The sequence below is a fragment of the Haloarchaeobius lipolyticus genome, from assembly GCF_051208015.1.
Taxonomy (GTDB): Archaea; Halobacteriota; Halobacteria; order Halobacteriales; family Natrialbaceae; genus Haloarchaeobius.
The window spans coordinates 107547-502750 of record NZ_JBPKGF010000003.1 but is presented as its reverse complement, the minus strand read 5'-3'; the positions used below and the strand labels follow the sequence as shown (position 1 = coordinate 502750).

372 protein-coding genes, 6 tRNA genes and 2 pseudogenes (1 of these 380 only partly in view) are annotated in these 395204 nt (G+C 66.0%); 183 read left to right on the top strand and 197 right to left on the bottom strand.

Annotated elements, in window-relative coordinates:
* A pseudogene (locus ACSC1Y_RS12280) lies at positions 1-335 on the top strand (hypothetical protein); the annotation flags it as partial.
* Here ACSC1Y_RS12280 and ACSC1Y_RS12275 read toward each other — a convergent pair.
* The gene (locus ACSC1Y_RS12275; protein WP_435335156.1) at positions 259-2145 is read right to left on the bottom strand and encodes an asparagine synthase-related protein; all 1887 of its coding nucleotides are present in this window, start codon (positions 2143-2145) and stop codon (positions 259-261) included. The pseudogene ACSC1Y_RS12280 and the gene ACSC1Y_RS12275 overlap by 77 nt on opposite strands.
* Before the next feature lie 370 nt (positions 2146-2515).
* Here ACSC1Y_RS12275 and ACSC1Y_RS12270 point away from each other — a divergent pair, with 370 nt between their 5' ends.
* The 6 genes from ACSC1Y_RS12270 (at position 2516) to ACSC1Y_RS12245 (ending at position 8060) form a co-directional block, all read left to right on the top strand.
* Positions 2516-3418 (top strand): diacylglycerol/lipid kinase family protein, encoded by a 903-nt coding sequence (locus tag ACSC1Y_RS12270; RefSeq protein WP_435335155.1) that lies wholly within the window; start codon positions 2516-2518, stop codon positions 3416-3418.
* A gap of 100 nt (positions 3419-3518) precedes the next feature.
* Complete coding sequence (locus tag ACSC1Y_RS12265) at positions 3519-4490, top strand: DUF4129 domain-containing protein (RefSeq protein ID WP_435335154.1); 972 nt, start codon at positions 3519-3521, stop codon at positions 4488-4490.
* 111 nt (positions 4491-4601) lie between these two features.
* Positions 4602-5552 (top strand): DUF4129 domain-containing protein, encoded by a 951-nt coding sequence (locus ACSC1Y_RS12260; RefSeq protein WP_435335153.1) that lies wholly within the window; start codon positions 4602-4604, stop codon positions 5550-5552.
* The gene (locus tag ACSC1Y_RS12255) at positions 5549-6109 is read left to right on the top strand and encodes a DUF7269 family protein (protein ID WP_435335152.1); all 561 of its coding nucleotides are present in this window, start codon (positions 5549-5551) and stop codon (positions 6107-6109) included. The genes ACSC1Y_RS12260 and ACSC1Y_RS12255 overlap by 4 nt, the downstream gene beginning before the upstream one ends.
* Entirely contained in the window at positions 6106-7533 is a 1428-nt protein-coding gene (locus ACSC1Y_RS12250) for a DUF58 domain-containing protein (RefSeq protein WP_435335151.1), read from the top strand. Before ACSC1Y_RS12255 ends, ACSC1Y_RS12250 begins: the two co-directional genes overlap by 4 nt.
* Positions 7533-8060, top strand: a complete 528-nt coding sequence (locus tag ACSC1Y_RS12245) for a DUF7519 family protein (protein ID WP_435335150.1) — start codon at positions 7533-7535, stop codon at positions 8058-8060. Before ACSC1Y_RS12250 ends, ACSC1Y_RS12245 begins: the two co-directional genes overlap by 1 nt.
* Positions 8061-8080: 20 nt before the next feature.
* Here the strand turns inward: ACSC1Y_RS12245 and ACSC1Y_RS12240 are convergent, their stop codons facing one another.
* Positions 8081-9031, bottom strand: a complete 951-nt coding sequence (locus tag ACSC1Y_RS12240) for an AAA family ATPase (protein ID WP_435335148.1) — start codon at positions 9029-9031, stop codon at positions 8081-8083.
* 101 nt (positions 9032-9132) lie between these two features.
* Here ACSC1Y_RS12240 and ACSC1Y_RS12235 point away from each other — a divergent pair.
* Positions 9133-9217, top strand: a tRNA-Ser gene (locus tag ACSC1Y_RS12235).
* A 326-nt stretch (positions 9218-9543) separates the two neighbouring features.
* On the opposite strand, the gene ACSC1Y_RS12230 is transcribed toward ACSC1Y_RS12235, so the two are convergent.
* Complete coding sequence (locus ACSC1Y_RS12230) at positions 9544-10059, bottom strand: hypothetical protein (protein WP_435335147.1); 516 nt, start codon at positions 10057-10059, stop codon at positions 9544-9546.
* A 910-nt stretch (positions 10060-10969) separates the two neighbouring features.
* Here ACSC1Y_RS12230 and ACSC1Y_RS12225 point away from each other — a divergent pair.
* From ACSC1Y_RS12225 to ACSC1Y_RS12200, 6 genes are all read left to right on the top strand, one after another.
* Positions 10970-11386 carry a hypothetical protein gene (locus ACSC1Y_RS12225; RefSeq protein ID WP_435335146.1) on the top strand — a complete coding sequence of 139 codons (417 nt, stop codon included), beginning with the start codon at positions 10970-10972 and terminating at the stop codon, positions 11384-11386.
* 1 nt (position 11387) lies between these two features.
* Positions 11388-12062, top strand: coding sequence for a DUF7546 family protein (locus ACSC1Y_RS12220; RefSeq protein WP_435335144.1), 675 nt, complete (start codon positions 11388-11390; stop codon positions 12060-12062).
* Complete coding sequence (locus ACSC1Y_RS12215) at positions 12055-13452, top strand: hypothetical protein (protein WP_435335143.1); 1398 nt, start codon at positions 12055-12057, stop codon at positions 13450-13452. The genes ACSC1Y_RS12220 and ACSC1Y_RS12215 overlap by 8 nt, the downstream gene beginning before the upstream one ends.
* Before the next feature lie 2 nt (positions 13453-13454).
* Positions 13455-13808: a DUF7410 domain-containing protein gene (locus ACSC1Y_RS12210; protein ID WP_435335142.1), complete on the top strand. Its 354-nt coding sequence runs from the start codon at positions 13455-13457 to the stop codon at positions 13806-13808.
* Positions 13805-14971 carry a hypothetical protein gene (locus ACSC1Y_RS12205; RefSeq protein WP_435335140.1) on the top strand — a complete coding sequence of 389 codons (1167 nt, stop codon included), beginning with the start codon at positions 13805-13807 and terminating at the stop codon, positions 14969-14971. Before ACSC1Y_RS12210 ends, ACSC1Y_RS12205 begins: the two co-directional genes overlap by 4 nt.
* Positions 14972-15067: 96 nt before the next feature.
* On the top strand, positions 15068-16333 hold the full coding sequence (locus ACSC1Y_RS12200) for a PAS domain-containing protein (protein ID WP_435335139.1): 1266 nt from the start codon (positions 15068-15070) through the stop codon (positions 16331-16333).
* 4 nt (positions 16334-16337) lie between these two features.
* Here the strand turns inward: ACSC1Y_RS12200 and ACSC1Y_RS12195 are convergent, their stop codons facing one another.
* From ACSC1Y_RS12195 to coxB, 3 genes are read right to left on the bottom strand one after another with little or no spacing between them, the layout of a single operon-like run.
* Entirely contained in the window at positions 16338-16607 is a 270-nt protein-coding gene (locus ACSC1Y_RS12195; RefSeq protein ID WP_435335138.1) for a cytochrome C oxidase subunit IV family protein, read from the bottom strand.
* A gap of 11 nt (positions 16608-16618) precedes the next feature.
* Positions 16619-19291: a cbb3-type cytochrome c oxidase subunit I gene (locus ACSC1Y_RS12190; protein ID WP_435335137.1), complete on the bottom strand. Its 2673-nt coding sequence runs from the start codon at positions 19289-19291 to the stop codon at positions 16619-16621.
* Positions 19288-20166, bottom strand: a complete 879-nt coding sequence (gene coxB, locus ACSC1Y_RS12185) for a cytochrome c oxidase subunit II (RefSeq protein WP_435335135.1) — start codon at positions 20164-20166, stop codon at positions 19288-19290. Before coxB ends, ACSC1Y_RS12190 begins: the two co-directional genes overlap by 4 nt.
* A gap of 311 nt (positions 20167-20477) precedes the next feature.
* Here coxB and ACSC1Y_RS12180 point away from each other — a divergent pair, with 311 nt between their 5' ends.
* The gene (locus ACSC1Y_RS12180; protein WP_435335134.1) at positions 20478-21452 is read left to right on the top strand and encodes a transcription initiation factor IIB; all 975 of its coding nucleotides are present in this window, start codon (positions 20478-20480) and stop codon (positions 21450-21452) included.
* Between the two features lie 44 nt (positions 21453-21496).
* Here the strand turns inward: ACSC1Y_RS12180 and ACSC1Y_RS12175 are convergent.
* From ACSC1Y_RS12175 to ACSC1Y_RS12150, 6 genes and pseudogenes are all read right to left on the bottom strand, one after another.
* Positions 21497-21990 (bottom strand): annotated as a pseudogene (locus ACSC1Y_RS12175) (zinc ribbon domain-containing protein); the annotation flags it as partial.
* Positions 21991-22006: 16 nt separating this feature from the next.
* Positions 22007-22471: a DUF7522 family protein gene (locus tag ACSC1Y_RS12170; protein WP_435335132.1), complete on the bottom strand. Its 465-nt coding sequence runs from the start codon at positions 22469-22471 to the stop codon at positions 22007-22009.
* Positions 22472-22577: 106 nt separating this feature from the next.
* Entirely contained in the window at positions 22578-24116 is a 1539-nt protein-coding gene (locus ACSC1Y_RS12165) for a 2-isopropylmalate synthase (protein ID WP_435335130.1), read from the bottom strand.
* A 115-nt stretch (positions 24117-24231) separates the two neighbouring features.
* Positions 24232-25314 carry a hypothetical protein gene (locus tag ACSC1Y_RS12160; RefSeq protein WP_435335129.1) on the bottom strand — a complete coding sequence of 361 codons (1083 nt, stop codon included), beginning with the start codon at positions 25312-25314 and terminating at the stop codon, positions 24232-24234.
* A 125-nt stretch (positions 25315-25439) separates the two neighbouring features.
* Positions 25440-25787 (bottom strand): DUF192 domain-containing protein, encoded by a 348-nt coding sequence (locus ACSC1Y_RS12155; RefSeq protein ID WP_435335128.1) that lies wholly within the window; start codon positions 25785-25787, stop codon positions 25440-25442.
* Positions 25788-25834: 47 nt separating this feature from the next.
* On the bottom strand, positions 25835-26131 hold the full coding sequence (locus tag ACSC1Y_RS12150; protein WP_435335127.1) for a NifU family protein: 297 nt from the start codon (positions 26129-26131) through the stop codon (positions 25835-25837).
* A gap of 112 nt (positions 26132-26243) precedes the next feature.
* Here ACSC1Y_RS12150 and ACSC1Y_RS12145 point away from each other — a divergent pair, with 112 nt between their 5' ends.
* Both ACSC1Y_RS12145 and ACSC1Y_RS12140 read left to right on the top strand, forming a co-directional pair.
* Positions 26244-28046, top strand: coding sequence for a S9 family peptidase (locus ACSC1Y_RS12145; RefSeq protein WP_435335126.1), 1803 nt, complete (start codon positions 26244-26246; stop codon positions 28044-28046).
* Between the two features lie 92 nt (positions 28047-28138).
* Entirely contained in the window at positions 28139-29212 is a 1074-nt protein-coding gene (locus ACSC1Y_RS12140; RefSeq protein WP_435335125.1) for a flippase-like domain-containing protein, read from the top strand.
* A 12-nt stretch (positions 29213-29224) separates the two neighbouring features.
* Here the strand turns inward: ACSC1Y_RS12140 and ACSC1Y_RS12135 are convergent, their stop codons facing one another.
* The 5 genes from ACSC1Y_RS12135 to proS all read right to left on the bottom strand — a co-directional run bounded on the left by ACSC1Y_RS12135 (position 29225) and on the right by proS (position 38253).
* On the bottom strand, positions 29225-30286 hold the full coding sequence (locus tag ACSC1Y_RS12135) for an NAD(P)-dependent glycerol-1-phosphate dehydrogenase (RefSeq protein WP_435335124.1): 1062 nt from the start codon (positions 30284-30286) through the stop codon (positions 29225-29227).
* A 430-nt stretch (positions 30287-30716) separates the two neighbouring features.
* Positions 30717-30896: a hypothetical protein gene (locus ACSC1Y_RS12130; protein WP_435335123.1), complete on the bottom strand. Its 180-nt coding sequence runs from the start codon at positions 30894-30896 to the stop codon at positions 30717-30719.
* A 115-nt stretch (positions 30897-31011) separates the two neighbouring features.
* Positions 31012-32001 carry an NAD-dependent epimerase/dehydratase family protein gene (locus ACSC1Y_RS12125; RefSeq protein WP_435335121.1) on the bottom strand — a complete coding sequence of 330 codons (990 nt, stop codon included), beginning with the start codon at positions 31999-32001 and terminating at the stop codon, positions 31012-31014.
* Between the two features lie 75 nt (positions 32002-32076).
* Positions 32077-36648 carry a glutamate synthase large subunit gene (gene gltB / locus ACSC1Y_RS12120; protein ID WP_435335120.1) on the bottom strand — a complete coding sequence of 1524 codons (4572 nt, stop codon included), beginning with the start codon at positions 36646-36648 and terminating at the stop codon, positions 32077-32079.
* A 150-nt stretch (positions 36649-36798) separates the two neighbouring features.
* Positions 36799-38253 (bottom strand): proline--tRNA ligase, encoded by a 1455-nt coding sequence (gene proS / locus ACSC1Y_RS12115; protein ID WP_435335119.1) that lies wholly within the window; start codon positions 38251-38253, stop codon positions 36799-36801.
* Between the two features lie 160 nt (positions 38254-38413).
* On the opposite strand from proS, the gene ACSC1Y_RS12110 reads away from it, so the two are divergent.
* Positions 38414-39136, top strand: coding sequence for a DUF6663 family protein (locus ACSC1Y_RS12110; RefSeq protein WP_435335118.1), 723 nt, complete (start codon positions 38414-38416; stop codon positions 39134-39136).
* Here ACSC1Y_RS12110 and ACSC1Y_RS12105 read toward each other — a convergent pair.
* The 5 genes from ACSC1Y_RS12105 to ACSC1Y_RS12085 all read right to left on the bottom strand — a co-directional run bounded on the left by ACSC1Y_RS12105 (position 39126) and on the right by ACSC1Y_RS12085 (position 41722).
* Entirely contained in the window at positions 39126-39614 is a 489-nt protein-coding gene (locus ACSC1Y_RS12105; protein WP_435335117.1) for an 8-oxo-dGTP diphosphatase, read from the bottom strand. The two genes, ACSC1Y_RS12110 and ACSC1Y_RS12105, sit on opposite strands and share 11 nt — an antisense overlap.
* Before the next feature lie 25 nt (positions 39615-39639).
* On the bottom strand, positions 39640-40149 hold the full coding sequence (locus ACSC1Y_RS12100; RefSeq protein WP_435335116.1) for a hypothetical protein: 510 nt from the start codon (positions 40147-40149) through the stop codon (positions 39640-39642).
* Positions 40146-40640 (bottom strand): OB-like fold-containing membrane protein, encoded by a 495-nt coding sequence (locus ACSC1Y_RS12095; RefSeq protein WP_435335114.1) that lies wholly within the window; start codon positions 40638-40640, stop codon positions 40146-40148. Before ACSC1Y_RS12095 ends, ACSC1Y_RS12100 begins: the two co-directional genes overlap by 4 nt.
* 141 nt (positions 40641-40781) lie before the next feature.
* Positions 40782-41225, bottom strand: coding sequence for a DUF488 domain-containing protein (locus ACSC1Y_RS12090; RefSeq protein ID WP_435335113.1), 444 nt, complete (start codon positions 41223-41225; stop codon positions 40782-40784).
* Complete coding sequence (locus tag ACSC1Y_RS12085) at positions 41222-41722, bottom strand: DUF7984 family protein (RefSeq protein WP_435335112.1); 501 nt, start codon at positions 41720-41722, stop codon at positions 41222-41224. The genes ACSC1Y_RS12090 and ACSC1Y_RS12085 overlap by 4 nt, the downstream gene beginning before the upstream one ends.
* Positions 41723-42054: 332 nt before the next feature.
* Between ACSC1Y_RS12085 and ACSC1Y_RS12080 the strand changes: the two genes are divergently transcribed.
* A complete protein-coding gene (locus ACSC1Y_RS12080; RefSeq protein WP_435335111.1) occupies positions 42055-43977 on the top strand; it encodes a beta-CASP ribonuclease aCPSF1 in 1923 nt (640 codons plus the stop codon).
* Positions 43978-44234: 257 nt separating this feature from the next.
* Positions 44235-44651 carry an EamA family transporter gene (locus ACSC1Y_RS12075; protein ID WP_435335110.1) on the top strand — a complete coding sequence of 139 codons (417 nt, stop codon included), beginning with the start codon at positions 44235-44237 and terminating at the stop codon, positions 44649-44651.
* A 50-nt stretch (positions 44652-44701) separates the two neighbouring features.
* Here the strand turns inward: ACSC1Y_RS12075 and ACSC1Y_RS12070 are convergent, their stop codons facing one another.
* The 4 genes from ACSC1Y_RS12070 to ACSC1Y_RS12055 form a co-directional block, all read right to left on the bottom strand.
* Positions 44702-44935: a hypothetical protein gene (locus ACSC1Y_RS12070; RefSeq protein WP_435335109.1), complete on the bottom strand. Its 234-nt coding sequence runs from the start codon at positions 44933-44935 to the stop codon at positions 44702-44704.
* A 302-nt stretch (positions 44936-45237) separates the two neighbouring features.
* Positions 45238-46056 carry an endonuclease III domain-containing protein gene (locus ACSC1Y_RS12065; RefSeq protein ID WP_435335108.1) on the bottom strand — a complete coding sequence of 273 codons (819 nt, stop codon included), beginning with the start codon at positions 46054-46056 and terminating at the stop codon, positions 45238-45240.
* Between the two features lie 88 nt (positions 46057-46144).
* Entirely contained in the window at positions 46145-46558 is a 414-nt protein-coding gene (locus tag ACSC1Y_RS12060) for a DUF371 domain-containing protein (RefSeq protein WP_435335107.1), read from the bottom strand.
* Between the two features lie 25 nt (positions 46559-46583).
* The gene (locus ACSC1Y_RS12055) at positions 46584-46736 is read right to left on the bottom strand and encodes a hypothetical protein (RefSeq protein ID WP_435335106.1); all 153 of its coding nucleotides are present in this window, start codon (positions 46734-46736) and stop codon (positions 46584-46586) included.
* 151 nt (positions 46737-46887) lie between these two features.
* On the opposite strand from ACSC1Y_RS12055, the gene ACSC1Y_RS12050 reads away from it, so the two are divergent.
* The 7 genes from ACSC1Y_RS12050 to ACSC1Y_RS12020 all read left to right on the top strand — a co-directional run bounded on the left by ACSC1Y_RS12050 (position 46888) and on the right by ACSC1Y_RS12020 (position 56993).
* The gene (locus ACSC1Y_RS12050) at positions 46888-48741 is read left to right on the top strand and encodes a hypothetical protein (RefSeq protein ID WP_435335105.1); all 1854 of its coding nucleotides are present in this window, start codon (positions 46888-46890) and stop codon (positions 48739-48741) included.
* Positions 48742-48985: 244 nt separating this feature from the next.
* On the top strand, positions 48986-49876 hold the full coding sequence (locus tag ACSC1Y_RS12045) for a coiled-coil protein (protein ID WP_435335104.1): 891 nt from the start codon (positions 48986-48988) through the stop codon (positions 49874-49876).
* A 109-nt stretch (positions 49877-49985) separates the two neighbouring features.
* The gene (gene sppA, locus ACSC1Y_RS12040) at positions 49986-50978 is read left to right on the top strand and encodes a signal peptide peptidase SppA (protein ID WP_435335103.1); all 993 of its coding nucleotides are present in this window, start codon (positions 49986-49988) and stop codon (positions 50976-50978) included.
* 54 nt (positions 50979-51032) lie between these two features.
* Positions 51033-52181 carry a DUF373 family protein gene (locus tag ACSC1Y_RS12035; RefSeq protein ID WP_435335102.1) on the top strand — a complete coding sequence of 383 codons (1149 nt, stop codon included), beginning with the start codon at positions 51033-51035 and terminating at the stop codon, positions 52179-52181.
* Positions 52182-52225: 44 nt separating this feature from the next.
* Positions 52226-52957, top strand: coding sequence for a diphthine--ammonia ligase (locus ACSC1Y_RS12030; protein ID WP_435335101.1), 732 nt, complete (start codon positions 52226-52228; stop codon positions 52955-52957).
* Positions 52958-53138: 181 nt separating this feature from the next.
* The gene (locus ACSC1Y_RS12025) at positions 53139-55607 is read left to right on the top strand and encodes a GAF domain-containing protein (RefSeq protein WP_435335099.1); all 2469 of its coding nucleotides are present in this window, start codon (positions 53139-53141) and stop codon (positions 55605-55607) included.
* A gap of 147 nt (positions 55608-55754) precedes the next feature.
* Positions 55755-56993: a mandelate racemase/muconate lactonizing enzyme family protein gene (locus tag ACSC1Y_RS12020; RefSeq protein WP_435335098.1), complete on the top strand. Its 1239-nt coding sequence runs from the start codon at positions 55755-55757 to the stop codon at positions 56991-56993.
* Between the two features lie 65 nt (positions 56994-57058).
* On the opposite strand, the gene ACSC1Y_RS12015 is transcribed toward ACSC1Y_RS12020, so the two are convergent.
* From ACSC1Y_RS12015 to ACSC1Y_RS12005, 3 genes are all read right to left on the bottom strand, one after another.
* Positions 57059-57679: a hypothetical protein gene (locus tag ACSC1Y_RS12015; protein WP_435335097.1), complete on the bottom strand. Its 621-nt coding sequence runs from the start codon at positions 57677-57679 to the stop codon at positions 57059-57061.
* Entirely contained in the window at positions 57672-58796 is a 1125-nt protein-coding gene (locus ACSC1Y_RS12010) for a DUF3179 domain-containing protein (RefSeq protein ID WP_435335096.1), read from the bottom strand. The genes ACSC1Y_RS12015 and ACSC1Y_RS12010 overlap by 8 nt, the downstream gene beginning before the upstream one ends.
* Positions 58797-58969: 173 nt before the next feature.
* Entirely contained in the window at positions 58970-59938 is a 969-nt protein-coding gene (locus ACSC1Y_RS12005) for a phosphoadenosine phosphosulfate reductase family protein (protein WP_435335095.1), read from the bottom strand.
* A gap of 215 nt (positions 59939-60153) precedes the next feature.
* Here ACSC1Y_RS12005 and ACSC1Y_RS12000 point away from each other — a divergent pair, with 215 nt between their 5' ends.
* Positions 60154-60813, top strand: a complete 660-nt coding sequence (locus ACSC1Y_RS12000) for a DUF6517 family protein (protein ID WP_435335094.1) — start codon at positions 60154-60156, stop codon at positions 60811-60813.
* Between the two features lie 9 nt (positions 60814-60822).
* On the opposite strand, the gene ACSC1Y_RS11995 is transcribed toward ACSC1Y_RS12000, so the two are convergent.
* Complete coding sequence (locus ACSC1Y_RS11995) at positions 60823-61575, bottom strand: hypothetical protein (RefSeq protein ID WP_435335093.1); 753 nt, start codon at positions 61573-61575, stop codon at positions 60823-60825.
* A gap of 78 nt (positions 61576-61653) precedes the next feature.
* On the opposite strand from ACSC1Y_RS11995, the gene ACSC1Y_RS11990 reads away from it, so the two are divergent.
* The gene (locus ACSC1Y_RS11990) at positions 61654-62109 is read left to right on the top strand and encodes a methyltransferase domain-containing protein (protein ID WP_435335092.1); all 456 of its coding nucleotides are present in this window, start codon (positions 61654-61656) and stop codon (positions 62107-62109) included.
* A gap of 213 nt (positions 62110-62322) precedes the next feature.
* Here ACSC1Y_RS11990 and ACSC1Y_RS11985 read toward each other — a convergent pair whose 3' ends face one another.
* Complete coding sequence (locus ACSC1Y_RS11985) at positions 62323-63186, bottom strand: 2-oxoacid:ferredoxin oxidoreductase subunit beta (RefSeq protein ID WP_435335091.1); 864 nt, start codon at positions 63184-63186, stop codon at positions 62323-62325.
* Positions 63183-64931: a 2-oxoacid:acceptor oxidoreductase subunit alpha gene (locus tag ACSC1Y_RS11980; RefSeq protein ID WP_435335090.1), complete on the bottom strand. Its 1749-nt coding sequence runs from the start codon at positions 64929-64931 to the stop codon at positions 63183-63185. The genes ACSC1Y_RS11985 and ACSC1Y_RS11980 overlap by 4 nt, the downstream gene beginning before the upstream one ends.
* 100 nt (positions 64932-65031) lie before the next feature.
* On the opposite strand from ACSC1Y_RS11980, the gene ACSC1Y_RS11975 reads away from it, so the two are divergent.
* Both ACSC1Y_RS11975 and ACSC1Y_RS11970 read left to right on the top strand, forming a co-directional pair.
* A complete protein-coding gene (locus tag ACSC1Y_RS11975) occupies positions 65032-65670 on the top strand; it encodes an FAD-dependent oxidoreductase (RefSeq protein ID WP_435335089.1) in 639 nt (212 codons plus the stop codon).
* Between the two features lie 129 nt (positions 65671-65799).
* Positions 65800-66687 carry a hypothetical protein gene (locus ACSC1Y_RS11970; protein WP_435335088.1) on the top strand — a complete coding sequence of 296 codons (888 nt, stop codon included), beginning with the start codon at positions 65800-65802 and terminating at the stop codon, positions 66685-66687.
* A gap of 4 nt (positions 66688-66691) precedes the next feature.
* On the opposite strand, the gene ACSC1Y_RS11965 is transcribed toward ACSC1Y_RS11970, so the two are convergent.
* On the bottom strand, positions 66692-67180 hold the full coding sequence (locus tag ACSC1Y_RS11965) for a VOC family protein (protein ID WP_435335086.1): 489 nt from the start codon (positions 67178-67180) through the stop codon (positions 66692-66694).
* 182 nt (positions 67181-67362) lie between these two features.
* Here ACSC1Y_RS11965 and ACSC1Y_RS11960 point away from each other — a divergent pair, with 182 nt between their 5' ends.
* A complete protein-coding gene (locus tag ACSC1Y_RS11960) occupies positions 67363-68046 on the top strand; it encodes an NUDIX domain-containing protein (RefSeq protein ID WP_435335085.1) in 684 nt (227 codons plus the stop codon).
* 78 nt (positions 68047-68124) lie between these two features.
* Here ACSC1Y_RS11960 and mce read toward each other — a convergent pair whose 3' ends face one another.
* Positions 68125-68511: a methylmalonyl-CoA epimerase gene (gene mce, locus ACSC1Y_RS11955; protein ID WP_435335084.1), complete on the bottom strand. Its 387-nt coding sequence runs from the start codon at positions 68509-68511 to the stop codon at positions 68125-68127.
* 137 nt (positions 68512-68648) lie between these two features.
* Between mce and ACSC1Y_RS11950 the strand changes: the two genes are divergently transcribed.
* Positions 68649-69752 carry an aminotransferase class V-fold PLP-dependent enzyme gene (locus ACSC1Y_RS11950; RefSeq protein ID WP_435335083.1) on the top strand — a complete coding sequence of 368 codons (1104 nt, stop codon included), beginning with the start codon at positions 68649-68651 and terminating at the stop codon, positions 69750-69752.
* Positions 69753-69781: 29 nt separating this feature from the next.
* Here the strand turns inward: ACSC1Y_RS11950 and ACSC1Y_RS11945 are convergent, their stop codons facing one another.
* Together ACSC1Y_RS11945 and ACSC1Y_RS11940 are read right to left on the bottom strand one after the other, a co-directional pair.
* The gene (locus ACSC1Y_RS11945; RefSeq protein ID WP_435335082.1) at positions 69782-71464 is read right to left on the bottom strand and encodes an acyl-CoA mutase large subunit family protein; all 1683 of its coding nucleotides are present in this window, start codon (positions 71462-71464) and stop codon (positions 69782-69784) included.
* Positions 71465-71559: 95 nt separating this feature from the next.
* On the bottom strand, positions 71560-71889 hold the full coding sequence (locus ACSC1Y_RS11940; protein WP_435335081.1) for a DUF7967 family protein: 330 nt from the start codon (positions 71887-71889) through the stop codon (positions 71560-71562).
* A gap of 72 nt (positions 71890-71961) precedes the next feature.
* On the opposite strand from ACSC1Y_RS11940, the gene ACSC1Y_RS11935 reads away from it, so the two are divergent.
* A complete protein-coding gene (locus ACSC1Y_RS11935) occupies positions 71962-72273 on the top strand; it encodes a DUF8142 family protein (RefSeq protein ID WP_435335080.1) in 312 nt (103 codons plus the stop codon).
* A gap of 15 nt (positions 72274-72288) precedes the next feature.
* On the opposite strand, the gene ACSC1Y_RS11930 is transcribed toward ACSC1Y_RS11935, so the two are convergent.
* Positions 72289-72906, bottom strand: a complete 618-nt coding sequence (locus tag ACSC1Y_RS11930) for a GNAT family N-acetyltransferase (protein WP_435335079.1) — start codon at positions 72904-72906, stop codon at positions 72289-72291.
* Between the two features lie 124 nt (positions 72907-73030).
* Positions 73031-74341 (bottom strand): hypothetical protein, encoded by a 1311-nt coding sequence (locus ACSC1Y_RS11925; RefSeq protein WP_435335077.1) that lies wholly within the window; start codon positions 74339-74341, stop codon positions 73031-73033.
* 81 nt (positions 74342-74422) lie between these two features.
* Here ACSC1Y_RS11925 and ACSC1Y_RS11920 point away from each other — a divergent pair, with 81 nt between their 5' ends.
* From ACSC1Y_RS11920 to ACSC1Y_RS11910, 3 genes are all read left to right on the top strand, one after another.
* On the top strand, positions 74423-76480 hold the full coding sequence (locus tag ACSC1Y_RS11920) for an AMP-binding protein (RefSeq protein ID WP_435335076.1): 2058 nt from the start codon (positions 74423-74425) through the stop codon (positions 76478-76480).
* 48 nt (positions 76481-76528) lie between these two features.
* On the top strand, positions 76529-77683 hold the full coding sequence (locus tag ACSC1Y_RS11915; RefSeq protein ID WP_435335075.1) for a sensor histidine kinase: 1155 nt from the start codon (positions 76529-76531) through the stop codon (positions 77681-77683).
* 88 nt (positions 77684-77771) lie between these two features.
* Entirely contained in the window at positions 77772-79256 is a 1485-nt protein-coding gene (locus ACSC1Y_RS11910) for a short-chain fatty acid transporter (RefSeq protein ID WP_435335074.1), read from the top strand.
* 14 nt (positions 79257-79270) lie between these two features.
* Here ACSC1Y_RS11910 and ACSC1Y_RS11905 read toward each other — a convergent pair whose 3' ends face one another.
* Positions 79271-79993, bottom strand: a complete 723-nt coding sequence (locus tag ACSC1Y_RS11905; RefSeq protein ID WP_435335073.1) for a hypothetical protein — start codon at positions 79991-79993, stop codon at positions 79271-79273.
* Positions 79994-80167: 174 nt separating this feature from the next.
* On the opposite strand from ACSC1Y_RS11905, the gene ACSC1Y_RS11900 reads away from it, so the two are divergent.
* The gene (locus ACSC1Y_RS11900; protein WP_435335072.1) at positions 80168-80965 is read left to right on the top strand and encodes a hypothetical protein; all 798 of its coding nucleotides are present in this window, start codon (positions 80168-80170) and stop codon (positions 80963-80965) included.
* Positions 80966-81616 (top strand): PH domain-containing protein, encoded by a 651-nt coding sequence (locus tag ACSC1Y_RS11895; protein WP_435335071.1) that lies wholly within the window; start codon positions 80966-80968, stop codon positions 81614-81616.
* A 4-nt stretch (positions 81617-81620) separates the two neighbouring features.
* Here the strand turns inward: ACSC1Y_RS11895 and dnaJ are convergent, their stop codons facing one another.
* From dnaJ to ACSC1Y_RS11880, 3 genes are all read right to left on the bottom strand, one after another.
* Complete coding sequence (dnaJ, locus tag ACSC1Y_RS11890; RefSeq protein WP_435335070.1) at positions 81621-82790, bottom strand: molecular chaperone DnaJ; 1170 nt, start codon at positions 82788-82790, stop codon at positions 81621-81623.
* A gap of 263 nt (positions 82791-83053) precedes the next feature.
* Positions 83054-84907 carry a molecular chaperone DnaK gene (gene dnaK / locus ACSC1Y_RS11885; RefSeq protein ID WP_435335069.1) on the bottom strand — a complete coding sequence of 618 codons (1854 nt, stop codon included), beginning with the start codon at positions 84905-84907 and terminating at the stop codon, positions 83054-83056.
* Positions 84908-85032: 125 nt separating this feature from the next.
* Positions 85033-86061, bottom strand: a complete 1029-nt coding sequence (locus ACSC1Y_RS11880) for a nucleotide exchange factor GrpE (protein ID WP_435335068.1) — start codon at positions 86059-86061, stop codon at positions 85033-85035.
* 102 nt (positions 86062-86163) lie between these two features.
* Here ACSC1Y_RS11880 and ACSC1Y_RS11875 point away from each other — a divergent pair, with 102 nt between their 5' ends.
* The gene (locus ACSC1Y_RS11875) at positions 86164-87612 is read left to right on the top strand and encodes a DEAD/DEAH box helicase family protein (RefSeq protein ID WP_435335067.1); all 1449 of its coding nucleotides are present in this window, start codon (positions 86164-86166) and stop codon (positions 87610-87612) included.
* Positions 87613-87714: 102 nt separating this feature from the next.
* Positions 87715-89247: a DUF790 family protein gene (locus ACSC1Y_RS11870; protein ID WP_435335066.1), complete on the top strand. Its 1533-nt coding sequence runs from the start codon at positions 87715-87717 to the stop codon at positions 89245-89247.
* A gap of 164 nt (positions 89248-89411) precedes the next feature.
* On the opposite strand, the gene ACSC1Y_RS11865 is transcribed toward ACSC1Y_RS11870, so the two are convergent.
* The 3 genes from ACSC1Y_RS11865 to ACSC1Y_RS11855 form a co-directional block, all read right to left on the bottom strand.
* Positions 89412-89837 (bottom strand): CBS domain-containing protein, encoded by a 426-nt coding sequence (locus ACSC1Y_RS11865; protein ID WP_435335065.1) that lies wholly within the window; start codon positions 89835-89837, stop codon positions 89412-89414.
* Between the two features lie 134 nt (positions 89838-89971).
* Complete coding sequence (locus ACSC1Y_RS11860) at positions 89972-90475, bottom strand: DUF7122 family protein (protein WP_435335064.1); 504 nt, start codon at positions 90473-90475, stop codon at positions 89972-89974.
* Positions 90472-91380, bottom strand: coding sequence for an RsmB/NOP family class I SAM-dependent RNA methyltransferase (locus tag ACSC1Y_RS11855; RefSeq protein WP_435335063.1), 909 nt, complete (start codon positions 91378-91380; stop codon positions 90472-90474). Before ACSC1Y_RS11855 ends, ACSC1Y_RS11860 begins: the two co-directional genes overlap by 4 nt.
* Before the next feature lie 102 nt (positions 91381-91482).
* Here ACSC1Y_RS11855 and ACSC1Y_RS11850 point away from each other — a divergent pair, with 102 nt between their 5' ends.
* Positions 91483-92220 (top strand): proteasome assembly chaperone family protein, encoded by a 738-nt coding sequence (locus ACSC1Y_RS11850; RefSeq protein WP_435335062.1) that lies wholly within the window; start codon positions 91483-91485, stop codon positions 92218-92220.
* Positions 92221-92257: 37 nt separating this feature from the next.
* Here the strand turns inward: ACSC1Y_RS11850 and ACSC1Y_RS11845 are convergent, their stop codons facing one another.
* The 3 genes from ACSC1Y_RS11845 to ACSC1Y_RS11835 are packed head-to-tail and all read right to left on the bottom strand — an operon-like array spanning position 92258 to position 94958.
* A complete protein-coding gene (locus ACSC1Y_RS11845; RefSeq protein ID WP_435335061.1) occupies positions 92258-93049 on the bottom strand; it encodes an ABC transporter ATP-binding protein in 792 nt (263 codons plus the stop codon).
* Positions 93037-93909, bottom strand: coding sequence for an ABC transporter permease (locus ACSC1Y_RS11840; protein ID WP_435335060.1), 873 nt, complete (start codon positions 93907-93909; stop codon positions 93037-93039). Before ACSC1Y_RS11840 ends, ACSC1Y_RS11845 begins: the two co-directional genes overlap by 13 nt.
* Positions 93910-93911: 2 nt before the next feature.
* On the bottom strand, positions 93912-94958 hold the full coding sequence (locus ACSC1Y_RS11835) for an ABC transporter substrate-binding protein (protein WP_435335059.1): 1047 nt from the start codon (positions 94956-94958) through the stop codon (positions 93912-93914).
* A 249-nt stretch (positions 94959-95207) separates the two neighbouring features.
* Here ACSC1Y_RS11835 and ACSC1Y_RS11830 point away from each other — a divergent pair, with 249 nt between their 5' ends.
* The 4 genes from ACSC1Y_RS11830 (at position 95208) to ACSC1Y_RS11815 (ending at position 99429) form a co-directional block, all read left to right on the top strand.
* Positions 95208-96329 (top strand): pyridoxal phosphate-dependent aminotransferase, encoded by a 1122-nt coding sequence (locus ACSC1Y_RS11830; RefSeq protein WP_435335058.1) that lies wholly within the window; start codon positions 95208-95210, stop codon positions 96327-96329.
* Between the two features lie 73 nt (positions 96330-96402).
* Entirely contained in the window at positions 96403-98142 is a 1740-nt protein-coding gene (locus ACSC1Y_RS11825) for a bacterio-opsin activator domain-containing protein (protein ID WP_435335057.1), read from the top strand.
* Between the two features lie 60 nt (positions 98143-98202).
* Entirely contained in the window at positions 98203-99054 is an 852-nt protein-coding gene (locus ACSC1Y_RS11820) for a UbiA family prenyltransferase (protein ID WP_435335056.1), read from the top strand.
* Between the two features lie 162 nt (positions 99055-99216).
* The gene (locus tag ACSC1Y_RS11815) at positions 99217-99429 is read left to right on the top strand and encodes a hypothetical protein (protein ID WP_435335055.1); all 213 of its coding nucleotides are present in this window, start codon (positions 99217-99219) and stop codon (positions 99427-99429) included.
* Between the two features lie 15 nt (positions 99430-99444).
* Here ACSC1Y_RS11815 and ACSC1Y_RS11810 read toward each other — a convergent pair whose 3' ends face one another.
* Positions 99445-100092 (bottom strand): DUF7978 family protein, encoded by a 648-nt coding sequence (locus ACSC1Y_RS11810; protein ID WP_435335054.1) that lies wholly within the window; start codon positions 100090-100092, stop codon positions 99445-99447.
* Between the two features lie 162 nt (positions 100093-100254).
* On the opposite strand from ACSC1Y_RS11810, the gene ACSC1Y_RS11805 reads away from it, so the two are divergent.
* Positions 100255-100935: a type 1 glutamine amidotransferase gene (locus ACSC1Y_RS11805; RefSeq protein ID WP_435335053.1), complete on the top strand. Its 681-nt coding sequence runs from the start codon at positions 100255-100257 to the stop codon at positions 100933-100935.
* A gap of 11 nt (positions 100936-100946) precedes the next feature.
* Here the strand turns inward: ACSC1Y_RS11805 and ACSC1Y_RS11800 are convergent, their stop codons facing one another.
* Complete coding sequence (locus ACSC1Y_RS11800; protein ID WP_435335052.1) at positions 100947-102128, bottom strand: redox-regulated ATPase YchF; 1182 nt, start codon at positions 102126-102128, stop codon at positions 100947-100949.
* Between the two features lie 297 nt (positions 102129-102425).
* On the opposite strand from ACSC1Y_RS11800, the gene ACSC1Y_RS11795 reads away from it, so the two are divergent.
* From ACSC1Y_RS11795 to ACSC1Y_RS11785, 3 genes are all read left to right on the top strand, one after another.
* Positions 102426-102914 (top strand): hypothetical protein, encoded by a 489-nt coding sequence (locus ACSC1Y_RS11795; RefSeq protein ID WP_435335051.1) that lies wholly within the window; start codon positions 102426-102428, stop codon positions 102912-102914.
* A gap of 174 nt (positions 102915-103088) precedes the next feature.
* Positions 103089-103727, top strand: coding sequence for a hypothetical protein (locus tag ACSC1Y_RS11790; protein WP_435335050.1), 639 nt, complete (start codon positions 103089-103091; stop codon positions 103725-103727).
* A gap of 110 nt (positions 103728-103837) precedes the next feature.
* The gene (locus ACSC1Y_RS11785; RefSeq protein ID WP_435335048.1) at positions 103838-104158 is read left to right on the top strand and encodes a hypothetical protein; all 321 of its coding nucleotides are present in this window, start codon (positions 103838-103840) and stop codon (positions 104156-104158) included.
* 149 nt (positions 104159-104307) lie between these two features.
* Here ACSC1Y_RS11785 and ACSC1Y_RS11780 read toward each other — a convergent pair whose 3' ends face one another.
* Positions 104308-105162 carry a polymer-forming cytoskeletal protein gene (locus ACSC1Y_RS11780; RefSeq protein WP_435335047.1) on the bottom strand — a complete coding sequence of 285 codons (855 nt, stop codon included), beginning with the start codon at positions 105160-105162 and terminating at the stop codon, positions 104308-104310.
* Positions 105163-105264: 102 nt separating this feature from the next.
* Here ACSC1Y_RS11780 and ACSC1Y_RS11775 point away from each other — a divergent pair, with 102 nt between their 5' ends.
* Together ACSC1Y_RS11775 and ACSC1Y_RS11770 are read left to right on the top strand one after the other, a co-directional pair.
* On the top strand, positions 105265-105462 hold the full coding sequence (locus tag ACSC1Y_RS11775) for a DUF5800 family protein (protein WP_435335046.1): 198 nt from the start codon (positions 105265-105267) through the stop codon (positions 105460-105462).
* Positions 105463-105517: 55 nt separating this feature from the next.
* Complete coding sequence (locus ACSC1Y_RS11770; RefSeq protein WP_435335045.1) at positions 105518-105760, top strand: UPF0058 family protein; 243 nt, start codon at positions 105518-105520, stop codon at positions 105758-105760.
* Positions 105761-105806: 46 nt separating this feature from the next.
* Here the strand turns inward: ACSC1Y_RS11770 and ACSC1Y_RS11765 are convergent, their stop codons facing one another.
* On the bottom strand, positions 105807-106244 hold the full coding sequence (locus ACSC1Y_RS11765; protein WP_435335044.1) for a VOC family protein: 438 nt from the start codon (positions 106242-106244) through the stop codon (positions 105807-105809).
* Between the two features lie 83 nt (positions 106245-106327).
* Complete coding sequence (locus ACSC1Y_RS11760; RefSeq protein WP_435335043.1) at positions 106328-106867, bottom strand: DUF7097 family protein; 540 nt, start codon at positions 106865-106867, stop codon at positions 106328-106330.
* A gap of 140 nt (positions 106868-107007) precedes the next feature.
* Here ACSC1Y_RS11760 and ACSC1Y_RS11755 point away from each other — a divergent pair, with 140 nt between their 5' ends.
* The 3 genes from ACSC1Y_RS11755 (at position 107008) to ACSC1Y_RS11745 (ending at position 110370) form a co-directional block, all read left to right on the top strand.
* A complete protein-coding gene (locus ACSC1Y_RS11755; protein ID WP_435335042.1) occupies positions 107008-108075 on the top strand; it encodes a glycosyltransferase in 1068 nt (355 codons plus the stop codon).
* Positions 108076-108141: 66 nt separating this feature from the next.
* The gene (locus tag ACSC1Y_RS11750) at positions 108142-109068 is read left to right on the top strand and encodes a DUF7351 domain-containing protein (protein WP_435335040.1); all 927 of its coding nucleotides are present in this window, start codon (positions 108142-108144) and stop codon (positions 109066-109068) included.
* Between the two features lie 66 nt (positions 109069-109134).
* Positions 109135-110370 (top strand): MFS transporter, encoded by a 1236-nt coding sequence (locus ACSC1Y_RS11745; RefSeq protein ID WP_435335039.1) that lies wholly within the window; start codon positions 109135-109137, stop codon positions 110368-110370.
* 89 nt (positions 110371-110459) lie between these two features.
* Here the strand turns inward: ACSC1Y_RS11745 and ACSC1Y_RS11740 are convergent, their stop codons facing one another.
* Together ACSC1Y_RS11740 and folP are read right to left on the bottom strand one after the other, a co-directional pair.
* Positions 110460-111083 carry a class I SAM-dependent methyltransferase gene (locus ACSC1Y_RS11740; RefSeq protein WP_435335038.1) on the bottom strand — a complete coding sequence of 208 codons (624 nt, stop codon included), beginning with the start codon at positions 111081-111083 and terminating at the stop codon, positions 110460-110462.
* A gap of 246 nt (positions 111084-111329) precedes the next feature.
* Positions 111330-113771, bottom strand: a complete 2442-nt coding sequence (folP, locus tag ACSC1Y_RS11735) for a dihydropteroate synthase (RefSeq protein WP_435335037.1) — start codon at positions 113769-113771, stop codon at positions 111330-111332.
* Positions 113772-113889: 118 nt separating this feature from the next.
* On the opposite strand from folP, the gene ACSC1Y_RS11730 reads away from it, so the two are divergent.
* Positions 113890-115512, top strand: a complete 1623-nt coding sequence (locus ACSC1Y_RS11730; protein WP_435335036.1) for an acetate--CoA ligase — start codon at positions 113890-113892, stop codon at positions 115510-115512.
* 218 nt (positions 115513-115730) lie between these two features.
* The gene (locus ACSC1Y_RS11725; RefSeq protein WP_435335035.1) at positions 115731-116387 is read left to right on the top strand and encodes a hypothetical protein; all 657 of its coding nucleotides are present in this window, start codon (positions 115731-115733) and stop codon (positions 116385-116387) included.
* A 24-nt stretch (positions 116388-116411) separates the two neighbouring features.
* On the opposite strand, the gene ACSC1Y_RS11720 is transcribed toward ACSC1Y_RS11725, so the two are convergent.
* The 3 genes from ACSC1Y_RS11720 to purH form a co-directional block, all read right to left on the bottom strand.
* Positions 116412-117290 (bottom strand): hypothetical protein, encoded by an 879-nt coding sequence (locus tag ACSC1Y_RS11720; RefSeq protein WP_435335034.1) that lies wholly within the window; start codon positions 117288-117290, stop codon positions 116412-116414.
* Between the two features lie 59 nt (positions 117291-117349).
* Positions 117350-117940 carry an SHOCT domain-containing protein gene (locus ACSC1Y_RS11715; protein ID WP_435335033.1) on the bottom strand — a complete coding sequence of 197 codons (591 nt, stop codon included), beginning with the start codon at positions 117938-117940 and terminating at the stop codon, positions 117350-117352.
* A 148-nt stretch (positions 117941-118088) separates the two neighbouring features.
* Entirely contained in the window at positions 118089-119705 is a 1617-nt protein-coding gene (gene purH, locus ACSC1Y_RS11710; RefSeq protein WP_435335032.1) for a bifunctional phosphoribosylaminoimidazolecarboxamide formyltransferase/IMP cyclohydrolase, read from the bottom strand.
* Positions 119706-119869: 164 nt separating this feature from the next.
* Here purH and purB point away from each other — a divergent pair, with 164 nt between their 5' ends.
* A complete protein-coding gene (gene purB / locus ACSC1Y_RS11705; protein ID WP_435335031.1) occupies positions 119870-121249 on the top strand; it encodes an adenylosuccinate lyase in 1380 nt (459 codons plus the stop codon).
* Here the strand turns inward: purB and ACSC1Y_RS11700 are convergent, their stop codons facing one another.
* Genes ACSC1Y_RS11700 through ACSC1Y_RS11690 form a run of 3 tightly spaced genes read right to left on the bottom strand, consistent with a single transcriptional unit; the run spans position 121250 to position 123600 of the window.
* Positions 121250-121849: a TetR/AcrR family transcriptional regulator gene (locus ACSC1Y_RS11700; protein ID WP_435335030.1), complete on the bottom strand. Its 600-nt coding sequence runs from the start codon at positions 121847-121849 to the stop codon at positions 121250-121252.
* Positions 121850-121862: 13 nt separating this feature from the next.
* The gene (locus ACSC1Y_RS11695; protein ID WP_435335029.1) at positions 121863-122651 is read right to left on the bottom strand and encodes an ABC transporter permease; all 789 of its coding nucleotides are present in this window, start codon (positions 122649-122651) and stop codon (positions 121863-121865) included.
* On the bottom strand, positions 122644-123600 hold the full coding sequence (locus ACSC1Y_RS11690; RefSeq protein ID WP_435335028.1) for an ABC transporter ATP-binding protein: 957 nt from the start codon (positions 123598-123600) through the stop codon (positions 122644-122646). Before ACSC1Y_RS11690 ends, ACSC1Y_RS11695 begins: the two co-directional genes overlap by 8 nt.
* Positions 123601-123922: 322 nt before the next feature.
* On the opposite strand from ACSC1Y_RS11690, the gene ACSC1Y_RS11685 reads away from it, so the two are divergent.
* The gene (locus tag ACSC1Y_RS11685) at positions 123923-124288 is read left to right on the top strand and encodes a DUF7979 domain-containing protein (protein ID WP_435335026.1); all 366 of its coding nucleotides are present in this window, start codon (positions 123923-123925) and stop codon (positions 124286-124288) included.
* A 187-nt stretch (positions 124289-124475) separates the two neighbouring features.
* On the opposite strand, the gene ACSC1Y_RS11680 is transcribed toward ACSC1Y_RS11685, so the two are convergent.
* Genes ACSC1Y_RS11680 through dapA form a run of 6 tightly spaced genes read right to left on the bottom strand, consistent with a single transcriptional unit; the run spans position 124476 to position 130326 of the window.
* Positions 124476-125570, bottom strand: a complete 1095-nt coding sequence (locus ACSC1Y_RS11680; protein WP_435335025.1) for a M20 family metallopeptidase — start codon at positions 125568-125570, stop codon at positions 124476-124478.
* The gene (gene dapF / locus ACSC1Y_RS11675; protein ID WP_435335024.1) at positions 125570-126442 is read right to left on the bottom strand and encodes a diaminopimelate epimerase; all 873 of its coding nucleotides are present in this window, start codon (positions 126440-126442) and stop codon (positions 125570-125572) included. The genes ACSC1Y_RS11680 and dapF overlap by 1 nt, the downstream gene beginning before the upstream one ends.
* Positions 126439-127794 (bottom strand): diaminopimelate decarboxylase, encoded by a 1356-nt coding sequence (gene lysA / locus ACSC1Y_RS11670; protein WP_435335023.1) that lies wholly within the window; start codon positions 127792-127794, stop codon positions 126439-126441. The genes dapF and lysA overlap by 4 nt, the downstream gene beginning before the upstream one ends.
* Positions 127791-128618, bottom strand: a complete 828-nt coding sequence (locus ACSC1Y_RS11665; protein WP_435335022.1) for a 2,3,4,5-tetrahydropyridine-2,6-dicarboxylate N-succinyltransferase — start codon at positions 128616-128618, stop codon at positions 127791-127793. The genes lysA and ACSC1Y_RS11665 overlap by 4 nt, the downstream gene beginning before the upstream one ends.
* Positions 128615-129388, bottom strand: coding sequence for a 4-hydroxy-tetrahydrodipicolinate reductase (gene dapB, locus ACSC1Y_RS11660; RefSeq protein WP_435335163.1), 774 nt, complete (start codon positions 129386-129388; stop codon positions 128615-128617). The genes ACSC1Y_RS11665 and dapB overlap by 4 nt, the downstream gene beginning before the upstream one ends.
* Complete coding sequence (gene dapA / locus ACSC1Y_RS11655) at positions 129385-130326, bottom strand: 4-hydroxy-tetrahydrodipicolinate synthase (RefSeq protein ID WP_435335021.1); 942 nt, start codon at positions 130324-130326, stop codon at positions 129385-129387. The genes dapB and dapA overlap by 4 nt, the downstream gene beginning before the upstream one ends.
* Positions 130327-130632: 306 nt before the next feature.
* On the opposite strand from dapA, the gene ACSC1Y_RS11650 reads away from it, so the two are divergent.
* Both ACSC1Y_RS11650 and ACSC1Y_RS11645 read left to right on the top strand, forming a co-directional pair.
* Positions 130633-131463 (top strand): M48 family metallopeptidase, encoded by an 831-nt coding sequence (locus tag ACSC1Y_RS11650; protein ID WP_435335020.1) that lies wholly within the window; start codon positions 130633-130635, stop codon positions 131461-131463.
* A gap of 67 nt (positions 131464-131530) precedes the next feature.
* The gene (locus tag ACSC1Y_RS11645) at positions 131531-132028 is read left to right on the top strand and encodes a LabA-like NYN domain-containing protein (protein ID WP_435335019.1); all 498 of its coding nucleotides are present in this window, start codon (positions 131531-131533) and stop codon (positions 132026-132028) included.
* A gap of 166 nt (positions 132029-132194) precedes the next feature.
* Here ACSC1Y_RS11645 and ACSC1Y_RS11640 read toward each other — a convergent pair whose 3' ends face one another.
* The 9 genes from ACSC1Y_RS11640 to ACSC1Y_RS11600 all read right to left on the bottom strand — a co-directional run bounded on the left by ACSC1Y_RS11640 (position 132195) and on the right by ACSC1Y_RS11600 (position 139471).
* A complete protein-coding gene (locus tag ACSC1Y_RS11640) occupies positions 132195-132803 on the bottom strand; it encodes a helix-turn-helix domain-containing protein (RefSeq protein ID WP_435335018.1) in 609 nt (202 codons plus the stop codon).
* A gap of 233 nt (positions 132804-133036) precedes the next feature.
* On the bottom strand, positions 133037-133684 hold the full coding sequence (locus tag ACSC1Y_RS11635) for a helix-turn-helix domain-containing protein (protein WP_435335017.1): 648 nt from the start codon (positions 133682-133684) through the stop codon (positions 133037-133039).
* 91 nt (positions 133685-133775) lie between these two features.
* Positions 133776-134495, bottom strand: coding sequence for an adenosylcobinamide amidohydrolase (locus ACSC1Y_RS11630; RefSeq protein WP_435335016.1), 720 nt, complete (start codon positions 134493-134495; stop codon positions 133776-133778).
* Positions 134473-135510: a threonine-phosphate decarboxylase gene (locus ACSC1Y_RS11625; protein ID WP_435335014.1), complete on the bottom strand. Its 1038-nt coding sequence runs from the start codon at positions 135508-135510 to the stop codon at positions 134473-134475. Before ACSC1Y_RS11625 ends, ACSC1Y_RS11630 begins: the two co-directional genes overlap by 23 nt.
* Positions 135500-136498, bottom strand: a complete 999-nt coding sequence (cobT, locus tag ACSC1Y_RS11620; RefSeq protein ID WP_435335013.1) for a nicotinate mononucleotide-dependent phosphoribosyltransferase CobT — start codon at positions 136496-136498, stop codon at positions 135500-135502. The genes ACSC1Y_RS11625 and cobT overlap by 11 nt, the downstream gene beginning before the upstream one ends.
* Positions 136489-137067, bottom strand: a complete 579-nt coding sequence (locus tag ACSC1Y_RS11615; RefSeq protein ID WP_435335162.1) for an NTP transferase domain-containing protein — start codon at positions 137065-137067, stop codon at positions 136489-136491. The genes cobT and ACSC1Y_RS11615 overlap by 10 nt, the downstream gene beginning before the upstream one ends.
* A complete protein-coding gene (locus tag ACSC1Y_RS11610) occupies positions 137067-137879 on the bottom strand; it encodes an adenosylcobinamide-GDP ribazoletransferase (protein WP_435335011.1) in 813 nt (270 codons plus the stop codon). The genes ACSC1Y_RS11615 and ACSC1Y_RS11610 overlap by 1 nt, the downstream gene beginning before the upstream one ends.
* The gene (gene cbiB / locus ACSC1Y_RS11605; protein ID WP_435335009.1) at positions 137870-138781 is read right to left on the bottom strand and encodes an adenosylcobinamide-phosphate synthase CbiB; all 912 of its coding nucleotides are present in this window, start codon (positions 138779-138781) and stop codon (positions 137870-137872) included. Before cbiB ends, ACSC1Y_RS11610 begins: the two co-directional genes overlap by 10 nt.
* Before the next feature lie 66 nt (positions 138782-138847).
* Entirely contained in the window at positions 138848-139471 is a 624-nt protein-coding gene (locus ACSC1Y_RS11600) for an HAD family hydrolase (protein WP_435335008.1), read from the bottom strand.
* Between the two features lie 217 nt (positions 139472-139688).
* Between ACSC1Y_RS11600 and ACSC1Y_RS11595 the strand changes: the two genes are divergently transcribed.
* Positions 139689-144566 (top strand): S8 family serine peptidase, encoded by a 4878-nt coding sequence (locus ACSC1Y_RS11595; protein ID WP_435335007.1) that lies wholly within the window; start codon positions 139689-139691, stop codon positions 144564-144566.
* Positions 144567-144959: 393 nt separating this feature from the next.
* On the opposite strand, the gene ACSC1Y_RS11590 is transcribed toward ACSC1Y_RS11595, so the two are convergent.
* Positions 144960-145033: transfer RNA gene (locus ACSC1Y_RS11590), tRNA-Tyr, on the bottom strand.
* Positions 145034-145208: 175 nt separating this feature from the next.
* Here ACSC1Y_RS11590 and ACSC1Y_RS11585 point away from each other — a divergent pair.
* From ACSC1Y_RS11585 to ftsZ, 3 genes are all read left to right on the top strand, one after another.
* On the top strand, positions 145209-145808 hold the full coding sequence (locus tag ACSC1Y_RS11585; protein ID WP_435335006.1) for a double zinc ribbon domain-containing protein: 600 nt from the start codon (positions 145209-145211) through the stop codon (positions 145806-145808).
* Between the two features lie 202 nt (positions 145809-146010).
* The gene (gene cdrS / locus ACSC1Y_RS11580) at positions 146011-146190 is read left to right on the top strand and encodes a transcriptional regulator CdrS (protein ID WP_435335005.1); all 180 of its coding nucleotides are present in this window, start codon (positions 146011-146013) and stop codon (positions 146188-146190) included.
* A 2-nt stretch (positions 146191-146192) separates the two neighbouring features.
* Positions 146193-147395 (top strand): cell division protein FtsZ, encoded by a 1203-nt coding sequence (gene ftsZ, locus ACSC1Y_RS11575; RefSeq protein WP_435335004.1) that lies wholly within the window; start codon positions 146193-146195, stop codon positions 147393-147395.
* A gap of 87 nt (positions 147396-147482) precedes the next feature.
* Here the strand turns inward: ftsZ and ACSC1Y_RS11570 are convergent, their stop codons facing one another.
* The 4 genes from ACSC1Y_RS11570 to ACSC1Y_RS11555 all read right to left on the bottom strand — a co-directional run bounded on the left by ACSC1Y_RS11570 (position 147483) and on the right by ACSC1Y_RS11555 (position 150313).
* On the bottom strand, positions 147483-148106 hold the full coding sequence (locus tag ACSC1Y_RS11570) for a hypothetical protein (protein WP_435335003.1): 624 nt from the start codon (positions 148104-148106) through the stop codon (positions 147483-147485).
* A gap of 95 nt (positions 148107-148201) precedes the next feature.
* A complete protein-coding gene (locus tag ACSC1Y_RS11565; RefSeq protein WP_435335002.1) occupies positions 148202-148477 on the bottom strand; it encodes a winged helix-turn-helix domain-containing protein in 276 nt (91 codons plus the stop codon).
* 98 nt (positions 148478-148575) lie between these two features.
* A complete protein-coding gene (gene ncsA / locus ACSC1Y_RS11560; protein ID WP_435335001.1) occupies positions 148576-149547 on the bottom strand; it encodes a tRNA 2-thiolation protein NcsA in 972 nt (323 codons plus the stop codon).
* Positions 149548-149587: 40 nt separating this feature from the next.
* Complete coding sequence (locus ACSC1Y_RS11555) at positions 149588-150313, bottom strand: alpha/beta fold hydrolase (protein ID WP_435334999.1); 726 nt, start codon at positions 150311-150313, stop codon at positions 149588-149590.
* 252 nt (positions 150314-150565) lie between these two features.
* On the opposite strand from ACSC1Y_RS11555, the gene ACSC1Y_RS11550 reads away from it, so the two are divergent.
* From ACSC1Y_RS11550 to ACSC1Y_RS11540, 3 genes are all read left to right on the top strand, one after another.
* Complete coding sequence (locus ACSC1Y_RS11550) at positions 150566-151021, top strand: DUF4442 domain-containing protein (protein WP_435334998.1); 456 nt, start codon at positions 150566-150568, stop codon at positions 151019-151021.
* Between the two features lie 153 nt (positions 151022-151174).
* Positions 151175-153277: a histidine kinase N-terminal 7TM domain-containing protein gene (locus ACSC1Y_RS11545; RefSeq protein WP_435334997.1), complete on the top strand. Its 2103-nt coding sequence runs from the start codon at positions 151175-151177 to the stop codon at positions 153275-153277.
* 25 nt (positions 153278-153302) lie between these two features.
* A complete protein-coding gene (locus ACSC1Y_RS11540) occupies positions 153303-153953 on the top strand; it encodes a DUF7095 family protein (RefSeq protein WP_435334996.1) in 651 nt (216 codons plus the stop codon).
* Between the two features lie 304 nt (positions 153954-154257).
* Here ACSC1Y_RS11540 and ACSC1Y_RS11535 read toward each other — a convergent pair whose 3' ends face one another.
* From ACSC1Y_RS11535 to ACSC1Y_RS11505, 7 genes are all read right to left on the bottom strand, one after another.
* Complete coding sequence (locus tag ACSC1Y_RS11535) at positions 154258-155337, bottom strand: aminopeptidase (RefSeq protein WP_435334995.1); 1080 nt, start codon at positions 155335-155337, stop codon at positions 154258-154260.
* 200 nt (positions 155338-155537) lie between these two features.
* The gene (locus ACSC1Y_RS11530) at positions 155538-155693 is read right to left on the bottom strand and encodes a hypothetical protein (protein WP_435334994.1); all 156 of its coding nucleotides are present in this window, start codon (positions 155691-155693) and stop codon (positions 155538-155540) included.
* 89 nt (positions 155694-155782) lie between these two features.
* Positions 155783-156574, bottom strand: coding sequence for a class I SAM-dependent methyltransferase (locus tag ACSC1Y_RS11525; protein WP_435334993.1), 792 nt, complete (start codon positions 156572-156574; stop codon positions 155783-155785).
* 74 nt (positions 156575-156648) lie between these two features.
* A complete protein-coding gene (locus tag ACSC1Y_RS11520; protein ID WP_435334992.1) occupies positions 156649-156969 on the bottom strand; it encodes a hypothetical protein in 321 nt (106 codons plus the stop codon).
* A gap of 78 nt (positions 156970-157047) precedes the next feature.
* A complete protein-coding gene (locus tag ACSC1Y_RS11515) occupies positions 157048-157878 on the bottom strand; it encodes a deoxyribonuclease IV (RefSeq protein WP_435334991.1) in 831 nt (276 codons plus the stop codon).
* A gap of 365 nt (positions 157879-158243) precedes the next feature.
* Positions 158244-158438 (bottom strand): hypothetical protein, encoded by a 195-nt coding sequence (locus tag ACSC1Y_RS11510; RefSeq protein WP_435334990.1) that lies wholly within the window; start codon positions 158436-158438, stop codon positions 158244-158246.
* Between the two features lie 42 nt (positions 158439-158480).
* Positions 158481-159287, bottom strand: a complete 807-nt coding sequence (locus tag ACSC1Y_RS11505) for a lipoate--protein ligase family protein (protein WP_435334989.1) — start codon at positions 159285-159287, stop codon at positions 158481-158483.
* A 120-nt stretch (positions 159288-159407) separates the two neighbouring features.
* On the opposite strand from ACSC1Y_RS11505, the gene ACSC1Y_RS11500 reads away from it, so the two are divergent.
* Positions 159408-159836: a methylated-DNA--[protein]-cysteine S-methyltransferase gene (locus ACSC1Y_RS11500; protein ID WP_435334988.1), complete on the top strand. Its 429-nt coding sequence runs from the start codon at positions 159408-159410 to the stop codon at positions 159834-159836.
* Between the two features lie 16 nt (positions 159837-159852).
* Here the strand turns inward: ACSC1Y_RS11500 and ACSC1Y_RS11495 are convergent, their stop codons facing one another.
* The 8 genes from ACSC1Y_RS11495 to ACSC1Y_RS11460 are packed head-to-tail and all read right to left on the bottom strand — an operon-like array spanning position 159853 to position 170569.
* Complete coding sequence (locus ACSC1Y_RS11495) at positions 159853-161847, bottom strand: beta-galactosidase (RefSeq protein WP_435334987.1); 1995 nt, start codon at positions 161845-161847, stop codon at positions 159853-159855.
* Positions 161844-164114 carry an alpha-galactosidase gene (locus ACSC1Y_RS11490; protein ID WP_435334986.1) on the bottom strand — a complete coding sequence of 757 codons (2271 nt, stop codon included), beginning with the start codon at positions 164112-164114 and terminating at the stop codon, positions 161844-161846. Before ACSC1Y_RS11490 ends, ACSC1Y_RS11495 begins: the two co-directional genes overlap by 4 nt.
* Positions 164111-164935, bottom strand: a complete 825-nt coding sequence (locus tag ACSC1Y_RS11485; RefSeq protein WP_435334985.1) for an SDR family NAD(P)-dependent oxidoreductase — start codon at positions 164933-164935, stop codon at positions 164111-164113. Before ACSC1Y_RS11485 ends, ACSC1Y_RS11490 begins: the two co-directional genes overlap by 4 nt.
* 1 nt (position 164936) lies before the next feature.
* Positions 164937-166085 carry a galactonate dehydratase gene (dgoD, locus tag ACSC1Y_RS11480; RefSeq protein WP_435334984.1) on the bottom strand — a complete coding sequence of 383 codons (1149 nt, stop codon included), beginning with the start codon at positions 166083-166085 and terminating at the stop codon, positions 164937-164939.
* Positions 166086-167216, bottom strand: coding sequence for an ABC transporter ATP-binding protein (locus ACSC1Y_RS11475; protein ID WP_435334983.1), 1131 nt, complete (start codon positions 167214-167216; stop codon positions 166086-166088).
* Positions 167217-167220: 4 nt separating this feature from the next.
* Complete coding sequence (locus tag ACSC1Y_RS11470; protein WP_435334982.1) at positions 167221-168168, bottom strand: carbohydrate ABC transporter permease; 948 nt, start codon at positions 168166-168168, stop codon at positions 167221-167223.
* Positions 168161-169180, bottom strand: a complete 1020-nt coding sequence (locus tag ACSC1Y_RS11465) for a carbohydrate ABC transporter permease (RefSeq protein ID WP_435334981.1) — start codon at positions 169178-169180, stop codon at positions 168161-168163. Before ACSC1Y_RS11465 ends, ACSC1Y_RS11470 begins: the two co-directional genes overlap by 8 nt.
* Before the next feature lie 15 nt (positions 169181-169195).
* Complete coding sequence (locus ACSC1Y_RS11460; RefSeq protein WP_435334980.1) at positions 169196-170569, bottom strand: ABC transporter substrate-binding protein; 1374 nt, start codon at positions 170567-170569, stop codon at positions 169196-169198.
* Between the two features lie 327 nt (positions 170570-170896).
* Here ACSC1Y_RS11460 and ACSC1Y_RS11455 point away from each other — a divergent pair, with 327 nt between their 5' ends.
* The 5 genes from ACSC1Y_RS11455 to ACSC1Y_RS11435 all read left to right on the top strand — a co-directional run bounded on the left by ACSC1Y_RS11455 (position 170897) and on the right by ACSC1Y_RS11435 (position 176626).
* Positions 170897-171640, top strand: coding sequence for an IclR family transcriptional regulator (locus tag ACSC1Y_RS11455; protein ID WP_435334979.1), 744 nt, complete (start codon positions 170897-170899; stop codon positions 171638-171640).
* A 379-nt stretch (positions 171641-172019) separates the two neighbouring features.
* Complete coding sequence (locus tag ACSC1Y_RS11450) at positions 172020-172928, top strand: serine/threonine-protein kinase RIO2 (RefSeq protein WP_435334978.1); 909 nt, start codon at positions 172020-172022, stop codon at positions 172926-172928.
* A 398-nt stretch (positions 172929-173326) separates the two neighbouring features.
* Positions 173327-174565, top strand: coding sequence for a trans-sulfuration enzyme family protein (locus ACSC1Y_RS11445; RefSeq protein ID WP_435334977.1), 1239 nt, complete (start codon positions 173327-173329; stop codon positions 174563-174565).
* A 93-nt stretch (positions 174566-174658) separates the two neighbouring features.
* Complete coding sequence (locus ACSC1Y_RS11440) at positions 174659-175324, top strand: helix-turn-helix domain-containing protein (protein ID WP_435334976.1); 666 nt, start codon at positions 174659-174661, stop codon at positions 175322-175324.
* Between the two features lie 45 nt (positions 175325-175369).
* Positions 175370-176626: an MFS transporter gene (locus ACSC1Y_RS11435; RefSeq protein ID WP_435334975.1), complete on the top strand. Its 1257-nt coding sequence runs from the start codon at positions 175370-175372 to the stop codon at positions 176624-176626.
* Positions 176627-176768: 142 nt separating this feature from the next.
* Here the strand turns inward: ACSC1Y_RS11435 and ACSC1Y_RS11430 are convergent, their stop codons facing one another.
* Together ACSC1Y_RS11430 and ACSC1Y_RS11425 are read right to left on the bottom strand one after the other, a co-directional pair.
* On the bottom strand, positions 176769-179657 hold the full coding sequence (locus tag ACSC1Y_RS11430; RefSeq protein WP_435334974.1) for a PAS domain-containing protein: 2889 nt from the start codon (positions 179655-179657) through the stop codon (positions 176769-176771).
* Between the two features lie 151 nt (positions 179658-179808).
* Positions 179809-180390, bottom strand: a complete 582-nt coding sequence (locus ACSC1Y_RS11425; RefSeq protein ID WP_435334973.1) for a DJ-1/PfpI family protein — start codon at positions 180388-180390, stop codon at positions 179809-179811.
* 51 nt (positions 180391-180441) lie between these two features.
* Between ACSC1Y_RS11425 and ACSC1Y_RS11420 the strand changes: the two genes are divergently transcribed.
* Positions 180442-181467: a deoxyhypusine synthase gene (locus ACSC1Y_RS11420; RefSeq protein ID WP_435334972.1), complete on the top strand. Its 1026-nt coding sequence runs from the start codon at positions 180442-180444 to the stop codon at positions 181465-181467.
* A gap of 62 nt (positions 181468-181529) precedes the next feature.
* On the opposite strand, the gene pdhA is transcribed toward ACSC1Y_RS11420, so the two are convergent.
* Entirely contained in the window at positions 181530-182636 is a 1107-nt protein-coding gene (gene pdhA / locus ACSC1Y_RS11415) for a pyruvate dehydrogenase (acetyl-transferring) E1 component subunit alpha (protein WP_435334971.1), read from the bottom strand.
* A gap of 211 nt (positions 182637-182847) precedes the next feature.
* Between pdhA and ACSC1Y_RS11410 the strand changes: the two genes are divergently transcribed.
* The 3 genes from ACSC1Y_RS11410 to ACSC1Y_RS11400 all read left to right on the top strand — a co-directional run bounded on the left by ACSC1Y_RS11410 (position 182848) and on the right by ACSC1Y_RS11400 (position 185888).
* Positions 182848-184053 carry an MFS transporter gene (locus ACSC1Y_RS11410; RefSeq protein ID WP_435334970.1) on the top strand — a complete coding sequence of 402 codons (1206 nt, stop codon included), beginning with the start codon at positions 182848-182850 and terminating at the stop codon, positions 184051-184053.
* 233 nt (positions 184054-184286) lie between these two features.
* Positions 184287-184877, top strand: a complete 591-nt coding sequence (locus tag ACSC1Y_RS11405; RefSeq protein ID WP_435334969.1) for a 50S ribosomal protein L15e — start codon at positions 184287-184289, stop codon at positions 184875-184877.
* 141 nt (positions 184878-185018) lie between these two features.
* Positions 185019-185888 (top strand): DMT family transporter, encoded by an 870-nt coding sequence (locus ACSC1Y_RS11400; protein WP_435334968.1) that lies wholly within the window; start codon positions 185019-185021, stop codon positions 185886-185888.
* A 35-nt stretch (positions 185889-185923) separates the two neighbouring features.
* Here ACSC1Y_RS11400 and ACSC1Y_RS11395 read toward each other — a convergent pair whose 3' ends face one another.
* From ACSC1Y_RS11395 to psmA, 3 genes are all read right to left on the bottom strand, one after another.
* On the bottom strand, positions 185924-186385 hold the full coding sequence (locus ACSC1Y_RS11395) for a luciferase domain-containing protein (protein ID WP_435334967.1): 462 nt from the start codon (positions 186383-186385) through the stop codon (positions 185924-185926).
* A 113-nt stretch (positions 186386-186498) separates the two neighbouring features.
* Positions 186499-187188 carry an archaeal proteasome endopeptidase complex subunit beta gene (gene psmB / locus ACSC1Y_RS11390; RefSeq protein WP_435334966.1) on the bottom strand — a complete coding sequence of 230 codons (690 nt, stop codon included), beginning with the start codon at positions 187186-187188 and terminating at the stop codon, positions 186499-186501.
* The gene (psmA, locus tag ACSC1Y_RS11385; protein ID WP_435334965.1) at positions 187185-187931 is read right to left on the bottom strand and encodes an archaeal proteasome endopeptidase complex subunit alpha; all 747 of its coding nucleotides are present in this window, start codon (positions 187929-187931) and stop codon (positions 187185-187187) included. The genes psmB and psmA overlap by 4 nt, the downstream gene beginning before the upstream one ends.
* Before the next feature lie 308 nt (positions 187932-188239).
* Between psmA and ACSC1Y_RS11380 the strand changes: the two genes are divergently transcribed.
* The 4 genes from ACSC1Y_RS11380 (at position 188240) to ACSC1Y_RS11365 (ending at position 190719) form a co-directional block, all read left to right on the top strand.
* Positions 188240-188707, top strand: coding sequence for a pyridoxamine 5'-phosphate oxidase family protein (locus ACSC1Y_RS11380; RefSeq protein WP_435334964.1), 468 nt, complete (start codon positions 188240-188242; stop codon positions 188705-188707).
* A 65-nt stretch (positions 188708-188772) separates the two neighbouring features.
* Positions 188773-189204 (top strand): ArsR/SmtB family transcription factor, encoded by a 432-nt coding sequence (locus ACSC1Y_RS11375; protein ID WP_435334963.1) that lies wholly within the window; start codon positions 188773-188775, stop codon positions 189202-189204.
* Positions 189201-189599 carry an arsenate-mycothiol transferase ArsC gene (locus ACSC1Y_RS11370; protein ID WP_435334962.1) on the top strand — a complete coding sequence of 133 codons (399 nt, stop codon included), beginning with the start codon at positions 189201-189203 and terminating at the stop codon, positions 189597-189599. The genes ACSC1Y_RS11375 and ACSC1Y_RS11370 overlap by 4 nt, the downstream gene beginning before the upstream one ends.
* 82 nt (positions 189600-189681) lie before the next feature.
* Positions 189682-190719 carry an AIR synthase family protein gene (locus ACSC1Y_RS11365; RefSeq protein WP_435334961.1) on the top strand — a complete coding sequence of 346 codons (1038 nt, stop codon included), beginning with the start codon at positions 189682-189684 and terminating at the stop codon, positions 190717-190719.
* Here ACSC1Y_RS11365 and ACSC1Y_RS11360 read toward each other — a convergent pair.
* Positions 190716-191453: a 2-phosphosulfolactate phosphatase gene (locus ACSC1Y_RS11360; RefSeq protein WP_435334960.1), complete on the bottom strand. Its 738-nt coding sequence runs from the start codon at positions 191451-191453 to the stop codon at positions 190716-190718. The two genes, ACSC1Y_RS11365 and ACSC1Y_RS11360, sit on opposite strands and share 4 nt — an antisense overlap.
* A 274-nt stretch (positions 191454-191727) precedes the next feature.
* Here ACSC1Y_RS11360 and ACSC1Y_RS11355 point away from each other — a divergent pair, with 274 nt between their 5' ends.
* The 3 genes from ACSC1Y_RS11355 (at position 191728) to thiD (ending at position 195018) form a co-directional block, all read left to right on the top strand.
* Positions 191728-192930, top strand: a complete 1203-nt coding sequence (locus tag ACSC1Y_RS11355) for an MFS transporter (RefSeq protein ID WP_435334959.1) — start codon at positions 191728-191730, stop codon at positions 192928-192930.
* A gap of 195 nt (positions 192931-193125) precedes the next feature.
* The gene (locus ACSC1Y_RS11350) at positions 193126-193575 is read left to right on the top strand and encodes an ester cyclase (protein WP_435334958.1); all 450 of its coding nucleotides are present in this window, start codon (positions 193126-193128) and stop codon (positions 193573-193575) included.
* Between the two features lie 75 nt (positions 193576-193650).
* Positions 193651-195018 (top strand): bifunctional hydroxymethylpyrimidine kinase/phosphomethylpyrimidine kinase, encoded by a 1368-nt coding sequence (gene thiD, locus ACSC1Y_RS11345; protein ID WP_435334957.1) that lies wholly within the window; start codon positions 193651-193653, stop codon positions 195016-195018.
* Here the strand turns inward: thiD and ACSC1Y_RS11340 are convergent.
* A complete protein-coding gene (locus tag ACSC1Y_RS11340; RefSeq protein WP_435334956.1) occupies positions 195001-196113 on the bottom strand; it encodes a hypothetical protein in 1113 nt (370 codons plus the stop codon). The two genes, thiD and ACSC1Y_RS11340, sit on opposite strands and share 18 nt — an antisense overlap.
* 88 nt (positions 196114-196201) lie before the next feature.
* Positions 196202-196381: a hypothetical protein gene (locus tag ACSC1Y_RS11335; protein WP_435334955.1), complete on the bottom strand. Its 180-nt coding sequence runs from the start codon at positions 196379-196381 to the stop codon at positions 196202-196204.
* 99 nt (positions 196382-196480) lie between these two features.
* Here ACSC1Y_RS11335 and mutS point away from each other — a divergent pair, with 99 nt between their 5' ends.
* The 9 genes from mutS (at position 196481) to ACSC1Y_RS11290 (ending at position 209111) form a co-directional block, all read left to right on the top strand.
* The gene (mutS, locus tag ACSC1Y_RS11330) at positions 196481-199123 is read left to right on the top strand and encodes a DNA mismatch repair protein MutS (protein ID WP_435334954.1); all 2643 of its coding nucleotides are present in this window, start codon (positions 196481-196483) and stop codon (positions 199121-199123) included.
* A 190-nt stretch (positions 199124-199313) separates the two neighbouring features.
* Positions 199314-201644, top strand: coding sequence for a DNA mismatch repair endonuclease MutL (gene mutL, locus ACSC1Y_RS11325; protein WP_435334953.1), 2331 nt, complete (start codon positions 199314-199316; stop codon positions 201642-201644).
* 98 nt (positions 201645-201742) lie between these two features.
* Complete coding sequence (rtcA, locus tag ACSC1Y_RS11320; protein ID WP_435334952.1) at positions 201743-202753, top strand: RNA 3'-terminal phosphate cyclase; 1011 nt, start codon at positions 201743-201745, stop codon at positions 202751-202753.
* 81 nt (positions 202754-202834) lie between these two features.
* On the top strand, positions 202835-203791 hold the full coding sequence (gene kdgK1, locus ACSC1Y_RS11315; protein ID WP_435334951.1) for a bifunctional 2-dehydro-3-deoxygluconokinase/2-dehydro-3-deoxygalactonokinase: 957 nt from the start codon (positions 202835-202837) through the stop codon (positions 203789-203791).
* 100 nt (positions 203792-203891) lie between these two features.
* Positions 203892-205289: a dihydrolipoyl dehydrogenase family protein gene (locus tag ACSC1Y_RS11310; RefSeq protein WP_435334950.1), complete on the top strand. Its 1398-nt coding sequence runs from the start codon at positions 203892-203894 to the stop codon at positions 205287-205289.
* A 246-nt stretch (positions 205290-205535) separates the two neighbouring features.
* Complete coding sequence (locus ACSC1Y_RS11305) at positions 205536-206879, top strand: hypothetical protein (RefSeq protein ID WP_435334948.1); 1344 nt, start codon at positions 205536-205538, stop codon at positions 206877-206879.
* A gap of 421 nt (positions 206880-207300) precedes the next feature.
* On the top strand, positions 207301-208008 hold the full coding sequence (locus tag ACSC1Y_RS11300) for an Hsp20/alpha crystallin family protein (protein WP_435334947.1): 708 nt from the start codon (positions 207301-207303) through the stop codon (positions 208006-208008).
* Positions 208009-208186: 178 nt separating this feature from the next.
* The gene (locus ACSC1Y_RS11295; RefSeq protein WP_435334946.1) at positions 208187-208645 is read left to right on the top strand and encodes an Hsp20/alpha crystallin family protein; all 459 of its coding nucleotides are present in this window, start codon (positions 208187-208189) and stop codon (positions 208643-208645) included.
* A gap of 229 nt (positions 208646-208874) precedes the next feature.
* The gene (locus ACSC1Y_RS11290; protein WP_435334945.1) at positions 208875-209111 is read left to right on the top strand and encodes a hypothetical protein; all 237 of its coding nucleotides are present in this window, start codon (positions 208875-208877) and stop codon (positions 209109-209111) included.
* A gap of 29 nt (positions 209112-209140) precedes the next feature.
* Here the strand turns inward: ACSC1Y_RS11290 and ACSC1Y_RS11285 are convergent, their stop codons facing one another.
* Together ACSC1Y_RS11285 and ACSC1Y_RS11280 are read right to left on the bottom strand one after the other, a co-directional pair.
* Entirely contained in the window at positions 209141-210883 is a 1743-nt protein-coding gene (locus ACSC1Y_RS11285) for a MutS-related protein (protein WP_435334944.1), read from the bottom strand.
* 57 nt (positions 210884-210940) lie between these two features.
* A complete protein-coding gene (locus ACSC1Y_RS11280) occupies positions 210941-211180 on the bottom strand; it encodes a glutaredoxin family protein (RefSeq protein ID WP_435334943.1) in 240 nt (79 codons plus the stop codon).
* Positions 211181-211298: 118 nt separating this feature from the next.
* Between ACSC1Y_RS11280 and ACSC1Y_RS11275 the strand changes: the two genes are divergently transcribed.
* Positions 211299-211853 (top strand): metal-dependent hydrolase, encoded by a 555-nt coding sequence (locus ACSC1Y_RS11275; protein ID WP_435334942.1) that lies wholly within the window; start codon positions 211299-211301, stop codon positions 211851-211853.
* A 105-nt stretch (positions 211854-211958) separates the two neighbouring features.
* On the opposite strand, the gene ACSC1Y_RS11270 is transcribed toward ACSC1Y_RS11275, so the two are convergent.
* Both ACSC1Y_RS11270 and ACSC1Y_RS11265 read right to left on the bottom strand, forming a co-directional pair.
* Positions 211959-213644 (bottom strand): hypothetical protein, encoded by a 1686-nt coding sequence (locus tag ACSC1Y_RS11270; protein ID WP_435334941.1) that lies wholly within the window; start codon positions 213642-213644, stop codon positions 211959-211961.
* Between the two features lie 173 nt (positions 213645-213817).
* Complete coding sequence (locus ACSC1Y_RS11265; protein WP_435334940.1) at positions 213818-215002, bottom strand: hypothetical protein; 1185 nt, start codon at positions 215000-215002, stop codon at positions 213818-213820.
* Positions 215003-215141: 139 nt separating this feature from the next.
* On the opposite strand from ACSC1Y_RS11265, the gene ACSC1Y_RS11260 reads away from it, so the two are divergent.
* Complete coding sequence (locus tag ACSC1Y_RS11260; RefSeq protein ID WP_435334939.1) at positions 215142-215609, top strand: CopD family protein; 468 nt, start codon at positions 215142-215144, stop codon at positions 215607-215609.
* Between the two features lie 33 nt (positions 215610-215642).
* On the opposite strand, the gene ACSC1Y_RS11255 is transcribed toward ACSC1Y_RS11260, so the two are convergent.
* Positions 215643-215852, bottom strand: a complete 210-nt coding sequence (locus ACSC1Y_RS11255; protein WP_435334938.1) for a heavy-metal-associated domain-containing protein — start codon at positions 215850-215852, stop codon at positions 215643-215645.
* 131 nt (positions 215853-215983) lie between these two features.
* On the opposite strand from ACSC1Y_RS11255, the gene ACSC1Y_RS11250 reads away from it, so the two are divergent.
* The gene (locus ACSC1Y_RS11250; protein WP_435334937.1) at positions 215984-216574 is read left to right on the top strand and encodes an AsnC family transcriptional regulator; all 591 of its coding nucleotides are present in this window, start codon (positions 215984-215986) and stop codon (positions 216572-216574) included.
* 99 nt (positions 216575-216673) lie between these two features.
* Positions 216674-219247, top strand: coding sequence for a heavy metal translocating P-type ATPase (locus ACSC1Y_RS11245; protein WP_435334936.1), 2574 nt, complete (start codon positions 216674-216676; stop codon positions 219245-219247).
* A 44-nt stretch (positions 219248-219291) separates the two neighbouring features.
* On the opposite strand, the gene ACSC1Y_RS11240 is transcribed toward ACSC1Y_RS11245, so the two are convergent.
* Positions 219292-220467, bottom strand: a complete 1176-nt coding sequence (locus tag ACSC1Y_RS11240; RefSeq protein ID WP_435334935.1) for a M48 family metalloprotease — start codon at positions 220465-220467, stop codon at positions 219292-219294.
* A gap of 172 nt (positions 220468-220639) precedes the next feature.
* Here ACSC1Y_RS11240 and ACSC1Y_RS11235 point away from each other — a divergent pair, with 172 nt between their 5' ends.
* The gene (locus tag ACSC1Y_RS11235) at positions 220640-221158 is read left to right on the top strand and encodes a DUF8173 domain-containing protein (RefSeq protein ID WP_435334934.1); all 519 of its coding nucleotides are present in this window, start codon (positions 220640-220642) and stop codon (positions 221156-221158) included.
* A gap of 21 nt (positions 221159-221179) precedes the next feature.
* Here ACSC1Y_RS11235 and ACSC1Y_RS11230 read toward each other — a convergent pair whose 3' ends face one another.
* Both ACSC1Y_RS11230 and ACSC1Y_RS11225 read right to left on the bottom strand, forming a co-directional pair.
* The gene (locus tag ACSC1Y_RS11230; protein ID WP_435335161.1) at positions 221180-223057 is read right to left on the bottom strand and encodes an ABC transporter ATP-binding protein; all 1878 of its coding nucleotides are present in this window, start codon (positions 223055-223057) and stop codon (positions 221180-221182) included.
* Positions 223058-223279: 222 nt separating this feature from the next.
* Complete coding sequence (locus ACSC1Y_RS11225; RefSeq protein ID WP_435334933.1) at positions 223280-223945, bottom strand: Hcp family type VI secretion system effector; 666 nt, start codon at positions 223943-223945, stop codon at positions 223280-223282.
* Positions 223946-224133: 188 nt separating this feature from the next.
* On the opposite strand from ACSC1Y_RS11225, the gene ACSC1Y_RS11220 reads away from it, so the two are divergent.
* Both ACSC1Y_RS11220 and ACSC1Y_RS11215 read left to right on the top strand, forming a co-directional pair.
* On the top strand, positions 224134-224490 hold the full coding sequence (locus ACSC1Y_RS11220) for an SHOCT domain-containing protein (RefSeq protein WP_435334932.1): 357 nt from the start codon (positions 224134-224136) through the stop codon (positions 224488-224490).
* Between the two features lie 85 nt (positions 224491-224575).
* Entirely contained in the window at positions 224576-225238 is a 663-nt protein-coding gene (locus ACSC1Y_RS11215) for a DUF4396 domain-containing protein (RefSeq protein ID WP_435334931.1), read from the top strand.
* Positions 225239-225262: 24 nt separating this feature from the next.
* On the opposite strand, the gene ACSC1Y_RS11210 is transcribed toward ACSC1Y_RS11215, so the two are convergent.
* Positions 225263-226087: a DUF4097 family beta strand repeat-containing protein gene (locus ACSC1Y_RS11210; protein WP_435334930.1), complete on the bottom strand. Its 825-nt coding sequence runs from the start codon at positions 226085-226087 to the stop codon at positions 225263-225265.
* 96 nt (positions 226088-226183) lie between these two features.
* On the bottom strand, positions 226184-226837 hold the full coding sequence (locus tag ACSC1Y_RS11205; RefSeq protein WP_435334929.1) for a lactate utilization protein: 654 nt from the start codon (positions 226835-226837) through the stop codon (positions 226184-226186).
* A 286-nt stretch (positions 226838-227123) separates the two neighbouring features.
* Here ACSC1Y_RS11205 and ACSC1Y_RS11200 point away from each other — a divergent pair, with 286 nt between their 5' ends.
* The gene (locus ACSC1Y_RS11200; RefSeq protein ID WP_435334928.1) at positions 227124-228602 is read left to right on the top strand and encodes an AMP phosphorylase; all 1479 of its coding nucleotides are present in this window, start codon (positions 227124-227126) and stop codon (positions 228600-228602) included.
* Between the two features lie 121 nt (positions 228603-228723).
* On the opposite strand, the gene ACSC1Y_RS11195 is transcribed toward ACSC1Y_RS11200, so the two are convergent.
* The 3 genes from ACSC1Y_RS11195 to ACSC1Y_RS11185 form a co-directional block, all read right to left on the bottom strand.
* The gene (locus tag ACSC1Y_RS11195; protein ID WP_435334927.1) at positions 228724-229065 is read right to left on the bottom strand and encodes a thioredoxin family protein; all 342 of its coding nucleotides are present in this window, start codon (positions 229063-229065) and stop codon (positions 228724-228726) included.
* Between the two features lie 95 nt (positions 229066-229160).
* Entirely contained in the window at positions 229161-230123 is a 963-nt protein-coding gene (locus tag ACSC1Y_RS11190; protein WP_435334926.1) for a calcium/sodium antiporter, read from the bottom strand.
* A 27-nt stretch (positions 230124-230150) separates the two neighbouring features.
* The gene (locus ACSC1Y_RS11185) at positions 230151-231098 is read right to left on the bottom strand and encodes an alpha/beta hydrolase (RefSeq protein WP_435334925.1); all 948 of its coding nucleotides are present in this window, start codon (positions 231096-231098) and stop codon (positions 230151-230153) included.
* Positions 231099-231220: 122 nt separating this feature from the next.
* Here ACSC1Y_RS11185 and kynU point away from each other — a divergent pair, with 122 nt between their 5' ends.
* On the top strand, positions 231221-232519 hold the full coding sequence (gene kynU, locus ACSC1Y_RS11180; protein WP_435334924.1) for a kynureninase: 1299 nt from the start codon (positions 231221-231223) through the stop codon (positions 232517-232519).
* Between the two features lie 27 nt (positions 232520-232546).
* Here the strand turns inward: kynU and ACSC1Y_RS11175 are convergent, their stop codons facing one another.
* The 4 genes from ACSC1Y_RS11175 to ACSC1Y_RS11160 all read right to left on the bottom strand — a co-directional run bounded on the left by ACSC1Y_RS11175 (position 232547) and on the right by ACSC1Y_RS11160 (position 236942).
* Positions 232547-232897 (bottom strand): DUF6199 family natural product biosynthesis protein, encoded by a 351-nt coding sequence (locus ACSC1Y_RS11175; RefSeq protein WP_435334923.1) that lies wholly within the window; start codon positions 232895-232897, stop codon positions 232547-232549.
* Between the two features lie 105 nt (positions 232898-233002).
* On the bottom strand, positions 233003-234124 hold the full coding sequence (locus ACSC1Y_RS11170) for a hypothetical protein (RefSeq protein ID WP_435334922.1): 1122 nt from the start codon (positions 234122-234124) through the stop codon (positions 233003-233005).
* Positions 234125-234195: 71 nt separating this feature from the next.
* Complete coding sequence (locus tag ACSC1Y_RS11165) at positions 234196-234633, bottom strand: PaaI family thioesterase (protein WP_435334921.1); 438 nt, start codon at positions 234631-234633, stop codon at positions 234196-234198.
* Positions 234634-234731: 98 nt separating this feature from the next.
* Positions 234732-236942, bottom strand: a complete 2211-nt coding sequence (locus tag ACSC1Y_RS11160; protein WP_435334920.1) for a CocE/NonD family hydrolase — start codon at positions 236940-236942, stop codon at positions 234732-234734.
* A 221-nt stretch (positions 236943-237163) separates the two neighbouring features.
* On the opposite strand from ACSC1Y_RS11160, the gene ACSC1Y_RS11155 reads away from it, so the two are divergent.
* The 6 genes from ACSC1Y_RS11155 to ACSC1Y_RS11130 all read left to right on the top strand — a co-directional run bounded on the left by ACSC1Y_RS11155 (position 237164) and on the right by ACSC1Y_RS11130 (position 241307).
* Positions 237164-237340, top strand: a complete 177-nt coding sequence (locus ACSC1Y_RS11155; RefSeq protein WP_435334919.1) for a hypothetical protein — start codon at positions 237164-237166, stop codon at positions 237338-237340.
* Between the two features lie 140 nt (positions 237341-237480).
* Entirely contained in the window at positions 237481-238383 is a 903-nt protein-coding gene (gene gnd, locus ACSC1Y_RS11150) for a phosphogluconate dehydrogenase (NAD(+)-dependent, decarboxylating) (protein ID WP_435334918.1), read from the top strand.
* An 83-nt stretch (positions 238384-238466) separates the two neighbouring features.
* Complete coding sequence (locus ACSC1Y_RS11145; RefSeq protein ID WP_435334917.1) at positions 238467-238871, top strand: hypothetical protein; 405 nt, start codon at positions 238467-238469, stop codon at positions 238869-238871.
* Between the two features lie 143 nt (positions 238872-239014).
* The gene (locus ACSC1Y_RS11140) at positions 239015-239593 is read left to right on the top strand and encodes a 2Fe-2S iron-sulfur cluster-binding protein (RefSeq protein ID WP_435334916.1); all 579 of its coding nucleotides are present in this window, start codon (positions 239015-239017) and stop codon (positions 239591-239593) included.
* A gap of 170 nt (positions 239594-239763) precedes the next feature.
* Positions 239764-241182 carry an MATE family efflux transporter gene (locus tag ACSC1Y_RS11135; RefSeq protein WP_435335160.1) on the top strand — a complete coding sequence of 473 codons (1419 nt, stop codon included), beginning with the start codon at positions 239764-239766 and terminating at the stop codon, positions 241180-241182.
* Between the two features lie 52 nt (positions 241183-241234).
* Positions 241235-241307 (top strand) — tRNA-Arg (locus ACSC1Y_RS11130).
* Positions 241308-242610: 1303 nt separating this feature from the next.
* Here the strand turns inward: ACSC1Y_RS11130 and ACSC1Y_RS11125 are convergent.
* Positions 242611-243927, bottom strand: coding sequence for a class-III pyridoxal-phosphate-dependent aminotransferase (locus ACSC1Y_RS11125; RefSeq protein ID WP_435334915.1), 1317 nt, complete (start codon positions 243925-243927; stop codon positions 242611-242613).
* Between the two features lie 192 nt (positions 243928-244119).
* Positions 244120-244881, bottom strand: coding sequence for an IclR family transcriptional regulator (locus tag ACSC1Y_RS11120; RefSeq protein ID WP_435334914.1), 762 nt, complete (start codon positions 244879-244881; stop codon positions 244120-244122).
* 127 nt (positions 244882-245008) lie between these two features.
* Between ACSC1Y_RS11120 and ACSC1Y_RS11115 the strand changes: the two genes are divergently transcribed.
* Entirely contained in the window at positions 245009-246115 is a 1107-nt protein-coding gene (locus tag ACSC1Y_RS11115) for an NAD(P)/FAD-dependent oxidoreductase (RefSeq protein WP_435334913.1), read from the top strand.
* 188 nt (positions 246116-246303) lie between these two features.
* Positions 246304-247641, top strand: a complete 1338-nt coding sequence (locus ACSC1Y_RS11110; protein ID WP_435334912.1) for a Na+/H+ antiporter NhaC family protein — start codon at positions 246304-246306, stop codon at positions 247639-247641.
* Positions 247642-248597: 956 nt separating this feature from the next.
* Here the strand turns inward: ACSC1Y_RS11110 and ACSC1Y_RS11105 are convergent.
* The 4 genes from ACSC1Y_RS11105 to ACSC1Y_RS11090 form a co-directional block, all read right to left on the bottom strand.
* A complete protein-coding gene (locus ACSC1Y_RS11105) occupies positions 248598-248804 on the bottom strand; it encodes a DUF1328 domain-containing protein (protein WP_435334911.1) in 207 nt (68 codons plus the stop codon).
* Positions 248805-248813: 9 nt separating this feature from the next.
* Positions 248814-249059 (bottom strand): DUF8593 domain-containing protein, encoded by a 246-nt coding sequence (locus ACSC1Y_RS11100; RefSeq protein WP_435334910.1) that lies wholly within the window; start codon positions 249057-249059, stop codon positions 248814-248816.
* Positions 249060-249201: 142 nt separating this feature from the next.
* On the bottom strand, positions 249202-249645 hold the full coding sequence (locus tag ACSC1Y_RS11095; protein WP_435334909.1) for an SRPBCC family protein: 444 nt from the start codon (positions 249643-249645) through the stop codon (positions 249202-249204).
* A gap of 497 nt (positions 249646-250142) precedes the next feature.
* Positions 250143-250949, bottom strand: a complete 807-nt coding sequence (locus tag ACSC1Y_RS11090; RefSeq protein WP_435334908.1) for a YihY/virulence factor BrkB family protein — start codon at positions 250947-250949, stop codon at positions 250143-250145.
* Positions 250950-251407: 458 nt separating this feature from the next.
* Here ACSC1Y_RS11090 and ACSC1Y_RS11085 point away from each other — a divergent pair, with 458 nt between their 5' ends.
* The gene (locus tag ACSC1Y_RS11085) at positions 251408-252061 is read left to right on the top strand and encodes a helix-turn-helix domain-containing protein (protein ID WP_435334907.1); all 654 of its coding nucleotides are present in this window, start codon (positions 251408-251410) and stop codon (positions 252059-252061) included.
* A gap of 8 nt (positions 252062-252069) precedes the next feature.
* On the opposite strand, the gene ACSC1Y_RS11080 is transcribed toward ACSC1Y_RS11085, so the two are convergent.
* Complete coding sequence (locus tag ACSC1Y_RS11080; RefSeq protein ID WP_435334906.1) at positions 252070-253530, bottom strand: metalloregulator ArsR/SmtB family transcription factor; 1461 nt, start codon at positions 253528-253530, stop codon at positions 252070-252072.
* Positions 253531-253639: 109 nt separating this feature from the next.
* Between ACSC1Y_RS11080 and ACSC1Y_RS11075 the strand changes: the two genes are divergently transcribed.
* The 8 genes from ACSC1Y_RS11075 (at position 253640) to ACSC1Y_RS11040 (ending at position 272812) form a co-directional block, all read left to right on the top strand.
* Entirely contained in the window at positions 253640-255601 is a 1962-nt protein-coding gene (locus ACSC1Y_RS11075; protein WP_435334905.1) for a bacterio-opsin activator domain-containing protein, read from the top strand.
* Positions 255602-255902: 301 nt separating this feature from the next.
* The gene (locus tag ACSC1Y_RS11070; protein WP_435334904.1) at positions 255903-258701 is read left to right on the top strand and encodes a S8 family serine peptidase; all 2799 of its coding nucleotides are present in this window, start codon (positions 255903-255905) and stop codon (positions 258699-258701) included.
* Between the two features lie 108 nt (positions 258702-258809).
* The gene (locus ACSC1Y_RS11065; RefSeq protein WP_435334903.1) at positions 258810-261017 is read left to right on the top strand and encodes a S8 family serine peptidase; all 2208 of its coding nucleotides are present in this window, start codon (positions 258810-258812) and stop codon (positions 261015-261017) included.
* Positions 261018-261159: 142 nt separating this feature from the next.
* Positions 261160-263367, top strand: coding sequence for a S8 family serine peptidase (locus ACSC1Y_RS11060; protein WP_435334902.1), 2208 nt, complete (start codon positions 261160-261162; stop codon positions 263365-263367).
* Positions 263368-263461: 94 nt separating this feature from the next.
* Entirely contained in the window at positions 263462-264898 is a 1437-nt protein-coding gene (locus tag ACSC1Y_RS11055; RefSeq protein WP_435334901.1) for a S8 family serine peptidase, read from the top strand.
* Positions 264899-264913: 15 nt separating this feature from the next.
* Positions 264914-267127: a S8 family serine peptidase gene (locus ACSC1Y_RS11050; protein ID WP_435334900.1), complete on the top strand. Its 2214-nt coding sequence runs from the start codon at positions 264914-264916 to the stop codon at positions 267125-267127.
* 54 nt (positions 267128-267181) lie between these two features.
* Positions 267182-270709, top strand: a complete 3528-nt coding sequence (locus tag ACSC1Y_RS11045) for a M14 family metallopeptidase (protein WP_435334899.1) — start codon at positions 267182-267184, stop codon at positions 270707-270709.
* Between the two features lie 63 nt (positions 270710-270772).
* On the top strand, positions 270773-272812 hold the full coding sequence (locus ACSC1Y_RS11040; RefSeq protein ID WP_435334898.1) for an LVIVD repeat-containing protein: 2040 nt from the start codon (positions 270773-270775) through the stop codon (positions 272810-272812).
* A gap of 121 nt (positions 272813-272933) precedes the next feature.
* Here the strand turns inward: ACSC1Y_RS11040 and ACSC1Y_RS11035 are convergent, their stop codons facing one another.
* Positions 272934-274070, bottom strand: a complete 1137-nt coding sequence (locus ACSC1Y_RS11035) for a PQQ-binding-like beta-propeller repeat protein (RefSeq protein WP_435334897.1) — start codon at positions 274068-274070, stop codon at positions 272934-272936.
* A 270-nt stretch (positions 274071-274340) separates the two neighbouring features.
* On the opposite strand from ACSC1Y_RS11035, the gene ACSC1Y_RS11030 reads away from it, so the two are divergent.
* Complete coding sequence (locus ACSC1Y_RS11030; RefSeq protein ID WP_435334896.1) at positions 274341-275198, top strand: LolA-like protein; 858 nt, start codon at positions 274341-274343, stop codon at positions 275196-275198.
* 40 nt (positions 275199-275238) lie between these two features.
* Here ACSC1Y_RS11030 and ACSC1Y_RS11025 read toward each other — a convergent pair whose 3' ends face one another.
* Positions 275239-275745, bottom strand: a complete 507-nt coding sequence (locus tag ACSC1Y_RS11025; protein ID WP_435335159.1) for a deoxyuridine 5'-triphosphate nucleotidohydrolase — start codon at positions 275743-275745, stop codon at positions 275239-275241.
* Positions 275746-276272: 527 nt separating this feature from the next.
* On the opposite strand from ACSC1Y_RS11025, the gene ACSC1Y_RS11020 reads away from it, so the two are divergent.
* The 8 genes from ACSC1Y_RS11020 to ACSC1Y_RS10985 all read left to right on the top strand — a co-directional run bounded on the left by ACSC1Y_RS11020 (position 276273) and on the right by ACSC1Y_RS10985 (position 282730).
* Positions 276273-278240: an aconitate hydratase gene (locus tag ACSC1Y_RS11020; RefSeq protein ID WP_435334895.1), complete on the top strand. Its 1968-nt coding sequence runs from the start codon at positions 276273-276275 to the stop codon at positions 278238-278240.
* Between the two features lie 68 nt (positions 278241-278308).
* The gene (locus ACSC1Y_RS11015; protein WP_435334894.1) at positions 278309-278797 is read left to right on the top strand and encodes an HPP family protein; all 489 of its coding nucleotides are present in this window, start codon (positions 278309-278311) and stop codon (positions 278795-278797) included.
* Entirely contained in the window at positions 278794-279264 is a 471-nt protein-coding gene (rimI, locus tag ACSC1Y_RS11010) for a ribosomal protein S18-alanine N-acetyltransferase (protein ID WP_435334893.1), read from the top strand. Before ACSC1Y_RS11015 ends, rimI begins: the two co-directional genes overlap by 4 nt.
* A gap of 45 nt (positions 279265-279309) precedes the next feature.
* A complete protein-coding gene (locus ACSC1Y_RS11005; RefSeq protein ID WP_435334892.1) occupies positions 279310-279741 on the top strand; it encodes a DUF5810 domain-containing protein in 432 nt (143 codons plus the stop codon).
* Positions 279742-279765: 24 nt separating this feature from the next.
* Positions 279766-280179: a DUF5809 family protein gene (locus tag ACSC1Y_RS11000; RefSeq protein WP_435334891.1), complete on the top strand. Its 414-nt coding sequence runs from the start codon at positions 279766-279768 to the stop codon at positions 280177-280179.
* Positions 280180-280229: 50 nt separating this feature from the next.
* Positions 280230-280766, top strand: coding sequence for an NUDIX hydrolase (locus ACSC1Y_RS10995; protein WP_435334890.1), 537 nt, complete (start codon positions 280230-280232; stop codon positions 280764-280766).
* Between the two features lie 66 nt (positions 280767-280832).
* Positions 280833-282176, top strand: a complete 1344-nt coding sequence (locus tag ACSC1Y_RS10990) for a thermonuclease family protein (protein WP_435334889.1) — start codon at positions 280833-280835, stop codon at positions 282174-282176.
* Between the two features lie 200 nt (positions 282177-282376).
* Complete coding sequence (locus ACSC1Y_RS10985; protein WP_435334888.1) at positions 282377-282730, top strand: rhodanese-like domain-containing protein; 354 nt, start codon at positions 282377-282379, stop codon at positions 282728-282730.
* A gap of 97 nt (positions 282731-282827) precedes the next feature.
* Here the strand turns inward: ACSC1Y_RS10985 and ACSC1Y_RS10980 are convergent, their stop codons facing one another.
* The 5 genes from ACSC1Y_RS10980 to ACSC1Y_RS10960 form a co-directional block, all read right to left on the bottom strand.
* Complete coding sequence (locus tag ACSC1Y_RS10980; protein WP_435334887.1) at positions 282828-283121, bottom strand: translation initiation factor; 294 nt, start codon at positions 283119-283121, stop codon at positions 282828-282830.
* A 201-nt stretch (positions 283122-283322) separates the two neighbouring features.
* Positions 283323-285593 (bottom strand): transglutaminase TgpA family protein, encoded by a 2271-nt coding sequence (locus ACSC1Y_RS10975; protein WP_435334886.1) that lies wholly within the window; start codon positions 285591-285593, stop codon positions 283323-283325.
* On the bottom strand, positions 285590-286600 hold the full coding sequence (locus ACSC1Y_RS10970; RefSeq protein WP_435334885.1) for a DUF58 domain-containing protein: 1011 nt from the start codon (positions 286598-286600) through the stop codon (positions 285590-285592). Before ACSC1Y_RS10970 ends, ACSC1Y_RS10975 begins: the two co-directional genes overlap by 4 nt.
* Positions 286597-287589, bottom strand: a complete 993-nt coding sequence (locus ACSC1Y_RS10965; RefSeq protein WP_435334884.1) for an AAA family ATPase — start codon at positions 287587-287589, stop codon at positions 286597-286599. The genes ACSC1Y_RS10970 and ACSC1Y_RS10965 overlap by 4 nt, the downstream gene beginning before the upstream one ends.
* 238 nt (positions 287590-287827) lie before the next feature.
* Entirely contained in the window at positions 287828-288055 is a 228-nt protein-coding gene (locus tag ACSC1Y_RS10960; protein ID WP_435334883.1) for a DUF7573 domain-containing protein, read from the bottom strand.
* Between the two features lie 72 nt (positions 288056-288127).
* Between ACSC1Y_RS10960 and ACSC1Y_RS10955 the strand changes: the two genes are divergently transcribed.
* Positions 288128-288388, top strand: a complete 261-nt coding sequence (locus tag ACSC1Y_RS10955) for a DUF8024 family protein (protein ID WP_435334882.1) — start codon at positions 288128-288130, stop codon at positions 288386-288388.
* A gap of 54 nt (positions 288389-288442) precedes the next feature.
* Here the strand turns inward: ACSC1Y_RS10955 and ACSC1Y_RS10950 are convergent, their stop codons facing one another.
* The 3 genes from ACSC1Y_RS10950 to ACSC1Y_RS10940 all read right to left on the bottom strand — a co-directional run bounded on the left by ACSC1Y_RS10950 (position 288443) and on the right by ACSC1Y_RS10940 (position 290753).
* Positions 288443-289420, bottom strand: coding sequence for a 5,10-methylenetetrahydromethanopterin reductase (locus ACSC1Y_RS10950; RefSeq protein WP_435334881.1), 978 nt, complete (start codon positions 289418-289420; stop codon positions 288443-288445).
* Complete coding sequence (locus tag ACSC1Y_RS10945) at positions 289413-290171, bottom strand: coenzyme F420-0:L-glutamate ligase (RefSeq protein ID WP_435334880.1); 759 nt, start codon at positions 290169-290171, stop codon at positions 289413-289415. The genes ACSC1Y_RS10950 and ACSC1Y_RS10945 overlap by 8 nt, the downstream gene beginning before the upstream one ends.
* 87 nt (positions 290172-290258) lie before the next feature.
* Complete coding sequence (locus ACSC1Y_RS10940) at positions 290259-290753, bottom strand: metallophosphoesterase family protein (protein ID WP_435334879.1); 495 nt, start codon at positions 290751-290753, stop codon at positions 290259-290261.
* 125 nt (positions 290754-290878) lie between these two features.
* Here ACSC1Y_RS10940 and ACSC1Y_RS10935 point away from each other — a divergent pair, with 125 nt between their 5' ends.
* A complete protein-coding gene (locus ACSC1Y_RS10935) occupies positions 290879-292138 on the top strand; it encodes an eIF2B alpha/beta/delta subunit family protein (RefSeq protein ID WP_435334878.1) in 1260 nt (419 codons plus the stop codon).
* A gap of 319 nt (positions 292139-292457) precedes the next feature.
* Here the strand turns inward: ACSC1Y_RS10935 and ACSC1Y_RS10930 are convergent, their stop codons facing one another.
* The 3 genes from ACSC1Y_RS10930 to ACSC1Y_RS10920 all read right to left on the bottom strand — a co-directional run bounded on the left by ACSC1Y_RS10930 (position 292458) and on the right by ACSC1Y_RS10920 (position 296171).
* Positions 292458-293141 (bottom strand): hypothetical protein, encoded by a 684-nt coding sequence (locus ACSC1Y_RS10930; RefSeq protein ID WP_435334877.1) that lies wholly within the window; start codon positions 293139-293141, stop codon positions 292458-292460.
* Positions 293142-293238: 97 nt separating this feature from the next.
* Positions 293239-293502: a hypothetical protein gene (locus tag ACSC1Y_RS10925; protein WP_435334876.1), complete on the bottom strand. Its 264-nt coding sequence runs from the start codon at positions 293500-293502 to the stop codon at positions 293239-293241.
* Positions 293503-293810: 308 nt separating this feature from the next.
* On the bottom strand, positions 293811-296171 hold the full coding sequence (locus ACSC1Y_RS10920) for a hypothetical protein (protein ID WP_435334875.1): 2361 nt from the start codon (positions 296169-296171) through the stop codon (positions 293811-293813).
* Between the two features lie 446 nt (positions 296172-296617).
* Between ACSC1Y_RS10920 and ACSC1Y_RS10915 the strand changes: the two genes are divergently transcribed.
* Positions 296618-297094, top strand: a complete 477-nt coding sequence (locus ACSC1Y_RS10915; protein ID WP_435334874.1) for a GNAT family N-acetyltransferase — start codon at positions 296618-296620, stop codon at positions 297092-297094.
* 19 nt (positions 297095-297113) lie between these two features.
* On the opposite strand, the gene ACSC1Y_RS10910 is transcribed toward ACSC1Y_RS10915, so the two are convergent.
* Positions 297114-297563 (bottom strand): NUDIX domain-containing protein, encoded by a 450-nt coding sequence (locus ACSC1Y_RS10910; RefSeq protein WP_435334873.1) that lies wholly within the window; start codon positions 297561-297563, stop codon positions 297114-297116.
* A 75-nt stretch (positions 297564-297638) separates the two neighbouring features.
* Entirely contained in the window at positions 297639-298256 is a 618-nt protein-coding gene (engB, locus tag ACSC1Y_RS10905; RefSeq protein WP_435334872.1) for a GTP-binding protein EngB, read from the bottom strand.
* 161 nt (positions 298257-298417) lie between these two features.
* Here engB and ACSC1Y_RS10900 point away from each other — a divergent pair, with 161 nt between their 5' ends.
* From ACSC1Y_RS10900 to ACSC1Y_RS10890, 3 genes are all read left to right on the top strand, one after another.
* Positions 298418-298675: a hypothetical protein gene (locus ACSC1Y_RS10900; protein WP_435334871.1), complete on the top strand. Its 258-nt coding sequence runs from the start codon at positions 298418-298420 to the stop codon at positions 298673-298675.
* Positions 298676-298871: 196 nt separating this feature from the next.
* Positions 298872-300269, top strand: a complete 1398-nt coding sequence (locus tag ACSC1Y_RS10895) for a TIGR00341 family protein (RefSeq protein ID WP_435334870.1) — start codon at positions 298872-298874, stop codon at positions 300267-300269.
* A gap of 57 nt (positions 300270-300326) precedes the next feature.
* Entirely contained in the window at positions 300327-301067 is a 741-nt protein-coding gene (locus tag ACSC1Y_RS10890) for an SIMPL domain-containing protein (RefSeq protein WP_435334869.1), read from the top strand.
* 85 nt (positions 301068-301152) lie between these two features.
* On the opposite strand, the gene ACSC1Y_RS10885 is transcribed toward ACSC1Y_RS10890, so the two are convergent.
* The 7 genes from ACSC1Y_RS10885 to ACSC1Y_RS10855 form a co-directional block, all read right to left on the bottom strand.
* Positions 301153-302166: an NOG1 family protein gene (locus ACSC1Y_RS10885; RefSeq protein WP_435334868.1), complete on the bottom strand. Its 1014-nt coding sequence runs from the start codon at positions 302164-302166 to the stop codon at positions 301153-301155.
* A gap of 236 nt (positions 302167-302402) precedes the next feature.
* Positions 302403-303629, bottom strand: coding sequence for a hypothetical protein (locus ACSC1Y_RS10880; RefSeq protein WP_435334867.1), 1227 nt, complete (start codon positions 303627-303629; stop codon positions 302403-302405).
* 437 nt (positions 303630-304066) lie between these two features.
* Positions 304067-304930, bottom strand: a complete 864-nt coding sequence (locus tag ACSC1Y_RS10875; protein WP_435334866.1) for an N-acetylmuramoyl-L-alanine amidase — start codon at positions 304928-304930, stop codon at positions 304067-304069.
* A 124-nt stretch (positions 304931-305054) separates the two neighbouring features.
* Complete coding sequence (hisE, locus tag ACSC1Y_RS10870; protein WP_435334865.1) at positions 305055-305351, bottom strand: phosphoribosyl-ATP diphosphatase; 297 nt, start codon at positions 305349-305351, stop codon at positions 305055-305057.
* Between the two features lie 3 nt (positions 305352-305354).
* Positions 305355-305807, bottom strand: coding sequence for a bifunctional nuclease family protein (locus tag ACSC1Y_RS10865; protein ID WP_435334864.1), 453 nt, complete (start codon positions 305805-305807; stop codon positions 305355-305357).
* A 73-nt stretch (positions 305808-305880) separates the two neighbouring features.
* Complete coding sequence (gene pdxT / locus ACSC1Y_RS10860; protein ID WP_435334863.1) at positions 305881-306486, bottom strand: pyridoxal 5'-phosphate synthase glutaminase subunit PdxT; 606 nt, start codon at positions 306484-306486, stop codon at positions 305881-305883.
* A 54-nt stretch (positions 306487-306540) separates the two neighbouring features.
* Positions 306541-306702, bottom strand: coding sequence for a preprotein translocase subunit Sec61beta (locus ACSC1Y_RS10855; RefSeq protein WP_435334862.1), 162 nt, complete (start codon positions 306700-306702; stop codon positions 306541-306543).
* A 184-nt stretch (positions 306703-306886) separates the two neighbouring features.
* Between ACSC1Y_RS10855 and ACSC1Y_RS10850 the strand changes: the two genes are divergently transcribed.
* Complete coding sequence (locus ACSC1Y_RS10850) at positions 306887-307156, top strand: thioredoxin family protein (RefSeq protein ID WP_435334861.1); 270 nt, start codon at positions 306887-306889, stop codon at positions 307154-307156.
* A gap of 434 nt (positions 307157-307590) precedes the next feature.
* Here ACSC1Y_RS10850 and npdG read toward each other — a convergent pair whose 3' ends face one another.
* From npdG to ACSC1Y_RS10825, 5 genes are all read right to left on the bottom strand, one after another.
* On the bottom strand, positions 307591-308259 hold the full coding sequence (gene npdG / locus ACSC1Y_RS10845) for an NADPH-dependent F420 reductase (protein ID WP_435334860.1): 669 nt from the start codon (positions 308257-308259) through the stop codon (positions 307591-307593).
* A gap of 64 nt (positions 308260-308323) precedes the next feature.
* Positions 308324-308716, bottom strand: a complete 393-nt coding sequence (locus ACSC1Y_RS10840; protein WP_435334859.1) for a hypothetical protein — start codon at positions 308714-308716, stop codon at positions 308324-308326.
* A 61-nt stretch (positions 308717-308777) separates the two neighbouring features.
* Positions 308778-309164 carry a hypothetical protein gene (locus ACSC1Y_RS10835; RefSeq protein ID WP_435334858.1) on the bottom strand — a complete coding sequence of 129 codons (387 nt, stop codon included), beginning with the start codon at positions 309162-309164 and terminating at the stop codon, positions 308778-308780.
* Positions 309165-309245: 81 nt separating this feature from the next.
* Positions 309246-310115, bottom strand: a complete 870-nt coding sequence (locus tag ACSC1Y_RS10830; protein ID WP_435334857.1) for a TIGR01548 family HAD-type hydrolase — start codon at positions 310113-310115, stop codon at positions 309246-309248.
* 32 nt (positions 310116-310147) lie between these two features.
* On the bottom strand, positions 310148-310549 hold the full coding sequence (locus ACSC1Y_RS10825) for a UPF0146 family protein (RefSeq protein ID WP_435334856.1): 402 nt from the start codon (positions 310547-310549) through the stop codon (positions 310148-310150).
* 39 nt (positions 310550-310588) lie between these two features.
* Here ACSC1Y_RS10825 and ACSC1Y_RS10820 point away from each other — a divergent pair, with 39 nt between their 5' ends.
* Both ACSC1Y_RS10820 and ACSC1Y_RS10815 read left to right on the top strand, forming a co-directional pair.
* The gene (locus tag ACSC1Y_RS10820) at positions 310589-311110 is read left to right on the top strand and encodes an archaemetzincin family Zn-dependent metalloprotease (RefSeq protein ID WP_435334855.1); all 522 of its coding nucleotides are present in this window, start codon (positions 310589-310591) and stop codon (positions 311108-311110) included.
* A gap of 4 nt (positions 311111-311114) precedes the next feature.
* Entirely contained in the window at positions 311115-311816 is a 702-nt protein-coding gene (locus ACSC1Y_RS10815) for a hypothetical protein (RefSeq protein WP_435334854.1), read from the top strand.
* 34 nt (positions 311817-311850) lie between these two features.
* Here ACSC1Y_RS10815 and ACSC1Y_RS10810 read toward each other — a convergent pair whose 3' ends face one another.
* The 3 genes from ACSC1Y_RS10810 to ACSC1Y_RS10800 are packed head-to-tail and all read right to left on the bottom strand — an operon-like array spanning position 311851 to position 315370.
* Positions 311851-313185: an NHL repeat-containing protein gene (locus tag ACSC1Y_RS10810; protein ID WP_435334853.1), complete on the bottom strand. Its 1335-nt coding sequence runs from the start codon at positions 313183-313185 to the stop codon at positions 311851-311853.
* 42 nt (positions 313186-313227) lie between these two features.
* Positions 313228-315042 carry a ribosome biogenesis/translation initiation ATPase RLI gene (locus tag ACSC1Y_RS10805; protein ID WP_435334852.1) on the bottom strand — a complete coding sequence of 605 codons (1815 nt, stop codon included), beginning with the start codon at positions 315040-315042 and terminating at the stop codon, positions 313228-313230.
* Between the two features lies 1 nt (position 315043).
* On the bottom strand, positions 315044-315370 hold the full coding sequence (locus ACSC1Y_RS10800; protein ID WP_435334851.1) for an EMC6-like membrane protein: 327 nt from the start codon (positions 315368-315370) through the stop codon (positions 315044-315046).
* A gap of 134 nt (positions 315371-315504) precedes the next feature.
* On the opposite strand from ACSC1Y_RS10800, the gene ACSC1Y_RS10795 reads away from it, so the two are divergent.
* The 4 genes from ACSC1Y_RS10795 (at position 315505) to ACSC1Y_RS10780 (ending at position 317445) form a co-directional block, all read left to right on the top strand.
* Positions 315505-315786, top strand: coding sequence for a MarR family transcriptional regulator (locus ACSC1Y_RS10795; RefSeq protein WP_435334850.1), 282 nt, complete (start codon positions 315505-315507; stop codon positions 315784-315786).
* Positions 315787-315929: 143 nt separating this feature from the next.
* Positions 315930-316346 (top strand): flagellar basal body-associated FliL family protein, encoded by a 417-nt coding sequence (locus tag ACSC1Y_RS10790; protein ID WP_435334849.1) that lies wholly within the window; start codon positions 315930-315932, stop codon positions 316344-316346.
* Positions 316347-316421: 75 nt separating this feature from the next.
* Positions 316422-316832, top strand: coding sequence for a hypothetical protein (locus ACSC1Y_RS10785; protein WP_435334848.1), 411 nt, complete (start codon positions 316422-316424; stop codon positions 316830-316832).
* A 70-nt stretch (positions 316833-316902) separates the two neighbouring features.
* The gene (locus ACSC1Y_RS10780) at positions 316903-317445 is read left to right on the top strand and encodes a hypothetical protein (protein WP_435334847.1); all 543 of its coding nucleotides are present in this window, start codon (positions 316903-316905) and stop codon (positions 317443-317445) included.
* Positions 317446-317490: 45 nt separating this feature from the next.
* Here the strand turns inward: ACSC1Y_RS10780 and ACSC1Y_RS10775 are convergent, their stop codons facing one another.
* The gene (locus tag ACSC1Y_RS10775) at positions 317491-319362 is read right to left on the bottom strand and encodes a PINc/VapC family ATPase (protein ID WP_435334846.1); all 1872 of its coding nucleotides are present in this window, start codon (positions 319360-319362) and stop codon (positions 317491-317493) included.
* Between the two features lie 377 nt (positions 319363-319739).
* Between ACSC1Y_RS10775 and ACSC1Y_RS10770 the strand changes: the two genes are divergently transcribed.
* From ACSC1Y_RS10770 to ACSC1Y_RS10735, 8 genes are all read left to right on the top strand, one after another.
* Entirely contained in the window at positions 319740-320858 is a 1119-nt protein-coding gene (locus ACSC1Y_RS10770; RefSeq protein ID WP_435334845.1) for a M20 family metallopeptidase, read from the top strand.
* 77 nt (positions 320859-320935) lie between these two features.
* The gene (locus ACSC1Y_RS10765) at positions 320936-322450 is read left to right on the top strand and encodes a carboxypeptidase M32 (protein WP_435334844.1); all 1515 of its coding nucleotides are present in this window, start codon (positions 320936-320938) and stop codon (positions 322448-322450) included.
* Positions 322451-322532: 82 nt separating this feature from the next.
* Entirely contained in the window at positions 322533-323915 is a 1383-nt protein-coding gene (locus ACSC1Y_RS10760) for an NAD-dependent succinate-semialdehyde dehydrogenase (protein WP_435334843.1), read from the top strand.
* A 179-nt stretch (positions 323916-324094) separates the two neighbouring features.
* Positions 324095-325342 (top strand): hypothetical protein, encoded by a 1248-nt coding sequence (locus ACSC1Y_RS10755; RefSeq protein ID WP_435334842.1) that lies wholly within the window; start codon positions 324095-324097, stop codon positions 325340-325342.
* Positions 325343-325456: 114 nt separating this feature from the next.
* A complete protein-coding gene (locus ACSC1Y_RS10750) occupies positions 325457-327088 on the top strand; it encodes an acetolactate synthase large subunit (RefSeq protein ID WP_435334841.1) in 1632 nt (543 codons plus the stop codon).
* A 66-nt stretch (positions 327089-327154) separates the two neighbouring features.
* Positions 327155-327496, top strand: a complete 342-nt coding sequence (locus tag ACSC1Y_RS10745) for a hypothetical protein (protein ID WP_435334840.1) — start codon at positions 327155-327157, stop codon at positions 327494-327496.
* Between the two features lie 101 nt (positions 327497-327597).
* A complete protein-coding gene (locus tag ACSC1Y_RS10740; protein ID WP_435334839.1) occupies positions 327598-328512 on the top strand; it encodes a cobalamin-binding protein in 915 nt (304 codons plus the stop codon).
* Positions 328512-328919: a desampylase gene (locus ACSC1Y_RS10735; RefSeq protein WP_435334838.1), complete on the top strand. Its 408-nt coding sequence runs from the start codon at positions 328512-328514 to the stop codon at positions 328917-328919. The genes ACSC1Y_RS10740 and ACSC1Y_RS10735 overlap by 1 nt, the downstream gene beginning before the upstream one ends.
* 62 nt (positions 328920-328981) lie before the next feature.
* Here ACSC1Y_RS10735 and ACSC1Y_RS10730 read toward each other — a convergent pair whose 3' ends face one another.
* The gene (locus ACSC1Y_RS10730; protein ID WP_435334837.1) at positions 328982-329341 is read right to left on the bottom strand and encodes a DUF4097 family beta strand repeat-containing protein; all 360 of its coding nucleotides are present in this window, start codon (positions 329339-329341) and stop codon (positions 328982-328984) included.
* Between the two features lie 161 nt (positions 329342-329502).
* Here ACSC1Y_RS10730 and ACSC1Y_RS10725 point away from each other — a divergent pair, with 161 nt between their 5' ends.
* Positions 329503-330273 carry an HAD-IIA family hydrolase gene (locus ACSC1Y_RS10725; protein WP_435334836.1) on the top strand — a complete coding sequence of 257 codons (771 nt, stop codon included), beginning with the start codon at positions 329503-329505 and terminating at the stop codon, positions 330271-330273.
* 22 nt (positions 330274-330295) lie between these two features.
* Here the strand turns inward: ACSC1Y_RS10725 and ubaA are convergent, their stop codons facing one another.
* Entirely contained in the window at positions 330296-331108 is an 813-nt protein-coding gene (gene ubaA / locus ACSC1Y_RS10720; RefSeq protein ID WP_435334835.1) for an SAMP-activating enzyme E1, read from the bottom strand.
* Between the two features lie 206 nt (positions 331109-331314).
* On the opposite strand from ubaA, the gene ACSC1Y_RS10715 reads away from it, so the two are divergent.
* The 4 genes from ACSC1Y_RS10715 to ACSC1Y_RS10700 all read left to right on the top strand — a co-directional run bounded on the left by ACSC1Y_RS10715 (position 331315) and on the right by ACSC1Y_RS10700 (position 334992).
* A complete protein-coding gene (locus tag ACSC1Y_RS10715; RefSeq protein WP_435334834.1) occupies positions 331315-331494 on the top strand; it encodes an HVO_0416 family zinc finger protein in 180 nt (59 codons plus the stop codon).
* Positions 331495-331760: 266 nt separating this feature from the next.
* Positions 331761-331919, top strand: a complete 159-nt coding sequence (locus ACSC1Y_RS10710) for a DUF7563 family protein (RefSeq protein WP_435334833.1) — start codon at positions 331761-331763, stop codon at positions 331917-331919.
* A gap of 124 nt (positions 331920-332043) precedes the next feature.
* Complete coding sequence (locus ACSC1Y_RS10705) at positions 332044-333885, top strand: UvrD-helicase domain-containing protein (RefSeq protein ID WP_435334832.1); 1842 nt, start codon at positions 332044-332046, stop codon at positions 333883-333885.
* A 6-nt stretch (positions 333886-333891) separates the two neighbouring features.
* Positions 333892-334992 (top strand): M24 family metallopeptidase, encoded by a 1101-nt coding sequence (locus ACSC1Y_RS10700; protein WP_435334831.1) that lies wholly within the window; start codon positions 333892-333894, stop codon positions 334990-334992.
* Here ACSC1Y_RS10700 and ACSC1Y_RS10695 read toward each other — a convergent pair.
* The gene (locus ACSC1Y_RS10695) at positions 334978-335256 is read right to left on the bottom strand and encodes a DUF7533 family protein (RefSeq protein WP_435334830.1); all 279 of its coding nucleotides are present in this window, start codon (positions 335254-335256) and stop codon (positions 334978-334980) included. The two genes, ACSC1Y_RS10700 and ACSC1Y_RS10695, sit on opposite strands and share 15 nt — an antisense overlap.
* 115 nt (positions 335257-335371) lie before the next feature.
* Here ACSC1Y_RS10695 and ACSC1Y_RS10690 point away from each other — a divergent pair, with 115 nt between their 5' ends.
* A complete protein-coding gene (locus ACSC1Y_RS10690; RefSeq protein WP_435334829.1) occupies positions 335372-335977 on the top strand; it encodes a riboflavin synthase in 606 nt (201 codons plus the stop codon).
* Between the two features lie 18 nt (positions 335978-335995).
* On the opposite strand, the gene ACSC1Y_RS10685 is transcribed toward ACSC1Y_RS10690, so the two are convergent.
* On the bottom strand, positions 335996-337039 hold the full coding sequence (locus ACSC1Y_RS10685) for a PrsW family intramembrane metalloprotease (RefSeq protein ID WP_435334828.1): 1044 nt from the start codon (positions 337037-337039) through the stop codon (positions 335996-335998).
* 390 nt (positions 337040-337429) lie between these two features.
* Between ACSC1Y_RS10685 and ACSC1Y_RS10680 the strand changes: the two genes are divergently transcribed.
* Positions 337430-337804 carry a DUF7532 family protein gene (locus ACSC1Y_RS10680; RefSeq protein ID WP_435334827.1) on the top strand — a complete coding sequence of 125 codons (375 nt, stop codon included), beginning with the start codon at positions 337430-337432 and terminating at the stop codon, positions 337802-337804.
* Positions 337801-339225: a ribonuclease FAU-1 family protein gene (locus ACSC1Y_RS10675; protein WP_435334826.1), complete on the top strand. Its 1425-nt coding sequence runs from the start codon at positions 337801-337803 to the stop codon at positions 339223-339225. Before ACSC1Y_RS10680 ends, ACSC1Y_RS10675 begins: the two co-directional genes overlap by 4 nt.
* A 57-nt stretch (positions 339226-339282) precedes the next feature.
* Here the strand turns inward: ACSC1Y_RS10675 and ACSC1Y_RS10670 are convergent, their stop codons facing one another.
* A complete protein-coding gene (locus tag ACSC1Y_RS10670; protein WP_435334825.1) occupies positions 339283-339579 on the bottom strand; it encodes a DUF6432 family protein in 297 nt (98 codons plus the stop codon).
* A 188-nt stretch (positions 339580-339767) separates the two neighbouring features.
* Here ACSC1Y_RS10670 and ACSC1Y_RS10665 point away from each other — a divergent pair, with 188 nt between their 5' ends.
* The gene (locus tag ACSC1Y_RS10665) at positions 339768-340784 is read left to right on the top strand and encodes a DUF7093 family protein (protein WP_435334824.1); all 1017 of its coding nucleotides are present in this window, start codon (positions 339768-339770) and stop codon (positions 340782-340784) included.
* 37 nt (positions 340785-340821) lie between these two features.
* On the top strand, positions 340822-341211 hold the full coding sequence (locus ACSC1Y_RS10660; RefSeq protein WP_435334823.1) for a DUF5611 family protein: 390 nt from the start codon (positions 340822-340824) through the stop codon (positions 341209-341211).
* 172 nt (positions 341212-341383) lie between these two features.
* Here the strand turns inward: ACSC1Y_RS10660 and ACSC1Y_RS10655 are convergent, their stop codons facing one another.
* Entirely contained in the window at positions 341384-341947 is a 564-nt protein-coding gene (locus tag ACSC1Y_RS10655) for an LURP-one-related/scramblase family protein (RefSeq protein WP_435334822.1), read from the bottom strand.
* Positions 341948-342098: 151 nt separating this feature from the next.
* On the opposite strand from ACSC1Y_RS10655, the gene uvrA reads away from it, so the two are divergent.
* From uvrA to ACSC1Y_RS10635, 4 genes are all read left to right on the top strand, one after another.
* Positions 342099-345062, top strand: a complete 2964-nt coding sequence (gene uvrA, locus ACSC1Y_RS10650; protein ID WP_435334821.1) for an excinuclease ABC subunit UvrA — start codon at positions 342099-342101, stop codon at positions 345060-345062.
* A 43-nt stretch (positions 345063-345105) separates the two neighbouring features.
* Entirely contained in the window at positions 345106-345828 is a 723-nt protein-coding gene (locus ACSC1Y_RS10645; protein WP_435334820.1) for an HNH endonuclease, read from the top strand.
* A gap of 181 nt (positions 345829-346009) precedes the next feature.
* A complete protein-coding gene (locus tag ACSC1Y_RS10640; RefSeq protein ID WP_435334819.1) occupies positions 346010-346963 on the top strand; it encodes a WD40/YVTN/BNR-like repeat-containing protein in 954 nt (317 codons plus the stop codon).
* Positions 346964-347074: 111 nt separating this feature from the next.
* The gene (locus ACSC1Y_RS10635; RefSeq protein ID WP_435334818.1) at positions 347075-348154 is read left to right on the top strand and encodes a geranylgeranyl reductase family protein; all 1080 of its coding nucleotides are present in this window, start codon (positions 347075-347077) and stop codon (positions 348152-348154) included.
* Positions 348155-348174: 20 nt separating this feature from the next.
* On the opposite strand, the gene ygfZ is transcribed toward ACSC1Y_RS10635, so the two are convergent.
* Genes ygfZ through ACSC1Y_RS10620 form a run of 3 tightly spaced genes read right to left on the bottom strand, consistent with a single transcriptional unit; the run spans position 348175 to position 350560 of the window.
* Positions 348175-349263, bottom strand: a complete 1089-nt coding sequence (gene ygfZ, locus ACSC1Y_RS10630; RefSeq protein WP_435334817.1) for a CAF17-like 4Fe-4S cluster assembly/insertion protein YgfZ — start codon at positions 349261-349263, stop codon at positions 348175-348177.
* A 51-nt stretch (positions 349264-349314) separates the two neighbouring features.
* Positions 349315-350055, bottom strand: coding sequence for an SDR family NAD(P)-dependent oxidoreductase (locus tag ACSC1Y_RS10625; RefSeq protein WP_435334816.1), 741 nt, complete (start codon positions 350053-350055; stop codon positions 349315-349317).
* Positions 350056-350092: 37 nt separating this feature from the next.
* Positions 350093-350560, bottom strand: coding sequence for a hypothetical protein (locus tag ACSC1Y_RS10620; RefSeq protein WP_435334815.1), 468 nt, complete (start codon positions 350558-350560; stop codon positions 350093-350095).
* Positions 350561-350701: 141 nt separating this feature from the next.
* Between ACSC1Y_RS10620 and ACSC1Y_RS10615 the strand changes: the two genes are divergently transcribed.
* The 3 genes from ACSC1Y_RS10615 (at position 350702) to ACSC1Y_RS10605 (ending at position 353763) form a co-directional block, all read left to right on the top strand.
* Entirely contained in the window at positions 350702-351679 is a 978-nt protein-coding gene (locus ACSC1Y_RS10615) for an ROK family protein (protein WP_435334814.1), read from the top strand.
* 119 nt (positions 351680-351798) lie between these two features.
* Positions 351799-353268 carry an LVIVD repeat-containing protein gene (locus tag ACSC1Y_RS10610; RefSeq protein ID WP_435334813.1) on the top strand — a complete coding sequence of 490 codons (1470 nt, stop codon included), beginning with the start codon at positions 351799-351801 and terminating at the stop codon, positions 353266-353268.
* Positions 353269-353391: 123 nt separating this feature from the next.
* Positions 353392-353763 (top strand): NifU family protein, encoded by a 372-nt coding sequence (locus tag ACSC1Y_RS10605; protein ID WP_435334812.1) that lies wholly within the window; start codon positions 353392-353394, stop codon positions 353761-353763.
* A gap of 289 nt (positions 353764-354052) precedes the next feature.
* Here the strand turns inward: ACSC1Y_RS10605 and ACSC1Y_RS10600 are convergent, their stop codons facing one another.
* A complete protein-coding gene (locus ACSC1Y_RS10600) occupies positions 354053-354412 on the bottom strand; it encodes a cell division protein SepF (RefSeq protein WP_435334811.1) in 360 nt (119 codons plus the stop codon).
* A gap of 175 nt (positions 354413-354587) precedes the next feature.
* On the opposite strand from ACSC1Y_RS10600, the gene ACSC1Y_RS10595 reads away from it, so the two are divergent.
* Both ACSC1Y_RS10595 and ACSC1Y_RS10590 read left to right on the top strand, forming a co-directional pair.
* Entirely contained in the window at positions 354588-355019 is a 432-nt protein-coding gene (locus ACSC1Y_RS10595; protein WP_435334810.1) for a hypothetical protein, read from the top strand.
* 129 nt (positions 355020-355148) lie between these two features.
* Positions 355149-355877 carry a DUF1028 domain-containing protein gene (locus tag ACSC1Y_RS10590; protein WP_435334809.1) on the top strand — a complete coding sequence of 243 codons (729 nt, stop codon included), beginning with the start codon at positions 355149-355151 and terminating at the stop codon, positions 355875-355877.
* Between the two features lie 39 nt (positions 355878-355916).
* On the opposite strand, the gene ACSC1Y_RS10585 is transcribed toward ACSC1Y_RS10590, so the two are convergent.
* Positions 355917-356396, bottom strand: coding sequence for an RNA-binding protein (locus ACSC1Y_RS10585; protein WP_435334808.1), 480 nt, complete (start codon positions 356394-356396; stop codon positions 355917-355919).
* A 156-nt stretch (positions 356397-356552) separates the two neighbouring features.
* On the opposite strand from ACSC1Y_RS10585, the gene ACSC1Y_RS10580 reads away from it, so the two are divergent.
* The 5 genes from ACSC1Y_RS10580 (at position 356553) to ACSC1Y_RS10560 (ending at position 359660) form a co-directional block, all read left to right on the top strand.
* Complete coding sequence (locus tag ACSC1Y_RS10580) at positions 356553-356846, top strand: DUF7562 family protein (RefSeq protein WP_435334807.1); 294 nt, start codon at positions 356553-356555, stop codon at positions 356844-356846.
* A 156-nt stretch (positions 356847-357002) separates the two neighbouring features.
* Positions 357003-358343, top strand: coding sequence for an RNB domain-containing ribonuclease (locus ACSC1Y_RS10575; RefSeq protein ID WP_435334806.1), 1341 nt, complete (start codon positions 357003-357005; stop codon positions 358341-358343).
* Positions 358344-358389: 46 nt separating this feature from the next.
* On the top strand, positions 358390-358560 hold the full coding sequence (locus ACSC1Y_RS10570) for a hypothetical protein (protein ID WP_435334805.1): 171 nt from the start codon (positions 358390-358392) through the stop codon (positions 358558-358560).
* 103 nt (positions 358561-358663) lie between these two features.
* Complete coding sequence (locus tag ACSC1Y_RS10565; RefSeq protein ID WP_435334804.1) at positions 358664-358840, top strand: hypothetical protein; 177 nt, start codon at positions 358664-358666, stop codon at positions 358838-358840.
* A gap of 256 nt (positions 358841-359096) precedes the next feature.
* Positions 359097-359660, top strand: coding sequence for a metal-dependent hydrolase (locus tag ACSC1Y_RS10560; protein WP_435334803.1), 564 nt, complete (start codon positions 359097-359099; stop codon positions 359658-359660).
* A 521-nt stretch (positions 359661-360181) separates the two neighbouring features.
* On the opposite strand, the gene ACSC1Y_RS10555 is transcribed toward ACSC1Y_RS10560, so the two are convergent.
* The 6 genes from ACSC1Y_RS10555 to ACSC1Y_RS10530 all read right to left on the bottom strand — a co-directional run bounded on the left by ACSC1Y_RS10555 (position 360182) and on the right by ACSC1Y_RS10530 (position 364220).
* Positions 360182-360253: transfer RNA gene (locus tag ACSC1Y_RS10555), tRNA-Ala, on the bottom strand.
* A 33-nt stretch (positions 360254-360286) separates the two neighbouring features.
* Positions 360287-360907 (bottom strand): rhomboid family intramembrane serine protease, encoded by a 621-nt coding sequence (locus tag ACSC1Y_RS10550; RefSeq protein ID WP_435334802.1) that lies wholly within the window; start codon positions 360905-360907, stop codon positions 360287-360289.
* A 104-nt stretch (positions 360908-361011) separates the two neighbouring features.
* Positions 361012-361320: a 30S ribosomal protein S10 gene (rpsJ, locus tag ACSC1Y_RS10545; RefSeq protein WP_435334801.1), complete on the bottom strand. Its 309-nt coding sequence runs from the start codon at positions 361318-361320 to the stop codon at positions 361012-361014.
* Between the two features lie 3 nt (positions 361321-361323).
* Complete coding sequence (tuf, locus tag ACSC1Y_RS10540; RefSeq protein WP_435334800.1) at positions 361324-362589, bottom strand: translation elongation factor EF-1 subunit alpha; 1266 nt, start codon at positions 362587-362589, stop codon at positions 361324-361326.
* Between the two features lie 153 nt (positions 362590-362742).
* Positions 362743-363690: a homoserine dehydrogenase gene (locus ACSC1Y_RS10535; RefSeq protein ID WP_435334799.1), complete on the bottom strand. Its 948-nt coding sequence runs from the start codon at positions 363688-363690 to the stop codon at positions 362743-362745.
* On the bottom strand, positions 363687-364220 hold the full coding sequence (locus ACSC1Y_RS10530) for an amino acid-binding protein (RefSeq protein WP_435334798.1): 534 nt from the start codon (positions 364218-364220) through the stop codon (positions 363687-363689). The genes ACSC1Y_RS10535 and ACSC1Y_RS10530 overlap by 4 nt, the downstream gene beginning before the upstream one ends.
* A gap of 195 nt (positions 364221-364415) precedes the next feature.
* On the opposite strand from ACSC1Y_RS10530, the gene ACSC1Y_RS10525 reads away from it, so the two are divergent.
* Complete coding sequence (locus tag ACSC1Y_RS10525) at positions 364416-364634, top strand: hypothetical protein (protein ID WP_435334797.1); 219 nt, start codon at positions 364416-364418, stop codon at positions 364632-364634.
* A gap of 68 nt (positions 364635-364702) precedes the next feature.
* On the opposite strand, the gene ACSC1Y_RS10520 is transcribed toward ACSC1Y_RS10525, so the two are convergent.
* Positions 364703-366889 carry an elongation factor EF-2 gene (locus tag ACSC1Y_RS10520; RefSeq protein ID WP_435334796.1) on the bottom strand — a complete coding sequence of 729 codons (2187 nt, stop codon included), beginning with the start codon at positions 366887-366889 and terminating at the stop codon, positions 364703-364705.
* Positions 366890-367068: 179 nt separating this feature from the next.
* On the opposite strand from ACSC1Y_RS10520, the gene ACSC1Y_RS10515 reads away from it, so the two are divergent.
* Both ACSC1Y_RS10515 and ACSC1Y_RS10510 read left to right on the top strand, forming a co-directional pair.
* Positions 367069-367821: a DUF5781 family protein gene (locus ACSC1Y_RS10515; protein WP_435334795.1), complete on the top strand. Its 753-nt coding sequence runs from the start codon at positions 367069-367071 to the stop codon at positions 367819-367821.
* A gap of 82 nt (positions 367822-367903) precedes the next feature.
* Positions 367904-369220 carry a serpin family protein gene (locus tag ACSC1Y_RS10510; protein WP_435334794.1) on the top strand — a complete coding sequence of 439 codons (1317 nt, stop codon included), beginning with the start codon at positions 367904-367906 and terminating at the stop codon, positions 369218-369220.
* Positions 369221-369275: 55 nt separating this feature from the next.
* On the opposite strand, the gene ACSC1Y_RS10505 is transcribed toward ACSC1Y_RS10510, so the two are convergent.
* The 11 genes from ACSC1Y_RS10505 to ACSC1Y_RS10455 all read right to left on the bottom strand — a co-directional run bounded on the left by ACSC1Y_RS10505 (position 369276) and on the right by ACSC1Y_RS10455 (position 381036).
* The gene (locus ACSC1Y_RS10505; protein WP_435334793.1) at positions 369276-370004 is read right to left on the bottom strand and encodes an energy-coupling factor transporter transmembrane component T family protein; all 729 of its coding nucleotides are present in this window, start codon (positions 370002-370004) and stop codon (positions 369276-369278) included.
* A gap of 4 nt (positions 370005-370008) precedes the next feature.
* Positions 370009-370713 (bottom strand): energy-coupling factor ABC transporter ATP-binding protein, encoded by a 705-nt coding sequence (locus tag ACSC1Y_RS10500; protein WP_435334792.1) that lies wholly within the window; start codon positions 370711-370713, stop codon positions 370009-370011.
* Positions 370710-371309 (bottom strand): biotin transporter BioY, encoded by a 600-nt coding sequence (locus ACSC1Y_RS10495; protein ID WP_435334791.1) that lies wholly within the window; start codon positions 371307-371309, stop codon positions 370710-370712. The genes ACSC1Y_RS10500 and ACSC1Y_RS10495 overlap by 4 nt, the downstream gene beginning before the upstream one ends.
* 210 nt (positions 371310-371519) lie before the next feature.
* Positions 371520-372134 carry a 30S ribosomal protein S7 gene (locus tag ACSC1Y_RS10490; RefSeq protein ID WP_435334790.1) on the bottom strand — a complete coding sequence of 205 codons (615 nt, stop codon included), beginning with the start codon at positions 372132-372134 and terminating at the stop codon, positions 371520-371522.
* A gap of 2 nt (positions 372135-372136) precedes the next feature.
* The gene (locus tag ACSC1Y_RS10485) at positions 372137-372565 is read right to left on the bottom strand and encodes a 30S ribosomal protein S12 (protein WP_435334789.1); all 429 of its coding nucleotides are present in this window, start codon (positions 372563-372565) and stop codon (positions 372137-372139) included.
* Positions 372566-372845: 280 nt separating this feature from the next.
* Entirely contained in the window at positions 372846-373265 is a 420-nt protein-coding gene (locus tag ACSC1Y_RS10480) for a NusA-like transcription termination signal-binding factor (RefSeq protein WP_435334788.1), read from the bottom strand.
* Positions 373265-374476, bottom strand: coding sequence for a DNA-directed RNA polymerase subunit A'' (gene rpoA2 / locus ACSC1Y_RS10475; RefSeq protein ID WP_435334787.1), 1212 nt, complete (start codon positions 374474-374476; stop codon positions 373265-373267). The genes ACSC1Y_RS10480 and rpoA2 overlap by 1 nt, the downstream gene beginning before the upstream one ends.
* Positions 374469-377408 carry a DNA-directed RNA polymerase subunit A' gene (locus ACSC1Y_RS10470; RefSeq protein ID WP_435334786.1) on the bottom strand — a complete coding sequence of 980 codons (2940 nt, stop codon included), beginning with the start codon at positions 377406-377408 and terminating at the stop codon, positions 374469-374471. Before ACSC1Y_RS10470 ends, rpoA2 begins: the two co-directional genes overlap by 8 nt.
* A gap of 1 nt (position 377409) precedes the next feature.
* The gene (rpoB, locus tag ACSC1Y_RS10465; protein ID WP_435334785.1) at positions 377410-379239 is read right to left on the bottom strand and encodes a DNA-directed RNA polymerase subunit B; all 1830 of its coding nucleotides are present in this window, start codon (positions 379237-379239) and stop codon (positions 377410-377412) included.
* 3 nt (positions 379240-379242) lie between these two features.
* Positions 379243-380805, bottom strand: coding sequence for a DNA-directed RNA polymerase subunit B'' (locus tag ACSC1Y_RS10460; protein WP_435334784.1), 1563 nt, complete (start codon positions 380803-380805; stop codon positions 379243-379245).
* A 3-nt stretch (positions 380806-380808) separates the two neighbouring features.
* Positions 380809-381036 (bottom strand): DNA-directed RNA polymerase subunit H, encoded by a 228-nt coding sequence (locus tag ACSC1Y_RS10455; protein ID WP_435334783.1) that lies wholly within the window; start codon positions 381034-381036, stop codon positions 380809-380811.
* Between the two features lie 280 nt (positions 381037-381316).
* Here ACSC1Y_RS10455 and ACSC1Y_RS10450 point away from each other — a divergent pair.
* The 4 genes from ACSC1Y_RS10450 to ACSC1Y_RS10435 all read left to right on the top strand — a co-directional run bounded on the left by ACSC1Y_RS10450 (position 381317) and on the right by ACSC1Y_RS10435 (position 385657).
* Positions 381317-381389: transfer RNA gene (locus ACSC1Y_RS10450), tRNA-Asp, on the top strand.
* Between the two features lie 382 nt (positions 381390-381771).
* A complete protein-coding gene (locus ACSC1Y_RS10445) occupies positions 381772-382248 on the top strand; it encodes a group I intron-associated PD-(D/E)XK endonuclease (protein WP_435334782.1) in 477 nt (158 codons plus the stop codon).
* A gap of 42 nt (positions 382249-382290) precedes the next feature.
* Positions 382291-382363: transfer RNA gene (locus ACSC1Y_RS10440), tRNA-Asp, on the top strand.
* A 279-nt stretch (positions 382364-382642) separates the two neighbouring features.
* Complete coding sequence (locus tag ACSC1Y_RS10435) at positions 382643-385657, top strand: bacterio-opsin activator domain-containing protein (RefSeq protein WP_435334781.1); 3015 nt, start codon at positions 382643-382645, stop codon at positions 385655-385657.
* Between the two features lie 268 nt (positions 385658-385925).
* Here the strand turns inward: ACSC1Y_RS10435 and ACSC1Y_RS10430 are convergent, their stop codons facing one another.
* Positions 385926-387782 carry an ABC transporter substrate-binding protein gene (locus tag ACSC1Y_RS10430; protein ID WP_435334780.1) on the bottom strand — a complete coding sequence of 619 codons (1857 nt, stop codon included), beginning with the start codon at positions 387780-387782 and terminating at the stop codon, positions 385926-385928.
* A 283-nt stretch (positions 387783-388065) separates the two neighbouring features.
* A complete protein-coding gene (locus ACSC1Y_RS10425; protein ID WP_435334779.1) occupies positions 388066-389145 on the bottom strand; it encodes an ATP-binding protein in 1080 nt (359 codons plus the stop codon).
* 75 nt (positions 389146-389220) lie between these two features.
* Between ACSC1Y_RS10425 and ACSC1Y_RS10420 the strand changes: the two genes are divergently transcribed.
* The gene (locus tag ACSC1Y_RS10420; protein WP_435334778.1) at positions 389221-389667 is read left to right on the top strand and encodes a DUF7382 domain-containing protein; all 447 of its coding nucleotides are present in this window, start codon (positions 389221-389223) and stop codon (positions 389665-389667) included.
* A gap of 27 nt (positions 389668-389694) precedes the next feature.
* On the opposite strand, the gene ACSC1Y_RS10415 is transcribed toward ACSC1Y_RS10420, so the two are convergent.
* From ACSC1Y_RS10415 to ACSC1Y_RS10390, 6 genes are all read right to left on the bottom strand, one after another.
* Positions 389695-390438: a protein-L-isoaspartate O-methyltransferase family protein gene (locus ACSC1Y_RS10415; RefSeq protein WP_435334777.1), complete on the bottom strand. Its 744-nt coding sequence runs from the start codon at positions 390436-390438 to the stop codon at positions 389695-389697.
* Positions 390439-390567: 129 nt separating this feature from the next.
* Positions 390568-391503 carry a class I SAM-dependent methyltransferase gene (locus tag ACSC1Y_RS10410; protein ID WP_435334776.1) on the bottom strand — a complete coding sequence of 312 codons (936 nt, stop codon included), beginning with the start codon at positions 391501-391503 and terminating at the stop codon, positions 390568-390570.
* Between the two features lie 37 nt (positions 391504-391540).
* Entirely contained in the window at positions 391541-392176 is a 636-nt protein-coding gene (locus ACSC1Y_RS10405) for a protein-L-isoaspartate(D-aspartate) O-methyltransferase (protein ID WP_435334775.1), read from the bottom strand.
* Positions 392177-392281: 105 nt separating this feature from the next.
* Positions 392282-392932, bottom strand: coding sequence for an HVO_0476 family zinc finger protein (locus tag ACSC1Y_RS10400; RefSeq protein WP_435334774.1), 651 nt, complete (start codon positions 392930-392932; stop codon positions 392282-392284).
* Between the two features lie 422 nt (positions 392933-393354).
* Entirely contained in the window at positions 393355-394308 is a 954-nt protein-coding gene (locus ACSC1Y_RS10395; protein WP_435334773.1) for an aminopeptidase, read from the bottom strand.
* 131 nt (positions 394309-394439) lie between these two features.
* A complete protein-coding gene (locus ACSC1Y_RS10390; RefSeq protein ID WP_435334772.1) occupies positions 394440-394652 on the bottom strand; it encodes a hypothetical protein in 213 nt (70 codons plus the stop codon).
* A 249-nt stretch (positions 394653-394901) separates the two neighbouring features.
* Here ACSC1Y_RS10390 and ACSC1Y_RS10385 point away from each other — a divergent pair, with 249 nt between their 5' ends.
* Positions 394902-395204: the beginning of a type II glyceraldehyde-3-phosphate dehydrogenase gene (locus ACSC1Y_RS10385; protein WP_435334771.1), read on the top strand. Its footprint extends 711 nt past the window's final position; only the first 303 of its 1014 coding nucleotides appear in the window; it begins with the start codon at positions 394902-394904; its stop codon lies beyond the right edge, outside the window.

Here is a 395204-nt window from a genome sequence, read left to right as displayed (position 1 = left end):
CCAACGACGGCACCAAGAACGACCGGGACCACGACGGCACCAAGAACGACCGGGACCACGACGGCACCAAGAACGACCGGGACCACGACGGCACCAAGAACGACCGGGACCACGACGGCACCAAGAACGACCGGGACCACGACGGCACCACGACGGTCGACGTGGTCCTCGATGGGCTCGCCGACGCCGTCGTCACCGTCGACGACGAGCTGGCACCCGACGAAAGCGACAGCGGAGCCCGACGCCGCGAGCCGACCCTCAGTGCTCCGTCTCCGACAACGGGAGTGCCTCGGCCGACGTGGCGGTCGACGGTTCGCCGACCACGGCACCGGTGACCGGCATCGAGAGGACGGTCAACAACGAGAGCAACTCGGCGGTCCGGTCGGCTCCAGCGTAGTGCGTCCGGAGCGTCGAGCGCGCTACGTCCTCGTCGAGGTGCGGATGGTCGTCGAGCAGCTCCTCGTTCGCGGTGACGATGTCCTCCGCGAAGTCGGTCGTCCGCAGGAGCGTGCCTCGGTCCGGCCAGGGCCCGTTGGTCTGGTGCGGCTCGGGCGTGGTGGGTGGAGAGACGTACTTGTCGAGCAGTTCGGTCCAGAACTTGCCGGCGTAGCTGACCAGCCGGTGGTTGTTCGGTGAGACGTTCGTCCCGGCGTGGGGTATCGACGCGAGGGAGTCGGAGAGCTGGGCCATCGCGCGGTCGACGACGTTCTCGCGGAGTGCGACGTCGGCCGGCATCTGGAGGTGAAGGTCTATCATCCGGTCGTCGAGGAACGGCGTCCTGGTTGGCCGAACCTGATTGAGACTGTTGGTGAAGATGTGCTCGGTGTCGTTAGACATCGGGTAGAACTGACTACAGACCACGAGCTCCTCGACACCGTTGTACTCGACGCCGTGGTGGTCGATGTGGTTGCCGTCCCACTGGACGCGCTGGTTCATCACGTCGTCGATGTCGGGGAGGCCCGTGGCGTACGCCGGTGGCTCGTGTTCCACGAGCTGCTGTCTGTAGCCGACGATGTCCTCGATGGGTTCGTGGATCGGCGTCGAGATGGGTCCGAAGGGACCGACCGTGACCGAACGCGTCGGTATCGACATCCCCTTGAACAGCGTGTCCGCGAACAGCCCCGTCAGGAGGACGTCGACCGACGAGAGCTGCTCGGCGAAGTCGGAGACGTACCCCTGGACGAACCAGCCGTCGAAGTTCGAGAGCGGGCCGTTCGCGTCGAACAGTCGCCGATAGTAGCCGGTATCACGCCGCAGGAACTCGAACCGTGCGCCGGCGGTATGAGCCACCCGCCGGGCGACCTGCGTCTCACGACTCGGCCAGCCAGCGATGTGGAAGCCGGTGAGGTCGTCGTGGTCCGTGAGTGCGGCGAGCACGAGCCGCGAGTCGCTGCCGCCACTCAAGAGCACGCCGTAGGAGCGCTCGTCGCGCACCCACTCCGAGACGATGGTCTCCAGCCGGTCGACCAGTTCGTCGACGAAGTAGCTGGCCGACGCCTGGACCGGCCGCCGTATCGGCTGCCAGTAGCTCTCGAAGTCGACGCTGGCGTCGGTTCCGTCGATGGTCGTCAGTGCAGCCGGCTGGGTCTCGGTGACGCCGGCGAGTGGGGTGAGAGTTCCGAACGTGTGTCTGTACGTGAGGAACTCGGCGAAGCCGACCGGGTCGTACGCGGCGTCGACACCCGGATGTTCCGGAAGCCGCTGGAGCTGGGTCGCGAACGCGACGCCACCCCCGTCCGTCTCGGTGTAGAATACCGGCCGTGTACCGAGGCGGTCGGTGAGCAGTCGAACCGTTCGTTCGTCCTCGTCGTACAGAACCGCGACGAAGCTCCCGTTGAGACCGCCACCGAAGGTTTTGTCACCCTCGTAGCGGGTCGAGAGGAAGGTCGCACTACCTGTGCCTGCCGGGCGAGGGACGTACCCGTCCGGCCCGTCGTGCCCGTAGATGTCCCCGAGGACCCACGCGAGGGTGCCGTCGTCGAGTTCGACGGGGTCGGCGCCGCCGTGTTCGCGGAAGTCAGTGCAGACGAGTCCGAGCGACTCGTCGAGGTAGGTCGACGTGACTGCATCGGCGCTGCCGTGGTCGGCGGCGATCGCGTCGACCGCTTGTGGCGCCTCACCGAGGACTCCGTAGACTCCTACCATCTACAAGCACCCTCTGTCCCACCGACCGTGCCCCACCAGCGATGCGGGTGCATGGCAGTTTCCCGTCGTTCTTCTCCTGCCTGCATGGTCATGCTCAGTGTACGGGACTCGCCGAGGTTAGTCCACAGCCCTATCATACGTGGGTCGTCCCGCGATACGGACAGGTGGAGAACCGGCATAAAGGGTCCGTGCCGGCTGGCAGTCTCACTCTCCTCGTCCGGAGTGGTTCCCGCTGATTCGTTCGTATCCGGAACAGGGTACGACGGGTTCCGTTCGCACTCGACGCCATCTAAGTCCGTCCGTGGTGATGACTTCCGTCAGTGGTGACGACTTCCGACAGGTTAAGGGCGTGACCCCCTTCCGTCCGAGTATGCAGGTCGGTTCACGCAGGGCTATCGTGAACCCTGTCAGCGGAACGGGCGACCACGCCGAGTACGTCGAGCGACTTCTTCGAGCGCGCGGGTTCGAGGTCGTCGAGACGGAGGGCACCGAAGACGGCATCAGGCTCGGCAGGGAGGCTGGCGAAGACGACGTCTCCGAGCTCGTCGTCTGTGGCGGCGACGGCACCATCAACGAGGTGCTACGTGGACTGCACGCAGCTGGCCACCTCGACGAGGTAACGCTCAGCGTGGTCCCGGTCGGCACGGCGAACCTCCTCGCGACCAACGTCGGCATCGAGGATATCCAGCAGGGAGTCGAGGTAGCAGACACCGGTGAGAAACGGCGGGTAGACGTCGGCATGGCAGCCGACGAACCGTTCCTCGTCTCGTGTATCGCGGGTCTCCCGGCGGATGCGAGCGTGGCAGCATCCAGTGACCTGAAGGAACGATTCGGCACGCTCGCGTTCCTCGTGACGGGCGTTCAGGAGGCCCTGGAGTTCGACGGCCTCAACATCAGGCTCGACGCGAAGGACGCCGCCATCGAGGAGTCGTGGGAGGGGCAGGCCGCGTGTCTGCTCGTCGGGAACGCACGGAAGTTCGTCGAGGAAGGCGGCCCGGGCGACATGGAGGACGGGCGGTTCGACGTCGCAGTCGCCGAGCAGATGCCCGCTTCCTCGCTGGTAGCGGAGGCCATCGGCCACCGGCTGCTCGGGCAAGACACGCCCGGCGTGACGCACATCCGGGCCAGCGAGATACGTATCGCAGGACAGGACGGACCGATACGGTTCAGCCGCGACGGCGAGCTCGGCGAGTACGAGGAGCTCGCCCTCTCGGTGTGGCCCCAGGCGCTGACGCTGCGGGTCGGACCGACGTACGAGCCGAGCCCGGACTGAACCGTCCCCGCGACCAGCCCCGACCGGACCGCCTGCACCACGTCGAGAGGGACGACGGGCGTGCGAAACGTACTCAACAGTTGAATCCGTACACTGACCAGTGAAACGAACGGCCGTCGTCCCGCTGGCCCTCGCCGCCATCTGCATCGTGGCCATCGCGTTCACGGCCGCATCTATCGTCGAACCGGAGGCGAGCGGGGGCGGCTCCTCGGTGTTCTCGCCGACCGACGAGACAGCGTCGGACGAGTCGGGCGAGGCGGGAACCAGCGCGGCGGACCCGATCTTCGAACCCGCAGAGCCGTTCACGTTCTCGTTCGTGTGCGTCCCGTTCCTCCTCAGCGGCGAGTTCGCCGCCGTCGCCCTCCTCCTCGTCGCCGGAGTATGGCTGTACGTCCAGCGGACCACCGACGCCGTGGCAGCGACCGGGCTCGTGGCCGCGGTCGGGCTCCCCGCGTTCCTGTTCTGGCTCTTGCTGACGAGCTGTCCGGCCCCGGACCAGAGCCAGTCGTCCTCGCTCGTCCCGACACCCGAGTTCCCCGACCCGAGAGGTGACGATGCATCGCTCGGCATCGCGGACGCCGCCGGACAGCTCGACCCGACCCTCCCGCTCCTCGTTGTCGCCATCGTGGTCGTTGCCGTCGTGTTCGCACTGGCGTATCTCGTCTGGCAGGGCGACCGCGATGACGACGGCGACCAGCCGGAACCCGAACTCGAGGAGGCCCCACCCGACGATGCGCAGCAGCGGCTCGCGGCTATCGGGACGGCCGCTGGCCGCGCCGCCGACCGATTGACGGCGTCGACCGACGTCGACAACGAGGTCTACCGGGCCTGGCGCGAGATGACCTCCCACCTCGACGTGGCCGACCCGTCGACGAGCACCCCAGCGGAGTTCGCGAGTGCAGCAGTCGACGCCGGGATGGACGAGACGCACGTGACCGAACTGACCGACCTGTTCGAACGGGTCCGGTACGGTGGCGCACCCGTCACGGCCGAACGGGAGGCGCGTGCGACAGCGGCGTTGCGCGCGATAGAGTCGGCGTACGCACCTGCCGACGCCGGTGAGAACCGGTGAGAATCGGAACGAAGGACCGGCAATACACCCCGACGAAGGACAAACAAACGCTTGACACTTCGGCACCCCTAAGTGACGATTGTTAGAAATGACACTGTGAATAGACGGAGCGTGGGGGTGGTTCTCGTGGCGGTCTGCTGTCTTCTCGCCATCGCAGTCGCGGCGGGGACGCTCTCCCAGACGACGAATCCGGGGTCGAACAGCGGTCCAGCGGCCGGACCGCACCCCGCCGAGACCACCCGGACGACGACCCAGTCCCAGGTCGGACCGACCGGGACGACCGCCACGCCGGTACCACCGGTCAAGCAGGAGTGCGATACCGGATCGACCTGGTGGGCGGTCTTCGGCGGAGTCGGCCTCGTCGTCGGCGTCACCGTCGGGATGTACCGCCGGTACGACGGTGTCGTCGCCGTCATGTCGCTCATCGCGCTCGCGACGGTCCTGCTCGCCATCGCACCGGTCATGTTCCAGTGCGATATCTCGTTCGACGACCCCCCGGAGCCACGGGAAGGTGAGCCGTTCGCGGTGCCGAACTCCTCGCCCGAGGCGGGTGGTGGTGACCAACAGGGCGACGGCGGGACCTCCCCGCTCTCGTTCTCCACCCCGTTGCTGCTGCTCCTCGGTGCAATCGGAATCCTCGCGGTGGTGACGGTCGGGGCCTGGCTCGTGACCGCGGACGAGGTCGAGCAGCTGGACCGGGAGGACCCGGACGCAGAAGTGGCAGACCAGCCCACCGAGTCGGCCGACGTCCAGGCGCTCTCTGTCGCCGCTGGCGAGGCCGCCGACCGCATCCGAAACGAGACCGACGCGGACAACGAGATCTACCGGGCGTGGGTGGCGTTGACGCAGCATCTGCCGGTCGAGCACCCCGAGACGAGCACCCCGCGAGAGTTCGAGCGGGCGGCGCTCGACGCCGGGTTCGACCCCGAACCGGTCAGTGAACTGACCGAGCTGTTCGAGCAGGTCAGGTACGGACACGACGAGCCGACGCCTGACCGCGAGCGGCGGGCAGTCGAAGCACTCAGGCGTCTCGAGGCCCACGACTGGGGTGAGAATCGATGAGCCTCCGAACGGTCCTCTCGGTGGTCGGTGTGTCCGTGGCCGTGGTCGGGTTCGCCATCGTGGCGGTTCCCGGCGCCGCGGCCGGTCTGTCGACGAGCGAGACCGTCCTCGTCGTCGTCGCAGCGGTGGCACTGCTCCAGGGCCTCCGCGTCGGGTCGTCTCGGCTCAAGACGCCCTACCAGCAGACCGAGACGCCCGACCCCGAGGGGTCACAGGAGCTTCCGACGCCCGGTGACGAGTTCGACGAACTGCTCCGGGAGGCTGGGCGCGACCGACGCGCTCGCGAGAGTCGGGCGGCCGTGAGCGAGCGGCTCGAGCGGGCCGCCGTCGCCGCCATCGCTCGGGCAGAAGGCTGTTCGACCGACGAGGCGATTCGCCGTCTCGACGCTGGAACCTGGACCGACGACCCGTACGCGGCCGCCTTCTTCACCGGCGAACTGCGGACGGACTCTCTGCTCTCACGCCTCGACCTTCTGGGAGAATCGCGGTCGCAGTTCCACCGCTGGGCGACCCACGCCGCTCGCGAGATAGCACGCCTATCGGAGGAGACCACATGAGCTTCCAGGGCCAGGAGGCCGGCGAGCGCGAGCGGACCGGGGCCGGCGACTCGGGCGGGAACGGAGCGCGAGTAACCCAGGACGACGCGGCAGGAACGGCCTCTGAGTCGAGAGACGAGAGGCCGCCTGCGACGGCCCAGACCCAGCGCGTCATCTCGGAGCGGACGGACGAGACGAACCACTGGCGTGGCGTGGCGGCAGTCACCCTCGTCGCGGGCGCGGTCGGCATCGTCACCAGACAGCCGGGGCTGTTGCTGTCCGCCGTGGTGGGCGTGGGCTACCTGGCCTACGCGCGAATCGCCGAGGTGCCACCGGTGACGCTCCGGATCACCCGTGAGCTCAGCGACGCGACGCCGTCGCTCGGCGACGAGGTCGCGGTGACCGTCCGGGTGACCAACGAGGGGTCGCGGATTCTTCCGGACGTCCGGCTCGTCGACGGCGTGCCGGACGAGCTGGCAGTCGAGGATGGTTCGGCCCGGCTCGGGACCGCACTCAGACCCGGCGAGACCGACTCGTTCCGGTACACGCTGACGGCCAAGCGGGGCACGCACGAGTTCAAGACGTGCGAGGCCATCGTTCGCGGCTGGGCCGGCGCGCGGGAGACCCACACCCGGTTCCGGACGAACACGGAGATGGTCTGTACCCCCTCGCTCGAGGCGACGATTCCGGTCCCGCTCCGCAAACAGACCTCGCGGTACGCCGGGCGAGTCGATACCGACATCGGCGGCGACGGCGTCGAGTTCCACTCGACCCGCGAGTACCGCCGCGGCGACCCGCTGACCAGGGTCGACTGGAAGCGCTACGCCCGGAGCGGTGAACTCGCGACGCTCCTGTTCCGCGAGGAGCGAGCCGCGACCGTCATGTGCCTGCTCGACCTCCGTCGCGAGGCGTACGTCCGACGGGACGAGGACGGCCTGCACGCGGCGGACCTCGGCATCGACGCCGCGGGCAGGGTGTTCAGCGCACTGCTGGAGACGGGTGACCGGGTCGGTATCACCGCCCTCACGCCCGGCACGGTGTGGCTCGCGCCCGGCCTCGGCAACGAGCACCGGGCGAAGGTCGAGGAGCTGTTCGCCCACCATCCCGCCCTGTCGTCGGAGCGCCCGCAGGGCTTCTACTCGGTGACGCTCGGGGTGCGCGGGCTCCGAAAGCGGCTCCCGGGCGACGCCCAGGTCGTCTTCTTCTCGCCCTTGACCGATGACGAGGCGGCCCACGCGGCCAGGCTCGTCCACGCGCACGGGCACAAGGTCACCATCGTCAGCCCCGACGCGACGAACGACGAGACCCTCGGCCAGCGCATCGCCAGGGCCGAGCGGCGGGCACGAATCACGAGCCTCCGGCAGGGCGGCATCCGCGTCGTCGACTGGAACCCGGACGAACCGCTCGCGAACGCGCTCGCCCGCGGCACCCGGAGGTGGGGCTGATGTCGGACGCCGGCGGCGCTCGAACCGAGGTCGACCGCCGACCTGCCAGGCTCTCCGCGCTCGTCACGCTCGGTGCGGGCGCACTCGCCGCACTGGCGGCCGCGCTGACCGCGAGCGTCGGTGCCCTCGGTGCCGCCGTCGGGATGGCCGCACTCGCAGTCGGCGTCGTGCTCGGGTCACAGCGGCTCGTGCACCTCGGTGCGGCCGGGCTGTTCGGCGGCCTCGTCTTCGCCGGTGCGACCGGTGGCGGCCCCGCTGCGGAACTGCTGTTGCTCGTCGGGACCACCGCCTCGGTGCTCGCGTGGGACGTCGGCCAGAACGCCATCAGCATCGGCCAGCAGCTCGGCCGCGAGGCGGAGACGACGCGGGCGGAACTCGCACACGTCGCCGGCTCCACCGTCGTCGGGGCCCTCACCGCCGGTGTGGCCTACGGGGTCTACGTCGTCTCGACCGGCGGCAAGCCCCTCCCGGCGCTGGCGCTGTTACTGGTGGCAGTCGTGATTCTGACGACGGCGTTGCGCCAATGAGGAAGGGGTCGCTGGCCGGCTCAGTCGACCGTCGGCACCGGCACCGACTCCAGCACTGCGTCGATTATCTCGTGTTTGTCGACGTTGTTAACCATCGCGTCGGGCGTCAGCACCAGCCGATGTGCGAGCACCGGCTTCGCGACGCGCTTGATGTCGTCCGGCGTGACGTACTCGCGGCCGACGATGGTCGCGTAGGCCCGCGAGGACTCGAACAGGCGCTGGGTGCCGCGGGGGGAGACGCCGATCTCGACGCGGCCGTCCTGTCTGGTCTCGCGGCAGATGGCGGCCATGTAGTCCAGCAGGTCGTCGTCGACGCGGACCGTCTCGGGCACCTGCCGAAGGTCGGCCACCTCGTCGTCGCTGAGGACGCGCTCGACGCTCGGGCTCTGCTCGACGCGGCCAGCGCGGCGGTGGAGGAGCTCGACCTCGCCGGCTTCGTCGGGGTAGCCGATTGAGGACTTGACGATGAACCGGTCGACCTGCGCCTCCGGGAGCGGGAAGGTTCCCTCCTGCTCGACGGGGTTCTGCGTCGCGATGACGAAGAACGGCTGTGGCAGTTTCCGGGTGTCGCCGTCGACGGTCACCTGTCCCTCCTCCATCGCTTCGAGGAGCGCAGCCTGCGTCTTCGGCGGGGCGCGGTTGATCTCGTCGGCGAGGACGATGTTCGCGAAGATGGGACCCGGCTGGAACTCGAACTCGCGGGTCTCTTCGTTGAAGATGTGCGTCCCGGTGACGTCGGCGGGGAGGAGGTCAGGCGTGAACTGGATGCGGGAGAACGAGAGTCCGAGGGCGGCGGCCATCGACCGCGCCGTCAGCGTCTTGCCGGTCCCGGGCACGTCCTCCAGCAGTACGTGACCCCGGCCGACGACGCCGAGCAGCACGGTCTCGAGGAACTCGCGGTCGGCGATGACCGCGTTCCCGATGGCGTCGAGGACCGCGTCGCAGTCCTCGCTCGCTTGGATTACGTCCATGTTCGCTCACTTATCCTATCAGAATAAAGGCGTGACGGTTGTCACCTTCCTACGCGATAAATCGAAATCCATAATAACGGCAGACGGCAACCACGAGATGAGCCGAGATAGCCTAGCCCGGCCAAGGCGGTAGATTCGAAATCTACTGTCCTCACGGACTCGGGAGTTCAAATCTCCCTCTCGGCGTTCTTCCATTCATTAACCGACGAGCGCTGCGAGTGTGGAGCGTAGCGACCCACGAGCAGTCGTGAGTCGTACGTGAATGGAAGAACGCGGAACGGGGAGATTTGAGCCAGGGAGCGGACCGAACGAAGTGAGTGGAGCGACCGTGGTTCAAATATCCCTTCATCGGATGAGGGGACGGGTAAGAACGACCCTCTGTGCTGAATCCAACTCTTGAATCTTGAAATACGGGCACATCGATTAGTGATAATGCTCAGATAGCTGACTCAGAGCGTGAATTTGTCTTGATTTGTAGAATTGGCCTCTGGTGACCCCAATGCTCAACCAAGTTACTCTTGTTTAAACCACTCTCTCGTTACGACTACCAAACCAGAGGACACAATTGCAAGACCTGCTGTGACCATCAATCCATAATTTACCACGATAGCAAACTCCTGTGAGACAGGTAACAGCCACACATTCACTTCTAGCATCAAATATATTAGCACACCACCGATACTTAGACCCGCTAACATTGCGAGTGATACCGTCAGTATTCGAAAGTCCGTTCTGTTAACTGCCAATTCAGCGACAGCCCTCCGGAGCTGATCTTCCGTCGCGACTTTTTCTTTATCGCTATCTGAATCTTCCGCGGGTACCCACCAAATCCAACCTTGCTTCGTCTTTTTTCCACGGATCCTATCTCCTCGCATCGTTTTTAGGTCGCTAAGCACAGTTTCCTGTGTCACGGACTGGAATCTCTCGGAGACTTCGCTAGTGGTGAGTACGGGTTCATTAGAACTCTGAAATGCTTCAAGAATTTTTTGCTGTCGAATCATCTTGACTTGTTCTCTAGGGTCGCTCATAGAACCTCCATTCCCTCTGCCGATTCGTGGGGTCGCGAATCGATTCTTGTGGTGTCCAATGGGTTCGTGCACACACGATTGAACTTCCGATTATAATCGGCCCCCAATAGTAGGTAGACTACAGCCAACATGTGCAAGAAAACCATATTCCGGCTGTAGAGCTGTCGTTTCGAGAGTATCACAGTGATTACCATGATAATCCACCAATACGTAAATCCGCTGTCGGCATGCAAATGCCGTCAAAATGGGTCCGAACGGCGGATAGTTAGTGAACAGAATCTTAATTTTATGAGTGATTTCGATGATTGATAAACTGGTTGAGCTTGTAGTCGCAAGTATTATCGTCGTTATTGGAGTAGGAGTCGCCCTAGTCTTGGAGGGTGCCAATCCCGAAATCGCTGAGAATCTAATTAGCAGTGCCACTGAGTTGGGCGTCTATATCTTGGTCATCGGTGTTCTTGTAGCAATTCCTCTCTCGCTAATCCGCTGACCAGCTAAATATAGGTCAATCCTTACCTATTTTGAATCAGATACAGTGATTCTCTTTACTCAGCACGAGACCCCTCCAAACCCACCAATTTCGACATTTTTTGATATATTCAGCCCTCTGTTTTTAGCAAAGTTACAAGACATGACGGCGAATAGGTAGAATCTCTCACGGTTCGCTCGCGCTTCAATTCTATCGGCGCAACCAGCGAATCGATGCCGAAACGGATGAAAGCCGGTTGTTAACTTCATCCTCTCTACTCTCTATTCAGCACGCCCTTCCACTCGATCTCGAAGGACTGCCACTGTACCAGAGATATCTCGGAGCGCGACGCCCACCCGAACACAGCACCCGCGACCCCCAAACCGACCCACCCAGGGGCGATACTGTTAACAGCCTCGGCGGCAATTGTCGCCATATACCATGGCAAATCTTATCGGGGCGTCCATCGTCATGGCCGTGTTCCTCCTCGTCGTGGTCGTGGCCCTGGCGAGCCGCAGTAACCGCAGTTACACGCCGTCGTTCGGAGACGCCGAGACGTCCGGGATGCGGGCGTTGGTCAACAGCCCCATCGTCTGGATACTGGGCTTCTTCGCCATCGTCGGCGTTCCACTGGGTGCAGCAGTCGCGTACGTGAGTGTCTCCCCCGAGCAACGGGGGATGGTCGCCATCGCCCTTGGTGCGACGCTGGCGCTCGTGCTCGCGGGCTGGGTGCTCGTCGGCACCTACCAGTCCAGCAAGACCCGCGGGCTACCGAGCTCGCTCGCGGCGATGGTGAGCGCCTGGGCGTTCGGCACGCTGATGACCCTCGCAGTCGCCGTCAAGTTGCTCGTCGGCTGAGATGGGCTCGAACGCTACCCGGTCGCTCGCCGACGCGATGCCGAGCGAACGCGTCCTCTGGTTGGGCCTGCTCTGTGCGCTCGAACTCCTCGCGGTCGTGAGCTACTTCCAGCTCACGTCGGCCGAGCTCACCTCGGTCCGGTACGCACTCTACCCGTTCGTCTGGCTGAACGTGGGGCTCGTCGCGGTCGTGCTGACCAGCCCGGCCGTCGCGTCCCCACGCCAGCGAGCCGGTGCCGCCCTCGTCGCCGGTGGCTACTTCCTGCTGCTGGCCTGGGCGACCGGCCTGGTCGGACTCGCGCCCGCAGACCACGACCCGACGGGCCTCGCCGCGACGATGGCCTCGCCCGGCTGGGGACCGACCGTGACCTACGGCGGGAGCCTGCTCACGCTCGTTCTCGTTCCCTTCCGGCTGCTCGGCTACCTCGCGCTCGCGTACCTCGTCTACGCCGCGGTACTGGATTCACTCGCCGCGAGTGCGACCGGGCTCGTCGCGCTGTTCTCGTGCGTGAGCTGTACGTTCCCGCTCGTCTCGTCGCTGGCGGCGAGCGCCGGTGGGTCGGCCGCGATGGTCGCCACGGCGTTCGCCTTCGGTATCGACGTCTCGACCGCGGTCTTCGTCGTGAGTGTCGCCCTCCTCTACTGGCGACCGGGGGTCGGTCGTGTGGGTGCCTGACGGCGACCGGCGTGCAGCAGGGCGATACGCGATTCGACTCGCCGTCGCGCTGACCGTGGCCGTCCTCGTCGCCGAGCCCGTCCTCGCACACTCCGGGTCGCTCGGCGGGTCGCTCACGTCGGTCCCCATCCCGTTCTGGCTCATCGTGCTGAGCGGTGGCGGTATCATCGGCGCGTCGTTCCTGTTCACGAGCTTCGCGACCGACCACGAGTTCATCCGCTGGATAAATCGGCTGGGTGTCGTCGCACCGACCCCGGCAGCCGTCTGGCGGTTCGTCGCCACGGTCGCGAGAGTCGGGAGCGTCGCGGTCCTCGGCCTGTTCGTCGCGGTCGGCCTCGTCGGTCCGACCAATCCCACGAACAACCTCGCAGTGCTCGGCATCTGGGCCGGCTGGTGGGCCGGCTACACGGCGTCGGTCTACCTCGTCGGCGACACCTGGCCGGCGGTGAATCCGTGGCGGACGCTCTCCCGGTACGTCCCTCGATTCGGAGAACGCGAGTGGCCCGGTCACCTCGGTGGCTGGCCCGCGACGGTCGGCTTGCTCGCACTCGTCTGGGTCGAGGTCGTCAGCCCGCTCGCGTCGGTACCCCAGCTTCTCGCGGGGGTCGTCCTCGCCTACACCGTCGCGACCCTCGTCGGTGCGTCCGTCTACGGCGACGACTGGTTCCACCACGCCGACCCGGTCTCGCGGGTCTTCCGGACCTACGGCCGGGTCGCCCCGTTCAGGCGAACTGCCAACGGGCTGTCCCTCGACCTGCCGGCGTCTGCGCTCACCCGGACGTTCGACGACGGGACCGACGGTGACGTCGTGTTCGTCGTCGCGTTGCTCTGGGTGACGACGTACGACGGACTCGTCTCGACGCCGACGTTCGCCGGCGTCGTCCGGGCGATAGTGGGCGTCGGCGTCCCCCCGTTGCTCGTCTACCTGGTGACCGCGCTCGCCGGATTCGGCCTGTTCCTCGCGGTCTACCGGTTCTCGGCGCGGTCGGCGCGGAAGACGGCCGGGAGCTACGTCTCGGTCGAGGCCATCGAGCGACGGTTCGTCTGGTCGCTCGTCCCCATCGCCGCGGGCTACCACCTCGCGCACTTCTTGGGCTACTTCCTCACGTTCCTGCCGACGCTGGCGGCGGTCGCCGTCGACCCCATGTCGCCGCCGCCGTCGCCGCAGGTCGCGGTGCTCCCGGCCTGGTGGGGTGGGCTCCAGCTCGCGTTCGTGGTGCTGGGCCACCTCGTCGCCATCTGGGTCGCTCACGCCATCGCGTTCGAGACGTTCACCGGGCGGATTCAACCCATCCGGAGCCAGTACGCCCTCGCGGCCGTGATGATATTCTACACCATGACCAGCATGTGGATCATCGCCCAGCCGTACTCGCCACCCCCGTTCCTCTGACCATGCAGGCACACGACACTCACCGACAGGAGACCGAACCACAGACAGCCGACGGGGCGATAGCCGACCGAACGGAGGACCTCCCCGAACAGCCGACGACGACCGTCCCGGCGGGCGAAGAGCCGGTGGCTCGCTGTCGGTTCTGTCACCGGCCGTTCCCGTCCGACCACCTGCACGCGCTCCACCTCGGTACGTACCACGAAGCAGAACTGACCGACGAGGAGGTGGCCGTGGTCGAGGCGGCGCGTGACGAGGAGACGGACGACCTGTTCCTGTTCCACCTGCAGGTCATCGCCGCGCTCGCGATACTCTACACCGTCATCGTCCTCGTCTACATGGTGGTGTTGAGCCTGTGACGGGGAAGGGGCGGCAGCTGAGAGGTCCACGACGCCGCGGGGCCAGACTGCTGGTCGCCCTCGTGAGCCTCTCGCTCGTGCCGCCGGCCAGCGCCCACCGGGGAACCGTCCACGGCGGCGTCCCCCATCTCGTGCTGTTACTGCTGTTCCTCGGAGGTGCGACGATACTCGGCACGGTCGCGGCGCTCGACCGGTGGGGTAATCGGTGGAACGGGCAGCTCTCGTCGCGGGCACTCGGCGTCGGTGTCGTCTCCGGCATCTCGCTCACCGCGCTCGGTGCCGTCGGCCTCGTCGAACTCCAGGTCGAGCCGCTCGCGAGCACACCGCTCACCCGCGAGTTCTATCCCGCGCTGACGTTCTTCGGCGGGATGGCCATCGTCGCCGCGAGTCTCGTCCTGTACACCCTCCGCTGGGGTGACAGACACGCGTTCCCAATCCTCGGCACCGTGCTCGGCCTCTGGGTCGCCTATCCGGAGCTCGTCCCTCGCGGGGCCGTCTTCCACCCGCTGGGGTACGCGCTCGTCCTCGCGATGCCGCTCGCGCTCGCGCTGGTCTACCTGACGGCGGTTCACCCTGCGGTGCAACGGGTCGACGTTCGGGCTCGACGAATCGGGGGACTCGCCGCGGCCGGGTTCACCGCCTTCTTCGTCGTCTCCTCGGGACTGCTGTCGTTCAACCCCGACGCCGTGCCCCAGGCCGGGGGCGACCCGTTCGTCGTTCTGGTCGAGTTCGCCAGCCCGCTCGTGATGTGGCCGGCGGTCGAAGCCTACTGGCCATCGGTTCCACTGTTCGCCGCGCTCTCGGTCGGGACCGCACTGGTCGTCGCGACGCTCGCAAGCCTCGTCGGTGTGAACGCGGCACTCGGGGCGACGGTCTGGCAGCAACGGTCCACGGAGTCGGGTGCCAAAGTCAGCGACGGGGGCACGGTCCAGGGTGTCACGGGCGCGCTCGCAACGACGGGTGCGACCGCCTGTTGTTGTTGCGGGCCCGCGCTCTACGGTATCGCGAGTGCGGCATTCGGCGCGTCGGCCAGTCCGCTGTACTGGGCGTTCACCGACCCGGAGTCGCCGGTCGCGACCGTCTTCCTGGTCGGGGCCATCGGGCTGTTGACCGCGAACGCCGTGACGCTTGCAGAGAACGTCTGTGATTCGTCACGGACCTGAGTGTTCTCGAGAATCGTCAGGAAGGAACGACTGGGTTGTGTTACGTTCATTCTTCTAGTGTAGAATGGATAAATAGATTCTCGACCTATACTCCGCATGACGAAGCGCCCTCCGAAGACGTCCCTCCACGAACTGGTCAAGCGACTGTCCGACGGCGGAGGGCTGCTCACCGACGTCCAACACGACCCGATTCGCGTCCTCCACGTCGACGACGAATCTGCCTTCAGCGACCTTTTCTCGCGGTTTCTCGCGCCTCCACGTGGCGAGTTCGACGTCGTCTGCGTCGAGAGCGCCGACGAAGCCCTCACCCTTCTCGACCACGATGGAATCGACTGTATCGTGAGCGACTACAGGATGCCGAGGGTCGACGGACTCGAGTTCCTCCTCCGGGTCCGCGAGCAGTACCCAGATCTCCCCTTCATCCTGTACACGGGTCAGGGGAGCGAGGACGTGGCGAGCGACGCCATCGCCGCCGGCGTCACGGGATACCTGCAGAAGGGAAGTGGCGTCGAGCAGTACGAGCTGCTCGCGAATCGTATCGAACACGCTGTGGCACGTCACCGAGCGGAGAGGTCGGCGAAGCGTAGTTTCCGGGCGCTCGAAACGGCCAGCGAGGGTATCGCCATCCTCGCCGAAGACGGTACCTATCTCTACGTCAACGAAGCCTACGCGGCCCTCTACGGCTACCGTCGTCGTGACCTCGTCGGCGGTCGATTCGACGTGCTCGCCGACCCGAACGAACCGGTGACCGTCCCGTTCGAGCTGCTCTCCGTCGCGAAACGGCGCCGCTGGGAGGGGCCGGTCGTCCACCGCCGGGCCGACGACTCGCTCGTCGAGGTCGAACTCAGCGTGGTCTACAACGAGGAGGAGCGCTCGTTCATCTGCACTGCACACGAACGGACCGAAGCAGAGGTCCTCGCCGAAGACCTCTCGCTGAAGGAACGAGCGATGGACGCCGCCCCCATCGGTATCGTCATCACCGATTCCCACCAGCGGGACGAACCCATCATCTACACGAACGAAGGATTCACCCGACTCACGGGCTACGAAGAGCGAGATATCCTCGGGCGGAACTGTCGGTTCCTGCAGGGACCGGAAAGCGATCCAGCCACCGTCGCCCGGTTGCGGGAAGCCATCGAGGCCCGCCGAGCCGAATCGGTCGTCCTGTTGAACTACCGCGCCGACGGCACCACCTTCTGGAACCGAATCAGCATCGCTCCGATACAGTCCGGGGATGACGTGACGCACTTCGTCGGCTTCCAGCAGGACGTGACGGACCTCGTGGAGGCACAGGAGACGGTAGCCGAACAGGCTGCCGAGCTCACGACGGCGAGACGGGAGGCGGAGAACCGCGAGGAGTGAGACCTCAGAGGATGGAGTACGACGCGGCCACGGTGAGTGCGATGGCTGCGACGAGCCCGATGACCATGAGGACGGTCAGCGAACGTGGCTCCCACCGCAGGTGCTGGTACCAGCCGGCGACGACGGCGGCCTTCGCGAACGAGAGCACCATGATGATGGCGAAGGCGGCCCAGTATGCCGTCTCGAGGTAGCCGAGCATCTCTATCACGGCCTGGACGGTCGCCAGGACGAACAGCACCACGTAGATTATCGTGTACAGTTTCAGTTTTGACATTCTTGGTCACCTCACAGGATGTAGAACAGCGGGAACAGGAACAGCCAGACGATGTCGACGAAGTGCCAGTACAGGCCGAAGTACTCGATGGGCGTGTCGTCGTCGAGGTAGGCACCGTGCCACGCACGGTATATCATCCACACCGCGATGACCAGTCCGATGATGACGTGCAGGCCGTGGAGACCGGTCGTCACGTAGAACGTGGTCGAGGCGATGTTGGTCGATATCTCCCAGCCCTGCGGGAACGCCTCCGAGTGGACGTGGAACAGGTGCAGCCACTCGAGTCCCTTGTTGACCAGGAAGGCGAGTCCGAGGACCACCGTCGTCGTCATCGAGGCGACGATACCGAGCCGACTCCCGCGATGGGCTGCTACCAGTGCGAGCACCACCGCGAAACTGCTCGTCAGCAGGATGTACGTGTTGATGAGCCCGGGAAGCACGACGTGCTCTTCCGGGATGAGGTGGTGCCACTCGGTCCAGCCGTACGCGACGCGCGAGAAGATGAACGCGCCGATGAACGCGCCGAACAGGACGACGTCAGACGCCAGGAAGATCCAGACGCCCAGCTTCGTGTTCTCGACGCCGGCGAACGGCCACGCTTCACCGAACCCGCCCTCGGGGCCGTGGAACGGTTCGACCGTCATGCCGAACAGCGAACCGCCGAGGACGAGTCCGCCGACGACGCTGAGTCCCATGTAGACGCCGCCCTCCATGCCGGGCGCGAACGAACCCTCCTGCAGCCCGGAGAGTCCGAGCAGCAGGAAGAACGCGCCGACGCTCATCACGAACGGCCAGATGCTCGCGTGGTCCTCGTGCTCCTCCTCGTGGTGGTCGTCTTCGGCGACGACCGGCGCACCGCCCGTCGCCGTCGCGGTCCCGCCATCTGTCTCCACGGTCCCGCCGTCGGTGGCGGGAGTGGTGCCATCGTTCGTGTCGGTGCCACCGTCAGCGACACCGGTCTTCACGCCCTCGAACCGGAGCGACCCGCTCTCGTAGCTCGGGACGCCAGGGAAGTTCTCCAGCGGCGGCGGCGAGGGAACGGTCCACTCGGCCGTAGAGGCGTACTGCCACGGCGAACCCGAGGCTTCCTCGCCCGTGAACAGGCTCTTGAACAGGTTGTAGAACATCACCAGGAACGACGTCCCCAGCAGGAACGCGCCGATGGTCGAGAGCTGGTGCCAGCCCTGCAGTCCCGGCGCGTACTGGAAGACACGTCGCGGGGTCTCCCAGGCGATGAACATGGGGAAGTAGAGCAGGTTGAAGCCGACGAAGTACATCGCGAAGTGGACCTGCCCGAGGAACTCGTCGTACATCTTCCCGGTCATCTTCGGGAACCAGTAGTAGAGCGCCCCGACGAGCCCGGTGACGCCGCCGACCATCACGTAGTGGAAGTGAGCGACGACCCAGTAGGTGCCACGGAGCGTGTAGTCGAGCACGACGGCGCCGAGGAAGACCCCGGTGATGCCGCCGAGGATGAACAGCACGAGCGCGCCGAAGGCGAACAGGAAGGGCGTCTTGAAGCGTATCTTGCCCTTCAACATCGTGTAGATGAGCGCGAAGACCATCAGGTCGAACGGCAGTGAGATGCCGATGGTCGTCGCCATGAACAGCGTCTTGATCTCCAGGTTGATGCTCGTCAGGAACATGTGGTGCATCCAGACGATGAAGCTCTGGAGCGCCACGAGCAACATCGCGCCGATGAACCACTTCCTGCCGACGATTCTACGGCCACAGAACGTCTGGAATATCTCGGCCATCGCGCCGAGCGCCGGGAAGAAGACGATGTAGACCTCGGGATGTCCGAAGAACCAGAACAGGTGCGCCCACAGCATCGCGCCACCGGGACTGGTCGCGGCGAAGTAGGTCGTCCCGAGCAGCCGGTCGGAGCTGAGCAGCATGAGCGCCGCGAGCAGCGCCGCGAACGCGAACAGCATCATCCAGACGGTCAGGAGGATGGACCACGTGAACAGCGGCATCTTCCGGAGCGTCATGCCCTTCGCCCGCATCCGGTGCATCGTGGTCAGGAAGTTGACCGAACCCACGGTGACGGAGACGACGAACAGCAACAGCGCGAGGACCGCCGTCGAACTCCCCACCTTGGGTGTATAGACCGGTAGGTTCAGTGGCGCGTACATCGTCCAGCCGCCGGCGAACGACCCGCCCTGGAAGAACGAGATGGCGACGAGGATACCCGACGCCAGGTAGAGCCAGTACGAGAGCGCGTTCAACCGCGGGAACGCCAGGTCCTTCGCGCCGATCTGGAGCGGGACGATGTAGTTCGCGAAACCGAAGGCGAACGGCGAGAGGAACCAGAAGACCATCATCAGCCCGTGGATGGAGACCGCCTGGTTGTACGCGTCGGCCTGCATGATGTTGGCGCCGGGCGCCCACAGCTCCATGCGGAACAGGAGCGCCAGTACCCCGCCGAAGATGAGGAAGAACAGCGCCGTCACCGTGTACAGCAGCCCGACGTCCTTGTGGTTGGTCGTGACGAACCAGCGCTTGATAGAGTAGACCGGTGGGAGCCCGTGTTCCTCGTCGTGGGTCTCCGTCTCTCGCAGCGGCAGTTCGTCTCGCGTGACGACGGAGCCGCCGTCCGGTGTCGTCCCACCGTCCGGCGCTGGCTTGCGCCCGTGGCTGTCGTCGGCTGTGCTGTCGTCTGGGAGAGTGGTGTCGTCGCTCATGCAGAGAATGCCCTCGCTCGGATGGTCGGTCGGTCGATGCCCGCGGGAGTGACCGCGAACTGGCTATCTGCGCCAGACGAGACGATGCGGCCACTGTGTCCCTCGGTCGTCGTTCCGGAGCTGTTCCCGCTGCTCTGATTGCCGTTACTCGCGTTGTCCTGCTCTTTCTTCGCGTTCGCGTACCACTGGTCGAACTCGCCCTGGTCCATCACGACGATCTGTGCCGTCATGTAGGAGTGGCCCGCGCCACACAGCTCGTAACACTGGGCCGTGTAGTTCCCCTGCTCGACCGGCCCGAACCAGGTTTCGGTGGTCTGGCCGGGGATGGCGTCGGTCTTCGCCTTCAACGCGGGCACGCCGAAGTTGTGCATCACGTCGCGCGACGTGACGGTCAGGTGGACCCTGGTTCCCTCCGGGACGCGGAGCGTGCCGTCCGTCTTCACCCCGTTCTCGTACTCGAACTGCCAGCCGAACTGGTAGCCGACGACCTTCACCTCCATCGTGTCCACGTCGTTACCAGTGTCGGCCGACGCCGGGCTCTCGACGAATAGCAACGCCCCGTACGTCCAGAGGATGAGCGAGAGGACGATGATGGCGCTGATGGAGAACGAGAGGAGGAGCTTTCGTCCGTGGCCGCCACCGGTCGGGACCTCACCGAGAACCGGCCGTCCCTCCTCGTCGTCGTCCGTCCGCCCCTCGTGGTCGCGGTACTTGTACGCGTTCCACACCATGTAGCCGAGGACGACGACGCCGACCAGCGTGCCCAGGGCCAGGAAGACGTAGAATATCTCCTGGAATATCTCGACCCGTGTTCCCCGTGGCACGAGACCGCCGGACCCGACTCCGCCCGTCTGAATGACCAGTCCCTCGTACATCGGAATAGGTAGCAGTCCGCAGTCTGTCTATATATGTATTGGGGACACATACCACGTGACGGTCTGGCATTTTCAAGATTACTGGGATGAGATTCCGTACTCCAGCGTCGCGGCCGGCGTCGATGCCGCACCTGACGAGAGTCCGACTGAACCGTCATCGTTATACATCCTCCTTCTGTCCTGCGACCGTGTCTCGCACCGAGGAATCACTGCAAGAACATAACCTTTTGCACAACATTTATATTCTGCCGTGACTAACCTACGGTAAGCAAGGAGGTCCCGAGCGACGGGACTGCTTGCCTCCCCCCACGATGCCCGATACACGAATCCGCACGTTCGACGCCGACACGCAGACCGGCCCCACCGAGCGTGAATCGACGGAAATCCAGACCTGTCCCGAGTGCAACGGCCGCCTCGCGAAGGACGAAGAGCACGGCGAGACCGTCTGCTCACAGTGTGGTCTCGTCGTCGAGACGGGCGGAATCGACCGCGGTCCGGAGTGGCGTGCGTTCGACTCCGCAGAGAAGGACGAGAAGTCCCGCGTCGGCGCACCGACGACGAAGATGATGCACGACAAAGGACTGTCCACCAGCATCGGCTGGCAGGACAAGGACGCCTACGGGCGTGCCCTCTCGAGCCGACAGCGCCGGAAGATGCAACGTCTCAGAACCTGGGACGAGCGTTTCCGCACCCGCGACTCCAAAGAGCGCAACCTGAAACAAGCCCTCGGCGAGATAGATCGGATGGCGAGCGCGCTCGGCTTGCCCGAGAACGTCCGCGAGACCGCGTCGGTCATCTACCGCCGCGCACTCGAAGACGACCTGTTGCCCGGGCGCTCCATCGAGGGCGTCGCGACGGCGTCGCTCTACGCGGCGGCCCGACAGGCCGGGACACCCCGGAGCCTCGACGAGGTCGCCGCGGTGAGCCGAGTCGACGACATGGAGTTCAAGCGGACCTACCGGTACATCGTCCGTGAACTCGGTCTGGAGGTACAGCCCGCAGACCCCGAGAGCTACGTCGCCCGGTTCGCGAGCGAGCTAGAGCTCTCGGACGAGGCAGAGATGCAGGCGCGAGAGCTGCTCCGCACCGCCAAGGAACAGGGACTCCACTCGGGGAAGTCCCCGGTCGGCCTCGCGGCCGCCGCCGTCTACGCCGGGTCGCTGCTCGTCAACGAGCGCGTCACCCAGAACGACGTCAGCGAAGCCGCCAACGTCAGCGAGGTCACCATCCGCAATCGGTACAAGGAGCTGCTCGAAGCGGCCGAGGCCGGCGAGCACACGGCCTGAAACCGGCCCGGTCGGCGGACCTGCGAATCACTTCTTCGGCGATCTCACACGGTAGATTGCCTCGAGGTCCAGCCCCGAGGCTTTCGCGTGCACTCCCGTTCTAACCGTTAACAACGGTAGGCGAATATTCGCCGTTCACGTTCAGCGTCCCGCGATTCAAGCGCACATCTACGGGTGCGCCTCCGTCATTTGCGTTTTGCCGACGACGAAGATACTGCAAACCGATGTTCTTGGAAGCGTTGTAGTCAGCGTGGTTCTCGTATCCACACTTCTGACAACGGAACGAGTCACCGGACCGATTGTCGCCGTGGGTAGACCTACACGTCGAACACCGCTTCGATGTGTTCCGAGGGTCAACCTGTACGACTTCCACGCCCTACTCCTCTGCTTTGTACTCGACGTACTCGTAGAGACGTCGGAACGCCCAGGCGTGTTGCCACGTCGCCTTCGGGATGTTCTCCCGAATGTGGGTCGAGTCCTCGAACACGATGTGCGAGCAGTCGTGTTCGACGGCCTCCTCGATGATTTCTGTGAAGACGCCGCGTCTCACGGTCTCACTCCCGCGACGCGACCGCGATGTCGTGCTCGGCGACGACCCGTGGAACCAGTGTGGTGATCGTGTCGCCCGCGTTCAGGTTCGTCGTGACCGCGACACCGACCTCTTCTCCGAGCGGAACCCGTGCCAGCAGGCCGTCGTCGAATCCCGTGACGACGAAGTTCAGCTGACCGAGCTGGACGAGCGACTCCTGGTAGGCGTCGCCCATCCGCGCATCCAGGCAGAGGTCGGATGCCAGCGCGTCGAGTTCGTGCTGGTCGTACTGTTCCCGCACCGTCTCGTGGACGTAGTGCAGTTCCAGAACCTCGCTGTTGTAGAACCCGACCATGCTCAGATCCGAGCCGAGTTCCGAACATAGTCGGTCGACCACCCCATCGGTCCGTTCGACTATCCGCTTTCTCGGACTGGTCTCGTCGGCGTACTGTGCGCGCGCCGGAGACTGCGTCGGACTGTCGTAACTCATCCCACAGTCGAACATTGTGGGTTCTGCATTAAAAAAACCGCGCAGGTCGTCTTCGAGCCGGCAGAATCGGCGGACGGGCCGACCGTGCTGCCGATTCGGTGTCGGCTCAGTCGTCGGCGACCACGACGACGTCTGGCGAATCGACGAGCAGTCGGTCGAGCGCGTCGACCATCGCGGAGACGCTCGCGCGGGTGATGTCCGCGTCGCTGTGGGCGACGGTGACGGTTCGGGAGCCGCGTTCCATCGTGACCTCGACGGTCACGACGGCGTTCGTCCCGCCCGTCACGGCGTCGACGTGGTACGAGGTGAGGTGCGCGTCGTCGAAGTCGGAGACCGCGGACCGGACGGCCGAGACCGCCGCGTCGACGGGGCCGGAGCCGGTTCCGCTGGCGACGACCTCCTCGCCGCCGACGTCCAGTCGGACGCTCGCGCTCGGGGTGTTGTGTCCGGAGGTGGCCGTGACCTCGAGCAGTTCGACCAGCCGGTCGCGCTCGTGGTCGGTCACGTCCTCCGCGATGGCGAGCAGGTCGGCGTCGGTGACGCGTTTGCCCCGCTCTGCCAGCTCTTTGACCCGTTCGACGACCAGGTCGAGTTCTTCGTCCGCGGGCTCGACGCCGTGTTCGGAGAGCACGGCACGCGCACCAGCGCGGCCGGTGTGCTTGCCGAGCACGATGCGGCGCTCGCGGCCGACCGTCTCCGGCGGATAGGGCTCGTACATCCGGTCGTCCTTGAGCGTCCCGTCGGTGTGGATGCCTGACTCGTGTGCGAACGCGTTCGCACCGGTCACTGCCTTGTTCGGGGCAGGTCGGACGCCCGTCGTCCGGGCGACGACCCGGCCGAGGTCGGCGAGTTGCGTCTTGTCCAGCGTCTCTACGCCGTAGACGTGCGAGAGCGCCATCACGACCTCCTCCAGCGCGACGTTTCCGGCACGCTCGCCGACGCCGTTGACCGTCGCGTGGACGAGGTCGGCACCGGCGTGTATCGCCGCGAGGGCGTTCGTCACGCCGAGGCCGAGGTCGTCGTGGGTGTGTGCGCTCGTCGGGCCGTGTGCCGCGAGCGTCTCGACGACTTCGGCGGTTCGCTCTGGACCCGCGTGGCCGACCGTGTCCGCGTAACAGACCCGGTCTGCGCCGGCGTCGACGGACGCCGCAGCCAGCTGGTCGAGGAACTCGAGGTCGGCCCGGGAGCCGTCCTCGCCGATGACCTCGACCCAGAGGCCGTGGTCCTTCGCGTACTCGACGAGATGGGAGGTCCGTTCGAGGACCGCCTCGCGCGAGGAGCCGACCTTCGTCTCGACGTGGCGGTCGCTGGCCGGCACGACGAGGTTGACGCCGTCGACGTCGCAGTCGAGCGCGTGGTCGACGTCGGCCTCGATGCCGCGGGCGAAGCTCGTCACCGTCGCGTCGAGGTTCTGGCGGGTAACCTTCCGGATGGTCGCCCGCTCTGCCCTGCCCGTGCAGGCGCTGCCGGCCTCCACGAAGGAGACTCCGGCCGCGTCGAGGGCCGTCGCTACGTCTACTTTCTCGTCGGGCGTCAACGAAACGCCCGGTGCCTGTTCGCCGTCTCGGAGCGTGGTGTCCAGGAATCGTACGTCAGAATCGGACAGCTGTGTGTGTTCGGGGGAACCCCCGAATAAATCGGTCACCGGTCATTGTGATTGCCATCTGGGCCGAAGGGAGCGACGGGGATAAGCACGGGCCGTCAGACAGGTCCGACTGTCGGACGTGCAAGAATTGACGATACCGTGGGCGGTCGCCGGTTCAGCCGGTCGTGGTCGCGGTCGTCTCGCCACGGTCGGCCCGGCCGGTCTGGTCGGTCTGGTCGGTCCGGTCGGTCTGGTCGGTCTGGTCGATCCGCTCGGTCTGGTCGATCCGCTCGGTCGTCCGGTAGGCCGGCCGGCCCTCCCGGTCGTCCTCGCTGGCGTTCTCCGTCCAGTCGTCGATCTCGGCGACGTACGGCCGTCCATCGTACCGGAGCAGCCACCGTTCTCCAGGGTACCGGGTCTCGAACCGGTCGTGCGTCCTGAGCCGGCCGAGCAGGTCGCCGTACGGCTCCGAGACGGGACTCCCCTCGTGGTAGCCGAGCCCATCGTCGCCGCCGTCGATGGCCGTCTGCAAGATCGTTCGCTGTCGGTCCGACAGGGCCGACCGCGGGAGGTCGAACTGGGCTTCGTCCCGCACCGACTGCAGGAACGACTCGACTGTCGGCGTCTCCCCGCCGAGTTCGTACCGGAATACCGTCCACTCGACCGACCGCTGGACGGAGACGGAGAGCCCGTAGGTCGCACCGTCGTACAGGAGGTACTCGTACTCCGACCGGGGGAGGACGACACCGTTCTCGTACGCGTCGTCGGGCGGGAAGACGCCGCCGCGCGACACCGGCTGGTCGTCGGCTACCCGCCGGAGCGAGTCCGGGCCGAGTTCGCGAATCAGCCGCTGCTCCATCGGTGAGAGCGCCTCGAACTCGACGACGGTCGCGCCGTCCGGGACGCTCCCGTCCGGGTCGTACGTGAGACGCACCCGGTAGCCCTCGCTGGTCTCGGTTCCGAGACGGGTCGTCTCGACGGTGTACATTCGTCCTCCACTCCGTACCTTCGTCCCGTCGGACAGCACGGGGTCGTCACGCCGGGAGCGATACGCGGTCGCCCCATCACTTCGTGCTCGTTCGAAGACGAGTCGCCGGCGGCCGCCGACCTCCGCTGCTGGTAGCGTCGTCAGGTCGAGGAGCCGGTCGTCGGTCGCGTCGGAGAGCTGGAGGTAGAGGTGCGGGGGAGGGTGACCACAGCCGGCCAGCCCGGTGGCGAGGGCGCTGGCAGCCGCGGCGAGGAACCGTCGTCGGTTCATGTCACACGACTGTGGTTAGCTGGTGAAAGTCTTGTGGTGAGGTCCGACGGAATGGTCGGGTAATCTCCTGAACGGGTCCTCGAAGATTCACGACAGGTCGCCGAATGGAGGGAAGTGACTGCCACCTACGACTCCAGCCGCACCAGATCCCCCGTCTCGACGCTGTCAGCCGCGCCAGCCGGAAGCTCGACGACGGTGTCGGCGGTCGCCCGCCCGAGTCCCACCCACGAGCGGAGCCGCTTCTTGTGGACCACCTCGCCGTCGACGAGCCAGAGCACGTCGAGCGGGAACGGGACGAACAGCATGTGGACGTCGCGTGGCTTCGGCTCGTCGAACCGGAACACGAGCGCGTAGTCGTCCGGGATGGACCGCCGGAACATCAGCCCCCTCGTCCTCGAGAACGTCGTCTCTGCCGTCTCAACATCGTTCGCCAGCGTCCGTTCTCCGCCACCCGCACTGTGGACCAGTCGCACGCAACCCGGTTCGAGGGGCTGTGGTAAAGCGATTGTCCCCGTTGCGGTCAGAACGGAACGTCGGAGAAGTCGTCTTTCATCGGCCCGGCCTCGGCGCCGACGCCGGTCTCGACGGTCACCTCGGTGAGTTCGGGGAACTGCGAGAGTAGGCGGGCGCGGACCGCCTCGATGGTCAGGTTGGAGATGCCGCAGCCGTCGCAGGCACCGGTGAGCAAGATGGTGACGGTCCCCGCGTCGGCGTCGAGATGGGCGACGTCGTAGCTCCCGCCGTGGAGCTCTATCTGCGGGAAGTTGCGTGCGAGGAACTGGCCGATGCGGTCTCTGAGCGCGTCCTCGTCGGTCATACCCGACGGGAGGGTGTGGACGGGCAAAGCCCTTCTCACTCGGCGACTCGGCACGAGCCGTGTGAGTGAATCCACCACAACCCATTAACCCCGGCCCGTCCCATTCTCTGTCATGCCCTACGATATCGAGCGGTATCTCCACATCCGGAGCGCCTCGAGCGCCTCCTTCGCTCCGGACGGCGAGCGACTCTCCTTCCTGATGGACACGACGGGCGTCTCGCAGGTCTGGACCATCGACGGACCGGGAAGGTGGCCGGACCAGCGGACCTTCTTCGACGAGCGCGTCACCTTCGCCTCGTGGTCACCCGTCAACGACGAGCTCGTCTTCGGGATGGACCGGGGTGGGAACGAGCGCCAGCAGTTCTACCGGCTCTCCGGCGACGGCGGCGGGGAGGTCAACCTGACCCAGCACCCGGACGCGAAGCACCGCTGGGGCGGCTGGAGCCACGACGGCGAGTGGTTCGCGTTCACCTCGAACCGGCGCAGCCAGGGCGTCTTCGACGTGTACGTCCAGGGTCGCGACGAGGTCGGCAACGAGGCGCATCTCGTCTACGAGGGTGACGGCTGGCTCACGGTGGGTGGCTGGAGCCCGGACGACAGCCGCCTGCTCGTCTCGCAAGCGTACTCGAACTTCGACCAGGACCTCTACGTGCTCGACGTGGAATCGGGCGACCTCGAACACGTCACGCCCCACGAGGGCGACGTCCGGTACTACAGCGCCGAGTGGTCGGCAGACGGGAAGGCACTGTACGTCTCGACCGACGTGGACTCGGACACGCTCTACCTCGCCCGCCTCGACCTCGACAGCTACGAACTGGAGACCGTGGTCGACGGCGGCGACTACAACGTCGACGGCATCGCGCTCGACCACGACTCGAACCGGTTCGTCTACTCGCGCAACGTCGACGGCTACACCGAACTGACGGTGGGTCGGTTCACCGGGCCGACCGAGTTCGAGACGTTCCCCGCACCCGACCTCCCGGGCGGTATCGCAGGCGGCGTCTCGTGGGGGCCGGATGCCGAGCGGTTCGCCATCACGGCGACGGGGGCGGCGGTCAACACGAACGTCTACGTCGTCGAGACCGAGACCGGACAGACCGAGCGCTGGACCTACGCGGCGACGGCGGGCATCCCGGAGGAGAGCTTCCGAGAGCCGGAACTCGTCCACGTCGAGAGCTTCGACGGGCTGGAGGTACCGGGCTTCCTGACGCTGCCCGAGTCCTACGACGACGGGAAGGTCCCGGTCATCGTCTCCATCCACGGCGGCCCCGAGTCCCAGCGCCGGCCGTCGTTCAACCCCGTCAAGCAGTACTTCTGCAACCGGGGGTACGCGTACTTCGAGCCGAACGTCCGGGGCTCCTCCGGCTACGGGAAGGCCTACGGCCACCTCGACGACGTGCGAAAGCGGATGGACTCCGTCGCCGACATCGAAGCCTGCGTCGAGTGGCTGCACGACCACCCCGCCATCGACGACGACCGGCTCGTCGCCATGGGAGGTTCCTACGGCGGGTTCATGGTACTCGCGTGTCTCACGGAGTATCCCGACCTGTGGGCCGCCGGTGTCGACGTGGTCGGCATCGCGAACTTCGTCACTTTCCTCGAGAACACGGGCGAGTGGCGACGTAAGCTCCGCGAGGCCGAGTACGGCTCGCTGGAGAACGACCGGGAGTTCCTCGAGTCCATCTCGCCCATCAACAACATCGAGGCCATCCGCGCCCCGCTGTTCGTCATCCACGGCGAGAACGACCCGCGCGTCCCGGTGGGAGAGGCCCACCAGATCGTCGAGAAGGCGCGCGACCAGGGCGTCCCCGTCCGCGAACTCATCTTCGAGGACGAGGGCCACGGCCTCTCGAAGCTGGAGAACCGCATCGAGGCGTACTCCGCGGTCGCGGAGTTCCTCGACGAACACGTCTGAACCGAGAGCGGTCGAGCCCAGCAGTTCTCCTCGCTCGACCGCGTCAACCGCACGCCGGTAGCCTCTTGTGACAGTCAGCCGACCGTCAGGTCATGGAACTGCGAGAGTTCGCCGTCGGGCTCGTCGTCGGGACGATACTCGTCGCCGTGCTCGCCGTCGGCGTCGGCTGGGAGGCGGTTCTCGGCCATCTCCTCGCGGCCGACCGTCCCACGCTGGTCCTCGTGCTCCTCGCCTCGCTCGCGACGGTCGGCTCCTACGCCGCGGCGAACTACGTCCTCGTCCGGACGGTTCCCGGCGCACCCGGCCCCGGCAAGTTCGTCGTCCTCTACCTCGCCGGCGTCTTCGCCAAGCAAGCGCTCCCGCTCGGCAACGCCGGTGGCCCGGCCCTCCTCGCCTACGTCATCTCTCGGTACTCCGACGCGGCGGTCGAGCGGACCCTGCTGGCGACCACCGTCGCCGGCATCGTCAGCTTCGGCGCGAGTGCACTCGTCGCCGGCGTCGGCTTCATCGCGGTCGCGATGACCAGGCCCGTCCCCGGCTGGGTCCTCCAGCTGGTCGCGCTGGGGACGCTCGGGGTCGCCGTCGCCGTGGCGGCCGTGGTCGGCCTCGCACTCGAACCGGGCGCGCTCGAGACCGCAGCCAGGCGGGTCGCGGCCGCGGCCCACGAACTCCTCGGACCGCACTCCGCCAGACTCCACGAGGCGCTCGCGCCGGCGGTCGTCGGCGAGCGCATCGACCGGTTCGTCGAGACCGGTGAGAGCGTCGCCCGGACGCCCGGAACGGTCGCGCTCTCGTTCGCGCTCTCGCTGGTCGGCTGGACGTTCGCCGCGGTGACCCTGTCGCTCTCGCTGGTCGCGGTCGACCTGCCGCCCGACCTCGCGGCGACGACCGTCGCCGTCCCGCTCTCCGGGGTCGCACTCGGCGTCCCGCTCCCGGGCGGGCTCGGCGGCGTGGAGGTCACGCTGGCAGGGCTCGTCGCCGTGCTCGGTGGCGCGAACGCCCAGGCGGTCGGCGCGGCGGTCGTCGTCTTTCGCGTCGCGACGTTCTGGTTCCGGCTCGGGCTGGGCGGCGTCGCCGCGCTGCTCACGTTGGGTAGTCTCGGTATCGGGACCGCGGCGCTCGCGGAGGTCGAGGTTCCGGTCGAAGAGGAGGTCGAAGAGAAGTGAGTATCTCCTCGCTCAGTCGATGACGCCGGTCTTCGTCGCCACTTCGCGGGCCGCCCGCTCGTTCATTCCGTCGCCCAGAATCGTATAGCGGTCCCGAATCTGGTGACAGGTGGTCAGTGCCTCGACGACCGTCTCGGCCGGGACGCCGAGCTCGCGCGCCGTCGTCGGCGCGTCGATGCTCCGCAGGGCGTCGCGGATGTCGGTCCAGATGCCGCGGTCGCCCTCGTGGAGGTAGGCCGTCATGATGGAGCCGACGCCGACCTGGTGGCCGTGCAGGGCGGGGTCGTCCGCGATGCGGTCGAGCTGGTGGGAGAACAGGTGCTCCGCCCCGGACGCGGGGCGCGAGGAGCCGGCGATGGACATCGCGACGCCGGAGGAGACGAGCGCCTTCGTGACCACCCACGCGGACTCCTCGAGTCCAGGCTTGACGAGTCCGGCGTTGTCGACGAGTATCTCGGCGGTCATCTCCGAGAGCGCGGCCGCGTACTCCGAGTACTCGACGTTCTGGAGCCGGTTGGCGAGCCGCCAGTCCATCACGGCGGTGTAGTTCGAGATGATGTCGGCACAGCCCGCAGTCGTCAGCTCCCACGGCGCCTCGGCGAGCAGTTCGGTGTCCGCGACGACCGCCAGCGGCGGGTCCGCGGCGACCGAGTGGCGGGTGTCACCCTCGGGGACCGACCCCCGCCCCGACACGATGCCGTCGTGGCTCGCCGCCGTCGGGACCGAGACGAAGCCGCGGCCGATGTGGTCGGCGGCCATCTTCGCGATGTCGATGGCCTTCCCGCCGCCGACGCCGAGCAGGAAGCCGGCGTCCATCTCCTCTGCGACCGCGATGACCTTCTCGACCGACTCGAAGCTCGCCGTGTCGACGACGACCGTCTCCGACTCGAGTCCCTGCGCTGCGAACTGCTCGGCGATGGCCTCGCCGGCGATCTTCCGCGGGGTCGGACTCGTCACGATGAGTGGCCGCCCGTGGAGGTGGAGGTCGTCCACCGCCTCGGCCGTCCGGTCGAGGACGCCGTGGCCCACCACCACGTTGCGTGGCAGCCGGATCCACGTCGATTTGTCGAACATACCCAAACTCTCACCGGGAGGTGGGAAAGGAGTTACGCGATTGTGGAGGTGTGCCGAATCGTTCGGCTGAATCGTCAGAACCGCGCTGGTGCGCGCTGAACTCGCGGCCGAACACCGTGAGGCGGCGAGTTCGAAGCCGCGCGAGGTCTGTACGAGTATACGTGTGAAGGCACGTGAGAGCTCGCTCTCACGGGGGACGACCGACGCGACCGGAGCGAAGCGACGGGAGCAGAGGGAGTCGGTTGGGGAGGTGAGCGAGGCGGCGGAGCCGCCTCGTGGCGAACTGCTGGCTCCGCCGGCCGTGAGCAGTGGTGTGAAAGCGGTCTCGTTTCCGTTGTGAGTCGCTGTAAAAAGACCGACTCGAAATCGTCGACCGTTGTTCGGACTGAAACGCCGCTCACGAACCAAATTCAGATTGATACTACCGATATCAGGCCGGGTAGCCGATGAAGAACCGCCGCTGCACCAGCAGCCCGTCCTCCTCGAACGACAGGACGAGCCAGTTGCCGTCGTCGGAGTACTCGTAGTCGAGGTAGTCCTCGGGGCAGTAGTCGACGACGTGACCGGCATCGTCATCGTGCACACGGAAGGTCGGTTTCTCCCCCTTCATGCGAGGGGTTGGTGCCAGGAGGGTATAGCCAGTATCGCCGGTTCGCTGGGGAGTTCGCCGCCGTCCGAGCGCTCGCTCTCGATTCCGCCCTACTGCGCCGACCTACAGTGCCGACCTACAGCGTGTCCAACACGCCCAGCACGCGCTCCTCGTTCTCCCGGCCGGGGTCGTGCTCCGACCCGTCGCGGTCGGAGTCGAGGTGGTCGTCGACGGCGGCCTGCATCGCGTCTTCCAGCGGCGTCGACTCCCAGCCGAGGCTCGCGAGCTTGGTCGTGTCGAGGACGTGCGGGTAGTCCCGGTAAAGCACGTACTCCTCCCCGGAGAGGTCGCCGATGGAGAGTTCGCGTTCGGAGGCGTGGACGACCTCGACATCCTCACCGAGGCTATCGGCGATCAGCTCGACCATCTCCTCGAGCGTGACGAGCCGCTGGTCCCCGACGTTGTAGACCTCGCCTGCCTCCCCCTCCTCGGCGACGATTCGCAGGGCGCTGGCCACGTCCTCGACGTAGGCCCGGTGCCAGACGTTGGTGCCGTCGCCCGGAACCACGATTCGGTCGTACTCGTTCACCCGGGAGACCCAGAAGTCCAGGCGTTCGGTGTAGTCGTGGGGCCCGTAGACGATGCAGGGGCGGACCGCCATCGCGTTCACGCCGTTCTCGGCGGCCGCGAAGACGGCGCGGTCGCCCTCTGCCTTCCGGTTGCCGTAGGTCTCGTCCGATTCGTCGGTCGCCTGCTCGTCGGTGCAGTCGCGGAGCGGGGTCACGCCCTCGCGCTTGGGTATCTCCTCGCGGCCGTAGGAGTCGCCCGAGGAGATGTAGACGTAGGCGTCGACGTCGGAGAAGACCCGGCACGCCTGCCGGACGTCCCGCGGGTGGTACGCGACGCAGTCGATGACGACGTCGGGGTCGGCCTCCCGGGCGGCGACGGCGAGGTCGGCGTCGTCTGTTCGGTCGCCCTCGACGTGGGTGACGCGGTCGTCGGACTCGAAGGGGTTCTCGTGGTTGCCGCGGTTGAAGATGGTGACCTCGTAGTCGTGGTCCAGTAGCTCAGAGACCGTGTGGCGGCCGATGAAGCGGGTGCCGCCGATGACGAGTGCCGTGTCCATGCACGGGACGTCGGGAGGCGCGAGAAAAACGGTGGTGATTGCGGCCAGCCGACGGTCGTTGCTCTCGCTGGCGAATCAGTCGTCGCTGTGTGCGAACCCGGGTGCAGTCTGGTCGCCACCAGCGAGGGCGCTCTCGGGGAGCGTCTCGCGGACGTCCTCTGCGTCCTCCTCGGTGAGCACGCGCTCGTAGGCATCGGGCATCACCTTCACGAACGAGTCGAGGGCGGCCTCCCAGTCGTCGAGCAGTGCCCGCCCGCGGTCGGAGTCGGTGTAGGCGACGTGGTTCTCGACGAGGCGGCGGAGCATCGTCGCGTCGCGCTGGTCGAGGTCGGACTCGAGGTGGACCATGCCGGTGTTGACGCGGCCGTCGAACTCGCCATCCGGGTCGTAGACGTAGGCGACGCCGCCGGACATCCCCGCGGCGAAGTTCTTGCCCGTCTCGCCCAGCACGGCGACGACGCCGCCGGTCATGTACTCGCAGCCGTGGTCGCCGACGCCCTCGACAACGGCGGTCGCGCCGGAGTTGCGGACGCCGAAGCGCTCGCCCGCGACCCCGTTGACGTAACACTCGCCCCCGGTCGCGCCGTAGAGCGCGACGTTGCCGATGGCGACGTTCCGGTCTGGGTCGTAACCCGCGTCACCTGGCGTCTCGACGGCGATTCGACCACCCGAGAGGCCCTTCCCCACGTGGTCGTTCGCCCCGCCGACGAGGTGGAGCGCGACGCCGGGTGCCAGGAACGCACCGAAGGACTGGCCGGCCGTGCCGCGGAGGGTCACGTTGACCGTGTCCGCCGGGAGCCCGTCCTCGCCGTACTCGCTGGAGATGGCGTTCGAGAGCATTGCACCGACGGCGCGGTCGGTGTTCGAGACCTCGCCCGCGAGGCCGACCGGCTGGCCGCGCTCGACGGCTTCTGCGGCGTCCTCGAGCAGCGTGTGGTCGAGGTGGTCGTCGAGTTCGTGGTCCTGTTCGCGGACCTTGCGGCGCGGACCCGACCCGACGTCCGCGAGGAGCGGGGAGAGGTCGAGCTTACCCGCCTTCGCGTGGTCGGTCTCGCGCTGGGTCAGACAGTCGACGCGGCCGATGGCCTCCTCGACCGTCTCGAAGCCCAGTTCTGCCAGTATCTCGCGAAGCTCCTGCGCGATGAACGTCATGTAGTTGATGACGTGCTCGGGCTGGCCGGGGAAGCGCTCGCGGAGGTCCTCGCGCTGGGTCGCGACGCCGACCGGACAGGTGTTCTTGTGGCACTGGCGGGCCATCACGCAGCCGGAGGTGACGAGCGGGGCGGTGCCGAAGACGTACTCCTCGGCGCCGAGCAGGGCGGCGACGGCCACGTCGCGGCCGGTCTTCATACCGCCGTCGGTGCTGACGCGGATGCGGTCGCGCAGGCCGGTCTGGCGGAGCATCTGGGTCGCCTCGGCGAGGCCGAGCTCCCACGGGAGGCCGGCGTGCTTGATGGAGGTCCGGGGCGAGGCGCCCGTGCCACCGGAGTGGCCCGAGATGTGGACCACGTCGGCGTTCGCCTTCGCGACGCCGGCCGCGATGGTGCCGATGCCCGCCTCGGAGACGAGCTTGACGTTGATGTCTGCGTCCGGGCTCGCCGCCTTCAGGTCGAAGATGAGCTGCTTGAGGTCCTCGATGGAGTAGATGTCGTGCAGCGGCGGCGGCGAGATGAGGCCGACGCCGGGCGTCGCCTTCCGGACGTGGGCGATCATCTCGTTGACCTTCTCTCCGGGGAGGTGGCCGCCTTCACCGGGCTTCGAGCCCTGCGCCATCTTTATCTGGAGCTCGTCGGCCTCGGCGAGGTAGGTGGAGGTGACGCCGAAGCGGCCGGAAGCGACCTGCTTGACGGTGCACTCCTTCTCCGTGCCGAAGCGCTCCGGCGGTTCGCCGCCCTCGCCGGAGTTCGACTTGCCGCCGATGCGGTTCATCGCGATGGAGTTGTTCTCGTGTGCCTCGGGCGAGAGGCTCCCGAGGCTCATCGCGGCCGTCGAGAAGCGCTCGACGATATCGTGGATGGGTTCGACGTCCTCGACGGGGATGGACTCGCGGTCGGACTCGAAGTCGAGCAGGCCGCGGAGCGTCTGGAGCTGTTCGGACTGGTCGTTGACCATGGCCGCGAACTCCCGGTAGCGCTCGTAGTCGCCGCTCCTGACCGACTGTTGGAGCGCGCCGACGGTCTTCGGGTTCCACTGGTGGTGGAGGCCGCCGGAGCGGTGTTCGAACTCGCCGGAGCGGTCGAGCTGTGGGTCCTCGCCGAAGGCGACAGCGTGGCGCTCGCGGAGGTCGGCCTCGACGTCGTCGATACCGATTCCCTCCGTGCGGTTCTCGGTGCCCTCGAAGTACTCCGCGACGAAGTCGGAGTTCAGCCCGACTGCCTCGAATATCTGGGCACCCTGGTAGCTCTCGACCGTCGAGATTCCCATCTTCGCCATCGTCTTGAGCAGTCCCTGCTCGACCGCGCCGATGTATGCCTCGATTGCCTGTTCCAGGTCCGCCCCGTCCGCGCCTGCCGTGATGTCCGCGATGGACTGGAACGCCAGGTACGGGTTGACGGCGTCTGCACCGTAGCCGACGAGGGTCGCGACGTGGTGGACCGTCCGCGGGTCGCCCGACTCGACCACGACGCCGGCCCGGTTCCGCAGGCCGTTACGGACGAGATGGTGGTGGACCGCACCCATCGCGAGCAGTGCGGGGACCTGCAGCCGGTCCTCGCCGAGGTTGCGGTCCGAGAGCACGACCACGTCTGCACCGTCGCGGATGGCGGCTGCAGCGTCCTCGCGGACCCGTTCGACCGCCGATTCGAGGTCGGTCTCCGGCGCGAACGTGGTATCGACCGTCGCGGAGGAGAGCCCGTTCGTAGACAGGTCCTTGACAGCTGCCAGCTCCGCATCGGTGAACACGGGCGAGTCGGCGACGAGCTGACGGGCGTGTTCCGGCGACTCCGAGAGCAGGTTCCGCTGGTTCCCGAGTCGCGTCTCCAGGGACGTGACGAGCTCCTCGCGGATGTAGTCGAGCGGCGGGTTCGTCACCTGCGCGAACAGCTGCTTGAAGTACGAGAACAGCGGCCGGTTGTAGTCCGAGAGGACCGACAGTGGCGTGTCGTCGCCCATCGAGCCGACCGGGTCCTTCCCCTTCGTCGCCATGGGTTCGATGAGCTGGTCGAGCTCGTCGTGGGTGTAGCCGAAGGCGGCCTGTGCGGCGCGGAGGTCGCCCTCGAAGGCGCCGGGAGCCGACGACCCCGTGGCTGACGCGCCAGCGTCGTCGTCGGACCTGGCCGACACCTCGCCCTCCGCCGACACCTCGTCCGCGAGGCTGACCTGCTCCTTCCGGACCCACTCGCCGTAGCGCTCGTCCGTCAGCTCGTCGAAGACCTCGCTGTCGGGGACGATGCGCCCCTCGGTCGGGTCCGCGAGGAACAGCTGGCCGGGCTTGAGCCGGCCGCGCTCGCGAATCTCCGACTCGTCGAGCGAGAGTGCACCGGCCTCGCTGGCCAGCACGAGCCGGTCGTCGGTCGTGACGTCGTAGCGGCACGGCCGGAGCCCGTTCCGGTCGAGGACGGCACCGACCCGGTCGCCGTCGGTCGCTGCGACGAGCGCGGGCCCGTCCCACGGCTCGACGAGCGAGGCGTGGAAGTCGTAGAACTCCTTTCTGTCCTGTGGCATCTCGTCGTCGTCGCGCCACGCCTCGGGCACGAGCATCCGGAGGGCGTGGGGCAGGTCGCGCTCCTGGGTGAGGAGCTGGAGGGCGTCGTCCACGCTCGCGGTGTCGGACTGGTCGGGGTCGCCGATGATGGGCGAGACGGCGTCGAGGTCGAGCTGGTCGCTCTCGAGGTCGTTCTCGCGTGCCCGCATCCAGTTCACGTTGCCCTGGATGGTGTTGAACTCGCCGTTGTGGACGATGCCCCGGTAGGGGTGGGCGAGGTGCCACGCGCCGAGGGTGTTCGTCGAGAACCGTTCGTGGACCATCGCGAACGTCGAGTCGAGACGCTCGTCGCGGAGGTCGGCGTAGTAATTCGGAAGCTGTTCGCCCGTCAGCAGCCCCTTGTAGACGATGGTCTTCCGGTCGAGCGAGCAGACGTAGAACCGTTCTGCGCCCTCGATTCCTGCGTCGTCGACGCGCGTCTCGACCACGCGGCGGGCCTCGTAGAGCATCGTGTCGAAGGAATCCGCAGAGATACCCGCGTCGGCCGGCGCGACCACGCACTGCCAGACGTCGGGTTCGGAGTCGAGCGCGGTCTGGCCGAGGCCGTCGTTGTCGGTCGGGACGTCGCGCCAGTGCAGCACGTCGATACCGCGGTCCTCGAGCGTCTCGGCGACGAGCGACTGGAGTCGCTCGCGAGTGTCGGCGTCCTGTGGGAAGAAGAGAGAACCGACCGCGTACGTCTCGGGAAGAGCCTCAGGGACGATGCTCGCGAAGAAGTCGTCCGGCCGTTGCAGCAGGACACCCGCGCCGTCGCCCGTGTTCGGTTCCGCGCCGGTCGTACCGCGATGTTCGAGGTTCTCGAGGAGCTGGAGCGCGTCGGCGACGACGTCGTGGCCCCGCCCGCCGTGAAGGTTCATCACCAACCCAACGCCGCAGTTGGATCGCTCGTCCGCAGGGTCCGCGAGTCCGTCGCTCGCGGTGGCTGACCGGTGTGGCTGAGTCATGTCTACATGGGGCACAGACTCGTATAAGAGCGTACTCCTCAATGACTAAATGTATTATTAACACATACTCATGGATATAAGGAGTATATGTGGACTCGATTCGAGAACGGAGTCAATAAAGAAAGACCGTGAGAGACTCTGTGCCCGCCTTCAGTACGACTTCGCGAAGTACGCGACCTCGGTTGCCTCGTCGCCACACATCGTACACTCGTCGGCGTCGGGCGACTCGTCTTCGTCCAGCGGGAGCATGACTATCTCCGCGTGGACCTTCTCCTTGATGACCTCCTCACAGGCCTCGTCGCCACACCACGGCGTCTTGACGTAGCCGCCGTGCTGGCCGATGGTGCCCATTATCTCGGTCGGCTCGTCGGCCTCGCGGATGTTCTCCTCGAGGTTCTTCTCGGCAGCCGCGTACAGCTTGTCGAAGACGGCTTCGAGGTGGTCGTGGGTCGCCTCGACGATGTCGGCGCGGTCCTCTTTGACTTCCTCGCCGTCGGGTCGGTGGACGACGGTGACCTCCTCGTCCTCGACCTCGTAGCCGCCGATCTCGAAGCGGACCGGGACGCCGTTGAGCTCCCACTCGTTGAACTTGAAGCCGGGGTTGCGCTCGTCCCGGTCGTCGAGGTGGACGCGGACGCCATCCTCCTGCAGTTCGGCGGCGATCTCGCTCGAGTACTGGAGCACCTCGTCCTTGTTGTCCTCGTTGTAGATGGGGACGATGACGACCTGCTCGGGCGCGAGCGCGGGCGGCAGCACGAGCCCCTGGTCGTCCGAGTGCGTCATGATGAGCGCACCGAGGGCGCGCCAGGAGAGCCCCCACGAGGTCGTCCACGCGGTCTCCTCGTTCTCGTCCTCGTCCGTGAAGGTCACGTCGTAGGCCTCCGCGAACGACTGGCCGAGGTGGTGAGAGGTGCCGCCCTGGACGGACTTGCCGTCGGGCATCAGCGCCTCGACCGTCGTCGTCATCTGCGCGCCAGGGAACTTGTCGTGGTCCGGCTTGCGGCCGCGCATCACCGGGATGGCGAGTACGTCCTCGTAGAGCCGCTCGTACTGGCCGAGGCGCATCATGACCTCGTCCCAGGCGTCGTCCTCGGTCGCGTGGGCGGTGTGGCCCTCCTGCCAGAGGAACTCCTTCGTGCGGAAGAACGGCTTCGTCTCCGTCGCCTCCCACCGGATGACCGAGCACCACTGGTTGAGCTGCATCGGCAGGTCGCGGTGGCTGCGAATCCACTTGCTCATGAACGGTGTGATGATGGACTCGCTGGTCGGCCGGACCGCGAGGCGCTCTTCGAGCTCCTCGTGGCCGCCGTGGGTGACCCACGCGACCTCCGGGTCGAACCCTTCGACGATGTCCTTCTCCTGTTCGAGGTAGCTCTCGGGGATGAGGACCGGGAAGTAGCTGTTCTGGACGCCCGTCTCCTTGAACCAGCCGTCGAGGTGGTTCTGGAGCCGCTCCCACAGCTCATAGCCGCGGGGACGCGTGACGATGAAGCCGCCCATCGGCGCGTAGTCCGCCAGCTTCGCCTTCTGGACGAGTTCGGCGTACCACTCGCCCGTCTGGTGCTCCTTGCTCTTTGTCATCCCGAGTTCCTGCTCTCCACTCATTGTCTACACGAACTCTCGTCGGTGTCTTAAACCCCCTGAAGGTGTGCGACGGGTCGTGACACGCCTCCGCAGGCACCGCATTAGTGACAGCACGTTTATCTTTCCTCCGTACCTCTCTAGTGAAGATGAAATCCGTACAGCAGCTGCTGGGAGCGAGGCGATGACGAAGGTCCTCACCGGAGAATGGCGGGTACTCGGCTTCCGGACAGGTGGCAGCCAGCTGCTCGTCAGGCCACTCGAGGAGCAGGAGCTTCCCGAGGAGTTCGACATGGGCGGCGTACTCGCCGTGGGGACGCGGAACTACGGCGGCGACCTCGGCGCGGCCGTCGACGAACTCGACGCCGGGTACCGCATCCGGGCCGGTATCTATCCGGGAGATCCGGGTCGGTTCACCGAGTGCCGCGTGCTCGATGCACAGCGCCTGCTCGTCGGCTTCCAGTCCGACGTGACGCCCACCGTGGTCCACGAGGTCTGGAACGAGGCCGCGGCCTCGTACGAGGGCGACGAACCTCTCGCAGTGACCCGCCAGCTCGACGTCCCCGATACGGTCGCCGAGCTGTACGTCGCCGCCGCCACGAAGGACGAACCTGACGACCTCTGGTGGACGTTCGTCGCCGGCGACGTCGAGGAGTCGTTCTACGAGTCGTTCGAGCACGCAGCGGGGAGGCCCGCGGAGTTCGTCGCCGCGAACCCGCCGAGCCAGCCCTACTTCTGGGTGGTGAAGTTCGCCGACCGGGATACCCAGGTCGCGAAGAAGCTCGCCCGCGGTGCGGGCATCACGTCGGGACCGCAGCGGGAGCTGGACGCCCTGCTTTCGCGGGCTGGCCTCTCGCGGGCCGATATCTCACGGGCGGCGCTGTCGCGTGCGAAGGTCACCGAATGAGCGGTCCGAGCGAACAGTCGGTATCCAGCTCGTACTCCAGCAGTTCGTCACCGTCCTCGTCGAAGTCGAACCGGCCGCGAACCGACCTGCCGTCCAGGAGGTGCGGGAGCCAGAGCCGGTCGTCCTCCCACATCTCGTCGTACGGTACCTCGGCAACCCGAAACCACTTCGGGTCGGCCTCCGCCGTCTCTTCGGGTGTGCCAGCGTACGACTCCGTCCGGTAGGCGTGACAGCGGAACAGCGGCTCGTCGCCGAAGTAGAACAGCAGTTCGCCGAGCCGGGTCAGGTCGTCGACCTCTAGCCTGACCTCCTCTCTGACCTCGCGGATCACCGCCTCCCGCGGCGTCTCGCCTGGTTCGACCTTCCCGCCGGGACCGTTGTACAGTCCGGCCCCGAGCCCGCGCTTCTTCTCGATGAGGAGGACCTCGTCGCCGTCGCAGATGAAACACAGCGTGGCCTCGTCCACGTCGCCGTCCATGGTCGACGTCGAGGCTGCCAGTCAGTTAGCCCTGCCGCTGTGAGTCGACGTCCCCGGACCGCCGCCGGTCCAGAAGCCAGACGACGCAGGCCAGTGGGACCGCGACCAGGGATGGCCACAGGCTCGAACTCAGGTAGACGTCGGCCGATGGAAGCTGCACCCACGTCAGAGGGTAGAGGTACGGCGGGGCGAGCCCGCCGGCACGGATGACGAGATAGTCCAGACAGACGTGCAACCCGACCGCGCCCGAGAGCACGCCGAGCACGACGCGTCGGTCCTCCCGCGGGAACAGCAACGACCCGGCGAGGACGAAACAGGCCGCCGCCCCGACGGTCTGGAGCGCGTACCAGGAGAGCTCGACCCCTGCCACCGCGAACCTCGGGTCCCCCGTCAGCATGTAGGCTTTCGCCGCGTCTGGGACCACCGCCCCGACCATCGCGAGTGGGACGTGTCTGGCGGCGATGGCACTGAACCGCCACGAGGCGACCGTCGCGAGAACGTACGCAGCGAGGACGTGGGTCAGCAGGTCGCTCATGGTCTCCCCGAATCTCGACCGGTATCGGCACCCCCGCGCGGGGTGAACTGCAGCTTCCCGGGGACGAACCGCCAGTGCGAGAAGACCGCCCCGAGCGTGAGCAGCACCGAGAGCACCGAGACGCCGAGCATGTACCGAACGTTCTCCCCGTCGGAGACGACGACACGGGACGCGTCGATCCGCCTGTCGGGACCTGCGGTCCCGTAGACCTGCACCGTATCGCCCGGCTCGACGCCCGAGCTCGCGTCGGTCACCCTGAAGGTGACGCCGTCGCCGAAGTCGCCGACGAAGCCGTCCTCGGTCGTCTCGACCACGTCGAGCCAGACGTGGACTCGTTCGCCGTGGTACGCCGGGTAGGACCGTTCCAGCTCCGGGTCGGTCGGGAAGTGTGACTGCGAATCGGCCTCGGCCGCGTAGTCCAGCATGAAGAAGCCGACCGTTCCGAGGAGCAGGCAGACGAGACAGAACCGCACGACTGGCCGGTCGTTCATGCCCGGAGGCTCCACCCCGGGGAAGTAACCGTTTCCGGTCGGGTCACCGCTCGATCCGGGCGGTCGACCCGGTCGCCGCTTCAGTGACGTAGCGGACGAGGGTTCCGGCCACCACTCGAGCCGGTCGCTACTCGACTCACGTCACACCGCGTCGAGCCGCGACGACAGCTCTTCCCGCAGAATCGTCCGGTGGCACCGCTTCTTGGCCGTGTTCTCGTAGCAGACGAGGACGATGAACTCCCCGTCGGCGAGCCGGCGGACCAGCGAATCGACCGCCTCCCGTGCTGCGTCTGACTCCTGCAGGTGCGTCCGGTAGCGCGACTCGAACTCGGTCCGGTCCCACGCCGCGTTGTGGGCACCCTCCGCGCACAGGCCCTGCATCTTCAGGTCCTCCTCGGCCGACTTCGTCTCGTCGAGCAAGTCGGCCGGCGGTCCAAGCGCCGGGAGGTTCTCGTCGACGGCGCCGGAGAACCAGCGCGTGGGACGCCTGACGGCGCCGATCAGCGTCTCGCCCGGTCGAACCTCGAACAGGTCGTGCTGGAGCGCGGCGACGTAGGTGTCCCTGACGGCACCCTGGTCGGTCATCCGTCGTCTCCGCGCGGTTCGACGGAGAAGGGGCTCTCGCGTTCGGTCCAGTCCCAGCCGGGGAGCAGCTCCTGGAAGCCGGCGGCGAGCGCCGCGTCGAGGTCGTCCGCACCGGCTGCGTCCCCGTCCTCGCCGTTCGTGTGCACGTCCGCGAAGTGAAAGGTCGCCTCGCCGAGGGTCCGAAGCGGCTGTTTCCCGGCGATGGTGCCGGCGAGCTCCCTCCCCAGGACCTCGTCGACGACGAAGCCGGGATAGTCACCCTCGACGTCGAGGTCCCGCAGGAGCGCGACGAGCGCGGCGACGTTGACCGCCCGGTCGCCGTCGGCGAACAGGTCGTCGACCGCCGCACGGAACTGGTCCTCGGTGATCGGGTCGACGCGAACGTCGAACACCTCGCCGAGGTCCGCCCGGACCTGATTGACGATGGGGACGACCACGCTGGCCCGGTCGTACACCCAGTCTCGCTCGCGTTTCACGCGGTCTGGTGTCAGTCGCATGGTGCCTGCTACGTGTGCGATTCTCCTGTATATTGCGAAGGCTTTTATTACTCGGACAGTATAGCGACGGGTAAGCGGGTTCTCCCTGGGCCCTCCCGCACAGGAACGCGTCTGGGATGGGTTCTCACCGCAGGTACCACCACAATGTACCAGAATACTCCAGACTTCCAGCGCCTCTCGTGTGGCCGTCGATATGGTCACCAGCAGTGCGACCGCAGCGGGGCCGTACCCGAACGGGGTGCCACCGTGCCAACCTTCCCAGGGACCGTCCAGCGACGTGTGGGTACAGGCCGCCCACGAACGGACGACACGCTACCGCATTTTCCTGAGCTATGAGTTCCGTAGACCAACAACTCGAAGAATTACGAGCAGAGATTATCAGCGAGATTCCCGACGACATCACCGTCTCCGAGGTCAAGTACGAAGGCCCGGAGCTCGTCGTCTACACTCGAGACCCGAAGAAGTTCGCCCAGCAGGGCGACCTCATCCGGAAGCTCGCCTCCAAGCTACGAAAACGTATCACCGTCCGTCCGGACCCGGACGTCCTCTCGCCGCCGGAGTCCGCCCGTGAGGACATCATGGGCGTCATCCCCGAGGAGGCCGGCGTCACGGACCTCGACTTCCACGCCGACACCGGCGAGGTCGTCATCGAGGCCCAGAAGCCCGGGATGGTCATCGGCCGTCACGGCTCGACCCTGCGCGAGATAACTCAGAAGGTCGGCTGGACGCCCGAGGTCGTCCGGACGCCACCCATCGAGTCCTCGACCGTCTCCAACGTCCGCAACTTCCTCAAACAGGAGCGCGAGGACCGCCGGGACATCCTCGAACGCGTCGGCCGGCAGATCCACCGCGAGGAGATGTCGAAGGACGAGTGGGTCCGCATCACGACGCTCGGCTGCTGCCGCGAGGTCGGTCGCGCCTCGTTCATCCTCTCGACGCCCGAGACGCGCATCCTCATCGACTGCGGCGACAAGCCCGGTGCCGAGGACGAGGTCCCGTACCTCCACGTCCCCGAGGCGACGCCGCTCAACAGCATCGACGCGGTCGTCCTGACCCACGCTCACCTCGACCACTCCGCGCTCGTCCCGCTCCTCTACAAGTACGGCTACGACGGCCCCATCTACACGACGGAGCCGAGCCGCGACCTGATGGGCCTGCTCACGCTCGACTACCTCGACGTGGCGGCGAAGGAGGGACGTACCCCGCCGTACGAGTCCGAGATGGTCCGCGAGGCGATCAAGCACACCATCCCGCTCGAGTACGGCGACGTGACCGACATCGCGCCCGACGTGAAGCTCACGTTCCACAACGCGGGTCACATCCTCGGCTCCGCCGTGAGCCACTTCCACATCGGCGACGGCCTCTACAACGTCGCGTTCTCCGGCGACATCCACTACAAGGACACGCGCCTGTTCAACGGCGCGGTCAACGACTTCCCGCGAGTCGAGACGCTCGTCATGGAGTCGACCTACGGCGGCCGCAACGACTACCAGACGGACCAGGAGGACTCCGAGGAGAAGCTCATCGAGGTCATCAACGAGACCCACGACAAGGGCGGGAAGGTCCTCATCCCGGCGTTCGCGGTCGGCCGGTCCCAGGAGATAATGCTCGTGCTCGAACGGGCGATGCGCAACGGCGACATCCCGCGGATGCCGGTCCACCTCGACGGGATGATCTGGGAGGCGACGGCCATCCACACGACCTACCCCGAGTACCTGCGCGACGACCTCCGCGACCGCATCTTCCACGAGGACGAGAACCCGTTCCTCGCCGAGGAGTTCAACCACATCGACGGCGGCGAAGAGGAGCGACAGGACGTCGCCGACGGCGGCCCCGCCATCATCCTCTCCACGTCCGGTATGGTCACCGGCGGACCGATCATGTCCTGGCTGCGCCACGTCGGTCCCGACGAGAACTCCCGGCTCGTCTTCGTCGGCTACCAGGCACAGGGGACGCTCGGTCGCCGCATCCAGAACGGCTGGGACGAGATACCCATCAACGACCGCGGCAACGGCGGCGGTCGCGGCAGCACGATGAAGATGAAGATGGACGTCGAGACCGTCGACGGCTTCTCCGGCCACGCCGACCGGCAGGGCCTGATGGACTTCGTCCGGACGATGAACCCGCGGCCGGAGAAGGTGCTCTGCGTCCACGGCGACGAGAGCTCGGTGCAGGACCTCTCCTCCGCGCTCTACCACGAGTTCAACATGCGGACGTTCGCCCCGAAGAACCTGGAGACGTTCCGGTTCAAGTAACGAGGACGCGGCCGGGCCCCGTTCACCAGAAGACACTCCACGTTTCTGTCGTATTTCGGCACTAAGCTCCCCCGCTTCAGACGGTCTCTCCTTACCGCTAGCGGCACCCTCGCCGACCTCGCTCGCGAGGGTGGGCTGTACACCACCCACACGACGGTGTTCCGGCTCCGGCTTCGACAGGACGGGTGAAGGCACACACGGACGACCCGCCGTCTGGACTCCGAACCGTTAACCCCGCAGGTGCGCCACCCCAGACCATGTTCAACTCAGCGGTCGCCTGGGCGCTGCTCGCGATGGTCGCGTGGGGCTGCTGGGCCGTCGTCGCCGACGTCGCGACCAGGACGGTCTCTCCTACGGTGGCGATGACCGTCTCCTACCTCGTCGGGACGGCACTGGCGGGGGCCTACGTGGTCACGCGACCGGAAAGTATTACGTACACGAGAGAAGGACTCGCGGTGGCGGCGGTCGCCGGAGTGTTCTCAGGAATCGGTGCGGTCGCGTTCTACGCGGGACTCGAGCGTGGTGATACGACCGGTGTCGTGACGACGATATCGGCGCTCTACTTCGTCGTCGCTGCCGCGCTCGCTATCGCGTTCCTGGAACAACCGCTCGAACTGACGGACGCGGCTGGCTTCGGGTTCGCCGTGCTGGCGGTCGTGCTGCTGACGAACTGAGCTCTACAGAGAATCAAAGCGAGTGCCTCGAGGCCAAGCCCCGAGGCGGTTCACTGCTTCTTCCGCTCCAGTTCCTGCACGGAGTGGCGTTTCTGGAAGTAGACGTAGAACTGATGCTCGGCGCAGCCGCCCCGGACCATCCCATCGAACTGCTTCCCGTCCACGCTGGGCTCGGCGACTGTTACCGAGACCTCCGTGTCGTGCGGGATGAGCGCCTTGCCCGCATCCGTACAATCGTCGAAGGGGCAGGAGACGTGGCAGAGTCTCGGCTTTCGCGTCGCCATCTCACGCACCCCGTCGTCGACCGATAACCGGTTCGGCAGGGAATACACTCACCCATCTGGCCGCGGGTGACGAGACTGGAACTCGAGTGAAGACGGTCGTGAATCTGTTGCTCATTGCTGGTTTTCCTCCCGCGATTCGTCCTCCGGTCGAGTGCGCGACAGAGGTTCGCGCACTGGATCACTGGTTGGGACCCCCGTTCGCCAGACCCAACATCACCTTGATGTATCCAGGTTTCGGTCGGACTACGTACTGCTTCACTCGATACCCAGGGTCAAAAGTATATCGCATGATACGAGCCGAGTCAGAGCGTCTCCAGGGAATCTGCCTCCGATGGGTCGACGACGGTCCCAAGTGCCGGCGAGACACCCACCTGGTCGCACAGGTCGGCGAGCGGACACGCTTCAGGGTCGTCGAGACAGGCCGGCTTCCGGGCGGTGCAGTACTCCCTGCCGAACTGTATCATCGCCGTGTGTCCAAAACCGCACTTCGCCGCCGGGACGGCCTCTTCGAGCGCCGCTCGCACCCCCTCGTGGTCGGCGTCGGCTGGTGCGAGTCCCATCCGGCGGGCGATACGGTGGACGTGCGTGTCGACGGGGAAGACACCGCCGCGTCCGCCCGAGAACAGGAGGACGCAGTCGGCGGTCTTCGGGCCGACGCCCGAGACGGAGAGCAAGGTCTCCCTGACCATCGCTGGCTCGCCGTCTTTCACGAACGCGTCGAAGCCGTCGGTCGAGCCGAACTCGTCGAGCACCCATTCCGCGGCGCGGCGGATGACCTCCGCTTTCTGGTTGTAGAGACCAGCCGAGGCGATGGTCTCTGCGAGTTCGTCGTCGCGGACGTCGGCGAGCGTCTCTGCAAGTTCGTCGGCCGGACCGTACCGGGCCATGAGGTCGTCGTGTGCCGGCTGGCTCGCCTTGTCGCTCGTGTTCTGACTGAGGATTGTCCTGACGAGACACTCGAACGCATCCTGCCCACCGTAGGCCTTCTGCCAGTACAGTTCGCCGAGCCGGTCGACGACCGCCTCGGCGCGTGTCGCGGCCTCACCAGGCTCGAACTCGGCCGGGCTCCCGCCTCCGCCGGGGCCACCGGAGATGTTCTCTGTAGGTTCGTCGTCGGACATGCGTGGCCCTAGGAGCGGGACCGTCAAAGCCGCCGGGTTCCGGGCGGGGCGTCCGTCAGTCGACGGTCGGTTCACCCGACGAGGAGGCTCATTCGACCTCGAGGACGACGCGTGCCTCCGCGCCGTCGGCGAGCGCGGCAACGAGGTCGCGGTCGAAGCCCTCTGCGGCGAACGGAGCGGCGAGGAGGACGGTCCGGTCGTCGATGTAGTCGGAGGTCCGTCCGACGAGGCTTCGGTCGTCGGTCAGTTCGAGGTCCGGATGACCGAGGCCGGTCACGGAGTCGGTGTGGCCGTCGGCCTCGATGGTGAAGGTGATGCGGGCCCCCTGCTCGCGACAGGCGTCCCTGAAGGCCGGGTCGAAATCGGCGGGCGACCGGTCGGCGTCGATGGCGAGGATACAGTCGCCTGCAGGCGTGAGGAAGTCGTCCGTCGTCACCTCGAAGGTGCTCGTGTGCTCGGCGGAGACGTTCTCGTGGCCGCGGGCGTGGATGACCTCTTTCATGCGACGGCATACCGACCGGCCGGGTTTAATCTTCGCGAACCACCGTGACCGTAACCGCCCCGCACTCGCACTCGTAGGCGCGGCGGACGCCACCAGCGGTGCGCATGGTCAAGGTCGCGCCGGCTGCGTCGAGTGTCTGGTCACAGCCCTCGCACGTCGCGGTCAGGCGTTCGAGCATGAATGGAGAGACAGGCTACGGACACGTTAAACCGAGCCAACCGCGCGGTGAAAGTGAAAGTGAACCCGAGTGAGCCGGCCGACCCACGAGCGTGAGCGCCCGAGAATCGGCAACAAGACCTTTCGTGGTCGCGGACGCGATTCGCTCACATATGGCGAGCCAGTGGCAGGGTGGGGTCGTACGAGCGTCGACCGGGGCAGAGCCACCCGAGGTCGAGTCGTGGGAACCGGTCGCGGTTCCCGGTCGACCAGCCCAGTTCGCCGGGGCGGACGCGGTTGCCTACCGCCTTCGGTTCGGCGATCCCCGCCGGACCCCGGCACAGCGCGCCCTCCTCGAACTGCAGGGCGTGTACGGTCACGCGCGAATCTGGCTCGACGGAACGCTACTCGGAACGCACGACACGTACTTCCAACCCGCCCAGTTCGAGTTCGAACCGGCCGCGGAGAACGAACTCGTCGTGGAGTGTCGTCGCCCTGAGGATGGCTTCGGTGGGGTCTACGAGACCGATCTCGTCACTCCGGAGCTGGCCGTTCCGGCGATCTGGTGGGGTGCCCATCTGCGGCTCCGGCCCCCGACCTATCTCGCCGACCTCACGGTCAATCCCCGCCTGACGGACGAGGGAGCGGTCATCGACGTCGCGGTCTGTGTGGACGCTGGCGACGCCGTCGACGAGGCGGTGACGCTGTCGGTCCGGCCCGAGGGCTTCCGCGGCGGCGCCGCGATGGAGCGAGAGCGGGTCGTCGCCGACCCGGGTGAACGCATCACCGTCACACGGACGCTCGAACTCCACGACCCGTCGTACTGGTGGTCGCGAACCCACGGCGACCAGCACCGTTACACCGTCCGGGCGAAGTTCGGCGACCAGGAGCGGAGCGTGACGACGGGCGTCTGTGACGTCTCCTACGACGACGGGCTGTGGGTCAACGGCCGGCGGGTCCGGGTGAGAGGGGTCAACGTTCTTCCGGGGCTGGACCCGCTGACGGACCTGGAAGCGGCCGTCGACGCGAACTGCGACCTCGTCAGGGTCCACGCCCACGCGCTGCCGCAGGCGTTCTACGACGCTGCGGACGAAGCAGGCGTCCTCGTCTGGCAGGACCTCCCCCTGTCCGGCCCGCAGACCGTCGACCCGGAACGCGGCCGGGAGCTGGCGCGAGCCCTGTCGGCGACGTACGACCACCATCCGTCCATCCGCCTGTTCGGCGTCCACGACGACCCGGCTGACCCGTTCCCGGAACGGCTCGGAAGCGGCCGGGTAGACCGGTTCCGGTTCGGCCGACGACTGTCCGGAACCACGGTCGACCGGTCGGCCGCCGAGGCGATCGCGACCGGCTTCCCGGCCGACGCGGCCGTCTTCCCGGTCTGCGGGCAGCCAGGGACGACCCCCGACGCCGCACATCTATACCCCGGCTGGCGGTACGGTGACGCCGACGGCGTGTCCTGGCTCCTCGCGAAACACCCGGAGTACGGTGCGGTGGTCTCGGAGTTCGGGGCCGGGTCGGTGACCACGGCGGGAGCGTCCCCGCCCGGCCTCGACCGCGCTCGACACGACGCGGTCGTCGGGAGCGACGATCCGGACAGGTCACAGGCGACGCAGGCCCGGATCGTGAAACGCGTCGCCGAAGCGCTCCGGGTGCGAGGGGCGAACGTCCTCGCCGCCTTCTGCCTGCGCGACGCGGGACCCGGCGGCGGGATGGGGGTGGTGGCCGCAGATGGGACGAGAAAACCTGCGTTCGACTCCCTCAGAACCGCCTACCAGCCCGTGGTCGCCATCGCCACCGAGTCACCGCCGGGGTCGGTTCCGGTCACGGTGGTCAACGACCTCTCACGGGTCGTCGAAGGCACCGTCACGTGGACCGCGGGCGACGCCGGCGAGTCGGTCTCGGTCGTAGCCGACCCCGGCGAACGCGTCGACGTCGGAACTGCCTCGGTCCCAGGCGGCGCCGACCGTCTGGAGCTCGCCGTCGAGACCGACTCGTTCCGCGCCGTGAACGTGTACTCTTTATAAGCGCCCTGAATGCCCGTGGTAGTCATTTACACACGTTAGGTGGCCTCCGTCGTTCGATTCCCGGTTTCCAGGTAATCGGTACATTTAAATTAGTTGCCGTGGTATTAGCTGATACCAGAACGCCGCCGGTGTTCCGGTAGCATCGATAGCCGACCAGAATGACACGGAATCTTGTCCCCGAGGTGTCGCAGGCTGTTAGCGGTTGCTACCGTCCGGCGCGGGACGGAATCGAGGTACGAACACAATGGCTGATTCGATAGACACATCCAAGAACGTAGAACTCACCGAAGACGACCTTGAAAACAAATCCAAGGGCCAGCTCATCAAGCTCGCAGGGCAGCTGCGAGACCGACGTAACGAACTCAACCAGATGGCTTCTGAGCGCGCTTCCAAGCGCGACGACCTCAACGCGAAGACTCGCGAGAAGGTAGACGAAGCGCAGCAGCACCGCGAGAAGCGCGACGAGCTCAACGAGCTCGTCCAGGAGCACAAGCAGAAGCGTAACGAGCTCAACGCGGAAGCCAACGAGCACTTCGACAAGGTCGACGAGCTGAAATCAGACCTCGAACTCGACGACGGCAAGGACCTCGAGGAGCTCGAGTCCGAGATCGAAGACCTCGAGTTCAAACAGCAGACCGAGGTCCTCTCGGCCGACGAGGAGCGCGAGCTCATCGAGAAGATCGAGGCCAAGCGTGAGGAGTACCAGTCCCGCAAGGAGAAGATGGGCCAGAACGACGACCTCGACGAGCTCGTCGACGAGGCCGAGGAGGTTCGCTCCGAGGCGTCCCAGCACCACCAGAAGGTGACGGAGCTCGCCGACCAGGCCCAGGAGCACCACAACCAGATGATCGAGGCCTACCGCGAGGCCGACGACATCCGTGACGAAGCCGACGAGATGCACGAGAAGTTCGTCGAGGCTCAGGAGGCGGCAGACCGCCACCACGAGGACTTCGTCCGCGTCCAGAAGCGCCTGCGCGAGATGGACAAGCAGGAGGAAGAGGCAAAGCAGTCCAAGCGCGACGCGAAGCGCGAGGAAGTCGAGGCCGAGGCCGAGGAGATCTACCAGAAGTTCAAGGAAGGAGAGACCCTCGACACCGAGGACCTCATGAAGCTGCAGAAGGCCGGCCGTCTCTAAGCGCGTAATCGGGGACATTCTCTGACTGCGGTTTCGCCGCATCGACGTCCGACCGACTGATTTTCTCGCGAACACAACCGCTTTGAGCCGTATGGCCGAATCGCGGGGCATGGAAGCACGCACACGTCTCGCCCGCGGCGCACTCACGGCGGCCGGTTGCGCAGTCGGCATCGCCGGCGGCTGGCTCCTGTTCGACGAGATAGCCGCGGGCGCGTTCGGGACGCTCGAGGTACTGTTGACTCTCGCGAGCGGCCTGCTCGCCGCGAGACTCGCGGCCCGAGCTGCCCGACTAACCGTCGTCGACTACAACGTCGCCTCGGTCGCGGTGGACGGCCCCATCTCGCGCGATGGCGGCGCGGGCGTCCTTCCCGGGTCGCCCCTGGGGGCGCACGCCGACGAGGTGGTCGACCTCGTCGACCAGGCGGACGAGGACCCGTCGGTCGACGCCCTGCTGGTCGAGCTGAACACGCCCGGTGGCGACGTCGTCCCGAGCGACGACATCCGTCTCGCAGTCGAACGGTTCGACGGCCCCGTGCTGGCCTACGCGACGGACGTGTGTGCCAGCGGCGGCTACGCCATCGCGGTCGGCTGCGACGAGATATGGGTCCGCGACGGGACCATCGTCGGGAGCATCGGCGTCAGGCTCACGCAGGTGAACGCGAAGGAGCTGGCCGATCGACTCGGCGTGTCCGACCAGACGCTCGTCGCCGGCGAGTACAAGGACGCAGGCGCCGCACTGAAGGAGTTCACCGAACCGGAGCGTGAGTACCTGCAGGGACTCGTCGACGACTACTACGACGAGTTCGTCGAACAGGTAGCGGAGCGCCGCGAGCTTGGTAGTGACGAGGTTCGAGCGACCGAGGCGCGTGTCTACCTGGGACGGGACGCCCGCGAACGCGGACTCGTCGACGAGGTCGGGACGCGGGACGACGTGGAGGACCGTCTCGAAGCCTTACTCGACGAGCCGGTGACGGTCGAGCCGTTCCATCCGGAGTATTCGCTCTCGGAGCGTCTTCGGGGCGGGGCGGTTCGCGTCGCGTACGCGTTCGGGTCGGGCCTCGGGAGCGCCGTTCTAGACGACGAGACCAGACTCCGGCTGTAGACGACGGCGCAGGGCGCGGCAGTTTTTTGTACTCGCTCGTGTTCGCTTTCCGTAGTGGCTACGCTCGTCGTTTGTGTCGACCGTACCGACGACATCGGGCGGAAGACGGGGTTGGAGACGCCTGTCGTTGGCTGGGAAGCGGTCCGCTCGCTCGTCACCGACGTCGGTCTCGCCGACCCTGAAGATTCCAGTGTCAACTGTCTACTCGAGACACTTCGCGTCGCGCGAGACCTCCGCGACGAGAACGAAGAGACCGTGGTCGCGGTCGTCTCGGGGACGAGCGACACCGTCGTCGGTGCCGACCGGGCCGTTGCACACCAGCTCGACCAGTTCATCGAACGCTACGACCTCGACTCCGCGGTGGTCGTCATCGACAGTGCACAGGACGAACGCCTCGTCCCCGTCATCGAGTCGCGGCTCAGGGTCGACTCCGTCGACCGCGTGGTCGTCCGGCAGGCTCGCGACATCGAGTCGACGTACTACCTGCTCAAACAGTTCCTCGCGGACGAGGAGCTTCGACAGACGGTCCTCGTCCCTCTCGGACTGGCGCTCGTCGCCTTTCCGGCACTGGCCCTCTGGCAGGGGCCGGCCATCGGCGCGGCGACCATCACCGCCATCGTCGGCGTCTTCCTCCTGTACAAGGGGTTCGCGGTCGACGAGCTGCTGAAAGACGCGGCGCTCCAGGCGAGAGGCGCGCTCTACTCCGGGAACGTCTCCGTCGTGACCTACGTGGTCGCGGCGGGGCTGACGATGGTCGGGCTGTTCGTCGGCGTCGTCAGCGTCCAGGGGCTCGCCGACCCGCAAGGCGTGGTGGTTCCCGCGATGCGGTTCGTCTACGACGCCATCCCGTGGCTGGCGATGGCGGGCGCGATCGCGAGCATCGGACGGCTCCTGGACGAGGCTATCGGCGAAGAGCCGGTCTCGTCCGCGATGTTGAACCTGCCGTTCACGCTGGTCTCGGTCTCACTGGTCATCCGGGGCATCTCGGCGTACTTCCTCGAACGGGCGCGGCTCATCGAGCCCGTCGTCGTCCCCCGCCTTGGCATCGGCCAGCGCTCCTACGGGCCGTTCGACGTGACCGCAGGCGAGCGACTCGCCGCGTTCGTCGGAATCGCCGTCCTGCTCGCTATCGTCGGCGTCCGCATCGCCTCCATCTTCTCGGGGACGACCATCGAGGACGTCGAGATGGAGCAGGGTTCCTGACCCAGTCCGTCACACGTTTAGCCCCCCGGTCCCGTCGTTCAGGCATGACAGCCGACGGTTCGTGGGTCAGCCTGTTCTCCGGTGGGAAGGACTCCTCGTGGGCGTTGTACCGCGCACTCGAGGAGGGTCTGCCCGTCTCGCACCTGCTCACGGTCCACCCCGAGGGCGAGTCGTACATGTACCACGTCCCCGCGACGGAACTGACGAGTCTCGCGGCGGAGAGCATCGGTCTACCGCACGTGAACGTCACGCCGGACGACTTCGACGCGATGGCCGCCGAGGACTCGGGCGTCCAGGGTGACGCGGAACTGGAGCCGCTCGAAGCCGCACTGGAGTCACTTCGTTCGGACCTCGACGGCGGGCTCGCGGGGGTAACCGCCGGCGCCATCGAGAGCGAGTACCAGACCTCCCGTATCCAGGGGATGGCCGACCGACTCGGCTGTGACGTCTTCGCGCCGCTCTGGCAGCGCGACCCCGAGGAGCTCGCGAGGGAGATGCTCGAGGCGGGCTTCGAGATAACCATCATTCAGGTCGCAGCGGGCGGCCTCGACGAGTCGTGGCTCGGCAGGACGCTCGACGCCGGTGCCTTCGACGAGTTGCAGGCGCTCAACGACCGCTACGGCGTCCACGTCCTCGGTGAGGGTGGCGAGTTCGAGACGCTGGTCACCGACGCCCCCCACATGGACCGTCCCATCGAACTCGAGTACGAGACCGAGTGGGAGGGCACCCGTGGCAGTCTCCGCATCACAGACGCGTATCTCGGGGAGACTGCGTGACGACCCCGGACGCTGGATTCAGTGGCCGGTCTCACGGGCCGGCAACACGGCGACCGACTCGGGGGGATGGTGTACCTGGCAGTCGTGGGGAGGAACGGCAGGTGAAGGCGGGGACAGAAATGACATTTAGCAATCAATTAGACCCCGACACTTTAACCGCTAGAGCATCACTAGGAGACCAATGTCTGATTCGGAGTGCGGCCCTACCCGGGTCCGCACAGTGTGTGGGTCCCGAACGTCCGGGGAGGAGCTGAAGACGCTCCTCGAGCGGGAGGGAGCGACTGTGGATGTCTGCAGCGGTACCGACGCCGGAGTCGACGAGGTCGGCGCGGGCGTCGACTGTCTGGTTTATTCCGACGACGGCGACCTCGACTGTCTGAAGCGACTCCGTGTCGTTCGAGAGACGAATCCAGACCTTCCGGTCGTCATCCTCGCCCGGGATGGTGACGAAACGTTCGCCAGTGAGGCCGTCCGAGCGGGTGTCACCGACTACGTCCCGGTCGACGGCCCTCTCTCGGAGAGGGCCGCTGATCGGGTCCTCGAAGCCTCGGCCACCGCTCGCGGCCGGACGGCGGACGACGACACCGAAGCCGAACTGAGCGTCCGAGAACGAGCCCTCCGTGACGCCTACGAGATAACCGCGAACGTGGACCGTTCGTTCGAAGAGCGGATCGAGGAGCTACTGCACGTCGTTCGGAAGGCGGTCGGGACCGATTACGCGACGCTGTCACGCGTCCAGGGCGACGAGTACATCTTCGAGGCGATCGACGCTCCCGCAGACGCGGGCATCGGACGGGGTGACGTGGTCCCGTTGGAGGCCACGAACTGCGAGCGGGTCGTCGAGACCGAGCGAACCCTCGTCCTCCGAGACGTCGCCGAGGACGCACCGGATCTCGCCGGGCGGGCCGGGAACAAGGATTGGGGCATCTCCTGTTATCTCGGCGCCCCGGTGACGGTCGACGGGAGCCCCTACGGAACCTTCTGTTTCTACGATACCGAAGCGCGTGCCGAGGAGTTCTCGGACTGGCAGGTCACGTTCGTTGAGATATTCAGCAACTGGGTGAGCTACGAGCTCGAACGGCAGCAGTACATCGACCAGCTCACCGCCCTGGACGAACTCAACGGAGTCGTTCGGCAGGTCACAGACGCGGTGATGGGCCAGTCGACGCGCGAGACGATAGAAGCCAGCGCCTGTCAGTGCCTTGCCGAGGCATCGACCTACGAGTTCGCCTGGGTGGGAGCGGCGGACCTCGAGGTCGAGGCTGTCGAATACAGGGCCGAGGCTGGTAGCGACGGGTATCTCGACGACATCACCATCTCGACAGCCCCCGCCGACGAGACAGCGAACGGGTCTACCGGTCGAGCGGTGCGCACCGGAACCGTCCAGGTCGTACAGAGCGTCCACGACGACGACTACGAACCCTGGCGAGAGGCAGCTGACGAGCACGGTATCGAAGCCTCCGCAGCCGTCCCCATCACCCACGACGACCACGTCTACGGCGTCCTGAACGTCTGTACGAGTCGGACGAACCCCTTCGACGACCAGGAGAAAAAGGTCCTGAAACAGCTCGGTGAAATCATCGGACTGGCGATCGCTGCCATCGAACGAGAGGCCGAGCTGCGCGAGAACGAGCGCCGATACCGGACCCTGACCGAGAACATCCCCGACGCCTCGGTCACCCTGTTCGACACCGACCTCCGCTATCTGACCATCGCGGGCGCGCTGTACGACGAGTACGAGTTCGAACCGTCGAGCGTCCGAGGGAAGCGAATGACCGACGTCGACGTCGAGCTCCCCGTCCACGGAGATGAATACCTGGCCGCTTGCCAGTCGGCACTCGACGGCGACACGCAGGACGTCCAGCTGTTGGCGGAGAACCGGGCGTTCCGGGTCATGGCACTCCCGCTACGGGGCGAACACGGCGAGGTCACCGGTGGGATGACGTTCACACAGGACGTGACCGAGCGTCACCTCCACGAGCGACAGATCGAGCACGAGCGCGAGCGCCTGGAGTTCATGAACCGCATCATCCGGCACAACCTGCTCAACGGGATGAACGTCGTCCGAGCACGTGCAGACCTCCTCGACGGTCACGTGGACGAGGCGATGGTCACCCACCTGTCCACCGTCCAGCATCGTATCGAGGACATGATCGACCTCATCGAGACGATGCGGTCGTTCATGAAGGCCATCGTCGAGGGCGAGGAACACGAACCCGAGCCGACAGACCTGGCAGCCGTGGTCGAGGGAGAAGTCGAACAGGCGCGGGACGCCTACGACGACGCCGTGTTCGAGTGCGACGAGCTGCCCCGCGTCGAGGTGATGGCCGACGACCTGTTACCCGAGGTGTTCGAGAACCTGCTGACGAACGCGGTCCAGCACAACGACAAACCGACCACGATGGTCGAGGTCTGGACCGACGTCGGCGACGACGAAGTGGTGGTCCACGTCTCGGACAACGGTCCGGGTATCGACGAGACGCTCCGTGACGCAGTGTTCGAGAAGGGACGGAAGGGCTTCGCCAGTCCCGGAACGGGCTTCGGTCTCTATCTCGTCCGCGAGATAATCGACAGCTGTGGTGGCTCGGTCTCCGTCCACGACAACGACGACGAGGGTGTTACGTTCGACATCGCGCTCGCCCGGGTGTAGCTGGGAATCGGACGCGCCGGGGACCGAACGGCCCGGCACCCAGACACTCATTACCACTGCCGTCCACGTTCGGAGTGCTGGTTCTCCACGGTCGTCGCTCGCCGAGGAGTGCCAAACTTTTACTACTCCCCGAGTAAACAACGAGATATGGGAATCGATTACACGCAGCTCCACGACCCGAACGCGGAGTACACGATGCGAGAGCTCTCCGCCGAGACGATGGGTGCGACCGCCAAGCGCGGCGGCGGTCGCGACGTGGAGATCACGGACGTGCAGACGACGATGGTCGACGGCAACTTCCCGTGGACACTGGTCCGCGTCTACACGGATGCCGGCATCGTCGGGACCGGCGAGGCCTACTGGGGTGCGGGCGTCCCCGAACTCATCGAGCGGATGAAGCCGATGATAGTGGGCGAGAACCCGCTCGACATCGACCGACTGTACGAACACCTCATCCAGAAGATGTCCGGTGAAGGGAGCGTCGAGGGCGTCACCGTCACGGCCATCTCCGGCATCGAGATCGCGCTGCACGACCTCGCCGGAAAGATCCTCGAACTACCCGCGTACCAGCTGCTCGGCGGCAAGTACCGTGACCACGTTCGCGTCTACTGCGACTGCCACACCGAGGCCGAGGCCGACCCCGACGCCTGTGCCGACGAGGCGGAGCGCGTCGTCGAGGAGCTCGGCTACGACGCCCTGAAGTTCGACCTCGACGTCCCGTCCGGGCTGGAGAAGGACCGTGCCAACCGGCACCTCCGTCCCGGCGAGATCCGCCACAAGGCCGAGATAGTCGAGAAGGTCACAGAGCGCGTCAAGGACCGCGCCGACGTCGCCTTCGACTGCCACTGGACGTTCTCCGGTGGCTCCGCGAAGCGTCTCGCGAACGCCCTCGAGGAGTACGACGTCTGGTGGCTCGAGGACCCTGTCCCGCCGGAGAATCTGAAGGTCCAGAAGGAGGTCACGCAGTCGACCATCACGCCCATCACGGTAGGAGAGAACCGCTACCGGGCGACGGAACACCGCCGCCTCCTCGAGAACCAGGCCGTCGACATCGTGGCGCCCGACATGCCGAAGGTCGGCGGGATGCGCGAGACGCGCAAGATAGCAGACATCGCGAACCAGTACTACGTCCCGGTCGCGATGCACAACGTCTCCTCGCCGGTCGCGACGGTCGCCAGCGCCCACGTCGGCGCGGCCATCCCGAACTCGCTCGCCGTCGAGTACCACTCCTACGAGCTGGGCTGGTGGGAGGACCTCGTCGAGGAGACCGTCATCGAGGACGGCTACATCGAGATTCCGGAGGAGCCGGGTCTCGGCGTCACGCTGGACATCGATACGGTCGCCGAGAACATGGTCGAGGGCGAGGAGCTGTTCGACGAGGAGTGACGCGACTCGTCGAGCTTGTGAGGCGCAGATTCGCGCGGTTCGACGAAGGGTAGCAGAACCGTTACTCACCCAGCGGCCCCGACCGGGTCCAGTTTTCCGCCCGAATACACGAGACTCGCGAGCAGCAGCGTCACGCCAGCGGGCAGGAGCCACGCGAACACCGTCAGCAGGGCGCCCGACGCGGAGATGCCGAGCGCGATGAGGACGACCGGGCCACAGCAGGCACTGCCCGACAGCAGCGCCGGAACCGCCGCGAGCAGGCTCGCCCCCGACCCGGTGCCGGTCGAACGCTGGATGCCGCACGCCGCCGGGTGGCGCCACGCGAGGTAGGTGACGCCGATGTTCAGGCCGACGAGGAGTGCGAGCGTCAGCGCGACAGCGATGTTGAGCGGCGAGACGAGCAGGCGAACGACCTCCGCATCGACGAGCGCGACCGGTTCCCACGAGAAGGTCCCGGTCGGCTCGAACATCCGCGAGAACGGGTCCGACACGACGACGTAGCCGGTTCCGAACCCGGAGCGAACCGCGAGGTCACCGACCGCGAGCAGGTAGCCCGCGAGGTACGCCAGCGTGACGGCGAGAACGACGGCGAGGGAGTCCCGCCGCCGGAGCGCCAGCTGGACAGCCCGGCCCGTCCGGCCGAGCCTGTCGGCGACGCCACCCGCGAGGCGCTGTGTCTCAGACATGGATCTCGGTGGACGGGTAGAACGCGAACCACGCGAACCACATCGCGTCGAACGGGTCCAGCGGGTCCAGCGGGAGCTCGGACGCGGCGTAGGTCGTCCCGTCGACGCGGTACTTCCCGCTCGAAGCGGCCGTCACCGCGCCGTCGGGCCGGTACAGGTAGCCGGTGTCGAGGGTTGGACCGTGGACCGCCACGACCGGTGTCTCGCCGGCGTTCCCGGTCACCACCTTCTCGTCGCGGAGGGTCCCCTTCGACACGGCGAACGCGCCCGTCGGCGAGCGGGTCCCGAGGACGACCATCTTGGGCGGATGCCGTCCGTCGCGTTCCTGCGGGTCGAACAGCATCCCGTCGGTCTTGTAGTAACCCACCTTCGGGTTGTACGTGCCGTACGGGTCGCGGCCGTAGTCGCGGACGTAGCCGGTCTTCTCCGTGAGCAGTTTCGTCTCCGGGTAGGCCGTCTTCCAGCGCTTCCAGGTCGTCCACGTGACCGGAACGTGCCGGAGGCTGTGGTCCCGGTAGTCGCCCGAGATGGCGGTCCCGAGTATCTGTGGCCAGCGACTGTCGGTCTCGCGGTCGTACATGACCAGGTTCGAGTTGAGCAGGCGACCCGAGACGCCGAACTCGGTCTTCCCGCGCAGGTAGCCGATGGCCGTGCCGGTCAGCGGACAGTACGAGACGGTGACGTTCTCGCCGCCGAAGCGGTCGTTGACGATCTCGTGCCAGACGAGGATGGACTGCGGGTAGGCTTTCACCTCGCCGTTGTGGGCGACGCCGAATACGGGGTCGCCGGGTCGGATGCGGCTGCCCACCTTCGATGCGGCCTCGAACGTCGGCTCGTCTATCGAGGGGATGCCGTCCTTCGGTGGTCCCCCGGAGACGACCCACTCGTTCAGGTCGGCGTAGCTGTGCTCGACGACGAGGCGGTGGTCCGCGAGTGGGAGCGCCGTCCCGGGGGTCCCGCCACCGGTCGTCGGGTCGCTCTCCGCGTCGGCCGGGGTCGACGTGGTCGTCGACCCGCCGATGGTGGCGCTCGTCCCGCCCCCCAGACAGCCTGCGAGGGCGGCGAGGCCGCCGCCGGTCGCGGCGAGCATCGCCCGTCGCGTGGGTTTGTGTGACATACTCTCTCGTGTCGTAGGGAGCACCCAGACGTTCTTACCGGTATGTGGAGCGTGCGTCTGGCTCGCACGAGCGACCGGCTGTGATGGAGAGAATGTGGTGGAGAGACGTGCCTGTCGGCTGGTGGAGCACACGGACGGCCGAAAAAACGCGTGTCGCTGCTAGCTCGCCGACGTTACATGTAGCCGAGGTCACGCAGGCGCTCCATCAGGTCCTCCTTGTCCTGGGCGCGGCCTGCGCGCTCGGTCGTGTTCTCGAGGTCCTGCAGCCACGCCGGCTCGGACTCCGCCTTGTCGGTCGAAACCTCGGAACCGAGCGAGCGGAAGCCCTCGAAGTACTTCGGCGAGACGGGGATGTCCGCGTGGGTCAGGCCGTTCGGCAGGTCGTCGTAGTCCTGCGGGACGTAGCCTTCGTCGGGGTACTCCTCGACCGTCTCCGGCACCACGAAGTGCCAGAACGCCTCCCAGACGTCGGCCTCCGTGAACTGGAGGATGGGCTGGATGCGGTCGTGCGGCGGGTAGATGTCGGGGTCGTGACGCGGGCTGAAGAACGTCTCGTCCGCGCGTGCTTCCTGCTCGTCCCAGCGGATGCCGGAGATGATGCCGTCGATGTCCTCGGATTCGAGGGTGTCGTTGAGCGCGACGGTCTTCAGCAGGTGGTTGCCGACGTAGGTGTCGAGCAGGAACGGGAACGTGTCCTCTTCGTACTCGAGGATGTTGCGGATGTGGTGCTGGTTGTGCTCGGAGAGGGCGTCGACCGGGATGTCGTCGCCCGGTTCGAGGCCGTTCTCGTCGACGTAGTCGCCGACGTCCGTGTTCCGGGCCCACTTGACCTCGAGGTCCCACTCGTCTGCCCAGTGCTCGACGAAGTCCATCAGCTCGTCGAAGTGCTGGAAGTGGTCGATGAAGACCGTCGTGGGCAGGTCGAGGTCGTACTGTTCTGCGACCTCCTTCACGAAGTACAGCGTCAGCGTCGAGTCCTTACCGCCGGTCCACATGACGGCCGGGTTTTCGTACTCTTCGAGGCCCTTCTTCGTGACGTCGAGAGCCTTCTCGAGCTTGTGTTCGATGGACGGATAGTCCTCCGGAGACTCGCCCTCGCCGTCGGTGTAGTCGACATCGAGGTAGTCGGGGAACTGGGACATCTGTAATTAGATGTAATTACGTGGCTGTAAAAGTGCTTTTTGGGTTCGGACAATATCTCTGAAATCGCCGTTTTCTGGGCCCCTACCGGACTGTAACGACCGTTTCTGGACAATCGTGCGATTAGGTGTCGTACGTGGGAGTCCTGCACGGGAAACCCGCCCAGGTCGTTTCGATAGCCGGAAAGTTCTTGCCCACCAGTCGGTATCCTCCGTGCATGAGAACGAGGCGGCGGGTGCTGGCGGCGACGGCGGGAGTCCTGAGTCTTTCGAGTGGGTGTCTCGGCTTCATCACCGGCGAAGAGGCCCTGGAGTACCACGCGAACAAGGCGGTCGTCGAGGACGACGCGCTCGGGGCGGAGAGCACCGGCTATACCGAGACGTCCGTCGAGAACCGGACGGTCGAGGTGAACGGGCAGGACATCGGTATCGGCGACCGGACCATTCGCGTCGAGAACTGGGTCGCGACCTACGAGAAGCAGGACGACTTCATCGACCAGACCGTGGGTATCTTCGCACTCGTGTCCACCCATCAGACCGACGTGCTGGGCCAGCCGATGAACCCCGTCCGGAAGATGAGCGACAGGGAACTGCTGGACCAGGTGCTCGGACAGTCCCAGACGTCCTTCGGCAAGATATCGAACGTCCAGCCCGACGGTACAGAGGCGGTGACGATGCTCGGAAAGGGGACCGACGTCGGGGTCTTCACGGGCGAGGCCACGCGGCAGGGCGAGAAGATTGAGGTGAAAATCTACGTGACGATGGTCCAACACGGCGACGACTACGTCATCGCCATCGGTGGCCATCCGACGAAACTGCCCAGCGAGGAGACCGACGTGCTGGCGCTGATGGAGAACGTGACCCACGAGACGAACTGACGCTTCGCCCTACAGCAGTCCCCCGCGTCGCTGTGACCGGGTATACGCCAGTGCTGGCGTATCGGGCGCGACCAACTCCATCTCCCGTTCCTGCGGGAACGGCGCGTTCAACTGCCGTTCGAGCCACAGCCATAGCCCACCGAGTACGAGCCCGCCAAGGACGGCTAACGACGTGGTGACGTACGTCCCGGTCACGAGCCGGTAACCGACAGGCGCGAGCAGGAACGCGCCGAGCAACAGGGCGGTGCTCGCCCAGGCCTCGAACGTCGTCGTGCGCTCGATGAGCCTGTCGTTCTCCTCGATTCGCCCGGCGAGCCGCGAGAGCTTCCAGTAGTAGTACTCGGTCAGCTGCCGCGGCTCCTCGAGCAGGTTCCAGACGTCGCCCGGCGTTGTCGACCGACCGAGGTCGCCGGGGGCGACGGTCGCCGCCGTGTGGGCGAGAAAGAGCGCGACGAGGAGGCAGCCTCCCGCGGCGACGGCGAGGTCCAGAACCGTCAGCTCGACGTCGAAGAGGACGGCTGCCGGGACGGTCAGGTCGGCCGTCAGTTGCGGTTGTGTGAGGAGAAACGCGGCGACGGCCGCGAGGGCCACGGTTCCGACGACGACCTGTCGGGAAGAACGGACTGCTCGCTCGGTCACCGTCGCCCGCTGTTCTTCGAGGCGATCTACCGCGAGCGTGTACTCCCGGGCGAGCGCTCGCCAATCGACTGCCCCCGCTACGAGTTCCTCCTCGGCCGGTATCTTCGCCCACGGTCCTCCCATACTGCTGTCCTATTGGTTACCGAAGAATTTAGCTTGACTGTCAGTCGGTGTCGAACCTCACGGGTCGCGCCGACCGAGATGACAGCGGGTTTCACAGACGCCGCTTCTCTCGGCCGCTCGCTTCCCTTCGGCGACGGCACCTTCGACGGCGTCGCCAGCTCGCTCACCTTCCACTACCTCCGTGACTGGGACTCCCTGTTCGCGGAACTGCGGAGAACCCTCACCGACGACGGCTGGCTCGTCTTCTCAGTCCAGGACCCCCACGCCAACTTCGTGGAGTACGACGACGCGGAGAACTACCACGAGACGGAGCTGGTCTCTGCGACGTGGACCTCGTTCGGAGAACCGGTCGAGGTGATTGCTTACCGGCGACCGCTTTCCGCGATGCTGGAGCCGGCACTCGCCGCAGGCTTCAGGCTCGACCGGCTGCTGGAACCGACGCCGACGGAGGAGTACCGGGAGGTGAATCCTGAACGGTACGAGTACGAGGCGACGAACCCGAACTTCCTGTGTCTGCGGTTCCGACTCGGCTAAGCTGGCGTCGATATCTTCACAGAATCAGCACATCGATTCCGGTGCTTCCAGTTCTCCCCGTCGACAGCACGAGCGGCTCGAAGAGCCCGGGTGCTGTCGTTCTCCGAGCTGAACGAAGTGAAGCTCGGCCTTTTTTGGCCGAGCTTTTTTGAACGAGTGGTTCCCGCAGGGCGCCGCAGGCGCCCGAGGAAACCCGAGTTCAAAAAAGGGCGTCTAGTAGAACTCGCGGACCAGGTCCATCGCGTTCTCCGGTGCGCCGTCCGGAATCTCGGACATGTTCTCGGTGACGCCGTGGATCTCGTGGTACGGGACGGAGTCCTCGTCCTGGTAGAGGACGCCCATGTACTCCTTGTCGCCCTCGAGGATCTTCTGCTTGGCCGCCTCGCGGTCGGTCGGGTCGTGACCCTCCTCCTTGAGGTCGACTAGCGAGTCGCGGAAGTAGTCGTAGGTGTCGACGTCGTTGAACGTGACACACGGGCTGAACGTGTTGACGAAGCCGAAGCCGTCGTGCTCGATGGCCTGCTGGATGATCTCGGCGTGGCGCAGGGCGTCGGAGCTGAACGACTGCGCGATGAACGTCGCGCCGGAGGCGAGTGCGAGCGCGAGCGGGTTGACCGGCGGCTGCTGCGGGCCTTCCGGCGTCGTGCTCGTCTCGAAGTCGGAGCGCGAGGTCGGCGAGGCCTGGCCCTTGGTCAGCCCGTAGATGCGGTTGTCCATGACGACGTAGGTCATATCGGGGTTGCGGCGAACCGCGTGGACGAAGTGACCGGCACCGATGGAGTAGCCGTCACCGTCGCCACCCGCGACCATCACTTCGAGGTCGGGGTTGGCGAGCTTGACGCCCGTGCCCACGGGCAGTGCGCGGCCGTGGACGCCGTGGAGCGCGTAGCTGTGCATGTACGTGCCTATCTTCCCGGAACAGCCGATACCGGCGACGACGAAGGTGTTGTCGGGGTCGTTGCCCGTGTTCGCGAGCGCCTTCATCATGCCGTTCATCGTCCCGAAGTCACCGCATCCGGGACACCAGGTCGGCTGCTTGTCGGACTTGAAGTCGGTGAATCGTACGTCTGAGCTCATGCTTCTGCCTCCTCGATTGCCTCGACGATGTCGTCGGCGAGTTCGTCCGCCTTGAAGCGGATACCGTTGTACTTGTTGATGCGGTTGACGCGCTGGAGCACGTCGTGTTCGATGAGGTCGGCGAACTGGCCGGTGGCGTTACACTCGACCACGACGACCTCGTCCGCTGCCTCGACCTCTTCGGTCAGGTCCGGGCGCGGGAAGATGTACGGGACGGAGATGACCCGTACGTCGACGTCGGTCTCCGCGAGGTAATCGAGCGCCTCGATGAGGGCGCCCTCGTTCGAACCCCACGAGATGACGAGGTTGTCGGCGTCCGGGTTGCCGAACTCGCGGTAGTCGAAGTTCTCCTGCTCCTTCGCGGTCTCGACCTTGCGGTTACGCTTGTCGACCTGCTCGACGCGGACCTCGGTGGATTCGGTCCGGCGACCGAGTTCGTCGTGCTCGAGACCGGTGCTCATGTGAGCGCCCTGTTCGGTTCCGGGGAACGCGCGCGGCGAGATGCCGTCCTCGGTGTTCGCGTGGGGCGTGAAGCGGCCTTCCTCGTCGAGCCACTCCTCGATGGAGTCGTCGTCGACGACCTTGCCGCGGTCGACCTCGACCGCGTCCATGTCGAAGGTGTCCGGCGTGAACGTCTGCTCGGTGACGGCGAGCGAGAGGTCTGCGAGCAGGTAGACCGGCGTCTGGTACTTTTCGGCGAAGTTGAACGCCTCGACGGTCTTCCAGAAGCACTCGGAGATGGTCGTCGGGGCGACGACGAAGCGCGGAATCTCGCCGTGGCCGCCGAACAGTGCCATGTTGATGTCGGCCTGCTCCTGCTTCGTCGGCATCCCGGTCGAGGGACCGGAACGCATGACGTCGACGATGACCAGCGGCGTCTCGCTGGTGGCGACGAGACCGAACGTCTCCGCCATCAGGTCGATACCGGGGCCTGAGGTGGCCGTCATCGACCGGGCGCCGGCGCGTGCGGCGCCGAGGGCCATGTTGATGGCGGAGAGCTCGTCCTCCGCCTGAACGACGTGGCCGCCGAACTTCTCGATGCGGCCGGTCAGGTACTCCATCACGTCGGTCGCCGGGGTGATGGGGTAGCCAGAGTAGAAGCGGCAGCCGGCGGCGATGGCGCCCATGCCGATGGCCTCGTCACCGTTCAGGAGGACGTAGTCCTCGTCGGTCGTCTCGAGGTCGTAGTCGGTGTCGAGGTCGTAGTTCTCGGCGACGTACTCCTGCCCGAGGCGCGCAGCCTTCTTGTTGTTCTCGACGATCTTCTCACCCTTCGAGCCGAAGCGCTTCTCCAGCGCCTCGTCGAGGTTCTCGATGGGGAAGTTCGAGATCTCACACGCGGCGCCCAGCGCGACGATGTTGCGCATGATGGCGCCACCTGCGTCCTCCGCCAGCGACTTGAGGGGAACGTCGACGGAGTACATCTCGTCCGGAACCTCGGCCTCCCACGAGCGCTCTCCGTCGTAGATGACGACGCTCTCGTCGTGGAGTTCGTCGAGGTTCTCGTCGATGGTGCGCTGTGTCAGCGCGACCAGGATGTCCAGCCGGTCGACGACGCTCTGCACGGGGTCGACGGCGGTGCGAATCTTGTATGCGGTGTAGCCACCTCGGATACGGGACGCGAAGTCCTTCGAGGTGAACACGTGTCGTCCTGCGCGAGACAGGGCCTGGGCGAAGATCTTGCCGGTGGAGTCGATGCCGTCACCGGCCTCTCCGCCGATTGCCCAGTTTAAGTCCTCGGCCATGTTGGCCGGGGATACCCCGCCCGTGAGCAAAAGGCTTCTGAAACACTGGACCATCAACCGGAAAGCAAGCTTGATTGCTCGGGCGGCGATACCGCCAGCCATGGACGAAACGAGGGTTCGCGTCGCAGCGGTTCGGTCGGTCGGAACGGACACCATCGCTCTGGACCTGGAGACGCCGGAGACGTTCGGTGCGCTCCCCGGCCAGTTCGTGTTGCTCCGCGCCGAGGTCGACGGCGAAGAACTGAGCCGTTACTACACGCTGTCGTCGCCGACGGTGACGGAGACGTTCGAGATAACGGTCGGCGTCGACCCCGACGGTGACCTCACGCCGTGGCTCGCCGACCTCGAGGAGGGTGCCGAGCTACGCATCGAGGGACCGTTCGGCAACGTCAGCTACGACGACGAAGGTGACGTCATCGTCGTCGCCGGCGGGCCCGGCATCGGTCCGGCCGTCGCCATCGCCGAACGAGCCGCAGAACACGGCCACGGTGCGACGGTCATCTATCAGGACGAGGCGTACGCACACGAGGACCGCCTCGACACGCTCGAGCAGAACGGCCACGAGGTCTCCCTGTTCGAGGACGGCGACGACGACGGCGTTCGTGACGCGATCGTCGCCACGGCCGACCGGGGCGAGGTCTACGTCTTCGGATTCCAGGCGTTCTGTGAACTCGCCACGGACGCTCTCGAAGACGCCGGTATCGACGCCGCCGAAGCGCACGTCGAGAGCTTCGGGTAGGAGGCCATCGCGCAGAGTTCTGGTGGGTCCACGCGGCTGAGTGGTCGAGTTTCCTGAACCCCCAATTCCGCCTGATTTGGGCGTTTCAGGTTCCCTAACGGTCTTTTAGGAGAAGGCACAATGGATGGTATGCGACGCCGACAACTGCTCACCGCAATCGGTGGTACCGCATCCTTCGCAGCAGTCGGCTCCGTAGGGGGAGCCATGGGGACTGCAGCCGCAGCCGGAAAGGGCTCGCGCGCAAGTGCGCACGGTCCGGACTTCGGTCTCGAGGACGAACAAGAACCTGCAAGCGGGGTGTTCCCCGAGGGTACCGACCCGTTCATCCGGGTCTCCCTCGGAACCCGTGACGGGGTCGATTTCCCCGACAACGGCATCCAGCGCGTCGTGCGCATCTGGAACGACAGCGACCAGGCGCGGAAGATCGGGTACCGCGTCCGGGACGCCGGACGCCTCCGCCTCTGGCAGATTCGGACGTTCCCGGCCGGTGGCTGGCTCGAACTGACGCTGAACCAGCCCTCGGACTACGTCGTCGCGGTCGACGTGGAGGGCGAATCCACCGGTGACGTCTACGTCGGCGACTTCGACTGCAACACCTCGACGACGACCGTCCGCATCGATTCGGCGGGCGTCGTGAGCTCCACCACCGACACGACGCTGCTGAGCTGTCCCGGCGCCGAGCTGGTCGAACACACGCTCAGTGCCGAGAGCGGCCGCTGTGGTACGCTGGAGGAGGCGTTCGTCTCGCGAGAGAACGAGGACGTCGTGGTCGACGGGTCGGTCCTGACGCCGAATCCGTGTTACGCGGCCCGCGTCGAGTCCGTAGAGGTCGACGACGACACGCTGAACGTGACCATCGGGGCCTCGCGCGTGACCGACGCGGCGTGCGTCCAGTGCATCGGACACGTGCCGTACCAGTCGCGGATGCGTTTCAAGAACGCCTACCCGAAGCGCGTCACCGTCGACCACCACGTCAACGGCCGCCGCATCAGAATGTTCGACGAGGAACTGGTCTGAGCGGTCACCCGTCGACCGACCCGTCGCCGTTCGAATCGTCGTCGACACCGTCGCCGACCGGTTCGTCGTCAACTTCGTCGCCGACGCGCTCGTCGTAACAGACGAACTCCACGCGATTTTCTTCGGGATCGGAGAAGTAGAGCGACCGCCACGACACCCACTCGTGGGTCGCGAAGTCCAGGTCGACGCCGAGCGCCTCGAGTCGCTCCCGTTCGGCCGCGAACTCCTCGACGTCGACGGTGAACGCGAAGTGGTCGACCGAGGTCATCGCCGGCGCCGGTGGCTCGTAGTCCCCGCCACCGGACCGGTCGAACAACGCCAGAATCTGGGTGTGGCCGCCGTATCCCTCGCGCAGTCGGAAGAACGTGCTCGTGTCGAACCGTTCCAGTATCTCGAGACCGACCACGGTCTCGTAGAACCCGGTCATCTCGTCGAGGTCGCGTACCCGGAGGGCCAGTTCGCCCAGTTCCTTGACCGCGGGAGCGTCTGTCATACCGAGAGAGATGTCCCACGACCCGAACTTCGTTCCGGTTGGCAGGACCTTCGGTTGGGCAGTCACCTCCGGACCCGGGGGAGATTCCAGAGTGACCACGACCTCACGGAACGCGTAGAGAGCTGGCAAGGTGGGTAGCCAGTAACTTCATCTACGCCCTCGCACGATTCTGCACGAAGGCAATGCCGCCTGCTCCACACGCTCCATCAGCGCAGTCCAACCGACCCGTCCGGTACAACGCGAGAGCGGTCGCCAGACGCGTCCGCCGACTCACGCGAACCTACGACGACGTGACGGTGGTCACGGAGCGAGAGGAGCCTCGCGGCGAGTTCGACCGGCTCCGGGAGCACGCAGAGGAGGGTTACATCGGCGGTGCCTACTGCTGGACGGTCCGTGAGAGCGGCCAGCAGTGCGAAGACGGTCGGACGGAACGAGACTCCGACGCGGATAACACGGAGTCACGTCGACCGGACGCGGGGGAGTCTAAAGGGTCCCGCCGCCGCGTCCTTCTCGGGATGAGGCGCGACCGCGACTCCTGGTGTCCGCCGGGAGGCGAAGTGAAGGGATTCGACCCGGACGACGCCGACAGCGGGGAGAGATACGAGGAGGCGGCCACTCGCTGGGTACGCGAAGAGACCGGCGTCGACGCCGAGCCAACGGAGTGCGTCTTCGTCCACTGGGCCATCGTCGAAGACCCCTGCTCTGAGGCAGAGGTCCACCTCGCGTACGCCGTCTTCGACGCGGCCTACTGCGGCGGTCGCGTCACTATCGAACCGGACCAGCTGAACGGCGCAGCCTGGTTCGCGGACCTCCCGCCCAATCTCCACTACTTCGCCCAGCAGCGGGCCGACACCTGGTCGGCCTGAGAGAGAAAGCTTCTTGTCGGCTTGCCGACTCCTCACGTGGTTCATACTGCTCACACGCTACAGAGAGCCGCAGCCGGCTCAGTGCTGGACGAACTCCAGCAGGATGCCGCCGGTGTCCTTCGGGTGCATGAACGCCACGTCGTGCCCCCACGCGCCCGTCCGCGGCTCCTCGTCGATGAGCCGGATGTCGAGGTCACGGGCCGTCTCGAGCGCGGCGTCGATGTCGTCGGTGGCCACTGCGAGGTGGTGGAGGCCCGCGCCGCGCGAATCGACGAACTTCGCGATTGTTCCCTCCTCGGAGAGCGGTTCGAGCAGCTCGAAGTAGCCGTTGCCGCAGTCGAGGAACACGACGCGCATCCCGTCGAACTCCTCCTCGTGAGCGACCTCGAAGCCGAACAGTTCCGCGTACAGGTCCGCCATCGCGGCCGCGTCGTCGGTCGCGATGCCGGCGTGGTCGAAGTGCATACGCGGACCGTCGGCCGGCGGGGACAAGAAGGTACAGACTTGCGGGGCGGCCAACGGATGTACCGAGCACCTCGCGATAGCGACCGCTCGGACCGGTGAGGCTGGCACTTATCGCCCCGAAGCCCGTTCTGCCACCCATGCAGCCGGCCGACCTCCGCGACGACATCCCGGCACTCGACCGAACCGTCTACCTCAACACGGGCGCGAGCGGCCCGAGTCCCCGGCGGGTCACCCAGGCCGTCGAGTCGTGGTACGAGTTCCACGAGTTCGAGACTCCGGCAGGCGAGGGCATGTACTTCCCCGCGTTCGACCTGTTCGACGAGGTTCGAGACGTCGTCGCCCAACACGTCGGCGCACGCTCCGAGGAGATCGCACTCACTGGGAGCACGACGGACGGCATCAGTCGGCTCTCGCTCGCGATGGACTGGGATTCAGACGACGTGGTGGTCCGGACCGACGTCGAACACGCCGCCGGCATCCTCCCGTGGCGGCGTCTGCGCGACGAACACGGCGTCGAGGTCCGCGTCGTCGAGACCGAGGACGGGCGCATCGACCCGGACGACTGGGCCGACGCGGTCTCCGGTGCGACCCTCGCGACGTTCTCCTCCATCTGCTGGACCTCCGGCTACCGCGCGCCGGTCCGCGAACTGACCGAGATCGCCCAGGACGCCGGTGCACGGGTGCTGGTCGACGCGGTCCAGTCGACCGGCCAACACCGGTTCGACGTCCACGAATGGGGGGCCGACGCCGTCGCCGGCTCCGCGCACAAGTGGCTGCTCGGGCCGTGGGGCGCGGGCTACCTGTTCGTGGAGTCGGACTTCGCGGAGACGCTCGAACCCGTCCAGCTGGGCTACCGGAACCTCGAGGATCCCTACGAGGACCCACACGAGTTCGTCGCGGGCGCGAAGCGCTTCGAGTTCGGGACCGTCGCGCCAGCACCCTACGCCGGGCTCCGTGAGGCCATCGAGACGATGGAGGAGATCGGGCTGGACACCGTCGAGGACCACGTCGCAGACCTGACCGACTACCTGAAGGAGGAACTGGGTGACCGGCTCGTTTCGCCACAGGCATACCACTCGGGACTCGTCTCCTTCTCCGACTCGGACCCCGAGGCCACTGTCGAGCGGGCCGCCGAGCAGGGCATCAGGATACGGTCGATTCCGACGGCGAACGTCGCGAGGGCGTCGCTCCACGTCTTCAACACGAGAGACGACGTGGACGCCCTGCTGGAGGTGCTGTAGGAAAACCGGAGAAGAATCGGCCAGTCGCTTCAGACCGCGCTACCGGGGTGGTACTCCCCGAACACGTCGCGCATCACGTCGCAGACCTCGCCGACCGTGGCGTAGGCCTTGACGGCGTCGACGATGTACGGCATCACGTTGTCGTCGCCCTCGCAGGCCTCGCGAAGGGCGGACAGGGTGGCGTCGACCTCCTCGTCGTCGCGCGCCTCGTAGACGTCCTCGAGCCGGCGAATCTGGCGCTGTTCGTCCTCCTCGGTGACCTCCTGGATGTCCATCTCGGGCTCCTCGTCGACCTCGAACTCGTTGACGCCGACGATGATTCGCTCGCCCGCCTCTATCTCCTGCTGGCGGTCGAACGCGGTGTCCTGGATCTGGCGCTGGACCCACTGGCTCTCGACGGCCTTCCGCATCCCGCCCTTTCCGTCGACGGTCTCGATGATGTCGAACGCCTCCTCCTCTATCTCGTCGGTCAGGGCCTCGACGTAGTAGCTACCGGCGAGCGGGTCGATGGTGTCGGCCGCGCCCGACTCGTGTGCGAGTATCTGCTGGGTGCGCAGGGCGGTTCGGACGGACTGCTCGGTCGGCAGGGCGAGCGCCTCGTCTTTCCCGTTCGTGTGGAGCGACTGGGTTCCGCCGAGGACGGCCGCGAGCGCCTGGTAGGCGACCCGGACGACGTTGTTCTCTATCTGCTGGGCGGTCAGGGTCGAGCCGGCGGTCTGGGTGTGGAACTTCAGCTGCTTCGACTTGGGGTCCTGTGCGTCGAAGCGTTCCTCCATTATCTTCGCCCACATGCGGCGGGCGGCACGGAACTTCGCGACCTCCTCGAGGATGTTGTTGTGGGCATTGAAGAAGAACGACAGCTGCGGGGCGAACTCGTCGACGTCCAGCCCGGCGTCGACGGCCGCCTCGACGTACTCGATTCCGTCGCCGAGGGTGAACGCGAGCTCCTGTGCGGCGGTCGAGCCGGCCTCGCGGATGTGGTAGCCCGAGATGGAGATGGTGTTGAACTTCGGCGTCTCCTCGGCGCAGAACTCGAAGATGTCCGTGATGATGCGCATTGAGGGCTCGGGCGGGTAGATGTACGTGTTCCTGGCGATGTACTCCTTGAGCACGTCGTTCTGGATGGTGCCCCGCAGCTCCTCGCGGTCGACGCCCTGTTCGTCGCCGACTGCGATGTACATGGCCAGCAGGACCGACGCGGGCGCGTTGATGGTCATCGAGGTCGAGACCTCGTCGAGCGGGATGCCGTCGAAGACGGTCTCCATGTCGTCCAGCGTGTCGATGGCGACGCCGGACTTACCGACCTCGCCCGCGGACATGGGGTTGTCGGAGGCGTAACCCATCTGCGTGGGCAGGTCGAACGCCATCGAGAGGCCGGTCTGGCCCTGGTCGAGCAGGTAGTGGAACCGCTCGTTGGTCTCGTCGGGCGTCCCGAAGCCGGCGTACTGACGCATGGTCCACAGCCGGCCGCGGTAGCCCGTGGAGTAGACGCCGCGCGTGTACGGGTCCTGCCCCGGGAAGCCGAGGTCGTCGCCGTAGTCGAGGTCGGCCACGTCGTTTGGCGTGTAGAGCCGTTCGACCTCGTGGCCACCCGTGTCTGTCTCGAACTGGTCCTTGCGCTCGCCGAAACGGTCGAGCACCGGGTCGACCGCCTCCTCCTCCCACTCCTCTTTCGAGGAGCGGATGGCGTTGAGGTCGTCCTCGTCGAACATACGGAGACCGACGGCCACCCCGACCTTAACGGTTTTTGAACCACGTCTCCCGCCCCGACCGTGGTTACCGGGTCACGAGCCCCGCCGTCGCCGGCTCAGATGGCGTCGTCGGGGGCGTGCTCGCTCGCCATCCGGCTCGCTTCCCTCGCATACTGTTCCCGTTCCTCGGGGTCGTCGACGGGTCCGATGTCGCTCTCGGGGACGTCGAGGGCGGCCCGGGTCACCCGGTGGTCGCCCGTGAAACTCGTCAGGGCGCGCTCCCGACGGTGGTAGAACCGACCGTCCTCGGTCGCGTAGACGAGGATGATGATGTTCTGCTCGTCGTCGGAGTAGGTCCGTTCGACGAGCCAGACGCGGGTCGTGTCCTCGTCGACGCGTGACTTCTCGCCGCGATCCGTCGCGTCGTCGGCACGGTGTTCGGCCATGCCTCTAGTTTCCCCGTCGAATCCGAAAGTGCTACCGGACGATTTTTGCGAATCCGCGCCCGAGGTCGGGACATGGACGCGCCGCTCCCGGACGACGAGGCTGGAGAGGAGCCCGAAGGCGCCGGGGCCGTAGCCGAGGCCCCGATTCCCGACGACGACGAGGTCTCCCGGAAACAGGCGTTCCTCTACATCCTGCCGTTCCTGCTGCTCGGCCTCGCCGACGTCGTCCTCCTGCTCGGGTGGGGGCTCGACCCACTCTGGGGCTTCATGATACTCCCACCGATACTGATGATCAGCTTCCTGGGCTGGGTCGCGTTCAAGTACGGCTTCGTCGACCACCAGGACTACCAGTACGACGAAGACGAGGACGCGGCGGCGGAGTGAGACGGAGAGAAGCGCTCAGCTCCCCGTGTCGTACTTGTAGGTCGCCTTCTCCGTGTCGATACCGAAGTCCTCCGGCGAAACCTCGTCGGGGACCTCCTCGTGTCGGGTCGCCGCCTTGAACCGTTCGCGAAGGCGCTCCGGCATCCGGAAATCGCCCCTGTCCAGTCGCATAGCCTTGGCACCCGGCGCCGTCTCCTCGCGCTTCTCGGCGATACGCTGCTGGAGCACGCTCGGCAGGTCTTCCTCAGGTATCACCGTGAAGCCGAACTGGGCGAGGTAGCCACCCTCGTCGGTGAGCGAGTAGACCACGTCGAAGCCGTCGTCGTGGGCGTACTCGACGAGCCGTTCGATGACGTGCGCGCCGACGCCCTGGCCGCGCCACTCGTCGAGGACGCCGATGCTCGTCAGCTCGCAGATGTCGCCCTCTTCAGCCTGTCTGCGGCCGCTCTGGGTCCGGTCGCCGTCACTCGTCGTGTGGACGCGGATGCGGCCGAACCCGGCTTTCGACCCCGAATCCTCGTCGACCGCGATGACGTAGTCCCGGGACCGGAACGCTGTATCGTCGAGGCCCATCGCCTCTATCTGGTCGAGTAGCCAGACCTCGTCCCTGTTCTTCGCATCCCGGACGTACATGGTAATTGGTAGCTTCCCGAAGGGCATAGGAGTTATCCCCGTTCGGTGGAGCGAAATCCAGAACGTGAGGTGATCGAGACCCCTCGGTCACCCGGGACGTGACACGACTCGAGACGCCGCCGTCTCAGTCCGCCCGACGGAGCGCGTCGAGAAGCGCGGGCCAGCCATCGATAGCAGCCTCGGCGTCGCCGAGTGCCGAGCCACCGAGAACGGCCTGCCGGGCTCGTTCGTCACGGTACGGAGCCAGCACCCCGTGGCCGGCGTCGGGATGGTCGACGTGGACCGTTTCGAGGTCGTCTCCGCGCCGCCACAGCTCGATTCGCTCCGCGAAGGCCGTCGCCGGCCAGGTGTTGTCGTGGCCACCGGAGACGAGCACGGCGGTTCCGGCGGTGTCCCCGACCCACGGGAGGGACACGTCCTCCAGTTCGGCGGCTGTCGCATCGGCGAGCGCCTCCTGTACCAGTTCGACGGGATACGGGTCGTCCGTCACCGCAGGCGAGAGGTCCTCGGCCACTGACACGGGGAGGGTGGGAATCGGTTCGCCATCGTGGGACCAGACCGCCGTGCCTGCCGATGGGCCGGTCAGCGCGGGCAGACCGTAGGCCGTCGCCGCGTAACCAGCGACCGTCTGGACGAGGTCGGCCCCGGCGGCGACCAGTGCTGCCGCCTCGGAGCCGTGGCCGATGCCGACGAGTGAGAGCGGTGTCGAGATGTCGTCCCTGGCGGCCAGCTGGTCGACGGTCGTCTCGACCCGAGAGAGCGGGACCGGCGGCTGATGGGCAGCACCGTCGGCGTCAGCGCCGCCGGCAGCGTCGGTACCAGCGCCGCTGGGAGCGTCGGTATCAGCGCCGCCGGCAGCGTCGAGTCCGTCCCGGTACATCGGAGAGACGACCGCGACGCCAGCCGATGCGAGCATCTCGAGGAATCTGCTGGGGCGGTCGGCGAGCGGGTCGTGGCAGACGACGGCTGCAGGATGGGGACCGTCGCCGGGTGGGAGGAAGAGGTCACCAACCGGTCCCGAACCGTCGTCGGCACTGGTAGCACCGTCGAGTCGAACCGTCTCCACGGCCGGGTCGACCAGCGTCCGGGTCGTCCGGGCCGTGAGCTCCTCGTCGTCGACGACGACCGAGACGTGGACGGTGACCGCATCGGTTTCTTCGAAGATGCAGTACGGGAAGGCGGCCTCGTCCTCGGGACGGAGCCACGACAGTGGCATCCGGCCGCCGAGGTCGGCGCCGGAGACGAGGTTCGCCTTCGTCGTGTCGAGGTCGCCGTCGGTCGTGGTGGAGTACCGAGCCGTGGCCTGCAGTTTGTGGCCGCGGTCGTCCGTAGTCGTGAGACGGACCGAGACGGGACCCATCGCGGGCCCGTCCTCGAGCCGAACCGGAAGCGGATCGCCGACGGTCGTCTCGTCGGGGACGGAGAGCGTAGGCATGGCAGATGGTCGACGCTGGCGGCGGGTAAACCCCCCGAAAGAAGAGGGCAATTTTTGTGGTCTCCGCGTGACCCCCCACGCATGGAATCACTCGAGGACGTGTCCGAGGTGGCGTTCGAACCGTCGCAGGAGTTCGTCGAGTCGACGAACGTCTGGGAGTTCATGGAGGCGTACGACATCGCGGACTACGACGAGCTCATCGAGCGGACGACGACCGAGGTCGAGGGTGTCGAGGCGTCGGGCGTCGACTGGTTCTGGGACGAACTGGTCGACTATCTCGACATCGAGTTCTACGAGGAGTACGATTCGGTCCGAGACGATAGCGAGGGACCGCAGTTCACCGACTGGTACCCGGGCGGCAAGATCAACATCGCGCACAACACGCTGGACCGATGGGCCGAGGTGGACGAGCCGACACGGAACCAGGTGGCCATCATCTGGGAAGGCGAGCCGGGAGACGTCTCCGCGAGCAGCGCGAGCGGAGGCTCGTCGGGCCGGCGGTCCGACGGTGTTCGGGAGGTCACCTACCACGAACTGCACCGACAGGCGAACAAGGTCGCGAACTATCTCGAGTCGGTGGGCCTCGAGACGGGCGACACGGTCGGCCTCTACATGCCGATGGTCCCAGAGGTCGTCTCCATCCTCTACGGCTGTTTCAAGGTCGGCGCCATCGCCGTTCCCATCTTCTCCGGCTTCGGCGTCGACGCGACCGCCACGCGAATCGCCGACTCCGAGTGCTCGGTCCTGTTCACCGGCGACGGCTTCTACCGGCGCGGCGGCGAGGTCACGCTGAAAGAAGCCGCCGACGAGGCCATCGAGGAGGCGGGCCACGTCGAACACACCGTCGTCTTCCAGCGCCTCGGCCACGTACCAGACGGTGAACTGCCGTGGCACGACGACCGCGACGAGACGTGGGACGACGCGGTCGAGACGCAGGACGACGAGTACGAGACGAAGTCGCTCGACTCGAGTCAGGAGTCGATGCTTCTCTACTCCTCGGGCACCACCGGGAAACCGAAGGGCATCGTCCACACGCACGCGGGCGTCCAGCTGCAGTGCGCGAAGGAGCTCTACTTCGGCTTCGACCTCAAACCCGCCGACCGGTTCTTCTGGGTGTCCGACATCGGCTGGATGATGGGCCCGTGGACGCTCATCGGCAACCACAGCTTCGGCAACACGATGTTCATGTACGAGGGCGCGCCGGACCACCCCGAGCCCGACCGGTTCTGGGAGATGATCGACCGGCACAAGCTGACCCAGTTCGGTATCTCGCCGACGGCCATCCGCGCCCTCCGGAAGCACGGCGACGAGTGGCTCGAGGACCACGACCTGTCCAGCCTGCGAATCCTCGGCTCGACCGGTGAGCCCTGGGACCCCGAGTCCTGGCAGTGGTTCCTCGAGAACGTCGGCGGCGGCGAGGCGCCCATCATCAACATCTCCGGCGGTACCGAGATCTGCGGCTGCTTCCTCATGCCGATGCCCATCAACGACCTCAAGCCCTGCACCCTCGGCGGTCCGGGGCTCGGCATGGACATCGACATCGTCGATTCGTCGGGTGAGTCCATCGCGGACACCCACGAACGCGGCTTCCTCGTCGCGCGCGACTCCTGTCCGAGCATGACGAAGTCGCTCTGGTCCGGCGACGAACGCTACCTCGAGGAGTACTGGTCGAGCTTCGAGGACCCGCCGATGTGGGACCACGGCGACTGGGCCCAGAAGGACGAAGACGGCTTCTGGTTCCTCCACGGCCGCGCAGACGACGCACTCAACGTCGCCGGCCGGAAGGTCGGCCCGGCAGAGGTCGAAGGCGCGCTCATCGACCACCCGGCCGTCAACCAGGCTGCGGCCGTCGGCGCTCCGGACGAGACGACCGGGACCGCCGTCATCGCCTACGTCATCCTCGAAGACGGCGTCGAAGAGACCGACGACCTCAAAGACGAACTCCGCGAGCAGGTCGGCGAGGAGCTGGGTAAACCGTTCCGCCCGCGCGAGGTCCTGTTCGTCGACGAGTTCCCGAAGACGCAGTCGGGCAAGATCATCCGGCGGGCCATCGAAGCGACCTATACAGGCGAGGAGCTCGGCGACATGTCGAGCATCGAGAATCCCGGTGCGCTGGAGCGACTCGAAGACGCGCGCTGACCGAGCGCACGCGCTATCTTAATAGCTGGTCCGTCACCTACACTCCCTGTGAATGGAGAACGGGGAACGAGCCGGTCCGTCCTCGAAACTGGACAGCGGTGGTCGCTCATTCTTGTCGGAATCAGCGCTGTCGTACTCTCGCTGAGCAGTTACGCGATCGACCACGACTCGCTCCTCTTCGACGCTCTTACCGCGATTATTCCGATGGGCGTCGGGCTCTGGATAGCCGCCGTCGGCTACCAGGTCATAGAACGTGGCTTCGAACCGAACCGCATCTGGCATCTGACGTGCAGGACGCTGCTCGGGTCGGCGATCGCGTGCGTCGGAACCATGTGCATCATCCTGCTACTCGGAATCTCACTCGTCGGCTCGGAGGCGATCATCGAGGTCCTGGGAAGCGCGGTCGAACTCAGCACGACCTTCGTCGGCCAGCTCGTCCTCGCCGACCTCGTCATCGCCACGGTGATAGGTGCAGGTGGAGGGCTGCTCATCGGAATCTACGAGGACCGGATGGCACAACGAACGCTCGAGCTCGAACGGGCGAACGAACGGCTCGACGAGTTCGCGGCCGTCGTCAGCCACGACCTGCGGAACCCGCTCACCGTCGCCGAGCTCAACATGCATCTGGCCCGGGAATCGGGTGAGAAAGAGCGCTTCGACGCAGTCGAGCGAGCACACGCGCGGATGGAGGAGATAATCGAGGACGTCCTGACGCTCGCGCGCGACGGCGACCAGGTGGTCACGACGACGTTGACCGACGTGGATACGGTAGCGCAAGACGCCTGGGAGACCACCGATACCCGCGACGGGACGCTCTCGGTACGGCCCGTGGGGAAGATACGGGCTGACCCCGCCCGTCTCAAGACCCTGTTCGAGAACCTGTTCAGGAACGCGCTCGATCACGGTGGGCCGACGACGACCGTGTTCGTCGGCCCGCTCGGTGACGGTGGATTCTACGTCGCCGACGACGGGCCCGGTATCCAGATAGAGGAGCGTGACCACGTGTTCGAAGCCGGCTACACCACCAGCCAGACCGGCACCGGATTCGGCCTCACCATCGTCAAGCGGATCGCCCAGGCCCACGGCTGGACGGTAACGGTCGCTGGACCGACGCAGGCGCAGGCTCCGACTGGAGAGACCGTCCTGCAGACCGCGACCGATTCCGGACCGACGGGTGCGCGGTTCGAGTTCCGTCCCGGTTGAGAACGATTCTCCACCGTCCTATCAAGCAGAACTGGTAAATTTTGGTTAAATAGTATTAATAGGGGTTGCGAGTACGATTTCTGAACATATGTCGAATATCGTCAGGCGGATGGCCGAGGGGAGCACGAAGCTGGTGGAGCGATATCTCCCGGACGCGTTCCTGTTCGCGATACTGCTGACGTTCGTCGCGTACGGACTGGCGTTCGCGTTCGTCGAACCCGGCGGTGGGTCGCTCGGGCTCGGACTCACCTTCCTCGAACCAATCGAGCCATACATCGTCCACGCCGTCGACATCCTCCGTGTCGGCTGGTACGGCGGTTTCTGGGCGTTGCTCAGTTTCGCGATGCAGATGACCCTCATCCTGATGACGGGGTACGCGCTCGCACAGACCGACCTCGTCGACGGCATCCTCTCGTGGGTCGCCGAACTGCCGTCCTCGGAACGGGGCGCAGCCGCGATGGTCCCGCTCGTCGCCGCCATCGCGTCGTTCGTCCACTGGGGGCTCGGCCTCGTCGTCGGGGCCCTGCTCGCACGGAAGGTCGCAAAGCAGATCCGCGGTATCGACTTCCCCATCATCGTCGCCGGTGCGTACTCCGGCTTCGTCGTCTGGCACGGCGGACTCGCTGGCTCGATTCCGCTCCTGCTCAACACCACCGCCGACAAGGGGAACTTCCTGCTCGCGTCGGGGACGCTCTCGTCGACCATCCCGACCGGCGAGACCATCTTCACGGTCGCGAACCTCGCCCTGTTCGTGGTTGTCGGCGTCGTCTTCCTCCCGCTCCTGTTCTACTTCATGTACCCGGAGAGCGACGACAAGAAGCGGCCGATCGACCCCGAGACGTTCGACGAGAACGCCGTCGCAGACGGTGGGGAGACCGTCTCCGCCACGCCGACCGCAACCGACGACATGACGCTCGCGGAGCGTATCGAGCACTCGTCGACCCTCGCGACGCTCATCGGTCTCACCGGACTCGTCGCGGTCGTACTCTACTTCTGGAACGGTGTCCAGAACGGAACGATGCCGTGGAACAACCTCGGGCTGAACATCGTGAACTTCACCTTCCTGTTCCTCGGGCTGACGCTGCACGGGACGCCCGCTGCCTACATCGAGGTGATGAAGGAGGCCGTCGAGAACGTCTGGGGCATCATCCTCCAGTTCCCGTTCTACGCAGGCATCATGGGCATCATGGCGTTCGCTCCGGCCGGCTCGACCTCGCTCGCGACGCAGATAGCCGAGGGGATGGTCGCCGTCGCCCCGAACGGCGCTCTGCCCGCCATCGCGTTCCTCACGGCCGGCATCGTCAACATGTTCGTCCCCAGCGGTGGCGGCGAGTGGGCCGTCGTCGGTGAACCGCTCGTGAAAGCCGCACAGGCATCCGGAACGCCCGTCGCTCGCGTCGCGATGGCCGCGGCGTGGGGCGACGCCTGGACCAACATGATTCAGCCGTTCTGGGCGCTGCCGCTGCTCGCCATCTCCGGGCTCTCGGTCCGCGACATCATGGGCTACTGCGTGCTCGTGCTGCTCGGTGCGGGTGCCATCGTCATCGTCGGCATCACGCTGTTACCGATGTAGGCTCGCACGGCGGCTCAAGAATCGAGAGACGCAACGTCGAATACGTCTTCTTCGTGCACCTCACCATCACGGGTATCGAACGTAATGGCTACGTCGCCGGCCGTCTCGTCGTCCGGAAATAGAATCTCACTGCCGGCGAGCAGCGGCGCGAGGACACCGGCAGCGAGCACGCGGGCGTCGACGATCCGAGCCCGAACGGCGACGCGTTCGTCGCCTGCGAGCGCCAGCGACTCGCGCGCCTCCTGGGCCCAGCCGAGCAGGTCGGCGTGGCTGTACCCTCGTTCGTCGGTTACGAGTATCTCCGTCTCCGGACGCGACGGCTCCGGCGGCATCGTCGGGTTCTCGCTCCAGACGTCTCCCTCCCAGTACCAGTGCGCCGGGTCGGTCGGGTCGTCGCCGTAGCCGATCCGCTGGGTTCCGGCGGGCAGGTCGAACGCGTCGAGCTTGTCGTAGGGAGCGACGAGCACCTTGGCGTCCGCCTCGCGTCCGGTCACGAACCGCGTCCTGGCACCGAGCAGCGACCCGCCAAGGAACGCCAGCACCGGCTGGGCCCGGTGCTCGGGAGTGACGGCGACTGTCGTCCCCTCCCTGACGCCGTGGTGGTGGAGGAAGTTCGCTGCTTTCCAGGCCGTCGTCAGTAGCCGGTGGTAGTTGTACCGCTGAGGACCTTCCGACACGAACAGCGCGGGGTCCTCGCACCGCCGCTCTCGGGCGAGCACGTCGGCGAGCGTCTTCATGCCCGGCGGTTCTACCCGCTGGGAGAAAAGGACGCGGTTCGCATCGATGTGGATGACCCGATTTCGACACGTCATCTCCTCGGGAGCGTACGTTCGGCCGACAGACCGCCTCCAGCGGGCTTCTCGGCCAATACTACTTTGTACTTGTTTCACTACGAAATCGACAGGGAAGCAATGACACGTCGGATAACGCACGGTATCGTACGCGAACTGTACAACGCGGTGTTCAACCCGTCACGGTTCGTACGAGCACAGACGAGTTCGTACACCCAGTCGCGGGTGGGTGTGGTCGTCGAGGCGAACCGCCTCGTCGTGGTCTACGTGCTCAACCTGTTGCTCTACGCCGTCCCGCTCACGCTGGCCGGCGTCGGAGTCCAGAAGAGCCAGCCCGCACCCGACTGGTTCGCGGCATCCGCGTTCGCCGCGTTCGCAGACCCCAACGCCCTGTGGCAGTTCTGGACGGCGCTACTGGACAACTGCTCGTTCATCACCGTCGCACTGGTCATCACGTTCCTGAACTACCACGCCGCGGTCGCGCTCTCGCTCAGTTCGAAGGGAGTGCTCCAGACGATGCACACGGTCGTCTATACCACCAGCGCGTACCTCGCGGCCATCTTCACGCTCGTGATGCATCTCTCGACCAGTCCGACCATCCAGGTCGCAGACCAGATAGTCATCAACGTTCAGAAGTCCTTCTTCTACTTCTTCATCGACGCACTTGGCTCCGGGCTCGCGTTACCGAGCGGCCGGCCGACGCCGGTCGACATGGCGAACGTCACGCTCGAAGGGAAGCTCGCCATCGCGGGCCTCGTCATCTCGCTGCTGTACTACCTCTACTCGCTGTACCTCGGTGCCAGGCTCAACCACGGCACCACGCGTACCACGGCGTTCCTCGTCATCGGGGCGGTCGGAGCGGCACCGGCCATCTACGTCGTCGGCATCATCGTCGCGAACACCAACGGGATGATCTGAATGGAAGGAAACACGCATCCACAATCGGCAGACGAATCGGAACGGAACGGCGGTCTGGGCTCGGACGTCGTCTACGAGACGACCCCGACGACGAAGATGGTGGTAATCTACGCCGCCATCCTCGCCGTGGGCGGGTTCGGCCTCGGCGGCTACTTCCTCGCGAATCCACAGGCACTCGGTGAGCAGGGGTACGGCGAGATCGCGGGCTGGGTCGTCCTCTTGCTCAGCGTCATCGGACTCGTCCGTCTCGTAGTCCAGTACTTCGTCCTTCGACGAACCAACTACATCATCACCAGAGACTCGCTCCGCCGGGAGTACGAACTGTTCTACAGCGAGCAGTCTCGTGAACTGCCGCTCTCGAAGGTCCGTGGCATCGAACTCCGTCGCGGGCGCCTTCAGTCGGCACTCGGCTTCGGGAGCGTCTCGTTCCTCGCGGCCGGGACGAACCGGAGCATCGGCTACATCGACTTCTCCAACACGGCAGAACCGCACGACGTCCGTGACATCGTCCTCGAACAGCTCGACGAAGCGAGCGACGGGGACCTAGACGGTTTCGTCGCCGGCCGAGAACACGAGTCGAAGTCGCCGGCTGTCGACCCGTCGCCGAGCACACAGGCCGGTGCCGGGGCCGCGGAAGTAGACGCGAAGTAACGAATCAGAGCGAGTTCTTCAGCTTCTTCCAGAAGCCCTTCTTCACCTCGACCTCCTCGCCGCCAGCCTCGGCGAACGCTTCCAGGGCGTCGCGCTGTTCGTCGTTCAGCTCCTCGGGCGTCACGACCTGTACCTGTACGTAGCAGTCGCCGTGCCCGCCACGGCGGAGCCGCGGCATACCCTTGCCGCGGAGGCGGAAGGTCTCGCCGCTCTGGGTTCCCTCGGGTATCTCCAGTTCCGTCTTCCCGCCGAGCAGATCGAGTTCGATGGTGTCTCCGAAGACCGCCTGCGGGAACGAGATGGGGAGTCGGTGGACGAGGTCGTCACCGTCGCGCTCGAACCGGTCGTGCTCGGCGACGCGGACCTCGATGAGCAGGTCGCCTTTCGGTGCACCCGGCTCACCAGGAGCTCCCTCGCCACCGAGGCGAACCTGCTGTCCGTCCCGGATACCGGCGGGAATCTCGACGGTGAGCTTCGCCTCCTCCTGGACGACGCCTCGACCACCGCAGTCCGAACAGGTCTCGTCGTACAGCTCACCTTCGCCCTCACACTGGGGACAGGTCTGGGTCTGCTGGACCCGGCCGAGGGGTGTCTGCTGGACCGTCGTCACGCGGCCCTGGCCGTTACACTCCGAACAGGTCTCGGAGTCGGCGTCGGGCGGGTGGCCGTGACCCTCGCACGTCTCACAGTGCTCGGGGCGAGTGACCGTCACCTGCTTCTCGACGCCCTCGTACACCTCCTCGAGGTCGAGCGAGACGCGAGTCCGGAGGTCTCGGCCGGGCTGTGGGCCACGCTGGCGCTGGCCCTGTCCCTGGCCGCCGCCGAAGAACTGCTCGAAGATGTCGTTGATACCTCCCATACCGCCGCCCATGCCGCCGCCCATACCGCCACCGAAGCCGCCGGCACCGCCCATGCCGCCAGCGCCCTGGTCGAACCCGCCGCGCTTCTCGGCTTCGGTGAAGCGGTCGTGGCCGAGGCGGTCGTACGCCTGTCGCTTCTCGTCGTCGGTGAGCACCTCCTTGGCCTTCTTCACCTGCTTGAACTTCTCCTCTGCGTCCTCCGCATCCGACACGTCGGGGTGGTACTCCGCGGCCTTCTTGCGATAGGCCTGTTTGATCTCGTCCTCGGACGCGTCTCTGCTCACGCCGAGGGCATCGTAGAAGTCCTCGCTCATTCGTTACTGGCCGATAGTCGGTTGAGACACTTGAAAAGAACGGGTTCGTTCGCCGGGGTCAGAAGTCGGCGGGAGTTATTCTTCCTTCTCGTCGTCCACACCGTCGGGCCTGCGGCCCGACGAGCAGATGAGAGCGAAGAGTAACTTCGCTCTCGTCCACACCGCTGGACCTACGGTCCAGCGAGCAGACGACGGGTCGTTCTACTCCTCGTCGTCTACGTCCCCAGAAAGCGGAGCTTTCTGGTGGGCGGACGAGAAGGAGGTTACTCCTCCTTCTCGTCCACGTCTTCGAAGTCGGCGTCGACGAAGTCGTCGTCCTCGCCGCCCATGCCGCCTGCACCGCCCATGCCGCCGTCGGACTGGGCCGCCGCGGCCTGGTCGTACATCTGCTTGCCGATCTCCTGGAGCTCCTTCGAGAGCGCCTGCGTGGCCTCCTCGAGTTCCTCCTTGGAGCTGTCGTCGTCCTCGACGACGGCCTCGACGTTCTCGATCTCGGCTTCGATGTCCTCACGGAGGTCGTCGTCGACCTGCTCTTCGTTCTCCTCGAGGAGCGTTCGTGCGCGCTGGATGGTCGCCTCGGCGGCGTTCTTCGCCTCGACGCGCTCGCGACGCTGGCGGTCCTCCTCGGCGTGCTCCTCTGCTTCCTTCTGCATCTGCTCGATCTCGGCGTCGGACAGGCCGGCACCGCCCTCGATGGTGATGTCCTCGCGGTTGCCCGAGCCCTTGTCCTCGGCGGAGACGTTGACGATGCCGTTCTCGTCGATGCTGAAGGTGACCTCGATCTGCGGGGTACCGGCGGGAGCCGGCGGGATGCCGGTGAGGTGGAACTCGCCGAGCATCTCGTTGTCCTGTGCCATCTCACGCTCGCCCTGGAAGACGCGGACCTGCACGGAGGTCTGGTTGTCCGCCGCGGTCGTGAAGATCTTCGACTCCTCGGTCGGGATGGTCGTGTTCTTCTCGATGAGGCGTTCGAACAGTCCACCCTTGACCTCGATACCGAGCGACAGCGGCGTCACGTCGAGCAGGACGATGTCGTCGACCTCGCCGCCGAGCACGCCACCCTGGATGGCCGCACCGAGTGCGACCGCCTCGTCCGGGTTGACGTTCTTCTTCGGCTCGGAGCCGAGCAGCTCGGTGACTTTCTCGTGGACCTGCGGCATGCGGGTGGAGCCACCGACGAGCAGTACCTCGTCGATGTCGTCCTTGTCGTAGCCGGCGTCGTCGAGTGCCGTCTCGGTCGGCTCGACGGTGCGGTCGATGAGGTCCTGTGTGAGGCTCTCGAACTTCGCACGGGTCAGACTCTCCTCGAGGTGGATGGGGCCGTCGTCCGTCGCGGTGATGAACGGGAGGTTGATCTCGGTCTCCTTGCGCGAGGAGAGCTCTATCTTGGCCTCCTCTGCGGCGTCCTTGAGCCGCTGGAGCGCCTGCCGGTCCTCGCGGAGGTCGATACCGTGTTCCTGCTCGAACTCGTCTGCGAGCCAGTCGATGATGGCGTGGTCCCAGTCGTCACCACCGAGGTCGTTGTCCCCGTTGGTGGCGACGACCTCGTAGACACCGCCGCCGAGGTCGAGAATAGAGACGTCGAAAGTACCGCCACCGAGGTCGTAGACGAGGATGGTCTGGTCGGAGTCGTCTTCGAGGCCGTAGGCCATCGCGGCGGCCGTCGGCTCGTTGATGATACGCTCTACGTCGAAGCCGGCGATCTCGCCGGCGTTCTTGGTCGCCTGGCGCTGTCGGTCGCTGAAATACGCGGGGACCGTGATGACCGCCTTCTCGACGTCGTCGCCGAGGTACTCCTCGGCGTCACGCTTGATCTTCTGGAGAATCATCGCCGAGATCTGTTCCGGCGTGTACTCCTCGTCGTCGATCTCGACCGTGTAGCCGTCCTCCCCGATATGTCGCTTGATGGAGGCGATGGTCCGGTCGGGGTTCTGAATCGCCTGGTTCTTCGCCGGTTTGCCGACGAGTCGCTCTCCGTCCTCGGTGAACGCGACCACGGAGGGAGTGGTTCGGTTCCCCTCGCTGTTCACGATGATCTCCGGGTCACCGCCTTCCATGACGGCGAACGCGGAGTTCGTCGTCCCAAGGTCGATACCGAGAATCTTGTTGCTCGCCATGTTAGGGGGTAATACCTCCCTCGTCGGTTTAAAACTTGCTTAACTACCCACTCCGCCGAATTAAAACCAACAGACGCCGAATACCCCCCACGAAACGCTAATTTTCGCTAGATATATCGTGGTGATTACTGTTCGTCTCCCAGCGCCGCATCGACCTCGGCGTCGCTGGCTTCGTCGGACCGCTCGGTCTCCTCTTCGTCCGCGGATTCTGTGCTCTCGGTCGTGGGTTCGCCATCCGATCCACCGTCCGCCGTCGCACTTTCTCCCGGACCGACAGGTTTGGATTCGGTACCGTCGTCAGCGCCCTCGTCGACGTCGCCGTCGAGTGCGACCGCTTCGGAGGCCGGGTCGTAGTCCGAGCCGTTGCTTACCGTCACCTGTGCGGTCTGGATGACCTTCCCGCCCATCTCGTAGCCTGGGCGGTAGACGTCGACGATAGCGCCCTCGGGCTCGTCGCTGTCGACCCGAACCATCACCTCGTGACGCTGTGGGTCGACCTCCTCACCCGACTCTGGCGAGACCTCCTCGACGTTCTCGTCTTCGAGAACGCGGTTGAAGTCACGGAGGGTCGCTTCGATGCCGTCCCGGATGTCGGCACCTTCCTCCTGGTCGAGTGCCCGGACGAGGTTGTCGCGGACGGGGACGATCCGTTCGACCAGATCCTCGGTCGCACGCTCTCGTATCTGGTCCTGCTTCTTCTTCGCACGCTCCTTGTAGTTCTTGAAGTCCGCCTGTTTGCGGACCAGTCGTTGTTTGAAATCGTTCCGTTCGGCGCGGAGCGACTCCACCTCCGACTCGAGTTCCTCGACGCGGTCGTGGAGGTCTCGAGATTCGTCACGCAGTTCGAACGCCCGGTTCACGAGCGACTGCACCTCCTGTGCGAGGCCGTCGTCGTACTCGGATACGCGGTCGACGAGGTCGTCGCCGACCGGGCTCTGTGGACCCGCCGACTGCTGACCCGTCCCGGCCGAAGTTTCCGCGGCACCCGCACCGTCCGCACCCGCGGCCTCACCGTCGTCGCTGTCACCCGACGCCGACGTCTCGGCAGCCTCGACGGGCTCGTCCGACCCGGTGGGGTCGTCTGCTGGAGGTTCCGCCTCGGCCTCCTGCTCCGCAACGGAGGCCCTCGTCTCCGTATCCTCGTCTTGCTCCATGTGCGGAACAAAACTCGCCAGACACCAAAAGGGTTCAGGTCCGACCCGGCGCGACCGCCCTGCCCGCACGCCTTATACCGACGGCCCGGATACGACAGTCTAGTGACCCTCACGCTTCGCTACGAGGATGGAACCGTCAGGCTGGACGGTCCCGTACCCACAGAGACACGTTCGCTCTCATACCTCGTCGACGACGCACGGAGCGACACGTGTCGCGTCCCCGCCCACCGATACGTGGCACTCACGCGACAGCTCGACGAAGCCGGCGTCGAGTACGAGGACCTGGTGCTCGACCTGCCGGAACTCCCGACGCTCGAATCCGACTACGAGCTCCGAGACTACCAGCAGGCGGCGCTCGACGTCTGGGCAGACCTGGGTGCCAGCGCGGACGTAGCCGCAAGAGACGCCGAGACGGGAACCGGGCAGACGAACACCGGCGGAACGAACACAACGAACACCAGCGACTCCATCCCTCAGCGTGGCTGTCTGGAACTCCCCACCGGGAGCGGGAAGACCGTCGTCGCAATCGGTGCCATCGAACGCTGTGCGACGCCGACGCTCGTCGTGGTCCCGACGCTCGACCTCGTCGACCAGTGGCGGACGGAACTCGAGCACGAGTTCGACGTCCCGGTCGGGCAGCTCGGCGGCGGCGAGCAGCGAGTCGAGGACATCACCGTCTCCACCTACGACTCCGCGTACCTCCGGGCCGCCGACCTCGGCGACCGGTTCGGACTGGTCGTCTTCGACGAGGTCCACCACCTCGGTGGCCAGGGCTACCGTGACGTGGCACGGCTCTCCGCGGCGCCAGCGAGACTCGGCCTGACCGCGACCTTCGAACGGCCGGACGGCGCCCACGAGACCGTCGAGGAACTCGTCGGCCCGCTTCGCTACCGTCTCTCGGTGGACGACCTCGCCGGTGAGCACTTGGCCGACTACGACGTGAAACGGATGCGGGTCGCACTCACACCAGCGGAACGCGAGCGGTACGAAGCCGCCCAGGGGACGTTCACGGACTACCTCGCACGGAGCGACATCCAGCTCCGGTCCGGGAGCGACTACCAGGAACTCGTCAAACGCTCGGGCAACGACCCGGCCGCGAGGGAGGCACTGCTCGCGAAGCAGGAGGCGCGGCGCATCATGATGGGGAGCGAGGCGAAGCTCCACGCACTCGAGAACGTGCTCGAGCGCCACCGTGGTGACAGGGTCATCCTCTTCACCGCCCACAACGCCCTCGCCTACGATATCGCCGAGCGGTTCCTCATACCCGTCATCACCCACAACACCGGCACGGCCGAGCGTCGGGGGATACTCGACCGGTTCCGTGACGGGAGCTACTCCAGGGTCGTCACGTCCAACGTCCTCGACGAAGGCGTCGACGTCCCGGACGCGAACGTGGCCGTCATCCTCTCAGGGAGCGGGAGCGAACGCGAGTTCACCCAGCGGCTGGGACGCATCCTCCGACCGAAGTCGGACGGTGGGCGGGCGCTCATGTACGAGATAGTCAGCGAGGAGACGGCGGAGACGCGGGTCGCGAACCGCCGACGAGGCTGACCCGAATGGGCGACCGACCCGGCTGACCGACACCGGGGACCGAGCATGGGCTCGCCAGAGCGAGGTGATAGCTTTTTTCGCCTGCACCACCGACCCAGCACTATGCTCACGAAGGACCTCCTCCGGGTGTCCCGCGCCGGTGGAGGCTACCACCCGCAGTTCGCCGACGAGGACGACGAGCGCCTCGCGGCCCGCATCCTCGGCGTCTTCCAGGGGCACGTGGGCGAGCCCTACGGGGACTTACAGGCGGCGCTCTCCGCGCTCGAATCGGACGCCGACTTCAAGCTCGTCCGTGGCTTCGCGAAACTCGTCGAGCGCGAGACGACGGTCGAGACGCGGGCCCCGGTGCCGCCGGAGCGTGCCAGACGGGCCGCATTCTCGGCCGCCGAGGCAGTCGGCGTCGTCACCGAAGCCGACCGGGAGGATGCGCTGGCGAACGCCGGTTCGAGTCTCGGACTGTCCGGCGACGAGGTCGAGCAGTCGCTCTTCGCGGACCTCGCGGACCGTCAGGTGGTCACCGACGTCGGTGACCGGTGGTCTCCCACCGAGCTGGTCGGCCGCTACAACCTCTCGCTTGCGCAGACCGCGTTGTTCGACGCGACCGAGGTCCGGGTCCGTTCGTCGGACCCGAAGACCCTCGTCTCCGCCGTCAAGCGGCTCCGGCTCATGTACGAGGTCCACCGGACCGACGCCGGGCGAGAACTCGTGGTGACGGGCCCTGACGCGCTGTTCGGGTCGTCCCGACGCTACGGGACCGCGTTCGCTCGTCTCCTACGAACCGTCGCCAAGACGACGGACTGGCGGCTCGAGGCGACGATCGACGACTACGGAACCGAACGCGTGCTGCGGCTCTCGAACGACGATCCGGTTCGGGTCCCCGACGCGGAGCCGGTCGCCGAGATGACCTTCGACAGCGACGTGGAAGCTGACTTCGCGACCCGGTTCGAGTCGCTCGACCTCGACTGGAACCTCGTCCGCGAACCCGAACCCCTGGCGACCGGGACGCGGGTCATGATCCCCGACTTCGCGTTCGACTGGGCTCCAGCTGGCGGTGACGCGGAAACACCGGCCGACGGCTGCCGCATCTACTTCGAGGTGATGGGATTCTGGACCCCCGAGTACGTCGAGAAGAAGCTCGCACAGATGCGCGACCTCGAGGACGTCGAGTTACTCGTCGCCGTCGACGCGTCGCTCGGCGTGGGAGACGAGATCGAGTCGCTGGACCACCGTGCGATTCTCTACTCGGGCGGTCGAATCCGGGTGAAGGACGTGCGCGATGCGCTCCGGCGCTACGAAGACGAGTTGGTCGCCGCCAGCTCCGCGGCACTTCCGGCCGAACTCGAGCCGGCGGACGACGTGGTGGCGCTGGCGGCGCTCGCGGACCGGCACGGCGTCAGCGAAGACGCCGTCGAGGGCAAGCGGTTCCCCGCACACGAGCTGGTCGGGCGGACGCTGGTGCGGCCGGCGGTGCTCCGCGAGGTAGCCGGCGAGCTCTCCGCGGGGATGTCGCTGGCCGAAGCGGAGGAGGAACTTTCGGCGCGTGGACTCAGCGACACGAGTGCGGTGCTCTCGACGCTCGGGTACCGGGTCGAGTGGGAAGGACTGAGCGGGGGGACCCTCCGGTCCGCAGAGTAATCACTGCTGAACGACCGGTCCGCTACGAGTCCGGCCCGTCGAGCGGTCGTGGTGAACAGACGGCACAGACGGGTCCTCGCGTGCGCTGTGCCGTACAACCGCGGGGCGCATGCGAGCGGTTCAGTTCAGGGCACACCGTCGCTTGCCCCGTCTTGGTACTTGAATCAGTACGCCGGAGATTCTGCCCTGATGACGTCCGTCAGGTCGTTCATCTCGCCGTCCAGGAGGACCATCAGGTCGTCGAGCGTGACGATACCGACCAGCTTTCCGTTCTCGGTCACGGGCATCCGCCGGACGCTCTCTTCACGCATCTTCTCGCAGAGCTCGGCGACGCCTGCACTGGCTTCGATGGTGACCGGGTCGTTCGACATGACGTCGCGCGCGGTCACCGACGCGGGGTCCTTTCCCTCGCCGACGACTTTCAAGGCGATGTCACGGTCGGTGACGATACCGACTGGCTCTTCGTCCCGGTGGATGACGACGGATCCGACCATCTTCTGGTTCATCTTCGTCGCGATATCCTGGATGGTCGAGTCCGGCTGGGCTCTTACGACCTCGTCCAGTTTCCGGGCGATGTCTATGGTTGGCATGTGTACTCCCCGACGCCGGTTCTGGCGTCGTGCCACTAGAGAGGTCGGAGACGAGGAAATATGTTAGCAGGTATCACGGGCTGGATGCCTCAGGAGTCGAGAGCAGTGCCCGGAAGCCGACGGAAGCGGCCGGCTCAGAGGGTCCGCTGGCGGCCCTTCGGGACGACCGAGCGGAGTTCTCCGTAGAGGAACAGGCCGACGCCGAGCGGCTCCCGTTCACCCGCGAGTTCGTGCGCTGCGATGACGTAGCCCCAGTCGCCGTCGTAGTCGAGTTCCTGGTCCTCACCCGCGGCGAACTTTCGGGCCTCGTCCTCGTCGAGTTCGACGACGTTCTTCGTGGCGTGGCGGCCGAACCGCTGGACCGCGTCGGTCGTCGGCTTCCAGTGCTCCTGCCGGGTGCGGAGGAACGTCATCCCGACGCCCTCGACAGAGATGCTGTCGGGGACGTCCCCGGCGAACGCCCATATCTTGCCCTTGCCCTTCTCGTAGAAGGTGTGGTCCGCGAAGGTCTCCGGCGGCACGCCGAAGCGGTCCTCCCACCAGCCGACCACGGCCTCGCGAGTCGCGCGACCGTCGACCTCCTGCTCGGCGTCGGTCTCGGGGAGTCGGTCGAACTGCTGACCGTCGTTGCCGCTCATGCCTCCACCTCCAGCTTCGCGGTGAAGAAGCCACCAGTGTCGTTCTGGTGCGGGTAGACGCGCTTCGCCTTCGCGACCTGCGGGTCGAACTCCTCGTCCTCCCACTCGGTGAGCCCCGGCTCGTGGTCGAGCGCGAGGTCGTAGTCGACGACGCTGACGTCCTCCTCGCCGATGACGTGGTCGAGCACGGCCTCGTTCTCCTCGGGAGCGAAAGTACACGTCGAGTAGACGACGGTCCCCCCGGGGCGGGTCATCTGGACCGCTCGTTTGAGGATTCCCTTCTGTATCCCGGCCACCGAGGTGACGTGGCCCATGTTCCAGTTGTCGAGGGCGTCCGGGTTCTTCCGGATGGTCCCCTCGCACGAACAGGGGGCGTCTACGAGGACGCGGTCGAACTCCTCACCGTCGAACGGTTTGAGCGAGTAGCTCCGCGCGTCCTGGTTGGTCACGACGACGTTCGTCACGCCGAGTCGCTCGCAGTTGAACCGGAGCGCCGAGAGCCGGCCGAGGTTGTTGTCGTTGGCGACGAGGGTCCCCTCGTCGTCCATCTCGGCGGCCAGTTGCGTGGTCTTCGACCCCGGTGCGGCGCACGTGTCTAGCACGCGCTCCCCCGGCTGGGGGTCGAGCACGGTCGGGGGGATGGCGGAGACCTCTTCCTGCCCGGTGGTCCAGCCGTGGAAGCCGGGCCACGTCGCTCCCGGTTTCTCGGTGTCCACGGTCATGACGAGGGGGTGCCAGTCGGCTCGTTCGTATTCGATGCCGGCCTCGTCGAACGCCTGCGTGACGCGTTCGGGGGTCGTCTTCAGCGTGTTCACCCGGACCGCCATCGGCAACGGCCGTTCGCACGCGGCCAGGAACGCCTCGAAGTCGTCTATCACGTCGCGGTACCGGTCGAACGGCTCCATGCGCCGGCCTTCGAGAGACGGGGGTTTGTCGCTTTCGAAGCGCCCGGTCCGGGTGCTGCGGCTGGGGGTGGCTTTAGGTTCGACCGGTCCGTCTCTTCGGTCATGGGACACATCAAGCCGCGTGCAGAGTTAGAGTTGGAGGACGCGATGCTGGTCGAAGGCTTGCCCGGTATCGGTCTCGTCGGCAAGATAGCGACCGACCACCTCGTCGAGGTGTTCGACATGGAACTGTACGCGACGGTCCACTGTGAGGGTCTCGCCCGAATCGGCGTCTACCACACGGACGACCGGGAGGTCCTCCCGCCCGTGCGGATCTACGCGGACGAGGAGACGAACCTCGTCGCGCTCCAGAGCGACGTCCCCGTGAAATCCGAGGCCATCGGCGAGTTCTCCGGCTGTCTGACGAAGTGGTTGACCGCCGAGGGCATCACGCCCATCTATCTCAGCGGGATGCCGGCCGAGCGCGACGGAGACCCGACCCTGTATGGCGTCTCGACCGGTGATGCCGGTTCGCTGCTCGACGAAGCTGATATCGACGAGCCATCCGAGAACGGCGTCGTGAGCGGCCCGACCGGAGCCCTGCTCAACCGCGCCGTCGAGTCCGGTCTCGACAGCGTCGGACTCGTGGTCGAGTCGGACCCGCAGTTCCCAGACCCTGCGGCGTCGAAGGTCCTCATCGAAGACGGTATCGCGAAACTCACCGGCCTCGACGTCGACGTCTCCGAACTCGTCGAGCGAGCGGCGGAGATACGCGAACAGAAGGAGAAACTTGCACAGCGGATGCAGGAGGCCGAAGAGGAGGAGAGCTCGCAGGCCCAGCCGCTCCGGATGTACCAGTAAGCGGTTACTGAAGGGCCAGTCGCCCGTTATCGTCCCTTCAGTGCAGCAGGTCGAGAACGTGTTCGGCGTGTTCGACGAACGCCTCGTCGGTCCGCGTCCGCGGCCGGTCGAGGTCGACGTCGACGACCGTCTGGACGTGACCCGGGTTCGATTCGAGCACGACGATTCGGTCGGCGAGCTTCACCGCCTCCTCGACGTCGTGCGTGACGAACAGGACCGTCTTCTTCGTGGCTTCCCACACCTCGAGCAGCTCGTCGTGGAGCATGTCGCGGGTCTGGGCGTCGACGCTACCGAAGGGTTCGTCCATCAGCAGTATCTCCGGGTCGACCGCCAGTGCCCGGGCGATGCCGACGCGCTGTTTCATCCCGCCTGAGAGCTCCTTCGGGTAGGCGTTCGCGAAGTCCGTCAGTCCGACCAGTTCGAGCATCTCCGCGACGCGCGCCTCGCGCTCGTCGTCCGACGAGCCCTGCTGTTCCAGCCCGAAAGCCACGTTCTCCGCGACGGTCCGCCACGGGAACAGTCCGTACTCCTGGAAGACCATGCCGCGGTCGGTTCCGGGGCCGTCGACGCGGTCTCCGTCGAGGAAGACGCCGCCGGCGGTCGGCTCCTCGAGGCCCGCGATGAGGCGGAACAGGGTGGTCTTTCCACAGCCGGAGGGGCCGACGATGCAGACGAACTCACCGTCCTGTACGTCGAAGTTCACGTCCTCGAGCGCCTGCACCGTCCGGTTGCCAGCTTCGTACCGCTTGCCGATGCCCTCGACCGAGACGGTCGCGTCCGTCCCTCGGCTGTTCATCTCGCCGCCGACCTCGTCGTTCACGCCCGCCATGCGAGCACCTCCTGCTGGACGGCCCGGAACGCCACGTCGCTGACCAGGAACACCGCGCTGATGACGAGCATGTAGGCGACGCTGACGTCGAGCGCGAGGTTCTGTGCCGCGATGAGTATCTGTTCGCCGACTCCCGGCGGGCCGACCAGCTCCGCGGCGACGACGATCATCCAGCACTGGCCGATGGCCGTCCGGATACCCGTGAATATCTCGGGCATCGCGCTCGGGACGACCACCTCACGGATCATCGTCAGGTCGTCGTCGACGCCGAGACTGGCCGCGACCTCCTTGAGGTCCTGTGGCACCGCCTCGACGCCGCTGTAGGCGTTGTAGAAGGTTATCCAGAACGCGCCGATGGCGACGATGAACGTCGCGCCGGCGTGGCCCGTCCCGAACCAGATGATGGCGAAGGCGATCCACGCCAGCGGCGGAATCGGTCGGAGGATACGGGTGATGGGCGTCAACGCGTCGTCGAGCGTCGTGAACCAGCCCATCGCGATGCCGGTCCCGATACCGAGCGTCGACCCGACCAACAGGCCGGGCAAGTAGTGCTGCAGGCTCTGGAATAGCCTGACGAACAGCTTCGGGAGCGTGACGTCGCTGCTGGTGAGTGGCACGGTGTACGTGGCCTGCGTGGTGAGCTGGACGCCCAGCGCCGCGACCACCTCCACCGGCGTCGGCAGGATGAAGGGACGAAGCGGCATCGCGACGACCTGCCAGACGAGCAGGAACGTGATGGTACCCGCGGCACCGATGGCCCAGCGACGGCTATCGACGCCGGTGGTGAACGCCTCGTCGTCGCCGGTACCGACTCCATCCTCGGCTGCGGCCGTGGTCGATTCGGTTGTCTCTACGCTCATACTCAGAGGCTGTCGTACAACGAGTAGTCGAAGACGTCCGAGACGGACAGCTTCGACTTCGTCTTCCCGAGCTCGTGGGCGTACTCCGCGAATATCTTCGCTCCGTCCTCGATTGCGTGCGGGTCGGAGATGAAGTTCGAGCCCTTCGACTGCATCGCCTTCTTCGCGATTTCGACCGGGAGCACGTCCTCGCCGATGACGGCGGCGGCGTCCTTCGCGGCCTGGTCCGGGTTGGAGTTGATGAACTCGGTCGCCCGCTTGTGCTGTTCGAGGAAGCCCTTGGCGACCTCGGGCCGGTCGTTCCGGAGGCGGTCGTGCATCATCGTGACCGCGGCCGGCTGGCCGGGCATGAACTCACCCGCCCACGCGATGTTCTGGTAGCCCGCGTCCTTCGACTGAACGAGGGTCGGAACCGGCTCCATGATGCTCGTCCCGTCTATCTTGCCGGCGACGAGCGCCTGCCGGACCGGCCCTGCCCCGCCGAGGGACTTGATGGTCACGTCCTTCTCGGGGTCGAGGCCGAGTTCGCTGTCGAGCCAGTACCGAAGCAGGATGTCGGGGACCGAGCCCGGCGGGAACGTTCCGAAGGTGAACTTGCGGCCCTTCTGTTCCTCGAACTTCGCGAAGGCGTCCGCACCGTGTTCCTCGTACAGCGTCGCGAACTCGTCGGAGGCCATGATGGCCATCGCCTCTTCGATGTTTGCGGCCGTGACCTTCGCGAAGCCGGTCTTGTCGACGATGATCATCGCGGGGACGATACCGAACAGCGCGACGTCGTAATCCCCCTTGGCGTAGGCCTGGACGATGCTCGGACCGTCGCTGAACTGCTCGGCCTCAACCGGCACGGACAGGTCGTCGTAGAAGCCCTGCTGGTCCATCACGAAGTGCTGCATGTCCGGGTAGATGGGCATGTAGGCGACGTTCAGCGTCTCGCCGCCGCCACCGCCGGTGAGACTGCCCACACAGCCGGCGAGCCCCGTGACGGACGCCGCCGTCGTCCCCTGTATGAACCGTCTGCGAGAAACTGTCGTACCGTCGAATCTGCTCATTTCGCACGTCTAGCGTCTCCCTGTATATTCACGCATCCTCCGCGGTAACGTCGTCCGAGACCCACGTCGCGGGAGCTACCGGCCGGTAATCCGACGCCGTCGGGGGGAAATTCGGCTCTCACTCCCTCCCAGTGGCGGTGAGCTCGTCAGAGATACCGGCATATGTTGTTGATTCTTTCGCCAGCCGATTGTTGGGTGTGACCACCACCCACATCAAGAGTTATCCGCTCTCCCTGCACGCGTACAGGTATGACGGAGTTCTCAGACCGCATCGAGCAGGTCAGCATTAGCGGCATCCGGAAGGTCTTCGAGGCCGCCGGCGAGGACGCGATAAACCTGGGGCTGGGGCAGCCCGACTTCCCGACGCCGAGACACGCCCGCGAGGCGGCTATCGAGGCCATCGACGAGGGCAAGGCCGACGCCTACACGTCGAACAAGGGACTCGTGGAACTCCGCGAGGCGCTCTCTGCGAAGTACGACCGCGACTTCGGTCTCGACATCGACCCGGAGGACTTCATCGTCACCGCCGGCGGCTCGGAAGCCCTCCACATCACCATGGAAGCACACGTCGACCCCGGGCAGGAGGTCATCTACCCGGACCCGGGCTTCGTCGCCTACGACGCGCTCACCCGCATCGCAGGTGGTGAGCCGAAGCCCGTTCCCCTGCGCGACGACCTGACGCTCGACCCGGCGACGGTCGAAGAGTACATCACCGACGACACCGCTGCGTTCGTCGTCAACTCGCCCGGAAATCCGACCGGTGCGGTCCAGAGCGAGGAGGACATGCGCGAGTTCGCGCGCATCGCCGACGAACACGACGTGCTGTGCATCTCCGACGAGGTGTACGAGTACATCGTCTTCGAGGGTGAACACCGCTCTCCGATCGAGTTCGCCGAGTCCGACAACGTCGTCGTCGTCTCCGCGTGTTCCAAGTCCTACTCGATGACCGGCTGGCGGCTCGGCTGGGTCACCGGCGCATCCCGTCGTGTGGAACGGATGCTCCGCGCCCACCAGTACGTCCAGGCCTGCGCTTCGGCGCCGGCCCAGTTCGCCGCCGAGGCCGCCATTTCGGGCGACCAGACGGTCGTCGACGAGATGGTGCAGGTATTCGAGGAGCGCCGCGACCTCGTCGTCGAGGGGCTCGAGGATATGGGTCTGGAGGTTCCCACGCCACGAGGCGCGTTCTACGTGATGCCGAAGGTCCCCGAGGGCTGGGTCCAGGAGGTCATCGACCGCGGGGTCGTCGTCGTTCCCGGCGAAGCGTTCGGTGAACACGGCGAGGGGTACGCCCGACTCTCGTACGCGACGAGCACCGAGGAACTCGAGGAGGCACTCGATATCATGCGAGAGGCGACCCGAGCCGTCCAGTAACGCGAGTCACCAGAGGAACCCTACAAGGTTAGGGAGAGAGCCTTTTATAACTCTGTGGCCTATCGCAGGGTGAATGGCAACCGAGCTGTCCGCGGACTCGGAGTCGGACCTCGACTCATCGCCCCCGACAGTCCTCGTCGTCGACGACGACGAAGACCTGGCGGATACGTGTCGTTACTGGCTGGAGGACGACGATTACCGAGTTCGAACTGCATACAGTGGAGAAGAAGCGCTGGAGGTAATCGACGCCGACGTAGACCTCGTGCTGCTCGACCGGCGGATGCCGCGACTGTCCGGTGACGAGACCCTCGACAAGATACGCGAAGCTGGATTCGACTGTCCCATCGCGATGATGACGGCGGTCGCACCCGACACCGACATCGTCGACATGCCCTTCGACGATTACCTCGTCAAGCCGGTGAGCAAGGCAGACATCCTCGACGCAGCAGACGAACTCCTCGCGCGGTCCGATTTCTCCGAGGAGGTTCGCGAGTACTTCGCGCTCGAGGCAACCGAGCAAGCACTGTCGACGCGTGACCGGGAAGAGCTGCGCGACGCCGGCGCACTGGTCGACCTCCGTGAGGAGCTGTCCCAGGCGTACGACGACCACGAGTCCGAGATTCAGCAGCGTGAGCTCCAGCTGGAACGGCTCACCCACGTCAACAGCGTCATGCGGAACATCGACCGCGTGCTCGTCGAGGCCTCGACGCGAGAGACCATCGAACGGGAGGTCTGCGACTCGCTCGTCGAGACCGACTCCTACCAGGCCGCGTGGGTCGCGGAGTACAACTCACACTCGCGTGGCGTCCGAACGCGATTGACGGCGAACACCGGCAACGAAGACGTCGACATCGACCCCGGTGGGCAGGTCGAAGAGCGCGTCTCCGATGCCGTCTCGAACCAGCAGGTGCAGGTGCTGACCCAGGTGGACGCCGACCACGCGGCCGCCGTCTTCGGAGCGGACTTCGACGCCGACGGAACCTCCGCCGTCATCGTCCCGCTGTCGTACCGTGAGAAGGCCTACGGCGCCCTGATCGTCTACACGGTGCCCGGCCACACGTTCAGCGACCACGAGCTCGAGGTGTTCGTCGACCTCGGCCAGAAGATCGGGAACGGTATCAACTCCGTCGAGCAGCGAAAACTGCTGCTCGCGGACACCATCGCGGAGCTCGAGTTCCGCCACACCGACACCGAAGACCCGTTCATCGCGCTGTCGAAGGAGACCGGCGGAACCATCACGCTCCGCGGGGTCGCCTCCACCGACGAGTCGGGACTCACCTGCTTCGTCGAACTCACCGGCGGTCCGGCCGACGAACTGCTCGAACTCGCAGCCGGCCTCGACACCGTCGAGAACGTCAGGCTCGTGACCGAGGGCGAGGAGTCGCTGTTCGAGCTGACGGTGACGAAGGCCGCCATCGAGACGCTGTCGAGCGTCGGCGCCACCGTCAAGACGTTCCGCGTCGAGAGCGGTGAAGGCCGTCTCGTCGCGGAGGTCGCACCCGACGCAGACCTCAAAGCCATCGTCAGTGCGGTCCAGTCCACCTTCGGCCGCGTCGACGTCCTCTCGAAGCGTGAGGTCGAGCGGTCGGTCCAGTCCACGGAATCGTTCCGCCAGGGACTCGGCGACCGACTCACGGACAGGCAGCGAACCGCGCTGGAGACCGCCTTCTCCGCGGGCTACTACGAGTGGCCCCGTGACAGTACGGCCGAGGAGGTCGCCGAGGCGATGAACATCTCCGCACCGACCCTGCACGAGCACCTCAGAGCAGGCGAGCGCAAGCTCCTCGAAGCGTTCATCGAGGAGACCGAATAAGCGGACGGACCGGACAGCTCACCCCGCGTCTTTTTCCCCGCTCCTGTCGTCTTGAGAGACATGTCCCTCTCTCGTCACGGGAGCGGTGTCGCTGCCGATGTCCGGGCACTCGCCTCGCAGGTCCACCCCGTCTTCATGCTCCCCGTCCTCGCCGCCTCCCTGTTCGGGAGCGTCCTGTCGGGGACCTTCGCGGCCGTCCCGGGACTGCTCCACCTCACCGCGGCCTTCTTCGCGCTCTACACCGCACACGTGAAAGACGGCTACGTCGACTTCTACTACCGGAGCGAGGACGACGACCATCCGCTCTCGGCACACGGCTGTCGCCTCGCGCTCGCCGGGTCGTCGCTCGGCTTCTTCGCGTGCCTCGCCGGGCTCTGGCTCACCGTCGGCCCACTCGCGGCCGCCATCACTCTTCCCGGCTGGCTGGTCGCGTACCTCCACGCCCCCCAACTCGACATGCACCCCCTGTCCGCCACGCTGGGCTACCCCTTCGGCATCGCCGTCGTCCTGGTCGGCGGCTACTACGTCCAGGCCACCGCGCTCTCCGGCGAGGTGCTCGCCTTCGCGGGGGTCTTCTTCGTGGTCCTCTCCGGTATCAAGGTCGTCGACGACGCCAAGGACTACGAGTTCGACCGGTCCATCGACAAGCGGACCGTGGCGGTCGTGGTCGGACGTGACCGGGCGAGGACCGTGGCCTTCGGACTCGTCGGGACTGGTCTGCTCGCGATTCTCGCGCTGACGGGTACCGGCGTTTTCCCGCCGTCGTCGGTCGGCGCGGTGGTCGTCTTCCTCCCGGTCGCCGGGGTCGCCTGGCGCGGCACCGAGGAGGTGGCGACGATGCTCCTGGTCCGTGGCTGTTACCTCCTGCTCGCGGCGCTCACGGTGGCGGTCTACTACCAGCCGCTGGCGTGACACGCGTGTGAATTTCCCGGAGTCGGGCGAATATACGGTCATAAATATCACACTTTCCGCGTCGCTCCGAGAGCACTCTTCACGGACCACCTCGCCGACGCCAACGTCCTCGTCTGTGGGACGAGGAGCGAATCGCCGGTCTTCGACCGGACCGACCGCATCGTGACCGGCTCGCGGGCGCAGGTCGCCGGCTACGATTCGACGCGGCCCCCGTTCTTCCTGTCGGACGCCCAGCGAGAGGCGATGGTCGAACTGGGCGACGCGGTCGTCGGGAACGATGCAGGACGAGGGGAATGGGACGAGTTCACGGTGTCCTGTTCGGTCGGACTCGCGGGGACTGAGGTCGTCCTGGTAGACGAGATACTGCGCCGATGAGGGCCGTTCACCCGCCTACCTGCCGGGCGCCAGCTGAGCCTGTCGCGTCCAGGGAGCCCGCCGCCCGAACAGCGCTCCGACCGTCGCGAAGAGTGCAGGATAGGCGATGGCGGCGAACGCGGTCGCCAGCCAGGGGTTCGGACCGGCCTCGCTCGTGACCGACTCGAGGCCCGGAACCGCACCCGACAGCTGGAGCGTCGAGACGAGCACGAACACCACGGCGACGAAGAAATAGCCGACGAACACCGCCAGCGCGGCCCGCCACCACTGGGTCGTCTTCGGGCGGCGCTTCGCCGTGAGGAAGCCCGCGACGAGCAACAGCGCCGGCGGAAGCAGGTAGACCCCCAGCAGTCGAGAGTTCGACGCCGCGAGGGTCGCCAGCGTGCTCCCCGACCGGGCGAACGCCTCGTTCTGGCCGAATATCACCCCGTCGGTGGGGACGAGGTGTGCGTTGTAGTAGACCCACGCCGAAACGCGCCACCGGCCGAGCACCGCGACCGCCTGGGCCGCCTCGCCGTAGTACCGCATCTTGACGAGGAAGTGGACGAGACCGAGGCCGAACAGGAACGTCAGCGCGCCGACGGAGCCGCCTTTCACCCAGAGGAAGAGACACGCGACGCTATCGCGCTCCGTCTCCCGGACCAGTTTCTGCGTGTCGTGCACGGTTGCTCGGCCTCTCGTGGGTCTTCTAGACGTAGTCTGGCATGAAACTGCCGGCGAGAGTCTCACTTCGCGTAGTTTCGGGTGGGTGCTGGCGACCCGCCGGGCTCGATCAACCGCGACGCCGGGTGTCTCATCGACACGGAGCGGGTAGCCCAGCCCCCGATGGAGGTAAGAGCCCTCAATCCGTCGAACAGACCGATGTTCGTCTACCTGGAGAACGAGGTGGACCCCGACGCCCGGTACCTCGGGGAGTCGCTGCGGTCGCTGTTCGACTGCGAGGTGCACGACGTGGTCGCCGAAGGTGGGCCCCCATCGCTGGCAGACCTCGGAGTCCCCGATGGAATCATCGTCGGGGGCAGCACGGCAGGCGTCTACGAATCGGACGACTACCCCTGGATGGACGAAGAAGCTGCGTTCGTTCGCGAGTGCATCGACGATGAGATTCCCCTCCTCGGCATCTGCTTCGGTCACCAGCTCGTCAACGAGGCGCTCGGCGGACGCGTCGAACACCACGGGCTGGACCACCGACTCGTCACCGCAGACCTCGTCGCCGACCCGCTGTTCGAGGGCGTCGACGAGACGCTCCCGGCGGTCCACGGCGACCGCGTCGTCGAACTGGGCGACGGGATGGAACCCCTCGCCGCGACCGACGAGTACCCCTTCTTCGCGAGCCGTCACCGGGACGCCCCAGTGTGGACCACGCAGTTCCACCCGGAGTTCGTCGCCGACCTCCTGCCGCGGATTCGCGCGGACTTCGGCTGGACCGAGAACGAGCTCTCGTGGGACGACGTGACCGCGGACCGGGTGCTCGAGAACTTCGCGAAACTGGCTGTGAGACGATAACCGGGTGGCCGCTACTTCGCCGTCGACACGATCTTGATGACGTCTCCCTCCTCCAGTTCGTAGCCCTCGCCCACGTCGCGATTCGACTTCGCGTTCACCGCGTGGAGGTAGCCGTCGCCGATATCCGAGTGGACGCTGTAGGCCAGGTCGACCGGGGTCGACCCCCGAGGTAGCAGGAAGGCGTCGGGGAGTACGTTCCCTTTCGCGTCGGTCCACTTCGAGGCGTCCTGGACCGGGAACGCAGTGATGTGGTCGAGCAGGTCGTAGACGGCGTAGTTGAGGGCGTCTTGTACGCCGGTCCCGCCCCACTCGTCCATCGTTCCGCGGAGCCCATCGAGGGCGGCTCGCTGGGCGTCGGAGACATCCTCGCCCACTTCGAACGCGTCGTCGCCGGGGTCGTAGTCGATGGCTCCAGCCTCGGCACCCTTTCGCAGGGCCAGCTCGCCCTCCGCGGTCGTCGGGATGACCGGTTTCCCAGAGTCGAGGAGGCGCTGGAGATTCTCCGGGTCGGCTACGTCCGCCTTGTTCGCCGCGACGATGATGGGCTTCGTCCGTTCGCGTATCTCCCGGGCCAGCGTCTCGCGGTCCTCGTCCTCCCACTGGATAGGATCTGCCGGGTAGTCGAGTCCACGGAGCACGGCCTGTACGTCCGCGGGCGAGGCACCGAAGCCGGTCAGCATCTCGGAGAGCGCCTCGTCCATGTCGAAGTCGGGCGAGCGGGACTTTCGCTCGACGGACTCCCAGTTGCGAGTCACGATACCGGTCAGCCACATGTCCATCTCCTCCTCGATGAAGTCGATGTCGTCCAGCGGATCGTGGCTTCCCGGCTCGACCGGCTCACCTTCCGCGTTCGTCGCTCCGGAGGCGTCGACCACGTTGATGATGACGTCCGCGTTCGTCAGCGCGTCGAGGAACTGGTTACCCAGGCCCTTCCCCTCGTGGGCACCCGGGACCAGTCCCGCAACGTCGATGAGTTCGACGGGGACGTACCGCTTCCCGTCGTGGCAGTTGTCGTCCCCACAGCGCTCGTCCCGTTCCAAACACGGACAGTCGGTTCGGACGTGGGTCACGCCCCGGTTCGGGTCGATGGTCGTGAAGGGGTAGTTCGCGATGTCGACGTCCGCCAGCGTCGCCGCCTTGTAGAAGGTAGACTTGCCCGCGTTCGGCTTGCCGGCCAGCGCGATAGAGAGCATGCCACCCGGTAGCGGGGCTGGGGGAAACTGCCTTTCGGTCGGCGGTGCCCACGGGAGGTCGTCCCCCCGACGGTCGCAAGAATCGGGCACTCACCCCGGCCGCTGGTCGCGTGGTGCTTGCGCTCACCTCGGCGTCACTCGAGAGCGGCTACCCTCGTCCATGTGTGGCGGAAACCCAAACGGTGATTTGTCGATACTCGACACCATGGTTCGTACCCGCACGAACCACGAGACAACGACCCGATGCACGACCGTACCGAAAGCAGTAAAGTCACATCAATGAAATATCTGGCCGCTATGAACCGACGCGACTTCCTCGCCGCTGCTTCGACCGGTATCGCTCTCTCCGCCGCCGGCTGTGTCTCTACGATGGGCCTGGGCGGAACCGCTCCCGAGACGGACCGCCGAACGGAAACGGCCACCGACCGACCGACACCGACGACTCCACGCATCCCGAACGTCGACTTCCGCATCGTCCGGACGAACGAGGGAACCGTCAAGATCGTTCACATGGAGGGACGACAGGTCCGAAGATCGGTCACGAGCACCGTCGAGGTGACCGTCGACGGCGAGACCGTCGCCGTCGTCGACGAGAGCGGCACCGAACACGCCTACTTCGCAGCCCGCGAGACAGCTCTCGACGAGTCCGAGACCGCCGCCACTCCGTTCCCCATCTCGGTCGGGAACCGCGTCTTCGTCGATGCACCCGAGAACGCCTCCGTCGCCGTCGTCTGGACCGGAACCGAGGGAGAGACATCGGTCCTCGAGACGAAGACTGTCGAGTGACCGGACGTCGACGAATCGCCACCCGAGGGGTCAATCTCGTTCTCTTTCGCGCCAATACAAACGATATCCAGACATTCATGTCATACCGATTGTACTCACCAATCGAATTACTACGAGACAGTATGTTCGTTTTTCGTAAGAAGTTAAACCACTCGGGTAGTAGACTAGTTCACGATGCAACGCCGCCACTTCATCGCCTCCGCTGGAACAGGTCTCGTAACGCTCGCCGCCGGCTGTATGAGCAGCGACGACGACGAAGGAACGCCGACGACCAAGGGCACCGGAACGACGACCAGCACCGGTACGGACACCGGTACCACCAACAGCACCGGCACCGCCGGCGAGAACACGACCACTGACACGACCGGGGACGAGAACGAAGGGCCCCAGTTCGAGATCACGTCCACCTCCGACGGCCGGGTGAAGATCGTCCATATGGGTGGAGGGAAGGTCACCGGCGAGAACATCTCGAAAGTCGCCGTCACGGTCAACGGAGAACGCGCCGTCGTCCTCGACGATGGCGACACCGAGCACGCCTACTTCGCGGCCAAGGAGGACGCTCTCGGACCGGAAGAGACCGCAGCAGTCGCCTTCCCCATCTCGGTCGGGAACCGCGTCTACGTCACCGCCGAACCCGGTTCCACGATAGCCATCGTCGCGACCACCACCGACGATGCGCAGCGAACTCTCGCGGAGAAGACTATCGGCGAGGAGTCGACGGGAACCACGACCGGAACGACCACGACCGGAACGACCACCAACGGAACGACGACCGGTACCGAGTCGGACACCGAGACGACGACGCAAGAGTGAGCTGCCGGAACCGAGTCGCCATCGAACGAGTGCACTTGCACGCGTTCTCAGCCGATGGCCGCCATGTGCGGCCATAACGAACAGATCAGTCCTGACCGCACCACTACCTCGTGCGTGACGAGCACTTCCTCTCGAACGGATTGACCGCACTCGACGGGCTCGTCATCTTGGGCGGTATGGCGTTCTACGTATACCACATCACCATCTTCCCTGACCTCCTCCAGCCACTCCTCGTCAGAATCTCACCCGCCTGGGCAGGCGATCCAACGTTCGGCGGAGTGGAGGGAGTCTACAGGTCCCACAGGTATACCGTCCCGACGAGCACCGCCAGTTACCCCTACCTGGCAGGAATGGCAGTCTTCTCCATCTGCGCCGGGTACTTCTACGAGAAACTGACGACGCTTCTGGGAATCAATCCCTCCGAGGAGTGAGCCACTCGGCCATCGTCCCTTACCGCCGTCGACCTGTTATTCGACGGACCCACACGACGCGGTCACTATGCAGATGTCGCGAGTTCGGGCAGAATCAGTCGTCCTCGTGCAAGTTCCTGCGAGCGAGTCGGCGACACCGACGGACGACCTTACTCGATGTCGCGGCTCGCGATACCCTGCATCGTTATGTTGCCGCGAGCGCGCATCGTCCCGTCGACCTCGGCACCCTTCGAGAGTTCGAGGTCGGAACAGGAGACGTCGCCAAGGACGAGTGCGCCAGGAGCGATTCTGACCTCGCCCTTGCGGGTGGTCACGTCGCCGTGGACGCGGGTACCCTCGCCGATGAGGATGTCGTCTTTCGCGCGCAGGCTTCCGAAGATGTTGCAGTCCTCGCCGACCTCGATGGATTCGGCGCGGACGTTTCCGTGCAGGCGGCAGTCGTCCCCGATTCGTGCGGGCGTCGAGACGCGCCAGGCGTCGTCGTTGACCGTGGCGTTTCGCGGAATCACGAGCGGGTCCTGGTCGGGGTCCTCTTCGTCGGTCATCTCGTCGACGAGCTTGCTCGCGGCCTCCTCCTCGCCGATGAGCATCAGCTGTTTGAGGTAGACGAACAGGAAGACGATGGTCGGCATCGGGTTGCGGATGACGATCCAGCCGTTGGCCTCGAAGCCCTCCTCGATGTCGACCTCGTCGCCGACGTCGAGGTCGCCCGAGACCATCAGGCGGCCGCCGATGTGGGTCCGCTCGCCGATGAAGGCGTCACGGCCCACGAGGACGTTCCCCCGAACGTCGGACCACATGTCGAGACGGCAGTCCGCTTCGGCTTCGACGCCGCCCCCGATGCGGACGCCCTCGCCACCGAGGACGTTCCGCCCGCGAATCCCGAACTCGATGGACGACCGGCCCCCGATGAGCACGTCCCCGTCGGTCACGAGGTCGTGTTCTGCGACCGTCGTGCCGTCGGGGATGGCGAGTTCGTCGAGTGGGTCCGTATGCAGCGACACACAGCCATATCGTCACCTCGTCATATTAAACCCCTCGTCGGCGTCTGACGGTCGTCAGACGGTGTCGTGTGCTTTTTAGCGGCCAGTCCCATCTGGCCGAACATGACGACGCTCTCGTTCGACGAGGACGGCTGTGACGTGGTGTACGAGGGAACCGAGTTCCGGCTAGAGAAAGAGCTCATCGAAGAAGCAACCGGGAAGCGATACTTCGACGTGACCGACCACGAGGTTCTTCAGATGGTCGAGAAGAACCCGTCGCTCGGTGGCGAGCCGCGTCGCGTCGGCGACATCCTCAAGTAGTTCGGAGTCGGCCATGCGACGGCTTTAGGCCAACCGAAATCCTACCTCGAAGCAGATGCGAAAGCAGGAGCTCCTCCACCTCCACCAGCTACTGTACTCCGTCCGGACATATCTGGAAGCGGACGCACCGGTCCCGACAGGCGCATTCGCCGAGTACGACGCCTACGGCGTCGGCCCGAACGCGTTCGACCGACAGAAAGGTGACCACGAGGCGGCAATCCGACGGCTGCTCGCCGGAATCGTCGCGACGATAGCGGACAGAAGGGAGGCAGAGTCGCGCGACAGAGTCGCCGTCTGACAGCTTCCCGCTCCGACGCTTCCGCTCTTCCCGGTATCCACGTCGCTCACAGAGCCGTCGGGTCGAACCGGTCGTTCTGGCCCGACCACTCGCGCGTCTCCCGCTCGGCTCGCGTGTCAAGGTAGACCTCGCAGCCGTTGCCGTCCGGGTCGTCGAAGTAGAGGGCGAGACTGATACCGTGGTCCACCGGCGTCACCGAGACCGAGCGGTCTCGCAGCCGTTCGTAGACGGCTCGAAGCGCTGCGCGTGAATCGACCTCGTAGGCGGCGTGGTACAGCCCGACGCCGCTCCCGGGACCAGATGCGTCCTCTCCGAGCTCCTGGAGCGCGACGTCGTGGTGGCGCTCGCCCCACGAGAGGAAGGCGTAGCGACCCAGCCGCTCCGTCACGTCCAGCCCGAGCACCTCGCTGTAGAACGAGACGGCGCGGTCGAGGTCGCGAACTTTGAGGTGAACGTGGCCCACGAGCGACGGGTTCTCGGACATACGCCTTACTGGGCGCGGCCAAGCGTTAAATCCGCCGCCGATTCTCGACGAGCCCCAAGAACGGAGGCACAACGACGCACTCGTCACCGACGGTCGCCTTCTGTTCGCTCTCTCGCCGTCTCGAAGCCGAGTTCGTCCATCTCTCGTCCCCGACGCGTCTCGAGCTCCGCGAGGGCTTCGGGGTCGGGGCTCGCGTCGTCGGTGACCCGCGCCCACGAGGTGTGGACCTTCGCGTGACACCACCGGCAGAGGTACACGGTTATCTCGTGGCTCGTCTCCCGCCCTTCGTCCGCATACGAGAGGTGATGCTCTTCGAGCAATGGGCGCTGGTCCGAGTCGTGCGCGACGCGCTTCTCTTCGAGCCCGCAACGGGCACACTCACGGTCGGTCGCCGTCGCCCGGAAGTGCGGACAGTCTGCCCAGTTCCACCCTTCGTCCGTTTCGTCGCTGACGACGGGACAGGCGAACTCGTCCGCCCGGCGGGCTTCGGCGAATTCGGGGTCGTGCTGTGGGTACTCGAACGCGTACCTGCAGGTCCCCTCTCCCGTCAGGTGGTCGCACAGCGAAGCGTGGTCATAGGGATCGTCGACCCCGACCGAGGTCCCCGTCGGCGTCTTCTTCATCCAGTGGAGGTAGTGGAGCCGGGACTTTGAATCGTCGGGTCTGGTGAGCCGAGACGGCCGGTGACGGATTCATTCGTCCACGCGACCCTCCACGAAAACAGGGATTTTTAATAACCGGTAGGTCGGCACTGGATACGAGAATGCGAATCGCGTTCGTCTCGCTGGAAACGGCACTGCACCGCGACAGCGAGGCGAACGTCCGCCTCAAGCGCGTCGCCGAACTGCTCGCCGCCCGAGGCCACGAGGTCACCGTCTTCTGTGCCAAGTGGTGGACCGGCGACATCCCCGAGTGGGAACACGAGCGCGTCACCTACAGAGGACTCGTCGACGACGTCGAGGAGTCCCGGTCGTTCCGCTACCGACTCACCGTCGCCCTGCCGAAGTTCGGCCCGGACGTGGTCCACGCGGCTGCGTCACCCGCGAAACAGGTCTCGGCGGCCAGGAAAGGCGCTCGCGTCGCTCGAGCCCCCGTCATCACCGAGTGGTACGGCGACGGTGGAACGGGTCGACACCAGCGGAAGGCCATGAAGAAGTCCGACGCGGTCGTAACCCCATCACGCCTCGTCCAGACCCGTCTCTGGGAGCAAGGAGCCGGGGAGGACGCGGTCGAGGTCATCCCGAACAGCATCGACATGGAACAGGTGCGGAACACGAACCCGGTCTCCGCCGGTGACATCGTCTACGCCCGCCGGCTCGACGAGGGCGCGAACCTCGAATCGCTTCTGCTCGGGCTGGCGGAACTTCGCAAACTGGACTGGTCCGCCGTCATCGTCGGCGACGGACCCGAGCGCGAGAACTACGAGCGACAGGCCAGAGACCTCCGGATCGACGACCGGATCACCTGGCTCGGGGAGTGCGACCGCGAACAGCGCATCGCGGTCTACCGCGGTGCTCACGTCTTCGCACAGACCGCGCGGGAGTGTCTGTTCCCGACCGAACTCGTCTGGGCACTCGCCGCTGGCTGTATCGGCATCGTCGAGTACCACGCCGACTCCTCGGCGCACGAACTCGTCGAACGCCGACGGGCGGACTTCGACCGCGGCTTCCGGACCACGAGCGAACAGGAACTCGCCGACGCTATCCGCGAGACCGCAGAGATGGAACACCTGGCCGTCGACGAGACCTTCGCTTCGTACGACCACGACCCGGTGCTCGAACGATATCTGTCGTGCTACCGGGCCGAAATCGAAGACACGGGACTGTTCTGACCGTCCGTCGCCGTCGACCCGCCGTCGCCAGAAACAGCTACGTCTCCGGCGTGACCAGAGTCAGTCATGACAGCGGACGATTCGTTCGACGAGAGGACCGCGCTCTCACTGCTGGCCGACGAAGCTCGCGTGGCTATCGTCAAGGCGCTGGGCGAGGCGACTGTCGAGGCGCCCGGGCTCGGATACCGGACCTACTCCGCCCTCAAGGACGACGCTGGAATCCGTGACTCCGGACGGTTCAACTACCACCTGAACGAATTGCTCGGTCCGTTCGTCCGCGAGTACGACGAAGGATACTGTCTCACTACGCAGGGGAGGCTCGCGTTCCAGCACCTCGTCGCTGGCGGAATCACGACCGATCTCCGCGTCGACGCCTTCCCTGTCGACCAGGACTGCCACGAGTGCGGGAACGGCCTGGTCGCGGAATACGGCATGGGCTGGGAGCGCCCACTGATGCCCCTGTTCTACATCAAGTGCTGGCAGTGCGGTTCCGAGTACAGTCGGACCTACCTGCCGCCACGAGGGGTCCAGCTCCGCTCGGAGGACGAGTTACTCGTCGCGGCAGATCGGCGCAACCGGATGGAGACTGCCTCGATGGTCAGGGGCGTCTGTCCGTGGTGCGCCGGACACGTGGAGACGAGCGCCCACGAGCGGGACGGAGACCTCCCGGCGAGTGGGGACGGGAGCCCGCTCGAGGTCTACTACGAGCACCACTGCACCGCCTGCACCGGGTTCCACTACACGTCCATCGGTGAGACGCTGCGTTACAGTGCGCCAGTGATAGCGTTCTACCACGACCACGGCCACGATCTCCACACCATCCCGAAGTGGGAGCTGGAGTGGGCCGTCACGGACGAGCACCTGACGTGGTACGGCCCGAACCCGTGGGACTTCCGCGTGGAGATACCGCTCGACGACGAGGTACTCTGCGTCAGACTCGACGGCGATGCCACTGTCGTGGACACCGAGGTTCTGGACGCGGAACAAGTGTAACCAGAATTACCGAAGCGCGGTTCGCCGAACCTTCATGCCGACCCGTCGTCTCGGCCCCGGGTGCCGATGTCCGACGCCCGAACGACCGTCCTCAAGTACTACGCCTTCCGCGCCGTCACGACACCCGGGTTCATGTGGCCCGTGTCGGTCATCTACCTCGTCTCCAACGACGTCTCCTACGCGACGCTCGCCCTGGGTAGCTCCGCGATGGCCCTCCTGACCGTCGTCGGAGAGGTTCCGACCGGCTACGTCGGTGACAGACTCGGCCGCCGGAACGTCATCCTCGCGGCGCAATCACTGTTCGCCCTGTACCCGCTGACGCTGCTCTACGCCAGGGGGCCAGTCACCGTCGTCGCTGTCTATTGCGTCCTCGGCCTCGCCGAGACCCTCCAGTCCGGGGCTGGCAGCGCATTCATCTACGACGCACTCGACGCCGACGATGCGAGCGACCGCTTCACTCACGTGGCCGGACGCGGCTCTGCGATCCGGCTCTGGGTGCTGGCCGCCACCATGGTCGCCGGTGGGATCATGTACGCCGTCGACACGAGCCTGCCCTTCGTCGCATCGGCGACGATGGGCGTCGCTGGGTTCACCGTGGCCTCGACCTTTCCGGCGTCCGGCGAGTCGCCCGACGACGAAGAGGCGCTCGGCATCCGCGAGGCGGTCGAGGTGATACGAACCACCCTGTTGAAGCCGGAGCTTCGGGCGTTCGTCGGCCTGGTCGCGGTCGCGAGTTCTGTCGGCAGGGCTGCACGGGGATACTTCCAGCCTATCGCGGTCGATTCGATTACGCCGTTGCTCTCCGGCGTGCAGATCGTTGGCCACGTCGTCCCCGAGACAGCCGTGCTCGGGGTCGCATACGCGACGTTCACCGTCGCCGGGGCGTTGACGAGCGACAGGGCTGCCGCGGTCGAGTCCCGCATCGGCGCGACGGGCGCTGTCTTCGGTGCCTACGTGGTGGACGCGCTCGCGATGCTCGCCGTGCTGGTGTCGCCAATCGCGATTCTCCCGATGATGGTGATCCACCGGGTGGTCATCGCGGTCACGGTACCGCTTCGCCAGAGTTACCTGAACCGCCACTCGGGCTCTGTCGGGCGAGCGACCGTCCTCTCGGCAGTCTCGATGGTCGTCGCCCTCGTCAGGGTTCCCGTCGGGCTCGCGGGTGGTGTCGGCGCGGACCACCTCGGGCCGGTCACGATAGTCGGTGCCCTGGGTGGACTGTTACTGCTCTCGACAGTGGCAGCACGGGCAACCGGGTTCGTCGGCGAGACGACCGACGCCGACCGTGTGACGGCGGACTAACCGGTAGCGAAGGTTAGACGTTCGAGCGACCGGCGTCCCCGCTAGTCGAACCAGCCAGTTGGACCACAAACAGACACCACGAGACCGGTTCAGCCGTCGAGGCGAGCGAGCACGTACTCGAAGGCGCCATCTCCCATCTCGTCGGCGATGGTCGTGCGAGTCTCCACGACGAAGCCAGCCGCCTCGAGCAGCTCGCACTCGACGTCCGGGTCGTAGAAACTCCATCGCATCTCGGTACCCGAGTCGATCCAGTCCGGGTTGGTCCCTTCCCAGGCACCACTCCCCAACGTGACCAGAAGGGAACCGCCGGGCTCGAGGACCCTCGCGAACTCCTCGTAGACGGCTACGTGTTCCTCTCGGGGGACGTGGATGACGGCGTGCGAACAGACGATACCGCCGAAGGTGTCGGGTTCGAAGGGGAGCACCGTCAGGTCACCGCAGAGGAAGTGAGCGTCGGAGACGTTCCGGCTCGCACGCTCGACCTGTACGCGCGAGATGTCGAGTCCGACGGTGTCGAACCGTTCCACGAGTCGAGCCGCGATGGGCGTGCCCTCGCCACAGCCAGCGTCGAGGACGGTGCTGCCGTCACGCACCATGTCGCAGAACTCGTCGAGGAGCACCTGTTCGTCCCCGACCGCCGACCGGTGGTCCGAGTAGAACGGTGCGATGGCGTCGTACCCGTCGCGGACCGCTCTGCGGAACTCGTCCGTCATGGCCCGAGCGTCGGCTCGCGGTGTCAAACCGGTTGTGGTGCCGTGTGAATTTTCGACAGTCGATGGATGTAGAGGCTGACAGGCGGCGAAACCAGCATTTCGGCTCGGCAGTGGGAGCGCAGTCCCGTCGCGGTTCGCCGCACACCAGCCTCGGCCGACGACGGGCAGGTCGTCAGGTCACGCCAGCGTTGGCCGCGGTTTCGGGTATAAAGTATGGGTCGAAAATCGTCAGGAAGGAGCCGCCAGTCAGTCGTCGACCGTCTCCGGGTCACGCGCCGCCCGGGCGACGCGAACCGCATCGACGTTCTCCGGGACGTCGTGGACGCGGATGACGTCTGCTCCGCGGTCCGCAGCGATGGCCGTGGCGGCGACCGTCGCGTGTTCTCGCTCGTCGTCGTCACAGCCGATGGCGCCGAACATCGACTTGTGCGAGTGGCCGACGAGAACCGGACAGCCGAGCGCCCGGAACTCGTCGAGCCGGCCGAGCAGGTCGAACGATTCGGCGGCCGTCTTGCCGAAGCCGAGGCCCGGGTCGACGACTATCTGCTCGCGGTCGAGACCGGCCTTCTCGGCGAGTAGAACCTGCTCACGGAGCTGGTCGAGGACATCTTCCACCACGTCGTCGTACTCGATGTCGTTCTCCGGGTCGACCGGCGTGTCGATGCTGTGCATGACGACGAGGGGCGCGTCGAACTCGGCGGCGACGAACCGCATATCTGGGTCGCCGAGCCCGGAGACGTCGTTGAGGATGTCGGCTCCGGCTTCGAGTGCGGCCCTACCGACTGCGGCCTTCCGCGTGTCGACCGAGATGGCCGTCTCGATGCCCGCGTCGCGGATGGCTTCGATGACGGGGACGACGCGGTCTATCTCGTCTTCGGTCGAGACGGGGTCGGCGCCGGGACGGGTCGACTCACCGCCGATGTCGATGACGTCGACGCCGGCGTCGACCATCGCCTTCGCCTGTTCGACTGCGTCGTCCAGCGCTGCGAACTCGCCGCCGTCGTGGAAGGAGTCGGGCGTGACGTTGAGGATGCCCATGACGGCGGGGCCGTCCTCCCAGGGGTAGTCTCGCGTCTCGGCGTCTGGTTGCTGGATGTCAAGGGCGGCGCGGAGCTCGCGGGCGAACTGTGCGAGACCGTAGGGCTGGCCGTCGAGCTTGTTCGCGAGCCGTTTGAACTGTGAGAGCGTCCCCATCAGGACGACGTCGTGCCGCTCGCCCTCCGATTCGAGACCGGAGACGGCGCACTCGCCGCCGAGGCTGAGCAGTTCCTCTTTGAGGTACGAGGCCTGGCGCTTCTGGACGCGAGTCTTGACGACCCGGTGGACGCCCTTCCCGCGCATCCGCCAGACGCCGGGCTCCGTGACGCTCGCGGATTCGAGCGCGGCACGGGCGTCGTCGAGGTCGCGGACTGTCTTCGGAATCTCGACGCGCGTCCAGCGCGTGCGGGCCTCGGCCACGGTGAACAGCGAGCCGGTGACGAGCACGCAGTCGTCCCCGTCGGCGGCCTCGAGCGCCCGGTCGAGCGCGGTGTCGACCGAGGTTCGGACGGTCGTCTCGGTGACGCCACGGTCTTCGAAGACGCGGGCGAGGACGGCCGAGTCCTCCGCCCGGTCGAGGTTCGGTTCGCAAGTGTAGACCGCGTCCGGCGTCGGAAGTGCGTCCGCCATCTGGCCGTGCTCCTTGTCGTGCATCGCCCCGAAGACGAGGTGCAGGTCGGCGTAGTCGAAGGTGTCGAGGACGGTCGCGAGGTTCTCACAGGCACCGGGGTTGTGCGCCCCGTCGAGGACCGTGAGCGGGGATTCGGACATGACCTCGAACCGGCCCGGCCAGTGGGCGTTGCGCAGGCCCCGGGCGAGGGTCTCCTCGTCGACGTCGGCGACCTGTCTCGCCAGGGTCGCGGCGATGCCCGCGTTGACGGCCTGGTACGAGCCGAGGACGGGAATCCGGGTCTCGACGCGCCAGTCCGGCGCCGCGATGGAGACACCGGCCTCGCTTGCGTTCACTCGACCTTCGTAGCTGGTCTCTACCTCGCCATCGGGTCCGACCGTGACGACCTCTCCAGCCTGCTTCCTGACCGCCTTCAGGGCTGCGCCAGTGGTTCCGGTGACCAGCGGTGCGTCGGCGGGTGCGACGTGCGCCTTGTCCGTCGCGATCTCCTCGACGGTGTCGCCGAGGACCTTCGTGTGTTCCAGCGAGACGCTCGTGACGGCGCTCGCGGCCGGGTCGACGACGCTCGTCGCATCGTACTTGCCGCCGATACCGACCTCGAGAACCGCGACGTCCACCTCCTCGCGGTCGAAGTACCAGAGCGCGAGGGCGGTCATCGCCTCGAAGAAGGTCGGCGATTCGCCGGCAGCGCCCCGGTCGGTGACGTAGTCGTCTATCTGTTCGACGAACTCACAGAGTGCGGCGCGGGTGACCTTCCGGCCGTCGACCCGGACCCGCTCGCGGACGTCCTCGAAGTGGGGCGAGGTGTACAGCCCGACCGTCAGGTCCGTCTCGCGGAGGACGGACTCGACCATCCGGGCCGTGCTCCCCTTCCCGTTCGAGCCGGCGATCTGCACGTAGGTCGTCTCCACGTGCGGGTCGCCGAGATGTGCGAGGAGGTCCGCGGTCGACTCCGTGCCCGGTCTGGGACCGTAGCGTCGGAGGTCGAAGAGAAAGTTCGCGGCCTCGTGGTACTGCATACCCGAACGTCCAAGTGGGTCCGCTTTAGCCTGTCGGAGTACCGAAGTCGGTCCGTTCTCACCGCGTCGCCCCCTCTAGTGCAAATCGTTAACATCACTCTATCCGAATTTACTGGTCATGTCTATCGACTACGAGCACGAGGTCGAGACGTTCGAGTGGGACATCCCAGAGGACTACTCACTGCCGGCGGTCGTCGAGTCGCACGCCGACTCCATCGGCGACCGGGTCGCGCTCCACTTCCGGGACGAACCGGGGACGAAGGCTTCACGGACGTATCGCGAGATTCGCGACGACGCGAACCGGTTCGCGAACGCGCTGGCCGACCTGGGTGTCGGTGAGGGTGACCGCGTAATGCACCTGCTTCCCAGGCATCCCGACGTGTTCGCGGTCCAGTGCGGCGTGCTCGCCCGCGGTGCCATCCTCGTCCCCTGTTCGGAGATGCTCCAGTCGAAGGACGTCCAGTTCCGCGCCGAGGACTGCCGGGCGACGACCGTCGTCTGTCACGCCGACCTGACCGAGATGATCGACGACGTCGTCGACGAGACGCCCATCGAGAACCGCATCGTCCTCGACGGAGACGAACCGGGCTGGACACGGTTCTCGGCCCTGCTCGACGGGCTGTCCACCGACCACGACGGCCCCGAACTCGGCCCGCAGGACCCCATGTCGATAAACTACACCTCCGGGACCACTGGCAAGCCCAAGCCGGTCCTCCATCGCCACCGCTGGATGTACGCCTTCAACCGGGTCAACGGCCCGTACTGGTGGGGCATCGACGAAGAGACCGACCTCGACTCGGAGTTGTTGTGGGCGACCACGGGCACCGGCTGGGCGAAGTGGTTCTGGAGTCCCGTCGGCGTCGCCTTCACCAGCGGGGCGACCCAGCTGCTGTACGAGGGCGGGTTCAACCCCGAGACCTTCCTCGACGTGCTCGCCGAAGAGGGCGTCACGAAGCTCTGTGCCGTCCCGACCCAGTACCGGATGTTCGCCCAGCACGACCTCTCCGAGTGGGAGTTCTCCCTGACCGACGCGCTGTCTGCCGGCGAACCGCTCAACCGCGAACCCATCGACGCCTTCGAGCAGGGCGCCGGAGTCACGCCCCGCGACGGCTACGGCCAGACCGAGACCGTCGCGCTCGTCACGAACTATCCCGGTATCGAGGTCAAGCCCGGGAGCATGGGCAAGCCGGCACCGGGGATGGGTACGACCATCCTCGACACGCAGGACGAGGTCGAGGTCGAGACGGGTGAGATCGGCGAGATAGCCGTCCCGGTCGACTGTCCCGGCATCTTCGACGGCTACTACGAGAAGCCCCACCTCGACGAGCAGACCTTCTCGGGCGACTACTTCCGGACCGGTGACATCGCCTCCCGAGACGAGGACGGCTACTTCTACTTCGAGGGCCGCGCCGACGACATCATCATCTCGTCGGGCTACCGCATCGGCCCCTTCGAGGTCGAGGACGCGCTCGTCGCCCACGAGGCCGTTGCCGAGGCGGCCGCCGTCGGCAGTCCCCACGACGAGCGCGGGCAGGTCGTCAAGGCCTACGTCATTCTGGCGGACGGGTACGAACCGAGCGACGCCCTCGTCTCGGAGATACAGGAGTTCGTGAAGGCTGAGACGGCCCCATACAAGTACCCACGACGGATCGAGTTCGTCGACGAGTTACCGAAGACTTCGAGCGGGAAGATTCGGCGCATCGAGCTCCGGCAGGAGGAACAGGCCACAGTGAGGGAGTAGCCCTGCTGACAGTCGGCTGAAAGCTTATCCCGGCACGGTCGAAACCGAGCCCCGTGAACCGACGCCGCCTCCTCGCCCTCGCAGGAACCCTCCCGACGGCGATTGCCGGGTGCCTCCAGTCCGGAGGTGATTCAGGGACCGAGACGACCGACCTGCCAACTGAGACGACCCGTTCCTCGACCACCGAACCACGCACACAGCACAGGACTAAGATCGTATTGCGATCACTCGACGTCTGGCGACGAACGACCACCGTCAGGAACCATCACCACACCGACGTCGTCGCCGACCCGGAGAGACAGTACGTGGTCGCAGCTATCGTGGTGGACCGACAGGAGTCCGCACCCGACGATGGAACGACGACCGACGGAACGAAGACCGACCAGCTCCCCGACGCAAGCGAGTTGGACGTCTCGGTCCGACTCGATGGTGAGACGTACGCAGACTCGTTCCCGCTCGACGTGTACTGGTCCGGAATCGGCGTTCCAGTCCCCACGGGGATCGAGCCGGACGACGGAGAACTCGTCGTCGGCCTCCCGGACGGTGCGGAGACTCGATTTTCGCTCTCGTCCACACAGCTCGACCGACTGGCACACGTCCCCCGATTCACCCTCGACGAGTTCACCCTCGAAGCAGGCAACGCGACGGTGCAGGCGACGCTGACGGTCTCGAACGATGGTGACCGCGACGGGCGGTTCCTGGCAGAACTCGGGACGGACTCGATGAGCGACACCCCGGAGGTCGAGATCGACGTGCCGGCGGGTGAGACGGCCACGAGAACCGAGAGCGTCCCGGTCGCCGTCGAAGGCTCGGGCGAAGTCACCGTCGTCTGCCAGTGGGGTGACGAGTCGCATCGACGGGCCGTCACGGTCTGAACACCGCCCGGGTCGACTCCCCGGTCAGGTCTCGAGACGCCCTTGTAGCCATAACACGCCCGCCACGTCGTCGCCTTTCTCGGGCACGTACTCGCCGCAGACTGGCTTCGCGGCGTACAGCATCACCTGGTACTCCTTGCTCCCTTCTTCGCCGCGGAACAGCGGCACTCGCATCCGGTAGACGGACCCGCCGTCGAACTCGCACTCGGTGACGGTCTCGACCGTCGTCTGGAAGACGTAGTCGTCCACGTCGCCGCCCTCGAACGGTGCGAAGCCCGCCATCCCGGCGGTCGAGTACTCGTTCCCCTCGTCGTCCGTAATCACCTCGTCTTCGGCGGGGCCGAGGTCGTACGCGAACGCGGCGAGTTCGACTCGCCGGGGGCCCCCGAACTGGTCGTCCTTCTGCGCCCAGAAGTTCGTGGCGAAGAACGAGATGGTCGCCTCGCCGAGTTGTCCCGAGAGCTGTGCTTCCGCACCGTTGGCCCAGGGTATCAGCTCGTCTATCTCGACCTCGTGGGCGATACCGGCACCGACCGGGTAGCCCGACCAGATGTCGCCCGGTTCGCCGACGATGACGACGGTCCCGAGGGGGCCGTCGCCGGTCCGGTATCCGCTGACTGTCCCTCCGTCGACGGTCCTCCCGGGCTTCGGGTCACCGGTTTCGACCGCGGCCACTATGTTCTGCATGATGGCGTCGTCTCCCAGGACCACGGTGTCCCAGTGGCTCCCGTGGCTGCCACTCTTTCGACCTTCTTTCGGTGCGTTGACCCCGGACCGGCCACGTCCAGCCGGGTCGGCTCCCCGCTCGAGCCCCGTCGCTGCGTCGGACCTCTCTTCGTCGGCACCCTCCTCCGGGCTCTCGCCTGCGCCGACGAGTCGCCGAACGCGGTCGAATACTCCCATGACGACGGAGAGACGGGGACGCGAGAAATGTCTTGTTGCGAGAACGGTCGAGCGAGACGTCACCGACCACTCTGTTCGAGGCCAGTGACATCGTGAGATTCGACCGAAGCGACGGACGCCCGGGAGTCGGAGTCGTCGAGAAGCATATCCAGGTCGTCGCGCATCCGTCCCGGTTCCAGCCCCTCGTCCTGCTCGTAGAGGCGCTGTAGCTTCCGCTCGAACTCCGCGTCCGACAGCTCGCCGGCGACGTACCGCTCTGTAAGCGTATCGCGCCGCTCCTCGACGGTCGGTTCGGGCGGTGCGAGCCAGTCCGCGATGCCGTAGTTGGGTAGCCCTGGAACGCGGTACTCGAAGAATCCGGCCAGTTTGGAGAGCCGTTCGCTCTGGAGCCGCGGGAGCGACACCTGACTCACCAGCACCAGGAGCAACCACACCGTCAGCACACTGGACAACAGCGTCAGCAGAACCGCGGCGACGAGCCACGGTGCACCTGCGGACACCATCGCGACGAGCAGCGGGGTCGACCCCGCGGTCCCGATGGCTGCGACGGTCTGCAAGAGCCCCCACAGTGAGACGCCGACGAGGGCGAACAGCGTCAGGACGATGCCCGCGGTGAGCGCTTTCACCTTCGGGCTGGAGAGCAGTTTCATGCCGTAGAGATAGGTGCTCGGGACACTTGAAGCCGGTCCGTCGGGACAGCGGTCACGAGCCTTCGAATTCCTTTGTCCTACGGCTTCAGTCGTGACGGAAACAGCGTCTGTTTCGCTTACGCGCCACGACGAGCTTCAGGCCCTCCTCTCAGTCGTGCCTAAAGCACCGCTGTCCAGTCAGCACCATCGTCATCCCGAGCTCGTCCGCGGCCGCGATGACCTTGTCGTCGTTCTTCGAGCCGCCGGGCTGGATGACCGCCTCGACGCCGGCTTCCGCGGCCGCCTCGACCGCGTCCGGGAACGGGAAGAACGCGTCGCTTCCCATCACGGCACCGTCGGCGGACTTCCCTTCGGCGTCGCGTTCGGCCTTCATCGCGGCGATCTCCACCGCGTCCACACGCGAGACCTGGCCGACACCGAGGCCCACGGTTTCGGTTCCCTTCGCGAACACGATACCGTTCGACTTCACGTGCTTCTGGACCTTCCACGCGAACAGCATCGATTCGAGCTCCTCCTCGGTCGGTTCGCGTTCAGTGACGACCTCGAGGTCGTCGACGGTGACCTCTGCGAGGTCGCGTTCCTGGACGAGTCGGCCGCCGACGAGCTCCTTGCTCGTGAAGGGCTCGCGTTCGTCGGTCAGCTCGCCCACGTCGAGGACGCGCAGGTTCTTCTTCTCACAGAGGATGGAGAGTGCTTCCTCGGTGTATCCGGGGGCGACGACGACCTCCTTGAACGAGTCGGTGACGAGCTCGGCCGTCTCGGCGTCGCACTCGCGGTTGAGCGCGACGATGCCGCCGAAGGCGGACTTCGCGTCGGTCGCGAGCGCGTCCGCGTACGCCTCGGCGAGGGTGTCCGCGGTCGCACAGCCGGCCGGGTTCGTGTGCTTGATGACGGCCGCGGCGGGCTCGTCGAACTCCTTGATGAGGTTGAGCGCGCCGTCGGCGTCGTTGTAGTTGTTGTACGACAGCGCCTTCGCGCCCTCGTTCAGCTGCTCGGCGTGGACGACGCTGGCCTCCTCGCAGGTGGTGTCCGCGTAGAGCGCGGCGTCCTGGTGGGGATTCTCGCCGTAGCGGAGGTCGGCGTGGCGGTCCTCGGTGACGACCCGGCGCTGGGGCAGGTCGCTTTCTTCGTCTCCCTCGACGTGGACCGCGTTCGCGTCCCAGTCGACCGAGACGCGGCCTTCGGCGACCCACTTCACGGCGCGGGGGTACGCCTTGAACTCGCCCTGGTAGAGCACGCGCGACTTCAGGTCGTCGGCGTCGTCGCCCTCGTAGACGGGGACGGGTTCCTGCGTGACGATTGGCCCCGCGTCGACCTCGCTCTCGACGACGTTCCCAGCCTCGTCGATGCCGTTCGTGACCGCGTGGACCGTGCAGCCGACGGTCTTGACGCCCGCCTCCAGGGCGTCTCCCCAGGCGTTCATGCCCGGGAAGGAGGGCAGCAGGCTCGGGTGGACGTTGAGCGTCAGCGGCATCTCGTCGAGGAACGTCTCCGAGAGTATTCGCATGTAGCCGTCGAGGCAGACGAGGTCGACGTCGTAGTCGGCGAGGGCGTCGACGACTCGCTGTTCGTGCTCGCGGCGGTCCTCGCCGTCGCGAAGCGGAACGACTTCGGTGGCGATGCCGCGCGATTCGGCCTCCGCCAAGACGGGGGCGTCTTCGGTGTTCGTCAGGACGACTTCGAGCTCCGCGCCGCCCGGGCGCAGGTCGTCGAGGTGCAGGAGGTTACGACCGCGGTTCCCGGCGAGACCGGCGATGCGTGTCATACGAGATGGGCGACGGGCGGGAAGGAAAGTAGTTGCGGTCGAGACCGAGAGAGTGTGCACGTTCGTGTATTGAATACCGATTTTCCAGCCCTTTCCAGCCTCGACTGTGCACGAACACGGATGTTTCCGACAGGCTTTTGCGACCGGCGCGGACAGTTCCGGCCATGTCGAACCCCCTCACCGCCGTCTCGCCCCTGGACGGCCGCTACGCCGGTCGAACCCGACCGCTCGCGCCGTACGCCAGCGAGTCCGCGCTCATGCGGGCCCGCGTCCGCGTGGAGGTCGAGTATCTCGTCGCGCTCGCCGATCTCGATGCCACACCGCTCGAAATCGACGACGAGCAGCGCGCCGAACTCCGCGCCCTGTACGAGGACTGGTCCAATGCAGACGCAGAACTCGTCAAGCAGATAGAGACCGAGGGCTATGGCGAGTTCACGGCGACGAACCACGACGTGAAGGCGGTCGAGTACTTCGTCCGGGTCAACCTCCCCGAGGGCCTCGACGCGGCCCAGTGGATCCACTTCGGCCTGACCAGCGAGGACGTGAACAACCTCGCCCACCGGCTGCTCGTCCGTGGAGCCGTCGAGGAGGTCCTGCTCCCCGAACTCGACGGCCTTATCGACCAGCTGACCGAGATGGCCCGCGAGCACCGCGACCTGCCGATGCTGGCGCACACCCACGGCCAGCCCGCGACACCGACCACCTGGGGCAAGGAGGTCGCCGTCTACGCGGCGCGACTCGGCAAGACGACTGCCCGACTCCGGGGCGCGAGCGATGCCCTCGCCGGGAAGCTCGGCGGTGCCTCCGGAACCTACGCGGCCCACGTCGCTGCCTACCCCGAAGTGGACTGGCGCGCGTTCGCCCGCGAGTTCGTCACCGGCCTCGGCCTCGACTTTGCGCCCGTCACGACGCAGGTCAACCCCTGCGACGACCTCGCGGCGGTCTTCGACGCGGTCCGCGGCGTCAACAACGTCGTCGTCGACATGGACCGCGATTTCTGGCTCTACGTCTCGAAGCGCTACCTCGGCCAGGAGGCGGTCGAAGGCGAGACGGGCTCGTCGACGATGCCGCACAAGGTCAACCCCATCGACTTCGAGAACAGCGAAGGGAACCTCTCGAAGGCGAACTCCGACCTCACCTTCCTCGCGGACTACGTCACCACCTCGCGGCTCCAGCGCGACCTCTCCGACTCGACCGTCAAGCGGAACATCGGCGCCGCCTTCGCCCACTGCCTCATCGGCTACGCGAAGACCCAGTCCGGCCTCTCGAAGGTCGTCCCGAACGAGCAGGTCATGCGCGACGACCTCCGGAACACCCCCGAGGTCATCGGCGAGGCCGTCCAGACCATCCTCCGGCGCGAGGGCGACACGGCGGCCTACGAGCGCGTGAAGGAACTGACCCGGGGCAAGCGCGTCGCGTTGGACGACTTCTACGCCCTGTTCGACGACCTCGACGTGAGTGAGGACGTACGAAAGGAGCTGAAAGAACTGACCCCCGAGACCTACGTCGGCGTCGGCAGCGACCTCGTCGACGAACTGGAGTAGTCAGCTCGTCAGCCCCTTCGCCACCGCCCGGATGACGAGGTCCCGCGTCTCGTCGTAGCGGTCCTCGCCGAGTTCCTCCCGGTGGAGCGAGAGGAGCGTCACCGACCGGATGGCGTTCGCGACCACCTCCGGGCTTGGCCCCCAGACTGCGCCCGCCTCGTACCACGCCTCGATGTAGGGGAGCAAGTACGCGAGCTTCTCCTCGCGCCGGGCCGCCGCCTCCTCGTCGGTGAACTGCGCCCGCAACCGCGCAGCCTCGTCCGGGTCGAAGACGACCTGCCGGATGAGGTCGTTCGTCTCGATGACGTCCATGATGCCGGTGAGGAAGGCGACGATGGCTGCCTCTGGGTCGTCGTGTTCTCCCAGCGGAGCCAGCACCCCGGGGAGGAGCCGCTCACCCTCGCGCTGGAGTATCTCGACGTACAGCGCCTCCTTCGAGTCGAAGAACTGGTAGAAGGTGCTCGGGGCGATACCGACAGGCTCGGTGAGGTCGGCGATGGTCGTCTTCTTCAGGCCGTACCTGCTGAACAGGTCGCGCCCCTCCGCCAGCAACGTCTCGCGAATCCGTTCTCGTTCGACCTGCGTGAAACCGTTCGTCATCTCGGACCACCCATCACGTGATGTCCTTCCGCTGGAAGTACGCACGGCTCACCAGCACGAGCACGGCAGTCGCGACGAGGAGGATTCCCGCGCCGAGCAGGTCGTAGCTCCCGTCGACGAGGATGGCCGCCGGGTCGTAGTAGTGCATCGGCGCGAGCAGGCCGAGCGGTTCCAGCGCCGTGTCCACGACGACTGCATCGATGAGGAACAGCCCGAACAGCACGCCGACTGCGACTCGCTGGGCGACGTCGGCCCGGTCGAAGACGACCGAGGCGACGATGCCGATGCCGGCGCAGGCCAGCAGGTACGGAATCGAGAGCGCGTGCGCCGCGAGCACGCCCGCGACCGGGACCTCCTCGCCGATAGCCATCGTCCCGGCGAAGACGACCACCGGGAGCAGGACGTTCGCGACGAGTAACGGAACGCCGAGCGAGGCGAACTTCTCGAGCAACACCTGGCTCCGCGAGACCGGCATCGAGAGCGTCATGTCCATCTTCTCGTCCTCCACGTCGCCGGCCACCAGGCTGGCCGCGGCGTACGCGAAGTAGATCCCGAGTAGGAGGACCCACGCGAACGCGTACAGCTGGGTCGCGAGGAAGCCCTCGATGGTGTTCAGCGTCCTGATTCCGAACGCCTCGCGCATCGCGGGCGGGTAGCTCGCGAGGAGTTCGTCCAGGTTCGCAGCGTTCGAGATGGACGGGAACATCCCGACGTACAGCAGCGTCAGTAGCGCGATTCCTACGGACATGGCCACCGCGCCCTTCAGCCGCTTCCGCCCGTCGTACCGCGCGAGCTCAAACATCGTCGTCACCGTAGAACCGCATGAAAACGTCCTCGAGCGGCGCCTCCTCGACGTCCAGTTCGAGCAGGTCGTACCGGTCGATGAAGTCGACCAGCTCGTTGACGTCACCGGTGAAGGTGAACGAGAGCTCCGTGCCTCCCGTCTCTCGGGCTCGCTCGCCGCCACTTCCGTCACCGACGACCGCCTCTGTTCCGACGCCAGACACCTGTCGTATCGAGAGGTCGTGGACTCCGGCGAGGGTCACCTCCGACTGTTCGACGGTACCCTCCGTCCGGACCAGAACCGACTTGCCCGACCGCCCGAGCAGGTCCTCGACGCGTTCGACGGTGACCAGTCTACCGTCGCGGATGATGGCGATGCGGTCGCAGACGCTCCGGACCTCGGTGAGGACGTGCGAGGAGAGGAAGATGGTGGTCCCTCGCTCCTTCTCGTCGCGGACGAACTCGTTGAACCGCTGTTGCATCAGCGGGTCCAGACCGGACGTGGGCTCGTCCATGATGACCAGCTCGGGGTCGTGCATGAACGCCTGCACCAGTCCGAGCTTCTGCTTCTGTCCGGTCGAGTAGCTCCGGACCTTCCGGTCGAGCGGAACCTCGAACAGCTCCAGCAGTTCATCCCGTCTCGTGTCACCCTTGACCGCGGCGTGGAGGTCGAGAACCGCCCGACCGGTCGATTCCTCGTCGAACGCAGGATTCGCCGGCAGGTAGCCGATTCGCCGCTTGGCCTCGACGAGCGCACGCTCGTCGTGGACGTCCGCTCCTAACAGGCTCGCAGTGCCTGCAGTCGGCGTCTGGAATCCCAGCAACGTTCGGATGGTCGTCGTCTTCCCGGCTCCGTTCGGCCCGAGGTAGCCGAACACCTCTCCAACCCCCACCGAGAACGACACGTCGTCGTTGGCGAGCACCTCGCCGTACTCCTTGGTCAACCCCGATACGTCGATGGCGTTCATTGCTCACAGAGACGATAGGTGAACTCATGAATGTACTGTTCACTCATTTTCGAGGCTCTGAAACCGCCCTATAGACGCCTCACAGCTATAGTCAACGAACCAGAAATGAGCATCTGTCCAATGATTAAAGACCGGCGAGACACGGAAAGCTACCGCGGACGTTTATAGCTCTGTGAACTCGGCTTCACCGAACCGCTCTCGGCCTTGCCCACGAGGCTCGGTCGGACCGACCCTGCGTGGACCGTCGAGTACCCTCCGGAGCCCGCCCGGTTCCAGAACTCTGCCCCGTTCTAGCAGACGCTTCGTCCTGTTCTTCCTCGGTGTGGTCTTGCTGACCCTTGCGCTGGTTCTGACGGTCGGAGCGATCCGGGTCGGGTTCGTCTACGAGGGCGCGACAGACGATCCCGTCTCTGCTACCTGGGTCGTCGACGTGTCCGACCTCTCCGCCGCAGACAGAGCTGCCGTCGCACGCGCCAGGGCCGGTGAGACGCTCGTCTACCGGAGTCCAGAAGCCGCACCTGGTCCTGGGCGCGGCACCATCGCGGTGTTCGCCGACGACAGCTGGCACGTCTTCCGACGGCCCATCTACGTCGACTTCGGGACACCCTTCGGCCTCGGCGCGGCCCTCTCGGCGGTCGTCGGACTGGTCTGTCTACTCACACCCGTCGTTCGGCAGTTCCGTGACTGAGCATCTCTGCCGAGACAGTTTCTCCACGGCCGATGGTTCAAGTACGAGGCCGCGGCCAATCCCGTCGTGATCTGAGAACGGTCGCACCACGGTCGAGGCGGGTGTGCGGCACGCCGGGTGCGAGGACTGTACGTGCCGCCTGTTCGCCCTTTCTGAGACGATTCTCCGCCTGGACCCGTCGCAGCGTTCACCCGATAATCGCGGCTACCGCCATCGTCACCGCGTCCGCAGCCTGCTTCACCTGCGCCAGTTCGACGTACTCGCGGGGTGCGTGCGCCACCGCACCATCGTCGTCCGCGAGGACGCCCGGCCCGAACACGACCGTCGGCGCCTGCTGGGCGAAGTAGGAGGCCTCAGTCGCCGCGGCGAATGGGCGCGTCTCCGCCCCAGCCGCCGCACAGAGCGCCTGGACCACCGGTGCCGACTCGTCCGTATCCCAGGCCTCCAGGAACGGCGTGTCTCGTTCGGTCAGCGCGAACTCGACGCCGACAGCCGCAGGCACGTGCTCTCGCAGGTGCGCGAGGAGCGACTCCCGGAATCCCTCGGCCGTCTCCGGCGGGACGCTCCGACGGTCGACGACGACCTGGACCTCTGCCGGAACCTGATTCGTTGCCGTCCCACCCTCGATGGTCGTCGGGGTGAGCGTCGCCCCGCCCAGCTGCGGGTGGACAGGCGGTGCATCCGACCGGTCGTCGAAGCTGTCCAGTGCATCGATGACCTCGCGGACCGCGCGAATCGCGTTCACGCCAGAGTCCGGCTCGGCGGCGTGTGCGTTCTCGCCCGAGAGCGTGATGGTTCCCTGGAACCGGCCCTTCGCGGCCGTACAGACGTCGAGGTTCGTCGGCTCCCCGACGATGAAGCAGTCGGGGTCGTCGAACGACAGTGCAGCTGCCCCTGTCGAGAGAACCTCCTCGTCCGGGGTGACCGCCAGGGTGACCTGCCCGGGAATGTCGTCAGACACCGAGAGGAATCCCGCGAGGAGCGCCGCCAGCGGTCCTTTCGCATCACACGAGCCGCGGCCGTGTATGACGCCGGCATCGTCGTCCCGTTCGTAGGGTACGTGCGGCTGGACCGTGTCGATATGCGTGTTCAACACGACGTGCGGACCGTCATCGCCGCGGCCGCGTGTCGCGAGCGTGTTCCCGGCGCCGTCGACCGTCGCCTCCACGCCGTGGGCTGCCAGCGTCTCCACGAGGAACGTCCGCATCTCGGTGACGTCCGTCGAGGAGTCGATCCTGACCGCCCGGTCGAGGAACGCGATGGGATCGAACGTCTCCTCCATCAGTCGGCCGACGGCGGCGTGACAGCTGCCTCGCCGTCGAACTCGTGGACGACCGGTCCGCGGAGGACGGCCGGGCCGTCGTCGGGGACCTCCACGACGAGGTCACCGCCGGGCGGCGAAATGAAGACCTCTTCCGCGTCGAGCTTGCCGAGGTGCTTCGCAACGGCTGCGATAGCGACGGCGCCGGTCCCGCAGGACCGCGTCTCGCCCTCGACGCCGCGCTCGAAGGTACGCTGGTCGAAGCCGCCGTCGTCGCGCTCGCTCGCGAAGGTGACGTTCGCGCCTTCCGGAAACACGTCGTGATGGCGGATGGGCGGCGCATCGGCCTCGAGGTCGACGTCCTCGACGTCATCGACGAAGATGACGGCGTGCGGAACGCCGGTGTTGATGCCGGTCACCGCGTAGCCCTCGAGCTGTTCGTCGACGAGTTCGTCGTCGCGGTCGAGCGGGACGACCTCGGGGTCGAACGACGGTTCGCCCATCTCGATGGCGATGCCATCTTCCACGGCCATCGCGTGGCGGGTGCCCGCCTGGGTGTCGATCATCACCTGGGTCGCGCCGGTACGCTCCATCGCCCATTCGGCGGCGACCCGCGCACCGTTACCGCACATGTCGGCCGTCGAGCCGTCCGGCTGGACGAGCGTCATGACCACGCGTGGTGGTCGGTACTTCTCCTCGAGATGAAGGAACAGGACGCCGTCGGCGCCGCGTTCTCCCTGTCCGTCCGCGCCCGAAACGCCTTCGACGCGGTCGCAGTAGCGAGTCGCGAAGGCAGCGCGGTCCGGGACGTACTGGTCCGCGTCTACTACGATGAAGTCGTTGCCGGTGCCGTGGTACTTGTCGAAAGGTACGCGTCGTTGTGAGATGCTCATTGGTGGTCTACCTCCAGTCTGGTCACGTCCGCAAGGGTCTCACGGCGACGTGCGAGTGACGCCGTGCCGTCCGCCAGCGTGACCGTGGCTGGTCTCGGACGGGAGTTGTAGTGGCTCGCCATCTCGTAGCCGTAGGCGCCGGCGTTGCCGATGGCGAGCAGGTCGGTTCGCTCCGGTCGCGGGAGCGGTCGGTTCGAACAGAACGAATCGGAGCTCTCGCAGATGGGACCGACGACCGTCTGGCCGACGGTCTCTCGTTCTGCGTCGCCGATATCTGCGCTGAGATTCCGAATCGCGTGGTAGGCGTCGTACATCGCCGGGCGGAGAAGCGTCGTCATCCCGGTGTCGACGCCCGTGACGACGGTCTCCGGGGTCTCCTTGACCGTGTTGACGGTCGTCAGGAGCACGCCCGCGTCTGCGACGAGGTAGCGACCCGGCTCGATGCGCAGGGTCGCGTCGACCTCGCCGAGCGCTTCGCGAGTCGCCTGGGCGACCGCGTCGAGGTCGAGCGCGGGCGCGTCCTCGTGGTACGGGACGCCGAAGCCGCCGCCGACGTCGACGAACTCGAGCGGGACGGGTGCCTCACGAGCGAGGTCGCCCATCCGCGAGACGAGTTCCTCGTGGTTCGCGAGGTCGGACTCGTCCGAGATGCCCGAGCCGGCGTGGGCGTGGATGCCGACGACGTCGAAGTTGCGGTCGTCGGCCTCGGCGAGCAGGTCGGCGGCTTCGTCGTACGGGACGCCGAACTTGGCGTCCGCGCCGGTCCGAACCTTCTCGTGGTGGCCCGCACCGACGCCGGGGTTGACCCGGACGCAGAGGCGGCCGTCGTAGTCACGCGACTCGAGTCGGTCGAGGGTGTCGGCCGCGCCGACCGTGACGGTCAGTTCGGGGTAGGCCTCCCACAGTTCGCAGACGGTGTCGAGGTCTGCCGCCGGTGGGCTGACCGCGGTGTACTGGACCCGGGAGCCGTCGACGAGGGGGGTTTCTCCAGCGACCTGTTCTAGCGCGTCGAGTGCCCGGACGACCTCGCCGGCGCTGGCACATTCGAGACCTGCACCCTCGTCGGCGAGGGTCGCCAGACAGCGGCCGAGCGTGTTCGCCTTGGTCGCGTAGTACACCTCCGCCTCGTCGAAGGCCGCGTCGAGCCGGCGGTAGTTCTCCCGAACTCGGTCGAGGTCGAGCACGTAGAGCGGACTCCCGTGCTCCACGGCGAGGTCGCGCAGGACCGCGGCGTCCCAGGCGGCCAGTCGCCGGACTGCCGGGCCACTCCCGGCAGGCTCCTCTGCTGGGCCGTCGGCGTCGTGGTCGGCCACGGAGCCGTCCGGGACCGCCTGCGCGCCCTCGCCGCTCATTCGCGAAGCACCTCCTCGCGCTGGGTCGCTTCCAGCGTCTCCGCTTCGAGGTCGGTCGCGACGACGGCGGGCTTGTACGCCCCGCCGGGGATGAGGTCATGGTCGCCGAGCGACGACTCCACGAAGCGCTGGAACGCCCGGCGATTCGGCGGCAGTTCGCCGTAGTAGACCTCCTCGTCGACGAGGTCGTAGACCGGAATCCGGGGCGTCAGAAGCGTGTTCTCGCCGACGACCGAGTTCTCGCCGACGACGAAGCCGGAGGTGACCCGGCAGCCGGCACCCAGCGAGACGCCGTCTTCGACGACCACCGGTGCGCCCTCGACCGGTTCGAGGACGCCACCGATGAGCGTGTTCGCGCCGAGCTTGACGTCTGCGCCGATCTGTGCACAGGAGCCGACCGTGTCACACGAGTCGACCAGCGTGCCGTCGCCGACCGAGGCGCCGATGTTGACGAAACACGGACTCATCAGGATGCAGTTCGAGCCGACGTGTGCGCCGGCCCGGACGACGGTCCCGTCGGGCGTGTTGCGGCTCCCGCGGTCGCCGTAGTCGCTCGTGTCCTGAAGTGGGAGGACGTCGTTGTAGACGACGTCGCCGTACTCGTACTGCGAGATACCGTGCAGTGCGAAGTTCAGCAGGACGCCCTGCTTGACCCACTCGTTCGCCTCCCACGAGCCCGCGCGCTTCTCGGCCGCCCTGACCTCGCCGGACTCGAGCGCGTCGAGCAGCTCGTGCAGCACCTCGTGTGCCGCGGGGTCGTCCGCGTCGAGGTCGTCTTCCTGGTGTCGATGCCACAGGTCGCGTACGTCAGCTTCCAGACTCATTCGTCTCCCTCCAGTACCGCGTCGAACTCGTACCAGCCAGCGTCTCGTCCAGCCAGCCACGCGGCCGCGTCCAGTGCGCCTTCTGCGAAGACGCCGCGGGACTCGGCCCGGTGGCTGAGCCGCAGTTCCTCGTGGCCGCCCGCGAGCCACACCTCGTGCAGGCCGGTCACGTTCCCGGCGCGGACGGCGTGAACGCCGACTTCACCCTCGGTTCGGGGTGCCTCCCCTTCCCGGCCGTGAACGCGGTCAAATTCGCCACGAGCCGCCTCGACGTCTGAGAGGAGCGTGTTCGCCGTTCCCGACGGCGCATCGCGCTTGCCGTTGTGGTGGGCCTCGACGAGTTCGACGTCGTAGCCGTCGAGCGCCGCGGCCGCCTCGCGGACGAGGCCGCGGAGGACCGCGATGCCCTTCGAGAAGTTAGAAGCCTGCAATACCGCGGTCGATTCGCTCGCCGTCTCCAGTGCGTCCTGCTGGTCCGCAGCGAGACCGGTCGTCCCGGTGACGAACGCCGTGTTCGTCTCCGAACACGCCTGCGCGTACTCGACGCAGGAGTCCGGCCCGGTGAAGTCGACCAGCACGTCGACCTCGCGCTCGGCGAGGAGCGACTCGAGGTCGGCCGCAGGTTCGACGTCGACACCGGCGACCGTCTCGTCGGTCCCGCCGCGGTTGGCCGCGACGACCACGTCGAGGTCGTCGCGCGTCTCCACCGCGGCGAGTACCTCGCGGCCCATCCGGCCGGTCGCACCGGTGACGGCGAGTCGTGCCATCAGTGCTCTACCTCCGCGAGTCGGTCGTACTCCGTCGCTTCGGCCGCGTCGTCTCCGTCGTCGAGGTCGGCGAGTACGGCGGCGAGCGGTTCGACGAGGTCGTCGGACAGTCGCGTCAGCGGCGAGCGAACGTGTGCCGGTCCGTACCCGCGGATGGCCATCGCCTCCTTGACCGGGATGGGGTTGGTCTCCCAGAACAGCGCCCGGCAGAGCGGGCCGAGTTCGTGGTGGAGCGCCTGTGCGGTCGCGTAGTCGCCGTCGAGCGCGGCCTGCACGAGTGCACAGGTCCGTTCGGGCTCGACGTTCGCGGAGACGGAGATGGTGCCGACGCCGCCGACCGAGAGAACCGGGAGCGTGAGGCCGTCGTCGCCGGAGAGGACGGCGAACTCCTCGTCCCGGGTCAGCTCGACGACCTGGCTTATCTGACCGAGGTCGCCCGAGGCAGCCTTGTAGCCGGCGATGTTCGGGTGGCTGGCCAGCTCGGCGACCGTCTCGGGTTCGATGTTGCTCCCGGTCCGGCTCGGGACGTTGTAGACTATCTGTGGCGCGGCGACCGCGTCCGCGATGGTCTCGTAGTGCTCGATGAGCCCCTGCTGTTCGGGCTTGTTGTAGTACGGCGAGATGAGGAGCAGTGCGTCCGCGCCCGCTTCGACGGACCGCTGGGAGAGAGACAGTGCCTCCGCGGTGTTGTTCGACCCGGAACCGGCGATGACGGGCACGTCCTCGACCGCCTCGACGACGGCCTCGACCACTTCGACGTGCTCGTCGTGGCTGAGCGTGGCCGACTCGCCGGTCGAACCGACGGGCACGATGCCGTCGACGCCGGCCGATTCGAGCCGCTGGACGTTCGTCTGCAGGTTGTCGAAGTCGATGCTACCGTCCTCGTGGAACGGTGTCGTGATCGCGGGGTAGACGCCGCTGAATTCGATGGTGTCTGTCATCTGGTGTCTGTGATTGGTGGGAAGTCGTCTGTCGCGCAGTCCTTTCGACCGAACGCACCCGGAACGGGGTCGCCACGCCCGCTACGAGCACTTCACTGCGCGAATTTTTTCCCTGTAAAACGAAGGATGCCACTCGTGGGTTTTCGGACCCGGACCGGAGTGGCTGCGGTCATCACTGGATGAACTGGGCCCTACAGACATAACGTTTGTGGGGCCCGCAGAACCTGCCCATGCCGTATTGCGGTACCATGGCACGAACCGTCACGGAAGCAGTCTTTTATGTCTCGGGGGCGGTAACGTCACGACATGAGACATACAGGCCTCAAACTCAGGATGCTGGTCGTCGGGACCATCCTCTTCGGCTTCTACGCCGCCATCGCGAGCGTCGCCATCGCGGCGTTCGGGACGGGCGTCTGGCCGTTCGTCGCCGTCGGAACGCTCGGCTTCGTCGCGTTCCAGTACAAGTTCGGGAAGTGGATGGCCCTGCGCAGCGTCGGGGCCGAAGACCTCCCCGAGGACAGGTATCCCGAGATACACCGCATGGTCGAGCGACTGTCGGACGACATGGGCATCGACAAGCCGACGCTGAAGGTCGCCCGCATGGGCGTCCCGAACGCGTTCGCGACGGGCCGCCGTGGTGCCGGCGTCGTCGTCATCAGCACCGAGCTGATGCAGGTGCTCTCCCGGGACGAGCTGGAAGGCGTCATCGCACACGAGCTCGCACACATCCGCAACCGTGACGTGGTGACGATGGTGCTCGGTCAGTCCATCGCGGCCATCGTCGGTATCGCCGTCCAATGGATCGTCATGCTCGCCGGCGACAACGACTTCGCAGACCTCATCCTCGGCTGGATCGCCGGTATGCTCGCCCAGCTGCTCGTGATGGTCTTCGTTCTCGCCATCTCGCGCTACCGCGAGTACGTCGCCGACGCCGACGCCAAAGAGTACATCGGCAGTGGCGACCCCCTCGCGCGCGCACTGGAGAAGATACAGTCGTCGAGCCAGCACGCGGGCGAGACCCGTCTCGACGACAGCACCGCGGCGCTGTGCATCTTCGACTCCGAGAAGGGTATCCTCCGCTCGATCCTGGCGACTCACCCGCCGGTCGAGAAGCGAATCGCGCGGCTCCGAGAGTAACCGCACGACCAGTGTACTTCTCGAAGCGGTGTAAAGGACTTTCACCCCCGGTCGTCTGGTCTGTTGTATGACCGAGATTCATCCGGGGCAGCGCGTCGCCATGCTCGTGGACGCGCAGAACCTCTACCACACGGCCCAGTCAATCTACACCAGAAACATCGACTACTCCGCCCTGCTCGAGAAGGGCGTACAGGACCGGACGCTGACGCGAGCCATCTCCTACGTCATCCGGGCCGACTCGCCCGAGGAGGAGTCGTTCTTCGAGGCGCTCGTCGACATCGGCTTCGAGCCGAAGATAAAGGACATCAAGACGTTCTCGGACGGGTCGAAGAAGGCCGACTGGGACCTCGGCATGGCCCTCGACGCGGTCACGCTCGCGAGCCACAACGACACCATCATCCTCTGCACCGGCGACGGCGACTTCTCTCGACTTTGCTCACACCTCCGTCACGAGGGCGTGCGCGTCGAGGTGATGGGATTCCAGTCGTCGACCGCCGAGGAGCTCATCGAGGAGGCAGACGCGTTCATCGACCTCGCCGAGCGGCCGGATACCTTCTTGCTCTAGCTCTGCGGATACGTCACTGGAAGCATCGCCGGTTCTCCACAATCGCTAACCAGGTGTGTAGTACAATCGCTGCACAAGGTGTGTAGTACAATCGCTAACCAGGTGTGTAGTACAATCGCTAACCAGGTGTGTAGTACAATCGCTAACCAGGTGTGTAGTACAATCGCTATAACAGGTTGCCCAGCAGTGCCCGCTCGGCTCGTCGGATGCGACGGACGACCGTCTCTTCCTCGGTCCCGAACGCCGTGGCGAGGTCTGATGCGTCGCTCTGCTGTGGGTCATCGAAGTACCCGGAGAAGAAGGCCGCCTCGAGCGTTGCGCGCTCGGGCCGAGTCAGATGGAGCGTATCGACCATCTCCGCGAAGAGATCACGGCGTGCCGGCCTCGGGAGACGTTTCCGGGCGACGAGGCGAACGTCGGCGGCGACGGCCTCGAGGTGGTCCAGTAGCGGAGAGACCAGGTCATCGGGAAGGGTGGTCTCGACGACGACCGTGCCGTTGTCGACAGCGACGGTCGTTCGGCGGCCGAAACGTGCTGCGGCACCGAGGACCGGCGGTTCGTCGAGGAGGCACTCGTATCGACCGGGGCCGAGGGTTCGGACCCGCTCGACCGACCTGGCATCGACCAGTGCATCGACGTCCGCGGTGCCGGGAGAAGTACTCACGTACGCGATGACGCAGTCGTCCGAGGCGACGACCCGTTCGAAGCGCCAGTCGTCCTCGGGAAGGCCCGCGAAGGCTTCCCTGGAAGACAGCCGGATGCGGTAGAAGTTCACGGCGTATCACCGTCTGTCCCGACGTCCCCAACGTGACCCACGTCTCTCATCGTCTCTAACTACGGGTCTCCTCTCACCTCACTCTCTTGCAGGGACAATACGGACGTTCAAGACGGGATAGGCCCCGGAGTGACGAGGCGGTCGGTCGGCTACAACGGCGGGACTCGAACGGCAACTGGACGCCGAACCCTGCTCCGCCGGGGCACTCACCGGCGGTCGGGAGGGGTTCACGGTCAATACGGGTCCTTCAGGGTGTTCGAGACCAGTTTCGCGGTCCCACGGCGCAGGAGTTCGGAGACCGCGGAATCGGAGATGTCCAGCTGTTCGGCGAGCTCCGGCTGAGTGACGCCACGGGGGACGTCGAAGTACCCGCCGTCGAGCGCGGCCAGCATCGCCTCGCGCTGGCGCTGTGTCAGCCCGTACGTCTTCGGGCCCGGACCGCCCTCGAGCGACTGGATCCGCATGAGTTCGTTGTCGATACCGCTGTCAGCACAGTACTCGTGGAACCGTGCGAGGACATCGTGGTCGGGGAACCGGACCGTCAACGTCCATCGGTCTGCGGAGTTCACGCCCTCGAGGATGCTACCGTCGAGCGACGAGACGCCGTAGAGCAAGCTCTCGACCGGTTCGGCCCACTCGACGTAGAACAGCGCGGAGTTTTCAAAGGTGGCGTGCTGCTCGACGGTCTGGACCGTCGGGTCAGCGCGCAACGTCTCTGTGAACCCTGCGATGTCCTCGCCGCGGACCCAGAAGTACGGAATCGTGCGGTCACCGGTCGGTACTGCTTCCTCCAGTTCGACGACGATGTTGTCGTCGATGGAGAGTGTCCGACCCAGTGCGAACGAGTCCGCCGGGACCGAGAGTTCTGCGACGATGCTCATCGAGTCTGCCTTTCGTCTCCAGGGCCAAGGAGAATCGACCAAATAGATTTGGGTCGCGACCTACTCTGTTAGGCCTTTTACCCCTCCCCCATCACTGGAAGGGGTCGAAGACCGCCGCACGTACGTCGGTTCGGACGCCGAATTCGGCCTCCTCGACGGTCGACGGTGGCGTTTTCTCCCTGTAGCGTGACTCGAACGAGGCGGCGACGGCCTCACGGACACACGCCCTCGCGGCAGCTCCGACTCGCGTTGCACTGCCGGAGAACGGCGCAGTCTGACCCGCCGGGTCCGATGCGACGACCACTGCGTCGGAGGTGGTCCCTGGGAACCCCGTCAGGTCGAGCAACGTCGCGGCCTTCGCCTCAGCCGCGACGGCGACGAGGTTCGCGAGCGCGCCCGGTCCACACGCGCGCGTCGTTCCGACCACGACGTTCACCGTCCCCGGCGTCAGCGACCCGTCGGGCAGGTCGCCGCCGGCTGGCTCCATCGGCAGGGCGGCAGGGTTCGACACGCCGACCGTCGCGTAGGCCGTACAGGAGCCACAGCGCGCAGCTCGCGCGTGTTCGAGCGAGACGCCCGTGAGCAGTACCGGCGCGTCCACCCGTCGAGTGGTCGTGTCGTCGTCGAATCCTGCCCTGAGGAGCCGCTCGTTCACGTACGACTCGAGGTCGTCGCAGTGCCAGCCGTCCGGGACGGTGATGCTGTAACAGGCGTCTGCGAGCGACCGGCCGCCCTGCCAGCCGGTCGAGAGCCAGTCAGTCCCCGGCCGTTCGAGTCGGAGCACGTCCTCACGGACCGTCGGTTCGAACATCGAACACCTCCAGGGTACGGTCGGTCGCGGTCCGGTCTTTCACGGCCACCCGGACGTGCGTGTCCAGCCCGCGGAACGTCCGAGCGTCCCGGAGTGAGACGTCGCGTTCCCGGGCACGGCCGAGCACGGAATCGACATCGTGGCAGTCGGCGTCGCGGCCGCCACAGTCGACGAGGACGAACGGCGCTTCCGAGGGGTGGACCGAGTACGTCGGTTCGAGCGCGTTCCGGAGTCGCTCGCGCTCGCGGCCCACGATTTCACGCGTCTCGCTGACGAACGCTCGCTGGCGGAGACAGTGGGCACCGACGGCGGCAGCCGGCGTCCCGAGGTTCCACGTCCGCCTGGCCGTCCGCAGGGCGGCGAGTCGCTCCCCGGTGGCGACCGCGTAGCCAGCCCGGAGTCCCGGCAGCCCGAACAGTTTCGTGAGCGAACGGGCGACGACGACCCCGTCGCGGCCGGCGAGCGAGTCGCGTGCGGTGTAGCCCAGGAAGGCTTCGTCGGCGAGCAGGGTCGTCCCCGCGTCCGCACAGCGGTCCGCGAGTGCCGCGAGTCGCTCGGGAGCTGGGCAGTCCCCGGTCGGGTTGTTCGGCGTGCAGCAGACGACGAGCGCGACCCCGGCAGGGTCGACGTCACAGAGTTCGTCGTGCGGGACGAAGACCGGTTCCGCACCCTGCAGCCGTACCTCCCGCGCGTACTCCCCGAAGCTCGGGGCCGGAACCGCGACCCGGTCACCGGGCCCGACCGCCGTCTCTATCGTCAGCCGTATCGCAGCGAGACCGCCCGGCGTCGGCACCACCTGCGACGGGTCGCAGCCGACGAACGCGGCAGCAGCGGCGCGGAAGTCGGCGTAGCCGTCGTCGGGATAGCGAGTCGCCTCGGCCAGGGCCGTCTCGTACACGTCCTCGACTCCCGGCGGCGTCTTCGGGTTCGTGTTCGCGCTCAGGTCAAGGACGGCCGGGTCGGACTCGCCACCGTGTGGCACCCGGCCGACCCGCCGGAGACGCTCAGGGTCCACGCTCGCCCCCGGTCACCGCGTCGTACACCTCGGGGACCGCCGCCCTGACGTCGGCGAGGACGCCGCGCTCGGCCGCGAGCGCGAGCACGCCACCGAGTCCGACTCCCTCTTTGGCCTCGCCCGCGGCGTACCGGGCCATCGCGACGTGGTCCGCGTCGTCGAATCCCGGGTCGGTGACGGTCAGGTCGAGGTCAAGTCGACGGGCGGCCGCACGGATGTCGACGCCCGGGTCGTCCGCGACGAATGCCGTGGTCGCCAGCGAGAGCGGTCGGTCACAGTCGGCGTGACGGACCAGGGCACCGGCCGTCAGCAGCTGGGTCCCTCCACCGAGCGTGACGCTGGTTCCGGATTCGAGCGCGCCCAGTGCGAGTCCCGAGACGACGGCCAGGACGGGGTCGCCCATCCGACGGACCGCGTCGCGTGGGTCGCCCGCGCAGTCACCCGTCTCGAGGCCGGACGCGGCGAGCCCATCGCGGACCACCTCGCGTTTCAGCTCGAGCGGGTTGTCGGGGAAGGACGACGAGACGGTCGCCTCCTCTCCGAGGGCCCGAAGGACGCCGAGTGCGGTGGTCGTCCCGCCGGGGACCGTCTCCGCGAGGAGCAGTTCGTCGTCCGGCAGCGCTCGACCGAACTCCCGTGCCGCCACGAAGGCTCCTGGAGCGGTGGGAACCGGGTCCGGCTCCCTGATATCCTCGCCGACGCCCGCACCGACCGTGACGGTGGGCGCGGCGGTCGACTCGGCGAGCCCGGCGTCGACGACGGTCACGTCGAGGTCGAGTACCTCCCGGGCGGCCCGGGTGAGAACCGCCGGCGTCGGACAGCCCGTCGGACTCACCGGAACGACCGGCGCCCGGACCGGCGCGCCGTAGGTGAGGATCTCGGCGTCCGCACTCGGCGTGTGTCGGAGAAGGTCGGGGTCCGCGCCCGCGGCGCTGATGCCCTCGATGCTCGCCGTCCGGGTCGACCCGGCGCAGAGTATCAGTCGCATAGCGCCTCCGCGAGTCGGGCGTCTGCTGGTCGGTTCACGTTCACCGCGAGTCTGACGTCGTAGCTCGTGTACATGGTCTCTGAGTCTGAATCGGCGACGACGTTCACGCCAGTCGGGGCGCTGCCGTCGAGTTCTGTGTCGCAACTCGCCCCGAGCACCCGTTTCAGGGCCGTCGGGACGACGATGGCCAGGTTCTGTCCGTCGTGCTGGGCCGGTAGTCCGTCGTTGTCGAGTAATCCGTCGTAGTGGTCCAATATCTGGTTCACGCACGCGGGCGCGAGGAGCGGGAGGTCGGCCGCGACGGTGAGGACGGGTGGCTCGACCGTCGCGAGCGCGTGCTGGAGGTCGGCGACGTAACCCTCGCCGGGCGTCTCGACGAGGTTGGTCTCGGGCCGGCTCCGGAGGTGGTCCCGAGTCGCCGGCGCGTGCGGAGAGACCGCGGCGAAGACGGCCTCGACGCGACTCTCGACGAGGGCATCGACGACGCGGTCGACCATCGGTCGGCCACCGACCCGGAACAGCGGCTTCTCACCGTCTGTCTCGAGACGGGTTCCACGGCCGCCGCACATCACCAGAGCGTCCACGCGACCACCCCCAGGTGGAGCCCGGCGATTCGGGCGAGTTCGTTCGTCGCGCCGAAGACGTCACCGTTGACGCCGCCGAGTCGCGTTCGCGCCCAGCGTCGGGCGAGGAGTGCTACTCCCAGCGCGGCCAGCAGGCACACGGCCGCCGATATCAGGGAGTCGGTACCGTCGCCGGGAGACGGGCCGACAGCGACGAACTGCTGGAGACCGCCCACCCCCAGAACCGGGAGTGAGAGGGCGACCGCTGCGACCTGCGTCGACCGGCCCGTACCCTCCGTCAGGGCGCTCCCGAATCCTTCGTGCGGGGCCGTCTCCGTCGCCGCGACGATTGCCATCGCCGCCTTCGCGCCGACCTCGCTCGCGAGCACGACCGCGACGCCCGCGAAGAGCGGAAGTCCGGCGACCGCGAGGAACCCGAGGCCGAGTCCGACGAGCACCAGACCGACGCCCGCGAGCGCGCCGACGCCCGTCACGGTGTCCTTCAGCACCTCGCGGCGCTCGACGTGAGTGCCGTGGACGATGGCCGCGTCAGCACAGTCTGCCACCCCGTCGAGGTGGGTGATACCGGTGACGACGATGAGCGTCCCGAGGGCGGCGAACGCGACGACAGGTGAAGGAAGCGCGAGGAACCCCCCGACGACGAACGGGAGGGAGAGAACGGCTCCGACCAGGTAACCGACCGGAACCATCGCCGCGGGGGCCGCGACCCAGGCGTCCCACGCGGCCTCGTCGTGACCGACCGGAATCCGGGTGAGGAAGCCGACCGCGCCCCGGACCGCGGCGACGCTCAGAACCACGCGAACACCCCCGCGTAGAGCGCGGCGACGACCCCCGCCGCACCGACCAGTTCGACCCCGCGTCGGGCCTTCTGGGGCGACGGAAGGTCGGCACCCGCGTTCAGGACGTAGACGCCCGGCTTCTCCAGCCGAACGTTCAACGCCGCCGCCAGCGTCCCCATCGGCCAACCGGAGTTCGGCGACGGGACCTCCGACAGCCAGTACCGGGCCCGGAACAGTGCCGCCGGCTGGCGAGCGGCCTGCGCGATGAGGACCGCCGCGAGACGGGCGGGGACCCACATCACGAGGTCGTCGAGCTTCGCGGCGGCCGTCCCGACCGGCTTCGTCCGGTAGCCGAGCATCGAGTCGAGCGTGTTGACCGCCTTGACCCACGCGGCCGCGGCAGCCGCCAGCGGGAGCGAGAACTGCACCAGCAGGCTGAACGCGAACAGGGGCGCGACGAAGCCGTCTGCGAGGTTCTCGGCGACGCTCTCGACCGCGGCGCTCCGGAGCTCGCCCGCGTCGAGGTCCGTCGCGTCTCGCCCCGCCAGCGACAGGAGTGCCTCGCGCGCCTCGTCCTCGTCCGTCTCCGTGAGTCGGACGACACGCAGGGCTTCAGAGAGCAGCATCCGCAGGCTGGTCGTCACGTAGAGGGCGAGCCCGCCGGCGACCACGTCCGTCCAGGGATGCCACGGGTCGAACCGGACCGCTGCGGCGACCAGCGCCCAGACGACGGTCGCTGCGACCAGGGGGAGGACGACGGCGCCGGCCAGTCCGACGGCCCGGGGGTAACGCCACTCCCTGTCGAGGGGAGCGACGAGTCTGCCGAACAGCGCGACGGGGTGGACCGAGCTCGGCGGCTCACCGGTCAGCACGTCCAACAAGAACCCGAGTCCGACCGCACCGGTCGCCGCGAGGGTCATCTACACCACTCCACGACGGTCATGCTGGACACCTCACCACCGTCATCCAGTCCACCTCACCCCCCTTCATCCAGTCCACCCCATCGTCTCGGGAAGGTCGGTGAGCGCCGTCTCCGAGACGTCGACGAACCGGCCCCCGACGGCCTCGACGCCACCGTCGGTCTCCGGGTCGTCCCCGACGTGCACCAGGTCGGCCGGGTCGACGTCGAGCCGCCCCGCGACCGTCTCGAACATCTTCGCGTGCGGCTTGCGCCAGCCACAGCCGACGCTCGAGACCACGGCATCGAAGTCGTCCCGACCGAGGTCGGAGCGGACCAGCGTCCGGCCGACCAGCTCCGGGACCGCACAGTTCGAACAGAGGGCGACCGGACCGGCCTCGGCCGCCGCCCGGACCGCCTCGGCTGCACCCGGACGCGTCGACACGTCCGGGTCGAACGCGGAGACGACCGCCCGACGCGGGGCGTTGCCCGGCGCGTCGACCCCACGGCTCCGGAGCGCCGTGGCGACGTGCGCCGGGAGCGGGACTTCCGCGCCCGACGGGGCGTCGATGTGGACCTCGCGGTAGGCGTCGGCCCAGTCTGCCGGGACCGCGACGCCACGCTCCCGGAGTGCTTCGCCGACGGCGGCGGCCGGGTCGGCGGGTCTGTCGACGACGACGAGCGTCCCGAAGAGGTCGAACGAAACTGCCACTACCGTGTGACTAGCGCAATCTCACTTGAACTGTGCGGTCGACGGCGTCCGTCTCTGCCGAGGGCTCGCAACCCCTTCGTTCGAGTATATGTTCGGAACAACACGGGAGGGTGCCACTCCAGCTCTGCGGAGCCGTTGGCGGCGACGTACATTATAACGCAAGTCTTTGCAAGAAGAATTAAGTAATAACGGTAGGATTAGCAACAGTATACGTGAAATGACGGGTAACCGGATGGTCGGTGGGGACCACCGAAAGGGACTCCTCGCGATAACACTCGCGACGCTGGCGTTACTGGGGGCGGTCACCCCCGCGCTGGCTGCGGGTTCGACGGCGGTGACGACAGCAGGAACAGATAGTCCAGCCCGGACGGCGGTGAGCCCGGGCGGGCAGCAGGGACCGCCGGTCGCCTCGGTCGGAACCGTACCGGCACCCCAGCAGCCACAGAACAGGACCGTCGCCGGAGACGTCGAAACCACGAACGTGACGCTCATCACCGGACAGACCGTCACCGTGGTCGAATCCGGTGGCGAGACCACCTACCGCATCGACGCGTCCGAACCGATGCGCCGCATCGACACGGCCGACGGGACGTACATCTTCCCGCAGTCCGTCGACTTCTCCACCTTCGACCACGACCTCTTCAACGTCGACCTGCTCGTCTCCCAGAACGTCACCGACGACGAGACGGGAGAGATTCCGCTCATCGTCCAGCACGGAAACGGCGGGACGGGCGACGGTGCAGACGTACAGGCACTCGGGAGTAGCCTCAAGCACACCGCCGGTGTCCAGACGACGCGGACCTTGCGGAGCGTCGATGGCGTCGCCGCGACGGTCGAGAAAGCGACTGTCCGCGATTCGTTCGCCAGACTCGCGACGAATCCGCGCGTCCGGCGCGTCTCGCTCGACCAGCGCGTCCGGGTCCAGCTCGACGAGGCCAACACCATCGTCAACGCGACGAGCGCGCGGCAGAACTACGGCGTCAACGGGACGAACGTCACCGTCGCCGTGCTCGACACGGGCGTCGACAACGACCACCCGATGCTCGCCGGCGCGGTGACCCACGAGTACGACGTCGTCGAGAACGACAACGTCTCGCAGGACGGCTACGGCCACGGCACGCACGTCGCCGGCATCGTGGCCGGACGGCCCAACGGCAGCGCCTACTCGGGGATCGCCCCGAATGCGAGCATCATGGACATCCGAGTCCTGGATTCGGGCGGCTACGGCTACCGGTCCGACATCATCGCCGGGATGGAGTACGCCGTCGACAACGACGCCGACGTCATCAGTATGAGCCTCGGCGGCCCCACGTCGAGCGACGACCCGTACATCGACGCGGTCCAGAACGCGACCGACGCGGGCGTCCCGGTCGTCGTCTCGGCCGGGAACTCCGGGCCGTCTCCGGAGACCATCGGGTCGCCCGGTGTCGCACCCGCAGCCATCACCGTCGGGGCGACGACCAAGTCCGATACCGTGACCGGGTTCTCCTCACGCGGCCCGACACCCGTCCGACAGTACGTCAAGCCGGACATCGTCGCACCTGGTGACGACATCATGAGCGCAGAGGCAGGCACGGACGGCTACGTCGCCTTCAGTGGGACCAGCATGGCAGCGCCGATGGTCTCCGGTGCCGCCGCGCTCGTCATGGCCGAACACCCCGACTGGAACGTCTCCCAGGTCCGCAGCGCCCTGGTGACGACGACCGACCGCATCGGCGACTACCACGTCTACGAGAGCGGGAGCGGTCGACTCAACGTCTCGACCGCACTCGGGAACGACCTGATGGTCGCGCCGAGCACCGTCCAGTTCGGACTCGTCGAAGGAGAGCAGACGGCGAACGTCACCCTCCACAACGGCGGGAACGACACCATGAACCTCTCGCTCGACGCGACAGTCACGAACGTGGGGAACGGCTCCGCGGGCGCGGTCAGGCTGGACCGGACCTCGCTCTCGCTCGCGCCGAACGAGACCCAGAACGTGAGTCTCCTCGTCGACGGGTCGGAGGCCGTCGGCGTCGTCTCCGGCCGTCTGTTCGTCAACGACTCCGACGCCCCGGCCGGCGACCAGAGCTGGCGGCGAGCCAGTTTCGGTTTCGTCTCCGAGGCCAGCCTCACCGTCCAGGCGAACGGGCTCAACGGTTCGAACGTCTCGGGCGACGACGTCTACATCACGCAGACCGACGGCCCCGTGTACGATATCGCCACCCTGGACGAGAACGGGACGTATCAGACAGTCCTCGAACCTGGAAACTACACCGTCGTGGTCTTCGGACGGGACGAGACCGCTGACAACCGGAGCGTCTTCTCCATCGCATCGCTGGATTTCGACGGCGACACCACACTCGTCCTGAACGAGTCGGACACGGTCCGGTATACGGTGAATCCGTCGAACCTTTCGGCGACGAACGAATCGGTAACCGCCATCTCTCGATCGCTGGTCACCGAGGCCTCCGGCGTCCCCCTCTGGTTCGACGACGCGACCTTCCCCCGGAACCAGACCTTCCGCATCTCGGCTGGCCCGACGGTCAACGTCAGCACGCGGACACTCGCCGCACCGTCGTCTGCGTATCCCAACGGGACGTTCCACTACGACACGCCGGTGCTGTACGACGTGGTCAACGTCACTTTCGGAGTCTCGGGTCCAGTCACGCATCGGCCGACCTCGGCCGACCTGACCGCGAGGACCGTCACCTACCACCGGACGGACCCGACGGCCGCCCTCGACGTGGGCCGATCGTGGCAGATACCTGCCGCCCCGGAACATCGATGGTACGGCGAGGCGACGCGAGGAAGCCTCCGTAACCGGACGTCCCAGACCGTCTATCAGTCGGCTACCGCAGCTGGAGAGGCCGTCGCGTACCGGATCTCCGCGACCGGCCCGGGATGGATGGCGGGCTTCGACGATTCGTACACGCGTACCCCGTCGGACCCCTCGTCGACGTCCGTCAACGAGTTCCCGCTGCTGCTCACCCCGACCGAGCCACGGTTCCAGGAGTCCAACTACGGCGGTCCCTACGTCGAGTTCGACGCGAACACCACCGACCAGGCAGGTCGGTGGTTCGACGAGGACTCCGGCGCTGGAACGGACCACTGTAACGCCTACGTCAACGGCACCGAGGTCGACGACTTTCCGAGTGCGTGGTGCTGGGCGTACCTCGACGAGCTCCCGCCCGGCAACGGAACCCAGTTCCGCTACGAGGCGACCGCGAACCTCGAGCACGTCGGCTGGGACGCCAGGTCGACCATCGTCACCGAGATCGCGTACGAGAACGGCTCGCTGACCGAAGCACCCGCGTTCGAGCGCTTCACGTTCGACGCGATGGACGCGAACAACACGCTCCCGAAACGGAACGTCACGGCGACGTTACAGGTCGACGACGACGTGTCGAACGCGACCGTCTACGTCCGGTACGCGGACGACTTCGTGTCGGAACCCGCCACCGACGGTGGCCCGCACCAGACCGCATCCGGCTGGAACGAAGCGAACGTGACCGTCGTGAACGCCACCAACGGCACGCTCCGGGCGACCATCGACACCAGAGACGTCGCGACCGAGACGATGCACGTCAGTGCGACCATCGTCGACGCTGACGGCGACCGGTTCACCTCGACCGCGTACGGTGCGGCCAGACTGACCTGGGACCGGAACGCCGAGCGGAACGTCTCGGTGTCGGTCGCCCGACCGGACGGCAATGCCTCGAACACGACCGCGGTCCTCTCCTGGTACGCCGGTACCACCGGCGTCCACCAGCTCGACGCGAACGGGAACGCGACGTTCACGCTCCCGAACGGTAGCAGCCCGACCCTCTGGGTCGCAGAGACCGACCGCTTCGGCTACGACACCGAGGCACCGCTCGACGGTATCGCGGACGTCCACACGCTCCGCGCCGCCGCCGACGGCGAGCTGCTGACCGATGCCGCCCTGGGGAACGTCACGCTCCCGCGGGGACACCGCCTGAACGTCACGGTCGCCACCGACCGGGGTGACGTCGTCGAGGGTGCATCGGTCGCCGTCGTCGACGTGCCGCAGGGTGCCGAGACGGCTGGCCAGGCGCTCGCCGTCGGCGGGAAGATACACGGCGAGACCGACGCGAACGGCTCGCTCGTCGTGGGGAACACGACCGGACTCGAGGCGAACGGGACCGTCAGGGTCGACGTCATCGTCCCGGACGAACCCTGGTTCCCCGAGAGCCTCAACAGCACGGACGTGACCGTCACGAACGACACGAACCACACCGTCGTCCTCGAGACGCGGGACGTCTGGGCGCCGACGATAACCAACGACAGCGTCTACACCGACGGCGACGACATCGTCTTCGAGTTCGACGCGAGCGAACCGGTCGAGTCCGTCTCCGGCGAGATAACGAACGACGGCACCGTGGTCGAGACCATCGACCGGAGCGACTTCCAGCGCAACGGCAGCCACTACGTCATGCGCTACGAGGCGCCATCGTCGGGGTCGTACGGCTTCGTCGTGGACGAGATCGCGGACGCCGCCGGCAACAGCGACTACGTCCACGTGAAGGCCGGGCTGCAAATCGGTTCCACCGGCGGGGGCGGCGGTGGCGGCGGTGGCCAGGGCGGCAACCAGGACACCGGCACCATCGACATCCGCTCGTGGTCCGTCTCGGACACGACCGTCGAACCGGGAGAGACGGTGACCCTCACCGTGACCGTCTCGAACACGAAGAGCTCGCGCGACGTCATCACGCCCGCGCTGTACGTCGACGGCGAGCTCATCGAGGGCCAGCGACTCACGCTGCTGCCCGATATGAAGCGGACCGTCGAGTTCACCTACACCTTCACCGAGGAAGGCGAACACACCATCAGCCCGGACAAATGGAACACGAAGACCGTCGTCGTCACCAGCGGCGAGACGACGACGACGGAATCGCCGACCACGAGCACGACGACGACGGTCGAACCGAGTACCGCCACCACGACCCAGGCCACGACCGAGTCGAGTCCCGTGACCGAGCCCGCCGGCGGCGCCGGCGGCATCGGCGGCGGACTCCGCGGCGCACCCGGATTCGGCCCGCTCGTCGCGGTGATCGCACTGCTCGCGGTGGCGATGCTGGGACGTCGGCGCGTCTGAGCGACGGAATCTCGCTTTTGGCTGTCGGCCTTTTTCGGGTTCGTGCCGTGTTCGTCCTCTGGTGTCGTATCGCTGCTGTACCGTTTTGCGTCTCTCGCGAGCGCGCACGCGTGATGTGTAACACACCAATCCCCGTCGATATCCACGTCTCGCCGTCGATATCGGCATCGGCCGTCGAATCGCCACCATTCCTCGAATCGTCGTCTTACGACGGTTCGAACTCACCAACAGCCGGGCCTCACGGCATCGAGCGTCTGAAAAGTCCACCCTGCCCGATTCGAACTCGTCGAGACGGTCCCGCTCGGTTCGCTCCGCTCACCTCGCGGGCCGCGCCTCGTCTGCTCAAATCGGCTCAGTTAGACGATTCACTGTTCACGTTGTTTGCAGGAAAAGTCCGCCCTCCCCGATTTGAACGGGGGACAAGTCGATCTACAGTCGACTGCTCTACCAGTCTGAGCTAAGGGCGGGCGTACTTTCACGTACACGCCCCTCCAGATTTAAGGGTTATCATCTCCGCGCCGTACGCGACTCTGTACCAGCCTGGTCCAGAACACGGTGAACACGTCTGACGGAGTACGACACCTCAGGAAAGAGCAGGTAGATTGAAATAGTTGGAAGCTAGACGGTATTCCAGACCGAGCCGTGAGTAAGATTACCGTGCGAGCGGACGACGAACTGGTGGGACGCCTCGAAGCCAGAGAGGAATCGAAAAGTCAGCTCGTGCGCGAGGCGCTCAGGGCGTATCTCGATGGAGAGACTGCGTCGGCGTCCGGCCCTGCGACGACCCGGGGCGAAGCGCGCGCGACTCCCCTCGACGATCTCGTCGCCGACCGCGTCGATCAGCTCATCGAAGACCGACTGGACGACCTCGTCGCCGACCGAGTCGACGAGCATCTCGCACGGAGACAACAGGACGTGAACGTGACAGTCTCGCTCGATGGAGCGGCCACGTCAGACACGTCCCGGACGGGGACGTCTGACGCGGCGTCCGACGGGCGGAGAGCGCCCCAGCGACGGGACGTACCGAGAACCGAACCGGAGGAGACGTGCTGTACGCAGTGCGGGGACGCGCTCGACGACGGCCACGTGTACTGCCCGAACTGCGGGGAAAAGGCGTCACGTCGGGCGTTCTGTGAGTGCGGCGACGAGGTTCGCTCGGACTGGGCGTTCTGTCCGGGCTGCGGCCGTCGAACCCCAGCCGCGGACGTGTTAGACACGCCGTCAGACGCGACTGGTTCGTAAACGGACACGCTCACGGGCCCAAGGTGTTTCGGGGAAACTTTTATGGCGTATGACACTGTGCATACATTCGCGTAAGACAGGTGTCTTACACGGACCCAGAACGCGAGTTTACGGGGCTCACGTCCACTGATTCGCCGTGTAAGACGATGCGCGTGCGAACCAATCCCACGCGCTGCGTCTTACCCAAGGGGAAATACGAACCATGGAGCGTGTGACACTGCGAATTCCGAAACAGCAGATAGAAGAGGTAGAGCAGATGGTCGAAACGGGAGAGTTCCCGAATCGAAGCGAGGCCATCCGCTCGGCAGTACGCGAGATGCTCAACGATCAGAGTGAGCGCTCGGGTGCGAATGAAAACAAGCGCAGCTGGGCCAAGGTGTAACGATGCAGGATATCGTTCAAGACGCCCTCGAACACGAGGAGCGTGAGAAGAAACAGAAGCAAGCTGCGTCGGCGGACGACTTCGGCGACCCGCGAATCGTCATCGTCGGCTGTGGCGGTGCCGGTAACAACACGGTCAACCGACTGTACAACATCGGCGTCGACGGTGCAGACACCGTCGCCATCAACACCGACAAGCAGCACCTGAAGATGATCGAAGCCGACACGAAGATACTCGTCGGCAAGTCCCTGACCAACGGCCTCGGCGCGGGTGGCGACCCCTCGATGGGCGAGCGCGCGACCGAGATGGCACAGGGCACGGTCAAAGAGGTACTCGGTGACGCGGACCTCGTGTTCGTGACAGCTGGTATGGGCGGCGGCACGGGGACCGGTGCAGCTCCGGTCGTCTCCAAGATCGCCAAAGAGCAGGGCGCAATCGTCGTCGGCATGGTCTCGACGCCGTTCAACGTCGAGCGTGCCCGGACGGTCAAGGCCGAGGAAGGACTGGAGAAGCTCCGCGAGGAGGCCGACTCCATCATCGTCCTCGACAACAACCGTCTGCTCGACTATGTCCCGAACCTGCCGATCGGCAAGGCGTTCTCGGTGATGGACCAGATCATCGCCGAGACGGTCAAGGGCATCTCCGAGACCATCACGCAGCCGAGCCTCATCAACCTCGACTACGCCGACATGTGCGCCATCATGAACCAGGGTGGCGTCGCGGTCATGCTCGTCGGCGAGACACAGGACAAGAACAAGACCCGCGAAGTGGTGAACGACGCGATGAACCACCCGCTGCTGGACGTCGACTACCGTGGTGCATCCGGTGGTCTCGTCCACATCACGGGCGGCCCGGACCTCACACTCAAGGAGGCCGAGGGCATCGCGAACAACATCACGGAACGGCTGGAAGCGAGCGCCAACGTCATCTGGGGCGCACGTATCCAGGAGAACTACAAGGGCAAGGTCCGCGTCATGGCCATCATGACGGGGGTCCAGAGCGCCCAGGTGCTCGGCCCGAGCACGCAGAAGCAGGCCGACCGCTCGCGGCAGGCCATCGACGGTGGCGGCAGCTTCGACGCGTCCGACAACGTCGACCTCGGCGGTACCTCCGGTGGCGGCCGCAGCCAGAGCTACGGCAGCACCCAGAGCGACGGCGGTCAGGACCAGCTCGAGAAGAACAACGGACTCGACGTCATCCGGTAAGACAGCAGTTCGACCGTCGACTCACTCGAGCGACGGACCAGATTCCGCAGGTGGGCGTGGCTGCGGTCCCTCCGTCTTCTACACTCCCTAGACGCCGGTCTCCTCGACGATTCTCTGGACGAGCGGCCGGAACGATGGCGACTCGCGGAAGCTCTCGACCGTGTGGTGAAACACGTCGACCGTCGCTTCGCCGTCGGGTCCGGAGACGACGACGACCCAGCGGTTCCGACCCGAGCGCTTCCACTCGCCGCCACGGTCCCTCACGAGCGTCTCCCCGACGTAGCTCCCGAACTGTTGGACGATGCCGTAGAGAGTCCGCGCGTCCGGGCCTCCAGCAGGGTCCGGCTCGACGCCCGCGAACCGGTCGGCGTCCCAGTTATCGGCGACCAGACTGTCGAGGTGAGCTAGCGACTCTACAGTGAAATCTAGCGGATAGTCGTGCCAGAAGTCGGCGCACTCCCGAGCTTCGTACGAGAACACGTCGGGCGGCTCGCTCGGTGGCGCTTCGTCGCCGCCGGGACTATCCGACCCCCCGGTGACGGCCGGTTCCGTCTCGTTCTCTCCCGTTTCCCCACGGGATTCCTCGGTCTCGGGGGCCGTCGCGTACATCCGGTCCGGGTCCGCAGCAGGTGTCGACCGGGACCGGGCGCCGGGCTCTGTTTCCGAAGCCGTCGAACCCAGCAGTCGGCGGAGTGTCTCGAAGAGACCCATACGTGACGTTTCGGCCGGGCTCAGAAAGCGGTTGCGAGCGGAGCGAACCCTGTAGTAGCGTCAGTTACGCCGTGTCTCACACCGTGCTGCCGACCTCAGCACTCTCGTTCCATGATTCCGGTGGCCGTGTCCCAGTGAAGCCGGACCTCCTCGGTCGGGAGGTAGACCGCCCCGTAGCCGTCTCCGCCACGTTCGACGACGTCTTTTTCGCGTAAGACGCCCAGATGGTGCTCGACGGTTTTGTAGTCCAGTTCGAGGTCGCCAGCGAGCTGGTTCGGGTTCCGCGGCTGTTCCTCCAGGGCCCGAAGGATACGAGCCCTGTTCGAACCGCCGCGGGTTCCCGCGAGCACCTGCCAGAGGGTCGCTTCCATGACGAGGCGTACACCCTGCACGGCCCTAACCGAGGTTCCTAACTAGGGAGGTAGTGCGATTGTCGCCTGCCGGTACTGCGTCGGCGGACGCTGACCGTTCAGAGCGCCTCCAGTGCGTCGAGCAACGAGCACTTCCGACAGCGGTCCCGGGTCGTCGTCGCCCCGCACTCCTCGCACTCGCGGAGGTCCGCGTCGTCGCCATCGTCCCGGTAGCGCTGTGCGACGATTCCCGCCAGCTCCTCGTACCCGGCCATGATGGAGTGGCGGGTCCCCGGATGGTTCTCCTCCAGGTCGAACAGGAGCCGCTGTATCTCGCCGCGATACGCCTCGCTGGAGTGGGGACACTCGGTGATGTGAGCCGGAAGGTCGCGGAGGTGACAGTACAGTGCGACCTCCTTCTCCGGCACGTCACGAAGCGGTTTCGCACGGGGGACGAACTCGTCCTGGTCCTCTCGGTCAGAGAAGGAGCCGATGCTCGCGTCGAAGTGCTTCGCCATCTGTCCGACGTCGCCCTCGAGGAAGTTCATCAGGGCAGTCTGTGCCTCGTCGTCGAGGTTGTGCCCCGTCAGCAGTTTGTCCGCGCCGAACTCCTCGGCGTACTTCTCGAGGAGGTCGCGACGGAAGACGCCGCAGTACGCACAGGCCGCCATGTTCTCGGGGTCGTCCTCGACCACGTCGTCCATCCTGATACCGAACTCCTCCTCGTAGCTGACCAGTTCGTGGCGCATGTCGAGGTCCGCCGCGAGTTCGACGCAGGCGTCGACGCTCTCGTCGCGATAGCCCTCGATACCCTCGTGGATGGTCAGTGCGACGAGTTCGATACGGGGATCCTCGGCGAACGTCTCGTCGAGGATGTGTGTGAGGACGACGCTGTCCTTCCCGCCGGAGAGGCCGATGACCCACGTGTCCGGGTCCTCGGGCGTCGCGTCTCGCGGGACGAGGCCGTCCTCGCGAATCCGCTTCCGGAGCCGCTTCTCGACGGATTCGCAGAAGTGCGCCTCACAGAGGTGTGCGCCGGAGTAGGCGGCGTGCATCACCGCCTCGCGGCCGCACTTCGTGCACTCGGTCATCGACCCGTCCTAGCCCGTGGGGTGGGATACGGGTTTCGTCTTACGTATCGTCGACGGTCTCGGCCGCTTTCCTGCCCGCTCCGGCGCCACCGTCGACCGCCGCCAAGAGACTGTCGGCGTACTCGGCCCGACGGCGCGAGGAGAACAGTTCGTGCCCGCCGTCGTACAGGATAACCTGTCGGGGGTCGACGGCAGCCCCGATCGCCCGCGTACTCACGACGGTATCGCGGAGCGTGCAGAAGACGACCGCATCCGAGTCGATAGCCGGTCGTTCCCGGTGTCCCCGCCGCGTCTCACGGATGAACCGGGATGAGACCCGATCTGCCCCATCAGCGAGCTGCCGGTCGGTCGCGAGCTCGCCGATCGATTCCCGCGTGGAGACGGTCGACGGGATGACCCGATGCCTCGAGCCGATTCGAGCGAGCAGGTCGAGGACCCAGCCGGGAGTCTCTTCGGTGTAGCCCCACCACGGGCTCAGATATGTCGTCGTCTCCGCCCCCTCGAGGTACGCGGCGATGAGCCCACCCGTGCTGTGACCGACCACGCTGTACTCGTCGAGTTCGTCGACGTAAGTCCGCACCGGGCGGACCCACTCCGCGAAGAAATCCCGGGGAAAGTCGGGTATCTGGAACGTGTGGACCCTGTAGCCCGCATCGACGAACTGGTCGACCAGCCACTCGACGTTCTCGTGATGCAATCGATTCCCCCAGCCGAGAACGAGGACGAGGTCGTCGTCTCCGCCGTCGTTCGTGACCTGCGTTCGCATCGTCTTCGACGACGCACCCGGGCACCATCAACCTCCGAGAACTGTAGCCACTTCGCTGGCCGTTCATCCAGGGTGAACCGAAACTCGGCGATGAACCGTCGTTCGGCCGCGTTGAACCGTCGTTCAGCCGCGTTGAACCGTCGTTCGACCGCGACGAATCGTCGTCGTTCCGAACAGGCTGCCGAGAAAACGGTCGTCCACCCACTCGAGGTTCCACAGCGCTAAGGTAGCGAGCTCACGTCCGTCCGGCCGATGAGCGAGTCCTGGCGAACCAGACTGTACCGCCACCTGTTCAACCTGTGGCCCTCCTACCGCGGAACCGGTGGTCGCGTCCGGTACATCGCCGACGACTGGCAGGAGATCCGCATCGAGATACCACAGGGGTGGCGAACCCGGAACTACATGGGGACGACCTTCGGGGGGAGCATCTACGGCGCGTGCGACCCGATGTTCGCCATGATACTCATCCAGACGCTCCCCGACGAGTACACCGTCTGGGACAAGGCCGCGAGCGTCCGGTTCAAGCGCCCGGGAACGGAGGACCTGTACGCCCGGTTCCGTATCGATGACGACGAGCTCGACGCCATCGAAGACGCGCTCTCGACGCAGGAGTCCGTCGACCGGGAGTACACCGCGGACGTCATCGCCGAAGACGGAACGGTTCACGCGACCGTCGAGAAGACCGTCTACGTCGGCCGCGACGACTGAAGCCGCCGTAACAGCCGACGCTACCGTGGTGGCGAACGCCAGTTCGACCGACCGTCAACCGGGACGCGACGGCTACCCTCGGACGACCGCCTGCAAGATGTCGATAGCGACAAGATTCAATGTCGTACACGTCCGTATTCAGTCAGGAGTACGATGGCATTCCAGTGGACCCCGTATCACCCCCTCCTCCTCGTGTCCGTCGCCCTCTCGGGCGTCGTCGCGGTTCTCGCCTGGGGACGACGGGAACAGCCCGGTAGCACGCCACTCACCGTCTTCGCCCTCGCGGTCGGCTGCTGGTCCGTCGCGCAGTTCCTGAGCCTCGCATCGTCGACCGTCGGCGGGATGCTGTTCTGGTCGTCCGTCGAGGTCGTCTGTTCGACGGTCGTCGCCGCCTCCTGGGCACTGGTCGCGCTGGAGTACAGTGGCCGCGACTCACTGGTGAACCGGCGGACGCTCCCGTTGTTCGCGGTCGAGCCCGCACTGGTCGTGGCCTCGCTACTGTTCGCACCACGGACGGTGTTCCAGCAGTTCGGCCGGGAGCAGGTGGTGGGAGGGTACTTCCTCCCCGACGAGGTACTCGGCCCGGTGTTGCTGGCTCACTTCGTCTATTCGTTCACCCTCGTCCTCGTCACTGCCGGTCTCGTCGTCCTCTCGGGGATTCGAGAGCGGGACCTTACCTGGCAGGCGGTCGTCGTCGGGCTCGCCGTCGTCCCGCTTCTCGTCGCGAATCTGGCGTGGGTCCTCGACCTGACGCCACAGGGCATGAACCCGACCAATCTGGCGTTCGTCGTTTCCGCCGTGCTGTTACTGGTCGGCATCGACCGACATCGGGTGCTCGAAGTGATGCCCGCAGTCAGGACGGTAGCGAGGCGACAGCTCTTCGTCGACCTACCTGACGCAGTGGTCGCGGTGAACACGACGGGGGCGGTCGTCGACCTGAACACCGCCGCCGAGAACGTGTTCCAGGTCGACCGAGACGTCGTCGTCGGTTCACAGTTCGACGCGACTTTCCCCGAACTCGCGGGTGATTCAGTGTCCGAACTCGTTCGCACAGTGGACGGGCAGCAGCGCTATTTCGACGTCCGTTCGGCAACTCTCGGAACGGCTACCGACCCGAGAGGACAGCTGGTGACGCTCAGGGACGTTACCGACCGCCGTCAGACAGAGGAGTGGTATCGGACCCTCCTCGAGCGAGCACTCGACATCATAACCGTCATCGACGAGAGCGGCACGATAACGTACGCGAGTCCCTCGGTCGAGCCGGTCCTCGGCTACGACGCGACCGAGCTCGTCGGCGAGCAGGCGTTCGAGTACATCCATCCGTCGGACCGGGACGACGTGCAATCGGTGGTCGCGAACGCCCTCGACGAGCCTGACACGGAAGACGGCGCAGAGTTCCGCTTCCGGGACGCGAACGGGAACTGGCGGTGGCTGGAAGCGCGTGGCCGGAACCTCCTGGACGACCCGCTGGTCGAGGGTTTCGTCGTCGACTCGCGCGAGATAACCGACCGCAAACAGCGCCAGCAACTGGTCGACGTTATGCGGCGCCTCCTGCGCCACAACCTCCGGAACGACATGACCCTCGTCGAAGGCTACGCCGAGGAGATAGCGACGAATACGACGTCTGCGACCCATCGCCAGTACGCCGAGACCATCGCCGACCTCGCAGAGACGACCGTCGACCGTAGCGACACGCTCAACCGGATAATCGACGACGTGGACGCGACCGATCACAGCCTGGTCGATTTCAGTACCGTGGTCCAGCACGGGGTTGACCACCTCCGGACCGTCCACCCGGACGTGGACATCGACCTGACCATAGAGCAGCCGCTCTTCGTCAGAGGTGGCCCGTCCCTCCGGCTCGTCGTCGAGGAGCTCGTCCAGAACGCAGCCGAGCACGGGACCGAGACGGACGAATCCGATACCTCGACGCCCGACGGAGTCCCCGATGCCGGCGGAACGGCTGCGGTCACCGTTCGGTTGTACAGCGACGGGCGCGATGCCGTCCTCACCGTCGCGGACGATGGGCCCGGTATCCCTCGAGCAGAGCTGGAACCGCTCCTGCTCCAGAACGAAACCCCACTCGAACACACCAGCGGGCTCGGCCTCTGGGTCGCCAGCTGGGTCGTTCACCGGTTCGAGGGGACTATCGAGTTCGAGAACGACGACGGGACCACGGTCGTCGTCAGACTGCCGGCAAAGCGGCGGGACGTCTCGCAGAACGACAGCGACGACTCGCAGAACGACAGCGGTTAGTCGCACGCGTGGCTAGACGGTAGCGATGAGTCTCGAACGCGACGTGGCACTCGACCGGGTCGAAGAGATCCTCGACGCCGTCGAGTCCGACCCGATGCCGGTTCCGGTCCGGGAGGTGTGGGTGTACGGCGACGTGGCTCTCGGTCTCGACCCCGTCGACCGGCTCGACGTATACCTCACGAAGGACATCCTGCTCGGCGGCGACGCCTCTCGGGCCGGAGAGTTCGAGGAGTCACACGGCGTCAAGGGCGTCGGCCAGACCGTCCGAACCGAGTGGGCCGACGAGTTCCCCGAGCACATCCGCGCGAACGCGAACGGGCACGCCGCACCGGAGAAGTGTCTCGCGGCGCACCTGTTGGACGACGACGAACCCGTCCACCTCGAGGTGTGCAACGCCAGTTTCGAGGACAACGTCACCCAGCGCCTCGCGGGTGCGAAGCGACGCGAGGACTGGACGACGCTGCTCGACCCACGGGGCGTGTGCCTGTGGGTCGACGGCCAGCGGAGCGACGAAGCACTGCGCAAGCTCCGGGAGTCGGAGCTGGCGCTCCCGACGCTCTCCCGGGCGCTCGGGATGCTCGGCCTGGACGAGGAACAGGCCGAGGAAGCGGCACAGGAGCTCCACGCGTGGCGGAAGGAACAGGACGGTGCGACGGTCCGCGGCGACGTAGTGTAGAAACGCGCTTAGAGGATGGCGAACAGGCGACGCGGCTCCGCCCGCGAGGCGTCGCGTCGCGCGACCGCTGCCCGCCTCGCGGTATTGTTCAAGTGATGCCGGGACTGGCCGCGTCCTCGTACGTGAACCCTCGGGTCCGGAGGGTCCGTCACGTCCGACGGGTGAACGAAACGCTCTAGGCGACGATGTTCGCTCCCCGTTCGTGCCTGGAGGTTCTTCGCTACGCTCAGAACCTCCCTACTGCTCGCGGCTACACCGCTCGCTTTTCCGAGGTTCTCACTCGCTTCGCTCGCTCCGAACCTCGCTACTCCTCGAACCAGAACGTCCCGTTTCGCTGGATGGCCTCGCCATCGACCTCGATGAACGAGTCCTCGCTCATGTCGACGAGCATGTCCATATGGACGGCCGAGTCGTTGAACTCGTTCTCCTCGCCGACGGTTCCTTCTATCGCGCGGCCGAGCGCGAGGTGGACGGTATCGCCCATCTTCTCGTCGAACAGCATGTTGTACGTGAACCGGTCGATGTCGCGATTCATTCCGATGCCCAGTTCGCCGATTCGCCTTGCGCCATCGTCGGTGCAGAGGAAGGACGCGAGGACGTCCTCGTTCTTCTCGGCTTCGTACTCGACGACCTCGCCGCCCTCGAACACCAGTCGGACGCCGGTGACCTCGCGGCCCTGGGCCATCAGCGGCATGTCGAACAGCACCTCCCCCTCGACGGAATCGGGAACCGGTGCGGTGAACACCTCACCGCCGGGCATGTTGTGCTCGCCGTAATCGTTCGTCGTCAGGTTACCGCGAATCGACATGGTGAGGTCGGTCGTCTCGCCGGAGACGATGCGGACCTGGTCTGCTTCGTCGAGCCGGTCGACCACCTGTTGCTGGTGCTCGCGCTGTGCGTTCCAGTCCCTGTTGATGGCCCCGTAGACGAAGTCCTCGTACGCGGGTGTGGACATTTCCGCCTTCTGCGCGTCGCCGGATGCGGGAAACTGCGTTCCGACCCACCGCTTCGTCAACATCGCATCCTGTATCGGTTTGTTGAGTTTCGCGAGCGCCACGTTCTTCTCCGGCGGCACGTCACCCGTCTCGTTCGCGTTCGCATTCGCCCGTATCGCGATGACGACGTCGGTCTTCTCCATGAGCGCCTGAACGTGTTCCGGTAGCTCGAGCGTCTCCGGGTCGACGGCGAGTACGTACTCGCGGCTCGCGAGCGCGTCCTGGGTGAGTTGAACCGGTCTGGCACCGACCTCGCCGAGTTTCCGATAGACCGCCCTGACGAGGTCACGTGCTTCGGCCGGGGCGGCCACGACGACCATATCACCCGGCTGAACGTCCGTCGAGTGCTCGACGAGAATCTCAGCGTGTGTCTCGATTCGTGAGTCCATGCTGGACCGACGCGGTCGGGAGGATTAATGATTTGCAGAACGACATTTCTGCCGGAGTTCTGATAGTGCGACCGGTGGACACGGCCGAGAAGCACAGGTCTGACAGTCCATCTCTGTCCTCGAACTCGTCCACCACCACGGTGGCGTTTCGGGTCAGCTACACGGTGTGCAGAGCATAAGCCGTCTCGAACGCGCTCAGTCTATCGCATCGACTCCAGGTCGTAGCTCACGTCGGCCTGAATCCAGGCCTGGAACTCGCCATTCTGATAGATGACGGTCTCGTCATCCGAGATATCGAACGCGCCGAACAGCGTCTCGTCCGTCTCGTCCGCATCGGTTCTGGCGTCGACTGACATACGACAGGCTACGAACTACGAATCGTTCATTCGAGGCCCTATTCTGTTCGGGTCCCCCGCAGAAGCCGGTGAGACGTGCCGGAAATGGCCTATACAGCGCCAACGGTGACAAAGAATGGAACCGTCTCGGTCCGTCTGTAGACCCCGTCTTGCATCTGGTCGACGACGTCGCGCCCCATCGCTCGCCACTCCTCACGGAGCTTGTCGTACGCGTCGTCGGAGAGGCTGCGGCGGAGTTCCGCCTCGTCGCTCGCCAGACCCGAACCGTTGGCCTTCCGTGCTGCTGCCTCTAACGCCGTTTGCGAGTACGGTGGTTCGACCGTTCGAGTGTGGTCGTACCGGCGGGTCGAGACGTCGGTGAGGTCCGCTTCCGCGAACAGGTCGGCGGCGGCCGCCCCGAGCCCGACGTCCGTGGAGACGCCCTCGAGGTAGGCCGACCGTGCTCGCCTCGAGAGGGGAGACTCCTGTTCGACCGTCGAATCGACGGTCACGAGACCGTTGTCCGGTTCGACCGCGGCGACAGCCTCGCTGGCGACGCGGCGGAACTCGGCGACCGCTGCCGCCGGGTCCGGGAGGTTGATGAGCAACGCCTGACAGACCACGAGGTCGAAGCTGTCGTCCGGGAACGGGAGCCGTGTCGCATCGCCTGTCACGACGGGGGCTACGTCACGGGCGTGTGCCAGGAGACCCGCGTCGGCATCGACACCGACGACCTGGCCGTCGCACTCGTCGGAGAGGACGGCGGTGAGTTCCCCGGTGCCGCAGCCGACGTCCAGCACACGCTCGCGGGTCGGAAGCTCGAGCCCGGAGAGGGCATCACGCGAGTCGGCCCACATCCCCGCTCGCGTCTTCTCGAGATAGTCGGCGTCGAATCTGCGCACGGGCGAGATTGGGGAGCGGGCGGGAAAAACGAGTCGGAACGGAGAGCGTCGGAGCGAGCGGGAGAGCCGGACCTTCAGTGCTGGACGTTCGCCACGATCGCGGTCAACGCCAGACCGCCCGCCACGATACCGACCGAGGTGACCGAATCGGGTGGTGACCCGTCTAGTAGGGCGAACGGTTGCGGAGCGGGGGAGGAGACGCTCGGGAGCGTGTCGTCCGCCGTGCCGTAGTCACCGTGTACGTGGCTGGGCGAGGACTGGCTGGTCGTGTCTGCGCCGCCGAGAGAGGTCCCCGTCGCCGTCGCCGCACTGGCCGTCGGCAGGTGCGAGATGCCCGCCGCCGCAGCCAACAGAAGAACCGCGATGACGATGAGAACGGTTCGGAACGATAGCATACTCACCACTCTCACCCCCACCAATATACCACCTCCCCTGGCTAAAAAATCGATTTTAGTCGGCGGTTCTGACTTTCACTATTCCCGCAATTCCTTGACGCGCTCGATGTTCCAGGCGAATCCCTTGCCGTCCTCTGTGGGTGTTTCGAGTACCAGCGGAACGTCCCGGATCATCTCGTGGTTGATGAACGCGCGCATCCCGTCCTCGCCGATGAGCCCCTCGCCGATGAGCGCGTGCTCGTCCTTGTTCGTCCCGCACTCGTGTTTCGAGTCGTTGAGGTGGACACAGCGGAGGTGCTCGATGCCGACCACGTCGTCGAACTCCTGCATCGTCTCGTCGACGGCCGCCGGGGTCGAGAGGTCGTAACCCGCCGCGAACACGTGAGCGGTGTCGAGACAGACGTCGAGATCCTGGTCACACCGGTCGAGCACGTCGGCGAGGTGCTGGAAGTCGCCGCCCAGTTTCGTTCCGGAGCCGGCGTCGGATTCGATGAGTACCGTGACGCCGTCCGGGATGTCGAGTTCGTCGAGGGCGCTCGCCGCGTTGTCGAGGCCCTGGTCGACGCCCGCTCCGGTGTGTGCGCCGAGGTGGACGTTCACGTACGGGATGCCGAGTCTGGCCGCCGCGTCGACCTCCTTCTGCATGGAGGCGATGGACTTCTCGCGCAGGTCCTCCTTCGGCGTGCAGAGGTTGACGAGGTACGACGAGTGGATGACCCACGGACCGACGTCGTTCTCGTCGGAGAGTTCACGGAACTTCTCGACGTCCTCCTCCGCGATGTCGGGGTCCTTCCAGACGCGTGGCGACGTGGTGAATATCTGCCCGCAGTTGCCGCCGTCTTCGAGCTGGCGGTTCACCGCCTTGTGTACCCCACTCGCGATGGATTCGTGTGCACCGACTCTGAGCATACACGAGGGGTAGGCAGGGGGGCGGAAAGGCGTATCGAAGCACCGCCGGGACGGCGAGAGAGCGCTTTCCGCGGCCGTGGGCGGTGCAGCGGCTGGTGCCGAGAACGGTCGAGTTGACGCAGGGCGAGGCAGTCGCTCGCGGGTGCGGTGGAGGTGGAGCGTGGCGAGGAGGTGGAACGTGGTACGGAGCCGGGGGTCGCTCCGCCACGCCGCTTCGAACCGTAGTGCGTGTCCGGCGCGGGACGGGGGAGCCCACGCGGGAGGGGTGGAATTCGGGGGTGGAACCAGTGGGCTGTTCGGGGCTGGAACCGATGGGACGGTCGGGACGACGGAGGGTCCGCGATCTCGTGCGGGGACCGGTGTCGTCAGTCGGGGCCGCCCACGTCGGGCTCCGCGACAGCATCGTCCAGTCCATCTTCGCGAGCTTCCTGGAAGAACTCCTCGTCCTCCTCGGTCGCGGGGTCACGGCCGACGCTGTCTTCCTGGGTCTCGGTGACCGTCGTCTGACCGGTGACCTTCTCGAACAGTGCTGCCGCGTCGGTGGATTCTGCCTTCGACATACTTCTGCCAATCGGTGCCATGGTGATGACACTAGACCCTACTCAGGTTGGGTCCTCACGATCCCCAACCCACGTAGGTGAGCGGTACTTCCGCTCCGCCAGATCCGCCGCATCGGCGAGTTCGCCGTCGGTCCACGCGCCCTCCTCGGCGTCGGCCCAGTCGGCGAGCGACGACTCGAGCGCATCGACCGCCTCACCCCGGTCTATCCCCGATTGCTCGTGGATACTGGTCACCCGGTCGGTGAAATCATCCGGGTCGGCGTCGCCGGCGAAGACCCCGCAGTGTCGCTCGGGCGCGAGGTCGAACGAGAGCGACCCGTGCTGGATGACGGCCTCGCGCTGGCGGTACTGAGCGTTGCCCGAGATCTTCTGCCCCCCGGCCATGACGTCGTGTGCGGGGTGGATGTCACGTAGGTAGCACGCCGGTTTGTGGATGACCGGGTAGGTCTGGTCGGCGAAGTCGGCGTCGACGCCCATCCGGGAGAACGCCTCCAGGACGGGGCCACAGAGCAGGTCGTAACACTCCATCAGGTCGCCCGGCAGCTCGTCCGCGGGCGCGACGATTGAGTAGGAGATGTCGGCGTGGTGGTCGTGATAGATACCGCCGCCGCCGGTCTGTCGCCTGGTCACGTCGATGCCTTCGCGCTCGCAGAACTCCCAGTCGACGCTCTCGCGCGCCTGTCCGTAGCCCATCGAGAGGCAGCTCGGTTCCCACTGGTACACCCGCAGGGTCCGGATTCCCTCCTCGGTGGCCGACTTCGCGGCGATCTCGTCGAGCGCCATGTTCATCGGCCCGTCCCGCGATTCTTCCCGGATGAGTCGCCACTCCCTCGCTGCGACCTCTGTCATGGCCTGGGCTTGGCAGCCCCGGACCATGGTGGTTCCGGCACGTGTCGGTGGTCGCACACGGCCGGCCGGACACAGGCCACTGGCGATAGAGGTATGCCCTCACCGGAACGACGCGCATCCATGCGACTGTCCGTCTTCGGCGGCTCGTTCGACGTCGACGAGTCGCTGCTCGGTGCCGCGCCCGAAGTCGTCGAACACCAGGTCGGAGAGTACGAACGGGGCGAGCGCGAGACGTTCGACCTGGACGTGAACTTCCCCGAGGACTTCACCGGCCGCGTGATGCGCGCGATGTGCGACATCCCACGCGGCGAGACCCGGACCTACGGCCAGGTCGCCGACGTACTCGACTCCAGCCCCGTCGCCGTCGGACAGGCCTGCGGACGGAACCCGGTCCCGGTCGTCGTCCCCTGTCACCGAGTCGTCGGGACGGACTGGCTCGGCGGCTTCTCCGGCCAGCGCGAGGGCGACCGCGTCGACCTGAAGCGACGACTGCTGGAGCACGAGGGCGCCATCGAGAGCAGACAGTCGACGCTCGCGGACGATTTCTGAGCCAAAAAGGGGGTTCCTACCGTTTCCGCACCGAGAGCTCTCTGGCAGCGGCCTCGACCACGGCCACGTCGTAGCCGCCGATGGCCTCGCCGCCGACGGGGAAGGACGCATCCTCGGGCGCGTCGATTGCCACCTCGTCGGGGCCGAAGTTCGTCACCCACGTGTAGCCGTCGCGCTCGGCGACCCGGACCGATTCCGGGAGCCGGCCGGTTCGCGCGACGCCGGCCGCGTCGAGGACGTCCGTCACGACCGCGTCCGCGAGCGCGTCGCCCGGCCAGCAGCCGCAGTAGGTGACCGACCCGTCGCCGCGATTCGTCTGTGCGATGGCGGACTGACCGGCTGCGGCGCCGGTGGTGAACTCGCCGAGGGATTCAGCCCGCTCGGGGGCCAGCCACTCGGCCCACGTCCGGTAGTCGTAGGCGTCACCCTCGTACCGGAGTTCGGTCGGTATCCGGTCGGGCAGGCTCTCGTGCTGGTCGACCGTGAGGCCGGCGAGGTCGGCCAGCGGCCCGGGTGCGAGCTCGTCGTGGAGCTGGTTGTACGGGTCCTTCAGCCCCGTTCGCGCGCCGAACAGCAGGTGGCCCCCGGACTCGACGAAGCTCGCGAGGTGGCTCGCCAGCTCGTCGTCGGCGAGATGGAGCGCGGGCGCGACCACGGCCTCGTACCCGGAGAGGTCCGTCATCGGATGCACCACGTCGGCCTGGACACCGTGGCGACGGACCGCCGCGTAGTACGTCCGGAGGTGCGACCAGTAGTCCCAGTCCGGGCTGTGGGGCTGTATCTCGGTCGCCCAGAGGTTCTCGTAGTCGTGGAGGACGGCCACGGGGGCGTCGACCGGGTCGAGGTCGAACAGCTCCTCTCCGGCCTGCGCGGCGTCGTGGTAGCCACGGTCGGGCGAGCCGTCGGCCTTCCGGAGGCCGGCGTGGTACTGCTCCTGTCCCTCGCGGCAGCGCCGCCATCGAAAGTAACAGACCGCGTCGGCCCCGTGAGCGACCGCGTGGTGCGCCCAGAGGCGCATCGCCCCCTCACCTGGCTGGGGTGCGTGCGGGGGCCAGTTCACGTCGCCGGGCTGCTGTTCGAGCACCCAGAACGGTGCTTGCTTCGCCCCGCGGTAGATGTCGTGGTTCATGCTCACCTCGTCCGGGTCGCCGGCGCGGAGTTCCGCGGCCGAGGCGTCGCCGGGGCGGCGGTCCTGGACGAATCCGGTCGGGTAGGAGTCCCAGCCGAGGAAGTCGAGGTCGGGCGCGAGCGAGTAGGCGTCGAGGCTCGCGAAGTCGCCCATAAAGTTGTGCGTGACGAACCAGTCGTCGTTCGCCTCGCGAATCATGTCCGCGTGCAGGCGGTTGTAGTTGACGACGCTGTCGTTCGCGAACCGGTAGTAGTCGAGCAGCCGCGAGGGGTGCGCCTCGGCCGGGGTCGGCCGCGGCGGGTCGACGGCCGCGAACGAGGCGTACTGCTGGCTCCAGAAGGTGTTACCCCACGCCTCGTTCAGAACCTCGACACTCTCGTACTTCTCGCGCAGCCAGTCGCGGAAGGCTTCGGCACAGTCGTCGCAGTAACACCGGACCGTCTCGTGACAGCCGAACTCGTTGTCGGTCTGCCAGCCCGCGACGGCTGGATGGTCCGCGTATCGTTCCGTGAACTCCCGGACGATGCGCTCCGTCTCCTCTCGGTAGACGGGTGAGTTGAAGCAGGTGAACCGGCGACTGCCCCACTCGCGGATCGTGCTGTCCGGGTCGGCCTGCAGTATCTCGGGCTGCTCGTCGACCAGCCACTTCGGCGGGGTCGCCGTCGGCGTGCAGAGCACGGCCTCCATACCGTACTCGCCGACGAGGTCGACCGCCTCGTCCAGCCACTCGAAGTCGAACTCGCCGCGTTCGGGCTCGACCCGTCCCCACGAGAACTCCGCCATGCGGACGTACTCGAGGCCGGCGTCGGCCATCTGTGCCACGTCGGTCTCCCAGTCGTCGGGCGACCAGTGTTCGGGGAAGTAACAGACTCCTATCGTCATCTCGGTGTATCGGAGGTGAACCGCAGGTCGTTCGCACCCGGCGTGAGCGTCACTCGCGCCAGGCCGTCGTTCGCTGTACCGAGGCCGTCGTTCGCTGTACCGAGGCCGTCGTTCGCTGTACCGGAGTCGTCGGACTCCGTACCGAGTACGCGGTCGTCGTCGCCCGGCGAGCAGCCATCGAGCCGCCACGCACCGGGAGTGGCGACGACCGCCTCTTGGGGCGTGTCGGCCGCCAGTTCGACGGTCAGGCAGGCTTGCCCGTCCCACTTGACCGCGGCCACCTGCGAGGTCAGTCCCGCGAGGTGTTCGGTCCCGAGCAGGTGCGGCCGGTCTCGGGCAGGCGCGACCTGTACCAGCAGACAGCCGTGTACCGGGACCTCGCGCTCGACCACGTCGGCGTGCACCGACTCGTCGAAGACGTCCCAGCTCACTGCCTCGTCGAAACCGTAGCTCGCGGGGTCGACTCGGAGAGTCCGCGGTTCGTCGTCCCAGTTGAACACCGCGACCGCGAGGCCGCCGTCTGCGGCTCGCTCTGCGACGACCCGGGTCGGGAACGCCTCCTCGCCGACGCCCTCGACCCGGCCGGTCTCGACCGGTGGCAGGGTTCGCTCGACGAGGTTTCGGCCCGCGTCTTCTATCTCGGCGACGCGGTCGCTGATGACGTTCGAGCCGCCGAGCAGGGCGACCACGGCGGCGAAGGACCGCTGCTCTGCGAGCGTGAGGTCGGTCGTCTCGCGGACCAGCTGGCAGTCGGGGTCGTTCAGCCACCAGGTTCGGTGGGTCCACTGCCGATTGAGCACGTTCCGGATGGCGTTCTCGTGGGCCGGCTGGCTCGCCGGCGAGGCCTCCCAGTGCGGGGCCGTGTCGGGGCCCACCCGCATCGCGTCGACCAGCCCGACGCTCGGCCCCTGCGGGGCGCCGCAGCCGAGCAGGAACGTTTCGTCGCCGACCGCCTCCCGGATGGTCTCCATCCCGCGTCGGTACGCCTCGGCCCGGGTGACGTCTGCGTACCGGTCACCCGCCAGCGCCGCCGCGTAGAGGAAGTCCAGTTTCAGGTAGTCGAAGCCCCAGTCGTCGACGATGGTCGCGAACGTCTCGCGGAGCCAGTCCTCGACCCCGGGGTGGGTCGTGTCCAGCGCGTACATCGCGCCGTGGCGGTCGCCGGCGTCGACCGGCTCGCCGTCCCGCGTGATGAGCCAGTCTGGATGTTCGCGGGCCACGTCCGAGTCCGCCTCGACGTAGAACGGCGCGAGCCAGAGGCCGGGTCGATAGCCCGACGCCCGCACGTCTTCGACCACCCCGGACAGGTCTTCGAACCCGTCCGCGAGGGTCAGCCAGTCGCCGAAGGCGGTCTGGTACCCGTCGTCTAGCTGGACGAGCGAGAGGGGAACGTCCCAGTCGTCGAGTGCGGCGACGTTCTCTCGGACATCGTCGGCAGTCACCCCGGTGAAGTAGTGGTACCACGAGCACCAGCCGGTGGGAACCTCGTCCGGAACGCGGGCGCCCATCCGGGCGGCGGTCGCCTCGGCGATGCACCCGAGCGCGGTCGGCAGGTCACGGGTGGCGTCGATCCGCAGTGTCGGAAGTTCGATTCGGTCACCGGCTTCGACGGTCACCCCGTCGCCGGGACAGACCGCAGCGAGGCCGGCGACGCCGCTTTCGCCCCGGTCCACGTCGAACCGCGTGACGAATCGCGAGTGGTCGAGGAAGCCGAGCGTGAGTGCATCCCCGTCGCCGTCGACGAGCCCCGTCACGTAGTTCGAGGTGTCCTCTGGCGCGGCCGGGTCGAGCATCTGTGGACGCGCCGCGCCCGTCTCGCGGGGGAACGACTCCCCGACGGGGAGCGTGGCGGTGGGCGTCCACGACTGGTAGCCGTGGCGGTAGACGCTGGCATCACGGCCGAAACACGTCACGCTGGTATCGTCGAGAACCGTGAGGTCGTCGAGTTCGACCGAGTCGACGTCCGCGGGGACCGTGGCCGAGACGTCAACGTCGACGAACCCGTCACCGGTGTCGAGTGCGACGGTCGTCTCCCAGCCGTCCGCGTGGGTCACGAGAGCCCTGTCGCTGGCCGACGCGTCCGTGGGGGTCGCCTCTGTCGTGTGTACGGTCGCCTCGTCGGCCCACGGAAGGGTCACGTCGCCGACCGATAACGAGAGCCGTCCCGTGAGGAGCGTCTCCTCCCCCCGTGCGACGGTCAGCGTCTGCGATTCGTGATCGTACCGAACCGTCGTCGTACCGGCGGATGCGCGGATATCGCCCGTCATCGTCGGTCTCGCGTCTGTCCGTCACGCCGGGCCCGATAGTCCGGGAGCGTGTCGTCCTGCATCACCTGCGAGCGGCCGCCGTCCACGAGGAGAGAGGCACCGGTGACGAACCCGGCGTCCTCGCTCGCGAGGAACGAGACGACCCCGGCGACGTCCTCGGGCCGTCCGATTCGTCCGACCGGGTGGATGGACTCGATGTGCTCGCGGTAGTCGGGATCCATCTCCTCGGTCGTCCGGTCGATGGCGACCCAGCCCGGATTGACCGTGTTCACGCGCACGTGCGGGCCGAAGTCGAGCGCCATCGCCCGGGTCATTCCGTCGATGCCGGCCTTGACGGCGTTGTACGGAAACATCTCGGGCATCGTCAGGCGAGCGTGGTTCGAGGAGACGTTGACGATGGCTCCCTCGTCCATCACCCGGAAGGCGTGTTTCGCACAGAGCCAGTACGACCGGAAGTCGGTCTCCAGCACGAACTCCCAGTCGTCCATCGTGGCCTCGTCTGCGCTCGTGTTCGTCTCGACGCCGGCGTTGTTGACGAGCACGTCGAGTCCACCGAACGCGTCCACGGTCGCCTCGACGAGCGCCGCGATGTCGTCCGGGTCGCGCATGTCGGCCTTGACGAATACCGCGTCGCCGCCGGTCTCGCCACTCTCAGCCTCGATGTCGGCGACGACCGCCTCGCCGGCCTCGACCGTGCGGCCGGTGACGACGACCTGCGCACCCTCGCGGGCGAACCGCCTGGCGATGCCCTCACCGATACCGCGGGTGGAGCCGGTGACGAGGACGACCGAATCCTCGAACCGGCCGGGGACTGCCGTCATCTTACCACTCCGCGACGCTCCCGTCGTCGTGGCGCCAGACGGGGTTGTGCCAGTTCACGTCGCCGGCCTTGGCGCGGACGTGCTGTTCGTCTATCTCGATACCGAGCCCCGGGCCGTCCGGCAGGTCGACGTAGCCCTCGTGGTACTCGAAGACCGACGGGTCGGCGAGGTAGTCGAGTACGTCGCTGCCCTCGTTGTAGTGGATGTCGAGGCTCTGCTCCTGGATGAGCGTGTTCGGCGCGCAGGCGTCGACCTGGATGCAGGAGGCGAGTGCGATGGGACCGAGCGGGCAGTGCGGCGCCATCGCCACGTCGTACGCCTCGGCCATGTCCGCTATCTTCTTCACCTCGGTGATGCCGCCGGCGTGGCTCACGTCGGGCTGGACCACGTCGACCGCTCCCGACTCGAAGACCTCCTTGAAGTCCCACCGGGAGAACATCCGTTCTCCCGTCGCGATGGGCGTCGTGGTGTGATGGGCAATCTCCGGCAGGGCGTCGTTGTGTTCGGGCAGGACCGGCTCCTCGACGAAGAAGGGGTCGTACGGTTCGAGCGCCTTGGCGAGCCGTTTGGCCATCGACTTCGAGACGCGGCCGTGGAAGTCGACGCCGATGTCGACCTCGTCCCCGACGGCCTCACGGACCGCCCGGATGCGAGCAACGGCGTCCTCGACCGCCTTCGGGTTGTCGACCCGGCGCATCTCGGCCGTCGCGTTCATCTTCAGCGCGGTGAAGCCCTCGTCGACCTTCTCGGCCGCTGCCTCCGCGACCCCCTCTGGCCGGTCGCCGCCAACCCACTGGTAGACGCGAACCCGGTCCCGGGCTTTGCCGCCGAGCAGTTCGTAGACGGGTGCGCCGAAGCGCTTTCCCTTGATGTCCCAGAGCGCCTGGTCGATGCCGGCGATGGCGGACATGAGGACCGGGCCGCCGCGGTAGAAACCGCCGCGGTACATCGTCTGCCAGTGGTCCTCGATGGGATTCGGGTCCTTGCCGAGCAGGTACGTGTCGAGCAGCTCCTCGACGGCCGCCCGGACGGTGTGGGCGCGACCCTCGACGACCGGTTCGCCCCAGCCGACGGTACCGTCGCTCGTCTCCAGCCGGAGGAACAGCCAGCGTGGCGGTACCTCGTACAGCTCGTAGTCGACGATGCGCATCTACCGACCACCCTCGCGGAGGTCCGCTACTTCGACGTCCGTCGCCTCGGTCTTCGTCTTGAGCGCGTCTCCATCCGACGGGTCGAACAGATAGAGGGAGGCCTCGTCGAAGCCCAGCGTGACCGTGTCGCCCGGGTCCGGGCGGAGTTCGCTCGCGATACGTGCCGTCAGCTCTTCGTCTGCCAGTGTCATGTAGAGGAAGTTCTCGTTACCCATCGGTTCGACGACCGTCACCTCGGCCTCGTTGCCCGAGCCCTCCGTCAGGTGGAGGTCTTCGGGACGGATGCCGACGCGAACCTGGTCGTAGCCGTCGACCCAGGAGTCGTCGTCCAGTTCGTACTCGAAGCCGCCGGGGCCGGAGAGCGTCGAACCCGATACGTCGGCGGTGAACAGGTTGATGCTCGGCGAGCCGATGAAGTCCGCGACGAACTCGTTCGTCGGGTCGCGGTAGACCTCCTCGGCCGTCCCGACCTGCTGGAGGACGCCGTCGTTCATCACGGCGATACGGTCGCCCATCGCCATCGCCTCCGTCTGGTCGTGAGTGACGTAGACAGTCGTGACGCCGAGGTCGTGTTGCAGCTCCTGCAGCTCGGTGCGCATCTCGGCTCGCAGTTTGGCGTCCAGGTTGGAAAGCGGTTCGTCCATGAGGAACACCTCCGGCTCGCGGACGATGGCTCGGCCCAGCGCGACGCGCTGTTGTTGCCCGCCGGAGAGCTCCTTGGGCTTCTTGTGGAGCAGGTCGTCGATTCCGAGCATCTCGGCGACGGCGTCGACCCGCTGCCGTATCTCGGCCGAGGACTGGCTCGACGAGAGCTTCAGCCCGAAGCCGATGTTCTGCCGGACGTTCATGTGTGGGTACAGCGCGTAGTTCTGGAACACCATCGCGACGTCCCGGTCGCGAGCGCGACTGTCGCTGACTTCGTCGTCGTCGAAGTAGATGTTACCGCTGGTGACGTCTTCGAGCCCCGCGACGCACCGGAGCGTGGTCGTCTTGCCGCAGCCGGACGGGCCGACGAGGACCAGGAACTCACCGTCTCTGATAGTGAGGTCGACGCCCTCGACGGCCACGATGGTGCCTTCGTCGTCGTCTTCGAACTCCTTCCGTAACGTGTCGATGTCTATCGTTGCCATTGTATCACTCTTTGACCGAACCCGCGAGGATGCCGCTCACGAAGTACTTCTGCAGGAACAGGAACAGCAGGAATATGGGGATGATGGAGAGTCCTGCCGCGACCATTATCTGGTCGTAGTAGACCCGCTGTGCGCCGACGAGGTCGCTGATCGCCACCGGGATGGTGTACTTGTCCTGTCCGAGGATGACCAGCGGGAACAGGAACAGGTTCCACTGGAAAAGGAACAGGACGATGGCCAGTGCCGCCAGCGACGACTTCATCGTCGGGAGGGCGATGCGGTAGAACAGCTGGAACTCGGTGGCGCCGTCCATCCGTGCCGACTCGAGCAGTGCGTCTGGAATCGAGCGCATGTTCTGGCGCATCAGGAAGATGCCGAGCGGGTTGGCCGCCCACGGCAGGACGATGGCCCAGTAGGTGTTCGTCATGCCGACCTGCGACATCAGCAGGAACAGCGGGATGACGAGCAGCTGGATGGGCAGAACGAGCGTGGCGAGGATGGTGTAGAAGATCGGCTCCTTGTACTTGAACTCGTACTTCGCGAACGCGAAGCCGGCCATCGAGCAGAGCAGCAGCGACAGCAGCGTGTAGACCACGCCGATGAAGATGCTGTTCCCGATGGCGCCGAGGAATCCGAGTTCGAACCCGTCGAAGCCGGGTATCAGCGTCACGCTGACCGGAACGCCTCCGACCGCGAACGAGAGGACGAACGGTTTCACCTTCAGGAACCGGATGCCGCTCGCCCGTTCCTGGAGCGCCTGGAAGTTGGAGAGGAACTCCGTCCCGGGCATGAGACTCGGTGCACTCCCCGCCGCGAGGAACGCTTCCTCGTGTAGCGTCGAGGCGACGACGATCCAGTACAGCGGGACCACCGTCACCAGCACCGCCGCCAGCAGGAACAGGTAGGTCGCGAGCTTCCACGCGAACTCGCGTCGTGCGGCCTGCTCAGGCATCGGTCTCACCTCCTGCCTTTATCTGGAGCACGGAGAGGAGGCTCACCACGGCGATGAGCACCCAGGTCAGCGCGCTGGCGTAGCCCAGCTGGAACTGCTTGAACGCCATCTGGTAGATGTACTGGACGATGGTCCGGGTCGCCTCCGCCGAGGCCCCGGCCTGGCTCACGATGAGCGGCTCGGAGAACAGCTTGAACGTCCCGATGGTCGAGGTGACGACCACGAACAGCAGGACCGGCTTCAGCTGTGGGAGGGTGACGTACCAGAACTTCTCGAGGCGGTTCGCACCGTCTATCTCGGCCGCCTCGTACAGCTGCCGCGGGACGTTCTGCAGTCCCGCGAGCAGGATTATCATGTTGTAGCCGGTCCAGCGCCAGGTGACCGCGCCGACGATGGTCATCCGCGACCAGAAGTCGTCGCTGAACCAGGGAATCGGCCCGATTCCGACCATCCCGAGCGCGTAGTTCACGAGACCGTGTTCTTGCATCAACAGGACGAACACCGTCGCGTACGCGACGAGGTTCGCCGACACCGGAAGGGCGAGCGTCGTCCGGAACAACCCTCGTGCCTTCACGAACGAGGCGTCGAGCGCGAGCGCGAGGCCGAGCGCGACGACGATCATCAGCGGGACCTGCACGACCAGGATGAACACCGTGTTGTACATCGCCTGATGGAACTGGGTATCGCCGAGCAGTCGCTCGTAGTTCGCCAGGCCCACGAATCGCAGGTCCGCTATAGCGTGCAAGGTGAAGTCGGTGAAGCCGAGGTGGAACGTCAGCAACGCGCCGCCGCCGACGCCCTGGAACTCGAAGAACGACAGGTACAGCGTGTACGCGATGGGGAACGCGAGGAACACGCCGAACAGGACGAAGAAGGGCAGCAGGAAGAAGTACGGCACGCCCGGCAGCTTCGGGAACGCCGCCGTGAGCTGCTGTCGCCGTCGCCGGAAGGCGTCGACGGCACGCTCACGGGGAGATGCCTGCCGCTCGTCAGTTTGTATCTCGAATGACATTATAGGGAGGATGCCTCAGGCGAGGTCTCGCCCGGTCCTGTCTGCGACCTGTTTCGCGGCCTTCGAGACGGCCTTCTCGGGACTCACCTTCCCGGCGATCATGTCGCTGAAGTTCGAGTTGATGGCCTTCGTGACCTCCGGCGTATCGACCGTGTACCGGTACGACGGGATGTTCGGTGCGACCTCCGCGAACAGTCGACCCGCACGCTGGCCGCCGAGGAACTCGTTCTTCGTGTCGAACTCGTCCGACTCGTAGGCGGGCTTGTACGCCGGGAAGATGCCGTACTCCTTGTACATCTTTATCTGCATCTCCTTCGACGCCAGCGTGTACTGCATGTAGTCCCACGCCCGGCGGGCTTTCGCATCGGAGACCTGGTCGGCGATGACGAGGTTCGAGCCGCCCCAGTTGGTCGCGCGACTGCCGCCCTTCTCGTACGCCGGCGGTTTCATCACGCGCCACTTACCCGAGGTACTCGGGAGTTCGGCCTTCAGGGTTCCCTCCATCCAGGCGCCCCCGTTCAGCGAGGCGATGGTCCCCTTCTTGAACGCGGAGAACCACGCGCTCGACCAGGACGCCTTGCTGTCGGCGATGCCGGCGTCGTGGATGGCCTTGATATTCTGGGCGACGCGGACGCTCGTGTCGTCGTCGAACGCGACCTTGCCGTCCTCGGTGAACGGCTGACCGCCGAGCTGCCGGTACTGCATCCGCCAGAGGCCGTCGTAGTCGTTCGACGGGAGATTGATAAGGTACCGGTCGTCGGGTAGCTTCTTCCCCTCCTCGATGAACTGGTCCCACGTCTCGACCGACGAGAGGTCGACGTCGTGCTCCGAGAGCACGTCCTCCCGGTAGAAGGTGCCGACCGGACCGATGTCCCACGGCAGGGCGTACGTGCCACCGTCCTTGGTGAGGGGACCCCACTTCCCGGAGACGAACTTCGACTTGACCGAGTCGTCGAGCCAGCCGGAGACGTCGCGCAGGCCGCCGGTATCGATCCAGGCGGCGGCGTCGACGCTCTCCATCATCGCGACGGCCGGAGCGCCGGAGCCCGCGAGCAGCTTCGACTTGTACTTGTCTTTCATGTCGGAGCGGCCGATCTGGGAGATGGTGACGTCGCCCCCGTGCTCCTTCTCGTAGGACTCGTCGGTGAGGTCGAGGGACTTCGCCGCGACGTCCCAGCCCCACACGTCGATGCTGTCGGCCATCTTCCCGGACGGCCCACTCGCGGTGCCGTCGGTCGAGCTGCCACCACCACCACCGCCGTCGTTTCCACCGCTGCTCGTCTCGCCGTCGCCGCCCACGCTCACGCACCCGGCGAGGGCGAAGAGGCCGGCAGCACCTGCTCCTGCGAGGACGCTTCGTCTGTCGAGATGTGGCTGTTTCTGACTCATGCGGACCACTGTCACACGCCATGAAAAATGAATACTTAATACTTTTGTTGAGAATGTAGGAATCTGTTGAAGTCCGCCCCTTCTTGCGTTTTTCACCAGATATTCTGTGCATTATTCTCCAATTATACAAAAATCAGATAATTACACTCGTTCACTGTCGGTGAACGGAAGGTGTCCTGTGAATTACCCCGATTTGCGGTTCAGTAGGCGGTAGCATGCCTCTGAGTGCATCTCCTCCGAACCTCACGTCGCCAACCCACATCATCTATCACGAAATATCGTTCAGCGTCGCCAAACACTATTAAGAGGGAGTGGATACGTCACCCCATGGAGTATCCCGTTGGGGCGACACACACGACGTTCCGCATCGTCGACGAGCTGTCGTCGGGGGAACCGATGGGCGTAACCGAACTGGCGGAGCGGCTCTCACTCTCGAAGGGGTCGGTCCACAACCACTGTAAGACGCTCGAACGGCTGGGCTACGCCATCCGTGAAGACGGCGCGTACAGGCTCGGCCTCCGGTTTCTCGAGCTCGGGACCGGGATACGGTCCCACGACGAACTCTATCGGGTCGCCCGTACCGAAGTCCAGCGGCTGGCTGACGCGAGCGGCGAAACCGCGAGCCTCGTCGTCGAGGAGGGTGGCGACGCGGTCTACGCATACTGCGTCGGCGCGGACGTCGACGACGATCTTCGTGACGGCTACAGAGCACCACTACACGTCTGTGCGGGTGGAAAAGCGATTCTCGCCAACAGGCCGATCGCCGAGTGGTCTACGCTTCTCGACGACGACCTCGAAGCCCGGACCGATCGCACGATAACCGACCGTGACGAACTCGCCGCCCAGTTGCGGTCCGCTCGGGACCAACGCCTCGTGTTCGACCGCGGAGAGCACCATCCCGACAGACGGGGCGTCGCCGCGCCGATACTGACGAAAGACGATTCCGTCATCGGTGCTCTGAGCGTCTCCGGCCCCGTCGACCGGATGAGCGGGAAACGGCTCGACGAGGACATGCCCGGTCTCGTCATCAGCGGTGCGAACGCCGTCACGGTCGACTTCGTCTCGTCCTGACCCGGGTCGTTCACCGTGGGTGAACAGATGTCTACGAGCCGGTAAACGGCTCCCTGAGGAGTATACCGCTAGATGACGGGTCCCGCTACGACCCGGCTCTCGACGATTTTGTTCACCATCACTGAACGCAACGGCGCGTCCGCCCCGCGAATCCTCATCTATCGATTCTGACATGTCCACGGCCACTCGGCGGAACCGGTATCGCCGCTCTCACCATGCGAGGCTCTGCGACTACTGTCGTCCGCTCCGTCGGTTGCTCATCGACGATGCGACGGGAGTCGCCGCGACACCAGATTCTGTATAGTGATATACGATTCACCACGGCTGCCCCGGCCCGACGCGGGGCGCTTTTACGGGTCGGCCGGCTACGTTGGCCCATATGGTGCAGAACGTCGCCCCCCTGATGGCCGAGCTCGAGCCGGAGGACTTCTATCTGCTCTCGGGCGTCGAGCAGGGGATGCGCTTCTCGGAGTGGGTGCAGCGAGAGCGGATTCCGAAGTTCTCGCGGCTCACCATCGAGAACGTCGACTACCGCATCGACCGCTGTCTCGACCGCGACCTCATCCAGCGAAAGACCATCCAGTACGTCGGCTACAAGCTCACGCCCGAGGGGTACGATGCCCTCGCGTTGCACACCTTCGCAGAGCGCGACACCATCCAGGGCTTCGGCTCCTCGCTCGGCGTCGGCAAGGAGTCCGACGTCTACGAGGTCCAGTCGTACAAGCCGATGGCGCTGAAGTACCACCGGGAGGGTTACACGAACTTCCGCGAGGTCATGCGCGAGCGCGACTACACCAGCGACCGAGACCACGTCTCGTGGCTCTACACCGCGCGCAAGGCCGCCGAGCGAGAGTACGAGCGGCTCGAAGGGCTGTACCCCCAGGTCTCGGTCCCCAGACCCGTCGACCACAACCGCCACGCCATAGTGATGGAGAAGATGGCCGGCGTCGAGCTCTCGCGCGCGAAGCTCCCCGACGAACAGGTCGTCGGCGTGCTCGACCTCGTCGTCAGGGAGATGAGCACCGCGTATCACGAGGGGTACGTCCACGCGGACATGAGCGAGTACAACGTGTTCGTCGCCGAGTCAGGCATCACCATCTTCGACTGGCCACAGGCGGTCCCGACCGATCACGATAACGCCGAGGAGTTCCTCGAACGGGACCTGAACAACATCGTGGGCTTCTTCCGCCGGAAGTACCCGCAGCAGGTTCCCTCGGTCGACGTGTCGTCCGTCGCGGAGGCGATCGTCGACGCCGAGTTCGAGAGCGTTCGGGACCACGCCGAGTGAACCAGGGCACGTTCGGTTCGAACCGCCAGCTTAGACCCGGTTTTCCTGCCATCTGACAGCCGAGACCGCCAGCGACCGCATCGGACCGATAAGCCCCCGGCCCATTGATAAACTGTATGGTGCGATAGTAAATCCGGTTTCGCTCGAACATCGACGCCGCTCCCATGTGCCGGGAACAGGGTTCCGGTTCCGCCGACGGAGTTCCGGCCACGTCGAGTGCGGACGCGTACGAACCCTACCGAGGAACCCGGTGACATCAGCAGCGAGGGGCACCCCCGTCCCTCTTGGCTGGACAGTGGTCCGGCGAACGTCCATGATTCGCGCCGATAATACACCCGTCGGCAAAAATTACTGGAGTATGAAAAGTTATTAGCCGATTTGTGTCCTCATCGTTCGACATGGAACACGGGGACGCTCCCAGGCGGTTCGAGACGCTCGCGGTCACGCACGGCGAGGAAGCCACTCCCGGCGAGCCACAGGTCGGTGACGTGGTCTCGCCCATCCACCTCGCCTCGACGTTCGCGCTTCCGGGGCTCGACACCGAGATGAGCCTCGAGGACGTCGACCCATCCCGGGGCGAGTTCGTCTACTCGCGACTATCGAACCCGACGCGTCACGCCCTCGAGGAGCGACTGGCCGCTCTCGAAGGCGGCGAGCACGCGATGGCGTTCTCCTCGGGGACGGCCGCCATCGCCTCGGTCGTCATGTCGGTGGTACGGCCGGGCGACCACGTCGTCGCGTTCGACGACCTCTACGCCGGCACGCGCCGGATGCTGGAGGACCTTTTCGAGTCGCGGATGGACGTCGACGTGAGCTTCGTCGACGCGACGGACACGGACACCGTCGCGGACGCGATGCGCGAGGAGACGACGCTGGTCTGGATGGAGACGCCGACGAATCCCCGGATGAAGATGTGCGACATCGCCGCCATCGCCGAGATCGCCGACGAGTACGGCGCCGTGTTCGGGGTCGACAACACCTTCATGAGTCCGTACTTCCAGAATCCCCTGGACTTGGGGGCGGACGTCGTCGCACACAGCACCACGAAGTACCTCAACGGCCACTCCGACTCCGTCGGTGGGGCGGTCGTCCTGAACGACGAGGCACTCGCCGACCAGCTCACGTTCGTCCAGCAGATCGGACTCGGCGATATGCTGTCGCCGTTCGACAGCTACCTCCTCCTCCGCGGCATCAAGACGCTCCCCCTCCGGATGCGCGAACACGAGGCGAACGCGATGGTCATCGCGGAGTTCCTCGAATCACACGAGCTCGTCGAGCGCGTGTTCTACCCCGGCCTGGAGAGTCACCCGCAACACGACCTGGCGACCGACCAGATGCACGGCTACGGTGGCGTCCTGAGCTTCGAACTCGCCGGCGACATCGAGGACGCGAAGGCGTTCCTCGAGGCACTCGAGCACTTCACACTCGCCGTCTCGCTCGGCGGCGTCGAGTCGCTCATCGAACTGCCGGCGGCGATGACCCACGAGCCGCTCCCCCGCGAGGAGCGCGAGGCGATCGGTATCACGGACACGCTCGTCCGGGTGTCGGTCGGCATCGAACACGTCGACGACCTCGTCGGCGACCTCGAACGCGGCTTCGCCGTGCTCGCCGACCGGCTCGCGGTCCCGAGCCAGTAACGAGGCCATTCCTGTTGGATCTGGGACCAGATATAAGCGGGGTCCTCGGAACCGAAATTTCAAGCCATCACGCACCAATAATACGTCACAGATATGTCTCGCAATCCCGACACAGCCACCGACTGCGAGACGATAGCGGAGCTGACTGTCTCCCACGATGGGCTGACGCTCACGCAGGTCATCGGCCGCCACCCCGAGGTCACAGTCGAGATAACGGCGCAGGCACCGGGGACGATGGAGGAGTGGCTCCTCTTCTTCACTGCGGGCGACACCGACTACAGGGAGTTCGAACGCTCCATTGCGGAGGACCCCACCGTCGGCGAACCGTCGCTCGTCTCGGAGCTCCCGGGACACCGCGTCTACCGTGTCCGTGTCGAGAGCGGCATCCACCTCGCGGGGGTGCTCGGCGACCTCGGCTTCCGCGTCCTCCAGATAGAGAGCGAGGGTAACGGCTGGCGGTACCGCATCCAGGGACCGAGCAAGGAGGCACTGACGACCTTCTTCCAGTACTGCGAGGAAGCGGGCATCTCCTACGAGCTCGAGCGTCTCTACGAGACCAGGACCGGCGAACACGACGAGTCGGAGGACATCTCGGCTACCGACCGCGAAGCGCTGTCGCTCGCACACGAGGGCGGCTACTTCGAGGTTCCCCGGCGGATGACGCTCGACGACCTGGCCGACGCGCTCGGCGTCACCCGCCAGACCGCCTCGGAACGTCTCCGACGAGCGATGGACGGACTGCTCGACGAGCACCTCTGAGCTGAACCGGAACGGACTTGCACCCGACACCCGGAACCTCGCCCAGTGACCGACGACGACCCGTCATTCTGGCCGCTCTACCTGACTCGCTTCGCGACGGGCTTCGGGTTCGCATCGCTGGCGATACTCCTCCCAACGTACATCAACATCTTCGAGCCGTCCGGGCTCGTCATCGGGCTGTTCACGACCGGATTCACCGCGGCACAGACCCTCGCGGTCGTCCCCCTCGCATGGGCTGGTGACCGGTACGACAAACGGGCGGTCCTCCTCGCGAGTCTCGGCCTCGGCGTCGTCGCCTACCTCGGGTTCGCGGCCGTCTCACTCCTCGGCGGTCGGGAACTCGAGTTCGTCCTCGTCCGTGGCATCCAGGGCATCGCCGTCACCGGCTCGGGACTGATGTCGCTCTCGCTCGTCGGCGAACTCGCGTCGTACGACGAACGGGCAGAGCGTATCGGCCGGGCCAACGCGTTCCGCCTCGCAGCGGGCATCCTCGGTGCCCTGTCCGCGGGGGCGCTCTACCAGCGGTTCGGCTTCGAGACGGTCTACAGCATCGTCGTCGTCCTGTTGACCGCCGCCGCACTCTGGGTCTGGCTCGACCTCACGCCGGACGAGACGCGCATCGAGGGCTTCCCGTTCTCCGACCTCGCGGTCAACGACCGCATCCTCACGTTGACCAGTTTCCGCGCCCAGTACGCCGTCGCCGTGACGCTCGTCCGGACGTGGGTCCCCATCTACGCTGGCGTCACCGCGGCACAGGGTGGTCTCGGCTACGTCGCACTCGCGGTGAGCGTCGTCTACGTCGCCGAGAAGACGACCAACATGCTTCTCCAGCCCTACACCGGCAGGCTGTCGGACCGTTTCGGCCGGGCTTCATTCGTCTTCCTCGGCGGGTCGATGTACGCCGCCGTGGCCGTTCTCGTGCCCTTCTCACCGGTGGTCGGCGAGACGCTCGGGCTGCCAACGAGCTATCCGGTACTCGGGACGCTCTCGCCCGCGTTTCCGGTGCTCGTCGGGCTGAACATGCTCCTGGGCGTCGCGGACTCGTTCCGCGAACCGGCCAGCATGGCCCTGTTCGCGGACGAGGGGACCGACGGCGCCGGGGTCGCCTCGAGCTTCGGCGTGCGAGAACTGGTCTGGCGACCAGGCAGCGTAGGCGCGCCGCTACTCGGGGGCTTCCTCATGACCGAGGTCGGCATGGAGTGGGTGTTCTTCGTCGGGGGCATCGCCGCGATGGCCGGCGTGCTCGCGTTCCTCGGGTCGCTCTGGTACACACAGGGGCCGCAAGCACTGACGAACTGGTAGCGAGGAACGGTTGCAAGCGGTGAGAAACACCGCCGACCGGGGGGAAAGCGAGAGGAATGGAGAGCTGAGGTGAACGAGTGGAGAGCGGGAGTGAACGAGTGGAGAGCGAGAGTGAACGAGTGGAGAGGGGGATGAACCCTAGTTAGTCTGCGCGCGAATTGCCGGTCGACATTGATTCTGCCTTACCCAGGTTCTCCGTGCGCGGGAGCGAGACGACGAAGTCCGCGCCGCCCCCGTCGCGGTCTATCACGTCTATCTCCCCGCCGTAGGCGTCGAGCGTCTCCTTGACGAGGTAGAGTCCGAAGCCGGTTCCCTTGCTACGCGACCCCTTTTTCCCCTTCTCGAACAGGTGGTCCTTGATATCGTCCGGAACGCCGGGACCGTTGTCGATGACGTGGACGTCGACCATCGACTCGTCGCTGTCGTCGACGTGTATCGCGACCTCCGGTCGGTCCTTGTCGTTGTGTTCGATGGCGTTGACCAGCAGGTTCTCGAACACCTCCGGGAGCAGTTCGTCCGCCGCGACCTGGACCGGTGGGAGCGGCCCCGACAGCACGATCTGTGCCTCGTCGTACGCGGTTCGGACCTTCGTCATCTCCTTCTGGAGCGTCTCGTCGAGCGCTATCGGCTGAAGTTCGTGGTTCTCTTCCTCGACGAGGATACGCATCAGCGAGCGCATCGTCTCCACGAGGCCTATCATGTCGTCCAGCCGGGTCTGGACCGTCTCGAGGTGGCGCTCGACGTCCGGGTCGACCGACCCCGTCAATATCTCGGCACGGGCGTGGGCGACGTTCAGCCCGTTCAGCAGGTTGTGCCGGAGCAGCCGGTTGACGTACTCGAGCCGCTCGCGTTCGTGTTCGAGCTGGCGACGCCGTTCGCGGAGCTTCTCGTCTCGTTCGATGGCACCGAGCGCGAGGCCCGCGATCTCGCCCAGCTGTCCGACGACGTGTCGTTCGCGCCCGAGGAACGCGTCGGGACGGTCGGCGTACAGCGTGAGGACGCCGTACATCTTCCCCTCGTACTCCAGCGGGATGGACGCGGCCGACTGGTAGGAGAGGTCATCGAGACGGTCTCGGATGGGCGCGTCGTCGGTGAGCTGGCTGTTCGTCTCGAACTGCATCTCTCCGGTCTCGAACGCGCGCCCCGGCGGGTCGGTTCCAACGGGAAGGGTGACGTTCGATAGCTCGGCCCCTCCGGTTATCTCGCGAACGCAAATCTGGCCGTCCTCGGTCGGCGACCCGATCCAGGCGAACGAGTACGATTCGGACTCCGAGAGCCGGTCGACGATTATCTGCTCGATGGCCTCTCTCGACGTCTGGTCCGCGAGGACGTGGTTGATATCGGTTACCACGTCGCTCAGCTGGTTCAACGCCGTGAGACGCTCGTGCTGTCGGGATATCTCCGCGTCGTGGTTCTGTCGTTCGATCGACGCCGACAGGATCGTCGAGATGCTCCGCATGAACCGTCTCGTCGCAGTGGAGAACGCCCGTTCCTCGGTACTGTGGGCCAGGATGATTCCCCACGGTTTACCGTTGGCCCCGATGGTGACCGCGAGCGTCGTCGTCGCCTTCGTCACCGAGAGCTCGCGGTCCGCGTCAGGCCCGAACTGCGTGACACCGAGCGGTTCCATGACGTCTATGTCGTCCATCGTTAGTGCCGGGACGTCGACGCCGACCGAGAGGTTCCGGTCCGTCGCGATGGTCTGCCGGTTGAATCCCTGCCCATCGGGGCGGAGTTCCAGAATCTCACAGGCATCCACGTCCAGCGCCTCCCTGACCCGTTCTGCGGTCTCCGCGAGGAGCGGGGTGATGTCCGAAAGTTCCAGCGCACGTTGGCCGATATCTGCGACCACACCCTGTTGCTGGAGCCGCGCGTTGAGCTCCCGTTCCCGTTCGACCCGGTCGGAGATGTCGCGGAAGTAGACCGATACCCCGGAATCGGAGGGGTACGCTCGGACCTCGAACCAGGTGTCCAGCGGCTCGTAGTACTCCTCGAACCGGACTGCCTCCTGTTTCTCCATCGCCAGCTCGTACTGCTTCTGGAAGGTACTACCACGAGCCTCGGGGAACTCTTCCCACACGTTCCGGCCGAGTATCTCGTCTGCGTCTCGCTGGAGGACCTGTTCTGCCTGCTCGTTGACGAGTGTGAAGTTCCAGTCGTCGTCCAGGGCGAAGAAGGCGTCTGTGACCCTGGCGAAGACGTCCGTGAGCTCCGATTCGATCTCGTCACGCTGGGTCTTGAGCCGCTTTCGCTGTTCACGTTCGTCGGTAATGTCCTCGAACGAGACAAGTGCTCGTTCTATCTCACCCTGGTCGTTCTCTATCGGAACGACACTGGAGCGGACCCAGAGCTCGTCACCGTCGGGCATCACGGCCCTGCCACGCCAGTCGTAGAGCGGTTCGCCGGTCTCCATGACGTTCAGGGCGGGCCGCTTGTCGTCTTCCTGGGGCTCGCCGTCTTCGGTGTACAGGTTCACCATTTCGAAGACCGACTGCGTCCCGTCCGACGCGAAGTCGTACCGCTCGGTCGCCGTCTGGTTCGCCCGTTTGATGTACCCCTCCTTGTCGATGACCATCATACTCGTCGGGGCCGAGTCGAACACCCGTTCGATGAGCTGGTCGTTCCACATTCGACGGCGGCGTTCCACCTCCCCCGTGATCGCCTCGTCGACGAACGTGCTCAGCTCGTCGAGCGACGCAGTCCCCTCGTCGAGGACGTACTCTGTGACGTCAGCCCGAACGGCTTCGCGGGCGGTCTGCCCGTCGTCACGCTCTGTATACAACAGGAATGGTCGTCCGTCCCCTGCCTCCCGAAGCGCCCGAACCAGGTCTATCCCGGTCCCCCCAGGGAGGTCATAGCGACTTACGACGCAGTCGGCGTCGGTTTCGCGTAGTCTCTCGAGTGCACCCTCGAACCCACGCGCTGTCTCTACGGCACCATCGACCACCTCGTCTAACCGCTCGACCACCACATCAGCGGGGGAAGGGTCGACGTAGAGACATCGAACCGACGCCTTCGTCGGTTCAGTCATACGCGCACAGAGGGAAGTATGCATATAAAAAAGCCTACCTACGTCCTTCGGGTTCGAACGTCGTTCCGTACCACCATCGCGTATCACCTATCGAGGTGTACAGGGATGGAAGAAACAGACGTGGAGAACGGAGCGTCCTGTCGGCGCTGGGCTACACCCGGGGCTGGTACTCCAGTTCGTCGGCGACCGCCTCGCCGATTCCCTGCTCGCACTCCTGCCGGACGAGGTAGAGCGCGAGGTCGAGCCCGGCCGTGACCCCACCCGCGGTGAGGACGTCTCCATCGTCGACCAGCCTGTCGTCCCGGACGGTCGTGAACACGGACAGGTCCTCCTTCGCGGAGTGGTGCGTCGTCGCTGGGCGGTTCGAGAGCAGCCCGCCCGCGGCGAGGAGCATCGCACCGGTACAGACGCTGGCGACCCGCGTCTCCTCGCCGAGGCCGGCCAGTAGCTCGGGGATGGTGCCGAGTTCGAACTCGCGACGAGCACCCGGCAGGTCGGCGGCCTGGTTCCAGCCGCCACCCGGGACGAGTACGAGATCGGTCTCGTCCGGGTCGAACTGGCCGTCCGGCTCGACCCGAAGGCCGTGGCTGGCGGTCACCGTCTCGCGGTCGTCGACGGTCCGCATCGACGCGCTGACGTCGCCGCCCAGCTCGTTCGCCGTCTGGAAGACCTCGTACGGACCGATAGCGTCCAGTTCGTCGAAGCCGTCGTACAGCAAGATAGCGACTCGCATACCCCGACTAGGAGTGTAAGCCTCTTATCGGTCCGGTTCGAGCTAGCGCACATGACCGACGACGACACCAAGGGGAACGTCATCCCCGGCTCGGACGAAGAGCTCGATACGCCTGACGTCCGCGGCTACGACTACTCCGGCGAGTTCGACCTGGGCGAACTGCTCGAATCGTACGCGACCACCGGCTTCCAGGCGACCCACCTCGCAGAGGCCGTCGACATCGTCAAGCGGATGCGCGACGAGGGCGCGACCATCTACCTCACCTACACCTCGAACATCGTCTCCTCCGGCCTGCGCGAGACGGTCGCCTACCTCTGCCGGGAGAACCTCGTCGACGTGATGATAACCACCTCCGGCTCCATCACCGAGGACGTCATCAAGACCGAGAAACCGTTCAAGATGGGCGAGTGGGACGTCGACGAGGCGAAGATGCGCGAGCGCGGCATCAACCGGCTCGGCAACATCTTCGTCCCCTCGGACCGCTACGTCTGGCTCGAGTCCTACCTCAACGAGTTCTTCGAGGACTTCTTCGCCGAGAAGAAGGTCCGCACGCCCGTCGAGTTCTCCCACGAGCTCGGGAAGACGCTCGACGACGAGGACTCCATCCTGAAGAACGCCGCCGACAACGACATCCCCATCTTCTGTCCGGCGCTGACCGACGCCGAGGTCGGCAACTTCCTCTACTACTACAAGCAGGGCTACGATAGCGAGGTCGGCATCGAGATACTCGAGGACTACGACGACCTCATCGAGCACGGCCTGCTCGCGGACAAGACCGGCCTCATCGTCCTCGGCGGCGGCATCCCGAAGCACCACGCCATCATGACGAACCTGTTCCGCGGCGGCGCCGACTACGCGGTCTACGTCTCGACGGGCGTCGAGGGTGACGGCTCGCTCTCTGGTGCACCGCCGGACGAGGCCGTCTCGTGGGGCAAGATAAAGGAGGAGGTCACCAACCACGTCGAGGTCAAGGCCGAAGCGACGCTGGTCACCCCGCTGCTCGTCGCGGAAGCATTCCAGAACTACGAGCCCGAGCCAACCGACGAAGAAGCAGAGGTCGTCGAAGCAGACGACTGAACCGCGACCGAACCCGATATCTTCTCCGTAGTTTCAGTCTTCGAGTCCAGTAGCTTGCAGTTTCAGTCCTCCAGCAACACGTCGTCGCCGAACTCGTCGCGCAGCTCCTCCAGATACGCCTGCTGTTCCCGCAGCGCCCGCGGCATCTCCGCGTAGACGTGGGCGAAGATGTTCGCCGGGTCGGTCTCGGCCGCCTCGGCCGTCGCGACCGCCTCGTCGATTCGCTCCTCGATGTCGGCCTCGATGGCCTCGACGTCCTCCTTGGTCAGCCGGCCGCTCTCACGCATGAACCGCTCCAGCCGGGGAACCGGGTCCATCCGCTTCCACTCCTCGGTCCGCTCTTCGTCGCGGTAGACGCCGGGGTCGTCCGAGGTGGAGTGCGCACCGAGGCGGTACTGGACCGCCTCGACGAGCGTCGGGGCCGGTCTATCGCCCGGGTCCTTCGCCTTCTGTATCGCCTGCCTGGTGACCTCGTAGACCGCGATGGGGTCCATCCCGTCGACGCGGATACCGTCGATGCCGTAGGCGTCCGCCTTCTGTGCGATGGTCTCCGACGCCGTCTGTTTCTCGCGCGGGACCGAGATTGCCCACTGGTTGTTGTTGCAGAAGAAGACGACGGGGGCGTCGAACACGCCCGCGAAGTTGACGCCCTCGTGGAAGTCGCCCTCCGAGGTCGCACCGTCGCCGAAATGGACGAGCGCCGCCCGCTCGTCGCCTTTCAGTTTCGCACCCCACGCCAGCCCGGTCGCGAGCGGAATCTGCGTCGCGATGGGGTTGCTTACCGTGAAGACGTTCCGCTCCCGGAGCGCGGCGTTGCCTGACTCGGAACCCATCCAGTACTCCAGGTTCTTCGACATCGAGACGCCGCGGGCGAGCATCGCCCCGTTCTCGCGATAGCTCGGGAACAGCCAGTCCTCGTCGTCGAGTGCGTGGACGCTCGCGACCTGCGACCCCTCCTGTCCGTAGATGGGCGGGTAGGTCCCCATCCGGCCCTGGCGCTGGAGGGCGACCGCCTTCCGGTCGAACCGGCGGGCGAGCTTGAGGTCCTCGTACAGGTCGCGTAACGCGTCGTCCGCCATCGAGACCGACGCGCCCTCGACGAGGGAACCATCGGCGTCGAGGACGCGGTACAGGTCGTCGTCGGATTCGGGTGAGACGAGCGAAGACATTGGTGGCTGGCCGAAACGACGACCGACTTGCCGATAAAGGTGCCGGCAAGTACTGCGACGGCCGTAACCCGTCTGCCGAAATCTCCGGGTCCGGTACACCTGGACCGCCGAATCCCGTCCACCCCACCCGCCCAAATCCGTCGGATACTCGGACGCCAACCGGTCTGCTCGAACCCGTGCACATTCATAGGTGCCTGCCCAACGGGCAGGCGTGACAAGTCGTCGCGACCGCGTCGTCCTCGCCAGCGTCGTCTTCGTCGTCCTGCTCGCCCAGGTGCTCCTCTACCCGGGCATCGACACGCTGGTCGCCGAGTTCGACGGTGGCACCCCCCTCCGAGCGGGGATGTGGTTCCTCGCCGCCGAGTTCGCCGCCTTCGTCGCCTTCGCCGGCGTCTGGGGCGCGGCCAGCGACGCGACGGGCCGACGTGCACCCTTCGTCGTCGCGGGTGCACTGGGCGGGAGCCTCGGCTACGGACTGCTCGCCGTCCTGCCCGGCCTGACCTCGGTCTCCTTCGCCGCGGCACTCGCGATACGCTTCCTGCAGGGCGCGACGACCATCGCCGCGTTCTCGCTGGCGATGACGATGCTGATGGACCTGGACGGGGGGCACGGCCGGAACATGGGCGCGGCCGGTATCGCCATCGGCTCGGGGACGGCTCTCGGCGCACCCATCGGCGGCCAGCTGTACGAGCTCGGACCGCTCGTGCCCATCGCTGCGGCCGGTGTACTCCTGTTCGCCGTGGCGGTCCTCGCGAGCGTGACCCTCCTCGGTCGCGGGAAGGCGGTCGTCGGTGACGGCCGAGAATCGTCCATCGCGGCCGCGCTCGCGGGCATCAGAGAGACGCCGATACTGTTCGTCCCGTACGCCTTCGGCTTCATCGACCGCCTCACCGCCGGTTTCTTCGCGCTCGTCGGGACGCTCTACTTCAGACAGGTGTTCTCGCTCGACCCCGGAACGACCGGCCTGTTCCTCGCGCTGTTCTTCGCCCCGTTCGCGCTCCTGCAGTACCCTTTCGGCGTCGTCTCCGACCGCATCGGCCGGACCGTTCCCGTCGTCGCCGGGTCGATGCTCTACGGCGTCGTCGTGATTGCGGTCGGCTTCGCTCCCACCGTCGAGCTCGCCGGGCTCGCGATGGTCCTCGTCGGGGTCGTCGGCGCGATGATGTCACCGGCGACGATGGCGCTCGTCACCGACTTTGCCCGGGACGAGGACCGCGGCGTGGCGATGGCCGGGTTCAACGCCTTCGGGAGTACCGGCTTCCTCGCGGGGGTCCTCGTCGGCGGCACCGTCGCGGACCGGTTCGGCTACGAGGCGGCGTTCCTGACCGCGGGCGGGGTCGAGATACTGCTCGCGGTCGCGACCGTCCCCGTCTTCCTCCGTCTTCGAACCGGTCGTCGAGCCGGGGCGAGTCAGTAGGGACGGTGAGCCAGTGGGTCGGCGAGCCCAGCGTCCCATCTGGCCAGTTCGCCACACCGGAACACACCCGGACGCAGTTCGACACCCTTAAAGACCGAGACTGGGAAACGTATCGTAACTCGCTGGTAGACACGGGCACCAGTGGGCACCTGCTCGGCGGTTCCCGCCCGCAGGTCATCGGAATGTGGTTCGCCGACGCGAACTGAACCGGCAAACGCCCGTGGTGATACACAATGGCACGAAGCTTCTACTCCCACATCAAGGAAGCGTGGAAGGACCCGGACGACGGCAAACTCGCCGAACTCCAGTGGCAGCGAAAGCAGGACTGGCGAAAGCAGGGCGCCATCGAGCGCGTCGAGCGCCCGACCCGCCTCGACAAGGCCCGCGAACTCGGCTACAAGGCCAAGCAGGGCATCGTCGTCGCTCGCGTCTCCGTCCGCAAGGGTGGTGCACGCAAGCAGCGTCACAAGGCCGGTCGCCGGTCCAAGCGCCAGGGCGTCAACCGCATCGGTCGGCGCAAGAACATCCAGCGCATCGCCGAGGAGCGCGCCTCCCGCAAGTACCGCAACCTCCGCGTGCTCAACTCGTACTGGGTCGGTGAGGACGGCTCGCAGAAGTGGCACGAAGTGATTCTCGTGGACCCCGAGCACCCCGCCATCCAGAACGACGACGACCTCAACTGGATCTGCGACGACGCGCACACGAACCGCGCGTTCCGCGGGCTCACCAGCATCGGCAAGCGCAACCGTGGCCTGACGTTCAAGGGCAAGGGTACGGAGCACACCCGTCCGTCCAACACGTCCGGCAAAGGCCGCGGCAAGTAAGCAGCCGAACTCCTCTCGTTTCTTCGCGTCGACCAGCGACTGCGCTGTCGATAGCGACATCGTGTTGCTGTCCGTGACTCCCTCTCCCACCCGTTGTGGGAATCGAACGGTTCATCCGCGACGACCTGGGAGTCCAACGTAATGAGCGGAATCGCGCTGGCCCTGTTCGGGGCGGTGCTCTTCGGTACCTATCTCTTCGTCATCAAGCGCTACTTCGACCACTACGCGACGCCGGTCTACCTGTTCGCCGTCTACGTCGCGGCACTGGTCTGGTACCTCCCGGTCGCGGTCGTCACGACCGGAGGCGTTCCTGTCCCGACCACCCCGTACGCGCTCGGCACCACCGTCGCCGTCAGCCTCGCCGTCGTCGCCGCACTGTTCGCGTTCTTCCGGGCGATACAGACCGGCGAGGTGAGCTACGTCGCCCCCATCAGCAAGGTCGTCCCGGCCTTCGTCCTTCCCATCGAGCTGCTCGTCCTCCCGCAGACCTCGCTTTCGGTCTGGCAAATACTCGGGGTCGTCGTCGTGACCGTCGCTCTCTACCTCGCCAACTACGAACCCGGCGAGCTCGTGACGCCGATTCGGCGGGCGGTGACCGCCCGACCTGCACAGTTCGCGCTTGCGAGTGCGGCCATCTTCGGCGTCGTCGACGTGGGGAAACGCTACATCATGCAGGAACTCGCCGTCGACCCGGCGGCGTTCGTCGTCGTGATGATGGCGACGACCGCGGTCGCCGTCGCTCCGCTCGCATGGGGACACGAGGATCTGGCGATGGCCGCCGCGGACTGGACGCGCTTCGCTGCGGTCGGCGCGATGGTCGCACTCGGTCAGCACGTCGTCGCGGTCGCGTTCACCACGCTCCCGGCGAGCGTTGCCTCACCCATCGTCAACGCACAGGCGGTCGTGGCGGTGATACTCGGCGGCGTCCTCCTCGACGAACCCCGCTTCCGGACCCGACTAGCCGCGGCGTGTGTCGCGGTCACTGGCGTGGCACTCATCTCGCTCGGGTAGTGAAGAGAGGTGCGTGATGAGCACTCGACACCGACTCAGGCAGTCGGTTCCGGCAGGTTCGACGAGAGTTCCTCCGCCACTGACGGGGGGAGAGAAGCGAGTTCGCTGTCGAGGTCCAGTTCTTCGAGTACCGACCGGCCGACGTGCGTGTGCGCCCGCGAGAAGAGTCTACCCAGGTATGAGACACGGAACAGCCGAACCGCGAGGGGAACGTCGGCCGATTCGACGAGCCGGAACGAGGTCCAGCCCGAGTGCGGCGCGAGCGAGTGAGGGGCTGCGATACCGTCCTCGACGACCGCGTCGCGGAGGGACCTGGGGAACTCCACGTCGACGAGGCCCGACCGGTGGATGTGACCGAGTTCGGCGGTGCCGAGGTGGAACTCCCTGCCGCCATCACGGTGGTCACCGTCGGTGACTCCGGGCCAGGCGGACACCTCGGTGCGGATGGCGGCGATGAACTGTTCTCCAGAATCCTGCGGAGTGACGACGTCGCTCATGTGGTAACAGAGGCGTTACTCCGTCTTAGGAAACTCGTCGGGGGTAGCAGGTAACTGAGAGGTACTCGCGTCGAAAAGTCGAACGGTTCGTCGCGGACGGTCGCGCAGCGAACCTACAGCTCGTCTTCGTCCGGGAAGCCGTCGAACTCCTGGATGTCGACGCCGTCGGACGTGACCTCACAGAGGACCAGCCCGTTGCCGGAGCCGGTGTCACGCTCGGCGGCCGAGCGGACCGCACGTGCCGCGGCGCGCTTGGCCTCGGCCATGGTCATGTCCTCGTGCCACTCGCCCTCGAGCAGCCCGTAGGCGACCATCATCCCTGAGCCGGTGACGGTGTAGTCGTCCTTCATGACACCGCCGGCCGGGTCGATGGAGTAGACGTGGCTGCCCTCTTCGTCGACCCCGCCGATGATGGGGTTGATCGCGAAGAACGGGCCGCCGCGGGCGAAGTTGCCCGCGAGCGTCGCGAGTGCCGGGATGCTGATGTTCTCGCCACGGCGGGTCTCGTACAGATTGACCTCGGCGCGGAGCGAGCGGATGAACGACTGGGCGCCGCCGACGCTGCCGACCAGCGTCATCGCGGCCGTCGGGTGGATCTGCTCGACCTTCACGACGTTCTTGTTGGAGACGAAGCGGCCGCCGAGGCTGGCACGGCGGTCGGTCGCGATGAGGACGCCCTCGTCGGTCGAGATGCCGACGGTCGTCGTCCCGGTCTTGTTGACCGTGTCCTCGTCTCGCTTCTGTTCTTTCCACTCGGCGTTGCCGAGTTCCGGCTCGTATGGGTTCGTGTTCTCCAGGCTCATTCTTCGTCACCCTCCGAGAGGAGGTCGAGTTCTTGCAGGCGTTCTTCTATCTCTGCCACGGTCAGGTTGCGGTACTGGCCGGTCTCGGTGTCGATGGTCGCGATGGCGAGCCCCTCCGCGGGGAAGCCGTCCTCGCTGGAGCGTGCCATGGCCTCGATAGCGAGGTCGATGCCGGCCTCGAGCTCGAGATCGTCGGAGTAGTTCTCCTCGAGGTGACTCTGGATCTCCTCGCGGTTGCCGCCGATGGCGATGGCCTTCCACTCGTAGGGGGTTCCCGACGGGTCCGTCTCGAAGAGACGCGGCGTCCCGTTCTCGACACCACCGACGAGCAGTGCGACGCCGAACGGGCGTGCCCCACCGGTCTGAGTGTACTGCTGGATGTGGTCTGTGACGTGCTTCGTGAGCGTCTCGACCCCGATGGTCTCGTCGTACCGAAGCTGGTTGACCTGTGCCTGCCGACGGGCGACGTCGATGAGCTGGCGTGCGTCAGCGACGTGGCCGGCGCTCGCGATGCCGATGTGGTTGTCGACCTTGTGCAGTTTCTCGACGGAATCGCGTTCCATGAGCGGCGAGCGACTTCGCCGCTCGGCCGCGAGGACGACACCCTCCGGTGTTCGTACCCCGACGCTCGCGCTCCCACGCTTCACCGCTTCGCGTGCGTATTCGACTTGGTACAGACGACCGTCCGGGGAGAAGATGGTGATGCCCCGGTCGTACGCCTGCTGCTGGTTTTGACCTTGCATTGTCTGGCTTTACCTGAGGTAAGGGTTCACTTTTTAAGTACCTTTTGTGTTCCCCTCGAAACTTCGATAGTAAACAGGGGACGGCGCTACGTAGTCGACCCGAAGAACCCCAGACTCATAATACCGCCGCACTCGGCAACCCGAATCAGAGGGTACCACGGTCCCATCCGAAACGGCTCCGATTCCGTCGCAAGCGAGAGACTGCTCCAACACCGCCAGACAACCGCCGCGTTCAGGGCCTCCTGTTCGGACGCAGTGGTGACAGCTCCGTGCGAAAACCCATCGGCTCGCGCGTCGTATCAGACGACATGGAACACGTCGAGTACGTCTACACGTTCGGTATGGACGAAGACGAGGTCGCCCAGCGACTCAGGGAGCAAGGTCACGGCGTCCTGTCGCTGGCCGACGATTGTGACGCATACGCCGTCCCCATCTCGTACAGCTACCGCGAAACGGACGGCTACGTCTGCATCCGGCTGGCCGACCACGAGGGGAGCGAGAAGATGGCGTTCGCGGAGGCGACCAAGACGGCGTCGCTCGTCCTCTACGGGACGGACGGACCGGACGATTCGTGGAGCATCGTCGTCCGTGGCGAGCTCGTCCGGTCGCGTGACCTCTCGGATGCGGAAGTGAACGAACGGTACCAGCCACTCCGCGTCTTCGGCGAGGATGTCGGCGAACTCACCCCGATGTTCTGGGAACTGCGCCCCACCGAGATAACCGGTCGGCGGACAGGCGACGCAGCGACACCCGACGAGACAGCCCGAGACGACTGACAGCTCGTCAGCTACGATAGCCGGGAACAGCGCATTTATATGAACGATTGAAGAATCGTTCAATCATGTCCGACACGCAGCGACTCCAGCGTCTCATCAGCGACGAGTGCGGCGACTGCTGTACGGGAGACATCGACGAGCGGGTAGCGTCCCTGCGACGGCTCGCCGACGAGGCGTCGAGTCCCGAACTCGACGCGGACGTCGAGGTCTTCGGCGCTCTGGCGAGCGAAACCAGATACCGTATCGTCCGGCTACTGGCGGCCGCCGAGGACGAGCTCTGCGTCTGCGAGTTCGACCCGCTGCTCGACGTGAGCGAGAGCGCGGTCAGTCACGCGCTCTCGAAGCTGACCGACGCCGGCCTCGTGACTCGCCGGAAGGACGGGAAGTGGCGCTACTACCGGAGTACCGACCTCGCCGAGCGACTCGTCGGAACCGTCGGACAGGCCGGCGACGACGGTGCCGCAACGGTTTCCGACAGCACGGAGGGTGAGCCATGACTCGACTCGCCTTCGTCTGCGTGCAGAACGCCGGTCGCAGTCAGATGGCGACGGCGTTCGCCGAGCGCGAGGTCGAGCGGCGAGGCCTCGACTGGGAGGTCGTCACCGGTGGGACGCATCCCGCCGACCACGTCCACGATGAGGTCGTCGCCTCGATGCAGGGGAGAGGAATCGACCTCTCCGGCCGAACCCCGACGTCGGTCTCCACCGAGGAGCTCGAAGCGTGCGACGTGGTCGCGACGATGGGCTGCTCGACGCTCTCGCTCGACGCCGACGTGGACGTCCGGGACTGGGCGCTCACCGACCCCGACGGGAAGTCACCCGACGAGGTTGCCGAGATCCGCGAGGAGGTCGAGCGGCGGGTCGTCGCGCTGTTCGACGAGTTCGAGTCGTAGGCGACACGGAACGTTACCACTGCCGACCAAGCCAACGGCCGAAACAGCACGCCTTTGAACGACCGGGCGGTACCACCGGTCGATGACCGACCGTGGGAAGATAGACCGCGCTTTCTTCGACGAGCACATCTACCCGAACCTCGGCGCAGACAGGTCGGACGTGACCCTCGGCCCGAAACACGGGGTCGACTTCGGGGTGCTCGACGTCGCCGACAGGGCGGTCGTCACCGCGACGGACCCCATCTCCATCCTGCCGGGCCTCGGCTGGGAGCGTGCGGCCCGGTTCGCACTCGGGGTCGTCCTCGCGGACGTGGCCGTCTCCGGGGTTCCACCGAGCCACCTCACGGTCGAGTTCACCCTGCCGCCGTCGATATCCGACGACGCCTTCGCCAGCGTCTGGAAGACGATGAGCGACGAACTCGACGAACTCGGCGTCTCCGTCCTCACGGGCCACACCGCCCGCTACGACGGCTGCTCGTTCCCGTGGGTGGGTGGCGCGACGGTGCTGGGAGTCGGCCAGCACGACGACGTGATCCGACCGGACGGGGCGCGTCCAGGCGACCATCTACTCGTCACGAGCGGGCCAGCGGTCGAGGCCTGTGCCCTCTTCGCGAGCCTGTTCCCGGGGAAGGTACGCGACGCTCTCGACGGGCGTTCTTCAGGTGAAGACGTGGACCTCGACCGGCTGGCGGCGATGCTCCCGGGGACTGCCCACGTTCGCGATGCGCTCCTCGCGGCCGCGTCCGGACCGGTCACCGCGATGCACGATGCGACCGAGTGTGGACTCCACGGCGCGCTCTGCGAACTGGCCGAGACGGCGGGGGTCAGAATCGACTTCGACTCGGCGGCCGTTCCGGTCGACCCCGACGTGGCCGCCGTGTGTGACGCCTTCGAGATGGACCCGTGGGCGGCGAGCACGTCGAGTACCCTCCTCGTCGCGGTCAGACCCGATGGCGCCGACGCGGTTCTCGACGCGCTCCGGGGGCGGGGGACTGCGATTGCCGACGCTGGGCGCATCAGCGACGGCTCCGGAACCTACGTCGATGGAGAACGAATCGAACACCCAGACGTCGACCCGGCGTGGGAGGTCTGGGGTGAGCTCTCTGGACTCGGCGACTAGCTCGCCGGCTCTCTCGCGACGTCGACGATCCTCCGACCGTCGAGCCGAGGCACCACCTCGCGAGAGGAGAGCGCCATCGCGAACTCGCGGACGTCCTTGCTCCGGACCTCGTGCTTGTCCGGATAGTTCGGACCCTTCGCGTACTCCAGCTGTTCGCGCCAGAGCTCCGCCTCGATGGGAGCCGGTGGGAGTTCGGCGAGATGTCTGGCGACGAGCATCGCGCCGATGGTGTCCTCGGTTGCGGGTTCTCCGTCCTTGCCGGCCGCGACGAGATAGGTCTGGTCGTCGCTATCCTGGAGATGGCGGCCGAGCGCGGCGGCGTTCGTGGTCGAGCCCACGTACACCGTCGTGTCCGGCGCATCGAGAAGGGCGTCGACGGCACGACCACCGTTCGAGGAGGTCATCGCGACGGGTCGGTCGTTCAGGTCGAGCGACTGAACGTAGCTCGGCGAGTTGAAGAAGTCGAAACCGTCGGCCGGTTCGTACCCGGGCATCGTCTCGCCGCCGATGACTGCGTCGGGATTCGACTCACGAAACGCGAACTCGTCCCCTCGTTCTTCGGTGATGTGAACGTACTCGGCCCCGTTCGCCAGTAGCTCGACGACCGTCGTAGAGAAGTGCATGACGTCGACCACGACGTAGTTGCCCGGCCGTGGGTCGGCCGGTAAGTCTTCCAGTCGTTCGACCAGTCGGTTCGTCAGGAAGTCGTCCCAGTCGGCTATCCGTCCGGTCACGAGCAGAAGGTGGATGCCGAGCGATAAGAACGTGTCCCGATTATCGGGTTGTCTGACATTTTCTGTCGGGACAGATGTCAGATACTGCTGGAACCTAGCGTCTTTGTGGGGCGAACAGGCGGCGGTCGCTTCACCTCCGACGCGTCGCCGCACAGCCGCAGAACGTCGGAGGGTCGAGGTCACGTCACGACGCGTTTGGCCGCGTTCTCCTATTTGAATGTCGCCACGAGCAGAACCGAAACCAATCACCCGCTCCGGTGTCAGGTTTCACTCGATGGACCTCCCCGATGCGAGTGTACTCCGGTACTACCTGTACAAGGCCACCAAGGCCGTGGAGTTCTACCGCCCGGTGATGTACCTCTATTTCCTCTCGCAGGGACTCACGTTCACGCAGATTACCGCGCTCGAAGCGACCTACAACCTCGTGACCGTACTCGGTGAGGTCCCGACAGGCTACGTCGGCGACCGGGTCGGCCGTCGGAACAGCCTGCTCCTCGGGACGGGGCTCATCACCGCGACCCTCGTCGGCCTCGGATTCGCCCAGTCGTTTCCGACATTCCTCGCGCTGTACGCCGTCTGGTCGCTGGGCTATGCGTTCCGGTCGGGGACCGAAGACGCCTGGCTCTACGACACGCTCACCGCAGACCTATCCTCGGACGACTTCGCTCGTGTCAGGGGGAGAGGCGAGTCGGTCGCGCTCCTCACGGGCGTCGTCGCTGCGGTGGTCGGCGGTTACCTCGGCGGCGTCGACCTCAGGCTTCCGTTCTGGGTCGCTGCAGTGGTCACGGCGCTCGGGATTCCCGTCCTGCTTTCGCTCCGGGAGCCGGCGACGGTCGAGGGCGCAGGTGGAGACACACTCTCGCCACGACGAGCCCTCGCCATCGCACGAGAGGTACTCACACGACGGCACGTCAGGGCGTTCGTCCTCGCGTACTACCTGTTGTTCGCGGCGGTCCTCTACCTCGTCTTCGTCTTCGTCCAGCCAGTGTTCGAAGCGGTCGTCCTCGACTTCGGACTGCCCAAGTCCGACGTGGAGCGGGCTCTCGGCTGGTACTACGCCGCGATAAGTCTCGTCGGCGCAGCATTGAGTTACAGGGCTGGTGCGATCGAGGAGTTGGTCGGCTTACGCGCGTGGTTCTTCGCGCTACCGTTGCTGGTGGGCGGGGCACTCCTCGCGAGCTGGGCCGTGCCGCTGCTCGCGCTTCCAGTTCTGCTGTTCGTCCGGGGCATCGCCGACACCACCCGCACGTTCGCGAGCCAGTACGTCAACGACCGCATCGATTCCGTCGGACGGGCGACCGTGTTGAGCACGATGGCGATGGTGAGCGCGCTCGCCGTCGTCCCGTTCCAGCTCGGGAGCGGCGTCATCTCCGACCGAACCTCGCCGCTGGTTGCGCTGGCCGTCGCCGGCGTCGTCCTCGTGTGCGGAACCCTCGTGGTCTGGGTGTGGGAGTCCCCATTTCCCGGCATGGACTGAGCGGTCGGAATTAGTGTTATAGTTCCGACCCATACGGAACTGACCCCCGGATAGACGAGAGAATAGTCTGAAACACAATATACCAGATACCGGTATAAAACCACTCTAGCTCGACTCAGAAGGAATTCGTGATATCTTTACCCACTATAATTATATATCCTCTCGACACCTACCACTGTGTGGAGGCTTTTCAACATGCCCATGCAGAACGCTGAACTCATCGCCCAGTACCGCGAGACCCTCGACGCCATCGTCGCCGGCGTCAACGAACAGGACATCTCCGAGTTCGACGGCTACTTCGCCGACGACCTCCAGACCGACATCCCGTTCGGCTGGTCCGGGGAGTATATCTCCAGCTTCGACGACCTCGAGACGTTCTTCGGTGACTACTTCGAGGCGTTCCCGGACTTCGAGCTCGAGCTCGAGTCGTTCTACGCCGACGGGGAGTGGACCTTCTGCTGGCTGAGCTTCTCCGGCACCCACGAGGGTGACTTCTGGGGCTTCGAGCCCAGCGGCGAGTCCTTCTCGACGACGGGCTTCTGGATCAACCGCTTCGACGGCGACCAGATCAGTGAGAGCTACGGCTGGTTCGACTACTTCGACCTGCTGTGCCAGCTCGGCTACGAGTTCTCCTTCGAGAACTGAGCACCGCCGCTCACGTATCACTCGTTTCGAACAGAATCCACCACCGATTAATACCACCCAGTTTTATCACGTGGTATGGACGCGCGACAGCCAGCACCAGTCACTCAGCCGGTCGCACTCACGGTCGCCGGAAGCGACTCCGGTGGCGGTGCCGGCATCCAGGCCGACCTGCACACGATGGCCACGCACGACGTCTTCGGCGTCAGTGCAGTCACCGGCGCCACCGCCCAGCACACCCGCGAGGTCGTCTCGACACACGTTATCCCGCGGGCGAGGGTCGCAGACCAGATAGACGCCTGCTGTACGGACTTCGAGATACGGGCCGTGAAGACGGGGATGCTCGCGACCGCCGAGATAGTCGAGACCGTTACGTCCGGAGTACGTGAGGTCAACGCACCCCTCGTCGTCGACCCCGTCATGGTCGCGACCGCTGGGGACAGACTCCTCGAACGGGACGCCGAGTCGGCGTACGAGGACCTCGTCTCCCACGCGACGCTAGTTACACCGAATACCGACGAGGCGAGGGTTCTGACCGGTATCGACGTGACCGACGAGACGACCGCCCGGGCCGCCGGTGAAGAACTTCGTTCGATGGGTGCAGATGCCGCGCTCGTGACCGGCGGCCATCGCGATACCGGCGCTGTCGTCGACGTTCTCGTCACAGAGGACGGCGATCACCAGTTCACCCATCCACGGGTTACGGACGCAGCGACCCACGGTTCGGGGTGTACACTCTCAGCCGCCATCACAGCACGACTGGCTCACGGTGAACCGCTCGAAACGGCCGTCGGTGAGAGCACCCGATTCCTCGAACGTGCAATTCGATACCACCACGACGTCGGACGGGGCTCTGGGGCGGTCAATCACTGTGTCGACAGGTGGAACGAGGCGAGGGCGAGGGAGACGCTCCACGACGTGGAGTCCGTCGTCTCCTCGTTCGTGACCGCCGACATCTCCGCCCTCGTCCCTGAGGTCGGGACGAACGTCGCTGGCGCGCTTCCGTACGCTGAGCGCGTCGACGAGGTCGCAGCGGTCGACGGTCGGCTATCCCGAGTTCACGACGGCGTCCGCCCAACTGGTGGCGTTCGATTCGGCGCTTCCAGCCACGTCGCCCGGTTCCTCCTCGCCGCTCGAGAGTACGAACCCAGCCTCCGGTTCGCCGCCGACTTCCGGTTCGACGCCGACGTCGAGGCCACGCTCGAGACCCTCGGTTGGTCGGTGGCAGAGTACGACAGAGCCGAGGAACCGGACCCCGACGCAGAGGCGAGTACGATGGGCTGGGGTGCCCAGCAGGCGTTTGCCGATTCTGTCGCCACCCCGTACGCTGTCGTCGACCGAGGTGCAGTCGGGAAGGAACCTATCTGCAAGTTGGTTGCCCGTGACGCCGGGACCCTGGCGGAGAGGTCGTTGACGATGCTCGATTCCTTACCGGGCACGGAGTGAGACCGTGACCGCTTCGAGGATGGCCGAACCGGGGTCGTGTCGTCCCGCCCGGACCCCGACGGCAAGGAACAGCTGATTGGTCGAGGGGCTCGTCCACTCGAACGTCGACTCTGTCGTCCCGACCGGAAGCCCTTCGTGCAGTCCCCCTGTCGTCCACTGGTCCTTCCCCGTCGAGTTACGGCCCGGAGCCGGGAACGACCTGAGTGCCCGCGGCGGGCGTGGTCCGAGGTGACCGAGCAACGAGAGGGTCGCACTTCCGGCCTCGGCTCGGTATGCCGTGACCGAGACCGTGCAGTCGTACGTGGTTCCCGGGCTGACCGGGAGCTCCCGGACCAGCCACACCGCACCGTCGGTCGAGCCGACGTCCGGGATTAGCCGGACGCCGTCACCGGTCCCCTCGACACGCGGCGTCACCACGGTCTGGGTCGCGGGGACCGTCCCAGGAACTGTACTCTCGGGGCTGTCCGCACCGACGGTCCAGCCGGTGATTCCGTCGTCGAACCGGTAGGTGATGTCGACGTTCCGGTCGATCTCGCCGTTCAGCTCGACCACGGTCGTCGCCCCGCTGTCGTCGCTGACCGTTGCACTGACCCGACGTGGTGGTTCCGCCGGTGGACGGTCGATCCGGACGAACAGGGTCGCAACTACTGGACCAGTCACGGACGAATCGGTTCCCTCGGTCGATTCACTGTCACCCGCCTCCGACCGGACCAGTAGCTCGACGTCCGTCTCATCGATCTCGTCGACGCCCTCGACGACGAGCCGAGTGGCCTGCGACACGCCAGAGACCTGGAGGATGGCCAACGACCAGACTTCGAAGGGTGTATCCACGACGAACGACCGAACGCGCTCGTCCGCGAGGGTCGCGGTATCGACCCTGACGCGCTCGTCCGACGGGTCGTCGAACACCGTCAGGTAGTGTGCACGGCGTGACGGGTCGAAGAGACCGTCCCAGAGGACTGGCCCGCCGGAGAACTGGACCGCCTCGAACTGTAGCGACCGGCGGTCGGAACCACCGAGCCGCCCGAGACAGCCGGCGAGCGACCCTGCGATTCCGGCGGCACCCGCTATCAGCACGCCTCGCCGTGTGCTCACGGGGCGAGGTACAGACTCCATGTCGGAACTAGGCGCGCGTCTGAGATAACGGCGGCAGCCACCGCGGCGAATCCTCGGAACCGATTCCTCAGAACCCTGCGGTAGCGAGCGCGAAGGTCGAGAATATCATCGCGATCGCGACGGCCGAACCCTGTAGCATCGCGATATCCGGTGGAACGTTGAACGCTACTCCCATCGCGACGGTCGTCAAGAAGCCGAAGACCGCGTAGACGAGCGCACGGATGAGTCGGTTCGGGTCGGCAGCCATACACCCAACGCACGCGGGAACTGCCAAAACGCTTTGCAATGGCTCGGGACGCGATTCGAACCCGCAGGGTTTTACCGCGCCTGCCGACCACTGTCTTCCATGACAGAGGCGACGGGCATCGTCGGGGAGTTCCTCTCGCTCAAAGCGGACACCGACGCCGACGTACTGGCGATGCAGTGTGGTGACTTCTACGAGTTCTTCGCCGACGACGCAGAACTCGTCGCGGCAGAGCTGGACCTGAAGGTGAGCCAGAAGTCGAGCCACGGCTCGTCGTACCCGATGGCTGGCGTCCCACTCACCGAGCTGACCCCGTACCTCAAAGCGCTCGTCGAACGCGGCTACCGGGTCGCGGTGGCAGACCAACGCGAGGGTGACGACGGCCTCTATCGCGAGGTCGTCAAGGTCGTCACACCGGGGACGCTCCTCGAGACGACCAGTGCCGACGCTCAGTACCTCGCGACGGTCGTACGCGACGGCAGCGAGTTCGGCCTCGCCTTCGCCGACGTGACGACAGGGCGCTTCCTCGTGACGAACGTCACTGACGCCGAGACCGCAATGACGGAGCTGTACCGGTTCTCTCCCGCAGAGGTGCTCCCTGGCCCGGGCCTCCGGACTGACGAAGAGTTCTGCGACCGCGTCCGCGACCGGACGGGCGCCAGAATCAGCGAGTTCGACGCCGACGCGTTCGCGCCCGGCCGGGCGACGCACACCGCCCGTGAACACTTCGGCCAGGAGACCTTCGACAGCCTCGGTGTTTCGGACCTCGCGGTCCGGGCCGGCGGCGCAGTCCTCGCCTACGTCGAGGAGACCGGAACCGGCGTGCTGGCGTCGATGACGCGCGTCCAGCCCTACCACGGCACCGACCACGTCGAGCTCGACGCGACGACCCAGCGTAACCTCGAGCTGACCGAGACGATGCACGGTGACCGGGCTGGTAGCCTGTTCGCGACGATCGACCACACCGTCACGAGTCCCGGTGGGCGCCTGCTCAAGGAGTGGATTCAGCGACCCCGGCAGGACCTCTCGGTGCTGTCGAAACGACAGGAGTCGGTCGCGGCCCTCGCCGCGGGTGCTCTCGGCCGTGAAGAGTTGCGGGACCTACTCGATGCCGCCTACGACCTCGAACGACTCGCGTCGAAGAGCGTCAGCGGGAGCGCCGACGCTGGCGACCTGCTCCGGGTCCGCGAGACGCTCGCGGTGCTCCCGGACCTCGCCGACGCCATCGACGCGTCGCCGGACCTCGCAGACTCCCCGCTCTCGGCAGTCGTCGACCGTCCCGACCGTGCGGCTGCGGCTGCCCTCCGAGAAGAACTCGACGACGCGCTGGCCGAGGACCCGCCACAGACCGTTACGCAGGGCGGGCTGTTCCAGCGAGGCTACGACGACGAACTGGACCAGTTGGTCGAGCGCCACGAGTCCGTCCAGGACTACTTCGACTCACTCGCCGACCGGGTCAAGCACGAGTACGGCCTGAGCCACGTCTCGCTCAACCGGAACAAGACCGACGGCCACACGATACAGGTCGGCCGGTCGGTCGCCGACCAGGTCCCCGAGCACTTCGAGCACGTGAAGACGCTCAAGAGCTCGAAGCGGTTCACGACCGACGAACTCGAGGAGAAAGAGCGCGAATTGCTGCGGCTCGAAGAACGTCGCGGCGACCTCGAGTACGAGCTGTTCCAGCAGCTCAGAGAGCGCGTCGCGACGAAGGCGGAGCTACTGCAGGACGTCGGCCGTGCCGTCGCCGAGGTCGATGCGCTCCAGAGCCTCGCCACACACGCGGTGACCAACGACTGGACGCGTCCCGAACTGACCGAAGGGCGGGCTCTCGACGTCCGGCAGGGTCGTCACCCCGTCGTCGAGCAGACCGTGCAGTTCGTCCCCAACGACTGCCGGATGGACGACGAGAGCACCTTCACCATCGTCACGGGGCCGAACATGAGCGGAAAGTCGACATACATGCGCCAGACCGCGCTCATCGTCCTGCTCGCGCAGATCGGCAGCTTCGTTCCGGCGAAGGAGGCGACGGTGGGACTGGTCGACGGCATCTTCACGCGGGTCGGCGCGCTCGACGAGCTGGCGCAGGGCCGCTCCACCTTCATGGTCGAGATGCAGGAGCTCTCGAACATCCTCCACTCCGCGACCGAGGACTCGCTCGTCATCCTCGACGAGGTGGGCCGCGGGACCGCGACCTACGACGGCATCTCCATCGCCTGGGCCGCCGTCGAGTACCTGCACAACGAGATTCGCGCGAAGACGCTGTTCGCGACGCACTACCACGAACTGACGGCGCTCGCTGACCACCTCGACCGCGTGCGGAACGTCCACGTCGCGGCCGACGAGCGCGACGGCGACGTGACCTTCCTTCGGACGGTTCGCGAGGGGCCAACCGACCGCTCATACGGTATCCACGTCGCCGACCTCGCCGGGGTCCCCGGGCCCGTGGTCGACCGTTCGCGCGACGTGCTCGAACGACTGCGCCAGGAGAAGGCCATCGAGGCGAAAGGCGGCTCCTCGTCGAGTGGCGAGACGAAGCAGGTCGTCTTCGACCTCGGAAGCGGTAGCATGGCCACTGCCGACGGTGGGAGTGCGGGTGGGGACGACGACGACGAACCCGAACTCGACCCCGAGACCCAGGCGGTGCTCGACGAACTGGACGACCTCGACGTGAGCCACGTCTCGCCGGTCGAGCTGATGGGGAAAGTGCAAACGTGGCAGGAACGGCGAGAGTCGTCGAAGCGGTAGCTGGGCGGTTGGCAAACAGGGACCACGTGGGGGAAGACGCGTCGGCGTGGACCACACCCGCCTGGACCGACGCGTGGTTTCTGGTCAGGACATGCCGGCGATTGCGGCGTTTTCGTATTTGAATCCTGAGTTGGCCAGCCGCGCACGAACCATATTTGATGCCCCATCCCGATAGACGCAGACAGCAACCATGCCGGACACCGACATCCGCCGTCTCGACCAGGCCACGATAGAGCGAATCGCGGCCGGCGAGGTAGTCGAGCGCCCGGCGTCCGTCGTCAAGGAGCTCGTCGAGAACAGCCTCGACGCAGACGCGGACCGGGTGACAGTGGCGGTCGAGGAGGGGGGAATCGACGGTATCACCATCTCGGACGACGGCGTCGGGATGACCGAGGTGGACGTCCGCGCCGCGGTCCAGGAGCACACGACGAGCAAGATCGGCGACATCGACGACCTCGAAGGCGGCGTCTCGACGCTCGGGTTCCGCGGCGAGGCCCTGCACACCATCGGGGCAGTCTCCCGGATGACCATCCGGACGAAGCCGCGCGACGACCCCGACGCTGAGGGTACCGAACTCCAGTACGAGGGCGGCGAGGTCGAGTCGGTCCGGCCTGCGGGCTGTCCCGTCGGGACGACCATCGAGGTCTCCGACCTGTTCTACAACACGCCGGCGCGGAAGAAGTACCTCAAGACCCGCGCGACGGAGTTCAGCCACGTCAACCGGGTCGTGACGCGCTACGCACTCGCCAACCCGAACGTGGCGGTAACGCTGGAACACGACGGACGCGAGGTGTTCGCGACGACTGGGCGCGGCAACCGGCGCTCGACCGTCATGAACGTCTACGGGAAGGAGGTCGCGAAGGCGATGCACCCGGTCGACCTCGACGCGGCGGACGACCCGCGCGAGACACCCCTCGATGCGGTCTCCGGCCTCGTCTCGCACCCGGAGACCACGCGGAGCACCCGCGAGTACGTCTCGACCTTCGTCAACGGCCGGTACGTCACATCGAAGCTGGTCCGGGACGCCGTCCTCGACGCCTACGGCGGCCAGCTCGCCTCGGACCGCTACCCGTTCGTCGTCCTCTTCCTCGAACTGCCCCCGGGCGAGGTCGACGTCAACGTCCACCCGCGCAAGATGGAAGTCCGGTTCGGCGACGAGGCGGGCGTCCGCCGACAGGTCCGGAACGCCGTCGAGGACGCCCTGCTCGACGCCGGATTGCTCCGGTCGTCGGCACCCCGGGGACGGTCGAAGGCGGCCGAAGCGGCGGTTCGGCCTGAATCCGACACGGGCGAGTCGGAGGAGATGGGGAGTGGCCAGACGAAGTCGAGCCAGCCAGGCGAGACGCCAGTCGAACGGACTGAGTCGAGCTCGCCAGCCGAGAGGTCAGGCGACCAGGCGGGACGCACGACCGACACTGGCCACAGCGAGTCGACCGGGTCGGTGGCGGCCGACGACGACGCGTCCGGAACGGCCACGAGCGAGACCGCGACGACCGAGGCGGAGACAGAAGCCGACGAACCGACCGACCGGTACGCCGACCAGGGCTGGGCACCGCCGGACGAAGGCGACGGCGAGGACGATGGGACTGCGGCCTCTACCAGTGGTGCCGCCGAAACGAGCCCGGGGACCGCCGAGACGACGACCGGTCGAACCCGAAAGCGACCCGACCCGGACGACCTCGGGGACTTCGCACCCGGAGGAGGCGCCACAGGCGAGCCCACTGCGACGGTCGACGTTCAGGAAGCAGAGACGGGGTCAGGTAGCCACGACGTGTCGAGTGGTGACATGGACACCACGATGTCCGCAGAAACAGGTCACGAACCCGCACCATCACGCAAGTTCCGCGGCGACCAGACCCAGACGACCCTGACGGGTGAGAGCGCCACCGACCCCGAGGAGTACGAGACGCTGCCCAGCCTGGACGTGCTCGGTCAGTACCGCGACACCTACCTCGTCGCCGAGTCCGACGTCGGGCTCGTGCTGGTCGACCAGCACGCTGCGGACGAACGGGTCAACTACGAACGGCTGAAGGCGGCCTTCGCCGACGGTGCGACGGCCCAGGCGCTCGCCGAACCGGTCGACCTCGAACTCACGTCGGGCGAGGCGGCGGTGTTCCCGGACTACCAGGAAGCGCTCGCCGAACTCGGCTTCCGGGCGGAACTCGTCGAGGGGAAGACGGTCCGTGTCTCGTCCGTCCCCGCGGTGTTCCGGAAGACGCTCGCGCCGAAAGACGTCCGCGACGTGCTCGCCGGCTTCGTCGCCGAGGAGGAGCTGGGCGACGAGACGGTCGAACAGCTGGCCGACCACTTCATCGCCGACCTGGCGTGCTACCCGTCCATCACGGGCAACACGTCGCTGACGGAGGGGTCGGTCGTCGATCTGCTCGTGGCGCTCGACGACTGCGAGAACCCGTGGGCCTGCCCGCACGGCCGGCCGACCGTCGTCAAGTTCGACGAGGGAGAGATAGAAGACCGGTTCGAGCGAGACTACCCGGGTCACGGCGGCCGGCGAGAGCGCTGAGTCTCGAACGGGTGAGTCCCGAACGGGTGAGCGCCGAGTCCCAAACACGAGACCGGGTCACCGCAACCCGTTTTCCACCAGCTCGCGAACGGGACGGTATGAGAGAGATAGACGGCAGCGACGGTGGCGGACAGATCCTCCGCTCGTCGCTCACCCTCGCCGCGCTCACGGGTGAGGCGGTGCGCATCGAGCACATCCGGGGGTCGCGACCGTCGCCCGGGCTGAAGCCTCAGCACCTCACAGCTGTCCGGGCGGTGTCGGCCGTCTGCGACGCGACCGTCCAGGGGGCCGACGAGGGAAGCGAGGAGCTCGTCTTCGAACCCAGCTCGCTCCGTCCCGGCGCGTACCGGTTCGACGTCGGAACCGCCGGAAGCGTCACGCTCGTCTTCGAGACGCTGCTTCCCCTCGCGACCGCACTCGGCGAGCCGCTCTCGGTGACGGTCACCGGCGGGACGGACGTGAAGTGGGCGCCGACGATGGCCCACTACCAGCACGTCAAGCTCCCCCTCCTCCGCCGGTTCGGGCTGTTCGCGACGGTCGAGGAGGAGATAGCCGGGTTCTACCCACGCGGTGGCGGCGAGGCGACGCTTCGGCTCGCACCCTCCGACCCGTCACGGATCGAACTGACGGAACGAGGAGAGCTCCGAGGCGTCCGGGTCTACTCGACTGAGTCCGCAGACCTCGCCAGCGCCGACGTCGCCGCCCGGCAGGCAACGGCCGCCGTCCCGGAGTTCGACGGGGCGGCCCGCGTCCCGACCCGCGAGCGCGTCCTCCGGACCGTCGAATCGCCAGCGACGGGGACCGCGGTCTGCGTCAGACTCGACTACGCGAAGACGCTCGCGGGCTTCGACGCGCTGGGCGAACCGGGCGTCCCGGCGGAAGAGGTCGGACGCGAGGCAGCTACGGCGGCCAGGAGCTTCCACGAGGGAGCGGGCGCCGTCGACCCGCACGTCGCCGACCAGCTCGTCCTCCCGCTGGCCCTCTGCGGTGGCCGGGTCCGCGTGTCCCACGTCACCCCGCACGTCGCGACCAACGTCGGCGTCATGCGGGCGTTCGGGTACGATATCGACGTCGACGAGCGAGGGACGCACGCAATTCTTTCCGCCTGAGGAGGGGACACTTATGCCGGCGCCCTCCGTTCACGCGAGCATGAATGGAGAACGTGTGACGGCCACGCCGTCGGGGTGGCGATGAGCGACGACCTCGTGACGTTCGGCGAATCGATGCTGCGACTCTCACCACCGGACGACGAACGGGTCGAGACGGCCCGCTCGCTCGAGGTTCACGCGGCGGGCGCGGAGTCGAACGCGGCCATCGCGGCGGAACGGATGGGTGCCGTCGCGTCCTGGCTGTCGAAGCTCCCGGACACGCCGCCGGGTCGGCGGGTTGCGAGCGGCATCCGCAAACACGACATCGACGTCGACGTCGTCTGGACCGACGAAGGGCGTGTCGGCACGTACTACCTCGAACAGGGTGGGAGCCCACGAGGGACGAACGTCGTCTACGACCGTGCGAACTCCGTCATCTCGCAGGCCGAGGCCGGCGAGTTCAACCTCGACCGGATCCGCGAGGCCAGCGCGTTCTTCACCACGGGCATCACCCCGGCCCTGTCGCCGACCGCCCGCGAGACCACACTGAACCTCATCAAGGTCGCCCGGCAGGCCGGCACCATGACCGCCATGGACGTGAACTACCGCGAGAAGCTCTGGTCGCCCTCGGAGGCACGTTCGACCCTGACCCGGCTGTGGAAGGGCATCGATGTCCTCATCATCGGGATGAAAGACGCAGAGCGGGTACTCGATTACGAGGGCAAGCCGGAGCAGCTCGCACACCACCTGTCGAGCGAGTACGACCTCAAGACGGTCGTCGTCACCCGCGGCTCGAACGGCGCACTCGCCTTGCACGACAACGTCGTCTACCGACAGGACGCCTACGACACCGATACGCACGACCCCATCGGCTCCGGCGACGCCTTCACGGGGGCGTTCCTCGCCCGGAGACTCTGTGGCGACGACGTCCAGCGAGCGCTCCAGTACGGCGCCGCGACGGCGGCCCTGAAACGGACCATCCCTGGCGACGTGGCGACCGTGACGAAGCGCGAAGCCGAGAAGGTCATCTCGGACGCGGGCGGTGCCATCTCGCGGTAGCTGAGAAGAGTCTCGCTACCCGACAGGTGAAGACACGGCGAGGCGACCGTCGCGCATTCGGGGAGAACCACTTTTACCATCGCTCTCCACGTTCGGCAGTATGGTACACGTCGCTATCATCGGAGCGTACGGGAGTGCCGGGACGGCCGTCGCCGGCGAGCTCGTCGACGAGCCGGGCGTCGAGCTGACCCTCATCGACGACGGCGAACCTGGCGGCGGTCTCTGTATCTTGCGCGGCTGTATGCCCTCGAAGGAGGTCCTCTCTGCGGCCGCTCATCGGTTCCAGGCCAGACACGACCATCGTCTCGATGGCGACCTTCCCGACGTCGACCTCGAGTCCGTCGTCGAGACGAAGAACGAGCACGTCTCCTCGTTCGCGGAGCACCGCCGCGGCGCGGTCCACGACATGGCCGAGCGTGACAACGTCGAGTTCATCCACGACACGGCCCGGTTCGTCGACGACCGGGTCATCCGGGTCGGCGACCAGACCATCGAACCGGACTACGTCGTCGTCGCGACCGGCTCGGTCCTGAACGTGCCTCGGCTCCCTGGCATGGACGACGTCTCCTTCATGTCGAGCGCGGACGTACTCGATGCGACGGAGCTGCCGGAATCGGGCATCGTGATGGGCTTCGGCTACGTCGGCATGGAGCTCGTCCCCTACCTCGCCGAGGCCGGCACCTCGCTCACCGTGGTCGAACACGACGACCGTCCGATAGACGAGGCCGACGCTCCGTTCGGCGACGCCGCACTCGACATCTACGAGGAGAACTGGGACCTCGAGGTACTCCGGAACACGTACGAACAGCGTATCGAACCGACTGCCGACGGCGGTGTCCGTCTGTTCGTCGAGGACGAGGACGGCGAGGAGCACGCACACGAGGCCGACGAGCTGTTCGTCTTCACCGGCCGGCGTCCGAACGTCGACCGACTCGGATTCGAAGAGACGGCCATCGAGCCGAGCGAGGGCTGGGTCGACGACACGATGCAGGCCCGGGATGACGACCGCGTCTTCGTCGTCGGGGACGTCAACGGCAAGGAGCCCATCCTCCACGTCGCGAAAGAACAGGGCTTCACGGCGGCGGACAACATCCTCGCGCACCAACAGGGCGACTCGCTCACCCGGTACGAGAACGTCCATCACCACGTCATCTTCTCCGGACTCGGCGTCTATCCGTTCGCCCGCGTCGGCCACTCCAAGGAGTCCGCCGAAGAGGCGGGACTCGACTTCGTCCACGTCTCGCGCGAGGCGAGCGACGACGGTGTGTTCAAGACGAAGGACGTCCCAGAGGGACGAGCCTCGCTGGTGGTCGACGCGAACGACGGGACCGTCCTCGGCTACCAGGGACTGCACTACCACGCCGACGTGATGGCGAAGACCATGCAGGTGGCCGTCGAGATGGAACTCGACGTCCGGGACCTCCCCGACCGGGCGTACCATCCGACGACGCCCGAGATACTGGATGGACTGTTCCGCGACGCGGCGGCGCAGCTGTAGTCTCCTGGGAATCTTCCTTGTAAAACCCATCCCAAAATCGAGGGAGACAGATAAGTCCCGAAACCGTTTGTTTCAGTAATAATTAACGGCAATATTCTATGCCTATCGTAAATGGCAATATCAGTACGGACATTCATTCAAGTGCGACGTCATGAGCACGGCAGGACAGGTTTCGGTGCCGATAACGGTCCCTAGCCGTGCCCGCGGTGAGGCGATTCCCGCTCGATAAATATTCCAGACACACACATGTCAGAGAAGAACTCTAAGCAGATCGCAGCGCTCGATGAGCGACTCGACCGACTCGAAGCCGAGAACGAAGCGCTCAAACAGAAGCTCTCGGAGCAGTCTTCCTCCTCGTGGAGTTCCTCGACGCGACGCGGAATGCTCGCCGGGCTCGCGGGGCTCGGTGGTGCAGCTGCACTCGGCGCGGGTGCCAGTGACCCCGCAGCCGCGGCGACGACCGACGAACCGGCGAGCGACGTCCAGTATATCGGGAACGGTGACACCATACAGGCGGCGATCGACGACGAGACGGGCGGCTGGTCCAACCCGGTCCACATCGTCGTGACGCCCGGATACGATTCCTCCGCAGAGAACTTCCCCATCGTCGTCGACCGACGGGCGGTGATCAAAGGTTCCGTCTACTCAAGCATCGACAACAGCGACGACACGGTCAACACAATCGAGATAAACATCGGCGGCGCCGGGAGTGGCACCAACAACCGACCGCCGGGTGTCGTACTGAAAGACCTCAGCATCAACGGCGGTAATCACGGTATCAAACTCGCGGAGGGCCGATACTGCGCCTTCTACAACATCGACGTGAACGACGTGGCGACGGACGCGTATCACTTCGAGGACAAGGCGAACAACGTGGCCGTCAATACCCACCGGATGATCGGCTGTTACTCTGACAGTCCCGGGAGATACAACGTCTACTGCGGTTCCGGCGTCAACGACATCATGCAGGTCGGCTGTCAGCACTACTACGCCGGCGTCCGTGGCGTGAAGGTCGCGAGCGGCAACTACAGCAGTTCGATGATCAACTCCGGCGTCGAGCAGGCGCAGGAGTACGGGCTCGAGATAAACGGTGTCGGCTTCACCGTCGACGGCGGCTACTTCGAGAACAACTACAAGGGCTCGACCGACGCCGGCGCCGACATCCAGACCTCAGGCGGTGCCGAAGGGTTCACCATTCGGAACTGTTACTTCAACGGCTGGGGCAACGAGAAACGCGCGATCAGAACGTTCTCCGGCGGTTCAGGCGTCATCGAGTCGTGTTCCTACCGCAACTACACGACCGACTTCGTCTTCCTCGACGACTCGACCGACGTCGACGTCCGCCGGTCGACGCACACGGCCCTCGACAGCACGTCCTTCGGCGGCGCGAGCGGATCCGGCGCGACCCGTCCCCGCAGCGATGGCATCATCGGGGCGAACGAGAACGGCATCGACCTCTCGAGCGTCACCGGCAAGTACGTCGGAGACGTCGGACTCGACGACGGTACCAACACGGAGTACGGCGACCCGGACCTCTGCGTCTGGACGGGGAACGCCTGGCGACAGACGGGAACCGGGACCACGTTCTGACGTCGGTACCTCGACGGTCTCTTCCCCATCGGTTCGCCACGCTCCGATGACTCGCTGACGGTGCAGTCACGAGGGTCGGTACGTCCGGCCACAGTCTCTCCTCACACCCGTCCTCTTTCTCCGCACGCCGGTCGGCCTACCCCGGCAAGTGTCGTCGATGGCTGGACCACACGAACGGGGACGACTATGTCAATAAATAACCTCTTTCAAAGGATGTCAATCCCATAACATAAATAAACACAGGAACATGTCTATTTCAACAATTGGCATAGTGTCTCAAAACACGCTCTAAATGCCCCTAACAACCTGTTGGTGCAGGCACCCACGTGCTAACTCGATACACGTATTCGATAGCCATGAGTATTAAGTATCACACCTTGACAAATATTTATATTCTTATTAGTCCTATCAACTGTTGCTTATGGCAAGCCGAAACATCCGCAACACTGGCCGCACCTACGACGACTTCACACAGTACTACGGCGACATGGGCCGCCACTTCGACTCGATGACAGAGGGGCGACACGACGTCCCGGTCGAGTACGAGCGACCCGGCCGTGGCCGCTCGCGAGACGAAGGCCGACGCAGCCCGCTGGCCTACACCCCGTGGGGAGAGACCCTGCCCCGCTTCTTCGAGGGTCGCCCGATGGGCGAGTACGGTCCCCGTGACTACGAGGGACGCTATTATCAGGGCCAGCCCCTGGGTGAGTACGGTTCCCGTTACTACGAGGGAGAGACCGGGTCGCGCACCTACACCCCGCGCTCGTACGAGGGCCGCCCTGCCGGCGACTACGACGGCGTTCGCCTGTTCGCCCGCCCTGGCTGCGAGCTCGTCGAATTCGACGGTGAGTACGTCTGCACGATGTACCTGCCCGGCTTCGAGAAGTCCGACATCGAGTGCACCTACGAGGACGGCTGCTTCTACGTCGACGCCCGCCGTGAGGGCCGCGAGGGTGCCGACGCCGTCTGGATGCGCCGTCCGTTCCGCGTGAGCGAGCGCGTCTACATCCCCCGGGACGTCGACGCCGAAGAGATCAGCGCGACCTACCGCTGTGGCATGCTCGAGGTTCGCCTCCCGTTCGCGCCCCGCTCGAGCGGCTCGGGCCACTCGATCTCCATCCGCGACTGAGCGACTGACAGCCGACGGTCGTGCCTTCGACCAAATCTTCTTTCGACGATAACAGTATCCGAGAGCGATATCTCTCATCCCCATCCCACCAATTCCCCGATTTATCCCTCAGAGAAGCGTGCTATCAGATATCCATATGTGTTTATGTCCTTATGGGTTGTACTACTGTTCGATTACAATGGCATTCAACCGTTTCGATGACATGGGCAAGATGTTCGACGACATGAACCGTATGTTCGACCAGATGCGCACCAACTGGGCGACGTCCGAGTACATGGGACGATACGACGACGAGGGTCGAATGCCCTGGTCGGGTCGCATGGACCGCAACACCATGACCTTCACCGAGGAGGACGACTGTCTCGTCTTCGTCATGGACATGCCCGGCTTCGAGAAGTCCGACATCGAGTGCTCCTACGACGACGGCATGCTCCGCATCAGCGCCGAGCGCGACGCCGAGGAGTCCTCGGAGAACGTCTGGATGCGCTCCTCCCGCCGCATGAGCGAACAGGTCCGCGTCCCCGGTGACATCGTCACCGACGACATCTCCGCGACCTACCGCAACGGCGTCCTCGAGGTCCACATGCCCCGCCGTGAGGCGGAGATCGAGTCGGGCCGCAGCATCGACATCCAGTAAGCCACTCGGGCATCGTCGACCCGGCGGGCACAACTGGCCGTTCGTGACACGAACGGTCCTTCGTACTCACCGTCAGAGCACCCGAATCACCCGCTGGCAGCGACGAACGAACACGCTATCACGCGTTCTTCTTTCTCTCACAGAACCGTAAAGACGACCGCTCGGCCACAATATCTACATCCGGACATTTTTGATTACCTTTACGTTTATGGCCGTAATCGAACAGGACATGGGACGTATACTTGGGACCCTCTCCACACTGCTGGGAGTCCTCGTCACACTGGGTTCGGGCTGGTACATCGCGAAAGGACCGTTCTTCGGCCTGGCCACGCCGCCACTCACGCACCTCATGGTCGCCACCGGGGTGTTCATCGTGGGTATCCTGCTCTTCGGCTGGGGTGTCAGCGGGCGCATCTCGGCAGGCGGTGCCGACGAGCGCGTGATTCCGAGCAACAAGAAGGTCTGAGCGGAGTATCTTCCCGGGGCGAATCGTCGTTACGACCACTCCGCGTCCGCGAGCGTTTTCTGCACGAGTTCGTCACCCACAGCCGCCGCCAGCGTCTCGAAGCCGGCCCGCTCGACGCGGTCGTTCGCGTTCGCGACGAGTCGCGAGACGATGAACTCCGGCGTCGACTTGCCGAGCTGGCCGAAGCGCGGCTGGTAGTCCACCTCGAGGTCGAGGTCGGGCGTAAGTCCCTCCGCGAAGATGCCGTCGACGCGCGCCTCCGGCCCCAGCGGTTCGAGGTCGTCCGCGAGGTGCGTGACGAACGCACCGAGAGCGTCGCGGTCGACCGTCAGCGTCACCAGCCCGTGCAGCAGGTCGGCCGCACTGCCCGGCTCCGTGATGGCTTCGAACTCGTCGACGAGCATCAGCGTCCGGCCGTCGCCCGTCAGCGGCGGGACGACCGACTTGAGGGTCGATTCGAGCACGCCCGCGTTGAAGCTGGCGTGGCGCCGATGAAAGACCACGTCGTCGAAGGTCGCGACGACGGCCCGGTCGGCAGGGACCGGCAGCCCCATGTGCGCTAGCAGGACGACCTGACAGGTCGTCTCGAGAAGCGTCGTCTTCCCGCCGGAGTTCGCCCCCGTGACGACGGAGACGCGCTCCTCGCCCGGCTCGCCCGAGAGCGGGTGGTTGCCCAGCGCGTACCGGATCGGCTGGACGTCCTCGCCACGGGCGACGAGGTCGAGGTTCCGCGCGCCCTCGACCGCGACGGTCGCCTCGCCGGTGACGAACTCGGGGCGCGTAAGGTCGAACTCGCTGGCGAAGCGCGCCAGCGAGAGCGAGATGGCGATGTCGGCGACGGCCGAGACCGCCCGGTCCACGTCCCCGCGGGCGTCGCTGATGGCGTGTTGCAGGTCGACGCGAACCTCGCGCTCGCGCTCGTCGGCCGCCTCGCGGAGTGCGGACGCGAGGTTCCGCAAGGTCGAACTCACGAAGTCGGTCACGTCCCGGGCGTCCTCCGGCACCGCGTCGCGGACCAGTTCGCCGTCCGCTCCCGTCTCCTCGCGGACGTGGTCGACGAACGCCTCACGGAACTCCCCCGTCGTCCGCGCCCCACCGTCGCGGACCCGCTCGATGACCCGGTCCGCGTTCGCGTCCATCGTGTCGACCGCGGCCTGCGCGTCGCGGAGCCGGTCGAGCCGGGCGTCGGCTCCCTCGGCCACGCGTCCGTCCCGGAGCGCTCCGAGCGCCGTCGCCGCCGCCTCCAGCCCCTCGCGGTCCAGCGAATCGAGCGGGGCGAACACGCCGCCGGTGACGCCCGTGTCGAGGAGCGAGAGTGCGGCCTCGACGGCCGGTTTCTCCCCGCCGCCGGCCTCGTCGTACGTCTCGAACGCCGCGAGGACCGCGTTTCGGTCGTCGTCACCCAGTCGCTCCCACGTGTTTCGGGCCGTCTCCACCTCGTCGAGTCGCTCCTCCATCGCCTCCCGCGAGGCGAGCGGTGTCAGCACGCGAATGCTGTCGGCCGCGTCCTCGGTGACGGCGTGGCGACTCGCGAGGTCGATGAGGTCCTTGTAGACCGACCGCGAGTCGCTCGTCGCCAGTACGTCCATCCCCGCCCCACCCGTCGCCCGCCGGAGGATGCGCGTCGCCCGGCCGCGGGAGAGCCCCGCCGACGCGAGCGTCCGCACGTCCGCGGACTCGATGGCCTCGATGGCGCGCGCCTCGCCCAGTTCCCCGGCGAGCAGCTCGCGCGTCTTCGGGCCGACGCCCCAGTAGTCGTCGAGTTGCGTCATCGAGTTGCATGGTGTGAGCGGGGGAGGATAAGTCCGACTGAACGCGGCAGGGGCTTACTACCCGTACGTCTTCTCCAGGTACTCCAGGATGTTCGCCGACTCGTTCATCGTCACGCCGTGCTCGTCGTCCACGAGCACCGGAACAGCCCGCTGGCCCGAGACGCGCTTGACCTCGTCGCGCTCGGAGTGCAGCGCTTCGACCCAGATGCTCTCGTACTCGAGTCCGCGCTCGTCGAGGTCGTCCGCGACCTTCTCGCACCACGGACAACCCTCAAGCTGGTACAGCGTGAGTGCCATAGCCGGGCTTCGAGGGCGACCGGGAAACGCCTTGTGGAGGTCGATGACGCACGGCTCCGTAGGCACGTAACCCCTCGCGGGGACAGGGTTTTCCGGTCGAATCGCCTATCCTCGCACGATGATGGCGACCACCCACGCGTTCGTGGGGCTCCTGCTCGCAGTTCTCGTCAACCTCGTCGCGCCCGAGTTCGGCCTCGTCGCCGCGGCGGCTGGGTTGGCGGGCGGTACGTTCCCGGACCTCGACCTCGCCGCGGTCCACCGGAAGACGCTGCACTTCCCGATCTGGTATTCGGTGGCGACGGTGCCCGCGGTCGCCGTGGCAGTGCTCGCGCCCGGGCCGTGGACGGTCGGGACTGCGGTGTTCCTCGCGGCGGCGGCCATCCACTCCGCCAGCGACGCCCTCGGCGGCGGGCTCGAACTCCGCCCGTGGGAGGCGACCTCGCAGCAGGCGGTCTACGTCCACCCGCTGAAGCGCTGGGCGCGGCCGCGGCGACTCATCCGGTACGACGGTGCGCCCGAGGACTTCGTCGTCGGGGCCGCGTTCGCGGTGCCGGGACTGCTCGTCTTCGGCGGCCGGATCCGTCAGCTCGTCCTCGCCGGGCTCGCGGTCTCGTTGTTCTACACGCTCATCCGGAAGACCCTGCCCCGGTTGACCCCGGAGCGATTCCGCTAGGGGTCCGATGAGGTTCTTCGGACACGGCAGGCGTGCCAGGGTTCAAATCGGAAGCCGGCTCACTCCAGCGTGTGCGTCTGACTCCTTCGAGCGTGCGCGTCTGATTCACTCCAGCGAATACGTCTCGTACGCTCGAACCGCGTAGACGTACGACACCGCCGGCGAGCAGAGGCCGAGGACGAGCAGGACGAGACCGACCGGCCGGAGCGTCGCGGCCGCCAGCGAGAGCTCCCACGGCGTGACGACCGCGACGAGGACACCGAGGAGGGCCGCCGTCGCGTCGCGGACGAAACCCAGGAACGTGAGCCCCGCGGCGAATCCGACACCCGCGAGTGCGAGCGAGAACACGACCATCGCGGTCTTGCTAGGGACCACCGCCCTGCGGTTGCCGACGACCTGGACGCTTCCGAAGCGGGGAAAGGCGACGCCGACGCCGACCGCGAGAGCCGGCGCGAGGAGGCTACCGACGACGCCGACCGCGACGGCACCGGCCGCCAGAAGCGGGGAGAGCGGGCTCACGAGCGCGGCCGGGGCGACCAGAAGAACCGCGACCGGGACGCCGAGGATGCCTCCGGCAAGGACGTGTCCGGTGACGAACTGCCGGCCTGAGAGAGGTGAGGTCAGGGCCGCAGGGAGGGCGGGACCGTCGTCCCCGAACGGGTTGAGTGCGAACGCCATCGCGGTTCCCCAGGCGACGTAGAACGCGAGCAGGAAGGGGACGTGCCGGGCCACCGACCCCGTCTCGACGACGGTCTGGAGGTCCCGCATGAACCCGAACACCGGGTACGCGAGGTAGAGCAGCTTGATGGGCGCACGCCGCGTCCGCGTCCAGGCGACCCGCACTATCTGTCTGGTCGGCCGGTCGAGCGGGCGGAGAAGTCGTGCGGCGAGTCCGGCATCGCGGCTTCGGGTGGGAGCCGTCACGGCCGATGACTCCGGCTCCGTCTCCCGGGCGGGGTCGGAGAACCAGTGGTAGTCGGCGACCCGGACGGAGGCAGCCTGCAAGAGCGGGAGCGAAACCAGCGTCGTCGCGACCGCGAGCCCGGCGCGAACCGGCGACGCGGAGAGCCCCGGGGCACCGAGCAACAGCAGGTCTGCGTACCACGAGAGCGGCGACGACTGCATCGGCTCGAACAGGACCGAGACCAGCGCGTCGAACGAGCCGGTGAAGACGAGCCCCAGGTAGACGCCGAGGGCGACGACCACGAGCGCGGTCCGGTGTCGGGCCAGCGGTGGGTAACGCGTCACGAGGAGGTGTGCGAACAGGCCGACCAGGAAACCGAGCCAGACGGCCGGCAGGAGGACGCCCACGAACGCGACCGGGGCGGCGACGGCGACCAGCGGCGCCTGAGCACCGAGCGCGAACCCACCGACCACCGCGGCGACCGGTACGCTCACCCAGAGCGAGAAGCCGAGAACTTCCGCGAGGACGACACCGGGAACCACGTCGCGAACGCGGCTGGCGAGCAACAGCGCCGCCGGTTCGTCGACGGTCGCACGTTTCCCGACCGTCCGGAAGACGCTCATCACTGCGACGGCGAGGAAGCCCAGGCCGACCGCGCCACGAGCGCCGCCCACGAGCCCGCCGGGGAGCGGAATCTCGGGGACGGTACCCGTCCGAACCGCCTCACCGAACTGGGCCACCGCGAAGCCACTCGCCAGCGAGAAGACGCCGAAGACGGCGGCGAGGAGCGATAGTGCGACGACCTGCGTCCGGTTCTCGGCGACGGCTCGGAGACTCCGACGGAACTCGGTCACCGCGACACCGCGAACGTGCGCGAGGCGTGGCATCACGGAACCACCGTGAGGGAGGGACGAATCACGGTACTACTGTGAGACCCCTGGTACAAAGAACCGGCCGCACCGCGGTCAGGCTTCAGGACCGCCGCCACCAGCGACCCGATACGTCCAATCAGCGTCTCGACCCGTCGCCACCAGCGTCACGGCGCGGCTGTCGGAATCGGTCAGACGACGTGCGCCGCGACGACCAGCACGATCCAGAGTCCGAGTCCGACGAGCAGTTCGACGTCGGTCTCGAGTGACTCCCTGGAGGTCGCGCCGGCGGCGACGAGCCCGATGGCGACCGCCGCGCCGACCCGGTGGAGGACGAGTTCGATGGGGAGGACCGAGACACCGATGAGGCCGTAGTCGAGGACGACGCCCGTACCGAACCCGAGGCTCGCGAACAGGAAGCCGTCGACGGGGTCGAGCCGGCTCCCGACCACGTACGCGACGAGCGGCGTTCCGACGACGAGGATGGGATAGAAGACGGCGACGACCGCGTCGGGCGGGACCGTGACGAGGTTCTCGACGGTGATTCCGCCGACGCGCACCCCGAGTAGAACGGCGGGCACGGCGAGAAAGAGGAGCACGCGGTGTCTGGTCCGGCGCGTCCAGAGCCGGTCGAACGCCCGTCTGAACTCGGCAGTTGCCGTCGCGGCACCGACGAGCGGGAGCAGGGCGAGGTAGACGATGGTCGTCCAGCCGTCGTGGTCGTACCGGTCGCCGTTATCGAAGTAGACCCGCTGGACGGCGCTGACCCCCTCCTTCGCCATGTACTGCTCCTCGATGGGCCCGCGGGCGTCTTCGAGGCTGTCGACGGTGTGGGTGAGGGTGAACCAGTCCCAGTGCTCGGCGTGGGCCTGCATCACGGTCCAGTCTTCGTCAGCCTGCTCCAGGTCGTAGATCCGGACGTGATGCTGGCCGCCGAAGTAGTCCCCTTGCTGGAGCTGGGCGGTCTGGGCGGTCCAGGTGCCGTCCTCTCCGACGCTGTAGTAGATGTAGCGCTTCGAGCCGATGGCGTCGGCCCAGGTGACGTTCGAGCCGTTCGGGACGTACTGGTCGCTCGCCTCGTCCTCGGTGAACGCGGCGTCGGTCCGGTTCCAGGGGTCCTCGCCGGTCTGGAGTGTCCGGACGACCCTGTCGGCGTCCGTTCTGACGACGACGTTGACCGAGCTGGCGCGCCGCTCGAACGTCTTGCCCGGACTGACGTACGGCCAGACCGCCGTCTGGCCGCCGCCGAGTCTCACGAGGTCGTCTCCCGGTGGGTCCTGGACGGGCGTACTCACTGCGGGAGAGAACAGCGTCGTCCCGACGAGGAGGACGCCCAGGGCGAGCGCGAACAGCTTGAGGCGGTTTCTGGACCACATTGGTGGCTCGGAGTCGAGTTGCAACCGATTCGGACGCTGTCGTAATAGTCGTACCCCCGTCCCCGGACTCGGGTCGGCTCCACTCGTCGCCGCCGCGGAATCACCTAACCTAAGGGACATGCAACCGCATCCGGAGACGATGGCAGCGTTACTCGACGTGGTGATGCGGGTGGTGCACAGTGCGACGGCAGCGACCTGGGCCGGGACCGTCCTGTTCCTCACGGTCGGTATCCTTCCGTCGGCCCTGGACGGCTCGTTCGACGCCGGTCCGATGACCGCCGTCGTATCGCGGTTCAAGTGGCTCTCGCGTGCTTCCTCGGCGCTTCTGTTCGTCACGGGCGGTCACCTCGCAGGCTCCGCCTACACGGTCGAATCGCTCACGGGCAGCCCGCGCGGGCACCTGGTGCTGACGATGCTCGGGCTCTGGTTCGTCCTGACGGGTCTCTGTGAGGTCGCCGCGAGCAAACTGGACGCCGGCTTCGAGCAGAAGAAGGTCCGCACCCCGGCACACGACGCGAAGCCGTTCCTCTACGCCGCCAGCCTCGTGGCGGTCGGCCTGCTGGTGGACGCGGTGCTCATCACGAACGGTGCGGGCATCGTCTACTGAAGTGGGGAGAGCCCGTCGCGGTTCCCGGTCGCACTACGTGCTGGGGCTGGTGCTGGCGTCGTAGCCGGCGTCTTCGACGGCCGCGACGAGGTCGTCGACCGGAGCGGTTCCTTCGATCGTGGCCTCGTCGGCCTCGTGGTCGGCCGTTACTGATTCGACACCGTCGACGCCAGCGAGTGCGTCCTCGACGGTCGCTTCGCAGTGTCCACAGCTCATCCCGGTGACGGTCAGCGTCGTATCCATATCCGTTCGGAATGGGCCGTGCTGTATCATCGTTTCTCTTCTGTCGTCCACCCCGTCACCGCCGGTTCGCTTTCGAACCGAAGGCCGGTGGCTGCAAACACTCTTGATTCTTCAGCCCGTTTCACCCGTCGATGCGCGACCTCGACGACACCGACCTCGATATCCTCCGCCTGCTGACCGACGACGCCCGCCGCTCGTTCGCCTCCATCGGCGAGGAGGTGGGACTTTCGGGGCCTGCCGTCTCCGACCGCGTCACGCGGCTCCAGGAGGTCGGCGTGGTCCGCGGGTTCACGGTCGACCTCGACAGGTCACAGCTCCAGGGCGGGACGCCGGTCCTCGTTCGGCTCGCCCTCGAACCGGGGGCCGTCGACGCCGTCCGCGACGACCTTGAGCAGGCCGACGCCGTGGAGCACCTGTTCACCGCCGCCGACGGCGACCTGACCGTCCAGGCACGGGTCCCGGACGCGGCCGTCCACCGGTGGCTGGCCTCGGTCACCGACGCGACGCAGGTCAAGGAACTCGACGTCGAACTCCTCTCTGACGTGACGTGGTCGCCCGGTTCCGGTGACACGGAGTTCGCCCTCGACTGCGCAGAATGTGGCAACACGGTCACGAAGGAGGGCGTCTCGGCCCGTATCGGCGACAGCGTCTACAACTTCTGCTGTACCTCCTGCGAAGGTCGGTTCAGGGACCGGTACGAGCGCCTCGAATCCGGGGTCTGAACCTCACCCCACTTTCGACTCTAGCGTTTGTGTGGGAGGAATGCCATGGGTTCCGAAGCACAACCGGGTTGAACGAGTATCCCCTACTTTCGACCAACGATGACTACACGTACCGTCTCCATCGAGGTCGCCGGGATGTCCTGTAGCAACTGCTCGGCGACGGTACAAGACGCCCTGGTGGGGCTCGACGGTGTCGAGGAGGCATCGGTCAACTACGCGACAGACGAGGCCAGCGTCACCTACGACCCCGACTCGGTCACGCTCGCCGCCGTCTTCGAGGCCGTCGAAGGTGCAGGATACGACCCGGTCTCCCGGACCACAACCGTCGGCATCACGGACATGTCGTGTGCGAACTGCGCCGACACCGTCGGCGAGTCGCTCCGGTCGGTCCACGGCGTCGTCCGCGCGGACGTGAACTTCGCCACCGACGAGGCCAGCGTCGAGTTCCTCGCTGACGAGGTCTCCCGCGAGGACCTCTACGCCGCCATCGAGGACGCCGGTTACACCCCCGTGCGGGAGACGGCGGGTTCGGACGAAGACGAGGCCCGCGAGTCTGCCCGAGAGGAGGAGATACGACGCCAGAAACGGCTGACGCTCATCGGCGCCGCGTTCTCCCTCCCGTTGCTCGCGATGCTCGTCGCGCACTTCTTCGCGCCGCAGCTCCTGCCGGAGACGATTCCGGGGACCGGAGTCGCACTCGGCTGGCTCGCCTTCGCGCTGGCGACGCCCGTCCAGTACCTGCTCGGCAAGCCGTTCTACGAGAACTCGTACAAGGCGCTCGTCAAGAACCGCACCGCGAACATGGACGTGCTCATCGCACTCGGGTCGTCGACGGCGTACCTCTACAGCCTCGGCGTGCTCGCGTTCGCGGTCGAGGGTGCCGGCCTCTACTTCGATACGGCCGCGCTCATCCTCGTGTTCATCACGCTCGGGAACTACCTCGAGGCCCGTTCGAAGGGACAGGCCAGCGAGGCGCTTCGCTCGCTCCTCGAGATGGAGGCCGATACGGCGACCGTGGTCGGCGCTGACGGGACCGAGCGCGAGGTCCCACTGGAAGACGTCGAAGTCGGCGACCGGCTGAAGGTCCGTCCCGGGGAGAAGATCCCCACCGACGGCGTGGTCGTCGAGGGCGAGTCTGCGGTCGACGAGTCGATGGTCACGGGCGAGTCCGTCCCCGTCTCGAAGGAACCGGGCGACGACGTCGTCGGGTCGACCATCAACGAGAACGGCGTGCTCGTCGTCGAGGCGACGAAGGTCGGTAAGGACACGGCCATCCAGCAGATCGTCGAGACGGTCAAGCAGGCCCAGTCCCGCCAGCCCGAGATACAGCGCCTCGCAGACCGCATCTCGGCGTACTTCGTCCCCGCGGTCATCGTGAACGCCCTGTTCTGGGGAATCGTCTGGTACGCCTTCCCCGACGCACTGGCGGGCGTCGTGAACACCCTTCCCCTGTGGGGCGTTATCCTGGGCGGCCCGGCCAGTATCGGCGCACAGGAGTTCGCTATCGTCGTCTTCGCCTCCGCGGTCCTCATCGCCTGTCCGTGCGCGCTCGGTCTCGCGACGCCAGCCGCCACCATGGTCGGCACGACCATCGGCGCACAGAACGGCGTTCTGTTCAAAGGCGGTGACGTGCTGGAGCGCGTCAAGGACGTCGAGGCGGTCGTCTTCGACAAGACGGGGACGCTCACGACGGGCGAGATGCGGCTGACGGACGTGGTCGTCGTCGACGAGAGACGGGCCGACGGTGCTGGGGTGGAGCGGGCGGAATCGGAGACGCTGGACGAGTCGTTCGTCCTCCGCATGGCCGCCGCCGCCGAGCGCGATAGCGAACACCCGCTCGCAGAGGCAATCGTCGAGGGAGCCGAGGAACGCGGCGTCGAGATACCCGACGCGGATTCGTTCGAGAACGTGCCCGGGAAGGGTGTCGTCGCCACGGTCGACGGCCGGGAGGTCCGCGTCGGCAAGCCCGCGCTGCTCGAAGACGCGGGTATCGACCCCGAGCCAGCCAGAGACGCGATGGCGCGGCTCGAATCCGAGGGGAAGACGGCGATGCTCGTATCCGTCGACGACCGAGTAGTCGGCGTCGTCGCCGACGCCGATACGGTGAAGGAGACCTCGAAGGAGGCCGTCTCTGCACTCCGAGAGCGCGGCCTCGCCGTTCACCTCATCACCGGCGACAACGAGCGGACCGCCCGCGCCGTCGCCGAGGACGTGGGTATCGACCCCGAGTACGTCCGCGCGGGCGTCCTGCCCGAGGACAAGGCGACCGCCGTCGAGGACATCCAGGCAGACGGCACCAAGGCGATGATGGTCGGCGACGGCGTCAACGACGCCCCGGCGCTCGCCACGGCCTACGTCGGGACCGCCATCGGCTCCGGGACCGACGTGGCTATCGAGGCCGCGGACGTGACCCTGATGCGCGACGACCCGCTCGACGTGGTAAAGGCCATCCGCATCTCGGACGGGACGCTCTCGAAGATCCGCCAGAACCTGTTCTGGGCGCTCGGCTACAACACCGCGATGATTCCGCTGGCGTCTCTGGGGCTGCTCCAGCCCGTGCTGGCGGCGGCCGCGATGGCGCTCTCGTCGGTCTCCGTGCTGACGAACAGCCTGTTGTTCCGGGCGTACACGCCGGACCACGATTACGAGCTGCTGGGGTTCCTGCGGCGATGAGGCGGGCGTCAGGGTCCAGGAAGTGGGACGGCCACTGACTCTTCTTACACCGACTCCTTTTCCTTCGCCAACCGCCGCAATCGCTCGACCCTGTCAGCCGTCGACGGATGCGTCCGGAACGGGAACCGACCACCGTCGGGGTCCAGCGTCGGCACCACGTCCAGCACGGCGTACGCCTCGGACCACTCGCGGGCGTCCCGTCGCGGGATACCGTGCTGTTCGTCCAGCCGCAGCAGTGCGCTCGCGAGGGACGACGGCGAGCCGGTCAGTTCGGCCGCACCAGCGTCCGCGGCCCACTCTCGCCCCACGGAGAGGAGCGAGACGCCGAGCTGGCCGACCCGCAGGAGCAGGGTGAACAGCGCGTTCCAGACCCGGTCGCCCAGGTCGTCGGGTTCGTCGACGTAGAGGTCCTCCGCGTAGACGATGGGGGCCAGTGCGAGCGCCATGACGCGGCTGTCGCCGTTGGCGAGGTGGCTGACCTCGTGGGCGAGGACCGCTTCGAGCTCGTCGGCCGGGAGCAACGCGAGCAGCCCCTCGGAGACGACGAGTAGGGCGTCGTCGCCGGAGCCGACGGTGAACGCCTCGGGGCGGTCCCGGGGCGTCACCTGGACCGTCGGGGCCGGAACGTTCGCGTGCTGGGCGAGCCGGGCTACGAGGCCGGTGAGGTCCTGGTCGGCCTCGTCGGCCGGGACCGCATCCGCGACGGACCGTTGCTGGAGCGACCGGACGGTCTTTCTGACGCCGTGGACGAAGGCCCAGATACCGACGAGAAAGCCGAGCAGGTAGATTCCGAGGAACAGATGCAGGTCGTCGGCCACGGACGAGACGGCGAACACGATGGCCGCAGCCGTCTCGAAGACGGCGAGGTACAGGCTCCCGAGCAGCACCAGAACGAGCAGCCATTGCGTCGCGTCCGACGGGGGGACGAGGTAGTCGTCGCTGGTGTAGCCCGCGACCCGCTGCCAGCTGGTGAGGACGAGCCAGCACGTCGCGCCAGCAGGAATCGCAACGAGAACCGGAGACGTGGAGACGGAAGAAGAGAGCCGCGGCGCCGCGAGCAGGGCAGCGACGCCTTTCGTCCCGAGCCAGGCGAGTATCCCTCCCAGGAGGTACGCGCTGACGACGCCGGTGAACAGCGCCACGACGACGGAGAGTGCCGCGACCACCGCGACGGCGACCGCCATCCGACCGCCCAGCGAGAGACGAAGCTTCCAGTCCATGTGAACGTCTCGATAGTGGATAGTTTCAAGCTTCTGGCTGGTGACACCACTCCGGCAGGACGTTCACGACGGCGACCACCAGTCACAGCCGATCGCGTCACGGCCCTCGTCTGGTCGCGTCACGGCCCGCGTGCGGGCGAGCGGTTTTGTCCTCGCAGAACCAATCGTACCTATGAACGTTCCGCTCGTCTCGCACGTCTCTGGCCTGGTCCTCCAGGCACAGGGGAACGGTGTCAACGTCAACTTCGACCCTACCTTCGGGCTCCTGGGCAGCGCCGTCGGCGCATTTCTGACGACGCTCATCGTCGGCGCGATACTCGTCGCGCTTGCCCCGGCGTTCACCGAGCGGATGATGGTGCAGGTACGGGACGACCCCATCAGCTCGTTCCTCTCCGGTTTCGTCTGTCTCATCCTGGTGGTCCTCGTGACGATCATCCTCGTGATAACGATCGTCGGTATCCTGCTGGCCATCCCGTTCGCGCTGCTGGCGATGGTCATCTGGGCGGTCGGGGCGGCCATCGCCTACCTCGCCATCGCGGAGCGGCTGGTCGGGCGAGAGGACGGCTGGGCGAAACCGCTGGTCGTCGCCGCGGCCATCAACGGCGGGCTGACCCTCACCGGCTTCGGCAGCATCGTTTCCTTCTGCGTGGGCGCGGCTGGCTTCGGAGCGGTACTGAGAGACTGGCTCTGAGCGAGGGATTGTCTCGCTCTGTCAGGCCGACGTCTCCTCTCCGTCCCCGTTCGACACACCGTCCCCATCCGACAGCAGCCGGCGCGTCACCTGCTCGAACTCGCCGTCGAACTCGCCCGCCTGGACGCCCCAGAGGGTCGCGTACAGGCCTCCCTGTTCCACGAGGTCGTCGTGGCTGCCCTGCTCGACCACCCGGCCGTCGTCCACCACCAGAATCTGGTCGGCGTGGCGGACCGTCGAGAGCCGGTGGGCGATGACGAACGTGGTTCGTTCGGTCGTGAGCCGCCGGAGGGCCCGCTGGATATACAGTTCGGTCTCGGTGTCGACGGCGCTCGTGGCCTCGTCGAGGACCAGGATGGCCGGGTCCTGCAGCATCGCCCGGGCGAGCGAGAGGCGCTGACGCTGGCCGCCCGAGAGCTTGACCCCGCGTTCACCGATGCGGGTGTCGTAGCCATCGGCGAGGTCGGTGATGAACTCGTGGGCCTCTGCGGCCTTCGCGGCGGCGACGACGTCCTCCTCCGAGGCGTCGAAGCTCCCGTACGCGATGTTCTCTCGAACCGTGCCGTCGAACAAGAACACGTCCTGGGAGACGTAGCCGACCGAGTCGCGGAGACTGTCGAGCGAGACCTCGCGGACGTCGTGACCGTCGACGCGGACCGCGCCCGAATCCACGTCGTACAGTCGAAGCAGGAGTTTCGCGGCGGTCGATTTGCCGGCGCCGGTCGGGCCGACGAAGGCGATCGTCTCGCCGGGCTCGGCGGTGAAGGTCACGTCGTGGAGCACCTGTTCGCCGGTGTCGTAGGTGAAGTCGACGTGGTCGTACTCGACGCGACCGGCGACGGTGTCGGGGTCCAGCTCGACGGCGGCCTCGTCCTCGGCGACGGCGACCGGGAGGTCCTTCAGCCCGAAGATGCGCTCGCCGGAGGCGCGGGCGTTCTCGTATGCGTCGACGAGTCGGCCCGCACCAGCGAGGGGCTCGACGAACCGCTGGGTCATGAACAGGAACGTGACGAACTCGCCGACGAGCAGCGTTCCCGAGAAGTACGGCGGGGCACCAGCCACGAGCCAGTAGCCCCCGATGGCGAACGTCGCAGCGAACGAGACGCCCGCGAGCAGGTCCATCCCGGGCTGGTACAGGTACTCCAGCTTGACGACGGCCCAGGTCCGGTCGTAGATGTCCCGCGAGGCGTCTGTGACGCGGCCGTCCTCGTACTCGCCCGTGTTCGCCGTCTTGATGACCTCCATTCCGCTCAGGTTGTTCTCCAGTCGCGTGTTGAGGTCGCCGATGCTCGTCCTGAGTGCGCGGTACAGCGGCCGGATGGTTCGCATGAACCAGACCGTGAAGACGGTCAGGAGCGGGACCGCGACGAGCGTGATGAGGGCGAGCTGGGGGTTCAGGTAGAACAGGAGCGCGGCGATGCCGACGACGCTGACGACCAGCTGGATGGCGCTACTGACCGTGCCGTTGAGGAACTGCTTGAGGTTCCGGACGTCGTTGTTGAGGATGGAGAGGATCTGACCGGTCTGCTTGTCGTCGAAGAACGCCATGTCGAGCCCCTGCATCGCCCGGTAGGTGTCGGTGCGGACCCGGTGCTGGACGCGGTTCGAGAACAGCGACAGGCTGACGCCCTGGGTCCAGCCGAACAGGACGCTCAGGGCGTAGGCACCGACGACGAGCCCGACCGAGAGCCAGAGCTGCGTGAGCCGGTCGGTCGGGAGCCACCCGGCCGGAACGAGCGGTAGCCGGTACGGCGCGTTCTGGTTGAAGACGGCGTCGATGGCGACGCCGAGTACGAGCGGCGGAACGAGACCGACGAACCGGGCGACGATGCTGGTCAGTAGCCCGAGGACGAACAGGTGGATGTCGTCGCGGCCGTAGGTCGAGAACAGCCGGACCATCGGGTCGCCGGCGAGGCCGGCCTCGCGGTCGAACTGGATGGCGTCCTCGTCGTCGGTCGGCCAGAACCTCATCGGCCCCTCGGCGGGCCCCGTCTGCCCGCTGGGAGCGGCCGAGCCGGCGATAGCTGGTGCTGGATTCGGGTGGTCACTAACCAGACGTTAGGTCTCGGAGCCAGATAGCGTGCGCGGTGAATGTCTCGAACCAAACGGTCTCCACAGCAGTCAGTTCACGGCCCGGTCGCAGTGTCGATTCGGGGTCGGTGCCCGGCGCTTACTTCCACTTCGCCGCGATTCCGACGCCGACGAACGTTTCCTCGGCCGGGCTGGACGGCCCGGAATCGTCGCTCTCCTCGTGCCCGATTCCCTGTCGATTGTCACCTCCGCAGTTCCCACCTGCACCCCGATGGACCGGTACCCGAAGGTGATGACCTCGACCGGCCACTGCGTACACGAATCGTGCGAGAGGTCGACGGGGTTTACCTTCACGTCACGCAACACGACCGTTATCGTCCTGCCTCGCTGGTCGTGGACCGTCAGGGTCGTCTCGGCGATACGTCCGCCGAACGCGAGCGCCTCCAGCAGCTTCGGCGTGTCACCGTCGACGCGTTTGACGATAGTGAGTGGTCTGTGCGTCCGGCGGTTGGCTCCCCGTCGACTTACACCCTCGTCCCCGGTCGCCATGCCCCAGCTCCACGAGAGCACGTCTATCTCGTCGCGGTAATCGTGGTCGACGCTCTCTCCAGCGATACCATTGACTTCGAGGAAGACGCTCCCGGTGCTGGCCGGACACGCTCCAGCCTCACCTACCTGGGTCTGTGCGGCCGATACAGAGTCGGGGGCGAACGGTCCGAGTCCGACGATCCCCACCGTTCCGGCGGCCTCCTGCACGAATGCTCGTCTGGTCGGGCTGGATGGGTCAATACATCCGATAGGCTTGCAGTTCGGATTACCGCCCCGCTACCTCGTACTCGGGGTGTTTCTGCGGTCCGATTCGTTCGATTCGAAAGTCAGGCACCGTTCGTACCACCAGTCCGTGAAGAGCAACCGACGTGAATCGCGAGCCCCTCTCTACGAGTATGGAGACGAAAGCTACGCGGACGGGCCTCACCGTCGTCGCACTGGTACTCGCCACCGTCTTCCTCGTGCCGATGCTGTTCGGCGGGATGATGGGGACGATGGGTGGAACCTGGCATGACCACTGGATGGGCTTCGACGGCCAATGGTCGTGGTGGTGGTTCGCCGCGAGTCTCCTCGGTCGGTTGCTCGTCCTGGCCGTCGTCCTCGGGGGAGCATATCTGCTCCTTCGAGCAATGACGCGGGCCGAACCGGGCCGTGGTGACCCTGCACTCGTCGAACTCCGTCGTGCGTACGCCCGCGGCGACCTGACCGACGAGGAGTTCGAGTACCGGCGAGAACGGCTCGAGCGAGAGTGACGAGAGACCGGGACGGCGGGCTCAACAGAACCTGCCAAACCACGTTGCCCGACATCTGTTCCCCGTCGAGTCCCTCGTTCTCCGTATGCCCCTGAAGGCCATTCAGCAGTTCATCACGAACCCCGCAGTGATGACGGCGTGGGTCCTCCTTGTCCTCACCTCGCTCGCCGTCCTGGTGTACGACCTCCGGACGAACAACACGGAGCTACCCTCGTTGATGCAGTTCGTCTGGTCGCTGACGGTCCTGTACTCCGGTCCACTCGGACTCGGGCTGTACTACTACGCCGGCAGAACCCAGATATCGCACGACTCCCTGTGGCGCAAAGCTGGCCGCTCCGTCGCCCACTGCTACTCCGGCTGTGGCATGGGTGAGATCGTCGGCGTGACCATCGCCGCGGGCCTCCTGGCTCTGCACACGGTTGGCGTCGCCTTCGTCACGTTCACGTTCGCGTACATCGCCGGGTTCGCGCTCACGGTGGGCCCACTGATGCAGGAGGGTGTCGGCTTCCGCGAGGCCGTGATGGACGCGTTCTGGAGCGAGACGCCCTCCATCACCGTGATGGAGGTCGTCGCCATCGGGACGGACATCTGGCTCGCCGGCGAGGCGAAGATGCACGAACCGCTGTTCTGGGCGGCCCTCGTCGTCTCGCTCACCATCGGCCTGCTCGCAGCCTACCCGGTGAACGTCTTCCTCATCATGCGCGGTGTCAAGGAGGGCATGGGGAACCCGGCGGAGATGGGCGCTTGAGGAGGAGCCTACGGCCGACTGGTTCTATCGCGTGAGCACGACGTTCCCCGTCACTGCTTCGGCTTCGAGCGTGTATCCGCCGTTTCCCACGGTCGCGACGATGGCGTGCCCCGGGAGGAACCCCCTGTTCGATTCGCTGGTCACGTCGAGCGGAACGTCGTCGACGGTGATCGACCCCAGAACCGTCTCGGCCAGCACGTCCGCGTCGAGTCCGTCGACCAGTCGAACCGTCACACTCCCGTTGGCTGCAGAGACCTCCGCGCTCCGGCGGAGGCGACGCACTTCGACGTCGACGTCGCCGTTCGCCGTCTCGGCCACGTCGATACCGGTACAGCCACTGGACTCGATACGGCCGTTGGCGGCCTCCAGCGAGACGTAGCCGTCGACCCCGTTCACGGAGATGGTTCCGTTCGCGTTCTGGACCGCGAGGTCGCCCGAGACGTCGGAGACGGTCACGTCGCCGTTCGCCGTCTCGACCGATTCGACCTCGACGCCGGACGGGACGCCGATGTCGAGGTCGGCGCGCGCCTGCACGGTCGTGACCCCTTCGCGGGGGCCGGCTCGGACGGTGAGTCTGCCGTCTCGAACCGTACTGGTCACCTCGAGCCGGTCGAGCTGTTTCCGACCGCTCCGGGTCGTCATGGTGGCTTCGAGCGTCACGTCGTCACCGTCGGCCGGCGATATCGTCACGTGTCCGTTGACCGATTCGACCGCGAGTCGTCGGACGTCGCTCGCGTCGACCGACTCCTCCACCGTCTCCGTCAGTTCTGGCCCGCTTCCGAGTGTGCCCCGCTGGACGATGCCGTCGAGCAGGCCGCCGAGGAAGCCCTCGTTCGCGTCTGTATCCATGGCAGGGGAGACGGCTGTCGGGTGCATACCTGTTCGCAGAAAAATACTTCTGTCGGCGACGGGACCGAAGGAAGATTCTGTTGAGAGTTCGACCGTTCAGTATCCGAGGTCGTCGCGCACCAGCACGAGCGTCGTCCGCCCTTCTTCGGTCTCGTGACGGTAGACGAGCTGCTTCGCGACGACGGAGCCCTGCCCGTAGGCTTCCTGCGCGCGGGCGTCCTCGAGCGGGAAGACGAACTCCTCGAGGCGGTCCAGCGCCGCCGAAAGGTCGTCGGTTATCTTGTTGACGCCGGAGACGAGCACGAGGTTACCGGCGGCGAACGGGTACGCCCCGATTCGGCTCCCGGAGGCGTCCGCGGCGACGAGTTCCCCGGTCCGGGCGATGGCGTTGACGCTCCCGAGGAAGTAGTCCGCCGTCTGGGCGTTCCGGCGGAACGCGTGGCGTTCCTCGTCGTCGTCGATGCTCCAGACCTGGCCCGCGAGATTCTCCCACCCGTGGTCGCCCTCGTTCAGGTACTCGACGAAGCCGATCTCCTCGAGCGTCGTCGAGTGGCCGTTCATGACGGACACGTCGGCGGGAATCTGGTCCTTCACGGCGTCGAGCGCCTCCTCTGCGGAGTCGACGAGGACGACGTCGAAGCCGCGCGCTTCGAGGTTCTCGACCGTCTCTTCGACCGTCTCGTCGTCGGGGAGCTGGTCGTGCGATTCGTCGGCGTCTACCTCTGCGAGGTACGTGGATTTCTCTGACATAGATGTGTCTCCGGGGATGTTCGATGGCGGTGAACGCGAGGGTCCGCCGCTGCTATCTGTGCCGAGGGGCGGGACGACAATAAGCGCTCGCGGACGCCGGTTTCACCAGGTGACACGGCTGTCAGTAGCGGACGCGGGTGTTGCCAGCAGGGGGTGACGCTCCGCTCCCTGCCTGAGCCAGTACGACGGCCCCGACTTGGGCCAGTGTAACGGTTTCGACCGGGCCCGGATGGCGAACCCGTGAAGCGCCGCCGAACCCATTGCCGCGGGCCGCCTCTGTACGGCTATGCGACTCACGGCAACCGGGATCGACATCGGGACGCGCCACCCGACGGTCCTCCTGAACGCGGCGGACGCCGAGGAGCTCGGGGTCAACCCCCTCGACCGCGTCCAGTTCGTCTTCGACGAGACGACCATCGTCGGCATCGTCGAAGTGACCGACGAACTCGTCTCCCGCGGGACCGTCGGCGTCACGGACCGGCTCGCACACGTCACCGGTGAGGTCGTGGTCGAGCCGGCCCCGCGGCCGGCCGCCGTCGAGTACATCCGCAAGAAGCTGGACGGGGTCGAACTGGAGCGAGCGGAGATAGCCGCCATCGTCGCGGACATCGACGCAGACCGGCTGAGCGACGTCGAACTCGGCGCGTACGTCTCTGCAGTCTACACGAACGGGCTCTCGCTCGCGGAGACGACCCACCTCACCGAGTGCATGACCGAGGCGGGGAAGGTCATCGAGTGGGACGACCCGGTCGTCGCCGATAAGCACTCCATCGGCGGGGTCGCCGGCAACCGGGTGACGCCCATCGTCGTCGCCATCGTCGCCGCCTCGGGCGTGAAGATACCCAAGACCTCCTCCCGCGCGGTCACCTCGCCGGCGGGGACTGCCGACACGATGGCGGTCTTCTGTGAGGTCGAGTTCACGCTGGACGAACTCACCGAGATAGTCGAGGCGACGAACGGCTGTTTCGTCTGGGGCGGCGGCGTCAACCTCTCGCCGGTCGACGACAAGATAATCCGCGCCGAGACGCCGCTGTCGCTCGACCCGCACGGCCAGCTCATCGCCTCGGTGCTCTCGAAGAAGAAGAGTGCGGGCTCGACCCACGTCGTCATCGACCTCCCCTACGGCGAGGGGGCGAAGGTCCAGAGCCTCGTCGAGGCGCGCGAACTCGCCGAGGACTTCGCACGGGTCGGGGAGCATCTCGGCCTGACCATGGAGTGCACCATCACGACCGGCGAACAGCCCATCGGGCGCGGTATCGGACCCGTGCTCGAAGCCCGCGACGTCCTCCGGGTGCTCGCCGGTGACGGCCCGGAGGAGCTCCGATTGAAGGCCGTCCGTCTCGCTGACATCCTCCTCGAGTGCTGCGACATGGAACCGACCGCCGCCGAGATGATCGATTCGGGGCGGGCGCTCGCGAAGTTCCGGGAGATAGTCGCCGCACAGAACGGGGACCAGAACGTCGAGCTGACCGACCTCCAGCCCGGACGCGAGACCGCGGTCATCACGGCAGATAGACAGGGCGTCGTCGCCCACATCAACAACCGCCTCGTGAGCGACATCGCCCGCCGTGCCGGTGCACCGCGGGACGTCGGTGCTGGACTGTATCTCCACCGTCGCGTCGACGACGAGGTGACCGCCGACGACCCGCTGTTCACCATCTACGCCGAGCAGCAATCGAAGCTCGCCGACGCCGTCTCGCTGGCGAATCGGACGGAGGCGGTCCGGGTTCGTCGGCGCGAGGACGCACTCGTGGAGCGCCTCTGACACGTCGGCCAGTGCCTTTTTTCTGCTCCGGCCGCTCGAACTATCTGTTCGGTTCTGGCAGGGGTGCCACGGAACCGGACGGCTCTCTCGTTTCGTTTTCCGAGACGTATTCGACGGAACGTCACAGCGTTCTGCCGCTGTTCGATTCGACGAACTCGACGACCTCCTCGGTCGGGACGAAGCCGTCGGCGAGCGTCGCCACCTGCTCACCGTCGCGGAACAGGACGAGCGTCGGGACGCTCTGGACCTCGAACCGTTCGACGAGCGAGAGGTCGTCGCCCGGGTTGAGCATCGCCACCGCGGCGTCGGTGACGCGAGCCACGTTTCCGAGGATGGGCTCCATCGACTGGCACTTCCCGCAGCCCTTCGTGTAGAGTTCGAGGAGGACGAGCGAGTGGTCGGCGAGGAAGGCGTCGAGTTCGTCGCCGTCGTCGAGGCGGGTGGGTCGCGCCTGTGTGTTCATGCGTGGCGATAGGTGCGTCGGACGTTTAGGCTCCGGGGAAGCGGCTGTCTCCGTTCTCGCGGGAAGCAGCTGCCCCCGTCGCTCCCGAACGCGTATCACGTGACGAAGCCGACCCCCCAGTTGACCAGTCCGGCGGCGATGAGTACCGCACCCTCCCACCGCGAGAGCTCCTCCTCGGAGCCGAGCAACAGGGCGACGAGGACACAGAGCAACACGAGTGCGAGACTGCCTGGGAAGGCGGAATCACCTGCCGGGAGCGGACGGAGGACCCCGGCGAGTCCGAGGACGCCGAGCAGGTTGAAGACGGAGCTGCCGATGAGGTTCCCCGCCGAGAGCCCAGCCTGCTCTCGCCGCGCCGCGATGAGCGACGTGGCGAGTTCGGGCGTCGAGGTCCCCGCCGCGACGACGGTCGCACCGATGACCCACTCCGAGACACCCGCGGTCCGGGCGAGGTCTGTCGCCCCCTCGACCAGCAGGTGGCCGCAGACGACGACGATGGCGAGACTCGCGACGAGCTTCGGCGGGTCCAGCAGGTCGAACTCGCCTGACTCCTCGAGCGGCCCGTCGCCCCTGGCCGACTCCGGTCCGGTCGCGGCCGACCGGAACGTCACGACGAGCGACAGGTAGGCGAGCAGCGCAACGGAGAGCACCGCTCCCTCGACCCGGTCGAGCAGCCCGTCCGCGAGGAAGGCCGCGACGAGGACCGCCGAGGCCAGGAGCGAGACGCCGTCCCGCTGAACGAGGTCGTACGAGACCGGGAGTGCGCGGACGAGGGCGACGCTCCCCAGGACGAACGCGAGGTTGAACACGTTCGAGCCGACGACGTTGGCGACCGAGACGGTCGTCTTCCCGGTCAGGGCCGCGTCGATGGTCACGACGAACTCGGGCGCGGACGTACCGAACGCGACGACGGTGAGACCGATGACCAGCGGTGGGATGCCTGCCCGGCGCGCCAGCCTGACGGCGGATTCGACGAGGACCACGGCACCGAGCCACAGGCCCGCGACGCCGAAGAGAACGAAGAGCAGGTCGACGGCCGTGTCTGGAACGGCTACCATCTATCTCCGACGAGACACGTCAGCGGGTTACTCGTTGCGGTCGGGGAGGCCCGCCACGGCCGCGGTCAGGTCGTCCCACGCCTCGGCCGCGGCCGGAACCGCGTCGGCGAGCGAGAGGAAGCCGTGGCACATGCCCGGATACGAGAGGTCGGAGACGGGCACGCCCGACCGTGCGAGCATCGCAGCGTAGGCTCGTCCCTCGTCGTGTAGTGGGTCACATCCCGCGGTTACGACCACCGCCGACGGCATGCCGCGGAGATGGGCCGCGGCGAGTGGTCCGAACTCGGGATTCGCCACGACGCCGGTGTCGAGTCCCGAGCGATACAGCCCCCAGAACCAGTCGAGATCCGCCCGGGTCAATAGCGGACCGTCCGCGTTCGCGTGGTGTGACGGGCGGTCAAGGTCGGGGTCGAGCATCGGGTAGAACAGGACCTGTCTGTCGAGTTCGGGTACGTCGTCACGAGCCCGGAACCGGTAGGCGGCTGCTGCGGCGAGGTTGCCGCCGGCGCTGGAACCGGCGACGCCGACGCGCCCCGGATCGACTTCGAGTCCGGGCGCGTTCTCGAACGTCCAGTCGATTACGGCGCAGACGTCGTCCAGTCCCGCCGGGAACGGATGCTCCGGCGCGAGTCGATAGTCGACCGAGACGACGAGTCGGTCGGTCCCGAGCGCGAGTCGGCGCGCGAGGTCGTCAGCCGAGTCGAGGGTCCCGAGGACGAAGCCGCCGCCGTGGGAGAAGACGAGCGCGGGAGCGGGCGAGACGAGTTCCGGCGGGCGGTAGACCCGGACGGGCACGTCGTATCGCTCCGTGGGCACGGTCCGCTCCGTCGTCTCCACGCCGTCGTCTGGCGGCGTCGCATCACCGAAGGTCTCGTCTTCGACCCGACGAGCCGCTTCGACGCCGAGGGCGTTCCACTCGGGCAGGTCGCGAAGCGGGTCGATAGCGGCGTCGAGAGCGGGGTCGAGGTCGGACACGGGTTATCGAATCGAGGAACGCTGCACTCTTGAGTCGTTCGGCGCGGGCGGACGGGAGCGCGACAGACCACCGAGCCACCGCGACCGAAAACAGTAGGACGGCCGCACCCGACCCACGAGCCATGACCACGCCGACCGCCGACGATACTCCGCCGGCCGACCGCGAGTACGCCCGCGAGCTCGATGCCGCCGACCCCCTGGCCGACCTGCGCGAGCGCTTCGTCGTCCCCGAGGGCGAACGGTACATGGACGGGAACTCGCTGGGCCTCTGCTCGGCGGACGCCGCGGCCGCGCTCGACCGGGTCGTCGACGAGTGGAAGGAGCTCGCCATCCGTGGCTGGACCGACGCCGACCCCGACTGGTTCCACATGGGCGAGCGATTGGGCGACCGGATGGCCCCGCTCGTCGGCGCGCGAGCGGAATCGGTCGTCGTCGGCAACTCCACGACGGTCAACATCCACACGCTCGTCGGCTCGATGTTGGACGCCCACGGCGCGGGGACAGTTCTCGTCAACGACCTCGACTTCCCGACCGACCACTACGCCATCGCGGCGCAGCTCCGCCAGCGCGGGCTCGACCCTGACGAGCACCTGGTCGCGGTCGAGAGCGGGGACGGTCGGACCGTCACGACAGAGGAGATAGCCACTGCACTCGAGGCACACGACGTGGACATCGTGTTCATGCCGACGGTGCTCTACCGGTCCGGTCAGCTGCTCGACGTTCCCGCCATCACCGACCTCGCACACGAGCACGACGCGCTCGCCGGCTTCGACGCAGCCCACTCGGTCGGCGTGGTTCCCCACGAGTTCGACGAGTGGGGCGTCGACTTCGCGGTCTGGTGTACCTACAAGTACCTCAACGGGGGTCCCGGGGCACTCGCCGGCCTGTACGTGAACGAACGCCACTTCGACATCGACCCCGCGCTCGCGGGCTGGTGGGGACACGACAAGGCGACCCAGTTCGAGATGCGCCACGAGTTCACACCGGCGGACGACGCCGGCCGGTTCCAGATCGGGACGGTTCCGGTGCTCTCTGCCGCGCCGCTCGACGGAGCGCTCGACGTGACTCACGCGGCCGGCATCGAGGCGCTCCGGGAGAAGTCCGTCGCGCTGACGGAGTACCTCGTCGCGCTCGCCGACGAACGGCTCGCCGACCTCGGCTACTCGGTCGGGACGCCGCGAAACCCGGACCGACGGGGCGGCCACGTCGCCCTCGAACATCCCGAAGCGTACCGCATCAGTGAGGCGCTCAAGGACCGGGGGATCGTCGTCGACTACCGGCCGCCGAACGTGGTCCGGGTCGCACCGTCGCCGTACTACGTCGGCTTCGAGACGGTCTGGACCGTCGTCGAGGACCTGCGGGACATCGCGGAGAACGAGGTGTTCACGGAGTTCGACCGCCAGAGCGGCGGGGTTACGTGATACTTGGGGAACCGAAGGACTTCGGTCTCAAACGACGTCGATGTCGACGCTCTCGTCGTCCGATTCGCTCTTCTCTGCAGCCTCGTCGAGGTCGACCGTCACGGGACCATCGTCCTCGGCCTCGGCAGCGGCCGTGTCGCCTGCGCGGTCTGCGAGGATGTAGCCGAACAGGCCACCGACGAGCATCCCGAGACCGGAGGCGCGCGTCGATTCGAGGTACCAGTCGCGGGGTTCGAGCTCCTTCGTGTTCTCGTAGGTCGGACCGAGAAGCAGCCGCTGGGTGAGTTTCGCGACCTGCCGGGGGAGCAGGAGACTGAACAGACCGTACGCGGCGGTCGCGCCGGCGACGAGCTTTCGAACCTTCGGGGAACTGAGCATATTCCGGCTACGGCCTCCACAGGCAAAAGCTTCGTCCAACCGGCACGGCCGGCGGGGGCCTCGCCACCGGTCCGACACGACCGCACCGGAGGGTGGACGGGGTGGTCAGTCGAGATGTTCTATCGACGTCGCGGCGTAATCCGCAGAGACGTAGGTGAGGTGGACGTTCGTCTCCGGCAAGAGGTAATCGGGTGATGCCTGGTCGGGGCGGCCGACAGTAGCCGATATCTCGTTCCCCTCCCGCCAGGCCCAGAGCGACTGGCCCGCGCGGAGTGGGGCCGACAGGGGCACGTCGCCGTAGTACTGTGAGGAGCCGAGCTTGAGGACGCTGTCGGCGACGACGTCGTTGCCGCCCGCGTGTTCGAGAACGAAGAAATCGTCTTCGACGCGGGAGTCGATGCGCGCCGCCTTCTCTCGTGCCGTCCCGAGCCACGAGGGCTCGACGACCTCGGTGCTTCCGACGTCGGTGAACGCGAACCGGTGGTCCATCACGCGCAGGTCGTCTCCAGAGACCAGTTTCGTCTCGGCCCGACACTCCCGGACGAGCCCGTCGGCATCCGCCGTGATCTCGACGGAGACCGCGGCGACCTCCTCGGGCATCGTCCAGTCGTACAGTTCCAGCAGCGGCGCCTCGTCTGCGACTTCGCTCGCACTGGCGGTGAACAGTGTCTCTCCGGCTGTCTCCGTCCGTGAGGGAGCATCGAAGGCGGCGCCGGCGATGAGCTGTTTCAACTGGTACCGCTGAGCCAGCCACTCCATCGGGAGGCCGTCCCGCCACGGCGGTTCTACGTCGCCGTACGTCCAGTCTCCACGGTGGTCACCGCGCCACGTCGAGCGGGATTCAGTCAGGTACTTCTCGATGATTCCCTCCCGACCGAGCAGCGCGGTTCCGTCGGCCTTGTCCACGGTAATCCAGTGGGCAGTCCCCTCTCCGACCTTCTCGAGTGTCGTCTCGAGATGATAGGTCGTCGTTGCAGCCGCGCTTCGATGCGCGTCAGCCAGTAGCGGAGAGACACCGTCCTGGTCCATCCCGAGGGGGAGCTCCTCGGTGTCCTGGGCCGACTCTTGCGTGGTCCGCTCGTCGGCCGCCGCCTGCGCGGTTCCAGTCGTGTTGGACGGGCTGGCGTCATCAGGCTCGTCGGCCGTCTCCGAAGAATCACCCTCTAGTCGGAGACAGCCCCCTGCACCCACCGTTCCCAGTGCACCAAGCACCTCGCGCCGTTTCATGTCCGCAGAGATTCCACAAACCAGTAAAGTTCTGACGCCCGATGTGACGGGGACTGACCGTCCGTTACGGCTTACTCCGTCGGGAACTCCTCGCCGCCACCCATCCAGGCCGACCCGTCCTCGCCGCCGCCGGTCTTGTAGACGCCACGGGCAGTCGCGACGCGTTTCCCGGAGACGTTCTCGATGGTCACGTCGACGGTGGCGACCTGTCCGCCGTTCCGGACGACCTCGCCCTCGGCGACGAGGTCCTCGGTCGCGGGCGCGAGGTGGTCGATGCGGATGTCGATGGTGGGCGTCGGCCGGTGGTTGAGCGAGATGACGGCCGCACCGCCGACGTGGTCCGCGAACGAGTGGACGACGCCGCCGTGGGCGACGAGCCGGCCGGGGACGGACGAGTGATGCGGTTCGAGTTCGAGCGTACCCCGGGCATAGCCGTCGGTGGCATCCGTGAGCTCCATGCCGAGGTGTTCGGCGTAAGGCATCGCGTCGAATATCTGCTCGAGGCTCATGGACCGGGGTTCGACGGGAGGAGTGATACCGCTTTGGCAACCGTCGGGAACGGGGGAATCGTGTGTACCGAGGGTGGTCGGCCGGCGTTCGAGTCACCCTACGTGTTCGTGTCCTCGCCGACCACGGTGTTCTGGTCGTCGGTCTCCGGGACCGCGACCCAGCTGGAGTCCACGGTTCGAATCGCCTCGGCGGGGCCGAAATCGTAGTCCCCAGTCCGCTCGGTCCCGGAGGGAGCCTCGACGAAGTACTCGACCGACTGCTCGGTCGCCGGGTCTACGCCGAAGTAGACGAACTGCGATCCACCCGCCGTCGGCTGCTCGACCCGTTCCACGTCGTCGCTCAGGTCGGTGAGGACCGTCCACTCGGAGGGGACGCGGTCCCGCAGCGCGACCGGCTGGTTGGCCTCGGCGGTGAGTTGGACGTGGTCGGTCTGTCCGCCGGTGAAGACCGAGCCATCGTCGCGCCGGGTTCCCGAGACGTCGAGCGTGGTCGGACCGGTCGGGAGCGTGAGGGTCGACCCGGCGCCATCATCACCCAGTACCAGCGTGTTCGTGCTGTGGCCGTCCGGGTCGTTCAGCGCCCAGTCGCGGTTGTCGGAGGCGACGACGATGCCGAGACGGTGGCCGGCGGGAAGCAGCCAGTCGACGTCCCAGCAGTCGACGGGAGCGGTGTACTCCCGAGCCGTTGGGACCGGCTCGGAGACGTCGAGTCCGTTTCGGTTCCGGGCGTTCAGGAAGCCGCGGGTGACTACCTCGCGGCTCCCGTCGGGGGCCTCGTCGAAGATGACGGGGGTGTAGTGCGTCGAGGCCTCGGTCGAGGTGGCGACCAGCGAGAGCAGCGGACTGCCGGTGATCCGGACCGGGTCGTCGACCGGCTCGGAGAGGAACTCGAGGTGGTTCGGACCCGAGCCGGCCGTGGCGAACATCTCCTCTTCGGTCAGCGGGGGTTCGGTGTCGGTGTAGGACGGGTCCGTGGTTCCCTGGAGAACGAGTTCGCGTGAGTCGCCGGAACCCTCACCTGCCGCGTTCGCCGACCCCACGAGCACCCACGTCTTCTCCTCGGTACCCGCCGGCGGCCAGTCTGCGTACTGGACGCGCTCGCCGGTGCTCGTCTGGGTGTCGACGGCGGGCAGGTCCATCACGCCGGTGTCGAGCCCCAGCAACCAGTGGTCGAACCAGGCGTGACGGATGGCCTGTGCGTCCGCGAAGCCGCTGGCCTGGTGGTTCCACTGGCCCATGACGAGCTTCTTCGGGTGGTCGTCGGGGAGCGCCTCGTAGAACCGCGTCGAGTCCCAGTGTTTGACGTTGTGGTCGAGCCAGCCACCCTCGACGAGGACCGCCGCCGATACCCCGGCCGCGGCCCGTCGATAGTCACGCTCCTCCCAGAATCCGTCGTACACCGGGTCGTACTCGTAGGCGCGTTCGGTGTGTTCGACCGCATCACACGGACGGAACCGGTCGTCGAGGTCGTCGATGTACTGCCACGGCTCGTCGACGTTCATCGGCGGGAGCAGGCCGAAGCCGAAGTCGAAGGCGAACGGCGTGTCGAAGCCCTCGTCGGTCGGATACTCGTTGTTGAGGAAGTACCGGATTCCCCCGCCGAAGGCGTAATCGTACCACCGGTCGATGGCGACCTGCGGGACGATGGCTTCGAGGTGCTCGGGGTCCTCGATGGCGGCGGCGAGCTGGGTCGTTCCGTCGTAGGAGCCGCCGATCATGCCGACCTTCCCGTTCGACCAGTCGCGAGAGCCGAGGTAGTCGACCAGCTGTGCGCCGGTCTTTCGCTCCCGGTGGCCCCCGTAGTCGTAGCAGCCGTCCGAGTTGCGCGTGCCGACCACGTCGAAGGTCGCCCGGGCGTACCCTCGCGGGACGAAGAAGTCGGCGACGCCGTCGTTCGCGGCGGCGCAGGCCTCGCCCTGTGGACAGCGGACGTCGTTGTAGGGCGAGTAGGTCAGGATGACGGGGACGTCCTTCACGGGGTCGCCGTTCTCGTCTACCGGTCTGATTACCTGCCCGTAGATGGTCGGTGACTCGCTCGCTCCGTCGATTGTGTATTCGGTCTCGACGTAGTGTTCGGTGGGAGTACCCTTCTGGTACCGTGGTTCGGTGACGCCTGTGGTGGTCCGGTAGCCGTACTCCTCGCCGGCGGACGACCCCGCTGTTCCCGCGCTCGCTGTCGCACTGCCAGCGGTCCCCGTCCCGACGAGGAGACCGAGTCCCGCGAAACCGCCGTTCCTGAGGAGCCGTCGTCGGGTCCACTCGTTGTTGTCGGAGTCGTCCGCCCCGCTCGCGCTATTTCTCATGGCCATCGTCAACGTAACTCACCACTGGCTGTAAACGTTCGGGGGACTCGTGCTCGGTTCCGAGAAAACCGAGGACGGTCCCGCGGTTCGTTCTCTCGTGGGGTTCGGACTGCGGGTGGCCGGGACGAGCCACCAGTAGAGAAAGTGTTACATGATAACACTTATCACTGTGGGGGCGAAAGTAGATGGTGTATAGTAACCCGAACGCCCGAGACCAGAGATTCACCATGCCAGCAGACACCGAACGGCAGGACGAGTACAGCACGCTGGGCGTCGACGCGGTCGACATCGCCCGGTACGTCGCAATCACGCTCAGCACCGACGAGGTACTCCTGTTCGACGAGCAGTGCTCGGCGGCCTGGATACAGGCCAACAACGCGGTCTCCATCGAGGAGGCCGCCTGAGATGACCAGCAGTTGCCCGCCGGTCTCGACACGGACACGCGTTCGGTAACCCGGACGACAGCGGCTGTCACCCCACCCAGTGGCTCATTTCTGCGACGTCAATCACAACCCCTACGTACCCGGCTCGCACAGCCAGAGCCATGCAACTGGGCGTAATCGGTCTCGGCCGCATGGGCCGAATCGTGGTAGACAGGACGCTCGAGGCGGGACACGACGTGGTCGCGTTCGACCTCGACGAGGACGCCGTCGATGCGGCCGCCGACGCGGGCGCGACGCCCGCGGAGTCGGTCCGCGATCTCGCGAACCAGCTCGGCGACGACAAGCGCATCTGGCTGATGGTCCCGGCCGGCGAACCGGTCGACGCCGCGCTCGACGACCTCGAGCCGCTGCTCGACGAGGACGACATCGTCGTCGACGGCGGGAACTCCCACTTCGAGGACTCCGTCCGCCGCGCCGAGTCGACCGCCGCGGCCTACCTCGACTGCGGAACCTCCGGCGGTCCCGCCGGTGCAGAGCTCGGCTTCTCGCTCATGATCGGCGGCCCGCAGTGGGCGTACGACGAGCTGACGCCGGTCTTCGACGCCGTGGCGACCGGCCCCGACGGTCACGACCGCATGGGTCCGGCAGGGTCGGGGCACTACGTGAAGATGGTCCACAACGGCGTCGAGTACGTGCTGATGCAGGCCTACGGCGAGGGCTTCGAACTGCTCGCCAACGGCCGGTACGACCTCGACCTCGAAGCCGTCTCTCGCACCTGGAACAACGGTGCCGTCATCCGCTCGTGGCTCCTCGAGCTGTGCGAGGAGGCGTTCCGGGAGGAGGGCAACGATCTGGGCGACGTCGCCGACCACGTCTCGGGTGGCTCGACGGGCACCTGGACGGTACAGGAGGCGCTCGAACAGGAGATTCCGGTCCCGCTCATCTACCAGTCGCTCGCGGAACGGTTCGGCTCTCGTGCCCCCGAAGGCGGTCGCTTCTCCCGTCGCCTCGCCAACCGGCTCCGGTACGGGTTCGGTCGGCACGAGGTCGCTCGCGAGGAGTAGGTGTCACGACGCATTACCTATCGAGGAATTTTCTAGTCAATGGCTTACAAGATTTATGACCCCGTGCCCTGTCTTGTGAGGATATGGTAAAGAGCACGGTCCGATTCTCGGAATCGACCGTCGACGAGATAGAGTCCCTCGTCGAGGAGGGCGTCTTCGAGAGCAAGTCTGAGTTCTACCGCTTCGCCAGCGAGTTCATCCTCGAACAGCTCTCCGACGACTACGTCCCGTCGACCGTCGACTTCGAGGACATCAAAGCCGACGTCTTCCAGAAGGACCAGCTCATCGAGCCCGCCGAAGGACCGGAGTCCGGACTCCCGTTCTTCGAGTCGGTCGCGACCGTCCGCCGGTTCGTCCTCCGCGGCAAGGTACAGGACGCAGAGGACTTCATCGACCACCACTACAACGCCAGTTCGCGTGACGCGCTCTTGCTGGAGGAACTGCTCGACGCCTACTGTCTCCGGTTCGGTCACGACCGTTCCGAGTGAGGCGTGGGTTACGCTTCGGAACGACGACGTTCTCGTACCGACCCGTCGGCGGTCACACGCGGCCCCAGAGTGACGGACTCCGGTGGCGAGCGGCCGCTCCTAATCACAACAAAGTTAAACCCGTACTCCAAATCTGCGCACACATGGTTAACGAACTGGGACTGGCTGTCGGGCTTTCCCTGACGGTCATCGCCGTCGTCATGCACTTCATTCGGGGGACCGCCTGGACCCCGACCGAGGACATCTCGCAAGAGCTCCTCGAACGGCGTGCGAAGACCGTTCCCGAGACGGACTTCCCCGAACCCATGAACCGCGCCATCGGCGGCGGCGGCGCCGCGGGGGCCGTCGCAGGCGGTGAAGCCGGCGGCGAACTGGAGGAAGGTGAAGAGGCGGAAGACTCGTCGAGCCCGGCCGACATCCCCGAGGACGAGGTCGAGTACTTCGAGATCGAGTACAAGAAGGAGGGTTCGACCATCGAGGTCGCGAACAACGAGACCCTGCTTGAAGCCGGCGAGGACGAGGGCTGGGACCTGCCCTACGCCTGCCGACAGGGCCAGTGTGTCTCCTGTGCCGGACACGTCGAAGGCGGCGACTCCCGGGACTTCGTCGTCCACGACAACCAGGAGATGCTCGACGACCCCGAACTGGAAGATGGCTACGTGCTGACCTGCGTCGCCTACCCCAAGGCCAGCTTCACGCTGGAGACGAACGAGACGCCGTAGACGGATTCCCCCGACGCAGTTCTTCGATTCTCACCACCGTTCGAGCTACTGCTCCGCGTGCAGAACGCGCCCGTCGCGATGCAACACATTGAAGCGCAACTGTTTCGTTTCGAAGTACAGTGAGTTCCACGCCCGCCGGCAGCATCACGGAGGGCAGTCTCGCGCGCCCGATGTTCCGGCTCGCGTGGCCCATCGTCGCCCTCCAGCTGCTGCAGGTCACCTACAACATCGCCGATACCTTCTGGCTCGGCCAGTACGACACCGACGCACTGGCCGCCATCAGCCTCGGGTTCCCGCTCATCTTCCTGCTCATCTCGCTCGCCGGTGGGTTCACCGCCGCCGGTGCCATCCTCACCGCACAGTACACCGGCGCGAAGAGCGAGGGGTCGGCGGGACGGGTCGCCGGCCAGACCATCTCGTTCGTCTCAATCCTCGCAGTCGGGCTCGGACTCGTCGGCTACGTCTTCACCGAAGACATGCTCGCGCTCCTCCCGAGCCAGGGCGAGACGAAGGAGGCGGTCATCCCGCTCGCCGCGGACTACATGGAGGTGTTCTTCCTCGGCATCGTCTTCATGTTCGGCTTCTTCGTCTTCTCGGCGCTCATGCGCGGCTACGGCGACACGAAGATACCGATGCGGGTGATGCTGGTGAGCGTCGCCGTCAACGTCGTCATCGACCCGCTTCTCATCTTCGGCGTGCCCGGATACATCCCCGAGCTCGGTATCACCGGCGCGGCCATCGCGACGGTTGCTTCCCGCGGCCTCGGGACGGTCCTCGGGATGTACGTCCTGTTCATGACCGACGCCGGCCCCGACGTGCAGTTGCACCATCTCGCACCCGACCTCGGCGTCATCCGCGACATCGTCGAGATCGGCGTCCCGAGCGCGCTCGAACAGTCCGCCAGCGCGTTCGCCATGGTCACGCTGACGGCGATGATCGTCCAGTTCGCCCCGCCCGTCGTCGCCGCCTACGGCCTCGGTAACCGCATCGCCTCGCTCATCTTCCTGCCCGCGATGGGGCTGGGCCGGGCGACGAACACCATGGTCGGCCAGAACCTCGGCGCCGGGAAGTCCGACCGAGCCGAACGCGCCGTCTGGCTCGCCGCGAAGGTCAGCGCCGGTACCCTGCTGGCCGTCGCCGTCATCGTCTTCCTCTTCCCGCACGTGCTCGTCGACGCCTTCATCAGCAACGACATCGCGGACGCCGCAGAGACCATCCGCCACGGCGCGGAGTACATCCGCATCCGCACTGTCGAGTTCGCCTTCATCGGCGTCCTGCAGGTCATCCTCGGCGCCTACCGCGGTGCCGGCAACACCAAGACGGCACTCGCGTTCTCGCTCGTGACGCTCTGGGTCGGCCGCGTGGCGACCGTCTCCTACCTCGCGTTCGATCCCGTCCCACTGCTCGGCGTCGCGGGCCTCGGTCTCGGCCCCACCGGCTTCTGGTACGGGATGGCGATGGGGAACGTCGTCGGCGCCGTCGCAGCCGGCCTGTGGTTCACGCGTGGAACCTGGAAGCAGGCCGTCATCGAGGAGGAGGTCGCTGGACCAGCCGCGTCGGTCGCAGACGGTGGGTCGGACGACGAGTGAGCCACTGCGGGTTCACAACCGTTATGTCGGCCGGTTCACTACAGGTGACTGAGGGCCCGTAGCTCAGTGGACAGAGTGCTTGGTTCCGGACCAAGATGTCGCGGGTTCAAATCCCGTCGGGTCCGTTTTCCTGCGAACAACGTGAGCAGTGAAAACGTAATCCGCGGGATTTGAATCAGCGAGCGGAACGCAGTGGAGCGAGTGAGGTTCAAATCCCGTCGGGTCCGTTCGGACTCCTTACAGTCGTCCTCCCTCCCCCAACGACCTCCCGCTCACCGCGTTCGCGGGAGTCCCGTCGGGTCCGCTCCTTCGCTTCGCTCGACCGCTCCCCCCACGACCTTCCGCTCACCGTGTTCGCGGAAGTCCCGTCGGGTCCGGTTTGCTGTGAAATTTGAACGGGGCCGGTTCTCCCTGGAAATGCTTGGCCTCTCTCCATCTCATGGTAGCGAGAAGCGACTTTCACGTGACGGAGGGGATAGACGATACTGCGGGCACAGGGAAACCAGCGTAGTAGGAATATAGCATCATAGATATGGTACGTATACATAAATTATTCTGAGAAGACAACACCAAAGATTTTGCAAGCTCGAGAGACACTGCACACAGAATTGTAAGATATAAACAATTCTGACTCTTTTCCCTGAGCTCTTCTAAATCGACTGCCAGTTAGAGATTAGAGGGAGAGTCCCCAATATTTCCACATATAGCTCTATTTTTCGGATAATATATGCAATTTAGTTCGATAACTGGTGCCAGAACCGGATCGAGTGTGGTTGTTTGATGGGCCGCTGGTTTATCGCGTATTTTCCGGTAGCGAGCCGGTTCTCGACACTTACTGATACCGGCATATGTGAGCGGGCAAATCAATATTGTATATATTTTAGAATCCTCCACAATACATCTGCTACACAGTATCTACCGACCTCAGCCATCAAAGCATTTGGTTTTCTTATACAACATACGCCACATTTCTGATGCTTTCCCATCGGTTTCTCACTTTCCTCGTCTACCGTCGACGTCGTCTGCGCGCGAGCTGGGTATGGGATTCGGGGCTTCCTCCAGGAAGAGCCGATGATGGAACAGGGGTGTTACAGGGATAGCGGTGTAATATCCCGGTGGGATTCGGCACACAGCGGCGCCGCCGTCGGGACGGTCACTCGGCCTACTGCCTGGAGCCGCCGACCATGGACGGCCCCACAGGTCGTTTGGCATGGGCAAACAGCTAGCCGGACGGTGGACCGCCCGTCTCGACGCTCGCCCTCGAGACCTCGGTCCCAGAGATGTCGATTCCCCCGGGTCAGAGATTGGCTCTCTAGAGACAGGGGCAGGGATGCGTCTCTCCCCAGGTGGAACTCTGGGAGTCGACGATTCGGGACCGGAGAAACACAGCGTCGTCTTCGGGAGATGCCGTCGCTATCGACGGGCGAATCAGTTCGCGGATTCGGTCGCGCCGACGGCCTCGTCGAGGAGATCGACGGCGATGTCGAGCTCGCGGTCGCGGACGTCCAGCGGCGGCAGGAGGCGGAGCGTCTTCTGTCCACAGCCGAGCGTCAGCAGCCCCCGCTCGAGGGCGGCATCGACGACGTCGTCCCGTCGCTCCTTCGTGTCGAACTCCACAGCGGTCATCAGTCCGAGCCCACGTGCGGCGACCACGGCATCCTGGTGGCGGTCGCCCAGTTCACGAAGCTGGCCGAGCAAACGGTCGCCCTTCTCCTCGGCGTGGGTCAGGAGGTCCTGCTCCTGAATGGTCGCGAGCGTCAGCGTCCCCTGGAGCGAGGAGAGGATGTCTCCGGCGCCCCACGTCGACGACAGCCGGCTCTTCTCCTCGGGGAAGACGTCCATGCTCGAAATCGTCGCACCCACGCGGAGAGCTTTGGCGCTCGTGATGACGTCCGGCTCGAGCTCGAAGTGGTCGACCGCCCACATCTCTCCCGTTCGCCCGACGCCGGACTGTATCTCGTCGGCGATGAGGGGGATGTCATGTTCGGAACACAGCTGGTCCAGTTCGCGCATGAACTCCTGGCTGGGGACCTGATAGCCGCCCTCACCCTGAACGGGCTCCAGGATGACGAAGGCGACCTGTTCTGGTGGGACGTGGCCCCGCTCGGGGTCGAGCTTCTCCCGGAGGCGCTCGATTCCCTCCATCGAATACGGGACGTCGACGACGCCGCTGAGTTCGGGGAACTTTCGCCGGTGGACCGACTTCGACCGGTTCAGAGAGAGTGCGCCGAGGGTCCGCCCGTGGAACGCCCCCTCGAACGTGACGGCGTACTTCGGAACGTCACAGTTGTCGTAGCAGATCTTCATCGCGTTCTCGACCGCCTCTGCACCCGAGTTCGAGAGGAAGACGGTATCCATGCCGTACTGGTCCGAGACGTCGACGAGCGTGTCCATCAGATGGGCAGGCCCGGGCATCTCGGTCTCCTCGGGAGCACCACCGGTACTCACGTAGAAGTCCTGTCCCGCGATCTTCAGCGGGTCGACGAGGTCGAACGCCCGGAGTTTCTCCATGAGCGCCGGGTTGTTGTACCCGAGCGGTGCGGCGGCGACGTGGCTCGTGAAGTCGAGGAGGACGTTCCCGTCGGCGTCGGTACAGAATGGGCCGATGGCGTCCTCGGTGATGTCCCAGACGAAGTCGTAGACGTACGTGCTCGGTGCGGACGACTGGCGGTGGAACTCGACCCACTGACTCGCGTTGGGGCCGGGTAACTGCTCGACTCGTGGCTCAGCGGTCTCACGCTGCATACACCAAGCGGTCCAGAGACCCGCAACATAAATCTTCTGTGATAGACACCTGTCAACGCAGGTGGACCGGAAGAGTGGATCCGTGCTCCCAGCTGGTAACCGTGCGAACGACACCGCGACTCGTCCGCGACAGAGGCCTCCGTTACTCATCGCCAAACAGCCGGAACCGCCGGTTCTACAGCTGGGCTGTCATCATCCCTGCCCGATCTCGATCTGGTTCGCTGCACCCTTCACACTCGACGCCAGCTCCTCGATTCGGTCGTCGTCGAGTCGGGATGCGTGCCCACTCACGACGATGGCACCCATGAGGTCACCGGAGACGTACTTCACCGCACACGCGACCGACCGAGCACCCAGCACCTGTTCCTGGTCGTTCACGGCGTATCCCTGCTCGCGAACGCGGTCCAGCTCCTCCCGGAGCAGTTCCGGGTCGGTTTTCGTCCGTTCGGTAATCGATTCCAGGTCGCCGGCGAGCACTGACTCGCGACGTTCCTCGGACATGTCCGCGAGCATCGCCTTTCCGACCGCGGTTGCATGAAGCTCCGCCGTCCGCCCGCTCGGGGTCACGGATTCGATCGCCTCCGGTCCACCACGGGCGACGTGTACGAAGTGGACCTGTTGGTCCTCTTCGACGGCGAGGTGAACGACTTCACCAGTCGATTCCGCGAGCGAGTTGGCGATCGAGACGCCGTACCGGTAGAGGTCGAACCCTTCTCGGATACGATTTCCGGTCGCGAGGAACCCGAGGCTGGCGCTGTACTCGTTCCCATCGCGGGTTACATAACCGAGCCGAGAGAGCGTCGAGAGGTGCGTGTGTACCGTGGTCTTCGAACAGTCGAGCGCCTTCGCTACTTCGGTGACACCGGCCCCCCGTCGGTCGATGAGTTCGTCCACGATGGCGAACGACGTTCGGACCGATTCGATCGAGCGTGGTTCGTCGTTCCTTCGTCCCATATAGGGCCCCTCCACGAGGAACAGCATAATTGTTTGGCATCGGCAAACGAGATTGCTCTCGGCCGCCCAACACCTCGACGAAGGGGCGCCCGAACATTTTTATAAAGTGAGGAATACCGGGTGAACGATGGACCCGATAGTTATCGTTGGCGGCGGCATCACCGGTGCCAGTCTCGCCTATCACCTTCGCGATCACGGCCGGCCCGTGGTGTTGTACGAGAGCGACGCGCTGGGGTCCGGTACGTCGGCGGACTCGGTCGCGCTTTTCGTCTGGCACCAGTCGACGCCGGACCGGACCAGTCACCGGCTCAGGTCGCGGTCGTGGGAACACTACGAGCCGCTGGTACAGGACGGGACCCTCAGTTTCGAGCAGATCGGGACGCTCGACGTCGCCAGGACCGACGACGAGGTCGATTCGCTTCGTGCGCTGACACGGACGCTGGAATCGTTCGGTACGGAGGCCAGGTTCCTCGAATCGGAAACCCTCGCAGAGTACGGACTCGACCCCGACGCCGTCGCCGGCGCCATGGCCACACCCGAAGACGGCTATCTCGACCCCTACGAGATCATCCAGTACTACATCGGCGAGGCGACCGCAGCTGGCGTCACCGTCGAGACCCAGACTCCGGTCACCGACATCCGCACGAGCGACGGCCGCGTGACGGGCGTCGAGACTGCACTGGGGACCCAGTCGGCGGCTGCCGTGGTCAACGCGGCCGGCCCGTGGGCTCCCGCGGTTGACGAGAAGGCCGGCGTCTCCCACCCGTTCCGTCACAACCGGGGTCCCGTCGTCGTGTTACAGAAGGACGAGGCGTTCACGCTCCCGTTCATCCAGTTCGGTGACGGCATCTACTTCCGCGGCGAGGGGCAGACCCAGGCGTTCGCCGGGAACTTCGGTGCCAGCTACGAGGAGGCAGAACTGCTGGACCCGAGGGGCGCCCGCTCGATTCCGCACGAGTTCTACCTCGAGATCGACGACCGTATCCAGGCAGCCGTTCCGCGACTCGACGGTGTCGAACTCGCCAACGAGTGGGTCGGCGTCCGGACGCTCACCCCGGACGGCGTCCCCATCGTCGGGGAGACCGCCGTCGACGATTTCTTCGTCGCGGCCGGGATGAACGGGCTGGGAGTCACCCTCGCACCAGCGCTCGGTGAGTATCTCGCCGGCGTCATCGAAGGGAAAGACGTGGACCGCGAGCTGGAGGCGTATCTCTCACCCGCACGGTTCTCCTGACCGCCACGAAGCAGTCGGGTCTTCTCCAGGTGGCCCTACCGGCAGGTCCGTTGCGACCTCGTGCCATGAGTCACAGTAACATTCATATACCTATACTATAATGGTCATTCTGTATGTTCGAAGAAACAGCCTTGTCGTTGCTTCCAGTGGCAGTGGCACTCGCGCTGGCATTCAAAACAAGGAATGCAGTGATATCGCTCCTTCTCGGTTCCGTCGTCGGCGTCGTGATGCTCGGGAAAGACCCTTTCACCGGGACGTCCCAGCTGTTCCAGGACGCCCTGGGTAGTGGGTGGTTCATCTGGGTCATCATGATCCAGGTCTTCGTCGGCATCCTGATCGCGTACTTCATGTTCGCCGGCGTGACCGACAGATTCGCCGAACTGGTCTCGGAACGGGTCGAGTCCGCGCGAGGTGCGCAGGGGATGACGTGGGTCCTCGGCGTCCTCGTGTTCTTCAGTGACTACTTCAGTCCGCTCCTGTCCGGTCCCGTGATGCGGCCGGTGACGGACGAACACGACGTCTCACGCGAGAAACTGGCGTACCTGCTCGACTCGACGAGCGCCGCCGTTCCGACCCTCATCCCGATCAGTGGATGGGCGGTCTTCATCGCCGGACTCATCGCCGAGCAGGGGAACGTCCCCAACCAGACCGTGGCACTCGACGTGTTCGTCAACTCTATCGCGTACAACTTCTATGGAATCCTCTCTATCGCAATCGCCGGCGTGATCGCGACCGGCATCGTCTCCGACTTCGGCCCGATGAAGCAGGCGGAACGTCGTGCTCGTAACACCGGGAAGGTGATGCGCGAAGGTGCCGACCCGCTCGTCGGCGTCGAGATAGAGGAGATCGACCCGAAAGAGGGCAAGCAAGCGAATCTCGTCCTCCATCTCGTCGTGCCCATCGCCATCATCCTCGGCATAAGCATCGGCACGTTCGTCGTGCTGGAGAGCGTCAAGATACTGGCCGCGTTCATGGCGGCAGTCACCTACCTGTCGATCGTGATGTACGCCCAGGGGTACTTCGACGACATCAACCATCTGGTCGACATCTCCACCGACGGCGTCAAGGGCGTGTTCCCCGCGATGATGGTCCTCGCACTCGCGTACATGATCAACGAGATAACCGGGCAGCTCGGCGCTCCCGACTACGTCATCGGCGTTACGCAGGGCTGGCTGACGCCCGCGATGTTGCTCTTCGTCACGTTCCTCACCGGCGCGGCGATCTCGTTCTTCAGTGGGACCTCCTGGGGGACCTACGGCATCATGATACCCATCATCGTCCCGATCGCCTTCAGCATGAACGGTGATACGTTCGGACCCGTTCTGTACGCCGCAGTCGCGGCCGTCGTCGGTGGTGGCCTGTTCGGCGACCACTGTTCGCCGCTGTCGGACACCAGCATCCTGTCGTCGTTCGGGGCTGCGTCCGACCACATGGACCACGTCCGAACCCAGCTCCCATATGCCATCGCCGCGGGCGGAATCGCCGCGGTCGGATATGGAGTGGTCGGCATCCTGATCGCACCGTAACGGCGGCCTGGTAGTTTCCCGTTCGGGGACGTGATACGGTAACTGGGGTCGAGCCATCGGACCAGCGTCGCACTGTGTTACCATCGTTCCGGTCGTATCCCACTCACCTCGACGTCTCGTCCGACCGAATCAGTAGCTGGAGAGTTATCAGGCGGAAGAGGGTGGCCATCGCACGGTGAACGCGTCGTCGTTGATCACCTCTTTTGACATTTACCAACGGGTTTTTGCGCGGTTTTAAAACCATAATCAAGGTGTCTTTTCTACCTAGCTACCAGTTAAACTATAGTTGCTAGCGTAGGGGAATGTGTGTACTTCGACTTTCCTCGAGATTCGCTCTGCGAGTGTGGGAGCACTCGGCGACGGGCACGAGGAGACCTCCAACGTAACGGTGAGCGAACCCCGAGCCGTAGTGCGTTGACACCTCTCAGGATACCCGAGGATCTCCTTCGAAGCCGCCCGAGGGCTCGCTTCTGGCCCCCAGCGGTAGCGTGACGCCAACGTCCCCCAGTTCAAAACGGTCACCCGCCGAAACCATCGGTAGGAAAAGGAGCGCCCGGGAGGAAGACGTCCGTCGCCCGTGTCGAACGTGCCACCACGGTCGCAGGCACAGGGGGCGAGCTGTTCCGGCGTTCAGTCGGCGACGAGGAAGTTCGATGCGTCGGTAACGCGTTCCCCTACAGGAGGGACGGGCCGGAGACGATCCGTAGCCAGAAACGATGTAAATCCGACAGCCAGAGGAGCGCCCCAATATCTATCAAAAATATTTCTATGATAGTTATGTTTTACTTTGTGCTTCTCCGAGGCAGGATCCCGGAGATAGTCTTACGGATATTCGTAGTATCTCGGGCAGTTCTTCTCACGCTTCGTCACCGCCATCGTCTCCCTGACTGATACGAGAACGAGCAGTACGGCCGGAAGGCCGTAGTGCACCGTCGACGGTACCGTATCGACATCCGCTAGAGCAAGAGCGCGATTATCGCCAGGACGACGAAGATGACGATCAAGAGCTTCGCGATGTCCATCGAGAGTCCGGCGACGCCTCTCGCACCGAGCACGTAGGCGACGATAGCGAGGACGAAGAAGAGAACCGCGTAGTACAAGAACCCGCCATCAGACTGGAGCGGTACCGACACCTGACCGATGTCGTGGATGGATATCGGCATCGTGACTCCTCAGAAGCGTACCAGGCGCACTTCGTCGTCGGAGACAGATTGGACGTCGGCTTTCTGGAGCGGATACGTGTCCTCGTCGATGTCACCCCAGCCGAGCTTCGACTTGATCGTGTCGAAGAAGTTCGGGTCGGGGTCGACGTACGCGGTGCCGTGCCGAACATCGACGACTCGACCGACCGTCTCACCGTCGGAGTTGACGACGCGCTTTCCCTCGTCTTTCTCACTGAAGGATATCTGTTGTTTCATTAGTGTTGCAGGTGCTGTCACGGGGACTTTTCGCCCCCGAATCCAGCCACCCCAGTTGAGAATGGACGTCTGCGGGCAAGAAGCTCACCTTGAGAATCCAGATACCTCACCTCCTAATCAGTTCTGGTCGTTGTAACGAACCTTATACTGCCTCCCGTGACTCCAGATACGCCTTCAGTACGGCGAGGTCACCCCGCACGTGTTCGGCTCCCACCCGCTGAAGAACCGGCTTCGCGAGGTCGAAGAAGTTCTCGGATGCCGCCGTGATGTCCGTCGTGAACTGGGCTCCCTCGGCGACTGGCTCCACCCGTCGGACGATATCGACCGGAAACGGGCCACCGGTGCTCTCGTACCGAATCTCCGTTCCTGGGTCGAATTCGGTCACTTCGTAGGGAATGACCACCGACTTACCCATGAAGCCGGCAGTCTGCTCGAACGTCGAGCCGACGTTCAGTGGACCGTCGGAGGTGCGAGTGACCGACCGTACGGCCGATTTCCAGTCGGGGTCGTTCTCGAAGTTCGCGACGTACGCGAACACGTCTGTAGGAGGACGCCTGATCTCGATAGAAAGCTCAAGATGGACCATCTCGACCCCCACAAGTCACCATAGACGACACTTTCTCCCGACTGTCTAAACTATTTCGGAAGTTGGAAGATTGTGCACGGTTGCGGGCCGTACCCGCCGAATAGACCGAGTTCTCGTCGACCACGCGGGCGCTCGTCGACCGAGAACGGGCCATCCGGTTCGGGTCGAACTCGCTCTCGATACGTTGACCGAGCAACTGTGAACGCTGGAAGAAGGTTGGACCAGTGCGGATAGGGCCGTCGGAGGTTCGTACCACCTCTCGGACGCCTGACTGCCACTCGGAATTGTTCTCGACGTCGGCGATGTAGACGAAGGTATCAGCAGCAAGACACCGAATCTCGACCGGGGTCGTATCGGCGGGTCCTGTGACCATCGCTCGGTCCACCCACTCGACCTTGCTCAGTTACCGACGGAGCCCGAGCGTCCAAGGGACGACGAGCCGCTCGGACGATTCGCAGACGACGACTCGGTCGCCAGCTGGAACGAGCCGACGACGGTCAGGGAGCGCCCACACCTCGACTCGTGTAGCCGCCGTGGACCGCGTTGATGACCACGCCGACGAGCATCACGACGCCGCTGAAGTAGAGCCACGCCAGCAGGAGCATTATCCCGGTGAGGAGCCCGACCGCTTCACCCCGGGTGGAGATCGCGACGTATATCTGGAACAGCCCCTGCAGAAGCGCCCAGCCGACCGCAGCGAACAGCACTCCTGGTAAGATCTCACGGATGGTGACGTCGGTGTCAGGGAACACGTAGTACATCGGGAGGAACGCGAGAACGAGTCCTGCCGCGAGCACCAGCGGGAGTGCTAGCCCGAGGTAATCGACCGCGCTGGCGAAGGCGGCGAAGACGCTGGTCGCGACGACGAGAGCCGCGATTGAGAGCACCAGCGAAACGAGAACGACCAGTCCATCTTTGATCTGGTCGAGGAAGGAGTTCTCTGTGTCGGATTCGTATATCTCTGAGAACGCCGTGTCGAGGCCGCGGAATATCTTCAGGGCCCCCCACACGAGTACGACGAGCCCGACGAGCGACGACCCGGTCGCCCCCTCCGACTGCCGTTTGAGTATCTCCTCGAGAAGGGTCCCGATCGTCTGCGAGACGTTGTTGGTGACGAGCTCCAGGACCCGCTCTTCGAGCCCTGGGCCGAAGAACGAGATGGCGAAGAGGAGGAACAGAAGCAGTGGTACCATCGAGATGAACGCATTGTAGGCGATTCCACCGGCGAGGAACGTGACGTGTTTCTCGCTCGTCTCGGCAGCGACCGCGGTGACGAACGCTTTCACGGACGAGAGAGTTCCCATCGTCTCCGTGCTATGGTGAGTGAGCACAAAAACGAGGCATCTAAGACGGAAACCGAGTCGTTTCATCGAGTCGACGAACCTGCGGCGTCGCTCGACCGAGAGGGCCGCCTCGCGGACGACCGGTCGACGTGACCCAGTGCGTGGGATTCGCTTCGGCGGGTACCGTCTTCCGGGGACCGATTGCCCGCCGGCGGTCCAATCGCCGGCCGCCGGTAGTGCTGTCGAATTCACGACAATGAATGAGATTGAATATTTACTCAGTCCGTGCCGCTAGCACGGGGCCAGAGCTACCCGAAAATGGGATATACCCCTACACCATGTATATCCATGCAGCATTGATATCTGCTTGACTCCATCATACCGATAATAGAGCTCGAGAGTGTGGCCAGTACGCAGGAGACCGGCGAATTTCACCAGAACGACGGCAGTTAGAAAACAAAACAAAACCGATAATTAATATGTTTGTCCGATTCCATCTCGATTCCCGCCTTCTCTGTGCTGCCCTCTCCGACGTCCCAGAGATGAAGATAACGGCCGAACAGTTCGATACATCACGTAACATCCCGTTGCGTATCGTCTTCTGGGCGACCGGGGATGACTTCGGTACCTTCGAAGCGGGACTCGAATCCGACGAGACGGTCGACGATTTCAGCATCCTCGCGGAAGAACGCACGAGACGCCTCTACCGCGTCCGTTGTCCGGAGACGCTCCCAGACGTGGAGGCGTACCGGCGAACCGTCGATCTCGACGGCGTGATACTCAACGCCGCGACGAGCGGCGACGGCTGGACGGTCAAGATGCTCTTTCCGGACCGCGATGCCTTCGCAGGGTTCCGAGACACCTGTGCCGAGGTCGGCCTGGCTGCGACCGTCGAGTCGATTCACAGCGGCAGCATCGAGCGGAACGGCGCTGAGGCGGACCTCACCTCCGCACAGAAGGAGATACTCACCCGGGCTGTCGAGGTGGGCTACTTCGACATCCCGAGACAGACGACGCTTCGCGGACTCGGCGAGGAGGTCGGGGTCTCTGGACAGGCTGCCTCCGAACGTCTCCGCCGGGGGATGGAGACGCTCGTCCGCGAGACGCTCTCTTCAGATCTGGAAGAACAGTAGCACTCGACTCACGCGGTTCCTCGATCGTCCGCGACCGGAACGGTCGGCGCTGCGCCGAGAAGCCGTTCCCGTGCGACCGGCGTCAACCGATTCTCGACAGCGCGGCCGACTCGTTCTCGCTCGACCAGACCCGCCGACTCGAGTTCGGCGAGGTGGTGCGACAGCGTACTTGGGTCGCGATCGAGCGCGTCGGCGAGCTGGCCGACGCGCGCCGACTGGCGTTCTGCGAGGAGTTCGAGGATGGCCGACCGCGACGGGTGCGATAGCGCCGCCTCCAGGTCGACGTCGGCGGTGTCACCTGGGAAGAAGCGCCGCCTGCCGTCTCGTTTGACGCTCGTCACGAGCCCCTCCTCGTCGAGGATTCGGAGGTGGTGACGAACGGTCGAGAGGGAGACCTCGGCCGCGTCTCCCAGCGCCGAGAGGTAGATTCCGGGCTCCTCTTCGACGAGCTGGTAGACGGCCCGGCGGTCGTCGTGTTCGAGCGGGTCGCTGTCGTCGTAACGGCTGTACCGGAAGACGGCCCCCAGCGGCAGGTCGTCGAGTCCAGCGCGGACCAGAGACGCGACCGCTCGGCCGCGCCACGTGCCCACGGCACCGCCGGCGACTGCCGCCCCGACGGCCGCGCCTGCCCCGACGGCCGCGCCTGCCCCGACTGGACCGGAGAGCGTGCCGTCAGCGCTGAACGGGCCGAGGCCGTCGTCGAGGCCGTGCCAGAGTCGCTGTATCTGGCCGGTCACGGACCCGGACGCAGCGTCGGTCCGAGCTGACGGTTCAGCTCCGGAACCGGGGTCGCCATCGGCGTCCTCCGACGTGCCGGGCCCGACGCTCCAGGGAGTCGCCGTCGCGCCGGTCTGTGCGGACCCGTCGAAGAGTCCGGGCACCGACCCAGCCGGTGCGTTCACGCCGGTGGAAGGGGCCAGTGCGCCGCCGTCGATGCTGGACTTCGCGGCGGCACCGCCGTCTCCGGCGGTGACGTTCCCCGACCCGCTAGCGACGACCGGACCGTCTGCCGAGCCGGAGCCGTCGGCGCCGATACCGTCGCCCACCGTCGCCGTCCCGGACCCACCTGTGCTGGCGTCACCGACCCCGACCGATACGTCGACCCAGACGTTCGCGACGATGCGGTCCTCTTCGGTGGTATCGTCGAGAGTCGAGTCGGCACCTTCGGCGGTCGAGTCGACGACGGTCGTCGCTATCGCGTCGGTGGTGGTAGTCACGGCCGCGTCGGTGGTAGTGGTCTCAATCGGGTCGGGGACAGTGGTCCCCGCGGTCTCCGTCCCCTCTCCCAGCCCATCACCGAGCCCTCCCCCGATGGCGGTGGTCGTGCTTACGGCGTCGGCCACGTCGCCTGCACCTGTCGCCGGCGCAGGGGTCGCCGTGACGAGTCCTGACGCTGTCCCACCAGCCACGAGTGCCGTGGCGACGGCCACCGCCAGGAGGACCCGGTCAGACGGACGATTGGTACCCATTCACACCCACCAGGAGTACTGGCAGTTGAACCTCTCATCGATAAATCTATTTCCCTATACACCTTGGGTCCGAAACCAATACCGAGAGGTGAGAACAATCATTGACGCGATGTCCAACGAGGCGAACGTTCTCGTCGTGCACGCGGGGGAGAAGGCGGCAGGTCTCGAGGCGTGCCTCGACGCTCGTGGACTCTCGACGCTCGTGGTCGACGATAGAGCGACCGCGATGGCCGCGGTGGACCGGGGTGTCGACTGCGTCGTCTGTGATTCGCTCGACGGACACACCGTGACCGAGCTGGTGCCCTCGCTCGGTCGCAACGAGACGCCGGTGGTCTTCCTGTACGAATCCGAATCGACGGCCACCACCGCACTCGACGCGGGTGCTGCTGCCACGCTCTCGTGCGGCGACCCGGACGGCCCGTGGGGGAACCATCTCGCCGCGACGGTCGACCGTGTCCGGCGCGAGCGGACCAGCACCGACGGTCACGCGCGGCTGGGGGACGCAGCACTGGACGAGCTGGGCGACATCTTCTTCCTGTTCGACCTCGACGGGAACTTCCTCCGCTGGAACCGCGAGCTGGTCCAGGTAACGGGCTACACCGACGCCGAGGTCAGGGAGATGGGACCGACCGACTTCTTCCCCGAGCACGAGGTCGACACCATCGAGAACGCTATCGGCCGAATCGTCATGGACGGTCGGGCGACCGAGACGGCGTCGATACTGACGAAAGATGGCGAGGAGATACCGTACGAGTTCACCGGAGCGCTCCTGGACGACGGCGAGCTTCGCGGTATCTGTGGCATCGGACGTGACATCCGAGAACGTCGTCGTCGCGAGCGGGAACTCGCAGAACAGGCGACCGAGCTGGAGACCCTGGACCGGGTGAACAGCGTCATCCGGGAGGTGACGAGCGCGCTCTTGCAGACCGACTCGCGCGAGGAGATAGAGCAGACCGTCTGCGAGGAGCTGGTCGACGCCGAACCGTACGAGTTCGCCTGGGTCGGCGAGTACGGCTCCCAGGGCGATCGGGTCGAGCCGACCGCGTGGGCGGGCGACGGCGTCGAGTACCTGCAGGCTCGGCCAGAATCGGCAGACTACAACGACGATGCGGTGACGGCGGCGACGGCGATACGAGACAGGCAGGTACGGTTCGCACAGGACATCGCCTCCGACCCGATGGCGACTGCCTGGCGAGGGGCCGCCCTCGACCGGGGCTACGAGTCCGCCGCCGCGATTCCCATCCTGTACGGAGATACGGTCTACGGCTGTCTGTGCGTCTACGCACCGCGCCCGTTCGCGTTCGAACCGCTGGAACGGGAGGTCCTCGCGGAGCTGGGCGAGGCCGTCGGGTACGCTATCAACGCCGTCGAGACCCGCAAGGCGCTCGTGACCGACACCGTGACCGAACTCAGGTTCCGCATCGCCGACGATGACGAGTTCATCGTCCAGATTGCCGACGAGACGGACGCTACGCTCGAACTGGCCGGCACCGTGAGCCGGGACGACGGGCGGCTCCTCGAGCGATTCGTGGTCCGTGGCGATGCGGTCGACCAGGTGAACGAACTGGCAGAACGAGCACCGGGCCGGATCGAAGTGCTGGTCGAACGGGACGACGAGTGTCTCGTGGAGGTCGAACCGGAGGGCGCCTCGCTCGCGGAGTCGCTCGCGGAGATCGGCGGGACCGTCCGCACCATCAGCGTCGGAGACGGAGAAGCTCGCTTCACCATCGAGGTGCCGCGTGATGTCTCGGTCTCACAGGTGCTCGACAGAGTCACCGACATCGTCGAGGTCGAGCTGCTCTCCCAGCGCGAGGTCGAGCGGCAGGGGACGAGCGACGTGGCCTTCCGGACGGGCGTCGAGGAGCGCCTGACCGACCGACAGCGGGAGGTGTTGCAGACCGCGTACCGTGCCGGGTTCTTCGACTGGCCACGGGAGAAGTCGGGTGACGAGGTTGCGGACCTGCTCGACGTCTCTGCGCCGACGTTCCACCAGCATCTCCGCGTCGCCGAACGGAAGCTGCTCGACGTCCTATTCGAGGAACTCACGGAAGATGCGACGATGAGTACCTAATCCTTTAGGCACCTTCGATTACCGGTGTTCTTCACTGATGTCCGTCGGTAAACACCGATATTGATTCAGACGCCGCCGAATCCGGCCGATAGACTCATTTGGATGGATTTGTCACAACCCCTTTTCCTCACATCACCGAGGAACAACACGGAGAATCATGAGCGATACCACCGGCGGCGAATCGAGAGACTGCGAGGGGGCTCAGATGGAAGAGCGAGTGGAAATCGCCACTTACGAGGCTGATACCTCAGGTATTTGGGCTGGTATTGAACAACTAGTCTCCATTTCCAGTAGATACGGAATGACAGACAGTGACGGACACAGTGGTGGGTTCTCTCGGCGCGACCTCATCAAGACGACGGGGGCGGTCGCGGGAGCAGGACTCTTCGGTTTCGGTGCTAGCTCGGCCGCGGCGGCCGGAACAGGGCTCGACTCGACGTTCTTCAACTGGCGCGCTCGCGAAGCGAGCCAGGTCTGGGACCGGGGCTACCGTGGTCGCCCCGACCGGACCATCGCGCTGACCGACTCCGGCGTCGAGGCCAGACACCCCGACCTCGGCCCGTGGAACGGCGTCCGCGTCACGGTCCGCGACGGCGAACTCGTCATCCCGAAGAACGAGCAAGAGCGCGTCGAACTCGCCGGCGAAGGCGAGTCCTTCAGCGGGACCATCGGTCCCGGTACCTTCGCCAACCCGGTGACGAAGGTACACGAGTTCACGACGCCGACCGACGCCGAGGGTATCGACGCCACGATGACCTGGACGCCCGCCGACGTCGAGGGCAACGGCGAGGACCTCGAACTCTACCTCGAGAAGCAGACCAGTTCGGGCTGGGAGCGCGTCGCGGCCTCCACGAACGGCACGCAGCCGGAGAACATCGACAACTACGTCAAATCCGGCCACACCTACCGGTTCGTCGTCGAGACGTGGCTGAACGTTACGGCCGACTACGACATCACGGCGGACTACTACGCGCTCGAAGGCCAGTTCGAGGCGGCCGATCCGAGCGTCATCTTCGAGGACATCGGCACCGGTCCGAACGCGCCGAAGACGGTCGGCTGGTTCGACGCCGGCAGCCGCTACGGCCTCCGGAAGAAGCCGCGCGACCCCAACGGCCACGGGAGCCACTGTTCCTCCATCATGGCCGGGTCCGGCCGCGCCAGCGCCATCGACCCGAGCACGGTCACGACCGAAGAGCCCGGCGAGGTACTCGCCATCGGGGACACCCGCCAGTACGAGGTCTCTGCGACCGCGGGCACGGGCGTCTTCGGCTCGGCCTACGGCGAGGCCATCGAACTCATCCTCGAGGGGCCGGACGGCCAGGAGCTCGACTCCGCCGAGGTCACGAGCGACTCCGGCCTGACCGACAACGTCGTCGTCGAGGCACCCGCCGAAACGACCGGAACGTACACCGTCATCGCCCGGGCGACCGGCGGCGAACTCGTCTCCTCCGGGAAGCTCGAGTCCATCAGCGTCGGCGCGTTCGCCGACCCCGCAAGCACGGACGGCGACCGTGTCGGTGACCCCGTCGGCCTCCACACTGGCGTCGCACCGAACCAGAACATCGTCGGTATGCAGGGGCTGTCCGGTCCGACCGGCCAGCTCGCCGAGCACGCCGACTCCTTCGCGGACATGTTCAACATGCGTGCCGTGAACATGTCGTGGGGCTACGTCGGCGGCCTGCCACTGGGCTCCGTCGGGGGCATTCTCGACTCCATCCCGGCCGGCATCAAGGACATCGCAGAGGCAGGCATCCTGACCTGTGCGGCCGCCGGGAACGCCGCAACTCCCGCCAACGGGAACGGCTCGCCGGCCATCGCTGACGAGTGTATCTCCGTCTGCGCGACTGGCCCGCTCGACGGGCTGACCGCCTACTCCTCCGGTGGCCTCGGCGCTCTCGACGAGGACGAACTCGACCAGTACATGAAGCCCGACGTCAGTGCGCCGGGTGGCTACATCGACGACCTCGTCAACGCCGCACTCGCAGGCGACGCGGACACGTCGGAGTCCAACCAGCCGCCCATCCGCGACTACACGGGCAAAGCAGGCACCTCGATGGCGACCCCCTTCACGACCGGTGTCGCCGCGCTCGTCTCGCAGGCGATGGAGGAGGACGCTCCGGCCAGCATCGCGCTGCCGCATCCCGACGAGACCGGACTCGACGACGTCTACCGGCTCAAGCAGGCCATCCTCGCGACCGCGAGCGAGACGGCCTTCACGGCCGCCCCGTACCACCGCGCCCACCCCGCGACCTACGAGTTCGGTGGCCGCGACCCGTACGAGGGCTTCGGCCGCGTCAACCCGGCCGCCGCCGTCGACGCCGTCACCCGCGAACTCCCGAGTTCGAGCGACGCCGTGCTCGGGCTGAACCTGCCCGACGACCAGCGCGCCGTCGCGGGCTACGTGCAGGCCGGCCCCGGCACGGTCGAGGCCTCGGTGAGCTTCGACTACTACTCGGGCGGCAACAAGGGCATGACGAAGGGCGACCCCCACGTCGACCTGTTCGTCTACGATGCCGAGAACCCGGCCCAGCACGGCGAGCCGAACATCGTCGCCCGGGCGCAGGGTCTGCAGGGTGACGCGAGCGCGACCGTGTCGCTCCCGCGCGACAGCGAAAAGCGGACCTTCTACGTCGTCGCCAAGCTCGTCAACGTCCCCGGTGCGACGAACGGCTACGACGTGCAGGCACACTGCACGCTCGACGTCTCGGTCGACCCCGGCTTCTTCGTCGATGGGACCCGGAGCGACGACGGCTCCGCCTTCACGGGCGGCCAGACCGACCAGATCACGGTCACCGCTAACCCGTCCGAGGACAGCCAGGTTCGCGACGTGATTCCCGCCGCGTGGACCGTCCTCACCGAGTACTCCGACGACGTCGACCGCGTCGAGGAAGCAGACGGCGTGAAGTACGTCTACTTCACGGAGACGGCCACCGCGGATACCGAGACCAGCTACACCTACTTCGCCGAGGCACCGGACAACGTCTCGGCCTCCGACGCGTACCAGTTCGGCCCGCAGGAAGTGAAGCCGAGCGAGGCACGCGGCTGGGTCGCGGTCTCCGGCACCGGCGAGACGAACTACGTCGTCGCGCAGTCGACGTAAGCGGTACTTCCCCACGCCTCTCGTGAGGCGGTTTTCCAGTACTCACGCGCGACAGAGCCAGCAGAACTCGACACAGTACACACGCGACATCACGACACGGACATCAAGATGACAGACAACGACACACACGGAGTCGACCGCCGCACAGTACTCAAGACGACCGCCGGGCTCGCCGGTGCCGCCATGCTCCCCTGGGGAGCCGCCAGCGCCGCGGCCGGCGAGTTCCCCACCGTCGACGACGCCCTCGACACCGGCTCGACCGAACTGCAGGAGGTCCTCGTGGTCTTCGACTCGAACCCGCAGGTCGACCGGCTCCGCCACCTCGACCTGGCCTCGGGCTACTACAGGTTCGCACAGCTCCCCATCGGGTACACCCTGCTGACCGGCGCGCAGATAGAGACCGTCTCGGAGTGGGTCGAGGTCCGATACGTCCAGGCCAACCACGACGTCGAGTTCCTGAACGACGACGCCCGCGACGTGACCGGCGTCGACACCGTGCAGGACGACCTGTTCTACACGGGCGAGTCGGTCCACGCGGTCGTCGTCGACTCCGGCGTCGACGGCGACCACCCCGACCTGACCGCGAATCTCGACGGCCACTACCGCTTCGTCGACCCGCTCGACGAGGAGACGATGTGGGTCGACGCGGGCACCGCCGACACCGCCAGTGGCGGCCACGGCACCCACGTCACGGGGTCCATCGCCGGCGACGGCTCGGCCAGCGACGGCCGGTACAAGGGGATGGCACCCGACGCGACCGTCTCGGTCTACTCGACCGACGCCGCAGCAGCCCTGCTGAACGTCGTGGGTGCGTACGACGACATGCTCGACAAGCAGCGCTCGGGCAAGCACGACGTCCAGCTCGTCAACAACTCCTTCGGCGCGAGCGTCGGCGGAGACTACAACCCGAACGGGGCGCTCGAGGTGGCGACCTGGGAGGCGTTCGAACTCGGCATCCTGCCGGTCTTCGCGGCCGGAAACTCCGGACCGGACACGAACACATTCAGCAACTACGCCGCGGGGCCGCACGTCCTCGCAGCAGCCGCGACGAACGACGACATGGAGGTCACGAGCTTCTCCTCGCGCGGCCGGGCCCCCGACTACGCAGGCGGCGAGGGCGCACACTACGACCGTCGCGAGGCGTTCCGCAACCTGCAGGACCTCTACGACTCCGACTACTCGAGCCAACCGGTCGTCGGCGAGCAGTCGTTCTCTGGGACCGTCGGGCCGGGCTCCAGCGACGCCGGCGTCGGCGAGAGCGTCTACCACGAGTGGACGGTCCCGAACAAGGCCGGCTACGTCGAGGGTGAGGTCTCCTGGACGCCACAGGGCGAGGACATCGACGTCTACCTCCACGAGGGCAGTCGGGACGGCCCCGTCGTCGCAAGCGGTGCGAGCCTCCAGAATCCGGAGCACCTCGCCGGGCAGGTCGAGGGCGGCCAGACCTACTACCTCGAGATCCGCCCGTACCTGAACGTCACGGCGACCTACGAGGCGACGCTGGCCGCCCGCGAGGACGCGAAGGGCAACGTCTCCGGCCCGTACGGTATCTACCGGCCCTCGGCCGGGACGCCCGGCGACTACGTCATGAGCACGCTGTCGGAGAACGACGCGTTCCAGACCTACCCACTCCTCACGCAGAATCCCGAGGAGCAGGGGACCGAGGTCTGGTACGGCCGGCTCTCCGGGACGAGCATGGCCTCGCCGGTCCTCTGTGGCATCGCGACGCTGGTCTACGACGCCTACTACCAGAACCACGGGGAGTGGCCCGACCCCATCGACGTGGTCAACACCATCGAGGCGACCGCGAACGACGCGCTCGCCGGCCACAACACGTGGAACATCGGAGCCGGCTTCGCCGACGCGACGACCGCCGTCGAACTGGCCGAGTCCGGCAAGCTGGCGAAGTGGAACGACGTCGACCTCGCGGTCGACGGTGAGGTCACGGAGCCGGTCTTCCACGCCGAGGGCACCCGTAGCGACGACGGCTCGGTCTTCACGGCCGGCCAGACGGATCAGGTGACCATCACCGTGGACTCGGCGACGGAGACGGCGAAGGTCCGCGACGAGATTCCCTTCGGCTGGGACGTGGTCAGCGGCGACGCCCACACGGTCTACACCGACGACGGGCACCGCTACGTCGAGTTCGACGCGAGCGTCGAGGCCGGCGACAGTCTCTCGTACTTCATCGAGGCGCCCGACTCCACCGGCAGCTACGAGTTCGGCCCGGCCGAGGCCGCACCCGCCGAGGGTGCCGGCGCCTGGCTGGTCGTGACGGGGACCGACTCGAACGAGGTGGTCGGCGAGTCGACGTAGACACCCGGTCGACGTAGACACCTGGTCGACGGAGGCAGGCGAACCGATTTTCAAACACGGGTGGCGGCCCGTCCACGGCCGCCACACACGCGATAGCAGGCACGGGATTCACCCCGTCCGACACGCAAGCACGACTCCACCGATGACAGACGATAACTCGACACACGGATTCGACCGCCGCACAGTACTCAAGACGACAGCCGGCCTCGCCGGTGCCGCCGCGCTCCCGTTCGGGGCAGGCAGCGCCGCCGCAGCCAGCGAGTTCCCGACCGTCGACGACGCCCTTGACACGACGAGTTCCACGGCACAGGAGGTCCTCGTCGTCTTCGACTCGAACGCGGCCGTCGACCGACTCCGCCATCTCGACCTCGACGTCGGCTACCACAAGTTCGAGGTCCTGCCCATCGGCTACACGAAGCTGACCGGAAGCCAGATAGAGACCGTCGCCGACTGGCCGGAGGTCCAGTACGTCGAGGCGAACGCGGAGCTCGACTACCACAACGACGACGCGCGGGAGGTCACGAGAGCCGCACAGGTCCAGGACGAGTACTTCTACACCGGCGAGTCGGTCCACGCCGTCGTCATCGACTCCGGCGTCGACGGCGACCACCCGGACCTGCAGGCGAACCTCCGGCACAACTTCCAGTACACCGACCCGCTGAACGAGGACACCCTCTGGGTCGAGGCCGACGGCGCAGACACCGACACGGTCGGCCACGGAACCCACGTCTCGGGCTCCATCGCCGGGGACGGCTCCGCCAGCGACGGCGAGTACAAGGGCATGGCCCCGGACGCCGACCTCACCGTCTACGCGGCCGGTGCGAGCCTGCTCGTCGTCCAGGCCGTCGCCGCCTACGACGACATGGTCGCAAAGCAGCGCTCGGGCGAACTCGACGTTCAGGTCGTCAACAACTCCTACGGGAGCGTCAGCGGTGCCGACTTCAACCCGAACGGCGCGCTGGAGACGGCGACGTGGTACGCCTTCACCGAGGGCATCGTCCCCGTCTACTCCGCGGCGAACTCCGGGCCGGACACGAACACGCTCAACAACTACGCGAAAGCTCCGTACGTCCTCTCCGTCGCCGCGACGGACGACGAGATGTACGTCACGGACTTCTCCTCGCGCGGCCGGACCCCGAGCTACACGCAGGGCGAAGGAGCGCAGTACGACCGCGAACTCGCGCTGAACAACGTCCGCGAACTGCGCGATGCCTCATACGACGACCAGCCCGTCGTCGCCGAGGAGAGCTACTCCGGCACGGTCGGGCCGGGCTCCAGCGACGCCGGCGTCGGCGAGAGCGCCTACGAGCAGTGGACCGCCCCGAGCGACGCCGGCTTCGTCCACATCGAAGTCTCGTGGACGCCCGCCGGGGAGGACATCGACGTGTTCCTCCATGAGGGCAGTCGGGACGGTCCCGTCGTCGCCAGCGGAGCGACGCTCGACAACCCCGAGATCATGGAATCCACGATCGAACCGGGGACGACCTACTACGTCGAGATCCGGCCGTACCTCAACGTCACGGCGACCTACACCGTCGACCTGACCGCCCGCGAACAGCTCGACTCGGCCCCCACCGGGCCGTACGGCCTCTACCGGAACGGCGTCGGTGCACCCGGTGAGCTCATCATGAGCACGCTCTCGCCCGACGACCCGCTGCAGGGCTACGCTGGTGCCGACTCCGACACCGAGGTCTGGTACGGCCTGCTCTCGGGGACCTCGATGTCCGGCCCCGTCACCGCCGGCGTCACGACGCTCGTCCTGGACGCCTACTACCAGAACAACGGTGAGTGGCCCGACCCCATCGACACCATCCTGCTGCTGGAGGCGACCGCCGACGACGCCCGTCCCGGCCACAACCCGTGGACGATGGGGACCGGCTTCGTCGACGCCGTGGCGGCCGTCGAACGCGCAGCGGCCGGCGATCTCGCGACTTTCGACGAGGTAGAGCTCGCCGTCGACGGCGAGGTGACCGACCAGCGCTTCGCCATCGACGCGACCCGGTCTGACGACGGCTCCGCCTTCACGGGCGGCCAGACGAATCAGGTCGACGTCACCGTCGAGTCGGCGACCGAGGCCGCCGTCGTCCGGGACGAGATTCCGTTCGAGTGGACCGTCGTCGGCGGCGACGCCCACACGGTCTACACCGAGGACGGCGCGAAGTACGTCGAGTTCGACGCGAGCGTCGGGGCCGGCGACACGGTGACCTACTTCGCCGAGGCACCCTCGGGGACCGGCAGCACTGGCACCTACACCTTCGGACCCGCAGAGGCAGCCCCGGCCGACGGCGACGGTTCGTTCCAGGACTGCACGGGGACGGACACGAACGAGGTGGTCAGCCAGTCGACGTGACCACCCCCGCTATCGGAATCCCCGTCCGATAGGTCAACGCTTATCACTCGAACCCGACTCTACCCGAACACTCCGACACCATCGGAGATTTCCAATGACCAACGACAACGCAACTCGACTCGACCGCCGTGACGTGCTCAAGACGACCGCTGGCCTCGGTGCGGCCGCGACGCTCGGTACCAGCTTCACCGGCGCCGCAGCCGCAGACACGGGGACCGTCGTCGACGACCTGCTGGACCTGTCGAGTGGGTCGCTGCAGGAGGCACTCGTCGTCTTCGAGGACAACAGCGCGGTCTCCCAGCTCGGCTCGCTCGACCTCGCCGAGGGCTACCTCGGTTTCGACGTGCTTCCCGTCGGCTACTCGCTGCTGACCGGCTCGCAGATAGAGACTGTCGCCGGCTGGGACTCGGTCCGCTACGTCGAGGCCAACCGCGAACTCGACTACCACAACGCGGACGTACGCCAGGTCACCGGCGTCGACACGGTCCGGAACGACATGGGCTACGACGGCTCGTCGACCCACGTCGCCGTCGTCGACTCGGGTCTCGACGGCGACCACCCTGACCTCGTCGACGCCGCCGAGAACAACTACCAGTGGGTCGGCAACCCGCTCGGCGAGCCGACGCTCTGGCTGGAGACCGGCATCGTCGACACCGACGACATCGGCCACGGCACGCACTGCTCCGGCACCATCGCCGGCGACGGCACGCAGAACGGCGAGGACAGCGGGATGGCGCCCGGTGCGTCCCTGACCGTCTACTCGTCGGGGGCCGCCGTCAGCATCCTGAAGGCGACCGCGGCGTACGACCACGTCCTCGCGAACCACGCAGCCGAGGTCGACATCGTCTCGAACTCCTACGGTTCGGCGAGCGCTGACGACTACAACCCGGACGGGGCGCTCCAGACCGCGACGTGGAACGCCTTCGACAGCGGCCTGCTTCCCGTCTTCTCGGCCGGGAACTCCGGCCCGGACTACGACACGCTCAACGACTACGCGAAGGCCCCACACGTCCTGAGCGTCGCGGCGACGACCGACGCGAAGGCCATCACCGACTTCTCGTCGCGTGCCCGCGCCGCCTCGACCGGCGCGAACTACGACCGCCAGACCGCGCTCTCGAACCTGCGGAGCTACTACGACTCCGGCAGCGCGAGCGGTCCGGTCGGCCTCTACCGGAACGGGGTCGCCGCCCCCGGCAACCAGGTCAACAGTACGATGTCGCCCGGCGACGTGCTCCAGGCGACCGCACCCGACACGTCGCTGTACTACGCGGCCATCAGCGGGACCTCGATGTCCTGCCCGGCCACGTCCGGCATCGCCGCGCTCGTCATCGACGCGTACCGCCAGAACGGCCACGGCGACCCCTCGCCGATGGCCGTCCTCAACACCATCGAAGCAGACGCCTACGAAGCACACGCCTCCTACAACCCGGCGAACGCCGGCGCTGGTTTCGTCGACGCCGACGCGTCCGTCCAGCGCGCGGAGAACGGGACCCTCGCCGGGTTCTCCGACGTCACCCTGACACAACCATAGCGACACCACCAGACCATGACCCGCAGAACCACCGACAGACGAACCGTACTGAAAGGCCTCGGCGCCCTCGCGGGTGCCGCCGCGCTCCCAGCGAGCGTCGGCACCGCCGAGGAAGTCGACACGAGCGTCCTCGACGACGCGTTCGACCTCTCCGGTGACGCACCGATCGAGGGCATCGTCGTCTTCGACTCGCGCGAGTCGATGGGACGGCTGGACGACCTCGACCTTTCGGTCGGTAAACACGAGTACCAGGAACTGCCGATGACCTACACCGCGCTGACCCCGGACCAGCTCACCACGGTGGCCGACTGGGAGGAGGTCAGGCGCGTCAAGAAGGCCGAGGAGCTGGAGTTCTTCACCGACGACTCCCGGGAGCTGACCGGTGTCGACGTGGTCCAGAACGAACTCGGCTACGACGGCTCCTCGGTCGACGCCGTCGTCATCGACTCCGGCTTCAGCGGCCCGCACCCCGACTTCGAGGGCAGACTCGAGTCGAACTGGCAGTGGGTCGACGAGCCGCTGGAGTCGCGCGACGCCCAGTGGCTCGACCTCGGGCCGTCCGCGGACACGGACGACCTCGGCCACGGCACGCACTGTTCCGGTATCATCGCGGGCGACGGGAGCGCGAGCGACGGCCAGTACCGTGGCAACGCGCCCGCCACCCGGCTGTCGGTGTACTCGACGAACACGGCGGTCTACCTCCCGTACGTCGTCGGCGCGTGGGACCACATGCTGATGCGCGCCCGCGACCCGGACGTGGACTTCGACCCCGCCGTGGTGTCGAACTCATACGGCGTCGCTCGGGACGTCCGGTACAACCCGAACGACCCGGTCAACGTCGCCTCGTGGGAGGCGTTCACGGACGGCATCGTCCCCGTGTTCGCCGCGGGGAACTCCGGCCCCGACGCGGACACGCTCTCGCGGTTCGCCAAGGCGCCGCACGTGCTCTGTGTCGCGGCGACGAACGACACGACCGCCGTCACGGACTTCTCCTCGCGCGGGCGGACCCCCGACGAGGACCGCGAGACGAACTACGACCGCCGGACCGCCCTCTGGCGGCTCTGGCGCTACCACGCCGCGGTCGACTCGGGCCAGTTCCTCGTCGACGTCGGCACGTGGACCGGCGAGGTCGGACCGGCGGCGACGGGCGACGCCCAGACCGCGAGCGACTTCTGGGAGTGGGAGGCACCGAACAACGCCGACACGCTGGAGCTCACCCTCTCCATCGAACCCGACGGCCAGCAGGTCCGTGTCTCGGTCCACGAGGGGAGCCGCGACGGGACCGTCATCGCCCAGATGGGCGAGGAACCGGTCCACCAGCACCGGACCCTCACCACGGACATCGAGGGCGGCGAGACCTACTACGTCGAGGTCGAACCGATGGTCTCGGTCGTCGTCGACTACGAGATCGACTACGAGGGCGTCGAGGAACTGCGCGGCGAACCGACCCGGTATCGCCCGGTCGGCCTCTATCGTCCCGGCGTCGCCATCCCCGGCGACTCCATCATGGCGACCTGCGGGCCGACCGACTCGCTGGACGCGCTCGAACCCGACACAGAACCGTACTACACGCCGATGACCGGCACCTCGATGGCCTGTCCGAACGCGGCCGGCGTCTGCGTCCTCGTCATCGACGCGGCCCGAAAGAACGGCTACGACCCCGACCCCATCGAGGTCATCAACACGGTCGAGGCCACCGCACAGGACCGCCAGACGGCCTACACCCCGTGGAACGCGGGCAGTGGCTTCGTCGACGCCGAGGCCGCCGTTCGACGAGCGGAAGCGGGTGACTTCGGCCGGTTCCACGAGGTCGACCTCGTCGATTCCGACACGCCGACCTGGCTCTCGGTCGCCGGCTCCAGAGACGACGACGGCTCCGCCTTCACCGGCGGCCAGACCGACGAGGTCGAGGTCACGGTGGGTGCGGTGAGCCACACGGCCCGGGTCCGCGACACCGTCCCCGCCGAGTGGGACGTCATCACCGAGTACTCCGACGACGTGAGCCACGTCGAGCAGTCGGGCGACGTCCAGTACGTCTACTTCGCGGACACGGTCGGCCCGGCCGACGAGGCCCGGACGTTCCGCTACCTCGTGGAGGCACCGACCGGAAGCTCGAACACGGGGACGTACACGTTCGGCCCGGCCGCCGCAAACAGCGACCAGACGGACGACGACTGGGTCGCCTTCGGCGGCACCGACGACAACGCCGTCGTCGCCGAGGAGACGTAATCTCCCGAGAGGCACCGCCAGCCAACCGACTTTCCGTACACACGACACCCAGCCATGACAGACGACAGGTACCCCGCCGACACGGACGCATCGACAGACAGTGACACACAGGGAACGGAGCGCTCGAACAAGCAAGACACCGACGACCGCTTCGCCGACGCACCCATCTCGCGCCGTCAGTTCGCGAAGCTCTCCGCGGCGGTCGGCGCGAGCCTCGCGCTCCCGGGCAACGCGACGGCCAGCACGAGTTCGGAGAAGTACACAACCGAGTATCAGTACGTCGTCGAGCACACGCCGACCGACTTCGCGGTCCCGACGCTGGTGATGTTCTCCGACGCCGCCGGCCTCGCCGAACTGGAGGCCATCGCGCCGGACGCGCACACGACGACCGAGACGAGCCAGCCCGCTGGCTTCGCCCACCTCACGACGACGGAGTCGACCGCCGTCGCGGAGATTCCCACCGCGGAGACGCTGTCGCACTCGCCCGGCTCGAACCCGTTCTGGCGCCTCGGCTACTACCCGATGGGCGTCTTCCCGGACGCCGAACGCTCGACGGGCTACGTCGACTTCGAGCAGATGATAGACGGGCTACAGTACCTCGAAGGACAGCACGCAGACCGGATGCGGTTCTACGAGATAGGCAACTCGCCCGGTCACTACAACGAGATATCCGCGCGAGACGACCCGAAGGGCATCTACGTCGCCGAGATAACGAACGACATCGACGACCAGGCCGCCTTCGACGAGAAGGAGAAGGTGTTCTACAGCCTGTCGCTCCACGGCCTCGAGCGGGCGGGCGCCGAGGCCGGCTCTCGCTACATCGAGCGGCTCCTCCGGGGGAACGACCCCGAGATAGAGCAGTTACTGGACGACGTGGTGCTCGTCTTCTGTTACACCAACCCCGACGGCTGGGTCGCCAAGCACCCCCAGTACGAGTCCGGCTGGCAGCTGATGGGGCCGGAGGACGGCGTCCCCGTGGTCCCGTTCTACGAGCGCGGCAACGCGGGCGTCTACGACACGAACCGGCAGTACCCGACGGTCGGCTGGATAACGACGGCGCACTACCCGGCGGAGCCCGAGAACCCGGCCGACAGGTCGCTTGCGCGGACGACCGACGCCATGGCCATCGTCGAGCACTTCCGGACCTACCAGAACCTCAACTACGGCGCGGACCTCCACGGGATGCTCAACTCGAAGGAGTTCGTGCTGGGGCTCATCAGCCAGGACCAGTTCGACACGCGCGACCTGCACGAGCTGTACGAGATGTGCCGCGTCATCGACGACACGCTGGAGGACGCGCTGACGACCTGGAACGCGATGGCGGACTTCCAGGAGGCGGTGACCGGCGGGACGAACCCCGCGCCGCTCGGCTTCGGCACCCTGCCCGAGGAGGCGTTCGACTACTCGACCATCTGGGACACCATCGACTACACCGTCTCCGGCGCGATGGGTGACTGGATGGCCCACCCCGAGGAACTCGGTGGACTGGGCATGACGACGATGGACTTCGAGATGGCCTACTCGCACATGACCGGCTCGAACGTCTACCACCCGGAGATCGTCGATATGCAGGTCACGGGCTACGAGACGGCCATCCGGACAATCGCGAACTACGCCGTCCGGAATAGCGACACGCCGAACACGACCGACGAGTTCTCCGCGGCCATCGAGACCGGCGGCGAGGACACCGCCTACGTCACCACGGACGCGCTGACCCGGTCCAGCGAGGACCTCTCGTTCCTCGCCTCGGACGGACCGACGATGTCCTGGTCGGGTATCATCGGCCCCGGGGCGACCGGCGGGGCCGAGAACACGGCGAGTCACACCTTCGACACGGCCGACTTCTCCGAGGGGCCGACCCGGGTCGACGCGACGCTCTCGTGGACGCCCGCGGCACAGGACCTCGAGTTCTACCTCGAGGACCCGGACGGTAACCGGATCGCCGGCTCCGCGAGCGCCGATAACCCGGAGGAGCTGTCGGCCGCGCTCGAGAAGGACGGCGAGTACACGCTCATCGCGGAAACCTGGGCGAACGCGGCCTCGCAGTACGAGATGGAGGCGACGTTCCCCGGTGCGGAGACGACCACGACCACGGAGTCCACCACCGACGAACAGCGCGTCCCCTCCCTCGGGACCGCCTCGGCCAGCTACACCGTCGACTCGGACGTCGACTCCCTGACCGTCCACCCGCACGCCCACGAGGCCCTGCTCCGGACCGAACTCGTCGCGCCCGACGGGACGGTCGTCGAGTCGTTCGACCCCGACGGCGAGCACGCCGCCGGCGGGAAGTGCTGTAGCCATCCCGAGTGGACTGTCACCGACCCGGAGACCGGTACCTGGACCGTACAGGTCGAGAACCTGGTCGACGCCCCCGAACACCTGAAAGTCTACTTCGGGACGCTCGCGGCACCCGCCAGCCCGGACCCGAGGAAGGCGCTCGGCTACGACCAGACCAGCTACGAGGTGAGCCCGTTCCAGTTCTTCGAGGACTACGCGGCGGCGGTTTCGGACGGCGGCAGCGTCGACCCCGTCACCAGAGCCGACGTGAAGAACGGTGCGCTCGCGGACTACGACAACGTGGTCGTCATCCACGACGACGGCCGGTTCGACACCGACTACACGGCCGCCATCGACGAGTTCGTGGATTCGGGTGGGAATCTCGTCCTCTCCGATTCGGGCGTCCACCTGCTCGCCGAACTCGAAAGCGACCTCGCCGACTCCGTGAGCCGCGACGACGTTGTCGACCAGACGTTCTACATCGGCCACCTCGGTGAGAAGGACGCGAGCCATCCGCTGCTCACTGACTCGCGTCCCATCCAGCGAGCCCTGTACAAGATAGCGCCGCTTGGCTACTCGACGGGCGGCGAGGCACCGATGACGCTGGTCGACGAAGACGCGTTCCGGCTGACAGCCGCCTCCGGCGACGCCGCACCGTCCATCGCGGCCACCACGGACGGGAAGGTCTCCGCCGGCTCCATCACCCGCGGCTCGAGCGACCCGACGGGCATCCACGTCGTCGGTGGGCTGCTCCCGCCGGCGTACCAGGGCAACCTGCACCCGTTCGGCCTGCTCGACTACACGACCTCGTTCCTCGGCTACCTCGTCCTGAGCAACGCGCTCGGGTTCACCCAGACCCGGACAACCGCCGACGGCGGCCGCTCGTTCGGCTGGAGCGACTGGAGCGCCGAGGTCGAGGACCCGCCGTTCTCGGTCTCCGGGAGCCGAAGCGACGACGGCTCCGTCTTCACCGGCGGCCAGACGAACCAGGTGACCGTCTCGGTGACGCCCTCGCGCGACGCGACCGTCCGCGACGAGGTGCCCGCCGAGTGGACCGTCCTCACGGAGTACTCAGACGACGTGGCGAGCGTCGAGGAGCAGAACGGGCGGAAGGTAGTCACCTTCGGGCCGACCGCGACGGCCGACTCGACGACCGAGGTCACCTACTTCGTCGAGGCACCCTCGGGTGCCGAGCAGACGGGAACCTACGAGTTCGGGCCCGTCACCGCCTCGCCCGACGGCGAGGACTGGGTGACCGTCTCGGACACCACGGAGACCAACACGGTGGTGGGTGAATCGACCTGAACCGACTCGGCCACTGCAGCGTACAGTTGTTCGACAGACCAGACCGCGACACCCTGCCGATCCATGACAGACCACGACGACACCGACACCGGATTCGACCGACGCACCGTCATCAAGACCGCCGCCGCGAGCGCCCTCGGCCTCGCCGCCTCGGGCACCGCCAGCGCCCACGAGTTCAGCGGGAGCTCGAGCAGTAGTACCTCGACCAGCGGCGACCACGACCACACCGACCCGAGCCAGCACACCGACAGCGAGAACGTCGAGAAGCTCGACTACCACAGCCTCGGCGGCGTCGGGACCTCGAGCAACGCGGGCCGCCCCGAGGAGCCGCACTACGGCGCCATCACCGAGATTCGAACCCACGGCGACTTCGCCTACGTCGGTTTCTTCAGCTCAGACGACCCGACGAACGACCGCGGGATGGCCATCCTCGACATCTCCGACTTCACCGACGCAGAGTCCTTCTCGGAGCTCCGCAACGCCGAGCTGACCGTCCTCAGCTTCGTCCGCAACGACGACCCGGCATCGGCCGTGATGGACGTCAAGGTCTCCGCCGACGGGAAGTACGTCTTCCTCTCGAAGCAGCCCTACACGGCGCTTTTCAACGAGACGGACCCGACACCCGGCGACGAGGGCGAGTCCAACAGCGCGACCGCGGGAAGCGTCACCGCAGTCGACGTGAGCGACAAGGGCAACCCGGAGGTCGTCGGCGCCTACACCGCCTGGACGACCGGGAGCCACAACGCGACCTACCACCGAATCGGCGGCGAGGACTACGTCTTCGCGTGCAAGGACCTGAACGACGGCACGGCCGGGCTGTACGTCCTGCACTTCGACCGGACGACAGGCCAGTTCACGCTGGAGAACCGCTGGACCCTCGACGGCGACGGCGGTGCAGGCACCGGCGGCACGCTGTACATCCACGACATCACGGTCCAGGACGACCCGCGGACCGGGAAGCCGACCGGCTACCTCTCGTACTGGGACCAGGGCCTGCGCGTGCTCGACCTCTCCGACCCGGCGAACATCGAGGAGATCGGCTGGTTCGACATGGACGCCTCGCACTACGCCGAGCCAGCGCCGGTCCTCATGAACGGCAAACGCGTCGTCGTCGCCGGCCAGGAGGTATCGAGCGTTAGCGACGGCTCCTCCGGGAAGGTCTACCTCGTCGACGCGGACGGCCTCGACGACGGCTACGACGGCTCGCCGAACCTCGTCGAACTCGACCAGTGGGAGCTCCTGTCGAACACCTCGTTCGACAACTTCACCCTGAGCCCGCACAACTTCGACGTGACCGAGGACGGCTGGGTCCACCTCGCCCACTACCACGGCGGCGTCCGCTACCTCGAGATAGACACGGAGGACTGGCTGCTCCGCCACCAGGGCTACTACCTCCCGCACGAGGACGTGCCGGAGGACTCGAAGATGCAGGGGCTCAACTCGGCCGCGCCGTTCACCTGGGGCGCCGTCGAGCGCGACGGCATCACCTTCGCCGCCGACATCAACTCCGGCGTCTACGCCCTCAGACACGAGTACATCCCGTTCAACGCCGACGGCGGGAGCTACGTCACGGCCGAGCGGAGCGACGACGGGAGCGTCTTCACCGGCGGGCAGACCAACCGCATCGACCTGACCATCGCCGCCGACACCGAGGCCCGGGTCCGCGACGAGATTCCGGCCGAGTGGACCGTCATCGGCGGCGACCCCGTCTCGACCGAGACGGTCAACGGCCGGACGACCGTCGAGTTCGACAGCCCGACCGACGGCGGCGAACTGACCTACTTCGTCGAGGCACCGACCGGACTGGCGGAGACCGCCTCCTACTCGTTCGGCCCGGTCTCCGTCAGCACCGACGACGGCGCCTCGTGGACCGAGGTGCCGGACACCACCGAGGACAACACGGTGCTCGGCGCGTCGTCGGCGAGCCTGGGGGCACTCGGCGTCATCGGCGCGGGAAGTGCCGGCTACCGCGTGCGGAACCGGCTGCTGGGACTGCTGCCTGGTGACCGTGGGAGTTCGGACCCGGCCGAGGTGCTGGACGAGGACTTGCGTGAGGACCTCGACGCCACGACGGTGACGGACCCGGTCGAGACGCGGGAGTAGTCTGTCCTCGGCTGGATTTCACCACATCGAATCCCCTGTTCAGTTACGCAGAATCCCGTCGATTACTCGGCTATCTTCCCATCCAGGCGTTCCAGAACTGTCCCGGCCAAATGTTCGATGGTCAGGTAGAATCGGTGATAACGTAGACGACACTCTCGGTCTCGCTTACACCAGTACTGATGAGGCCAGTATCCTCGTAAATCACGAGACTGGACGACGGTTTCTGGGGGAGGGCCCAGTCCGCCACTTCCTCCCCTGTCTCTGCGTCGATTTTGTGGACCGTTCCGCCAGCAGCCGCAGTTGGGAAATACACGAATCCGTCCATCACAGTCGGTGTCTGCGGTCCGCCGCCGTCGAAGCCAAATTCCCAGTTTACAGCGCCACTCTTGGCGTCGATGGCGTACAATCGCTCCCCGCTCGTGGGGACGAAATAGACCGTGCCCTCGCTGTAGGCAGGGTGGGCCTGGTTGTTCTCCCCTGTAGGAAACGCCCACGTCTCGATTCCAGCCACGTCACCGAGCAACCGGAGCGTCCCGTTCGTTTCGGTGATGCATATGCCATGGTCAGTGATCACCGGAACTGCGTACGACGGGTTCTGCAGATTCGTAATCCAATCTAGATTCCCCGATTCACGGTCGACCCGGTAGACGACTCCAGAGCCGCTGTCTCCTGCTGTAACGTACAACGCCTTCCCAGAAATCGCGATACCCATCGGTTGCGAACGGTCTTCGCCAGCCGTCCAGCGAATCTCTCCAGTTCTTGCATCGACTGCGACGACGCCATCCGAGCACACGTACAGGTCGCCGTCAGCGAATCCAGGGCTACTCTGCGGCCGTCCCGTTCCATGCGGGAGTGACCAGTACGCCTCGCCCGTCGCCGCATCGACTGCTCTGGTCGAGCCTCCACTCGTGAGGAATATCGTTTCGCCGACCTGCGTCGGTGTCGCCTTCGACTTTTCCTCTTCGACGACCCAGAGTCGTTCGGCGTCGTGGTCGAACGCATGAAATCCAGATTTCCTGTTCTGGTCCTCTGTTCCATCTATTCCGAGGCAGAGCCCGCTTGACGTGAGGATAGGTTCTTGCTCGAGATACTGGCCGCCGTCGACGAATGGTTCGACGGCTGCATCTTCTGGAAGCTCCCCTGGATTCGTCGGTTCGTTCGTTCGCTCGTAATCAGAAGCGAACGCCGTCCATCCATCTACCGTCGAACTATCGATGGGAGCAGGGGTCGAGGGCTTCTGGCCCCGAGAAGGCAGCATACTACAACCAGAAGACAGCGATAGAGCGGCGAACGTACCCGATTTTACGAATTCCCGCCTCCGACACCGGTTCATGTTCTTCTACATACGTGTTCGCGTTTGTAAGTCGTTCCCCTCCACGAGAACGGGGAACTGTTGTAGTCTCACCTGTCAGGACTCTTCGGTTCGTTCCACTCCACCAGAACGTGTGACTCCACTCGAAATCCACGCCCGGACCAAAAAGGTTGTAGCGCACTGGGCAGTAGAACGTGGCACGCGACTAACACCGTCATGAATCGCAGGACACACGCTCTCTCCGCTCTCGCTCTCGCCTTCCTCGTGGCACTCGCCGGCTGTAGTGCCTTCGTCGCCGACCAGGAGGAGAAGGAGGTGCCGGACGCGGACGAGATACAGGCAGACGCGGTAGCACAGCTGTCGTCGGTCGAGTCGTACAACTACTCGATGACGACGACCATCGAGTTCGGCGGCAACAACCTCACGTCGACGGCGGTCGGGACGGTCAACCGGACCGCCCAGCGGATGTCCGCCGACCCGATGACGACGACGGTCCGGACGAACTCGACCACCTCGAAGAAGGTGAGCCGGGCGTACGTCATCGGCGACCAGCAGTGCATCCACGTCAACAGCACGTGGGAGCAGAAGTCGACCGACCGCAGCCCGTGGCGCGGCGGCGCGAACCTCAGCACGCAGCAGGAGCTGCTCAACTCCTCGACGGCGACCGTGACGAACGGGACCCTCGACGGGCAGGCCGTCTACGTCATCGAGGTCAAGCCGGACAACGAGGCGATCCGGAAGCTCGTCGGCGAGCAGGAGAGCGGCGATGAGGTCGAGTTCCGCAACGTGACCTACCGGCAGTTCGTCGATAAGGACTCGAAGAACCTGCTCAAGTCCGCGATGTCCGCGACCTACGTCGTCAGCGGGCGCGAGGCGACGATGAAGGTCGAGATGTCCTTCTCGGACTACAACACCAGCCACCCCGTGACCCTCCCGAAGGAGGCCGTGAAGGACGGCAAGAAGGCTGGCCCGTGCGCCGGCATGGCCAGCGGGTCGACCGGCGGTGACGGCGGGAACGACGGTTCCGGCAGCAGCAGTTCGGTGCAGTCGGGCTGGCTGTTCGACTGGTTCTGACGCGGTTCTCTCCTCGGTTCCTACGGTCTCGATTCGGTTCCTACAGGTTCTCGCCCTGGTAGCTCCCGTCGTACTCGCCCTCGTGGTTCGCCTCCGCGAGCACCAGCTGGGCGATGCGTGCGCCTTCCTCTATCTCGATGTCCTGGTGGACCTGCAGCAGGCCCTCGCCGCGGCCCTCGTAACCCGCGTCCCAGACTGCCGTGTTCAGCATGCAGGAGTTGCGCAGCAGCGACGAACGCGGGTAGAGGAAGCCGACGTGCCCCTCGGGGATGTGGATGGTTTCGGCGTAGCGGACGACGTAGCCGCCCTGCTCGAGGTAGTACGTCTCCGGCGAGTCGTCCTCGTACTGTTCGGGCTCCACCTCGCTCCGGTCGGCGATCTCCTTGCCGTCGCGGGCGATTCGGCCCGGCTCACGGCCCTCGAAGACGGCGTCGAGGGTCAGGTCGACGCCGTTCGGCTGGACCTGTTCGTCCGTGGTGGGTGAGACGTGTTCTGCGACGAAGGCACCTGAACGGTACATACGGAGTCTGTTCCGGTGGTGGTGAATGTAGCTTGCGAGTCGTCGTCGTTCGAGTGGATGAGGAGAGATGGTGGCGGCGGAGCTGTCGGCGACGTGTTTTCTGCGGTCGTCGTTGCCGACTCTCCCTTCGAGGAGCAGGTCACGAACCACGACGGACCCGAGAGACCGCCCCGCACAGCTCCGCACCACTGCTCACGGGCCACGCGGTGGCCCGCTCGCCACGAGTCGACTGCGTCGCCTCGCTCTCCTCCCCAGCCGACTGCGCGCTTCCCTCGACTCCACTTCGTTGCGTCTCGGTGCAGTGCTCGTCCCTCGCACGATGTCGGCTCGCGGCCTCGCTAGCGCGAGACACGCTCGCAAGCGCGCGCCAGCCGGCTGATTCGGACCAGTCATCCACCCTGTGGCGGCCAGCAATGAGCCATGACACAGCATGGCACGACACGCCCGCTCGGCAAACATTGCGCGAAACGACAGCACTCGCGGCGAATTCTGCACGGTCGTCCATCCACAAACACGCTGGATTTATGGTCGCGGGTAGTCGATTTCCGTGTGCTATGGGACAGACGCTTACCGAGAAGATTCTCGAGGAGCACCTCGTCGAGGGTGAACTCGAGACAGGAGAGGAGATCGGGATCGAGATCGACCAGGTGCTGACGCAGGACACGACGGGGACGATGGTGTGGCTGCAGTTCGAGGCGATGGACCTCGACGAGGTCCAGACCGAGATCGCCGCTCAGTACTGTGACCACCAGACCTACCAGTTCGACTTCAAGAACACGGACGACCACCGCTTCCTCCGTTCTGCTGCTGGTACCTTCGGCGCGTACTTCTCCCGCCCGGGCAACGGTATCTGCCACAACGTCCACAAGGAGAACTTCGCCGCGCCCGGCAAGACGATGCTCGGCTCGGACTCCCACACGCCGACGCCCGGTGGCCTGGGTGAACTCGCCATCGGTGCCGGCGGTATCGACGTCGCCGTCGCGATGGGTGGCGCGCCGTACTACATCGAGATGCCGGAGGTCGTCAACGTCCGACTCGAAGGCGAGCTTCCCGAGTGGTCCTCCGCGAAGGACGTCATCCTCGAGATGCTGCGCCGCCTCTCCGTGAAGGGTGGCGTCGGAAAGGTCCTCGAGTACACCGGGCCCGGTGTCGAGACGCTCTCCGTACCGGAGCGCACCACGATCACCAACATGGGTACCGAACTCGGTGCGACCTCCTCTATCTTCCCGACCGACGAGAAGACGAAGGACTACCTCGCGCGCCAGGGTCGTGAGGACGACTTCCAGGAGGTCGTCCCGGACGACGACGCCGAGTACGCCGACGAGATCGTCGTCGACCTCTCGGACATCGAGCCGCTCATCGCGTGCCCGTCCATGCCCGACAACGTCGTGCCCGTCCGCGAGGTCGCGGGCGAGTCCGTCGAGCAGGTCATGGTCGGCTCCTGTACGAACGGTGGCTACGAGGACATCCTCCCGGCCGCGAAGATGCTCGAGGGTCGCGAGATCAACAAGAAGACCGAGATGATCGTCGCGCCCGGTTCGAAGCAGGCCTCGGAGATGCTGGCCCGTCAGGGCTGGGTCGCCGAGATGATGGCCGCCGGCGTCAACTTCTCCGAAGCGACGTGTGGTGCCTGTATCGGCATCGGTCACGTCCCCGCCAGCGACTCCGTCTCCCTGCGTACCTTCAACCGCAACTTCGAGGGTCGTTCCGGTATCGAGGACGACTCCGTCTACCTCTGCAGCCCGGAAGTCGCCGCGGCAGCCGCCCTCAAGGGCGAGATCGTCGACCCGCGCGACCTCGCCGACGAACTCGGCGACCTCGACGCCCCCGGCTTCGAGCTCCCCGACCAGTACAACGGTTCGAAGGCAGACCTCATCACGCCCGACGAGGCCGTCGACGACGACCTCGTCAAGGGCCCGAACATCGGCGACGTCCCGCTCAAGGACGAACTCGACGCCAAGCTCGAAGGCGAAGCACTGCTCAAGATGGACGACAACATCACGACCGACCACATCATCCCTGCGACGCAGGACATCCTGATGTACCGGTCGAACGTCCCGAAGCTCTCCGAGTTCACGCTCTCGCGCGTCGACGACACGTTCGCCGAGCGCGCACTCGAATCCGACGGCGGCTTCCTCGTCGCCGGCGAGAACTACGGGCAGGGCTCCTCGCGTGAGCACGCCGCGATGTGTCCGATGTACCTCGGCATCGAGGGCGTCTTCGCACAGTCGTTCGCTCGTATCCACCGCGCCAACCTGTTCAACTTCGGTATCGTGCCGTACCTCATCGACGAGGAAACGTACGAGAAGCTCGACCAGGGCGACGACATCGAAGTCGTCGACGACGTCCGCGAGGGCGTCGAGTCCGGCCAGGAGGAGTTCACGGTCCGCGTGAACGACGACTGGGAGTTCACGGCGACGCTGGACGCCTCCCAGCGCGAGCGCGACATGCTCGCCCTCGGCGGCAAGCTCCCGTGGACGAAGCAGCACGCCACCGGCGGCTCTGCGCCTGCGGACGACTGAACGTAGAACGACCCCGATTCTCCTTTCTTTCGACGCGCTGAAGCCCGTGGAGCAGCGACTCCGTCGTGATGGCCCGTTTCGAGAGTGCTGTCGCCGGAAGCCTCTTCGCCGCGTGTGGACTCGTCGCCTGGGTGACCGGTCTCCCGTTCGTCTTTCCGAGTCTGGGGCCAACCGCGTTCGTCCTCGCGATGGGCGACGACCCCGGCCCGAGACGTGTCGTCGGCGGGCACACGGTCGGTGCGGTCGCCGGCTTCGCGTCCTACCACCTGCTCGCAAGTGGACTGGTCGCCACCGCGGAGTCTGCCCCCTTCGCGGTGAGTTCCGCACAGCTCGCCCTCTCCGGGACCGTCGCGGTGGCGGCGACGACGGCAGGTATGCTGCAGACCAGAACTGTCCACGCCCCGGCCTGTGCGACGACGCTCATCGTCTCTCTCGGACTCCTCCCCACACCCGGAGAGGTGCTGGTTCTCGTGGCCGCGGTGGTGCTACTGTATACGGTCTTCGAACTATCTACCCGTATCATTGATGGCTACCGGGCGCGAACGGGTATTCAGTGACCACGACGGCGCCGGACCCTGTAGACCACAGTTCGATACGGAAAGCCGAGCAGGCCGACCTGCTCGCAGTTTACCGCATCGAGCAAACGTCGTTCCCGCAGCCCTGGCCCTTCGAGGCCTTCCAGGGCTTCCTCGGCGAGCCGGGGTTTCTGGTCGCGACGGAGGGCCAGAAGGTGACCGGTTACGTCGTCGCGGACTGCATCCCCAACCACGGTCGGGGCCTGGGACACATCAAGGACCTCGCGGTCCATCCCGACCGCCGCGGTCAGGGAATCGGACGCAGGCTGCTCGCCCGCGCCATCGCCGCGCTGTCGGCACAGAACGCCGCCTCGGTGAAACTCGAGGTCCGCGCAAGCAACGACACAGCCAAATCGCTCTACCAGAATTTCGGCTTCGAGACACTGCGAACCATCCCCCGGTATTACGACGACGGCGAGAACGCCCTCGTGATGGTCAAGTCGCTGTAATCGTCGAAAGCCACCGTTTTACGCGTCGCTCTCCTGCCGTCGACCATGGGATACGCCTGTCCAGTCTGTGAGGTGCCCCACGCCGACGCCGAACACCTCGCGAACCACCTCGCGTTCACCGCGATGTTACACGCCGACGAACACGAGCAATGGCTCGACGAGCACGCCCCCGACTGGGGTGGCTCCAACCCGGAGACGCTCGCACCGGTCGTCGCCGAACACGTCGAGGAGGCCGAGTTCGACGGCGTCTTCGACGATACGACCGACGGGCACGACCACCAGCACGGCCAGTCGTTCGAGGACGCCGTCGCCGAACAGGCCGGTGGCATCCAGCAGGGCCGCGGTGACCTCACCTCGTCACAGGAGGCGGCTATCGAGGAAGCACGCGAACTGACGCGACAGATGCGCGAGAACCGAGAGGCAGCGCTGGACGACGATGACGACGCGGACGATGCGGCAGACACCGAAAACGAGTAACCGCCGGACCCACGAGTCTCGGACATGCACACCGTCGGAACCCTTACTCCCGAGACCGAGGCCGAGGCCCGCGACGCGTACGAGTCTGTCGGCCCGACCGCCCAGCTCGTCGTGAAGGAGGTCGCGAAAGCGATGCAGTTCGACCGCGAGGAGTACCGCGACCGCGTCGACACCGATGTCGTGGCGACCGCCCGTGACGTGCTCTTCGCGGCCGAACTCGCAGTTCACGTCGGCTCTCGAGCGGAGTACGACGAGTGGCGCGACGGCTTCGACGGCGAGGTGCTCGAGATGGGGAACGAGAACGTGGACAACGTGGTCTGGCACGTCGCCCCCTTCGCGAACGAGGCCGTCGCTGCGACGTTCCAGCAGGAGGAGGACGCCGCCGTCGGAACCCTTCGCCGTCAAGCACTGGGGAAGCTGTACCGGGACCGGCTGTAGGGTCTCGAGAAACGGTACGGTTTACCGACTGGCCGTCGCAGATGCCAAAAATGACAGACGATAGAACATGGCCAGTTCTGGAGTCGACCGTCGAGTACGAGACCGGCTGGTACACCGGCGGCTACGACCGCGTCGAACAGCCCGACGGGACCGAGAAGGACTACTACTGGGCAGACCTGCCGTCGGCGGTCGTCGTGGTCGCACTGCACGACGACGAGGTTATCTTCGTCGAACAGTACCGGCCGACCATCCGCGAGACGCACCTGGAACTCCCGGCCGGAATCGTCGAAGACGGTGAGTCGTACGAGGAGGCAGGTGCCCGGGAGCTTCGTGAAGAGACGGGCTTCGACCCGTCCGAGGTGACCCTCCTGCAGGAGTGCTGGTGCTCGACGGGCGTCCTCCGGCACCGCCGAGGCCTCGTCGTCGCCGAGGGTCTCGAGTCAGGCGAGCGCAAGCTCGATTCGAACGAGTTCATCACCGTCCGGCGAGTTCCGCTCGAAGACGCGCTCTCTCGTGCACGGGAGCAGCCGACCAACGACGCGACGATCGAGGGGCTGTTGCTGGCGAAGGAAGACGGCTTCCTGTGATTGACTCCTCCAAAGGAGATTTCCATTAGTTGGAATTAACTACCTGCCCCGTGCACGCCTATCCGGATGCACCGAAGAGACCTACTTCGGACGGTCGCAGCGGGAGGTATCACTGCACTCGGCATCGGAGCCGTCGACACCGTAGCGGCGGCGGACAGCCAGCTCGAACCCGGCACGTGGTACGACGCAACCGTCACCGACGTGACCGACGGCGACACGATCGACGTCACGCTCGACAGCGACGGGACGGACTACGAGATCCGCGTCCTCGGCGTCGACACACCCGAGACGAAGCGTAACGGGAAGTACGAGTCCATCCCCGAGTGGGAAGGAATCGAGGACGACAAGCACCTTACCTCTTGGGGCGAGAACGCCAAGGACTACGCGCAGTCGCTGTTCCCCGACGGGACGGCGGTACAGATAGCCGTCGATGCGGAGGAGGACGAAGTCGACCCGTACGGCCGGCTACTGGCGTACATCAGGTACGACTCGACCGGAGACGGGACCTACGACACGCTCTACAACCGTGACCTCATCGAGCAGGGCTACGCCCGCGTCTACGGTTCCAGCCTGACCCAGCACGACGACTTCTGGCAGGCTGAGCACGACGCGCAGTCCGCTGGTGCCGGGGTCTGGGGTCAGAGCGACCCGGCGAACACGAGCGAGGTCGACGACGATCCGGTCTCCGAGCTGTTCTTCCCGAAGGTCTCCTCGGTACGGACCGACGCCGGAGCTATCGACCCCGCTCGCGTACCTGTCTTCGCCGAGTCCTCGGCGTACCAGCAGCTCGACGGCGGCGTCAGCTACTCGCAGATTCCGCTCGTCGGCCTCGACGAGGGCGCGAATGTGGCGATGGTCGGCGGCCTCTCCATCGACGAGTCGTTCGAGGACCAGGCGGTCGGCCAGCACGAGGTCTTCCTCACCAACCTCGTCGACTACCTCTCCTCGAAGTCGGGGCAGCTCCTCATCGACGGTGGTCACGGCCAGTTCAACGCGGACAACGCGCTCTCGAACGAGGACGCGGTCCACTACCAGCGCTACCTCGAGGGACAGGGCATCGCCTTCGAGCAGGTGAACACACTCGACGGGCAGGGTGACAACGCCCTCTCGACGGCACGAGGAATTGTCATCACGAACCCTCCGCAGGCGTTCACCACGAGCGAGGTCGACGCGCTCTCCTCGTTCGTCTCGAACGGCGGCGCCGTGCTGCTGCTCGGAAGCGCGCTCGCGTCGAGCACGGCCCGGTCGAATCTCGACGCGCTCGCGGCCGACCTCGGCTCGGATCTCCGGCTCAACGGGGACCAGGTGTTCGACGACCAGCACAACGCCGGCAGTGGACGGGGTGACAGCAGCCTCGTCACGACGGGGAACGTCGACGCGTCGTTCCCGCTGTTCGACCCCTACAGCTGAGGCTCGACGGTATCAGGGCGAGTGGGCGAACAGCCGGTGCATCGCTCCCCTCCACCGGTGCACCGGACACCCGCCTCGTTCGGCGGAGGGCGACGATCAGCGCATCGAACGGTCTTGCCGCCCTATCGTACTTGAACCCAGACCACGGTTCCCGGGCTCCAGCATCCTTAACCGGAACGCCTGCCAACACGGAACCGAAGATGGACGGCGAAATACGCCCTGACGAGGTGGCAGAACTCGTCGACGCAGGGTCGGTCTGCGTCGTCGACATCCGAAACGAACTGAGCTACGACCGCGGTCACATCCCGGGGTCGACCAATCTCCCCTTCCATCGGCTCACGCAGGAGGTCGACCGGTTCGACGATTGCGACCGCGTCGTCACCGTCTGCCCCCACGGAAAGGCCAGTGTACAGGCGGCGAACCTCATCGCATCGTACGAAGGCTTCCACGGCACCGTCGAGAGCATGGCTGGGGGGCTCGAGGCGTGGGACGGAGAACTGACGCAGACGGAACGAGACAACGGCGACGAAGACGAAGGTCCGGCACCGTTCTGACCGAGTTCGACTCGCTGGCGACGAAGTAGGTATCCGGTATCGTTCAGACGGTGCAGTCGCTACAGTGATGTAAAAGACACGGGGTACGGCCGAGGGTTCAGGCGACGTTGAAACCGCGGTCGCGGAGGAAGTCCTCGATCCGACCGGAATGATTCCCTTGGAGTTCGATGTGGTCGTTCTCGACCGTGCCACCACAGGCGAACTTCGACTTCAGGTCGGACGAGAGACTATCGAGGTCGACGTCTTTCGTACCGAACCCTTCGATGACCGTTACCTCTTTCCCGTATCTGCGCTCGTCAATGCGGATTGTGAGTTCCGTATCACCCTTGGCGACGTCTTCGCAGACGCAGAGTTCCTCAGGCAATCCACACGTCGAGCAGACTTCGGACATTTTACGGCTTCACTTTCGTGAGTAAGGTACTAAACAGTGTCGACAAGCTTTTTCAAAAGGGAGAAACGTACCGGCACAGGCGCAGAGGACGCCGTCCGGGTCGGCTCCGCTGCTTCGACGCGGATGCGACGAGAAGAAGAGACGGGCAGGAGCCGAGATGCGGTGGAGACGGGCCGACCGACAGGGACGAGAAAGTGCGTATTAGCGTCCGAATCTCCGCAGCAGTGGCGTGTGAGACCGGACGATAGCATCGACCAGCTCGACCGCCTCGTTCGCCTCCTCACGGGAGACCCCGTGACCGTACACCGCCTTCTCGTGGAGTTCACCGACCCGCTCTGCCCGGGCATCGACACCGGAGATGGATAGCTTCCTGATGTAGGTCCGCGGTGATTCTTTCGTCCGACGCGGCCGGTACTTCCGTTCGAACAGGAGTTCGAGCCGTTCGACGGCGCGCTCGACGTCGGTCTCCGGATCGCGCTGAGTCCCTTGCCAGCGCATCTTCGCCTCTCGCTGGACGGCCCCGGTCACGCCAGCTCGGTGTGCACTGGCCGCGAGGCCGACCATGGCGACGAAACCGAACGCGAGCAGTCTCTGCTGCTCCGGACCGAAGTCGAATCCGCCGCCACCGCCCGGACGGTCGCTCGTGCTCGCACTCGGGAATGAGGTGAAGTTCCCGTCACTGGACGGAACCTCCGTCCCGAGGTTCGGGTCTCGGAACGAGCGCGTCTGGTTCTGGTCGACCGAGGTCCGGTCGGTGGGGATTGCGGTCGTCGTCGTTAGCGGAACGTTCTCGCTGCCATCGGTATCGACGCCTTCCTCACCATCGTCGCGGGCGTCTTCGATGCGCTGGATTTCGGCGTCTTCGCGGGGATCGGCCGGCGTCGGGTCGAACTTGACCCAGCCGACGTCCTCGAAGTACACCTCGACCCACGCGTGTGAGTTGAGTCCGCGCATGACGTACTCGTTCTCGTCTATCTGCTGGCCAGGCGTGTAGCCGACGACGTACCGGGCGGGGATGCCCTGTGAGCGGAGCATCATCGTCATCGTCGTCGCGAAGTAGACGCAGTAGCCCTCTTCGCGCTCGAGGAGGAACTTCTCCGCGATGTTGCCGGAGGGACGCTGGACGTCGAGCGAGTACGCCTTGTTCTCTTCGAGCCACCGCTCGATGGCGACGGCCTTGTCGTAGGCGTTCGTCGCGCCGGCATCGTCGACGATGGCCTGCGTCTTCCGGTCGAACTCCCTCGAGAAGTCGGGCTGTTTGTCCGCTGCCAGGTAGCCCTCGCGAACCTCGGTCGGGTAGTCGGTCCCGCTCTGCCGGAGCGTCGCCGGGTCCGCGACGGGCACCTCGCTGATGACGCGGTAGGAATCGTTCGTCTGGAACGTCACCGATGCGCGGATGTCCCCGTGCTCGGTAACCTGCGTGAACTCCTGGACCTGCCCGTCGACGCGGACGGGCTGGTTCGCCGCTGGCATGAGGTTCAGTTTGGACTTCACCGTCACCAGCTGGCTGACCGTCGTCGTGTTCCCCGGCGGAGCTCGCAGTCCGTTCGGATACGGCTGGGTACTACCAGTCCGTATCCATTTCCCGCCGGTGAACCGGTCGTAGATGCCGGCGCGCATGTACTGCGGCTCGTCCATCTTCGCCGTGAACCGAACCTCCGGCGAGAGTTCGATGGGGCCCTGGATGGTGGTCTCACCGGGGGCGCTCGTGAGACTTCCTTCGACGGTGTTGGGGCCGTCGTCGACCAGCCGAAGCGCCTGCCCGGTGAACGGGAGCTGGATGGCAGACGCGATGAGCATCAGCGTGAACAGGACGACGAGTACGTCGGCCTGGAGAATCGAGCCGCCGTGCTGTTCGAGTTCACCGAACCCGATCATCGCGATGCCGCCGAGGGTGCCGCCGAATAGCATCCCCCGAAGCAGCCAGCCCTCGTTTCCGAGGTAGGTCGCCGCGTCGCCCGTCAGGACGAGGACCAGGAACGCGAGTCCCCCGACGACTGCGCCCCAGACGTACCGTCGTCGGAACGCGAGGTACCACGAGAAGAACGCCGGTGCGGGTGCGAACCCGAGAATCCAGAGGTTCGCCGCCTTCAGCCGGAGGATGGTCAGTCCCGTCAACAGGGAGATGGTGTCGGCGACGATCTTGTCGCTCGCCTTGAGCAGTACCTCCAGCCCGTTGGGCGTCGAGAGGATGTAGAAGCCGTAGCTCCCGACGAGCAACAGGGTGGTCAACAGGGCGGCGACCTGCTCGTCGATGGTTCGAGAGAGGACCGCCGCGAGGGCGATACAGCCGACCACGACGAGCAACAGCGTCGTCGACCCACCGACGGTCTGGGTCAGCTTGTACAGCACCGTCACCCACGTCGCGGTGAGTACCGCAAGTCCGCCGAGGGCGAGCAACCGGAACCAGTTCACCTCGTCGTGCTCGGTCGCGTCCGACGTGGCGGACCGTCGGCGGGTTCCGGTGCTCATGCGGCCACCTCCGTCTCTGCTGCGGTCGAATCGTCACCGAGGAACGTCTCGAACGGGACCTCGCTGTCACGAAGCCGGATGGTGACGTCGGTCTGTTCGCTGGCGACGATGACGACGTCTGCTTCGTCGTGGTACGACTCGGGTACCTGCCCGGGACCGACCGTCGCGAGGTGGCGGAGCAGTTCGTCGCGGTCGTCCCCCCCGGGGCCGACGTGGACCTCCCCCGCGGGAGTTGCGAGGTCGACGTTGATGCCGGCGTCGAGGAGGTAGAGCGCGATGCTCGCCGTCGCCTCGGCCATCTCGTCGTCCCAGCCGTCTGCGGCCTCTGCGGCGATGCGGACGTCGCCGAGGTCGTTTTCGGCGATGAACTCCTTGACGACGAGGTCGTCGTCGAGCCGCTTGGCGCTCGACTTCCAGTGCACGTCACGGAGGGAGTCACCGCGGTTGTACTCGCGGAGCGAGTCGAACTCCTCGCGGTTGTGTTCCGGTGCTCCCTCCGGCAGGAGGTTCAGATCGTGCCGGGTCGCCCCGGTGAGGCTGTACACCTGCGGGTACACGAGCACGGTATCACGGGTCGTATAGGTGTAGCTTCGCTCGGCGAGACCGAGAACATCTCGAACCGTCAGCGTGAGTGGTCCGAGTACGTGTTCTCCTCGGCTGAGATACTCGACGTCGTACCCCAACTCGCCAGTACCGATGGTCGCGTCGAATCCGTTGTTGGCACTCTCGAGTCCCTCTGGCAGCTCGTCGTAGACGCTTGCGCTGACCGGTGACGAGACGTCGAAGGAGATACCGACCTCGCGCTCCTCACCGATGTACCCCTCCTTCGGCACGCGTCGTGAGAGCGTCGGCTGGCCGGTGATGACCAGCTGGATGACCGCACCGAGGAGCGCCACCACGATGGGGATGATGATGGCTCCGAGCTGGCGTGACCCGAACTGCACTGCCATGGCGATACCGACGACCACGACGACCGTGGCGCCGATACCGCGGCGTGTGAGCTTCATTCGACCGGGACGTTGTCGAGTGCATCCTCGACGACCTGTACGCCCTGGTCGCGAGGACCACTCGCGGCGAGTCGGATACGGTGGCTCAGGACCCGTGGCGCCTCGACCTGAAGGTCCTCCGGGACGACGTATCCGCGACCTTCGAGCACGGCACGGGCCTGGGCGGCACGGAACAGGGCGATGGTCCCTCGGGGCGAGACACCGAGTTTGGCGTGCTCGCGGGTGTACGCCGCGATACGCGTCCCGTAGTCTCGGACCGCCGGTTTCACCGTCACCCCAGAGACCGTCTCGCGGGCCTGCCGGATGGTCTCGACGTCCGTGACCGGTTCGAGCGTCTCGATGGGGTGGTGGCCGACGACCCGAGCGAGCATCTCCGACTCCTCGTCCTGCGTCGGATAGCCGAGGTGAAGCTTCTTCATGAATCGGTCGACCTCGGCGAGCGGCAGCTCGTAGGTCCGGTTCGGCTCGACCGAGTTCTGCGTCGCGATGACCGTGAAGGGCTGTGGCAGTTTGCGGGTCGTCCCGTCGACGGTGACCTGCTCCTCCTCCATCGCCTCTAGTAGGGCGGACTGCGTCTTCGGGGGGGCGCGGTTTATCTCGTCGCCGAGGACCATGTTCGCGAACACCGGTCCCTGCTGGAACTCGAACTCACGCGTCTTCTGGTTGAAGACGTTGACACCGGTGATGTCGGAGGGCAGGAGGTCCGGCGTGAACTGTACACGTTTGAACGAACAGTCGATAGACGCAGCGATGGCGCGGGCGAGCATCGTCTTGCCGACGCCGGGAACGTCCTCGAGGAGGACGTGCCCGCGCGAGAGAATGGTCGTCACGACGTGCTCGATCTCATCGTGGTGGCCGACGATGACCTCCTCGACGTTCTCGATAACGTCGCGGCTCGTTTGCGCCGCCTCGTCGATAGAGAGCGGGTCGAGGCTGGTTTCAGGGCGACTCGGCTGCTGCGCAGCGTCAGATGTGTTGGCGTCCGTCATGGTGAGGGTTGCTGGCCAGACTGGCCGATTGCTGTCCGGTTGGAGGGTCGCTGTCACGGCCTGCGTTGTACGACCGTAAATGCTTTCCTGTTGTCATGCTCGCTGCCACCGCAACGAGCACTAACCCACCGGCGCTTGTGCTGTCGTACAGGTCTGTTGCGGCCCCAGGCTTGTAACGTTGCTGTGCGTGGGCATGGGTCTCCACGAAGCGTCGATATCCGGTCGCTCCCCGGTTATCTCACCATTCCTTGCAGTCGGGGCAGACGAACTCGTTCCCGTCGCGCCAGAGTCGTTGAACCGTCGCGCTGCAGGCGGCGCAGTTCCGACCCTCCGGTGACCACCGGTAGGTCGTCACCGCTGGCTGGGTCGCAGCAACCGGCGCGTCCTCTGTCGTCGGCGTCTCTGCCTCCTCGTCGAGATCGCCATCACCACCGGAGAAGTCGTCTAGCGACGAGTTTCGTGTCACGAGGACCGGTACGACGCCCCCACTCTTGAGGCCAACGGACAGAATCAAGTATCGGCACTCGAACCTGCAGGTATGGCAAACGGACTCGCGTCGGTCGTCTTCCAGAGCGCGACCGACCCGGTACACAACATAGAGCAGATAATCGAGGGCTTCACCAGCGTCGCGGCCAACGGCGACCCCCTGTCAATCGCCCTGCTCGCCATCGGTGGCCTCCTGCTCGCCTTCTCCGGCGGCGTCTTCGGCCTGCTCACGCTCGGTGGACTCGGCAGCGCACTCACCCGTGGCTTCACCCGCTCGCCGCCACGGACGATGGACTCCAACGAGTCGCACTGAGCACGACAGCCACAGGAACAGACCGGTCTCTCAGAGTCCTCCGCGACCGGCCTCTCAGACGTACTCTTCGACTGCTTCGGCCACGAGCCGTGGCGCCGTCGTCGGCTCCGGACCGAGCGGGGTGCCGGCGACGAAGCTGTCCGCGTACTCCATAACCGCGGCTACCCGTTCACCGACCTGTTCGGGCGTCCCTGCGATGCAGAACGCGTCGAGCATCGCCGGCGTCACCGCTCCGAACGCCGTCTCGAAGTCACCCGCCGATAACGCCTCACCGACTGTCTGTGCCGCATCGTGGTCGATGTCGTGGCGGTCGAGCACCGGATCGGCTGCGCCAGCGGCGATGAACGCGACCGGCGGTCGAGCAGCCTCTCGTGCCGCACTCTCGTCCTCGGCCACCGAGACGCTGGCGAACGCCGCGAAGTCGAACTCGCCGCGGCCGTCAGGTCGCTGGTCGAGGCCCTCGTCGACGCGGTCTGCAGCCCACTCGAAGTCCCGCGGATGTGAGCCGTTGAGCAATACGCCGTCGGCGTGTTTGGCAGCCATCCGGATCATGTGCGGCCCCTGTGCACCGACGTAGACCGGGATGTGGCCCACGTCGAAGTTCAACTCGGCGGCAGTCGCCTCGAAAGTGCCGTCGTGGTCGACGCGCTCGCCCGCCCAGAGCTGCTGGGCGACCTTGAACGTCTCCAGCACCCGCCGTAGCGGCCGGTCGTGCTCGAACCCGAGGTTCGACAGGGCAGAACGGTCGCCCGCCCCGATGCCGAAGACGGCACGTCCGTCGGTCGTCTCCGACAGCGTCGCCATCCGCGAGGCGAGCGAGACGGGATGGGTCTCGTACGGGTTGACGACGCCGGGTCCGACGTCGAGAGTCGTCTCGCGAGCGATTCGATCGCAGACGAGAAACGGATCCCGGTTGAAGTGGTGCGACGACGCGAACAGCGTGTCGAAGCCAGCGTCGTCGGCCACCCGCGCCGTTTCGAGCAGCTCGTCGAGCGGGTGCTCCGGCGTCAGTTCGATGCCGAGTCTATCCATCGAACTCCCACCCCCGAAGTGCTTGCCGGACGAGGTCGGAGTCGACGTCGCGGAACACCTGGTCGTGGCCCGAGAGCTCGCCGAACTCCCAGTCCCGGACGACGACGACCGGCGTGCCGCCCGAGCCCTCGCCCGCGACGAGGTTCGCGGCGGACGCGAGTTCGTCGACGACGCACTGGACCGTCACGCCGAGTTCGCGTCCGTCACGGTCGTTCTCACCGCGCCAGTCCCGGTTGGCCGGCATCCCGGCCCAGCCGATGGCGACCGCGGTCTGCCCGTGCCGGAACGGCCGGCCGCTCGTATCCGATACGACGACGGGATTCTCGTGCGGGAGACCGTCGCTGATTCGGGCGGCGCTATCCGAGGGCTGTTTGGGGAGCAACAGCAGGTCGTTCCCAGGGACGTTCGACCGGTCGATGCCTGCGTTGACGCCGACGTGACCGAACCGGGTCTCCGTGAGCAAGAACGGTTCCTCCATCACCAGTTCCGTCGACTCCTCGAGGACGGCCTGGGCGAACCGCGGGTCCTTCTCGTCGCCCGAGATGGCCTCGAGCCGGCGGGCTATCTCTCTCGCTCGTGGACCAGCGGGAAAGTCGGCGAGGTCTGCGGTCCGCCCTTCCGCCTTCGAGACGATCGTCGAGGCGACGACCACCACGTCGTCGGCCCGGAGGTCGCACCGGTCGCTGACGATGGCCGCGAGGTCGTCCCCCTCCCGGATCTCCGGGACGTCTGGGACGGGCAGTAGTTCCATGCAGGCCACTGTGCGAGCGCGGAGGAAAAGACCGCCGATGTTGGAAACGCGTGCCGGTACGGCCGGTCTCGCTCGACTCGTCCCGCCTCACCCCTCGAGAAGTTCGACCGAGAGTTCGCCATCGGCAACCTCGACGACGTACATCGTCGCCCGGGTCGCTGGTCGAGCCGCGGTCGCACTCCCCGGGTTGAGTAACCGAACGCCGTCGACCTCCTCGTCCATGACCTCGTGGGTGTGGCCTGCGATTCCGACGGCGTCGCCCCCGCCGTGCTCTCGAACCGCTTTCGAAACGCGCCGGCGATATCCAGCCTTCGGGCCGCTCCCGTGGGTGACGACGAACGTCACGCCGCCCAGTTCGAGGACGGCGACCTCGGGCAAGCCGAGCGAGCCGGGGTCCACGTTCCCCGCGACTGCGGTCAGCTCCGGCGCGAACGACCGGACGGTGTCGAACGCCTCCGGCGAATCGAAGTCTCCGGCGTGGACGACGTGATCTGCTCGTTCGCACTCGTCGACGACCCAGTCGGGAATCGCCGATGCACGAGAGGGGACGTGCGTGTCGCTGATGATGGCCACTCGAACCATGTCGCAGGATGGTCGGCAGGGACTGAAAATCCCACCGGAACCGGGAGACGGTTCTACCTTCGAGCAGCCGACGGCCCCAGCCGAAGAGGGCAACGTTGAGGAACCCGGAAGTCGTCGCTTCTGGCATGACAGATGGAACCCACGTCGTGACAGCGTTCCTCCGGAACGAGGGCGAGCTGTTGCTGTTGCGACGCTCCGACGCGGTCGGGACGTACACCGGACTGTGGGGTGGCGTCTCGGGCTTCGCGGAGGGCGACCCGGACGAGCAGGTCCTCGTCGAGATCCGCGAAGAGACTGGGCTCGACGACGCCGACGTGACGCTCGTCCGTTCCGGATCGCTCGTCCGGTTCACTGACGAGGACCTTGAGCGCGACTGGGTCGTCCACCCGTACCTCTTCGACGCGAACGACGGCGAGATAGAACTGAGCGACGAGCACGACGACTTCGAGTGGGTCCCCGCGACCGAACTGCTCAGGCGCGAGACGGTACCCGAGCTCTGGGCGGCCTACGAGCGGGTCGCACCATCGGTCCGGAGCGTGACCGCGGATACCGACCACGGTGCCGCCTACCTGTCGATTCGCGCGCTTGAGGTCCTCCGCGACCGTGCCGGCCTGCTCGTCCACGAGGGTGCGTCCGACGACGAGGCGTGGGACGAACTGTCCGACCTCGGGACGCGTCTGCTCCGCGCTCGCCCGAGCATGGCCGTCCTGAAGAACCGCGTCAACCGCGTGCTGGCGACCGCCGACCGAGGTGCGGCGAGCGTCGAGGAGACGGCCATCGAGGAGATTCGACGGGCGACCAGCGCCGACACGGAGGCCGCGGTTCGGGCCTCTGCACTGGTCAAAGACCGTTCGGTCCTGACGCTCTCGCGCTCGGGGACCGTACTCAGGGCGCTCGCGGACGCCGACCCGATGGAGCTGTTCGTCCTCGAATCCCGACCCGGCGGCGAGGGCGTCGGCGTCGCTGAGTCGCTCGTCGACGAGCTCCCGGTGACACTGGTTCCCGACGCAGCCGTCGCGCAGGTGCTCGCCTCGGAGGACATCGACGTGCTGCTCGTCGGCGCTGACACCGTCCTCCCGGACGGGACCGTCGTCAACAAGACCGGGACCCGGACCGCGGCGCTGGCCGCGGCCCACGAGGAGATCCCCCTGTACGTCGTCGCCGCGACGGACAAGGTCAGCGTCGACGAGTCCGTGAACCTGGAGACGGGCCGCCGGTCGATGGTCTACGATGGAGACGCGCCGATAACCGTGTTCAACCCCATCTTCGACGAGACGCCGGGCCACCTCGTCGACGCCATCGTGACGGAGCGTGGCGAGCGCTCGCCGGAAGAGATTCGCGAGCTCGCCGAGGAGCTCCGCGGGTACGCGTCCTGGCAGGCGTAGCTGGACTGGCGTCGCTGGAACGAATGGCGAACAGGCGGCGCATGCGGTCTTCGTCCGGCGGCGCGCCACACACCCGCCTCGACTCGCCGGACGGCAGTTCTCAGAGGATGGCGAGTCTGGAGGCGTGATGGTACTTGAACGACCGGATAGGTCGGAAGAAGTTGACTATGGTCACTCGAAAGCGTTTTTCGTCCGAGGGGAGTTACCTCACTCACGGTGGCGATGACGAGGGTTACCCCCACTGGGAGCCGGTTTCTGTTAGTAGTTAATATGAGGATGCCGGGCACCTCTCGGGGTCGATTTGCTCGACACCTTATACTTATATTACTCCATCAAATGCAGCTTCAACCGGACCCATCGCATTATCGATAATCTGGAAAACAGCGGTGTCAGGATCAACATGTAGATCCGGTCGGTCAAGAGCGTCTGGACCAATGAATGCTTCAGTTGCAACCATCAGTATCGCTCCGTCTCCGAGTTCCTCAACGCGTTCAATTGGGAGGTTTAGAATCCACTCGCGACCGTATTCCTCGACCATCTCAGGTGGGAACAGCATCAGCCACGAAGGATGATTGATTCTATCATTTTCCAGTCCACTCTCACTCACAGGGGATGGAAATTGATACTCCTCCGTCCCACCTCCACTCTCAATATTGTTCATCCGCCACTCATGCATTCCAAAGACATATTTTGGCAGAGTCGCTTCGTAAATGGATGACACCACTTCTATCGTTTTATTAAATACCCGAGGACCAATTTCGGAACAAAGCTCATTACAATATATGGTGAGCGTGATGATATTACCACCGTACACAAGTCTATGCTCATATTCAGAGCGAATATTTAAAAGACAGCCAATCAAATCACCTCTCAGTTTAGCCAAATCACTACTTTTCTCAAAATAGTCAACATCATTAATTTCAAGGATGTTAAGGATTTGCTGGAAAATGCTCTCACTCACTCTATCGTAGACTAAACTTACGTCGATATACGAATCTGTCATATGTCTATCCGGAGCTCGTAGAATATTGTCCTTTTGGCGGAGACCAGCCAAAGTGGAGGCAGAACCAGCAATATCGTATTATTGTCTCTTCGTCAATTCATGTGCTTCCAGATAGCGCCTCGAACGCAGCCTCGATCGGCTTCATCGCTTTAGAGATCATCTCAGCGACTGAAATATCTAAATTAGAATGGTGACTCGAATCAAGGTTGACAAATTCGTCTGTTGCAATCACCAGAATTGCCCCATCATCGAATTCTTCGATGTGTGCTGCCGGCAAATCACGCACCCACTCACGGCCGTACTGTTCCACCATCGACGGTGAGAAAACCATCAGCCAGGTCGGCCAGTTTACTCGGTTCATTGATAGACCTTCATTACTGATTGGGGAGGGAATTCTATGCTCTGTGGGTGTGGAGGCCGATTCTATATTGGTTTTCCGCAATGAGTGTATCCCAAACGCATACCGAGGGCTGGTCAGGTGATAGACTCGCTTGATTAGGTCGCTAATGTCTGAGATTCGAACATCACGCTCTTGATTGGTGAATCTCTCACAGCTAATTATCAGAGTTAATAAATCGCTATCACATTGGTATATATGATTATTTGACTCTCGGATTGTTAACTCTCCACGTACCCATCCTGAAAGGAGCGTGAGCGAATTGTCAGAGTTCATGACATAATTGATATTGGAATCTGTTTCGAACGCATCGGCGACACGATCGAATGCATTCTCTGCACCGAAATCGAAAATGTAGTTAATCTCGATGAAGGAATCGGCCATGTACTACTTAGTAAGGAAGAACGGCTTGATATTTGTGGTTTTGAAGTTGACTCAGTGATTGCCTTTGCACTAAACCAGTCTTGATCAATCTTGTTGTTGAGCGTGTCTGCTATGTCCTGCTTTCGAACATAAACAATCATTTTTGAGTCGGACAGGTCTTTTCCTCTGAGTTTCTGACTTGCGAAGTATCTAGAAGCCTTTGCTTGAATGCCATCAACGCTTGGTGCATCTATCGTATTTTTCGATTCATAATAGATATCTTTGCCATCAATATTCGTCCTAAATCCATCTAGTTCAATCCTCTTTGCCCGGTCGCTACTGAAGAGAGCATCGTTGACGAAGACACGTGCTTCTTTTGTTCCGTAAACCTTTTTCGCAATATTGTTTAGTGCCTCACCATCATCTTTCAACTCCTTAAGATTTACATTAGGTTCGTAACTAAGGTGGAACTTGCCAGAGTCCAGTCCGTTATCGGCTTTTTTCCGGGCGACACGCAATTCTAATGCCACTCCTTTTACCGCATCATTGGAATACTTTGGAGATGAGAGGCCGGCAAGATGTGGACCTCCTGTCTCGCTGGAAAGAGCTTTTCCAATCCCCTCCACGTTTTTGTCATCATTCAATACACGAATATCTCTCGCGATTGTTGCAGCAACATCAGCTGGACTGTCTGCGGCTGGGTAAACGAATCCAGCCCAACCATCTCGTGAGAAGTGGTTCCGCGAGTACGCCTGCACAATCCCAACGCGAACCCGTTCTTGGAGGTCAATAGGTACTTCTGGGCTACTCACGCGGATTTCCATCGATAGAACATCATCAATTGCATTACGGTCCGCTTTTGCAAGGAATTCGGCACCACCTTCACCGGCAGCGTTTCTGACTAATAGTGCGGCACGCTGTTGCTTCTGGCCGCTTAGCGAGCTGATTTTATCGATTACTTTTCTAGCACCTTCAACGTCGACTTTGCCATTCTGTACGTAGGACTGTTTTAGGGCTCTACGGAACCGGTCAGCATCGAAACAGCTACCCGTGGACGTTTGTATTTTTACTGTTGATGAGGACAGATCCCCCGGTCTTGCGTGGTAGTCCTTTTTACTAGCAGTGCCCCCAGCTCGGGAACAGCCTATTTCGAAGAACCGCCTCTTCGTTTCCGGATCAAATTCGTCGATGAGTTCAAGACCATCGTCGTCGGTCCGGGACAAGAACTTCGCAGCGTCTCGGCGAGCCTTTTTTCCAAGGTAAACACCATCATTCAACGATTTCTTAGCAGCCTGAGTGACCCTCCATTGCTTGCCTGCAGTTTTCACCGTACCAAGCATCCCATGTATTGTTTTTGAGTTGACACCAGTTTGTGAAGACACACCGCTTGCGAGCCGATAGCCCGTCCTCGCAGCGGGGCCAGTCACGTACTTCGACTTCGCCCCATTCTTTGCACTCTGGGCCTTCCGGTAGTAGCTCAGCGCCTTCTGGACCTTGGGCTTCGACGCCAGTTCCTGAACTTTATCCACCTTCTTGAGGTTCGACGCAAGGGCACCGCCGCCACCAGCTGACGCAGCAACCTCGAAGGTCGCAACGCCGGCGTAGTAGCCCTTCTCGAAGGCAGCGTAGTTCGTCTCGTTTTTCACAACCTTGGATCGTGGGTCGTAGTAGGGGTTCGTGACCCGCATCTCCTGCTCGTACTGCTGCACCATCGCGCCAGGCAGCTTGTCCGCCTGTTTGACCAACTCGACGTACTGCTTGTAGTCGGCCATCTGGGCGACGTAGCCCTTCGGGTCCGACATCATCTGCTGGATGGTCTCTCCCATCCCGCCGGCGCTCTTCGAGATGCCGGAGGCGTACCCGAGCGCAGCCGCTTCGTCGTCGCTCAAGCTGTTCAGTATCTCCAGTTCCTCGGCACCCTGGATGTAGAAGTTCGAGCTGGTGAACGCTGTGACTGTCTTCTGGTTGCCGTGCTCGTCTGCAACGGTCAGACTCAGGCGGTTCGTCTGCAAGCCGTTCAGGAACGCCTGGCCCGTTCCCACGGTGACCTGTGCGGAGACGTAGGAGTCCACGTTCGACGACTGATTCTTCGTCTCGTCATCGAGGTCGACGCTGAAGTTCCGGACGCCGCTCGGGTCGTCGACAGCTGCGGCGATGGTGTACTCGCCCTCTGCACCGACCTCTAACTCGTCCCAGTCTATCTCGAACTTGATGACGTTGACGTAGTTCGACTTGTACACCTCGATTTTCGGCGGGGTGACGTCGAACATCGTCGGATCCTCGCCGACCTCCAACTCTTTGGCGTCATCGATACGGTCGCGGTCGGAGTCGACATCGTCCGGGTCGGTCCCGAGTTCGAGTTCCTCCTCGTCGGAGAGCGTGTCGTCGTCAGTGTCGTCGTCGTACGGGTCGCTCGTGACCGTCGGGTTCGAGACGAACTGCCCTGGGTCGAGTGAGTTGTTCGCAGTTGCTTTCTGGAACGACTTCGCGTCCGAGTGCGTAAGGAGCAGGTCGACCGTCCAGCCGTCTACCTCGGTCGTCTCTCCGCACTCGAAAGCGTTTTTCGTCCGAGGGGAGTTACCTCACTCACGGTGGCGATGACGAGGGTTACCCCCACTTAGCCCCTTGTGATGAGACACTTTCACTGAGCCACCGACTCTACTCCCGTACCGGCACGGTCGCCGGATTATTGTCCTCCAGACGCGTCATCGCCGGCATGGTCACCATCCACCGGGCGACCCGCGAGGACACGCCCACCATCGCGAGGTTGCACGCAGCCTCCATCCGCGAGCTCGGTCGGTCGCACTACGACGACCGGCAGGTCCGTGCCTGGGCTGGTGGAAAACGCCCCGAGCGGTATCCCGTCGACGAGGAGGACGAGTACGTCGTCGTCGCCGAGGTCGACCGTCGACTCGCCGGGTACGGGCACCTGCGGCTGGAAGACGGTGAGGTTCGAGCGGTCTACGTCCATCCCGACTTCGCGCGGCGAGGTATCGGTTCGGCACTGCTCTCGCATCTGGAGTCGACGGCACGCGAGGACGGACATGTGGACTGCTACCTCTACTCGTCGTGCAACGCGGTCGGGTTCTACGAGCGGGCCGGGTGGACGGTCGTCGCCGCCGAGACCATCGAGACCACCGGCGACGGTGTGACTGCGGAACTCGTCGTACGAGTTATGGAGAAAGAGCTGTAGGATGGAGACAGAGCTGTAGCTACGTCCAGCCGGCGGCCTGCCGTCGCTCGTCAGCCAGTGCGACGAACGCAGCGGTCCACTCCGGTGCGTCGGCGTGCGTCTCGACCGCACCTGGTGTGAGCCAGTGGGTCGCCGCGACCTCGTCGGGGGCGTTCACGACGCCCTTCCCCTCGTCGTATCTCGCGAGGAAGACCACGTTCAGACACGGCTGCCCAGTGTCCGACCGGAAGGCGTTGCTCTGGACGTACCGGAGGTCGGTGACGGAGACGTCGACCTCCTCCCGTATCTCACGACGGACGGTCGCTTCCAGCGCGCTGATCTCGTGGTCGACACCCTCGACGGTGCCGCCGACCAGCGAGAGCGCACCGGCGGCGTGGTCTTCGCCCGCGGCGCGTTCGATGAGGAGGTACTCGCCGTCCCGGTAGATTGCTGCTTCCACGTTGACGGCGTACGTGTCGTCGTGACTCATTGGCCGAGAGTCCGTCCTGCTGATACGTATAGCCACTGGCCATCTGCAGCCGCGCCAGGGCGGGGCGACCGCCGCTCAGAAGAACTTCAGCAGGTCGTCGCGCTGCTGGTCGTGGAGGACGCTCCGGATGGCCTCGTCGAGCGCTTTCGTGTTGCCCTTCTTCGCGCAGATTGGAGCGATGACGTCCTGCCACTGCTTCCACGGCGGGTAGAGGCCCAGCCGGTCACAGAGGTCGTTCAGCCGCTCGTCGCGGTCGTCGACCTTGTCCATCTTGTTGACGGCGACGATGGTCGGGACGCCCAGCTCCTGCAGGAAGTGGAACATCTCCACGTCGTACGGGATGCTGTCCGGCCCGGAGTGGCGGTCGATGATGTCGATGACGCTCTTGCCGTCGACGACGACGACCCCGGCGAGGAAGTTGTCGGCGTGGTCCTCGAGGTAGTGGACGATGTCGTCTTTGATCGCCTCGCGGCGGTCTGCCTCGACACCGGACATGAAGCCGAACCCCGGCAGGTCGGTGAGGACGAAGTCCTCCGACGCCCAGTCGTAGTGGTTGGGCGAGCGCGTCACACCCGGCTTTCCTCCCGTGTCGAAGGAGTGGCCGGTATAGTGTCGCATCAGCGTCGACTTGCCGACGTTCGACCGTCCGACGAAGACGACCTCGTGTTCGCGGTCGGGACGGTTCTCGAACATGGCTGGTGGTATCCGACGGACGGGGAAAAGGGTGTCTGGTCTGCCTCGAGCCGCGGCACTGCTTGACACATCGAATCTCGTCCGGTGCTGTTCTCTCTCCCTGCGGGGAACGGACGTCCGCTCGCCGCTGGGACTATAATGCACGGCCGTGTGCTCGGCCTATGGACGTGGGTGAAACGCTCGCATCGCTCTCCGTCGGCGTCGTCGACGCGGTTCTTCCGACCGCGGTCGTCGCCGTGGTCGGCTTTCTGTTCGCCGTGATCGAACTGCAGGTCGGGACAGCGTTCTGGCTGACGGCAGTCCCCACGACGCTCGTCTTCTGCGGCGTCACGCTGTACAGCCGGAGGCGGTTCCGGGTCGAACGGTCGCTGTTTCCGGTGACGAGGGAGCTGCTCTCGCCGCTTGGCTGGTTCCCGTAGTTCATGTACCATGACGGACCCACCCCCGGTGTGCGATGAGTATCGCCGCCGGGCGCTTCGCGGGTGTGCGACGCCACGTCCGGCGCGGCGGAGACGGCGTCGCCTGTTCGCAAGACGTGTGTGGCAGGTCGCAAGACGCGACTTCTACACCTCGCCGACCCGAACCCATTTGTCTCAGTTGCCCGTCGGTTCTGACGTGCGACTCGTACAGGTGATGATTCCAGCGGGGAAGCGGGATGCCATCCTCGGCCTCCTCGACGACGAGGGTATCGACTACGTCCTCACGGACGAGACGAGTGGCCGGGAGTACACCGGAATCGTCTCGTTCCCGCTCCCGACGGGTGCAGTCGAGCCGGTGTTACAGAAACTGCGCGAAGCGGGTATCGAGCGCGAGTCCTACACGGTCGTCCTCGACGCGGAGACGGTGGTCTCGAAGAAGTTCGAACGGCTCTCAGAGCGCTACGAGGACGAGGAGTCGAGCGACCGTATCCCTCGCGAGGAGCTCAAGACACAGGCCGGGCAGATGGCTCCCGACTTCATGACGTACGCTGTCCTCATCGTCGTGAGCGTGGTCATCGCGACTGCAGGTGTGCTGCTCGATTCTGCCGCGGTGGTCGTCGGGTCGATGGTCATCGCACCGCTCATCGGGCCGGCGATGGCGACTAGCGTCGGGACCGTCCTGGACGAGTCAGACCTGTTCGTCAGGGGTGTACGGCTCCAGTTCGTGGGTCTGGTGCTCGCCGTCATCGCAGCGGCAGTGTTCGCCTGGTTCCTCAAGACGGTTCACCTCATCCCACCGACCGACATCCTCGTCATCGGGCAGGTACAGGAACGCTTGAAACCCGACATCCTCTCGCTGGCCGTCGCGCTCGGGGCCGGTATCGCCGGGGCGCTGTCCTTGCGCTCTGGCGTCTCCGCCTCACTGGTCGGCGTCATGATAGCCGTGGCGCTCGTCCCACCGGTGGCCGTCGTCGGCATCGGAATCGCCTACATGAAGCCGCTGGTCGTCCTCGGAGCGAGCGTCCTCCTGCTTGTCAACGTCCTCTCTATCAACCTCGCAGCGACCGCGACGCTGTGGTACGGCGGCTACCGTCCGGAGCACTGGTTCCAGTTCGACGACGCCCGTTCGGCGACCGTCAAGCGGGTGGCGATTCTCGTCGGTGCCATCGCCGTCCTCTCCGTCTTCCTCGGCGGCGTCACGTACATGTCGTACAACACGGCCGCGATAGAGGACGAGGTGGTCGCGGGCGTCGGTGACACCCTCGAGGACTACCCCGACCTTCGACTCGTCGACGTCCGTCTCGTCCACGAAGAGAACCTCTACGAGCGCGTATTCGACCCGAAACCGGAGCGTATCGTCATCACGGTCGCTCGCCCACCCGGTGAGCGCTATCCCGATCTCGCCCAGGACATCTACGAGTCTGTCGTCGACAGCGACGGCATCGCGGTCGAGGTCAGGTTTCTCGAGTACAGGAGCGCCGGCCCGGACGCTGGTAGCTCCACGACGGTCGCCTCTGCACGGGGAAGTGTGCCTCCGGTCTCCCTGGCTCCGAGCGGACTCTCGTCTCGACAACCCGCCGTCACCCACGGGTAACTCCCTGACCGGACGGTGCTGTACTGCTCATCTCGTTAGCGCGCGTACCAGAGACGTATGAATCTGAAACTGGCTGCCGCCTTGGTCGCGCTGCTCACGGTGAGCGCCGGCTGCCTCGGGACTGCTGCGGTCGTCGGCGACTCGACGCCCGCGATGAGTTCCGACGAGAAGGATACGGCACCGACGGTGTCCGTCAGCGGCGTCGGCACGGTCGAGGCTGCCCCCGACGAGGCGGTCATCCGCATCACCGTCGAGCGTGACGGCCGAACCGCAGACGAGGCCCGGACCTTCACCGCCCAGGACGCCACGTCGATGCGTCAGGCACTCCGCGACGCCGGTGTTCCCGACGACGACGTGAAGACTACGGCCTACTACATCAACCCGCGATACGACTACAAGGCCAACAACGAGCTGGTCGGCTACCGTGCCATCCACTCGTACGAGGTGACGACCGACAACATCTCGAGAGCGGGTGAGCTGGTCGACATCGCGGTGAAGAACGGTGCCGCACGGATCGACGGCGTCACGTTCCAGCTGAGCGATGAGAAACAACGCGCCCTCCGAAGCGACGCCATCACGAAGGCGGTCGAGGCGGCGAAAGCCGACGCCGACGCCTTCGTCGCCGCGGCCGATCTCTCCATCGTCCGGTTGAAGAGCGCCAGCGTCTCCGGGAGTTCGGTAGGCCCGTACCCGGTCTACTACCAGCGGTCGGCAGAAGCCGCGGACGCATCGACGACCCTCGAACCCGGCCCGGTCGAGGTCCAGGTGACGGTCACCATCGTCTACGAAGTCGCGTGAGCCGCCTCGGGGTTGAGCCCCGAGGCACTCGACCTGGTCCGCCTGTAAAAACGAATCTACACCGTCTTTCCTTCCGCCGAAATCTTCACTCCTCGAACGGCAGCTCCAGTTCGTAGTCGACCGCCTCGACCGCGGCGTCAAGGACCTCGTCGACGTTCTCGTTCTCCGTGACGCTCATGTAGTAATCCGCATCGACGTCCGTGGAGATGTCCGACTTGTTGCAGACCACGAGGACGGGCACGTCCTCGAACTCGGCCTTGACCGACTCCAGCAGCTCGAGCTGGTCGGAGAGGGGGTAGCCACAGTTGCCGCTGGCGTCAACCATGAACAGGAGACAGTCACCCAGGTGGGTGAGTGCGGAGGCGGCCTGCTGTTCGATGTCGTTGCGCTCCTCGGCGGGGCGGTCGAGCAGTCCCGGCGTGTCGATGATCTGGTAGCGGATGTGCTGGCGCTCGAAGTGGCCGACGCCGATACCTTTCGTCGTGAACGGGTAGGAGGCTGTCTCGTTGCTGGCGCGAGTGACCGCGTTGACGAACGAGGACTTGCCGACGTTCGGATAGCCGGCGACGACAATCGCTGGCTCGTCCGGACGGATGTCCGGCAACGACTTCAGTGCGTCACGCGCTTCGCCGATGAGCAGGAGGTCGTCCTCTATCTCCTCGACGACGTCCGCGAGCCGTGCGAACGCCTGCTTGCGGAACTTCCGGGCGGTGTCGATGTCGGTGTTTCGGATGCGGCTCTCGTACTCGCTGCGGATCTCTGCGGTCTTACGGGATGCCCAGGTGACCTCCGATAGCGCCTTCCGAAGCTCGTCGACGCCAGTTGGAATCGGGCCGCCCGACGTTGCGCCGGCTTCCGCTGCTTTCGCGCCGACGACGGCGTCGGCGAGTTCGTAGTAGAACGGGTCGACCTCGTCGAAATCGGGCCAGGCGGTGACGATGTTCTCCAGGTTGTCCGAGAGAATATTCGACGCCGTCTGGAGCATCGACGTCTGGGCGTCGTGTCCGGACTTCGCTCGCCCGGTGCGAGCGGCCCGCGAGAACGCCTTGTCGATGAGTTCTTCCGACCGTGGTGTCGTCGGAAGGTTCTCGAAAATCATGCACGGTGCTATGTGAGCCGGGGATAAAAGCGCGTTCATCCGGCTGTAAGGAGCCGCGTCCGGCACGACCCTGAAACGAGGAGAGGACCAAGCGCAACGTCGAAAGCGCAGCGTGATAAATCAGAAAGAGTTCCGGTGACGAGGTGTCACCGGCTACCGGAGACGACACCCACGGTTCGAGAACCGAGGCGCCGCAACGACTCGACTCGTCGACGGTGGTCGGTTCGCGTCGTCAGCTACTTCTTATCTTTCGACTTCGAGGACCCCGACGACTTCGAGGACTTCGAGGACCCCGACGACTTGGACGACTTCGAGGACCCCGACGACTTCGAGGACTTCGAGGATGATTTAGAGCCCGACTTCGACGACGATTCCGAGCCCTTCTCTATCTGCTCCTCGTCTCGACGCGTGCTCGCTTCCCCTGTACCTTCGGCACCGTGGAGCTGCGGCGTGCCCATCTGGCCGGACGCCTGCCAGCCGGCGCCAGCCTGGCCGTACTGACCGCTCATCTGCGGCTCGTACTGCGGTCCCATCTGCTGGCCGTACTGGCCGCTCATCCGCTGCTCGTGTTGCGGCTCCGTCTGCTGGCCGTACTGACCGCTCATCCGCTGCTCGTATTGCGGCCCCGTCTGCTGGCCGTGCTGCGTCTCGAACCGTGCCTGCTGGTCGCCGAACCGGCCGGACCCCTGCCAGCCACCACCGTTGTAGTCCTGCTCATGGCGATACTCGGGCTGACCCTGTGGCGGCTGCCCCCCCATCCGGGTCTCGACGTGCATCTGGGGCGGTGCCATCTGCTGGATCTCGTGGCTCACGTCGTCGAAGCTGCGGAGATACCCGTTCAGCATCGACCGTGCCAGCTGATTGCCCTGGTGCTGCATCTGCTCGACGACGTTGAACCCGACCATCGACAGCTGGCCGAGGTTCCGGAAGAACTGCATCGATTGCGTCACCGGGAACGTCATCGTCTCTTCGAACGTCGTCCGTCCCTGTGCCTGGCCGTTCATGGAGCCACGCATCGGCTGGGCCGAACCCGAATCGACCCGCCCTTCGATGGTCGTCTGGGCTCCACCCTGTCTCTGGGGGCCGGTGTGCATACTTCCAGTCCACTGTGCACCCTGCGGGCCCGCTTGCGAGTAACCGGCCGACTGCTGCGCACCGAACTGCTGCCCTTGCGTGGGCTGTTGCTGTCCGTGCTGCATCTGTCCCCTCCATTGCGCTCCCTGCTGGCCCTGCGGACCCTGATCGTAGATCATCTGCCCGCTCGATTCGCCGCCCGCGTACCTACCCTGCTCTTCCCGCGACTGTGCTTCGTGGGTCATGCGACCCTGCGCTTCGGCGTGCTGCTGGTCCTGCGTTCTCTGGGTTTCTTCTCGGTCCTGTGTCTGTTTCCGTTGCTGGTCTGCCTCACTTCGCTGGTCCTGCTTCGACTCTTCACGGTCTTCTTTACGATATTGTTGACTCATTATTGATGTGCGTCCGAAGGGATGCACTCAGATATGATGTCGACACACCAATAAACATGTGGCCTGCTGTTCCCAGGTCCAGTGATATATCTCATTCACTGGCAGCTACTTTTCACTTCTGACGAAGGGAGCTCAGAGAGGGATAGACCACAATCTTCGAGTTTCAGGCACTATAGAGAGCAATCAAGAAATCAAGTATGCTGGTGAGGAGTGCATATCCTCGAAAGCGATAGAATCCAAATTATATCAATATACAGTAAATAAAGAAGAATGATTAGTGTAGTTCATTATATGTTTTCTCGCCGTCTATGGGTCCGGTTGAACGTCGGTTCCTCGATGAACCTAACTCGAGCACCGGACGGAACGCTCTGCACCGTGCTGAGAAGAAAGTTTAGAAGATAAACAGGTCTCCCGGTCGGCGCTCGGCGCCCGTTCGCTCAGGCGTACCCGGCGTCCAGGTACGCCTCGACCGACCAGCCCCAGATGTCGTCCTCGAGCCAGTGCAGCCCCCACCAGGTGTACCCGTCCTCATCGGTGGGTCCGTTGACGATCTCGGCGTTCGAACCGGTCGGCATCGTCGCGACGACGGGCGACTCGGTCCCGGGCTGTTCGCGGGTGTTCAGGTCGGCCGTGCAGTGAACGATGTCGCCATCCGACCAGCCGCCGCTCCCGCCGCCGTTCACGAGCGACATGAAGTAGTCCCAGTCCCAGGTGTTTCCGGGGTCGTATTTGCCCCCCGTCACCTGCGAGCAGTCGTTCGGATCGGGCACCTGTTCGTGGCCGATGATGCCGCCCTCGCCGGAGTATGCGGAACACGGTGCGAGGTCGTACGTCGGATGCTGTTTCGGGATGCCGAACGTGTCACAGACGTACCTGGCCACCTCGGCGGCCTGCTGGTAGATGGTGTCGTTGAAGTTCGTCTGGTCGGCGTAGCCCTCCAGTTCGATGGAGACGCCCGTCTCGTTGTACTCCCAGTTACCCTGGGTCCACGCGATGTCCTCGAGGCGGACCATCTTCGTTATCTGGTCCGGCTGGTTGCCGACGACGTAGTGCGAACTCACGTTCGAGTCAGGATTCTGGAACCAGCTGATTGCTCCTTCGTACGAGCCCTCGATGGTGTGCATCACGAGCCAGCGCATGTCGCTCGCGGTTCGACTCGCATTCGTGTAGTTACTGGAGTCGGCCGGCTCCCAGCGGTCGTGGACCGACGCGGCGACCGTCGAGGCCGTCGCACCGACCACGGTGACCGAGCCGAGCGTCGCGCCCGTCGCCTTCAGGAAGGAACGTCTGTTGCGCGTCATGTCGTGCTATCACATGACACAATCCGGGCGAAAAAGAGTTCTCAAACGGATAGCACGTTCATCGTAGTTTCCATTAGACATTTCCATTGGCCACTTCCGAAGTGATGAACGGGCCGTCTCCCGGTTACCGCCGCTCCGCCAACTCGTCGCGCAGGTCGTCGACGTCCATGTCCTTCATCGAGAGCAACACGAGCAAATGGTAGACCAGATCTGCGGACTCGTAGGCGAGTTCGTCGTGGTCGTCGTCCTTCGCGGCGAGGATGACCTCCGTCGCCTCCTCGCCGATCTTCTCCAGTACCGCGTTCTCACCCTTCTCGTGGGTGAACAGGCTCGCGGTGTAGGAATCCTCGGGCAGCGTCTCCTTGCGGTCCTCGATGACGGCGAACAGCTCGTCGAGTATCTCGTCGGTGGAATCGTTCATTGTTCAGGCGTAGTCGGCGACGTCTCGGATGTCATCCAGGACGTCGAAATCCTCCTGCGGGCGGCGACCGTCCTCGAAGACGGCTTCTGCGACCTCGACGGGTGCGTTCGTTCGGGCAGCGAGCGCGAGCGAGTCGCTCGGTCGGGCGTCGACGACCGTCTCGCCCCGCGGCGTCTCGAGGTGCAGGTCGGCGATGTAGGTCCCGTCTTCGACGCGGCTCACGACAACCTTCGTGACGCGGCCGCCGAGTTCCTCCATCACGTCGAGCAGCAGGTCGTGCGTGAGCGGACGGCCGATGTCGTCCGCGTCGAGTCCCCGGACGATGGCGATGGCCTCGTCGAACCCGATGAATATCGGCAATACGTCGTCGCTGTCGTCGTCTATGGCGAGGACGACGACGGGAACGGGCCCGTCCTGGGTCCCGGCGACACGCACCGCGTCGATAGCTGCATCCATGGTTCGACCGAGGGGTGCCAGCGTGAAAAGCCTGCGCTCTCAACTATATGGGAAGACGGACGCCCTCACCCGGTTATCTCGCGAGCTGTTCCGCCTCGGGTGCGAAGAATGCGAGCCGGTGGATGCGGACGTCGGGGGTGAGCTCGGGGTGGAACGCGGTCCCGACGACGGGGCCGTCACGGACGGCGACCGGCCGACCGTCCCACTCGGCGAGGACGGTGACGTCCTCACCGACCTCGTCGATGGCCGGCGCGCGGATGAACACGGCCGGGAACGGCTCGTCGAGTCCGTCGACCGACAGCGGCGCTTCGAAGCTGTCCTTCTGCCGACCGAAGGCGTTCCGGTCGACCGAGACGTCGAGGACGCCGAGCGTGTCTACGCGGTCGTCCTTCGCGTCACGTGAGGAGACGATGAGCCCGGCACAGGTCGCGAGCAGCGGCTTGCCGTCGGCGACGTGCTGACGTATCTCGTCGTCGATGCCCTCCTCGCGCAGAAGCCGAGAGATCGTCGTCGACTCCCCACCCGGGAGCAACAGGAGGTCGCAGCCGGGGACGATTCCCGACTCACGTATCTCGTGGACGGTCACCTCCTCGTCGTGGGCCGCGGCGGCACGGCGAATCGCGTCGGCGTGTTCTGAAACGTCGCCCTGGACGGCGACGACACCGGCAGTGAGCGTCATGACTGTCGGTAGCGACCACCGGAAGAAAAACCTCGCGTCCTCGGTCCGGCCGCGTTACAGCGCGACGCGGAGGACGAGGACGAGCGCCCCGAAGAAGACGCCGAAGGCGACTATCGTCTTGGGGTCGACTCGAATCGCGTTGCGGTCCTCTGCATCGAAGTACCGGACGAGTCCGGCACTCGACATGAGTCCGCCGGAGTTCTGGCCCTTGCTCATGTTCCTCCTTCCAGTGGCCGCGACTCTAAAGCTTTCGACACGGAAGCGATAGTTCTCGACCTCGACTGGAGCGAGGGTTGCCCTGGTTGTACGGCCGATTCGGCCGGTCCGGTCGTGCGTCTGTGACACCGTATCGTCGCCGAACCAAACCCTTATGCGCGGCGCGAAGGTAGCCAGAGTCGTTATGGCAGTCACGCTCAAGGACTTCTACGCTGACTGGTGTGGGCCGTGCAAGACGCAGGACCCCATCCTCGAGGAGCTCGAAGACGACTGGGACGGTCGCTTCGAGGTCGAGAAGATCAACGTCGACGAGGAACAGGACGTCGCCAACGAGTATCAGGTCCGTTCGCTCCCGACGCTCATCATCGAGAACGACGACGGCGTCGTCGAACGGTTCGTCGGTGTCACCCAGCGCGAAGACCTCGAAGACGCGCTGGAGAAGGCGGGCGCATAAGCGAGGACGGCCTCTTCTCCCGTCGTAATACGCGGTCGACGAGGCTCGCGTGTATCCCGAGACGACGGTTCATCGTGTGATAGTATCGGCGACGTGCTCGTCCCGCGATGGACACGGGCCGACCTGAAGACCGTCGGAGACGAACGCAACGCTGAAACCGGAGGTCTTCTCGAACTCGAAGGTAAACTTCGTACGCGCTGGCCCCCTCTCTCCCGTTGCGGAGGCGTAGCGCATCCAGTGCGGGAGAGAAGTGGCGTCAGCGTGAAGGGGAGACGTCACGCGGGGGGGACGAGACGGACTCGACCGTACTCGCTGGGCGCTCAGAGGACTGCGTGCACCCGCGGCCTCCTGTCCTCCCATCTCTATTTGCTCGTTTGCACGGACGCTCCCACGGCGAGTCGCCTCCTGGGTACCCGTAGCGGATGACGTCCCGATTACTCGAACCGGACGCCCACGTCGTGCATCCCGTCGTTGTACCGGGCGATGTTGATGACCAGCGGCGTGACGCTCTCGACCTCGGCCGCGTTGGCCAGGGGCCCGGCATCGAGCGGCCGCAGTCCCTCTATCTCGTCCGCGAGCCGGTGAACGATGTCCTTCGCGTCGGGGTCGTCCCCGACGAGGAGCGTGTCCAGGTTCAGGTCGGCGTCGAGGTTCGCCAACCGGTCGGCCGAGAGGTTGTGGAACGCCCCGACCGTCGAGACGCCGTCGGGTGCCGCGTTCGCGGCGAGCGCGGTCACGGAACCCGCCTTCGGTCGGTGGTAGTGCATCCCGTCCTCGTCACCTTTCATCCCGACGGCGGGCGAGACGAGGATGTCGTCGTCGTCCAGCTTGTCGGCGACGCTCTCGACCGTGTCCGCGACGTGGTACGGCGGCACCGCGAGCACGATGACGTCGGCCCGGTCGGCCGCCATCTCGTTGACGAAGCCCTGTACCTTCGTCTCGACGCCGCGGCTGTCGAGTTCGGTCTCGTACTCCTCGGCCATCGTCCGTGCCTTCTCCGGGTCACGCGAGCCGATGATGACCTCGTGGTCCGTATCGTAGGCCCACCGAAGCGCGAGTCCCTGACCGATGTCACCAGTCCCGCCGAGTAGTGCGATTCGCATACGGGCAACGTGGGGCCGGACCGAAAATAAGGGTTCGGAGTTAGCCGTTCGTGCCGGTTGTTCGTCACGCGCGGAGTCGGCCGAGTCCGCCGTGGTAGGTGAAGAACTCTGCGAGCCCCCAGAGGCCTGCGGTCCCGGCGAGCACGAGGCCGAGTTCGACGGCGGGCGGATGCGCCCAGAGACCCGTGCCGGCCACCCGCGCGACGGTTGCACCGGCGGCGATGTGGAGGACGAGGAACGTCCCGGAGAACCGCCACAGCTGTCGCGGGCGACGGCCGGTCTCGGGGAACTCCAGCGAGGCGACGTGATACCCGAGACCGACGGTCAGCGGCGACACCGCGGCGACGTAGACGAGCGAGGTGTACGGGTCCGGCGGCGCGAAGGTCGACCTGACGACCAGTGCGGCGGCGAATCCGAGCACGAGCGCCCACGCGGCCCGCGTTCGACGAAGTCCCATGCGACGGACACAGATGCGAGACAGAGAAAAGGGTAGCGAGTCGAACGCCGCGACCGCCGCCTCACCGCGACTCGGTCTCGCCCCAGAGGAGTCGCCGAACCGGTGCTCCCACCGCCGAGAAGGCGATGCCGCCCGCGACGATTGCCGTGACAGCTGCGACCAGTGCACCCTCGAGCGGCTCGAACGTCGGCTCCGGTAGCACGACCATGGCGAGGAAGACGAGGGAGAACGCGAGCAGCGAGAACAGCCAGAGGTCGCTGACGGTCGCGTCGAGCTGACGGTAGCCCACACGTGCGAACCAGACCGCGCCGACGACGGCGAGGACGGCTCCGACCCCGAACCACTTCAGCTGACTCGACGGTGCCGGTGTCGAGAGGATGGCTCCGACGAGGAGGGCGAGGACCAGCAGTGGAGTCAGTGCGCGGGTGACGGTGGGCGGCTCGGACATATGTCCTCGTACCGACAGCCGGACCGAGAATCTTTCCGTCCGCGCCTCGCCGGCCGAACGGGTCTCGTCGTCTGGCTCGTCTCAGGACTGTAACAGTCCAGGAAGCAGATTCACGTCGTCGAGGATCGCCTCCGCGCCGTGGGCGACGAACTTCTCCTTTCCGGCGACGCCGGAGAGACCGCCCGTCAGTACGCCGACGCCGGTGTAGCCCCTCGACGGGTCCTCTTCTGCGGCGTTCCGGGCGGTCGCGACGTCGTCCAGCGTGTCGCCGACGAAGACGACGGAGTCGCTGTCGAAGCGTTCGGCGAGGGTCACGAGCGCGTGCGGGTCGGGCTTACCTGCCTCCCAGTCGTCCATCGTGAACCGATGCTCGTCGGGGATGTCGAGGCCGGCGCGGGCGAGCGCGATGTCGGCCTCGGCCGAGGGTCGCCCCGTGACGACGCCGACGTTCCAGTTCTCGGTGAGCGTCTCGACCGTCTCCGGCTCGATGATGACCGGCTCGTCGTGGATGAAGCCCTCGCAGTCGATGTCGGGTTCGCCACCTTCGATCGAGCGGTAGAGGTCGGAGCCGAGGTAGAGCTGCTGGAACACGTCGTGCAGGCGGTCTTTGTCCCACTCCTCCCGGATGCGTTCGAGGGCGTTCGCCCCGACCTCCGCCCCGACGACGAGCTCTGCACTGTCGAGACCGCCCCCGTGCTGTCGTATCTCGTCGGTGAACTCGTCGAGCGAGAGCGACATTCCCTCCCGTGTCGCGAGGACGAACAGCGCCGCCGCGTAGGTGAGTTCCCAGTCGTTGTTGAACCCACCCGCGTCCTTGAACGACTGGATGTCGGCTTTGCGTATCGTCTGGCCGTAGACGCGTTCGACGGACTCCACGATGGCCCGGCGGTAGGAGTCCGCGACGTCCACGAGCACCCCGTCGATGTCGAGGACGACCGTGTCGGCGTTCATACGAGTCGTTTCGAGCCCCGTGGATAAAGGGGTTAACGGACACGCCGGTCGCGGGCGACGAACAGCGTATCGCCCGGAATCGTCTCGCGGTCGACCGGAATCGCCGGCGGATCGCCGCCGAGCGTCGTGAACAGGAACGCAGCGCCGGCACGGCGAGCGACGTCGGCGACCGGCCGATGGAGTTCGGGCGGCAGGTTCAGTGCGTAGATGGCGTCCGCATCGGCGTAGACCGACTGGTCGGGCGCCGTCACGTCGTCGACGACGAACTCGACGCCCGCTGGAACGTCCCGGTCGTGGACGTCCGTCGCGACCACTTCGACGCCCCGTTCGGCGAGGCCGGCCGCAACGTCGGTCCGGTTCCCGATTCCGACCTCTACGACCCGGTCGAATTCGGCGAGCCTGTCAATCAACGAATCGGTCGAATCGGTTACCACGGCGGGATGTTTATGCCCGAAGATGACTTATCGTTTCGCATGCTTGTCGACATCGTCCCCGTGGGGGAGGTGCCCGCGTCCGTGAAGCGGGCCGCATCTGAGGGCCTTCGCTCTGTATACGGCTGTGACGTGACCGTTCACGAGCCCCAGGCACTCCCCAGCGGCGCGTACGACCCGAAGCGGAACCAGTACTCCGCCGAGGAGTTCATCCAATTGGCAGAACGCGTCGGAACCGGGGAGAAGAACATCGCCGTCACCGTCAAGGACCTCTTCTACCGCCGGCGGAACTACGTCTTCGGGCTCGCCTACCTCGACGGAAGCGGGAGCGTCGTCTCGACCTACCGCCTCCAGACCTCCAGCGACGGCGGCTTCTCGCACCGGAGCTCCGAGGAGGTGTTCTCCGACCGCATCCGCAAGGAGATCGTCCACGAGATCGGCCACACGATGGGGCTCGAACACTGTGACAACAACCGCTGTGTGATGAACTTCTCTCCGACCGTCCGCGAGGTCGACGTCAAAGAGGAGAACCTGTGTGGGACCTGCCAGCGACAGGTGCTCTGAGGTGATGACGGGAGCGGCGTTGCCGGACGGGTGGCAGCGGGAGTACGAGGGACGACACGGTGCCGAATACTTCTACGAGCCGCGCAACCTTACCGTGAGCATCCTTCCTCGCTACGAGTCCGCTCGGGCGCGCGCGAGCACGATGGAGCCGACCAGCTATTTGGTGCGCGTTCACCGGCTGTTCTCGTCGGACTTCGCGGTTCCGTTGACCATCGGGACCGCGCGGACGTTCGAGCGGGCGACCGACCTCGCCATGCGGTACATGGAGCAGTTCTCGACCAAGTTCGTCCGGCACGGAGTCGACGGCTTCGAGCCGGCCCTCGAGGTCCTCTCGGCCGTCGCGGACTACTCCGACGACCTGCTGGTGAGCCTGGTTCGCTCGCGCACCCGCTGGGGGCTGCGGGCGATCGCCCACTGCTCCCCCGAGGACATCACGGTCGTCCACCAGCGAGACGGGACCAGCCTCTCTGAAAGAGAGGCGACCGAGCTGTACGAGGCGGTCAGAGATGCGGCTGCTGCCGTCGCGGGCGACCGCCGGCCGACGGCGAGTCTGACGGTGACCGAGCAGGACGCCGTCGCCTGGGTGATGCCGAGGGGCGACCCTGGAGCGGGCACGCTGTTCGTCTTCGACCCCGACGTGGCGATGGAGACGCCGACGCTGTTCGAGGAGCTGACCGAACTGCTGCGTCGGCGGTCCGAGTCGTAGTCTGGAGACCGTGGATAAACAATCCGGCCCAACCTCAGTCTCTGAGCCGGCGGTAGCCGGCGTCGACCAGCCCGGCCAGCCCGAACACGACTGCACCGAGCAACGGGTAGAGCTGTTCGGCGACGCTGTTCGGGAGCACGTACTTCGCGACCGAGACGGCGTACGCCAGCTTCTCACTGACTGTCGACGCCTCACGAACCCGGCTCTCTAGCCCCGCCTCGCGAGCCGACGGCCCGGACGCGCTTCCGTCGGCGGCCGCCGGCTCGTGCGGGGTGACCCGGTCCGCTTCGTATGGCAGGCCGCCCGTCCGTACCGCCCAGACGACCGTCCCACTCTCGTCGAGTTCGACGATGCGGTCGTTGTACGAGTCGGCAACGATGGTGTGGCCGTTCGGGAGGCGGTCGGCGTCGCGGGGCCAGTCGAACGTCGCGCTCCCGCCGACCTCCCAGGTCTTCGTCCCGTCGGGCGCGAACTCGACCACGCGGTCGTGTTCGCTGTCGGCGACGAGGAGCGACCCGTCGCCGAGCCGGTCGGGGTTGTGCTGTTCGTACAGCGGCCCGGCAGAGCCCTCGTACTGGTTCGGCCCGAGGACGGGCTCGACCCGGACCGAGCCGTCGTCGGCGACGTGGAGTTCGACCACCGTGTCGAAGTTGCGCAGGCTCACCTGGAAGACACCCGGCTCGACCCGGTCGACGTCGTTCGCGTGCGTCCAGTCGCCCTCGACACCCATGTCCTCCGGGCGCTCGTACGTGTCGCTGGCGTTCCATTGCCACAGTTTCTCGCCAGCACTGTTCACGGCGAAGACGCGGTCGTTACCGAGGTCCACCATGACGTACCGGGGTTCTCCGTCGACCACGTACCGGTCTGCATCGTGAAGTTCGTGCTCGTGCTTCTCGACGTCGTACCAGGCGTACTCCCAGACGACCCGCTTCGAGTCGCGGTCGACGTGCTTCAGCGCGTTCCGAACGCAGCCGTCGTACCCGTCGCTCGCGTACGGCTCGGGACAGTCCGCATCGGGGAGCGTCTCGGCCGTGGCGATCTGGACGGTGCTCCCGTTCACGGCCTCGACGTCGAAGACGTCGCCAGCGTGGTACTCCCAGACGACCTCACCAGCGGGCGTGAGTTCCACGACGCGGCCCTCGTCTGCGTATCCCTGGAGGCCGACGAGCGTGTTGTTCGCGGGGCGCTCGCGGTCGACCTGCAGCTGTGGGCCGGCTGGTCCGACGAGAACGCCCGCGAGCGCGATAGCCAGACAACAGAGGACGAGGACTGAGAGGAGTCGAGCGCGGCTCCCCGGGTCTCGGAGCGGCGAGAGGGCAGAGTCACCCCCGATAGAAGCGCGGCGGATGACGCGGCGGAGACCTTTCACGACACGAGGTGATGGGACGGCGCTACCTTACGGCTTCGGTTCTCAGGGCGCGTAGTAGTACTCGCCCTGGGACTTCTGCTGGCGGTCGAGCTGCGAGTCGGGCTTGTTGACGCGGGGACGCTTGGTCCGTTCGTCGCGACGGAACGTGACGTCGAGGTTCGCGAGGAACTCGTTCATGCCCGAGCGCATGCCCTGGGGCGTGCCGGCGTGACCGTGGTGGGCCGGCTCGCCGTCGAAGACCATCAGGCGGTCCGCGAGCAGGTCGATCATGTAGATGTCGTGGTCGATGACCATGACGGTCGCGTCCTGGCTCTCGGCGTACCGACGGATGGCGCGCGTGGCCTGCACGCGCTGTTCGACGTCGAGGTGTGCCGAGGGCTCGTCGAGCAGGTAGAGGTCCGCGTCCTCGGACAGACAGGCGGCGATGGCGACGCGCTGGCGCTCACCGCCGGAGAGGTCGTCGAGGTTCTGCTCCATGATGCGGTGCAGCTGGAGCGGCTGGGCGATCTCGGTGTCCCAGTACGACGACCCGAACTGGTCGGTTATCGACGAGAGGAACACGTCGACGCGCATCTGCTTGTCTATCTCGATGTACTGCGGCTTGTAGGAGATGTCCAGCTCGAAATCGACGTCGCCCTCGGTCGGCTCGAGCGCGCCGTTGAGGAGCTTCGCGAACGTCGACTTCCCGATACCGTTCGGACCGACGATGCCCAGCACCTCGTTCTCGTGAATCTGGCCGGCGTCCACGTCGAGGCTGAACTCGCCCTCGCCGTAGCTCATCGAGAGGTCGGGATACTCCGCGAGCACGTCGCCCTCGTCGACGGTCCGGGGCGCGTGTTCCTCGAAGGTGATGGCCTTCGGGCGGATGCGCATGTTCTCGTTCTCGAGGTAGCCCTTGAGGTACTCGTTGATACCGTTCCTGACGGACTTCGGCTTCGTGATGACACCGTACGCCCCGGGTTCACCGTAGGCGAGGTGGAGGTTGTCCGCGAGGAGGTCGAGGATGGCCAGGTCGTGCTCGACGACGAGCATCGACCGGTCGCCCTCCTCGGCGAGCTCTCGGATGAGGCGCGCCGCGGTGACGCGCTGGCCGATGTCGAGGTACGGCGTGACCTCGTCGAGGAAGTAGAAGTCGGCGTCGCGTGCGAGCGTCGCGGCGAGGGCGACGCGCTGGAGCTCACCGCCGGAGAGGCTGTCGATGTCCTGGTCGAGGACCGGCGTGATGGAGAGGCGCTCGGCCAGCCGCTCGATGACGCCGCGCTCGTCGGCCGACTCGAGCAGCGTTCGGGTCTTGCCGTCGAACTGCTTCGGAATCTGGTCGACGTACTGCGGCTTTCGGGCGACCTTCACGTCGCCGTCGCGCAGGTCCCTGAGGTAGTCCTGCAGCTCCGTGCCGCGGTAGCGGTCGAGGATGTCCGACCACTCCGGCTCGCGGCCGTAGTCGCCGAGGTTCGGGTGCATCTCGCCGGCGAGGATGCGGACGGCCGTCGTCTTCCCGATACCGTTCGGGCCGAGGATACCGGTCACGCGACCTTCCTCGGGTGCCGGCAGGCCGTACAGCGAGAAGGCGTTCTCGCCGTAGCGGTGGGCCGGCTCCTCGCTCAGCTCCTGCGGGAGGTTGATTATCTCGATGGCGTCGAACGGGCACTTCTCGACGCAGATACCGCAGGTCTCGCCCAGACAGATCTCCTCGGAGATGCGGACCTGGTCGGGCTTGCCCTCCATGGCGTCCTCGCCGCGGAGGGTGATGCACTCCTTGCCCGTCCGGTTCGGCGGGCAGAAGTTCTTGCACTCGTAGTTACAGCGGTCGGGCTGACAGCGCTCCAGGTCGACGACCGCGATACTGTCGTCCGCCATCTTAGCTGGCCGCGCTCAACATGATGCCCCACGTGACGAACCACATGGAGAAGGTCATGAAGGCGATGAAGAACATGTCCTTCGCGCCGAAGTCGTCCTTGTAGACGCCGAGGAGCCGCTGGAGCACCGGCTGGACGGCGATGGCGACGAGGACGACTGCCTGTGCGGGCTGGTGAAGCGCGGCCTGCGTCGGGGTCATATCCCCGGTGAGCCACGACGAGACGAATGCCGCCGCGACACCAGCCGCCGCCGAGAGTGTCGTACGGGTTACCGTCTCGAAGTGCTGACTCTCCGACTCGACGTCGGTGTCAGCTGTGTCGGTAGCCATGTGCGTTCGTGGGAGAGCGCGCGTAAAAAGGCGTTCGCTTGGCGTTCGCCGCCACCCGGTACGGTTTCGGTCGTGTGCGAGCTGTACTTGTTGGGGTGAATCTTTATGAGCGTGGGCGCTTTCGATTCGTAACGATGGCCGCCACAACTGGGGAAAAACTCGAGGAGCTGCCGCCGAGTGCGAAGCTCGTATTCAAGGTTCTCGAGTACGACGGGCCACTCACACAGAAACAGATAGTAGAGGAGTCGATGCTCTCCGCTCGGACGGTTCGCTACGCGCTCGAACGACTGCAGGACATCGACCTCGTCAACCAGGACGTCTACTTCGCCGACGCGCGACAGAGCCTCTACGAGATCGACGAAGACGCGATGGCGACGGAGAACGGCACGGAAGCCGAACCCTGCTGCGCCGAATAGCCGCCTACTGACTTCCGCTTTTTCCACGACCGACCAGCGGCGCCGACGGTCGGGAGCGGCCGCACGACCCTGCCAGTCACGGTTACACGACCCTGCCAGTCACGGCCACATCGTTCATGTAGGTCGGTATCGACCACCAGCACATGTCCGACGTCTCGGCCGTCCCGGAACCACCGCAGGGTCAGCGACGGCTCTGGGTCATCGCCCTCGTCTTCGTGATGCTCGCGTCCAGCGTCCTCGGCGTCGCCGGCGCCTACGTCTACGGCGGACAGGACCCGCTCGACCCGCCGGAGACGGAGTTCGCCTTCGCGGAGACGAACGCCGGTGAGCTCACCATCAGCCACGACGGCGGCGAGGCGCTCCCGGCCGGTTCGGTCAGCATCGTCGTCGGCGACTCCCGGACCACCTGGGCGGCGACGGACTTCAGCGTGGACGACGGAGACAGCATCGCGACCGGTGATTCGACGACCATCTCGGGCGTCGAGTCGGGCGACACCGTCCAGCTCGTCGCCGAGCGCAACGGGCGGACCTACGTCGTCGGCGAGTACGAGGTCGCCTGACCGCGCTCTCTCGACACCGACACGCAGCACGTCCACACCGAACCGCCTTTTGCCGACCGTGTCCCAGCACGTTCCATGAAACCGAAACGACTCGTCCTGGTCGGCGTGGCCCTGTTCGCCGCCAGCATCGTCGCCGGCACCATCCAGGCGACCCCCATCGAGGGCGTCTCCGAGGCCAAGCGAACGGCGCTCGGAATCGCCGTCTCGACGCCGGTCGGCCTGATGGTGTTCGGTCTCGTCGGCAACAACTTCGACACCGACGGCTACCTCGAGAACCGGTCGTTGGCCGCGAAGTTCGGCGACCTCGTCTTCGTCGAGTTCGCCGCCATCATCGTCGCGCTCCTGAGCGTCGTCCTGTTCGAGGGACTGCTCGGGAACACCGCCGGCTGGATCGGGGCGGGTGCCGGCTACTTCGCGGCCTTCCTGACGTTCACCTGGCGGGCGAACGAGTATCTCGTCGGGCCGGACGACGACGAAGACGAGTAGTACGGCGACCGAATCGACGGCGGAACTGTAGCCACAGAAGACACTTGTTCTAGTAAAAAAATCGAGATGTATGCAACGAAGGGCGTTCCTCGCGGTGGGGGTGGGACTGTTCGGCGGCTGTCTCGGTAGCGGTTCCACCGGGACAGGTGAACCCGAAGCTGCGACGGACCAGACAGCGACGACCACGATGGTTGCGACTCCGAGCCATCCGGACGGTGTCCCCACACCTGACGACGATTGCGAGGCGGGGTCGCTCCCGGAGGCGACCTATCCATCGCTCCCGGCGTCACTGACCGAATCGACCGTCACAGAGTTCGCCATCCAGTTCGAGAAAGCACTGGCCCACGCCGAGGTCGAGCGCGAATCGCGCTGGACGTTCTCCGGGTTCGACGGGTCGGGCGCAACGGTCGAGAGCCGGACAGAGACGGGCTATGTCGTCAGAACGTGGGTCGCTGTCGACGCCTCGGAAACCGGTGACGGGACGCGGACCATGCATCGAAGTTCCACCTCGTACGGCTGGTACTACGTGACCGACAGGTTCGCGGCGCGAGCGCCCGGCGAGGCCGACGACACACAGCCGACCATCGGCTGGGGAATCGTCGCCTGTGCCTGAAAGCGGCCGTCGCGCGTATCTGAAAGAGAGAACCGGCCCTTTCGCTCAGGCCGTGTGGACCGTGATGGTGTTCTTGTGGTCGATAGCGCGCTCCAGTTCGTCCGCGATGGCCGAGCCACGCGAGACCTGGACCTCGCCGCCGCGGCCGACCGTCGCCGTGAACAGGTAGTCGCCGGCAGCGCGGACCTCGACGGTCTCGCCGGTGTGGCCGTCGACCGGGATGACGATGTGCCGGGAGGTTATCTCGGGGGTGACGAGCTGGCCGGCGTCCTGCTGGCCGCCGCTGCTGCCGCCGGAGCCGCCATCTCCGCTCGAGCCACCCGTTCTGTAGTGCGGGTTCTCGTCGTGCGTCCGGACGTCGATGTCGATGCCGAGGCGGTTCTCGATGTCGGTGATGCGGCCGCCGCCCTTGCCGATGACCGCCGAGATGTCGTTCTCCTCGACGTAGACGACCGCGGTGTTCTGGCCCTTCAGGTCGACCGAGACGTGGCCGCGGGCGATGGAGCGGATCTCCCGCTCTATCTCCTGTTTCGCGATGCGGTTGACGCCGGTGTCCTTGCGCTCTTCTTCCTCCTTGAGCGGGACGGTGACGACCTGCCGGTTGAAGGTGTAGATCTCGTACTCCGGCGTGCCCGTCTCGAACTCCTCGATGACGATGACCGGCCGGGCGAGGTCCTCCTCGGTGAGGCCCGCGGGGACCTTGACCTCGGTCCGGACGTCGTAGACCTTGGCTATCTCACCGGCCTCGATGTAGACGACGGTGTCGACGACCTGCGGAATCATGCCGAGTTCGACCCGGCCGACGAGGCGCTGGAGCGCGTCGATGGCTCGCGTCGCGTGGACCACGCCGATCATGCCGACGCCGGCGAGGCGCATGTCCGCGAAGACCTCGAAGTCGTTCGTCTTCCTGACCTCGTCGTAGATGGTGTAGTCCGGCCGGACCATCAGCAGGGCGTCGGCCGTGTTCGCCATCTCGCCGTCGAGTTCGGTGTACTGCGTGATCTCGGGGCCGACCTGCAGGTCGCGCGGCTTCTCCATCGTCTTGACGGAGTAGTCGTGGCTGGAGATGAACCGCGCGACTGCCTGCGCGAAGGTGGACTTCCCGGCACCCGGTGCCCCGGAGATGAGCACGCCGCGCTGGCGTTCGAGGAGACGCTCTTTGAGCTCCTCGCTGTGCTCGTAGTCCTCCATGTCGGTCTGGGCGATTGGCCTGACGGCGGTTATCTCGATGCCGTCGGCGAACGGCGGGCGGGCGACCGCGATGCGGTAGTCGCGGAACTGGACGATGTCCATCCCGTTGCGCGAGAGTTCGAGGAAGCCCTCGGAGGACTCCTTCGCCGCGTCGATGACCTCGTTGGCGTACTCGCGCATCGTCGCCTCGTCGAGCGGCTCGTCGGCGATCTCGACGTAGTGCATGTCGCCGATGGCACCGCGTTTCGCCTTCGGGACGGCGTCCTGCCGGAGGTGGACGCTCATCGTGTCGTCGTCGAAGTAGTGCTGGATGGCGAGCGTATCGATGCTCCGGCTCTCGGCGGAGACGAACTCGACGTCGAGGCCCTTCGCCTTCGCGACCTCGGCCTGGACGACGTCGCTCGTGAGGAACGTCGCGCCCATGCTGGCCGCGAGGTCGCGGATGTGGGCGTCTATCTCGCCCTCGGCGGCGTTGCTTATCTCGACCTCGTCGGGGCGCTCCCCGACGTACTCCAGCGTGATGGTTCCCGCGTCCGCTAACTCGGCCAGGCGCTGGAGTTCCTCCAGCCCCTCCCAGCCGGTGTCGAAACCGGCGTTGGCCTGCGATTCCAGCTCGGCGACGACGGCCTCGGGAACCGAGATGGTGGCTCCCTCGTAGTCGCCGTCGTCGACCTTCTCGGACACGCGGCCGTCGATGACCACGCTCGTGTCCGGAACAACGTTCATGTGCGCCTGTAGGGCCCCGCTGGTTCTTAAGGCCACGGCTGCGACACGTTGCGTTATCACTGCACACGGTGTGGATTCCGGGAACCGATTTCGTGACGTGCGACGACGACCAATCTACCGAGTGGCGCGCGCTGACAGCCGGCCCGAGCGATAGCGAGGCGGCTCCGCCGCCTCGGAGCGAACGGGCCACTCGTGGCCCGTGAGCAGTGGCTGCGGTGCGGATGCGGTTTCTCGGTTCCGTCGTGATTCGTGAACTGTGCTTGCAAAACCGCTCTCATAGGGAGACGACCGCGCCAGTTCCAGCCAGACCCGATGCAACACGAATGCGGTGAAATTCCCCACACGCCTTTTTCCCACCACATCCCCACATCCGAGTCATGCAGGAACTCACGGACCTCACGCGCGACCTCGTCGCCATCCCGAGTCACGAGGGAGAGGCCGCCGCCGGGGACTACATCGAGGACTGGCTGCACGAGCACACCGACGCCGAGGTGACGCGGGACGACGCCGGCGCCGACGAAGGGCGGGGTGGCAACGTCATCGCGCGTCGGGGCAACACGGAACGAGACTCACCCACGCTCGCACTCGTCGGCCACCACGACGTCGTCCCCCCGGACGAGACGCAGGTCGACGACGAGGGGAACTACGTCGTCTACGAGGAGGACGGCCGACTCTACGGCCGGGGCTCGGCGGACATGAAGGGCGCAGACGCGGCCGCCATGCTGGCCTTCCGTGACGCAGACCTCGGGGAGGCAGAATACGAGCTCGTCTTCGCCTGCTTCGTCGGCGAGGAGGTCGGCGGCGTCGGCGCTCGATACGCCATCGAGCAGGGCTTCGCGCCGGACCACGCGCTCGTCGCGGAGGGGTCGACCGGCTACGCCTCCGCCGAGGGCGTCCTCGACGTGGCGCTGGCGCACAAGGGTCGGCGCGGGAGCACCATCACGGCCCGGGGCGAGGCCGCCCACGCGAGCGAGCCACACCTCGGCGCGAACGCGGTCTACCGGGCCTGCGACGCCGTCGACGTCGTGCGGGAACTCGACTGGCCGACCATCGAGGTCGCCGGCGAGGAGCTGTCGGGGAGCGTCTGCGTCACCGAGATAGACGGCGGCTCGGCGTGGAACGTGGTCCCAGAGACCTGCGAGGTGACGGTCGACGAACGGACCGTTCCCGGCGAACGGGCCGACCTCGCGCAGGTCGAAAATATCGAGGGCGTCCAGTGGGCCGTCGACCAGGACCTTCCGCCGATGCGCTGTGAGGACGACGAGTTCGCCGACGCCGCGCTCGCGGCGGTCCGGGCCGTCCAGTCGGGACGGGGCCAGCACGTCACGAAGCCGCACGCGACCGACGCCGGCTGGCTTGCGCAGGCGGGCACCGAGTGCGTCGTCTGCGGCCCGTCGGAGACTGGTGAAGCGCACACGAAGACCGAGAGCGTGAGCCTCGACGTGCTGGCGACGTGCTACGAGGCGTACCGGGAACTGGCGGAGACGTGGGGGTGACGTAGCTCCGGCACCCAGAGTCACGAGTTCACACGCGACACCGCCGGATTGATAGTTTCGAACCGAAAAGGTAGTCCATGGCAACCGAAGCCGCCACTGACAACGTCGGCGACACCTACGAGGAGTTCCTCTCCACCGTCAAGCGCATCTCCAACATCGGGTTCTCCCAGCAGGTTCTCAGCTGGGACCAGGAGGTCATGATGCCCGAGGACGGCATCAAAGCACGGTCACAGCAGCTCTCCACGCTCTCCGCCCTGAGCCACGAGCTGCTCACCGACGACGAGATGGCCCGGCACCTCGACGAGCTCGAATCGGCGGACCTCGACGAGGGCCAGCAGGCCGTCGTCCGAGAGATCCGACGCAAGCACGAGCGAGCGACACGGGTCCCCACGGAACTCGTCCAGGAGATATCCCAGACGACCTCCGAAGCGCACCCGAAGTGGAAGAAAGCGAAGGCGGAGGACGACTTCTCCATCTTCGCGCCGACGCTCGAGAAGCTGGTCGAGCTGAAGCGCGAGTACGCCGCCTGCATCGACCCCGACAAGGATCCGTACGAGGTCCTGTTCGAGGAGTACGAGCCGTACCTCGGCCTCGATACGGCCTCCGATATGCTCGCACAGCTACGCGAGGAGCTCGTCCCCCTCGTCGAGGACATCCGCGCTTCCGACGCAGAGCTCGCGACGCCGTTCGAGGGCGAGTTCGACGTCGAGACCCAGGAGGAGCTGGCCCGCGACGTGCTCGACACGCTCGGCTACGACTGGGACCGCGGCCGCCTCGACGTCGCGCCGCACCCGTTCTCGACGGGCACGCAGTTCGACGCCCGCGTCACGACCCGCTTCGACGAGTCCGACCCGCTCGGTGCCCTGACCTCGACCATCCACGAGTTCGGCCACGCCCAGTACACGCTCGGCTTGCCGGACGAGCACTACGGCACGCCGCTGGGCGAGTCGCGCGACCTCTCCGTCCACGAGAGCCAGTCGCGCCTCTGGGAGAACCACGTCGGCCGCAGCGAGGCGTTCTGGGAACGGTTCCTCCCGACGATGAAAGAGCGCTTCCCGCAGCTCGGCGACGCCACGCCGCGTGACGCCTACGAGGCCGCGAACACGGTCAAGGAGGACAACCTCATCCGCGTCGAGGCGGACGAGCTGACCTACCACATGCACATCATCGTCCGCTTCGAGATCGAGAAGGAGCTCATCTCGGGCGACCTCGATGTCTCCGACGTTCCCGAGACGTGGAACGACAAGTACGAGGAGTACCTCGGCCTCCGCCCGGAGACCGACGCCGAGGGCTGTCTGCAGGACATTCACTGGAGCCACGGCAGCTTCGGCTACTTCCCGACGTACTCGCTCGGCTCCGTCATGGCCGCCCAGCTGTACGAGGCCGCCGAGGGGGACATCGCGACGCTCGAGTCACAGATCCGCGCCGGCGAGTTCGACGACCTGCGCGAGTGGCTGCGCGAGCACGTCCACCAGCACGGCAAGCGCTTCACGACCGACGACCTGGTCCGCGAGGCCACCGGCGAGGAGTTCACCGCCGACTACTTCGTCGACTACGTGACCGAGAAGTACGGCGAGCTGTACGACCTGTAGCCGTCCACGACGGCACCTTCTTCGAGCCGAGCCACATACGTTCGGCCCGACATTTTCCCGCGTGTGGCGACTACCGTCACACATGGAGCGCGTCAACCCCGCGACCGGCGAGACACTGGGAACCATCGAGGAACACACCGACGACGAGGTCGACCAGCGGCTCGCCAGGGCCGAGGAGACCTTCGAGGATTGGCAGGACGTAGAGATGACGGAGCGTCGACAGCTGCTGCTGGACGCCGCCGAGGTGCTCCGCGAGAACACCGACGAGTACGCCGAACTGATGACCGAAGAGATGGGCAAACCCATCGACCAGGGTCGCGACGAGGTCGAGAAGTGCGCCTGGGTCTGCGAGCACTACGCCGAGATGGCCCCCGAGTACCTGCAGGACGAGGTCCGCGGCGGCGCGGAGCACGCGAAGACGTACGTCACCTACGAGCCTCTTGGGCCTGTTCTGGCGGTGATGCCGTGGAACTTCCCGTTCTGGCAAGTGTTCCGGTTCGCCGCGCCGAACCTCGTGGCCGGGAACGTCGGCCTGCTCAAACACGCCTCGAACGTCCCGAAGTGCGCGCAGGCCATCGAGGAGGTGTTCCGCGAGGCAGGCTTCCCCGAGGGAGCCTTCCAGACGTTGCTCGTCGGCGGCTCCCGCGCCGAAGACGTTATTCGTGACGACCGGGTCCGGGCCGTCACGCTCACCGGCAGTGGTGGTGCTGGCGAGAAGGTTGCGGCGACCGCCGGCGAGGAGCTGAAGAAGACCGTGCTCGAACTCGGCGGCTCCGACCCGTTCGTCGTCCTCGACGACGCCGACCTCGACGCGGCCGCCGAGACCGCGGCCCGGGCTCGGCTCCAGAACAGCGGCCAGTCCTGCATCGCCGCCAAGCGCTTCATCGTCCACGGCGAGGTGTACGACGAGTTCCTCGAGCGGTTCGTGGCCGAGGTGGAGGACTGGACGGTCGGTGACCCGACGAAGGAAGCGACCGACATCGGCCCGCAGGCCCGCGAGGACCTGATGCAGGACCTCCACGAGCAGGTGACGGATTCGATAGACGCGGGCGCGACCTGTGCGATGGGTGGCGAACCCCTCGACAGGGACGGGTTCTACTACCCGCCGACGATACTGACCGACGTCACGGCGGACGCGCCAGCCGCCGCCGAGGAGACGTTCGGACCCGTCGCCGCCGTCTTCCGCGCCGAGAGCGAAGAGCGGGCAGTCGAACTCGCGAACGACACCCAGTACGGACTGGGGGCGTCGATCTGGACGAGCGACCTCGACCGCGGCGAACGGGTCGCACGCGACATCGAAGCCGGCTGTACCTTCGTCAACGAACTCGTGAAGTCCGACCCGCGCATCCCCTTCGGTGGCGTGAAGGAATCGGGCTACGGCCGCGAGCTCTCGCGTGAAGGTATCCGCGAGTTCGTCAACCGCAAGACGGTGTGGCTACAGGACGCAGGGGCAGGGTCGGAGTAACGAGACAGCGGCTGTCGGTTCGGAGTAACGGAACACCGGCTGTCGGTTCGGGGGAACGGAGAGGCGAAGCCCGGACCGGCACGACCGTGCTACCGACCAACCGGTGATTCCCCGGACGTGACGTAACTCCCCAGCGCACCGTTTGTACCGTTCATCTCGGTACGTCACGTACCGGTTACATGGAGCCGTTGCCTCCGCGGCCGAACCGCTCTCCCCGGTCGCGTCGTCAGGTTCTCCGCGCAGTCGGGACGCTGAGTGCCGCGGGACTGTCCGGCTGTCTCTCGGACCCCTTCTCACGTGCCAGGGACACCACCCCGACCAGTTCCGACGACGCGTCGCCCCTGTCCTCGCCACGACCGGAGGGTGATGCCGTTCCGTCTGCGCTCGAGACGTCGATAACCGTCACCGACGCGTTCGCCGTCTCCCACATCAGGAGCTACAGCTCGAACGGGGTCACGGTCCGGGTGGTCCCCGACGACGTGGATTTCGACTCCTTCGACCTCTCGACGATGGCGTTGCTCGTCGCCGCGAGGCAGTTCCCGGGCGGGAAGATCGTCGCCTACGGGCAGAGCGAGGGCGTCCTCGACGCCACGCGAGCACAGGACGTGACCGTCGCGGTCGACCTGTCCGACGCACCCGTCGGCGAGCCGCTCTACTACTCGGTCTTCGCGCTCCCGGCCGGCAAGAGCTTCGACGCGCTCGTTCCCGACGAGATAGAGTACGTCCACGAGACCGACCCCTTCGTCCGTCACGACGACGGCCGCATCCGGCGCGTCTCGACGAAGGAGCTCGACGCCGTCGGAGACGACTCGGGACAGAACCACCGCCGGTCGAGCGTCGAGGGAGCCTACCGGCTGACGTTCACGGGCCGGACCGAGGGCACGGAGTGGAGCGCCGAGTTCTTCGTCTTCAAGGCTGCCTACGTGCAGGCTGTCCGGCGGGACCACGGTCGCTCCCGTCCGGAGTTCGTCGCCTACGAGACGAACGCCGGGTTCGCGACCGAGATCGCGTCCATCCTCGCGGGGGTCGCCAGGCGCAACGGGTTCACGACCCGTCGCCAGCAGCTCGAGTTCGTCGTCGATTTCGTCCAGCACCTCCCGTACGTTCCCGACGACGTGAGCAAGGGGTTCGACGACTACACGAAGTACAGCCTGGAGACGCTCGTCGAGTGCGGCGGCGACTGCGAGGATTCGAGCATCCTGCTCGCGAGCGTTCTCCAGGCCCCGGTGTTCGGCTACGACACCGTCCTCATCCAGCCGCCGGGCCACATGGCCGTCGGAATCTACGGTCCCGACGACTCGCCGGGCTACTACTGGGAGCGTGACGGCCGGCGCTACTACTACGTCGAGACGACCGGTGTCGGCTGGGCCATCGGCGACCTGCCGATGCTGTACCGCGGGAAGCCGGCCATCGTCCACCTGGTGTAGGTCGGCTGGAGCATTCGATTTCGGTGGCCTCTCCGACCCCCGTCTCCCAGACGCCCCCGGACCACTACCCAGTTAGGCTATCCCACCAACCGGCTGTGGTGACACGTCTCTACTATGGAAGGGGACGGTTCCGATTCGACGGCGGCGACAGACCAGCGGACGGTCGCTGAGACGCTCGTTACCTGTCTCGAGCGCGAGGGCGTCGAACACGTGTTCGGCCTGCCCGGCGAGGAGCTCGGCGACCTCCTGTTCGCGATACGAGATTCCGACATCGAGTTCGTCCCGGTTCGGCACGAGCAGGGTGCGGCGTTCATGGCGGACGTCCACGGCCGGCTGACCGGCGACGCCGGCGTCTGCATGGGGACGCTCGGCCCCGGGGCGACGAACCTCCTCACGGGCGTCGCCGACGCCCAGCTCGACAAGGCCCCGCTCGTCGCGCTCACGGGGCAGGGCAGTCTCGAGCGAGTCCACAAGGAGAGCCACCAGATGCTCGACGTGCCCCACGTCTTCGGGCCCGTCGTGAAGTGGAACACGACGGTGAGCGACCCCGCGGTGGTCGCCGAGTCCGTTCGCAAGGCGTTCAAGCTCGCGGAGACGGAGAAACCGGGTGCGACGCACCTGGAGGTCCCCGAGGACGTCGCGGCGGAGGCGTGCGACGTCGACCCGCTCCCGAACCGCGAGCGGGTGCGGCTCCCCGACCCGGACGAGCCCTCCGTCGAACGGGCCGCCCGCGTGTTGCGCGACGCCGACCGACCGCTGGTGCTCGCGGGCAACGGCGCGGTCAGGGCCCACGCGGCGAGTTCCCTCCGTTCGTTCGTCGAGGAGACGGAGCTGCCGGTCGTCGAGACGTACATGGGTAAGGGCGCTATCTCGGACCACGACGACCACTCCCTGATGACGCTCGATTCCGGCGACGACGGCGAGACCGCGGCCGCCGTCGAACGAGCAGACGCCGTCCTCGCGGTCGGCTACGACATCGCCGAACACGACCCCGAGTCGTGGAACCCCGACCGTGACAAGCGGGTCGTCCACCTGGACGCCGAACCGGCCGAGGTGTACGCCCATTACGACCCCGAGGTCGAGATCGTCGCGGACGTCGAACGGGGACTGGACGCGCTCGCGACAGCCGCATCCGGCTGTGCAGCGGACGCCGACTGGTACGCCGACGCTCGCGACGCGGTCCTCGAAGCAGCCAGAGAACGGCCGGACGAGAACGACGACTTCTCCGTCCGTGGGACGGTCCCGCTGCTCCGCGAGGCGATGGCCGACGAGGACGTGCTCGTCTCGGACGTCGGCAGTCACAAGATGGTACTCTCGCAGTACTTCCCGACCGTCGAGCCGAACACCTTCCTCGTCTCGAACGGCCTCGCGACGATGGGTATCGCCGTTCCTGGAGCCGTCTCCGCCGACCTCGCGGTCGATGGCGACGTGGTCGCGGCCACCGGCGACGGTGGATTCCTGATGAACGCGGCGGAACTGGAGACCGCCTCGCGCCTCGGCTGTGACTTCACCGTCGTCGTGTTCCAGAACGACGACTACGGGCTCATCTCGGAGGAACAGCGCGAGGAACGAGGCGAGTCGTTCGGGACCCACATCGGCAATCCCGACCTCGTCACCTTCGGCGAGAGTTTCGGCCTCGAGACGTACCGACCCGGCTCGTGGGCAGAGCTCGGAGAGACGCTGAACGAGGCGGTCGCGAGCGACGAGCTGTCGATGGTCGTCGTGGACGTGCCGCGGGACTCGTAGCGTCGGTCCGCACGACCACATCCCGATTCGACAACGCCTAAACACCGACGCGCCGAATCCGGGAGTATGAGCCGAGAATCCGCCGTCCGGAACGCGAAACTGGCGCTCGGCGGCGTCGTCGCCGCCTTCGCGCTCGTACTGGTCGCCACCGTCGGGCTGAACGTCGCCGTCGCCCCCCTGTCGGCTCGTGAAACGACCATCGCCGCACTCGGGGCGGCCATCGCCCTCGTGGGACTCGTGCAGGTGGTCTATGCCGAGGCGTTCACGGTCTGGCTCCTCGTCCTGCTCTCGGGGGCCGACGACTACGAGACCGTCGAGGTGGACGCAGACGACGTGAAACAGCGCCGCCGAGGCGGCTACCTGATGCTTCTCGGTGGCGTCGTCGCCATCGCCGTGGCGGTGCTGTGACGGCGGTACCGCCCTGGACCGCCCCGGACCGCGGATTGCCGCAACTCACACAGACTGCCGACGCCCGTCTATTTATCCGGGTCGGACTCCGACCCAGCAGTATGAACGTCGTGACGTTGCTCCCCTCCGCGACGGAGGTCGTCTACGCCCTCGGTGTGGAGCCGGCCGGCGTCTCCCACGAGTGCGACTATCCGCCCGACGCTCGCACGAAGCCGGCGGTCGACTACAGCCACGTCGACGCCGGCGGGACGACGGCAGAGATCGACCGACAGGTCCACGAAGCCGAGGCCGAGTTCGGGAGCGTCTACGGCATCGACGTCGACCTGCTGGACGAACTCGACCCGGACATCGTCGTGACACAGGGTGTCTGTGACGTCTGCGCCGTCGACGAGGTCCTCGTCGAGCAGGCGGTCGAGAGCATCGCAGCAGACCCCGAAATCCTCACCACCGACCCGCACAGTCTCTCTGACATCTACCGGGACATCGAACTGGTCGGTGCGGCACTCGACCGCGAGGAGCGGGCGGCGGAGCTCGTCGCCTCGCTTCGCGAGCGCGTCGCAGCCGTCGAGGAGCGGACGCGCGCCTACGAGCAGCGCCACGTCGTGGTGCTCGACTGGACCGACCCGGCGATGGTCGCGGGCCACTGGGTGCCCGAACTGGCCCACCGCGCCAACTGCGAGTACGGGATGGCCGCGCCGGGCGACCGCTCCCGTCCCCGGGAGTGGGAGGACCTGCTCCGGTACGACCCCGACTCGCTCGTCGTCGCTCCCTGCGGGTTCGACATCGACCAGATTCGGCGGAACCTCGCCGACCTCACGGACCGGCCCGGCTGGGAGGACCTGACCGCGGTCCAGACCGGCGAGGTCTGGGCCATCGACGGCGACCAGTACATGAACCGACCCGGACCACGCGTCGTCGACTCGCTGGAGTACCTCGCGGCCGTCGTCCACGAGGAAGAAGAGAACCCACCCGAGGACGTGGCGGTCCCGCTCTCGAGACTGCTACCGGCCCACTGATGCGCTTCGCCGGCGACACCCGGGACCGGCTCGTCGACCTCGCCCGCGCAGGCATCCCGAACGAGGTCTGTGGCGTCCTGGGCGGACGCCTGGAAGACAGCAGCGACGGCGAGGCCCCCGAACGAATCGTCGAGAGCGTCCACCCTGTTCCGAACGTCGCCGACTCGCCCAGAACCCGGTACGGACTCGACCCGGCCGAGACGGTCCGCGTCATCGACGACCTGGAGGAGTCGGGGGAGACGCTGGTCGGCTTCTACCACTCACATCCGCGAGGACCGGACGGGCCCAGCGAGACCGACCACGAGCTGGCGACCTGGGCCGACACGGTGTACTGCATCGTCTCGCTGGCCGGCGAACCGACGGTCCGGAGCTGGCTCTGGACGGGCGAGCGGTTCCAGCCGGCCTGACGGCTCGTTACACCTGGTTCTACGTGACGTCCGTCTCGTCGGGGCACGTGACGTCCGTCTCGTCAAGGCGCGGGTTCGAGCGACACGTTCCCGTTCCCGGTCTCGATCGTGAGCAGTGAGCCACCGCCGTCGTTGAGCGTCCCCTCGAGCAGCCGTTTCTCCGTCCTCGTCGCCACGAGTTCGAGGTCGCGGTGAGAGACCGCGCCGTTCCCGGTCGATGCCCGGACCGACCCGGACAGGTCGGCCGCGAGTCGGGCCGTCACGTCGCCGTTGGGTGTCTCGACGAGGAGCGTTCCGCCGTCGACCGAGTAGCCTCCGCCGGCGGACCGGGTGTTCGTGGGGAAGGACATACAGCCGGCGAGACCGAGCGAAAGCGCCGTCGCGCCGCCAGCGAGGAGGGTCCGGCGGGAGATGTCGTGCATGCAGATAGTTCGGCGCGTGAAGAGATAAGCCGGGGCTGAGGCGTGCGAGCGCAGGGCAGTCGGGGAGCTGGGGAATTCTCGGGAGGCAGGGATAGTCCACAGGAAGCAGGGAGAACTGCGACGGCCCCAGCCTTACAACGACCCGGCGAGAACAACCCGCCATGACACGACAGGCGGCCATCGTCGACCTCGACGGGACGGTGTGGCGCGGACACGAACTGATTCCGGGCGCCGACGATGGTATCCGTGCCCTCCGCGACGCCGGTTTCGCCATCGAGTTCGTCACGAACAGCACCAGCGTCGACCGCGAGGCCTTTCCCGACACGCTCGAGTCGCTGGGGATTCCGCGGGACGCGGGCGAGGTCTCCTCCTCTGCCTCGGCCACGGCGGAGTACCTCGCCCGCCACCAGCCCGACGCCGACGTGTTCGTGGTGGGTCACGAAGTGCTGAAACGCGAGGTGTACGACGCCGGCCTGAACGTAGTCGAGACGGGAGACGCCGACGTGGTCGTCGCCGGGAAGGTGACGGACCTGAGCCATCAGCTCCTGACGAGGACGCTCCGAGCGTTCCACAAGGGGACCATCTTCGTCGCGACGAACCGCGACCGGACCTACCCGACGGAGCAGGGGCTCGAACCCGGTGCGGGCGCGACCATCGGTGCCATCGAGGGGATGACGGGACGGGACCCGCTCGTGGTCGGCAAGCCCTCGGAGGCCATGGCCGATGCGGTCTGTGCGAAGCTGAACGTGACGCCGAGTGAGTGTCTCGTCGTCGGCGACAACCTCCACACGGACATCCTGATGGGCGAACGCGCCGGGATGGAGACGGCGCTCGTGCTGACGGGGGCGACGACGCGGGAGGAGGTGGTCGGGTCGGACATCGAGCCGGACCACGTGCTGGAGTCGCTGGGTGACGTGGCGTCTATCCTGTGAAGCTGGGAGCAGCTGGCTTCGGCTACTCTATCGCACACGTCTCGGCGTAATCGACGTCGTGAATCGACCCGATAGCCGGGTCGTCGCCGCAGACGGCACAGTCGGGGTTCTTGCGAACGGGCACCTCGTCGAAGCTCATGTCCATCGCGTCGTAGAGCAGGAGCCGGTCGTCGAGCAGTTCGCCCGCGTTGAGCACCTGCTTGACCGCCTCGGTCGCCATGATGCAGCCGACCGTGCCGGGGAGGACGCCGAGGACGCCCGTCGTCGCACAGTCCGCGACGGTGCCCGGTTCGGGTGCCTCCGGGAAGACACACCTGTAGCAGGGCTGGCCGGGCTCGTAGGTCGTCGCCTGTCCCTCGAACTTGTAGATGGCGCCGTGAACGAACGGCGTCTCAGAGAGCACGCAGGCGTCGTTCACGAGATAGCGAGTGGCGAAGTTGTCGCTCCCGTCGACGACGAGGTCGTACTCGTCGACGAGCTCTTCGACGTTCTCGGGGGAGACCCGTTCCTCGATGGGGTCGACCATCACGTCGGGATTGAGGTCGCGGACGAACCGGGCCGCGCTCTGGGCTTTCGGTTCGCCGACATCGGCGTCGCGGTGGATGACCTGGCGCTGGAGGTTCGACCGCTCGACGACGTCGTCGTCGGCGATTCCGAGGTGACCGATACCGGCGGCGGCGAGGTACTCGATGGCGGGCGAGCCGAGGCCACCGGCGCCGACGCAGAGGACCGAAGCGTCGAGCAGCCGCTGCTGGCCGGCCGGTCCGACCTCCTCCATGATGATGTGACGGGAGTAGCGGTCGAGCTGTGTCGAGTCGAGCGAGAGGTCGGCCATGGCCGAAAGTTGGTGGGCCCGGGTGAAAAACTCTCACGGGTGCGCAGGTGGGAGAGGCGCGCAGGTGAACCTCGGTTCAGCCGGGTCCGAACGGAGTCGGTGAAGAGTCGGCAATCGCCGACAGGGGGTTTCTAAACCTTGTGTTCGGGGAACGCGGGGGTGTCACACCACAACGGTTTAGTACGTGGTGTGCCTTACCATGGCATATGGCGTCCGCACCCCAACCCGGTGACGACGTGTTCGACCAATTCCTCGCAGACCGCGGCCACGAGACAGAACCGGTAGGGTGGGATCGAAGTTACAACAAGCTCCAGTGCCCGGAGTGTATGTCCCTTCACGAGGAAGGTGCCCACGAGTGTACCGTCTGTGACTGGCAGCCGAACTGACCGCCGGTCACGCTGACCCGACCGGCGAACAGGTCGGGTCGAGCGACCATTCTCCGAAACCCAATCGGTGAGCAACAGGTATCGGGCGAGAGGTGAACGTTTTTTGAGATACTCCCTCGTGTCCAGAATACCCGGTTTCGGGCGGCAACCTTTGGTATTCAAGGAGCGCGTGAACATCATTGTCAAACATAGGGGAACCGGCAACCCAGCCAGTTTGGGGGAAACGTTATAATAAATAATTCCATCAGGATAGGGTGGAGATTCATATGCCGGAATGCCAGAACTGCGGGTCTTTCGTCACCGATGCGTACGCACGAGTGTTCACACCGCGAGGCATCGAGGACCCCCGCGTCTGTCCCAACTGCAAGGACAAGATCCGCGACGGGAGCGAGGTCCGGGAGGCCCGCTCTCCGCGTAACAACTGAGTATCGTCTACCGACTGTCTCATCCTCTCGTTTTTCACCACCCGCAGGCGACCGGTACCCGCGGTTTCGCGGGGGGAAACCGAACCCACGGCTCTTATACGTGTCCACACCCAGTATGCGTTTAATGAGTGACGCCGAGACGAAAGTTACCCGTCTCTTCGGTGGGCCCGGGAGCGGGAAGACGACAGCTCTCCTCGACAAGGTAGAGGAGATTCTCGAAGAAGACGACGTCGAGTTCCGTGACGTCCTCGTCGTCTCCTACACCCGTGCCGCCGCCGCCGAGGTCCGCGAACGCCTCGCCGAGCGACTCGACATCAACCCCCGGTCGCTCCAGGGCAACGTCTGTACGATGCACGCGAAAGCGTACGACCTGCTGAACCTCTCTCGCAACGACGTCGTCGGCGAGTCCGACAAGGAGGAATTCTGTGAGGAGTACGGCATCGAGTACGAGGACGAGTACAGCGGTGCCGGCCGCCGGACCGCCCGGTCGACCACCATCGGCAACAAGATCATCGCGACCTCCCAGTGGCTCCAGCGGACCAACCGCGACGTCGCCGACTGGTACGACGTCCCCTTCCAGTGGAACCAGGAGGAAGTGCGTCTCCCGCCCGAGATAGACCCCAACGCCCAGTCCGGCAACAAGTACACGCCGACGTGGCCGGCGGCCGACGACCGAATCGACGTGCCGGAGGCCATCCGCGCGTGGCGGACCTACAAGGGCGAGAACGAGCTGACCGGCTTCGCCGACATGCTCGAGCGGGTCAAACAGCGCTCGCTGCTCCCGAACGTCGACTACCTCGTCATCGACGAGTTCCAGGACATCACGAAGCTCCAGCACGACGTCTACGAGGAGTGGAAGCCCCACATGAAGGGCGTCCTGCTCGCCGGCGACGACGACCAGGTCGTCTACGCCTGGCAGGGAGCCGACCCCGCCCTCCTGCTCGAGGCCGACCCGGACGAGGACGTCATTCTCCCGAACTCGTACCGGCTTCCCTCGCGCATCCTGAACGTCGTCAACCGTGAGATTCGACACATCGACAAGCGCCAGGACAAGGACCTCAAGCCACGCAAGGAAGGTGGCGTCGTCGAGGCCGTCCAGAGTCCGTCGATGCTCGACCTCGTGCGCAACGTCCGTCGGACGGTCCAGAACGACGATGGTACCGTGATGGTGCTGTTCCGTGCCCGCTACCAGATGTTCCAGTTCATCGACGAGTTCATCACCGAGGGCATCCCGTTCAAGGCGCTGACCGACCAGCGGCTCTGGACCGACCGACTCGACGACTACGTCACCGCGGTCGAACTGATCGACGAGGACGAAGACATCAACGGCCTGCAGGCGCGGCGGCTCGCCGATATGCTGCAGGAGTCCGCCTTCGGCACGAACGAACGCGACGACCTGTTCGACGCTATCGACGAGGCCCAGGAGGAGGCCGGCATCGACGACCTCACCGAGCTGTCCATCTCGCCCGACCTCGTGAGCGACCACGTCCCGTTCATGCCCGGCCCCGCCTCGGCGTCGGACATGGTCCGGAAGGTCACGTCCTTCCAGCGGAAGTCGATGAAGGCCTACTTCGCGACGCAGGAGTACCGCGGTCTCGACCGCGACACGGTCCGCATCGGTACCATCCACTCCGCCAAGGGTCGCGAAGCCGACCACGTCTTCATGGCCACCGACCTGACCGAGAAGGTCGTCGAGCAGATGGTCGCCACCGTCGACGAGGACGACGTCCCCGAGGGGACCGAGTTCACGAAGACGACCTCGCCCGTGCCGGTCCTGACCGACAACGAGCGCCGCGTCTTCTACGTCGGGATGTCCCGCGCTCGCGAGCGTCTCGTCCTCATGGAGAACCTCGTCGACGGGGCCCCGACGCTCACCATCGACGTGCTCCTGAACAACGAGCCGACCGGCGCCGACATCGACGAGCTCATCGAGCTCGCGAAGGAGCCGGAACAGGCAGCCGACTGACAGCAGATGCCACTCACTTCCGATTTCGAGCCAGTCCGCCAGGAGCTTCGCGACCGCGACGCCCGCGCCTTCGTCCACGTCGGCCGTGAGACCGACTCCACGCTCCGCTATCTCGGTCGAACCGGTGGCGTCGAGGGCGAACTCGCGGTCGTCGTCACGGCCGACCGGACGTTCCTGCTCGCACCGGACGCTCCCGCAGCGGCGACTGAGACGTTCCCCGGCGACCAGGTCCTTCCCGCCGGCGGGGAGATACCGACGGGCGAACGCGTCGCGACCGTCCTCGACGACCTCGACCTGACGGGGACCGTACTCACACCCCGAACGATTCCACACGACGCCGCGCTCTACCTCGAGAACGCCGGATACGACGTCGCGTCGACGACCGTCGTCGACGAAGCGCGCGTGGTGAAGACCGACCCGGAGCGGCTCCGTCAGACGACGGTCCAGTCCGCGGCCTGCGCCGGGATGCGCCGCGTGGCGGCGGTCCTCTCAGAGGCCCACGTTCACGAGGAGGGCGCGCCGCTCCACTGGGAGGACGCGCCGCTGACCGCGCTCCGGCTTCGCAGAGAGGCGAACGCCGCGATGGCGAAACAGGGCGTCCACCCCGGACAGACAGCCATCGGCATCGGGACGAACCCGACGACACCGCGCTCGTCGGGCGCGGTCTGGGCCGGCGAGACCGTGGTCGTCGACCTCGCCCCGTTCGGCCCGGACGGCTACCACGGCCGGCTCGTCCGGACGTTCGTCGTCGACGGCGACGGCGGCTGGTCGCGCCGGGCACAGCTCGCCGTGAACGGCGCACTCGACGCAGCCATCGAGGAACTGGGTCCGGGTGAGACGGCGACCGCCGTCTGGACCGAGCTGGAAGCGGAGGTCGCCGCGTACGGCTTCGATGCCGACGGCGTCGCCGGCTACGGCGTCGGTCTCGACGCTCGCGAGGCGCCCGAACTCGACCGGACCGACGACCTCGACGCCGGAACGGTGCTGGCGCTCGACGCGCGGGTGACTGACGACGAGGAAGGGACCGTTCGGCTGGCAGAACTCGTAGAGGTCACCGAGGATGGGGGACGACTGCTCGGGGCGTTCCCGCGTTCACTTCTTCCCTGAGCCGTCGTCGACCGAGTCGCCGAAGGAGTCGTCTTCTGGCTCCTTGACGACCGCCGAGATGGCCTCGCCCGCGACCTTCTCCGGGAGGTCGAACGGGGTGTCGATGTACTTCTCGACCAGAATCATCGCGATGCCGATGACGACGAGTGCCGCACCCCACGGATTGCCTTCCCGGAAGAAGATATCGAGTCCGGCGGCTATCGCGGGGAGTGCGAACGCGAGCACGCCCAGCATCTTCACCTGTCCGATGATGCTCCGTCCCATTGGACCACGGTTCGCGAGGGGACGGTAAAAACCGCTCGAACGGGTCCGACACGAGGACCGGAGGAGTCACCGTCGGATGACAACGTTTTCTGCGGGCGACCCCGACTGTCGAGGTATGTTCACCGGTATCGTCGAGGAGACGGGCGAGGTGGTCGGGGTGACCGACACGGACGACGGACGACGACTGCGCATCGCGGGCCACGAGGTGCTCTCTGACGTCTCGCACGGCGCCAGCATCAGCGTCAGCGGGGTCTGTCTGACGGTCGAAGCGTTCGACGACGAGACGTTCGAGGTGTTCCTCGCGAGCGAGACCGTCGATAAGACCTACCTCGGCACCGTCGAGGAGGGCGACCTCGTCAACCTGGAACGGGCGATGCCGGGCGACGGCCGGTTCGACGGCCACCTCGTGCAGGGACACGTCGACACGGCCGCCGAGGTACTAGCCATCGAGCAGGTCGGCGAGGACTGGTGGTTCACGTTCGAACTCCCCGAGGGCTACGGCCAGTACGTCGTCGAGAAGGGTTCGGTAACGCTCGACGGTATCAGCCTGACCGTCGCCGAGCGCGAGGACGACCGCTTCTCGGTCGCCATCATCCCGACGACCTACGAGCTGACGAACCTCTCGACGAAGGAACCGGGCGACTTCGTCCATCTGGAGGTCGACGTGGTCGCGAAGTACGTCGAGAACATGCTCGACGGCTACGTCGACCGGTTGCAGTGAGCGCGTCTCGTCCCCGGGTCAGAACCGGGGCGGGCTGTCGTACTCGGTGAGTTCGGAGTCGGTGTCCGTATCGCGGTGGGCCCCGACCTCCATGAACACGCGGCGGTAGTTCCGTATCTTCCGGTAGAGGAACAGACCGATGACGGTGTCGTAGACGACGACGTAGACGAGGAACGCGCCGAAGACGCCGATCTCGACGCCGGCCGAGGCGAACTGGGCAGCGAGCAGCTGCGGGACGTGGCTGACCGTGGTGTTGTAGGTCGCGTGGAACAGCACCGCCAGCAGGAGTCCCTTGACGACGATTGGGCCGTAGTACTCGCGGTTGAACTTCGCCAGCCCGAGGTAGAAGCCGGCGACGGCGGAGTAGATGACGTGGCCCGGTCCGGCGAAGGCGCGGACCGCCGCGATGGAGGTCCCCGCATTGAGCAGCTGCATGCCGGTCGCCGTGTCGACGTTGCTGGTGATGTAGACGACGTTCTCGATGGTCGCGAAGCCGAGACCGGCGACCGCGCCGTAGACAGCCCCGTCGATGACGGCGTCGAACTCGGGGCGGCGGTAGGGATACATCTTGATGGCGAGCCACTTCACGACCTCCTCGCCGGGCCCGACGATGAGGAAGAAGTAGATCAGCCCGCCGAGCAGACTGCTCGTCGGGAGGCCGACGAGTTTGAAGACGTTGCTCATCACCGAGTTGACGACGGCGGCGAACGTCGCGAACAGGATGGCGAGCAGGAAGGTTCCCACGAGCAGTGTGAGCGGTTCGCCGGAGGTCACGTCGTTGCGGTAGATGTAGATGGCGAGCAGGCCGGCGGGCACGACCGAGAGGAGGACGAACGCACCGATGAGCGGCGTCCTGACGGCGAGCGCCACGCCGAGCCCGAACAGGCCGAGCGCGAGCAGCGCCGCGACGAGGACGACGACGACTCTCGCGGCTGGCCGGAGACCCTCGTAGACGGAGACGGCGAAATCGTCCAGTCTCGAGCGTGGCTCCCACGTCGCTATCTCGTACAGGTCTCGCTCCCGGTCGGCCGCGTGCTCGACCGGGTCACGGCGCGGACTCATTGCTCCGGCATACGGCCAACCACCCCCTAACGCTTCCCCCTCGCGAGCGCGCCTTCAGAATAATATCCTTAATATGGCATTATACCACAAGATATGTATAAGGGCGAAGCTTATAACTGTGCAACCTCGTGTGACAGCCAATGACAGTGAACAATTCCCGCCGAATGCTTTACCCGGACCTTCCGACAGAGGAGGACGGTTTCAGAAAACCAGTACCGAAACTTTCGAACGCACCCGACGTCGAACCGACCACCCCGCAACCCTCTTCTGTGTCACCCTCTCCCGCCCCGACCACGTCGCGCTGGGGCGACACCCTGGCCGACGACTGAGCCACCGGCGACGCACGACGCTGTCGAACGGATAAAGACCCTGCCCCAAGTAGCGACTGCCATGCACTTCGACCAGCGAACGCAGGCTGCCCTGCGCGCGGTCGGCCTGACGACCGACGAACTGCAGACAGCCTCTGCCGACGTGGCCGAGCGCACGGCTGACGACGCGGACGCACTGATGACCTTCTTCGAGACGAACGACGTGGTGTACTCGGACATGGACATGGCTCACAGCGCCAGTGAGTACCCCGAACACACCGTCGAGTACTGCGACATCACCACCCACGCCGCGGAGATGCGCGGCTGGCTCCGGTTCGATACCTGGGGCGTCTACGTCGAAGACGGTCGTATCCTCGACGACGGCACCGTCGAGCTGACGCTCGGGCCGAGCGTCCACGACCGCGTCCGGTTCGCCGCGACCCGCGAGAAGCTATGAACGCCAGGGTCCGTGGCATCTACACGACCGCACTCACCCAGCACCTCCTTCGGGAGGGCCACGAGGTCGTCCAGGCGTCGCCGCCCATCCGACGCCGGTTCGAGAGCCACGAGGCCGACCTCGCCGCCCGGCCCGCCGACGCCGAGATAGAGACGACCGACGACCGCCAGGGCGTGGGCGTCCACGGCGACCAGGATGCGGTCTCGACGGTCAGGGAGGCCTGTCTCGACGTCGGTATCGACGGAATCGCCTGGGACGACCCGGCACCTCGCGGCGCGGTCTTCACCGGCGTCGTGACGGAGACGCTGGGCAGTGGCGCCATCGTCGACCTCGGGGAGACCGAGGGCTTCCTCCCCTTCGACGAGGTCGACGGCTACGTCGACGAGGGCGACGTTCACCAGGTCCAGGTCCACGAACCCGTCGCACCCTGGTCGCGCGACCGGGCCGAACTATCGACGACGCTGGTCGTTCACGACGGGCTGGTCGAACTCTCCCGCGGCCGTTCCGGCGTCTCGGCGAACGTCCGCGGTGAACGCGCCACGGAGCTCGTCCGGACGACAGAGATACTGCCCGTCGAGGTCCCCGACGGCTGGGGCGTCCGCTGGCAGCGTGCCGCCGAGGACGCGACCATGAGCGCCCTCGGAACCGCGCTCGAAGTGGCGGCGGAGCGGGCGACCGAGCTCGACGATTCGCTGGCGTCGACCGGTACCGAGAGCGATCCGGACGACGCGCCGTCGCTCCTCGTCGCGCCCGAGGCGACCGCGTGGGTCTGGTTCGGCCGAGAGTGTCGGTTCGCCCTGGACGCGGTCCGTCGCGAGGTGGAGAACACGATGACGGGCCACCACCGAATCAAGGCGGCTCACTATTCCGCGAGCACGGCCGTGGACTTCGTCGAGGCCGTCTGCGACGACCCGGGCGACGAGTTCCCGTTCGAGGCCGTCACGGAACAGTTCGGCCCGGTGGCGGGCGACCGAATCGCACTCGCACACGGCAAGCCAGAGGGTCGACTCATCGTCCTCGGCCGCGGCGAGGTCACCGACTACGACCCCAACGGGCAGGTCACGCTCGAGCGCAAGATGTCCAGCGGCGGCAGCTACGACGCGCTCGGCGTCCCCCGCGAGGAGGGTGACGTCGCGGTGACGAAGCTGAAAGAGGGCCGCTGGTGGTATCCGACGGTCTACCGGAGCGCCGACGGCGAACGGAAGGGCACCTACGTCAACATCTGCACGCCGGTCGAGCTGTTCCCCGACCAGGCCCGGTACGTCGACCTCCACGTCGACGTGGTCAAACACCCCGACGGACGGGTGGTGCGAGTCGACGACGACGAGCTGGACGAGGCGGTTGCCGCTGGCTACCTCTCGGAACCGCTTGCCGAGAAGGCCAGGAGCGTCGCCGCGGCTGTCGAGCGTGCGCTCTCGTAGTGGTCGCGCCGACGGCGAGACCGGAGTGCAGAGCGCGGGTCGAGAGGCAGGACGCGGTCAGAATGGCAGTTTCTTGCGCAGTTCCTCCACGAGCGACGGGTCCTCGACCATATCGTCCTCGTCCGGCACGACCCGGTCTGCGGGCTTGATGACGGTGCGTGACCCGGTCTGTTCGACCAGGATGAGGTCGTCCGCCTTGAGGTCTGCGAGCGCCGTCTCGAGCTCGTCGATGTCTTCGTCGACCGTCGAACGCAGTTCGAAGACGGTCATGCCGTCCTCTGCGCGGTCCACGAGGGCGTCGAGCACCGAGACGTCGACGGGGTTGCGCTCACGGTACTCCCGCTTTGCCTTCATCGTATTCACATTCGAGCGGGCGGGATTTCACCCTTACCCCTGTTGGCGAAGGGGTCGAGAACGGTCTGTTTCGTAGTCACAACCGCTCGGTACGTCGGCCAGCCGCTCCACCAGAACGACGCGGGGACGCTACACGATTCCCCAGCATCAGCAAACTCTTTTACCCGAGGACGGGGTAAGCCGGTACAATGGGTCTGAAGTGTTCGCTCCTCGGCCACGACTGGAGCGAGACCGAAATCGAGGACGAGCGAGACGAGCAGGGTAACGAGGTCGTCATGACGGTGCGGGAGTACGAGGTCTGTTCGCGCTGTGACTCGCGGAACCTCCTCAGCGAGAACACCGAGGTCACGTCCGTCCAGCATAGCCGGTCCGGCCGGGACCGCCGTGCGGAACCGACGCGGGACGGTGACTTCGTGGAGGAAGCAGAGACCGACGACGACGCCGAGCCGGCCGTGCAGGCGGACGACGGTGCCGCACTCGTCGACGAAGGCGAGGAAGGCGACGAAGAGAGCGCGTTCGACGACGGTGCGACCGGAATCGAGCTCCCGGACGAACCGGAGGACGACGACGCGATGATCCTCAACGATGAGGACGACCGCGAGGAAAGAGAGGACCTCGGAGCTGCCGACCCCGAAGAGGACGCGGAGACGGACGAGGTCCAGGGCGGCGGCCCGGAACCCGACCCGAGCGCCGACCCCGAGACCGACGACGGGCTAATCCTCGACGACGCTGCCGAACCGACCACCGACGACGACCGGGCCCACGGCGAGTGGCCAGAACACGAGACCGGCCCTGAACCCTCCGGCGAGGACCACGCGTGGCCGGAACACGACCAGGGAACCGACGAGGGCTTCGACGCGACCGTCCCCGAGAACGAGGTCGCGGACGTCGAGCTCGGCGGGGCTCGCCACTCGTCCGACGTCTCGGACGACGGCCACGACGCGGAGTTCATCGACGACGGGACGAGCGGCGCACCCGAACACGACCGTGACGAGCGCGCCCGAGGCGCGGCTGGCGACTCCCCGACCGGCATCGCGTCGGCCGGCGAGGCGACGGCGCCGACCGAGGGAACGACCACGAGCGTCGACGCAGACCTCGTCTGTCCCGCCTGTGGCAACACCGAACATCGGTCGCGAACCTCCCTCCGTGCGGGAGACATCTGCCCCGATTGCAAGCGGGGCTACCTCTCCGAATCACGACGGTGACGAAACAGGTAAACACCCGCCTGCCTATGTGCCATCCATGAAGGAGTACAAGATGCGACGTGGCGAGTACCTCGAAGAGCGTATCCCGGACCTGAAGACGACCGTCGAGGAGTACTTCGGCCCCATCACAGGCACGGAGGAGTTCAAAGGGAGCGACCTCTACGTCATCGACGAGCCGAACAATCCCGTCTTCGAACGCATCGTCGTCGGTGCGGTCGCGTACTCCGGCAAGAAGGACAAGCTCGCCGTCGACTTCGTCGAGCGCAACCCGGCCGAGCTCTCCGCCGAGGAGCTCGAGGCCGCCGCCGAAGCCGTCTCCCTGAAGAACGAGTTCCTGCTCGAGGCGACCGGCCGCGACGCCAAGTCCCGACGCGAGTCGATGAAGCGCTCCGTCGAGGACGACCCCGACCACGACTTCGACGCCTGAGCCGGTTCGCTGCGGCCCGTCGCTGTTCCTCGCGGAACCGTCCTCACCATGACCGACAGGTCTCTCGGGGCGGCCGGCAGGTCTCTCGGGGCGACCACTGGCAGCAGTCTCGTCTCCGCGACTGGCAGGTGTGCCGAAGAACAGCCCACGGGCGAGGCAGCCCGCGACCGTCTCAGTTCCCTTCGAGCGCGTCGATGGCGATAGCGGCGATGACCAGCGCCTCCTTCGGTGCGTCACCCGCGTCGGTTATCTCTATCTCGTAGGTGTCGTGCAGCGAGAACTTACCCTTGATGGAGCCCATCGACCGACCGTCGGGCGATTCGATGGTGTACTTGTGCGGGATGAGGCCGAATATCTCGCTGAAGTTCCGGAGGACCTCGACGATGGTGCTCCCGGATTCGATGCGTGCGAGTTCCGTCCCGTTCGCGTCGCGGACCTGCCACTTGTGCTTGAAGAAGGTGAAGTTCTTGTCGAGGATGGCGACGACGTCGCCCGTCTCCGCGTCGGTAACGGTGTAGTCGCCGGAGAAGTCGAGGATACCGCCGGCCTTGATCGTGAAGACGGGGTCGCCGTCCGGCGTGGTGAACGGGAACTCCTCTTTCATCTTGAACATCTTCTGCTTCGCCTTGAGGATGGCCGTGCCCGTCTGGTCGTAGACCGTGTACTTGTTCCGGATGAGCTTCTGCTTGATCGTGTATCGGTCGCCGCTCAGGTCCAGTCCGCTGACGTTCGTCATGGCCACCGGTTGCGCCGGGGAGTACCTAAAGTCTCGTGTCATCGACCAGTCGAAGAGCCGTCCTGTCCCAGCCCCGACTCGTCCGCCCGGTCGCCCACGCTGCATCCGCAACCGACACCCTAAGGGTCGTCCCGCCCCTGCCCTCAGTCGAATGAGCAAGGAGTACATCGAGGTCAAGGGTGCGGAAGAGCACAACCTGAAGGACCTCGACGTGCGCATCCCACGCGAGAAGTTCAACGTGGTGACGGGCCTGTCGGGGTCGGGGAAGTCGTCGCTCGCGTTCGAGACGATATACGCCGAGGGACAGCGCCGCTACATCGAGTCGCTGTCCGCCTACGCCCGGAACTTCCTCGGGCAGATGGACAAGCCGCAGGTCGAGACGGTCGAGGGGCTCTCGCCCGCCATCTCCATCGACCAGAAGAACGCCGCGAACAACCCGCGGTCGACGGTCGGGACGGTCACCGAGCTGCACGACTACCTTCGCCTGCTGTACGCCCGCGTCGGCACGCAGTACGACCCCATAACGGGCGAGGAGGTCGGCGAGCAGAGCGCTCAAGACATGGTCCGCCAGATCATGCGACTGCCGGAGGGCACGAAGGCGATGCTGACCGCGCCGGTCGTCCGCGACCAGAAGGGTGCCTTCGAGGACCTGTTCGAGGAGCTCGTCGCCGACGGCTACGCCCGCGCCGAGGTCGACGGTGAGCTGTACGACCTGACGATGGAGAAGCCGGACCTCGACGAGAACTACGACCACACCATCGACGTGGTGGTCGACCGGGTGAAGATCGGTCCGGAGAGCCGCCCGCGCATCACCGACAGCGTCGAGACGGCACTCGACGAGGCCGACGGCCGACTGAAGCTCATCGTTCCGGACCCGCCGGAGGAGGTCGAACTCGGTTCGAACACCCGCTCGACGGGCTCGCTCGGCGGCGAGGGCGACGACCGACTCGTCGTCGAGTTCTCGACCGACCTGGGCAATCCGAACAGCGAGTTCCAGTTCTCCGAGATAGAGACGCGGTCGTTCTCGTTCAACAGCCCGCACGGCGCCTGTCCCGACTGTGACGGTCTGGGCTCGACGAAGGAGGTCTCGGAGGACCTCGTCGTCGTCGACCCGACGCTCCCGCTGAAGGACGTCTTCGAGCCCTGGGGCTACAACCGGACCTACTACAGCCGCCAGATAGACAACGTCGCCGAGCACTTCGGCGTCAGCGTCGAGACGCCGTGGGAGGAGCTTGACAACGAGGTCCAGAACGCCTTCCTGTACGGGACCGACGAGGAGGTCCACTTCGAGTGGCGCACCAAGAACGGAATCCGCCGGAAGGACGAACCCTTCGAGGGCGTCATCCAGAACCTCGAACGCCGCTACGTCGAGACCGACAGCGACCGCGCCCGCGACCACATCGAGGACTACATGGCGGTGACCACCTGCCCGACCTGCGACGGGACACGGCTCAAGGAACAGAGCCGCCACGTCCTCGTCGGCGGAACCGCCATCACCGAGGTCAACCGGATGAGCATCGGCGACGCGCTCGCCCACTTCGAGGGTCTCGAGGAGAAGCTGAACGAACGCGAGACGACAATCGCGACGGAGATTCTCAAAGAAATCCGCGCCCGGCTGGGCTTCATGGCCGAGGTCGGCCTCGAGTACCTGACCCTCGACCGCGAGGCCTCGACGCTCTCCGGCGGCGAGAGCCAGCGCATCCGACTCGCGACCCAGATCGGCAGCGGGCTGGTCGGCGTGCTCTACGTGCTGGACGAGCCGAGTATCGGCCTCCACCAGCGAGACAACGACCGCCTGCTCAACACGCTCGAGGAGCTGCGCGACATCGGCAACACCCTGCTCGTCGTCGAGCACGACGAGGAGACGATGCGCCGCGCCGACAACGTCGTCGACATGGGCCCCGGCCCGGGCAAACGCGGCGGCGAGGTCGTCGTGCAGGGCGACTTCGACGAGGTCGTCGACTGCGACGAGAGCATCACCGGGGACTACCTCTCCGGCCGCAAGCAGATTCCCGTCCCGGCGACGCGCCGCGAGCACGACGGCTACCTCACCATCAGGGGCGCTCGCCAGCACAACCTGCGCGACCTCGACGTGGACATCCCGTTCGGCTGTTTCACCGCCATCACCGGCGTCTCCGGCTCCGGGAAGTCCACCCTGATGCACGACGTGCTCTACAAGGGCCTCGTCCGGCGGATGAACGACAACAAGTCCGTAAACCCCGGCGACCACGACGACATCGAGGGTATCGAGGACATCGAAACGGTCCGACTCATCGACCAGTCGCCCATCGGCCGCACGCCGCGGTCGAACCCCGCGACCTACACCGGCGTCTTCGACTACATCCGTGAGCTGTTCGCCGAGACGAAGCTCTCGAAGCAGCGCGGCTACGAGAAGGGTCGCTTCTCGTTCAACGTCAAGGGCGGCCGCTGTGAGGAATGTGGCGGTCAGGGAACCGTGAAGATAGAGATGAACTTCCTCTCGGACGTCTACGTCCCCTGTGAGGCCTGCGAGGGCGCGCGCTACAACGACGCGACGCTGGACGTCACCTACAAGGACAAGACCATCTCCGACGTGCTCGACATGAGCGTCGAGGAGGCCTACGAGTTCTTCGAGTCCTCCTCGCGCATCCGACGGAAACTGAAGCTGCTGAAAGACGTCGGCCTCGACTACATGACGCTCGGCCAGCCCTCGACCACGCTCTCCGGCGGCGAGGCCCAGCGCGTCAAGCTCGCCGAAGAGCTCGGCAAGCGCGACACCGGTAACACCCTCTACCTGCTGGACGAACCCACCACGGGCCTGCACTCCGCCGACGAGAAGAAGCTCATCGACGTGCTCCACCGGCTCGTCGATGACAACAACACCATCGTCGTCATCGAGCACGAGCTCGACCTCGTGAAGAACGCCGACCACGTCGTCGACCTCGGTCCCGAAGGCGGCGAGAACGGCGGCGACCTCGTCGCGGAGGGGACGCCGGAGGAGGTCGCACGGAACGACGACTCCCACACCGGCCGCTACCTGCGCGACCTGCTCCCCGGCGTGGACATCGAAGGCCCGCGCGGGCAGCGCGTCGAGCCGGAGACGCGGGAGATGGCGGCACCGACGGACGACGACTGAGTCGGCCCACCCTTTTTTGACCGGTCGATCCCTCGCCCAGGGTATGTCCGAGTGGCGGGCGGTCGTGCGTCGCGAGTTGAAGCGGTATCAGGAGCACACCGGGAGCCCGGTCCTCACACGACAGGAGTTCCTCGGTAGCGCACTGCCCGTCTTCGAAGCAGCCTTCCCGAACAACCGGAACCCCGGCCAGAAGTTCAGCCAGATAATGCAGCAACTTCGGGACCGTGGAGAGGTCACGTTCAGGGACTACGCGGGGACGTACCGAATTCTCGACCTAGAGGACGACGAGGTCGCGGCTCCCGGACCTGAATCGCCCACGTACGAGGCCAGTATGTATCACCAACCGTCCTACCGAGCGACGGAATACGAAACCGAAGCGACCGTTCGCTCGATGCCTGCTGCATTCCGTACCGAGACTCTGGCGAACTACCGGTCACGGGGCCTCGTCTCCGGCGTCGACCACCCGAGGTTGCTCGACGTCGCCCACATACTCCCGTGGAGCGAGTACGAATCCGAGCGTCTGGCACCCGAAAACGTCCTCCTCCTCTCGAAAACCCACCACGCCGCCTTCGACGCCGAACTGTTCACCATCGACGCCGACTACCGCCTCCGGGTGGCACCAGACTTCGATACCGGGAGCGACCTCCTGCGCCGCACCCTCCTCGACCGCGACGGCCAGCACCTCTCCCTCCCGGATTCTGCACCCGACGTGCGCCCGCTCCTCGAACAGCACAATCGGTCCCTCGACTGGTCTCTTCCCGCCTGAGAGTTCTTGTACGAAGACGGACCCAGACCCGGCGTGACCTGACTGGAACCGCGCGACGGCCAGCGGGTGTACGGCACACCGTCGCGCGCGAGCGAGTGCCGTCTGTTCGCCCCTTCGACCCCAGCCGACAGCCGGTAGCACGGCACACGGAGTTTTGTCGACACGCCGCCTACCGGTAGGTATGCAGTTCGTCGCACTGGCCGACACCCTCCTCGCGATCGACGGCGACCAGGTAGTCTCGCGGTTCGACGGCCACGACTTCGAGTGCGTCACCGCCAGTGAAGACTACACCTTCGCAGGGACCTTCTCCGACGGCCTCTGGCGGAGCGACAGCTCTGTCGACTCCTGGCAGCGAATCGGCGGCGACCTCCCCGACGCGGTCACCGCCGTCGCGCTCGACCCCCACCGAGACGGCGGCCTGTGGGTCGGCACCGAACCGAGTCGCATCTTCTACTCGCTCGACGCTGGCGAGTCGTGGACCGAGAAGACGGGCCTCACCGACCTCCCGAGTGCCGACTCGTGGTCGTTCCCACCGCGGCCACACACGCACCACGTCCGCTGGCTAGAACCGGACCCCCACCACGAGGGACGCCTCTACGTGGGCATCGAGGCCGGTGCACTCGTCGTGACCGACGACGGCGGCGAGAGCTGGCGCGAACGGCCCGAGGGAAGCCGTCGCGACAACCATCAGCTGGCGACGCACCCCGACGCGCCTGGACGTGTCTACAGCGCCGCCGGTGACGGCTACGCCGAGAGTGGCGACGCCGGCCGGACGTGGGACCACCCGCAGTCCGGGCTGGACCATCGCTACTGCTGGAGCGTCGCGGTGGACCCGGCCGACCCGGACCGCCGAATCGTCTCGGCCGCTAGCGGTGCGTACGCCGCTCACGGTGAAGCGAGCGCCGAATCGTACGTCTACCGGAAGCGGGGTGACGACCCCTGGGAGGTCGCGATGGACGGGCTGCCGGAACCCGAGGGCTTCCGCCGACCCGTCCTGGCTCCCGATGACGAACCGGGAGCTTTCCTCGCGGCGGCGGACGACGGACTGTACCGGAGCGACGACGGCGCGCACTCCTGGGAGCGCGTCGTCGACTGGTCGGAAGCTGGATCAGTGCGCGGACTGACGGCGCGGTGACCGCGCACATCTCACGCAGCCGTCCGCGTAACGCCACGAAGCGCCACGGCTGATGCCCAATCCGCAGCCGAACGAGGAAGGTATTTACGCGTCTCCCCCCTGCCGTCGGACATGTACGACTTCGTCGTGGTCGGCGCTGGCCCCGCCGGCTCGCGTTTCGCCCGCCGGGCCAGTGAGGCGGGCTACGACGTGCTCGCGCTCGAACAGGGCCGCGTCGGCGAACCGCTCGCCTGTTCCGGCCACGTGAGCACCGACATCTGGAACTTCACGGGCGAAGGCGCTCGTGACGAGTTGCTTCAGAACGAGGTGTACGGTGCACGGTTCCACGTCGGTGGGCCCGGGAGCGACGCACACCAGTTCTACAAGCGCGAAGCCGTCTCGAACGTCATCGACCGGGTCGGGCTCGACCGCCACCTGGCGGACCTCGCCCGCGAGGCGGGCGCTGACCTCCGGGACCAGCACACCGTCACCGAGGTCGACGAACAGCGGGACCGCGTCACCGTGACGGCCCGTGGGCCAGACGGCGTCGAGACGCACGAAGCGAAGATGGTCGTCGGCGCGGACGGCCCGCGCTCGCGAGTTCGTCGCGACCTCGGGCTTCCGGAACCCGGCGAACTGCTCCACGGCGTCCTCGGCTTCAGCGACGAACCCGACGACCAGGACTTCGTCGACGTCCACCTGACCGCCCCGCGCTTCTTCGCGTGGCGCATCCCCCGCGACGATGCGGGCGTCGAGTACGGCCTCGCCTGCCCGCCGGGGAAGGAGGTCAACGAGCTGTTCGACGAACTCGTCGCGGGATACGACGTGGACATCGTCAAGCGGTGCTCGGGCCTCATCCCCATCGGGCCACCGGAGGTCGTCTCAAGCCGGCGTGGCTTCCTCGTCGGTGACGCCGCCGCCCAGACGAAACCGTTCACCGGCGGCGGCATCTTGTACGGGATGACCTGTGCGGATCACGCCGTCGCGACCGTCGACCCGGACGACCCGCGGACGCTGGCGGATTACGAGGAGCGCTGGCGCGACGACCTGTCGACCGAGATACGGCTGGGACACTGGATTCGGCGTGCGTACTCGCTCCCAGAACCGGTGCAGAAGCTGGGCCTGTCGACGTTGTCGGGCGAGATCGGCGTTCATATGGACCGGCCCACCTCCCTGTTCTCGACCGAGCAGCTCAAAGCCTTCTTGAAGTAGTCAGGTCGTGGGTGGGCGAATTAGTCGAGGTACTGGGGGAGCCGCCCGGAGCGGTCGCTCCCGTCGACGAACGGGAGTTCGGTGCGAGTTGCAGGGGATGCGTCGCCGTCGACGCGGACCGTCAGCTCGGTGGCGTCGCAGTCGTAGGCGAGGAGTGCGAGCGCGATGGGTCTGCCCAGCGACGGACTCTCCCCTGCACGAGTCACTTCGCCGACGGACTCGTCCCCGTCGAAGACGGCCGCCCCTGACTCGGGGACCGTCCCCGGTTCGAGGCCGACGAGTCGCTTCGAGGGCTTCCCTCGGTTCTCGACCCGCGAGACGACCTCCTGACCGACGAAACAGCCCTTCTCGAAGTCGACCGCGTTTCGCAGGCCGAGGACGTTCGGGATGCGGCCCTCGAGCTCCGTCTCGAACAGCGGCGTCCCTGCTTCGAGCGTGAGCGCCTCCCAGGTCCGGTAGCCGAAGGGGGCCGCGTTCAGCCCGTGGTTGACGAGCGTGTCGAAGACCGCTTTGGCGTCGTCGGCCGCGCAGACGACCTCATAGCCTTCCTCGCCCGTCGGTGCGTCGGAACAGATGACCGTGACACCCTCGTCGCCCATCGTCCCCCTGACGAACGAGAGATGTGGCTCCGGGCTGCCGGCCTTGTTCAGCACGCTCGCGATCTTCTCGGTCGACTTCGGGCCGTGGACGCCGAAGACGGCGAAGTCGTCGCTCGCTTCGCGTATGGACACGTCCTGTATGAACACCTTGTCGCTCCAGTCGTCGACGAGTTCGCTCGCGCGGCCCGGGGGCAAGAAGAGGAGCAGTCGCTCGCCCGCGTTGTAGACGTACATGTCGAGACGAATCTTCCCCTGTGGGTCGAGCAGGAGGGCGTAACAGCCCTCACCGTCGTCCTCGGGTACCCGGTTCGACACCGCGTTGTCGACGAACTCGACGCGGTCGTCACCCTCGACGACCACGACGCCGTACGCCATCTCACAGACGCCGACGACCTTCCGGACGGCGGTGTGGACCCGTTCCGGTCGACCGTAGTGTTCGACGACGGTCCGCCCGCCGCGTTCCCCGAACGTCGCCCCGTGCTCCACGTGGACCGACTCGATGACCGTCATTCTGTGTCGAAGGTTGGAACGGTCCGCGGGTAAAGGCTCTCGTTTGTGGCGTCACACCTTCTCGGGGAGCCAGCCGCCGTCGACCTCGACGTTCTCGCCGCTGATGTAGTCGGAGCCCTCGTCGAGGAAGAACATGACCGCCTGCTGGAGGTCCTCGTACCCCGCCGGGCGACCCCGCGGCAGGTCGTCGGGGAACTCGTCCGAGTTCTCGACGACGTACGGTGAGACCGCGTTCACGGTGATACCGTCGTCCTGCGTGTCGCCGGCGAGCATCCGCGTGAACATCAGGACCCCGGCTTTCGCCATGAAGTACGGCGCGTTCTTCGGGTTTATCAGTCCCTTCTCGCTGGATGCGTACCCGATGTTGACGATGCGACCCCACTCCTGCTCGCGCATGGCCGGAACAGCCCGTCGGCAGGTCAGGTAGGTCGCGTCGACGTTGGTCGCGAAGACGGTACGCCAGGTCTCGTAGTCGACGTCCGACCAGTGCGTGGGGGCGAACGCGCCCACGTTGTTGACGAGCACGTCGACGGTCCCGAGCTCGGCCTCGACACGGTCGAACAGTCCGTCGACCGCGTCTGGGTTGGTCACGTCGGCCTGGACCGTCGTCGCCTCGGCCGCGCCCCGGTCGCGGGCCTCCTGGGCGGTCGCCTCGGCTTCCGCAGCGCTCGTGTGATAGTGGACGGCGACCGAGGCACCAGTCTCCGCGATGGCGAGCAGGAGGGCACGGCCGACCCCGCTGGCACTTCCGGTGACGAGTGCGACGCGGTCGTCGAGTTCTGGTCTGAGCATATCGGTCGTTGGAGGCGGTTCCAGAAATATCCCCGACTCAGATATCCAGGTCCGTCTTCCTGTCAGCGGAGTCGTCCCGTCCAGCGGCGTCTGTCGCGCGGGCACGGGCGCGCCACTCTCGTTCCTGCCGACGCTCTGCGACGTGCCTGGCACCGTCGGCGAGCTCTCGGCGCGTGCGTCCCTCGAAGTCGATTACGTCCGCGAGAAGTCCCTCCTCGAACGTTTCGAGGACGTCGTAGGACCACCGGTCGTCCTGCACCCTTGCCTGTTCCCGGTGGCCGTCGATGACTCCTCGTGGCAGGTGAACTGTCCGGAGTTCGTCCGCGAGCTCTGCGTGACCGCTCTCCCGGAGCAAGCCCTCCACGACGTCGAGATGGTCCATCCCGTGGCCGATGGCGTGGTGGAACTCGATGAGGTGGCCGTGTGCTCGCCTGAGCCACTCGAGCCCGAGTTCGGCCCGGTGGAGTGCCTCGACCTCGGTAGCTGAAAGCGTCGACTCGCGCATGCAAGAGATACGGCCTGTATGCGCCTGAGACTGTCGCATCTGCCGGAACGGGATGGGCCGACACACCAGCCCCCCGACACGTACTCGCCCGTGAGTAAATCTAACCGCTTAAGTGGCCGCCGGTCGGTAGTCGAACTAGTAATGGCCACGTACGCGGGCGTCGACCTCGGCGCGACGAACGTCAGGGCCGTCGTCGGTGACGACGAGGCACGGCTCCTCGGGTCGTACCGCACCTCCACACCACAGGGACCGACGGGTATCGCCGTGACCGAAGCCGTCCTCGACGCGCTCAGACGAGCCTGCGACGACGCCGGTGTCGATCCCACCGACTGCGTCGCAGCTGGCATCGGCGCGGCCGGCGTTCTCGACCTCGCGGAGGGAACGCTGGAGAACGCCCCGAACCTCCCCGACACCGTCGAACGAGTGCCGCTCTCGGGCCCCATCGGGAAGCTCATCGACTCCGAGAAGGTCTACCTGCACAACGACACCAACGCCGGCTGTATCGGTCAGCGCTTCTTCGCGGACCGGAACCCCGACGACATGGCGTACATCACGATATCCTCGGGTATCGGCGCGGGCGTCTGCGTCGACGGTCGGGTCATCGCCGGCTGGGACGGCAACGCTGGTGAGGTCGGTCACTACGTCGTCGACCCGCAGGGGCGGCTCACCTGCGGCTGTGGCAAAGACGGCCACTGGGAAGCCTACTGTTCCGGGAACAACATCCCACAGTTCGCCCGGCTACTCGCGGAGGACGACCCCGGTGTCGATACGGTCCTCCCGTTAGACGACCCAGACTTCTCCGCGAAGGACGTATTCGACCACGCCCACGACGACGAGTTCGCGGCCCACGTCGTCGACCAGTTCAACCACTGGAACGCCATCGGCGTCACGAACCTCGTTCACTCGTTCGCCCCCATCGTCATCTACCTCGGGGGTGCAGTCGCCCTCCACAACGAGGAACTCGTCCTCGACCCCATCCGCGAGCGCGTCGACGACATGATAATATCGAACGTACCCGACATCCAGCTCACCACGCTGGGCGACGAGGTCGTGGTGAAAGGAGCGCTCGCGAGCGCGCTCACGCAGGGCACCGGGGACCGCTCGAAGCTCCGGCGCTGAGGAGGCCACGTCCGTCGGTTGTGCAGCGGCACCGCCCAGCCCCTGAAGAATTCTTTTCGGCAGTTTCCCCTCGGAAACCGAGTGGACACGCTTATACCCGACGAGTCGTCAGTGGCTGTATGGAACGGACCCCCCTCGTCGGCCGCCGTAGCCTGCTCCGGGCAGGTGCCGGCGCTCTCGCTCTCCCCACACTGGGTGGCCTCGCGACCGCTACCGGGGCAAACTACGGACCGCTCGACAGCCTCGAGATAGAGGGTACTGCAGAGGCGGTCGTGAACGGAGACGGAACGGTCGCGTACGTCGCCGTCGGCACCGGCTTCGTCACCGTGGACATCGCCGACCCGAGCGACATCTCGGTGCTCGCAGAACGGCGGAACCTGACGGACAGCGAAGGTGACGCCATCGAACAGGTACTCGACGTCAAGTACGACGACGGACAGCTGCTCGTTCCCACGGCCGCACAGGGCGGCGGCCCGCGCGGATTCTACCTCTACGACGTCTCCGACCCGGAATCGCCCGAGCAAATCGGCGACTGGTTCGCGACGCCGAACCACGGCAACCACAACTCCCACCTCGAGGACGGCGTCGCGTACCTCACCGGTGGCTACAAACTGGACATCGTCGACGTCTCCTCGGACCCGTTCGAACGGCTCGCGACGTGGGAGCCCGCCGACTGGAACGACGAGTGGGAACGACCGCCGCTGACCGTCCTGCACGACCTCTACGTTCAGGACGGCACCGCCTACTGTGCCTACTGGGACGGCGGCACGTTCATGGTCGACGTCTCCGACCCTGCGAACCCGTCGTTCGTCGGACGGAAGAAGACCTACACGCGTGAAGAACTGGAGGAGTTCCCCGGCTCCGAGTACCTCGAACCCGGCGGCAACGACCACTACGTCACGGTGAATGACGACGCGAGTATCCTGATCGAAGGTGGCGAGTCGTGGGACACCGACCCCGAGGACGACCACGGCGGTCCCTCGGGGCTCGAACTATTCGACGTGACGGACCCGAGCGACCCGAAGCCGATATCGACCATCGAGCCGCCACACGCCGAGAACGAGACGTACAACACGGGGACCTGGACGACCGCCCACAACTTCGAGATGCGCGGCGACCGGCTCTACACCTCGTGGTACCAGGGTGGCGTGACGATACACGACGTTTCGGACCCCGCGAACCCCGAACGCATCGCCTGGTGGGCTGACCCGACGTACGGGTTCTGGACCGCTCGCTCTGCGGTACCAGGGGAGTTCTTCGTCGCCTCGTCCCACCTCGCGGGGACGGCGACTACGCCTGGGCTGCTTACGTTCCCGGACCGGGCTGGCGAGATGGCGGACCCGCCCAGTTCGGTCTGGTGGGGCGCGAAGCAGACGACGGAGACGGAAACAACGACCACGACGGCGACCACTGGGGAAGCGACGGAGACGCCGACCGAGACGGTCGTCACCCATAGCGAGACGGGGACCACGTCTGCCGAAAGCGACGGTGGAAGCACGGCCGGGACACCCGGGTTCGGTGTCCTCACAGCGCTCGCTGGCCTCGGCCTCGGGGCTGCCCGCTACCGTGGTCGGCAGGGTGAAGAGTAGACGCCGGAGCCGTTACCGACGACGAGCAGGCGGACACGGACGCTATCCGTCACGGTCGTTCCTGTCGGATCGTGCGACGCGGACCCGAAGCTTTCTCACGTCTCCAGCGTCTAGCAGTGGTAGATGAGCACCGACTCGTCCGACGCGGAGGACGGAACCCTGAAAGAGCGCCTCGAGCGCTGGCTCGCCAGAGAGATGCCGATAATCCAGATGCACGGCGGGACGAGCGCCGTCCGGAAGGCCGACCCCGAGACCGGCGAGGTCGTCATCGAACTCGGCGGTGGCTGCTCGGGCTGTTCGGTCGCCGACATCACCACGGGCAACATCGAGTCCGAACTGTACACCTGGCCTGAGATACAGGACGTGACCGTCCGCGTCCCGGAGACGGGCGAGTCACTCGGCGTCCAGCAGGCCGAATCGATAATGGGCGTCGACCGGACCGAAGGTGGCCGTGGCGATTGGGGCTCTTCGAACCCCGGTAAGGACCACTTCTGAGCGGCTCTTCTGGCGCGGACGTCCTGGGTACGGACTGGCGAACAGGCGGCACAGCATCGGCTCTGGGACGACGAGCCGCTCTCCGCGTGGGGCGTGCCGCACACCCGCCTCGACCACCACGCGGGCCGGGATTCAGGTCACGGCGAGTCTGGCCGCGCGATGGTACGTAAACTCTGGGACAGAGAGGGAGACACCGAGAGTTCCGTCGCCAGCTCCGTTCGTCGCGAACGCCACCGCCGCAGCTCCATGGCTGACGAGTAGAGAACTGGGTGGTTCGAAACCGGTCGGGTCAGTTCCGGCCGAGCTTCTCGCGGCTGATCTTCACGCCGGTCGGCGTGACGATGAGCTGGTCGTCGCCCTTCTGGACGATGTCGCCGTCGACCTCCTGGGCGACCTGCCTGAGCTCGTCGATGATGTGCTCGACTGTGCGGTCTTCCGTACGCAGCCGAGTGATATCTGCGATGACGAGGTCGCCGTCGTAGACGGCGTCCTTGATGTCGATCGCGTCTGCCTGTCCGGCGACCTCGGCGATGTGGACGCTCATCGTGGCATCACCGGAGACGGTTTCGAAGTCGTCGAGGTCGAGTTCGAGATAGTCCTCGGTGTTGCGAGTGCCGCGGTCACCGAGGATCTTGGCCATGAACCCCATTAACGAGAGAGTCCCCCGGGACCCGTATAGTTCTTGCGTCGGACGTATCTCGGCAGGGCTGAGTGTCTCGATATCGATAGCGTCACCGGAGGACGAAGACAGTACCACCAGGTACTTTCGACGCGGTCCGTGGTGTGCTCATACTCGCACATCCCCTCTGTCAACGTGAGACACGATGAGTGGCGAGAGAACCATCGGACCGCCGGCCGGTGACGTCGACAGTGCGGACGGAGAGCTCGGTCGCGGTCACGCGAGAGAGTCGACGACTCGACAGCGGCCGCCCAGCATCGAGCGGTTCGTCATCGACGCCGTGATCGTCGACCAGTCGACCGGTGAGACCGGTATCGTCGCGTCCTGGGCGGTCGCCGACGCCGACGAAGACATCGTGAGTGTCCAGCTCACGGTGATAGACGGCGAACGGCAGAAGACGAGCGTAACGGAACTCGTCTACGGCGACGAGATATCGGGGACGACGATGGTCGGTCTCGGTGGACGGGTGGTGACCAGACGGTCGGGACGCGTCCTCGTCAGATTGACCGTCAAGGACGCGACCGGCGCGACGGCTTCGGCGATTCGGCCTGCGACGCTCCTGGCGCCGGGCGAGTAGGAGCAGGAAGCGGTTCACCACGGCCAACCGGTAGCATCCAACTGCGGGGCCGTGCTCGAACGCGGTCGCCGCGACAGGTCCCTCGCCGCGACAGGTTCCTTTTTCGCGTCTCGCGTTCGAGACGGTGGTATGACCTTCAGCATCTGCGTTCGCGAACGGTACGAGGACGACTCCGGCGACGAGCAGACGCGGTTCGGGGTGGCCGTCACCACCCGTCTTCCCGGCGTCGGCTCCCTCTGCCCCTGGGTGAGCGAGAACGGGGCGGTCTCGACGCAGAGCCTGACGAACGTCCGGCTCGGCCGGAAGGGTGTCGAGTACCTCGACGATGGCCTCGCGGTCGACGACGCCCTCCGGGCGCTGCTCAACGCCGACGAGAACGCGGGGTCCAGACAGCTCCACGGCGTCGGTCACGATGGTTCGTTCACCTTCACGGGAGGAGACTGTAAGGACTGGGCGGGGAACCTGACCGGCGAGAACTACACCGTCGCGGGCAACCTTCTCACCGGCGAGGCGGTCGTCGAGGCCGTCGCTTCCACGTACGAAGCGGGGTACGAGGCCGAGGAATCGGAGCTGGAACCGCTCGCGGAGCGACTGATAGACGCACTCGCGGCGGGCTACGAAGCCGGGGGAGACAAGCGCGAGGAACTCACGATACAGAGCGCCGCACTGCGAGTCGCCACGACGGAAGCACTCGACCCTGAGCCGTACTACGACGACCTGCGAGTCGACGCGACGGAGACACCCATCGACGACCTGCGACGGACCTACGAGCTGGCTCGTGAGGGATTCCTCGCGGCACTGGAACGCTACGGCGACGCGTACGCAGAAGACGACATGGACGCCGCTGCCGACGAGTGAGGCGGAGAGCAGAACGCGGGCCGCGCGAGGCGAGACGCCTCAGACAGAGAACTCGTAGAAGTCGTCCCCGACGTGGTGGATGGACTCGACCACCTTGCCAGAGTCACCGACCATGTCGTCCCCCGCGGTGAGCGCTCGGCCGATGGCCAGGGCCTTGCCGTGGGTCTCCTCGACGATGACGACGAGATCGCCAGACTCGATGGACTCGTCGGCCTCGACGATTCCGGGGCGCATCACGTCTGCGCCGTCCGAGACGAACGAGATGGCGCCGGCGTCGACCGTGACGACGTTCCGAGTGACCTCGTAGGCGTTCGCGCCACGGACCGTGAGGAAGGGTTCGTCGTCGACGTACAGTACCTGCGGCTCGCCGTCGACGAGGACGACGTCGAACTCGCTCCCGTCGAGCTCGACAAGTTCGTATGTGTCGCCCGACAGTTCGACGCCGAGCGCGTCGGCGACGGCCGATTCGACCTCCTTCACGTCGTCGCTCCGAAGGTGATGGCGGGACTTGACCTGCATACGTGCAACCACTCCCGGGAGGCGCATAAACGACCCGTTCTCGGAGCCCCTTCCACGGATAGAATGTGCTCCGAAAACGCGGCCGCTGTAGCGTGCCAACACCTGTCGTGTGTCACCGAGACAAGGCCTATATGCCACCCCGTCATCTGTTCTCGTATGTGGGGTACCCGGACAGACCGGGGTGACGAGCACGTCACCTGCATCGCGTGCGGCGGCGACGTCGAGCGGCGAGATGCGAGAGAGTACGACAAGTACGGAAATCGATGGGAGCGCCGCGGCAAGGAGTTCGAGTACCTCTGCAAACCCTGTTATCGGACCGAGTGCCACCAGCCACGCGACGAACTCGAAGGCATCCTCTGTGAACTCGACGGTGCGAAGCTCTCTCAGGACGAGTTCCTGGAGCTGTACAACCGGCTGGTACAGGAGCGGTACGGTACCTCCGAGCAGTGAGCTGCCGACTCCTGCACTCTTCTCACTGGCGCCCCGAAATCGTCACCACATCGAACTCGCCGACGCTCCGGACTCGCCACAACCTCGAACTCGCCGACGCTCCGGACCCGCCGACGCCCCGATACGTTTTCCCGTCGCCCCTGCGTAGCCCGGGCCATGAGCGACGACACGAGCGCGCAGGCCGCGGCCGGGACAGCGGAAGGCCAGGGCCCCGTCGAGATCGACGAAGAGATGGCGCGCCATCTGGAGAACAAACGCGAGGAACTGTTCGAGAAGTTCGAGATACGTGATGAGTTCCCCGCCGCGGTGATGGAGGAGGCGGAGGAACGGACGACCGACGTCCAGCAGGAGATACAGGACGAGATCGACGAGCGGACGGACCTCCGTGACCTGACCACGTGGACGACCGACCCGGTCGACGCGCAGGACTTCGACGACGCCATCTCCATCATCGAGAACGAGGAGACCTACACCCTGTACGTCCACATCGCCGACGTCACCCACTACGTCCACCCCGAGAGCGCGATGTGGAAGGAGGCCGTCGAGCGCGGGAACACCGTCTATCTCCCCGCCTACACCATCCACATGCTCCCGCCGATGCTGGCCGAGTCGGTCTGTTCGCTCGTCCCCAACGAGGACCGTCTCGCTCACACCGTCGAGATGGAACTCGGTAAAGAGCACCTCAACTTCGAGAACATCGACATCTACAAATCGGTCATCCACTCGGACGAACGGCTCACCTACACCCAGACCGAGAACCGACTCGACGACGCCGACGCGGCGATGCACGACGAGATATCGCTCGTCTTCGAGGTCGCCGACCGGCTCCACGAACAGCGAAAGGAGGACGGCTCGCTCGTCCTCAACCCGCGCCGCGACCGCGCGCACACCATCATCGAGGAGTGCATGCTGAAAGCGAACAAGGCCGTCACGCACGTCCTGATGTGGAATCGCGGCGTCGAGGCGATGTACCGCGTCCACCCGCAGCCGACGCCCGACGAGTGGGACAAGGCACTCGTCGAGATACAGGAACTCGACGGGGTCTCCATCCCAGGCAGTTCGTGGGACGACCCGCGGAAGGCCGTCAACGCGACCCTCGAGGAGGCACCGGAGCGCCAACTCGGGAAGATACAGTGGGCGGTGATGAAGGTCATGCCACGGGCGAAGTACATGGCCGACCCCTTCGGCGGCCACCACGCGCTCAACTTCGACATCTACGGCCACTTCACCTCCCCCATCCGCCGGCTGTCGGACCTCATCAACCACTGGATCGTCTACACGAACGACGTGCCGGAAGACCTCGACGCGCTCTGCCAGCGCGCCTCGGACAAGCAGAAGGACGCAGAGCAGTGTGAGCGCGAGTACAAGCAGTTCCTCAACGAGGTCGGTCTCGACCCCGACGCAGTCAACAACCGGGGCATACGCGTCGTGAAGGACGAGGACGACGAGGCGGACGAAGCGGCTGACGGAACCGGGACGGACGAGCTGGAGCAGTAACCGGCCGGCACCGTTTTGTCACCGGCACGGCAACAGTGGACAGTCCATGGCCCCGCTTCCGCCCGCGACCGCGGTCACCCCGTGGCCATTTCTCCTCGGGATGGGACTCTTCCTCCTGCTCGCGCTGGTTCTCATCGTCGTGGTGCCTCTTCTCGCTCAGAAAGTCGACCGATGGTACGCGAGTCACCGGTCTGGCGACGAGAAGACGGACGACTGAGGTCTCGCCTTCGGCGACCACCGAACTTGCTACCGGCCGAACCTGCTACCGGCCGAGAACGTCCCGCGCTACGGATTTCTTCTCGGGACACCTATCTGTACGTATGTACCGAGTGCTCCTCCACGAAGGTCAGATAGAGTGCGACCGGTTCGAACGAACCGAGAACGGCATCGACTGCTACATCGACGACAAGCTCGCGGCGTTCGTCCCCTACCAGAACTGCTGCGGCGTCCTCGACGAGGAACTGGTCGTCGTCGAAGACGAACTCGCCGTCTGGTAGCACCGTATCGGACCCGTTCGAACAGTGTCGGAACCAATCACGTCTTCAGTTTTCTGCCTGCACATTCCGGACATGTATACAGCCATCAGCGTTCGCGGCTGGTCTGTACAAAAAGGGTGGAAAGTTGAACGGCATGTGCCATTGTGGCACGTACCGTGGCCTCGGTAGGGCACATGGTCAGGGCATCGATATCGAATCTGGTGGACTGGGGAACCGCGACCGAAGACAGAGTGACGAACGAGGGGGTGGACCGGCGATGTACGCGCTCGGGCATCTGGGACTAGCGCTGCTCGTCTTCGCGCCGGTCGCGCTCTACCTCCGTGCGACCGGTCGGGTCGGTCTCGCCGCCGGGGGCGCCGTCGCAAGCGCGACCCTATCGACCGCGCCGGACGTCGACCTCCTGCTGGCCTCGGTCCCACACCGGGGCATCACGCATACGGTCTGGTTCGCCACCGGCGTCGGTCTCTTCCTCGGTACGTTCCTCGCCGTGCACACCGTCCGTGGCGGTCGCCGGACCCCGCTCCGGCAGTTCGGCTGGGCGGCGCTGGTCGGCTGCCTGACGACGACGTCGCACCTGCTCGGCGACCTGCTGACGCCGATGGGCATCGAGCCGTTCGCCCCGGTCTGGGACCTCCACCTCACGCTGAACCTGGTCGCCGCGAGCAACCCGACCGCGAACCGGACGCTGTTCACGCTGGGTCTGCTGGCGACCACGATGGTCTGGACGACCGGCCTGTGGATGCCCGTACTGGCACCGGGACGGAGCCGCCGACGGAACACCAGCGGGGACGTCGGCGCCAGAGCCGAGACGGAACCGTAGCACACCGACCAGACGAATCTTCTCCTCCGACGGCGTACCCTACGGCATGGGAACCATGTTCAGGTGCGTCGCCTGCGAGGCGCACTTCAGGGCGAGGCGCAAGCTCTGTCCCATCTGCGGTATCACCGGCGTCGTGACGGAGCGAGACACCTGCCGGGACTGTGGAGCGGGGCTGGTCGCATCTGCGAAACAACGCTGTACCAGCTGCGGCTCGAGCGACGTCGAACTAGTGCGAGAAGAGTTCGTAGCGTAGCTTTCACGGGATTGGTTCGGTGGACCGGCGACGCTCGTCGGTAGGATGCACAGGACTCGCTGGGACTCCCGTGAGCGGTAGCGAACGGGAGGTCAGCGAGTCCATTGACTGAGCGAACGTAGTGAGCGAAGGAAATGGACTCGCTGGGATTTGAACCCAGAGTGAGACGGTCACCTCGCTCCGCTCGGCGCTGCGACTCACAGGACTTCAAATCCCAGCTTCATCGTAAAATATGCGCCGCTCGCGATTTGCTCGCAGCGCAGAATTATGGACTCGCTGGGATTTGAACCCAGGGCCTCTTCCTTGCGAAGGAAGCGATCTACCCCTGATCTACGAGCCCGCTAACGCATCAAAACCTTGCCCCCGGGACGTATTAGTAGCTTTCCTTTCGGGAGCCGAGTGCGGTGCGTTGTGACGTGGCGAGGAGCCGGGCGCGGCCGGCCGCGACGCCGACGACGAACCCGGTGAAGTGCGCGATGAGGGCGACCCCGGGCGCGCCGGTCGCGAGCGTCACCACGATGGCGATGGCCGCGAAGGCGGCGTACTCGACCCAGCCGGGGAGCCCGAGCCGGGCGAGCAGACCGTCCGTGACGCGGTTGCCGCCCAGCACGTAGCCGTAGAGGGCGAAGACGGCCCCGGAGGCGCCGAGGACGCCGACGGGACCGGCGGCGAGCAGGACCTCCGCGTAGCCGGCGAGCGCGCCTGCGACGACGAAGAACACGTGAAAGCGCAGCCGGGTCGTGTAGCGCTCCAGCGGGAAGCCGACCAGCGCGAGTGCGACGGCGTTCGAGAGGAGGTGGCCGAGGCTGCCGTGTGCGTAGACGCTCGTGACGAGCGCCCAGGGCTGTGCAGACGGCGCGTGGAGGACGAACAGGAACGTGTGGACGCCGGCGAGCCCGACCAGACCGAGCAGCTGCACGAGGGACTGCACGGTGTAGACGAGGACGAAGACGACGAGCAGGTCGAGGGTGGGACTCCCCGAACGACGTGACATATGGTAGAAAGATAGCCGTGGCTAATTAGCGTTCGGGTAAAAACGACCCGAAGTCGAAGACGGTGCTGCGCGAGAGACGACGGCGCGAGGCCGTCACACCGGCCTCAGTCTTCGAGGACGATCTCGATGCTGACGTCGTTGGGAACCTGGATGCGCATGAGCTGGCGGAGTGCCCGCTCGTCCGCGTCGAGGTCGATGAGACGCTTGTGGACGCGCATCTCCCAGTGCTCCCACGTCGCCGTACCTTCGCCGTCAGGCGACTTGCGGGACGGGATCTCCAGCGTCTTGGTCGGCAGCGGGATGGGGCCCGACAGGCTCACACCAGTCTTGTTCGCGATCTCGCGAACGTCGTCGCAGATCTGGTCGAGGTCGTCGGGGCTCGTACCCGCGAGCCGGACGCGTGCCTGCTGCATTGTTTACTTCTCGTTGACGCTCATGACCTTGCCAGCCGCGATGGTCTGACCCATGTCGCGGATGGCGAAGGAACCGAGCTCCGGGATGTCGCCGGCGGGCTCGATGCTGAGCGGCTTCTGGGGTCGGACGGTGACGATCGCGGAGTCGCCCGACTGGATGAAGTCCGGGTTCTCCTCGGCGACGTCGCCCGAGGCGGGGTCCATCTTCTTGTCGATGGATTCGATGGTACACGCGACCTGCGCCGTGTGGGCGTGGAAGACCGGCGTGTACCCAGCCGTGATGACCGAGGGGTGCTGCATGACGACGATCTGGGCCTGGAACGTCTCGGCGACCGTCGGCGGGTCGTCGGCGGGGCCACAGACGTCACCGCGGCGGATGTCGTCCTTGCCGATGCCACGGACGTTGAACCCGACGTTGTCACCGGGGCCAGCCTCCGGGACTTCCTCGTGGTGCATCTCGATGGTCTTGACCTCGCCACCGACGTCGGACGGCTGGAACGAGACGTTCTCGCCGATGTTCAGCATACCCGTCTCGACACGGCCGACCGGGACCGTACCGATGCCGGAGATGGTGTAGACGTCCTGGATGGGCAGGCGCAGCGGCGCGTCCGTCGGCGGCTGCGGTTCCGGCAGGTTGTTGAGTGCCTCGAGGAGGATGTCGCCATCGTACCAGGAGGTGTTGTCGGAGCGCTCGGCGATGTTGTCGCCCTCGAACGCCGAGATCGGGATGAAGGTCGCGTCCTCGGAGCGGAAGTTGACCTGCTTGAGGAGCTTCTGGACCTCAGCCTTGACCTCCTTGTAGGAGTCCTCGGAGTAGTCGACGACGTCCATCTTGTTGACGCCGATGATGAGCTCGTCGATACCCAGCGTGCGTGCCAGGAAGACGTGCTCGCGGGTCTGCGGCGCGACACCGTCGTCTGCGGCGACGACGAGGACGGCGTTGTCTGCCTGCGAGGCGCCCGTGATCATGTTCTTGACGAAGTCACGGTGGCCCGGACAGTCGACGATGGTGAAGTAGTACTCGTCGGTGTCGAACTCCTGGTGGGCGATGTCGATGGTGACACCACGCTCTCGCTCCTCGGCGAGGTTGTCCATGACGTAGGCGAACTCGAAGCCGCCCTTGCCCTTCTCTTCTGCTTCCTCGCGGTACTGCTCGATGACGTGCTCGGGCACGCTCCCCGTCTCGAAGAGGAGTCGCCCGACCAGTGTGCTCTTACCGTGGTCGACGTGGCCGATGACGGCCAGGTTCTGGTGCGGTTTGTCGCTCATTGTTGTATCTCACGCGCAGAGGCGCTGTGGGTGAATCTTTCGGCAGAAACGGTTAAAACCATTTCGATACGGCCCGTACGACACCCCGACGCCGTCTTGCGGTTTGGCGTGCGACCACACACCATACGGCCCGATTCGGACGGCCGCAGCGACTCACTCGAGCCGCGCCACGTCCGCGAGCACTGCACTCGCCGTCGGGTCGCCACCGGCCCCGCGGCCGCGGAGCGCGAACCGTCCCGCGTGAGCGGTGTCCAGCTGGACGATGTTCTCCGTCCCGGAGACGGCCAGCGGGCTGTCGAGCGGGACGAGACGCGGCCCGACGCGGATACCCTCCGGCGTCGCCTCGCCCACGAGCCGAACGGTCCGGTTGTCCTCGCGCGCGAGTTCGAGCGCGCTGGGCGGGATGTCGACGATCCCCTCGACGTCCGCGTCCGCGAGCGTGTACTCGGTCCCGCCGTCGGCGAGCACGTTCGCGAGGATGACGCACTTCAACGCCGCGTCGGTCCCCTCCACGTCGAACGCGGGGTCGGCCTCGGCCACGCCGAGGTCCTGGGCCTCCGCGAGGACGTGCTCGTAACCGAGTCCCTCCGCGGCCATCCTGGTGAGGATGAAGTTCGCCGTCCCGTTGAGGACGCCTCGTGCCGCGGTGACCTGTTTCGGCCCGTAATCGGCGATGGTCCCGAGGACGGGAATCGCACCGCCGACGGTCGCCTCGAACAGTACCCGGCCCGCACTCTCGCGCTCGAGCGCACGGACGTCGCCGTACCGTTCTGCGACCGGCCCCTTGTTCGCGAGCACGACGTGCCGGTCGCGTTCGAGCGCTGCACGGACGTGTGAGAAGCCGGGCTGTGCGTCGCCCAGCGTCGTCGGCGTCGCCTCGACGAGCGCGTCGTACTCCGTCGAGAGCGCCGCGTCGATAGCCTCGTCGCCGACGACGCCCTCCTGATCCTTCCGGTCGAGGACGGCGTCCGTGTCGATTCCGTCGGGGTCGACGACCGCAGACCGCGAGTCCGCGAGTGCAGTGACGGTGTGGCCCCGCTCGCCGGCCAGCCGTGCGACGGACCGGCCCACTGCGCCGGCACCGAGGACTGCCAGCTTCATGCGTCACCCTCCACGAGCGGTTCGACCAGCTGCAGGTCCTTCCGGTCTGCGACCTCGCGGACGACGTCGAGTGCGGACTCCGTCCGCCCCGGTTCGACCGCGAGCTGGACGCGTGCGCTGGAGACGTCGTCGGTCCCCGCGGGTGCGTCGAGCGCGAAGTCCGTCACCGATGCCCCGCTACAGTCCTCGATGACCGACAGCGTATCGGAGAGGTCGGTCTCGACGATGTGGCCGACGAGCAACACGCTCAGTTGCTCCGAGAAACGCTCCTCTCCCGCCTGTATCACGGTTACACCGGCCTCACGGAGTCCCTCGACTACGTCCTCGAACCGGCCGGGGACGCACTCCATGTCGACCTCGACCGGGATGTTCCCCCGCGGTGTCAGGTTGCCGCGCTCGTGGAAGATAGACAGTAGGTTCCCCCCGTTGTCGGCGATTGGACGGAGCGCGCGCAACAGCTCGCCCGGTTCGTCGACGAGCTCCAGCCGGACGGTATACGCCCGTCGCGACTCGGAGACATCAGCGGCCATCATCATCACCCGTAGAGAAGACGGCGCGTCGTCTGTTCATACGTAGTTCTGACCCGAGCGAGCGACATAAGCCTTCAGCCACTCGCAAATCTATCCACACGTCCGCCGGCGGACGTGTCACCGTCGCCCCGCGACGAGCTGTCCTGCGACGAGCCGTCCCGGAGGCTTGATACCGACACGGCCGAAGCCACGGGTATGTCCGTCGCACGGCAGCTGGTCGACGTCGTCGTCGCAGGCGTCCTCGGCTTCCTCACAATCCTGGTCGGTAGTTACGTTGCCCCCCAGCTCGCGAGCACGCTGGGCATCATCGTCTCCTGTGGGTTCTACTTCTCGCGCTACCCCTGGGGCTCACAGGAGGGGCAGCGAATCAACGAACGGATCGACGCGGTCTACGACCGATACCTGCCGTTCTGAGGCACCGTCCGAGACAGGACGGCGCCGCCGCTCGGGGCGAGTGAAAACGGGAGAGAAACGCAGAGTAGTTAGAAGTAGTCGACGCCTTCCGGGAGCTCGAGCTTCATGCCCTTGCGCTCGCGGATCTCCATGGCCTTCTCGCTCTGGAGCGAGTCGGACATGAACTCGAAGCCGGCGTTCTCGGTGTTCCACGACGCGCGACCCTCGGTTGCGGAGCGGATGTCCGAGGAGAAGCCGATCATCTCGTCGACGGGTGCGATACCCTCGACGACCATGAGGTCACCCTCCTGGTACATGTCGTCGACGCGGCCACGGCGGCCCTGGATCTCGCCGGACGCAGCACCCATGTGCTCGTTCGGCACGTCGATACGGACGTTCTGCATCGGCTCCATCAGCGCGACACCCGAGTGGATGAGTGCGCGGTGGACGGCCTCCCGGACTGCGGGGATGACCTGTGCCGGACCACGGTGGATGGTGTCCTCGTGGAGACGGGCGTCCTTCAGGCGGAGGAGCGCACCCTGGACGGGCTCGGCGGCGAGCGGACCGTCCTCGAGGGCCTCCTCGAGACCTTCGATGACGAGCTCCATCGTCTCGTTGAGGTGCTGGATACCCTTCGTGTCGTCGATGAGGACGTTCGTCCCGAAGATGTGCTCGACGTTCTGGGACGTGTCCTTGTCCATACCGGCTTCCTGGAGGACCTCACGGCGCTCCAGCTCGGGCATGTCCATCGAGACCTCGCCGAGACGGATCTTCTCGACGACGTCCTCGCTGAGCGGCTCGAGGGTCATGTAGAAACGGTTGTGGCGGTTCGGGGAGATGCCCTCGACCTCGCCGGTCTCCGCGCGCGGCGCCTCGCGGTAGACGACGATCGGCTCACCGGTGATGACCGGGATGCCCTGGTTGCGCTCGATGCGCTGGGTGATGACCTCGAGGTGGAGCTCGCCCTGTCCGGAGATGAGGTGCTCGCCCGTGTCCTCGTTGATCGTGATCTGGATGGTCGGGTCCTCCTTGGAGACCTGACGGAGCGTCTCGATGAGCTTCGGCAGGTCGTCCATGTTCTTCGCCTCGACGGACTTCGTGATGACGGGCTCCGAGATGTGTTCGATGGACTCGAACGGCGTCATCTCGACGGAGGAGACCGTGGAGCCGGCGATGGCGTCGCGCAGACCGGTGACGGCTGCGATGTTCCCTGCCGGGACGCGGTCGACCTCCTCACGCTCGCCACCCATGTAGAGGCCGACGGACTGGAGGCGGTTCGTGCCCGCAGTACCGGAGACGTACAGGTCCTGGCCCTTCTCCATCGTCCCGGAGAAGACACGACCCGTCGCGATCTCGCCAGCGTGGGGGTCCATGTGGATGTCCGTACACATGAAGACGACCTCGCCGTCGTCGTCGACGAGACGCATCTGCTCTGCGAGGTCGCTGTCGTCGTCACCGCGCCAGATGCGCGGGATACGACGGGGCTGAGCCTCGATGGGGTTCGGGAAGTGGTCGACGACCATGTCGAGCACGACGTTCGACAGCGGCGTCTTCTCGTGGAGCTCCTTGCGCTTGCCTGCGCGCTCCAGGTCGATGATGTCGCCGAAGTCGAGGCCGGTGCGCTGCATGGAGTTGACCGAGACGCCCCACATGTAAAGGGCGGACCCGAACGCGACGGTACCGTCCTGGACGGAGACGGTCCAGTCGTCGACGTCGTCCATGTCTTCGGTCATGCCAGCGATGAGCTCGTTGACGTTGCCGATGACCTTCTGGAGACGCTGCTGCATCTCCTCGGGGCCTTCCTGCAGCTCCGAGATGAGGCGGTCGACCTTGTTGATGAACAGGGCCGGCTTCACGCCCTCACGCAGTGCCTGACGGACGACGGTCTCCGTCTGCGGCATCGCGCCCTCGACTGCGTCCACGACGACGAGTGCGCCGTCGACTGCACGCATCGCACGCGTCACGTCGCCACCGAAGTCGACGTGGCCCGGCGTGTCGATGAGGTTGATGAGGTGATTACTTCCGTCCACCTCGTGGGTCATCGACACGTTCGCCGCGTCGATGGTGATCCCACGCTCCTGCTCGTCCTCTTCCGTGTCCATCATGAGCTTGGTCGCCTCACCCTCGTCGGCGATCATGCCCGTCCCGGCGAGCAGGTTGTCTGTGAGTGTGGTCTTGCCGTGGTCGACGTGCGCGGCGATGGCGATGTTCCGGATCTGCTCCGGCTTGTCCATCAGCCGTTCGCACTGTTCGACGATCTTCTTTCGTCTACCCATTGGTGTTGCGTACCGACGAAGCCGGTAAAAGTATGCTGTTTTCGATTCACCGTGACACCGTGAGACGGCCGTTTTCAGCCACCTGGGAACGGCTCGGTAAGTCAACGATGCACACAGTATCGGCAACGGTTCACCGGGCCGCAACCCTCATACCGTCAGGAACCTTGGTAATTAGTAGCATGGAGGTTCGCGTACAGGGTTCCGGGCCCACGGCTCCATTCTTGAGCGCCCGAGACCTCTTCGAGACCGAAGCCGACGTCGAGTTACCCATCCACGTCCACGTCAGAGACGACCCCGACGAACGGACCTGGACAGGCCACTACGACGACCATCACGTCCTCAACATCTCGCGTCGGGCGGCGACGAGCGTGATGGCGCGCGAACTCACCATCCACGAGTTCGCCCACATGGTACGCTATGAGCAGAAACATCCATCACACGTCCAGTCCACAGAGGAGGCCCTGTTCCTCGGGCTCGCGGGCAACAGCGTCGAGCGACGCAAGCTCTCGCACTGCTATCAGATCGCGAACCACATGAAGGACATCTACGCCGACGACATCACGATGAAGGTTTCACCGCCCGAGAAGCTCGTCTCCTTCCTCGAGTCGAGCCTGGCCGCCGCACTCGCCGACCAGCCGCGGCCACCGCGTGCCGGACTCATGCCCATCACGCCGGGAGCGGACCCCGACATCACCGCGGTCAACGCCGCCTTCGCACTCGCACTCGTCGAGCGCCACGACCTCGTAGACGCCGAACACCCGCTGTACGAGCTCGCACACGTCGCCGCGGGTGACGCGCCGGACGTCGACCTCTACCGGTTCAAACGCCGGTTCGCGACCCTGGTCGACGACCCCACCAGGAGCGAGTACCGGAAGGCGCTGGTCGACGTGACGAGGGAGTACGCCCTCGGTGGACAGCAGGCCGCCGACTAGGACGCTGCGGAGGCCACGTATCGGTAAAACCCGCGTTTCATCTATCAGAGAGGAGATAGTCTCCGGCGACCTCTCTCTATTCATGCACAACTGGACCCGTCGAGAGGTGCTCGCGCTCGCGAGCGCGCTCTCCCTACCCGCGGTCGCCGGCTGCCTGGGCGGCCTCCGAACCGCCCCCGGCGCGACACCTGGCCTGCTCGTCTCCAACCTGCCTCGCGAGACGAACCCCGACGTGAGCGCCGGCGCCCTCCGCGAACAGGTCCGGGCGAACACCGACTTCGCGCTCGACCTCCACCGCGCCCGCGTGGCCGCCGAACCAGCTGACAACCTGTTCATCTCGCCGCTCAGCATCTCGCTCGCGATGGCGATGGTCTGGGCCGGCGCGAAGGGCGAGACGGAGGCGCAGATAGCCGAGACGCTCCACTACGCCGGCGAACAGGCCGACCTCCACGCGACGTTCAACGCGCTCGACCTCGCGCTCGAGCCGTCGGCGGATGCCGAGAAGGACGCCTTCCGCCTCGACCTCGTCAACGCCATCTGGGGACAGGAGTCCTATCCCTTCGACGACGCGTTCCTCGACACGCTCGCCGTCAACTACGGGGCCGGCCTGCGGACGCTCGACTTCGTCGCCGACCCGGAAACCTCCCGCGAGACCATCAACGACTGGGTCGCGGACCAGACCGAGGACCGTATCGAGGACCTCATGCCCGAGGGCTCCATCACCGAACTGACCCGGCTCGTCGCCACCAACGCGGTCTACTTCAAGGCCACCTGGGAGCACACCTTCCCGAAAGACGCCACCGCCGACACGACCTTCACGGCCCTCGACGGCGCGGAGACGACCGTCCCGATGATGCGCCACGAGGAGTCGTTCCCGTACGCCGAGGTCGACGGAACCCAGATCCTCGAGCTGCCCTACGTCGGTGACGAGGCCAGCATGGTCGTCGTGCTCCCGCCCGAGGGCGAGTTCACCGACTTCGAGGCCGCACTGGACGCCGACCGCTTCCACGGCCTCGTCGACGCGCTCGAACCCCGCGAGGGGACCGTTCGCCTCCCGAAGTTCACCTTCGGCTCGAAGGTCGGCCTGAACAAGACCCTGAAGGAACTCGGGATGCCCGACGCCTTCGACCACGACCTCGCCGACTTCAGCGGCATGGTCGAACCGGGCACCGAGGAACGACTCGCCATCACGGACGTGGTCCACCAGAGCTTCGTCGCAGTCGACGAGTCCGGGACCGAGGCGACCGCCGCGACCGGGGTCGTCGTCGGCGACGAGTCCGCCCCGATGGACCCCTTCACCTTCGCCGCCAACCGCCCGTTCCTGTTCGCCATCCGCCACCGCGAGACCGGCTCCGTCGTCTTCCTCGGACGGGTCGTGGACGCCGCGGCGGCACAGTAAGAACAGCGACTCACCCGACACCGATTCACCCGACACCGATTCACCCGACACCGATTCACCCGAGCATCGGTGCGACCGTCCGCACCAGCCCGAGGATGCCCAGCACCGTCCCCAACGTCAGCACGAGATAGTCGACTCGCGAGAAGACCATCCGTGGCGGCGTCGGGTTCCACGAGAAACACCGTGCCTGCAGCGCGACGGATAGCCGGTCGGCCCGGGTCAGTGCCCGCGAGAGCCCTACCAGTGCGAGCCGTCGAGCCCGGTCGACGGCCGAGCGCTTCTCACCGCCGCGTGCCCGAATCGCCTGCCGAACCGACAGCAGGTCCTGCCGAAGGAGGGGAACGAACCGCAGGGTCAGCGCCATCCCCACCCCGAGTAGCCGCCCCGCCTTGCCCGGGACGAACCGCTGTATGGCGGCGCGCGTCTCCCTGACCGGCGTCGACCTGACGTAGGCCGCACTCACGAACAGGACGAGGACGACGCGTGAGATAGCCAGCGCCGACTCGACGGCTCGAGACGGGACGAACCACGGTTCGCCAAGCGTCAGCCCCGCGACCAGCGGACTCAAGAGTAAGAACGCGAGGACCACCCGGTAGGCGCGAACCACGGCCAGCGGCGAGAGCCGCGCCGACAGCATCGCGACCGCCGCAACGGCTGCCATCGCCGCCAGCCACGCCGGCGTCGGGTTGGCGAACGCGGCCACCGCGAAGCCCAGCTGGAAGGCGAGCTTGGCGCGGGCGTCGAGTCGGTGGGCGAGCGAGTCGCCCGGGGTGTAGGAGAACATCTGCTCAGGCAGGTGGAACGTCGACCGCGACGCCCTCTAGTTCGTCTCGAACCGTCTCCGGCACCCCGTCGACGACGATTCTCCCGTCGCTCATCGCGACGACGCGGTCCGCCCGGCCGAGCAGGTCACGCAGGTCGTGCGTGACGATGACGACGCTCGTGCCCGCCTCGTGCAGTTCGTCGAGGCGGTCGAGCACGGACCGGCGAGCCCGTCTATCGAGGCCGGCGAACGGTTCGTCCAGCACGAGGTGGCTCGGGTCCATCGCGAGCGCACCCGCGATGGCGACCCGGGACTGTTCACCACCGGAAAGTTCGTCGACCTTCTCGTTTTCGCGGCCCGCTAGCCCGACCGCCGCGAGCGACTCCTCGACCCGCCGGTCTATCTCCTCGCGGGCGAGTCCGAGGTTCTCCGGCCCGAATGCGACGTCCGCCCCGACGGTCGAGGCGACCAGCTGGTCGCGCGGCTGCTGGAAGACCATGCCGATGCTCGTCCGGGCGGCGACCGGGTTCTCTGCCACGGACACCCCGTCGACGGAGACCGACCCCGAATCCGGCTCGAGCAGGCCATTCAGGTGCCGCACGAGCGTCGTCTTCCCGCTCCCGTTCGGCCCGACCAGCAGGACGAACTCCCCGTCTGGGACCGCGAGCGAGACCTCATCCAGCGCCCGGTGGTCGCCGAAGCGGTGAACCAGCTCCTCGACCTGTATCATTCCGCGAGCGCGTCGAGGTCGCCCGCCCGAACCAGTGCGACGACCGCGGCGAGTTCTATGAGGTCACCGGGGAGGTACGGAAGCATCACGGTGAACGCCCTGGTCAGCGACCAGCCGAGCACTTCGGCCATCCACGGCGTGCCGACGACGTAGATGACGACGATACCCAGGACGATGGCACCGACCTGCGTGGCGGTCGAGACCGTGTCGAGCGACCGCGTCTCGGGTCCACGGTGGACGATCGCCCCGATGAGGACCGCGGCGACCAGGTAGCCGAACAGGAAGCCGCCGGTGTAGCCGAACAGGGCCCCGAGACCGGCGCCACCGTTCGCGAATACGGGGGCACCCGCCGCGCCCGTCACCAGGTACAGTCCCATCGAGACGCCGGCCCAACGGGCGCCGAGGAGGAGCCCCGCGAGGAATACCGCCGTCGTCTGCAGCGTGACGGGCGGCATCCCGGGCATCGGAATCGACACCTGTGCCAACGCCGCCGTCAGCGCGGCGAACATCGCCGACGCCGCGATCATCTTGGTCGTCTCACCGCCGACGAGGTCGACGTCGCTGTACTCTCCCGCGTGTCCATCTCGTTCGCTCATGTGTCACACCGCGTTCGTCAACCACATATATTGCTGTGGTTTACGAGCGTGGCGCAGTCGTGGGCCGCCCCTCTCACGGACCGAGACGAGGGAGAGTGGAGTAGTTTCGGCTCGCGCATCGCGTGAAGAACGGCTTCGGCCCACGACTCCTGTGCAGGACAGCGCCGCCGCTCACGGTCGGTGAGAAGACGAGAGAAGAATCCGCAGACGTTAGCGTGCCGCAGCAGCGACGCGCTCTTTCTCTTCCTTCTGGCTGATGGCGTGCGTCTGAACGTCGTAGTTGGCGGCGCCGATGATCTGCTGGGCGAGGCCCTCGGCGGCCGGCGTGGACGTCTTGTAGGAGGCCTTCAGCGCACCCTGTGCGATGAACTTGAGCGCCTCGTCGACGCGGCGCTGCGGGGCGACGTCGACCGCCTTCGGGACGGAGATGCCACCGTACTTCAGGCGGACGGTCTCCTCGCGCGGGGCCGAGTTCTCGACCGCGCGGATGAGGACCTGAATCGGGTTCTCCTCGGTGCGGTCCTCGATGATGTGGAAGGCGTCACGGACGATGTTGAGCGTCTTCTGCTTCTTGCCCGTGTTGTCCTCGGTCTGCATCAGACGGTTGATGAGCCGCTCGACGATGGAGATCTCGGACTTCTTGAACTGCTTCGACGCGTGGCGACCCATCGTGTGCGCGATGGGCGTCACGGTGATGTAGCGCTCGGTGGAGGGGTCACGGTACTCCATCTCCGTGATGTCCCAGGTACCGAACAGCTGTGCGCGCGCGCCCTCGTCGTCGGTGCCGGCGGGCTTCTCCGGCTCGGGGGAGTCTTCTGCTGCCATGATTAGCGCACCGGTTTCTCTGCGTTACCGCGGACCAGTTCGATCATCGAGACGCCGTTGACCTTCTCGACCTTGTAGTTCACGCCGGAAAGGTCACCCATCGCGCGACCCTTCGCACCACCGATACCGGCGATGGTGACCTCGTCGTGCTCGTCGATGAAGGAGATCGCACCGTCACCGGGGCAGAACGCGGTGACCTGCTTGCCGTTCTTGATGAGCTGAACGCGGACACACTTCCGGATTGCCGAGTTCGGCTGCTTCGCTTCGATACCGACCTTCTCGAGGACGATGCCGCGGCCCTGCGGCGCACCCTCGAGGGGGTCGGACTTCTTTCGAAGCCCGCGCTCGCGTCGGGCGTACTTCGAGTCGGACCACCGCTGGTTCTGGCGGTCCTTCTTGAGTTTGCGTGCGGCGTATTTGCCGTTTGCCATAGTACCAGACGCTATCTTACGGAGGCACTTAAGCCTCCCTCTTTCCGTCGGGAGTTACGCCTCCTGCGGGCGCGAGAGGGGGTAAAGAAGGAATCTGAGGCCGTTTCGGAGATCCAGAATCACGGGTTCTCCGTGGAGCTTATCGGCTACAGTGCCCGCAGGACCGCTCGTTTCGAGCCAGCGGGTGACGGTCTCGACGCCCGTTCTCAGGCAGTTAGCCCCTCCTACAGGCAACTCACCGTTCCGGAAGCGGGAGAGAAAAGCGCGAGTATCGAACCGCTCAGGTCAGCTGGATGTCGTCGACGTCGAAGTGCCGCGCCGCGAGCCGACGAGCCGTCTCGATGTTGCGGCCGTCGGTCCCGATGGCGACGCCCGTGTCCTCCTCCGCGACCTCGGCGTAGGCGACCGTGTCGCCGTTCTCGCTGATCGTGACGTTGAACACCGCCGCCGGGGCGAGCGCGTTGGCGACGAAGTCCTCGGCCGTCGCCGCGTCCTCGACAAGCTTCGCCTCGCGGCCGAGCTGTTTCTCGAACTCCCGGACGTGCTGTCCGCCCGGTCCGATGGCCTCGCCCATGTCGCCGGTCGCGACCAGCACGACCACCCGGTCGTCCTCGACCAGACAGTCGCGGCCGGCCGCCCCGGTGACGTCCTCGAACAGCGCGAGGATGCGCCGCGCCTCGTCGGACAGCGTGATGACCATCAGTCGGCCTGTTCGGACTGCCGGTTGACCGAGCCCATCTTCAGGTTCACGTCACCGGTGCCCAGCTTGATGGGCTTGCCGACGATGACGTTCTCCGTGACGCCGTTGAGGTCGTCGACCTCGCCGTGGATGGCCGCGTCGAGCAGGTGGTTGACCGTGACCTCGAACGCCGCACGGGCGAGGACGGACTCTTTCGAGCCGGAGATACCGTGGCGACCGATGGACTCGATCTCACCGCGGTTCGTCATGATGTCCGCGACCAGCATCAGGTGGCGGATGTTGACGTCCTCGAGACCCTGCTCCGCCAGCGTGTTCTTCGTCTCCTCGATGATGGCCTCGCGGGCCGCCTCGATGCCGAGTTCCTTGTGGATCTCGTGGATGTTGTTACACGTCGAGCGGGAGGCGTCGACGCCCTCGATGGTGAGCACGTCGCCGAAGGCCGAACCCTCGGTGTAGAGGACGAACTCCTCGCCGTCGTCGAGCTCCTCCTTCCGGATGACGACGCGGGAGACCTCCTCTATGCCCTTGAACGTGATGTCACGAAGCTCCTCGACGAGCTGGAGCAGGTCGCGGTAGGACGGCTCCTCGGGCCCGAACTGGATGTCGGTTCCCTGCTGGACCGTCTTCACACCGAGGGAGTCCTCGATGATCTCGGCGACCTCGCCGGCGATCTCGTCCGTGCTGTCGACGGTCGGCCAGCGCTCCTGGAGCGTGTCCGGGTTGAGCGAGACCTGCACGCGCATGTCGGCGACGTTCGTCGAGATGTCACCGAGTGCGAGTATCTTCGTCGCCTCGATCTGCCAGACGACCTCGTGGGCCTTCTCGCGGTTGGTCGCGTACTCGTCCTCGAGGTGGACGGTCATCATCGGCGTGTCGGGCGTCTTCCGGGCGTCCACGAGCTCGATGAGCCGTGGCAGGCCCTGCGTGACGTCGATCTCTGCGACACCCGCGTAGTGGAACGTGTTCATCGTGAGCTGCGTCCCCGGTTCCCCGATGGACTGTGCGCTCACCGTTCCGACGGGGTCGAGCGGGTCGACCCGGGTCTCGAGATAGCGGTGCTCGACCGCCTGTGCGATGTCGTCGGCCTGCTGAAGCGACGCGTCTCGCTCGACGACCGCCTTGTACACCTCGTCCTTCAGTCGTCGCGGGAGGTCCGTGTCCTCGACGACCGCCTGTACGTCTTCGCTAACGTCGAACTCTATCTCAGTCATCGGATTCCACCCCCGAGAGGAGGTCAGGGTTGCGACGCGCGTCCGCGTGCTCGGACAGGTTCGTCGGGCGAGCCTTCTCGCCGAGGAACTCGGCACGGTCGTCGTCGGTCTCGAACTCCGCTTCGATCACGCGGTCGGCGATCTGGCCCACGTCGATGCCGTGGTCGTCGTCGTACGCAACCTTGGTCGGCGAGGTGCCGTCCTCACCGAACTCGAACTGGACGATGGTGTCGCTGGTGTCGCGCACCGTCCCGTCGTACTGGGTCTCCAGCTCGGAGAGCGCGTTGATGAGACGACGCTGCAGGTATCCGGACTTGGAGGTACGGACTGCCGTGTCGACCAGCCCCTCGCGGCCACCCATCGCGTGGAAGAAGAACTCCCGCGGGGTGAGGCCGCCGGTGTAGGAGTGCTCGACGAAGCCGTGTGCCTCCGCGGAGAGGTCGTTCTTCTGGTAGTGGCTCAGCGTCCGGTCCTCGTAGCCGCGGTTGATGCGCTCGCCCCGAACTGCCTGCTGTCCCACACAGCCGGCCATCTGGGTCAGGTTGAGCATCGACCCACGCGCACCGGAGTTGGCCATGACGACCGCCGGGTTGTCCTCCTCGAAGTGCTCCTCGGCGATGTCACCGGCGTTGTCACGCGCCTTGCCGAGCGTCTGCATCACCTTCATCTCGAGCGTCTCGTCGACCGTCCGGCCCGGGAGCGATTCGAGCTCGCCGGCGTCGTAGGTCTGGATGAGCTCTTCGACGCGGTCGTACGCGTCCGCGATGGACTCGTCGATGCGCTCCTGTGCCTCCACCGGGATGGTCTCGTCGTCGATACCGATGGAGAACCCGAAGTGCATGATGGAACGCATCGCGAGCGCGCCGACCTCGTTGATGAAGATTCGGGCGCGCGTCATGCCGTAGACCTTCGCGATGGTGTCGACGACCTCGCCACCGAAGGCACCGACGCCGTCCTCGTCGATGGTCCCCTCGACCATCTGGCCGTCCTCGATGACGACCGTGTCGCCTGTGTTCGACGTGAACTCCATGTTCAGGTCGTCGGGCAGCAGTTCGGAGAACAGCTGGCGGCCCGTCCAGTACGGGCGGCCCGCGTCGTCCTCGCCCATCGCCTCGGGCAGCTCGTCGATACGGGTCGCACGCAGCAGGTCGAGCGCCTGCGTCTCGTTGAACTGCGGGTTCTCGTGGGTGAGCAGGTAGGTGCCGGAGATGTGGTCCTGGATGGCACCGATGATGTTCTGCCCGAAGCGCGGACTGAGAATCTGCTCCTGCACGCGCATGAGGACGCGCGCTTCCGCACGAGCCTCCTCGTTCTGGAGCGCGTGCATGTTCATCTCGTCACCGTCGAAGTCGGCGTTGTACGGCGGGCAAACGACGGTGTTCAGACGGAACGTCTTGTACGGCATCACCACGACCTCGTGTGCCATGATGGACATCCGGTGCAGCGAGGGCTGCCGGTTGAAGATGACGATGTCCCCGTCGATGAGGTGTCGGTTGACCTCCCAGCCGGGCTCGATCTTCTCGGACAGTTCCTCGCAGTTCTTCTCGGTCACCTTCAGCCGTCGGTTGTCGGGACGTCGCACGTAGTTCGCGCCGGGGTGGGCCTCGGGGCCGTTCCGGACGTACCGCTGTGCGTCGTCGAGGTTCCGCTCGGTGACGTTCATCGTCTGGGTCATCTCCGTCGCGACCCGGTCCGGAACGCCGACCTCGTTCAGCGAGAGTGTCGGGTCCGGCGAGATGACGGTACGCGCGGAGAAGTTGACGCGCTTCCCGGACAGCGAGCCACGGAAGCGGCCCTCCTTGCCCTTGAGACGCTGCGAGAGCGTCTTCAGCGGGCGGCCGGAGCGGTGTCGCGCCGGCGGCGTGCCCGAGATCTCGTTGTCCATGAACGTGGTGACGTGGTACTGGAGCAGCTCCCACAGGTCCTCGATGATGAGCTGCGGTGCACCCGCCTCGCGGTTCTCCATGAACCGCTGGTTGATGCGGATGATGTCGACCAGCTTGTGTGTCAGGTCGTCCTCGGAGCGCTGGCCGTTGTCCAGCGTGATGGAGGGACGCGCCGTCACCGGCGGGACCGGCAGTACGGTCAGGATCATCCACTCGGGGCGCGATTTTGCGGAGCTGATGCCGAGCACCTCGATGTCCTCGTCCGGGATGTCCTCGAACCAGTCGCGGATGTCCGAGGGCATCAGCTTGTTCATGTCCTCCTCGGTCAGGTCGATGTCGAGCGCCTTCTCCAGTTTCTTGCGGTCGGACTCGCGCGGGCGGAACTCTCCGGAGAGTATCTGGTTGACCCGGGAGAGGTCGATGCCCGTCTCGTTCGCGAGCTCCTCGCGGCCCATCCCCTCGTCGTCCTCGTCGTCGGGGTCGGGCTGCATCGCGGCGGCGATTCGCTGGGAGTACTCCGAGGTCAGCACCTGCTGGACCTCGTAGTACGTCGTCGGCTTCTCGTGCTGGATGTCGAACTGGATCTCGCCGCAGTGCATGCAGCGGTCCTTCTTCCGGGCCTGGCGGATGGCCGCCTTCGTGACGTCGTTGAGGTCACGGCCGAGCTTGCGCGTCTGGTCGAGCTGTGCGAGGAACTCCTCCTTCTCGTCCTCGGTCAGCAGCAGCCGCGAGCACTCGCGACAGGTCCCGCGGAGCAGGCGACGGATGAGCTTCGTGAACCCGACGTGGATGACGGGCGCGGCCAGCTCGATGTGGCCGAAGTGGCCGTTACACGACCCGGAGTGCTTGCCGCACGTCTTGCACTCCAGCCCGGGGTCGATAACGCCCAGGCGCGGGTCCATGAGCCCCATGTCGATGGGGAAGCCGTCGTCGTCGTAGGTGTCCGCCGTGATGATCTTCGTGGCGGACATCTCTCGATACTCCTCCGGGTCCATGAGTCCGAAGTCGATCTCGCCGATCTCCTTCGGTGTCTGTGAGCTTGCCATGTTAGACTGCGTCCTCCAGTTCCAGTCGGGGAGCGATACCGAGCGCCTTCATCTCGTCGAGGAGGAGCTTGAACGCGTAGGACATCTCTATCTCGTGGATGTCCGTCTCCTCGCCACAGTTCGGACAGTAGACACGACGCTGGTCGACGTTCTCGACCGCGCTCATGCCACACTGGCCACAGACGTTGATGAACTCGCGGTCGGACTCGTCGAGCAGACGCTCCTTGAGCGCCATCGCCGCACCGTGTCCGATGAGCACGTCACGCTCCATCTCACCCACACGAAGACCACCCTCGCGGGCACGGCCCTCGGTCGGCTGGCGCGTGAGCACCTGCACCGGCCCGCGAGAACGGGCGTGCAGCTTGTTCGAGACCATGTGGTACAGCTTCTGGTAGAAGATGACCCCGACGAAGATCTCCGCCTCGATCTTCTCGCCGGTGACGCCGGAGTACATCGTCTCCTTACCCGAGGATTTGAAGCCGGCCTCCTGCAGGCCGCCGCGGATCTCCCACTCGTCCTCGCCGGTGAACGGCGTCCCGTCCACACGGCGACCTTCGAGCGCGCCGACCTTGCCGCCCAGCATCTCCAGGACGTGGCCGACCGTCATGCGCGACGGGAGCGCGTGCGGGTTGACGATGAGGTCCGGGACGACGCCTTCCTGCGTGAAGGGCATGTCCTCCTGCGGCGCGATGTGGCCGACGACACCCTTCTGACCGTGTCGCGACGCGAACTTGTCGCCGAGTTCCGGGATACGCTGGTCGCGCACGGACACCTTCGAGAGCTTCGAACCGTCCTCGCCCTCCATCAGCGTGACCGTGTCGACGACGCCGGACTCGCCGGAGCGCATCGTGACCGAGGTCTCGCGGCGCTTCTGCGGCGAGAGGCCACCCATGTCGTCGGGCTCCTCGAGGAAGCGCGGCGGCGACGTCTTGCCGAGCAGCACGTCGTTCTCGCCGACGCGGGTCTCGGGGTTGACGAGGCCGTCCTCGTCCAGGTGCGTGTACGCGTCCTCACCGCGTGCGCCACGGACGTCCTGACTCGGAATCTCGAAGCGGTCCTCCTGGCCACCGGGGTAACGGCGTTCCTCACCCTCGTAGGTGCGGAAGAAGTGCGAGCGGGCGAGTGCCCGGTCGACGGAGCCGCCGTTGAGGACGAGCGCGTCCTCGATGTTGAACCCCTCGTAGGACATGACCGCGACGGTGAAGTTCTGTGCCGCCGGGCGGTCGTCGTAGCCGATCTGCTCCGTGGTCTGGGTCTTGACCATCGACAGCTGCGGGTAGTGCAGGAGGTGCTGACGCGTGTCCGGGCGGATGCGGTAGTTCGCCGCGGGCAGCCCCAGCGACTGCTTGATCATCCCTGCACCCATCGTGATGCGCGGCGACGCGTTGTGCTCCGGGTACGGAATCATCCCTGCACCGATACCGAAGATGAGCTGCGGGTCGACCTCGAGGTGCGTGTGGTCCTCGTTCAGGTCGTCGGTGTCGACGGCGACGTAGATGTCCTCTTCCTCCTCGGCGTCGATGAACTCGACGTAGCCGTGTTCGACGAGGTCGTCGAACTCCAGCTCACCGTTCTGGACCGCCTCGAACTCCTCCTCGGAGATGAGCGGCTCGCCGTCCTCGACGACGAGCAGCGGGCGACGGGCGCGGCCGGCGTCCGCGTTGATGATGACCTCGCGGGTGCGGTCCTTGACGGAGACGTTGACCATCTCGGAGACGTCGCCGAGACGGCGTGCCTCTCGAATCTGTGCTGCTAGCTCGTCCGGGTCGGGGTGTGTGCCGACCAGGCTACCGTTGACGTAGACTTTCGCTTCGCGCTGTTGGCTTGCCATGATTCAGTCGTCTGCGGGCTCCTGTTCAGGTCGTTCGAGTCCGGGGATGCCCTCTACCCCCATCGATGCGAGTTCTCGCTTCAGTCCCGATTCGTCCTCGATGTTCTGGCTCAGTTCCATGGCCTGGGCGAAGTTCTTCACCAGTCCACAGTTCGGTCCCTCCGGCGTCTCGGAGGGACAGATGCGACCCCACTGGGTCGCGTGCAGGTCGCGTGCCTCGAAGTGGGGCTGCGACCGCGAGAGCGGGCTTCGCAGGCGACGAAGGTGCGACAGCACGCCCATGAAGTCGGTTCGGTCGACGAGCTGAGAGACCCCAGAGCGTCCACCGACCCAGTTCCCCGTCGCGATGGGGTGTTCGAGTCGCTCCGTCAGCACGTCGGACCGGACGACGGTGTTCACGGAGAGCTGCCGGTTCCGCATGTTGGCGCGCTCGAGCTGGTACTTCACGTCACGCGCCAGCTTGTTCAGCGCCGTCCGGAACAGGTCCTTCATCAGGTCGCCGGACACCTTCAGCCGCTTGTTGGCGTAGTGGTCCTTGTCGTCGGAGTCGCGCCGTCCGAGCGCGAGTTCGAAACACGCCTCGGCCATCCGGCAGAGGTAGTACGCCTTGTTGATGCGGACGTCCTCCTCCTCGACGCCCTCCTCGTGGAGGTGCGGCAGGAGGTACCGGTCGATGACGTAGTTCGCCCGCTTCAGCTGGTAGTTCTTGCCCTGCCCGCTCGCGACGCGCTTGCCGAGCTTCTCGATTGCTTCCTCCTGGGTCTGGACCTCGGCGGCCTCCAGGTTCTCCAGCATGTACTTGACGACCTCGGGGTCGTCGCTGACGCGGTGGACGATCTCCTCGTCGGATTCGAGGCCGAGCGCCCGCACGAGCGTCACGAAGTTGATGCTGCCCGAGACCGACGGGAACGAGACCTCGAGGAGACCCTCGCGGTTCCGCTCGGTCAGGACGAGCGCGCGGTAGCCACGACGCTGGGAGAAGGTCTTCGCGACCTGGATCTCGTCGCCGTACTTCGTGTCGTACTCGGCGAGGATCTTGTTCGGCGCCAGGTCCTCGCTCGTCATCAGGACGCGCTCGGAACCGTTGACGATGAAGTAGCCACCGGGGTCGGCGGGGTCCTCACCGATCTCGATGAGCTCCTCGTCGGAGAAGCCGGCGATGTTACACTTCTCGGAGCCGACCATGATGGGCATCCGTCCCACCTTCGTCTCGGTCGAGTCGACCACGCGCTGTTCACCCTCCTCGCCTTTCACGATGGACATCTCCATGAAGACGGGCGCGGAGTAGGTGATGTTGCGGAGTCGAGCCTCCTGCGGGTACAACAGTTCCTCGGAGCCGTCGGCCTCGCGTACACGCGGAGTGACGACACGGACGTCGCCGAGTTCGACGTGGACGGGCTCTTCGCCTTCCTTGTCCCCGATGTCAGTTTCGATGGTCGCTTTCTCGTCGACGACTTCCTGCATCCCACGGAGCAGGAAGCTGTTGAACGACCGGAAGTGGTGTTCTGCGAGTCTGTCCTTCGAGAAGTACTCTTTCGAGATTGCGCGTCGTTTTGCTCGTTCCATTGTTCAGTCCACCACGAGTCGGTATACTACCGCTCGGTCTGTCGTTCGCGAGTCGCGGACGACCTTGATCACGTCGCCGGGCTCTGCGTCGTCCGGGAGCGCGGGGTCGTTCCGCTTGAGTTTCGGAAGGTCTGTTCTGTCGATGTCATATTCCTCGAGCACGTCCGTCAGCTCGTCTTCGTCGACGATGGTGTGCTCGGGAACCATTTCGTGTTGGCTTACGTCTACCATGGGTGTGTCTGGCCAGAGGGAGAAACGACTGTCACGAGATACTACAGGCCACTATCGGCGGCACCCATTTAACGTTTGCCAACTCGTCCGAGACTTATCGCTATCGATTCCCGTCGCACGGGAGGCGAACCCGACTCGCAAGAGACTCGGTTCGTGTGATGCGTGTCGTCCCGACTGACGGACTACTGTACTAAAGTGTTTGCGCCAAGGTGGACCCTGGCACACGTCTATCGATTGGAAAGCCTTAAGAGTGCAAGAGCGCAACGAATGAATGCAGGGAGCCCGGGTGGTGTAGTGGCCCATCATACAACCCTGTCACGGTTGTGACGCGGGTTCAAATCCCGCCTCGGGCGCTTCTTCGATTTCAACTCCACGAGCAACGGGCTCGTCTCGTTGCGAGAACGAGACGAATCGAAGAATGACAGTTCTGCGGAATTTGAACACCAGCAGTCGCAGCTGGCGAGCGAAGCGAGCCAGACCGTCTGCACAGGGTTCGAATCCCGCCTCGGGCGCTTTCTGACGAACTCAACCCACGAGCAACCAGCTTCGCTGTGTTGCGAGTACTTCGAGTTCGTGGAACACGCTAACAAGGAATCTGAACCAGCGAGCACGCAGCTCGCGTCAGCGAGACCGTGCGAGTGAGGTTCAAATCCCGCCTCGGGCGCTTTTCCGAATACAACACGAGCGGAGAGACGGAGGATCTTTTCCGACGAACCTTCGCTGCACCGAGCCGAGATGTTATCAGAGAAGCCGCGGCCAGTCGTCACCGTGAACTCGAAGGACATCGGCGACGAGACGGAGTCGAAGATACTCTCTGTTCTCGTCTCGCACGGTTACAGCGTCTCGCTCCCTTTCGGAGACAACGACAGGTACGACCTTATCGTCGACGACGGCCGATTGCTCAGAATCCAGTGCAAGACGGCCTGGGAGAACAAACCACAGACGATCCGCTTCAACACGCACTCACAGACGACACGAGATGGAGAATATCACGAAGAGACGTACCGTACGGCCATCGACGCGTTTCTGGTCCGGTATCCACCGACGGAGCAGCTGTTCTGGGTCGACGTCGACGATGCGACGACACAGAAGATGGAACTGCGCTTCGAGGCGGAGATAGACCATCCGTCGATCAACTGGGCCGCGGATTACGAGTTCACGGGCAAGATTCCACCATTGCATGATAGCGCGGGGCACAGGACGAGCGATTGAAAAGGCATAAAAGTAGCTGGGGTCTACGAATGAATGCAGGGAGCCCGGGTGGTGTAGTGGCCCATCATACAACCCTGTCACGGTTGTGACGCGGGTTCAAATCCCGCCTCGGGCGCTTTCTGACGAACTCAACTCACGAGCAACCAGCTTCGCTGTGTTGCGAGTACTTCGAGTTCGTGGAACACGCTAACAGGGAATCTGAACCAGCGAGCACGCAGCTCGCGTCAGCGAGACCGTGCGAGTGAGGTCCAAATCCCGCCTCGAGCGCTTTTCCGAATACGACACGAAGAGAGGCGAGTGTCTCAGTTCTCGGACACCCCGAGAGCGACTGCGTCGTCGTCCTCCCGATTCGCTGACTCTAATCGTTTAGTACTCTGCGCCCGTACTGGAGCCTATGGCCCAGGATGGGCAGGATCTGTTGGAGGGCGGAGTCAGAGCGACCGACAGCCTGACCGTCATGTTCGTCGACAACGACCCGGATTTCGCCGAGGTCTCGCAGATGATGCTCGAGCGGGAGAATCCGGCGATAGACGTTATCACGGTCCGGGACGGGACGGAGGCGCTGACGTACCTCGACGACGAGGTCGTCCCTGCCGTCGAGTGCATCGTCAGTGACTACGATATGCCGTCGATGGACGGGTTGGAACTGCTCGAAGCCGTCCGGGAGCGGGACGACAGGCTCCCGTTCATCCTGTTCACGGGGAAAGGGTCCGAGGAGATCGCCAGCGAGGCGATCGCGGCGGGCGTCACTCAGTACCTCCAGAAGAAGCCCGGTTCGGACCGTTACACGCTGCTGGCGAACCAGATCGACAACGCGGTGTCGCAGTACCGTACCGAGAGTGCGCTTCGCGACCGCATCCGCCAGCAAGAGGCGGTCGCGGCCATCGGGCAGCAGGCGCTCAACGAGCCGCAACTGGACGTGCTGTTCGAGACGACCGTCCGGCGGGTCGCCGATGCGCTCGGCGTCTCCCACGTGCGCGTTCTGAAGCTCGACGAAGAGACGGACGCGCTGTCGACGGAGGCGGAAGTCGGCTGGTCGACGGACACCGGGCCATCGGCGCAGGCCCGGCACATCGTCGCCGAGCAGACGCCGGTGTTGGTCGTCGACGACGTCGCCGACGAGACGCGGTTCGAACCGGGCGAAGCGATGTCCGAGGCCGGTGCCAGGACGGGTGCCGTCGTCACCATCGGATTGCGCGGGTCGACGTGGGGGGTGCTGGAAGCACACGCGACCAGCCGCCGGACGTTCACGCAGGACGACGTCACCTTCCTGCAGAACGTCGCGACGGTACTCGCGAGCGCCGTCGAACGGTCGGTCATCGAGGTGGAACGTCGCGAGAGCAGCGAGCGATACCGGACGCTCGTCGAGGTCTCACCGAACCCGGTCGTGGTGCATCGCGACGAGGAGCTGGTGTACGCGAACCCGGCGTTCGTCTCCATGCTCGGTGCGGAGAGCGAGGCCGACGTGCTCGGGACGTCGCTGCTGGACATCGTCCCCCAGGACGAGGTCCCAGCCGTGCGGGCCACGCTCGATGACCTGCGCACGGGGGTCGCGGAGCCGACGCGGGTCGAACGACGACTGCTCACCCGGGACGGGACCATCACCTACGTCGAGACGACCTCGCGTACGATCGAGTACGAGGGTGAGCACGCGGTGTTGACCATCGCGACGGACATCACCGAGCGAAAGCGGTACGAACAGACGTTGAACACGCTGCACGAGACCACGCGCGACCTGATGCGTGCGGAGACACAGGTCGAGATCTGCGAGGCTGCTGTCGAGACGGCGGCGGATCTACTCGGGTTGAGTGCGCTCGTCGTCTACCAGTTCGACAACGAGACCGCGACCCTGAAGCCCGCGGCGACCACGCCCAACACGGGTGAGCTACTCGGCTCACCGCCGTCGATCGAACGCGGGACGAGCAACGTCTGGACGGCGTTCAGTGCGGGCGAATCGCAGTACTATCCAGACGAGTCGGGGGATTCGGGCCGGATACACAGCGCGGTTCGAAGCGAGATGATACTGCCCCTCGGGGCGCACGGTGCCATCGTCTCGGCGTCGGGCTCTGTCGACGGCTTCGACGAGTCGACCATCGAACTGCTTCACATCCTCGCGGCGAACACCGAGGCGGCGCTCGACCGGGCCGAGCGTGAGCAGTTGCTCCGCGAGCACGACAAGACGGTGAGTCGCCAGAACGAGGAGCTCCGGAAGCTGAACCACACGAACAAGATGGTCCGGGACGTCAACCGGGCGGTCGCCCAGGCGTCGACGCGACGCGAGATAGAGCAGGCGGTCTGTGACCGGTTAGCCGACGCCGACCCGTACGTGGCGACGTGGATCGGCGAGCTCGACCCGACCGACGAGTCGCTCGAGCCGCTGGTGTGGGCCGACGCAGACGCGAACTACATGGACCGCGTGGGTGACGACCCGGACGACCCGACGCCGGAGGGTATCCTCTGCCGGCGTGCGGCCGAGAACCGGTCGGTGCAGGTGGTCGAGAACGTGCTGAACGACGCCGAGTGGGAGGACCGCCGGACGGAGGCGCTCACCTACGGGTTCCAGACGGTCGTCGCGGTCCCACTGGTCGACAACGAGCGGGTCTACAGCGTGCTGGTGCTCCACGTCACGACCACCGACACGGTGACCGACCGAGAGCTGGCCGTGCTGGAAGAGCTCGGGCAGACCATCGGATACGCCGTCCACGCGGTCGAGCGAACCCGGGCGCTCGTCACGGACAGTCGCATCGAACTCGAGTTCCTCGTCCGGGACGACCGGCTCACGTTCTGCCGCCTCTCGGCGGCGGTCGGAGGCACCATCACACTGGACGGTGCCATCGCGCGGCCCGACGGGCAGCACCTCTGTTTCGTCACCACGACCGGCGTCTGCCCGGACGTGGTCGAAGAGACCGTCGCCGACTGGTCCGCGATTACGTCCGTCAACCGGATCGCCTACGACGAGGACGAACAACGGGCGCTGTTCGAGATGCGCCTGTCCAGTCCCCACCTGTTCGAGCTGCTTCGCGAGTACGACGGAACGCTCAGAGAGCTGACGGCGACGGACGGCGTGACGGAGTTGCTCGTCGAGCTGCCACAGGGCGGCGATACTCGTGGGCTGTGGAACGAACTGCAGGAGGCGTATCCGGACACCGAACTCGGTGCGCGGCGGGAGACGACCCGTACCGCGCGCAAACACCGCGACCTCCGGTCGTGGGTGGAGAGCGCCCTGACGGACCGGCAGTTCGAAGCCCTGCAGGCGGCGTTCTACGCGGGATTCTACGACTGGCCCCGAGACGTGACCGGCGAGAAGCTGGCTGACGCACTCGACGTGACGCCACCGACCTACCACTACCACCTCCGCGCGGCCGAACGGAAGCTCGTCGGATCGGTGTTCGACGAGGACTCTAACTGATTAGAGCCGGCTTCCGTGGAGAACTAACTGGATAGAGTAAATCGTTAATCCAGTCTCTCCCTTACCAGGGAGTGGCGAAAGAACAGCGATGTGCTGTCGCCACCCCCCATACTCCCCCCAACCCCCCTTCTGCGGAACCCGATGGGCCAGTACCGACAGCCTCGGTGCTACCGTAGCGTGAGCTGGAGACAGCGTGAGCAAGCAGCAGTGTGAGTAACAGAGGATGACAGGAGCGACCAGAGAATGATAGGAGCGACCGTGCGGTTCGTTACTTCCTGTCTCCGATCATCACCTGGTTGTACTTCTGTCGGCTGCTGCCGCCGCCACCGAACTTGTCGATGTCGACCCAGTCGTAGGCGAACCGTTCGTCGACGCGGTGGTAGGCCGGAAGGATGACCATGTCCTCCCAGTTGGCCTTCTCCAGTTCGAGGTAGGCGTCGTTGCGTTTCTTCGCGGCAGCGTCCGTCGGTGCCTGATTGTCCTGTATCTTCTGCCAGGCGTCGGCTGCGGCCTGGGTGGACTCGCCCGAGGCGTCGTCCCAGTCGACGTAGAAGCCGTCTGCGCCCCCGGTCGTGTCGGTGATCGTCGGCGGGGCCATCTGGCCCCAGAAGTTGTCCGGTGCCGGCCAGTCCATCACCCAGCCCAGCGAGTAGGCGGCCAGGTTCCCCTTCCGACCACGGCTGAGGAGCGTCGCGAAGGGTGCTTCCTCGAGTTTCATGTCGATGTGGGCGTTGGTGAGCTTGTCACGGAGGATCTTCCCGAGCCCCTGCCACGTGTCGGACTGGTAGGTCGTGAACGTGACCGAGTAGCGGTTGTCCTTCCCGTAGCCGGCGTCCTCCATGACCCTTCGAGCCTCGTCGAGCCGCGTCTCGTTGTAGCCGTACGGATAGTTCTCTGCGGCGTGTTGCTCGTATCGCGATGACCCACCCGGGAAGATTCCGGGCGGCGTGAGGTGGTAGGCCGCCTTCCCGCGGCCCTTGAACACGGCTTCGACCCCCTCCTTCTGGTTCATCGCGTACGCGATGGCCTGTCTGGCGGGCTTCTCGACGTTCTTGGCGTTGAGCCCGATGTAGAACGTGTTGATGGTCGGGACGGCGAGGTAGTCCGCGGTCAGGTCGTTCCGCATCGGCCCGTACGTGCCGACTTGCCGGCCCGAGTCGTCCTCGGAGACGTTCTTCACGAGCGCCGGGTCGTACTTCGACGTCGGCATCGAGATCAGGTCCGAGTTCTTGTTCATCGAGTAATTGTACTGGGCGTCGGGGTCGGTCATTATCTGCCAGTGGACCTTCTTGACGTAGGGCCCCTCGCCGTGATAGTCATCGAAGCGGCTGACCTCTGCCATCGTGTTCGTCTCCCAGGTCCCGAACTCGAACGGGCCGGTGCCGATCGGGTTCTGCGTCGCGAACTCCTCGTGGCTCATCTCGCCGTCGTAGCCCTCGACGTCGCCGAGGATGCCCTCGGGCAGGGCGGCGAACGAGGTGTACGCGAGCATCTCGAGCGTCGAGTGGAACGGTCCATCGAGCTCTATCTCGAGCGTGTGCTCGTCTTTCGCCCGGACCCCGAGCGTCCCCGGCTTGTACACCGTCTTCTCCTCGCCGTCTTCGGTGACCGTCGTCGTCTCGTGGACGACTCCCATCGAGTCGAGGATGAAGTACGCGCGACGGGAGTGTTCGGACGCCGCCAGCCGTTCGAACGAGTAGACGAAGTCCGACGCCGTGAGCGTCTTCCCGTCGTGGAACGGGACGTCCTTCTTGATGGTGAACGTGTAGGTCGTGTAATCGTCGGAGACCTGGTAGTCCGTCGCCAGGAGGGGTTCGGTCTCGATGACCCCGTCGGGGTAGTTCAACAGGGCGTCGAAGACCTGCTGGATGACGGTCCCGGAGGCCGTATCGGTAGCCTTGATCGGGTCCATCGTGCTCATCGTCGCATTGATGAGCTGGAACGTCTTGTCGGTCTTCTTCTTGGGAATCGAGGTCTCGGTGTCGGTCCCGCCGGGTCCGTCGTCGGTCCCCGGAGTCGTACCGGACGTATCGGTCTCGGAGCAGCCCGCGAGCGTGACTGCCGCCGCTGCGCCACCGGTCGCTTTCAGGAAGCTCCGGCGCTGGAGGGTCTTGTCGGTTGCCATGCATGCTACCATTCGACCACTGTTCAAAAAAGAAATACGTAATGACTAGCGCCCGTTTGTCCAATAGTAATCCTTATAACAGTATGTTTACACGCAATAGCGGTTTGGAATCGACTATTCGTCCAGATAACTCTCCGGGGCCCGGACGTGGTCGAACGGAGGGTGTGCCGACAGGAGAGAGGGAAGGTATCTCCCCGAGCGTGGGATGACACGAGGGCGGCACCCCTGCCGACGGTCAAACGTCGGGCCGGCACTGGGTTAATCCCGACGGAGAGTCAAAGACTCACTTGAGATACCTGTCCGTCGATACGTCGCTCGCTCTCGGACTCGAACCACCGTGCGGCGTCTCCCGCGCTCTGACACACACCGCGTGGACCGACTCGGCCGCGTCGTCGACGACGGTCACCTCGCCGGGGCGGAGGGGCATCGTGGAAGACGGTTCCTGTGCTTCCACAGGCACGACTCGTTCCAGGGCGGCACGGTCGGCGCGGTCGGTGAGCCGGTGCGCGACCACGAGGTCGGACTGGGAGACGGCGACGTCCGGGAGGACGTCGGGGCGCTGCGTCGCCGTGACGAGACTCACCCCGGGCTGTCGTCCCCGGGTCAGGAGCGTACGGAGCGCGGGCGCGGCGACACCGTCGAAGAAGACGTGCGCTTCGTCGACGAGGAGCCACGGAAGCCGGGAGACCGGTGGGTCCGAACGAACCCCGTGCCTGCCACGAGTCTGGGCACCGATTCGCGCCTCGTATAGTACTGTCGCCACACCTCGTACGACCGCGTTCATCGCCGGTTCCGGGAGACCCGAGCAGTCGAGAACCGTCACCTCGCCGGTCCCGAGTGTCGCCGCGTCGAGGCCAGCGGGGTCGAACACGTCCCACGACTCGACGAGGGCGAGGTGGTTCCCGACCGCCCGCCGCGCGACGGGGTCACAGTCGAGCTCGGCCACGCGGTCGTACATCATCTCGAGAGATGTTGCTCCGGTCGCCGCGCGCCAGAGCAGGGCACCCGCGCCCGAATCGGGTGCGAGACCGAGCATCGAACACCACGCGTCGGGTGGAATCGACGCCGGTGCGACCCGTGGCTCGTCGATTACGGTCGCCGGGACGGTACCGTTCTCGAGCGTGCCGAACACCCCCATCGGGTCGGCGAGAACCGGGGCCACGCCAGCCGCCCGCGCCAGTCCCTCCGCGAGTACTCCCAGCGTGTACGACTTGCCGTACCCACGCTTGCCGACGACGAGTGCAGCGTGCGGGAACTCGCAGTCCAGTTCGACCCGTGCACCCCGGCTCCCGTCGGGTGCCCGGAACCAGCCAAGGTCGACCGTCTCTCCGTCCGTCTCCGCGTCTCGCCCCAACACTACCATATTCACCGGTGGCCGCGGCTTCACACGTCAATCCTCACCCGACGGTTCAAGTACGAAGACGGGGCCAGAGGGAGCATGCGATTCGACCGCCTCACACGCGACAGCCGCGCCATCGAAGGACTGCCGATCAGACTCGTCATCGCCCTCGTCGTCGGGGTCGCCAGCCTCTCGGTGATGATGAACATCCTCTCCGGCATCGGCGGGCTCGCCGTCACCGAGGTCGACGCCCAGCCCGACCCGGACGTCATCCGCCCCGGCGACCAGTCGGTGACCATCACGGTCGTCGATACGAACGGCGAGCCGGTCACCGGTGCGACCGTCGTCGTCTCGGGCGAGACCGCACGGCTGGACGGGATCGAGACCGCGAAAACGGGCGAGGATGGAGGGGCGACGCTCCAGCTCGCGCCGACGCTCGGCCCCAACCAGGAGTCGGGGACGCTGAAGATACTCATAAAACCGCCAGCAGGAAGCGAGTTCGTCGACCAGCGCGGGAATACGGACATCCTCGTCGTCGAGGACTGAGCACCGGTCGAGTGAGCGGTGAGCTCCTCAGTCCCAGTCTATCCAGTCGTACTCCCAGCCGCGCTGGACGGCCTGCGCCGCTCGCTCGCGGTCCTCCCGCCAGGTCCGGTTCCGCTCGATAGCCCCGGCCTGTTCGCCCTCGACGAGCAGCGGCTTGAACAGCACCGGACCGAATCGCTCGACGGTCTCGTAGTCGGTACTCACGTCGCTCGGTTCGACCGCGACGAGTGACTGCTCACCGACGCCCCGCGGCATGACGAGTCGGCCCCCGGGCGCGAGCTGGTCGACGAGTGCACGTGGCGGCTCCACCGCCGCGGCCTCGACGAGGATGCGGTCGAACGGCGCGTACTCGGGGAACCCCCGCGCACCGTTCCGGCAGTCGACGAAGACGGCCCCGTAGCCCGCGGCGTCGAGGTTCGCCCTTGCGTCGTGGACGACGTGCCGGGTGATGTCCACCGCGTGGACGTGCTGTGGTCCTGCCAGTTCCGCCGCGACAGCCGCGGTGTAACCGACGCCGGCACCGACGACGAGAACCGAATCGCCCGCCTGCACCTGAAGCGCCTCGAACAGACGGGCGACGAGGCTCGGCGCGAGGACTGTCGTCCCCCCGTGCTCGTGTGCCTGGTCGACGTAGGCACTGCGGTCGTCCGCGACGAACTCGTGCCGTGGGACTTCCCGCAATGCGAGGCCGACCGTCTCGCTGGAGACGACGCCCTTCGCGTCGTGCTCGAGACTGTCGACCATGTCGTCGCGCAACACCGCTGGCTCCATGTCCCGGCCTCGGTGTCGCACGATAATGAACCCCGCGCCGAGGCGTCAGCGTGTTGACGAACCGCACGCCGGGGGTCGATTTCCGCTGCATCTAGCCGCAACGATGCCCGAGCACCGGCGCGTCCAGCCTCAGCGTCGCCCGAGCACCGCCTGCCGGCCGGTTCCCGGGACCGACCGGACCTGGAACGACCGCAGCCCCGCGGCGTCGAACCACTCCCGGTAGTCGTCGCGCCCGTATGCCTCGCCGGCACCGTTCGCGAGGGTTCGAACCGTGGTCGCGGTGGCCTGCGGCGACTCGTCTCGGAGGTGGTCCACCAGGACGAGCCAGCCGTCGTCCGCGAGGGTGTCGGCAGCGCGCGAGACCAGTGCCCGGTTCGTCTCCCGGCCGAACTCGTGGGTCCGCATCGGGACGAACACGCAGTCGACCGTCGGCAGGTCGGCAGCTGATTCGGCGGCGGGGTCTACGGCCACCGTCTCGATCGGCTCCCGCGCCAGCAAGGACTCCGATTCGGCGAGCCGGGCACCCGTATCGGCCAGCGTCACCTCGTAGCCACGGCGAGCGAACTCGACGGCGTAGGTTCCGGGTGCGCCGCCGAAGTCGAGGACCCGCGCAGGGCCGTCGCGTTCGGCGGACGGCGAACCAGGAACCGCGTGCTGGGCGACCGTGACGGACGCACGGACTGTCGCCTCGTCCGTCGCCTGGACGTGTCCCAGGCGGTTCCAGGTCTCGTCGTCGGTCTCTCGAACCGTCGCTCCCTGCATCACCTCGGGGAGTCGCTGGAGCCGTTCGAGCTCGTCGAGTTCGTAGGGGAACCGACCCACCGAACGGAGGTCGGCCACCGCGAGAAAGCCGAGCGCACGGTTGGTCGGCTCGTACGCGTCTCCGACCAGTTTGAAGAAGCCCATCGCCGCCAGCGAGTCGACTGTCAGGCGGGCGGCTCGCTCCGTGACGCCGGTCGCCTCGGCGACCTCGGCCGGTGTGTCCGCGTCGTCGAGCAGCGCGTCGAGGACGCCCGTCTCGCGGGCGGCCCACAGCAGGAACAACGTCTCCGTGTCCTCGGTCATACGCGAGTGAACGGGCGGCGGGGCTGTAAAAGGAGGTCTATCCCTGCATCTCGACGAATCGGACGCCGCCGCGGTCCTCGGTATCCAGTCCGCCGTCGGCCCGCCGCGTGCCGGCGACGAGCCGCTGGCTTCCGCCACGGGGACCGATAGGTGCCAGAATCTGGCCACCGGGTCGGACCTGCTCGACCACGGCTGGCGGGAACTCGGTAGCCGCGCAGGTCAGGTACGCGGCATCGTACGGGGCTTGTTCGTCCCAGCCCTCGCGGCCGTCCCCGAGACGGATGGAGATATCCTCGTATCCCAGTCGGTCGAGCCGGTCGCGGGCCTCCCGCGCGAGACGCTCGCCGTACTCGACGGAGAAGACGTTCTCCGCGCCGACGACCTCGGCGGTGACGGCCGCGTGATAGCCACAGCCGGTGCCGATCTCCAGCACCCGGTCGCCCGGCTCGAGCGCGAGCAGGTCGACCATGATGGCGACCATGTGCGGCGCGCTGATGGTCGCCCCGTCGCCGATGGGGAGCGGCTGGTCGCGATAGGCGTCGCTGCGGCTCTCGGACGGGACGAACTCGTGGCGCGGAGCCGCCCGCATCGCGTCGAGCGTCGACTCGCGCGGGTCTCCGAGTCGCCTCGCCAGGTCGTCGACCAGTCGGGTCCGGGCGCGCTCGTAGTCCATGGATGACTCTACTGGCGCTTGGTGCCGGAGGTAGAAGTGTGTGCGTGTGTGCCAGTGTCTCGGCGGACAGTTTCCGGGTCCCACCAGATGGACGGCAGTCGAGTCCTACCAGGCGGACCAGGCCGTCGTCTCCTCGTCCCAGGCGTAGACCCGCTTTACGTCCTTCGCCACGGCCGAGTCGCCGCCGTGGTCGAGGTGGTCGTGGTTGTAGCCCGTCGCGTCGTGACGGATGGCGATGCCCTTGATGGTGAACTCGTTCTCGCCGAAGACCTCCTTGCGGCCGACGGTGAACTCGTAGTCGCCGGGCACGTGGACCTTCTCCGAGCGCGAGTCCGACTTGCGGCCGTCGCGCGGGTGGATGGTCACGTTGACGCCGACGTTGCCGACCGCCCGGGTCCAGAACGTGTCGACGTCCTTCGCCTTCGCCTGTTCGACTCGCTGTTCCTTACCGACCTGGAGGTCGGTGATGCGGACCGTCATGATGGCCTCGTCGGTCTCGAGGATGAACTCCTCGCCGACGGAGACCGTCTCCTCTGCGGGCGCCTCGACCTGCGCGGTGAAGGACTCGCCGTCTTGGCTGACGATGACCTTCACGTCGACCGTCTCCTCCTCCTCGATTCGTTCCTTGTGGACGTGGCTGCACTCAGTGCAGCGAACCGTGTACATGTCGCCTCGCTCCTTCAGTACCTCGTGGACCGCGTCGTCGGTCCCACACGAGGGGCAGAAGAGCGCGAGACGCTCTGCGACATCGCTCATACACGGTGCTAGTTGGTGAGACGGTAAAAGGCGTCGGACCTGCTATTGGTCGTCTGTGTCTCATGTTACTTCTGTCGCGTCGTCGTCTCCAGCAGTACCCGAGACGGTGACGACGGGCATACGGCGAATCACGACGGAAACGAGACCGCGACCGTACCGCATCCACTGCTCACGGCTCACTCCGTGACCCGTTCGCCACGAGGCGGCTCCGCCGCCTCGCTTCCCTCCCCAGCCGACTGCGATGGTCGTTCCGCTTCGCTCCACTGCGCATCTCGTCCCTCGCGCGGCTTCGAACCCATCGCCTCGCCATCGAGGTTCCCACTCGCTCACGCTCGCTCCGAACCTCGCGACTGCTCGGCGACGAGTTCAGCGCGCGCCAGAACGGTCGGGCGAGAGAAGTCGCAGTCTGCGGTCTATTCGGCCTACTGCACGCCAGTCGGCAGCTCGACCTCCTCGCCGTCGGCGTAGACCGTCGGGTCGCGGATGATGCCGTCCTGGTGGATGGGAGCACTCACGTCGCCGCCGATGCCGGCGTCGTCGCCGAAGGCGATGTGGACCGTGCCCGCGGCCTTCTCGTCCAGCAGGACGCTCCCGACGAGCGCCGTGACGGCGACGTTCGTCCCGATGCCGAGTTCGGCGAGGTTGTAGGCATCCTGACCGACCTCCCCGGCGGCGACCTCGAGCATCTCGTTTATTTCGTCGGAGTCGGTCGCGGTGACGTAGCCGTCTTCGACCTCGATGGTGACCGTCTCGCCCTCGTCGAGGAGGCCGTGCGGGTCGATGGTCCCGTCGACGACGTAGGTCCCGTTCGTGGTCTCGGGGGAGACGAAGACCTCGCCTGCCGGCAGGTTCGAGAAGCCGCCGGCCTCGTGGACCATGCCGGTGTCGTCGCGCCACTCGCGGTCGCCGATCTCGAAGGTGATGTCCGTGCCGAGGTCGGTGGTGACGCGGATCTCGTCGGCGTCGGCGACCTGTGCCAGCATCGACTCGCACTCGGCCGCGATGTTCTCGTAGTCCGCGTCGAGACCGGTCGTGAAGACCTCCTCTGTGATGCCAGGCAGGGTGGCACCGCGGGCGCCAGCGTCACAGGCCGCGCCGCGGGCGCGGGTGTGGCTCAGGCTCTTCGTCGTCGGTGCGAGGAACACGTCGGCGGCTTCCATCGCGGCGGCAACCGGCGCCGGCGGCTCCTCGCCGTGCTGGTTCGCTGGCGGGAACCGGAGCAGGACCGCATCGTCAGTAACCTCGCTGGCCACCTCGTACAGCGCCTCGCCGATTGGCAGCCGCTTGTCGTCGGTGACGACGACGCACGATTCGTCTGCTTCGAGGGCGAGACATTGGTGGATGGCCGTCTCGGACGGCTCTCGGAGGTCGCTCATACGCGGAGAATCAGGAGCCGCCGGGTTAGGTGTTATCGTCTCCGCCTGGTATCACGGAGTCGCGTCGCGTCCGGGCTCACGGTCGAGGACGCTCGCGTCGTCTCGAACGTCGGCTGGCGGTCGTGGGCGAGCTACAGGAGCGTCGAAACGATCATCACGACGAGACCGACGACGCCGAGGACCGCGCCGTCGGTCTGGACGTACTGCATCGGGGCGTCCCGGTGAATCTCGTCGGTGGCGAACAGCTGGTCGGCCGGTTCGTGGCGCTCGTGTGTCGTCCGGATGGTCGCGACCCCGCCCACGAACAGGACGAGCCCAGCGAGAAAGATGCCTACCGTGAGCATGGTTGGTTACGGATACGAAGTAGTAGGTAAAATATATTGACCCGTTAATCGACGCGTAGACCGTCGCTAAACCGTTCACAGGTCGCGAGTGTCCAGTTTTCGGCCTCGAGAGTGACACAGTCGACACCGCGCATATCCGGCCACTAATCCACACCGTAACCGCCGAAATCCGGCGGGAGAAACTTACTCGCTGCCAAAGTAACCAGCAAGGTCGAAACGTTTACCCTACGAGATGGTGCAGGTCCATGTATGATACAGGTGGCCATCAACGGCTACGGTACCATCGGCAAACGCGTCGCGGACGCCGTCCGCGCACAACCAGACATGGAGGTCGTGGGCGTCGCCAAGACGCGCCCGAACTTCGAGGCCCAGACGGCGGTGGACAAGGGCTACCCACTGTACGCGGCCATCGAGGACCGGATGGACCAGTTCGACGACGCCGGCATCGAGCTCGCGGGCACCGTCGACGAGCTCGTCGAGGCCGCCGACATCGTCGTCGATGCCTGCCCCTCGGGCATCGGTGCGGACAACAAGTCGATGTACGAAGAGCAC

What these genes read in the sequence shown, in the direction of transcription:
- ACSC1Y_RS12275 (WP_435335156.1), bottom strand. Translation starts at nt 2,145, where the DNA reads ATGGTAGGAGTCTACGGAGTCCTCGGTGAGGCGCCACAAGCGGTCGAC.
- ACSC1Y_RS12270 (WP_435335155.1), top strand. Translation starts at nt 2,516, where the DNA reads ATGCAGGTCGGTTCACGCAGGGCTATCGTGAACCCTGTCAGCGGAACG.
- ACSC1Y_RS12255 (WP_435335152.1), top strand. Translation starts at nt 5,549, where the DNA reads ATGAGCCTCCGAACGGTCCTCTCGGTGGTCGGTGTGTCCGTGGCCGTG.
- ACSC1Y_RS12250 (WP_435335151.1), top strand. Translation starts at nt 6,106, where the DNA reads ATGAGCTTCCAGGGCCAGGAGGCCGGCGAGCGCGAGCGGACCGGGGCC.
- ACSC1Y_RS12245 (WP_435335150.1), top strand. Translation starts at nt 7,533, where the DNA reads ATGTCGGACGCCGGCGGCGCTCGAACCGAGGTCGACCGCCGACCTGCC.
- ACSC1Y_RS12240 (WP_435335148.1), bottom strand. Translation starts at nt 9,031, where the DNA reads ATGGACGTAATCCAAGCGAGCGAGGACTGCGACGCGGTCCTCGACGCC.
- ACSC1Y_RS12230 (WP_435335147.1), bottom strand. Translation starts at nt 10,059, where the DNA reads ATGAGCGACCCTAGAGAACAAGTCAAGATGATTCGACAGCAAAAAATT.
- ACSC1Y_RS12225 (WP_435335146.1), top strand. Translation starts at nt 10,970, where the DNA reads ATGGCAAATCTTATCGGGGCGTCCATCGTCATGGCCGTGTTCCTCCTC.
- ACSC1Y_RS12220 (WP_435335144.1), top strand. Translation starts at nt 11,388, where the DNA reads ATGGGCTCGAACGCTACCCGGTCGCTCGCCGACGCGATGCCGAGCGAA.
- ACSC1Y_RS12210 (WP_435335142.1), top strand. Translation starts at nt 13,455, where the DNA reads ATGCAGGCACACGACACTCACCGACAGGAGACCGAACCACAGACAGCC.
- ACSC1Y_RS12200 (WP_435335139.1), top strand. Translation starts at nt 15,068, where the DNA reads ATGACGAAGCGCCCTCCGAAGACGTCCCTCCACGAACTGGTCAAGCGA.
- ACSC1Y_RS12195 (WP_435335138.1), bottom strand. Translation starts at nt 16,607, where the DNA reads ATGTCAAAACTGAAACTGTACACGATAATCTACGTGGTGCTGTTCGTC.
- ACSC1Y_RS12190 (WP_435335137.1), bottom strand. Translation starts at nt 19,291, where the DNA reads ATGAGCGACGACACCACTCTCCCAGACGACAGCACAGCCGACGACAGC.
- coxB (WP_435335135.1), bottom strand. Translation starts at nt 20,166, where the DNA reads ATGTACGAGGGACTGGTCATTCAGACGGGCGGAGTCGGGTCCGGCGGT.
- ACSC1Y_RS12180 (WP_435335134.1), top strand. Translation starts at nt 20,478, where the DNA reads ATGCCCGATACACGAATCCGCACGTTCGACGCCGACACGCAGACCGGC.
- ACSC1Y_RS12170 (WP_435335132.1), bottom strand. Translation starts at nt 22,471, where the DNA reads ATGAGTTACGACAGTCCGACGCAGTCTCCGGCGCGCGCACAGTACGCC.
- ACSC1Y_RS12160 (WP_435335129.1), bottom strand. Translation starts at nt 25,314, where the DNA reads ATGAACCGACGACGGTTCCTCGCCGCGGCTGCCAGCGCCCTCGCCACC.
- ACSC1Y_RS12150 (WP_435335127.1), bottom strand. Translation starts at nt 26,131, where the DNA reads ATGACCGACGAGGACGCGCTCAGAGACCGCATCGGCCAGTTCCTCGCA.
- ACSC1Y_RS12145 (WP_435335126.1), top strand. Translation starts at nt 26,244, where the DNA reads ATGCCCTACGATATCGAGCGGTATCTCCACATCCGGAGCGCCTCGAGC.
- ACSC1Y_RS12140 (WP_435335125.1), top strand. Translation starts at nt 28,139, where the DNA reads ATGGAACTGCGAGAGTTCGCCGTCGGGCTCGTCGTCGGGACGATACTC.
- ACSC1Y_RS12135 (WP_435335124.1), bottom strand. Translation starts at nt 30,286, where the DNA reads ATGTTCGACAAATCGACGTGGATCCGGCTGCCACGCAACGTGGTGGTG.
- ACSC1Y_RS12130 (WP_435335123.1), bottom strand. Translation starts at nt 30,896, where the DNA reads ATGAAGGGGGAGAAACCGACCTTCCGTGTGCACGATGACGATGCCGGT.
- ACSC1Y_RS12125 (WP_435335121.1), bottom strand. Translation starts at nt 32,001, where the DNA reads ATGGACACGGCACTCGTCATCGGCGGCACCCGCTTCATCGGCCGCCAC.
- gltB (WP_435335120.1), bottom strand. Translation starts at nt 36,648, where the DNA reads ATGACTCAGCCACACCGGTCAGCCACCGCGAGCGACGGACTCGCGGAC.
- proS (WP_435335119.1), bottom strand. Translation starts at nt 38,253, where the DNA reads ATGAGTGGAGAGCAGGAACTCGGGATGACAAAGAGCAAGGAGCACCAG.
- ACSC1Y_RS12110 (WP_435335118.1), top strand. Translation starts at nt 38,414, where the DNA reads ATGACGAAGGTCCTCACCGGAGAATGGCGGGTACTCGGCTTCCGGACA.
- ACSC1Y_RS12105 (WP_435335117.1), bottom strand. Translation starts at nt 39,614, where the DNA reads ATGGACGGCGACGTGGACGAGGCCACGCTGTGTTTCATCTGCGACGGC.
- ACSC1Y_RS12100 (WP_435335116.1), bottom strand. Translation starts at nt 40,149, where the DNA reads ATGAGCGACCTGCTGACCCACGTCCTCGCTGCGTACGTTCTCGCGACG.
- ACSC1Y_RS12095 (WP_435335114.1), bottom strand. Translation starts at nt 40,640, where the DNA reads ATGAACGACCGGCCAGTCGTGCGGTTCTGTCTCGTCTGCCTGCTCCTC.
- ACSC1Y_RS12090 (WP_435335113.1), bottom strand. Translation starts at nt 41,225, where the DNA reads ATGACCGACCAGGGTGCCGTCAGGGACACCTACGTCGCCGCGCTCCAG.
- ACSC1Y_RS12085 (WP_435335112.1), bottom strand. Translation starts at nt 41,722, where the DNA reads ATGCGACTGACACCAGACCGCGTGAAACGCGAGCGAGACTGGGTGTAC.
- ACSC1Y_RS12080 (WP_435335111.1), top strand. Translation starts at nt 42,055, where the DNA reads ATGAGTTCCGTAGACCAACAACTCGAAGAATTACGAGCAGAGATTATC.
- ACSC1Y_RS12075 (WP_435335110.1), top strand. Translation starts at nt 44,235, where the DNA reads ATGTTCAACTCAGCGGTCGCCTGGGCGCTGCTCGCGATGGTCGCGTGG.
- ACSC1Y_RS12070 (WP_435335109.1), bottom strand. Translation starts at nt 44,935, where the DNA reads ATGGCGACGCGAAAGCCGAGACTCTGCCACGTCTCCTGCCCCTTCGAC.
- ACSC1Y_RS12065 (WP_435335108.1), bottom strand. Translation starts at nt 46,056, where the DNA reads ATGTCCGACGACGAACCTACAGAGAACATCTCCGGTGGCCCCGGCGGA.
- ACSC1Y_RS12060 (WP_435335107.1), bottom strand. Translation starts at nt 46,558, where the DNA reads ATGAAAGAGGTCATCCACGCCCGCGGCCACGAGAACGTCTCCGCCGAG.
- ACSC1Y_RS12055 (WP_435335106.1), bottom strand. Translation starts at nt 46,736, where the DNA reads ATGCTCGAACGCCTGACCGCGACGTGCGAGGGCTGTGACCAGACACTC.
- ACSC1Y_RS12050 (WP_435335105.1), top strand. Translation starts at nt 46,888, where the DNA reads ATGGCGAGCCAGTGGCAGGGTGGGGTCGTACGAGCGTCGACCGGGGCA.
- ACSC1Y_RS12045 (WP_435335104.1), top strand. Translation starts at nt 48,986, where the DNA reads ATGGCTGATTCGATAGACACATCCAAGAACGTAGAACTCACCGAAGAC.
- sppA (WP_435335103.1), top strand. Translation starts at nt 49,986, where the DNA reads ATGGAAGCACGCACACGTCTCGCCCGCGGCGCACTCACGGCGGCCGGT.
- ACSC1Y_RS12030 (WP_435335101.1), top strand. Translation starts at nt 52,226, where the DNA reads ATGACAGCCGACGGTTCGTGGGTCAGCCTGTTCTCCGGTGGGAAGGAC.
- ACSC1Y_RS12025 (WP_435335099.1), top strand. Translation starts at nt 53,139, where the DNA reads ATGTCTGATTCGGAGTGCGGCCCTACCCGGGTCCGCACAGTGTGTGGG.
- ACSC1Y_RS12020 (WP_435335098.1), top strand. Translation starts at nt 55,755, where the DNA reads ATGGGAATCGATTACACGCAGCTCCACGACCCGAACGCGGAGTACACG.
- ACSC1Y_RS12015 (WP_435335097.1), bottom strand. Translation starts at nt 57,679, where the DNA reads ATGTCTGAGACACAGCGCCTCGCGGGTGGCGTCGCCGACAGGCTCGGC.
- ACSC1Y_RS12010 (WP_435335096.1), bottom strand. Translation starts at nt 58,796, where the DNA reads ATGTCACACAAACCCACGCGACGGGCGATGCTCGCCGCGACCGGCGGC.
- ACSC1Y_RS12005 (WP_435335095.1), bottom strand. Translation starts at nt 59,938, where the DNA reads ATGTCCCAGTTCCCCGACTACCTCGATGTCGACTACACCGACGGCGAG.
- ACSC1Y_RS12000 (WP_435335094.1), top strand. Translation starts at nt 60,154, where the DNA reads ATGAGAACGAGGCGGCGGGTGCTGGCGGCGACGGCGGGAGTCCTGAGT.
- ACSC1Y_RS11995 (WP_435335093.1), bottom strand. Translation starts at nt 61,575, where the DNA reads ATGGGAGGACCGTGGGCGAAGATACCGGCCGAGGAGGAACTCGTAGCG.
- ACSC1Y_RS11990 (WP_435335092.1), top strand. Translation starts at nt 61,654, where the DNA reads ATGACAGCGGGTTTCACAGACGCCGCTTCTCTCGGCCGCTCGCTTCCC.
- ACSC1Y_RS11985 (WP_435335091.1), bottom strand. Translation starts at nt 63,186, where the DNA reads ATGAGCTCAGACGTACGATTCACCGACTTCAAGTCCGACAAGCAGCCG.
- ACSC1Y_RS11980 (WP_435335090.1), bottom strand. Translation starts at nt 64,931, where the DNA reads ATGGCCGAGGACTTAAACTGGGCAATCGGCGGAGAGGCCGGTGACGGC.
- ACSC1Y_RS11975 (WP_435335089.1), top strand. Translation starts at nt 65,032, where the DNA reads ATGGACGAAACGAGGGTTCGCGTCGCAGCGGTTCGGTCGGTCGGAACG.
- ACSC1Y_RS11970 (WP_435335088.1), top strand. Translation starts at nt 65,800, where the DNA reads ATGCGACGCCGACAACTGCTCACCGCAATCGGTGGTACCGCATCCTTC.
- ACSC1Y_RS11965 (WP_435335086.1), bottom strand. Translation starts at nt 67,180, where the DNA reads ATGACAGACGCTCCCGCGGTCAAGGAACTGGGCGAACTGGCCCTCCGG.
- ACSC1Y_RS11960 (WP_435335085.1), top strand. Translation starts at nt 67,363, where the DNA reads ATGCCGCCTGCTCCACACGCTCCATCAGCGCAGTCCAACCGACCCGTC.
- mce (WP_435335084.1), bottom strand. Translation starts at nt 68,511, where the DNA reads ATGCACTTCGACCACGCCGGCATCGCGACCGACGACGCGGCCGCGATG.
- ACSC1Y_RS11950 (WP_435335083.1), top strand. Translation starts at nt 68,649, where the DNA reads ATGCAGCCGGCCGACCTCCGCGACGACATCCCGGCACTCGACCGAACC.
- ACSC1Y_RS11945 (WP_435335082.1), bottom strand. Translation starts at nt 71,464, where the DNA reads ATGTTCGACGAGGACGACCTCAACGCCATCCGCTCCTCGAAAGAGGAG.
- ACSC1Y_RS11940 (WP_435335081.1), bottom strand. Translation starts at nt 71,889, where the DNA reads ATGGCCGAACACCGTGCCGACGACGCGACGGATCGCGGCGAGAAGTCA.
- ACSC1Y_RS11935 (WP_435335080.1), top strand. Translation starts at nt 71,962, where the DNA reads ATGGACGCGCCGCTCCCGGACGACGAGGCTGGAGAGGAGCCCGAAGGC.
- ACSC1Y_RS11930 (WP_435335079.1), bottom strand. Translation starts at nt 72,906, where the DNA reads ATGTACGTCCGGGATGCGAAGAACAGGGACGAGGTCTGGCTACTCGAC.
- ACSC1Y_RS11925 (WP_435335077.1), bottom strand. Translation starts at nt 74,341, where the DNA reads ATGCCTACGCTCTCCGTCCCCGACGAGACGACCGTCGGCGATCCGCTT.
- ACSC1Y_RS11920 (WP_435335076.1), top strand. Translation starts at nt 74,423, where the DNA reads ATGGAATCACTCGAGGACGTGTCCGAGGTGGCGTTCGAACCGTCGCAG.
- ACSC1Y_RS11910 (WP_435335074.1), top strand. Translation starts at nt 77,772, where the DNA reads ATGTCGAATATCGTCAGGCGGATGGCCGAGGGGAGCACGAAGCTGGTG.
- ACSC1Y_RS11905 (WP_435335073.1), bottom strand. Translation starts at nt 79,993, where the DNA reads ATGAAGACGCTCGCCGACGTGCTCGCCCGAGAGCGGCGGTGCGAGGAC.
- ACSC1Y_RS11900 (WP_435335072.1), top strand. Translation starts at nt 80,168, where the DNA reads ATGACACGTCGGATAACGCACGGTATCGTACGCGAACTGTACAACGCG.
- ACSC1Y_RS11895 (WP_435335071.1), top strand. Translation starts at nt 80,966, where the DNA reads ATGGAAGGAAACACGCATCCACAATCGGCAGACGAATCGGAACGGAAC.
- dnaJ (WP_435335070.1), bottom strand. Translation starts at nt 82,790, where the DNA reads ATGAGCGAGGACTTCTACGATGCCCTCGGCGTGAGCAGAGACGCGTCC.
- dnaK (WP_435335069.1), bottom strand. Translation starts at nt 84,907, where the DNA reads ATGGCGAGCAACAAGATTCTCGGTATCGACCTTGGGACGACGAACTCC.
- ACSC1Y_RS11880 (WP_435335068.1), bottom strand. Translation starts at nt 86,061, where the DNA reads ATGGAGCAAGACGAGGATACGGAGACGAGGGCCTCCGTTGCGGAGCAG.
- ACSC1Y_RS11870 (WP_435335066.1), top strand. Translation starts at nt 87,715, where the DNA reads ATGCTCACGAAGGACCTCCTCCGGGTGTCCCGCGCCGGTGGAGGCTAC.
- ACSC1Y_RS11865 (WP_435335065.1), bottom strand. Translation starts at nt 89,837, where the DNA reads ATGCCAACCATAGACATCGCCCGGAAACTGGACGAGGTCGTAAGAGCC.
- ACSC1Y_RS11860 (WP_435335064.1), bottom strand. Translation starts at nt 90,475, where the DNA reads ATGAGCGGCAACGACGGTCAGCAGTTCGACCGACTCCCCGAGACCGAC.
- ACSC1Y_RS11855 (WP_435335063.1), bottom strand. Translation starts at nt 91,380, where the DNA reads ATGGAGCCGTTCGACCGGTACCGCGACGTGATAGACGACTTCGAGGCG.
- ACSC1Y_RS11850 (WP_435335062.1), top strand. Translation starts at nt 91,483, where the DNA reads ATGGGACACATCAAGCCGCGTGCAGAGTTAGAGTTGGAGGACGCGATG.
- ACSC1Y_RS11845 (WP_435335061.1), bottom strand. Translation starts at nt 93,049, where the DNA reads ATGGCGGGCGTGAACGACGAGGTCGGCGGCGAGATGAACAGCCGAGGG.
- ACSC1Y_RS11840 (WP_435335060.1), bottom strand. Translation starts at nt 93,909, where the DNA reads ATGAGCGTAGAGACAACCGAATCGACCACGGCCGCAGCCGAGGATGGA.
- ACSC1Y_RS11835 (WP_435335059.1), bottom strand. Translation starts at nt 94,958, where the DNA reads ATGAGCAGATTCGACGGTACGACAGTTTCTCGCAGACGGTTCATACAG.
- ACSC1Y_RS11830 (WP_435335058.1), top strand. Translation starts at nt 95,208, where the DNA reads ATGACGGAGTTCTCAGACCGCATCGAGCAGGTCAGCATTAGCGGCATC.
- ACSC1Y_RS11825 (WP_435335057.1), top strand. Translation starts at nt 96,403, where the DNA reads ATGGCAACCGAGCTGTCCGCGGACTCGGAGTCGGACCTCGACTCATCG.
- ACSC1Y_RS11820 (WP_435335056.1), top strand. Translation starts at nt 98,203, where the DNA reads ATGTCCCTCTCTCGTCACGGGAGCGGTGTCGCTGCCGATGTCCGGGCA.
- ACSC1Y_RS11805 (WP_435335053.1), top strand. Translation starts at nt 100,255, where the DNA reads ATGGAGGTAAGAGCCCTCAATCCGTCGAACAGACCGATGTTCGTCTAC.
- ACSC1Y_RS11800 (WP_435335052.1), bottom strand. Translation starts at nt 102,128, where the DNA reads ATGCTCTCTATCGCGCTGGCCGGCAAGCCGAACGCGGGCAAGTCTACC.
- ACSC1Y_RS11795 (WP_435335051.1), top strand. Translation starts at nt 102,426, where the DNA reads ATGAACCGACGCGACTTCCTCGCCGCTGCTTCGACCGGTATCGCTCTC.
- ACSC1Y_RS11790 (WP_435335050.1), top strand. Translation starts at nt 103,089, where the DNA reads ATGCAACGCCGCCACTTCATCGCCTCCGCTGGAACAGGTCTCGTAACG.
- ACSC1Y_RS11775 (WP_435335046.1), top strand. Translation starts at nt 105,265, where the DNA reads ATGACGACGCTCTCGTTCGACGAGGACGGCTGTGACGTGGTGTACGAG.
- ACSC1Y_RS11770 (WP_435335045.1), top strand. Translation starts at nt 105,518, where the DNA reads ATGCGAAAGCAGGAGCTCCTCCACCTCCACCAGCTACTGTACTCCGTC.
- ACSC1Y_RS11765 (WP_435335044.1), bottom strand. Translation starts at nt 106,244, where the DNA reads ATGTCCGAGAACCCGTCGCTCGTGGGCCACGTTCACCTCAAAGTTCGC.
- ACSC1Y_RS11760 (WP_435335043.1), bottom strand. Translation starts at nt 106,867, where the DNA reads ATGAAGAAGACGCCGACGGGGACCTCGGTCGGGGTCGACGATCCCTAT.
- ACSC1Y_RS11755 (WP_435335042.1), top strand. Translation starts at nt 107,008, where the DNA reads ATGCGAATCGCGTTCGTCTCGCTGGAAACGGCACTGCACCGCGACAGC.
- ACSC1Y_RS11750 (WP_435335040.1), top strand. Translation starts at nt 108,142, where the DNA reads ATGACAGCGGACGATTCGTTCGACGAGAGGACCGCGCTCTCACTGCTG.
- ACSC1Y_RS11745 (WP_435335039.1), top strand. Translation starts at nt 109,135, where the DNA reads ATGTCCGACGCCCGAACGACCGTCCTCAAGTACTACGCCTTCCGCGCC.
- ACSC1Y_RS11740 (WP_435335038.1), bottom strand. Translation starts at nt 111,083, where the DNA reads ATGACGGACGAGTTCCGCAGAGCGGTCCGCGACGGGTACGACGCCATC.
- folP (WP_435335037.1), bottom strand. Translation starts at nt 113,771, where the DNA reads ATGCAGTACCACGAGGCCGCGAACTTTCTCTTCGACCTCCGACGCTAC.
- ACSC1Y_RS11730 (WP_435335036.1), top strand. Translation starts at nt 113,890, where the DNA reads ATGTCTATCGACTACGAGCACGAGGTCGAGACGTTCGAGTGGGACATC.
- ACSC1Y_RS11720 (WP_435335034.1), bottom strand. Translation starts at nt 117,290, where the DNA reads ATGGGAGTATTCGACCGCGTTCGGCGACTCGTCGGCGCAGGCGAGAGC.
- ACSC1Y_RS11715 (WP_435335033.1), bottom strand. Translation starts at nt 117,940, where the DNA reads ATGAAACTGCTCTCCAGCCCGAAGGTGAAAGCGCTCACCGCGGGCATC.
- purH (WP_435335032.1), bottom strand. Translation starts at nt 119,705, where the DNA reads ATGACACGCATCGCCGGTCTCGCCGGGAACCGCGGTCGTAACCTCCTG.
- purB (WP_435335031.1), top strand. Translation starts at nt 119,870, where the DNA reads ATGTCGAACCCCCTCACCGCCGTCTCGCCCCTGGACGGCCGCTACGCC.
- ACSC1Y_RS11700 (WP_435335030.1), bottom strand. Translation starts at nt 121,849, where the DNA reads ATGACGAACGGTTTCACGCAGGTCGAACGAGAACGGATTCGCGAGACG.
- ACSC1Y_RS11695 (WP_435335029.1), bottom strand. Translation starts at nt 122,651, where the DNA reads ATGTTTGAGCTCGCGCGGTACGACGGGCGGAAGCGGCTGAAGGGCGCG.
- ACSC1Y_RS11690 (WP_435335028.1), bottom strand. Translation starts at nt 123,600, where the DNA reads ATGAACGCCATCGACGTATCGGGGTTGACCAAGGAGTACGGCGAGGTG.
- ACSC1Y_RS11680 (WP_435335025.1), bottom strand. Translation starts at nt 125,570, where the DNA reads ATGGAGGAGACGTTCGATCCCATCGCGTTCCTCGACCGGGCGGTCAGG.
- dapF (WP_435335024.1), bottom strand. Translation starts at nt 126,442, where the DNA reads ATGAGCATCTCACAACGACGCGTACCTTTCGACAAGTACCACGGCACC.
- lysA (WP_435335023.1), bottom strand. Translation starts at nt 127,794, where the DNA reads ATGAGCGGCGAGGGCGCGCAGGCGGTCCCGGACGGCTCCGTGGCCGAC.
- ACSC1Y_RS11665 (WP_435335022.1), bottom strand. Translation starts at nt 128,618, where the DNA reads ATGAGTCTGGAAGCTGACGTACGCGACCTGTGGCATCGACACCAGGAA.
- dapA (WP_435335021.1), bottom strand. Translation starts at nt 130,326, where the DNA reads ATGACAGACACCATCGAATTCAGCGGCGTCTACCCCGCGATCACGACA.
- ACSC1Y_RS11650 (WP_435335020.1), top strand. Translation starts at nt 130,633, where the DNA reads ATGAGACATACAGGCCTCAAACTCAGGATGCTGGTCGTCGGGACCATC.
- ACSC1Y_RS11645 (WP_435335019.1), top strand. Translation starts at nt 131,531, where the DNA reads ATGACCGAGATTCATCCGGGGCAGCGCGTCGCCATGCTCGTGGACGCG.
- ACSC1Y_RS11635 (WP_435335017.1), bottom strand. Translation starts at nt 133,684, where the DNA reads ATGAGCATCGTCGCAGAACTCTCGGTCCCGGCGGACTCGTTCGCACTG.
- ACSC1Y_RS11630 (WP_435335016.1), bottom strand. Translation starts at nt 134,495, where the DNA reads ATGTTCGAACCGACGGTCCGTGAGGACGTGCTCCGACTCGAACGGCCG.
- cobT (WP_435335013.1), bottom strand. Translation starts at nt 136,498, where the DNA reads ATGCGACTGATACTCTGCGCCGGGTCGACCCGGACGGCGAGCATCGAG.
- ACSC1Y_RS11615 (WP_435335162.1), bottom strand. Translation starts at nt 137,067, where the DNA reads ATGTGCGGCGGCCGTGGAACCCGTCTCGAGACAGACGGTGAGAAGCCG.
- cbiB (WP_435335009.1), bottom strand. Translation starts at nt 138,781, where the DNA reads ATGACCCTCGCGGCGACCGGTGCGGTCGGACTCGGGTTCTTGTTGGAC.
- ACSC1Y_RS11595 (WP_435335007.1), top strand. Translation starts at nt 139,689, where the DNA reads ATGACGGGTAACCGGATGGTCGGTGGGGACCACCGAAAGGGACTCCTC.
- cdrS (WP_435335005.1), top strand. Translation starts at nt 146,011, where the DNA reads ATGGAGCGTGTGACACTGCGAATTCCGAAACAGCAGATAGAAGAGGTA.
- ftsZ (WP_435335004.1), top strand. Translation starts at nt 146,193, where the DNA reads ATGCAGGATATCGTTCAAGACGCCCTCGAACACGAGGAGCGTGAGAAG.
- ACSC1Y_RS11570 (WP_435335003.1), bottom strand. Translation starts at nt 148,106, where the DNA reads ATGGGTCTCTTCGAGACACTCCGCCGACTGCTGGGTTCGACGGCTTCG.
- ACSC1Y_RS11565 (WP_435335002.1), bottom strand. Translation starts at nt 148,477, where the DNA reads ATGGAAGCGACCCTCTGGCAGGTGCTCGCGGGAACCCGCGGCGGTTCG.
- ncsA (WP_435335001.1), bottom strand. Translation starts at nt 149,547, where the DNA reads ATGACCGAGTGCACGAAGTGCGGCCGCGAGGCGGTGATGCACGCCGCC.
- ACSC1Y_RS11555 (WP_435334999.1), bottom strand. Translation starts at nt 150,313, where the DNA reads ATGCGAACGCAGGTCACGAACGACGGCGGAGACGACGACCTCGTCCTC.
- ACSC1Y_RS11550 (WP_435334998.1), top strand. Translation starts at nt 150,566, where the DNA reads ATGAGCGAGTCCTGGCGAACCAGACTGTACCGCCACCTGTTCAACCTG.
- ACSC1Y_RS11545 (WP_435334997.1), top strand. Translation starts at nt 151,175, where the DNA reads ATGGCATTCCAGTGGACCCCGTATCACCCCCTCCTCCTCGTGTCCGTC.
- ACSC1Y_RS11540 (WP_435334996.1), top strand. Translation starts at nt 153,303, where the DNA reads ATGAGTCTCGAACGCGACGTGGCACTCGACCGGGTCGAAGAGATCCTC.
- ACSC1Y_RS11535 (WP_435334995.1), bottom strand. Translation starts at nt 155,337, where the DNA reads ATGGACTCACGAATCGAGACACACGCTGAGATTCTCGTCGAGCACTCG.
- ACSC1Y_RS11530 (WP_435334994.1), bottom strand. Translation starts at nt 155,693, where the DNA reads ATGTCAGTCGACGCCAGAACCGATGCGGACGAGACGGACGAGACGCTG.
- ACSC1Y_RS11520 (WP_435334992.1), bottom strand. Translation starts at nt 156,969, where the DNA reads ATGCTATCGTTCCGAACCGTTCTCATCGTCATCGCGGTTCTTCTGTTG.
- ACSC1Y_RS11515 (WP_435334991.1), bottom strand. Translation starts at nt 157,878, where the DNA reads ATGCTCAGAGTCGGTGCACACGAATCCATCGCGAGTGGGGTACACAAG.
- ACSC1Y_RS11510 (WP_435334990.1), bottom strand. Translation starts at nt 158,438, where the DNA reads ATGTCGAAGGCAGAATCCACCGACGCGGCAGCACTGTTCGAGAAGGTC.
- ACSC1Y_RS11505 (WP_435334989.1), bottom strand. Translation starts at nt 159,287, where the DNA reads ATGACAGAGGTCGCAGCGAGGGAGTGGCGACTCATCCGGGAAGAATCG.
- ACSC1Y_RS11500 (WP_435334988.1), top strand. Translation starts at nt 159,408, where the DNA reads ATGCGACTGTCCGTCTTCGGCGGCTCGTTCGACGTCGACGAGTCGCTG.
- ACSC1Y_RS11495 (WP_435334987.1), bottom strand. Translation starts at nt 161,847, where the DNA reads ATGACGATAGGAGTCTGTTACTTCCCCGAACACTGGTCGCCCGACGAC.
- ACSC1Y_RS11490 (WP_435334986.1), bottom strand. Translation starts at nt 164,114, where the DNA reads ATGACGGGCGATATCCGCGCATCCGCCGGTACGACGACGGTTCGGTAC.
- ACSC1Y_RS11485 (WP_435334985.1), bottom strand. Translation starts at nt 164,935, where the DNA reads ATGACGGCAGTCCCCGGCCGGTTCGAGGATTCGGTCGTCCTCGTCACC.
- dgoD (WP_435334984.1), bottom strand. Translation starts at nt 166,085, where the DNA reads ATGCGCATCGTCGACTACGAGCTGTACGAGGTACCGCCACGCTGGCTG.
- ACSC1Y_RS11475 (WP_435334983.1), bottom strand. Translation starts at nt 167,216, where the DNA reads ATGGCAACGATAGACATCGACACGTTACGGAAGGAGTTCGAAGACGAC.
- ACSC1Y_RS11470 (WP_435334982.1), bottom strand. Translation starts at nt 168,168, where the DNA reads ATGCCTGAGCAGGCCGCACGACGCGAGTTCGCGTGGAAGCTCGCGACC.
- ACSC1Y_RS11465 (WP_435334981.1), bottom strand. Translation starts at nt 169,180, where the DNA reads ATGTCATTCGAGATACAAACTGACGAGCGGCAGGCATCTCCCCGTGAG.
- ACSC1Y_RS11460 (WP_435334980.1), bottom strand. Translation starts at nt 170,569, where the DNA reads ATGAGTCAGAAACAGCCACATCTCGACAGACGAAGCGTCCTCGCAGGA.
- ACSC1Y_RS11455 (WP_435334979.1), top strand. Translation starts at nt 170,897, where the DNA reads ATGGAGTATCCCGTTGGGGCGACACACACGACGTTCCGCATCGTCGAC.
- ACSC1Y_RS11450 (WP_435334978.1), top strand. Translation starts at nt 172,020, where the DNA reads ATGGTGCAGAACGTCGCCCCCCTGATGGCCGAGCTCGAGCCGGAGGAC.
- ACSC1Y_RS11445 (WP_435334977.1), top strand. Translation starts at nt 173,327, where the DNA reads ATGGAACACGGGGACGCTCCCAGGCGGTTCGAGACGCTCGCGGTCACG.
- ACSC1Y_RS11440 (WP_435334976.1), top strand. Translation starts at nt 174,659, where the DNA reads ATGTCTCGCAATCCCGACACAGCCACCGACTGCGAGACGATAGCGGAG.
- ACSC1Y_RS11430 (WP_435334974.1), bottom strand. Translation starts at nt 179,657, where the DNA reads ATGACTGAACCGACGAAGGCGTCGGTTCGATGTCTCTACGTCGACCCT.
- ACSC1Y_RS11425 (WP_435334973.1), bottom strand. Translation starts at nt 180,390, where the DNA reads ATGCGAGTCGCTATCTTGCTGTACGACGGCTTCGACGAACTGGACGCT.
- ACSC1Y_RS11420 (WP_435334972.1), top strand. Translation starts at nt 180,442, where the DNA reads ATGACCGACGACGACACCAAGGGGAACGTCATCCCCGGCTCGGACGAA.
- pdhA (WP_435334971.1), bottom strand. Translation starts at nt 182,636, where the DNA reads ATGTCTTCGCTCGTCTCACCCGAATCCGACGACGACCTGTACCGCGTC.
- ACSC1Y_RS11405 (WP_435334969.1), top strand. Translation starts at nt 184,287, where the DNA reads ATGGCACGAAGCTTCTACTCCCACATCAAGGAAGCGTGGAAGGACCCG.
- ACSC1Y_RS11400 (WP_435334968.1), top strand. Translation starts at nt 185,019, where the DNA reads ATGAGCGGAATCGCGCTGGCCCTGTTCGGGGCGGTGCTCTTCGGTACC.
- ACSC1Y_RS11395 (WP_435334967.1), bottom strand. Translation starts at nt 186,385, where the DNA reads ATGAGCGACGTCGTCACTCCGCAGGATTCTGGAGAACAGTTCATCGCC.
- psmB (WP_435334966.1), bottom strand. Translation starts at nt 187,188, where the DNA reads ATGAGCCTGGAGAACACGAACCCATACGAGCCGGAACTCGGCAACGCC.
- psmA (WP_435334965.1), bottom strand. Translation starts at nt 187,931, where the DNA reads ATGCAAGGTCAAAACCAGCAGCAGGCGTACGACCGGGGCATCACCATC.
- ACSC1Y_RS11380 (WP_435334964.1), top strand. Translation starts at nt 188,240, where the DNA reads ATGGAACACGTCGAGTACGTCTACACGTTCGGTATGGACGAAGACGAG.
- ACSC1Y_RS11375 (WP_435334963.1), top strand. Translation starts at nt 188,773, where the DNA reads ATGTCCGACACGCAGCGACTCCAGCGTCTCATCAGCGACGAGTGCGGC.
- ACSC1Y_RS11370 (WP_435334962.1), top strand. Translation starts at nt 189,201, where the DNA reads ATGACTCGACTCGCCTTCGTCTGCGTGCAGAACGCCGGTCGCAGTCAG.
- ACSC1Y_RS11365 (WP_435334961.1), top strand. Translation starts at nt 189,682, where the DNA reads ATGACCGACCGTGGGAAGATAGACCGCGCTTTCTTCGACGAGCACATC.
- ACSC1Y_RS11355 (WP_435334959.1), top strand. Translation starts at nt 191,728, where the DNA reads ATGGACCTCCCCGATGCGAGTGTACTCCGGTACTACCTGTACAAGGCC.
- ACSC1Y_RS11350 (WP_435334958.1), top strand. Translation starts at nt 193,126, where the DNA reads ATGCCCATGCAGAACGCTGAACTCATCGCCCAGTACCGCGAGACCCTC.
- thiD (WP_435334957.1), top strand. Translation starts at nt 193,651, where the DNA reads ATGGACGCGCGACAGCCAGCACCAGTCACTCAGCCGGTCGCACTCACG.
- ACSC1Y_RS11335 (WP_435334955.1), bottom strand. Translation starts at nt 196,381, where the DNA reads ATGGCTGCCGACCCGAACCGACTCATCCGTGCGCTCGTCTACGCGGTC.
- mutS (WP_435334954.1), top strand. Translation starts at nt 196,481, where the DNA reads ATGACAGAGGCGACGGGCATCGTCGGGGAGTTCCTCTCGCTCAAAGCG.
- mutL (WP_435334953.1), top strand. Translation starts at nt 199,314, where the DNA reads ATGCCGGACACCGACATCCGCCGTCTCGACCAGGCCACGATAGAGCGA.
- rtcA (WP_435334952.1), top strand. Translation starts at nt 201,743, where the DNA reads ATGAGAGAGATAGACGGCAGCGACGGTGGCGGACAGATCCTCCGCTCG.
- kdgK1 (WP_435334951.1), top strand. Translation starts at nt 202,835, where the DNA reads ATGAGCGACGACCTCGTGACGTTCGGCGAATCGATGCTGCGACTCTCA.
- ACSC1Y_RS11310 (WP_435334950.1), top strand. Translation starts at nt 203,892, where the DNA reads ATGGTACACGTCGCTATCATCGGAGCGTACGGGAGTGCCGGGACGGCC.
- ACSC1Y_RS11305 (WP_435334948.1), top strand. Translation starts at nt 205,536, where the DNA reads ATGTCAGAGAAGAACTCTAAGCAGATCGCAGCGCTCGATGAGCGACTC.
- ACSC1Y_RS11300 (WP_435334947.1), top strand. Translation starts at nt 207,301, where the DNA reads ATGGCAAGCCGAAACATCCGCAACACTGGCCGCACCTACGACGACTTC.
- ACSC1Y_RS11295 (WP_435334946.1), top strand. Translation starts at nt 208,187, where the DNA reads ATGGCATTCAACCGTTTCGATGACATGGGCAAGATGTTCGACGACATG.
- ACSC1Y_RS11290 (WP_435334945.1), top strand. Translation starts at nt 208,875, where the DNA reads ATGGGACGTATACTTGGGACCCTCTCCACACTGCTGGGAGTCCTCGTC.
- ACSC1Y_RS11285 (WP_435334944.1), bottom strand. Translation starts at nt 210,883, where the DNA reads ATGACGCAACTCGACGACTACTGGGGCGTCGGCCCGAAGACGCGCGAG.
- ACSC1Y_RS11280 (WP_435334943.1), bottom strand. Translation starts at nt 211,180, where the DNA reads ATGGCACTCACGCTGTACCAGCTTGAGGGTTGTCCGTGGTGCGAGAAG.
- ACSC1Y_RS11275 (WP_435334942.1), top strand. Translation starts at nt 211,299, where the DNA reads ATGATGGCGACCACCCACGCGTTCGTGGGGCTCCTGCTCGCAGTTCTC.
- ACSC1Y_RS11270 (WP_435334941.1), bottom strand. Translation starts at nt 213,644, where the DNA reads ATGCCACGCCTCGCGCACGTTCGCGGTGTCGCGGTGACCGAGTTCCGT.
- ACSC1Y_RS11265 (WP_435334940.1), bottom strand. Translation starts at nt 215,002, where the DNA reads ATGTGGTCCAGAAACCGCCTCAAGCTGTTCGCGCTCGCCCTGGGCGTC.
- ACSC1Y_RS11260 (WP_435334939.1), top strand. Translation starts at nt 215,142, where the DNA reads ATGGCAGCGTTACTCGACGTGGTGATGCGGGTGGTGCACAGTGCGACG.
- ACSC1Y_RS11255 (WP_435334938.1), bottom strand. Translation starts at nt 215,852, where the DNA reads ATGGATACGACGCTGACCGTCACCGGGATGAGCTGTGGACACTGCGAA.
- ACSC1Y_RS11250 (WP_435334937.1), top strand. Translation starts at nt 215,984, where the DNA reads ATGCGCGACCTCGACGACACCGACCTCGATATCCTCCGCCTGCTGACC.
- ACSC1Y_RS11245 (WP_435334936.1), top strand. Translation starts at nt 216,674, where the DNA reads ATGACTACACGTACCGTCTCCATCGAGGTCGCCGGGATGTCCTGTAGC.
- ACSC1Y_RS11240 (WP_435334935.1), bottom strand. Translation starts at nt 220,467, where the DNA reads ATGGACTGGAAGCTTCGTCTCTCGCTGGGCGGTCGGATGGCGGTCGCC.
- ACSC1Y_RS11235 (WP_435334934.1), top strand. Translation starts at nt 220,640, where the DNA reads ATGAACGTTCCGCTCGTCTCGCACGTCTCTGGCCTGGTCCTCCAGGCA.
- ACSC1Y_RS11230 (WP_435335161.1), bottom strand. Translation starts at nt 223,057, where the DNA reads ATGGTCCGGCTGTTCTCGACCTACGGCCGCGACGACATCCACCTGTTC.
- ACSC1Y_RS11220 (WP_435334932.1), top strand. Translation starts at nt 224,134, where the DNA reads ATGGAGACGAAAGCTACGCGGACGGGCCTCACCGTCGTCGCACTGGTA.
- ACSC1Y_RS11215 (WP_435334931.1), top strand. Translation starts at nt 224,576, where the DNA reads ATGCCCCTGAAGGCCATTCAGCAGTTCATCACGAACCCCGCAGTGATG.
- ACSC1Y_RS11210 (WP_435334930.1), bottom strand. Translation starts at nt 226,087, where the DNA reads ATGGATACAGACGCGAACGAGGGCTTCCTCGGCGGCCTGCTCGACGGC.
- ACSC1Y_RS11205 (WP_435334929.1), bottom strand. Translation starts at nt 226,837, where the DNA reads ATGTCAGAGAAATCCACGTACCTCGCAGAGGTAGACGCCGACGAATCG.
- ACSC1Y_RS11200 (WP_435334928.1), top strand. Translation starts at nt 227,124, where the DNA reads ATGCGACTCACGGCAACCGGGATCGACATCGGGACGCGCCACCCGACG.
- ACSC1Y_RS11195 (WP_435334927.1), bottom strand. Translation starts at nt 229,065, where the DNA reads ATGAACACACAGGCGCGACCCACCCGCCTCGACGACGGCGACGAACTC.
- ACSC1Y_RS11190 (WP_435334926.1), bottom strand. Translation starts at nt 230,123, where the DNA reads ATGGTAGCCGTTCCAGACACGGCCGTCGACCTGCTCTTCGTTCTCTTC.
- kynU (WP_435334924.1), top strand. Translation starts at nt 231,221, where the DNA reads ATGACCACGCCGACCGCCGACGATACTCCGCCGGCCGACCGCGAGTAC.
- ACSC1Y_RS11175 (WP_435334923.1), bottom strand. Translation starts at nt 232,897, where the DNA reads ATGCTCAGTTCCCCGAAGGTTCGAAAGCTCGTCGCCGGCGCGACCGCC.
- ACSC1Y_RS11170 (WP_435334922.1), bottom strand. Translation starts at nt 234,124, where the DNA reads ATGAAACGGCGCGAGGTGCTTGGTGCACTGGGAACGGTGGGTGCAGGG.
- ACSC1Y_RS11165 (WP_435334921.1), bottom strand. Translation starts at nt 234,633, where the DNA reads ATGAGCCTCGAGCAGATATTCGACGCGATGCCTTACGCCGAACACCTC.
- ACSC1Y_RS11160 (WP_435334920.1), bottom strand. Translation starts at nt 236,942, where the DNA reads ATGGCCATGAGAAATAGCGCGAGCGGGGCGGACGACTCCGACAACAAC.
- ACSC1Y_RS11155 (WP_435334919.1), top strand. Translation starts at nt 237,164, where the DNA reads ATGCCAGCAGACACCGAACGGCAGGACGAGTACAGCACGCTGGGCGTC.
- gnd (WP_435334918.1), top strand. Translation starts at nt 237,481, where the DNA reads ATGCAACTGGGCGTAATCGGTCTCGGCCGCATGGGCCGAATCGTGGTA.
- ACSC1Y_RS11145 (WP_435334917.1), top strand. Translation starts at nt 238,467, where the DNA reads ATGGTAAAGAGCACGGTCCGATTCTCGGAATCGACCGTCGACGAGATA.
- ACSC1Y_RS11140 (WP_435334916.1), top strand. Translation starts at nt 239,015, where the DNA reads ATGGTTAACGAACTGGGACTGGCTGTCGGGCTTTCCCTGACGGTCATC.
- ACSC1Y_RS11135 (WP_435335160.1), top strand. Translation starts at nt 239,764, where the DNA reads ATGTTCCGGCTCGCGTGGCCCATCGTCGCCCTCCAGCTGCTGCAGGTC.
- ACSC1Y_RS11125 (WP_435334915.1), bottom strand. Translation starts at nt 243,927, where the DNA reads ATGCAGCGTGAGACCGCTGAGCCACGAGTCGAGCAGTTACCCGGCCCC.
- ACSC1Y_RS11120 (WP_435334914.1), bottom strand. Translation starts at nt 244,881, where the DNA reads ATGGGACGAAGGAACGACGAACCACGCTCGATCGAATCGGTCCGAACG.
- ACSC1Y_RS11115 (WP_435334913.1), top strand. Translation starts at nt 245,009, where the DNA reads ATGGACCCGATAGTTATCGTTGGCGGCGGCATCACCGGTGCCAGTCTC.
- ACSC1Y_RS11105 (WP_435334911.1), bottom strand. Translation starts at nt 248,804, where the DNA reads ATGCCGATATCCATCCACGACATCGGTCAGGTGTCGGTACCGCTCCAG.
- ACSC1Y_RS11100 (WP_435334910.1), bottom strand. Translation starts at nt 249,059, where the DNA reads ATGAAACAACAGATATCCTTCAGTGAGAAAGACGAGGGAAAGCGCGTC.
- ACSC1Y_RS11095 (WP_435334909.1), bottom strand. Translation starts at nt 249,645, where the DNA reads ATGGTCCATCTTGAGCTTTCTATCGAGATCAGGCGTCCTCCTACAGAC.
- ACSC1Y_RS11090 (WP_435334908.1), bottom strand. Translation starts at nt 250,949, where the DNA reads ATGGGAACTCTCTCGTCCGTGAAAGCGTTCGTCACCGCGGTCGCTGCC.
- ACSC1Y_RS11085 (WP_435334907.1), top strand. Translation starts at nt 251,408, where the DNA reads ATGTTTGTCCGATTCCATCTCGATTCCCGCCTTCTCTGTGCTGCCCTC.
- ACSC1Y_RS11080 (WP_435334906.1), bottom strand. Translation starts at nt 253,530, where the DNA reads ATGGGTACCAATCGTCCGTCTGACCGGGTCCTCCTGGCGGTGGCCGTC.
- ACSC1Y_RS11075 (WP_435334905.1), top strand. Translation starts at nt 253,640, where the DNA reads ATGTCCAACGAGGCGAACGTTCTCGTCGTGCACGCGGGGGAGAAGGCG.
- ACSC1Y_RS11070 (WP_435334904.1), top strand. Translation starts at nt 255,903, where the DNA reads ATGACAGACAGTGACGGACACAGTGGTGGGTTCTCTCGGCGCGACCTC.
- ACSC1Y_RS11065 (WP_435334903.1), top strand. Translation starts at nt 258,810, where the DNA reads ATGACAGACAACGACACACACGGAGTCGACCGCCGCACAGTACTCAAG.
- ACSC1Y_RS11060 (WP_435334902.1), top strand. Translation starts at nt 261,160, where the DNA reads ATGACAGACGATAACTCGACACACGGATTCGACCGCCGCACAGTACTC.
- ACSC1Y_RS11055 (WP_435334901.1), top strand. Translation starts at nt 263,462, where the DNA reads ATGACCAACGACAACGCAACTCGACTCGACCGCCGTGACGTGCTCAAG.
- ACSC1Y_RS11050 (WP_435334900.1), top strand. Translation starts at nt 264,914, where the DNA reads ATGACCCGCAGAACCACCGACAGACGAACCGTACTGAAAGGCCTCGGC.
- ACSC1Y_RS11045 (WP_435334899.1), top strand. Translation starts at nt 267,182, where the DNA reads ATGACAGACGACAGGTACCCCGCCGACACGGACGCATCGACAGACAGT.
- ACSC1Y_RS11040 (WP_435334898.1), top strand. Translation starts at nt 270,773, where the DNA reads ATGACAGACCACGACGACACCGACACCGGATTCGACCGACGCACCGTC.
- ACSC1Y_RS11035 (WP_435334897.1), bottom strand. Translation starts at nt 274,070, where the DNA reads ATGCTGCCTTCTCGGGGCCAGAAGCCCTCGACCCCTGCTCCCATCGAT.
- ACSC1Y_RS11030 (WP_435334896.1), top strand. Translation starts at nt 274,341, where the DNA reads ATGAATCGCAGGACACACGCTCTCTCCGCTCTCGCTCTCGCCTTCCTC.
- ACSC1Y_RS11020 (WP_435334895.1), top strand. Translation starts at nt 276,273, where the DNA reads ATGGGACAGACGCTTACCGAGAAGATTCTCGAGGAGCACCTCGTCGAG.
- ACSC1Y_RS11015 (WP_435334894.1), top strand. Translation starts at nt 278,309, where the DNA reads ATGGCCCGTTTCGAGAGTGCTGTCGCCGGAAGCCTCTTCGCCGCGTGT.
- ACSC1Y_RS11005 (WP_435334892.1), top strand. Translation starts at nt 279,310, where the DNA reads ATGGGATACGCCTGTCCAGTCTGTGAGGTGCCCCACGCCGACGCCGAA.
- ACSC1Y_RS11000 (WP_435334891.1), top strand. Translation starts at nt 279,766, where the DNA reads ATGCACACCGTCGGAACCCTTACTCCCGAGACCGAGGCCGAGGCCCGC.
- ACSC1Y_RS10995 (WP_435334890.1), top strand. Translation starts at nt 280,230, where the DNA reads ATGACAGACGATAGAACATGGCCAGTTCTGGAGTCGACCGTCGAGTAC.
- ACSC1Y_RS10990 (WP_435334889.1), top strand. Translation starts at nt 280,833, where the DNA reads ATGCACCGAAGAGACCTACTTCGGACGGTCGCAGCGGGAGGTATCACT.
- ACSC1Y_RS10985 (WP_435334888.1), top strand. Translation starts at nt 282,377, where the DNA reads ATGGACGGCGAAATACGCCCTGACGAGGTGGCAGAACTCGTCGACGCA.
- ACSC1Y_RS10980 (WP_435334887.1), bottom strand. Translation starts at nt 283,121, where the DNA reads ATGTCCGAAGTCTGCTCGACGTGTGGATTGCCTGAGGAACTCTGCGTC.
- ACSC1Y_RS10975 (WP_435334886.1), bottom strand. Translation starts at nt 285,593, where the DNA reads ATGAGCACCGGAACCCGCCGACGGTCCGCCACGTCGGACGCGACCGAG.
- ACSC1Y_RS10970 (WP_435334885.1), bottom strand. Translation starts at nt 286,600, where the DNA reads ATGAAGCTCACACGCCGCGGTATCGGCGCCACGGTCGTCGTGGTCGTC.
- ACSC1Y_RS10965 (WP_435334884.1), bottom strand. Translation starts at nt 287,589, where the DNA reads ATGACGGACGCCAACACATCTGACGCTGCGCAGCAGCCGAGTCGCCCT.
- ACSC1Y_RS10955 (WP_435334882.1), top strand. Translation starts at nt 288,128, where the DNA reads ATGGCAAACGGACTCGCGTCGGTCGTCTTCCAGAGCGCGACCGACCCG.
- ACSC1Y_RS10950 (WP_435334881.1), bottom strand. Translation starts at nt 289,420, where the DNA reads ATGGATAGACTCGGCATCGAACTGACGCCGGAGCACCCGCTCGACGAG.
- ACSC1Y_RS10945 (WP_435334880.1), bottom strand. Translation starts at nt 290,171, where the DNA reads ATGGAACTACTGCCCGTCCCAGACGTCCCGGAGATCCGGGAGGGGGAC.
- ACSC1Y_RS10940 (WP_435334879.1), bottom strand. Translation starts at nt 290,753, where the DNA reads ATGGTTCGAGTGGCCATCATCAGCGACACGCACGTCCCCTCTCGTGCA.
- ACSC1Y_RS10935 (WP_435334878.1), top strand. Translation starts at nt 290,879, where the DNA reads ATGACAGATGGAACCCACGTCGTGACAGCGTTCCTCCGGAACGAGGGC.
- ACSC1Y_RS10930 (WP_435334877.1), bottom strand. Translation starts at nt 293,141, where the DNA reads ATGACAGATTCGTATATCGACGTAAGTTTAGTCTACGATAGAGTGAGT.
- ACSC1Y_RS10925 (WP_435334876.1), bottom strand. Translation starts at nt 293,502, where the DNA reads ATGAACCGAGTAAACTGGCCGACCTGGCTGATGGTTTTCTCACCGTCG.
- ACSC1Y_RS10920 (WP_435334875.1), bottom strand. Translation starts at nt 296,171, where the DNA reads ATGTTCGACGTCACCCCGCCGAAAATCGAGGTGTACAAGTCGAACTAC.
- ACSC1Y_RS10915 (WP_435334874.1), top strand. Translation starts at nt 296,618, where the DNA reads ATGGTCACCATCCACCGGGCGACCCGCGAGGACACGCCCACCATCGCG.
- ACSC1Y_RS10910 (WP_435334873.1), bottom strand. Translation starts at nt 297,563, where the DNA reads ATGAGTCACGACGACACGTACGCCGTCAACGTGGAAGCAGCAATCTAC.
- engB (WP_435334872.1), bottom strand. Translation starts at nt 298,256, where the DNA reads ATGTTCGAGAACCGTCCCGACCGCGAACACGAGGTCGTCTTCGTCGGA.
- ACSC1Y_RS10900 (WP_435334871.1), top strand. Translation starts at nt 298,418, where the DNA reads ATGGACGTGGGTGAAACGCTCGCATCGCTCTCCGTCGGCGTCGTCGAC.
- ACSC1Y_RS10890 (WP_435334869.1), top strand. Translation starts at nt 300,327, where the DNA reads ATGAATCTGAAACTGGCTGCCGCCTTGGTCGCGCTGCTCACGGTGAGC.
- ACSC1Y_RS10885 (WP_435334868.1), bottom strand. Translation starts at nt 302,166, where the DNA reads ATGATTTTCGAGAACCTTCCGACGACACCACGGTCGGAAGAACTCATC.
- ACSC1Y_RS10880 (WP_435334867.1), bottom strand. Translation starts at nt 303,629, where the DNA reads ATGAGTCAACAATATCGTAAAGAAGACCGTGAAGAGTCGAAGCAGGAC.
- ACSC1Y_RS10875 (WP_435334866.1), bottom strand. Translation starts at nt 304,930, where the DNA reads ATGACGCGCAACAGACGTTCCTTCCTGAAGGCGACGGGCGCGACGCTC.
- hisE (WP_435334865.1), bottom strand. Translation starts at nt 305,351, where the DNA reads ATGAACGATTCCACCGACGAGATACTCGACGAGCTGTTCGCCGTCATC.
- ACSC1Y_RS10865 (WP_435334864.1), bottom strand. Translation starts at nt 305,807, where the DNA reads ATGGATGCAGCTATCGACGCGGTGCGTGTCGCCGGGACCCAGGACGGG.
- pdxT (WP_435334863.1), bottom strand. Translation starts at nt 306,486, where the DNA reads ATGACGCTCACTGCCGGTGTCGTCGCCGTCCAGGGCGACGTTTCAGAA.
- ACSC1Y_RS10855 (WP_435334862.1), bottom strand. Translation starts at nt 306,702, where the DNA reads ATGAGCAAGGGCCAGAACTCCGGCGGACTCATGTCGAGTGCCGGACTC.
- ACSC1Y_RS10850 (WP_435334861.1), top strand. Translation starts at nt 306,887, where the DNA reads ATGGCAGTCACGCTCAAGGACTTCTACGCTGACTGGTGTGGGCCGTGC.
- npdG (WP_435334860.1), bottom strand. Translation starts at nt 308,259, where the DNA reads ATGCGAATCGCACTACTCGGCGGGACTGGTGACATCGGTCAGGGACTC.
- ACSC1Y_RS10840 (WP_435334859.1), bottom strand. Translation starts at nt 308,716, where the DNA reads ATGGGACTTCGTCGAACGCGGGCCGCGTGGGCGCTCGTGCTCGGATTC.
- ACSC1Y_RS10835 (WP_435334858.1), bottom strand. Translation starts at nt 309,164, where the DNA reads ATGTCCGAGCCGCCCACCGTCACCCGCGCACTGACTCCACTGCTGGTC.
- ACSC1Y_RS10830 (WP_435334857.1), bottom strand. Translation starts at nt 310,115, where the DNA reads ATGAACGCCGACACGGTCGTCCTCGACATCGACGGGGTGCTCGTGGAC.
- ACSC1Y_RS10820 (WP_435334855.1), top strand. Translation starts at nt 310,589, where the DNA reads ATGCTTGTCGACATCGTCCCCGTGGGGGAGGTGCCCGCGTCCGTGAAG.
- ACSC1Y_RS10815 (WP_435334854.1), top strand. Translation starts at nt 311,115, where the DNA reads ATGACGGGAGCGGCGTTGCCGGACGGGTGGCAGCGGGAGTACGAGGGA.
- ACSC1Y_RS10805 (WP_435334852.1), bottom strand. Translation starts at nt 315,042, where the DNA reads ATGGCGGACGACAGTATCGCGGTCGTCGACCTGGAGCGCTGTCAGCCC.
- ACSC1Y_RS10800 (WP_435334851.1), bottom strand. Translation starts at nt 315,370, where the DNA reads ATGGCTACCGACACAGCTGACACCGACGTCGAGTCGGAGAGTCAGCAC.
- ACSC1Y_RS10795 (WP_435334850.1), top strand. Translation starts at nt 315,505, where the DNA reads ATGGCCGCCACAACTGGGGAAAAACTCGAGGAGCTGCCGCCGAGTGCG.
- ACSC1Y_RS10790 (WP_435334849.1), top strand. Translation starts at nt 315,930, where the DNA reads ATGTCCGACGTCTCGGCCGTCCCGGAACCACCGCAGGGTCAGCGACGG.
- ACSC1Y_RS10785 (WP_435334848.1), top strand. Translation starts at nt 316,422, where the DNA reads ATGAAACCGAAACGACTCGTCCTGGTCGGCGTGGCCCTGTTCGCCGCC.
- ACSC1Y_RS10780 (WP_435334847.1), top strand. Translation starts at nt 316,903, where the DNA reads ATGCAACGAAGGGCGTTCCTCGCGGTGGGGGTGGGACTGTTCGGCGGC.
- ACSC1Y_RS10775 (WP_435334846.1), bottom strand. Translation starts at nt 319,362, where the DNA reads ATGAACGTTGTTCCGGACACGAGCGTGGTCATCGACGGCCGCGTGTCC.
- ACSC1Y_RS10770 (WP_435334845.1), top strand. Translation starts at nt 319,740, where the DNA reads ATGCAGGAACTCACGGACCTCACGCGCGACCTCGTCGCCATCCCGAGT.
- ACSC1Y_RS10765 (WP_435334844.1), top strand. Translation starts at nt 320,936, where the DNA reads ATGGCAACCGAAGCCGCCACTGACAACGTCGGCGACACCTACGAGGAG.
- ACSC1Y_RS10760 (WP_435334843.1), top strand. Translation starts at nt 322,533, where the DNA reads ATGGAGCGCGTCAACCCCGCGACCGGCGAGACACTGGGAACCATCGAG.
- ACSC1Y_RS10755 (WP_435334842.1), top strand. Translation starts at nt 324,095, where the DNA reads ATGGAGCCGTTGCCTCCGCGGCCGAACCGCTCTCCCCGGTCGCGTCGT.
- ACSC1Y_RS10750 (WP_435334841.1), top strand. Translation starts at nt 325,457, where the DNA reads ATGGAAGGGGACGGTTCCGATTCGACGGCGGCGACAGACCAGCGGACG.
- ACSC1Y_RS10745 (WP_435334840.1), top strand. Translation starts at nt 327,155, where the DNA reads ATGAGCCGAGAATCCGCCGTCCGGAACGCGAAACTGGCGCTCGGCGGC.
- ACSC1Y_RS10740 (WP_435334839.1), top strand. Translation starts at nt 327,598, where the DNA reads ATGAACGTCGTGACGTTGCTCCCCTCCGCGACGGAGGTCGTCTACGCC.
- ACSC1Y_RS10735 (WP_435334838.1), top strand. Translation starts at nt 328,512, where the DNA reads ATGCGCTTCGCCGGCGACACCCGGGACCGGCTCGTCGACCTCGCCCGC.
- ACSC1Y_RS10730 (WP_435334837.1), bottom strand. Translation starts at nt 329,341, where the DNA reads ATGCACGACATCTCCCGCCGGACCCTCCTCGCTGGCGGCGCGACGGCG.
- ACSC1Y_RS10725 (WP_435334836.1), top strand. Translation starts at nt 329,503, where the DNA reads ATGACACGACAGGCGGCCATCGTCGACCTCGACGGGACGGTGTGGCGC.
- ubaA (WP_435334835.1), bottom strand. Translation starts at nt 331,108, where the DNA reads ATGGCCGACCTCTCGCTCGACTCGACACAGCTCGACCGCTACTCCCGT.
- ACSC1Y_RS10715 (WP_435334834.1), top strand. Translation starts at nt 331,315, where the DNA reads ATGGCGTCCGCACCCCAACCCGGTGACGACGTGTTCGACCAATTCCTC.
- ACSC1Y_RS10710 (WP_435334833.1), top strand. Translation starts at nt 331,761, where the DNA reads ATGCCGGAATGCCAGAACTGCGGGTCTTTCGTCACCGATGCGTACGCA.
- ACSC1Y_RS10705 (WP_435334832.1), top strand. Translation starts at nt 332,044, where the DNA reads ATGAGTGACGCCGAGACGAAAGTTACCCGTCTCTTCGGTGGGCCCGGG.
- ACSC1Y_RS10700 (WP_435334831.1), top strand. Translation starts at nt 333,892, where the DNA reads ATGCCACTCACTTCCGATTTCGAGCCAGTCCGCCAGGAGCTTCGCGAC.
- ACSC1Y_RS10695 (WP_435334830.1), bottom strand. Translation starts at nt 335,256, where the DNA reads ATGGGACGGAGCATCATCGGACAGGTGAAGATGCTGGGCGTGCTCGCG.
- ACSC1Y_RS10690 (WP_435334829.1), top strand. Translation starts at nt 335,372, where the DNA reads ATGTTCACCGGTATCGTCGAGGAGACGGGCGAGGTGGTCGGGGTGACC.
- ACSC1Y_RS10685 (WP_435334828.1), bottom strand. Translation starts at nt 337,039, where the DNA reads ATGAGTCCGCGCCGTGACCCGGTCGAGCACGCGGCCGACCGGGAGCGA.
- ACSC1Y_RS10680 (WP_435334827.1), top strand. Translation starts at nt 337,430, where the DNA reads ATGCACTTCGACCAGCGAACGCAGGCTGCCCTGCGCGCGGTCGGCCTG.
- ACSC1Y_RS10675 (WP_435334826.1), top strand. Translation starts at nt 337,801, where the DNA reads ATGAACGCCAGGGTCCGTGGCATCTACACGACCGCACTCACCCAGCAC.
- ACSC1Y_RS10670 (WP_435334825.1), bottom strand. Translation starts at nt 339,579, where the DNA reads ATGAAGGCAAAGCGGGAGTACCGTGAGCGCAACCCCGTCGACGTCTCG.
- ACSC1Y_RS10665 (WP_435334824.1), top strand. Translation starts at nt 339,768, where the DNA reads ATGGGTCTGAAGTGTTCGCTCCTCGGCCACGACTGGAGCGAGACCGAA.
- ACSC1Y_RS10660 (WP_435334823.1), top strand. Translation starts at nt 340,822, where the DNA reads ATGAAGGAGTACAAGATGCGACGTGGCGAGTACCTCGAAGAGCGTATC.
- ACSC1Y_RS10655 (WP_435334822.1), bottom strand. Translation starts at nt 341,947, where the DNA reads ATGACGAACGTCAGCGGACTGGACCTGAGCGGCGACCGATACACGATC.
- uvrA (WP_435334821.1), top strand. Translation starts at nt 342,099, where the DNA reads ATGAGCAAGGAGTACATCGAGGTCAAGGGTGCGGAAGAGCACAACCTG.
- ACSC1Y_RS10645 (WP_435334820.1), top strand. Translation starts at nt 345,106, where the DNA reads ATGTCCGAGTGGCGGGCGGTCGTGCGTCGCGAGTTGAAGCGGTATCAG.
- ACSC1Y_RS10640 (WP_435334819.1), top strand. Translation starts at nt 346,010, where the DNA reads ATGCAGTTCGTCGCACTGGCCGACACCCTCCTCGCGATCGACGGCGAC.
- ACSC1Y_RS10635 (WP_435334818.1), top strand. Translation starts at nt 347,075, where the DNA reads ATGTACGACTTCGTCGTGGTCGGCGCTGGCCCCGCCGGCTCGCGTTTC.
- ygfZ (WP_435334817.1), bottom strand. Translation starts at nt 349,263, where the DNA reads ATGACGGTCATCGAGTCGGTCCACGTGGAGCACGGGGCGACGTTCGGG.
- ACSC1Y_RS10625 (WP_435334816.1), bottom strand. Translation starts at nt 350,055, where the DNA reads ATGCTCAGACCAGAACTCGACGACCGCGTCGCACTCGTCACCGGAAGT.
- ACSC1Y_RS10620 (WP_435334815.1), bottom strand. Translation starts at nt 350,560, where the DNA reads ATGCGCGAGTCGACGCTTTCAGCTACCGAGGTCGAGGCACTCCACCGG.
- ACSC1Y_RS10615 (WP_435334814.1), top strand. Translation starts at nt 350,702, where the DNA reads ATGGCCACGTACGCGGGCGTCGACCTCGGCGCGACGAACGTCAGGGCC.
- ACSC1Y_RS10610 (WP_435334813.1), top strand. Translation starts at nt 351,799, where the DNA reads ATGGAACGGACCCCCCTCGTCGGCCGCCGTAGCCTGCTCCGGGCAGGT.
- ACSC1Y_RS10605 (WP_435334812.1), top strand. Translation starts at nt 353,392, where the DNA reads ATGAGCACCGACTCGTCCGACGCGGAGGACGGAACCCTGAAAGAGCGC.
- ACSC1Y_RS10600 (WP_435334811.1), bottom strand. Translation starts at nt 354,412, where the DNA reads ATGGGGTTCATGGCCAAGATCCTCGGTGACCGCGGCACTCGCAACACC.
- ACSC1Y_RS10595 (WP_435334810.1), top strand. Translation starts at nt 354,588, where the DNA reads ATGAGTGGCGAGAGAACCATCGGACCGCCGGCCGGTGACGTCGACAGT.
- ACSC1Y_RS10590 (WP_435334809.1), top strand. Translation starts at nt 355,149, where the DNA reads ATGACCTTCAGCATCTGCGTTCGCGAACGGTACGAGGACGACTCCGGC.
- ACSC1Y_RS10585 (WP_435334808.1), bottom strand. Translation starts at nt 356,396, where the DNA reads ATGCAGGTCAAGTCCCGCCATCACCTTCGGAGCGACGACGTGAAGGAG.
- ACSC1Y_RS10580 (WP_435334807.1), top strand. Translation starts at nt 356,553, where the DNA reads ATGTGGGGTACCCGGACAGACCGGGGTGACGAGCACGTCACCTGCATC.
- ACSC1Y_RS10575 (WP_435334806.1), top strand. Translation starts at nt 357,003, where the DNA reads ATGAGCGACGACACGAGCGCGCAGGCCGCGGCCGGGACAGCGGAAGGC.
- ACSC1Y_RS10570 (WP_435334805.1), top strand. Translation starts at nt 358,390, where the DNA reads ATGGCCCCGCTTCCGCCCGCGACCGCGGTCACCCCGTGGCCATTTCTC.
- ACSC1Y_RS10565 (WP_435334804.1), top strand. Translation starts at nt 358,664, where the DNA reads ATGTACCGAGTGCTCCTCCACGAAGGTCAGATAGAGTGCGACCGGTTC.
- ACSC1Y_RS10560 (WP_435334803.1), top strand. Translation starts at nt 359,097, where the DNA reads ATGTACGCGCTCGGGCATCTGGGACTAGCGCTGCTCGTCTTCGCGCCG.
- ACSC1Y_RS10550 (WP_435334802.1), bottom strand. Translation starts at nt 360,907, where the DNA reads ATGTCACGTCGTTCGGGGAGTCCCACCCTCGACCTGCTCGTCGTCTTC.
- rpsJ (WP_435334801.1), bottom strand. Translation starts at nt 361,320, where the DNA reads ATGCAGCAGGCACGCGTCCGGCTCGCGGGTACGAGCCCCGACGACCTC.
- tuf (WP_435334800.1), bottom strand. Translation starts at nt 362,589, where the DNA reads ATGAGCGACAAACCGCACCAGAACCTGGCCGTCATCGGCCACGTCGAC.
- ACSC1Y_RS10535 (WP_435334799.1), bottom strand. Translation starts at nt 363,690, where the DNA reads ATGAAGCTGGCAGTCCTCGGTGCCGGCGCAGTGGGCCGGTCCGTCGCA.
- ACSC1Y_RS10530 (WP_435334798.1), bottom strand. Translation starts at nt 364,220, where the DNA reads ATGGCCGCTGATGTCTCCGAGTCGCGACGGGCGTATACCGTCCGGCTG.
- ACSC1Y_RS10525 (WP_435334797.1), top strand. Translation starts at nt 364,416, where the DNA reads ATGTCCGTCGCACGGCAGCTGGTCGACGTCGTCGTCGCAGGCGTCCTC.
- ACSC1Y_RS10520 (WP_435334796.1), bottom strand. Translation starts at nt 366,889, where the DNA reads ATGGGTAGACGAAAGAAGATCGTCGAACAGTGCGAACGGCTGATGGAC.
- ACSC1Y_RS10515 (WP_435334795.1), top strand. Translation starts at nt 367,069, where the DNA reads ATGGAGGTTCGCGTACAGGGTTCCGGGCCCACGGCTCCATTCTTGAGC.
- ACSC1Y_RS10510 (WP_435334794.1), top strand. Translation starts at nt 367,904, where the DNA reads ATGCACAACTGGACCCGTCGAGAGGTGCTCGCGCTCGCGAGCGCGCTC.
- ACSC1Y_RS10505 (WP_435334793.1), bottom strand. Translation starts at nt 370,004, where the DNA reads ATGTTCTCCTACACCCCGGGCGACTCGCTCGCCCACCGACTCGACGCC.
- ACSC1Y_RS10500 (WP_435334792.1), bottom strand. Translation starts at nt 370,713, where the DNA reads ATGATACAGGTCGAGGAGCTGGTTCACCGCTTCGGCGACCACCGGGCG.
- ACSC1Y_RS10495 (WP_435334791.1), bottom strand. Translation starts at nt 371,309, where the DNA reads ATGAGCGAACGAGATGGACACGCGGGAGAGTACAGCGACGTCGACCTC.
- ACSC1Y_RS10490 (WP_435334790.1), bottom strand. Translation starts at nt 372,134, where the DNA reads ATGGCAGCAGAAGACTCCCCCGAGCCGGAGAAGCCCGCCGGCACCGAC.
- ACSC1Y_RS10485 (WP_435334789.1), bottom strand. Translation starts at nt 372,565, where the DNA reads ATGGCAAACGGCAAATACGCCGCACGCAAACTCAAGAAGGACCGCCAG.
- ACSC1Y_RS10480 (WP_435334788.1), bottom strand. Translation starts at nt 373,265, where the DNA reads ATGGTCATCACGCTGTCCGACGAGGCGCGGCGCATCCTCGCGCTGTTC.
- rpoA2 (WP_435334787.1), bottom strand. Translation starts at nt 374,476, where the DNA reads ATGACTGAGATAGAGTTCGACGTTAGCGAAGACGTACAGGCGGTCGTC.
- ACSC1Y_RS10470 (WP_435334786.1), bottom strand. Translation starts at nt 377,408, where the DNA reads ATGGCAAGCTCACAGACACCGAAGGAGATCGGCGAGATCGACTTCGGA.
- rpoB (WP_435334785.1), bottom strand. Translation starts at nt 379,239, where the DNA reads ATGGCAAGCCAACAGCGCGAAGCGAAAGTCTACGTCAACGGTAGCCTG.
- ACSC1Y_RS10460 (WP_435334784.1), bottom strand. Translation starts at nt 380,805, where the DNA reads ATGGAACGAGCAAAACGACGCGCAATCTCGAAAGAGTACTTCTCGAAG.
- ACSC1Y_RS10455 (WP_435334783.1), bottom strand. Translation starts at nt 381,036, where the DNA reads ATGGTAGACGTAAGCCAACACGAAATGGTTCCCGAGCACACCATCGTC.
- ACSC1Y_RS10445 (WP_435334782.1), top strand. Translation starts at nt 381,772, where the DNA reads ATGTTATCAGAGAAGCCGCGGCCAGTCGTCACCGTGAACTCGAAGGAC.
- ACSC1Y_RS10435 (WP_435334781.1), top strand. Translation starts at nt 382,643, where the DNA reads ATGGCCCAGGATGGGCAGGATCTGTTGGAGGGCGGAGTCAGAGCGACC.
- ACSC1Y_RS10430 (WP_435334780.1), bottom strand. Translation starts at nt 387,782, where the DNA reads ATGGCAACCGACAAGACCCTCCAGCGCCGGAGCTTCCTGAAAGCGACC.
- ACSC1Y_RS10425 (WP_435334779.1), bottom strand. Translation starts at nt 389,145, where the DNA reads ATGGTAGTGTTGGGGCGAGACGCGGAGACGGACGGAGAGACGGTCGAC.
- ACSC1Y_RS10420 (WP_435334778.1), top strand. Translation starts at nt 389,221, where the DNA reads ATGCGATTCGACCGCCTCACACGCGACAGCCGCGCCATCGAAGGACTG.
- ACSC1Y_RS10415 (WP_435334777.1), bottom strand. Translation starts at nt 390,438, where the DNA reads ATGGAGCCAGCGGTGTTGCGCGACGACATGGTCGACAGTCTCGAGCAC.
- ACSC1Y_RS10410 (WP_435334776.1), bottom strand. Translation starts at nt 391,503, where the DNA reads ATGACCGAGGACACGGAGACGTTGTTCCTGCTGTGGGCCGCCCGCGAG.
- ACSC1Y_RS10405 (WP_435334775.1), bottom strand. Translation starts at nt 392,176, where the DNA reads ATGGACTACGAGCGCGCCCGGACCCGACTGGTCGACGACCTGGCGAGG.
- ACSC1Y_RS10400 (WP_435334774.1), bottom strand. Translation starts at nt 392,932, where the DNA reads ATGAGCGATGTCGCAGAGCGTCTCGCGCTCTTCTGCCCCTCGTGTGGG.
- ACSC1Y_RS10395 (WP_435334773.1), bottom strand. Translation starts at nt 394,308, where the DNA reads ATGAGCGACCTCCGAGAGCCGTCCGAGACGGCCATCCACCAATGTCTC.
- ACSC1Y_RS10390 (WP_435334772.1), bottom strand. Translation starts at nt 394,652, where the DNA reads ATGCTCACGGTAGGCATCTTTCTCGCTGGGCTCGTCCTGTTCGTGGGC.